The organism is Paenibacillus sp. J22P218 (assembly GCF_056269195.1).
Genome location: NZ_JBWDNL010000001.1, coordinates 1,614,205 through 2,026,978, shown reverse-complemented (window position 1 = coordinate 2,026,978; position 412,774 = coordinate 1,614,205). Strand labels below are relative to the sequence as shown.

At 48.2% G+C, this 412,774-nt stretch carries 398 protein-coding genes, 7 pseudogenes, 2 riboswitches and 2 other annotated features (1 of these 409 cut by a window edge); of the genes and pseudogenes, 61 read left to right on the top strand and 344 right to left on the bottom strand.

Going from position 1 to position 412,774, the window contains the following annotated elements:
* The 3 genes and pseudogenes from AC0YN0_RS08745 to AC0YN0_RS08735 form a co-directional block, all read right to left on the bottom strand.
* Positions 1–180, bottom strand: a pseudogene (locus AC0YN0_RS08745) (IS110 family transposase); the annotation flags it as partial.
* A 712-nt stretch (positions 181–892) separates the two neighbouring features.
* Positions 893–1,261 carry a hypothetical protein gene (locus tag AC0YN0_RS08740; protein WP_475820863.1) on the bottom strand — a complete coding sequence of 123 codons (369 nt, stop codon included), beginning with the start codon at positions 1,259–1,261 and terminating at the stop codon, positions 893–895.
* A 1,054-nt stretch (positions 1,262–2,315) separates the two neighbouring features.
* The gene (locus AC0YN0_RS08735; protein WP_475820862.1) at positions 2,316–2,744 is read right to left on the bottom strand and encodes a MarR family winged helix-turn-helix transcriptional regulator; all 429 of its coding nucleotides are present in this window, start codon (positions 2,742–2,744) and stop codon (positions 2,316–2,318) included.
* Between the two features lie 155 nt (positions 2,745–2,899).
* Here AC0YN0_RS08735 and AC0YN0_RS08730 point away from each other — a divergent pair, with 155 nt between their 5' ends.
* The gene (locus tag AC0YN0_RS08730; RefSeq protein WP_475820861.1) at positions 2,900–4,210 is read left to right on the top strand and encodes an amidohydrolase family protein; all 1,311 of its coding nucleotides are present in this window, start codon (positions 2,900–2,902) and stop codon (positions 4,208–4,210) included.
* A 425-nt stretch (positions 4,211–4,635) separates the two neighbouring features.
* Here the strand turns inward: AC0YN0_RS08730 and AC0YN0_RS08725 are convergent, their stop codons facing one another.
* Both AC0YN0_RS08725 and AC0YN0_RS08720 read right to left on the bottom strand, forming a co-directional pair.
* A complete protein-coding gene (locus AC0YN0_RS08725; RefSeq protein WP_475820860.1) occupies positions 4,636–5,127 on the bottom strand; it encodes a WG repeat-containing protein in 492 nt (163 codons plus the stop codon).
* Position 5,128: 1 nt separating this feature from the next.
* The gene (locus AC0YN0_RS08720; protein ID WP_475820859.1) at positions 5,129–5,578 is read right to left on the bottom strand and encodes a WG repeat-containing protein; all 450 of its coding nucleotides are present in this window, start codon (positions 5,576–5,578) and stop codon (positions 5,129–5,131) included.
* A gap of 254 nt (positions 5,579–5,832) precedes the next feature.
* Between AC0YN0_RS08720 and AC0YN0_RS08715 the strand changes: the two are divergent.
* Positions 5,833–6,791: pseudogene (locus AC0YN0_RS08715) on the top strand (IS110 family transposase).
* Positions 6,792–7,122: 331 nt separating this feature from the next.
* Here AC0YN0_RS08715 and AC0YN0_RS08710 read toward each other — a convergent pair.
* Both AC0YN0_RS08710 and AC0YN0_RS08705 read right to left on the bottom strand, forming a co-directional pair.
* Positions 7,123–7,317 (bottom strand): hypothetical protein, encoded by a 195-nt coding sequence (locus AC0YN0_RS08710; RefSeq protein ID WP_475820932.1) that lies wholly within the window; start codon positions 7,315–7,317, stop codon positions 7,123–7,125.
* Between the two features lie 272 nt (positions 7,318–7,589).
* On the bottom strand, positions 7,590–8,255 hold the full coding sequence (locus AC0YN0_RS08705) for a GntR family transcriptional regulator (protein ID WP_475820858.1): 666 nt from the start codon (positions 8,253–8,255) through the stop codon (positions 7,590–7,592).
* A 179-nt stretch (positions 8,256–8,434) separates the two neighbouring features.
* On the opposite strand from AC0YN0_RS08705, the gene AC0YN0_RS08700 reads away from it, so the two are divergent.
* Both AC0YN0_RS08700 and AC0YN0_RS08695 read left to right on the top strand, forming a co-directional pair.
* Positions 8,435–8,968, top strand: coding sequence for a YbhB/YbcL family Raf kinase inhibitor-like protein (locus AC0YN0_RS08700; RefSeq protein ID WP_475820857.1), 534 nt, complete (start codon positions 8,435–8,437; stop codon positions 8,966–8,968).
* A gap of 451 nt (positions 8,969–9,419) precedes the next feature.
* Complete coding sequence (locus tag AC0YN0_RS08695) at positions 9,420–10,823, top strand: MFS transporter (protein ID WP_475820856.1); 1,404 nt, start codon at positions 9,420–9,422, stop codon at positions 10,821–10,823.
* An 829-nt stretch (positions 10,824–11,652) separates the two neighbouring features.
* On the opposite strand, the pseudogene AC0YN0_RS08690 reads toward AC0YN0_RS08695, so the two are convergent.
* From AC0YN0_RS08690 to AC0YN0_RS08640, 11 genes and pseudogenes are all read right to left on the bottom strand, one after another.
* A pseudogene (locus AC0YN0_RS08690) lies at positions 11,653–12,357 on the bottom strand (IS110 family transposase); the annotation flags it as partial.
* A gap of 143 nt (positions 12,358–12,500) precedes the next feature.
* Positions 12,501–12,911: a YhfM domain-containing protein gene (locus AC0YN0_RS08685; RefSeq protein WP_475820855.1), complete on the bottom strand. Its 411-nt coding sequence runs from the start codon at positions 12,909–12,911 to the stop codon at positions 12,501–12,503.
* 193 nt (positions 12,912–13,104) lie between these two features.
* Positions 13,105–13,908, bottom strand: a complete 804-nt coding sequence (locus AC0YN0_RS08680) for a hypothetical protein (RefSeq protein WP_475820854.1) — start codon at positions 13,906–13,908, stop codon at positions 13,105–13,107.
* A gap of 256 nt (positions 13,909–14,164) precedes the next feature.
* Positions 14,165–15,244: a DUF4037 domain-containing protein gene (locus AC0YN0_RS08675; RefSeq protein ID WP_475820853.1), complete on the bottom strand. Its 1,080-nt coding sequence runs from the start codon at positions 15,242–15,244 to the stop codon at positions 14,165–14,167.
* Positions 15,245–15,738: 494 nt separating this feature from the next.
* Entirely contained in the window at positions 15,739–15,942 is a 204-nt protein-coding gene (locus tag AC0YN0_RS08670; RefSeq protein WP_113035934.1) for a helix-turn-helix domain-containing protein, read from the bottom strand.
* Positions 15,939–16,370 (bottom strand): DUF2975 domain-containing protein, encoded by a 432-nt coding sequence (locus AC0YN0_RS08665; protein ID WP_475820931.1) that lies wholly within the window; start codon positions 16,368–16,370, stop codon positions 15,939–15,941. Before AC0YN0_RS08665 ends, AC0YN0_RS08670 begins: the two co-directional genes overlap by 4 nt.
* Before the next feature lie 465 nt (positions 16,371–16,835).
* The gene (locus AC0YN0_RS08660) at positions 16,836–17,273 is read right to left on the bottom strand and encodes a hypothetical protein (RefSeq protein ID WP_475820852.1); all 438 of its coding nucleotides are present in this window, start codon (positions 17,271–17,273) and stop codon (positions 16,836–16,838) included.
* A gap of 147 nt (positions 17,274–17,420) precedes the next feature.
* Complete coding sequence (locus tag AC0YN0_RS08655; protein WP_475820851.1) at positions 17,421–17,858, bottom strand: DUF3888 domain-containing protein; 438 nt, start codon at positions 17,856–17,858, stop codon at positions 17,421–17,423.
* A 325-nt stretch (positions 17,859–18,183) separates the two neighbouring features.
* Positions 18,184–18,702, bottom strand: coding sequence for a hypothetical protein (locus tag AC0YN0_RS08650; RefSeq protein WP_475820850.1), 519 nt, complete (start codon positions 18,700–18,702; stop codon positions 18,184–18,186).
* Positions 18,703–19,188: 486 nt separating this feature from the next.
* On the bottom strand, positions 19,189–20,115 hold the full coding sequence (locus tag AC0YN0_RS08645) for a zf-HC2 domain-containing protein (protein WP_475820849.1): 927 nt from the start codon (positions 20,113–20,115) through the stop codon (positions 19,189–19,191).
* A complete protein-coding gene (locus AC0YN0_RS08640) occupies positions 20,112–20,600 on the bottom strand; it encodes an RNA polymerase sigma factor (RefSeq protein ID WP_475820848.1) in 489 nt (162 codons plus the stop codon). The genes AC0YN0_RS08645 and AC0YN0_RS08640 overlap by 4 nt, the downstream gene beginning before the upstream one ends.
* A gap of 448 nt (positions 20,601–21,048) precedes the next feature.
* Here AC0YN0_RS08640 and AC0YN0_RS08635 point away from each other — a divergent pair, with 448 nt between their 5' ends.
* Complete coding sequence (locus AC0YN0_RS08635; protein WP_475820847.1) at positions 21,049–22,338, top strand: amidohydrolase; 1,290 nt, start codon at positions 21,049–21,051, stop codon at positions 22,336–22,338.
* A 56-nt stretch (positions 22,339–22,394) separates the two neighbouring features.
* Positions 22,395–22,502: pseudogene (locus AC0YN0_RS08630) on the top strand (winged helix-turn-helix domain-containing protein); the annotation flags it as partial.
* Between the two features lie 80 nt (positions 22,503–22,582).
* Here the strand turns inward: AC0YN0_RS08630 and AC0YN0_RS08625 are convergent.
* From AC0YN0_RS08625 to AC0YN0_RS08600, 6 genes and pseudogenes are all read right to left on the bottom strand, one after another.
* Complete coding sequence (locus tag AC0YN0_RS08625) at positions 22,583–23,350, bottom strand: ABC transporter permease (protein WP_475820846.1); 768 nt, start codon at positions 23,348–23,350, stop codon at positions 22,583–22,585.
* Positions 23,351–24,109: an ABC transporter ATP-binding protein gene (locus AC0YN0_RS08620; RefSeq protein WP_475820845.1), complete on the bottom strand. Its 759-nt coding sequence runs from the start codon at positions 24,107–24,109 to the stop codon at positions 23,351–23,353.
* Positions 24,110–24,124: 15 nt separating this feature from the next.
* A complete protein-coding gene (locus AC0YN0_RS08615; RefSeq protein WP_475820844.1) occupies positions 24,125–24,475 on the bottom strand; it encodes a DUF1048 domain-containing protein in 351 nt (116 codons plus the stop codon).
* An 11-nt stretch (positions 24,476–24,486) separates the two neighbouring features.
* On the bottom strand, positions 24,487–24,834 hold the full coding sequence (locus AC0YN0_RS08610) for a DUF1048 domain-containing protein (protein WP_475820843.1): 348 nt from the start codon (positions 24,832–24,834) through the stop codon (positions 24,487–24,489).
* Complete coding sequence (locus tag AC0YN0_RS08605) at positions 24,831–25,139, bottom strand: PadR family transcriptional regulator (RefSeq protein ID WP_475820930.1); 309 nt, start codon at positions 25,137–25,139, stop codon at positions 24,831–24,833. Before AC0YN0_RS08605 ends, AC0YN0_RS08610 begins: the two co-directional genes overlap by 4 nt.
* A gap of 328 nt (positions 25,140–25,467) precedes the next feature.
* Positions 25,468–25,956: pseudogene (locus AC0YN0_RS08600) on the bottom strand (MerR family transcriptional regulator).
* A 174-nt stretch (positions 25,957–26,130) separates the two neighbouring features.
* Between AC0YN0_RS08600 and AC0YN0_RS08595 the strand changes: the two are divergent.
* The 4 genes from AC0YN0_RS08595 to AC0YN0_RS08580 all read left to right on the top strand — a co-directional run bounded on the left by AC0YN0_RS08595 (position 26,131) and on the right by AC0YN0_RS08580 (position 29,613).
* Positions 26,131–26,988, top strand: coding sequence for an SDR family NAD(P)-dependent oxidoreductase (locus AC0YN0_RS08595; protein WP_475820842.1), 858 nt, complete (start codon positions 26,131–26,133; stop codon positions 26,986–26,988).
* A 520-nt stretch (positions 26,989–27,508) separates the two neighbouring features.
* Complete coding sequence (locus AC0YN0_RS08590; protein ID WP_475820841.1) at positions 27,509–27,949, top strand: SRPBCC domain-containing protein; 441 nt, start codon at positions 27,509–27,511, stop codon at positions 27,947–27,949.
* Between the two features lie 485 nt (positions 27,950–28,434).
* Positions 28,435–29,028, top strand: a complete 594-nt coding sequence (locus AC0YN0_RS08585; RefSeq protein ID WP_475820840.1) for a TetR/AcrR family transcriptional regulator — start codon at positions 28,435–28,437, stop codon at positions 29,026–29,028.
* Positions 29,029–29,178: 150 nt separating this feature from the next.
* Positions 29,179–29,613, top strand: a complete 435-nt coding sequence (locus tag AC0YN0_RS08580) for a DoxX family protein (RefSeq protein ID WP_475820839.1) — start codon at positions 29,179–29,181, stop codon at positions 29,611–29,613.
* A 386-nt stretch (positions 29,614–29,999) separates the two neighbouring features.
* Here AC0YN0_RS08580 and AC0YN0_RS08575 read toward each other — a convergent pair whose 3' ends face one another.
* Positions 30,000–30,920, bottom strand: coding sequence for an NmrA/HSCARG family protein (locus AC0YN0_RS08575; protein WP_475820838.1), 921 nt, complete (start codon positions 30,918–30,920; stop codon positions 30,000–30,002).
* 120 nt (positions 30,921–31,040) lie between these two features.
* Here AC0YN0_RS08575 and AC0YN0_RS08570 point away from each other — a divergent pair, with 120 nt between their 5' ends.
* Positions 31,041–31,364, top strand: coding sequence for a winged helix-turn-helix transcriptional regulator (locus tag AC0YN0_RS08570; protein WP_475820837.1), 324 nt, complete (start codon positions 31,041–31,043; stop codon positions 31,362–31,364).
* Positions 31,365–31,621: 257 nt separating this feature from the next.
* Here AC0YN0_RS08570 and AC0YN0_RS08565 read toward each other — a convergent pair whose 3' ends face one another.
* The 6 genes from AC0YN0_RS08565 to AC0YN0_RS08540 all read right to left on the bottom strand — a co-directional run bounded on the left by AC0YN0_RS08565 (position 31,622) and on the right by AC0YN0_RS08540 (position 35,494).
* Complete coding sequence (locus tag AC0YN0_RS08565; protein ID WP_475820836.1) at positions 31,622–32,140, bottom strand: DUF3231 family protein; 519 nt, start codon at positions 32,138–32,140, stop codon at positions 31,622–31,624.
* Between the two features lie 256 nt (positions 32,141–32,396).
* A complete protein-coding gene (locus AC0YN0_RS08560) occupies positions 32,397–32,597 on the bottom strand; it encodes a WGxxGxxG family protein (protein ID WP_475820835.1) in 201 nt (66 codons plus the stop codon).
* Between the two features lie 245 nt (positions 32,598–32,842).
* A complete protein-coding gene (locus tag AC0YN0_RS08555) occupies positions 32,843–32,986 on the bottom strand; it encodes a hypothetical protein (RefSeq protein ID WP_475820834.1) in 144 nt (47 codons plus the stop codon).
* 316 nt (positions 32,987–33,302) lie between these two features.
* The gene (locus tag AC0YN0_RS08550; protein ID WP_475820833.1) at positions 33,303–33,998 is read right to left on the bottom strand and encodes a DUF2625 family protein; all 696 of its coding nucleotides are present in this window, start codon (positions 33,996–33,998) and stop codon (positions 33,303–33,305) included.
* A gap of 140 nt (positions 33,999–34,138) precedes the next feature.
* On the bottom strand, positions 34,139–34,441 hold the full coding sequence (locus tag AC0YN0_RS08545; protein WP_475820832.1) for a Dabb family protein: 303 nt from the start codon (positions 34,439–34,441) through the stop codon (positions 34,139–34,141).
* A 117-nt stretch (positions 34,442–34,558) separates the two neighbouring features.
* Entirely contained in the window at positions 34,559–35,494 is a 936-nt protein-coding gene (locus AC0YN0_RS08540; protein WP_475820831.1) for a LysR family transcriptional regulator, read from the bottom strand.
* 144 nt (positions 35,495–35,638) lie between these two features.
* On the opposite strand from AC0YN0_RS08540, the gene AC0YN0_RS08535 reads away from it, so the two are divergent.
* Positions 35,639–36,658 (top strand): alpha/beta fold hydrolase, encoded by a 1,020-nt coding sequence (locus tag AC0YN0_RS08535; RefSeq protein ID WP_475820830.1) that lies wholly within the window; start codon positions 35,639–35,641, stop codon positions 36,656–36,658.
* Between the two features lie 511 nt (positions 36,659–37,169).
* Here the strand turns inward: AC0YN0_RS08535 and AC0YN0_RS08530 are convergent.
* The 3 genes from AC0YN0_RS08530 to AC0YN0_RS08520 form a co-directional block, all read right to left on the bottom strand.
* Positions 37,170–38,387 carry an MFS transporter gene (locus AC0YN0_RS08530; RefSeq protein WP_475820829.1) on the bottom strand — a complete coding sequence of 406 codons (1,218 nt, stop codon included), beginning with the start codon at positions 38,385–38,387 and terminating at the stop codon, positions 37,170–37,172.
* Positions 38,388–38,455: 68 nt separating this feature from the next.
* On the bottom strand, positions 38,456–39,031 hold the full coding sequence (locus tag AC0YN0_RS08525) for a TetR/AcrR family transcriptional regulator (protein ID WP_475820828.1): 576 nt from the start codon (positions 39,029–39,031) through the stop codon (positions 38,456–38,458).
* A 697-nt stretch (positions 39,032–39,728) separates the two neighbouring features.
* Positions 39,729–40,142 carry a MerR family transcriptional regulator gene (locus AC0YN0_RS08520; protein WP_475820827.1) on the bottom strand — a complete coding sequence of 138 codons (414 nt, stop codon included), beginning with the start codon at positions 40,140–40,142 and terminating at the stop codon, positions 39,729–39,731.
* Positions 40,143–40,236: 94 nt separating this feature from the next.
* Here AC0YN0_RS08520 and AC0YN0_RS08515 point away from each other — a divergent pair, with 94 nt between their 5' ends.
* Positions 40,237–41,082 carry an SDR family oxidoreductase gene (locus AC0YN0_RS08515; protein WP_475820826.1) on the top strand — a complete coding sequence of 282 codons (846 nt, stop codon included), beginning with the start codon at positions 40,237–40,239 and terminating at the stop codon, positions 41,080–41,082.
* Between the two features lie 295 nt (positions 41,083–41,377).
* On the opposite strand, the gene AC0YN0_RS08510 is transcribed toward AC0YN0_RS08515, so the two are convergent.
* The 11 genes from AC0YN0_RS08510 to AC0YN0_RS08460 form a co-directional block, all read right to left on the bottom strand.
* On the bottom strand, positions 41,378–41,830 hold the full coding sequence (locus AC0YN0_RS08510) for a VOC family protein (RefSeq protein ID WP_475820825.1): 453 nt from the start codon (positions 41,828–41,830) through the stop codon (positions 41,378–41,380).
* Positions 41,831–42,061: 231 nt separating this feature from the next.
* Positions 42,062–42,448, bottom strand: coding sequence for a hypothetical protein (locus AC0YN0_RS08505; RefSeq protein WP_475820824.1), 387 nt, complete (start codon positions 42,446–42,448; stop codon positions 42,062–42,064).
* A 155-nt stretch (positions 42,449–42,603) separates the two neighbouring features.
* Positions 42,604–46,956 carry an S-layer homology domain-containing protein gene (locus AC0YN0_RS08500; protein ID WP_475820823.1) on the bottom strand — a complete coding sequence of 1,451 codons (4,353 nt, stop codon included), beginning with the start codon at positions 46,954–46,956 and terminating at the stop codon, positions 42,604–42,606.
* 320 nt (positions 46,957–47,276) lie between these two features.
* Positions 47,277–47,705, bottom strand: coding sequence for an SRPBCC family protein (locus AC0YN0_RS08495; protein WP_475820822.1), 429 nt, complete (start codon positions 47,703–47,705; stop codon positions 47,277–47,279).
* 96 nt (positions 47,706–47,801) lie between these two features.
* Entirely contained in the window at positions 47,802–48,443 is a 642-nt protein-coding gene (locus AC0YN0_RS08490; protein ID WP_475820821.1) for an HAD family hydrolase, read from the bottom strand.
* 500 nt (positions 48,444–48,943) lie between these two features.
* Positions 48,944–50,047, bottom strand: coding sequence for a GerAB/ArcD/ProY family transporter (locus AC0YN0_RS08485; protein WP_475820820.1), 1,104 nt, complete (start codon positions 50,045–50,047; stop codon positions 48,944–48,946).
* Between the two features lie 33 nt (positions 50,048–50,080).
* The gene (locus tag AC0YN0_RS08480) at positions 50,081–50,326 is read right to left on the bottom strand and encodes a hypothetical protein (protein ID WP_442052820.1); all 246 of its coding nucleotides are present in this window, start codon (positions 50,324–50,326) and stop codon (positions 50,081–50,083) included.
* A gap of 25 nt (positions 50,327–50,351) precedes the next feature.
* Positions 50,352–51,500 carry a Ger(x)C family spore germination protein gene (locus AC0YN0_RS08475; RefSeq protein ID WP_475820819.1) on the bottom strand — a complete coding sequence of 383 codons (1,149 nt, stop codon included), beginning with the start codon at positions 51,498–51,500 and terminating at the stop codon, positions 50,352–50,354.
* Positions 51,501–51,514: 14 nt separating this feature from the next.
* Complete coding sequence (locus AC0YN0_RS08470; RefSeq protein WP_475820818.1) at positions 51,515–53,092, bottom strand: spore germination protein; 1,578 nt, start codon at positions 53,090–53,092, stop codon at positions 51,515–51,517.
* A 192-nt stretch (positions 53,093–53,284) separates the two neighbouring features.
* Complete coding sequence (locus AC0YN0_RS08465) at positions 53,285–53,830, bottom strand: DinB family protein (RefSeq protein ID WP_475820817.1); 546 nt, start codon at positions 53,828–53,830, stop codon at positions 53,285–53,287.
* A gap of 67 nt (positions 53,831–53,897) precedes the next feature.
* The gene (locus AC0YN0_RS08460) at positions 53,898–54,845 is read right to left on the bottom strand and encodes a helix-turn-helix transcriptional regulator (RefSeq protein WP_475820816.1); all 948 of its coding nucleotides are present in this window, start codon (positions 54,843–54,845) and stop codon (positions 53,898–53,900) included.
* 355 nt (positions 54,846–55,200) lie between these two features.
* Here AC0YN0_RS08460 and AC0YN0_RS08455 point away from each other — a divergent pair, with 355 nt between their 5' ends.
* The gene (locus AC0YN0_RS08455) at positions 55,201–55,404 is read left to right on the top strand and encodes a hypothetical protein (RefSeq protein WP_475820815.1); all 204 of its coding nucleotides are present in this window, start codon (positions 55,201–55,203) and stop codon (positions 55,402–55,404) included.
* 1 nt (position 55,405) lies between these two features.
* On the opposite strand, the gene AC0YN0_RS08450 is transcribed toward AC0YN0_RS08455, so the two are convergent.
* From AC0YN0_RS08450 to AC0YN0_RS08440, 3 genes are all read right to left on the bottom strand, one after another.
* Positions 55,406–56,329 (bottom strand): methyltransferase domain-containing protein, encoded by a 924-nt coding sequence (locus AC0YN0_RS08450; protein ID WP_475820929.1) that lies wholly within the window; start codon positions 56,327–56,329, stop codon positions 55,406–55,408.
* A riboswitch (ZMP/ZTP riboswitch) is annotated at positions 56,299–56,378 on the bottom strand. It overlaps the preceding gene by 31 nt.
* A gap of 144 nt (positions 56,379–56,522) precedes the next feature.
* Positions 56,523–57,077, bottom strand: coding sequence for an AAA family ATPase (locus AC0YN0_RS08445; RefSeq protein ID WP_475820814.1), 555 nt, complete (start codon positions 57,075–57,077; stop codon positions 56,523–56,525).
* A gap of 310 nt (positions 57,078–57,387) precedes the next feature.
* Positions 57,388–57,684 carry a winged helix-turn-helix transcriptional regulator gene (locus AC0YN0_RS08440; protein WP_475820928.1) on the bottom strand — a complete coding sequence of 99 codons (297 nt, stop codon included), beginning with the start codon at positions 57,682–57,684 and terminating at the stop codon, positions 57,388–57,390.
* 172 nt (positions 57,685–57,856) lie between these two features.
* Between AC0YN0_RS08440 and AC0YN0_RS08435 the strand changes: the two genes are divergently transcribed.
* Complete coding sequence (locus AC0YN0_RS08435; RefSeq protein ID WP_475820813.1) at positions 57,857–58,495, top strand: NADPH-dependent F420 reductase; 639 nt, start codon at positions 57,857–57,859, stop codon at positions 58,493–58,495.
* 247 nt (positions 58,496–58,742) lie between these two features.
* Here the strand turns inward: AC0YN0_RS08435 and AC0YN0_RS08430 are convergent, their stop codons facing one another.
* From AC0YN0_RS08430 to AC0YN0_RS08395, 8 genes are all read right to left on the bottom strand, one after another.
* The gene (locus AC0YN0_RS08430) at positions 58,743–59,885 is read right to left on the bottom strand and encodes a glycoside hydrolase family 172 protein (RefSeq protein WP_475820812.1); all 1,143 of its coding nucleotides are present in this window, start codon (positions 59,883–59,885) and stop codon (positions 58,743–58,745) included.
* 64 nt (positions 59,886–59,949) lie between these two features.
* The gene (locus AC0YN0_RS08425; RefSeq protein ID WP_475820811.1) at positions 59,950–61,833 is read right to left on the bottom strand and encodes a heparinase II/III domain-containing protein; all 1,884 of its coding nucleotides are present in this window, start codon (positions 61,831–61,833) and stop codon (positions 59,950–59,952) included.
* A gap of 46 nt (positions 61,834–61,879) precedes the next feature.
* The gene (locus tag AC0YN0_RS08420; protein ID WP_475820810.1) at positions 61,880–62,767 is read right to left on the bottom strand and encodes a carbohydrate ABC transporter permease; all 888 of its coding nucleotides are present in this window, start codon (positions 62,765–62,767) and stop codon (positions 61,880–61,882) included.
* A 21-nt stretch (positions 62,768–62,788) separates the two neighbouring features.
* Complete coding sequence (locus AC0YN0_RS08415) at positions 62,789–63,688, bottom strand: ABC transporter permease (protein ID WP_475820809.1); 900 nt, start codon at positions 63,686–63,688, stop codon at positions 62,789–62,791.
* A gap of 65 nt (positions 63,689–63,753) precedes the next feature.
* Positions 63,754–65,487: a type 2 periplasmic-binding domain-containing protein gene (locus AC0YN0_RS08410; protein ID WP_475820808.1), complete on the bottom strand. Its 1,734-nt coding sequence runs from the start codon at positions 65,485–65,487 to the stop codon at positions 63,754–63,756.
* A gap of 107 nt (positions 65,488–65,594) precedes the next feature.
* A complete protein-coding gene (locus tag AC0YN0_RS08405) occupies positions 65,595–67,370 on the bottom strand; it encodes a sensor histidine kinase (protein ID WP_475820807.1) in 1,776 nt (591 codons plus the stop codon).
* Positions 67,371–67,427: 57 nt separating this feature from the next.
* On the bottom strand, positions 67,428–69,062 hold the full coding sequence (locus AC0YN0_RS08400; protein WP_475820806.1) for a response regulator: 1,635 nt from the start codon (positions 69,060–69,062) through the stop codon (positions 67,428–67,430).
* Positions 69,063–69,302: 240 nt separating this feature from the next.
* Positions 69,303–70,490 (bottom strand): right-handed parallel beta-helix repeat-containing protein, encoded by a 1,188-nt coding sequence (locus AC0YN0_RS08395; RefSeq protein WP_475820805.1) that lies wholly within the window; start codon positions 70,488–70,490, stop codon positions 69,303–69,305.
* A gap of 302 nt (positions 70,491–70,792) precedes the next feature.
* On the opposite strand from AC0YN0_RS08395, the gene AC0YN0_RS08390 reads away from it, so the two are divergent.
* Positions 70,793–71,239: a hypothetical protein gene (locus tag AC0YN0_RS08390; protein WP_475820804.1), complete on the top strand. Its 447-nt coding sequence runs from the start codon at positions 70,793–70,795 to the stop codon at positions 71,237–71,239.
* On the opposite strand, the gene AC0YN0_RS08385 is transcribed toward AC0YN0_RS08390, so the two are convergent.
* Positions 71,236–72,126 carry a LysR family transcriptional regulator gene (locus AC0YN0_RS08385; RefSeq protein ID WP_475820803.1) on the bottom strand — a complete coding sequence of 297 codons (891 nt, stop codon included), beginning with the start codon at positions 72,124–72,126 and terminating at the stop codon, positions 71,236–71,238. The two genes, AC0YN0_RS08390 and AC0YN0_RS08385, sit on opposite strands and share 4 nt — an antisense overlap.
* 100 nt (positions 72,127–72,226) lie before the next feature.
* Between AC0YN0_RS08385 and AC0YN0_RS08380 the strand changes: the two genes are divergently transcribed.
* Positions 72,227–73,120: a DMT family transporter gene (locus tag AC0YN0_RS08380; RefSeq protein WP_475820802.1), complete on the top strand. Its 894-nt coding sequence runs from the start codon at positions 72,227–72,229 to the stop codon at positions 73,118–73,120.
* Positions 73,121–73,226: 106 nt separating this feature from the next.
* Here the strand turns inward: AC0YN0_RS08380 and AC0YN0_RS08375 are convergent, their stop codons facing one another.
* From AC0YN0_RS08375 to AC0YN0_RS08340, 8 genes are all read right to left on the bottom strand, one after another.
* Complete coding sequence (locus AC0YN0_RS08375) at positions 73,227–73,454, bottom strand: hypothetical protein (RefSeq protein ID WP_475820801.1); 228 nt, start codon at positions 73,452–73,454, stop codon at positions 73,227–73,229.
* Positions 73,455–73,585: 131 nt separating this feature from the next.
* A complete protein-coding gene (locus tag AC0YN0_RS08370; RefSeq protein WP_475820927.1) occupies positions 73,586–74,659 on the bottom strand; it encodes a phosphotransferase enzyme family protein in 1,074 nt (357 codons plus the stop codon).
* 124 nt (positions 74,660–74,783) lie between these two features.
* Complete coding sequence (locus AC0YN0_RS08365; RefSeq protein ID WP_475820800.1) at positions 74,784–75,188, bottom strand: VOC family protein; 405 nt, start codon at positions 75,186–75,188, stop codon at positions 74,784–74,786.
* Positions 75,189–75,523: 335 nt separating this feature from the next.
* A complete protein-coding gene (locus AC0YN0_RS08360) occupies positions 75,524–76,216 on the bottom strand; it encodes a hypothetical protein (RefSeq protein WP_475820799.1) in 693 nt (230 codons plus the stop codon).
* The gene (locus AC0YN0_RS08355) at positions 76,197–76,757 is read right to left on the bottom strand and encodes a sigma-70 family RNA polymerase sigma factor (RefSeq protein WP_475820798.1); all 561 of its coding nucleotides are present in this window, start codon (positions 76,755–76,757) and stop codon (positions 76,197–76,199) included. The genes AC0YN0_RS08360 and AC0YN0_RS08355 overlap by 20 nt, the downstream gene beginning before the upstream one ends.
* A 105-nt stretch (positions 76,758–76,862) precedes the next feature.
* A complete protein-coding gene (locus tag AC0YN0_RS08350) occupies positions 76,863–78,902 on the bottom strand; it encodes a Na+/H+ antiporter (RefSeq protein ID WP_475820797.1) in 2,040 nt (679 codons plus the stop codon).
* Between the two features lie 354 nt (positions 78,903–79,256).
* Positions 79,257–80,057, bottom strand: coding sequence for a sugar phosphate isomerase/epimerase family protein (locus tag AC0YN0_RS08345; protein ID WP_475820796.1), 801 nt, complete (start codon positions 80,055–80,057; stop codon positions 79,257–79,259).
* Between the two features lie 3 nt (positions 80,058–80,060).
* Positions 80,061–80,900: a phytanoyl-CoA dioxygenase family protein gene (locus AC0YN0_RS08340; RefSeq protein ID WP_475820795.1), complete on the bottom strand. Its 840-nt coding sequence runs from the start codon at positions 80,898–80,900 to the stop codon at positions 80,061–80,063.
* Between the two features lie 146 nt (positions 80,901–81,046).
* Between AC0YN0_RS08340 and AC0YN0_RS08335 the strand changes: the two genes are divergently transcribed.
* Entirely contained in the window at positions 81,047–81,949 is a 903-nt protein-coding gene (locus AC0YN0_RS08335) for a helix-turn-helix domain-containing protein (protein ID WP_475820794.1), read from the top strand.
* A gap of 34 nt (positions 81,950–81,983) precedes the next feature.
* Here AC0YN0_RS08335 and AC0YN0_RS08330 read toward each other — a convergent pair whose 3' ends face one another.
* Complete coding sequence (locus tag AC0YN0_RS08330) at positions 81,984–83,879, bottom strand: beta-L-arabinofuranosidase domain-containing protein (RefSeq protein ID WP_475820793.1); 1,896 nt, start codon at positions 83,877–83,879, stop codon at positions 81,984–81,986.
* 185 nt (positions 83,880–84,064) lie between these two features.
* Here AC0YN0_RS08330 and AC0YN0_RS08325 point away from each other — a divergent pair, with 185 nt between their 5' ends.
* Positions 84,065–84,916, top strand: a complete 852-nt coding sequence (locus AC0YN0_RS08325) for a helix-turn-helix domain-containing protein (RefSeq protein WP_475820792.1) — start codon at positions 84,065–84,067, stop codon at positions 84,914–84,916.
* Between the two features lie 21 nt (positions 84,917–84,937).
* Here the strand turns inward: AC0YN0_RS08325 and AC0YN0_RS08320 are convergent, their stop codons facing one another.
* From AC0YN0_RS08320 to AC0YN0_RS08310, 3 genes are read right to left on the bottom strand one after another with little or no spacing between them, the layout of a single operon-like run.
* Positions 84,938–85,300, bottom strand: coding sequence for a cupin domain-containing protein (locus AC0YN0_RS08320; RefSeq protein ID WP_475820791.1), 363 nt, complete (start codon positions 85,298–85,300; stop codon positions 84,938–84,940).
* 19 nt (positions 85,301–85,319) lie between these two features.
* Positions 85,320–86,084: a sugar phosphate isomerase/epimerase family protein gene (locus AC0YN0_RS08315; protein ID WP_475820790.1), complete on the bottom strand. Its 765-nt coding sequence runs from the start codon at positions 86,082–86,084 to the stop codon at positions 85,320–85,322.
* The gene (locus AC0YN0_RS08310; protein WP_475820789.1) at positions 86,081–87,076 is read right to left on the bottom strand and encodes a Gfo/Idh/MocA family protein; all 996 of its coding nucleotides are present in this window, start codon (positions 87,074–87,076) and stop codon (positions 86,081–86,083) included. The genes AC0YN0_RS08315 and AC0YN0_RS08310 overlap by 4 nt, the downstream gene beginning before the upstream one ends.
* Positions 87,077–87,339: 263 nt before the next feature.
* On the opposite strand from AC0YN0_RS08310, the gene AC0YN0_RS08305 reads away from it, so the two are divergent.
* Together AC0YN0_RS08305 and AC0YN0_RS08300 are read left to right on the top strand one after the other, a co-directional pair.
* Positions 87,340–87,906 carry a helix-turn-helix domain-containing protein gene (locus tag AC0YN0_RS08305; protein ID WP_475820788.1) on the top strand — a complete coding sequence of 189 codons (567 nt, stop codon included), beginning with the start codon at positions 87,340–87,342 and terminating at the stop codon, positions 87,904–87,906.
* 20 nt (positions 87,907–87,926) lie between these two features.
* The gene (locus AC0YN0_RS08300) at positions 87,927–88,541 is read left to right on the top strand and encodes an NAD(P)-dependent oxidoreductase (RefSeq protein ID WP_475820787.1); all 615 of its coding nucleotides are present in this window, start codon (positions 87,927–87,929) and stop codon (positions 88,539–88,541) included.
* Between the two features lie 51 nt (positions 88,542–88,592).
* Here the strand turns inward: AC0YN0_RS08300 and AC0YN0_RS08295 are convergent, their stop codons facing one another.
* From AC0YN0_RS08295 to AC0YN0_RS08280, 4 genes are all read right to left on the bottom strand, one after another.
* The gene (locus AC0YN0_RS08295; RefSeq protein WP_475820786.1) at positions 88,593–89,111 is read right to left on the bottom strand and encodes a VanZ family protein; all 519 of its coding nucleotides are present in this window, start codon (positions 89,109–89,111) and stop codon (positions 88,593–88,595) included.
* A gap of 18 nt (positions 89,112–89,129) precedes the next feature.
* Positions 89,130–91,331 (bottom strand): heavy metal translocating P-type ATPase, encoded by a 2,202-nt coding sequence (locus tag AC0YN0_RS08290; RefSeq protein WP_475820926.1) that lies wholly within the window; start codon positions 91,329–91,331, stop codon positions 89,130–89,132.
* Positions 91,332–91,378: 47 nt separating this feature from the next.
* On the bottom strand, positions 91,379–91,711 hold the full coding sequence (locus AC0YN0_RS08285; RefSeq protein WP_442052999.1) for an ArsR/SmtB family transcription factor: 333 nt from the start codon (positions 91,709–91,711) through the stop codon (positions 91,379–91,381).
* Positions 91,712–91,862: 151 nt separating this feature from the next.
* Positions 91,863–93,206, bottom strand: coding sequence for an FAD-binding oxidoreductase (locus AC0YN0_RS08280; RefSeq protein ID WP_475820785.1), 1,344 nt, complete (start codon positions 93,204–93,206; stop codon positions 91,863–91,865).
* 287 nt (positions 93,207–93,493) lie between these two features.
* Between AC0YN0_RS08280 and AC0YN0_RS08275 the strand changes: the two genes are divergently transcribed.
* Genes AC0YN0_RS08275 through arsC form a run of 3 tightly spaced genes read left to right on the top strand, consistent with a single transcriptional unit; the run spans position 93,494 to position 95,576 of the window.
* Positions 93,494–93,802, top strand: a complete 309-nt coding sequence (locus AC0YN0_RS08275; RefSeq protein ID WP_475820784.1) for an ArsR/SmtB family transcription factor — start codon at positions 93,494–93,496, stop codon at positions 93,800–93,802.
* A gap of 13 nt (positions 93,803–93,815) precedes the next feature.
* Entirely contained in the window at positions 93,816–95,108 is a 1,293-nt protein-coding gene (locus tag AC0YN0_RS08270) for an arsenic transporter (protein ID WP_475820783.1), read from the top strand.
* A gap of 42 nt (positions 95,109–95,150) precedes the next feature.
* Positions 95,151–95,576, top strand: a complete 426-nt coding sequence (gene arsC, locus AC0YN0_RS08265; protein ID WP_475820782.1) for an arsenate reductase (thioredoxin) — start codon at positions 95,151–95,153, stop codon at positions 95,574–95,576.
* A 28-nt stretch (positions 95,577–95,604) separates the two neighbouring features.
* On the opposite strand, the gene AC0YN0_RS08260 is transcribed toward arsC, so the two are convergent.
* From AC0YN0_RS08260 to AC0YN0_RS08195, 14 genes are all read right to left on the bottom strand, one after another.
* On the bottom strand, positions 95,605–95,997 hold the full coding sequence (locus tag AC0YN0_RS08260; protein ID WP_475820781.1) for a hypothetical protein: 393 nt from the start codon (positions 95,995–95,997) through the stop codon (positions 95,605–95,607).
* A gap of 146 nt (positions 95,998–96,143) precedes the next feature.
* Entirely contained in the window at positions 96,144–96,674 is a 531-nt protein-coding gene (locus AC0YN0_RS08255; protein ID WP_475820780.1) for a GNAT family N-acetyltransferase, read from the bottom strand.
* Positions 96,675–96,878: 204 nt separating this feature from the next.
* Complete coding sequence (locus tag AC0YN0_RS08250; protein ID WP_475820779.1) at positions 96,879–97,976, bottom strand: polysaccharide deacetylase family protein; 1,098 nt, start codon at positions 97,974–97,976, stop codon at positions 96,879–96,881.
* 319 nt (positions 97,977–98,295) lie between these two features.
* A complete protein-coding gene (locus AC0YN0_RS08245; RefSeq protein ID WP_475820778.1) occupies positions 98,296–99,435 on the bottom strand; it encodes a 5-methyltetrahydropteroyltriglutamate--homocysteine S-methyltransferase in 1,140 nt (379 codons plus the stop codon).
* 195 nt (positions 99,436–99,630) lie between these two features.
* Positions 99,631–99,846 (bottom strand): IS3 family transposase, encoded by a 216-nt coding sequence (locus AC0YN0_RS08240; protein ID WP_475820777.1) that lies wholly within the window; start codon positions 99,844–99,846, stop codon positions 99,631–99,633.
* A 23-nt stretch (positions 99,847–99,869) separates the two neighbouring features.
* Positions 99,870–100,475: an IS3 family transposase gene (locus AC0YN0_RS08235; RefSeq protein WP_475820776.1), complete on the bottom strand. Its 606-nt coding sequence runs from the start codon at positions 100,473–100,475 to the stop codon at positions 99,870–99,872.
* A gap of 450 nt (positions 100,476–100,925) precedes the next feature.
* Positions 100,926–101,690, bottom strand: coding sequence for a hypothetical protein (locus tag AC0YN0_RS08230; protein ID WP_475820775.1), 765 nt, complete (start codon positions 101,688–101,690; stop codon positions 100,926–100,928).
* A 52-nt stretch (positions 101,691–101,742) separates the two neighbouring features.
* The gene (locus AC0YN0_RS08225; RefSeq protein ID WP_475820774.1) at positions 101,743–103,104 is read right to left on the bottom strand and encodes a sensor histidine kinase; all 1,362 of its coding nucleotides are present in this window, start codon (positions 103,102–103,104) and stop codon (positions 101,743–101,745) included.
* Positions 103,077–103,787 (bottom strand): response regulator transcription factor, encoded by a 711-nt coding sequence (locus AC0YN0_RS08220; RefSeq protein WP_475820773.1) that lies wholly within the window; start codon positions 103,785–103,787, stop codon positions 103,077–103,079. Before AC0YN0_RS08220 ends, AC0YN0_RS08225 begins: the two co-directional genes overlap by 28 nt.
* Before the next feature lie 221 nt (positions 103,788–104,008).
* On the bottom strand, positions 104,009–104,677 hold the full coding sequence (locus tag AC0YN0_RS08215) for a pentapeptide repeat-containing protein (RefSeq protein WP_475820772.1): 669 nt from the start codon (positions 104,675–104,677) through the stop codon (positions 104,009–104,011).
* 404 nt (positions 104,678–105,081) lie between these two features.
* Positions 105,082–105,294, bottom strand: coding sequence for a hypothetical protein (locus AC0YN0_RS08210; protein ID WP_475820771.1), 213 nt, complete (start codon positions 105,292–105,294; stop codon positions 105,082–105,084).
* 221 nt (positions 105,295–105,515) lie between these two features.
* Positions 105,516–106,598 carry a Gfo/Idh/MocA family protein gene (locus AC0YN0_RS08205; RefSeq protein ID WP_475820770.1) on the bottom strand — a complete coding sequence of 361 codons (1,083 nt, stop codon included), beginning with the start codon at positions 106,596–106,598 and terminating at the stop codon, positions 105,516–105,518.
* A 107-nt stretch (positions 106,599–106,705) separates the two neighbouring features.
* Positions 106,706–107,926 (bottom strand): sugar efflux transporter, encoded by a 1,221-nt coding sequence (locus AC0YN0_RS08200; protein ID WP_475820769.1) that lies wholly within the window; start codon positions 107,924–107,926, stop codon positions 106,706–106,708.
* Between the two features lie 127 nt (positions 107,927–108,053).
* Positions 108,054–108,950: an AraC family transcriptional regulator gene (locus AC0YN0_RS08195; RefSeq protein ID WP_475820768.1), complete on the bottom strand. Its 897-nt coding sequence runs from the start codon at positions 108,948–108,950 to the stop codon at positions 108,054–108,056.
* Positions 108,951–109,133: 183 nt separating this feature from the next.
* On the opposite strand from AC0YN0_RS08195, the gene AC0YN0_RS08190 reads away from it, so the two are divergent.
* Complete coding sequence (locus AC0YN0_RS08190) at positions 109,134–109,985, top strand: aldo/keto reductase (RefSeq protein WP_475820767.1); 852 nt, start codon at positions 109,134–109,136, stop codon at positions 109,983–109,985.
* 106 nt (positions 109,986–110,091) lie between these two features.
* Here the strand turns inward: AC0YN0_RS08190 and ppsA are convergent, their stop codons facing one another.
* Both ppsA and AC0YN0_RS08180 read right to left on the bottom strand, forming a co-directional pair.
* On the bottom strand, positions 110,092–112,707 hold the full coding sequence (gene ppsA, locus AC0YN0_RS08185; protein ID WP_475820766.1) for a phosphoenolpyruvate synthase: 2,616 nt from the start codon (positions 112,705–112,707) through the stop codon (positions 110,092–110,094).
* Positions 112,708–112,898: 191 nt separating this feature from the next.
* A complete protein-coding gene (locus AC0YN0_RS08180; protein WP_475820765.1) occupies positions 112,899–113,240 on the bottom strand; it encodes an ArsR/SmtB family transcription factor in 342 nt (113 codons plus the stop codon).
* A gap of 143 nt (positions 113,241–113,383) precedes the next feature.
* Here AC0YN0_RS08180 and AC0YN0_RS08175 point away from each other — a divergent pair, with 143 nt between their 5' ends.
* Positions 113,384–114,751: an MFS transporter gene (locus AC0YN0_RS08175; protein WP_475820764.1), complete on the top strand. Its 1,368-nt coding sequence runs from the start codon at positions 113,384–113,386 to the stop codon at positions 114,749–114,751.
* Positions 114,752–114,930: 179 nt separating this feature from the next.
* Here the strand turns inward: AC0YN0_RS08175 and AC0YN0_RS08170 are convergent, their stop codons facing one another.
* The 7 genes from AC0YN0_RS08170 to AC0YN0_RS08140 form a co-directional block, all read right to left on the bottom strand.
* Complete coding sequence (locus AC0YN0_RS08170; protein ID WP_475820763.1) at positions 114,931–115,833, bottom strand: copper amine oxidase N-terminal domain-containing protein; 903 nt, start codon at positions 115,831–115,833, stop codon at positions 114,931–114,933.
* 77 nt (positions 115,834–115,910) lie between these two features.
* Positions 115,911–116,462 (bottom strand): cyclase family protein, encoded by a 552-nt coding sequence (locus AC0YN0_RS08165; RefSeq protein WP_475820762.1) that lies wholly within the window; start codon positions 116,460–116,462, stop codon positions 115,911–115,913.
* Between the two features lie 473 nt (positions 116,463–116,935).
* Positions 116,936–119,191, bottom strand: a complete 2,256-nt coding sequence (locus tag AC0YN0_RS08160; RefSeq protein WP_475820761.1) for an ATP-binding cassette domain-containing protein — start codon at positions 119,189–119,191, stop codon at positions 116,936–116,938.
* Between the two features lie 76 nt (positions 119,192–119,267).
* Positions 119,268–119,666 carry an SRPBCC family protein gene (locus AC0YN0_RS08155; RefSeq protein WP_475820760.1) on the bottom strand — a complete coding sequence of 133 codons (399 nt, stop codon included), beginning with the start codon at positions 119,664–119,666 and terminating at the stop codon, positions 119,268–119,270.
* A complete protein-coding gene (locus AC0YN0_RS08150; protein ID WP_475820759.1) occupies positions 119,663–119,992 on the bottom strand; it encodes an ArsR/SmtB family transcription factor in 330 nt (109 codons plus the stop codon). Before AC0YN0_RS08150 ends, AC0YN0_RS08155 begins: the two co-directional genes overlap by 4 nt.
* A 151-nt stretch (positions 119,993–120,143) precedes the next feature.
* Positions 120,144–120,839, bottom strand: a complete 696-nt coding sequence (locus AC0YN0_RS08145; protein WP_475820758.1) for a YjjG family noncanonical pyrimidine nucleotidase — start codon at positions 120,837–120,839, stop codon at positions 120,144–120,146.
* A gap of 25 nt (positions 120,840–120,864) precedes the next feature.
* Complete coding sequence (locus tag AC0YN0_RS08140) at positions 120,865–121,308, bottom strand: carboxymuconolactone decarboxylase family protein (protein WP_475820757.1); 444 nt, start codon at positions 121,306–121,308, stop codon at positions 120,865–120,867.
* 232 nt (positions 121,309–121,540) lie between these two features.
* Here AC0YN0_RS08140 and AC0YN0_RS08135 point away from each other — a divergent pair, with 232 nt between their 5' ends.
* Positions 121,541–122,044 (top strand): RrF2 family transcriptional regulator, encoded by a 504-nt coding sequence (locus tag AC0YN0_RS08135; protein WP_475820756.1) that lies wholly within the window; start codon positions 121,541–121,543, stop codon positions 122,042–122,044.
* Positions 122,045–122,127: 83 nt separating this feature from the next.
* Here AC0YN0_RS08135 and AC0YN0_RS08130 read toward each other — a convergent pair whose 3' ends face one another.
* The 3 genes from AC0YN0_RS08130 to AC0YN0_RS08120 all read right to left on the bottom strand — a co-directional run bounded on the left by AC0YN0_RS08130 (position 122,128) and on the right by AC0YN0_RS08120 (position 124,951).
* Complete coding sequence (locus AC0YN0_RS08130; protein WP_475820755.1) at positions 122,128–122,880, bottom strand: S-layer homology domain-containing protein; 753 nt, start codon at positions 122,878–122,880, stop codon at positions 122,128–122,130.
* 189 nt (positions 122,881–123,069) lie between these two features.
* Complete coding sequence (locus AC0YN0_RS08125) at positions 123,070–124,053, bottom strand: hypothetical protein (protein ID WP_475820754.1); 984 nt, start codon at positions 124,051–124,053, stop codon at positions 123,070–123,072.
* A 19-nt stretch (positions 124,054–124,072) separates the two neighbouring features.
* Positions 124,073–124,951, bottom strand: a complete 879-nt coding sequence (locus AC0YN0_RS08120) for a LysR family transcriptional regulator (RefSeq protein WP_475820753.1) — start codon at positions 124,949–124,951, stop codon at positions 124,073–124,075.
* A gap of 113 nt (positions 124,952–125,064) precedes the next feature.
* Here AC0YN0_RS08120 and AC0YN0_RS08115 point away from each other — a divergent pair, with 113 nt between their 5' ends.
* On the top strand, positions 125,065–126,450 hold the full coding sequence (locus tag AC0YN0_RS08115; protein ID WP_475820752.1) for an MFS transporter: 1,386 nt from the start codon (positions 125,065–125,067) through the stop codon (positions 126,448–126,450).
* Positions 126,451–126,457: 7 nt separating this feature from the next.
* Here the strand turns inward: AC0YN0_RS08115 and AC0YN0_RS08110 are convergent, their stop codons facing one another.
* From AC0YN0_RS08110 to AC0YN0_RS08090, 5 genes are all read right to left on the bottom strand, one after another.
* Entirely contained in the window at positions 126,458–127,351 is an 894-nt protein-coding gene (locus tag AC0YN0_RS08110) for a class I SAM-dependent methyltransferase (protein ID WP_475820751.1), read from the bottom strand.
* Between the two features lie 88 nt (positions 127,352–127,439).
* Positions 127,440–127,925, bottom strand: a complete 486-nt coding sequence (locus tag AC0YN0_RS08105; protein WP_475820750.1) for an RrF2 family transcriptional regulator — start codon at positions 127,923–127,925, stop codon at positions 127,440–127,442.
* Between the two features lie 308 nt (positions 127,926–128,233).
* Positions 128,234–128,695 carry a DIP1984 family protein gene (locus AC0YN0_RS08100; protein WP_475820749.1) on the bottom strand — a complete coding sequence of 154 codons (462 nt, stop codon included), beginning with the start codon at positions 128,693–128,695 and terminating at the stop codon, positions 128,234–128,236.
* Positions 128,696–129,011: 316 nt separating this feature from the next.
* A complete protein-coding gene (locus AC0YN0_RS08095; protein ID WP_475820748.1) occupies positions 129,012–129,542 on the bottom strand; it encodes a M12A family metallopeptidase in 531 nt (176 codons plus the stop codon).
* A gap of 89 nt (positions 129,543–129,631) precedes the next feature.
* Positions 129,632–131,083, bottom strand: a complete 1,452-nt coding sequence (locus AC0YN0_RS08090; protein WP_475820747.1) for a stalk domain-containing protein — start codon at positions 131,081–131,083, stop codon at positions 129,632–129,634.
* Positions 131,084–131,354: 271 nt separating this feature from the next.
* Here AC0YN0_RS08090 and AC0YN0_RS08085 point away from each other — a divergent pair, with 271 nt between their 5' ends.
* From AC0YN0_RS08085 to AC0YN0_RS08075, 3 genes are read left to right on the top strand one after another with little or no spacing between them, the layout of a single operon-like run.
* Positions 131,355–132,794 (top strand): spore germination protein, encoded by a 1,440-nt coding sequence (locus AC0YN0_RS08085; RefSeq protein WP_475820746.1) that lies wholly within the window; start codon positions 131,355–131,357, stop codon positions 132,792–132,794.
* Positions 132,791–133,891, top strand: coding sequence for a GerAB/ArcD/ProY family transporter (locus AC0YN0_RS08080; RefSeq protein ID WP_475820745.1), 1,101 nt, complete (start codon positions 132,791–132,793; stop codon positions 133,889–133,891). Before AC0YN0_RS08085 ends, AC0YN0_RS08080 begins: the two co-directional genes overlap by 4 nt.
* On the top strand, positions 133,888–135,000 hold the full coding sequence (locus AC0YN0_RS08075; RefSeq protein ID WP_475820744.1) for a Ger(x)C family spore germination protein: 1,113 nt from the start codon (positions 133,888–133,890) through the stop codon (positions 134,998–135,000). The genes AC0YN0_RS08080 and AC0YN0_RS08075 overlap by 4 nt, the downstream gene beginning before the upstream one ends.
* Positions 135,001–135,215: 215 nt before the next feature.
* Here the strand turns inward: AC0YN0_RS08075 and AC0YN0_RS08070 are convergent, their stop codons facing one another.
* The 4 genes from AC0YN0_RS08070 to AC0YN0_RS08055 all read right to left on the bottom strand — a co-directional run bounded on the left by AC0YN0_RS08070 (position 135,216) and on the right by AC0YN0_RS08055 (position 139,330).
* Entirely contained in the window at positions 135,216–136,415 is a 1,200-nt protein-coding gene (locus AC0YN0_RS08070) for an MFS transporter (RefSeq protein WP_475820743.1), read from the bottom strand.
* A 152-nt stretch (positions 136,416–136,567) separates the two neighbouring features.
* A complete protein-coding gene (locus AC0YN0_RS08065) occupies positions 136,568–136,852 on the bottom strand; it encodes an ArsR/SmtB family transcription factor (protein WP_337101162.1) in 285 nt (94 codons plus the stop codon).
* A 97-nt stretch (positions 136,853–136,949) separates the two neighbouring features.
* Positions 136,950–138,641: a dihydroxy-acid dehydratase gene (ilvD, locus tag AC0YN0_RS08060; RefSeq protein ID WP_475820742.1), complete on the bottom strand. Its 1,692-nt coding sequence runs from the start codon at positions 138,639–138,641 to the stop codon at positions 136,950–136,952.
* A 23-nt stretch (positions 138,642–138,664) separates the two neighbouring features.
* Positions 138,665–139,330 carry a GntR family transcriptional regulator gene (locus AC0YN0_RS08055; RefSeq protein WP_475820741.1) on the bottom strand — a complete coding sequence of 222 codons (666 nt, stop codon included), beginning with the start codon at positions 139,328–139,330 and terminating at the stop codon, positions 138,665–138,667.
* A 248-nt stretch (positions 139,331–139,578) separates the two neighbouring features.
* Between AC0YN0_RS08055 and AC0YN0_RS08050 the strand changes: the two genes are divergently transcribed.
* The gene (locus AC0YN0_RS08050; protein WP_337101165.1) at positions 139,579–139,788 is read left to right on the top strand and encodes a hypothetical protein; all 210 of its coding nucleotides are present in this window, start codon (positions 139,579–139,581) and stop codon (positions 139,786–139,788) included.
* Positions 139,789–139,880: 92 nt separating this feature from the next.
* Here the strand turns inward: AC0YN0_RS08050 and AC0YN0_RS08045 are convergent, their stop codons facing one another.
* Positions 139,881–140,144 (bottom strand): hypothetical protein, encoded by a 264-nt coding sequence (locus AC0YN0_RS08045; protein WP_475820740.1) that lies wholly within the window; start codon positions 140,142–140,144, stop codon positions 139,881–139,883.
* Positions 140,145–140,307: 163 nt separating this feature from the next.
* Positions 140,308–140,934, bottom strand: a complete 627-nt coding sequence (locus AC0YN0_RS08040; protein WP_475820739.1) for a TetR/AcrR family transcriptional regulator — start codon at positions 140,932–140,934, stop codon at positions 140,308–140,310.
* 273 nt (positions 140,935–141,207) lie between these two features.
* On the opposite strand from AC0YN0_RS08040, the gene AC0YN0_RS08035 reads away from it, so the two are divergent.
* Positions 141,208–142,650, top strand: a complete 1,443-nt coding sequence (locus AC0YN0_RS08035) for a DHA2 family efflux MFS transporter permease subunit (RefSeq protein ID WP_475820925.1) — start codon at positions 141,208–141,210, stop codon at positions 142,648–142,650.
* Between the two features lie 77 nt (positions 142,651–142,727).
* Here AC0YN0_RS08035 and AC0YN0_RS08030 read toward each other — a convergent pair whose 3' ends face one another.
* The 4 genes from AC0YN0_RS08030 to AC0YN0_RS08015 form a co-directional block, all read right to left on the bottom strand.
* Entirely contained in the window at positions 142,728–143,705 is a 978-nt protein-coding gene (locus AC0YN0_RS08030; RefSeq protein WP_475820738.1) for a glycoside hydrolase family 43 protein, read from the bottom strand.
* Between the two features lie 30 nt (positions 143,706–143,735).
* On the bottom strand, positions 143,736–144,578 hold the full coding sequence (locus AC0YN0_RS08025; protein ID WP_475820737.1) for a carbohydrate ABC transporter permease: 843 nt from the start codon (positions 144,576–144,578) through the stop codon (positions 143,736–143,738).
* A 2-nt stretch (positions 144,579–144,580) separates the two neighbouring features.
* Complete coding sequence (locus tag AC0YN0_RS08020) at positions 144,581–145,465, bottom strand: carbohydrate ABC transporter permease (protein ID WP_442049022.1); 885 nt, start codon at positions 145,463–145,465, stop codon at positions 144,581–144,583.
* Between the two features lie 82 nt (positions 145,466–145,547).
* On the bottom strand, positions 145,548–146,864 hold the full coding sequence (locus AC0YN0_RS08015; RefSeq protein WP_475820736.1) for an ABC transporter substrate-binding protein: 1,317 nt from the start codon (positions 146,862–146,864) through the stop codon (positions 145,548–145,550).
* Between the two features lie 153 nt (positions 146,865–147,017).
* Between AC0YN0_RS08015 and AC0YN0_RS08010 the strand changes: the two genes are divergently transcribed.
* Complete coding sequence (locus tag AC0YN0_RS08010; protein WP_475820735.1) at positions 147,018–148,082, top strand: GntR family transcriptional regulator; 1,065 nt, start codon at positions 147,018–147,020, stop codon at positions 148,080–148,082.
* 30 nt (positions 148,083–148,112) lie between these two features.
* On the opposite strand, the gene AC0YN0_RS08005 is transcribed toward AC0YN0_RS08010, so the two are convergent.
* Genes AC0YN0_RS08005 through AC0YN0_RS07990 form a run of 4 tightly spaced genes read right to left on the bottom strand, consistent with a single transcriptional unit; the run spans position 148,113 to position 151,397 of the window.
* Complete coding sequence (locus AC0YN0_RS08005) at positions 148,113–149,012, bottom strand: sensor histidine kinase (protein ID WP_475820734.1); 900 nt, start codon at positions 149,010–149,012, stop codon at positions 148,113–148,115.
* A 13-nt stretch (positions 149,013–149,025) separates the two neighbouring features.
* Positions 149,026–149,712, bottom strand: coding sequence for a response regulator transcription factor (locus AC0YN0_RS08000; RefSeq protein WP_475820733.1), 687 nt, complete (start codon positions 149,710–149,712; stop codon positions 149,026–149,028).
* Between the two features lie 18 nt (positions 149,713–149,730).
* Positions 149,731–150,480, bottom strand: coding sequence for an ABC transporter permease (locus tag AC0YN0_RS07995; RefSeq protein WP_475820732.1), 750 nt, complete (start codon positions 150,478–150,480; stop codon positions 149,731–149,733).
* Positions 150,477–151,397 carry an ATP-binding cassette domain-containing protein gene (locus AC0YN0_RS07990; protein WP_475820731.1) on the bottom strand — a complete coding sequence of 307 codons (921 nt, stop codon included), beginning with the start codon at positions 151,395–151,397 and terminating at the stop codon, positions 150,477–150,479. The genes AC0YN0_RS07995 and AC0YN0_RS07990 overlap by 4 nt, the downstream gene beginning before the upstream one ends.
* A 344-nt stretch (positions 151,398–151,741) precedes the next feature.
* Here AC0YN0_RS07990 and AC0YN0_RS07985 point away from each other — a divergent pair, with 344 nt between their 5' ends.
* On the top strand, positions 151,742–152,263 hold the full coding sequence (locus AC0YN0_RS07985; RefSeq protein WP_442049025.1) for a C40 family peptidase: 522 nt from the start codon (positions 151,742–151,744) through the stop codon (positions 152,261–152,263).
* Positions 152,264–152,328: 65 nt separating this feature from the next.
* Here the strand turns inward: AC0YN0_RS07985 and AC0YN0_RS07980 are convergent, their stop codons facing one another.
* Positions 152,329–153,168, bottom strand: a complete 840-nt coding sequence (locus AC0YN0_RS07980; protein WP_475820730.1) for a helix-turn-helix domain-containing protein — start codon at positions 153,166–153,168, stop codon at positions 152,329–152,331.
* Between the two features lie 155 nt (positions 153,169–153,323).
* Here AC0YN0_RS07980 and AC0YN0_RS07975 point away from each other — a divergent pair, with 155 nt between their 5' ends.
* The gene (locus AC0YN0_RS07975) at positions 153,324–154,451 is read left to right on the top strand and encodes a glycoside hydrolase family 88/105 protein (RefSeq protein WP_475820729.1); all 1,128 of its coding nucleotides are present in this window, start codon (positions 153,324–153,326) and stop codon (positions 154,449–154,451) included.
* A gap of 57 nt (positions 154,452–154,508) precedes the next feature.
* Here AC0YN0_RS07975 and AC0YN0_RS07970 read toward each other — a convergent pair whose 3' ends face one another.
* Entirely contained in the window at positions 154,509–155,549 is a 1,041-nt protein-coding gene (locus AC0YN0_RS07970; protein WP_475820728.1) for an NAD(P)-dependent alcohol dehydrogenase, read from the bottom strand.
* 18 nt (positions 155,550–155,567) lie between these two features.
* The gene (locus tag AC0YN0_RS07965; RefSeq protein ID WP_475820727.1) at positions 155,568–155,930 is read right to left on the bottom strand and encodes a MerR family transcriptional regulator; all 363 of its coding nucleotides are present in this window, start codon (positions 155,928–155,930) and stop codon (positions 155,568–155,570) included.
* Between the two features lie 208 nt (positions 155,931–156,138).
* On the opposite strand from AC0YN0_RS07965, the gene AC0YN0_RS07960 reads away from it, so the two are divergent.
* Positions 156,139–156,702, top strand: coding sequence for a TetR/AcrR family transcriptional regulator (locus AC0YN0_RS07960; protein WP_475820726.1), 564 nt, complete (start codon positions 156,139–156,141; stop codon positions 156,700–156,702).
* Between the two features lie 17 nt (positions 156,703–156,719).
* On the opposite strand, the gene AC0YN0_RS07955 is transcribed toward AC0YN0_RS07960, so the two are convergent.
* The 6 genes from AC0YN0_RS07955 to AC0YN0_RS07930 form a co-directional block, all read right to left on the bottom strand.
* Positions 156,720–158,576: an ABC transporter ATP-binding protein gene (locus tag AC0YN0_RS07955; protein WP_475820725.1), complete on the bottom strand. Its 1,857-nt coding sequence runs from the start codon at positions 158,574–158,576 to the stop codon at positions 156,720–156,722.
* Entirely contained in the window at positions 158,560–160,302 is a 1,743-nt protein-coding gene (locus AC0YN0_RS07950; RefSeq protein ID WP_475820724.1) for an ABC transporter ATP-binding protein, read from the bottom strand. Before AC0YN0_RS07950 ends, AC0YN0_RS07955 begins: the two co-directional genes overlap by 17 nt.
* A 10-nt stretch (positions 160,303–160,312) precedes the next feature.
* Complete coding sequence (locus AC0YN0_RS07945; RefSeq protein WP_475820723.1) at positions 160,313–160,636, bottom strand: hypothetical protein; 324 nt, start codon at positions 160,634–160,636, stop codon at positions 160,313–160,315.
* 168 nt (positions 160,637–160,804) lie between these two features.
* Entirely contained in the window at positions 160,805–161,293 is a 489-nt protein-coding gene (locus AC0YN0_RS07940) for a DUF2798 domain-containing protein (protein WP_475820722.1), read from the bottom strand.
* 107 nt (positions 161,294–161,400) lie between these two features.
* A complete protein-coding gene (locus tag AC0YN0_RS07935; RefSeq protein WP_442049034.1) occupies positions 161,401–161,979 on the bottom strand; it encodes a TetR/AcrR family transcriptional regulator in 579 nt (192 codons plus the stop codon).
* 175 nt (positions 161,980–162,154) lie between these two features.
* The gene (locus AC0YN0_RS07930; protein ID WP_475820721.1) at positions 162,155–162,916 is read right to left on the bottom strand and encodes an SDR family oxidoreductase; all 762 of its coding nucleotides are present in this window, start codon (positions 162,914–162,916) and stop codon (positions 162,155–162,157) included.
* A 149-nt stretch (positions 162,917–163,065) separates the two neighbouring features.
* Between AC0YN0_RS07930 and AC0YN0_RS07925 the strand changes: the two genes are divergently transcribed.
* From AC0YN0_RS07925 to AC0YN0_RS07905, 5 genes are all read left to right on the top strand, one after another.
* Positions 163,066–163,647 (top strand): TetR/AcrR family transcriptional regulator, encoded by a 582-nt coding sequence (locus tag AC0YN0_RS07925; RefSeq protein WP_475820720.1) that lies wholly within the window; start codon positions 163,066–163,068, stop codon positions 163,645–163,647.
* Positions 163,648–163,820: 173 nt separating this feature from the next.
* Positions 163,821–164,837 carry a zinc-dependent alcohol dehydrogenase gene (locus tag AC0YN0_RS07920; protein WP_475820719.1) on the top strand — a complete coding sequence of 339 codons (1,017 nt, stop codon included), beginning with the start codon at positions 163,821–163,823 and terminating at the stop codon, positions 164,835–164,837.
* Between the two features lie 165 nt (positions 164,838–165,002).
* Positions 165,003–166,424: a spore germination protein gene (locus tag AC0YN0_RS07915; protein ID WP_475820718.1), complete on the top strand. Its 1,422-nt coding sequence runs from the start codon at positions 165,003–165,005 to the stop codon at positions 166,422–166,424.
* Positions 166,421–167,515 carry a GerAB/ArcD/ProY family transporter gene (locus tag AC0YN0_RS07910; RefSeq protein WP_475820717.1) on the top strand — a complete coding sequence of 365 codons (1,095 nt, stop codon included), beginning with the start codon at positions 166,421–166,423 and terminating at the stop codon, positions 167,513–167,515. The genes AC0YN0_RS07915 and AC0YN0_RS07910 overlap by 4 nt, the downstream gene beginning before the upstream one ends.
* Positions 167,512–168,654 (top strand): Ger(x)C family spore germination protein, encoded by a 1,143-nt coding sequence (locus tag AC0YN0_RS07905; protein WP_475820716.1) that lies wholly within the window; start codon positions 167,512–167,514, stop codon positions 168,652–168,654. The genes AC0YN0_RS07910 and AC0YN0_RS07905 overlap by 4 nt, the downstream gene beginning before the upstream one ends.
* 17 nt (positions 168,655–168,671) lie before the next feature.
* On the opposite strand, the gene AC0YN0_RS07900 is transcribed toward AC0YN0_RS07905, so the two are convergent.
* The 19 genes and pseudogenes from AC0YN0_RS07900 to AC0YN0_RS07810 all read right to left on the bottom strand — a co-directional run bounded on the left by AC0YN0_RS07900 (position 168,672) and on the right by AC0YN0_RS07810 (position 192,149).
* Complete coding sequence (locus AC0YN0_RS07900; RefSeq protein ID WP_475820715.1) at positions 168,672–170,153, bottom strand: Lsa family ABC-F type ribosomal protection protein; 1,482 nt, start codon at positions 170,151–170,153, stop codon at positions 168,672–168,674.
* A 278-nt stretch (positions 170,154–170,431) separates the two neighbouring features.
* Positions 170,432–170,986, bottom strand: a complete 555-nt coding sequence (locus AC0YN0_RS07895) for a GNAT family N-acetyltransferase (RefSeq protein WP_475820714.1) — start codon at positions 170,984–170,986, stop codon at positions 170,432–170,434.
* Positions 170,987–171,007: 21 nt separating this feature from the next.
* Entirely contained in the window at positions 171,008–171,463 is a 456-nt protein-coding gene (locus tag AC0YN0_RS07890; RefSeq protein WP_475820713.1) for a GNAT family N-acetyltransferase, read from the bottom strand.
* 27 nt (positions 171,464–171,490) lie between these two features.
* Positions 171,491–173,875, bottom strand: a complete 2,385-nt coding sequence (locus AC0YN0_RS07885; protein ID WP_475820712.1) for a polyprenyl synthetase family protein — start codon at positions 173,873–173,875, stop codon at positions 171,491–171,493.
* Between the two features lie 161 nt (positions 173,876–174,036).
* Positions 174,037–175,122, bottom strand: coding sequence for an aspartate-semialdehyde dehydrogenase (gene asd, locus AC0YN0_RS07880; protein ID WP_475820711.1), 1,086 nt, complete (start codon positions 175,120–175,122; stop codon positions 174,037–174,039).
* 112 nt (positions 175,123–175,234) lie between these two features.
* Positions 175,235–175,498, bottom strand: a binding site (T-box leader).
* A gap of 57 nt (positions 175,499–175,555) precedes the next feature.
* Positions 175,556–176,434, bottom strand: a complete 879-nt coding sequence (locus AC0YN0_RS07875; protein WP_475820710.1) for an arylamine N-acetyltransferase family protein — start codon at positions 176,432–176,434, stop codon at positions 175,556–175,558.
* Positions 176,435–176,459: 25 nt separating this feature from the next.
* On the bottom strand, positions 176,460–176,771 hold the full coding sequence (locus AC0YN0_RS07870; protein WP_475820709.1) for a hypothetical protein: 312 nt from the start codon (positions 176,769–176,771) through the stop codon (positions 176,460–176,462).
* Between the two features lie 84 nt (positions 176,772–176,855).
* Complete coding sequence (locus tag AC0YN0_RS07865) at positions 176,856–178,658, bottom strand: ABC transporter ATP-binding protein (protein ID WP_475820708.1); 1,803 nt, start codon at positions 178,656–178,658, stop codon at positions 176,856–176,858.
* A gap of 5 nt (positions 178,659–178,663) precedes the next feature.
* Complete coding sequence (locus tag AC0YN0_RS07860) at positions 178,664–180,454, bottom strand: ATP-binding cassette domain-containing protein (RefSeq protein WP_475820707.1); 1,791 nt, start codon at positions 180,452–180,454, stop codon at positions 178,664–178,666.
* Between the two features lie 289 nt (positions 180,455–180,743).
* A complete protein-coding gene (locus tag AC0YN0_RS07855; RefSeq protein ID WP_475820706.1) occupies positions 180,744–182,123 on the bottom strand; it encodes an MFS transporter in 1,380 nt (459 codons plus the stop codon).
* A gap of 6 nt (positions 182,124–182,129) precedes the next feature.
* Complete coding sequence (locus tag AC0YN0_RS07850) at positions 182,130–183,209, bottom strand: Ger(x)C family spore germination protein (protein WP_475820705.1); 1,080 nt, start codon at positions 183,207–183,209, stop codon at positions 182,130–182,132.
* Positions 183,206–184,288 carry a GerAB/ArcD/ProY family transporter gene (locus AC0YN0_RS07845; protein WP_475820704.1) on the bottom strand — a complete coding sequence of 361 codons (1,083 nt, stop codon included), beginning with the start codon at positions 184,286–184,288 and terminating at the stop codon, positions 183,206–183,208. The genes AC0YN0_RS07850 and AC0YN0_RS07845 overlap by 4 nt, the downstream gene beginning before the upstream one ends.
* Positions 184,281–185,609, bottom strand: coding sequence for a spore germination protein (locus AC0YN0_RS07840; protein WP_475820703.1), 1,329 nt, complete (start codon positions 185,607–185,609; stop codon positions 184,281–184,283). The genes AC0YN0_RS07845 and AC0YN0_RS07840 overlap by 8 nt, the downstream gene beginning before the upstream one ends.
* 118 nt (positions 185,610–185,727) lie before the next feature.
* Positions 185,728–186,657: pseudogene (locus AC0YN0_RS07835) on the bottom strand (phosphotransferase family protein).
* 176 nt (positions 186,658–186,833) lie between these two features.
* Positions 186,834–189,122, bottom strand: coding sequence for a 5-methyltetrahydropteroyltriglutamate--homocysteine S-methyltransferase (gene metE / locus AC0YN0_RS07830; RefSeq protein ID WP_475820702.1), 2,289 nt, complete (start codon positions 189,120–189,122; stop codon positions 186,834–186,836).
* A gap of 109 nt (positions 189,123–189,231) precedes the next feature.
* Complete coding sequence (locus AC0YN0_RS07825; RefSeq protein WP_337101203.1) at positions 189,232–190,134, bottom strand: LysR family transcriptional regulator; 903 nt, start codon at positions 190,132–190,134, stop codon at positions 189,232–189,234.
* Positions 190,135–190,239: 105 nt separating this feature from the next.
* Positions 190,240–190,482 (bottom strand): annotated as a pseudogene (locus AC0YN0_RS07820) (class I tRNA ligase family protein); the annotation flags it as partial.
* A gap of 12 nt (positions 190,483–190,494) precedes the next feature.
* Positions 190,495–191,514, bottom strand: a complete 1,020-nt coding sequence (locus tag AC0YN0_RS07815) for a DJ-1/PfpI family protein (RefSeq protein WP_475820924.1) — start codon at positions 191,512–191,514, stop codon at positions 190,495–190,497.
* Between the two features lie 5 nt (positions 191,515–191,519).
* Positions 191,520–192,149, bottom strand: a complete 630-nt coding sequence (locus tag AC0YN0_RS07810; RefSeq protein ID WP_475820701.1) for a DUF2306 domain-containing protein — start codon at positions 192,147–192,149, stop codon at positions 191,520–191,522.
* Between the two features lie 146 nt (positions 192,150–192,295).
* On the opposite strand from AC0YN0_RS07810, the gene AC0YN0_RS07805 reads away from it, so the two are divergent.
* Entirely contained in the window at positions 192,296–192,892 is a 597-nt protein-coding gene (locus AC0YN0_RS07805; RefSeq protein WP_475820700.1) for a TetR/AcrR family transcriptional regulator, read from the top strand.
* Between the two features lie 83 nt (positions 192,893–192,975).
* Here AC0YN0_RS07805 and AC0YN0_RS07800 read toward each other — a convergent pair whose 3' ends face one another.
* Together AC0YN0_RS07800 and AC0YN0_RS07795 are read right to left on the bottom strand one after the other, a co-directional pair.
* Positions 192,976–193,494 (bottom strand): complement C1q domain-containing protein, encoded by a 519-nt coding sequence (locus AC0YN0_RS07800; RefSeq protein ID WP_475820699.1) that lies wholly within the window; start codon positions 193,492–193,494, stop codon positions 192,976–192,978.
* A 134-nt stretch (positions 193,495–193,628) separates the two neighbouring features.
* Entirely contained in the window at positions 193,629–194,702 is a 1,074-nt protein-coding gene (locus AC0YN0_RS07795) for a glycosyltransferase family 2 protein (RefSeq protein ID WP_475820698.1), read from the bottom strand.
* Positions 194,703–194,930: 228 nt separating this feature from the next.
* Between AC0YN0_RS07795 and AC0YN0_RS07790 the strand changes: the two genes are divergently transcribed.
* Positions 194,931–195,473, top strand: coding sequence for an NADPH-dependent FMN reductase (locus AC0YN0_RS07790; protein WP_442049060.1), 543 nt, complete (start codon positions 194,931–194,933; stop codon positions 195,471–195,473).
* Between the two features lie 172 nt (positions 195,474–195,645).
* Positions 195,646–196,155 (top strand): C1q-like domain-containing protein, encoded by a 510-nt coding sequence (locus AC0YN0_RS07785; RefSeq protein WP_475820697.1) that lies wholly within the window; start codon positions 195,646–195,648, stop codon positions 196,153–196,155.
* Here AC0YN0_RS07785 and AC0YN0_RS07780 read toward each other — a convergent pair.
* The 5 genes from AC0YN0_RS07780 to AC0YN0_RS07760 form a co-directional block, all read right to left on the bottom strand.
* A complete protein-coding gene (locus AC0YN0_RS07780) occupies positions 196,142–197,116 on the bottom strand; it encodes a VOC family protein (RefSeq protein WP_475820696.1) in 975 nt (324 codons plus the stop codon). The genes AC0YN0_RS07785 and AC0YN0_RS07780 overlap by 14 nt on opposite strands.
* 92 nt (positions 197,117–197,208) lie before the next feature.
* The gene (gene cysI / locus AC0YN0_RS07775; RefSeq protein WP_475820695.1) at positions 197,209–198,933 is read right to left on the bottom strand and encodes an assimilatory sulfite reductase (NADPH) hemoprotein subunit; all 1,725 of its coding nucleotides are present in this window, start codon (positions 198,931–198,933) and stop codon (positions 197,209–197,211) included.
* Positions 198,934–198,966: 33 nt separating this feature from the next.
* On the bottom strand, positions 198,967–200,832 hold the full coding sequence (locus AC0YN0_RS07770) for an assimilatory sulfite reductase (NADPH) flavoprotein subunit (RefSeq protein ID WP_475820694.1): 1,866 nt from the start codon (positions 200,830–200,832) through the stop codon (positions 198,967–198,969).
* A 182-nt stretch (positions 200,833–201,014) separates the two neighbouring features.
* The gene (locus tag AC0YN0_RS07765; RefSeq protein ID WP_475820693.1) at positions 201,015–201,290 is read right to left on the bottom strand and encodes a DUF2277 domain-containing protein; all 276 of its coding nucleotides are present in this window, start codon (positions 201,288–201,290) and stop codon (positions 201,015–201,017) included.
* Between the two features lie 202 nt (positions 201,291–201,492).
* Positions 201,493–202,959 (bottom strand): MFS transporter, encoded by a 1,467-nt coding sequence (locus AC0YN0_RS07760; protein ID WP_475820692.1) that lies wholly within the window; start codon positions 202,957–202,959, stop codon positions 201,493–201,495.
* 137 nt (positions 202,960–203,096) lie between these two features.
* Between AC0YN0_RS07760 and AC0YN0_RS07755 the strand changes: the two genes are divergently transcribed.
* Positions 203,097–203,519: a MarR family winged helix-turn-helix transcriptional regulator gene (locus tag AC0YN0_RS07755; RefSeq protein WP_475820691.1), complete on the top strand. Its 423-nt coding sequence runs from the start codon at positions 203,097–203,099 to the stop codon at positions 203,517–203,519.
* Between the two features lie 94 nt (positions 203,520–203,613).
* On the top strand, positions 203,614–204,492 hold the full coding sequence (locus tag AC0YN0_RS07750) for an alpha/beta fold hydrolase (protein WP_475820690.1): 879 nt from the start codon (positions 203,614–203,616) through the stop codon (positions 204,490–204,492).
* A gap of 82 nt (positions 204,493–204,574) precedes the next feature.
* Here AC0YN0_RS07750 and AC0YN0_RS07745 read toward each other — a convergent pair whose 3' ends face one another.
* The 43 genes from AC0YN0_RS07745 to AC0YN0_RS07535 all read right to left on the bottom strand — a co-directional run bounded on the left by AC0YN0_RS07745 (position 204,575) and on the right by AC0YN0_RS07535 (position 243,017).
* Positions 204,575–206,554: an acyltransferase family protein gene (locus tag AC0YN0_RS07745; protein ID WP_475820689.1), complete on the bottom strand. Its 1,980-nt coding sequence runs from the start codon at positions 206,552–206,554 to the stop codon at positions 204,575–204,577.
* A 327-nt stretch (positions 206,555–206,881) separates the two neighbouring features.
* A complete protein-coding gene (locus AC0YN0_RS07740; RefSeq protein ID WP_337101221.1) occupies positions 206,882–207,028 on the bottom strand; it encodes a hypothetical protein in 147 nt (48 codons plus the stop codon).
* Positions 207,029–207,156: 128 nt separating this feature from the next.
* Entirely contained in the window at positions 207,157–207,669 is a 513-nt protein-coding gene (locus AC0YN0_RS07735; RefSeq protein ID WP_337101222.1) for an acyl-CoA thioesterase, read from the bottom strand.
* 2 nt (positions 207,670–207,671) lie between these two features.
* Positions 207,672–208,637, bottom strand: a complete 966-nt coding sequence (locus AC0YN0_RS07730; RefSeq protein WP_475820688.1) for a nucleoside hydrolase — start codon at positions 208,635–208,637, stop codon at positions 207,672–207,674.
* 97 nt (positions 208,638–208,734) lie between these two features.
* Entirely contained in the window at positions 208,735–209,466 is a 732-nt protein-coding gene (locus AC0YN0_RS07725) for a ZIP family metal transporter (protein ID WP_475820687.1), read from the bottom strand.
* A 28-nt stretch (positions 209,467–209,494) separates the two neighbouring features.
* Positions 209,495–210,064: a DNA topology modulation protein gene (locus AC0YN0_RS07720; protein WP_475820686.1), complete on the bottom strand. Its 570-nt coding sequence runs from the start codon at positions 210,062–210,064 to the stop codon at positions 209,495–209,497.
* Positions 210,061–210,870, bottom strand: coding sequence for an inositol monophosphatase family protein (locus AC0YN0_RS07715; protein ID WP_475820685.1), 810 nt, complete (start codon positions 210,868–210,870; stop codon positions 210,061–210,063). The genes AC0YN0_RS07720 and AC0YN0_RS07715 overlap by 4 nt, the downstream gene beginning before the upstream one ends.
* A gap of 85 nt (positions 210,871–210,955) precedes the next feature.
* Positions 210,956–211,309, bottom strand: a complete 354-nt coding sequence (locus AC0YN0_RS07710; protein ID WP_475820684.1) for a glyoxalase superfamily protein — start codon at positions 211,307–211,309, stop codon at positions 210,956–210,958.
* 26 nt (positions 211,310–211,335) lie between these two features.
* Positions 211,336–212,145, bottom strand: a complete 810-nt coding sequence (locus AC0YN0_RS07705; protein WP_475820683.1) for a GNAT family N-acetyltransferase — start codon at positions 212,143–212,145, stop codon at positions 211,336–211,338.
* A gap of 7 nt (positions 212,146–212,152) precedes the next feature.
* Positions 212,153–212,698, bottom strand: a complete 546-nt coding sequence (locus tag AC0YN0_RS07700; RefSeq protein WP_475820682.1) for a hypothetical protein — start codon at positions 212,696–212,698, stop codon at positions 212,153–212,155.
* A gap of 40 nt (positions 212,699–212,738) precedes the next feature.
* Positions 212,739–213,200, bottom strand: coding sequence for a YdeI/OmpD-associated family protein (locus AC0YN0_RS07695; protein ID WP_475820681.1), 462 nt, complete (start codon positions 213,198–213,200; stop codon positions 212,739–212,741).
* A gap of 36 nt (positions 213,201–213,236) precedes the next feature.
* Positions 213,237–213,575, bottom strand: a complete 339-nt coding sequence (locus AC0YN0_RS07690; RefSeq protein ID WP_475820680.1) for a YrdB family protein — start codon at positions 213,573–213,575, stop codon at positions 213,237–213,239.
* Between the two features lie 84 nt (positions 213,576–213,659).
* A complete protein-coding gene (hisA, locus tag AC0YN0_RS07685) occupies positions 213,660–214,418 on the bottom strand; it encodes a phosphoribosylformimino-5-aminoimidazole carboxamide ribotide isomerase (protein ID WP_475820679.1) in 759 nt (252 codons plus the stop codon).
* A gap of 108 nt (positions 214,419–214,526) precedes the next feature.
* Positions 214,527–215,468 carry an aminoglycoside phosphotransferase family protein gene (locus tag AC0YN0_RS07680; protein ID WP_475820678.1) on the bottom strand — a complete coding sequence of 314 codons (942 nt, stop codon included), beginning with the start codon at positions 215,466–215,468 and terminating at the stop codon, positions 214,527–214,529.
* A 25-nt stretch (positions 215,469–215,493) separates the two neighbouring features.
* Positions 215,494–216,195, bottom strand: a complete 702-nt coding sequence (locus tag AC0YN0_RS07675) for a GH25 family lysozyme (protein WP_475820677.1) — start codon at positions 216,193–216,195, stop codon at positions 215,494–215,496.
* Positions 216,196–216,339: 144 nt separating this feature from the next.
* Positions 216,340–217,272 carry an ADP-ribosylglycohydrolase family protein gene (locus tag AC0YN0_RS07670; RefSeq protein WP_475820676.1) on the bottom strand — a complete coding sequence of 311 codons (933 nt, stop codon included), beginning with the start codon at positions 217,270–217,272 and terminating at the stop codon, positions 216,340–216,342.
* Between the two features lie 34 nt (positions 217,273–217,306).
* On the bottom strand, positions 217,307–217,915 hold the full coding sequence (locus tag AC0YN0_RS07665; RefSeq protein ID WP_475820675.1) for a transglutaminase-like domain-containing protein: 609 nt from the start codon (positions 217,913–217,915) through the stop codon (positions 217,307–217,309).
* 33 nt (positions 217,916–217,948) lie between these two features.
* Positions 217,949–218,788, bottom strand: coding sequence for a hypothetical protein (locus AC0YN0_RS07660; protein WP_475820674.1), 840 nt, complete (start codon positions 218,786–218,788; stop codon positions 217,949–217,951).
* A 3-nt stretch (positions 218,789–218,791) separates the two neighbouring features.
* Complete coding sequence (locus AC0YN0_RS07655; protein ID WP_475820673.1) at positions 218,792–219,280, bottom strand: hypothetical protein; 489 nt, start codon at positions 219,278–219,280, stop codon at positions 218,792–218,794.
* Positions 219,277–219,867: a zinc dependent phospholipase C family protein gene (locus AC0YN0_RS07650; RefSeq protein ID WP_475820672.1), complete on the bottom strand. Its 591-nt coding sequence runs from the start codon at positions 219,865–219,867 to the stop codon at positions 219,277–219,279. Before AC0YN0_RS07650 ends, AC0YN0_RS07655 begins: the two co-directional genes overlap by 4 nt.
* 81 nt (positions 219,868–219,948) lie before the next feature.
* The gene (locus tag AC0YN0_RS07645) at positions 219,949–220,380 is read right to left on the bottom strand and encodes an N-acetyltransferase family protein (RefSeq protein WP_475820671.1); all 432 of its coding nucleotides are present in this window, start codon (positions 220,378–220,380) and stop codon (positions 219,949–219,951) included.
* A gap of 37 nt (positions 220,381–220,417) precedes the next feature.
* Entirely contained in the window at positions 220,418–220,909 is a 492-nt protein-coding gene (locus AC0YN0_RS07640; protein ID WP_475820670.1) for an NUDIX hydrolase, read from the bottom strand.
* Between the two features lie 38 nt (positions 220,910–220,947).
* Positions 220,948–221,610, bottom strand: a complete 663-nt coding sequence (locus tag AC0YN0_RS07635) for an HAD family hydrolase (RefSeq protein WP_475820923.1) — start codon at positions 221,608–221,610, stop codon at positions 220,948–220,950.
* Positions 221,611–221,893: 283 nt separating this feature from the next.
* Positions 221,894–222,748 carry a hypothetical protein gene (locus AC0YN0_RS07630; protein WP_475820669.1) on the bottom strand — a complete coding sequence of 285 codons (855 nt, stop codon included), beginning with the start codon at positions 222,746–222,748 and terminating at the stop codon, positions 221,894–221,896.
* Between the two features lie 178 nt (positions 222,749–222,926).
* Complete coding sequence (gene add, locus AC0YN0_RS07625; protein WP_475820668.1) at positions 222,927–224,003, bottom strand: adenosine deaminase; 1,077 nt, start codon at positions 224,001–224,003, stop codon at positions 222,927–222,929.
* Positions 224,004–224,087: 84 nt separating this feature from the next.
* Entirely contained in the window at positions 224,088–224,462 is a 375-nt protein-coding gene (gene uraH, locus AC0YN0_RS07620) for a hydroxyisourate hydrolase (RefSeq protein WP_475820667.1), read from the bottom strand.
* Between the two features lie 21 nt (positions 224,463–224,483).
* A complete protein-coding gene (gene pucL, locus AC0YN0_RS07615) occupies positions 224,484–225,425 on the bottom strand; it encodes a factor-independent urate hydroxylase (RefSeq protein ID WP_475820666.1) in 942 nt (313 codons plus the stop codon).
* A 17-nt stretch (positions 225,426–225,442) separates the two neighbouring features.
* Complete coding sequence (gene uraD, locus AC0YN0_RS07610) at positions 225,443–225,940, bottom strand: 2-oxo-4-hydroxy-4-carboxy-5-ureidoimidazoline decarboxylase (protein ID WP_442049096.1); 498 nt, start codon at positions 225,938–225,940, stop codon at positions 225,443–225,445.
* Entirely contained in the window at positions 225,937–226,443 is a 507-nt protein-coding gene (locus AC0YN0_RS07605) for a nucleoside deaminase (protein ID WP_475820665.1), read from the bottom strand. Before AC0YN0_RS07605 ends, uraD begins: the two co-directional genes overlap by 4 nt.
* Positions 226,440–226,946 (bottom strand): (2Fe-2S)-binding protein, encoded by a 507-nt coding sequence (locus AC0YN0_RS07600; RefSeq protein WP_475820664.1) that lies wholly within the window; start codon positions 226,944–226,946, stop codon positions 226,440–226,442. The genes AC0YN0_RS07605 and AC0YN0_RS07600 overlap by 4 nt, the downstream gene beginning before the upstream one ends.
* Positions 226,947–226,948: 2 nt before the next feature.
* Entirely contained in the window at positions 226,949–229,222 is a 2,274-nt protein-coding gene (gene pucD / locus AC0YN0_RS07595) for a xanthine dehydrogenase subunit D (RefSeq protein WP_475820663.1), read from the bottom strand.
* 4 nt (positions 229,223–229,226) lie between these two features.
* A complete protein-coding gene (locus tag AC0YN0_RS07590) occupies positions 229,227–230,171 on the bottom strand; it encodes an FAD binding domain-containing protein (protein ID WP_475820662.1) in 945 nt (314 codons plus the stop codon).
* A gap of 21 nt (positions 230,172–230,192) precedes the next feature.
* Positions 230,193–231,122: an ABC transporter permease gene (locus tag AC0YN0_RS07585; protein WP_475820661.1), complete on the bottom strand. Its 930-nt coding sequence runs from the start codon at positions 231,120–231,122 to the stop codon at positions 230,193–230,195.
* A 15-nt stretch (positions 231,123–231,137) separates the two neighbouring features.
* A complete protein-coding gene (locus tag AC0YN0_RS07580; RefSeq protein ID WP_475820922.1) occupies positions 231,138–232,199 on the bottom strand; it encodes an ABC transporter permease in 1,062 nt (353 codons plus the stop codon).
* Between the two features lie 71 nt (positions 232,200–232,270).
* A complete protein-coding gene (locus AC0YN0_RS07575; protein WP_475820660.1) occupies positions 232,271–233,818 on the bottom strand; it encodes an ABC transporter ATP-binding protein in 1,548 nt (515 codons plus the stop codon).
* A 141-nt stretch (positions 233,819–233,959) separates the two neighbouring features.
* The gene (locus AC0YN0_RS07570) at positions 233,960–235,129 is read right to left on the bottom strand and encodes a BMP family ABC transporter substrate-binding protein (RefSeq protein ID WP_475820659.1); all 1,170 of its coding nucleotides are present in this window, start codon (positions 235,127–235,129) and stop codon (positions 233,960–233,962) included.
* Positions 235,130–235,324: 195 nt separating this feature from the next.
* Complete coding sequence (locus AC0YN0_RS07565; protein ID WP_475820658.1) at positions 235,325–235,966, bottom strand: nucleotidyltransferase family protein; 642 nt, start codon at positions 235,964–235,966, stop codon at positions 235,325–235,327.
* Positions 235,878–236,987, bottom strand: a complete 1,110-nt coding sequence (locus AC0YN0_RS07560) for an XdhC family protein (protein ID WP_475820657.1) — start codon at positions 236,985–236,987, stop codon at positions 235,878–235,880. The genes AC0YN0_RS07565 and AC0YN0_RS07560 overlap by 89 nt, the downstream gene beginning before the upstream one ends.
* 55 nt (positions 236,988–237,042) lie before the next feature.
* Positions 237,043–238,368 (bottom strand): 5'-deoxyadenosine deaminase, encoded by a 1,326-nt coding sequence (locus tag AC0YN0_RS07555; protein ID WP_475820656.1) that lies wholly within the window; start codon positions 238,366–238,368, stop codon positions 237,043–237,045.
* Positions 238,369–238,381: 13 nt separating this feature from the next.
* On the bottom strand, positions 238,382–240,016 hold the full coding sequence (locus tag AC0YN0_RS07550; protein WP_475820655.1) for a PucR family transcriptional regulator: 1,635 nt from the start codon (positions 240,014–240,016) through the stop codon (positions 238,382–238,384).
* Positions 240,017–240,308: 292 nt separating this feature from the next.
* Positions 240,309–241,268, bottom strand: coding sequence for a serine hydrolase domain-containing protein (locus AC0YN0_RS07545; RefSeq protein ID WP_475820654.1), 960 nt, complete (start codon positions 241,266–241,268; stop codon positions 240,309–240,311).
* A gap of 18 nt (positions 241,269–241,286) precedes the next feature.
* Positions 241,287–242,690, bottom strand: a complete 1,404-nt coding sequence (locus tag AC0YN0_RS07540; protein ID WP_475820653.1) for an MDR family MFS transporter — start codon at positions 242,688–242,690, stop codon at positions 241,287–241,289.
* An 81-nt stretch (positions 242,691–242,771) separates the two neighbouring features.
* Complete coding sequence (locus AC0YN0_RS07535) at positions 242,772–243,017, bottom strand: hypothetical protein (RefSeq protein WP_475820652.1); 246 nt, start codon at positions 243,015–243,017, stop codon at positions 242,772–242,774.
* Between the two features lie 220 nt (positions 243,018–243,237).
* Between AC0YN0_RS07535 and AC0YN0_RS07530 the strand changes: the two genes are divergently transcribed.
* Positions 243,238–243,864 carry a DedA family protein gene (locus AC0YN0_RS07530; protein ID WP_337101263.1) on the top strand — a complete coding sequence of 209 codons (627 nt, stop codon included), beginning with the start codon at positions 243,238–243,240 and terminating at the stop codon, positions 243,862–243,864.
* 240 nt (positions 243,865–244,104) lie between these two features.
* Positions 244,105–245,556: a SulP family inorganic anion transporter gene (locus AC0YN0_RS07525; RefSeq protein ID WP_475820651.1), complete on the top strand. Its 1,452-nt coding sequence runs from the start codon at positions 244,105–244,107 to the stop codon at positions 245,554–245,556.
* A gap of 61 nt (positions 245,557–245,617) precedes the next feature.
* On the opposite strand, the gene AC0YN0_RS07520 is transcribed toward AC0YN0_RS07525, so the two are convergent.
* Positions 245,618–245,887, bottom strand: a complete 270-nt coding sequence (locus AC0YN0_RS07520) for a hypothetical protein (protein WP_475820650.1) — start codon at positions 245,885–245,887, stop codon at positions 245,618–245,620.
* A 38-nt stretch (positions 245,888–245,925) separates the two neighbouring features.
* Positions 245,926–246,369: a DUF6376 family protein gene (locus tag AC0YN0_RS07515; protein WP_475820649.1), complete on the bottom strand. Its 444-nt coding sequence runs from the start codon at positions 246,367–246,369 to the stop codon at positions 245,926–245,928.
* A gap of 166 nt (positions 246,370–246,535) precedes the next feature.
* On the opposite strand from AC0YN0_RS07515, the gene AC0YN0_RS07510 reads away from it, so the two are divergent.
* Entirely contained in the window at positions 246,536–247,948 is a 1,413-nt protein-coding gene (locus AC0YN0_RS07510) for a hypothetical protein (RefSeq protein WP_475820648.1), read from the top strand.
* Here the strand turns inward: AC0YN0_RS07510 and AC0YN0_RS07505 are convergent.
* Complete coding sequence (locus tag AC0YN0_RS07505; protein WP_475820647.1) at positions 247,917–248,513, bottom strand: hypothetical protein; 597 nt, start codon at positions 248,511–248,513, stop codon at positions 247,917–247,919. The genes AC0YN0_RS07510 and AC0YN0_RS07505 overlap by 32 nt on opposite strands.
* A 162-nt stretch (positions 248,514–248,675) precedes the next feature.
* Entirely contained in the window at positions 248,676–250,910 is a 2,235-nt protein-coding gene (locus AC0YN0_RS07500; RefSeq protein ID WP_475820646.1) for an MMPL family transporter, read from the bottom strand.
* Between the two features lie 132 nt (positions 250,911–251,042).
* Between AC0YN0_RS07500 and AC0YN0_RS07495 the strand changes: the two genes are divergently transcribed.
* A complete protein-coding gene (locus AC0YN0_RS07495) occupies positions 251,043–251,660 on the top strand; it encodes a TetR/AcrR family transcriptional regulator (RefSeq protein WP_475820645.1) in 618 nt (205 codons plus the stop codon).
* A 51-nt stretch (positions 251,661–251,711) separates the two neighbouring features.
* Positions 251,712–252,005, top strand: coding sequence for a DUF3817 domain-containing protein (locus AC0YN0_RS07490; protein ID WP_475820644.1), 294 nt, complete (start codon positions 251,712–251,714; stop codon positions 252,003–252,005).
* Positions 252,006–252,082: 77 nt separating this feature from the next.
* Here AC0YN0_RS07490 and AC0YN0_RS07485 read toward each other — a convergent pair whose 3' ends face one another.
* From AC0YN0_RS07485 to AC0YN0_RS07375, 23 genes are all read right to left on the bottom strand, one after another.
* A complete protein-coding gene (locus AC0YN0_RS07485; RefSeq protein WP_475820643.1) occupies positions 252,083–253,396 on the bottom strand; it encodes a hemolysin family protein in 1,314 nt (437 codons plus the stop codon).
* Positions 253,397–253,424: 28 nt separating this feature from the next.
* Complete coding sequence (locus AC0YN0_RS07480; RefSeq protein ID WP_475820642.1) at positions 253,425–253,784, bottom strand: Lin0512 family protein; 360 nt, start codon at positions 253,782–253,784, stop codon at positions 253,425–253,427.
* A 53-nt stretch (positions 253,785–253,837) separates the two neighbouring features.
* Positions 253,838–254,995: a DUF3900 domain-containing protein gene (locus AC0YN0_RS07475; RefSeq protein ID WP_475820641.1), complete on the bottom strand. Its 1,158-nt coding sequence runs from the start codon at positions 254,993–254,995 to the stop codon at positions 253,838–253,840.
* A gap of 64 nt (positions 254,996–255,059) precedes the next feature.
* Positions 255,060–256,166, bottom strand: coding sequence for a nitric oxide synthase oxygenase (locus AC0YN0_RS07470; RefSeq protein ID WP_475820640.1), 1,107 nt, complete (start codon positions 256,164–256,166; stop codon positions 255,060–255,062).
* Positions 256,163–257,023 carry an EcsC family protein gene (locus AC0YN0_RS07465; protein ID WP_475820639.1) on the bottom strand — a complete coding sequence of 287 codons (861 nt, stop codon included), beginning with the start codon at positions 257,021–257,023 and terminating at the stop codon, positions 256,163–256,165. The genes AC0YN0_RS07470 and AC0YN0_RS07465 overlap by 4 nt, the downstream gene beginning before the upstream one ends.
* Before the next feature lie 66 nt (positions 257,024–257,089).
* Positions 257,090–257,752, bottom strand: coding sequence for a molybdate ABC transporter permease subunit (gene modB, locus AC0YN0_RS07460; protein ID WP_475820638.1), 663 nt, complete (start codon positions 257,750–257,752; stop codon positions 257,090–257,092).
* 52 nt (positions 257,753–257,804) lie between these two features.
* Positions 257,805–259,886, bottom strand: a complete 2,082-nt coding sequence (locus AC0YN0_RS07455) for a HelD family protein (protein ID WP_475820637.1) — start codon at positions 259,884–259,886, stop codon at positions 257,805–257,807.
* Positions 259,887–259,977: 91 nt separating this feature from the next.
* Entirely contained in the window at positions 259,978–260,259 is a 282-nt protein-coding gene (locus tag AC0YN0_RS07450; protein ID WP_475820636.1) for a DUF1294 domain-containing protein, read from the bottom strand.
* Positions 260,260–260,296: 37 nt separating this feature from the next.
* Positions 260,297–262,837, bottom strand: a complete 2,541-nt coding sequence (hrpB, locus tag AC0YN0_RS07445; RefSeq protein WP_475820635.1) for an ATP-dependent helicase HrpB — start codon at positions 262,835–262,837, stop codon at positions 260,297–260,299.
* A gap of 121 nt (positions 262,838–262,958) precedes the next feature.
* Positions 262,959–263,789 carry a hypothetical protein gene (locus tag AC0YN0_RS07440; protein ID WP_475820634.1) on the bottom strand — a complete coding sequence of 277 codons (831 nt, stop codon included), beginning with the start codon at positions 263,787–263,789 and terminating at the stop codon, positions 262,959–262,961.
* A 22-nt stretch (positions 263,790–263,811) separates the two neighbouring features.
* A complete protein-coding gene (corA, locus tag AC0YN0_RS07435; RefSeq protein WP_475820633.1) occupies positions 263,812–264,765 on the bottom strand; it encodes a magnesium/cobalt transporter CorA in 954 nt (317 codons plus the stop codon).
* 130 nt (positions 264,766–264,895) lie between these two features.
* Positions 264,896–265,207 carry a hypothetical protein gene (locus AC0YN0_RS07430; RefSeq protein ID WP_475820632.1) on the bottom strand — a complete coding sequence of 104 codons (312 nt, stop codon included), beginning with the start codon at positions 265,205–265,207 and terminating at the stop codon, positions 264,896–264,898.
* 43 nt (positions 265,208–265,250) lie between these two features.
* On the bottom strand, positions 265,251–265,511 hold the full coding sequence (locus AC0YN0_RS07425; RefSeq protein ID WP_475820631.1) for a hypothetical protein: 261 nt from the start codon (positions 265,509–265,511) through the stop codon (positions 265,251–265,253).
* A gap of 124 nt (positions 265,512–265,635) precedes the next feature.
* Positions 265,636–266,175 carry an isochorismatase family protein gene (locus AC0YN0_RS07420; protein ID WP_475820630.1) on the bottom strand — a complete coding sequence of 180 codons (540 nt, stop codon included), beginning with the start codon at positions 266,173–266,175 and terminating at the stop codon, positions 265,636–265,638.
* Positions 266,176–266,647: 472 nt separating this feature from the next.
* Positions 266,648–267,361, bottom strand: a complete 714-nt coding sequence (locus AC0YN0_RS07415; protein WP_475820629.1) for an adenosylcobinamide amidohydrolase — start codon at positions 267,359–267,361, stop codon at positions 266,648–266,650.
* Positions 267,358–268,449, bottom strand: coding sequence for a threonine-phosphate decarboxylase CobD (gene cobD, locus AC0YN0_RS07410; RefSeq protein ID WP_475820628.1), 1,092 nt, complete (start codon positions 268,447–268,449; stop codon positions 267,358–267,360). The genes AC0YN0_RS07415 and cobD overlap by 4 nt, the downstream gene beginning before the upstream one ends.
* 13 nt (positions 268,450–268,462) lie before the next feature.
* On the bottom strand, positions 268,463–269,293 hold the full coding sequence (gene cobS / locus AC0YN0_RS07405; protein WP_475820627.1) for an adenosylcobinamide-GDP ribazoletransferase: 831 nt from the start codon (positions 269,291–269,293) through the stop codon (positions 268,463–268,465).
* The gene (gene cbiB / locus AC0YN0_RS07400; RefSeq protein WP_475820921.1) at positions 269,275–270,255 is read right to left on the bottom strand and encodes an adenosylcobinamide-phosphate synthase CbiB; all 981 of its coding nucleotides are present in this window, start codon (positions 270,253–270,255) and stop codon (positions 269,275–269,277) included. The genes cobS and cbiB overlap by 19 nt, the downstream gene beginning before the upstream one ends.
* On the bottom strand, positions 270,252–270,845 hold the full coding sequence (gene cobU / locus AC0YN0_RS07395; RefSeq protein ID WP_475820626.1) for a bifunctional adenosylcobinamide kinase/adenosylcobinamide-phosphate guanylyltransferase: 594 nt from the start codon (positions 270,843–270,845) through the stop codon (positions 270,252–270,254). Before cobU ends, cbiB begins: the two co-directional genes overlap by 4 nt.
* Positions 270,846–270,854: 9 nt before the next feature.
* Positions 270,855–271,916 carry a nicotinate-nucleotide--dimethylbenzimidazole phosphoribosyltransferase gene (gene cobT / locus AC0YN0_RS07390; RefSeq protein ID WP_475820920.1) on the bottom strand — a complete coding sequence of 354 codons (1,062 nt, stop codon included), beginning with the start codon at positions 271,914–271,916 and terminating at the stop codon, positions 270,855–270,857.
* A 45-nt stretch (positions 271,917–271,961) separates the two neighbouring features.
* Positions 271,962–272,744, bottom strand: coding sequence for an ABC transporter ATP-binding protein (locus tag AC0YN0_RS07385; protein ID WP_475820919.1), 783 nt, complete (start codon positions 272,742–272,744; stop codon positions 271,962–271,964).
* 2 nt (positions 272,745–272,746) lie between these two features.
* Complete coding sequence (locus AC0YN0_RS07380) at positions 272,747–273,784, bottom strand: FecCD family ABC transporter permease (protein WP_475820625.1); 1,038 nt, start codon at positions 273,782–273,784, stop codon at positions 272,747–272,749.
* Between the two features lie 3 nt (positions 273,785–273,787).
* Positions 273,788–274,780: an ABC transporter substrate-binding protein gene (locus tag AC0YN0_RS07375; RefSeq protein WP_475820624.1), complete on the bottom strand. Its 993-nt coding sequence runs from the start codon at positions 274,778–274,780 to the stop codon at positions 273,788–273,790.
* Positions 274,781–275,193: 413 nt separating this feature from the next.
* Positions 275,194–275,436, bottom strand: a riboswitch (cobalamin riboswitch).
* Between the two features lie 185 nt (positions 275,437–275,621).
* On the opposite strand from AC0YN0_RS07375, the gene AC0YN0_RS07370 reads away from it, so the two are divergent.
* Complete coding sequence (locus AC0YN0_RS07370) at positions 275,622–276,080, top strand: hypothetical protein (RefSeq protein ID WP_475820623.1); 459 nt, start codon at positions 275,622–275,624, stop codon at positions 276,078–276,080.
* A gap of 6 nt (positions 276,081–276,086) precedes the next feature.
* On the opposite strand, the gene AC0YN0_RS07365 is transcribed toward AC0YN0_RS07370, so the two are convergent.
* The 15 genes from AC0YN0_RS07365 to AC0YN0_RS07295 all read right to left on the bottom strand — a co-directional run bounded on the left by AC0YN0_RS07365 (position 276,087) and on the right by AC0YN0_RS07295 (position 296,805).
* On the bottom strand, positions 276,087–276,773 hold the full coding sequence (locus AC0YN0_RS07365; protein ID WP_442050845.1) for a sulfite exporter TauE/SafE family protein: 687 nt from the start codon (positions 276,771–276,773) through the stop codon (positions 276,087–276,089).
* Positions 276,770–279,019 carry a heavy metal translocating P-type ATPase gene (locus tag AC0YN0_RS07360; protein WP_475820622.1) on the bottom strand — a complete coding sequence of 750 codons (2,250 nt, stop codon included), beginning with the start codon at positions 279,017–279,019 and terminating at the stop codon, positions 276,770–276,772. Before AC0YN0_RS07360 ends, AC0YN0_RS07365 begins: the two co-directional genes overlap by 4 nt.
* Before the next feature lie 101 nt (positions 279,020–279,120).
* Positions 279,121–281,046, bottom strand: a complete 1,926-nt coding sequence (locus tag AC0YN0_RS07355; RefSeq protein WP_475820621.1) for an arginine--tRNA ligase — start codon at positions 281,044–281,046, stop codon at positions 279,121–279,123.
* A 68-nt stretch (positions 281,047–281,114) separates the two neighbouring features.
* Positions 281,115–281,378 (bottom strand) — a binding site (T-box leader).
* A gap of 127 nt (positions 281,379–281,505) precedes the next feature.
* Entirely contained in the window at positions 281,506–281,817 is a 312-nt protein-coding gene (locus tag AC0YN0_RS07350; protein ID WP_475820620.1) for a rhodanese-like domain-containing protein, read from the bottom strand.
* Between the two features lie 119 nt (positions 281,818–281,936).
* Positions 281,937–284,825, bottom strand: a complete 2,889-nt coding sequence (locus AC0YN0_RS07345) for a VWA domain-containing protein (RefSeq protein WP_475820619.1) — start codon at positions 284,823–284,825, stop codon at positions 281,937–281,939.
* Entirely contained in the window at positions 284,809–286,791 is a 1,983-nt protein-coding gene (locus AC0YN0_RS07340) for a VWA domain-containing protein (protein WP_475820618.1), read from the bottom strand. Before AC0YN0_RS07340 ends, AC0YN0_RS07345 begins: the two co-directional genes overlap by 17 nt.
* 43 nt (positions 286,792–286,834) lie before the next feature.
* Positions 286,835–287,818 (bottom strand): DUF58 domain-containing protein, encoded by a 984-nt coding sequence (locus AC0YN0_RS07335; protein ID WP_475820617.1) that lies wholly within the window; start codon positions 287,816–287,818, stop codon positions 286,835–286,837.
* On the bottom strand, positions 287,815–288,804 hold the full coding sequence (locus tag AC0YN0_RS07330; RefSeq protein ID WP_475820616.1) for an AAA family ATPase: 990 nt from the start codon (positions 288,802–288,804) through the stop codon (positions 287,815–287,817). Before AC0YN0_RS07330 ends, AC0YN0_RS07335 begins: the two co-directional genes overlap by 4 nt.
* Before the next feature lie 12 nt (positions 288,805–288,816).
* Positions 288,817–290,574 (bottom strand): hypothetical protein, encoded by a 1,758-nt coding sequence (locus AC0YN0_RS07325; RefSeq protein WP_475820615.1) that lies wholly within the window; start codon positions 290,572–290,574, stop codon positions 288,817–288,819.
* An 82-nt stretch (positions 290,575–290,656) separates the two neighbouring features.
* A complete protein-coding gene (locus tag AC0YN0_RS07320) occupies positions 290,657–291,553 on the bottom strand; it encodes an ABC transporter permease (RefSeq protein WP_475820614.1) in 897 nt (298 codons plus the stop codon).
* Positions 291,550–292,482: an ABC transporter ATP-binding protein gene (locus AC0YN0_RS07315; protein ID WP_475820918.1), complete on the bottom strand. Its 933-nt coding sequence runs from the start codon at positions 292,480–292,482 to the stop codon at positions 291,550–291,552. The genes AC0YN0_RS07320 and AC0YN0_RS07315 overlap by 4 nt, the downstream gene beginning before the upstream one ends.
* A gap of 56 nt (positions 292,483–292,538) precedes the next feature.
* Positions 292,539–294,932, bottom strand: a complete 2,394-nt coding sequence (locus AC0YN0_RS07310) for a DUF4350 domain-containing protein (protein WP_475820613.1) — start codon at positions 294,930–294,932, stop codon at positions 292,539–292,541.
* A gap of 216 nt (positions 294,933–295,148) precedes the next feature.
* On the bottom strand, positions 295,149–295,460 hold the full coding sequence (locus tag AC0YN0_RS07305) for a heavy metal-binding domain-containing protein (RefSeq protein WP_337102963.1): 312 nt from the start codon (positions 295,458–295,460) through the stop codon (positions 295,149–295,151).
* A 97-nt stretch (positions 295,461–295,557) separates the two neighbouring features.
* Positions 295,558–295,893 carry a DUF3889 domain-containing protein gene (locus AC0YN0_RS07300; RefSeq protein ID WP_475820612.1) on the bottom strand — a complete coding sequence of 112 codons (336 nt, stop codon included), beginning with the start codon at positions 295,891–295,893 and terminating at the stop codon, positions 295,558–295,560.
* An 84-nt stretch (positions 295,894–295,977) separates the two neighbouring features.
* Positions 295,978–296,805 carry a VanW family protein gene (locus AC0YN0_RS07295; protein WP_475820611.1) on the bottom strand — a complete coding sequence of 276 codons (828 nt, stop codon included), beginning with the start codon at positions 296,803–296,805 and terminating at the stop codon, positions 295,978–295,980.
* 215 nt (positions 296,806–297,020) lie between these two features.
* Here AC0YN0_RS07295 and AC0YN0_RS07290 point away from each other — a divergent pair, with 215 nt between their 5' ends.
* A complete protein-coding gene (locus tag AC0YN0_RS07290; protein WP_475820610.1) occupies positions 297,021–297,425 on the top strand; it encodes a cupredoxin domain-containing protein in 405 nt (134 codons plus the stop codon).
* Between the two features lie 90 nt (positions 297,426–297,515).
* Here AC0YN0_RS07290 and AC0YN0_RS07285 read toward each other — a convergent pair whose 3' ends face one another.
* From AC0YN0_RS07285 to lepB, 5 genes are all read right to left on the bottom strand, one after another.
* Entirely contained in the window at positions 297,516–300,545 is a 3,030-nt protein-coding gene (locus tag AC0YN0_RS07285) for an efflux RND transporter permease subunit (protein WP_475820609.1), read from the bottom strand.
* A gap of 32 nt (positions 300,546–300,577) precedes the next feature.
* Complete coding sequence (locus tag AC0YN0_RS07280) at positions 300,578–301,273, bottom strand: response regulator transcription factor (protein ID WP_442050861.1); 696 nt, start codon at positions 301,271–301,273, stop codon at positions 300,578–300,580.
* Positions 301,251–302,729 (bottom strand): sensor histidine kinase, encoded by a 1,479-nt coding sequence (locus AC0YN0_RS07275; protein ID WP_475820608.1) that lies wholly within the window; start codon positions 302,727–302,729, stop codon positions 301,251–301,253. Before AC0YN0_RS07275 ends, AC0YN0_RS07280 begins: the two co-directional genes overlap by 23 nt.
* A 181-nt stretch (positions 302,730–302,910) precedes the next feature.
* The gene (locus tag AC0YN0_RS07270) at positions 302,911–303,873 is read right to left on the bottom strand and encodes a DUF4184 family protein (RefSeq protein ID WP_475820607.1); all 963 of its coding nucleotides are present in this window, start codon (positions 303,871–303,873) and stop codon (positions 302,911–302,913) included.
* Between the two features lie 16 nt (positions 303,874–303,889).
* Complete coding sequence (lepB, locus tag AC0YN0_RS07265; protein WP_475820606.1) at positions 303,890–304,435, bottom strand: signal peptidase I; 546 nt, start codon at positions 304,433–304,435, stop codon at positions 303,890–303,892.
* Between the two features lie 143 nt (positions 304,436–304,578).
* Between lepB and AC0YN0_RS07260 the strand changes: the two genes are divergently transcribed.
* Together AC0YN0_RS07260 and AC0YN0_RS07255 are read left to right on the top strand one after the other, a co-directional pair.
* The gene (locus tag AC0YN0_RS07260) at positions 304,579–305,790 is read left to right on the top strand and encodes an MFS transporter (RefSeq protein ID WP_475820605.1); all 1,212 of its coding nucleotides are present in this window, start codon (positions 304,579–304,581) and stop codon (positions 305,788–305,790) included.
* Positions 305,787–306,383, top strand: coding sequence for an HAD family hydrolase (locus AC0YN0_RS07255; RefSeq protein WP_475820604.1), 597 nt, complete (start codon positions 305,787–305,789; stop codon positions 306,381–306,383). The genes AC0YN0_RS07260 and AC0YN0_RS07255 overlap by 4 nt, the downstream gene beginning before the upstream one ends.
* Here the strand turns inward: AC0YN0_RS07255 and AC0YN0_RS07250 are convergent.
* Complete coding sequence (locus AC0YN0_RS07250) at positions 306,378–308,087, bottom strand: ATP-binding cassette domain-containing protein (RefSeq protein WP_475820603.1); 1,710 nt, start codon at positions 308,085–308,087, stop codon at positions 306,378–306,380. The two genes, AC0YN0_RS07255 and AC0YN0_RS07250, sit on opposite strands and share 6 nt — an antisense overlap.
* Positions 308,077–308,922: an ABC transporter ATP-binding protein gene (locus AC0YN0_RS07245; RefSeq protein WP_475820602.1), complete on the bottom strand. Its 846-nt coding sequence runs from the start codon at positions 308,920–308,922 to the stop codon at positions 308,077–308,079. The genes AC0YN0_RS07250 and AC0YN0_RS07245 overlap by 11 nt, the downstream gene beginning before the upstream one ends.
* A 124-nt stretch (positions 308,923–309,046) precedes the next feature.
* Between AC0YN0_RS07245 and AC0YN0_RS07240 the strand changes: the two genes are divergently transcribed.
* Complete coding sequence (locus tag AC0YN0_RS07240) at positions 309,047–309,670, top strand: biotin transporter BioY (RefSeq protein ID WP_475820601.1); 624 nt, start codon at positions 309,047–309,049, stop codon at positions 309,668–309,670.
* Between the two features lie 114 nt (positions 309,671–309,784).
* On the opposite strand, the gene AC0YN0_RS07235 is transcribed toward AC0YN0_RS07240, so the two are convergent.
* From AC0YN0_RS07235 to AC0YN0_RS07225, 3 genes are all read right to left on the bottom strand, one after another.
* Entirely contained in the window at positions 309,785–310,930 is a 1,146-nt protein-coding gene (locus AC0YN0_RS07235) for an anti-sigma factor (protein ID WP_475820600.1), read from the bottom strand.
* Positions 310,920–311,417: a sigma-70 family RNA polymerase sigma factor gene (locus tag AC0YN0_RS07230; RefSeq protein ID WP_475820917.1), complete on the bottom strand. Its 498-nt coding sequence runs from the start codon at positions 311,415–311,417 to the stop codon at positions 310,920–310,922. Before AC0YN0_RS07230 ends, AC0YN0_RS07235 begins: the two co-directional genes overlap by 11 nt.
* A 118-nt stretch (positions 311,418–311,535) precedes the next feature.
* Positions 311,536–311,766 (bottom strand): hypothetical protein, encoded by a 231-nt coding sequence (locus AC0YN0_RS07225; protein WP_475820599.1) that lies wholly within the window; start codon positions 311,764–311,766, stop codon positions 311,536–311,538.
* A gap of 112 nt (positions 311,767–311,878) precedes the next feature.
* Here AC0YN0_RS07225 and AC0YN0_RS07220 point away from each other — a divergent pair, with 112 nt between their 5' ends.
* From AC0YN0_RS07220 to AC0YN0_RS07210, 3 genes are read left to right on the top strand one after another with little or no spacing between them, the layout of a single operon-like run.
* Complete coding sequence (locus AC0YN0_RS07220; protein WP_475820598.1) at positions 311,879–312,991, top strand: GerAB/ArcD/ProY family transporter; 1,113 nt, start codon at positions 311,879–311,881, stop codon at positions 312,989–312,991.
* Positions 312,978–314,432, top strand: coding sequence for a spore germination protein (locus tag AC0YN0_RS07215; RefSeq protein WP_475820597.1), 1,455 nt, complete (start codon positions 312,978–312,980; stop codon positions 314,430–314,432). The genes AC0YN0_RS07220 and AC0YN0_RS07215 overlap by 14 nt, the downstream gene beginning before the upstream one ends.
* Positions 314,429–315,568, top strand: a complete 1,140-nt coding sequence (locus AC0YN0_RS07210; protein ID WP_475820596.1) for a Ger(x)C family spore germination protein — start codon at positions 314,429–314,431, stop codon at positions 315,566–315,568. The genes AC0YN0_RS07215 and AC0YN0_RS07210 overlap by 4 nt, the downstream gene beginning before the upstream one ends.
* 90 nt (positions 315,569–315,658) lie before the next feature.
* Here AC0YN0_RS07210 and AC0YN0_RS07205 read toward each other — a convergent pair whose 3' ends face one another.
* The 4 genes from AC0YN0_RS07205 to AC0YN0_RS07190 form a co-directional block, all read right to left on the bottom strand.
* Positions 315,659–315,877 carry a hypothetical protein gene (locus AC0YN0_RS07205; protein WP_442050876.1) on the bottom strand — a complete coding sequence of 73 codons (219 nt, stop codon included), beginning with the start codon at positions 315,875–315,877 and terminating at the stop codon, positions 315,659–315,661.
* Between the two features lie 145 nt (positions 315,878–316,022).
* Positions 316,023–316,541 (bottom strand): YlbF/YmcA family competence regulator, encoded by a 519-nt coding sequence (locus AC0YN0_RS07200; RefSeq protein WP_475820595.1) that lies wholly within the window; start codon positions 316,539–316,541, stop codon positions 316,023–316,025.
* A 23-nt stretch (positions 316,542–316,564) separates the two neighbouring features.
* Complete coding sequence (miaB, locus tag AC0YN0_RS07195; protein ID WP_475820594.1) at positions 316,565–318,157, bottom strand: tRNA (N6-isopentenyl adenosine(37)-C2)-methylthiotransferase MiaB; 1,593 nt, start codon at positions 318,155–318,157, stop codon at positions 316,565–316,567.
* 122 nt (positions 318,158–318,279) lie between these two features.
* The gene (locus AC0YN0_RS07190) at positions 318,280–318,882 is read right to left on the bottom strand and encodes a TetR/AcrR family transcriptional regulator (RefSeq protein ID WP_475820593.1); all 603 of its coding nucleotides are present in this window, start codon (positions 318,880–318,882) and stop codon (positions 318,280–318,282) included.
* A 191-nt stretch (positions 318,883–319,073) separates the two neighbouring features.
* On the opposite strand from AC0YN0_RS07190, the gene AC0YN0_RS07185 reads away from it, so the two are divergent.
* Positions 319,074–320,567, top strand: coding sequence for an MDR family MFS transporter (locus AC0YN0_RS07185; protein WP_475820592.1), 1,494 nt, complete (start codon positions 319,074–319,076; stop codon positions 320,565–320,567).
* A gap of 280 nt (positions 320,568–320,847) precedes the next feature.
* Here the strand turns inward: AC0YN0_RS07185 and pduL are convergent, their stop codons facing one another.
* The 92 genes from pduL to trmFO all read right to left on the bottom strand — a co-directional run.
* Positions 320,848–321,420, bottom strand: a complete 573-nt coding sequence (pduL, locus tag AC0YN0_RS07180) for a phosphate propanoyltransferase (RefSeq protein WP_475820916.1) — start codon at positions 321,418–321,420, stop codon at positions 320,848–320,850.
* Between the two features lie 93 nt (positions 321,421–321,513).
* Positions 321,514–322,380 (bottom strand): 2-oxoacid:ferredoxin oxidoreductase subunit beta, encoded by an 867-nt coding sequence (locus AC0YN0_RS07175; protein WP_475820591.1) that lies wholly within the window; start codon positions 322,378–322,380, stop codon positions 321,514–321,516.
* The gene (locus tag AC0YN0_RS07170; RefSeq protein ID WP_475820590.1) at positions 322,358–324,115 is read right to left on the bottom strand and encodes a 2-oxoacid:acceptor oxidoreductase subunit alpha; all 1,758 of its coding nucleotides are present in this window, start codon (positions 324,113–324,115) and stop codon (positions 322,358–322,360) included. Before AC0YN0_RS07170 ends, AC0YN0_RS07175 begins: the two co-directional genes overlap by 23 nt.
* Positions 324,116–324,515: 400 nt before the next feature.
* Entirely contained in the window at positions 324,516–325,451 is a 936-nt protein-coding gene (locus AC0YN0_RS07165) for a dipeptidase (protein ID WP_475820589.1), read from the bottom strand.
* 225 nt (positions 325,452–325,676) lie between these two features.
* Complete coding sequence (locus tag AC0YN0_RS07160) at positions 325,677–325,937, bottom strand: stage V sporulation protein S (RefSeq protein ID WP_006036664.1); 261 nt, start codon at positions 325,935–325,937, stop codon at positions 325,677–325,679.
* Positions 325,938–326,073: 136 nt separating this feature from the next.
* A complete protein-coding gene (locus AC0YN0_RS07155) occupies positions 326,074–326,874 on the bottom strand; it encodes a TIGR00282 family metallophosphoesterase (RefSeq protein WP_475820588.1) in 801 nt (266 codons plus the stop codon).
* A gap of 90 nt (positions 326,875–326,964) precedes the next feature.
* Positions 326,965–328,506: a ribonuclease Y gene (gene rny / locus AC0YN0_RS07150; protein ID WP_475820587.1), complete on the bottom strand. Its 1,542-nt coding sequence runs from the start codon at positions 328,504–328,506 to the stop codon at positions 326,965–326,967.
* A 212-nt stretch (positions 328,507–328,718) separates the two neighbouring features.
* On the bottom strand, positions 328,719–329,408 hold the full coding sequence (locus AC0YN0_RS07145) for a RecX family transcriptional regulator (RefSeq protein ID WP_475820586.1): 690 nt from the start codon (positions 329,406–329,408) through the stop codon (positions 328,719–328,721).
* 132 nt (positions 329,409–329,540) lie between these two features.
* Complete coding sequence (recA, locus tag AC0YN0_RS07140; protein ID WP_442050887.1) at positions 329,541–330,593, bottom strand: recombinase RecA; 1,053 nt, start codon at positions 330,591–330,593, stop codon at positions 329,541–329,543.
* A 274-nt stretch (positions 330,594–330,867) separates the two neighbouring features.
* Positions 330,868–332,118 (bottom strand): competence/damage-inducible protein A, encoded by a 1,251-nt coding sequence (locus AC0YN0_RS07135; protein ID WP_475820585.1) that lies wholly within the window; start codon positions 332,116–332,118, stop codon positions 330,868–330,870.
* Positions 332,119–332,209: 91 nt separating this feature from the next.
* Positions 332,210–332,785, bottom strand: a complete 576-nt coding sequence (gene pgsA / locus AC0YN0_RS07130; RefSeq protein WP_337102994.1) for a CDP-diacylglycerol--glycerol-3-phosphate 3-phosphatidyltransferase — start codon at positions 332,783–332,785, stop codon at positions 332,210–332,212.
* Positions 332,786–333,037: 252 nt separating this feature from the next.
* Positions 333,038–333,529, bottom strand: a complete 492-nt coding sequence (locus AC0YN0_RS07125; RefSeq protein ID WP_442050889.1) for a YajQ family cyclic di-GMP-binding protein — start codon at positions 333,527–333,529, stop codon at positions 333,038–333,040.
* Positions 333,530–333,552: 23 nt separating this feature from the next.
* Positions 333,553–334,479 (bottom strand): helix-turn-helix domain-containing protein, encoded by a 927-nt coding sequence (locus AC0YN0_RS07120; RefSeq protein ID WP_442050890.1) that lies wholly within the window; start codon positions 334,477–334,479, stop codon positions 333,553–333,555.
* Between the two features lie 25 nt (positions 334,480–334,504).
* Complete coding sequence (locus tag AC0YN0_RS07115; RefSeq protein ID WP_337102997.1) at positions 334,505–335,272, bottom strand: DUF3388 domain-containing protein; 768 nt, start codon at positions 335,270–335,272, stop codon at positions 334,505–334,507.
* 203 nt (positions 335,273–335,475) lie between these two features.
* The gene (locus tag AC0YN0_RS07110) at positions 335,476–335,727 is read right to left on the bottom strand and encodes a DUF3243 domain-containing protein (protein WP_337102998.1); all 252 of its coding nucleotides are present in this window, start codon (positions 335,725–335,727) and stop codon (positions 335,476–335,478) included.
* A 111-nt stretch (positions 335,728–335,838) separates the two neighbouring features.
* Positions 335,839–336,567: an elongation factor P 5-aminopentanone reductase gene (gene ymfI, locus AC0YN0_RS07105; RefSeq protein ID WP_337103030.1), complete on the bottom strand. Its 729-nt coding sequence runs from the start codon at positions 336,565–336,567 to the stop codon at positions 335,839–335,841.
* Positions 336,568–336,581: 14 nt separating this feature from the next.
* A complete protein-coding gene (gene yfmH / locus AC0YN0_RS07100) occupies positions 336,582–337,868 on the bottom strand; it encodes an EF-P 5-aminopentanol modification-associated protein YfmH (RefSeq protein ID WP_442050892.1) in 1,287 nt (428 codons plus the stop codon).
* A gap of 4 nt (positions 337,869–337,872) precedes the next feature.
* On the bottom strand, positions 337,873–339,147 hold the full coding sequence (gene yfmF, locus AC0YN0_RS07095; RefSeq protein ID WP_475820584.1) for an EF-P 5-aminopentanol modification-associated protein YfmF: 1,275 nt from the start codon (positions 339,145–339,147) through the stop codon (positions 337,873–337,875).
* Positions 339,148–339,319: 172 nt separating this feature from the next.
* Positions 339,320–340,108, bottom strand: a complete 789-nt coding sequence (gene sleB / locus AC0YN0_RS07090) for a spore cortex-lytic enzyme (protein ID WP_475820583.1) — start codon at positions 340,106–340,108, stop codon at positions 339,320–339,322.
* Between the two features lie 119 nt (positions 340,109–340,227).
* A complete protein-coding gene (locus AC0YN0_RS07085; protein ID WP_475820582.1) occupies positions 340,228–342,954 on the bottom strand; it encodes an FtsK/SpoIIIE family DNA translocase in 2,727 nt (908 codons plus the stop codon).
* Positions 342,955–343,030: 76 nt separating this feature from the next.
* On the bottom strand, positions 343,031–343,249 hold the full coding sequence (locus AC0YN0_RS07080; protein ID WP_442053007.1) for a YlzJ-like family protein: 219 nt from the start codon (positions 343,247–343,249) through the stop codon (positions 343,031–343,033).
* Complete coding sequence (locus AC0YN0_RS07075) at positions 343,246–344,016, bottom strand: ClpP family protease (protein ID WP_475820581.1); 771 nt, start codon at positions 344,014–344,016, stop codon at positions 343,246–343,248. The genes AC0YN0_RS07080 and AC0YN0_RS07075 overlap by 4 nt, the downstream gene beginning before the upstream one ends.
* A 190-nt stretch (positions 344,017–344,206) precedes the next feature.
* Positions 344,207–345,886 (bottom strand): ribonuclease J, encoded by a 1,680-nt coding sequence (locus AC0YN0_RS07070; protein WP_337103004.1) that lies wholly within the window; start codon positions 345,884–345,886, stop codon positions 344,207–344,209.
* Positions 345,887–346,397: 511 nt separating this feature from the next.
* Entirely contained in the window at positions 346,398–347,273 is an 876-nt protein-coding gene (gene dapA, locus AC0YN0_RS07065; RefSeq protein ID WP_475820580.1) for a 4-hydroxy-tetrahydrodipicolinate synthase, read from the bottom strand.
* Between the two features lie 146 nt (positions 347,274–347,419).
* Positions 347,420–348,649, bottom strand: a complete 1,230-nt coding sequence (gene dapG / locus AC0YN0_RS07060; protein ID WP_475820579.1) for an aspartate kinase — start codon at positions 348,647–348,649, stop codon at positions 347,420–347,422.
* A 284-nt stretch (positions 348,650–348,933) separates the two neighbouring features.
* Positions 348,934–349,524 (bottom strand): dipicolinate synthase subunit B, encoded by a 591-nt coding sequence (locus AC0YN0_RS07055; protein ID WP_337103007.1) that lies wholly within the window; start codon positions 349,522–349,524, stop codon positions 348,934–348,936.
* Positions 349,521–350,420, bottom strand: coding sequence for a dipicolinate synthase subunit DpsA (gene dpsA / locus AC0YN0_RS07050; RefSeq protein ID WP_475820578.1), 900 nt, complete (start codon positions 350,418–350,420; stop codon positions 349,521–349,523). Before dpsA ends, AC0YN0_RS07055 begins: the two co-directional genes overlap by 4 nt.
* Before the next feature lie 123 nt (positions 350,421–350,543).
* On the bottom strand, positions 350,544–351,026 hold the full coding sequence (dut, locus tag AC0YN0_RS07045) for a dUTP diphosphatase (RefSeq protein ID WP_475820577.1): 483 nt from the start codon (positions 351,024–351,026) through the stop codon (positions 350,544–350,546).
* Positions 350,971–352,239, bottom strand: a complete 1,269-nt coding sequence (locus tag AC0YN0_RS07040; protein ID WP_475820576.1) for a M16 family metallopeptidase — start codon at positions 352,237–352,239, stop codon at positions 350,971–350,973. The genes dut and AC0YN0_RS07040 overlap by 56 nt, the downstream gene beginning before the upstream one ends.
* A 36-nt stretch (positions 352,240–352,275) precedes the next feature.
* The gene (locus AC0YN0_RS07035) at positions 352,276–353,283 is read right to left on the bottom strand and encodes a polysaccharide deacetylase family protein (RefSeq protein WP_475820575.1); all 1,008 of its coding nucleotides are present in this window, start codon (positions 353,281–353,283) and stop codon (positions 352,276–352,278) included.
* 190 nt (positions 353,284–353,473) lie between these two features.
* A complete protein-coding gene (pnp, locus tag AC0YN0_RS07030) occupies positions 353,474–355,570 on the bottom strand; it encodes a polyribonucleotide nucleotidyltransferase (protein WP_475820574.1) in 2,097 nt (698 codons plus the stop codon).
* Positions 355,571–355,705: 135 nt separating this feature from the next.
* Positions 355,706–355,975: a 30S ribosomal protein S15 gene (gene rpsO / locus AC0YN0_RS07025; RefSeq protein ID WP_307204092.1), complete on the bottom strand. Its 270-nt coding sequence runs from the start codon at positions 355,973–355,975 to the stop codon at positions 355,706–355,708.
* 164 nt (positions 355,976–356,139) lie between these two features.
* Positions 356,140–357,087: a bifunctional riboflavin kinase/FAD synthetase gene (locus AC0YN0_RS07020; protein WP_475820573.1), complete on the bottom strand. Its 948-nt coding sequence runs from the start codon at positions 357,085–357,087 to the stop codon at positions 356,140–356,142.
* A 35-nt stretch (positions 357,088–357,122) separates the two neighbouring features.
* On the bottom strand, positions 357,123–358,049 hold the full coding sequence (truB, locus tag AC0YN0_RS07015) for a tRNA pseudouridine(55) synthase TruB (RefSeq protein ID WP_475820572.1): 927 nt from the start codon (positions 358,047–358,049) through the stop codon (positions 357,123–357,125).
* A 3-nt stretch (positions 358,050–358,052) separates the two neighbouring features.
* Positions 358,053–359,042: a DHH family phosphoesterase gene (locus AC0YN0_RS07010; protein ID WP_475820571.1), complete on the bottom strand. Its 990-nt coding sequence runs from the start codon at positions 359,040–359,042 to the stop codon at positions 358,053–358,055.
* Positions 359,039–359,395 carry a 30S ribosome-binding factor RbfA gene (gene rbfA / locus AC0YN0_RS07005; RefSeq protein ID WP_475820570.1) on the bottom strand — a complete coding sequence of 119 codons (357 nt, stop codon included), beginning with the start codon at positions 359,393–359,395 and terminating at the stop codon, positions 359,039–359,041. The genes AC0YN0_RS07010 and rbfA overlap by 4 nt, the downstream gene beginning before the upstream one ends.
* A 7-nt stretch (positions 359,396–359,402) precedes the next feature.
* Positions 359,403–362,162 (bottom strand): translation initiation factor IF-2, encoded by a 2,760-nt coding sequence (infB, locus tag AC0YN0_RS07000; protein WP_475820569.1) that lies wholly within the window; start codon positions 362,160–362,162, stop codon positions 359,403–359,405.
* Entirely contained in the window at positions 362,152–362,484 is a 333-nt protein-coding gene (locus AC0YN0_RS06995; RefSeq protein WP_337103018.1) for a L7Ae/L30e/S12e/Gadd45 family ribosomal protein, read from the bottom strand. Before AC0YN0_RS06995 ends, infB begins: the two co-directional genes overlap by 11 nt.
* Positions 362,471–362,785 (bottom strand): RNase P modulator RnpM, encoded by a 315-nt coding sequence (rnpM, locus tag AC0YN0_RS06990; RefSeq protein ID WP_337103019.1) that lies wholly within the window; start codon positions 362,783–362,785, stop codon positions 362,471–362,473. The genes AC0YN0_RS06995 and rnpM overlap by 14 nt, the downstream gene beginning before the upstream one ends.
* Positions 362,786–362,833: 48 nt before the next feature.
* Positions 362,834–363,931: a transcription termination factor NusA gene (gene nusA, locus AC0YN0_RS06985; RefSeq protein WP_337103020.1), complete on the bottom strand. Its 1,098-nt coding sequence runs from the start codon at positions 363,929–363,931 to the stop codon at positions 362,834–362,836.
* A gap of 41 nt (positions 363,932–363,972) precedes the next feature.
* The gene (gene rimP, locus AC0YN0_RS06980) at positions 363,973–364,434 is read right to left on the bottom strand and encodes a ribosome maturation factor RimP (RefSeq protein WP_475820568.1); all 462 of its coding nucleotides are present in this window, start codon (positions 364,432–364,434) and stop codon (positions 363,973–363,975) included.
* 172 nt (positions 364,435–364,606) lie between these two features.
* Entirely contained in the window at positions 364,607–368,920 is a 4,314-nt protein-coding gene (locus AC0YN0_RS06975; protein WP_475820567.1) for a PolC-type DNA polymerase III, read from the bottom strand.
* A 365-nt stretch (positions 368,921–369,285) separates the two neighbouring features.
* Positions 369,286–370,734: a proline--tRNA ligase gene (gene proS, locus AC0YN0_RS06970; protein WP_475820566.1), complete on the bottom strand. Its 1,449-nt coding sequence runs from the start codon at positions 370,732–370,734 to the stop codon at positions 369,286–369,288.
* A gap of 11 nt (positions 370,735–370,745) precedes the next feature.
* Complete coding sequence (rseP, locus tag AC0YN0_RS06965; RefSeq protein WP_442052531.1) at positions 370,746–372,026, bottom strand: RIP metalloprotease RseP; 1,281 nt, start codon at positions 372,024–372,026, stop codon at positions 370,746–370,748.
* A gap of 95 nt (positions 372,027–372,121) precedes the next feature.
* The gene (locus tag AC0YN0_RS06960; RefSeq protein WP_475820565.1) at positions 372,122–373,261 is read right to left on the bottom strand and encodes a 1-deoxy-D-xylulose-5-phosphate reductoisomerase; all 1,140 of its coding nucleotides are present in this window, start codon (positions 373,259–373,261) and stop codon (positions 372,122–372,124) included.
* 18 nt (positions 373,262–373,279) lie between these two features.
* Positions 373,280–374,080 carry a phosphatidate cytidylyltransferase gene (locus tag AC0YN0_RS06955; RefSeq protein ID WP_475820564.1) on the bottom strand — a complete coding sequence of 267 codons (801 nt, stop codon included), beginning with the start codon at positions 374,078–374,080 and terminating at the stop codon, positions 373,280–373,282.
* A 27-nt stretch (positions 374,081–374,107) separates the two neighbouring features.
* Positions 374,108–374,872 (bottom strand): isoprenyl transferase, encoded by a 765-nt coding sequence (locus AC0YN0_RS06950; protein ID WP_475820563.1) that lies wholly within the window; start codon positions 374,870–374,872, stop codon positions 374,108–374,110.
* Positions 374,873–374,934: 62 nt separating this feature from the next.
* The gene (gene frr, locus AC0YN0_RS06945; protein WP_475820562.1) at positions 374,935–375,489 is read right to left on the bottom strand and encodes a ribosome recycling factor; all 555 of its coding nucleotides are present in this window, start codon (positions 375,487–375,489) and stop codon (positions 374,935–374,937) included.
* Positions 375,489–376,217 carry a UMP kinase gene (gene pyrH / locus AC0YN0_RS06940; protein WP_442052526.1) on the bottom strand — a complete coding sequence of 243 codons (729 nt, stop codon included), beginning with the start codon at positions 376,215–376,217 and terminating at the stop codon, positions 375,489–375,491. The genes frr and pyrH overlap by 1 nt, the downstream gene beginning before the upstream one ends.
* Positions 376,218–376,325: 108 nt before the next feature.
* Complete coding sequence (tsf, locus tag AC0YN0_RS06935; RefSeq protein WP_475820561.1) at positions 376,326–376,976, bottom strand: translation elongation factor Ts; 651 nt, start codon at positions 376,974–376,976, stop codon at positions 376,326–376,328.
* 133 nt (positions 376,977–377,109) lie between these two features.
* Positions 377,110–377,808, bottom strand: a complete 699-nt coding sequence (gene rpsB / locus AC0YN0_RS06930) for a 30S ribosomal protein S2 (protein WP_307204067.1) — start codon at positions 377,806–377,808, stop codon at positions 377,110–377,112.
* 172 nt (positions 377,809–377,980) lie between these two features.
* The gene (locus AC0YN0_RS06925; protein ID WP_475820560.1) at positions 377,981–378,556 is read right to left on the bottom strand and encodes a hypothetical protein; all 576 of its coding nucleotides are present in this window, start codon (positions 378,554–378,556) and stop codon (positions 377,981–377,983) included.
* Positions 378,549–379,145: a hypothetical protein gene (locus tag AC0YN0_RS06920; RefSeq protein WP_475820559.1), complete on the bottom strand. Its 597-nt coding sequence runs from the start codon at positions 379,143–379,145 to the stop codon at positions 378,549–378,551. The genes AC0YN0_RS06925 and AC0YN0_RS06920 overlap by 8 nt, the downstream gene beginning before the upstream one ends.
* A 35-nt stretch (positions 379,146–379,180) precedes the next feature.
* Entirely contained in the window at positions 379,181–379,510 is a 330-nt protein-coding gene (locus AC0YN0_RS06915; protein WP_475820558.1) for a hypothetical protein, read from the bottom strand.
* A gap of 125 nt (positions 379,511–379,635) precedes the next feature.
* On the bottom strand, positions 379,636–381,042 hold the full coding sequence (locus tag AC0YN0_RS06910; RefSeq protein ID WP_475820557.1) for a DUF342 domain-containing protein: 1,407 nt from the start codon (positions 381,040–381,042) through the stop codon (positions 379,636–379,638).
* A 15-nt stretch (positions 381,043–381,057) separates the two neighbouring features.
* On the bottom strand, positions 381,058–381,843 hold the full coding sequence (locus tag AC0YN0_RS06905) for a FliA/WhiG family RNA polymerase sigma factor (RefSeq protein WP_442052519.1): 786 nt from the start codon (positions 381,841–381,843) through the stop codon (positions 381,058–381,060).
* 4 nt (positions 381,844–381,847) lie between these two features.
* On the bottom strand, positions 381,848–382,294 hold the full coding sequence (locus AC0YN0_RS06900; RefSeq protein WP_475820556.1) for a hypothetical protein: 447 nt from the start codon (positions 382,292–382,294) through the stop codon (positions 381,848–381,850).
* A 1-nt stretch (position 382,295) separates the two neighbouring features.
* Positions 382,296–382,790: a chemotaxis protein CheD gene (locus tag AC0YN0_RS06895; RefSeq protein ID WP_475820555.1), complete on the bottom strand. Its 495-nt coding sequence runs from the start codon at positions 382,788–382,790 to the stop codon at positions 382,296–382,298.
* Positions 382,787–383,404, bottom strand: coding sequence for a chemotaxis protein CheC (locus AC0YN0_RS06890; protein ID WP_442052516.1), 618 nt, complete (start codon positions 383,402–383,404; stop codon positions 382,787–382,789). The genes AC0YN0_RS06895 and AC0YN0_RS06890 overlap by 4 nt, the downstream gene beginning before the upstream one ends.
* A gap of 2 nt (positions 383,405–383,406) precedes the next feature.
* Entirely contained in the window at positions 383,407–383,868 is a 462-nt protein-coding gene (locus AC0YN0_RS06885) for a chemotaxis protein CheW (protein ID WP_337098873.1), read from the bottom strand.
* Between the two features lie 12 nt (positions 383,869–383,880).
* Positions 383,881–385,971, bottom strand: coding sequence for a chemotaxis protein CheA (locus AC0YN0_RS06880; RefSeq protein WP_475820554.1), 2,091 nt, complete (start codon positions 385,969–385,971; stop codon positions 383,881–383,883).
* 44 nt (positions 385,972–386,015) lie between these two features.
* Positions 386,016–387,380 carry a protein-glutamate methylesterase/protein-glutamine glutaminase gene (locus AC0YN0_RS06875; protein WP_475820553.1) on the bottom strand — a complete coding sequence of 455 codons (1,365 nt, stop codon included), beginning with the start codon at positions 387,378–387,380 and terminating at the stop codon, positions 386,016–386,018.
* Positions 387,381–387,406: 26 nt separating this feature from the next.
* Positions 387,407–388,273, bottom strand: coding sequence for a MinD/ParA family protein (locus tag AC0YN0_RS06870; protein WP_475820552.1), 867 nt, complete (start codon positions 388,271–388,273; stop codon positions 387,407–387,409).
* Positions 388,266–389,492, bottom strand: coding sequence for a flagellar biosynthesis protein FlhF (gene flhF / locus AC0YN0_RS06865; protein ID WP_475820551.1), 1,227 nt, complete (start codon positions 389,490–389,492; stop codon positions 388,266–388,268). Before flhF ends, AC0YN0_RS06870 begins: the two co-directional genes overlap by 8 nt.
* Positions 389,489–391,519 (bottom strand): flagellar biosynthesis protein FlhA, encoded by a 2,031-nt coding sequence (gene flhA / locus AC0YN0_RS06860; protein WP_475820550.1) that lies wholly within the window; start codon positions 391,517–391,519, stop codon positions 389,489–389,491. The genes flhF and flhA overlap by 4 nt, the downstream gene beginning before the upstream one ends.
* Positions 391,520–391,541: 22 nt before the next feature.
* Positions 391,542–392,639 (bottom strand): flagellar biosynthesis protein FlhB, encoded by a 1,098-nt coding sequence (flhB, locus tag AC0YN0_RS06855; protein ID WP_475820549.1) that lies wholly within the window; start codon positions 392,637–392,639, stop codon positions 391,542–391,544.
* A 13-nt stretch (positions 392,640–392,652) separates the two neighbouring features.
* Positions 392,653–393,447, bottom strand: coding sequence for a flagellar biosynthetic protein FliR (gene fliR, locus AC0YN0_RS06850; RefSeq protein WP_475820548.1), 795 nt, complete (start codon positions 393,445–393,447; stop codon positions 392,653–392,655).
* Between the two features lie 11 nt (positions 393,448–393,458).
* Positions 393,459–393,728, bottom strand: a complete 270-nt coding sequence (gene fliQ / locus AC0YN0_RS06845) for a flagellar biosynthesis protein FliQ (protein WP_337098863.1) — start codon at positions 393,726–393,728, stop codon at positions 393,459–393,461.
* Positions 393,729–393,753: 25 nt separating this feature from the next.
* The gene (gene fliP, locus AC0YN0_RS06840; RefSeq protein WP_442053572.1) at positions 393,754–394,509 is read right to left on the bottom strand and encodes a flagellar type III secretion system pore protein FliP; all 756 of its coding nucleotides are present in this window, start codon (positions 394,507–394,509) and stop codon (positions 393,754–393,756) included.
* Positions 394,499–395,143, bottom strand: a complete 645-nt coding sequence (locus AC0YN0_RS06835) for a flagellar biosynthetic protein FliO (protein ID WP_475820547.1) — start codon at positions 395,141–395,143, stop codon at positions 394,499–394,501. Before AC0YN0_RS06835 ends, fliP begins: the two co-directional genes overlap by 11 nt.
* A gap of 10 nt (positions 395,144–395,153) precedes the next feature.
* A complete protein-coding gene (locus AC0YN0_RS06830; protein WP_235233882.1) occupies positions 395,154–395,516 on the bottom strand; it encodes a response regulator in 363 nt (120 codons plus the stop codon).
* Between the two features lie 21 nt (positions 395,517–395,537).
* Positions 395,538–396,806, bottom strand: a complete 1,269-nt coding sequence (gene fliY, locus AC0YN0_RS06825) for a flagellar motor switch phosphatase FliY (RefSeq protein WP_475820546.1) — start codon at positions 396,804–396,806, stop codon at positions 395,538–395,540.
* A complete protein-coding gene (gene fliM, locus AC0YN0_RS06820; protein WP_442053154.1) occupies positions 396,796–397,797 on the bottom strand; it encodes a flagellar motor switch protein FliM in 1,002 nt (333 codons plus the stop codon). The genes fliY and fliM overlap by 11 nt, the downstream gene beginning before the upstream one ends.
* 37 nt (positions 397,798–397,834) lie before the next feature.
* On the bottom strand, positions 397,835–398,296 hold the full coding sequence (locus AC0YN0_RS06815; protein WP_442053153.1) for a flagellar basal body-associated FliL family protein: 462 nt from the start codon (positions 398,294–398,296) through the stop codon (positions 397,835–397,837).
* On the bottom strand, positions 398,293–398,520 hold the full coding sequence (locus tag AC0YN0_RS06810) for a flagellar FlbD family protein (RefSeq protein ID WP_337098855.1): 228 nt from the start codon (positions 398,518–398,520) through the stop codon (positions 398,293–398,295). Before AC0YN0_RS06810 ends, AC0YN0_RS06815 begins: the two co-directional genes overlap by 4 nt.
* Before the next feature lie 62 nt (positions 398,521–398,582).
* Positions 398,583–399,401 carry a flagellar basal body rod protein FlgG gene (gene flgG / locus AC0YN0_RS06805; RefSeq protein WP_442053151.1) on the bottom strand — a complete coding sequence of 273 codons (819 nt, stop codon included), beginning with the start codon at positions 399,399–399,401 and terminating at the stop codon, positions 398,583–398,585.
* A 99-nt stretch (positions 399,402–399,500) separates the two neighbouring features.
* On the bottom strand, positions 399,501–399,878 hold the full coding sequence (locus AC0YN0_RS06800) for a TIGR02530 family flagellar biosynthesis protein (protein WP_442053150.1): 378 nt from the start codon (positions 399,876–399,878) through the stop codon (positions 399,501–399,503).
* The gene (locus tag AC0YN0_RS06795) at positions 399,878–400,342 is read right to left on the bottom strand and encodes a flagellar hook capping FlgD N-terminal domain-containing protein (protein WP_475820545.1); all 465 of its coding nucleotides are present in this window, start codon (positions 400,340–400,342) and stop codon (positions 399,878–399,880) included. The genes AC0YN0_RS06800 and AC0YN0_RS06795 overlap by 1 nt, the downstream gene beginning before the upstream one ends.
* Positions 400,343–400,383: 41 nt before the next feature.
* Positions 400,384–401,781, bottom strand: a complete 1,398-nt coding sequence (locus AC0YN0_RS06790) for a flagellar hook-length control protein FliK (RefSeq protein WP_475820544.1) — start codon at positions 401,779–401,781, stop codon at positions 400,384–400,386.
* 49 nt (positions 401,782–401,830) lie between these two features.
* On the bottom strand, positions 401,831–402,748 hold the full coding sequence (locus AC0YN0_RS06785; protein WP_475820543.1) for a MotE family protein: 918 nt from the start codon (positions 402,746–402,748) through the stop codon (positions 401,831–401,833).
* 27 nt (positions 402,749–402,775) lie between these two features.
* Positions 402,776–403,222, bottom strand: coding sequence for a flagellar export protein FliJ (gene fliJ, locus AC0YN0_RS06780; protein ID WP_475820542.1), 447 nt, complete (start codon positions 403,220–403,222; stop codon positions 402,776–402,778).
* Between the two features lie 8 nt (positions 403,223–403,230).
* Positions 403,231–404,556: a flagellar protein export ATPase FliI gene (fliI, locus tag AC0YN0_RS06775; protein WP_475820541.1), complete on the bottom strand. Its 1,326-nt coding sequence runs from the start codon at positions 404,554–404,556 to the stop codon at positions 403,231–403,233.
* Positions 404,543–405,379 carry a FliH/SctL family protein gene (locus tag AC0YN0_RS06770; RefSeq protein WP_475820540.1) on the bottom strand — a complete coding sequence of 279 codons (837 nt, stop codon included), beginning with the start codon at positions 405,377–405,379 and terminating at the stop codon, positions 404,543–404,545. Before AC0YN0_RS06770 ends, fliI begins: the two co-directional genes overlap by 14 nt.
* Positions 405,372–406,373 carry a flagellar motor switch protein FliG gene (gene fliG, locus AC0YN0_RS06765; protein WP_442053156.1) on the bottom strand — a complete coding sequence of 334 codons (1,002 nt, stop codon included), beginning with the start codon at positions 406,371–406,373 and terminating at the stop codon, positions 405,372–405,374. The genes AC0YN0_RS06770 and fliG overlap by 8 nt, the downstream gene beginning before the upstream one ends.
* A 23-nt stretch (positions 406,374–406,396) precedes the next feature.
* Positions 406,397–407,965 (bottom strand): flagellar basal-body MS-ring/collar protein FliF, encoded by a 1,569-nt coding sequence (gene fliF, locus AC0YN0_RS06760; protein WP_475820539.1) that lies wholly within the window; start codon positions 407,963–407,965, stop codon positions 406,397–406,399.
* A 42-nt stretch (positions 407,966–408,007) separates the two neighbouring features.
* Entirely contained in the window at positions 408,008–408,313 is a 306-nt protein-coding gene (gene fliE / locus AC0YN0_RS06755; protein WP_337098842.1) for a flagellar hook-basal body complex protein FliE, read from the bottom strand.
* A 37-nt stretch (positions 408,314–408,350) separates the two neighbouring features.
* The gene (flgC, locus tag AC0YN0_RS06750) at positions 408,351–408,803 is read right to left on the bottom strand and encodes a flagellar basal body rod protein FlgC (protein ID WP_475820538.1); all 453 of its coding nucleotides are present in this window, start codon (positions 408,801–408,803) and stop codon (positions 408,351–408,353) included.
* 3 nt (positions 408,804–408,806) lie between these two features.
* Positions 408,807–409,223, bottom strand: coding sequence for a flagellar basal body rod protein FlgB (gene flgB, locus AC0YN0_RS06745; RefSeq protein WP_475820537.1), 417 nt, complete (start codon positions 409,221–409,223; stop codon positions 408,807–408,809).
* 216 nt (positions 409,224–409,439) lie between these two features.
* The gene (codY, locus tag AC0YN0_RS06740; RefSeq protein WP_442053543.1) at positions 409,440–410,210 is read right to left on the bottom strand and encodes a GTP-sensing pleiotropic transcriptional regulator CodY; all 771 of its coding nucleotides are present in this window, start codon (positions 410,208–410,210) and stop codon (positions 409,440–409,442) included.
* 27 nt (positions 410,211–410,237) lie between these two features.
* On the bottom strand, positions 410,238–411,641 hold the full coding sequence (gene hslU, locus AC0YN0_RS06735) for an ATP-dependent protease ATPase subunit HslU (protein WP_475820536.1): 1,404 nt from the start codon (positions 411,639–411,641) through the stop codon (positions 410,238–410,240).
* A 73-nt stretch (positions 411,642–411,714) separates the two neighbouring features.
* Complete coding sequence (hslV, locus tag AC0YN0_RS06730; protein WP_475820535.1) at positions 411,715–412,260, bottom strand: ATP-dependent protease subunit HslV; 546 nt, start codon at positions 412,258–412,260, stop codon at positions 411,715–411,717.
* A 147-nt stretch (positions 412,261–412,407) separates the two neighbouring features.
* Positions 412,408–412,774, bottom strand: the final stretch of a protein-coding gene (trmFO, locus tag AC0YN0_RS06725) for an FADH(2)-oxidizing methylenetetrahydrofolate--tRNA-(uracil(54)-C(5))-methyltransferase TrmFO (protein ID WP_475820915.1). 953 nt of this gene lie beyond the right edge of the window; the window shows 367 of its 1,320 coding nt (coding positions 954–1,320); its start codon lies beyond the right edge, outside the window; the stop codon is at positions 412,408–412,410.

The window sequence follows — 412,774 nt, the reverse complement described above, 5'->3', positions numbered from 1 at the left end:
GAACCAACTAACGAATATTTCAAAACCTTCTCGATTATTTTCAAATGTGATGGGCTTGCCGTGCTCGACTCCGCGGTAGTCTTGTGCTCGCGCCACATGTTTGAATTTGGCGATGTCTACACCGACAATTAAGGTAGAAGAAGTGATTTGATTAATCCGTTCATTTTGAGTAGAATTCATCTTGTAGTCTCCTTGGTTTGTTTTTGGATCCGGTCGCTGGCCAGCATCATGGACCCATCAACATCATACCAAGGAGTCTTTTTGTTTCTCAAATCTAGTATTTCTTCATAATAGGAATGCTGCCCGTTAGCTTAATGAAAAATGGAGCAGATGCGGATCGCAATCTGCCCCATGGTGCATTAAACTAAAGTCTCCAGATAACTTAATGAAAAGTGTGTGAAGTTAGCCCTAATTTATCTATAAGAAAATCCCCTTGTTCTATTCGCAATATTTTCTTTTCACTTCTAAATTCCCATCCATTTTCAATCGCATATCTAATTAAACTTTCACAATTACTTGGCTTATGCGGGATGAAGTGCCAGCTACCTTGCCATGTAAATAACACTTCAAAATATGAGGTTTTTGATGAATAGACCTTAAAATCCACAAATTTTTTTACTAGGAATCTCGTTAATAACGCAGTGGAATTGAGAACCATCTATCCTTATCTTTTTAGTCCTTTTGGAGAATGTCTTCCCCATTGATATGCCTCCTGAATATGACATTTTTCCAGTATGACGAGTCATTCTGTTACTTTTTTATATTGAAAGTATAGACATATTAAAATTAACCTGACCTCTAGCTCAATGAAAAATGGAGCATCTGCCCGATCGCAATCTGCTCCATGTTGCATTAAACTAAAGTCTCCCGTTAGGTTGAATTCTTATTGTAATTATTCATATCGGTAAGAAACAGTGCCTTCACTCATGTAATAAACTTCTCCATCATCGCCTTGTACTTTTGCATTTAACTTACTTGCCAGTTCTATCATTTTTTCAATGACTTGATCTTGGGCTCGTGATATATATAATCTTCCTTTGTCAAAGCAAAAGATAGCTGTATCTTCACCATCTAAAGTCCAGATATATAGCGATGCGTCTTCATGCTCAATGGTCATCCCCCATAATTCGGTTACAGGACCAAGGGCAACCCTAAAACTGGAGTCATTTTTCACTATTTCTTCATATTCTTCGTAATTTATAGGTGTCTCTTCGCTATAGATCCAACGTTCAGCACGGGTAATATGAATATCATACGCCATATTAATGAGCCTCCTAAATAAATACTGTATTTTATATTCGGGATGGAACTATTAAACCCCTTTATGAAATTTTTATTAATGTCATCTGCCCGTTAGCTCAACGAGGCTGCCGATTTATGCCGGCAGCCCCGTCCTGGTGATTATGAAGCTATAATTCTCCGTTAGTTGAACGACATGACTTCAGTTTTAATCCTGTATATATATCTAAGTAGACCAGGCTGGGAGAATCGAGTAATCTATTCAGCATGAATAACATCCATATCTGCAAGCTCTAATGTGACTGTTTTATTGTTAAATACTTCATTATCAATTTTGGTGATTAACTCAATAGTGGTATATGTTTCACCAGTGAATCTGTCCTCGTGTTTTTCTTTCTTATACTTGAGTATTTTAACTGTCTGATTATTAATTTTAATTGTGATGTGTTTCTTAATTTTTCTGTTAGGTCCCATTAAAGAAATTATGTTATCTCCTTATACCCATTTACACTTTATCATAACATCCTATTGTACTACGTTAAACTGCCAGTCAGTTTAATGCCAACCAGCACCTTTATTATTGGGATATTCGAAAACATTCGGCTTAGGATGTAAGTTCTTGTCCATTTCGGTTAAGGATATAAGTTCTTGTCCTCGAGTTTGGACAAGAACTTATATCCTTAAAACAAAAAAACCGCGATTTACGCGGCTTCAAATGCATATATGTTCTTGTACTCTGACAATATAACGTTTGTAACTGATTCAAGTAATTTGTCGGACGACAAGAACTTCTATACAAAAACGACATGAACTTCTATACATACCTGTTACGCAATGAAGCTGCCGATTGAGCCGGCAGCTTCGTCCTGGTTGCTTATTGATTGAACTAACGTCTCCCGTTAGCTTAAAGCTTCTTTGTACACTCCTGATCTTTTAGTTTAGCTCTTGTATCTAAGGAATATTATTTGATGCACCATATGGATTGTTCATTTCTTGCTGTTTTAAATGCTCCACAACTGGGACAAGCGTATTTTAATTTGTAAATGTCTCCATAGCCTCATCGGGAATCCTCTTCTTTATATGCGCTCATTGATTTTGATCAACAATTTCTTTAAGACTTGTTTCTCCTCGTTAGTAAGCGCTTGAACGATTTCCTCCTCCACCTTTTGGAATGAGTCATTAAAGCCTTCAATCAACTCAATCGCTTTTGGCAATACATATATATTTTTTTGCCGTTCATTATTGGCCGGGATTTTGCGCTCAATGAACCCTTTTTGCTCTAGACCTTGAAGCATGCTAGTTATACTGGCCCCACGCACATGAAACCGATCTGCAAGGTCCTTTTGAATAATATGATTATCTTGGTTCTCGTAAATATAGTCGATTACTTTTCCTTGTTGAGCGTTTAACCCTAGTTCCTTTATACTCTCGTCCGCTCTTTTCTTTAATTTAAGACCGATAATCTGAAATAAATCCAAATAAGGCGTATCCTTTCGGGACTGCATGATCATCCCTCCTGAAATTGTTAGAAAACTAATTGTAAGCAACTAAACTATACAGTTATCCTATACGAATGTCAAAAAACTTAGTTTATTGACAGTTAGAATTCTAACAGTTATACTTCGAATTGTTACAAACAAACACATTGGAGGAATTTCAAGTGGAGAAGATAATTCAAAATGCTGCGTTAGAACAAGTTACTGCGATTACAAATGTACGTATTTTTGATGGAGAACAAATTATTGCGTCAAGACATGTTGTCATCAAAGGGGAGTCCATTATTGCAGTGGGCGGAGACCTTCCGGCCGATGCAACAATTATCGATGGGGAAAATGCGACTTTAATGCCCGGTCTGATTGATGCACATGTCCACACCTCAATCGGCGGATTACGAGATGCCTTAAAATTCGGCGTTACGACAGAACTCGAAATGAACGGCGATTTTACGAAAAGAGGACGCGAGATCCAGTTAAAAAATGTGGATGACATTGCAGACGTCCGTTCTGCCGGCACAGCAATCACCGCTCCGGGCGGTCACCCAGATGAATTGCTGCCGGATGGGGATGAAATACCGGAATTCGTATTAAAGGAGCTAGAGAAGTTATCGGAGGAAGACCGGGAAGCGATGTTGGCCGCATACGCTCACGATCACGATGAAATACCGCAAGTGACGACGGTGGAAGAAGCGATTAAACATGTGCATACTCAAGTGGAGAATGGTGCCGACTATATTAAGATCATGATTGAAGAAGGGACGGTCATGGGTGCACCCGGCCTGCCTGTTCTAAGCGACGAGATTCTAAAAACAGCCGTGACAGAAGCCCACAAGTTCGATAAGCTGGTCATCGCCCACGTCTTGACGGCTCTTTCATCGCAAGCAGCCATCGATTTTGGAGTCGATGGTTTGGGCCACTTGTTTATCGACAGACCCGAGTACACGTCCGAGTTGGTGAAATCCATAGCGGATTCAGGCGCTTTTGTTACACCGTGCTTGGTGTTGAACTCATCGATTGTTGGGAAACCGGCATCGGAATTGGCGAATGATCCGCGTGTTCATTCCAAATTAAGTTCGGATTGGATCGGTATTTTGAACTCAAGCTTCAATACGTTCCCGCAAGGCAATATGGAGAACAGCTTTAAGAATGTGATGGATCTTCACCGTGCCGGAGTTGATATTCTGGTAGGGACGGATGTTGCGCCGGTTCCCGTTCCGAACCTTGGCGGCCTTGCTCACGGAGCAAGCGTCCACCACGAAATGCAGCTGCTGGTGAAGGCCGGGTTCACTCCGATTGAAGCTCTTCAGTCGGCTACTTCCAAACCGGCCCGTTGCTTTGGTCTTCACGATCGCGGCCGTATTACCGAAGGTGCGCGCGCTGACCTTATTCTCGTAAACGGTGATCCGATAACCAATATCTCGGATACCTTGTCGATCACATCCGTGTGGTTCAATGGTTCGCAGCAACTAGGTTAATCGGGTTTGATCTCCCTGTACAATGTCGTCAATGAGAATGATGAGCGAACCGGAGATGATGATGCCGTTGCTGATCATAAAATCGTCAAAAAGAGGGACTGCAGACTAGTCCCTCTTCGACTTTAATCTATTAATCCAAATCCTCCTGTCAGGAACGACAGCCAGAGCAACGTTCCTCCAGATACAATCAAATTCGTTTTATTCCATTGGATTATCAATGTAGTCATTGTTCAAATTTTACTACATTTTGGAACTATCCTGCCCTTTAGCTTAATGAAAAATGGAGCAGATGCGGATCGCAATCTGCTCCATTGTAAGTTGTACTAAAGTTCTCCATTAGCTTGATGACGCATCGCTTTTCTACGATTTTATTTTCTCAGTCTATATTATAATTTTCCTAGTTATCTTAAACGTAATGCACCCTATTATTTTTTGAGTCCTACCAGCATTAATCCTTCTGAAGGATAATCTACAAAATGATATTGCTCAAAAGTTAGACAATTGCCATTAACATCAACAAGGCTAGGCTGACCATTGTATGAGACACAAGCAAAGCCATTAAAAAATCTTGATGCTTCATCAAAAATTGGTTCAATAACATAATTACCGTTTGTATTAATAAAACCCCATTTGTTCGTTTCTAGAACTGGTGCTAAACCGTCACAAAAGTCATCCGCTTTTTTAAATTTGTTTGGAATGACTTCATTTCCACTTGGATCAAGATATCCGTAAGTTTTACCTTTTGAAAATTTCGCCCTATCGTTCTTCATTCCCCAGATATATTTATATTTTGTCGGCACCATAAGTTCACCTTTAGCATTTATACAACCAGCCTTGTAAAAATCATTTATCACTACTGCCAATCCATCTTTAAATGCTTGCGCATTCTTCCATTCAGGTGATATGACAAATTTCACCTTATGGATTTATATATCCATGCTTTCCATCTATAGCAACTACTGATAAGCCCTCGAAAAAAGCATCTAGACGATCATATATTATTGGAATACATAATTCCCCTTCAGTATTTATTGCCCCATATTTCTCAGAAACACCAACTACCGCTAACCCATCCTTAGAAAACCTCGAGAATCCATCATACTTACATGGTATTACTAATTCTCCAAACTTATTAATTAAACCAGTCTTTCCACCATCTTCTATTCTAACAGCCGCGTATCCGTAAAAATAATCGTTTCCCCATACGTATTCATCGCTTCTAACTTCAAGACTTTCTCTTACTAAATACTTGTATTTGTCACGTTCTTTAAATAATGCAAAGCCTTCTTGAAACCTATTAATAAAATCAAACTCTTCATTTAGTATGAGAGAGCCACTTATATCAGCAATGCCAATTTTTATATCCATTAATTATCGTCTCCTCAATAACCTGTAAACCACTCGGTATATTTACTGTGTTGACCCTTTTTTGAATGATTGCTATCGTTCTCCGTTAGAATTCCTGTAAAACGAATAATTTGGAGTTTGAACAAAAACGAGCGCCTCTGTACGATGGGATTACGCAACGGGTCAAAACCCTTAAAATCCACATCAGGAGGTCGCTCTATCATGAAGTTTAAAGCACAAGACAAGCAAAATCAACTTATTGAAAACATTTAGTCATCGGCGTAGATATCGCACAAGAAGCCCATGTAGCCCGCGCTGTCAGTTTTCGCGGGATTGCTCTGGGAACTCCACTCGAGTTCGGTAACCACCGTGAAGGGTTCGATCTGTTCAAACGCTGGATCCAAGATCTACTCAAGTCCTACAAACTTAGCAGCGTCATAGTTGGCATGGAACCCACTGGTCACTATTGGTTCAGCCTAGCATGTTGGCTCCTCGATAAAGTATCGATCCCGTTCTTGTTAACCCTCATCTCGTCAAAAAGAACAAGGAAAACCGGGATAATACACCGTCTAAAAGTGACCATAAAGATGCACTTGTCATTGCAGACATGGTCAAAAACGGGTACTACTCCCCTGTTCGTTTTCATCCCGAAGCTTACGAGGAACTGCGTATTCTAATGGCAAACCGAGAAACGGTTACCAAGCGCCTCAACGCTGCGGTTAATCAGATTCATCGCTGGGTAGACATTGTTTTTCCTGAACTTCGTCAGGTCTTTAAAATCCTTACTTGCACCAGTGCTATCGCTACACTCAGACTCTTTCCTTTACCGAAAGAGATCAGTCGGTTAAACATAGAACAGGTTCTTGATGGTTGGAAACAATTTGTGAAGCGTCATGCTGGAGTTAAACGCGCTGAACTACTCATTTCACTTGCAAAATCCAGTGTGGGCACCACTCAGGCACTCCACGCTTACAAGCTTCATCTTGGCCAATTGCTAGAAGAATATGACCTGGCCCAGCGTCAGCTTGAACAGATTGAGTACGAGCTGAACTGCATTCTTAAACGCATTCCTTACGCAAAGAAGCTGCTTGAAATACGAGGCGTCAGTGAAAAGAAGCTAAAGAAGATGAAATCCATCATGAAATTATGCAGTAAGGTAGCTCGTGTGTTAGTCGGCCTGGCTAAGAGTAGCGAAGCTTACGATTCAACCAGAGTTTTCCCGCAGGCTGCCTAAGACCAGTCGATCCTCACCAGCTCAAGCATTCGCAGGATAACAAGAAGCACGGAGTATCGGGAGACGTTACGCAAAAGGGCTCGGACCCGTTCCGTTAGAAAGACCGACCTCCACCCCGTAGTTAGATGTGACGAAGGAATGAAAGGGCTATGACCCGTTGAGACATGGGAGCGAGAATCGCTAGGGCGACGTGGAGACGTGCGCATAATTGAACAATATGGTTGGTGCAGCATTCACCTTTATTCCCGACTGCCCATTTTTACGTCTGTCCGCCGCCGATTCCTCCGACATTCTCTTCTTCATTCTAACTATAGGATGAAATCCTGCGAATTCATGAGTCTGAGTGAGGAAACTGAATCATTTCGAGGGAGCTTAGCGAGATGCTCATGATTTCACAAGACCTAGTTAAGCATGTAAAGCAAGACTCTAAATCAATAATTTCACATTCATTTAAGAACTGGGATAGAATCTGAAGATGACCTGAACCAATAATCAACAAGACACGGTTTTCATTCGAAGTCGTTATCCGTGCAGGAGTTGATATTCAGGACAATCAAATTTTTATTCCACTAGTTTCATCTGCAAAAATGAATTCATCTGGAATCCCCTGCTCCTTCCATTGCGTTTCCAAATACATTTATAAAGCTTAGGAAGATTATAACCTCGGGATATTGTGTTTAGATCGTTATCAAAGAAAGAAAGTAGCCCAATACATGAGCTTCTTCCTTGTCGGAAATCGAGGAGTCTTTCTTGGTTACTGATAAGTTTCGATGTAAAATTGTGAATCTTATAAACAACTTATTGGTTGTTAAATAAGACCTCTGCGGTTAGTTGGATGTGTGCTCTAAAGATCTGTGCAGCACGTTCAGCATCGCGACTAAGAACGGCATCTGTTAATGCCTTATGTTCAGCGAGTCCATCGCGGACTTGCTGTTGCGGTGGGGAACAATGACGATAAAATTCGCTCAAATCCCAAAGGTTGCTGCAGATATCCAAAAGAACTGGATTCGGGCATGCAGCAATAAGCTCGTAATGAAATTGACGATGAATCTCAGACCATTCTTCGCGGACAACAAGCTTTTCATTCATTTCCTTGTACTCAGCCGTTTGCGATAGCTTGTGATGTACGGCAATTACATTGGATTCCCATGTGAGATCACCATAGGCGATGGATAGGCGTAAAGCTTCGGATTCATTGATTACCCTCGCATGTATGATGTTGTTCAGTTCTTCTTCCGACGCCGTTTTTACTGAAAATCCGTGGTTAGGATTTTGTTGTACTAGACCCTGAGTCGCCAATCGCGTCAACGCTTCGCGAACAACAGCAACTGAGACTACGAAACCTTTAGATAATTCCGAAACTTTTAATGGAGAGCCTGGTTCATATTGTCCAGTCAAAATATCGGATTGTAGTTTCTTCCTGACATTCTCGCTTATGGTGGACGAACCATTCCTTTTGGCCATGAAGCAGCACCTTCCTTCATACACATTATAATTCTACTTAATTGTATGTAGATAGTTTACACCGTTATCAATAAAAAACAAACATTAAATTCGATAGTGAATTATAAAAACGATTGTAGTTTACAGAATCGATTATTTAATGTATTATCGAAAATGAAAATAAAAGGAGGTAATTTACAATGAACAACAATCCATTTTCCAAATTGCCAGAAGTAGCAGTCTTTCAGTTGGAGAGTAATGACATTATGGAGGGACATCCTCTACCGACCCAACATTATTCGGAGATGTCAACACTAGAGGGAAGTAAAGATCTCTCGCCCCATTTGAAGTGGTCGGGTGCACCCGAAGGGACAAAGAGTTTTGTCGTAACTGCATATGATCCGGACGCCCCAACTGGATCGGGGTTGTGGCACTGGGCCGTTATCAATATCCCTGCCAGCGTAACCGAGCTACCCACAGGTGCAGGTGACGAGCATTCCAGCGGTTTGCCGCAAGGCTCCCTGCAACTACCGAATGATTTGAGACTCGAACGCTTTATCGGTGCAGCCCCTCCAGCGGGACACGGTCCTCATCGCTATTATTTTGTTGTTCATGCGCTGGACGTCGAAAATATTAGTGTCGCCCCTAATTCCACGCCAGCTCTCCTTGGATTCACCATGCTGAGTCATACGCTCGGGAGAGCAGTTCTCATGGCAACAGGAGAAATCAAGTAAACCAAGATGTTGAAGCATAGGAGAGAATGATATGAAAAATTCCGAGTATCTTATGCGTGTTTACGATTTTTTTTGCATACAACAAGGTTTGAAAAGCAAAGTACTCCATGCAATACGGAGTCAAGTACGGAGGAAGTGGTTAAGCTGAATGATCAGCCACATCATCATGTATGCCCCAATTGCCAGGAGCCAACTATAATTTTGAAGCATACCGTCATTTGCGGCTGTGGGAGCAAGATTAAAAACAAAGTGAAATTTAAAATATATCCAGAAAAACTGAAAAGTCCTCATAATTGAGGACTTTTCAGTAAATTAGCGTTGACCATCTCTACTAGCGAAGTATTTAAAACATTACATTGTCGGCTTAATCAGATAAAACTTTTATCATCAAAGGAATACAGGTTCGTTATTTCATCAATAGAGTTTTATCCTATAGAAATGAGGCATTCCAATGCAAACCAATCATACCGTTCAAAAAAATAAAGGAGAGTTATTACTTGGTTTACTTGTCTTTACACTCATAATATCCGTTATGAATGCAACCATGTTTAATATTGTACTCCCTAATATCAGTAAACAATTTCAAATTTCTTCATCGCAAGCAAGTTGGATCATCACAGGCTATATGATTGTGTACGCAATTGGTTCGGTAACTTACGGTAAATTGACAGACAGATACAGCTTGAAGAATTTGTTGACATTTGGTCTGCTACTTTTTGCAATTGGGTCTGTCATCGGCTTAGTGGCTAGTGAATATTGGATGGTCATTGTGGGACGAATTGTACAAGCAGCTGGTGCATCAGTCATTCCGGCGATATCTATGATTGTACCAGTTCGTTACTTTACATCTGAAAGGCGCGGTCGTGCATTGGGTACCGTTGCAATCGGATTTTCACTGGGTTTGGCCATTGGTCCGATCATTGCCGGCGTGGTAAGCAGTACGTGGAACTGGCGGGTATTATTTGTAATCTCGCTTTTATCATTACTTACTTTTCCGATGTATCGGAAATATTTGGATGATGAAAAGGGAGTCTCTAGAAAAATGGATTATATTGGCGGAGTACTTCTGGCCGGTTCCGTAGCCATTTTGTTGCTGGCTTTAACAAGCGGAAGTGTTTGGCTTGCCTTAGGGGGGATTCTTTCTTTCATTTTTTTCGTATTACGTATACGCTATACTCCAAACCCATTCATAAACCCGGCCATTTTTCGAAACAAACCGTTTTCATTCGGTCTAATTATTACTTTCGTCATGATTGGGATTGGCTTTGCCTTTCCATTCATTACACCTCAGCTACTTTCTTCTGTAAACCACTTGTCTCCGGTTTTCATCGGAATAGTTATGTTGCCGTCGTCTTTAATGGCCGCGCTTTTGGGTCGACGAGGTGGTAGATTAGCAGATGAAAAGGGAGATCGTTTCCTTGTGTTTACTGCGGCTGCACTTCTTATTACCGGTTTCATCTCTTTGTCTTCAGTCGTTGGTATGTCGCCAGTATTTATTGCAATCTTTCTTATTTTTGGTATTCTTGGTCAATCGTTCATGCAAATTGCAATGTCAAACACTGTTTCACGTACACTCTCAAAAGAGAATATCGGCGTAGGGATGGGATTATTCTCGATGGTCACTTTTATTGCTACGGCCACATCAACAGCTGTTATCGGCAAGATACTAGATTTGGGCACATCGACTATTCGCTTAAATCCGATACCACAAAACAGTGCAACTTTCGTATATAGCAATATTTTCCTGACACTACCTATTCTTATCGTAGCCGTAGCTGCATTATATTATGTCCAATTTAGGCGAACTGGTAAAATGGCTAAGGACGAAAAGATGAATAGTGAACCAGTTACTTAGTAACGGTAATATAGAAATGCTAGGTCAGATCGGGTTAGATAACATCAAAAATCAAATCTACCCTGCTTAATCAAAAAATCTGCATACCAATCTGAACAAGTTCTTGTCCTCTGACTCAGGACAAGAACTTGCACCTAATAAATAAATAAGTTGCGACTCCCCACTCCAAGATACACTGGCGACAGCGCTTCCCATCTGCTTGTTGTTTTAATGGCGCATATCTTCTCTTCGCTACGCGATGAGACTGATTAAATTGTTATCGGGGTCCTTTATGATCGCATATCGCTCTCCCCAAGGTGTATCTCGCGGCAAAGGGGCGATAAGGATGGCTCATCTACGCTTCTTCCTCCTATTACGTGAAAAATCATGACACCTTGGCGGCTTTCAAGGCTAACTTGGCTCGCCGAGGACTGTATTCCACCTCATGAATGTATTGTAACAAATAACTGATAAGCGGACATATGTCCTTTTTAATTCAATAATGCAGTGTTGAAGTTTACCTTTACCGGAAAAGGAGAATGAGATTATGAATGTTTAGAAGGAAAGACAGCTTAGATCACCAGTGCTTCTACTGGTAATGGTTTGGTTAACTTTACGTATAGAATGTTCCATCCTAAATCGCTTAAGCGCCACAATTCATCATTATCATTATAGTAACTATCCTCCCATTAACGTAACAAAGCTGCCGATCGTTCTCCGGCAGCTTCAGCAGTTTTGTTATTGAATTATCGTCTCCCGTTAGTTCAATGGCTGGAGTCCTTTTAAGTAGTGCACCATCAGTTTGTTGGCTAAACGTATCGCCTCCGTTCGGTCCTTCGCTGGGGCTGGCAGCTCTTCGTTCACCACTGTGCCGCTTCATGACTGTTTTCCAGCCGTCGACTACCTGGCGAACAGTAAGTTTTTGAAGATCGGCAGGCGTAGGAAAGAGACGTAGGGTAGCTAGCGATCCGGAGCCAATGAGGTGCTTGAATACCTGCCGAAGCTCGGGGAACACAATGTCGACCCAGCGGTGGATCTGGTTCTTGACGCTGACGAGACAGTGGACAGTTGTCTCCCGGTTCGCCATGAGAACGCGCAGTTCCATGAACACTTCACTGGTCTCCTTGATGAAGGTGTAGTAGCCGTTTTTCACCATGTCGGCGATAACAAAGGCATCTTTGATGTCGCTTTTGGATGGTGTATTGTCGCGGTTTTCCTTGTTCTTTTTGACGAGATGGGGGTTTACCAACACGACCTCGAGGCTGCGGTCTTTGAGCCAGGCAGCGAGGCTGAGCCAGTAGTGTCCGGTTGGCTCCATGCCGATGATGGTGTCGTTTAGTTGATGCGTTTCCTGCAGATCGTTCATCCACTGCAGTAGTAGGCTGAAACCGGCGTCGTCGTTGGAGAAGTGAAGCGGAGTGCCGAGCAGAATTCCACGGAAGTTGACGGCGCGAGCAACGTGGGTTTGCTGGGCGATGTCGATACCGACGACAAGGTGCTGGGTTGAAATACGTTCAAGCAGTTGATTTTGTTTGGATTGAGCTTTAAACTTCAAGATAGAGCGACCTCCTTATGATGGCTAAAGGGCTATGACCCGTGACTACCCCATCGTACCGGAGTCGCTCGTTTTTATGCAAAGCGCAAAATTAACGTTCTACAGGAATCCTATAGTGTCCCGATAGATTAATGCAAAATTTACTAACCCTTAATCGATTCCCTTAATTTATTTGCATCTACTACAGGAATTTCATAACCATGATTAGTATTTCCAAGGTCTACCAATAGCCCTTTCATATCACTATTTGTACCTAATGATAGATGGTAAGTTTTTGTTGTTTGATCCTGAAATTTAATCGTCAAATTGTATTCTGCTATATAATTAAGTACACCCGGAATTTTCTCTGCACCATCTATAGCAGTTTTGAAGACTTGGAATGATTGGAGATCATTGAATTGCTGGTCTGTGCATTCATTTGTATTGTCCTGCCGACTACATATCAGGTTAACTAAAACTCCACCGTTTTCCTGGATAAAGTCCGGGTTCTTCTCGTTACATCCAAGGATCATAATAAGAGTTAGCAAGAAGAAAGCAAGTAAATACTTTTTCACAATAACCACCTCCTTAAAACCTCCAACCTGTAGACGATAAATGGAAATAAAAGGTTGCTAATAGTTTTTTGCGTTGTTCGACTATCCTGCCCGTTAGCTCAACGAGGCTGCCGATTTATGCCGGCAGCCCCGTCCTGGTGATTATGAAGCTATAGTCTCCCGTTAGTTCAATCGGGTATTTTACTCTAGCCTATTAAAAACGCGGATTGCCCCCGATCAAATCTTTGGTCATTGGATCGAAAAACATTGTAATCGGTCCCAGTAGGCCGTTCATTTCCGTGTCAAATTGAACGGATACTACAACATCTAACTTTCTGTCAACTATCCAGTTGGCAACGTTTTTTCCAGACTCTAGGGTCACTATGGCTTTCTCTTTCGGCGTGCTTAAAGTGCTTAGTTCCTTTTCAGAGATTTTGGCCCAAGCTAGATTCCGAAACTCATCTTCATTTTTAAGTTTGTCATAATGGAAGACATAATAGTACCAACCGCCGCCCAGATTCTTATAGTCATTCACATAGCTGAATTTTGAAGGATCGCCTTTGGGCATCTCCGGTAGGCTGAGGTAGGTGATGCCTTGTCGATACAAGTTGTCTTCGGCGTCAAACAAAAAATCAATACTTTTACTTGGGTCATCATTTAAGGAAGATATCCTTTTCACAATACCTTCTTGGAACAACGTTTGAGCGAATTGTTGAATATCAGGGTCTTGGATTTTCTCGATGGCAGAATCTTGTTGAAGTATGACAGGCCGTGTCTGGAATACTCTTTCATTCTCTAACAGATAACTGCCTAGAATATCAAAATCTTCACGACGGTTTTGAAAATATTTAATAACCTCAGTATCTGGACGCTTCAACACTTCGCTAACGTTCAAGGGAATAATGAAATCACTTGCCTCGGCATGCTCCGTGCCCTTGCTTTTCAAGCCAGCACATCCGCATACCGCCAATGCGAAACAAATTAGAATTGAGATGAATTTCACAGGCCAAAGATTCATATTTCCTCCCTCCAACTGAACGAATTTTCCTTTTTCTTGCAAATCGTTCTTAATTAAGTTAGACGCATTTAGTAGCGACGAAGTTTCGCTGTTATACACGTAGTAATAGATGGCAATCGGTTGATTTAGTCCGTCTAATTTTTGTCTCCGTTAAGCTAAACTGCCCATTAGTTCAGCAAAAAGCAGCCGCGCTTTATATGCCGGCTGCTGGTTCCCAGTTAGTTTAATGGACACCGTTGAAGCTTTTGGATTTAAACTATTGATCCTTTTTAGGTAACAATCTGGGGTTAAATAGTTTTTTTAAAGCATTTCTTGCACTTTCCCCTTCACCATCAGCCCATCTATTCATTTTTCTGAAATCTGTGTTGTCTGTTATCTGGTCTATGTTACCAATCAAACATTTTTGGGATAACTGTTGAATATCTGTATCCACAATTTGATTTGCGATGAGGCTAGCAATTTCTTCACCGTTCATTACTTTAAAGGGACGATCAAAAAAGTATGAAACGTCATCAGGAATCCTTGCAGTGATCCCTAGTCCGTTGTGCATACTTGATAGATGTTTGTAAGCATTATTCAAAGCATGCTCGCGTTCCCTCCATGTAACTGCCGTTTGAGCAGTCCAAAGGTGAGACATTATTTGATCAGAACATTTCAATCTTTTAAATGCAGTACCAAACCATTTTGGATAGGGTGCATATTGACGCTCCATGAGAAAGCAGAGATTTATGATGTCGCGGACAAGGCGTGAAGCGATAATAGCTGAGCCAATTTCATCACCTATAAAACCCGAACGAAGCATCAGATGTTCTTCTTGACCGATTCGCTGCCAACTTGATGCCATAAGATACAACCAAATATCATGAGGGTAATATTCGAATTGTTTGCGTAATGTGGAGAGTTGACCATTATCGTCCCTATAAACTTCCCCACGTGTTATTTCGAGAAGTGACTGTGAAGGAAACGTTAACCAATCAACTGGTTCTAATCGTTCATCTTTGTTAACAGCCAGGTAACTTTCGATGAACCTCGGCACCGTTGTAATTACACTCTTCTTTATATCAACGGGGAAGCCATAGAACCGTTCTGGGGCTCGTTCGTGCAGAGTTAATTCTATTTGTTCTGAATACCCGATATCTAGTTGGTTAAGAAAAAGATATACTCTAGGCACCCAATCGTGATCAGTCGACATTTCCGTATCATATCCGAGCACTTCGCTACCTGGACCAATTAGAGCCGATGAATAGGACAAGAAAGAGTAATTCTCCATCATTACAGGCTCAACGATTTCCATATGAAATCGACAGCATAATTCTATACCTTTAATAAAAGACATTCCCCATTCCTCCAAGTCCATCAACCACAAACATCATTTTTAAGCTCATTCGCTCATTATTTCAACATAAGCTGAACGCAATGTAAAGTTAATATATCATTATTGTTGAACTATACTGCCCGTTAGTTTAATAAACACTGTCGCTGATTTTGTTATCTGCAGCTGGCCAAATGAAAGATCTTATAGGGAATGTTACAAAGTTCTTGTCACTCATCAGAAATGTTATCACATTCATGTCATATCATTTTGAAAGAACTTGATAACTTAAAATAGAAAAACCGCAATTTATGCGGCTTACAATGTTACTATGTTCTTGTCACCCGATTAAACAATGGTTATGAGCAAGCATTATAATTGATGAGTTATTCTTATGGTATAGTGTCATATTGCCGTTAGCCTCAGAGGCGAAGACTATGTAGTCGTTTGGATTAATATAGCTTTTAAACTCTTCATCATTACTTACATCAGAGACGTACGACGGTTTTTTTATTTATTCAATCCTGCCGATACTCGAGAATATCTCCAGGCTGGCAATCGAGTGCTTTGCAGATCGCTTCGAGTGTTGAGATTCGAATAGCTTTCGCTTTTCCGTTTTTAAGTATCGACAGGTTCGCCATTGTAATGCCGACTTTCTCCGATAGCTCAGTAACGCTCATTTTCCGCTTTGCAAGCATGACGTCAATGTTAACCACTATCATACGGTCAACTCCTGTTCTTCTTTGAGCTCGATCGCATTTTTGAGCAGTTTCTCAAGAACTGCGGCAAATACTGCGATTACGACTGGCGCACAGGTTATAATTAGCCCGATGACCATGACCCCTGGTGCATCTGCGCCGTCAGCTACAAAGTAGAAAAGCGGGAGATTACATGCAAACATGAGTGATACGACAACCGCCGCTTGCTTTATTTTCTTAAGCGCTAAAACAGAGGTTTGCGAAAAAGCAGTATTTGTATCAATGTACCTCAGAAGCTTAAATGCCTGAAGTAGCGTAAATAAATACGCAATAGACGCCACATACGCAGCCAAAGCGGAAAGATAAACTTTAATATCCGGGAAATCCGGCATCATACTATGCGCCATCGCTGGGAGTCCATAAAAACACATCACTAATGCAGGAATTGCCATTACAACCAGAACAACTTTTAAGAAGAGCGTCTCTTTTTTCAACTATTTCACCTCATTTTTGATTTTATCACTATATTTATCGTTTTACAATAAAAATACATTGTTTCCTTCGTTTGAACCCAACAAGTTATTTAAAAAGAAGAAGCCATACGGCTCATTTGTTCCTCCTTCAAATTTGAGCCGAGATACGGACATATTTATGAACCCACTAAATGAAGTTAATCGCGAAAATGATTAAACTATCCTGCCCAATAGCTTAATGACAAAAGGAGCAACTGCCCCGTTTGTAAGCTGCTACCTGGATCGGTCGCCCTTAGTGTAATGCGCTTTTGTAAAGTAGACCTGAATTATAAATATTTGTTGAGTTATCCTGCCCGTTAGCTCAATGAGGCTGCCGTTTTATGCCGGCAGCCTCATCCTGATGGTTATTGAACTATTGTCTCCCGTTAGCTTTATGGAAAAGGCTCATTCTTGCCATGGGAACTTAAACCCGCCCAATCCATATGTACCTTTTATTTGAACAATATAGTCTTGTTTATCGAAATGGAACGTAAATTGCTTATCGAATAACTTACCACTGCCATCAAAGTAAGTCCAAGTTATTATATCTTTTGTCTTTTCAATAAATAATGATACTGCCCCACAACCCAAATCAGCACATGCAGGGCAAATATATATTGAGTTCTTCCCATTTGGAAAATCTGGTTTACTCATTAAAGTTAACCTTGAGATTTGTTCATTTTGAAATTCCTTACTGCCCCACCCTAAACAAGATACAAAATCGAATTCCTCAGCATATAAATCGTATATTGACTGTCCGTCTACTATAAAATCAGCAAAAATAATAGGTCCTGGATAACCGTCTCTTGCACGAAGTTTGAATTCTAATTTCGATTTTTTCATTTTTGAAATCCTCACTATTATATAAAATGGTCCTTTAGTCATCCGATCTGGATTATACCAATTATTGAACTATTCTGCCCATTAGCATAACAAAAAAAGGGAGCAGCTGCCGTAATGCACACTGCTCCTTGTATGCTATCGTACCCGTTACTTCAAAAGATATTGGTAATTTGGGGAGAAATCGTACTTATTCGGTCCTCTAAGATGTTCGAAATTTTTCAGCTCAACCCCAGCAGCCGAGATCCGATATATAAAAACATCTTCACCGACTGGGATATGAGGGCCAACTGTTGGATGCGCGCCAAGTGTGATTAAAATATCAAAACCACGGAAGCCATTGATCCTTTCGGTGTGCGTTACATCAACAAAATAAGGATAAATATCTGGTGATCCTGGTACTGAAAATACATCTGAATATACCTCAGCAAGCTTCTCTCTCATATGCGGTAGTAAAAGTAACACCAACATATCTTGAAGTTGCAGTTCCCTTGAGTCCTCAAGTGGCTTCTTACCGACTGCATTACAAAAAGTGGTTTGCGTTCCGACCATTGAAAGTAGGATTACAAAGCAAATTAAAACTTTCAAGAGTATTCCCCTCTCTTTATCTCATTCAACCAATCACAACTTAATCTGTCCAGGTAAGGGAAGTGTATTCATTAGTGTAATCTGCTCATTAATTCAACGAACTACTGCAATCGATCGCGTGGCTGGCTGCCTTCATGTCTTTAAGCTATCTGCTCCCTTTAGCGGATTGACCGAAAGCTCGCATGTAAACTAACAGAAGCCGATGAGCCCTATGGAGCAGCGGGTACCATTATCTAATGGCTTGTTTGGCTAAGGATATAAGCACTTGTCCTCTGACAATTCTGTCATTAAATTACATCACCGGTCTGTTGCTACTTTATTTTCGTTACTCTTTACTTTTTATTTCAGGTAATTTTCTTGCATTCCCATCCATATACCACATTTTATGTCCTTCTTCATTTATTCGAGTCTTTAAACTTATGGAAACATACGAACCATTCTTTTTTTGCCAATATACTTGTGCTTCTGTACTGTCGGGATTAAAAAGGAATCCAGGCATCGAGTCCCCAACCTCAAGATTATTGCTTTTCGCCTCACCGGAAGCCTCAAGAAAAGAAGACTTTTCCTCATCTGATAAAGTCGGAATAAATGTATCATGCAATGTTCTCATATCCCTAAATGTCCATACATTTACATCTTCTTTTCCTTCATTGATGAGCTGATTCTTTCCATCCTCCCATGTTTTTTGCAATCTTTTCTGAACTGCCGCTACATGAGCGGCACTTTCAGCAGGTACTGAGGGGGAGAATGTATTAAACGAGTCTTTTGCATAAACTATTGCACCAGTACAAGTTATAACAAAGACCGCAAATGCTAAGGTTGTTATTGTTTTACTAGGTTTCAATTTTGAAACCTCCTTAAGTTATTGATGTGATACTCTTAGCTTTTTCCACGTCCATTTGTTTCAGTATTTAGAAACAGTACTTACCTAATATAGACGTTACGCTAAATTATATGTTGCATATCAAATGTCTTCTCTCCTTCGTTCGACACGGAGCTGAGCATTGATTTGCGTGGTAGATGCTTTTTCATGACCTAACATACACTGGATGAAATGCCAGATATATCATGGTCACCAAGTTCCGACATCAGCATTTTATGCTGCAGGAAGTACGCTTTTAATGTCTTCGGACTAAATCCTTGAATACGTTTGTCAGCCTCATACGACCGCTACAACTCACTTAGATTCATAACAAAACCTCCCATTTAGAAGCTATTAAATCTAGTTTGCTTCTTATGGGAGGTTTTAATCTGAGCTCATTGAACTAGCGTTACCCATTAGACTAACGAGTAGGCAGCCAATCGTGGCTGCCGTCGTGGATTTATTCATTTATCGAACTCCCAAAAACGACATTGCTTGGATTAAGCTGCTTGTCTTAACATCGCCATCTAAATGGGAACCTCCGCTGAGGAGAAAATTACCTTTATCGTCTCCATCGAGGCTTATTTCGCCTGACTTCGTCATTTGTTCTCCATCCCGGATATGGACATTGAAACTAAGCTCATTGACCTCATGCACGCTGCTTTCATCCACGGTTGCGGATTCCCAGCTAAACCCTGTAATCTCGTAACCAAGCTTCTCCCACTCCTGCAGATTCCCTATAAAATTGCTTTTGCTTGAAGCATAGAACTGCTCATACGTCATATCCTTGTGCTTGTTATACCATTCGTTTCGTTCCTTCAGCCACTCCTCAATGTCCGCTTCAGGAATCTTGGTCGTTTCGTTCGTATAATAATACTTACCGTCCTCCAGTTTCTCATAGATAAAGTCCTCCTTGCGGAGCTCTTTGGCTACGACCGGCAAACTTCTCTGCAAGTCTTCCTCATAATAAAATCTCACGTTCACGAAAGAAAAAGCTTTCTCATAATCTTTATTCTCCAGCGCTTGAAGAAAGCGGACCGCGCTATAGTGATCGTAAAGATTCGTGTACGAAATCCCTTCGCCTCGATACTGATTCACGCCTAACCAAATAAACGGCACGAGCAACAGCAGAGCTGCGGCACGAAGAGTCCATCTTCGCTTAATTCTTTTTAACACTCTACTCGCAGCAAAATCACGATTAATTAGGATAGACTGATCTCCTGACGGTTGGAATAGACTGCCCTCCACCATATTGCTGGTCATCGCTGCAAGCTTCTCTCTGCATGCCTGGCATACCGTGAGGTGTTCTTCGACGAGTTCCTTACTCTCCTCTGAACAAGCACTGTCGATATAAAGTGGAAGCAAATCATACACCACGTTGCATAACTGTCTCATTCTTTCTCCCCCATTTTTTTTGCAATTCGCTCCTTCGCCCGATAAAACGTCATTTTCGCCCAGGATTCCGTCTTGCCGAACAATTTTGCAATGTCTTTGAACTTGAGCTCGCCGAACACCTTAAGAGTAAACACTTCCTTATAGGGTTCGGGCAACGAATGCAGCACCTGATGGACTAACATAGCTTGCTCCTTCCGATGTAGTGTTTGCGTCCATTCTTCATCGTTTACGTCTTCAAGTATATGAGTAGGGAAAGTCTGCCTTCTAGTAAGCTTTTTACGCTCGTTCAAATAAATATTTTTGGCGATTTGACACAGCCAGCTGTAAACTGAGCTCTCTTTTCTGAACCTATCAATTTGGAGGAAAGCACGGTACAGCGTCTCCTGCGTCAACTCCTCCGCTATCTCCTCATTTTGCGTTAACGACAACAAAAATCGGCGCACAGGTACAGCGTATTCGTTATAAACATCCGTAAAATCGTTCAAAGGTTCTCCTCTCCCTCGCTTATGCCGAACCGCATATCTATTAGACAACATTATTCCGAAATAGTCACAAAAAACAGGAGCGCGGACTATACTTTCGTCCAACGCTCCGTATGAGCAACCAGCTTAAAAATCCACTTGGGTTGTATAACTAAATAGTACCACATATTGGAACTATCCTGCCCGTTAGTTTAATAACCCGAGCGTGCATTTCCAGGGAATCCGGGATTGTATAGAAGTTTGTGTCCTAACACGGCTTTGTATAGAAGTTCTTGTCATGAGCTGACGACAAGAACTTCTATACAATAAATAAAAAAGCCGCAATTTATGCGACCTTCATTGTATAGATGTAATACTCTTTACATTACATTTTCATTGTAACTCATCGCATTTCTTCTTGACCTTCACTTTACGTCAGGGTTTAGTATAAACCTAGAAAAAGGAGGCTGTCATGATGAAAAAATTAATCAAAGGAGCAACCATCTTAACCATGGAAAGCAATGAACCATTTGTAGGGGACATTCTCATTGACGGAGACCGCATATCGGACATTCAGACTGACATAACCGCTGAAGTCGATGAAGTGATTTACGGCGAAGGTATGGCAGCGATGCCTGGGCTTATTAACGCTCACCAACATACCCCAATGAGCTTATTGAGAGGATTTTCCGACGACCTCAAGCTAATGGACTGGTTAGACAACAAAATGCTGCCCGCTGAATCCCGAATGACGCCTGAGGACATTTACTGGGGCACAAAGCTCGCAATGGCCGAAATGATCAAATCGGGTACGACTGCTTTTGCCGACATGTATATCCACATGAATGAAATCGCTGCTGCGATAGAAGAAGTCGGCATGCGGGCTTCTTTAACTCGGGGATTGGTCTTCATTGAAAATGACGGAGGTCGACGAATGTCGGAGGCGGTTGATCTCATCCGTCGCTGGAGCGGTAAAGCCGAGGGCCGAATCACCACAATGCTGGGACCCCATTCCCCTTACACGGTTCCTCCCCAACCCTTCGCAGAGGTAATCGCGCTTGCGGAGCAGCAGAACATTGCAATACACACGCATCTAGCGGAAACCAAAGAGGAAGTAATCATGATTCGTGAAAAGTACAATCAAACTCCAACCGAATATTTGTATCATCTCGGTCTGTTTGAAAAAGCTCATGTGCTCTTGGCTCACAGCGTTCACCTTAATCGCCGCGACATTGGGTATTTGAAGGGTATGCGAGGAGGCGTGTCCCATAATCCAGTAAGCAACCTCAAACTTGGATGCGGTATTGCGCCAATTATTGATATGATCGAACACGGGATTACCGTAGGGGTAGGGACGGATGGAGCTGGCAGCGCCACGACATTAGATATGTTTTCCGAAATTAGAGCTGCAACTTGGTTGCAAAAGCTGGATTACGGGGACCCCACGAAACTTCCCGCTTTTGATGCCCTTCGCATGGCAACGGTTGGAAGTGCGGAATTGTTGAACATAGGCCATGAAGTGGGCACGTTGGAAATCGGGAAAAAAGCGGACATCATCTTGATCGATCTGAGAAAACCCCATTTACAGCCGATCCACAATATTCATTCGCTGCTCGCATATTGCACTAACGGGTCGGATGTAGACACGACCATCATAAACGGAAAAGTGTTGATGAAAGGTCGCCAACTGCTGACTATCGACGAAGATGAGCTGTTAAAGCAAGTATCCATACGTTCGAAACGGATCGTCGATGGCATCTGATCACCAGTTGCTAAAAGCGCGGGCATACACGCCCGCGTTTTTTTAATGCGCTCCAGAAAGTGTACATTGGGCACCTACGTAAGAAGCTTGAGGAGGACTCGAAGCAACCCAAGTGGATCGTCACAGAACACGGCGTAGGATATCGGCTTCTAACGAGAGATTGATGGCGTTGATGCGGTTAAGCTTGGAACAAAAATAAAGCCCACGGTTTCCGCGGACTTCAATCCGGACAATATGTCCTTTTTCAAACATTCTTTTTATACGCCCTCATTGCAAAGAAATAGGCTACAAACATAATTCCGACGCACCACGCAAGAGCGACCCATATATCATTGCCTACCGGCTGATCCGACAGCAACGCACGGATGGCGTTCACGATCGAGGTCACCGGCTGGTTTTCGGCAAAGGCGCGAACGATTGACGGCATCGACTCGGTCGGTACAAACGCCGAACTGATAAACGGAAGGAAGATAAGCGGATAGGAAAACGCACTCGCACCTTCCATCGTTTTTGCCGAAAGTCCGGAAATCGCCGCGACCCAGGTTAAGGCTAATGTAAACAACACGAGAATGCCTGCTACGGCTAGCCATGGCAGTATTCCCGCGGACGAACGAAAACCCATAATTAACGCTACGAGAATGATGACGATCACCGATATGGCGTTGGACACTAGAGAGGTCAGCACATGCCCCCAAAGCAAGGCGGAACGTGAAATCGGCATGGTGTGAAACCGCTCGAATATCCCCCGCTGCTTATCCATAAACAGGCGGTAAGCCGTATAGGCTATTCCGCTTGCTATCGCCATAAGCAATATGCCTGGCAGCAGGTAGTTCACATAGTTATCCGTTCCGGTCTGAATGGCACCGCCTAACACATAAACGAACAGCAGCATCATCGCAATCGGCGTGATGCAAACCGTGATGATCGTGTCCATACTGCGGAAAATATGGCGCATGGAACGACCAAGCATAACGCTAATATCGGTGAAAAAATGTTTTTTTACCGCCTCCATTTACTTTGCCTCCCTTTTGCCGACGACGGAGAGGAATATTTCTTCTAATGTTGGCTGTTTTTCAACATATTCCACCTTTGCCGATGGGAACAGCTTTTTTAGATCCGAGAGCGCGCCGTTGGCGATAATTCTACCCTCATGCAGAATGGCAATACGGTCGGCAAGCTGCTCAGCCTCCTCCAGATACTGCGTGGTAAGAAGTACCGTCGTGCCGCCGCCCGCAAGCTCCTTAACCATCTTCCAAACCTCTATGCGCGCCTCGGGGTCAAGCCCGGTCGTCGGCTCGTCGAGGAATAGAATTTGCGGATTGCCGACAAGGCTCAATGCGATGTCGAGCCTGCGGCGCATACCGCCCGAATAAGTAGACGCCTTGCGATCGGCGGCGTCTGTCAAGCCGAAGCGTTTAAGCAACTCTTCTGCAACCTGACGCGGATTTTTGAGGTATCGCAGCTTGGCGATCATAATCAGATTTTCCCGTCCGGTCAAAATTTCGTCCACGGCGGCAAATTGTCCGGTCAGACTGATCGATTGCTTCACATTATCGGGTTTTGAGGCAACATCGAATCCGTTTACCGTGGCGGTTCCGCTATCTTGTTTGAGCAGCGTGGTGAGGATTTTAACAACCGTTGTCTTTCCCGCCCCATTGGAGCCGAGCAAGGCAAGGATCTCACTTCGCCTCACTTCCAAATCAACACCCTTCAGAACGTCTTTGTCCTTAAAAGACTTTCGCAGACCTTTCACTTCAATTGCTTTTTCCAACCCGATATCCCCCTTTTACTTTGCTTTATCCTTAGCCTTTTTTATAGCTTTGTTAACTTCTTGGTCAACAGACTCTTGAATAATGTCGTCGAAGGTTTTTGAATCTTTGATGAGATCGTCGCAGAAAGCCGCTACGTCACTGCCCGTTACTTTGAGCACGCCTTTCCCCGACGTCGCGCCCTCTTCAAAAAGATCGACAATCCCCGAGAGCAAACCCGTCCCTTCGGTTAGCTCAATAGGGCCGACTTTAAAGAGATATTTTTGAATCTCTTTATAAACAATTTGATAGTCTTGAGGGAGAGCTTTGACACGCGCCATATGCGCTCGCCACTCTTTTTTACCTTCGATCATATCCCGTATGCTCATATTTCACCCTCCTATTTACCTAATTTTTTTGCGATGTTATTGTTGAGTTGTTGGCGCCACTTGTCACGAAATGTCTTTGCCCCTTCTTCGCCGGCCAGCGCTGAACAGAAGCCTTTAATGTCGTCCCCCAATACCTCTTGGACACTCTGACCGTCCGCCGCCGATTCTTCTAGCAGGCCAAGCACACCATCAAGAATTGGCATCAGGTTGCGACCGGTGAAATCGGAGTAATACCAAAGATTGGCATTAATTTGTTCCCATGCCGCTTGATAATCTGAAGGCAGTTTTTTGACTCGCGATTCATAAGATTTCAATTCTTTAGTCATGTCGCTGCCCGTGATCTTTTCCCAAAAATTCATGATTTCTTCTCCTTTAACTCGGTCATTTTTGATGATACGAACTCCCATTTTTCCCAGAACCTTCGCAGCTCCTCGCGCCCCGCGTCGTTGATCGCGAAAAACTTTCGCGGCGGTCCCATGTCGGAGGGCTTCTTGGTGATCTCCACCAACTTGTTTTTTTCAAGCCGAATCAGAATGGTGTATACCGTTCCCTCCACAACATCTGTGAAGCCGAGTGCGTTAAGTCGCCGCGTGATTTCATAGCCGTAGGTTTCTTTGCGACTTATAATTTCAAGGACGCTGCCCTCAAGCACGCCCTTGAGCATTTCCGTTAGGTTATCCAGTACAATCACTCCTTGCTATTCTGTATGACTGGTATTCAGTACTACTCACTACTCCTATACAGTAACACTTAGTAGTTGATTAGTCAATTACGTTTGTTCTAATATTTTGTTGTGGTAATGAACTTCAATTAATATGCAAGTTATTAGTGCCTTTCAACTTCTGGATGATCAAATGATTGCCTGCCATTAACGTAACAAAGCTGCCGGAAAACGATCGGCAGCTTTAGCAGTTTGGGAATTGAACTATCGTTCTCCGTTAGCTCAACGGACTGCAGCAGTTTATGCGAGGAAGTTGCCGCTTATTGCGAGCTTATCTGCCCGCTTTGGCCGACACGGAAAAATAACTCATCTCAACGGGTGAGACGGACTTTGGTTTCGGTTCTCCCATCCTTTTCTCTAATGAGCCGTTTAGATTTACATCCGAGCAGTCCCGTCGGTATCTCCCCTCCTCCAACTTCATGTCGATAAAATCGACGACCTGCTGCAACGAGGCGATTTGGCTGACAATATTTTTCCGGTGGCTCGTTAAAAGTTCCACCAGTTCGGGATATTCCCCAGGATCAGTATCGGCGGAGACTGCCAAAAAAGGCCGCATTTCCTCTAGCGGCATCCCCGTTTATTTCAGGCATGCTATCAGCCGGATCGTATTGATCTTCTCCTGTCGGTAGATGCGGTGCCCGTTTTCCTTCCGCTCTGCACGAGGCAGCAGCGCGATCTTTTCGTAATAACGGATCGTATCCTCAGTAATTCCGGTTTGCTCGGCGGTTTGCTTTATCGTATAGGATTTCTCTTCCTTCATCCTGTTCCCTCCCGGAGATTGTTTTTTGTGTATTATACATCTTGGAGCTGACTCCAAGTCAAGTCTCTTATCCTTAGGAAATACTTTGTTTTCGCGCCTTGACTTGGAGTCGACTTCAAGTTATAGAATGTGAGCTATCAGGGTAAATATCCCGCTATCAGGAGGAGATGCACAATGAACAAGAACCCAAGTGAACATATCGCATTGATTACAGGCGCAAGCGCCGGGATCGGGTTGGAATTAACCCGGAAATTGCTGTCGGAGGACTGGCAGGTGGTTGCTTTGAACCGTTCCGACTTTCCGGCAGACGATATGAGCATCCAACATGCGACCAAGAGTGGATCGCTTCGAATTTATAAAACAGATGATCTTGCCGATTATGCCAGCTTGAGACGTACTTTAGAAGAGATCAAAAGCAAGGAGCAGCGGATCGATATTTTGTTCAATAACGCCGGAGGGTCTTTTCCCAAGCTGAGCTATTCGAAACAAGGACGCGAGAAGCATTATGAGCTGTTGACGGTCGTTCCATATATTATTCTGATGGAGTTGAAGGAACTCCTAAAAATTGGTCGCTTAAAAACGGTGATAAACACCTCATCTTCAGCGCTAAAATTTACGAAAGAATTTACTATCGATATCCTGGAACATCCCAAAACCTTCCGCAAGCTTCTTGGTCCTTACGCCACCTCAAAGCTAGCTCTTTCGCTGTGGACTCAGGCCATCGCGACCCAGCTTGCCAAGGACGACATCAAGATCCGCAGCGTTGACCCAGGCAGCAACAATACGTTAAGAAAAGGGAAACAATCCGGACTGCCCCTTTTGGTTGAAGTATTAATGAAGCTATTTTTCTCACCGCCTACTCAAGGCGCCAACAAGCTGTATGAAGGGGCTCTCGGGGAACACCGGAATAAAACTGGCGTGTATTTGCTGAAAGGTCAGGTTGCGGGATTAAAATTTAAAGACCAGGCGAGGAACGTTTTGGAAAGGATTCAAGCGATTTATGAACACGAATTTTTGCAACGTAATTTTTAAACTTACTTATGGCTGTATTAACCTGCCAGTTAGTTCAATAAAACTTCCCTGCTGATCAACGACAACGAGATACCATACTCAATAATCTGTTTCCAGTGACATGCTCTCAAGGGCTATACCGGGAATCATACATATTGTCGGGAAAGTTACAAAGTTCTTGTCACCTATCGGGAATAGCTCTCTTGAAATCGAAAAGATGTGATCCACTCTCGTTAAATGCAGTTGGTATTTGCTTTTCGTAAGCAAAAGTCCTCCTCTAGGTACCGCATCGTTCCATGATCACAATGCTCGCAAAAGCCCGTTTTTGTCGACTTTTGCGCTATATGCAGCCCATCCCAAACCTATGTACGGTAAAGCTCCCGTTCCAAGCCTGCTGCGGGATTTTCCGAAAAAACTTGCCATTACTTATGATACGGTTCACCGTGCTGTCTGTATCGGCAAGTTTTAATATAATTTTGGCAGGAATTAACATTTAATTGTCGAATGTTTAGAGAGGAAATATGTTTGAGGAGGAAAATGAATGCCCACGAGTACATCCCGAATTATTATAAATGCACTTGCTGAGCGGGTTTGGGATACGATAACTAATCCTGAATGGGTCAAACAGTGGCAGTACGGCAGCGACCTTATTACCGATTGGCAAATCGGCAGCGGTATTCGGTTTCGAATGGAATGGGATGGCAATGTTTATGAACAGTGGGGCACGGTGCTAGAGTTTACACCTTATCAGTGTCTCCGATACTCCCTCTTCGCTCCACGTCCCGGCTTGGAGGACAAACCCGAAAATTACTTCACGATGAGTTATTTCTTGAGTAAGGAAGGGGATGGTACCTTGCTGACGATTCAACAGATCGACAATCGGCCGGGCTCCGATAGCAGTGATGAGGAAAATGACGTGACTGAAGACGACGAACAATCAGTGTTATTAATACTTAAGCGACTAGTGGAATCCGCCAATTGACGAGAGGAAACTCTCAATGGTTAGTGTTAATTTCGAAATAAGTATATGATTTAAATAAAGCCCAACAAAAACCATTGCACCATTTCGCATTGGTTTTTGTTGGGCTTTATTTCGGATTCAGTTTACATCTTAATGCCCCTGCTACGCACTTTAAGCAAGCTTTCAAGCTCTCTATTATAAACCTTGCCGTTACTTGTGGTAAGGTTCACCGCGTGCGCTCTTAAACTTTTCTGCCCTTTACTTCAATAGAAGCGTCAACTGATCCTTAATGAGCTAACGCTTTGCTGTTCTGAACTATCATCTCTTGGTTGCATAGCGAAGGGCTTCCATTCGGCAGGCCTTCGTGGCGGAGAAATCCTTCAATAACCTGCCCCAGATAAATGATGAGGTGAGATTTAATAATCCCTATTTACAAACCGATGGTCGGTTTATATAATAAGAATAATAACATTAATCAATCGTTAAAAGAATACGGAGGAAATACTTTGAAGCATGAGGAACGTAGGCAGCAAACAACTAGGCTGCTGCTTGATTCGATCAAAGAACTGATTAGGGAAAAAGGGTGTCACTCTATCACTATGAAGGACATCATGGAAAAATCGGGATTGTCAAAAGGCGCTATCTTCCATTACGTGAAGAGCAAGGATGAGATCTTTGCCTGGGTGCTCCAGGAGCGGCTCGAAGAGACAAACGATCATTTTATGAACGCAGTGGAACAAGGTGAAAAGACGCTCGATGGACCCATGCAAAAGATCATTGACAGTCTTTCCGTGCTGGAAGATGCTCAGGACGTAACGAACAAGGTGTTGATATATTTACTTGGAAAGGAAGATCAACCTATCGTTGCGGAAACTCTCAATCAGTATTATGAGCGGTCTGTGCATTTATCCAAGCAATGGATATTGACCGGCCAACTGCACGGGGTTATTTCGGAATCGATTGATACGGATAAAACAGCCGAAATGTTCGTCCTGCTAACACTCGGATTGCGCGTCCGATCCTCTATTCCTTTAGCTTCGGTTTCTTTCAATACCCAAGATTATTCGTCGTTTATGGTCAATATTTTAAAATCCCGATAAATAGACGGAATGATCCTCCATAGCGCTCAATGCATAGAAAGTGGGAACATCTCCATGAATATCATCAAGCTTCCCGCTATTGGGCCATCTTCGGAATTCCCGCGACATTGCTGCTCATGATAACGAAAAGCTTCTAAACGGAGGGATAAAATGGCACCTTTATTTGCGCTTGTTGTTTCGTTTCTGCTATTCTGGGTTCTTGGGCTGTTCGGCTGGTCTTATTTCGACAATTGGCATTCTCCGCTTCAGGGAGCAGTGGCCGTCATGCTGCTGCTTACAGCTTCTGCCCACTGGGGAAAAAGACGGCCTGATCTCATTCGGATGATCCCTGTTGCTTTTCCAAAACCGAATTGGATTGTGACGGCCACCGGGTGGCTGGAAATTGCGGGTGCCTTCGGCATTCTGTTCCCCGCTACCTCCCGCGCGGCTTCCATCTGTTTGGCGGTTCTACTCGTGACCATGTTTCCTGCCAATGTAAGTGCAGCCCGGGAAGGATTAACTGTCGGTGGAAGACCTACGCCTAAGCTGCTTGTCCGTACATTGCTGCAGCTCGTGTTTCTCGCAGCGGTCCTCTTAGCAGGTTAAGTCTGTGGCTTGTTCATGTAGAACCGATAATTAACGATACAATTGATTTACAAAGGCAACTTGAACTCACGAAGCCTTTCCTTTATAACCCAACATGTCAAAGTAAGTATGGCTCAACGTTACTAAACTATCCTGCCCTTTAGCTTAAAGAAATGGAGCAGCTGCCCGATCGCAATCTGCTCCATATTGAATTCAACTAAAGTTCCTCGTTAGCTTAGTATTGTCCCAAATAACAAAACATAATATATTAAAACGTATAATAAAAATCCTCATCTTTTTGTTTATGATGAGGATTTTGCGTGTTATTGTGTTTTCCAGTAGGTTACTTATGGAAATATTACTCTAATAGAAGCAAACTGTAACATACTCAAATAAAGCTCCGGGGACTAACCGATATTAATCTTGTCTTTATATTTCTCTGCCCATTCTTTAAACGGGGTTAATTTAAGATTATAAGTTTTTAACGAATCAATATCTACATTGTATCCCACTTCGTTATCCCATTCATGAGATCGTACCACCCCTAAAAAGATACCTTGGTTTACTGCTTCTTCAGGACTAAGTGAATACACTGTAAGCCTTTTTCCCGTTACATTAGAGAGTATAGCGGCTACCTCATTCATTGTTAGGGACTCTGAGGCTAACTCAATATTTTGTCCATTGAATTTTTCTGGATTATTAAATGCGGCACAAGCAAAAGTAGCTACATCATCTGCTGTAGTTAAATCTAATCGTGTATCGGGAAGCATAGCCGTTTTTAGTTCGCCTTGTTGTAAATGAGGAAACATAACCTTACTATGTTCAGAATTGAGAAAGTTATCCATCATATTGGCTGGTTTAAGTATAGTCCATGATGAAAATCCTGCTGTACGAATAGCTTCCTCTACTTCCCATTTATCTGTCCAATACTGTTTAGGCCAATAATTTGACTCCCATCGAGGAAAATCAGTGTGTGTACCTGCACGGGCAACGGAGGTGTGAACAAACTGTTGAACTCCACTGTTTAATGCTGATTGAATTAATGCATATCCCTGTTGTCGCTCAGTATCCGTACCGGGTGTGGCAGGGTTTGTCATGGAAAATACCGCATCTGCGTTTTGCATGGCTCTTTCCAAAGAAGACGGATTATCAAAATCGCCCTCCACAGCTTCTGCCCCACTTTGAATAAGTGTTTGGGCTTTAGAAGAGTTTATATCTCTAACTAAAATACGAACTTTAAATCCCTGCTTTAATGCTTCCCGTGCCACAGATCCTCCTTGTAAACCAGTTGCACCTGTGACTAATATTACTTTTTGCTTATTATTCATTTTAAAACTCCTTTGTTACGAAATTTTTTGATGTAGTAATAATCATAGGATAGTATATAATGTGATTTAAAAATAGAATGCACTTTTTAGTGAGATACTATCCAAAAGGAGAGTGTTAGAATGAACGAAAACAATGAAATTTTCAATGGATTGGAATCGTTTGAATATACCCTCTCCATTATGAGTGGAAAATGGAAGATGTTAATTATTTTCTTTTTAGGACGAAATAAAGTGATGCGATATAATGAACTAAAAAGATCCATTAATGGGATTACACATAAAATGTTAAGCAAGCAACTGAAAGAATTAGAAAAAGAACAATTAATAATACGTCAGGAATATCCTCAAATCCCACCAAAAGTTGAATATTCTTTAAGCGATATTGGGGTATCTTTGCTTCCTATAACAAAAACTATGTGTGACTGGGGGAAAAAACATACGTAACAGGGTTAATTCCTTATTACACTAACCTGCCCGTTAGTTCAATAAACAACAAAAAGAGTTGTCATGAAGACAACTCTTTTTGCATCGTAACACGGGGGATTACTTCACAGATACTGCAATTCCAATTAAATACACCCGGAGTAACTCTGCTTCCTATTCGTTTATTAATAGATAAACAGTATTGCCATCCGTGTTTCAATTCTAGCCCTTTGGTTCCATGTCATCAAAACTATTCGCTACTTTTGAAAAAACCGTAATTAAACATTAACTGTTTCAGGTCTCTTGATAAGTAAAGGAGGCGGAACTAGCCAACCTTTATCCTTAAGCATTCTAAGCGTTTTACCACCAAGTACCGTTTTTGCGGCAGCATATTTTGCAAATAATGCACCAATATCTTCGCGAATACACATTGCCATTGCTTGAGTGCTAGCAACAACACCTATTGCTGTGTCGGCAGATATCGCAGCGGCAATTTCTTGATCCGCTAAACGAGCACCCACAGGGATATCTTCGAGATTGGCTTTTGGTCTGTCAGCCATGATAGGAGCAGGAGCGATACCATTCGCATTTAGTATTTCATCCAGTTCTTTTATTTCTTGTTTTGCTTGATCAATGTAGTCCTCAATCAACTTCCTCAGGTCTTTGTCACCTGCATGATTTAAATAGGCTTGATAAAAAGAAACTGCTCCTTTAGCTGTAGTAGAAGCTGCCCAAACACTGGATACTTCACCGAAATGCATTGGCTCATCTTTTGGATTACCGCTTAAAATTCCCACGAAAAAGTTGCCTCCTTTGATATCAAATCAAATTTATATTGTCCATCATCTAGCCCAATCTTACATTACAAACGTATACTCATTTTTCCAAATAAGATCAGCTCGAATTAGTTAAGATTGAACAATGATAAGAAATAGCCAATTTCTCTGCCGCAGCAAATCAATTACCTGAATAGGTTAAGGCATAAAAAGAAGACAGCAAAAGAACTCTCCTTTGATGTAGGCAGTTCTTTTGCTGTTCCCTGCAATTATATGGTTATGCGTGATCGCGATCGCGGCTACGGTTTCTCATGCCGGCAAGTCCCAATAAGCCAAGCAGACCAAGCCATCCCCAATCGAAACCATCATCGTCTACAGCATTGGCCCGGTAGCAATTCGTGCCTATCGTGTTACCGTTGTCTATGTGGTTTATGTCAGTGCCCAACGAGCGATTTGTTACGTAAAAAACGCCAACCACTTCTTTATCTTCTTCCCCCTCTTCAGGTCATAGTAAAAGCCCCATATTAACGAATATCCGGAATGCCGCAAATATATCGCTATGGGCTACCACAACAAGTAGTTTAATTCCCGTTTGGAACCGACGCGCATTGGCGAGGCATATCGGGCATCTCCGGAACCGGAAATCCTGTTGGCGAATTTACGACAGATAATAGATCTTATCAAGCACAATTTGCACAAATTCGATGGTTTATTCTCATTCCATTACTCCTCCTTGTTCTCGACCAAGTCGTCTTGATCGCTGCCCCAAATGTAATCAAAACCCGGCTTTATAAGCGGAGCATCCTTTTCGTTTTTCGATTCAACATGATTTAATAATTCTTTTTCATTTTCTTTATCATCCTGCATTGGTTGATCCTCCTTTAATTAATTTCTCCTCAGTCTAATATGCCCATTTTTAAACATTAAAAAGTCGCTTTCGGTACTGGCGTCAACTTTTTCTATCGAACCGTACATATTCAATTCACATTATCACTTTGCACCTGCACCCGTATTTTTTAATGCTGTGAGAAACTCGGTATTAATTTTATCCACAGTAAATTGACAGGTACGAATGTTACGTTAATCTGCCCGTTAGCTTAGAAGAGGCAGCCGATCGTTGTGATTGGCTGCCTCTTTGTCCTTATTGAGCTATCGTCTCCCATTAGCGTAACTGTCGGTGCTATTAATCCTTGATTTGAAAGTTTATCTTTGTTCCAACGGGAATTTCATCTATTTGCTTTTTATATTGATTGTTTAACCCCCATATCTCTTGAATTAAAACTATGGCTCTACTACTCAATTCCAAACCGCCTTGATTCGTCCATAGAGGAGGAAAAAAAGACATACCTTGCCCACTACTTATATTCATTATGTCTTCTGTCCATGTTTCCCAACGTAATCCTTCATAAAATTCTTTTAAATTCCCTGTGAACGCCCAGTTCAAGAAATCTGTATATCCCATACATAGATGTTCCCATTCAAGTGTATCGGGTGCAAAATAATATACATTCCCAAGAGTCTCACCAATACTACCACCATTGATAGCAAAGAAACCTCCGACTGCATCATCGGCTATTAACAAGTAACCCGATGAACCACACTGCTTGTTCCATGATGATATTGTTCTTGGCAACTGATTGTGACCCGAACCAATGATACGCAACCATCCTTCATGGAATAATACACCACCTGTGCAGTAGACGATTGCGCCCAATGTTGATTGAGTTGAGACCTGTAATCTGAATAACTCATCCTCCCCCTGCTTAGAATTGCTAGGTAAAATGATTCCCCGATTAACGTTATTTCCTTCAGAGACCCATCTATTGATTATTCCCATGGTAGCTTCAGGATCTCTTACAAGTTCATCGATACTCTTCAAATTTCAAGCCACCTTTTACAATCAGTTAAGTTTGAGCTAACTGCCTAACAGCTGCCGAAAGTTTTTCAGAAATTGATTTGTTGTTGAACCAATGTTCCCGGTTAGCGAAACAATTTTTTGACAGTGTTTGTGAACGTGAACTAGACCTTTGGGTAATCAACTACTATAACATTTTCCAGCAGGCCATCTAGTGATTTTACAAATTCCTGATGGACAGGATGAGGTCCATATGAACGAAGTGATACAAGGCTATCGAATGTAACCCGTAATCCGAGCGTGTAGCCGTGTACATTTCCCTTTTCTTCAGTTACATTGAGGCCTGCACTTATATCGACAATTCCGGGGATACGATCCTGAAACCCGAGCAATTGACCCAGCAGTTCCTGTTGCTTGGCAGGTGTGACATTAGTATTAAACTTGAAAACGACGAGATGTTCGTACATAGCTTTTTACCCCCATATTATCATTTGATTATAGTGTTAAAGTATCGTTCCTCGATAGCTTAACGAAACAGATTAATATTCTAATCGATATTGGTCCATGTTCTTAACCCTTTTCAGCTATGGAGTTAAGCTCTTGCCCTTGGTCGGAATAACTAGTTTCTCATTCTGTGAACCAAAAACTGCGCTGGTTGCTTCTATGAAAGATAACATGATTGGTGAAAGCCACTTGTCTTTATGCCACAACATCTGTGTATATACCTGCAAGTCCGGTATTTGCCATGGGAGGACAACAAGTTCTCCGCGTTCAACTTCGGATTCCGCGACGATCTCAGGAAGAAAGGCAATACCGATTCCTGAAATTGCACATTGTTTAATGGCTTCAGCACTTTGAAACTCTAAATATGTAATGCTATCAATGCCCTCTTTCTCAAATGATCGATCAAACATAGTTCGATAAGGACAACCCTTTTCATTCGTCAGGAATACTTCTTCGTGAAAATCTTCCAACTGAAGCACAGTTCGTTTGGCGAGTGGGTGATCTGGAGCAGCTAACAATCGGAAATGTTCTTCCAGCAAAGGTACCACGGAGAGTCCACTCGAGCGAATGGGTTCATCCAACATATAAACAATATCCGAGGTTCCCTCAAAGAGCGTTTGCTTGAGCTCTTGATTCGGAACTGAGCGGAAGATTAGACGAACTCCCGGATGCTGCGAACGAAACCGTTGGAAGACAGGTGGAAGCCGATAGGAGCAAATAACCTCATTCGCACTTATCGTTAAGGTACCACTTAGTTTTTCATTATCATGGACAGCACTACGAGCTTCGTCCATTTTTTCAAGAACGCCTTGGGCGTGTGTTAAAAAGCGTTTACCCGCAGTTGTGAGCGCGAGTTGCTTGCCCAACCGATCAAAGAGGCGGACACCTAGCTCATCTTCCAATGCTTTAATTTGCATCGTGACGTTGGAAGGAACGTAGCTCAGCACTTCTGCTGCCCGCGTGAAATTCAATGTTATTGCAACCATACAAAACGTATTCAGTTGACGCAATTCCACCCGATGCTCCCCCTTCATCCTTCAATTTTATTGAATGCTAACTTGAATACTATTCACTTTTATTGAGAGTATCACAGCTCTATACTGAGCACAAGAGATCACAGTGAACATGTGGTTTTTCATTTTGAAGGGAGCGACTATACGATGGACTATGAAATTTTTAATTTGGGTGATGTACTCTTACAATCTGGAGTGACGTTACCAAATGCTTTTCTTGCTTATAAGACATACGGAAAATTAAATGATCAGAAGGATAATGTTATTGTCTATCCAACGGCTTTTGGGGATCAGCATGTTCAGAATGAATGGCTCATTGGCAGCGGGATGGCACTCGATTCAGAGAAATATTTTATTATCGTTCCCAATTTGCTGGGCAATGGGCTATCTTCCTCTCCCAGTAACACGCCTCCTCCATTTGATCGGGCTTACTTTCCACAGGTAACCATCTATGATAACGTTCGATTCCAGCACCAACTGCTAACCGAAAAATTCGGTATTCAAAAGATTGCTCTCGTCGTAGGGTGGTCGATGGGCGGCATTCAGGCATTTCAATGGGGGGCAAGTTACCCGGAGATGGTCGAACGAATCGCACCTTTCGGAGGCATCGCCAAACCTTGGCCTCACACATATGTAGTGCTGGAAGGTGTAAAAGCCTCACTGCTATCTGCAGTCGGCTTCGACTCAAGTAAATTAAACCAACTAAGTTCTACAGACATGCGTGCCGTTGGTCGAGTGTATGCGGGATGGGGACTATCACATGCGTTTTATAGAGAAGAGCTTTACCGTGAGATGGGATTTGACACATTGGAGGATTTTGTAGCTGGGGTCTGGGAAGATAGCTTTATGAATATGGATCCTCATAATGTTCTGGCAATGTTATGGACAGGCCAACATGCAGATATCAGTGCAAACCCCTCCTATAACGGAGACTTTGATAAAGCACTTCAGAGCATAAAAGCTCTTGCCTGTATCATGCCGGGAAGCACGGATCTCTTTTGCACAGCGGATGATAATGAATACGAAGCTAAGCGTATACCTAATGCTGTCTTGAAACCAATCCAATCGATCTGGGGCCATTTTGCCGGTCGTGGAATCAACAGTGCCGATAATCAATTTATTGATGACAATCTAAAACACTTGATGTCACTTAGCACTAAAGAATAGATCGTCACTTGCATTGGATGTCTGTCAGGCCTAGAAAGATTCCCTGTTCTTTAGCCCGGCTATATCTCTCATGAATTCATAAGCTAACCGATCGGATTTGAGGTCACCAGAACTTACTGGTTCGACCTCTTTTTTGTGCGATCGTACTTCCTTTAGATGGTCAAATGAGGATCATGTTGAGAATGATACAAAGTTGTTGTCATTCATCGGGAATGTTATCAAGTTCTTGTCATTTCATATTGACAAGAACTTCTATACATAAACGTATTCTCACTTCTGCCCGCAGCACTACCACGCCTCAAATGGAATCCCATTATGATACGGATATTTTAGAAAGTCTATCATTATCGAATCAATGTTTTCTACTATTTCAAATTCACATTTAAAAGGTAATCTAGTATGGATATCAGAGATAAGATTAAAGCGTAACTTTCCTGATAGCCACTCAAACCATACATAAAAAAGCATTCCGTGATTACAGTCTGCTTATGTCATTTCTCAACTGTGCTCCTCAATCATTGAGATCTTCCTTCCTTAATCTCGAAAACTCCGTCGCATAATACGCCATGGCGATGGCCGGTAAGGCGATTCCGATCAGCAGTGCCGCCTCCCAGCCCCCCGTTGCGTAAGCCCATCCCCCTGCCGCTGAGCCGATAGCGCCACCTAAAAAGAATATGGCCATATACAAACCGTTAAGCCTACTGCGAAATTCCGCTCCTAAAGAGAAAATTACCCGCTGCCCGAGAACCATGTTGGCGGAAACCCCCATGTCAAGTAAAATCGCCGCAAGTACGAGGATGGGAACTGCGAGTGCAGAACTTGATGGAACCAGTAAGGGAAGCAGCCCGGAAAAGATGACGATGGCCAAAGCCCATCCCGTAGCCGGGCGAACCCATCCACGGTCTGCCATACGGCCCGCCGCTGGCGCCACAATTGCCCCCATTACCCCGACTAATGCGAACAGAGCGACCTCCTTCTGAGTGAAATGGAACGGCGGACTTGTCAATACCAGCGGAACTGTAGTCCAAAACAAACTGAACGTTCCGAATACACAAGCATGATAAATTGCCCTCCGGCGCAATGCCGGTGTCGATTTCAGCAGATGCAGCATGGAGTGCAGCAGCGCCGGGTAAGCTGTAGCGGTCGAAGGCTTCCTTGAGGGTAGTGCCTTTGCCAATACAAGAGCCAGCGCGAAAATCAATGCTGCGGAGATGAAATATATGGCGCGCCATCCCATATACTCCGCCACCAAGCTTGAAATGGGACGCGCGAGCATAATCCCCAGAAGCAGCCCGCTCATGACGTTGCCCACATTGCGACCGCGCACGGCTTCAGGCGAAAGATGAGCCGCATACGGCACAAGGATTTGTGCTGCTACGGAACCTACTCCGATCACGAGTGAAGCGGTGAGGAACAGGATGGCGCTTTTGATTACAGCGGCAATTATCAAAACGGCGGCTGTAAGGAGCAATGATGAAAGGATCAACTTTCGATTTTCCAGGATGTCTCCCAACGGTACGATAAATAACAAGCCGATCCCGTAGCCAACTTGCGTCAACGTAACGATGAGTGCGGCAGCCCCGGAGGATAGCCCGATGGTCGAACCGATCGTGCCTATCAATGGTTGAGCATAATAAAGATTTGCCGCTATGATACCGCAAGCGGCTGCCAGGATAAAAATCAGCGAAGGCGAAACTGATTTTTCCGTTGGAATGGAAGTTGAATGCATAGAAAGTCCCCTTTGCTCACCAATAATTTTCCGGAACAATCGTTCCGGAATATGCAAAAAAAAATGTTTTATAGCATTTCCATCATCATGTCTATCATCTGCTGCATCTTGCTGCGGTCACCCTGCACCTTCGCAACGATATTTATACTATGATTCATGTTTAAGAGCAAATAAGATAAAGTCTTGATATCTTTCTCAGGTATGATTTCTCCCGTTTCCTGACCTTTGCGCAGCAGCTCGTAGAAGGCTTTCTCCAACTCGTCAAACCGCTCCCTGATCAGCGCATTCAGTTGCTCATCTGGCGAATCCATGCCGACTGCTGCATTCGTAATGAGACAGCCCTTCGGCGACTCGCCGTCCAAGGCGGAATCGATGTGTATCTCGAAGTACTGCCGGATTCCCGATTTTGCGGATGTCGCATTGACGAGGATGTCCCGTTTGGCTTGCTTCCACTTCTTATACCAGTTGATCGCCTCGATATAAAGCGTTTGTTTGTCCCCGAACGTTTCGTACAGACTTGATCTGCTAAGATCCATAGCTTCCAGCAAATCGGGAATGCTTGCCGCTTCGTAGCCCTTCTTCCAAAAAACGAGCATCGCTTTATGAAGCACCGCTTCTTTATCAAACTCTTTGTAGCGTCCCATGGTTCTCCCTCCGTTTCCGTAGGTACAGTATATCACTTTCTGGAACGATAAGTCCAATATTTTTTGCGCAGGTATGAAAGTTAACACAAATCTTATTACGAACTCTGTATCGGCGGGACGAGATGGAGAACCCGGAGATGCCGCGGAAGCGTTTCTCTATTTGATGAGCGAACAATACTCCACCGGACAGATCATTGTCTTGGATGGAGGCTTGGTACTGGTTTAGGTAGCGAACATGGTACATTGTACTAGAGTTCTCCGATAGTTCAATTCCTTGCTATATATATTCAGATTCCATAATGAATAATCAGTTGGTTATTACCTGAAGCTTCTTCGATTAGTTTAAGCCATTTATCTAATATCCTTAATAGCTTCTCTGCTCCCGGCTTGTTAATAACGGTTACCCCATAGTAGTTTAAGCCTCTGTGACATTCTTTTGTTTCGGGATTAACTGATGGCAACCAGTTCAAAAAGTCCATATCTTACCACACATTGGAACTAAACTGCCTGTGTTTAACACAGCGTCCAGTTGCAGACCCTGCCTCCTCATTCGCGGCTCAGCTACAGCGTGCCGCTTGTTTTTCTAAACAATCGTCTGGCCTCAACTAGTTTATACTCCAAGTCCACCTACGGGTAGATTATCTTTATCCCTAATGTGCGCAGTTACGCTTGGGCTAATCGGTAAGTTTAAAGCAGTTCAATCGGATGAGCTGGCATGCCAAGTCTTTAGCATCTCTTGAGCTTTTATCGGATCATCCATGAGTAAAGTCCGATAATCCAGCATCTTGTTAAGAGTGTCCAGCATTTGGTCGAATTCTTCCTTCTTACTTTCGATCTCCTTTTTCTTGTCGCGAATCCAATCCATAATCTGCAAATTAGTGCGAGCATTGGTGTCATGATCCTGCAGAACTTCCTTCAGTTCAGCCAGTGAACAGCCGATGGACTGGAACTTCTTGATGAGCTTTAATCTCTCGACAGCTTCTTCCGAATAGTTGCGGTAATTGTTGCTTTCTCGCAGGACATGCCGTTCATCCAGCAAGCCCTCCTTTTCATAAAAGCGGATCGTATGAATCGTTAATCCCATCGTATCCGCCAATTCCTGAATTTTCATAATCGTTTCTCCTTTAGACCACTTGCCATAGAGTTCACTTCATAGTTTATGCTTAACATGTTCAAGCAGTCAACTTATGAAGGAGGATAACATAATGCATGTTTTTGTTACGGGAGCAACAGGGTATGTCGGTTCAACGGTCGTCCGGGAACTGATCGGCGCGGGACATACAGTGTCGGGTCTTTGCCGCTCTGAAGAGAAAGCCACGGGATTAAAGGCAGCGGGAGCCGAAGCGCTATACGGCACGCTGGATGATCTCGATACGCTGCGCAGCGGAGCAGCGGCCGCGGACGGCGTGATTCATCTGGCGTTCACCAACGATTTTACCGATTTTGAAGGTGCTCTGGCTCTGGATTTGCGGGCTGTTGAAGCCATGGGAGTTGCGCTGGAAGGCTCCGGTAAACCGTTCATTACCACAGCTCACGGAAATGGACATACCGTGGATCATGCCGTGCTCGCCATGGCTGAGCGCGGTGTTCGGACATCGATCGTCTCGCTTGCACCGTCCGTGCACGGAGATGGTGATAAGGGCTTTGTGCCAATGATGATCAACATCGCCCGGGAGAAAGGTTTCGCCGCCTACATCGGCGACGGAACGAACCGCTGGCCGGCGGTTCACCGCCTGGACGCGGCGGTTCTGTACCGACTGGCGCTGGAATCCGCTCCGGCGGGTTCACGGCTGCTTGGCGCCGACGATGAAGGCATTCCGCTCCGCGAGATCGCAGAGGTCATAGGACGACAATTGAATGTACCGGCGGTCAGCATAACACCTGAAGAAGCTGCCGACCATTTCGGGTTTCTTGGCAACATTGCGGCATTCAACATCACAAGCTTGTACAATACTGCTGAAGCGAGTCTGGCAACACGGGAGCTTCTGGGCTGGAAACCGATGCAGCCCGGATTGATCGCCGATCTCGAAGAAGACCATTATTTTGCATAAAAAAGGAAAGTGTACAAGGCTGCTTGGGACACCCCCATATATTGCTTTATCTTGTTTGTTTCAAAGCTCTAGCTATTTTTTCGCATGTTTTCTGAAAGGAATTTGGGAAAACTCCTCATAATTATAGAAGACAGCAGAAATCATGACTGGACATCCATTGTGCACCAAGGTTCTAAGGATTATATTAACGATTAGCAAAACCGGCAGCAGATCAGAGATCTGCTGCCGGTTTATTGTTAGGAACGAAATGAACTTCTTATAGATTAAATTAGGATACTTGCACATTGCAGGTCACTTATTTATTACCGAGATGTTGCGCCAAACCGATTAGAAGTCCTTCCTTTCCACGAATGTAGCAGAGCCGATACGAGTCCTCGTACTGTACCACTTCGCCAACGAGCTGAGCACCATGCATTAAGAGTCTGGATACCAATTCGTCAATGTCCTCGACGGTGAACATGACGCGTAGATAACCAAGTGCATTCACGGGAGCAGTTCGGTGATCTGAAATAGTAGGCGGGGTGAGAAATCGTGAAAGTTCAATTCGGCTGTGGCCATCTGGGGTAACCATCATAGCAATCTCTACACACTGCGAACCCAGCCCGGTTACGCGACCAGCCCATTCCCCTTCGACAGTAGCCCGTCCTTCGAGCTTCAAGCCAATTTCCTCGAAGAAAGAGATTGCGTCATCAAGGGATTCTACAACGATGCCAACATTGTCCATTCTTAGTAATTTGTTATTTTCCATCGTTTATCTCCTTATGTGCACAAATTTATTACCGATCACTTTGATATTTATTCTAACAAGGTTTACTAATTCCTTTTCGAACTGTTCCCGAATAGCTGCACATTAATCGTTCCAATAAACTCTTCGTTCCTGGTATTTGCCTTTATATTGCCCGTCAAAACTAAAAAGCGGCTTCCGATTACACGGCGCGCTTGTTGGCCGCGACCGTTTCGCCGCCAGAATGGCTCGCCCCTATTCGATCGCGATTGAAATGCCGCCAATGCCGCCTGCGATATCCGAAGCCGTCCGCAAAACGTTGGAGGTCCTCGCCGGCGTTCCTTTCGTAACGAGCTCCAGGTAGGTTCCCATCTCAGGCTTGCCGCCCGCCACCGCTTGGATCGTCTCGAAGTCCTGACGCGAGGCGAGACCCAGCGAGCCCATCTTGCCTGTCGGATGCGCCCGGATATCTCCCGTAGCGTCAACAACGAGCAAGCCTAATGCGGCAGCCGGAAACCAGCCGTTGATAGAGCTCGACATGCCGTTTTGCGGCGTCATTACGCCAACGACCTTTCCTTCATATTGCTCGATAAGCAGTTGTTCCGCCTTAATATGATCCTTGCCGAGCATTTGCCAATCCATTCCCGCCGGCGCGCCGATTGCCGTACAGGTAATACATCTTGAATCTTGTCAGTTTGGCACGAAAGAACCCGAATGAAAAATCAGCGTTACCTTTTTATTAAGGTAACGCTGATTTGTACTGAGCTTATACTCTGTATACAATGCCTATAGCGTGGTTAATCGATATTATGCAGGTATTGCAGGAGCCTCTTCAGCATGACCGCCGCCTGCGCCCTCGTCGCATATTCCGTCGGCGCGAAGCGTCCGTCTCCCATCCCCTTTATGATGCCGGCTTCAGATACACGGGCCACCGCCGATTGCGCCCAGGAAGAGATGGAGTCGTGATCCGCGAACGCAGCCAACGAACTGTCCACTCGCCCATCTCCACCGGTTACATGGCCGGTGAAGGTTAAGGCTCTGGTGATAATCACGGCCATTTGCTCGCGGGTGATCGGGTCGTTGGGCGCAAACCGGTCCGCACTGATGCCGGTCGCCAGTCTGTTCGCCACCGCCGCATTAACCGCTGGTGCATACCATGCGGATGCAAGGACATCTGCGTAACCGGAACTGCCCTCGTCCTCCTTCACAGACAGCCCCAGCCCTCGAACGAGCAAGGCCAAGAATTCCGCCCGAGTAATGGTACTATCGGGCGCGAAACGGTCGGCCGTCACGCCGTTCACCAACAGCTTGGACGCTAAATGATCCACATCCGCTTTCGCCCAGTGTCCGGTTAAGTCGGCGAAAGTTCGGGCCTTCACGTCTATGACCGTGTAGAGGCTATTATGCAGCACATTCAGAATCACTTCCGTTGAACCGTCCGGTTTGGTGTCCAGCCGCGCGGGAACAAAAACGACTGTTCCGGTCGCCGGATCATACTGAACGGCAATCAGGTTGCGGTTCGCCGCCTCTCCGTCCAGTTTGATCGTCCGAACCATATACGTTCCCCCGAAATCTTGCACCTCCGACGTTTGCCCGTTCGCTTCAGCTGTCACCTTGTAATCAATGACGGCACCGAATACGGTAAAACCTTGGGAGACGCCGATCCGTTCGATCTCATGTCGAATATCCTCGCCTGCTTGCTCCTGAATGATGCTCACGGTCAAATCCGATGCTTCCGCATCGAGACGTTCCGCCAAACCGGCCAGGTCGAGCGCACTTATTCTTAATTGGTAGCTGGATCCATTCAGTTTCGCCTCAATGATCGCATTCGGAAAAGCTTTGACCATCTCTGCGATCCAAGCTGCCGGAAGCCGTGTCTGCACGGCATGCTCTTGATCGTTTATCTCAATCGTGACAATCGGTTTCTTCGCCTCACTCAGAAGCTCCAGTACTCGTTCCCGCATCTGTTCGGAGAGGATGACCTGTTCGATTACCGTGCCGTTAGGACGTGTGACTTGTTCGATATCGGAAGAATCAACAAGTGCGGTAATCCCGCCCTCCGGATTCATTGTCACGGTGGAATTCGATGCCGGTCGATCACCGCCAACCGAAGAAGACGGTGTTGAGATACCGGTGACGGCAACCACCTTCACCGCATCATTGCCTGCCTCGTCTCGGGCATATACGGTATAATCGCCGTTCGCAGAGACAGTGAATCGACGTTCAGACAAAATATCGGTTCCGCCTGTTCCGTAGTTGAAATCAGCCGCGGTGAGATTACCCTTCAGCCATCGGAGCACCGTAAGTCCATTGCCAGCCGTTTCACCGTACACGCTTGCCGCCGCTCTGATCACTTGCCGCGTCGATCCGTCAGGCACAGCCGTAAGCGTAACATCGGGCGGTATCGCCACGATGTAGATTCCGCCGCTCGTATCCGGCGTCCCATACGCCAGCGAAGCGGCTCCGCCGGAGGCGCGTACGATACTGGCGCCGTCCGGAAGCTCCAGCGCGGCGGCAACTTCGATGCCATCCGCATCCGCTATTCCGGCTGGAACTTCGTATTCGAAGGTCAGCTCCGTCAATGCCTCATTCCGTGTTCCCGTATATGTGGCATACACCGTCCGAGTATTGGAGCTGGCTCCAACCGTAAGCGGAATAACCGGCATCCCGGCAACGATTACTTCGTATCCGTAGCGTATCTTAAAGAGAAGGATATCGTTCGGGCCGTACAACCCATTGGCCGGTGCCGTCAGCACTAACCCCACCCAAGCGGCTTCGAACGTCGCCTTCGCTGTTTCCAAATCAGCGACGGCATCATCCAACTGACTCTGAGTTTGGTTCTCCGCGTCGACGGCAATCGCCTGCGCGGCGTTGATCGCTGCCTGCAAAGCGCTGCGATCGTTCGCCGACGCTTGTCCTACGCCTGTGCCTTCGGGATGGTCCGCCAGCGTCTGAGTTGCATCCACCAACAAGTCTTCCAAATCCGTCGCATCTCCTGCCGGAATAATCGCGGCTTCGAACGTATCCATTGCCGCTTCTAAATCGGCGACGGCAGCATCCAACTGACTCTGAGTTTGGCTCTCCGCGTCATCGGCTATCGTCTGCGCGGCGTTGATCGCTGTATGCAAAGCGCTGCGATCGCTTGCCGACGCTTGTCCTACGCCTGTGCCTTCGGGATGGTCCGCCAGCGTCTGTGTTGCATCCACCAACAAGTCTTCCAAACCCGTCGCATCTCCTGCCGGAATAATCGCGGCTTCGAACGTATCCATTGCCGTTTCCAAACCGGCTAAGGTATCATCCAACTGAACCTGAGTTTGGTTCTCCGCGTCATCGGCTATCGCCTGCGCGGCGTTGATCGCTGCCTGCAAAGCGCTGCGATCGCTCGCCGACGCTTGTCCTACGCCTGCGCCTTCGGGATGGTCCGTCAATGCCTGCCCAGCGTTCGTCAAACGCGTATTGAGCATCGATGAATCGCCAACCGGCACGATGGCTTGCTGGTATGCCATTATCGCCGCATTCAATACGCTTGTTGCCGCATCCAATTGACTTTGCGTGTAATCGTCCGCGTTATCACGAATTTGCTGTGCCGTATCGATGGCTGTTCCCAGCGGGACGCGATCGCCAATTGAAGTCTGCCCTACTCCCGTGCCTTGCGGATGATCCGTCATCGCCTGTTCCGCAACTGTGATCGCAGCATTAAGCGCCGTCGGATTGCCGGGTCCGATGATCGCGGCATTGAAGGCTTGAATCGCTGAACTTAACGAGCTGACGGCATCATCCAACAGACTGTGCGAGTATTGGCTAGCGTTCTGGAGAATCTGCTGCGCCGTATTGATCGCCGTCTGCAACGCGATGCGCGTTCCCGACGACGTTTGCCCCACGTTGGCGCCTTGCGGATGATCCGTCATCGCCTGCTGCGCATTCGCTAGCGTATTGCCAAGCGCCGTCGGATCTCCGGCCGGTATAATCGCAGCCATGAACGTATCCATCGCCGCTTCCAATTCACCGACTGCGACGTCCAATTCATCCTGTCGGTAATTGCCGGCCTGATTATAGATTTGGCGCGCCGCGTCGATCGCGGTCTGTAGTGCGCTGCGATCGCCCTCCGATGTTTGTCCTGCGTTGGTGCCAGCTGTATGATCGGTGAGCGCTTGCGCCGCTTCAGTCAGCGACGTCCCCAATGCCGCAGGATTGCCCGCCGAGATAATCTGCCCCTCGAATGCCGAGATCGCCGCGGTCAATGGGATTGCGGCGGCGACCAAGTCGGAGGCGACGGTTGCGTTCCCGATTCCGTAGATATATGCCGTGGCAGCGTCATACGCCGCGGTCAAATCGCTATAAGCATTGGTCGCCACTTGTCCTACGCCGGTACCAGGCAAATGATTTATCAACAACGCCTTTGCAGTCGCGACCGCTTGAAACAACGCCGTCCCGTCAACAAAAGCGTGACCGTTATTCGCTGCATAAGCGGCTGCTGGAGAATTCGCAACTCCGAATAGTTTGAGATTCCCCGGATTGCTCGTAAAGACGCCTGTCCCAAAAGATGTCTCAGCGCCTAACACCGTTACGCTGGTCAAATTATTAGCATAGAACGCAGAACTCTGAACATTCGTCACGCCCGCCGGGATGACCAGTCTTGTGAGGTGATTCGTGTCGAAAGCCCCTCCCGCAATGGTCTTCAAATTTTCCGATAACGTAATCGTTGTTAAACTATTCATGTAGAAAGCATAGTTTCCGATCGCCGTCACGCTATCCGGGAATACGACGTTCGTAAGCGGATTGTTCTCGAAGGCGCTGGCGCCGATCGTTAACAAGTTGTCCGGAAGGTCTAAGGAAGTGAGACTATTATAACGGAAGGCATACGTTTGAATCTCCTTCACGCTATTCGGAATAACGACGCCCGTGAGTTTGGGTTTGACCGTCCCATAGGTATCGAACGCCGATCTTCCGATCGAAGTTACCGTCGCCCCCGATAACGTGGCGGGAATGACCACATTCAAATCCGTACCCGAGTAACCTGTAACGGTGGCGCCATTGCTGCTCGTGGTGAAAACAAATTCATCTTCGGCCGCGTGCGCGATTTGAATCTGCGATAATGAAGTCCCGAACGCTGTTAATGCAATCAATAGGCATAATAGTGATTTTCTCATGTTTTTTCTCCTTTACGATGAATCTTGTCGAATAAACGGGTGCCACATTTCATTTTAGAGACGGCCAATGAAAAAATAATGAAAGAATCAGCCGAATCCGCGCAGTATCAAGCTTTGCGAGGTTTTTTTGAACCTTTTGTAAAGTCGGTATTCGAATCTTGTCGATTTATCTGTAACGGATAGTGGAGAGTCTCACATGGATCATACCAACAAACCGCCCTTTATATAGCAAACGGCAGCTCATCATTTGATGAGCTGCCGTTGTGTTCTTATTGAGCTAACGTTCTCCGTTAGCGGAATGAGCAATATGACTTAAATTATTAAAACTTACGTTTTTGATAGGGGAGACCTTCGCCATCTTCACAGTAGGATTTGAGACTATAAAGGAAAATTGCCCAGTTATAGTTACAGGAACGATAAAATGGCGTTATTTCTTTCCAGTTCTTATGACGCAACGTAATAAAAGTCTTCCCGTTCTTCTCTTGAATATCAAAGGAAATAATCGTACCAATCCATTCTGGATCTGAATCTATACACTGCCAAACGACTTTTTTGTTTGTGATTAATTCCTCTATTCTCATCTTCGTTATGTCATTGCTGCCGAATCTAAATTCATTAATAAAACCAATCTGATTATGAATAATGAGTTCATTGGTCCATATTTCTGATAGCCCAACCGCGGTTGTTAAAGCTTCATACACCTTCGACGCTGGAACATGTACGGTTTGCAAGTGCTCGATATTTACCATGCCTTGCTCCTTTCTAACTGAATATTTTATGTTTGATGCTTATGATGATATATGATGCATCTATTAGTGCTGCCTTCATGTCGTGGCGATGCTCTCTCAGTTTACATTCAGGATAATGTCCTTTAGTTCAATTAGAGTCTTGATTCGATAGCTCGCCTGTGAGAAGTCATGTGTTTTTGTGAAGTCGTTTTGGACAATAGCACAGTCGATACCAGCCGCTACGGCTGAGTTCAACCCTCTGTTTGAATCCTCTACAACCAGGGTCACTTCTTTGGTAGCTCCGAAGCGCTTTAGGCCGGTCAAGTATGGTTCCGGGTGCGGCTTGGCTCGTTCGTAGTCTTCGCGAACAAGAACGAATTCCATGAATTGTATAATCTGGCGATTTTCATGAATAAGTAGAAAATCCGCGCGCTTTGCAGTCGTCACGATGGCCATGCGGACGTACTTTGACAGTTCGGCTAGCGTTTCAACTACGCCTTCAATCTCTATGGCTTCTGTTCTTAGATATTCCTGATAATAGTCGTTGCGGACCTCACGCTGCTTTCTGATGGTCTGTTCATCAATACCTGCCGACCTAGCTTGAGACCAAGTGCCAAATGACTGGGTCATGTCGCGTAGGTATTGATCTTTATCCAAGGTAAATCCAATGTCAGCCAGAGCGCGTTCTCCCGCTTTGTAATACCAGTATTCAGTATCGACCAGAACACCATCATGATCGAAAAGTATGTACTTTTTCATTGTTTCGTTCTCCTTTGTCAGCTGCGGCAACCATGCGTGCCATCACGCATGAACCCTCCATTTCTTATTGTCCTCCAGTCCGCTGGATCTACTAAATAATAACATGGGGAACGTGATCCGACCCAAATATACGTATCTGTTGTTTGATCGCTGTAACAAAGTTTTTTCGGATGGGTTATGATCGGTTTAATTGTACCATATATTGTAACTAACTTGTCCTTTAGCTTAATATATCGAGCATTTTCGGGGAGCACGGAGCTGTATAGAAGTTCTTGTCGTCCTACAATTGTTTCGACTGACCATGGCCAACTGTTCGCTAACGTAAAGCAGCCTAACTCCAATGTTAGGCTGCTTTGATTTTATGGATTCAATTATATGGACTTCCCGGTTCTTTTATTAGGCTGAAAATAGACGGTTTCTTCTTCGTTTCCGGCAAACCCCTTCATCCTTTTTTTTCCTAACTCATTATCGAAAAAAAGGATACGCCGCCTTGTCTCTCATCAAGCCGAAGACTCGGGCTTGCGAAAGGCGGCCACGATCGTCAGCAACAGCAGCGGCAATAGATACGCGACTCCCGTCCAGAGGGGATGAATCGACATTATAAAGCTGCCCCACTGCGTTGCGCCGTCGAACGTAACGAGCCCCATTAGAAATCCGGCCAAAGCCAGCGGCATGACGATCGCCGTGCTTTCTTTGAGCCCGAACAACCCGCTTACGAACAAGCTGAGGACGTACAGGGTAACCGTTACCTTCATGTATGAGCCGAGAATGAGCGACATCCCGATAATCGATTCGATTCGTTGGATGACTTCCTGAAATTCAACCAACCTGGCCATGTTGAAGAGCACGTAAGGCCGATCTCCCGCATAGGCGCCAAATACCATGATCGAGCAAATCGTCGCCATGCATAACGTGAATATGTTAAAGCCTAACGAAAGCATCAGCGCCTTCGGCACTCGCTTTCTTTGACTGCGCTCCACGAACGGAATCAGCATGCCGAACAAAAAAACTTCCGAGTAAGGAAAACCGAACGTGAAATACGCGCCATGCAAGACCGGCTTTAACCCCTTTGGCAATACGGGAAGCAACTGCAATGGATTATAATCGGGTATAGCCAACAGCAGGATGACGATAATGAAGAACGAAGTCAGCAGCATAATAAGCGTAAACATTCTGGCCATCACCTCCAGTCCTGCCCTCGCCGTCAACGCGGCTACGAGAAAAACAAGGATGGTAAAGACGTATATCGGCGTCTCCCTTAGCATGGAGCTCACCATAAACAAGCCAACATCCATGACGATGCCCGACTGCTCTTGCAGAATAAAGCTTATCGCCAGCAGTCCGATTACGACCGTCATGACGTTGCCGACGAGTTTCCGGCTGTACTCGACATAATTCAATCCCGGAAACCTGTTATGAAGAAAAATCAGCATCATTAGCATCATAAAGCCAAGCGCTCCGGACACCAACAGCGAAATCCAGGCTCCATTGCCGGCTTTGCCGATGAGCGGCCCGGGAATATTGATAATGGAAGAGCCTGTCATGTATACGAAAAACAGCACGCCCAATTGAAAATGGCTGATTTTTTGCTTATCCGTTTCCATACCGGGCGCTCCTCCTTCGTTAATGCGGCGATGCTACCATTTTACGCCTAACGTCGCCTCAACCTGCTTCGCTGCTTCGCCAAGCGCGAATTCGACGATGTCGTACATGTCAAACCAATCGCGGTTCACGACGTAATCGATCCCCATATACAGACAGCCCGCCACGATAACGGCGTACACTCCTTTTTCACGTCTCGTTATTTTCTTCCTTAGCGTTACGCCGTCGTATAGCAGCATCCCGCCAACAGCTGCGATCACGACGATCAGCCGCTCCCACATTCGGTTTCCCTCCGTTATCCGATCACTAGTAAGCCGGCCGGCTCTTGATCGTGCCTCCGGTAACCAATTTAAGTTCGACTTGGATATCGAACGGTAGCTCGGCGAACTGCTCGTCCCAATTTTGCTTCAGCGATTCCCACTTTTTCGGATTTTTTCTGTATATGCTGTTTCCGATTCCGATTACGTCCAATTTTTGTTTTTGAACGAATGCGATCGAATCGATTGCCTGTTTTTTGAGTGCTTTCTCTACGGCAGCGACAAATTTTCGCTCATCCTGAATCGTTTCGATTCTCGTGCATCTCAGCTCGGTAATCGCAATCTCGCCTCGCATCTTCACGGCAACCTTTATTTCGTCACCATTTACGATCGGCTTCGTCTTCACATGCAGGGACAATACTTCAGCCGTTTCTTTGAACCCTTTCAGCCCGGGACACGAAATCTGGGCGACGCCTGCTTTATACTCGTTGCGCAGCATGACCAGCCCCTCCACTTTGCTGGAAGGCAGCACGGTTTTCATTACGCCATCCTTCAACAAAGCGAGTCCCGCGGCAGAGAAAATATCTCCGGATTTCTTGTTCTCGTATACATAGGCTACGACGGCATCCGGATGCGCGCTCGTCAATTGCATGATTAAATCAAGGAGCGAGGTATCGATCGTCTTGGCTGAATTGCGGTAGGACGATTCCTCCGTACGAAGAAATTGCTGAGCGGTCGTTTGCTCGATGAGCGGCTTTTTCTCGAACATTTTCGAAGCTCTACCCCGTGCAATCATCAAGCTGACGCTGCTGCGCGGCTCATGGTCCCGTAAAAACAGGTCGAGTATTTTACTCACGTCCGCACTTCTTGCCAAAGCCTCTCCAACGATGATGACGCGCATGTGGCTCCATTGCGCCTTCCTCCCTAAGTGGATCGGAATATCGCGTATCGATTCCATGACGGTATCGTCAGTCGTCTTGACGTTGATGCTAAGCGGCGATGTCGTCGTTGTTTTTCCGGATTCGGAAGAGAGCGGACGGTAGATCTGGGTCAGCATCTCGATATCCCCCTCTTCGCCGAGATCGAGCGCTACGCCCATAACGAAGCCGCGCTCCGTAAGCTCGTATTTGCTCCAGCAGCCGGATAGGAGCGGAACGCAGACGATGAAAAGTACAAACGCACATCCAAGCTTTCTCATACGGTTCCTTTCCATTACGGCTTCTGATTATGCAAGTTGCGGGGCTTTCGAAGCAACGTCTTAAGCGGAGCGCGCAGCACGACGTCACGCAGCTCGGAGAGCCGGAGCGGCGCAAGCGGCGCCAAATACGGTTGGCCGAGTGTGCGCAGCTTGCTTAGATGAAGCAGGATGATGATGAAACAGACCATCATGCCGAACCCGCCCAATAACGTTGCGCTGACCATCAAGGGAAACCGCAATATACGAAGCGCAATCGCAATGCCATACTGCGGGATGGAGAAAGACGCAATACCCGTTAGAGCAACCACGATGACCATGATCGGGGATGCGATTCCAGCGCTTATGGCCGCGTCCCCGATGACGAGCGCTCCTACGATGCTTACCGCGGAACCGATGGGACGGGGCAAACGAACTCCTGCCTCGCGCATGAGCTCGAAAAAAAATTCCATGAGCAAAGCCTCGAAGAAAGCCGGTAGCGGAATCCCCTCCCTGGCATTCAGCACCGCGAGCAGGAGAACCGTTGGAATAAGCTCGGGATGATAAGTCGACAGTGCAATATAAATGCTAGGCAGCGAAAGCGCAATAATAAAGGCTAATATGCGCAGCCAGCGCACCAAAGTGGAAATAACGGTCCGCTGGTAATAATCTTCGCTCGACTGAAAAAACTCGGTAAATAGGCCCGGACATAACAGCATGCCTCCCGTGCCTTGGACAAGAACGATGATCTTGCCGTCCAACAGTCCGGCGACCGCCATATCGGTTCTTTCGGTATATCGATGCTGCGGGAACGGCGAGAATGTCGAGTCTTCGATAAGCTGCTCGATATAAGACGTTTCTAAAATTTCCACATCCCGGATCCGTTCCATCCGCGATTTGAATTCTTTCAACAGTTCGCCGTCGACTGTTCCTTCAATATATCCGTACGCGACCGTTGTCTTCGTATCGCCGCCGCCCGACATTAACACGATTTTGAACTTCGGGGTCTTCAGCCGGAGCCGAAGCAAACCTAAGTTTTTTTGTAAATTTTCGACCGTGCTCTCTCTTGGCCCTTGCACGACCGATTCGTTGACGGGTTCAATCACCTGCCGCGTCTCGACGGACTCCGCTTTATAATTTAGCCCGTGATCCCATCCATCGAAAATAATAATGAGCCGACCGCTCGATATGGAATCGACGACTGCCACCATATCGTTTATGAGCTCGGCTTTTTTTTCCGATACGCCTTGCTGACCGAAAAAATATTGGATGTCTTGCAGGGTTACGTTCATTCCAGGCCCGATCTCGTGCGTCGTCAAATCCTGGAGGGACAGCTTCATATAGTTGATCGTATCTTCCTGCACGAGCGAATTATAGTAGACGGAGCATGCCCTCTCCCCCAAACCCGGACCATAACTCCAGTGCTTGAAATTAATGTCCGAGCTGTCCCGAAACACATCCTCCAGAAAACGCAGATTATCTTGGAGAGAGAGCGAGATGGGAATGGCGGGCTGCTTAAGATTCGTGCTTCCCATCGTACTGTCGCTCGGGATGCCGGAAGCTTGAGGCGAGCTTTGCTGTGCATTGGTATCGCTGTTTCCGCTGTTGCTCTCCATGATCGTATCACCCGGCCCGCATGTGCTTTTATGGTTCGATTACCAGTATTGCCCTTACCCATATGCACTATTCAGTTCGGTTGAATGACCACGTTTGCGCAGCAATGGGCGGATGGAAAGAACCCTCATGATCGTTGAATGCTCTTCTTGTAATCATTTTTCGTCCGACCTTGCGACCGTGTATCTTACGATTTATAAATCCAAATTTTCTATAAAATCTTGCAACCGCTCCAACTGCAATAGATGATGCCTGTAATGCATTTCAACCAGCAAAAACCACTCTGTAGCGTTTAACGCGCCGAAACCTGGATGAAGGATTCTATTCCCTTCTGGCGCCTGACTCAAAGCGATTTCAGTACGTTTCATCCGTTCCACTACGCCACGAAGGCCTTCCATCAGCTGCTCCTTACTATCCGGTTGCTGCGGTGTGTACTGCGGCGAAGCCGGGACTCGAATCCGAATGGGCGGAAAGCTTCCAAGCTCGAACGCGGCTCTCCCATTCTCTGTTTTTTCCCCCGTGTTCCCCAGGACAGCCGCGCTTCCGTTTAAACATTGGTCAACATTATGCAGATGCATGAATTGAGCCGACTGAATCAAATGCATATACATTTGCCCAATCGACCATTCCTCCTCGTTAGGTTTTGCAAGTAATTGCTCCATATTGAGGTTTTCCAGTTCAACTAAATATCCTCCAACCGTCACCTCAAACGCCTGCAATGCTTCCGCTGTACTTCTCATTTAACAACACTCCTCATTCATCTTGGGTATAACCCCAGTATAAAAAAACGCTACTGACAACAGCATGTCAGTAGCGTTTAAAAATTTTTTCTGCCTCTTCCCGAATCCGTCGGCGTAAAGACTCTGGTTCCAGAACCTCGACGTCTCCTCCCCAGCTGAGGATAAGGTGCAACAGTTCCTCCGGCGTTCGAACGCGAAAATGGAACCAAACTCCGTCAGCCCGCTCTTCGACCGCTTCCGTATAAAAGTTAGCGGTTTCGGCAATTTTATCGGCCTTTTCTGGATTGGCTCGAACCAGTACGCGTTCGTTGCGGTCGTCCGGCGGACGGTAATGGCTTAAGTTAAAGCCAATCGGCATTGCAAAGTGTTTATCCAGAACGACTAGCTCAGTCATTCTCGACAAACGGAAATGGCGGATATCCTGCCGCAGGTCGCAGTGCCCGATCAAAATCCAATTACCTTCAACGAGCGACAGTCCGTATGGAGAGACCTCACGCATACTCTTTCGATTGCCGTCCGTCTCCGGCATATTTTTCTGGTATGAAATCCTTAGTTTTCGCCGTTCCAAAATCGCGCGCCGTGCTTGTCCGAGATAGTCTTTTTCCCTCAAGCCGGTTACCGCTTCGCTAGCTTGAAGAAGCTTCATGGTTTCCCGAACGCGCATCGACTCATCGCGCACTGCTTCGGGTAAAATAGCTTCAATTTTGTGTCGAGCCGCCTTAGCTATATTTCCATAATCACCATCCAACCGCTGCTCAATAAAATCTGTACCCATGAGCAGGGTTACCGCCTCTTCAGCCGAAAACCCGACTGGTGGAAGAAAATACCCCTCCATCAGGGAATAACCCTGTCCGGGGGCTCCCAATATTGGAATCCCCATTTCGCTAAGGGCTTGAATATCTCTATAGATTGTCCGCACGCTCGTCTCAAATAAAGCAGCCATATCTTCTGCTCTCAATATCTTGCTTCGTTGCAGTTCCAGCAATATGGCGAGTTGCCGGTCGGTTTTGTTCATTTTCGTTCCCCCGCTGAGCCATCATCCAAGTTCATTTTTATTTATTCTAACACAGTAAGCTACCCAACTATAAAATTGGAACTATCCTGTGAGCGAAACGAAGGGCTACCACATTGGCAGCCCTTTCGATGTTCCACTATCGTCTCCCGTTAGCTTAATAAATCGTGGCTTCCTGGGAATTGTGTCTTTTGACACGCGTCAGCTATAAGTCTCTAGACACCCATTAACACGCAATTATTTTTTGTAACATTTGTTTAATGAGGACTTCATTCCTATTCATTTGCGACCGATATAAAGAATAATGATTCATTAGCGCGACTATAGTCATGAAATATCAGGAAAGAAGGGTTGCTTTATGAGAATAATTCACCGCAAGCCGATCAACGCTACTTTGCTTCAAGCAGGCATTAGGACTCGTTCTTCGAATTTCGCCGCAACGGCAGCCATAGAGAACAGATCGACGAAGCGCAGAGGAAAATTTACGACCGGCATGATTAATGGAGCGCTTTTGGTTGTGCCATTCTGGCTTTTGATCGCCTGGTTGATTTTTCACAACTAAGCTACAGTTCCCCGTTAGTTAAATACTTCTTCCCAAATGAATACATAAATGAACAGGAATCAAAACGGTGTCGATATTGACAATACGCTGGAATGATGTTGTTTACAATCTCCACTCGTTCATCCTCTGACATCAATCCAGCGGTGACCAAACGCCTCGCTTCATCATTTCCTAAAGCAAAGCGAAGTAGAATTGGCATTTCCACAGTCTCATCATTTTTCAATAGAAAGTCACTGGTCTGGATGATTACTTTTACGTCCTGCAGGTTTTCGGTTACAAAATACGAATATAGCTTTCTGCCTATTGTACGGTCAGTGCCCTGTATACGCGCGTATTCGATATGCGCATTGACTAATGTGGACAACTCTCGCCCGAACGGATGAAACACTTGGGTACCATCATCAATCTCAACAGCACAAACCACACCGCCAGGCTTGCATACCCTAACCATTTCTCTTACAATTTCGTGTGGGTGTGTATTGTGCATTAAAACAAGCCGTGTATAAACAAAATCAAATGTGTTGTCATTAAACGGTAGAATGTTAGCGTTTCCGTGGACGAATTGAATTCCCTGAATACCTAATGGCTTTTTTTGTGCTGCTTCTAGAATTGTTTCGCTGTTATCGATGCCGATAAAAGAGGCGTCGGGTAAATACTTTGAGAATAACTCAATCATGGCTCCAGTACCGCACCCTACATCTAAAACATTTTTGGCTCCGTATAGACCGTTTTCAAACAATAAACGGATAAGTGTTTCTGAGTGACTATCCACGTTTTCTGTTAATCTCTGGATTTCTGATACTCTTTTTTCTTGCTCGAAATGGTCGAATTGATATGATGTATTCATCCCATATGCCTCCTTAAATGAAAAGAGGCAAAGAGGGATATCCCCTTTACCTCTGCCCAGGCGTACGGCGGTATGAATATGTGCTCCCTCGTGGTTATCCACGTTTACGCCAGTTACACATACCAGAAATTTACTTAATTATAGTCTGAATATTGAAATTAAAGCAAGGAGAATTATTGCGTTATCCTGCCCGTTACTTCAATGAAAAAAAGCAGCCGATCTTAGGGACCTGCTGCCGTTCATGTCCTAGTTGAGGTAATGTTGTAATATCCTATTCACCAAAAATTTTCCTGCTTAGTTCCTTAATGGAGGGGGTGTATTCTCCTAAAGTGTTAATATTGAATATGGGGACGTCGATCCGGGGTTCCTCGTAAGGGCTCACGCTAGGTTCAATTCCTTTTCTGGCCATGTCGACTCCCTTATCGCCATGGAAGTACTCTCGCAGTGGGTTGTCCAGCCCCCTGCGGACAAACCTGTCAAGCGCGATCTTTTCGTCAACCTTGCAAATCAACAGATAGACCCTCGCCTTTCCCATGAACTGTTCAAGCATGGTCGACCATATCCTATGCTGGAACGCTGCTTCAGCAATCACTGACACGTTGTTGGTTATCAGCCCCATGAGCGTATCAAAGAATATTCCCGTGGCCGTTTTATTGGCTTCCTCCGGAAGCTCGTTATGTCTTTTGCCGAAGGTATGTACATACCCTTCCTTAATCTGATCCCGGCTGATTACTGGCATAAAAATCTCATTACTAAGCTCCTTAGAAATTGTTGTTTTCCCTGAACCTGGCCTACCGGTGACAACGATTAAATAAGGCTTTGACATATGTTTCTCTCCTCATGTCGTAATAAAATGATAAATAATTACCAATTTTGTGTATAGTATCATTACAAATTAGATTCTCAGTACAAAAATAACTAGCTTTATTTTAATGAAAAATGGAGCAGCTGCTGTCGCATCTACTCCATGGTACGTTGTACTAAAGTTCTCGGTTAGTTTAAACTCATTTAAATAAAATCTTCCCTCGTAGCCCAAGAAATGCCCCAGATGTATTTTTAGTGCTATCGTTACTCGTGCAGGATGTCTTTCTAAGTTATTATTTCAAGTATTACTAGTAAGAACGCTTATTACAATCTTAACTACTGAACTCCGGTTTATTCGTTAAGATGTGCTCCTCGCCCCACTCGCTCATTTTATCAAGAAATACAATCATAGATCTTCCTAGCGAAGTCAACATATATTCTACTCGTGGTCGAGGTTCAGGATATGATTTTCTTTCAATGATTCCATCACGCTCAAGTTCGCGAAGCTGTTCCGTTAGTATTTTTTTCGATATAGATGGTAAATGCCTCAGTATTTCGCTATAACGCACAGGTTTGTTATTTTTAAATAAGTATCGATAGATCGGAATTTTCCATCTCCCACTTAACATCGTAAATACAACTTCTACCGGACACTCATTTAATTCGACAGGCATTCGCACACCACACTTTTACCAATATTATAACCCATATATTCAATCGTGCGGTTGGATACATTAAAGTGCCTTATTGTTCATTATTGATAAAGTTCATATAATCACTCGTAGTGAGGAGGGAATGAATATGAACATTGGAATTGTTGGTGCAGGAAATGTAGGTAAAATATTAGGGGAGGGATTTGTTAAATCAGGTCATCGTGTTTTAATCAGCAACCGAGAACCTCATCACTCGAAGCATATTTCTTGGAAGCAAGAGGCAGGCGATTCTGTGGGCATTGCTTCATTTGATGAAGCCGCACGGTTTGGCGAGATCATTATTATAGCACTCCCTTGGTCCTGTATAAAAGATGTTCTCGAAACCATCGATCCGGCCTATCTAAGAAACAAGACGATCATTGATGTAAGCAACGCCGTACATTTTGATAACGGCCCACGCTTACTCCTTCAAGATACTTCGACAGGGGTAATAGTCCAAAAGTTATTGCCGGAAAGCAATGTTGTGAAAACACTCAATACAGTCAGCGACAAAATCATGATCCATCCAAATTTTAAAGAAGGTTCGCCAATCATGTTTATGTGTGGAAACGATAATTCATCTAAAGATCAGGTCAGAGCTCTGCTTAAAGATATTGGTTGGACAACGGTCGTTGACTTAGGTGACATACGGCAAAGCCTTCTACAGGAATCGATCATGCTTGCATGTGTGATTAGCGAAATTAACTTACAGTCGCCAGGCTCTGCATTTGCTTTGTTAAGTCATTAACTACTTTTCCCCACCCTAATGGGGGCTGCCGATATCGTTCCGCGGTACCCCCATATTGGACAAATATTGAACTAATCGTTCCTCGTTAACAAGTTAACCGTTGCAGTTCTTGTCTTTACAAATATCCCATTATAAGTGTAACCGTAGGCTTCTATAACGGTTGGTATGAGTGCTTTCTTTATTACGTTTATATAGTTCATACTTGTGTGGAGGCACATAGTAAGCCTTCTGACAGCTTCCTAAAATGTTATTTCCCTTTATCGGCAGGCTTCGGCTTCGCTTCGTTGCCCCACAGCCGGGTTCCCCCGCCGAGAGCCTGCCTCCATTCGTGGCGCCACTGATGGACGTTCGCGATCGAGATTTCCGGCATGTTCTGCCTATGCTCTTTCGACGGAAAAGCCGGAAACGGCTTATGCGGCTCCGTCTGATACCAGTACGAAACCGTGCACAGGTCGAGCGTCAGGTTGTTATCGTGGCCGTGCTCGATACTCGCGCGCAGCGACTTGTCGAAGTAGACCGGCTCCTCGAGCAAAAACCGATAACAATGGGTTCTCCCCATCCATCCTAGCTTATCCGGCACGCGGGCATAGCCGAAATAGGGATGCAAATAAACCTCATTCGGGCACCAGGAGCTGTTGAAGAAGTCCTCCGTACCTGTTCCGTGCAGCGAGCCCGGCCACTCTTCTCCGTCGATCAGCCACATGTCGTCTCCTTCGCCGTACCACATGGGTCCCGGATTCTCGACGAAATAGTTGACGCCGACAAAATGTCCTTTCCCTTCGATATCAGCGAACAAATAGTTATTCTTGTCACTCGGATTTTTACCTTCCGGTGCGACGACGCTCCATTCCGTCTCTCCCGCTTCCGGATGCACCTCGGTCAGCTCGCGATTCCACCAAGCGTGGAATCGGCCGATCGTAGCCGGCATTTCCCGATGCTCCTCGTAATCGATGTAATAATAGAACGATTGGATTGGCTCGTCGGATTCGTTCTGTAGCGTAACACGCGCGCCGCTGCCGTACGGCATGTGAAAATAGCTATTGAGCGCTTTGCCCTTGGATGGCGCCGCTGCCAACGGCAACGACATATAGTTATATTCTTCGCCCCAGCCTTGACCGAAGAAGTCGCCGAGAGGCGCTTCAACGCTCGGTTCCGTCTCTCCGTCCCAATACATGCGCAGCACAGCGTTGCGGCGAATCATTTTGTCCGGTGCGCTAACCGTAATCCAGATATGCTTGATGATGCCCGCTCCGGGAAGATCCGCCAACACGGCCGTCTCTCCGGCTTGGATCGTCACGTAATCCTGATTGCCTCCCGAGCGATCGTAGCTCGATACTCTTTTGGCACGTACGCCGTCCTTGATCCGGATAATATTTTGTAATACGCTCATGCTCTAATCCCTCTTTCTTGATTTATTATTGTCGCGAACCACTGCAGTCTGCATTTTACGTTTGTCAGCCTGGATCCAATGTAACGGTAAGCGTTCGCTCCCCTAGCGCAGCCGGACTTCGTTCCGTAAGCACGATACGGTACATGCGGTCGCCCCAATTGCGTCTTAGACGGCTGTCCATATGTTCGATCGGTTCAACGGTCGCTTCCAAGTGTTCGCTACCGTAATGGACGACGGCTTGTTTACCGGGCGCATAGGACAGCCGAATAACGCCTCCGTCCCCTAGCACCGGCTCGCAAGGTGTGATAAGCGAATGGAATATATCCGCCAAAGCGCCGTCCTTCATGACATATCGATCGTTGACCGTTACGGTCGGAACGCCGGAACGCTCCAATCTGACGTTACGCCTCCAACTTTCGATGCCGGCCTCTTCAGGATAAGCTTCGGCGATATCCAGGCTAAACTCTGAGCTTCCGCCTTGCTGCTCATACCTTGCATCGCTTGCCCGGTAGCGCCCTCCAGCATGTTGCTGCACGCCACGCACCGTTGGAAGATTATGATACTGCGACTGCAGATACCAGAGCTCGTAGCGCCGATCGCTGAACGTCTGCGCCTTGTACTCCTCCATACCGAGATCAACAAGAAGCGGATAGCCGTCGGCGAAAACGAGGAAGCTGCCGACATCGTTATGATTGTGCGCCTCCCCGTTATTGCCGCCTTTGGCCGCGACATACAAGCCTTGCTTGCTCCCTTCCCGTTCTCTTGCGGTCATTACCTCGGTTACTGCGAACCATGCATCCCGCGCATACGGTGCCTCCGACCTCAGTGCAAGCCTTTCTTTCTCTACGAATAAATCCCGCGTATACCCATACAGGTTAAACCAGATTCTCGTGCTGGGTTCGCCGCTTGCCGGAAGACTGGAGCCAAGCCGTAGCAGCAGTTCCTCTCCCGTGCTGCGTCCATAGCGGTATACCCCTCCGCCGCCGGGACTCGCCTTGACGTCGCAATCGGCGAAAGACACATAATAGTCTCCGTGGATGTGCACCTTCGGCATATATGCTCCAATATCCTTGACGATCGACTCGTTGTAAATATCGACGCGACTCTGAGACGATAGCGACAGCAGTTCGAGGCATTCATACAGGCCGCCGCCTGACGCGCTCCAATACGACGGTCCTTCGTCGCAGCAGCCATCCGAAGGATATGTCGCGATGAATGTGTCAAGGCTCCGCAACACTTTCGCGATTCCTTTGCTTCTGATCGCCGGGTCTTCTTCCGCAAGCAGGAAACCTGTCAGTACCGGACCGTTGCACCACGGATTCCAGTTGTTCACCCGAACATCCGGAGTGAACCCTTGCCACCAATAATCGTCGTGCTCAAGATACGGCTGCAGCATTCGTTGCTTGATCTCCTGCACGATTCGCTCGTTGATACGCGGACTGATCGCATCCAGCCTGCTGCCAAGCAAGTAGCGGATCCAGAGCAGCAGCCTTGCCGTTTCGACTGTGAATAGCTCCACGCCGTATTCCATCATGCTAGGAATACTTTCCTGCTTATCTACATCCCAATGACTGCGATGTCCGGGGCTTACCCAGGTCGTCTCCTCGCAAATGACAAAAATTCCGTTCACCACTTGATCAAGGTATTTACCTTCCCCAATCATACATTCCGCAAGCGTCAAGATACCTAGCACGCTTCTGCGCTCGAAGAATGAGAGACTAAGCCCCGACAGATTGCCTTCCGTCCAGTACCTTCGATAATTCGAGACGCGAAGCGCCGGCCACGCATAATCGGCATAACGATCGGCGAGCTTCAGCCATATCTCTTTTGTCTCGGGTGCAAGCGACTTCCATGCTTCGCGGTCATCCGCCGTCGGGAACGGAGCATATTCTCCTGTGCCGAATCCGAGCTCTTCCAACCGCATCGAACCATAACGTTCATATAACAAAGTTGTCCCCCCTCTCTCCGATGCCTGCGATAGTCGTCTTACGAGTCTACTCCTTGACGCTTCCGAGCGTCATACCGCTCATGAAGTACCGCTGTAAGAATGGATATACGCACAGCACCGGTACAATGCCGAGGAAAATTTGCGCCGCGCGCAACGATCGATCGTTCAACGTAGCCAAATATTCAAGCAAAGAAGAATCGCTGAGCATGGTCATATCCATTCGGACAACGATCGTCTGCAGATAGCTGGCAAGCGGGTAATGACTCGGATCGTTCATATAGATCAGTCCATGGAACCATTCATTCCAGTGTGCAACGATCGCGAACAGCGTTACCGTAGCGATCGAAGGCATCGAGAGAGGGACGATGATCCGCCATAGCGTCTGCCAATGTCCAGCGCCGTCGATGAACGCCGATTCCGACAACTCCTTCGGCAATCCTCTGAAGAAGTTCAACATCAGGACGACGTTAAATACGGGGAGCGCCCCAGGCAGGACGAGCGCCCAGATCTGATCTAATAAGCCCAACTCCTTGATGACGATATAAGTCGGAATTAAACCGCCGGAGAACAGCATCGTGAATACGAAGATCCAAGCGTATCCCGTCCGAAAACGGAGACTCGATGCTTCCTTGGACAGCGGATATGCTGTGAGTACCGTTAGAAGCATGTTCAAGGCAACGCCGATCACGACTCGTTCGAGCGAGATTCCTATCGATATAAGAAATTCCTTCTTTTGCGCGACGAAACTGTAAGCCTTCGTAGAGAATTCAACCGGCCATAGCGTAACCTTGCCTGCGTCAATAGCGGCGGACGAGCTTAAGGAAACGGCGAAAACATTAAGCAGAGGCAAAATGCATATTAAAGACATAGCCGCAAGGATCATATAATTGAAAACGACGAACAGCTTGCGACTTAGTGAGTAGTGTTGGACCATGACAATCCTCCTCGCTGCTTGTCAGAAAATGCGATAATTGGCAAAACGAGATGCAGCCATGTAAGAAAGCGATATCAAAATGAGCGAGATCGCCGACTTGAACAGGCCAACGGCAGTTGCTACTCCGAACTGGCCATTGCCAAGTCCGATTCGATACACGTAAGTATCTAGAATGTCGCCCGTCGAATAGACGGAAGGATTGTATAGATTATAGACTTGATCAAAGCCGGCATTAAGTACATTGCCCAAGCCTAGTGTCAAGAGCAGAATTGTAATAGGGATGATTGCGGGTATCGTCACATGAAGCGTTTGTTGCAGGCGGTTGGCGCCGTCCAAAACGGCTGCTTCGTACAAGGAAGGATTCACGCCAGCGATAGCGGCCAAATAAACAATCGTTCCAAAGCCAAATTCCTTGAACACGTCGGTCAAGACCAGTACATAAGGGAACCAACGATCGTCACCGAGGAAGAACACTTTTTCAAATCCAAGCCACTCAATGAATTGATTCACGATACCGGACGTCGGGGAGAGTACGTCAAGCAGGATACCCGCCATAATAACCCAAGACAGGAAGTGCGGCATATAAATGATCGTTTGCACGGAGCGCTTGAAGTATTTCTTCCTGACCTCGTTCAGCAGCAAAGCAGTGATGAACGGCGCTATCAGTCCGCCGATGATTTTCATGATGGCGATGAATAAGGTATTCCGAAGAACTTCTCTCGTCTCTGGCAGGCTGTACACATATCGAAAGTGATCGAGTCCGATCCATTCCGAACGGAAGATCCCTTTGGCGGGAGTATAATTTTCGAAAGCAATCAAGATTCCGACCATTGGTCCGTAACAGAACAGTAGGACAACGATCAGCCCTGGCACCAGCATAAGGTGCAGCGGCATTTCCAGTCTCCAATTTCTGCGGTTCAATAGATTCCCCTCCTGCCTTGATACGAAGGGGGACAGCGGCAAGGCCACTATCCCCCTGTTCATTCTTATTGAATCTGACCGCTTTCATTAACTTCGTTCAGAATATCCTGTCCGCCGGACGCAAGCCAATTGCTAACCCATTCGTCAAAATAGTCGACCGGCTTGGATCCCATAATGATCGACGTAAACGTCTTGACCTGTTCATCGCGCAGCGACGGTCCCTTGGCAATCATCGTTGGAGTCGGGTTGCCCGTATATGCCGACATGAAGATTTGATTGTTCTCTTTATAAGCGCCCAAGAGACTGAACACGCCGCCTTCGGACCATAGCTTATTAGCAGCCCACATCGTTTTATCGCCGGCCTGGAACTTGGAAACTTGATCGTAATATTGCTGCTGTTCGGCAGTAAGCGTTGAAGTATCTCCGGCCTTGACGGCAGCTTGAACCGCGGCGGCCGCCACGGGATTCTGATCAGGCATGCCGCCTAAGACCGGTGCCATGCCGAAGACTCCGATTGATTCCTCTCCTTGGACGACCGTATGATAGTTCGGATCGAAGTTTCCATAAATCTTGTCGTTATACATATTCAACAACAGGAACGCCGCTTCCGGATGCTCAGACTTCTTCTTGACAACATAGAAGTGCGCCGGCAACGCGGTTGTGGTTTGCGACAGAACCGGCTTGTCGTCCGCCGATACGATCGAATACGCTTGCCAGTCTGCGCCCACGTCTTTGTACATATTGTTAATCGGCCACGTTGGTACCCAGAATGCGCCGTACGTCATCCCGATCTTGCCAGCCGTTACGAGCTCCGCGGACTTCGCTCCGTCGATGACGCTGAATTCCGGATAGATCGCGCCTTCCTTGAATAGATCGGCCAGCTTGCCAAGAGCAGTCTTTACTTCCGATTGAGTGTCGGCCCAATTCACCTTGCCGTCCGCGCCTTTAATGAAGTTAAGAACCGTTCCCGTCCCTTTAGAAGGATTGTACGGATAAGCATGATAGCCGTTGAAGAAGCCGTCCAGACCCGACCAGCCATTGAACAGGTTGTAGTCAAGGCTTAGTCCGTACGTATCGTTCTTACCGTTCTTATCCGGATCATTCTTCGTAAATGCCTTTGCTATATTGATTACGTCGTCCATCGTCTTAGGCGGTTGAAGACCCAGGTTGTCGAGCCAATCCTTGCGAAGATAAATAAGCTGCGTATCGGAGGTTTCTCCGCCGTCGGCCGGAATCCCCATGAGCTTGCCATCAACCGTCGCCGCCTTCAGCCGGACGCCATCGTTGATTTCTAATGCTTTTTTCGTCAGATCGGAAGCGTACTTCGGGTAGATATCGGTCAAATCCGCAATCGTACCGGCTTGCACGAGCAGTTGGAATTGTTGGGCGTCGACCGACATGACATCCGGCATGTCGCCAGATGCAATCGTTACAGCCACCTTATTCTGATACTGCATGCCGCTGACTTTCCAAGCATTTTTTACTTTAATGCCGAGTTCGGTTTCAAACGTTCTTGTCCAGATGTTGGAGTCCAGCGTATCGCCTTCCGGGTACTTCGTGTCCGGATTAACCGAGCGGACGGTCGTAAATTCGATGGGAGGATCGTATTTGCCCGTTGGACCTTCGGGAACGCCACCGGTCGCGGCCGTAGCTGCCGAACTTGGAGCTGGCGAGCTGCTAACGTTCGATGAAGCGTTGCCTGCGTTGTTGTTATTGCCGCTGCTGCACGCTGTAACAGTAGTCATAATAAGGAGTAATGCGAGAATGGACGAGCTTTTTATCGCTTTCGTATTATTCAATACCTAACCCCCCTATGTTCTGCATTAGAATGTGCTACTCTTTCATTATGAAGCCAGCGCGATGCGGCGAATATAATAAATCGATACCATGTATTATCCTTTAATATCTATTTCAATAAATCACCAGAGGCGGACAGGGCCATTGGCAGCTTAATCGTCACCTTCAACCCGCCCATTTCACCGCGGGCAACGGACACTCCGAAGCTCGCCCCAAACCGGATTTGCAGCCTGCGATGAACGTTCAGCATCCCTGTGTATTCCATATCCGCACCTTGGTTCGCAAGGTTTGCTTCGATCAACTGCAGATCGGCATTCATCAGCTTCTCGCCGTTGTCTTCAACCGATAGGAGCAGCAGGCCGTCCCTCTCTTCAAACGTCACGACGATTTTGCCATCCTTGCGTTTCGTCTCGATTCCGTATTGGTAGGCGTTCTCGAGAAACGGCTGGAGAACAAGGCGTGGAACGCGCATTTCTCCCCACTCTTCGGGCAACTCTCCGAAATCTACGGAAATTCGGCTTTTGGTGAATCGAATATTTTGAATTTCTACATAAGTGCGGGCATGATTGATCTCGTCTTTGAGCGGCACCTCGGCGGCTGCGTCGCGGGTAATGTACTGAAAATAAACCCCGAGATGCTGGCTGAACTGGATGACGCTTTCGTTATCGTTCATTTTCGCCAAGCGGTACAGGATAAAGTAAGTATTGTACAGGAAGTGTGGGTTAATCTGCGATTGCAGCTGCTTCAGCTCCGACGTCTGGGCACGAAGCTTCTGCTCGTACACCTCCTGGATCAGCACCTTCAGATTGTCCGTCATCATATTGAACCGCTGGAACAAGTACAGGAATTCGTCTTTCGACTTCGGCAGCGGGATCGGCTCCATTACTCCCGCCTCCACCTTCTTGAAGCCGGAGATCATCCGATGCAGCGGCTTGCGGATTAATTGATGCAGCCAGTAGGAGTACGCGATGATAAAGACAAGCGAAATAAATGACAATATCAACAGCAACTTTCGGTATTCGTCGATCGGGCCGAGCATTTCAACCGGAGGGACGTAAGCGATCAAATAATAGCTGAACGAAGACGAGTGCTTATAAGAGATGAAATAAGAGCCCTGCTCCGTGGAAATCTGCTCGAAGACATCATCGGCCTTGTCCGCCGTACGAAACTTCAAGTAGCCAGCTAATTCATTGGATAGCTTCGGATCGGTTCCGTTGTCCAGCATCCACCCGTTATCCGTATTGATCAGCATCGCGCCGGCGTTCTTATAATCCGAGAAGCTCAGCAGTGCTTGCTTAATCACTTCCTCGTTAATTTCAATGGCGAGCACGAACGTTTCCTTCATATTCGGCAGCTCTGAACCCGGATAGGCAATAGCAAGGAACAACCGATCGTGCCAGTAGTAGGTGCCTACGCCGCTAAACTTGGAGGCGGAAGCAACCGCATGATATTCGGGATCGATCGTGTCGCTGATCGTCTTCTCGCTCGACAGCGTCCGTTTCAGCGTCAATATGTGCGCGCTCACGCTCTTGATGTAAACGCTGGAGCTCTTGATCAGCTGCAGCTTGTCCTGGATGCTTTGCACCGTCTCCGTCCACTCGCCGATCGTCATTGTATTGCTGATAAAGGCGGCGTGCTGGATATCCTTGTCGACAACATATTGCTGAAGCAGCCCGATCATCCGTTGATTTTCGACCTCGAGGGAGTTCAGGTAGAAGCCGACTCTCGACATAAGCGATTTCGATAATTCCTCGCGTACGCTCGACTCCCCCAGTTGGTTCATGCCGAATCCGATACTGTAGATCGGAACGACCACAAGCAGGAATGCAATAGTCAGCTTCGGGAATATCGTCAATTTCAATCGGAATTTCCGAGTAACCTTCATATGCGTGTTCGCCCCTATAAATGCAGATTTAGACCGCGGAGCCTAATACCTGTCCTTTCATATCTTCTTTGAAGCGTCTCGGTATTCTTGGGGAGTAAGCATTGTCGCCTTTTTGAAAAAACGGGTAAAATACGCCGGCGAATCGAAGCCGATTCTCTCTCCTACCTCGTGAATTTTCATCATCGTCTCGCCGAGCAGGGCCTTCGCTTCGTTGATTTTGAGCTCCGCGATATAATCGGTAAGACTTCTTCCCGTCTTTTGCTTGTACAGCCGGGACAAATAGAAAGGTGTCAAATACACCGTTTCCGCCAGTTTCGTCAAAGACAAATCCCCGCTCAAATGCTTCTCCACGTACTCGTGGACGAGCCTTACGATTTCGCTCGTTTCCTGCTCGTTCTCGTTTTGCTTCGAGCGGAATAGCCAGTCGGCCAATTGCCGGAAAAAGGCGTCCGCTTCCTCCCAGGAAGCGTGGGCTTGTACGGAAAACAGCTTTTGCACGTCGAATTCGGCGGCAAATTCCTCGAACCGTTCCGCTCGGTTGAATGCCGCGATGAAAATGGACGACAGCGTATAAAAAATTTCGAGCGCGATGCCCGTGCGATCGATCGTCCCGCCTTCGACGACTCCCATAATTTCGCTGAACAGCTTATAGAACTTTTCATGGTCCCGCTGTTCCAAATACGAATCGAGTAATTGGATGCGTCTGATCTTCGTCCGTTCTTGTTTCACTTCGCTTCCGAAGCCTTGCCGGTCCGTCAGCAGCATTTCGCTGCCTAGCCCGAGTCCGCGCACGAACAGCAGGGACAGCCGCTCGAACCGGGCCGGCACATCTTCCCACTCGCAAGGCTCGCCACTCCACACGAACGAACAGCTTAGCTTGAGATATTGTTTACACGACGTTTGCACCGCTTCTAGCGTACCTAGCAAGTACCGCTGGGCGCTTTCTAGCGAATTCAAATCCGTTCGCGACTCTCTGGGCTGCATGAACCAGACGAACTTTTCTTTTTCATAGATGACATGAACCGTTACGAACGTCTGAGCGAAATATTCTTCGAAAATGTTATGAATGGAAAAGAGAAACAGAGCTTTGTCCGTGGAACGGATTCCCTCTCGCCAAACATCGACGCGGCCAGCCACCATGTAGACGGGACGATCCGTATGAAGAGGAATCCCGAGCTCGGCGAACTTGCCCGCTCGCGACCGCATCGCGGTTTGATCACCTTGAATGAGCTCCAGCAGCAGTTCGCGGCGAAGGAAAGGCAGTGCTGCGGTCATCTGCTCTCTCGCCCTGGCAATCATTTGCTCAGATGAATGCTCCTCTGCAACTTGGGCAATCGCTTTTTCCACGGCCCGAATAATTTGCTCGTCGCCTTCGGTTTTCAAGACGAAATCGAGCGCCCCTTCGCGAATGGACGATTGCACATAGGTAAAGTCATTATAGCCGGTCAAAAAGATCACTTTACACCTTGGCCATAGCTTGCCTAGCTCCTGCTGCAGTCCGATTCCATTCAATTCCGGCATCTCGATGTCGGTCAGCAAGATGTCCACCCGTGATTTACGCGCCAGTTCGAGTGCTTCCATGCCGTCGTACGCCTTATAAACCTCGAGCTGCAAATGATTCTGCTGCTGGAATAATTCATAGAGCCCTTCCACAATAATCGGCTCGTCATCCACGATCAATAGTCGGTTCATGATCATTCATTCCCTTCTAGCGCGTATAGATAGCGGAATTCGTCTTACTACCAAGGCAGCACAACTATGTTTGCGCTTACATTTATGAACAGAATTTGAGATTCAGAAGATATCATATGTATTCGACGGTATATCCTATATTTTAATTCCTTTCGTAATCTTATATAACCTTTATTATTTCGACTAAACTATCATTTAAGCATTAAAAAGAAGTCGTCTATTACCCGACTTCTTCTAACCTTATTGTCTATTCCTATCTTCAATGAAGTTGTTCTCCAAAATAATGCCGCGCACCCCTTCCGCCAGCCTTATACCCGTCATTTGTTGTCCTTTTCCCGCATCGCGAATCGTATTGTCCCGAAACAGATTATCTTCCGCGGATCCGTCCACATGAATGCCGAAACCGCCGTCAGCGCTGCCGTTATTCTCGATAACATTACGCTTCCAGCCGTTTCGGTGTGCCCCGTTCGCCGCTTTCTCAGGACGGAAATAGATGCCGCCGACACCATTGTCTGCTATGATATTCCGCTCGAACACATTGTCCGTATCTTGGTGACCGATCGAAATGCCATGATTGCGATTGTCGTGAAGCTTGTTGTCCGTGAACACGCCAAACTTAACCCGCCAGCAGACGAACAGCCCCGCTTCGCGGTTCCCATGGCAGTCGCACCGTTCCACCACGGAGCGGAGCGAGCCCGCCCCCGGATGAAGACCGGATCCCTCGCACTCGGATACTTCGCAATCCTTGACAGAGACGTCTTCGGTAATCTGCCAGCTCACACCGTCGCCGTTATAATCCCGTACCTTCACGCTAAGCACCTCAACTGCTTTAACCTTCTGCAAATAAATGCCCCCAGCGCGGCAGCCGCCGATCCAACCATTCTCCGCCTTATTGCCGTCGATCGTCAAATGGCTGATCATCACACGGCTCACATTAACCGCCTCGACGATCGAGCAGGCGCTCGTTACTGTGCCGCCTCTGTCGGACCTATAATCCCTAATCAAATAATCGTCAATGTATAGCGTATTACCCTCGATTGCTGTAACAATCGCCGTGCTTTCTGCCCATCCCCATTGCTGGTCTTCATCATATATACGCACGCCCATCCCGACCTCGAACCCGGCGCTTTCCTCGACTTGCACACATAACTGACCATATCCTGAATCCATCATCATACGCGAGTGTACGCCGGTCGTTTTCCGCAAAACGGTTTCGTCGATTCCCATACCCGTCAATACGACGCCATCATGTAAACGGATCGGTCCGATAACGTCGTAGACGCCTCGATCAAGCTTGACGACTCCTCCGCCCCGGCGATAGATTTCGTCGACCGCTTCTTGGATTGTTCTGCAAGTAAACCCCTCGATGTCACTTCCGACTCCGCCGACAGTGATCGTCTTCATGCTACTGCTATTGACGTTGTTCATGGATTCGCCTCCCTCAAATGTGAAGTTACCACCAGTTACAAGAAAAGATTATTCAACACTAGTATGAACCTTCGTTCGAGCCGAAGCGATATGGTTTTGTTGCGTTTCATTATCTTTTGATAGCTTCATTGCAGTAAGCCATTGGTCGCTTAGTTGAGATCGTTTATGATGGGCTTAACTTGGGGAGGAATGGGTGATGGAGATGACAGTAGATGGACGATCGGAAGTGATGTCAACGATTGCGGGACGCACGTTCACCTGGAATTGGTTGACGGATCGGGCTAAAATTACGCGCGAGGAGAATGAACGAGCTGGAACTGCGGAGTGCGCCGAGGACGGATATGCCGTTCTGGCCAGATTGGAGCGCGGAAAGCTACTGCATTCCGTGCACCGGATCGTCGCCGACCAAAAGCTTCTGGCGTTCCTGGGAAATGGGCGATGCCGTCCTCCCGCTCGGCAGCTTCGGAGACGCGATGGGAACGCCATATGCAGCAGCATTTCCTCGCCCTCTTTATGCGGCTGCGATGGGAGGCACGGACGGCTACGTTAGCTTCGGTCCCGGCGAGGTGCCGGATGCCGCGCTCTCTTTGAAATTGCAGGCCGCGACGGCTTGCCTGCACTATTTCTACTATTATAGGATTCATTATCTCATAGCCAAGCTGATTGATCAGGCTTTGCATTTCTTCATTTTGGACCGTCTCACTATAAAGCGGCCTACGGCAGTACTCTATGCCAAATTTGCACATTAGCGGTTCCGGTCTCCGGATAAATAAAGCTCCCTTGCGGTTTGCAGGAACAGCTTCACCCCGTGAGGAGCCTCCTTCAGAGATGGAACCGCCAAGTGAATCTCTCTGAACGGCTGCGGTTCAATTGTCCGGACGCGGACATTAGGTGGAAGCACCGACAACGACAACGAAGTTGTCGATACGATCGCGACGCCCAGCCCTTCTTGAATCATGCTCAAGGCCGTGGTTATATTGTGTCCGTCATATTTGACGCGCAAAACGATTCCGAATTGCTGAAACAACTCATAAATCGGCGTTACAAACCCGCCTTTGCATACAATCATAGGTTCATTGTCCAGATCAGTGATATGGATTGTCGTACGGCTTTGCAACGGATGATCGTCCCGAAGAAGCAGACACAATTCGTCTTTGAAGAACGGAATCCCTTCCAATTCACCATCCGGTGGAATAATCCAACCGACATCGATTATTCTAGAAGACAGCCATTCTTTAATCTCGTCAATAGTTCCTTCGTACAGTTCGAACGTTAGCCCAGGGTGTTTCTCCCCGAGCACCTTTAATATTTTCGGCAAGAACTGTGAGGACACAATCGGGAAAGTCCCAATGCGAACGGTACCGACTTCAAATCCTTTCTCGGCCGTTACCTCCTGCTCCACTTTATTGTAGCCGTGCAAAATCTCTCTGAATAGGACGGTCAGGCGCTTCCCAATATCGGTGAGAATGATCCCTTTCTTTTTATCCCGAATCATGAGGATGACCCCCAATTCCGATTCAAGCGTGGAGATGGCTCGGCTTACGGCAGGCTGTGTCATATTCAATTGCTCTCCAGCTTTTGTAAAATTGCCGGTCTCGGCGATTTTCACGAATAACATCAGTTGTGAATGTGTCATAACAATTTTGATATCACCTCTATAGATAACATTCATTTCATTTATCTTATGAGGCATTGTATCATGGTAAAAACAAATCCACAACAGGAGCTGAAGACACATGATGCAACTTTCGCGAACACGTACAATTGTTTATTTAACGTTTCTAGTTACAATGTGGGGGGTGAACTGGCCGCTCTCCAAATATGCGCTCGAATTCGCTCCTCCGTTGCTTTTCGCCGGCTTGAGGATCTTTATTGGGGGTCTCATATTGCTTCCTTTCGCTTTACCCCGCTACAAAAAGCTTAATCTGAAGCATACTTGGCATATCTACCTAATCTCCGCATTGCTGAATATTATTCTGTTTTTCGTCTTTCAAACATACGGACTTAAAGCTATGCCAGCCGGACTGTTTTCAACGATCGTATTCATGCAGCCTGTTCTACTAGGCGTCGGCGCTTGGTTGTGGCTGGGTGAATCCATGACCCGTTTGAAAATGGTCGGTTTGATTCTCGGCTTTCTTGGTGTCGCTGTCGTCAGCGTAAGCGGAGGCTCTGGTAGTATTTCGACCATCGGCATCCTGCTCGGTTTAGCCAGCACGATCACTTGGACGTTCGGTACCATCTATATAAAGAAAACCGCGACAAGGGTCGATGCCATCTGGTTGGTTACTGTTCAGATGATCTTTGGTGGAATCGTATTGTTGGTTGCGGGCTCAACCGTTGAAAGCTGGACGGATATCGTTTGGAATCCGTCATTCCTTTCGTCTTTGTCGATTATTTCGATTTTCTGTACAGCCTTGACCTGGCTCATATTCTTTCTGCTTGTCGGATCGGGTGAAGCTGGCAAAGTCGGTTCGTTTAATTTTCTAGTCCCTCTCATTGCGATCGTGACCAGTGTTCTTTTCTTGGGTGAAACGATCACTTCCAAACTGGTCGCGGGGCTCGTACTAATTATCGCAGGCATTGCATTGGTGAACCTCAAACCGAAACTTCTGCAAAAGGGGAATGAATGACACTGCTTCTACTGGCTTTTCTGACATTCCACGTTCACCCGATGCGATTTAAACTGAATCAAGGCAACCCACTAAATGGGTTGCCTTGATTATAAAGTTCTATTTTTTACCAAGTAATCCATCCGCTTGTTCGTTGATAGCCGCGTAGAAGTTCGTATTGCTCTTTACGCATCAATTGTTTCATTTGTGTTCTATATTTTTGATAATCTTCTTTTCTTGCTGCCGTGCTTTCTTTGTGGTAATGAACACCTTTAAGACCTTTACGAAAATCCTTAAGTTTCTCGTTCCTTGGGTCTTTGTGTTTTTTATTACATTTCCAAACTTTTTGTTTCAATCTTCATCCCCGCTGTGCCGGGTTAATATTTGACTTTTTTAGCCATGACTTCGACACAACTAATAGAAGAAGACCTTGGGATTGAACATTCAATCACCCCTGATTCTCAGTCAAAGGATGTTACGTAAAGACTAAATACGTAGTACCCCATATTCAAAGGGTTCATCACACGAGTAAATTTCATGAAAAAACCCCTTATAAGGGATATCGTCTTCCATACATTTTATGAGATACGACAGCTCCTCGTCACATTCTGGTTCCTCGCCAGTATTGTGCATTCCCTCGAATGCGTCAACAATATTTTCCATAAGAGTTACTTGGATAAATAAGGGCAACCGCTCTAGCATCAAATCTTCGATCTTGGTCTCGGATCTGTATCCCTCAAGGACTGTTTCAAAATAATCGTCCATGAACTTTTTACGCTTATCGGCGTCTGGTTCAAATTGAATCCAGCCCACTCCTTGTGTCCAGAGATCTGCCAGATCATACATAAACCAACAGTAGCATGAATTATCGAAATCATATACGGTGATTTGCCCGGTATCATAATTTATCGAATAATTCCCGTCGTTAAAATCAAAATGGATCATACCGAAAATATCCTTGTTATTGTCCAATCCTTCTAAGGCTTGAAGGAGCTCTAACAGCTTCTCCTTCAGCAGAGACGATGAGTTGGGAATCACTTTATCGATAAATCCGGCATTGTATTTATCAAAAAAACTATACCTGCGGTGAACAGGCGTATACCCTTTCGATATTTGATGCAGTTTCCCCAGAACTTTACCGCAATTATAATAGTATTCGGTAATTGGGACTCCTTCACGGTACTGATAATGATTTTCCGCAAGCATTTTTCCCTTAGCCTTTATAAAAAGGCAGATAAAAAAAGGATGATTTTTATGGTTAATCTCTTCCAGAAGATTTCCATTTCGAGAACTGACTACGTCCGAGACGCTTCCACCATGCTCGAATAAATATCTGACATACTCAACTTCACCCAGAAATTGTTCCCGATTCCTGTCAGGTAAGAAAGCGATTCTGAGTATTTTTGCGTCTGCGCCTACTTTCACACAGGTAAAAACGACATTGCGCCCTCCCTCGTGTGCCGGGATTAGTTGAATTTCATAGTCTTCTAATCCGTACAACTCTGATACTAATGGCAGTAAATATTCATCGCTTATTTTAACAGTCTCAATATAATTTATAGTATCTCCTCCAGTTCATATTCTTGCAACTCAACCTACACTGCTCCATTGAGCATATTTTACCTAAAAATGACACTCAAATTATAGGGAAACTTTCTATATAATAAAATTCAACTCTTTAGCTCTATTGATAATGAAGTACCTGCGCAATCTCCCACACATGCCCGTCAGGATCGGCAAAACAAGCCGTCCGCCGCCCCCAGGGACGTGTTATCGGACCGTTCAATAACGTAACGCCGCGCACTTCCAGTTCATCGCATACCCGGTCAACATCCGACACTTGTATCGTGAATTGGAACCGCGCGCCATCTCCGTGGTGACCAACCTGCGCAGGCTCAATCAATTCGCGGGCATTCGATTGATTTAACAGATTAATGCATGTGTTGCCATAATCGAACACCGCGCAGTTTGCATCCTCATATATGACAGCAAGTTTGAACGTCTCTTGGTAAAATACCTTCGACCGATGCAAATCTTCCACAAACAATGTGATCTCAGTAATTTTGTTTTCCCAGTCAGTTGTCGCCATTCGCATTCGACCCCATTTTCATTTTTTTGCAAACCTGTTTAAATCAAATTGATCTTTCCCAGCCTTATCTTCGCCCTGATTTTACCATTTAATGTAGGAGTACAGTAACTTTAATTTAAATTAGTCACCTATCTAAGTTAATCTGCCTGCCGAATCTCAGCACGCTGGCCCACTCGTTATTTCTAAACCATCGGTATGTCCGTGGGAATAGGTTAAAGTTCTTGTCATTATCCCACAAAAAAAGCCGCGATTTACGCGGCAATTAATGTGATATGTTCTTGTCGTCCGATCGTAATTCTGTTCCTAGACATCATTCGAGTTAAAGCTTTTCTCACTTAAAGCGATGCCGACAACGCCATCTTCAGCGCTTCATCTCCGGCAATTGACCCTGTTATGCCAAAATGGACATCTTCCATCGTCCAGAACAACTCAGTCATGTTTGGCTGTTCGAATACGAATCCGTCCACTTCGCCCACTTTCGTCTTCGTAAATAGCTCGGCCGGATAGGCGGATGCCATGCGGCTAGCCGAGAACGTCACCGTATGTTCCCCCGATGTATACGTAAAGATGATATCTCTAGCTGGTTGATCCGGCATTCCCACCGCTGCCATCTCCGTTAACGTATACCCATTCGGTACAAAGGACGGCAGAAGCAGCCCTTCTCCAAAAGACGCCTTTGCTTCTTCGATCGAACCAAGGGTCGTAGTCGTCAATTGGCTCAACTCTGAACCGGCGATGCCTCCGTTCGTCAATGGCGGAGATACATTCTCCGTCGTATTATCCGCAGGCGCCGGAACACTCGGTGTACCTATCAGCGGGATGGCCACAACGATTGAGACCGCTGCTGCCAATCCCACAGCCGCCACCTTCCATGATTTCGCAAGCTTCGATTTACGCCCTGCCTTCTCGGCGGCCGCTTCTTGACGAATCTTCCGTTTCAGATGCTCACTCATCTCCATATTCGAAAATAACATTTCATCAGACTCCTTTCTAAACTGTTGGCTCAGATTATGATCTGTATCCTTCATGAATGATTCCCTCCTTACCGATCTCTCGGGCGAGCATTTCTCGCGCACGATGCAGTCTGTTGCGTACTGTACCTTCCGGCGTGCTAATGGCTTCTGATATCTCCCGCGTGTTGAGGTCCGCATAGTAATACAAGTACAACGCTTCCTGATACGGTAACGGTAGTTGAAGCACATGCTGCAGCACTTCGCTCTTCTTCAGCCGTTCAAGCGCCTCATCTTCCACGCTGATCGTTCGGCCGAGATCCAACTTTCCTGGCTCGGTTGGCTGCTCCGTGAACATACGAACGCTCATTTTGTCGCGGCATACGTTGACTGTGATCGTCGTCAGCCACGTTTTAACGGCACTGTCACCGCGGAAGGCGTTCCATTTTCGGTACGCGCGCAGGAAAACCTCCTGGCTAATATCCTCGGCAAGATGAGCATCCCCCGTATAGAAAAACGCGGTCCGTATGACAATCGTGCCGAATTCGTTCATGAGTTGCTCCAGTGCTTGCGCGGGGTCTTTCGCAAAATCATCCTTATGTCGACTGCCGGTCGGCATCACGTGATCACCACCTTCACCTTATTAGACGGTCCAAGTGCGAAATCCGCTGCACACATAGTCATGGTAAGTTAAATGACTAATTCGAATTCGTTCGAAGTTGCTTTATTCCGCATGCTCATAAAGGGTTGCGCTTTCGATGTAATTAATCATTCTTCTTAAATCTTTGACTTGCTCTTTACTGATCTCTCCGTTCTCGTACATACGGCGAATCTCCGATCGTTCCACATCCATCACAATGATCCGCAGCTCTTCTTTCTGCGCTTCTACGGCAGCATTAAATTGTTCGGGACCTTTAAGCTTATCGATTACCCGTTTATAGTCGAAAATGACGGTATTATATACGACGTCGCCAACCTCATGCTCCCTCGCTTTCTCTTCGAGTTGCGCCAGAGCTGCATTTGAAGCTTTGAGGAGGATTTCTTTCCCCGCTTGACGTTGGGCGATTCGCGCCTTGCCCTTGCCGGCTTTGCGGCGTCTGGCGCTCGAACGTTTCCAATCCCGTAATTCATTTCGTACGAGTATCCCAAATCGGGATCTATCATTTCGAGACAGAGACTCTTCGCGCAGTTCGAAGGCTCTCGAGAAAAATTCGAATAACTCTTCATCCATCTCTCCTGATTCCATGGCCTCCTCCATGTATTTTTTCTCTGCTTTTAATGCCATTAATCGAACTTTTACAATTTTTTGTACAAAGTCATTGTTTTCTTTTTCCTTCGAGTTCATATCTACATTTGTTTGTTTGAACGATTCTCTAAGCTCGTCCATCAATTGATAGGCAGCAGCTTCATTTTCTTCGTTCATTTCCGTACGAACCTTTTTCATTGCTGCAAGCAGCAGCTTACTCTTAGCTATATTTATGTCCAAATGATTAGGCGACTCCCCTTCAGGCGTTTCTCCCTTGCTAAGTAGAGGCAGAAACAAAGTAGCTGCAATTAAAGTGAACAATATAACGCCGGCAGCCAAGAAGAGGATGAGTGAACGCTCTGGGAACGCATCGCCTCTCTCGATCAGCAACGGTATGGATAACACCCCGGCCATGGTCACAGCTCCACGAACGCCAGTCAAGCTGACCAATAGCGTCATTTTAACCGTAGGCTTAGCCATTTCTTTATCTCTTTTAAATCGATACTCATAATGGGAGAACAAGTACGACCAGACGAATCGTATGGTCAATATCGCTATTCCGATCGCCAAGACATAACCGATTGCAAGAGTATTATGTATGTTTGGATTCTCGACTGTTGACCGTATAGACGGAGGAATGATCAAGCCGAGCAATAGGAATACCGTTCCGTTCAGGATAAAGGATACCGTGGTCCATATATTTTCCGTTAACACCTGTTCCTCCGCTTGCAGAGGCTCCGCTTTCTCTCTAAGCAGTGAGTAAACAATTCCGCCTACAACGACTGCAATGACTCCGGAAGCATGGAACCACTCTTCTGCAATGATGTAGATAAGGAATGGCGTCAAGAGTTGAAGCAGCGAATGCAGCGTAACGTCACTGATCCCTTTTTTGCGCAAGCTATACCGGATCCATGTCATTAGCAGGCTGAGTATGAGCCCGAGGAAAGCACCCGCGACAAACATATACGTAAAGTCAAATATAGCTTCTTTCAGTGAAAAATACCCCGTGACAACCGCGGCTACCGCATAATTAAAAGCTACAAGTCCGGACGCATCGTTGATCAGCGATTCTCCTCGTACGAGATTCAATACGTTTTCCGGAAGATGAATGCGCTTAGCGATACCGTTAACCGCGACCGGGTCTGTAGGCGACAGAATGGCGGCTAAGGCGAAGGCCGCTGCAATGGGAATGTCAGGGATGATCCAATGAATAAAGTAGCCGCCGCATATCGTTGTAAGCAGAACGAGAATGATCGCATTACCGAAAATCGGAGCACGCATTTTCCACAGTTCATCTCTTGGGAAGTATCTGCCGTCGTTGTACAATAGCGGAGCAACAAAAAGCAGCAAGAACCACTCCGTTTCGATTTCTAGATGGAATTCCTTAAATAGGAGAGCAATGCCGACCCCAATAGCGATCTGCGTTAAAGCGGTAGGTATTAAAGGCACATAGTGGCTTATAATGTTCGAAATGACTAAACATACAAGCAGCAATATGATGGTCATCAATAATTCCATTAAGATTCCCCTCTTTCTTATCCAGATAATGTCATTCCTAAGGCGATAACCCTTATTATACTGGCTTTTGGCTTTGTTATACGGGTATAGTTCATATGGCTGGCGGTGCCAAACTAATCATGCCTTCTATATTTAAACGGAATATAAACAAACAAACCTAACAGCTTTCCTCGATGTTCTTCGCAGCAGCCCAGTTTGGTATGCACGCCAGCTTAGTCGAATGTGCAAAAAAGGCTGACCGGAATGGTCAGCCTTAACCTATTGTCCTACGTTACTGAATTCGCTGGTTGAATCTTATGTTTATGGAGCCCGTTAGTCGGCAGTTGCTTGAGGCTGCGCCATGATAGAGGCTCATTAGAACCATTCGTTAAACTTCTTCATTATATAGTCGCTTGTCCATTGATTGACTTCCCATAGATCGACGACCGGCTTGTTCGTGAAAGGTTCGGTAGGCATATAGCCTGGAGGTCCGAATTCGGCCGTAAACGTAGCGTATGATTGATTGCGGCGTTTCTGCTCCGCAAACATGTTATGCCACCACTTCGTAAAGAGCGCAAGCTCGGTCCGGTATTCCGGCGCGCCCGGATGAGGTACTTGCGGACCTTGCGGAAACCCGATACGGCCGTGGATGTGAATCGTTCGTTCAACGGACAAAGCAATCTCTTCCCCGTGATTGTCCAGATAGGATTCGCAAACGTTTACCCAATGGCTGAAGTCTGCCGTAATGCGCAGCTCCGGAAATTTCCGAAGCAATCTGGCCGTTGTCCACGGAGTAAACATCGCCCTGCTTCGATGCGTTTCGTGCCCGATGGGTATGCCTGCTTGTTTCTCGGCGGCGAGTGCGCCTGCGAAGAAACGGTCTTGTTCGTTCTCCGTCATGCTGTCCTTTGCGCTGTGCGAAACGATCAGCATGGGCCGGAATTCAACCGCCCGCTCCACCGACTGCTCAAAGGAAGCAAGATGATCGCCTTCCGTGAAAATTTGCGCGACATATTCAAGGCCATAACGCTGCAGCCCTTCCACAAATCTCTTGCTTTCAGAAGGCTGAGGCAAAGGAGATTCGATCCCCGCATAACCAGCCGACGCGGCTTTAGCGAACAATTCCTCGTAACTTCCTTCCATTCCCCATAACGCTTTGATTAATTTGAGCTTCATTATCTACTCTCCTTGAACGGAATAAACGACGGGATTTAAATGGCTGGCCGCCGCCTCGCCGGTAACGCAGCCCGGAAGCCATGAAATCAAATCATTTTTGCGCGCATTGCTGTCAAGTTCGGACACTTTCGTGCCATCTGCATAATAAATAATCGTAATGACCTCGCGCATGGTATCCGTTGGATTGCCCGGCGCGGAATGCAGCGTCCAACCTGCATGGAACGTAACGTCACCGGCAGACATAGCGCCGTATTGCACTTGATCAAGTCCTTTGCTTTCAATGAAAGCTTTAAGCGTTCGATGCGATTCATCGGAAATAACGGTCTTGCTTATATAACCCTGCTTGTGGGATTCGGAAGCAAAGGTCATGGAGCCTACCTCTTCGGATATCGGTACGAGCGGCATCCATAGCGTAACGGTTTTGTCGCTGTCGAGCGGCCAATAGATTTGGTCTTGATGCCATGGCGTATGACCGCCTCCCGGTTCTTTGTACAGCGCTTGATCGTGGTAGATTCGAACGCTTTCTACCCCCATGAGCTCAGCGGCAATTTTCGCGAACCGCTTGGCAAGCACGAACTTCGCCGCCGCCTCGCTCTCTCTCCAAACATTGGGAATTTGGATGAATGCTTTGCCGTACGTATCCCGCTCTTCAAGCGGTTTATCGTGATAATTCAACCGCTTCACAAGATCGCCGATAATCGGCCGGTAGATGTCTACCTCCTCAGCGGATGCAACGCTTCGAAGCATGATGTGGCCTTTTTGGCGGTAGTCGGCCTTTTGCTGTTCAGTCAGATCGTAACTTTGTTCCAGTATTGGCAATGTCGAGAGTTCGTTTCGGCTCATCTAACACGGTCCCTTCTCCGTTAAAGTGGCGTTATTGCTGTTATTGTAGCGCTTAGAGTTGTCTGCGCGCATTGGAGGAAGCGATTGTTTTTTTGTCAAAAACGACTGCAGACTATGGTAAAATAGAAAAAAAGGAGAGGTATTCCATGCAGAGTTTAACCGAGCTGATCGAGCAGCAGCCCATACTGCCCTATATTCGGGAATGCGATTATGCCGTACGCAATCCATGGACAATGCCGGAGCGCAGACTGCTTGATTATTTACTCATCTATGTGCAGGAGGGGCTATTGCGCGTTACGGAAGAAGGCAAAACCTCCGATTATGTCGCCGGAGAGTTTTGCCTTCTTCAACCGCGAACGTTGCATGCGCTGGAAGGACTGACCCCGACCGTCACGCCGTTTGCCCATTTCGACATTTTCTATCATCCTCGCCGCAAGGAAAGTTTCCCGACGAGGGCCGGGCAGACGGATTTGACACCTTATAACGGACTGATCCAGCCTCGCGTTAACGATCTAGCCGGCATGCGCCTGCCAAGTCGTTTCAAGCCGCATGATCCATTTCGATTCCGGGATACGATGCTGAGAATGGTAGACTGCTGGAATCGGCATGATCCTTTGAATCGACTGGAGGCGCAAGGGCTAGCCACTGAATTAATCGTCATGCTGCTGCGTGACCATACTTCGCTTGGCACGCATACGGCGCCTTCGGCCTCGTCGCTGAAATGGATGACATCCTATTTGCACTTGAATTTGTCACAATCGCTTACGGTGGAGGACATGGCTCGCCGCGCGAATCTGTCCCCTTCACGATTCCGTACCGTATTCAAGCAGCAATTCGGTCAACCTCCGCATCAATATTTGCTTCAGCTGCGGCTGCGGCATGCATGCGAGCTTCTTGAGCAGACCGATTATCCGCTTCATACGGTAGCAGACTATTGCGGATTCGCCGACCTGCATCACTTTGCCAAGTCGTTCAAGGGCGAAATCGGACAAGCTCCCGGCGCTTACCGCAAGGGGAGAAGCAAGAACCGTCTGTTTGGAGAACCCTAACGTTAGTTGCTGTAAAACTTATAGACTTTGTTGTTTATGGCTTCCCCATGCCGCTAAGCTTAAATGACTGGCTGTCCCCGATTAAAGGAAACTCACCGATTCTAAGCCGGGCGCTTCCGTATGGAATGAGCTCGAGCACTTTCACGGGCTGCCCCGCTGTATCTGGATGAAGCGGCGGAGTGCCTGCATTGTTGCCTTCCATGCGCCAATCTTTGATCAGTTGACCTTGAGCCTTCAGTTTAACCGGCGCTTCGGCTGCCGAGAACGGCTGGCGCGATACAGGCGCTTCGCTTACTTCGTACGTACTGTCAGCCAGAAGACCGTATTTCCAGCTGGAGGAAGGATAGATCTCCCAATCGTGGAACATCTCCCTCTCCTTGATTTTCTGCCAGCTTTCCCCGACAGGCAGCACGTACACTAGCGGTCCGCGCTCCACGCTCGTAGCGAACAGATTTCGTTTATTCGTTCGGATCTCCATTGGCAAGTCCAGTTCAATCCGATCTCCGCTGGTCCATGTCCGGGTAACTTTGGCGTAACCATCGGAAACACGTAGCTCGACCGGCTCGCCGTTGATGCGAACGGCAGCATGCGTGCACCATTCCGGAATTCTCAAGGATATGGCGAATGGTTCCGAGCGATCGAGCGTAAGTCCGATTGCGATGCGTTCTCTGAACGGATATTCCCCGCTCACTTCCAACACGGCCGTTGCTCCTGTTCCTACCTTCGTTGTCACCACGCATGGGGCGTAAGATACGGCCGCCAGGCCGCCATCATTGTCTTTCATCCATAAGTGGGTCGTCAGCTTAGGCCAGCCTTGATGCATATTAGACGTACAGCATCCGAAGTTAGGCTCGAGGCCGAAGATATTCGCGTCAGGCCCGTTGCTCCATGTGCGGGAAGCTACATTGCAAACGACTTGATTCACCTGCTGATCGTACTGGTGGGATGTCCAATCCGGTGAGATAGACGCGGGCAACGCATTGAACGCCACTTTCTCCAAAATATCACCGAACCGACCCTCCCCTAGTATCCGTGTTAATTGCTCCATCGTGAACATGTATTCCACGACTGCGCACAATTCGACGCCTTGGGACGGGCTTGTACCCGAAAGCCATTCATCGCCGGAGAACATGCCGTGCGCTTGGCCGTGATAGGTCATCAGCGAGTCAATTCCGCGGTGCACGGCGGTGCGATCAACCGAATCGCCGCGCAATTCGTACAGAACGCCTGGCGTCTTAACGCCCATCGCGACATTGACGACATGCGTCGTCCAATCCCATTGCTCGACTTTCCGCCAGAACGGAAAATCATGCAAAATGCCGGTCCAGTCCGTCGTTTGCGCGGCTACGATTTCTGCCAGCTCCATTAGAAAAAGATCATCTGTACGTTTATACAACCAAATGATGCATAACAGCATCTCGGCGCCACGTGTCTTCGCCCAGCCCCTAAGCGGCTGCGCCTCAATCGTAGCGTGTACGTATTTGAAAAACTTGGTTAGAAACGGCTGAACTCTTTCGTCGCCCGTAGCCTCCTCATGCTGCATCATGACCTTCAGCATAATCATGAAATGCCACCAGTCCTGATCCTTGTCTACATCGTGATTGACCGTCTCGATCCGTTCCGGACCGAAGAGCCCGTTCTCTCGTTGGCTTGCAAGCGACCACTCGACCCATTTGTTCGCTTTGGCGATCAGCTTCTCGTCGTTAAGCAAGTAAGCGAGCGGCAACAGTCCGTCCAAGTAATAAGGACCACGTTCCCAGCTCTCACCGTCGCCGCCGATCCAACCGTTATCAGGACCTACGTCCGCCCAGTGTTCTTCCAGATGTCCGGTAAAGCCTTCGGCCTGGATCAGCAGCTGATCCTTCAGCCATCCGGCAGGTTTGATCTGTCCAAGCGGCAAATGGTCAAATGCGGTTTTCGTCAATTTCATTAGGGAGCCTCCTATACGGCTATACGTTATCGGCAATATGACCTCTTGAATATAGCACTCCACATTGATGATCATGAATATCCGAGTACAACCTGTTTTAGCTCGATTACAACATCTATTGCAGCTTTTCTTATTATTTGATATTTTAAAATGACTCGTTACACCGAAAGGAGCCAATCCGCATCATGCTTCACTTTACAGCTCCTCCAATGCCGCACTTCACGATAAGCGGCGATGATACCTATGCGGTCGGCAGGAAGCACCCCAATCGCTCGCAAATAGGCGTTTTTGATCTTATTCTAGTCACAAGGGGAAATCTTGTGCTGGAGGAATCGGATATGGAGTACTCGGTATCTACCGATCAATATGTGATCTTGCGTCCCGATGCAGCCCATCGTACGGTTACTCCGTGCACGGAGGAAACCCACTTCCATTGGCTTCACTTTCAAACTTTAGGACATTGGACTGAGACCATCGAACGTCAAACGATAGTCTTATCGCAACCTTCACAACCTTATTCGCAGATCGAAACGTTTTCTGTTTATATCCCCAAATACGGCCACATATCGGACGCGCGGCGAGCTCAAGAAATATTCGCATCGCTCCACCATCTGCAGAGAGAGCATACGACGGAAAGCAAGATGAAGCAGCAAGCCGAATTCCAAAACCTTCTGCTGCTTCTTCAGGATGAAGGCGGAAAAACGATAAAGAGCCCCCAATTCCTAGTCGCGGAAGAAGCGGCTCGGTTTTTGAGGGCGCATTTTAATGAAACGATTACGTATTCTCGACTATCGCGAGAACTCCATTTTCATGAAAATTATATTTCGTTATGCATGAAGAACCATTTCGGCTGTACGCCGCTTGAGTTCCAAACCCGTTATCGAATCGAGCAAGCGAAGCAGATGCTGCTTCGGACTAATGATCCAATCGGCCGGATTGCCGAGGAAACCGGGTTCGGCTCGTTTTCTTATTTCGTGAAATGTTTCGTCAGATTGACGGGAAAGACACCTAATTCATATCGGAAGCAGTACCGATAGCAAGTAATATCATTTTTCCGCTTATTCGCCAACTGTCTGCCGATCGGCCGATGAATAAGCGATTATCATCCGACAGGGCTCCCAGCTCGTGACTCTAGCATTGTGGGGAACGCCGCGGGGAATGCGCAACATCATGCCGGGCTCTAAGCGGTATACATCGTCACCGAGCGTATGATCGCATTCGCCGGACAGAACGAAAATGATTTCCTCGCAGTTCGGATGGATGTGACGATTGTTTTCTTTTCCCGCTTCAATATATACCATCCCAAATGTCATCTCCGCATCGGGGTCGATCTCCTTGCCGCACAGCCATTGGATCTTTCCCCATCCCATGTCGGCTACTCTACCTTCTTCAGGCTTGCTCAGATTCGTAATTGTGGCCATCTTTGATCTCCTTTTCATATTAGTGATTCCCCCGTTGCAGGCCCTTCTGTAGAAAATCGAGACATTGCCTCATTCCATTCCGGATGTCTCCGCCACTTTCCTCGTCTGCCGATATCCAGCCGTCGTACCCCATGCTGCCGATTGCTCGAAAAATGGGTTCGAAGTCTATCGTCCCCTCTCCCAGCACCCGCCAGTTTCCGTTTGCAAAATCCTTCATATGGAAGTTGTCGATGAATGGAGCGAAGCTCGTAATGAGTTCGGCGATATCCGAGATCCCCGATTTCACAAGATGCGCCGTATCGACGGTCAAACCGACAGTTGGTTCCTTCAAGCTATCGAAAAAGAGGTCAAAATCCTCTCGGTACATCACAGGCTGGTCGAAGTGATGGTGAAGCGACAGGGACAGCCCGTGCTGCCCAGCCGCTTTGCCGAGCTCTGACAGTACACCGGCATAACTGCGTATATCATCATCCGTAACGTGCTTGCGGGAAATGCCGTGACAGAATATGATGCGCCCGGCACCGACGCGTTCCCCGAAAGCGAACAATGAATTCAGACTGGCGCGGCCATCGTCGTCGAGAATTCCCCCCGCAATCAAGGCGGATGTTATTCCAGGCTGCGATCCCCATTCCTCTATGAAACGTTCAGGCTCCTGCAAATACGGAGCGTATTGGCCCGGCTTTAGCTGTAATCCTGCATATCCCGCCGTGGGGTATTCCTGGAACAAAAGGCTCCTCTCTTCATCTGATTCGGTAGGCCGTGAGAAAGCGAATTTCAGACTCATGAAGATGTATCCTTACTCAGTAGAACGGTCCGCTGCTCCGCTGCGGATCGGTACGCGGCATCCAGCATGGCGACTGTCTTTAAGTTGTCCTGTGCGCTGTTCGGGGCTTGGACTTCGGTTTCCAGCGACACCAGCAAATGATTCAGTCCCTCGAACGTAGCTATTTCGCGCGAGACATCGTTGTCCCAAGTCTGCAGTGGGGTGTTGGACTCCTTACGGTACAACTCCACCTTGCCATATGTGCACAACAACGTACCCGTCTCGCCGATTACAATCAATTCGGTTCTCGAAAACGATGAAGAGAAGCTCTGAACATAAGTAGCGATCGCTCCGTTCTCAAAGTCGACCTGAACCGAAGCGTCGGTTTCTCCTGCGCATTCGATCGCCGAGGAGGAACGCATCAGGCTGGTTACCGAAACGGCTTCCGATCCCAGGATTTGACGGAAGCCGTCGAACCAATGAATGCCCATAACGGAAAGCGCATGCCGCTCGCACTGCACGCGCCACCCGCTATCCTGGCGGAAGAACAGGTTATTGAAAAGAATGGAGGTCACCTTCCCAATCTTGCCCTCGCTTACGATCCCTCTTACGACATCGAAGGTAAAATGTCTGCGGAAATTCTGGTTCACGGATACGGCTACTCCAAGCTTTACAGCCTTATTAGTAATCTCTATGGCATCTTCCAGCGTATCCGAGAAAGGTTTCTCGACAAACAGAGGAAAGCCGGCTTCCAGAAGCGGAATAACAACTTGCTTGCGGATTGAAGTAGGCGTGCACACGATGGCAACATCTACTCCGCTGCTCTTGATGAAATCATCTACATTAGTGAACCTTTGCGGGATGCCATATTGATCGGCCTTGCGATTAAGAATTTCTTCGTTCGGGTCGCAGATCGCCGTCACTTCTACCCTATCTTTGTGTGCGCGGTAGCCATCCAAGTGAAGTTCCGTCACTCCGCCTGCACCGATCAAACCAACCTTATACCTTTTCATAAATCGTTCTCCTCCTTAAATGATGAATAGGATTAGGACATACCTTTGAGATTGGAATCAACCGTATCAATAATTATTACACTCAATTAACTATTATTCAACCTTGTTGAACTAAGGACATAATACATCATGCTTTATTCTATTGCAAGCCACATCTCTAAATTGGAGTAATCAATCAGGGGCTACAAGGTTGTTATGTTGCAAATTCAACCTAGTTGAAGTATGTTAAACAAATACACTACGATACGAAGAAAGAGGTCAATATGGATCTGGGAAAACGGATACGGCTCATTCGGAGAGAACAGAAGCGTACGCAGGAGGAAATATCGGAAATATGCGGATTTACCAAAAGCATGCTTTCGAAAATCGAGAGCGGCAGCGCAATGCCAGCCGTATCGACACTTATGAAGATTGCCAACGCACTGGGCGTCAAGGTCTCCGATCTGCTCGAAGAGCAATCGAGCAACGATACAGTGATGGTGAGCGCAAGCCAGTACGAGGATGTCAGCAAATGGCTGAATACCAACAAGGGCTACTCGTTCTACCCCTTCGCCTCCAGCAGGCACAACAAGATCATGCAACCTTATATATTTATGGCACGTAAGGGCGATATAAATAAACATACCTTCTCGCACGAAGGCGAAGAATTCATTTATGTCATTTCCGGTACGATGAGATACAGTGTTGGAAGTTCGGAATATCTGCTCTCTTCAGGTGACAGTCTCTATTTTAATTCGTTACATGAACATACTGTCGTTCCTATTTCCGAAGAGGTGAAATATTTAGCGGTTTTCACCGAACTTCAGTCAAAACCCAATAATGAAGGCTGAATAAAGGAGTGTGACCATTCATGAAGTTATTTATAATAGGAGCAACAGGCAAAACAGGTCAAATTGTAACTCGGATGGCGCTTCGTAATGGTCATGACGTTACGGCATTCGTCCGCTCTCCGAATAAATTGGAATCGCACAATCATTTGTCAGTCGTCAAAGGGAATGTTAAGTCGCAGACGGAGCTGTCCGCTTGCATAGCCGGACATGACGCTGTCATCAGTTGTTTGGGTACAGAAGGCATGGGCCCCACTACTTTTCTTACAGAAGTAGCAGAGGCATTAACTCCAGCAATGAGAGACAATGGCATTCAGCGTATCGCATATGTCGCCTCGGCAGGAATTCATGGAGAGATCAATGGATTCGTTGGCAAACTGATCATGCATATGCTGCGCCATGTTCTCAAAGATCATGCAAATGCCGTGGCAACGCTGCGCGATGGAGGCTTAGCGTATACCATTGCTCGTCCAATGGGGTTACAGGACAAGTCCGGCAAAGGCACATGGCGATCCGCTTATGAAGGTCTGCCACCCAAGCCTAGCCGCAGCATTTCACGCGATGATGTTGCCGCTTTTCTCCTGGATGCTATCGAAAACGGTCGACATGAACGGGAATCCGTTGCCATCGCCTATTAGAAAGTTGAAAAATTCCCCCTTCAAATGGCAACGCTGATTTATTTGTCTAGACTAATGTGTCGATTGATACCTTACGTTATTAAAGAATAGTACACCAAGAAGTAAGATAAATAACACTAGTATAATCGTACCGACTAAAACAATAAGTCGGTCTAGTTTTTCATTATTAATATACGTTTTGCTTAAATCATATACGATCAGTCCGAGTAACCCACCTAGAGTATTTGTAATTAGATCTGTTATATCTGTTGCTCCAATAGCAAATGCATATTGAGCTGTCTCGGCAGCAAGACTAAAAACGAATACTAAAGCTAGCTTCCGCCCAAAGTTGGCTCTTTTGAAATTCACACTCAAAAGCAAGCCAAACGGAATAAAAACTACACAATTATAGATTATCTCTCTCAAATGACCACGTTCATTTACGATTGAAGTACCTGCAAATGGAATGAAGTTAATACTTCTAGTTTGATAATCTAATATTAAGGACAAATTAAACGATAATTTGAATAAAACGATCCATAGCAGGATTAATAGGTATAAGGCTAACAAGGCTTTAGACAATGACTTCACTATATGGTTACCTCCCATCTATTTAAATCTTAAAAGCCTCATGCTATTTAGAATAACTAATACAGCAGCTCCTGTATCGCTCAGTACAGCGGTCCATAACGTCAGCCAGCCTGGGAAAATTAAAGTCAGGGCTATCCCTTTAATTAGAATCGAAAACCAGATGTTCTGCTTTATAATTCGCATTGCTTTTCTGCTTAGTTTTATCGTGTGCGGCAACTTCTCCAAATGATCTGCCATGAGTACGACATCTGCAGTTTCCAATGCCATATCTGTGCCGGCCCCTCCCATGGCAATTCCAAGATCAGATGCTGCTAGTGCCGGAGCATCGTTTATTCCATCGCCAACCATAGCGACTATATGCCCTTCAGCTTGAAGCTTCTTAATAGCAGACACTTTATCCTCTGGCATCATCTCCGCGAAATATCGAGATACATTCGCTTGCAAGGCTATTTTTTTGGCAGTCCCTTCATTATCTCCAGTTAACATCACGACTTCTTTCAGACCTGTATCTTGAAGTCCTTTTATAGCTGTTAACGTTGTCTCTCGAATTGAATCCGACACTGCAATAATACCTTTTATCGTATCCGCCGTTCCGATGATGATTAGTGTGTGGCCGCTGCTCTGGAGCTGTTCCACCTGTTCTTCAATACGAGTAATAGGGATCTCCAAATCTTGAAACAACTTTAGATTTCCGGCAAAATACTCAATTCCAGAGATTTGACCCTGAACCCCCTTCCCAACAATATTATTGAATTGTCCTCCGATTTGAATAGGTACACCTTTCTCTTTGGCATACCGAACGATGGATTGCGCAATGGGATGGGACGAACTCTCTTCTAACGTTCTTGCGATAGATAACAATTCATTTTCTTCAATACCATACGTAAAGATGCTCGTTACTTTAGGTTTACCTTCGGTCAGTGTTCCAGTTTTGTCAAAAGCGATGGAACTTATTCTTCCGGCTGTTTCAAGGGACGTCCCTCCCTTGATTAACACGCCATTTTTCGCCGCATTGCCAATAGCAGATACGATCGCTACAGGCGTTGATATGACCAGTGCGCAAGGGCATGCCACAACGAGCAATTCTAACCCGCGATAAAGCCATTCTGACCATGATCCCATCCCGAAAATCGGTGGCAATACAATCGTCACTAAGGCAAGAACAAAGACTATTGGTGTATATATCTTTGCAAATTTATCAACAAAAGCTTGTGCAGGAGATTTCTGCTCTTGCGCCTCTTCGACTAGATGAATAATGTTGGCGATGGCCGTGTCTTCAACATGCTTTGTTACCTTAACATCCAAGGTGCCATGTTCGTTAATTGTACCTGCATATACAGTATCCCCCGCGTGTTTCTCGACAGGCATTGATTCACCGGTTATAGGCGCTTGATTAACCATTGAAAATCCGGAGACAACCTCTCCATCTAGGGCTACCCTATCGCCAGGCCTCACGGTAATAACTTCGCCTAACTGAATCTCATCGACTGGCACTTGTATTAGTTCATCATTGCGTTTTACCCACGCGATTGGAGGCGTCAAATCGAATAAGCTTCTAATCGAATTCCTCGTTCGTTCGATAGAACTTGTTTGCAGCGCATTCCCCAATGCAAACAGCCAAACAACAGTTGCCCCTTCCAACCACTCACCAATTAGCACAGCGCCTATTGCAGCTATTGTCATGAGAACGTTCATATCTAACGATCGGCTTTTAACAGCGTAAAATGCACTTCTAGCTGGTTTGTAGCCGCCAATGGCAACAGAACAAGCATACAATATCGTAGTTAGCATCGAGTCATTATTCAATTGAGCATGAATAAACCCAAGTAGAAGTAGAACCCCTGATAAAATCATTGCAGGTTGATGATTTTGTCGCTGTTCTATGGGTGTGGTTCTATTTTTCGATGAAAGCGTAGCCTTGTAGCCTGTTTTACCAACTTCCTTAATAATATCCTCAATACTATTTTCGTGCTCGATGTGCATTTTTGCTGTAGAAAAGTTTACAGTGACGTTTTTGACACTTGGATTCTGTCTTAAATGATTTTCAAGAGTAAGAGCACAGGAACTGCAATCCATGCCTTGGATAAAGTAAGTTTTGAAATTCTGATTAAGTTCAACCTCATTAATTGAGGATCCTAACTTTTCTGCCGTTCCAGAAGATGCACAACACTTGTCCTCGCAGACTGAGACATCGGTTGATTCCTGTTTCGATATCGGCATGACTATTAGCTCTTTTTTGAACTTAAGCTCTTTATCTGACACGACAATCACTCCTCAACCTTTTCGAAATGTCGGTCGCAACACGCTACTTCTGTTTGGACTTCCGCAAACACATCATCGATCATGGTTAGGAGAAGTCTAATTTTCTCGCTGCTTAAGCTGTAATAGATATACTTTCCGTGCTGCCTATTCGTGATGAGTCCACATTCCTTGAGACAAGCCAAATGCTGGGAAACGCTCGATTGACTTGCCTGGACTTCCTCGATGATTTGAGATACGGTCTTCTCCGAATTCTGAATACATTCTAGAATTTGAATGCGCGTCTTATCTCCAAACCCGCGAATAAACTTCACTTTTGTATTTAACAGGTCTTGTTTCATATTTACCCCCGTCATATTATCCGATTCTAATATGTATTATACTCCAACATATTAGAGAATGTTAATATGAAATCCCCTTAAATTCAAATAAAAAAGCCGCGTGATTACGCGACTTTTTTATTTTATACTCTCCGCTTAATTAATGTCTCGTTTATGCCGGTGGAATACTTTGAGGATTATTAAATACATTTGTCGGATCATACTTAGCTTTTACTCTACGGAGCCTAGAATAGTTTTTGCCATAATAAACCGGACCAGAACATTTAATGCCTTGGTCTGGCACGTTTATATAGGAGCCAACGATATATCGCTGGAGCTTCTTTCTGGTGTTCCTAGCTAAGGAAATATTTTTTGCAGCATGAGACGGATTAACCCAAGAGCTGTTCCACTCTACGTAGAATTGTGGTTTACGCCAATAGAAAGCGGTGGCTTTCGGCGCGATACGCCTAATAGCTCCGCCCCAGTTGAGGAAGAAGAAACCCGCCGGTGTACCGCCTTCAGCTTTCTCCAAAAACTCGCGCATAACTTTATAGGCTTTCTCCGGGAAAGGGCGCTTGCCGAAGCCGCTGGAGAACTGGTTGCTGAATTTTTGAGTAAGCACCGGATCGGGAGCTAACAAAAATTTCGTTGCTTGCAGGTACGGAAGCAGCTTGATCGTTTTTTGCGTAGGCGTTCCAACGCTCAGAATGGGCTCTAGAAAACGTAAAGCCTCTGTTTTTGAGCCGAGATACAGTCCTAGCATGCTGACATTGCCGCCTTTTTTTGGACCGACGGATAACTCGCTGCCCAATTTGGTGCTAGTGGAAGGAGCCCATTGCTGCCATTTCCTCACTACGGCTTCGAACTGATTCCATGGCCAGGTAATGTTAAATACGGTAGCTTTGACTGGTGCGCGCAATACTTTGAATTTATATTTGGTATATACGCCAAAGTTGCCCCCACCGCCACCGCGGGAAGCCCACAGGAGATCGGAGTTGCGTTTTTTGTTTGCAAGGATTACCTTCCCCTTAGCGTCAACCATTTCGACTTCGAGCAGATTATCACTAATGAGGCCAGTCGTCCTTTGGAGAGGACCAATTCCTCCACCAAGTGTAATGCCGCCGATTCCAACCGAAGGACTATCGCCGAACGGAGCGATAAATCCTTTACGGGCTAACGTATCTACGATTCTTCCTACCCGGTTACCGGAACCAACCACAACAGTCCTGCATTTTTTATTTAACTTGATTTTCTTCATCTCGCTAACGTCGATGACAATGCCTCCGTTGACCTGGGAGAGGTTGGTCTCCAAAGCATGTCTTCCGCTTCTAGGCCGAATGGGTACGTTATTTTTGTTGGCCCATTTTATTGCATTTGCTACATCTTTTGTTCTTCGAGCAAAAACAAATACTTTAGGAAATCTGTCGGTATGCGGATCCCAATTCTTTCGAGCCGCATCATATCCCGGATCACCCTTAAATATCACTCGTCCAGTGAGCTTCGTTAATGATTTCACGTATCCAACTCCCTATGATTAAATAAGTGTACATTTCTACAACGAATTAGGCAGATACCATTTATCGTATGTATGGTCTATCAGACAGGTATGGGCTTCTGCTGATCATTAATAAAAAGCCGTAATCAAATGATTACGGCTTTCCAGGTTGTCGAGAAATTCACGAAAACCTGAACTTCGCTTCAATTTAAATAAGTAATCGCTAATATAATCATTTACTTATATAAACAATCGCGTATATAATAACCCTGTAGTCAGCAAGCTTGTTACAGAGAGGGGGCAACCATTTGCAACAGATAGATGAAATGTCCGATAATCTTAAGCTGCTCTCAGATAAAACCAGGTTGACAATTATGGCGCTACTACGGCACCGGGAGATGTGTGTCTGTGATATTGTAGAGATTTTAGAAACAACCCAGCCGAACATTAGCCAACATCTAAAAAAACTAAGATTCGGCGGTCTAATTAACGAGGAACGCCGTAGTCAGTGGATTTACTATTCATTGAACCTGGATGACAAAGCTTATTTGAGGCAGCTAATCGATCAACTTCCATCTATGCAAGAGAAAATCAATGCAGTAAAAGGCTGTAAATAAACCAGGAGGCATTATGCTGGCAATTGCTTCAATCATTTTTTTAGTAACGTTAGTGTTCGTCATATGGCAGCCAAAAGGACTTAACATTGGGTGGTCAGCATGTGGCGGTGCAGTAATTGCACTTATCTTTGGGGTCGTAGATTTTCATGATGTCTGGGATGTAACGCAAATCGTATGGAACGCAACCCTTGCGTTTGTTGCGGTTATTCTGATATCTCTCATTCTCGATGAGATTGGTTTCTTTGAGTGGTCCGCGCTTCACATGGCTAGAGCTGCCAAAGGAAACGGTATTCTAATGTTTGTATACGTCATTCTATTGGGTGCGGCGGTTGCTGCTTTCTTCGCCAACGACGGTGCTGCACTTATCTTAACGCCAATTGTACTGGCCATGGTCCGGGCGTTGAAATTTGATGATCGTATGATACTTCCGTTTATCATGGCAAGCGGTTTTATTTCCGATACCGCTTCCCTTCCGCTAGTCGTCAGTAACTTGGTTAATATCGTGTCATCTGACTTTTTCGGAATAGGATTTGCGGAATATGCCAGTCGTATGATAGTCCCTACTCTGTTCTCTGTCACGTCAAGTTTACTTGTACTCTTCATCTTCTATCGGAGAAGCATACCTAAGCAATATGACTTGGCACAATTAAAAAAACCGGTTGATGTAATTAAGGACATGCGCCTGTTTAAGATTTCATGGTTTATTCTCGCCGTTCTTCTCATCGCTTATTTAACAAGTGAGTTCATTCGTGTACCGGTATCGATCATAGCTGGTGTTGCAGCCATCATCTTCTTGTTGCTTGCTCGTCAAAGCCGGGAGATTCATACCTGGAAGCTTGTAAAAGGTGCGCCATGGGCAGTAGTTACATTCTCCATTGGAATGTATGTCGTTGTTTATGGTCTCAGAAATGTTGGACTGACAGATGAACTTGGCGATGTATTTAAATGGGTCGGTGATCAAGGCTTATTTGTAGCCACAGTCGGGTCCGGATTTATAGCCGCTATCCTATCATCGATTATGAATAACATGCCGACAGTCATGATTAATGCGCTTGCCATTCATAATACGAACTCTACGGGAGTGATCCATGAAGCTTTTGTTTATGCGAATGTGATTGGGTCTGACTTGGGTCCGAAGATTACTCCTATCGGTTCGCTAGCTACCTTGCTTTGGTTGCACGTGTTATCCAATAAGGGTGTCAAGATTTCATGGGGAGCATACTTTAAAACGGGTATTATCCTGACCGTACCTGTCCTCTTTATTACATTATCCGGGCTTTATCTTTGGCTAAAAGTTGTAAGTTGAAGACTATAAATTCAAATTCCAATTCTAAGGGGTCTTTTAAAAATGTCTAACAAACCACTTGTTTATTTTCTATGTACGGGGAATTCCTGTCGGAGTCAAATGGCTGATGGCTTCTTGAATGCCATTGGCGGAGATAAATTCGAAGTCAAAAGTGCCGGACTTGAAGCGCATGGTTTGAATCCTAGAGCGGTTCAAGTGATGAAAGAAGCCGGTGTTGATATTAGCGGTAATAGCTCTGATGTTATTGATCCAGAGATATTGAATCGTACAACTTATGTCATCACACTTTGTGGTCATGCTGATGAGCACTGTCCTGTTATTATGAATCCAAATGTCACCAAATGGCACTGGGGGTTTGATGACCCAGCCAAAGCTACTGGTACGGAAGTAGAAATTATGGAACAATTCCGTACGGTCAGAGAAGCCATCAAGGCTCGAATCGAACAGTTCGTGAGAGATGGAAAGTAGACGCCAGCGCCGTTGATCGTATACTTCTTTAACGGCCTTGTAACCTATTACTCTCAACGTATTGCCTTATATCGTTCACTATTATTAATGCTTCTTGTAAGTTCTCTACGCTCCCACCGTCATTATATTTCTGCACTAATTCTGCTACATATAGAATATCATTCGAAACCCCGTAATCATTAACAGTGTGCGCTAACGCTTCATATACAACAGGTTCAAGAGCCTGGTTATCGAAGCGGGTTATATACGTTCCGTTGTTCGAAACAATTCGCTCTAGTCGATTGCTTGCGTCTTCAATTGACAAAGTTAGAGCGGGCTTTCTTGCGAATGCATCGGGCATATAGGTTTTAAAGGCGATTCCGCCAACAATCAACACGGCTAAAATGATAGCGATTAGGTCGCGTTTTAATTCGTTAGTCATGGTATCCTACCTCCTAAAGCTCTTACTCATTTCACAATACTAGAATTCATATCGTGAAACAACTAATATTTCCCATCAGCATATGTCAACGCATGCTGACGTTGAGCTCATGAAGTTCCTGAGGATTCCGTTTAATGAGTTGACGATTAAATTTGTTTGATATGATATAAAACATGCTTGCGAAGCGGACTACTGTTTTCCACATTCGGGTGATCAAAGGTTTTAACAAAGGAAAGGCCTATTTTCTTCATTACTTTTTTCGAAGGCTCGTTAATATCCGCTGTAAAACTAAACACCTCGTTAAAGCCTAATCTATCTAAGCCATATAGCAAACATGCTCTTGCTCCCTCCGTTGCATAGCCTTTACCCCATGCCTCTTTGTTCAGCCTCCATCCAATCTCCAAGCAAGGTGTAAAATCCGCCTCAAACGAAGCGCGATGAAATCCAATGAACCCAATAAACCTATTTGTTTCTTTCTCCTCAACCGCGTACAAGCCGAATCCAAATTCCTTAAACTCGTCTAAAATCCTGTTATAGAACGCCTTGGTCTCTTCAGCATTTAAGGTATTTGGAAAATACTCCATCACCTCTTCATCCTCGTTCATCCTGCTAAAAGGCCCTAGATCCGCTTCCTTCCAATCCCTCAACACCAATCTTTCCGTCTCAATGTAAATCATCATTAACCACCTTTGGAACAATTTATATTAATCTGATTTTAAAGCGAAGTGAATTCCACGATACCATGCTGCAACTCGCCGCAGTTCGAACGGTTTGCGCCGTCTCACAAGCGGTGCCGGTGTCAAAAGAAATTGAACAACGACAGGCAAGGACGAGAATAAAAAGTCCTTGCCTGTCGCTGTTGTGCTGTACTGGATATGTCTTCAACTTAGCTGTGAATCTTCTAGCAAAACAATCTCAGCTTCGAACCCCAGCTGTTCACACAGCTTGTGAATACGGCGCATGTCCTGAGTGCTGGTAATCCACTCGCATCCCAAGGCTGATGCCTCATGTGCCGCCCATTGCAGGATATATACCAAGGCATCCGCATGTGATTCCTTCGTAGCAAAGTCCTCCAGCTCGAGCGCGCCGCCGCGGACGGAAGCACGAACGTATGCCCAGTGCTGGTCGGCAAAGCTGCGAGCGACAAAACGCGTTTCGCCATCTGACTGGACCAGCATTGAGAGTTCTTGTAGCCATTTCCTATAGGCACCGGTCCCTGTAGGGGCTTTCGGGTTTCCCCATTCTAGCGAATCGGCGGCCAGCTTCCGTAATTCATCTTCTCCAGTTATTCGTTTCCACTGCTCACTATGGAAAGAACCGTGGAGAGTCGGTTTGAAGCGAACTTGCCAGCTACGCTCGCCTGCTCTGACCCCATCAGCATGAAGCAGTTCGGATACGGGGACAACGGCAAGACCTTTAGTGTGAGTATGGTGTACAAGCGATTTAACGGCCTGCGGTGTCTCTTTGGCGATTTCATTGGCATGAAACATTAGAATAGACCCATTAACCAGCTTCGGTATCACCCGCTCCACAAGTTGCGCGCTCGGTGGTCCCGACCAGTCGACGGTATCCTCCCCCTCGATGACCATGTAGTTCCACTCCCGGAGCCATTCCAAATTCTCCTCCCGATAAGAGGCGTAAGGAAAACGCATGAAGGTCGGAACCGACCGTCCCGTTGCTTCTTGATAAGCGAGCTCAGCCAGCTTCAGCTCTTCGAAGAAAACGGATTTGGTCACATGTGCCATATTGCGGTGATGGTACGTATGCGTTGTGAGCTCATGGCCCCTAGCGAGCATTTCTCTTGCTTTCGCCGGGTATCGATCGAACCACTCTCCCGTTAAAAAAAACGTCCCGCACGCCCCTCCCTGCTCCAAAGCATCCAGCCATGCATCAACAGGAATCCGCATCGGACCGTCATCGAACGTAAAGGCACAGTGAGAAACCGCTGAATTGCCGCGAGTAATTACCGAGTTTGTCATCAGAAATCCCCCATTCTATGGTATCTCCTTCCAACATGATACCATTGACCCTATTGTAAAACCTATGTTTTGTTTTGTAAAATTGAATAATATGAATAAATGATTCGAAAATCATAAACAAAGGTAGAAAGCCTCATCGAATCCATCGAGGTTGGACAACATCGTATCGTTTATATCCGTACAACAAAAAAACCGCTGTTTATGCGGTTTGCAATGTATATTCCTGCTACTTTCATCTTTATTTTACTATCGTAAAAACAATATCATAAAAAAAAGACCGCGTTAAAAGCGGCCTCTTAAAGAGTTCATAGACTATAACTCATTTCCAAATTTCATCCGCAATTTCCTTAATAAAAGCGAGCTTCCTCCATTGTTGCTCCTCTGTCAGATAATTGCCTTCTTCCGTAGAAGCAAAGCCGCATTGCGGGCTCAAGCAAATTCGGTCAATATCAACGTATTGCTTCGCTTCTTCAATACGCTTCCGTATATCTTCCTTGCTTTCAAGCTCACCAAATTTCGAGGAAAACAGACCTAGCACGACCTGCTGGTTGTTCTTCAAGAAACGAAGAGGCTTAAAATCGCCTGCGCGCTCGGTGTCAAACTCCAAATAGTAACCGGAATAGTTATCGATACCCAGGAGGGTCTGCGCAATTGGTTCATAACCTCCGCCAACTCCTGCATAAGTCGAAACATAGTTACCCCGGCATACATGTGTCGTTACAACGAGATCGTCCGGCAGGTTGGATACAACTTCTTCGTTCAGCCTCGCGAATTCGTTCGCGTATTCGGCAACGTTCACGCCGTTTTGCTCCAAGATCGTCATAAATTGCTCGTCGCATAGCGCTCCCCATGTACAATCGTCGATTTGGATGCTGCGGCAACCAGCTTCATAGAAAGCAAGCATAGAGGTTTTGTACGCTTTTGCAATATCGGAAACAAGCTCTTCTCGATTTGGATAGATAGCCTTCGTGCTTTCCTGATTTTCTGCCCTATCTAGCTCGAACAAAAACTGCGCTGCCGCTGGTATCGATTGGCGCGCAACTACGTCCTTACCAGCAACTCCTTTCAAAAATGCAAAATGCGAAACAAACGGATGGTTGCTATAACCTATTTTGCCGGTCAAGCGAGCTGTTTCGGGTCTAGATTGCGCGCCGTTAAATTGGTAGCCTTGATCAATGATTGTCCGTTCTACGCCGTCAAATCCCCAGAAAAAATCTAGATGCCACCAGGAGCGGCGAAATTCTCCGTCGGTTATAGCTTGAAGACCAACCTCTTTTTGTTTCTGTGCAAGCTTAACGATCTCTGCATCTTCTACGATCTTCAGTTGATCGGCAGAAATTTCACCGTTTTGGTATTGCAATCTAGCGGTTTTCAGCACTTTAGGACGAAGGAAGCTGCCAACGATATCATATCGAAAGGGAGTAACGGATCGCTGTTTAGGTTCGGTTTGAGTATTCATAGTTAATCTCCTTTGATTACAAATTCATTATATAAATAAGGTAACATATCCAATTGGCTATAACTCAATACCAATAAACTATACATGGTTATAGGAATAGGCTATAACATTCAATCCATGCGTCCTAAACGAAGAAACCGCCGAGACTAGTGTCTTAAACTGGTCCCTTCGTCAAGGACACTTTGAAAAAAAGAGTTAAGCTGCTGTTAATAGATGATTCCTGTACTGAACAGGGGTCATCTTTTTTAATCCCCATTGATATCTGTGATGGTTGTAGTAGTGGATGTAGCGATCGATTTCAAGCTTTAGTTCTTCTAAAGTGGTGCAGTTACGAATTATGACGTGGTCTTTCATATGACCGTAGAAGGACTCTTGAGGAGCGTTGTCCCAACAGTTCCCTCGTCTGGACATGGACTGGCCAAGTCCCTTCTTCTTTAGCAGTTTTTGGTATTGAGGCTTGTGTAGTGACAGCCTTGATCGGAGTGGATAAAGGCATCCTTATGTAGCTTCAAGCGTCGTTGCTTCATGAGATTCTTAATCGTATCCGTCGCTAAGGGCATAGTGAAGCGTTTGGAGAGGTTATAAGCGAGCAGTTCCCCCGTGGAAGCATCAAGAATCGTTGATAAATAAGCCATCTCTGACCGTCCATATGGAAGGTAAGTGATGTCGGTGAGCAGAACAAGACCCGGGATTCCCTTCTTGAAATCCCGTTGCAGCTTATTGGGGACGACTCTGTGTTCCTGAGTGGCCTTGGCCATTTGTCTGTATGAGTTGGGCTTTCGGTGAGGACATACGAGGTTTAAATTTCGCATTTGCCTGCGAATTCTTTTTCGGTTATAGATCACATCAAATTCATTTTCCAGGATCATTTTGATGGAGCGAGCGCCCTTCTTAAAGCCTCTTCGATGAAACGCCTTCTTGATTAGTTTGCCAACTTCCATGTCCCGTCTGGCTCGCTCTAAGCGGGTATCTGCAGCCTTTAGATAGCTGTAGTACCCTGAACGCGATACGTTAAGCAGTTCGCACAGGTAACGCGTCATACGCTTAAATCCCTGGTTTACGGCGTCTTGAATCAATTCGAATAGCTTATTTTTGCTTAGGTTTTCCCCCTTGGCTACCAGCCACCTTTCGCATTGACCAATATCTAGAGGGCAAGTCTCCAAGGAATATTTTTGAAGCCCAAGGGTTTAATGTCGAAGTCCTAGGCATGAAGCGTGTAGAGCAAAGCGCGGATCGCTGGAAGAAAGATTTATGAGAAAGATGGCATTATTGGACTTGCGGATTCCCGTAAAAAATCCTCGGGGCGTACGCTTAAAAGAGAAAGGACACCCGAACAGTCTTGCTCTGACGTAGAGAATAGTTTCTTGCTCATGATGCCCTCCCTCAATGCTAATACCAGTATACAAAAAGGCCCCCACAGCCTAAACACCTTTTTTTAGGTGTCCAGTCTATGGGGACCAGTTTAGCCTTTCGATCCTTCTAAATAAAACTTATTTCTTTTCAAAAACCGTCTGGGTCTGGTCGATGAATATCTCAACATCTTTCAGCGCAGCTTGCTTCTTCTGGTCCGCTTGCTCTTGTGTAATATCGCCATTAGTGACAACCTCGGTGATTTTCTCGTTTATACTGGACAGCAGCGCGTCAATCAACTGCTGGCGGGTTATGCCATGATCCTTTGCGATGTCGGTGAACGATTTGCCTGCTTGGACTTGATCAGCAAACTCAGATTTGTCGATACCGATCAGTTCGAAAGCGGCGCGCATATTCATACCTCCGATGCCATCTTGCTTACCTTCTTCCTTATTAAGCGGCATTGTGAAGATACGCTCCGCTTCCCTCCAGGCCTTCTTCTTCACATTTTCCTGCTCCTCAGACGTTAGCTCTTCCGAACCGTGCTTAAGCTTTATGGCTTCGACTATCTCCTGCGCTTCTCCGTCTATCAGCGGTTGGAGCTCAATTCCTTTCTCCTGCGCGATATCTGCGAGTGATTTGCCATTCTTCACAGCTTGTTCAAAGGCTGCTTGATCTAGACCAAGCTTCGAAGCTGCTATACTCTGGATATCCAGCTTAACCCCTTTGTCTTCGGATCTCTTTTCATCCTTACTGCCAACAAGAGTTGACTTTTGTACAGCGTAACTCTCTTTCTTCTTGTCAGCCGACAACTGGTCACTCAAACTGTCCGACGCATAGGCGGTTACCGGCACAGCGACCGCAATCAGCAGTGCTGCGCCCGCGATTTTCCAATTTTTCTTCATTGTTAATCCCTCCTTAGTAAGCTTACCGTCCGTCTCCCGGCGGCTACATCTATTAAGATAGGGTAACATTCTGAAAAGAATCTGAAACGTTCGGAATTGTTACGCAAAATGTCGTTCCTTTGAGCGGCTCACTCCACACTTCAATCTTTGCGCGATGTGCATCAACAATCTGTTTGGCTATCGCGAGTCCGAGGCCAGTACCTTCCGACCGACGCGTCCTAGCTATGTCTATGCGATAATATCTTTCAAAGATTCGAGGCAAATGCTCCTCCTCAATACCGATGCCCGTATCGCTTACAGTGAATGACGCCTTCTGCGGGTTCACATCCAGCGAAACCGTGACCTTGCCGCCTTCACAATTATATTGAATCGCGTTCTCAATCAAAATGAGAATAAGCTGCCGTATACGCACTTCATCGGCTTGGATCATAGCTTCATTCTCAGCTGCAGCGCTCTGGCCGGCAGCCCATTCCAGTTTAACATTCTTTGCCGCCGCAATCGTCACTGCTTGCTCAACTACTTGACTAATCGTATTTCTCAATGAAAAGCGAGATACCGCCAGTTCGATCCGACCGTTGTCACTTCGCGCGAGCACGAGCAAATTATCGACCATCCGGATCATATGATGAATCTCTCGACCTGATTTAATAAGCACATTACGGTGAAAATCAGGCAGCTTATCACTTTGCTCGCCGAGTACCTCATAGGCCGATTTCAAAATACTAAGCGGCGTCCGCAGCTCATGCGATGCATCGGAAGTGAACTGTTCCTGCCTGCGGAACGCTTGCATGATCGGGCCCATCGATCGTCCCGCCAGTATATAACCGGCAACTCCGCCGGCTGCAAGCAAGAGAAAGGCGAGACCTGCGAATGCCCATCTCAGCTCCGTCATTAATGCGGTATCGCTCGTCACTTCCTGTGCGACGATGATCCGATAGTCTTTTATCTCACCTGTGGGAATGACCATCCCTCCGATGCGAAAAGACCGGTCATAAGCTCGAACATTATGATAATCGTTATCCGGTTTCTTGAGAAGACTCGGCAATAGCGCGGTAATTGGAAACTCCTCGCCTGATCGACCATCCTTGCTAGCTGAAAGGGATTGAAAAATAATCTCCCCGCTCGGATCGATTAGCCACGTCATCTGGTTCAACTGCAAACCACTCGGGGTATAAGCAGCGCTAAACTTCTCCCTGCCAGCCGAAGTATCAAACAGTGCTTTCCCTTTCGGAGAATCAATCAGCTTTTGCAGCTCTGTCTCAAATTGACTGCTTAATGCCCTGAGCTGACTGTCCTCTGTCGTCGTCAGGATATGTTGCACCATCCATAAGGAGAAGAACGCTGATATCATCAGGATAATACCAATGGTCAGTGAGAATTCTCGTGTTAGCCGGGTTCTCGTTCGTTTAAACATGACTTCTCTCCATTCGTTAGCAGTCGATACCCGGCTCCATAGACGCTTTGAATACATTTTGACTCATAAGGCCCGTCCACTTTTTTGCGAAGTAATTTAATCGTAGCGTCTACAACGTTTAGAGTCACATTCGTCCCGAGTCCCCACACATGATCGAGCAATTGCTCCCGTGACAGCACTTGCCCCGCATGGCGCATCAAGCATACAAGCAATTGAAACTCGCGTCGAGTAAGTGCGATCGCTACGCCTCCCCGTGTTACTTCGAACCGGTTCAGATGTGCGGTTATATCCCCAAAGCTTAACGTATCGGACTGATATCCCCGTTCCTGCCTCCGGAATAAAGCAATCAAGCGCGCTTCGAGTTCCTCGAATGCAAAAGGTTTAATCATATAATCATCTGCACCTGCGCGAAGTCCTTCCACCCGGTCTTGAACAGCATCTCTAGCTGTCAGTAACAGAATCGGAGTATGATCTTCCTTTCTGCGGATCTCCCGCACGAGATCCAAACCGGTCATCTGGGGCAGCATCCAATCGAGCACATATACATCATAACGGCCTGCTGAAATAGCTTCCTTCGCCTGTAGGCCATCCTTCATCCAATCAACAACATGATATTGCCGCTTCAACTGATGCTCAGTTAACTCACCAAGCGCCTCATCGTCCTCCGCTAGTAAGATACGCATAATCCTTACCTCCTGTAATTCCATAGAACTTAAATATACCAATAAATTATGAAATTAGCATGAAACGCAAAGGCGTGCAGGAAAGGTGAAAACGTGATTCAATAAAAAATGAAGCAATATAAGTAAATTTAATCACAAAACAAAATAAAGCCCGCGGTCTCCGCGGACTTCATCCAGACAACACTGTCATTTTCAAACTTCCTTCAAAATTGTTATACCCCTTAGATGACGGTAACCTTAGACAGATCGACCTCCATGCCCTTTAGAGAGGCATAAGTCAACTTATCCATCATCGCTCCGTCAAAGCAGATGGTTTTAATGACGCGATAATATTTTTTCGTTAACGTAAAACCTGAAATAAAAGACACATTTTTAAGCGTTGCTCCCCTAAACGAAACTCCGTTCAGTGCCGCCTTGTCAAACTTAACGCCGATAAAGGTTTGCCCGTCAAAACGCTGACCACCTAAGTCGGAGTACTTGAAGTCAACCCCATCAAACAAACAATCTTTAAAAATCGTTTTTCTAAGATCGGTCAGTGTTAACGTCACGTCGGTCAGTCTTACTCCCGTGAATTTGGCTCCATTAAGCCCCGACTTGCTGAAATTGGTTCGCACAAGAATTGTTTTATTGAAGCTTGCATTTGTCAGGTCAAGTCCGGTTAGGCTGCTGTCCGTTAGATTGGCGCCGTCAAAATTAGCTTCGCGCATGTCGCTGCTCTTAAACGAACTGCCGTTCAAATCTGCGCCCGAAAAGTCAGAACCATGCAATGCACTGCCATTAAACTGTCCTTTATGGGCCGTAACGCCAGCAAAGTCACTCTTCACCAGGTTGCTTGCACTAAAGTTTGTTACCACCTTACGTTCTAACGAGCGGGGTAATTTTTGATTCATAACATCATCTCCCTTATAATAAGTTTTCAGTTGCTTTTGTTGCGGGCGTGAGCAGCTTTACCCTTTTCGTTAATTCTAAAATATTCATGTAGCGATTATCAGCTTCAGATAAAAGTCATACTATTATCGTGTCGTTATGTCAGAAAAACAGATCGGATGTAATTTTGTTCTCGCTCGCTTAATCACCCCGTACCTGTATAATACGACATACTACCTTGACTGTCAAGGTAATGTTATAAATTAATTACTTTGCCTATAAACTTTAAATTGTTTTCTTATCCTCCGACATGTCCCAAGTTTATTTATACAAATCTAATTCAAATAACTCGCTAGCACTAAGCTAAGCGAGTTATTTTTGTGTGATATTTTAAGTCGACCCCTTGGCTTTTCAACGACCAATGAGCTTAGTCAGCACCTTCTTTAGTATGCTTTGCTAAGAATCCGTCCAGGATCTCTGCCATTGGCCCGTTTTCCAACGGTCCTTTAAGCTCGTTCCTAACCAGGAGTAATGCAGCTGCAGGGGGCATTTCTATTGTCCGCAGCGCATCGATCAGCGTATTCTCTTCATCATTAAGTCGCTTTATGTAGTGCAACTCTATCGGTTCAGGTGTTATCACTAGCTTCACTCTCTTTCGGGAGATTTGTGTCTCTCCAAACAAACGGCTCCATTAAATATACTTGTTATTATCGGTCATGTTGTTAGTCGCAATGAACTCAAATTATTGTGTCCAAGCATCCTGTTTATATACGCAAATTTGAACCATTTAAAGAGAGTACTACAAAAAGAGGATTTGCCATATTGGCAAATCCCCTCCCCTTCATGCATTCCTCTAATAAATTAATACGGCAGCTCCACCGATACTTCGCGCCGGGCTTCCGCTGAACGCAACACCCCGTCGATGATTGCTTGCTGGATGAGAATTTGATCGCCAGGAATAGGTGCCGGTCTTGAATCCCGAACCGCTTCAGCGAAATCATGCACTTTTTGATCGAACAGATTTAATTGATGCTGAACCAGCGGGATCGGCGTTGATGTATGGCCGCCGAATTCATCATGATAAAGAGTTATGGATCCGACGGATCCGTCCCACACTCCAGACCAAGGACCAGCACCTGCCGGCGTTACTTTTAACCCCGCATCCGTGCCTAGGAACATCGTCGCACCGAGCGTATCCATATGCATGGCCCAAGATATTTTGAACTGCAGCACAAGATCGTTCTCGAAACGGACCATTGCCACGCCGAAATCTTCGACTTCAAACTTGCTCGCTTCTGGATGGTAAAGTGAATTTGTACCGAAATGGTTAGACGTAAATGCAGATACGGTTAGTGGACGAGGATATCCAAGCGTATTTAGTGCCATATCCAGCGAGTAACACCCAATATCGGCCATTGCGCCTGCTCCTGCAAGCTTTTTACTTATGAATGTCCCACCTGGCATACCTCTGCGACGTCCGCCGCCCGTTTCGACGTAGTAGACGTTACCGAGACGTCCGGATTGCACGATCGTTTGCAGAAGTTTCATATTCGGATCGTAGCGCGGTTGGAAACCTAACGTCAGCATCTTTCCGCTTTCCTTCGCTGCCTGCGTCATTTCTATTCCTTCTTGAAGCGTGACAGACATCGGTTTTTCAAGCAGAACGTTTTTACCCGCGCGCAAAGAATCGACCGTCGTGATATGATGCGATACGTTCGGCGTGCAAATGCTGACTCCGTCCAAATCCATTCGCAACAGCTCGGTGTGGCTGTCGAATGAAGCTGTTTCTTTCAACCCTTCGGCTTCTGCAAACGAGAGCGCCTTACCCGCTATGACATCTGCCACACCTACAATCTCAACGTACGGCAGCTTTTTATATGCCGATACATGCGCTCTGGCAATGCCACCAGTTCCGATTATCCCGATACGCAGCTTTTTGCTCATTGTGCAATCCTTCTTCCTAATGAATATGTATGAAGTGAACTTTCCATTAATAGCATTACAGATTTAAGATAGCATACAGAAGCGACAAAGTTTAGTTCAGTTTGATGTCATTTGATGTGCAATTTTGCGACAGAGTCCATCCCCTCACTATTTTTTGGGGGTCTTACACTCCATAAGATAATGAAAGAAACTATGACAATGACTAGACATACCCAATAAACGTCACGGATACCGGCAAACTGAGCAATGATACCGCCGCCTAAGTTACCCGCTAACCTTCCGATAATTGACCCATTGTAATAAATGGTTGATGACATTCCCGGTGAATCTGGAAAGAGTTCCGTGAAGTAGCTTAGTCCATTGCCCATAACAATAGCGACAAACACTGCCTGCAAAAGCTGAGCTGCGATAAGCTGCCAGGAATGCGTTGAAACACTTAAAATAATGTTGTAAATGATTGCGATAAAGCAGGCGCCGATCAATAATAAATGGTTCGATAACTTTTTGCCCAAGGCACCTAGCACAATCATAATGGGAATTTCCAACCCGGCACAGATACTAACAACCAGCCCTACGTCTGTATGTGTACCATGAAGCTCGTTTACAATCAATAATGGCGTGATGATACCGTTTATGGCATTTACCGCAAATAGAAGAATGAAAGCAATCAGTGGAAACCAAGTCAGCTTACGGTTGATTGAAATGGTGTCAGTACTACCTTGTTTCTTTTTTTGAGCCGCTCTTTTTTTTGGAAGAAACAGCAATACTATAGATGCAATAGTAAAGAAAATCGCGGAAGTCCCCAGAAAAAGCCCCTTGTATCCAACCGCTCCTAAAATTATTGTTCCCACTAACGGTCCTACTAGGAATCCAAGAGATACAAGTGAACGCAATGTAGACATCGCAAACGTCTTTTCATCGGAATTGCTTTCATTAGCCGATTCCTGAGCATAGGCATAAATTTGAGGCATGGCAGCAGCCCCTAAACCGCTAAAGAAACTAACGATAATAAGCAGCATGATGAAGTTATCAAACATTAAGTATGAAATATAGCCCAATGCAGATGAAACGGTGGCTAAAGTAATAATTAATTTACGATCCCATTTGCGATCCGAATATTTCCCGATGAAGGTGTTCGCCACAACACTGCTTAATGAACTCACAGCTGTGAATATGCCAAAAGTTCCCGCACTCATTCCCAAATACTCCGTACAATAGAGAGCTAAATATGGCATTGTAATTGAAATTCCGATACCGATCAACAGAACACAAATAACAAATAAACGATATCCCTTGATTGCAAACAATTTACTTAGACGTGTGTACACTTTTGCCTCCTTAAAAACATTTGTCCCTGACACACATCTTATTATGTAGTAAATGAATAAACGACCGATATCCCGTTCGTCCCAAATCTTTGCCTAATCCTCTCAAATTCAATAAAGCATCAACTGCTTACGTTGATGCTTTAAGATGTTTGATATCTTGTATGGGAGGAAATCCAAACATTCTAGAATATTCACGGCTGAATTGGGAAGTGCTTTCATAACCTACTCGATATGCAACATCAGTGGCATCTGCAGACTCCGTTAATAACAGACGCCGAGCTTCCTGTAGTCTCATTTGTTTTTGAAACTGAATAGGACTCATGGCTGTTACGTCTTTAAAATGTCGATGAAACGATGAAATACTCATATTCGCTAATTCTGCAAGCTCTTCGATCCGAAAGGAATGATTGAAATGATTCATAATATGTTCAATAACATCTCTGATTTGGCGGATCGAGCTCTCTTCCATCACAATTCCTTTTAACATGTCTCCATTCTGACCTTGCAGCACCCTATAAAGAATTTCCTCCGTATATAATGGGGCGAGCATAGAAATATCTTCAGGTGTATCTAAAAGACGGATTAACCGGATGACCGCATCTAATAGTGACGATTCTATATGGCTTACGAACATAGCTCGTTTAGAGCTTTCTTTAGGGTTAGCTCGAAGTTCAGTGTCATGTAAAACCTTTAAGATTTGACTAGGTGTAAACTCAAGCCTGAGACCTAAATAAGGTACATCGGGAGTGGCTTCAGTGACTTGAGTAGTAACAGGCAAATGAACAGATGCTACTAGGTAATCGGCAGGACTATAGATAAAACGTTCCTTCGCAAGCCATACTTCCTTCTCCCCTTGTGCAACCAAACAAAAGGACGGTTTGTATACGCCATGACTTGGCCCAGACGCAATTGAACGGCGCATCATATATAGAGACGGAATAGCCGTACTTTGAACTCCGTCCTCTTCTAGATACCGTTCAATGATGATTGCGAGCTCATTTTGACGCGTGACTTTTTTAGACATTTGATCTTCTCCGTTTCGTTTTACTTTATAGTTCGATTATAGTCCAAATTCATATGTGAAATAAGTGGTTGTGAGAGGATTAGGCAAACATTTGACACGAATGGGATAACGCTCGCTTTATCATATCGTGCATAATAAGAATGTGAAAAACACATAATCATTCATAATACTGGAGGATTCTATATGCAAAATGTAACGTTGAACAATGGTGTTGAGATGCCTCTACTCGGGTTTGGTGTTTTTCAAATTCAAGATGAAAGTGAATGCGAACAAAGCGTTTATGACGCTATTACGGCGGGCTATCGGCTGATTGATACCGCTGCCTCTTATCTAAATGAGGAAGCAGTTGGCAGAGCGATCAAACGCAGTGGTGTGGCAAGAGAGGAATTATTTATCACTACGAAACTTTGGGTACAGGATACCGGTTATGATCGCACAAAAAAAGCATTAGACAATTCACTCAAGCGATTGCAATTGGATTATTTGGATTTGTATCTCATTCATCAGCCGTATGGAGATGTATACGGTTCTTGGCGCGCGATGGAAGAATTGTATCGTGAAGGTAAGGTCAGGGCCATTGGGGTCAGCAATTTTCAAGAGGATCGTCTGATCGATTTGATTATTCATAATGAAGTGGCTCCAGCTGTAAATCAAGTTGAAACACACCCTTTCAATCAGCAAATCGACAACGCGAAATTTATGAAAGAGCATGATGTTCAGATCGAATCCTGGGCGCCTTTTGCCGAAGGAAAAAATAACTTGTTCCAGAATGAGGTATTGGTGCCTATAGCAGAAAAGTATAATAAATCCGTTGCTCAAGTCGTTTTACGTTGGCTGACACAAAGAGAAGTCGTTGTAATTCCAAAGTCGGTTCGTAAAGAAAGAATTATCGAGAACTTCAACATATTCGATTTTGAATTAGATCAAGCTGATATGGAGCTAATTGCTGCGTTAGATACGAAGCAGAGCCTGTTTTTTTCCCATCGCGATCCTGAAATGGTGAAATGGCTTGGCACCCGCAAACTCGATATCTGACAAAACGCAAATAAATATACTTCTATAGCACATCCCCAAAGTCAAATCATTTTTGATTTTGGGGGTGCTTTATGTCACGAAAGAGACTCATACCTGACGTATTGTATCATGACAATATTTCGATATACCCGTCTGTTCCATTCACGCGAATTCGTTGCCCATCTTTTATGATTTTAGTAGCGTTCTCCACCCCGACAACTGCTGGCAAACCATATTCACGTGCGATAACGGCTCCATGGGTCATCAGCCCTCCGACCTCAGTAACTAGTCCTTTAATGGAAACAAACAATGAAGTCCAGCCAGGGTCGGTAAACGCGGTGACTAATATATCTCCATCTTCCAGCACAGCATCTTCCATGTTTAAGATGACACGTGCTCTCCCCTCTATAACTCCGGTAGAAACAGGCAGACCGACAATTGCTTCGGCTGGGATATTTTCTCGATCGTATTTGCCCGCAATGATTTCACCATCAGACGTAATTACGCGCGGGGGAGTTAGTTTTTCGAAAAAATGGTAATCGTCCTTTCGTTTACTGATGATCTGATCATCCAGTTTATTGGTGCGTACGACATCGTGAAGTTCATCAAAAGTTAGGTAGTATATATCTTCTTTTTCATGAATTACACTAGCTTGGACGAGTTGTTCAGCTTCTTTCAGTAAAGCCTGCTTGTATATGAAGTAGCGATTGATCATGCCGTATTTGGGATACTCACGATAACCGATGAAATTCCGGATGAAGCTGATCACTCGTTTTGTCTCCTCAGCTTTTTGTTCACCATCCGGTAATTGCTTCAATCGGTCTAGTATCTCTTGTTCTTTTTCTAAAGCTTCCTGTCGCCCTTGCTCAAATTTCCGTGTACCAGCGTTAGGCTCAAAGTTTTTGATATTACTCAGAATCATGGGGACGAGTGTAATTGGTTTTTCACTCCAACGCGTTCTGGAAATATCGATTTCACCGGCGCATCGCATTCCGTATTTGTCCAGATACGCATAAATAGCGTCTTGCGCTTCCTTTCCGCCATCAAACTTAATCACTCCATCCAAAAAGTTATCCTCTTTTACATGTTGTAAATAATCAATGACTTCCGGATAAGGACGAATCATATCTGCGACATCCAATAGAGCCAGACCCATTTCCGAAGTAATGTTGTTTGGTACAGATTGAGATAGCGTATCTGCTGCGTTTTTTTCACCTAACCACTCGTACATTTTTTCGTTGATCCACGACGAAGCATTCATAGCACTCATAAAAACGTTTGTACTTCGCGGGTCAAATAAGATCTTCTTTAATTCCTGGAGATCTTCCAAAATAAAATCAAATAAAGCTGCTCCCGATTTCGTTTGAATGTTTTGTTTTAATTCTTCTATCGATGCTTGACTGTTCTTAATCAAATCCGAAACGATAGCCGGGTCGTTATCGATTTGTGCATGAAAAACTGCAGACGACTTACCTTTACTGCTATTATCGGGACTCGCTTCTTTTCTATCATCAGGCAACGATTTAATATATTCACGCTCTATTAGGGTCAAAAATGCGTCTTTTGTGAGTGGATCGGATTTTCCCAGGGTATTTATGAAAGTTTCTCTGCTGACAGGTGAAGCCAGCATATGTGTAACATCAACAAACAACCTTCCACCGGCTTTACGCATGGGTGCAGGAGTTATTAACATGTAAAAAGACAGTCCCAATGGTTTCATCGGATCGGTCATCATCTGTTGATGGCCGACAGATACATAAACGTGATTTTCTTGATCATTCGCTTCGGGAATCGGGAATAAAGTAGTGATCGGCCGACTTTGAACAATATAAAATGCATCTTCAACCAAACACCATTCGATATCCTGAGGGCGGCCGAAATAAGCTTCAATCTGTCTTCCGATGCGTGCCAGTTGTAAAATTTGTTGTTCAGTAAGCGTTTGAGTTTGCTGCTGCGCAGGCTCGATCTGCTGTGTCTCTGTTCCGCCTTCTTGTCGTCCATAGATTGCTATTTTTTTGGTTGCTATCCTTTTATCGACGATTTCCCCATCCTGCACTTTATAACAATCGGCAGAAACTAAGCCAGAGACCAATGCTTCTCCAAGTCCAAAACTAGCATCGATTGATAGCAGCTTCCGGTTAGAAGTAATGGGATCAGCAGTGAATAAAATGCCTGAAGCCTGCGGAAATACCATCTTTTGAACGATAACGGATAAATAAACATGCCTGTGGTCAAATCCATTTTGTATACGGTAGATTACCGCGCGATCCGTAAATAGGGATGCCCAGCATTTGCTGATATGCTGCAAAATGGCTTCGAGTCCGATGATATTTAAATAGGTGTCTTGTTGACCAGCGAATGAAGCATGTGGCAAATCCTCTGCAGTCGCACTAGAACGTACCGCATAGGCATGTTCATCACCAAACTGGTTGAGATAGTGAGTCACTGCATTCACAACTTCGGAAGGAATTTCTACATCTATAATGATTTGTCGAATCTGCTTGCTGATTTCACTAATTTGATCTCGATCTGCAGCTTTTAGCATTGTTAGCCGATCCAACAAAGATTGAAACGTTTCGTTATGTTCGATTGCCTTCTGATATCCCACTGTTGTAACACAAAATCCTTCTGGAACTTGTATGCCTGCCATTTTTGATAATTCCCCTAGATTCAACCCTTTTCCGCCAACGAGCGAAAGCTGCGTATTGTCCATTTCCTGAAAACCGAGAACTAAAGAACTCATTCAACATCTCTCCTAACCATTAAATTGAGAAAAACATTTGACAAGGATTTAAAGGCGTGTTATTCTTAAATTGTAACATACATAATCTATGTCTTCTTTTCAATGGAGTCGTGATCTGATTATATCATCACGTCTTTTTATATGCAATATGAAAGAACCTGAATAAATTATTCAGGTTCTTTTTTGTTATATTATTCGATAACTGGGTAAGCTGCCGCCTCGCCTGTCGATGATTCGTAGGCTTGCAGAACCGTATCGAGCAGTCCTGGGAAACGAGCTTCCAAATCTTCATGCCGAATGCTCAGCAGTCTATGCGTACCTTGAATTCGGGTACGAACAATTCCCGCTTCGCGGAGTGTTCGCGTATGATGGGACAAGGTAGACTTGACGATGGGCAATTCAAGATTTCCGCAAGACCCCTCCCCCATCTTGACCAATGTAGCCACCAATCGTATGCGAATTGGATCGCTAAGTGCATAAAGTACTGAAGTGAGTTGAATATCCGCTCGATCGGGATGATGTAACACTTTCACCTGAAGCGTCCCCTTTCGTAGATAACGTGTAATCGTTGTCAGGAAATTAGCTAGTAAGTTGTAATTGCATCTTACCACATTCCATGCTATATTTCTAATGTTCGATTACAATCGAACATTAGAACTTAGAAATGAGGGATATCATGTCAAATATGAATCTGGCCGTTCGCGCAAGTGTAGACAAGGAACAGCTCCGGGAAGGTGTTGTCACGCTTCTGCTCGGATTTACCATCGTTCTTGTCATTATGAATACGATGATGTTCAACCTCGCACTGCCCGATGTCGCGCATGACTTCGCACTTTCATCCACCTCGGTATCCTGGATCGTGACAGGATACTCTATTCTGTTTGCTATATCGTCCATCACGTACAGCAGGCTGTCCGATTTCGTTCCAATCAGAAGATTGTATGTAATTGGCATACTGTCGTTCGGTGGAGCCGCAATCATTGGCTTATTCAGCGATAGCTTTATTCCGCTCTTATTCGCGCGTCTGCTACAGGCCTCCGGTGCGGGTGCCATTCCAGCACTTTCCATGGTTCTCATTACAAGATATGTTCCTGTAGGCAGAAGGGGCAAAGCGATGGCCGCCATTATGTCGGCTGCTTCGCTTGGTTTAGGCTTAGGTCCCGTCATCGGAGGCGTAATTGTCGAATACTGGGGCTGGCATTATCTATTTGGCGTCACTTCGCTCACTTTGCTGTTGATCCCCTTCTACTTCCGTCTGCTTCCCAAAGAAACGCCGGCAAAAGGAAGCTTCGATCTGCTTGGAGCCTTATTCGTGGGGATAGGAACGACGGGTCAGCTGCTTTTCCTGACTAGTCAGGACTGGTATTGGCTGATCGCCGGTCTGATCGCAATCTTCCTGTTTATTGTGCGCATCCGTACGGCTAAAGATCCGTTCGTACAACCGGCACTATTCAGGAATGCACCTTATTTGATGGTCAGCGCCGTCGGGATCGGCGCCTATCTATGCAGCTTCGCCACCTTGTTCATCATGCCGCAAATACTAGTTCACCAATTCGGACTTTCGGCAAGCCAATCAGGCTTAATCATCTTTCCTGGGTCCCTATTGGCCATGATTCTCTCACGCTTGGTGGGCAAAATAATCGACCGCTACGGAAATCGTTTTATCATTCAATACATCCCTTTGCTCGTTCTTGCTTCTGTCGTATTGTTCGCGCTCTTCGCTGCTCAATCTTCATGGGCGATTCTATTCATCTATATGCTAATGAGTGTCGGCTTTACGTTCATTTCCAGCAGCGTCTCAAATGAGCTGTCCCGACTGTTACCAGGATCCCAAGTGGGCTCGGGACTTGGATTATTCCAATTGCTGCAGTTTTTCAGCGGTGCATTCGGGATCGCTGCAACAGCTACGGCGCTCGAATGGCAGCAAGCTCGTACGCTAACCTCCGCCTATTCAAGCATTTTCTGGGGAATGACTATTATCGTCTTGCTCGCCATGGTCTGCTCCTATTTCTATATCCGTCATTCCAGACAGATCAACCGGTAGTTCAAAATGAAAACAAGGCACATCTTCGCTTCGAAGATGTGCCTTGTTCGTATGTTATGAACGCAGAGACTTGAATGCGGCGCGGAGTTCTTCAGCGAATAGCTGTGGCTGCTCCCACGCGGCGAAGTGGCCGCCTTTGTCGAGCTTATCTATTCGTTTGACGACGAATATCCGAGCAGTTAGACTTCATTCGCATCTGTCCTCACTTCGCCTTCAATCGGCATAATAAGTACAAGCTCAGACTCACTATTGATATAGCGTTTAATGGTGGCTTGCTCCTTACTTTCACCCTTGCTGTCTACCGTTCCGTAATGCAGCAAATCCGCCATTAGATTATCCATAAAATATACGGACTCGCCAAATGCTTTCGGTTCTGTGCCTGTTTCCCCATTTCCTCCTATCGTATCCTTTTGCCATTTTATTTCGGCAAGGCCATTTTCGTTGATTTCAACATATGTCAGCAATCCTCTATACTCTATGAAATAACGGAGGGCTTCTCCTCTTGGAAACGTGTATAGGGTAGTAAAGCCTTCCCCATAAGGTTGAATATCTGTCTCCATGTTTAACTTTGGAAGGGCAAGTGCAGCCAAGCGCGCATTTACAAGGTCGCCGCTTCTGAGCTTTTGGAACAACTCCTCGCCAGTCGGCGTGCGCACGATGACTTCCTTGCTTTTACTGTCATACGTAGTCGTGCCGCCTAGCATTTCCGTTACGGAGCGAACGGGTATATAGGTTCGTCCTCGCTTCACGGTTACCGGTGCGTCTAATGCCATTTTTTCCCCGTTGATGTCAGCTGTTCTCGAGCCATCCTTCAAGCGCACCGTTATTTTATTAACCAGATTATTGATAATGATAGTCTTTGTAGAAGTCTCATAGGTATAGCTGATTTTAGCGGGATCATGGAAAGATCTTAATTGGACCATCGTGCGGCCGTTCACATTTAGTACATCGTTCTGGTAGACGCCATTGATAAACACCTTTTGCGTCGTTGTTGTGGAAGGTGCAGCCTTAACCGAAGAGCCTGCATTTAGTACTCCCGCTATCGTTAATGCAACCGCAGCTGTTTTCATCCACTTTTTCATCTTAAATCCCTCCCAAAATAGCGCATCTCAGTGTTAAGACGCAAGATTATGGATATATGTTACATAAATAGAAGAAGCTATCGAACTAAACGGTCTGTTACCGGTTCAGACTCCACCACCGCAACGGCTCGTACGGGTGACCCGTCACCACCGACGATGCGCAAAGGAAACCCGTAAAACATAAAATCGGTTTCAACGGGAAGTCGATCCAAACCGTGCAGCCCGGTATACGTGATAATATCGATTCCTAACAACGACCGCTCCAGTTCTTCTGACAGTTCGCCGCCGACAAACGGCGGTCGCAGTGCAGCGAGCCGGTCCAAGCATTCTAGCCCAACGGATTCTATGAAAAACAGCCCACGGCATTCCGGCCATGCAGGGTCTTCGATCCGTACTACACGCGAAGCTCCAAAAAATCGCTCTAATGGCAGTTCATCTAATGTCGCGGCACCGGGGTGCATATGTGAGGGCGCATCCACATGGGTTCCGGTATGGCTGCCCATCGAAAGCTGTCTCAATTCCCAGCTATGACACTCGTATGTATGTGCTACCTTGACTTTGACCTCCGGATCGCCGGGATAAACGGGCATACCATCAGCAATCGGTAACGATAAATCAATCACTCTCACGCAGACTCATCCTTTCTGCTAGTCAGATAAACAAGCCATCATCTGATATTGTGCATATACAAGTTATATCACAAAATTTCGATATAAGGATGTGACTTACTATGGCAACAAGAATGATACGAAATTATACGGTCCATGACATGAGAGATGAAGTCCTCTATTTTAACAAGCTTTGGAAACGGTCATTCACTAACGGAAGAGCAAAGTATGTAGCTCTATCAGATCATTCAACCATTAGACTAACAAACACGACTCCAAGTGGACAGCTCATTCCTGTCGTTATTCAAAAATACAAAAAAGGAAGCGTTGTTGTCATTATCGATACAGCAGTACATTTACCGCCACATTCTACTAAGAGACTATAGCAGACTGAGGCTTGCAGCACTCAAGTAGGAAAATGTCGTCGCTCTACCCGCCGGATCCATATTGGAAATGAAAAAAGAGCCCTGCAAAGTGGGCTCTCCTTCATTTAGCTACATCAAGTATTTTCCCGTGATTGAATGCTCTGCATCGACAATTTGTGGCACTGTGCCCTCGAACACAACCTGACCGCCCTTACTGCCTCCGTCCGGTCCCATATCGATGATCCAATCCGCTTGACTAATCACTTCGAGGTTATGCTCGATGACGATCACTGTATTGCCTGCATCAACAAGACGGTTCATAATCTCTAGAAGGTGACCGATATCTGACATATGCAGGCCGGTCGTCGGCTCGTCCATCACATAGATGCTGCCCTTCTTGTGCAGCTCGCTTGCAAGCTTGATACGCTGACATTCCCCTCCCGAGAGTGTGCTGAGCGGCTGGCCGAGAGTTACATAGTTCAACCCAACATCGCTCATCGCCTGGAGCTTGCGCACAACCTCTTTGAGCTGGAAGAAGTCCAATGCCTGCTCGACAGTCATCTCCAGCACATCTGCAATTGACTTGCCATTCAGCTTATAGGAGAGTACTTCTTCCTTGAACCGTTTGCCTCCGCATACTTCGCATGGCAGCTTCACGCTGTCCAGGAACGCAAGGTCTGTATACACAACGCCTAACCCTTGACAGTTCTCGCAAGCACCTTTGGAATTAAAGCTGAACAAGCCTTGGTTTACTTTGTTCGCAGAAGCAAACGCTTTGCGCACATCATCCATGATGCCCGTATAGGTCGCGGGATTCGATCTTGTAGACACGCCTACCGCCGATTGGTCGATGACGATCGCATCCGGATGCTCGCTGAGAAATACATCGTTAATCAACGTACTTTTGCCCGAACCTGCTACACCTGTAACGACTGTCAGCACCCCTGTTGGTATATCGACACTTACGTTCTGCAGATTGTGCAGTTTGGCATTCTTAATGGTCAGCTTGCCGGATGGCTGTCTGCACTCATGCTTCAGCTCGAGCGGCCGTTTCATATGGTTTCCTGTCAGCGTACCTGACTCGAGCAAACCCAGATAGCTCCCTTCATACACGATAGTACCGCCGCGACTGCCGGCGTGGGGCCCAACATCGACGATATGATCTGCCACCTTGATCACGTCAGGATCATGTTCGACGACAATTACGGTATTGCCCTTGTCCCGCAGCTTCTGAAGCAATTCATTCAAGCGGTGTACATCACGAGGGTGCAAGCCTACGCTTGGCTCATCGAATATGTATGTAACATCCACTAGACTTCCGCTCAAATGCTTCACCATCTTAACTCGCTGCGATTCGCCGCCGGACAACGTATCCGTCTCGCGATCCAGCGTTAAGTAGTCAAGCCCGATATCCACTAAGTGTTGAAGCCGCTCGGTCAGAGACTTGACAATCGGCGCAGCGACGGCATCGTCAATCTCTCGAATTGCCCGGATGAGCTGTCCGACCTCCATGGATGACATCTCCGCAATGTTAAGTCCATTGATCCTGCAGCCCAGCGTCGCCTGACTGAGTCGCGCACCGCGGCAGCTGGAGCAAGGGCCTTCGGAAATGTACGGCGTAACCGATTTCTGAGTGCGCTCGGACTTCGTCTTCAGATCCTGCTTGATGTATTTGTTGGTGAATTTCTCAATAACGCCTTCCACTGTAATATTCATTGCCTTGCCGGCAAAATCCATCTGAACTTTCCTCGCCTTGCCGTACAGCAGTTGCTCCAGATCATCATCCGAATAATCGCTCAGCTTCATGTCGGGTTCAAAAGGACCCGATTGAACGACCATATTCCACTCCCAGCCGTCCACCGTGTAGTCCGGCAGCATGATTGCCCCTTCCTTCAACGACTTCGATAGGTCCACTGCTTTACTCATGTCGACGCCAAGCCTGCGACCGATCCCGTTGCACTCGGGACACATGCCTTGCGGATCGTTGAACGAGAACATATGGGATTGTCCAACATAGGGCTGACCGACTCGGGAGAATAGAAGACGGAGAATAGGAGAGATATCGGTAATCGTGCCCATCGTGGAATGGGAACCGCCGCCGAGCCTTTTCTGATCCACGATAACAGACATGCTCAGGTTCTCAATCGCATCCGTATCCGGCTGTGGGACGCGTGGCAGGAAATTACGCACGAACATGCTGAAGTTCTCATTCAACAATCGCGTGGATTCTGCGGCGATCGTATCGAAAACAATCGATGACTTGCCAGAACCGGATACACCGGTGAAGATCGTGATCTTCCGCTTAGGAATGCGCAAAGAAACGTTCTTCAGATTGTTTTCTCTCGCACCCGAGATAACGATAAACTCCTGATTGGTTTCGCTCATGATCTACATCCTTCCGATCGTGTTGGTTTCTTGTATAACCGGCTGCAATCATTATGCAGCCGGTTTATTTATAAATTTATTGTGCCAACAGCTTTTCAAGCTCGCCGCACCAAGCACTCCAGCCATGCCTCGCGCCTTCAAGTCCATGAACATTCGAGAATCCCGTTTGATCAAGATGAAGATTAATCTTGCCGTCCCCTAAATCCTGCAGCGTCCACACGACCGTGTGCTTCTCCTCTCCGACGGCCCATGTATAGGACAACTTGTCAGGCGGGTCCACGACAAGTACTTCGCCGTCAATGATGCCATCCCAATAATCATTCGGCTGAGCGCGAAACTGAAACTTATGACCAACGATAGGCTTAAAATCATTTTCCAATACCCATTTGGCTAGCTTGTTTGAATCGGTAATTGCGGACCAAAGCTTCTCCATGGTAGTCGTATACTGAAAATCCAATGTTAATGCCAAACTCATTCTTCTTCCTCCTCTAATAGTTGGTTTAAACGTAACATATTCGTACTCCAAAACTTGCTGTAGAAAGCCACCCAATCCTGAATTTCTCTAAGCGGGGCGGCGTTAAGTCTATATCTCGTTTCCCTGCCGACCTTTCGGTCAAGTACTAATCCGGCCTCTTTAAGAATGGTAAGATGCTTGGATACCGCCGTACGGCCCATTTGAAACTGAACCGTTAACTCATGAAGCGGCACCTCTTGCGCTTCCGCCAACAGACTGATCAGTCGACGCCTGGTTGGATCAGCAATCGCGTCAAATACATCCCGCAACTGGTTGTTATCGCTCACAACACCCTCTCCTAAGCATTACTATTCGCAGCCATTTAGTGTCACAACAATTATATGACACCATTCGGTGTCGAGTCAACGGCATATATAGATTCCATATGTATATCGATTAAATGAAAAAAGCCACGGAATACGCGGCATTGTGCTGACTTTATTGGTTAGGTGTGCAGATATCATATAGCTCCACTAAACTTGTGATGGTATATGTGCTTTGAATTTCTGTAGAGCTTTTTTGCGAATATCTATTAACCCAGCAGGTATCAATTCCTGACTGAATTCCGCCCTTGATATCGGTATTTAATGAATCTCCGATAATAAGCGCTTCCTTTGCATTAAAGTCTTTAATTTGATACCTGACATAATCGAAAAATTTGGTTGATGGCTTTTGATATCCAATGCTTTGTGAATCAAATATGTCTTCAAAAAAGTCAAATAATCCTGCTTGTTTCAATCGTTTGATCTGGGTTTGGGTTACCCCATTAGTGATTACAAACAGCCTATGGGATACAGACAAGCTCTGACAGACTTCTAGCGCTCCATCCATAAGCAATTGACTTCCGTTACCCAACAGTTCCCTATAGGCATTTTCCCATTCAATTCCGTCCACATTGATGTCCAACTTCAGCATCGTTTCTGAGAATCTTGAGTTTAGTACGACATCTAAGGTAAGATTTCCGTTTTCATATTCGGCCCAAAGTTGTTTGTTAACGGAATTATATACTCGAAACAGCTCGTCCGTTAACGTATATCCGTATTGTTGAAACAATTTATTTAAGGAATTCGTTTCATTAGCTCCGAAATCTAACAATGTATCATCCAGATCGAACAGCAATATTTTATAACTCATTTTTCCCTCCAATATAAAATAAATACTAGTCTAAAGGTGGTACCATGCCCGTTGAAATCGCCATACGGTTCCAACAGTTAATCGCATTAATCGCCATAATTAAATTAACGAATTGGCCCTCATCGAAATGTTTGCGGACTTGCTCATATAGTTCCTGCGGCACGCCGGCATCGGAAATTTTGGTTACAGCTTCCGTTAATGCAATTGCCGCCCTTTCCGCTTCCGTATAGAACGGAGCTTCCCTCCATGCATTAAGCATGTACAAGCGCTGTTCCGTTTCCCCCATCGCACGCGCATCTTTCGTATGCATAGCAAGACAGTAGGCGCAGCCATTTATTTGGGAAGCGCGAATTTTAATCAACTCCAACAGCTTATGGTCAAGACCGCTCTTCTTCACATATCCTTCTAATTTTAAAAGCGTCTGCAAAGATTCAGGCTGTGCTTTCATATAATCCAGTCTCGTTTCCATATGTCATTCTCCTTTACTATTTTGGATACTCAATAATGTCGATACGTTTTATCGTCGACAACATTAATCGTCGATTAAATCTATCTACAATATAGAGTTTTCGTTTGCGCCTGTCAACTGAAATAATGATCCATTTTGATGGAAATACCCCCATCCCCCTATTTGACAAGGGTAATAAAATCACACTAAGATGATGGATAACAACCTCTGTATTTAGAAAGCAGGTAATTGTATGCAATATAGTATCGGTGTCGAATATGGGCTGCATTGCTTGGTTTATTTAATTGATATCCCTCCTGATGCAACCATTGGGATTAAAGAACTTTCTGCGTTTCAAGGTGTGTCGGAAACCTATCTATCGAAGATTTTCGGTAAATTAACTAAATCAGGTATCGTAAGCTCAATCCCGGGTGCTAAAGGTGGTTATAAATTAGCTAAGTCTCCTTCGAAAATCTCGTTTTGGGATGTCGTTGAAGCAATCGAAGGCGTGACCCCCATCTTTCAGTGTAAAAACATAAAAAACAACAGCTATCTATGCCGAGATGAAGATTATGCCGCGTGCTCACTAGCCTCTCCCTGTGTCATTAACTTAGCTATGCTCGAAGCTGAAGAAAGTATGCGCAATGTTCTGCGTAACAAGTCGCTTATATGGTTAAATGAAGAGCTTGATCGCGTATTAACTCCTCAATCACGCAAAGAAACCCGCGAGTATTTTGCTAACAGCCACAACGTTTAACCATTTACATCCCCTAATATTTCTTTTCACAAAAAAAAGGCAACCGCTTCCCGGTTTAATCCGGAAGGCGATCGCCTTTTCATTTATTTTGTACCTGGAATTTGTGGGCTGGTTGATGTTGCCGATCTTTTTGGACTTGTTGGCGAGGCTGGTTCTTGATCTTGATCTGGTTCTGGCGATGGAGCAGGATGTGCCTTGATGTATTCCAATACATTAAAGATTTGCTCTGCAGCTTCTGCACGGGAAATTTCCGCTTTTGGATGGAAGTTTCCTTGTGCATCCAGCTTCACAACCTGATAAGCCAGCGCACGTTGGATCGATCCTTGATAATCAATGGTAAGATCCGCGTTGTCGGTAATCTCGACGGGATTAAGTTTTATCATTGGAAGATTACTATGCGCTTCAATGGTTTTAATAAGCTGATGAGTGAACTCTTCACGAGTCCATTTCATGTTTGGATCCAAATCTGCCGGCAGCTCGACGCCATTAACACTTGCTGTAATTAGGGTATTGGCATACCAAGCATCATCGTTTGCGTTTTTGTAATAATCGGTCACTTTAGGCTCTTTAAGAAATCTTACGAGATCTAGATTTAGATCAGCGGCATTAACGATAAGCTGAACGCCTTGTGCCGCTGTGATCGTTTCATTAGGCGCAAAAAACTCGTTTGTTATACCATGGACTATGCCTTGATCATGTAAAGCAACGATTTTATCCTTTGCTGCAATATTTGTTAAATCTGAGAATGGGTTGCTCGCTGCATAGCTTTGTCCCACAAACGATAACGTTAAAGCGGTAACTGTAGAAAGAGTAAGCATTTTGAATTTTGTTTTCATTTCTCTCACCTCGTAGTTTGATTTGTTTGTCCTTCACTAGTAATACAATCGAAGAGCCCATTATTTTTCATACTGCAAAAAATAAATATAGGCCATTCGCTAACCATGTGACTTTGGAGCCGAAGCAACAACAAACCCCCTTGGAAGCCAAGGGGGATCAGTAACAGCTATACGCAACATTACCTTGCATTAAATAAACGGACGACGGTCTAAGATCCTCTGCAGCATACGATCCCCATTAACCTGCTCAGGCATTACTGACTGGATGAGTGCTAATGCGCATACTGTTCCGCACAACGTATGTAAATCTTCAAACAACGCCTCGTCGGCCTCGTCGGACAAGACTGTGATACTGCTTAAGAGATGGTTGCCTATCGCCTGTATCATGGAATGCAGTTCACCAGCCCTGTGCTGGGTTTGCTCAGCAGCACTGATTAAGGTGTAAAGGACATCTAGCTCCACAAAGGATAAAGCGCCGGCCTCCAGTGGAATCTGTCCATCCTCATGCATGGCCAGACATGTATCGATCCATTGTTTCGGGAATCGCATAGGACGTTTGCGGTAGTTCATATTGAACAAATAATGAAAGGAGCTCGCTAAATGATGAAATAGCGGTGCGCCGTTATGAATGGCTCCCTTGCGCCAAAATCCGGTTTCCGGGTCAGCCTCCTGATCAAGCCATTCAAAATACCACTCCTCCCACTGGCGGTCAACTTCGCCGGTCAGCACTAGAGCAGCGTAAATGCCTGCGCCTTTATGCGAGTCTCCCCAAGGGGAATTAACCCAGTCGAGGCTTTCCAGCCAGTCTTGAAGTCCTTCTCGGCTCTTCACAGCATTCAGAGCCGATATGGGATGACAGGGCCTGCTGTCCAGAAGCTCCAATGCAGCTACCGCATACGCTGTTCTGTGGACAGAGTGATGGCTATTTGCGGTAAAGAGCCCGTCCTCTGGTTGTTGAAAGCTTTGCAGTGTATTCACCAGTTCTTCATGCTCTCTGCTGCCTGCTTGCGGCAATTCGCCAAGCGTATATAACAAAATGACGGCATCTGCGGTTCCGTACAAATCTTCTTCGTAAGGATCTGAGAGCTTTTGCCGGTATCCTCCCATGGAGCCAACTGCATGAGCATCGATAGAACGACGTACTTTCTTTAGAAATGGTTCGATATTTGTCACGTTGACATACCTCGCTTTGCTAGATTGATCTCGCGCCAAAATACTGTATAACGACCTCGCGGAATTCGAGAGCCGCCCGCGAAATATACCGATTTTTATGCCATAATAAAGCGATCTCCCGTACCAATTCATGATCTTCTACTTGGAGATATTTGATTTGTTCCCTTGAATTCCTTGCCGTGCTTGGCATGAAAGCTATGCCAATCTCAGCTTCCACAAGCGAACTTAACCTCGCAGGTTCATCGCCCTCATATACATATTTCGGTTCAAATCCAACCGATTTGCACATAGAGTCCACTAGATCACGCGTACCGTAACCTCTCTTCACACCGACGAACCGTTCATCCCTTAGATCTGTCAAAGATATGCGACTTCGGTCGGCCAGCCGATGCCCGATTGGAACAGCGACAAGAATAGGGTCGATGAACACGATTTGACATTCAATGTCCTCTCCTTCTATAGGAGGCGAGGACAAGCAATAATCCACCTCTCCTCTTTGAAGACGAGTAACCATTTCCTCCGTGGTCAACATTTGCACATGGAATTGAATAGTAGGACGTTTTTTCCGAAACTCGTGAAGGATGTTCGGTAACGTGCTTGCGGTAGTCACCGCCAATTCGAGTGTCCCGTGTTCCGGGCTGGCTAAATCGCTAAGCTCTTGTTTCCCTTGTTCCAATTCAAACAAAGCTCTTTCTGCGCGGCGTAGGAATGTGCTGCCGAAGTCATTTAATCGAAGTCTCCTCCCCATTCGATCAAATAATGGGACGCCAAGATCTTCCTCCAAGCGTTGAATCGTTTTGGATAATGAAGATTGTGTTACGTGCAGACTTCTTGCTGCTTCGGTAACATGTTCCAATCTTGCCACCTCGAGAAAATATTGCAATTGAAGCAGTTCCATCGCACACCACCCATTCATTCCTTCTAGTCAATGAAATAATAACATAGAATGCGTTGGAATAAATAAGGCTTTTCGATTACGATGACATCAATACGCTTTGGGAGGAACCAAAAATGAGTGTTCGCAGCAGGTGGTTGATTATTACCGTCGGATTAGGGGTACTTTTAAACCCATTAAATTCTTCTATGATTTCAATCGCTATAGCAAGGCTTCAACATGTATATCATCTTGACTTTGCACAAGTATCCTGGGTTATTTTCGCTTTTTATATCGCGAGCGCTGTCGCTCAACCTGTTATGGGAAAGGCCAGTGACTTATTTGGTCGCAGACAAATATTTCTTATCGGACTCGTCGTAGCTTTCGTTGCCTCATTGCTTGCTCCGCTTTCTGCAAGCTTCGGGTTCCTCATCGTCTTTCGCATTGTGCAATCCATCGGAACAAGCATGATGGTCGCTGTTGGAATGTCCATTGTTCGTATTCATGTTACGGAGAAGCAAGCGACAGCGCTGTCTGTTATGTCCATATTTTTATCGGGGGCGGCAGCACTCGGTCCTTTTATTGGCGGGATATTAATTCATTGGTGGGATTGGCAAGCGATCTTCTATGTCAATATTCCGTTTGTGATAGCGAGCTTCATACTCGCTTGGAGGACCATACCTAAGGATAACCCGACAACATTGATTTCACAGCGCACCTCCATTTGCAAATGGTTTGATTTGATTGATGCGCTGGGGATCCTGCTCTTCTCATCGGGTCTTGTTACCCTGCTCATTGGATTACTGTCAATCCAGTCATCGGGACAAGTCTCGTTCGTACCTGTGTTTCTCGTGCTTGTAGGCCTCGCGCTGCTTGCGGCATTCGTTCGTCATGAGTTACGAGCGCAGTCACCTTTCATTCCATTGCGTATTTTCGCCAAATATCCTGCGATGATAGGGATCAATATCGAATTTATGCTCGTTAACATTCTTTTTTATTCGCTGTTTTTTGGTCTTCCGTCCTACTTGCAAATGGTACGACACGTCAGCGAACTCCATACAGGGATTCTTATGTTGAGCTTAGGCTTGTGCTCGCTCGTAGTCTCGCCTATAGCAGGACGATGGATCGATAAATCAGGGCCCAAGCCGGCATTAATCGTATCCGCAATACTGATGGCATTGGGGTCCGCATGGATCGTGTCATTCAATCGACATTCACCGGTTGTAAGTGTATGTGTTGCGTTAGCTGCTTTCGGTATTAGCAACGGATTGAACAATGTCGGTATGCAAGCAGCCTTGTTCAAAAGTACTCCAAAAGACATAATCGGCGTCGCCTCCGGATTATTTAATACATCCAGATACCTTGGAACGATTCTCTCTTCATTGCTTATAGGCATCGTAATGGGCGATAGGTTCAGCAGCGAAGGGTTCCGAGTGCTTGGGATTATCCTCGCCCTGATCGCGTTGTCCTTGGTGATCATGAGTTGGCGACACCGTGAGTCTGGTCAATTCGGTGAGTCGTAGATATCGTTTATAAGTCTTCCCTGGCATACATGCTCTGATCCTGTAGTCGTATCAATACTTTGCCATAACGGCCGCTTTGGCGGACAACCACTGTGCCGGACGGATACGTCTGTTCCAAATAGTCGGCTACCTTTTTCCGATTCAGAGCATCTACAGGCAGACCTCGGCTTCCGAGCCAGTTCATCATTTCTTGCAGTGCCGCTTCTATGGAGATTTCCTCGGTTTTTGTTTCTCTCGATATAAGCGACTCGTAGGAGTAGCCTTTGAGGTAAAGCAGGTGGAGCAAATAACCCATTTCCGTCTTTTTATTTTTAAAAGGCTCACCAGTGATAAGTGGATAAATTTCATTCACCAAACTATGCTCGATGGAGCCTGCAGGCATACTCAAGTAACAATATTGACTCGCGCAACTAAGAATCTTTTCCACGCTATCCCAGTCTACAATGACTGGACACATGGAGACAAAGACGAGATCGAAGGCTTGGCTCCAGCCTTTGTCCTGAACGTCGATATCCTCAAATGGCTCGGATACAATCTTCACCCTATCTTCTGTGAATTTCGAAGTGTTTTCTTCTAAAAGTTCGACTAGCGGAAGCGAGGACTCCACAGCGGTTACACGAGCTCCGCGCTCTGCAAAAGGCACCGTAAATACTCCCGAGGCAGCTCCAACATCCAGTACAGAAGCATTTTCAAGTTGAACGCCTTGCGTTTCTAGCCAGCGTACAATACGTGTTGTTCGTTTTCTTCCCTCTTCATTAAAGGACTGCTCATTGAACGTTTTCGCTTTATGGTCAAAAGCTTTGGCTGGGACGATACCAGCCTTTTTCATCTTGTTCACGATCGTATCGCCATATTCTTTCCAAGCATCTTCCCAAATCGTTTCATTAAAAAAATCGTTCATTTTTATTCCTCACCTTTCATTATGGTTGATGACTTTAACCATGTTAATATGGATCTATTATATCTATAATTATAGCGCAAGAAGCGGTTTACTTCTTGTTTACCTCATGGCTGCAATGCTTGAAAGCTTCATCCATTACCGACTGGATCGTGTGCTCCTGTAAATACTGGTGCAAATGCTGCTGCGCACCGTCCATCACCTTTTCAACTAAACATCCGCTTTTAGTGGGACGATGCTGCTCCTGTGATTCATCTCCCGCTTCTGCTAACAGTTGATGTTGCTGCGAACTCGAATTCGAGCATTCGAACAATTGCTGCCGACCTTCAATCACTTGAATCACATTCAGAAAAGTGATTTGATCGGCCGGCCGCGCCAGCTCATAACCGCCGTTCACACCCGGTACCGCACGTACGATCCCATCCTGCCGCAGCTTGGACATAATTTTGGATAAATAGCTTTCGGAAACGCCAAGCGTTGCCGATAATTCTTTGATCCCGATATTATTGCGACGATCCGAATGACCCAAATGAAGCAAAGCATGCAGAGCGTAATCTGTACTTTTGGAGAACTGCATAAGTCCATCCTCCCTTTCTGTATGAATCATTATGGACCCCTGATGTCCATAATATCGCATTCAACTTCATATTGCAATAACCCGCTCTTATTAAACAAGTCCCCGAACCCGCCCTCACCTAACCCATACATCAGCACATGGTAGTTACATTAAACAATATACAGCCTAGTTACATGCTATCGCGCACTCTTGTAACATTATTGGGCTCATTTATTATGTTTTATAGATATGGCCCTGCATCTATTCGAGGGTCCAACTGCCCGTTGGCGGGTTGTGCTCGCTTGTATGGTTTTAGGTTACCAACTTGTTTAGTTATCTAGTACGTCTGTGCTCCAGTTTTTCTCCTGGATCTTGAAGTCCAACTCACGGTATTTCCTCGACAACTCGTCGACCTCTTTTTGAAGATCTGCGATCTCAATCGTCGTGTAATATTTCACTTCCTGCCGACTATATCGGTCCTGCTTGATGGAAGCCTCGCCAAGTAATTCATTCAGTATATTGCGATGCTGCATGATGCGATCACGTTCTGCCAACGCTTCTGCCAAGCTTATGCTCACATCGTATGGGCTTAACGCGTTCGTCTTATTAATCTTTTTCACCCAGACGGCTAGATGATCGAGCGTTCGAGTTAATTCATCCATCAGCTCGGTTGGCGATTCTGAAGGTTTGTCTCCTTCTTGTACTTTTATGACTCTAACAAGGCGCTGCTTGATTTGAGCAACCTTCCGTTGGCAATCCGCTCGCATGACAAGCGCTTCCGCTAATCTCATCGTTAATCCCCTCCAATTACATAAAAATTTGTGTATAACTATGACTTGGTGAAACAATTGCAAGTGGTTGGCCCCATTCGTCAAGCGCCGTCGTCTTGCTATAACCTGCCTGAGCAGATACATGCGTTAGTTTTGTCGTCATTCCGTCGTCAAGTTTGCTCATCAGTTTTGGACGCTGAACCAGCGTCTTGCGTATAGGGGATCTGTAATTTCGTTTGGGCAATCAATGGTGCCCCTCCGTCATTGCATGGTATCTCTATATTTTCGACGGATTCCTCAATTTCTCGTGCTCACTCTTCGACAGCTCCATTTATATTCAATCGATCGTGTGTATCATCCATTTCCCTTGATCGTTTTGACGAAAAGCATACATCATCTTAACGTCTTCAATTGTCTCAGTAGTCAAATCCAGTCGTTGTCCAATCACAGTTATGTGTACATTGTCCCGAGGCAAATTGGTTTCAATGCTCTCGATATCGGTAAAGCGATACTGGAGTTGATCGTCGTAATAATACTTCATTGCTTCTGCCAGCTTTTCATTCACAAAACCGGATTGGTAAACAATGTTGTTATGCTCAACCAACGAAACCAGATTGTTTTCGAGAACTTCAAGTACGAACACATCTTCTGCAGATAATTGATCTTGATAGGATTCCAAATTGATGAATTGTCCCGTTTCAAAATCAATTTCATCCGTTGCCAGGGGAAGAGATGCCCTCTCTGTTATCAAGCTTTCGGGGCGATCTATTTCTGAGATGGTTGCCTCTTTTGTTTTTGCTTCCCCTCCGCATGCTGTAAGGAGGATCAGTGCTGTCATTGTTACAGCGATGGCAGTAGATTTAAGCATTATTTTTCACCTCCTTTTTAACAATTCCTTTATTCTAAAGCCGTTTATTTCTCTTCTCTTCCAAATATATATCCAGAACAGCTATCGCTCTAATCAATAGTTTGATAGTTAGATTTCACCTCATTCACAATGGCCGTACCGCTGCTTGCGTCCCATTTCACCTCTAAACCGAGTGTTTCAGCGATAAACCGCAGAGGCACATAGGTTTTGCCATTATGATAGATTGGAGGCTGCGTCAAACTCAGTTTCGTACCATTAACATCAATTTCTTGTCGATAAACCTCAAGCTTTATCGTGAGTTGATCTGTCGTAACAGTGATCTTCCCATTATTGTAGTCTACCTTTGCATGAAACGCTTCAAATAAATCTCTCATCGGCACTAAGGTGGTACCACCTGAAATAACCGGACCTGAGGTTAGCTTCATCACTTCGCCATTCAGAACAACCGAAAATGGTTTCTGAACTTTGGTTGGCTTAACGGCCGATTTCAAGGGCAGCAAATGATGGTCATCATAATTTGAGGTTCCTGATCCCCACTGATACACGATACCGTTTGCACCTAAAGCAATCCCGGAATTCGTAGATCTTGCTTTCACTTGCTTGATTCCGCTTAAGCCTTCAAGCTTTATGAGTGGAGGAACGGGATCTGCATATAGGAGACCGGACCACACCGTTCCATCTTGATGCAAAGCGAGATAAGGCAGACTGTTGTTGGCTACCGCGCTGACATCGACGTAACCCTTTTGTTTACCGATCTTCGGCTCATTCGAGCTGACCAGATAGCCGCTCTTATCAATCCCCACAGCAGCACGGCGTTCAGCGGATGCTGCAACCTTCACAATATTTCGCATCATTAAAACATCTTCGCCCATATGAACATTGTCCCAAACTCCGATATGAACGACTGCGCCAGCCTTAGTTGCGAACATAACTCCCGTTTCAATATCGATATCGGCAATGTTTGATTGTACTTTCGCAGGAATGGACGTGAAAGAAGGCGCTATGTACCGGACTTCAAAAGGTTCGTTGCTTAAATGATAGCAAGCTTCTGATTCAACATCCTCGCGCAGCAGCCAAGCCATACAGCCATCTTCACCCCAATACCATGCTTCGTCATTCCGATCCAGCGCCAAATGTCCAACATCTCCGGATTCAATTTTCTTAATCCCTTCTAACTCAACAATTTGAACGGGTTCATTTCGATTAGCTTTAATGCCTTTTGCTTTCAAATAAGGGTTGCCTGTACCGCTGTCCCATGTCCAAACGGTGCCGTCTTTTTTTAATGCAATGTTCTCTGTCGTAATTTGCATCGCATTCTCTATCACAAGTTGTTTTACGGCAAAATTATTACCTTTCCATGACCAAATTGCTCCATTATTTTGCAGGGCAACGCTTGATCCGTTCTTGTGATCGATATCAATAATTCCTGTTAGATCTGCAGATGTCCGAATCGGGTTACCACCTGCCGCTTGTAGGGTCTGATTCGATAATATCCCTGCAAAACTGAATATTAGGATAAAGACGATTATGATTCTCTTCATATTTCAACTCCTTTTTCCAAATTAATTGATTTCCACAGCTTCTTCCCTATTTTATGACGCACATTTTCCATATTTTGTTGCTCGAGCAAGTAATGTTATTCTCCTCTCGAAGTGCCGCAGCAGCTCCCAACATTCTTTGTCGCTGTCTATAATTTCCTGACCGGTTGGAAGCTCATCTGCTTCAGGCGTCCCCCACACTTGAGCCGTACTTACATATGATTGGAATTTCAAGGTTAAAGTAAGGTAATCGACATTGAAGGAGGAAACTCGTATGAAGCCAAGTCCGGAGATAGAAGCGTGTGAGCAATATTTCAAGCAAATCTTCTCAGAACAAAGCGACTTTCAATCGAAAAAGCTGTTCATTGGGGGCACCGAATATAGATTGTTTTATTTTGACACGTTGATTGATTTCTTCCTCGTTCAAGATTTTATTCTGAAGCCGCTCCTACTCCGTCCGCAGGATGACGTCCGCGACGTTGTCTCGATTCTCGACTATGCTGAAACCGAGCAATTGGAGGACGCGGTTGCGGCAATTATACAAGGTAAAGCCGTTCTGCATCGAGGCGGAGAAAGCAGGCTTTATCTGCTCGGGGTGGATCTTAAGAAGGAACGCTCCCTCAATATTCCTATCAATGAGCGTGTTCTACGCGGAGCGAACGAAGCATTCATTGAAAATTTAGATACTAATATTAACCTAATGCGCAAGCTCATTAACTCGAAAGATTTGATCGTGAAAACCATTACTTTAGGACGTCTCTCACAAACGAAAGTTTCCATCATGTATATCAAGTCAATTGCGGACGAGAAGATTGTGAATGAGCTGGAGAGAAGGCTCAGCAGCATTGATATGGACTATATCGAAGCACCAGGATTTATCGATGAGCTGATTCGGGAGAAGAAATTCAGCCTTTTTCCGCAGATGCTCATTACAGAACGGCCTGACCGTGCCCGTTCCTACTTAATGGAAGGCAAAGTTGTGATTGGAACGGCTGGATCACCAGATACGATCATATTGCCGGTAACGTTCTGGTCTTTTTTCCAAAGTCCGGATGATTACCAGATCAGTTGGTTGTTAGGTACCGTCTTTCGGTTGTTACGAATCAGCTGCTTTTTGATTACGATTGGTCTGCCTGCCTTTTATGTAGCGGTCAGTTCCTTTAATCCGCAATTACTGCCGATCAATTTCGTTAATACTTTGCAGAGCTCGCTGAAATATGTTACTTTTCCGCCGATATTCGAGGCGCTCTCGATGATGCTTATTCTTGAGATTTTGAGAGAAGCGACTATTCGGCTGGCGAGCCCCGTTGGCCAAACGATCGGCGTAGTTGGCGGTATTGTAATCGGAACAGTGGTCGTGCAGGCCAATTTGGTTTCCAATACAATCGTTATAATAGCTGCTTTAACTGGATTAGCCTCCTTTATCTTGCCTTCGTATGAAATGAGCAGTTCAGTTCGTTTGCTTAGCTACCCGGCGCTCCTACTGTCAGCGATGTTTGGACTACTTGGTCTCTCCCTCTTCTTCATGGTGATCTTTATACATATGTGCCAAATGCATACGATGGGGCTCCCTTACTTTACGCCGCCATTTTCATTGAGGGAAGCAAAGGATACTCTGTTTCGTGCACCGATCTGGAGCTTGTCTAAGCGTCCCGAAGGAACGGCGCCGAGCAATCGAACAAGGTTAAGAAATCCAAGGAGTTGGAAACGTTGAGGAAAGAAGAACCTATAACAGGCAGACAGCTTATCTCACTTGTGGTCATGGCACAACTCGGAACGGAGGTACTCTCCCTGCCTCATGTAGAAGCAGAAGCTTCCGGTCATGATACTTGGTTGGCTGTTTTGCAGAGTGGGTTGGCCGCTCAAGTTGGTATCGTGCTCATTTGGTGGCTCGGCAGCCGATATCCAGCGCGGAATATATATGCCTATATCTCACTTATTATCGGTAAGCCACTTGGCGCTTGCATCAATCTGTTGTACGGATGCTATTACGCCCTTTCTGGGCTTGTATTGGTGTTGCTGTATACCAACATCTTAAAAAGATGGATATTCATACTCACGCCCAGTTGGGTAATCATTCTTTTGCTACTTCTTGTATGCGGCTATGCGGCTACATCAACACTGAAGATACTAGCGAATTTATCGCAAACCTTTATGTTCTTCTCCTGCGTCTCTTTTTTTCTGATCGTGTTTAGCGGTTTCTATGGACTAGACGTAAAAAATTTGTTGCCGGTATTGAACAACGGCTGGTATCCGATTATGAATGGAGCTTTTATTGCCTTTAGCGCTTATGTAGGCTATGATCTGCTTCTTTATGCTTACCCGTACGTACAGACCCAAAGTAAAAAGAGTTTGCTTCTTACGATGTCAATCGCGAACGCCTGTACGATGGTGTTCTATATTACGGTCTGCCTGATTTGCTCAATGAAGTTCAGTATCGAACAGTTAACCCTTATCCCGGAGCCAATCATTTTTATATTAAAAAACTATCGGATTGAAATCTTGCAGAGCATTGACATCCTGTTCCTTGTTTTCTATGTCTGCGTTGTATCGGCTACGATTTATGTGTATTTCTTTTTGGCGGCAAAAGCTTTCCAACATCTACGCAGTCAAGGCTTGGGCAAACAGCATGTTTGGATATGGGCGATTGTATGCCTTTGTTTCATAGGAGGTTTCTTCATGACGAAGCGGAATACTATTTTGCGGTTTTCTTCTATCCAAGACCAACTGTCAATCCTTTTTGTCGTCATTCTGCCGCTCATCCTGCTGGTGGTTTCCGGACTAAGAGGCACAGGGAGGAGCAAGATATGAAGAGAGTCATTGCATCTGTTCTCCTTTGCCTGCTTCTGACTGGTTGCTGGGATCAAGTTGAATTGAAAAAATTGCTATTTGTCGATGTGATCGGAATTGATTACGAGAAGGACAGCAAGAAGATTAAAGTAAGTTACGTTGTTTCCTCGCTTCAAAATGCCACTCAGGGAGGAGGCAAACCAAACAGTTTATTCATCGGATCGTCAGGCAGTAACCTTTACGACGCCGTATCTAAATCAAACAAGGAAATGCCCGGTATACTCTCTGTGCTTGAATCCAGGCTGTATCTAATAAGCACCAATTTCGCCAAGGACAAACCGCTTAACTATCTGAATGTCACAAGCCAATTTCAAACCAATCCATTATACGCTTATTTGGCTGTATATGACGGTGACCCTTCTCTCCTGTTAGCTAAGAAGAACATTAAAGATCAAACGGTTTCCGAATTTCTAGTCGGCTTGTTGGATGAAGAGAGAAAAAGAGGCAATATTCCTTCAAACAAATTACTCCATTATATACTTGGGGGAACGGAGTTCGTGAACGATTTCGCTCTCAATCGGTTCGAGCCATATGGGGACGGTGCTCGACTTGCGGGTAGTGCTTTGTTTAGTGACGGGAAGTATACCGGCGTAAATCTGAATAACGATGATACCTTGCTAACCTGCTTATTGTATGGCGTACCAGGAAATGCCCAACTGATCACAGGAAATATTGATGATAAACCTTATACCGCTTTGGTACAAAAGTCCAACCGGGATTATCATATCATCATGAATGCAGACGGCCTTCAAGGAATTGAAATCTCATTGAAACTCGACCTTAAATTAGTTGAACTCGGTCTAGAAATGGATAAATATACCAAACAAATGCAAACGCAACTGGTAAAGGAAATCGCAAAAGATATGACTGATCGGGTATCTAACGTATTTACGACATTGCAAAAGGCAAATTGCGACTACTTTCAACTCGGGCATGAGTTAGCTGCTTATCATCCAAAACGGTACGAAGAAATGAACTGGAGAGAACAGTATCCAAAGATTCATATAAAACCGATCGTTAATATCAAGATACTTAACAACGGTATATTGGATTTGGAAAATTCTACTTAATTGGCATCGAACGCCAACAAACAGACCGATGAGCATTATATTTGGGGAAATCAATGCGATGGCTGGCATTTAGTGAAACAAAACGATTTAAGCGTCATTCATGAACAAATGCCGGCACAGTTTTTGGAAATTTCCCAACCGATAAGCAAGGGAGATCGGATTATAGTCGAATAAGAAAAAAGGCAGCAAAATTTGGCTGCCGTTTCTTCGTGTATTTAAGCCCCCACATCAAGCAACGTTTCTTCGGTTGCTTTCTTGCGTACGCCGATGCTTGATATACGGAAGGACAATAATGCCGTCGCTGCAGCAATCGTTACGCCAGCAGCTCCGATCCATGTGATGGATGACAGCGACAGCTGCTCGACTACAACGCCTCCGAGTCCCGCGCCGGCTGCCATTGCTAACTGCAGCATGGAAGTGTTCAAGCTGAGCATGATGCCGGAAGCTTCGGGAGCTAAGCTGATTAAATTATACTGCTGAGTAGGACCCGATGACCAAGCCGAGAATGACCAGAGCATGAGCAGCGGGAAAATAATAGCCGCCGATTGCTGTCCGGCCAAAGAAATCAATACGAGCGCAATCGCGTGGATCAACATGCCGACAACTAAGGTGCGAGGGGCTCCCCATTTATCGGTACTGAAGCCGCCTAGCTTGGATCCGATCAGACTGGCGATGCCGAATGCGAATAGTCCAATGCTCACTCCCTGCTCGCTTAGACCTGAGACGTTAAGTAGAAACGGCGATAGATAGGTGTTCGCAATCGAATATCCGCCGATCCAGAAGAAGGTGATCAGTAAGGCGACAACGATCTTTGGCTGCTTAAGCAGTGCTAGCTGCTTGCGGATCGGCACTGGCTCCTCCCCTTCCGTTCTTGGAATCGTGAACAGAATAAGCAGGATGGCGACGAGCCCCAGTAGTCCGATTCCAGCGAAAATCAATTTCCAATCGTATGCGGCAGCGGCAACCCTTCCTATCGGCACACCAATAATAAGTGCGGTGCTGAAGCCCATAACGAGCGTCGCAATGGCGCTTCCTTGCTTCTCAGGCGGTGCAAGCTTGGCTGCTACGGTAAGAGCCGTAACGACGAATACCCCTGTGCTGAGCGCTAAGACGATTCTTGATGCCAACAGGAATCCAAAGCCTGGTAATAGGACGGCTATCGCATTCCCTGCCGCAAATACGGCAAGAGCATAGATCAGCAGTTTCCGGCGTTCCACTCTAGCCGTTGCGGCCATCAGTATCGGAGTACCGAATGCGTAGGCCAACGAGAAAACGGTGATTAGTTGGCCGGCTGCGGACACCGATACGCCTGCATCCTTTGCTACTACATCCAAAATCCCCGCAATAATGAACTCGGACGTACCAACAAGAAAGCTGATGACGGCAAGCATGTAAATTTTCCAAGTATTCGACATGACCATATTGCTCCTCTCTCCACTCCAATGATTTTTCTATATTTCTAAATCTATAGAAATAAAGCTGAAAAAAAATGACTGCTTTTTTTGCAGCCATCTCGTTCCGTTGCCGAAACAAACCGTTATGCCTCCATATATGAACGTAACTCTCGCTATATTTCAAGCAAATACGGTGCATACTTCTCCGCCATTTCGCGGTTGACGCTGTAATAGATGTAGGTGCCGTCCTTGCGAGTATTAAGCAATCCGCAGTCCGTTAATTGCTTCAGATGATGAGACAGCGTCGATCCAGCGACGGATTCCAGCTTGCTCCCGATATCGGAGCAGCATAAATTCCGCTCTTCGGTTAGTAACAGAGCGATTTTGAGCCGTGTTGGCTCCCCTAGCGCCTTATACACTTTGACCGCTTGCCGAACTTCCGCGTTATCCTCCACCATCGTCCACACACCTTTGCCGTAGTTGTTATTTCTATGGATGTCGAAATAAAGATATCATACCTTTTTTCGAATGTAAAGCCCTGACTTGAGAGCTTGGCTACTCCATAATATCCGTGACTGCGCCTTTCGAGGCCGACGATACTAATCGAGCATACTTGGCTAGTACCCCCGAAGTCACTTTATAGGGAGGCTGTATCCAATTCTTCGCCCTTTCAGCAAGCACTTCCTCTGACACCTCTAGCGTTATTTGTTGCGTCTCGCTGTCGATGGAGACGATATCTCCGTTTTGCAGCAGCGCAATTGGACCGCCTACTTGTGCTTCAGGAGATACATGACCCACTACAAAACCATGTGAGCCGCCCGAGAATCTGCCGTCCGTCATAAGAGCTACCTCACCGCCAAGACCTTTGCCTACGATGAGCGCAGTTACCGACAGCATCTCCGGCATACCTGGACCGCCCTTCGGGCCGCAATATCGGATGACCAATACATCTCCTTTGTGGATCTGATCCTTTAGAATTGCCTCGGTAGCAGCTTCCTCGCTGTCGAATACTTTGGCAGGACCGACAAACCGAAGCTTCTTCATTCCCGACATCTTGGCCACTGCCCCTTCTGGAGCGAGATTGCCTCTCAGCACAACTAAAGGTCCATTGGGCTTCAACGGCTGGTTTATCGGGCGAATAATGACCTGATCGTCTTGCAGCGGCAAGGCATCTGCTAGATTTTCAGCTAACGTTTTACCTGTGACCGTCAAGCAATCCCCATGCAGCAGACCATCCGCGAGCAATTGCTTCATTACGCCTGGAATACCGCCTATATCGTTCAAATCCTGCATAACATATTTGCCGCTTGGCTTCAAATCTGCCAAATGCGGTACACGCAGACGTATCCGTTCAAAATCATCCAATGTTAAATCCACGCCAACCGAATGCGCAATCGCAAGCAGGTGCAAGATTGCATTCGTTGAGCCGCCTAACGCCATGACAACCGTGATCGCGTTCTCGAACGCTTTTTTCGTCATAATGTCTTTGGGGTATATGTCCTGTTCTAACAAGGACAGAACCTGTCTGCCAGCTACTGCACATTCCGCTGCTTTGTCAGGCGAGACCGCTGGCGTGGACGAAGAACCAGGAAGGCTCATGCCCATAGCTTCAGCAGCTGCCGCCATCGTATTAGCGGTATACATGCCTCCGCAGGCTCCCGGTCCTGGGCAGGCATTGCACTCTACCTTATGGAGCTGCTCATCTGACAAATTACCTTCATGATATTGGCCTACCGCTTCAAAAGCCGTAACGATATCGATGTTCTTTCCGTCGAGCTTGCCTGGTTGAATCGTTCCTCCATATACGTATACAGAAGGGATATTCATGCGTCCGATCGCCATCAGACAGGCAGGGGTATTCTTATCGCAGCCTCCGATTGCCACAAGTCCGTCGAATCTCTCCGCTCCAGCCACAATCTCAATGGAATCGGCGATTGCTTCTCGGCTTGGCAGAGAGAACAGCATCCCGCCATGTCCCATCGATATACCGTCCGATACCGTGATCGTGTTGAAAATAAGCGGAGCGCCGCCGTTACTTCGCGCCCCTTGCTTAGCATGCAAGGCTAATTGATCAATGTGCATGTTGCATGGCGTTACTTCGCTCCATGTACTCGCTACGCCAATCATCGGCTTCTTGAAATCTTCATCGGTGAAACCGACAGCACGCAGCATAGCTCTGTTCGGTACTCGATTGACACCTTCGCTAATCACTTTACTGCGAATACGCAAATCTTTTGAATTTCCCATCCTACTCACTCCTCTGTCGTTTCTTATAACAATTCATATAGTTCCTTCATCGGGCGGATAAAATTTTGTTTCATCAGCACTTCCGCTTGTTTGCCATCCTTCAAGTCCAAAGCATGTATAATCGCCTCATGCTCTTCGACAGAAGCTTGAGTCGCAGTGATTGACTGCTTGAGGAACACATACTTAAACCGCCGAATGTGTATCTGAAGCGAAGCGCTGAATGAAGCGATATAAGGATTGTCCGATAGCTCCACAATCAAATTATGAAACTGTTCATCGGCTTCCATCGCTTGATAAGCCTGGTTGTTTTTGATCGCGTTAGCAAACTCATCATTAATGGTGCGTAATTGCTCGATCTGCTCGTGAGCGATGGTTTGCGCGGTTGCTTCTGCTGCCAACGATTGTAGAGCGGCCATTGTCGAATACATCTTAAATATATCTTCCTTCTCAATAGCCGTGACTTTGGTTTCTTTGCCGGGGTGCGTGGAGACGAGCCCCTGCACTTCAAGCAATTGGAATGCCTCTCGAATCGGAGTACGGCTGACTCCTAGCGTTTCTGCTAATTCCGCGTCAATCAGCTTCTCACCGGGCTGAAGCGTTCCATCGATTATCCATCTTTGAATTTGCGAAAAGGCTCGTTCCTTTGCTGACATTCGCACGGGCGAGATATAATTTTTAGGTACAGGCATCCCTATCATCCTTGCTTCATTATTTTCTTATATGCAATATATCGCATACTTGTGCAAAAAACAATATGCATAACGAAACATCATAATCCGGTTAAATAAAACATTAAATAAAACACTGATTTATAAACATCAAAAAATAATTGAACTTTTTGAAAAATTACGGTCTATTCCATTGCATTATATAAAGAATTTAGTGTATCATTTGAACTTAGCGTAGATAACAATTAGAACCGTGGAGGGCATACGATATGCAACAAAAAATTACACTTCAAGAAGGTCAAAAATTGATCACGAACAAAGATTTTGAAGTAGCGATTGCTCAAAAGAAAATTATTAAACCGATGCAAAACGGCATGCAAATTAGACCTGCCTCAACCATTATTGGATACAACGAAGACTCCGTTCGCATGTCGGATGGAAGCATCATCCACAGAGCGGCAAATACATTTTTCGTCTAGAATACGTTTAGGTTTAACAATAAGACCCGCAAGACGGCAGCTTCGTTAGGGAAGCAGCCATCTTGCGGGTCTTCGTCATTCACATCACATTATTATTTCGAACGTTTCTTGGAAGATGTTTTCGCGCGTTTTCCGCGCTTTGCGCTTGAAACCATCACATTTTTTTCTGAATACGTGTACTGGTGCTTATAGACTGGGCAGCAGTGATGCTGTTTGATTGTTTCGATATTTTGAACGACATTCACAAGCTGCGGATGATAGTAGTTCTCGTATTGCGTAATTGGAGGATCAAAAATAGTTTGGGTTGGACAATCGGGACAAAATTCAGCGTCACTCACGCCTGCTACTTGATTCATGTTGTTACCTGCTTGACTCATATTATAGTAATTGCGATTCAAAGTAACTAACCCCTTCCTGTTATTGGAATACATCATATTGTATTCATTGAATAACAATACGATTGTATGTTTGACATGGAAGGCTTTCGCCTCTTATGTTTCCGCGACAGGAAAGGCAAGATTAATGTCCTTGTACTATGTAATTTCTCCGCGTTAAGGCAGAGAAGTTCTGCGCGAGGAAGAGCGGTGTATACGGAATATCGTTTCTAAGCCACTGCACTATCGTTCCGATTAAAGCTGCCGATCCATACCAAATCGCAATATCCTTCGGAGCACCCGATGCCGAAATGATCCTATTACTCGCGCCTGCTCCCTGCTCTATTCGGAAGGCAATCATTTCGGTCAAGATTTTCAATAAACGCTCTGTAAAGATTGACGTTTGCTTCGAACTTAAAATAGTTTTATAAAACTTGGCGTTAGCCGCAATATGTTCAAGCAAGTTTACCAAATTTACCATATCGAAATCTAACAACGATTGATTGCTATCCACCGGTAATCGATTTAATACATTTCGAATGTCTTCTTCCATATCATCCGCCATCTTCTCCATCATGTCCGAGATATCATGATAGTGCAGATAGAAAGTGACGCGATTAATGCCGGAGCGCTCCGCAATTCGGTTAACGGAAATTTTCCCGATATCCATTTCCTGCAAAAGATCAATGAAAGCATCCTTTAGCAGCAGTCGGGTACGAATTTTACGAGGATCAATCCTTGGTTTATTACGATCTGTCATTTCTTGATTCATCTCCTACATTTTGTTAATCTACAATATTTTAAATTTTGTCTTATATTTTCGAGATAAACGACACTTTGATTAATAGTGACAACTAGTTTACATTTCGTCAAGATGCGTTGCTTGTAAGACCATGCTTTCTTATTATATTCTACTTTATACGATGTTGAGTATTTTACACATTGTAAAATAGATTAGAAGAAATGTTGGAGAGGATGGAGTAAGTTGAGTAAAAGCAAGGTACCAAACAGCAGTTCCATACAAAAAGGGCCAATCTTAATCATTATGATTTTAGGCGCCTTTCTAGCGACGTTGAATCAAACGATCATGAGTGTCGCTACGCCAGAGCTGATGATTGATTTCAACATCACGGCCGCAACCGCACAGTGGCTGACAACGGGTTACATGCTCGTGAACGGGGTGCTCATCCCGATTACGGCCTACTTCATGCAGCGATTTACGACTAGGCAGTTATTCCAAGCTTCCATGATCATTTTCCTTGTCGGCACGATCGTATCCGCGCTCGCGCATACGTTCGAGATTTTGTTAACGGGCCGTATGATCCAGGCAGCCGGCGCGGGTATCATCATGCCGCTGCTTACGAATGTTATTCTTACGCTATTCCCTCCTGAGAAACGGGGAGCGGCGATGGGCATGATGGGGTTGGCCATTATTTTCGCCCCAGCTATCGGTCCTACACTAGCCGGTTATATTCTTGAGAATTACGCTTGGCAAACGATGTTCTACGGCATGATCCCGCTTGCGGTCATTGTTATCGTCTGCGGATTTATTTTCCTTCGAAACGTATCTGAACGCGGGAATACCAAAATCGATCTCGTCAGCGTTATTCTGTCCACTATTGGATTCGGCACATTGCTATACGGCTTCAGCCGGGCAGGCAGTGCAGGGTGGTCAAGCGCAGAAGTAATCGAGTCCATTGTGGCGGGCGTCATCGCTCTTGCTCTATTCACATGGAGACAGCTTATGGCCAAAAACAAAAATCCATTGCTCGATCTTCGGGCTTTCAAGTACAGCATGTTCTCGCTAACTACAGTTATTAATATTGCGGTAACGATGGTCATGTATGCGGATATGATGCTGCTTCCGCTTTATCTTCAGAACAACCGTGGTTACACGGCATTAGAATCCGGTTTGCTGCTGCTCCCTGGTGCGCTTGTGATGGGCTTCCTAATGCCGGTTGCAGGCAAGCTCTTCGATAAATTCGGAGCGAAGTGGCTATCCATTGTCGGCATGATCATTACGATTGCTACTACGATTGGCTTTATCAACTTAACGGATTCGACCAGCTATACGTATCTCCTTCTTATGTCGACGGGACGTCGAATCGGGATGGCCTTGCTGCTGATGCCGGTTCAAACCGCGGGTCTAAATCAATTGCCTAATAGACTCAATGCGCATGGTACGGCGATCTCCAATACCGTTCGGCAGGTTGCAGGTGCGGTAGGCACTTCCCTTCTTATTACTGTCATGACTAACCGTACGGCGACACATATGAAGGATATGGTTACATCAGGTGCTGGCGCAGGCGCTACGCAAGAGCATCTGCTTATGGAAGCATCTATTCAAGGGATCAACGATGCTTACCTCGTCATTGTCGGAATCGGTGTCATCGCATTGCTGCTTTCCTTCTTCATTAAGCGCGTTCCTCAAGCTCCAGATGAAGAGCCTGCAGTAGCCTTAAAGAAATCCGTCCTCAAAGAAGCTTAATCGCGTAAATAATTAATCATATAAAAGAGACTACTTCCCTCATAGAAGGAAAGTAGTCTCTTTTTGTCCGATTAAGATCAGACACGCGAAAGCGTAGCGACTGAACTGCGAAAATCCGGCCTTCCGTCGCTACTCCATTGGAGCTCCGCAACGAATGTATGCCGATTCGGGTCGTATAGCGGATCACCTGAAATATCCTTATACGTTCTCGCATGAAAGACAAGCAATGCATTCGTGCCGTCTTCCGTTAGCGTGAAGCTGTTATGTCCAGGCCCGTACAATCCAAGATTCTCGTCGGTCGTCAACACCGGCACAGGCGACTTGCGCCATGAAGCGGCGTCCAGCAGATCAGAGTCTTCGTCTGCCTCCAGCAATCCCATGCAATAGTTGAAGTCGGTCGCGCTTGCCGAATATGAGAGGAACAGCAAGCCGTCCTTGCGAAGGAACGAAGCGCCTTCGTTCACCTTGTAGCCGATCGTTTCCCAATCGTATTCCGGTAACGTAATCATCGTCTGTTGCCCGGTCAACGTCCATGGATTGCTCATTGCTGAGATGTAGAGATTGGAATTGCCGTCAATTTGGCGATCCTTCTGCGCCCAGACATAATAACGCGTCCCCCGGTGCTCGAACGTCGTAGCGTCAAGCGAGAAGCTTTCCCAAGCGGTGCGGATTTGCCCCTTCTCCTCCCACTCCCCCTCCAATGGATTTGCGTTCCCGTTCTCCAGTACGAACATCCGATGATCGAACAAACCATCGATCGTCTCTGTCGTGTGGGCGGCGGCGAAATAGATATACCATTTGCTGTCGATATGATGAATTTCGGGAGCCCATATGTTTGCACTTAGCAGGCCCGATTCATGTTTTCTCCAGACTACAACCGGATTCGCGTGAGAAAGCTCTTCGATTGTCCTCCCTCTTCGAATCTCGATGCGGTCGTATTCGGGCACGGAGGCTGCGAAATAGTAATAGCCGTCGGAATGGCGGAAAATATGCGGATCAGCGCGTTGTTCGATTAATGGCTTTACGCCGTCTAGCTTTGATTGTTGGACTCCCATCCTGTCACCTGCTTTTATGTTTTTTAATCATTAGCCTTTAACGCCGCCCACAGTTAGACCGGATACGAAATAACGTTGGAAAAAGACGAATATGATCATGATTGGTACAATCGCAAGTACAGATCCTGCGATCAAAATATCGTAATTGTTGCCGTACGGCGTTACTAGACTGGATAGACCGATTGGAAGCGTCAGCTTCTCGGCCGAATTCAGCACAAGCAACGGCCACACGAAGCTATTCCAGCTGGCTAACGCCTGAACGATGATCATTGCGCCGAACGCAGGCGTCATAAGCGGTACGAAGATCCGGAAGAAAATACCGTACTCCGAGCAGCCGTCTATCCTCCCGGCATCAAGAAAATCTTTCGGCAAGCTGGATGCATATTGCCTGAAGAAGAATATCGGGAGCGGCGAGACAACGAATGGCAATATGACACCGCTGAAGCGATCGATCAAATCAAGTGCGATCATTTGCTTGTACAGCGGCAGCATAATGATCTCTACCGGCACCATCATGACGAGAAGAACGCATAGGAAAACGAGATTTCGTCCAAAGAACCGGTACATCGCGAGTCCATAACCAACCATGGATGATAGCAGCATACAGCCCACTGTATAGAAGACGGTTATGATCAAGCTGTTTTTGTACCAATTCGCATACTTGGCTGCACCCGAAGAGAACATGAAAGAGTAATTATCGAAAGAAATCAATTCCGGCTGCAGACGAATGTTGAGACCGAATCGGAGCAGTTCTTTGGACGGCTTCAGGGAAGCGAGCGCCAAACAATAAAACGGGAACAATGCCAAAGCGGCGAATATCAGGAACAGGACGATCAGAAGGATCGTTTGCGGATGGAATCGTTTGGCCTTCATGATCAATCCTCCTTCTTGAACAAGCCGAATAGTCGAAGTTGAATCACATTCAAGATCATCGTAAACGTCAGAAGAACGATTCCGATTGCGGAGCCGAGCCCTAGACTGTTCTTCTCAATGCCGTGACGATAGAGCAGTCCAATCATCGTGAGACCGATGTCGTTCGGCGAACGATTGCCGCTCCATAGAATGAAGCTTTCCGTAAACATGGCATATCCGCCATAAATACTAATTGTAATCACGTATATCGCGATCGGCTTCAATAGCGGAAGCGTGATACGCAGAAACTTCTGCCACGTATTCGCGCCGTCAATATCTGCCGATTCGTACAGCTCATTCGGTATGGACTGCAGCGCCGACATGAAGTAAACGATGTTAATGCCCGCGTAACGCCAAGTTGCCAATATGATGAGTACGAGCATGCCCGTCATGCCATTGCCGAGCCAATTGATTGTCTCGAAGCCGAGCATATGGCGGAACGTATTCATGACGGAAGCATCAAGCGAACCGAATACGAGACGGAATACGATACCTGCTACAACAACCGACGTTAAGGCCGGAACAAACAAGGTTGAGCGGAAAAACGAACTCCACTTCATGCGTTTGGAATTAAGGAATACGGCCAGTACAAGCGGCATCGGAATTAAGACGACGAGTGTCCAAAAGGTGTATTTCGAGCTGTTCCACATTGCGGTGTAGAAGGAATCATCCGTCCATAAGTCCTTATAGTTCGTCCATCCGATGAAATGCGTCTGTCCCGGCAGTACTTCCTGAAAGCTCATGATGATCGTCGACATGACGGGATAGACAAAAAATACCGCCAACGAGAGCACGAACGGAAGCACGAATACATAAGGCGCGAGCCGCTGGTTATACATCCATCTCATTTCGCCCATTCGCTCCTTTCCTGGCAGGAGAAACTTTGCCGAAGAAGTCGATCTTCGGCAAAGCTCCCTGTTCGATTTATAATTACTTAATACTTCCTGCTGCTTCGTCGAGCGCTTGCTTCGGATCTTTCATGTCATTAAGCGCTTGGAACATGGCCTTCGTCTTGATGACGTCGGATACGGATGGCGTTCTTTCCTTAATATTCGTAGGCGCGATCTCGCTCTTCAAGCCGTCGAGGAAGGTGAAGATGCCCGTGCCGAAGTAGTCTGTGTATTTGTTGGACTCGTTCATCGCAGGATCCGTCCAAGCCTCTGTGTTGATTGGATCAAAGCCAAGCTGCTTCCAAATTTCGATGTTGCCTTCCTTCGATATTTTCGCGAACTCCAGGAACTTCTTCGCGATATCTTGGTTTTTGGATTGATTCGTAATCACTGTACCTGTGCCGCCCATACCAGAGGAGCGCAGTTCGCCTTGCTTGAATACAGGCATTGGCTTAATGATGATTTTGCCTTTCAGATCCGGCATATAGTCCGTGAATCGTCCCATATACCACATCGGCATCCAGATCGAAGCGGCGCCTCCGCCGTTCATGAAGCCGTAATACTCTTCGGCATGATGAAAGCCGCCAGGAGCAGCGATGGCAACCTTCTCGTTCACGAGCTTTTGCAGATACGTCAGGACATCTACGTTAGCCTGATCGTTCAACGTTACATTTCCGTCTTTATCAAGGAAGTCTGAGCCGTGCTGAACGACCATCGGCCAGTACGACCATTGGTCTGTCGTTTCCACAGTCGTCATCGGCTTGCCGGTTTTCTCAAGCACTTGCTTGCCTGCCGCTTCAAAATCATCCCATGTAATGATGTTATCCGCGTTTACGCCAGCTTCATCGAGAATTTCTTTATTGTAATAAATGACTTGCGCCCCGACATGATAGTCAATGCCGTAATATTTGCCGTCTTTGGCATAGTTGTCGAGACGGGACATCACTAATTTGTCTTTCGCAGGTTCAACAATGTCGTTAAGCTCTACGAACTGAGGATCACCCTTCAGATAGTTGCCGATTTTGCTGATCTCGATATCCGCAAGATCCGGTGCGCCTTTGCCGGATTGAAGCGCCAAGAGCAGCTTGTTGTGAGCGTCGTCATAAGGGAATGTCGTGGCGGTCAATTTGATCAACGTATCCGGATGAGCAGCGTTCCACTTCTCGGTCATGCTTTCCATAAACTTCTGATGCAGTTCGTTGAAGGTCCAAAATTCAAGCGTAGTTGTTCCGGACGTTGATTTAGACGAATTGGATCCGGAAGAAGCATTATTTTCGTTGTTTCCCGAGCTGCAACCAGTTAATGCCATTGAGCTGACCAGTGCCAAAGCAAGCGAATAATGAAGCGCTTTTTTCATTCGGATAATCCCCCTTGAAAATTTGGTTAACGCGCTTATTCGCTTTAAATTCAAGCTTGAAAGCGCTTTACTCTTTGGATTATAATTGGTATTAAATATTATTTATATAACCAATTGAGTATAAAATCATATTTTTTATTGGGAGTGGATGACTTGATAAAGAAAACGGCTCTATACAAACAAATCCAACAACAGATCCGTGAGAAAATCATTTCGGGAAGACTTCGACCTTCCGATCGCATTCCTTCGGAACAAGAATTAATGGATGAATTCAAGGTAAGCAAAATCACGGTCAAGAACGCGCTTACCGAACTGGCCGATGAAGGACTGGTCACCCGTATTCAAGGCAAAGGAACGTTCGTCGCGGCGGATGTAAAGCTAGCCGGCACTTCGTCGTTGCGGATTGCTGCGCCTAACGCCGTTCCGTTAATCGGCTTCACTATTCCAACAATGAAAACCCGCGTCATCCAGAAGCTCGTCGACTACATGGAATTTCACTTAAAGGAAGCCGGCTTCCAAATGATATTGAGCATTACGCGCGAATCGGCTTCCGAGGAATCCAAATCCATCCGTGATCTAGTCGATGCTGGCGTACAAGGCTTGATCGTCTTCCCTACCGAGGATGAGAAATATAACGAATCGTTGCTGCGATTGTCGCTTGATAAGTTCCCTTTCGTCTTTATTGATCGTTATCTTCGCAATATCGAGACCTATACGATTACTTCAGATAATCTAGGCGGGGCTTATGATACAGTGTCGTATCTGCTTGGGAAAGGACATCGCCATATTGCGCTCATTTCTCCGGAGAACGCAAATACGGCCGTCGAGGATCGGACGACCGGGTTCGAGAAAGCATATATCGACCAAGAAATTTCTATCGATAAGAATCTATGGTGCCATGTACCGCTTGATATACTCCGCAGCGACCGCGCGCTTGCTTACATTACGGACTTCCTTCAAGGACATAAGTCGATCACGGCAGCTTTTACATTAACGGAGGAAATTGCCCAACTGACATCGCAAGCTCTTCAAAGCATCGAAGGGCAGACTAATGTGGAGCTGATTTCTTTCGACGATCCGGGCATACCGAACGTCGCATATGTACAGCAGGACGAGCGGGAGATGGCACGTGCCGCCGTATCGCTGCTGCGAGATCAAATCATGCACGCCTACGCCCCGCAAAGCGTCGTCGTGTCCGTCCAGCTCATTTTCCCATAACCGTTCTGTAGTAGCGACGGTAATTCAAACCTAACACATCGGCAATTGCACGGTAATCGTAATCCGTTGGCCTTCCTTATGGGAGCCCATTGATCCGCCCATTGCATTGACAAGCTTACGGGATATATAAAGCCCAAGACCCATGCCCTTACTGCCGCGGCTTTGGTCTCCGGTATAATAGCGGTCAAAGATTGCTTCAATGGCAGTGGGCAACGGGAACTCCGTTTCATTGCTGACACTTACGCCGTGGAAAGGTCCATTTTCGAAAAATGACACAGATACCGTTCCATGCGCGTACCTAAGCACATTTTGAATCAAGTTATGCAGCACTCGCTGGAGCGCCATTGGATCGGCATTCACAATCGGCGCCTTCTTTGCATCCTGTATAGACAGTTCGATATTTTTTTGTAAAAAATCTTCGTAAAACCGCAAAAAACTGTCGCATACCGTATGTTCCAAATTCAAGCTTTGAACAGCGTAACTATGTTCATCGAGCTCCAGTCGCGACAAGTCATTAAAGCTTTCGGTTAATTCCTGAAGCACGTTGACAGAATCCGTAATCACACTCACATATTGTTCCTGCTTGGCAGGAGAAGGCGCCTTCTTAAGGAGCTGCAGGTACCCTGCCAAAGACGTCAGCGGCGTTCGCAGATCATGGGAAATACTAGAAATCGTGAGTCGAATATTTTGCTCCAATTCACCTACTCGCTTTAACCGTTCTTCGTATCCGTCCACTAATCGGTTGATTTCATGGATGGCTTCGGCCAGCTTTGAGTCGCTTTCCTCCAAATATAGTCTGCTTCCATATTGCGCATTTGCGCCAAGATCCCTAATCTGACTTGTTAACCGTTTGATCTCGCGTCTCATGAAGTAGAAGCGCAGCGTTAGATACAGGCATAAAGTCGCGAGCCCCCCTATCCACACATACATGATGTCGCCCCCCTTATTCAGCGAGCCGGAATCCAACGCCCCAGATCGTTTTGATATGCTTGTGCGTCGATACCGCATTCAATTTAGCTCGCAGATTGCTCACATGAACGTTGATCGTTTTCTCATCCCCCAGAAATTCCTCGTTCCATATGCTTTCATAAATATTGATGCGGCTGAATACTTTGAGCGGATGTCGCAGAAGCAGCTCCAATATCTCAAATTCCCGTTGCGTAAGCAGAATGTCGGATCCTCCGACCTTTACTTCATGCTCGTCTACATTCAAATGGATGTCAAGATATTGAAGGGGCGCCCTAGCTGATTCATAATCGGAATACATCGTAAACCGTCTTAACTGGGCAGCAACCCTTGCTAGCAGCTCGTCTATGTCAAACGGTTTGGTCATGTAATCGTCCGCGCCACTTGCCAGCAGTTCTAATTTACTTTCTTTCCCCACCTTCGCAGAGAGCACGATGACCGGCATACGCTCCCTTCTGCGCAGTTCAATAAGGACATCTTCACCTGTTTTGCCTGGCAGCATAAGGTCTAGAATGATACACTTCCATGACTCTTGGGGCAGCAGAAACATCGCCTCACTGCCGGAATAGGCGCTTACGGGGCGGTAGCCCGCTCCGGCAAGCGCCTCGCACAACAAAGTGTTGATTGCCGCATCGTCTTCAATAACGAGAATCGGTTCGTTCATTTGTCTCCCACCATTTTTTTACTTGATATCCGATTTTTTAAATACGACATAACCAAGGATACATGCAAGCACAAAGTAAACTGCGCTAACGATGACTCCCTTGATGGCAAATGCAGGTTCACCGCTTAAGTAACCGAACGCCGAACTATAATATTGAGGGAAGAGCTCCAAGATAAAAGCTAATTTGCCTTCAGGGTAATTGCCCAGATAACCGACGATTACTTGTGACGCAATCATATAGCCGATGCCCAGCAGAATGGTCATACCCGTATTTCGACTAAGAAAGGCAATCAGATTAAATATGGCCCCCAATGCTAAATGATAGATCAGCTGCATGAAAAAATTCCATGATAAAAAGCGCAAATACGCTTCTAAAGCCATGTCGCCAAAACCAAAGGCCGAACCGTAACCCGCTGTAGCCGTAATACTGACAACGGCATATATGGCGGCGACGGCGATGCATACGGACAACTGCTTGGACAGAAATACGTGCAATCTGTTTTTACCAAGGGCAAGGACATTTCTCATTGTACCGTTCTGAAATTCTGAAGCAACAAAAAATCCGGTAAAAGCGGAGAACCATACTTGCAATACAAATGACTTGCTAGCCGGTACCAGGACGCCTGTCTGGCCCAGTATCTCATTATCATGTACGGAATACGCCGCCATAACTTGAATAAGGGTTTCCAGCAAGACGCCCGCAAGGATCAAGACAAGGATCTTCCCGCGCAGCAATTTGTACCATTCGGAGGCAATCAACGTTGTCATTGTTTCATCCCTCCGGTCAGATTCACAAAGTACTCCTCCAGCTTTTGTTCCGTGACACCGATGCTTTCTACGGTAACGCCATGTTGGACAAGCAGCGTGTTCATCTCACCCGTCCTGCTCATCTGCTCGCGAACCCAAAGCTCGCCTGCTGATACTGCCTGGCAGTCCGTTACACCGAAGTTCTCTTTTAAGAGAGCCATTGCCTTAGCCGAATCCTTCGTCACAATGCGAATATGCTGCCGGGTTTCAAGCGCCAATTGCTCCGCTGACAGTTGTTTGACAAGTCTTCCTTTATCAATTATCCCGTAATGAGTCGCAACCATCGCCAATTCGTCAAGCAGATGGCTGGAGATCAGCATCGTAAGCCCTCTTTCCTGTACGAGACGGCGAATCAGTTCCCTTGTCTCGATGATCCCCTTCGGGTCCAGTCCATTCGCCGGTTCATCCAGGATGAGAAATTCCGGATTCGTAATTAGAGCGATTGCGAGTGCCAGCCGTTGCTTCATGCCGAGGGAGAAGTTTTTGGCTTTCTTGCTGCCCGTACCAGCTAGTCCAACCACATCTAACGTTTTGTTCACCGCATTCTTATCAGGAACGCCGCTAATAATCCGTTGGATTTCGAGATTCTGTACCGCGGTCATGTTTGGGTAAATCGCCGGTGTCTCGATCGATTGCCCGATACGTCGCCTGCCAAGCTGCAACGCCTTTTCGCAGGTCTGCCCGAATAATTCCACCTCTCCGCCAGTAAGTGAGATTAAGCCGGTTACGGCCCTCATAAACGTTGTTTTTCCTGAGCCATTCAAGCCGATTAATCCGTAAATCTGACCTCGTTTGATTTCTACGCTCACATTTTGTATAGCGTAATCATCACCGTATTTTTTGCTAATGTCTCTAGTACGCAATACATATTCGCTCATATGCGTTTCTCCTTCATGACCTGAGTATGAGCATAGTTTACAACCTAAATAACCAAGAAAAAGTATAGCAAATATAAAGAAAGTATAAAGGGATTTCCCCGCTAAACAATCCATTATTCGAAAATTAAGCATTATAACATAGTCTCTATTGATCAACAAGAAAGAAATTATTCATCCCAATTATTCCAGTACGTTTATGATGCCCAAAACCCGCATGAACACTGACTTTTTCTAACCCTTTTATGTAATTGTCGCGTTTACATGCCAATTTTTGCAGGTTTTTTACTCCTCCGAAGGATCTTTATAATACAAGGGAGACGAACAACGAGGAGAGATGATCGATCATGAAAAAAGGCTTTAAAACAAAATTAGCCATGTTAATGTTAGCCGTCAGCTTACCTGCCACTTCCTTATTTGCAACTGCCAATGTCGATGCTGCCTCGGCATCCGTAACAGCGAAACAAAACAAAGTGGTTCAAACTGCACTCTCGCTGCAGAGCAAAGTACAATATGTGAACTGGAAACAAAGACAAGAAGTGAAGCCGCCTTACAAAACAGACTGCTCTGGATTCACATACCTAACTTATAGACTTGCCAATATTGGGGTATCGCTCGTAAACAAAGACGATGACGATCAAGCTAAAGTGGGCACGAAAGTATCGTGGAGCAATCTTCAGAAAGGCGATCTCGTATTTTTCTGGCTTAACAGCAAAAACAAAAGCGACGTTGGCCATGTAGGCATCTACATAGGCGATGGCAAAATGATTCACAATCTTACAGCAGAACGCGACGTAGTCATTACGAACATCTATACGAACAACTGGTACAAACAAAGATTTGTAGTCGCTAGACGCGTCATTAAATAAATGAAGCTGCTTCTAGAGGGGATTAACAATCAAGGATATCATCTATCAGGTCATCCAAATCCCCTCTAACTCTTTCCTTTCCTGTAATGCAAAGGTACATAACCGGTCACCGACTTGAATACTCTGCCAAAGTGAGTAACACTTCCGAAGCCTACTTTAGCGGCAATCATGCCTACTCTCATCCCAGATTGCTCAAGAAGCTTCTTCGCCTCCTTCACCCTGACGCTGTTCAAATACTCCACGAACGTGAAGCCGGTCGCCTCCTTGAAGGTACGGCTCAAATAATAAGGACTGACGTAAAATTTCTCAGCTAGCAAATGCAGCGACAGCTCCTGCCCATAATGGCTGTTGATATACTTTACAATATTCGAGATCGTTTCGTGCATGAGGCTTGGAGACTCCCAATGTCCCTTGTTGTCTTGCTTAACATGCCGGCAGCATATGATGAGAAGCTGTATAACCAACGTCTGCATATACATCTCAAAGCCCGGCTTCTGATCCTGCATCTCCTGCATGATCTGATGCGACAGCGACTTAATGGAGAGCTGATCGTGCAAGGAACATTTGATGACCATGTATTCTTTTGACAACAACGGCTGAAGCAGCTCCATATAAGAACGATTAACCGCTGCCATATAGCTCTCGGAAATATTCACGATAAGCCGCTCATGCTTAGGCATTGCCGCATTGATGGTGCGATGCAAAATATTCGGAGAGATAATAATGACATCCCCCTCATCAACCTGCATCGTTCGATCCTTAATAAAAAACTCCCGGTTGCCCGACATCAGATAAAAGATTTCATACGTACTGTGAAAATGGCTGATCGGCATATGATGGCTCAAAGCTTTCCGATACGACACCAAAAAGCTGCCCTCGCCGTTGTCATATAAAAAATCGTCCATGAAACGCCGCTCTCCTCCCCGCCAATTGTCTCTCTATTATACGATTTCAATTCATGGACGCAAGATATGAGAAGAAATAATCGATTTAAGCAAAAAATGTACATATTCATCATGCTACTATAGGTTTATAAATGGATGAAGGAGGCATACAGAAGATGAGCGCATCATCATCTAATGCGAAAGCGGAATTACACGCGGAACTGACTCCCATACAATGGGCCGAGAAAGCATGCGAGGCTTTAATGTTCAAATACGAGCCGGAGTCGCTGCCGCCCGATCGCTTTCATTATCATCAAGGCGTATTTCTGTCCGGCATGGAGAAATGTTGGCAGCAGACGAACAACCATCGCTATTACGAATATATTAAGCGCTGGGTGGACAGCCAAGTTCTTGAGGATGGCAGCTTCAAGAAACATAATCCTGATGAGTTGGACGATATTCAACCAGGTGTCCTGCTCTTTAACCTCTACGAGCGAACGAAAGATGAAAAGTACAAGAAAGCGCTATTCAACCTTGTTCCGCTGTTCAAGACATGGAAGACGAATCCGTCAGGAGGATTCTGGCACAAAGAACATTACCCGAATCAAATGTGGCTAGACAGCTTGTATATGGCCGGACCGATTGCTGTACAATTCGGGAAGACGTTCGGCGATAGCGAATATTTTGACATCATGTCTTTTCAGGCCTTCTTGATGGAGAAGCATACGAAGGATCCCGTCACCGGCCTGCTTTACCACGGCTGGGACGAAACCAAGTCCGCAAGCTGGGCTGACCCGGACACGGGCCAAGCTTCACAGTTCTGGGGACGCGCGATCGGCTGGTATCCCGTCGCACTGCTCGAAATCTTCGAGCATATGCCCGAGGACCATAAGGATAAAGCTGCGCTCATAACGATTGTGCAAGATCTGCTTATCGCACTGACTGCCTATCAGCATTCGGCAACCGGCTTATGGTATCAGGTGGTGGACAAAGGCGACCTGGCCGACAACTGGCTGGAAAACTCCTGTACCTCGTTGTACGTTCACGCGATTGCCAAGGCTGTGCGATTGGGTCATCTAGACACCAGCTACCTGCAATATGCATGGAAGGGATATCAAGGCGTCATCGATACGCTGAAATTCGACGAGAACGGCAATGTAATCATCGGTCAAATATGCATTGGTACGGGGATCGGCGATTATGCCCACTATATTGCCCGCCCGACCAGCGAGAATGACCTGCATGGCGCAGGCGCTTTCATTCTCATGTGCGTCGAGATGAACCTTGCTCAATCGGTTCAATAAACAAATAAGCTGAAACCCGCATATAGCGGGCTTCAGCTTTTTAATTTCACAATACAGTTACAAGGTCGCCATATCAATCACGAAGCGATAACGCACATCGCTGCGAAGGATGCGTCCGAAAGCTTCGTCTACTTGCTCTGCGCGAATAACTTCGATTTTCGGGACGATGCCATGCTGAGCGGAGAAATCAAGCATCTCCTGCGTTTCACGAATGCCGCCTACAAGCGAACCCGCTATGCTGCGGCGACTCATGATTAACGAGAACACTTGATACGAATCCGGCTCGGAGGGCGCTCCGACGTTGACGAGCGTTCCGTCAATTCGCAGCGTAGATAAGTACGCATCAACGTCCAAGTTTGCAGATACGGTATTAAGGATAAGGTCAAATCGGTTAGCAAGCTCAGCGAACACAGCTGAATCGCTTGTGGCATAATAATGATCTGCGCCGAGCTCCATCGCTTCGTCTCGTTTGGAATTGGACTGGCTGAGCACCGTTACCTCCGCTCCCAGTGCATGCGCGAACTGGACAGCAAGATGTCCAAGCCCGCCCATTCCTACGATGGCAACCTTCTTGCCCGGACCGACATTCCATTTTTTCAAAGGAGAGTACGTCGTAATGCCTGCGCATAATAGCGGACTGGCAACATCCAGGTCCAGCTTGTCAGGTATACGGACAACGAACTCTTCCTTTACGACGATATGCTCACTGTAACCGCCGTAGGTGAGATTGCCATCGTAGTCTAGTGAATTATACGAATTGATAACGCCTTTCGTGCAATATTGTTCTTCACCGCTTAAGCAATATTCGCATATGCCGCACGAATCAACGAAACATCCGACGCCAACGCGATCGCCGGGAGCAAATTTCGTTACGGCCGTTCCTACCTTCGTTACCACACCTGACATCTCATGTCCCGGAACCATAGGGAACATGCCGCCTCCCCATTCATCGTAAGCGCTATGGATGTCGGAGTGGCATATACCGCAATACTTGATATCGATTAAGACGTCGTTAGGCCGAAGCTCTCGCCGCTCGATCGTCGTTTTCTCAAAAGGCGCTTTTGCAGTTGGTACGCTTAATACATGGGTTTTGCACATATGGTTTTCTCTCCTTATCTATTTGTCCACTACTGCTTCTTGATACCGTTCAATTTTATAATCCAGCCGCTCCATCGTATTTTGCATATCTTCAATTCTCGAGTTTAGCAGCCTTCGTTGCTCAATAAGCAGCTCTTTCCTTGCCTCGAGCGTTTCATCCCCTTGTTGAAACAATGCCACGTACTCGATTAAAACCTCAACAGGCAGACCTGCGTTACGCATGCATTTAATGAATTCAACCCATCTGCAGTCTTCTTCGGTATAACTTCGGAATCCGCTTTTTTTGCGATTGACGCGCGGAATCAGACCTATTCGTTCATAATAACGGAGCGTATCCTGAGATAGCTCGAATTTGTCGCTCACTTCCGCAATGGTCAGCATGCGGGTTCACCTCCTTCATCTAACTAAAGCTGCCTGCCAGCCGACTACTGAAGTGTACACCTTGGAGTTAACTCCAAGTCAACACCTTCTTGAAAATACTTTATTACGAACTGCTTAATAGACGTATTGTTGATTAAAAGATACAGCGCTGATAAGATACTAGCATGATTAAAGTTGACCGCAAAATAGAAAATAAGGATGAGAATCGATGAAATCGGAGAACGACAAAATAGATCCTCGAATTAAACGGACGAGGAAAATGTTTAAGGAAGCGCTTATCGCATTAATTCAAGAAGATCCGGATAAGAACAAGCTGACCGTCCAAACGATCGCCGATCGGGCTGAATTGAACCGCGCAACGTTCTATTTGCATTACGACAGCATTGAGGATCTGATGGAGCACATGATTGAGGATGTGCTGGGTGAGATGTACCAGACGATTACAATCGAGGCGATCAAGAAGTCTCCCCCTCCCTCCTCGTCGCATCCGGCGCTTACTTCATTTTTGGAACACTTTTATCGCAATGCCGGATTATATACGGTAATGTTGGACAACAAAGCGTTCCACGATCGCGTGTTCGCTATGCTGATGGGCATTATCACGGAGTGGGGGGAGGAAAGAAGATCGAAAGGCAGACCATTCCATGTGCTTAACGAGGTTTTAGCCTCATCGACATTAGGAATCGTAACCTGGTGGCTGAAGGAAAAAACGCCGTACAGTCCTATCTATATGGCTAATCAAATTACGCAATTAGTCAAGGGCGAGAAATAAACAACTTGGCTAGTTTTCTAAATAGCCTGCATGAACTGACTATTATAGAGATCGCAGTAGACGCCCTGAAGCTCCAGCAGCTGTTCATGATTGCCTTGCTCGACAATCCGGCCTTGCTGTATGACGAGAATTCGGTCCGCATCCTGAATCGTACTTAATCGATGTGCGATCACAAAGCTGGTACGCCCTTTCATCAACGTTTTCATCGCTTGCTGGATATGCATTTCGGTACGCGTATCCACACTACTTGTCGCTTCGTCTAGAATGAGAAAGGCCGGATTGGCGAGAATCGCTCGCGCAATGGTCAGCAGTTGCCGTTGTCCATGGCTCAGATTGCCGCCTTCCGAGCTTAGCGTCGTGTCGTAACCGTGCGGTAGCCTGGTTATGAACCCTTCTGCATTCGCCAGCCTGGCAGCTTCCTCCACTTCCTTGTCGGATGCGTCCAGTCTTCCGAAGCGAATGTTATCCCGAACGGTCCCCGAGAATAAGTGCGCGTCCTGCAGCACCATCCCCATCTGACTGCGTAAAGCGTTTTTGTCCAGCATTCGGATATCATGGCCGTCAATAAGAATAGAGCCTCCGCTCAGCTCATAAAACCGAATCAGCAAATTAACGATGGTCGTCTTGCCGGCGCCCGTTGGACCGACGAGCGCTATTTTGTCGCCCGGCTTCGCATCGAAGGTTACTCCGCTCAGAATCGGAACGTCTGCTTTATAACCGAAAGATACATCGCGAAATGCAACTTCTCCAGTCAATCTTGGCAATTCCGTATGAGTAGATTGCTCGTATTCGGAAGACCTATCCATCACTTCAAATACCCTTTCAGCGCCAGCGATAGCCGACTGAATCAGATTGTATTGATTGGCAAGCTCCGAGATCGGTCTGCCGAATTGCCTCGAGTAGTTAAGGAAACTGACGATCACTCCTACCGTAGCCAGCTCGTGATAAGCCATCCAGCCGCCAACGCCGGCAATGATGGCGAAGCCGAGATTATTGATCATGTTCATGGCCGGACCTACGAGACCCGACATGATCTGCGCTCTGATACCAACCTTGTTCAACTCGCCGCTGATCGCCCGGAACCGTTTCACTTCAAGCTCTTCCCTGCGATATTGCTTAACTACCTTCTGTCCGCTGATCGTCTCCTCGATGTACCCGTTCAGTTCGCCCAAATGCCGCTGCTGCTTTTTGAAATATTGACTGCTGAGACCAATGATTTTGCGGCTGGCGATAAGGACTAGCGGAATCGTGATGAGCGATACAACGGTCAAGGGAACATTCAGCATGAGCATAATTACGAGTGAACCGCTTAGCGTAATCAGACTGTTCAGCAGCTGGGTCACGCTTTGATTCAGCGTATTGGACACGTTCTCGATGTCGTTCGTAGCCCGGCTCATGAGCTCCCCGTTCGCATGCGTGTCAAAAAAAGGAACCGGCAGCTCCTGATATTTGCCGAATAAATCACGACGCAGCTCGAATACCGTTTTCTGCGAAACGGAGGTCATAACATACGCTTGCACCCACGCAATGACGCTACCCAGCACATAAATACCTAGTATAAGCAAGCAATAACGGATGAGTCCGTCATAGTCGGCCGGTATGACCGCATGATCGATCGCTTGACCCATTAAGTACGGGCCGATCAAAGTAAGAATCGCACCCAATACGGTGAACACATACACGATCATTAGACCGGAACGCTGGCGATTCATATACGCCCAGATACGCTTGATCGTTGCTCCTCGATTTTTGGCGCGCGCCTTCGGTACGGGACCGCCGCGTCCTAGGCCCGGGCCATGACCTGGCATTCTTCCGAATAAATCTGTCGACCTGTTGGGAGATTCAGCATCCTTGCTCTTAGTTAGCATGGCCATACACCTCTTCCTCTCCTTTCAACTGTGATTGGCGAATATCCCGGTATATTTCGCTGCTATGCATTAATTGCTCATGCGAGCCTTGTGCAACGATCTTGCCGTTATCTAGCACTAATATACGGTCTGCGTCTATGACAGACGAAATCCGTTGCGTAATGATGATGTTGGTGCTGCGGCGTTGTTGCGATTTCATATGCTGCCGGAGCCTTGACTCCGTTGCCGCATCCAACGCGCTTGTGCTGTCATCCATAATCAGAATGGCTGGATCGCTTAAGAAAGCGCGCGCAATCGATAACCGCTGCTTCTGTCCGCCGGACAGATTGATGCCACGTTGACCGAGCAAAGTGTCATACCCTGCCGGAAGCTCAATGATGAAGTTATGGGCTTGTGCGGCTTGCGCGGCTTCCTCAACCTCTTGGTCTGTTGCATCGGGCCGTCCGTAACGTATATTATCGCGAATCGTGCCGCTGAACAGAATCGTTTGCTGCATGACGAATCCGATTCGGCTGCGCAAATGATCAAGGCTCATCGAACGCGTGTCTGTTCCGTCAATTGTAATCGAGCCGGAGGAGACGTCGTACAGCCGCGGAATGAGACTAACAAGCGTTGACTTGCCAGCTCCCGTAGCTCCCAATATCGCAACGGTTTCTCCAGGTTTCGCGGTGAAATCAATCCCTTCCAGCACGAGGTTCTCATCGCTCTGGTCATAGGCGAACGATACGTTATTGAATGCGATCTGTCCTGTGTGAATAGCGTCACCACTCGCATTTGAATTTTCCGTAATCTCGCTTACCGAAGCAAACACTTCGTTTTCCCGATAAGCGGAAACCTTCGCCCGCGAGACGAAAGTCAGCATCGTACTCAGCATGAGCATGGACATCAGCAACTGGGTAACATAATTAATGAAGGCGACCAGCTCACCGACCGTCAGCTTGCCGTTCCAACTCTGCAAGCCGCCGAACCATAGGACGGCAACAATGCTTGCGTTCAGCACAAGCATCATAAGCGGCATATTTAATGCCATTAATCGTACGGCTTTTATTGCAGTTTCTGTATAGTCCTTATTCGCTGCATTGAATCGCTGCTGTTCATGCTTGGCGCGGACGAATGCCTTAACGACACGGATACCTGTCAAATTTTCTTGCAGAACGACGTTAACCCCATCAAGCTTAGCCTGCATACGTTCAAACAAAGGAAAAGATAACCGGATGAGTCCAAATAAGATAATGAATAGAATCGGTACGGCGACAACGAGAATCTGGGCTAGCGATGGACTGATTCGGAAAACCATCACCAAGCTGCCAATGAAAAGCAGCGGAAACCGGATCATTCGAAGAATCATCTGCACGAATGTTTGCAACTGCACCACATCATTCGTTAAACGAGTGATTAGAGATCCCGTTTTCAACTGATCCAAATTCCGATTCGATAACGTCTGGATATGTTCAAACAACCGAATCCGCAAATCATTGCCGACATTTTGAGAGGCGATGCTGGAGAATATGGTGCAACCAACCCCGCCGATTAAACCGATTAAGGCAACGCCGACCATCAGCAATCCAGTCTTCATAATATGGGAAAGGTCATTACTCATAATTCCATTATCCACAATGCTTGCCATAAGTGACGGCTGCAGCAAATCCATTGCCACCTCGACAACCATCAGCAGCGGTGCTAATAAGCACCACAGCCAATACGGCTTCAAAAATCGCTTAAGCTTCCACATTCAGTCACCTTCATGCCCTTTCATCGTTTGGATTCACATCAGCAGCCTGCTCTTCAGCTGCAGTCTCATGGAGCTGGAACATATGAATAAACTCATCCATAATCGATTCTGTTGCCTTTAACTCACCGCTAATGACGCCCTTAATGCTTTCAAGCTCAGGGTCGTTCAACTGGCGCTTAAGCGTCGCTTGATTTACCTGAAGCTTCTCCAGAAAGGCGAGTGCTCTGCCTCTCCGGAACGTTTGAGCGCTCTTGTGGTGATGATGGCCGTGTTCCCGGTGCTCTCCATGCTCCCGATGACCGTGTCTGCCTCTATGTCCATGTCCTTCACGCATTGTGATTCCTCCTCATCGTTGTGTTATGTATACAGATGTATACAACTCATTTTATGTATACAAATGTATACAATTCGATCGATTGATGTCAAGCTTTTGATTGGGATCCAAACAACAAATAAGCCGCTCAATCCAGAGCGGCTTATTTGTTAGCAGTTATTTCCGATATTATCCAACGGGTTGCGCGGACATTTTATTTTTCACGAATTTGACGAACAGATAGCGAACCAGCGGTCCCATAACGATGAGCTGGAGCGGAAGAGCAATTACATAATTGTGCCAAACATTCGACACATAGCTTTGGAATAATGAATGCCCGTGTAATTGGTCAGCAAAATATGCCATTGCTAGACCAAATAAAGACATGCACAGCACCATGCCGCTTACCATAAAGAAGGCTAACGAAACGATCACAAGCACCTTATTGGATTTGTCATAAGGCAAGGAGAAGGCAATCTTCTTGGCAATCGGACCTACCACAAACCATTCAATTATGAATGCGACAATAAAACCTAAAACAAGTTGCATGATAACGCCTGTGAATGAAATCGTCCCAATCAGATCATTCCGAATCAAATTGTAACTCGTCATGAATATGACCATCCCGATGCACATCATCATCCCGAAATAAAAATTTTCTCTTTTTGTTTCTGGCACTCTCTATCATCCTCTCTTTTACTTTACCCATTATAAAAAAAGAGGAAGTGTCCGCATAAGTGAACAGTTTGTGAACTTTTCATGTCTACCAATACATATCAACTTGCCTATTCAAAGGTTAGCCCCTTCTGCTGCAGCTTCAAGGAATAGGTGAGCTGCTCGCTCATGGATTCCGGGCTGCGGGCAAAGCCTTCCATGCTCCATTGAATGAGCAACCCCATAATCGCATTCGCTTGATAGGTAACCATCATGGAAATGTCTCCTTCAGCGACTTTAGCAATCGGGGAACTGTCCGTGATGAGGCTTTTGATTTTGTCCAGCAAAGAATAATAGTAAGACAACGATGATTTTTTGTCAAAAACGATCTCGTAAAACGGCTGATATTTTTTCACATGGTGAAAGATCCGAATCGTCGAAGGATCAAGCCCTCTCGAAATGAGATCCGGCACAAGCCGGTAAGGCTCATAGAAAGACTCCTCCAGATCCTTAAGCAAATGATGGAGATGCTCGTCGAATAATGCTCCCACGTCCTTATAATGCAAATAAAACGTTCCTCTATTCACGGCTGCCTCCCTGCATAAGGTGGAGACGGAGATCGATTCGAGCGCTTTGGATTTCAATAATGCCAGCAGCGCTTGATGCAGCGCTTTTTTTGTCTTAATGACTCTTAGGTCGTTCTCGTTCATTTCCTCTGTTCCCCTCTTATCATGCAAAGCTATTATTCGTTTATGATACGATTTCATACTTATCTGTTCAATAATTATACGGTGTAAGCAGCGATCTGAAAAGAAAAATAGACTACAAGCAGCAAGCGCTGCTTGTAGTCTATGGATTAGATTCACATGAGAGTAGATTGATGAATTAGAAGCCTGCCGTCCAGCCCGCATCTGCCGCAATAATTGCGCCGTTCACGAAGCTGGATTCATCCGATGCCAGGAACAAAGCGACTTGAGCGATTTCTTCCGGTTGTCCCAAACGAGGAATGACCCCTTGCGTCAATCTCGTCCGCGAAGCGCCGAACTCGTCCATATTGTTAATGGAAGAAGTGATGTTCGTCATCGTCGCGCCTGGAGCAATCGCATTGCAGCGAATACCTTTTTGAGCGTACATATAACCTGTGTTTTTGGTAATGCCGACAACCGCATGCTTGGAAGCCGTATAAGCAGCGCCCGCATGAGCACCGCTGAAGCCGCCCGTAGAAGCTGTATTCACAATAACGCCTTTGCCCTTCTCCAAGAAGATCGGAAGCGCTTTGCGAATCGCGCGCATAACGCCCTTCGTATTCACATCAAAGATAAGATCCCATTTATCATCATTCACATCGCCCACAGCAGCCATGTTATCCATAATACCGGCATTGTTGACCAAAATATCGAGCGTGCCGAATTCGTTAACGGCTGTATCGATCATTGTATTCACATCGTTCAGGTCGGCTACATTCGTTTTCACGGCAATGGCTTTGCCTCCGTTTGACTGAATGCCTGCTGCAACCGCTTCCGCGCCTTCGATGTTCAAATCCGAGACGACGACGCTTGCTCCTTCTTTTGCATACAACTCCGCAATAGCTTTCCCCATACCAGATGCGGCGCCTGTTACTACCGCTACTTTTCCTTCTAAACGCATAATGAATCCCTCCAGCGATTTATTGAACAACTGTACAATAAAATTATAGAGATTATTGTATGAGCTTGTCAATGTCCATTTGTTTCACAAGACTTACAACTGTAGTATAATATACACATGTAAATTATCTATACGAATGAGGTGATCCTTTGCACAACACCCATACCTTAGACCCAAGGATTATTCGAACAAGACAATTGATTCATGACGCCTTCTTCGAATTGATTCAAGAGGTCGAATTCAGAAAAATATCCGTGAACCTCATAACGACCAGAGCGGGAATCAACCGTGTAACCTTCTATCTCCACTACAAGGATATCGAGGATATGATCGACAGCTTCGTGAACGAAATGATCAATGAAATCGAGGCTATCTTGCTAGAGAAGCAAAAGGAACAAAATATAAACGATTATGTGCGCTCGACACTCGTGAACTTAATGGAGTATATCGCGAGCCATGCAAAAGTATATAAAGTGTTATTAGTCTCCAAAAAAATACCTGTGTTCACGCCAAAATTTCTTGAATTAATGGTTCAACTCATATTGAAAAACAACGAATACAAGTCACCTTCGGAGTCCAATGAACAAAATGCAATCAGCACTGTCCCAAGAGAAATTACGGCATGGTATGGCGCTTCTGCACTCGTAGGCACCATATCGCTGTGGCTTGGCAATGATATGCCGTATTCACCTCATTATTTGGCATCGCAAATTATCAAATTCAATCTCTAGCTGCTGCGCAAAAAAATTTAGCGCTTGTCTGTCTAACATGTAAGCACTAAATTTACACATGTTTTCATTGTGTAGCTTATATGACGAAACGGCCTCTGTTGTCGTTTGCTCAAGGGTTTGAAAACGATTACGATAATGTCAGTTCCTATTACGAGAAGGAGTGACTATATACGATGAAAGCAGCGATTTATTATGGAAAAAACGATATTCGAGTGGAAGAACGAGCAATTCCCAGCATTGGGCCAAAAGACGTCTTAGTTCGTAACCTGCGAAGCGGCATCTGCGGCACAGACATTAATATAGTGAAGGTCGGCGCCGGCAATATGGGCATTAGCTTAGGTTCCGAGTTCGGACACGAAATGGTAGGCGAAGTGGTCGAGGTCGGTACAGAAGTATCGTCAAGTCTGGCAATCGGCATGCATGTTGGAATCAATCCGATCACGGCGAAAAAAGTCGGAAGGTACAAATCATTGGAATGCTCCGGCTTCTCGCAATATGTAGTTGTAGAAGATGCGGCTCTCGATTATAACTTGTATGCAATGGCAGACAGCATACCGCTAGAGGTCGCAGCTCTGATGGAGCCGATGAGCGTTGGCCGTCATGGCGCATTCAGCGCAAATCCGGTGCCGTCCGATAACATCGTCGTTTTGGGTGCTGGACCAATCGGTCTTACGGCTGCGGCAAGCTTGATCGCGGAAGGCATGACGAAGGTTTGCGTGGTCGATATAGATGAATGGCGCTTAAGCAAGGCAGCCGAATTAGGTGCCCTTACCGTAAATACAAGCAAAGAAGCTCTTGAAGAGGGTCTTGCCAGACATTATGGAGTCGTTAGCGTATATGGACAAAATGTGCCGGATGTCGATGTTTTCATCGATGCTGCAGGCGCTCCTCCATTATTCGAGAGTGTCATGAAAATAACGAAACCTCAGGCTAGAATATCGGTTATTGCCGTTTACAAATCCGAAGTGCCAGTCAGCCTTGTGCAAGTTATGTCCAAAGAAGTGCAAATCAAGGGTGCAAGCGGCTATACGCATGAAGATATCTCGAAAGTCGTTGAGCATCTAGGCAATCAAAAGGACAAGTTAGCCGGACTCATTACGCAAGTGTACAAGCTGGACGATATCGGGGAGGCATTCAACAAAGCGATCGAAGCTAAAGGAACGGTTAAAGTAATTGTCGATATGACGTAATAATCTTTCTAATAAATACTACGGACCTCATTCCCCGTTTTCACAGCGGAGAATGAGGTCTTTTTTATCGGGTTGATACAATGCCAGCGAAATGGGCATATTGAAATAAAATGTGAATCGAGGTGAAACATGTCACTAGGCAGCGTCTTGGAGTTAACAAACGATATGGATCACAATGCTGCCCTTATCCAGCATCGGTTCTCGAACACTGAGGATTTTTCTACGAAAAAATTGCGTGTACATAACCAAACCTGCCTGATCTTGTACTTGAATACGCTCGTGAAAACAGAATTGATTCATTCCGGCATCATTGAACCGTTAGTTATCGAGAATCCAGGCAATGCCAATGATATCGTATCATCTGCCGCTGTTCATCGGACAAGCGATCTTGCTATCATTGTCGACGCCCTGCTCGCCGGCTCTTGCATCCTTTTAACAAATAACGACGATGCTGCTGCTACTCTTATTAACGTTGCGGAAACGCTCAGCCGATCTATCGAGGAACCCAAAGAAGAACAGACCGTCATAGGGCCGCATGAAGGATTCGTAGAAAGCGTCAATACGAATATCTATTTGATCCGAAAGCGACTTCAAAGTACTAAGCTGAAAGTACAGTATCAACAAATAGGCAAGCTTACCAATACGAATGTTGCCATGTTATATATGGACGAGCTCATTAACCCGGACATTGTCGCAGAATGCACTGCAAGAATAGCCGCGTTCGAAACAGATCATCTCTATTCGATCGAAAATATCGAAGAGTGGATTGAGGAGCATCCACTGTCCCCCTTCGCCCAATCATTAAAAACAGAACGGCCCGATCGGGTGATCTCCTATCTAATGGAAGGCAAGCTTTGCATAATCGTAGATGGGAGTCCGAACGTCTTAGTGGTCCCGATCAGCTTTTTTTCTTTTTACCAATCTCCTGATGATTATTCGAGTAGATGGGTAGCAGGCACCTTCTACCGTCTGATCCGACTGATCAGCTTTATCTTCGCCATTACTTTGCCTGCCATTTACATTGCCATCGTGTCGTTTCATTCCGAGATTCTTCCTTTAGGCATTTTTTATTCCATTAAGGTTTCATTGACGTACGTCCCGTTTCCGCCAATCTTAGAGGCGCTCGTCATGCAAATCACGCTTGAGATCTTAAAGGAGGCTTCTATCCGTTTGCCGTCGCCTATCTCGCAAACCATCGGCATCGTTGGGGGTCTCGTCATCGGAACCGCGGTAGTGGAAGCGCATCTGATCTCCAATACGATGATTGTCGTCATCGGTTTGACCGCCATAGCCTCCTTTGTCACTCCGCTAAGCGAGTTTGGAACAAGTCTGCGCATATTGGGATTTCCGATGATGATAGCGGCTTCCCTCTTCGGATTTTTTGGAATCGTGCTTATGTTGATGATTATCGTCATGCATTTGTGCAAACTGGAAACGTTCGGCGAACCCTATTTTTATCCGTTTACGAATTTTCGTCCAAAACGACTTCAATATGCTTTATTGCGGTTGCCCGAGTGGAAGCGGCATATTAAACCTGGCTTCGAGGGCGGTCACATGTCATTTTTCAAGAGGTGGAAAAAAAGTTGAGCGCCGCGCGAGGATCGATATCTAAATTTCAATTGTTTTTTTTGATTGTCCAAAGTCAAGTCGGAATTGGTTTATTATCATTGCCATCCGATATGTATCAATCGGTTGACGGGGATGGGTGGATCTCCACTTTGATCGCCGGAGCTGCGGTACAGTTGCTATTACTTATCTATTGGGCGTTGTACAAGAGATTTCCGAATCTTAATTTTTCCGAGATGACAATTAAGCTATTCGGCAACATAGCAGGAAAGGCGTATAACGTCTTCTTTGCCATTTGCTGTATGGTCATTGCGGGTCTTTCCTCCACCCTGTACATCGAAATGATTAATATTTGGCTGCTCCCTCAAACACCTAAATGGGCTTTGCTTGTGCTCATTGTAGCTACATGTCTGTTTCTAGCCCTTGAGGATATTAAGATTATTTCACGATTTTTTGTTGTTTCCTCCTTTCTTTTTGCAATATTAATATTGATGAGTTTAATTAATTTCAAAGAAGATCTGCATGTGACTTACCTGCTGCCAATTGGGAAATCCGACTTTCTCGATATTGCAAAGGGAAGTCATCATACATTTCTTTCGATGATCGGGTTTGAAATCGTCTTGTTTGCTTTTACCTATGTGAAGAGCGATACGAGAGGATTATTGAAGGTCATTTCATTCGCCAATTTGTTCGTTACCGTATTGTATACCTACTTCGTTCTCATTTGCCTGCTCAGCTTCAGCCCGAATGCGTTAAAGCAGCTCCATTCTCCGCTCCTGTTCATGCTCAAAGGACTGGCCTTTCGTTTGGTCGAACGTCTGGACCTCATCTTCCTGTCGTTATGGATCGTTCCTATGACGACCTCTATCATTGCATATCTATATATAGCCGGCAAAAGCTTAAGTAATAATCCGCGTTTTTATCGGAAATCGGTTATTGTCAGCAGTGCTGTGATCTTTATCGCGGGTTATTATTTGTCGACACTGGAGCAATTAGAACAAGTCAGCCAATGGATACAAAATAGTTACTTTGTCGTCATCGGCGGTGTGCCTGCGTTCATGCTGCTGCTATCGTTTCTTCTCAAAAAACATACTAAAAGGTGTCCGTCATGAGAGAGAGGTTAGTCACAATTGTTGTGTTCCTGCTTATTCCTTTGTCGCTGACCGGATGCTGGGATACCAACCATATCGTAGATCAAAGAATTATTAGCGGAGTAGGCTTGGATCTGGCACAAAACAATAACATCGAAGGTACGGTTAGAGCTTTGCGTCTCGAAAGCAAAGGTGCGGGTCAATTCAAATTACAAGACGAACTTGTTCAATCTTCGGGAAAATCGCTTCTAGAAGTCGGGGTTAAGCTTGACAATATGCTCGCAGGCAAAACCGTCGGAAATAAAACGCATATTGTGATCATCAATGAACAGATGGCTAAACAAGGCATATACGAGCCACTGGAATTTTTTTATCGCAACTCCAAAAGTTATATCGGCTCCAAAGTTATTATTAGCCTTGAACCTGCGGCACGTATTTTATCAGTCGATAAACTCGAGAAAAGTCCGATTTCATTCGATATACTCCAAACGATCAAGGGGGCTGAACGTAGTACCGCCATCCCTGTTCAATCGCTGTACACGCTTTGGTCCAAAATGCTCGACACCAGCCGGGATACGATTCTGCCCATAATCAGAATGAAACAATCCGAAGATCTAATTCTCGACAGTATCGCTTTGTTTCACGGTGATCGATTCACGGGCGAGACCATAACCGGCGAAGATTCCACCTTGCTGCTGCTCTTAATGGATGAGCTGTCAAAGACGGCTATCATCAATGTGGAGATCGAGCCGATTCGGTCAACGAACCAACAAGATGAGCCCACCAATGAAATAATCTCGTTCAACACGATGAATATGAAGCGGAACATGCAAGTAACCGTTGATGAAGCAAGTCAAGCGGTTACTTGCTCCATCAAGGTTCATCTATACGTTGAAATCGTTCATTATCCCCATATCTCCGGCGTCGAGAACGATAAGGAAAAGTTAGGCAAGGCGATTGCGATGTCGCTTAATAGGAAAGCCGAAGCGATAACCAAGAAGCTGTTGAAAGCCAATTGCGACGTTTTTGGTGTAGAAGGTCAAATGTCGGCATTCCATCCGAAACGAAGCAATCGTATGGATTGGGACGAAGAGTACCGCAACATACAAATCAAGCCAGAGTTCATCGTCCATATTAATGGAAGCGGGTTGCTGAAGTAGTTATCCTTTGTAATAATCTACTTCAGCGCTATCGTCTTCGTGGCAATATTGCTGCAGAATTCGCTATCATGCTCTACGAACAGTATGGTCGGCTCGTATTCGAGCAGCAGCTCCTCGATTTGCATCCGGGAAATGACATCGATGAAGTTAAGCGGTTCATCCCAGATTAGCAAATGGACGTTCTCGCACAAACTCTTGGCAATGAGCACCTTCTTCTTCTGACCGCCGCTGTATGACGATATATCTTTCTCGAATTGCACTCTGGCGAAATCCAGCTTCCGTAAGATCGCTTTGAACAAGCTTTCATCAATGCCGCTTTGTCTTGCGTAATCTGTCAGATTGCCATGCAAATGCGAGGTGTCCTGCGACACATAAGATATTTTTAGCTGGCTGCCCCTTCTGAAGGTTCCGGTATACGATAAATCCTCGCCGCAGATGAGCTTGATGAGGCTTGACTTTCCGGATCCGTTTTTGCCCGTTAATGCGATTCTCTCCCCTTGCTCAATCGTAAAGCTGATGTCCGAGCAGACCGTCTTCTCTCCATATTGGATCGAGACATGCTCAAGCTCGGCGAGCTGTTTCTTATGATAAGCAAGCTGGGCAATTTTCAACTTCTCGGAGCTCTCGATATTTTTGAGCAGTTGCGACTTCTCATCAATGGCCGATTGCTGCCTGTGCTCTAGCGATTTGGAGCGTTTCATCATTTTAGCAGCCTTATGGCCAACATAACCTTTATCGACCTTAGAACCAGAATTTCTTGTTCCGTTTTTCGTCTTCTCCACTTCATGCGACCAATTGCCCGTACGTTTAGACGCTTCCGACAGACGATGAATGTCCTTTTTCAGCTTGTCGTTTTCGGCGAGCTCGAATTGATCCTGCCGCTGCTTATTTTCCCACCAGTCGGAGAAGTTTCCCTTCTGTATTTCGACATTCGTCTTATTGATCGAAAGAATATGATCGACGCAGCGGTCAAGGAAGGAACGGTCATGCGACACGAGAATATAACCGCTTTTCGAACTCAAATACCGGCTGACAAGCCTCCTAGCCTCCATGTCCAAATGGTTCGTCGGCTCGTCAATGAGCAGAAAGCTATTTTCCTTAAGAAATAACGCCGCCAGCAGCACCTTCGTCTGCTCACCGTTCGACAAGGAATCGAATGGCCGATACAGCACATCCTCGGTTACTTTAAGCAAAGAAAGCTCGCGCATCAATTCCCAGTGCTCATAATCCGGTATAATCTCGTCGATAACGTCCAACACATTATTCTCTTTGTTCGCAACGGGGAACGGAAAATATTCAAAGCCGACCTTGGCCGAAATGCTGCCGCCGAACTCGTATTTGCCCAGCAGCAAGTTCAAGAAGGTTGTTTTCCCTCTGCCGTTTCTTCCCATAAAGCCTAATTTCCAATCGGTATCAATCTGAAAACTTACGTTTTCGAATATAAAATCATAGCTGCCGTCGTAGGCAAACGTCAAATTCGACACATTTATTAATGACATAAATAATATCCTCCTGTAAGTAAAAAAATAAGAGCTACAAGAAAGTTACTTTCTTGTAGCTCAAATAAATACAGCAAATCCAACCCGCCACGCGGATTAGGATAAGGATATTTAGATTGAGTCATGAAGAACGTTGTAACTTTCTTGCATATAACAAATAAAACAGACGAAACAAACTCGCCTTGATCGTTTTATCCATGTATACTCGCTGCAAGAAATATTACATTATTCCGTTCAACCCCAATCGTTAAATTAGAAGTATCTTACCATACCTTATTTCATAATTCAACCGGCTTCTCGTATAGGTTGAAGCCATCCGTTACTCCCTTATTCACATAACCGTTCCGGCTGTATAGATCATTTAGGGTCGGATTGTCCGCTATGCAGTCTAAGCGAACAACGTCCTTGCCTTCGAACAATATGCCTGAATTGGACCATTGCAGAATGGCTTCGCCAAGCCCCGACTTCGCATAACTACGGCTGATTGCAAGACGATGCAGATAGATGGCGCGATCGTATGAACTCTCTGCAGCTCCCCAAAGACGAAGATCCCACTCGCTTGGCTCGCGCATCAGTATAACGATACCTGCCGCTGTCTCCCCGTCCTTGGCAAGAAAGACATCGCCTCGTCTGATCGCCCCGGCTGTATCATGCGAGTCTTCCCCGCTTAGCAGTGCGCTCCACTGGGTTGAGCCTTTGCTTTGCAGCCACTTCGCCGTCTCCAGCAAGAGCGCTAGAATCGCATCCGTGTCCTCTGGCTTAGCTTGTCCAATCGTAAATGCTCCGTTCAGGAGGGTCGCTTTCTCGATGCTGAAGATTTGTGTCATCGCCATCCCCGCTTTCTCTAATTGGACTTACAATTTTTTCGTCATAAAGGCGCTAAGCGGATCGTCGGTATAATCCGCGAACGGTCCGCAGTAAGCGAAGCCCAGTCGCTCATAGAGCATTCTCGCTGGCTCGAAATCGATCGTACTCCCCGTTTCCAAGCTCAAACGCTCATACCCTCTAGCTTTCGCTGTCTCGAGCATTTGCAGCAAAATATGTTTGGCTACGCCTTTTCGAAGATGCTCAGCAACCGTGCGCATGGACTTAATCTCTCCGTGCTTCGGATCCAGCTGCTTGATTGCACCGCAACCAAGCAGCTCCTCTCCCTCCCAAGCGCTCCAAAACGTAATATCCGGCTTTCTGAGTTCAGCAAGTCCCAGCGCATGCACACTTTCAGCCGGCGTATTGTCGTACATCCCTTGAAGATGATAATTAACCAAAGCAATCACTTTCGATCCGGATAAATCATCCACTCTGATATCCATAGCGTCTCCACTCCTACGTCTTACTACCTATTTATCACGAGTAATTAAATAATTCAATAATTGCTTTAAGAAGGCCGTATTGCGAGGAATATCTCTCAATACTTCCATCGCTAGACAATAATGATCCCACATCGTCTTACGCGCATCCTCCACGCCGAGAACGGTTACGAAGGTCGAATTGTTGTTGGCAATATCTTGGCCTGCGGGCTTGCCAAGCACTAGAGTATTCCCTTCCGCATCAAGTAAATCATCCTTAATTTGGAAGGCGATTCCCGCATGATACGAAAACTTCTTCAACGATTGTATCTCTGAATTCCCTACTTGGGCAAGAATGGCCGGCATGACAAGTGAAGCTTCGAAAGCAATTCCCGTTTTGTAATAACTGATCGTGTTCAATTGAGCAAGCGTAAGCTCTTTGCCTCTGGCATTCAAATCCATTGCTTGGCCCGCACTCATATCGGCAGCTTTCTGAGAGGAATAGCGGATCACAGCAAGCACGTTATTGGCATCGAACGCGACAAGCGACGCTTGCTCTTCAATCCCTTTCTGTATGAGATACAGTCCCGTTAATTCCGCTGTAGCGCTATTATGAAGCTGATGCAGCGTTGGACGCCCCCTGCGGGCAGAAGAATTATCTTGCGACGGCAAATCATCGAAGATCAATGAAGCGGTATGCATATATTCGAGCGATCTAAGAAGCGGCAATATCCCCGTAGGACTCAATCCGTATTCATTAACGCCCATGACCCAAGTCAGTATAGGACGAATTCGCTTGCCATCCCCGTTCAGACTATAGTTGGCAGCGTCAATCAGCGTTTCTTTCATGGCGGGAATCCCGTTTGGCTTAGATATTGGCAAATGGCTATTGATCTGATCCCGTACATTTTTAATCGTCTCCAGAAACTGTTCCTTCTCTTGCCTGTCGTTTCTAAGAACGTCCACCATCTGATCCCGCAGCAGCTTGTCATAGAAATCAACGTTGTCCGCTCGGCCTACCATCCGCCCAATAAGTCGATTGAACACCGGATTTCCCGAAGCAAATATGTCCATGATCTCGTTATACTTCACATCACCGACACGTTGCTTGCATCGCTTTAGGCCGTTAATGGCACGCGACAACAGCACCTCACGAGACTTGGCATCGGAGTCATATACATTATGAATCAAGTAAGCGATGACCGCCCAATACAATTCGTACGGATTAATAAGATCTGGACGGCTGTCACGATAGGTTAAATAATAAGTGTAAGCCGTAACCGCTCCGTCCCTCATATCGTCGAACATATCGGCAAAATCATCAGCAAGCTGATTATAAATTCCGTAGTAAAAGGTTCGTTGATCGAAACCGTCATCTGCATCAGACCCGATAACGGAACGAACAATCAGCCGTGAAGAGGAAGACTTAATGATAACAGGCAAATATAGCTCCTCATTCGTGTAGCTTGAATTGTGAAGCTCCTTCATTCGGTCTAGATCCTGGGAATGAAAAAATACATAGGACTGTTCTGTGAAGGCTTGCATCGTATCCGGCAATTGGCCCCGCTTAATATATTCGAATGCGTCGCGCAGCTCTGCGTGCACGAAATGCACTAGTTCTCTATTGTTGCCGTTCCATTCTTCTATATCCGGTACGGCTCCATCCATAAGCGTCGCACGGATCATTTGAGAATATTGTTTTTTCTCTTCTTTATCCAACACTCCAGAATCGAGCAGATCATCAATGAATGGATAGGTCAGGCCGTAGGAATAACCGAGTCTGATCGCTTCATCTAATCGCTTGGCACGATCTGCTGGCAATACGGAACTGTCCATGTCGTCCATGACATGCATGACTACACCAACAATAAGCTTGATCAGCTTGCGGACAGCTTGCTCCGCATTCATTCCTTCCGGAATAATCGAGGTTACGGCCCTTATCTTGCCGATCACCCAAATAGCGGCGTTCTCGATGCCTTCCTTCTGGGCCCAACGATATAGACCGTGCATGTTCATAAATTGCGGCTGCTCGTCATGCTTCGTATGGGAACCGCGCAACAAGTGTTTCTTAACGTCATTAACTATATCTCTTATTTGGTCCTTTGCATCGGAAGAATGCAGCGCTTTGCCCAAATCCCTCATATAAATATACGACACGCTTCGATCCAAATAACTATCCAGCTTCCCATTGTCGCTCAACCAGCGGATATATCTGCTGTAATCATGAGCTTCCGGTCTCTTGTTTAATCGCGTAAGCATCGCAAGCAAAGAATGAGGTTTGACATGAACCTTTTGCCATAATCGAATGTCTTCCGTCAAGGTTGTCACATAGGACTTGTTTGCAACCTGCGCCGAAAGCGATTGAAAATACTGAGCCGCCTTCACCTCAGCATTGTTATACCATGTATCGGAACGTTCGGATATTCCCACATTCATACGATAGATTAACTCACCTTCTGTTTATGATAAAACAATAATACGCGTCAGAATGGTCCCGGTTACGGAGCACTTTGAGCTCATTCCTTATGTTGGCTTATTATGAACAAAAAAACAAGAGTGCAGTTAGATCTGCGCTCTTGTTTTTTTGATCTTTATCATTATTTAGGCTGAATATAACCTTCCGCTTTCAGCAGTTCAGCGATCAGTACTGCGCCGCCAGCCGCGCCGCGAAGCGTGTTGTGCGATAAGCCTACGAATTTGAAATCATACAACGAGTCCTCGCGCAATCTGCCCGCCGATACGCCCATACCGTTCTCGATGTCGCGATCCAGCTTCGTCTGCGGTCTGTTCTCTTCCTCGAAATACGTAATGAATTGCTTAGGCGCGCTAGGCAATTCCAGCTCTTGTGGACGGCCTTTGAAGTTCTGCCAACGAGCAAGAATTTCTTCCTTCGATGGTTTGTTCTCGAACGATACGAATACCGTTGCGAGATGTCCGTCCGTTACCGGTACGCGGATGCACTGCGTCGTGATCAACGGAGCGCTTGCTTTCACGATCTGATCGTTCTCGATGCTGCCCCAGATTCGAAGCGGCTCCTGCTCGCTTTTCTCTTCCTCGCCGCCAATATACGGGATAACATTATCGAGCATATCCGGCCAGTCGGTGAAGTTTTTCCCTGCTCCGGAGATCGCCTGGTAAGTCGATGCCACGACTGTCGTCGGTTTGAAATCCTGAAGCGCATGAAGGGCCGGCACATAGCTTTGGATGGAGCAGTTCGGCTTCACGGCGATGAAGCCGGTCGAAGTTCCAAGACGTTTGCGTTGTGCTGCAATGATGTCCATATGGCTTGGGTTAATTTCCGGAATGATCATCGGAACATCCGCTGTCCAGCGATGCGCCGAGTTGTTGGAGATTACCGGCGTTCCTGTCTTCGCGTAAGCTTCTTCCAACGCTTTAATTTCATCTTTCTTCATATCGACCGCGCAGAAGATAAAGTCTACGTCAGCCGCAACCTCTTCCACTTTGGAAGCGTCTTGAACGACGATTTGCTTCACTTCTTCAGGAATTGGGGTAGCTAGCTTCCATCTTCCTTGTACGGATTGTTCATATGTTTTGCCGGCCGAGCTCGCGCTGGCAGCGATTGCTGTTACTTTGAACCATGGGTGACCGTCGAGCAATTGAACGAAGCGTTGGCCAACCATGCCTGTTCCTCCGACGATAGTAACTTTGAGTAATTGTGACATTTGCTCTTCAAATCCTTTCGCATGAAATATGAATGGGCAACCTATACTATGTTACTTGCAAGCTATCCTTTCCATAAAGGCAACAAAAAAATCCCACCCCCAAGACTGATGTCTTAGGGACGAGATTATTATACTCGCGGTACCACCCCAGATTCGCCAATATGTCGCCATATTAGCCTCTTCGAGTACGACATTGTCAATCAATGCTTATACTCTAGCTCTGTAACAGGAGCTCCTGGCACATGATCCCCGTTGTTCACGGTTCCCATGCGCTGCTCTGAGTCTTTGTTCAATAAAGTACGCTTTGCTCCTTTTCAGCGGACGGAGCTCTCTGTGAAAGTATCCCTTTATTTACTCGTCTCTTCATAGCATTTCATATGCGATTATATTATCAAATTACTTTTCAAAGGTAAACATTTTTTTTGAAAATATATTAATTAATTTCGTCAGCCCTTGAAGCCTTCCATGCTTGATGGTCAGCTTCAACCCTTTTCCATAATAAGTTTCGTTCGATGCTGTCGTAGTGAACGAGCTTTTCACCGAACACGTCCGCTAGTACGCTAAGCCATTGGGACTCATTAACCAATTCGGTTTTTGACACTCCATTACGGTCGCGCTTGCTCCAAATGCAGCCGCGAAGCTCATTGCTTTCCTCCGCATCGCGTTGTCTTATTAGAAATATATTCATCCATGGGGATTCTGGTGAACGGCTGTAATGCTCATGCTTCGGATAGAACTCATCCAGCCCGGTCAGCACTTCAGCATCAATATCTACGCCGACAAAAGAAGCGCTCGGATCATGTTCAAGCCGCCACCCTGGCGTCACGACCGATGATTCGGTCACCTTATAATGCAATGGGCCTTGCTCATATGATCCGTATTGCATGGGCAGCGGGCGATAGGGCATATCCCCGAGTCCTACATCCACAATCCATTTCTCAGGCTTCGATTGCTCGTCTTTAAAATCGACGCTGAGACCCAAGTGGAACGAGTTCACTCTCGGCTCTAAGCCCAAAGGCTGAACGCCTGCACGATGCAGGTTAACCTGATAACCCAAAGAATGAAGAAGCGCGCTGAACGCCCCGTTCAAATGAAAGCAATAACCGCTTCTGCCGCTTAGAATCAGCTTTACAGACGGCTCAAATCCGATTATTGCCGGTTTTCTTGTAAAAATATCTATGGTTTGCCAAGTAAGTGTTCGAACATGCGCCTCATGAAGAGCAGCCAAGTAAGCTTTTGTTGGCGGCTGATGTTCCTTGATTCCAATTCGCTGCAAATAAGCCTTTATTTGTTCTTTCGCGAGCGTATACAAATGAGTTCAGCCTCCACTCTTGCAACTATCCTTCTTCCACATCCGCCGTCAATTCACTTGCCACTTCCATCATCACAGGTATAACGGCATCATTGCTGCCTGAGACATAAATATCTCCGCCATAATGACGGAATGGGATGAATGCATCTCCGTGGCTCCACATGAAGAAATCCCCTTCAATCGTCATCGTCGTCTCGCCATGAGCGATGAACACGGGCGAATAGGTGAAATCAGGCTTTGTCGCAAAATATCGTTTGCATTCCTCTAACGATATCGCTTGCTCCTCCGCACTTCTATGTTGTTGATATTCTCTTGTGACTCGATAACGCTTGCTCATCCTATGTCCTCCAGTTCAATAATCGATTAGCCGATTGCATAAAATTTATTTTACAGCGATATCCGAAGGGGTGCAACATGCGACTTAAGCCTCCCGATACCATGAAGCTTGTGCCCGGAACATTGCGGCATAGACGCCATCGGCAGCCATCAGCGACTCATGATCGCCCTCCTCCGCGATCTCTCCACCATTAAGAACGACGATCCGATCCGCATAACGGGCCCAGCCTAGACGATGCGAGACGAACAGCACCGTCTTGCCTGCTGCAAGCGCTTGGAAGGAGCGATAGAGCTCGGTCTCATGCACCGGATCAATCGCAGAGGTCGGTTCATCAAGGACGAGCAGTCCCGCATTTCGAATGGCCGCCCTGGCAATCGCCAGCCGCTGCCATTGACCGCCGCTTAACTCGCGGCCGCCGGCGGACAACAAGCCTAACGAAGCTTCTAACCCGTCTTCAAAATGCTTCAAATCGACTAGACCTCCGGCTTCCAAGGCATGATTAATCGCGGAGTCATTGTGCAGAAACGCTGTTGCACCGAAGCCAACATTATCGCGCAAAGTCGTTTCATACCGAACATAGTCTTGGAATACCGCTGACGAGGATCTCCGCAGCCTCGAGCAGTCTAGCTGCTTATAATCAATGCCATCCCACGTCACAGAACCCGAAGTCGGTTCATATAAACCAAGAAGCAGCTTCACAAGCGTGGATTTACCAGCCCCGTTCTCTCCGACCAGAGCAACCGTCTCGCCCGGATTGAGCCTCATATTGATGTCTCGCAACACATATTCGTTACTGTTCAAATATCGATAGTTAACCTTATTAAATATAATTTCCCTTGGCTTTAACGGCTCGTTAGCAAGCGGTGCCGCACCTCGTGAATCCGACTTCTGATTCATTGATAAGTAGACTGCCAGATCGTTAATCTTATCGCTTTGAATAACGATCTTGCCGATTGGAAAAGCCATTCTTCCGGATATGCCGTAAGCTTGCCGCATAGCTAGAAAAACAATAACGAACGTACCCGCCGTAAAGTTCCCCGATTTTAACTGAGACAACATCCATGTGACCGTTCCGATTAACCCTATGATCTGCACGGTCGATACGAGCATGCCGCGTTTTATTTCTCTCCTGCGCGCTCCCATTCGCAGGGAGAGCGAGTCGCGCATCATGCTACTCCATTTGTCGGTCAAATACTCAAGTGAACCGAAGAGCCTCATTTCTCGAACGGTTTCCGGCTTAGTGAGCTCCTCCTTCAGATAATCAGACTGTCTCCCAGACCTGGTTAAGTCGCGATTCTGCTTACGGACAACAAGATCTGACTCCAGCCGGATTACGAACGAGATTATAAATACAACAACAAGTACGAATCCGATTACGGGATGGGCGAACCACGCGACGAGAATGAGTCCGATGAGTTCGAAAAACAAACGAAGAAAAGCGATCGCATTTTGCAACACTCCGAATAAATCCGTTCCCGCCACGCTCTTCGCTCTTTGCAGCAGATCATAATATTCGGTTTGCTCCATCATCTCTAACGGTACGCTTACGGCTTTATGATGGACCGCTGCTTGAATCTTCATCGTTGCTTGGTCGCGGAATTGGGCATCGATGATGTTATGGAGGGCAGATAAACCTACCCGAATGAGCGACACAGCTGTAAAAATAGCTAGAGGCGCCCAAGCGTGTCCTATCCACTCGCTCATCTGACGCCCCACCGTATCGGCAGCACTCTTATGGACGAACAGGTCAACGAGCTCACGCTGCGCCGCTAATCCCGGAACGACAAGCATGCCAAGCACGATAGGAATAGTCAGCCATGCCAGCGACAGGAGAGGCATATGACGCCATAGAAGATAAAATAATGGAATGATTTTTTTTATATTCATTTGTTTCATCCGGCATACCACGACGCCTGTAATTGAAACATATGGCTATATAGGCCGTCCCTCTCCATTAATTGTTGATGCGTGCCTTGCTCCACGAGCTGCCCCTCTTTCATAACGAGGATAAAGTCAGCCATCTTCGCCGCTCCCAGCCGGTGCGTGACGAGCAAAGCTGAACGCCCCTCCGAAGCACGCAAGAAAAGCTCGAAGGCATCCTTCTCTGATTTTGGATCTAGCGCTGCCGTCGGCTCATCGAACAATACAAACTCAGCGTCATTAAGGATAGCTCGAGCCGTCGCAATCTTCTGCCACTCCCCGCCGGAAGGTTCGATGCCCTCGAATGGAACGCCAAGCTGCATGCTCAAATCCTCGAACCGACTGCCAGCTGCCTGCAAGGATTGATGCAAACGCTTATCATGCATGAGTTCCGATATATGACCTAATGCAACATTTTCACGGAGCGTCAACATCAAGCGGGTGAAATCTTGGAAGACGACGGATACATTTCCTTCGGCTGATGTTGGCACAATCCGGCCAGCCTTCAAACGGCTCCATACGACTTCCCCTGCCGTTGGGGAATAGAGTCCTAATAGCAATTTGACCAATGTCGATTTGCCTGATCCGTTCTCACCGACTAATGCGACACGGCTATTCGGAGGAATGACAAAAGAAACACCGCGAACGGCATCGCGATTATTGCCGGGATATCCGAAATAGAGATTACTCACTTGCAGTTGCAAGCATCCAGGCTGCTTCCCTTCTTCTACTTTTTCTTCAACTGCTGCCGATGCCTCTCTATTTGATCGATTAGGTTGTACTTCATCAAGGTTTAAATAAGCTTGGAAGTCCTCCCACTTCATATAATGTGTTCGCATTGCGACGACTTGCCTGATTAAGCTTGGCAATTGTGATAATAATGTCGTCAACGCCAAGAATAGGAAAGCAAAATGTCCCGCGGACAGCAATTTCTGTCCGGGCATTAATACGACTAAAGCTAGCATCAGCCCGGTAAGCAGTGCCATTAGCAGCTCAGGTGGGACTTTCCGGCCTTCAGCTGAACGAACAGCACTCAATGTATGCTTAGAAGTCTGCCCCATTAGTACCGTCCATCTATCGCTTAAGAGATACCCTAAGTCGAACAACCGCATTTCCTTGGCCGCGTTGCGATTCGTCATCAGTTCGGAATAATGGCGCAATAATCTGCGATCAGAGCTTTGCTCTCGCGTCATTCGCTCGATGCTGCCAGCTGATTTACCGGATATATATACAAGTAAGAATGCGGAAGCAATAACTGCAATGACCGGAAGCCATTGGCCCAATCGGATGATAACGATGATGAGCATCGATAATTGCATAGACAGTTGAAGCAACTCCGCCCCTGTATGATAAATCTCGTATACGGATACTCGAAGCGCGCGTTCTCGCATATCCTTCACCTTCGCAGATTCGAGAGTCGCTAATGAAAGCCTTGACGTTTTGCGCATGATGAGGCGCTGTTCCTCAAGCGTTCCTACCTCATTAAGACGGGTCATGGCAAGTGGAATCGGCGCTCCTAACGCAACACTGTTAACGAACATCAGTAAACCAAGCCACCCAGATGCCCATAAAAGGGGACTTATCGGCGCTGAAGCCGACCATGCCTGAATTCGATCAATGATGGTTTTGACAAGCAAAAGCTCAAGCGGCATAATCGGCGCCGAAATCAGGAGTGCTGCCGCTAAGAGGAGTACAGATCGCTTCTCGATGCGATACAAAATATTTGCCGCATTGCGAAAACATTTCCAATAATGAATGACCATTCACCGCCTATACCTCTTTACTCAAACCGCATCGTTAAAGATAACGGAGTTTCCATAAAAAGTATAGACTTATAAATTCCCTCAGGTTATACTACTATTATAAGAAGCAGCGAACGGCATGCTTTATTTGAACCCACACAGAAATAAACAGTGACACCTTGCGGTGTCTTTTTTATTTTGCCGCAAGCTTTTCACCTCGCTAGAATAAACAAACCAATTAATAGACCAAGAATAAACAGGCTAACCATTCATAATGGTTAGCCTGTTTTTGATTTTCTTATTGTGAAAATTAGGTTCTGGCTCTGCCTGCTCTATACCATAGACCAACGGGAATGAGCAATAGCGAGAGAACGCTGCCGGATATCGCAAGTACAGCGTAGCTTGACTCCGCAACGACCAAGCCGGATAACGCGCCGCCTGAAGCACCGGCGATAGCAATGAATACGTCAAGAGCGCCTTGCGTCTTGGCTCTGTTCTCGATTGTCGTTGCATCGACGACCAAGGCCGTTCCGCTAATAAGTCCGAAGTTCCAACCAAGCCCAAGCAACGTCAACGCTGCGATCAGCAGTGTCAAAGAATCCGCTGGCGCAATGGCGGCAATAAAGCCGGCAAGCAATAAAGTAACGCCTGCCGCAAAGGCCATTGGAATTCGTCCGAGCTTATCCACTAATATACCGGTGAAGAGCGACGGCAAATACATGGCGCCAATATGGATGCCGATAACGAGTCCTACCGCTCCAAGGCCGTGTCCATGATGCTGCATATGGATTGGCGTCATGGTCATGATCGCAATCATGACAATCTGGGTTAATACCATTACAGTCGCGCCTACAACGATTCCTTTGCGGCCATCAGCGAGCGACTGGCGCGCGGCAGACGGATGGCTGTCGGAGCATGCCTTCTGCGACTCTGCGATCGCCTTGGCGATCCGCAGCGGATCAGGACGTAGAAGCAAGAACAGAACCAAACCCGCGACGATGAATGCGGCGGCCGATAAAATGAAAGGTCCGGCAAGCACGGGAATGCCGTTGGCCTCCGCGAAATCGCCCATGACCGGTACTAGATTCGGCCCCGCAACCGCTCCGAACGTCGTCGCTACCATGGCAATGCTAATCGCTTTGGCCCGTTGCGATGGCTTCGCCAAATCCGTCCCCGCGTATCTCGCCTGCAGATTCGTGGCGGTACCCGCGCCATAAATGACAAAAGCGAGGAACAACAAGACAAGACTGTCTGCGACGGCAGCGAAGACAATGCCCGCAGCCCCGACGCCGCCGGTCAGGAATCCGGCTGCCAGACCGATCCGGCGCCCGCTGCTCTGGGACAATCTTCCGATGAGATAAGCGCCGGCGGCCGAACCTAGCGTGAGAAGCGCCACTGGCACGCCTCCATAACCGTCCGTCCCGAGCATATCCTTGGCGAGCAACGCTCCGACAGTAACCCCGGCCGCAAGCCCTGTTCCTCCGAATAGCTGAGCTAGCACGACAATGATCAATGTTCGCTTGTATATTTGCTGCTGCTTTTCGGGAGATACCGTATAGGACTGATTGCGTTCAGTTGAATGATGAATAGGTAAGCCCTCCTCTGCACGATACAATGATTCTTTGATTATATCGTCATAGGCTGCTTTAGGAAATGCACTTCCCCCATATTCGCCGTTCATTCCGTACAAACCAAACTAAACGTCCATTTTCAGATCCCCTTCGTTATCGATGTATACTTTGAACTTGACGTTAGCTTTCAAGTTAGGCAAATAGTTGTCCCGCCACATCCGGAGCTCGTCGCGTTTCAACCTATTACGGAATAGCTGGCCGATTCCGAGTATGTCCGCTTGCTCCTCCTTCATTTTCGTCAAGACGTGATTAAGTCTTTCCGTCAACAGAGCTTGAAGATTCTGCTTGATCTTGTCTTGCGTCGGATGACCCTTCGTTTCCAGCAATGCGACTCTAAGCTTGATTTGGCAATTCAGCACCGGTTTGCCATCTACGATCGAGCTATGGTGCGTAATCCGATTATTCACAATCTGTACGGTGGCGTTGTCCATCACCTCGATCTTGCCCTTTACGTCCAAGCCGCTGAATATATTGGCAATCAGCGTTTCATTCGGTGTAAGACGGCCCACCATTTTACCGTTCCGTATAATGGCGCTGCCTCTGGTCTCTATGATCGTGCCCTTCCCCGATCTAATGATCGGTATGGCTTCATCGTGCGTATAAGAGTGAATGCTGCGAAATAGCTCCCAAATTCTCGACGTCGCAACTTGAGGACTCCACCCTGCGTTCACTTTAAAGAAATCATCAAGCAGCGTTCCGTTATTCATGCTGTATTGTTTTATATTCTGGAAAAACTGATCGATCGGTTCGTCGCATATGACCGCCATCGTTTTGGGTGATATCTCATTGGAGCGTATAAATGCCGTAACCGCATCGTTCAGGCCGCTAGTCGCATAAGCTTTATCGAACAATATCACTTTCAGATGCAGCAAATCCATCTGCGTCTCCATGTTCGAGCCGATTCGGTCTACAATATCGTTGATCGTGGCACCAGTACCTTGGACAAGACGGAACTCGGTTCCCTGCGATTGGAGCGGCTCCGGAATTTGCAGAACGATATGGTATTGCTGGTCTAACTTCGAAACGCCCATCACGATCGGGAGTGAACGATGATTAATATCTTTGTTGTCCCAGCAGCCGGTTAGCGTTAGCAATAGAGTCGATACTCCGAGAAGACGCAAAACTCGCTGACGACCTATTCTCATGTCTTAATACCAACCTTCTTCGAATGTCGAATGCCAAGAAAGAGCATGAGTCCAGGAATGAACATCATCGCGTACACGCGAAGAATCGTATTCATCCAGAATAAGCGGTCGACGGCATGCCAATCCGGAATAAGAGCACTGAGTGAATAAACGACAATTGCCAAAGGGATCAGCATCGTAACCTGCTTTACAGGTATCGCGACGCGTATAATGAGTGCTATCTTCCACAACAGCATCGCGTGGAACAACATGACGAACGAGATTAAACAGATTAGAAAAAACATCGATATCCGATCGAACATTAGCCAATTGATTTCGATCGTCTCAGCCGTCTCCAGAAACGGAAAACTGAATAATACCGCCGTGTTTCGACCGAAAGTCAGAAGCGGGATATAGACCGAAATAAGAAACATAGGAAGTAGAATAAAGTAAGCGCGGAGCATCTTCGAAGGTTTGTAGGTTACGTAGGGCTGAATGAAACCAAGATATAGAAATCCTCCTCCGAAAGCGAGAAAGCTCTTCGCAAACCCTGGTGTGAACAGGAAAGAGAAGTTGATGACCTCTCTGTCCAGCAAGGGAAACAAATAATGCCAATCCACATTTTGAAAAGCGCTTGCAAGTACGAACAGAACGAGCGGGGTGCCCATAATGATAAGCAAAATGGAAGTCCGGAATATCGCCTCCACGCCGAGAAAAGCAATATAGGACGAAATGGCGACAAGCAAAAGCAATATGGCCCAGGTTGGCGTACTTGTAAGGAAGATCAGTCTTATGACCTCGGCATACGCTCGGAACGTGACAATACTTATGCTAACTAAATACACGGCAAGCGGAAGCAGCAGGATGATCGCTAGCACCTTCCCTAATTGCTGCAAAATTTGGATTACATTTAGGTTTTCGAAATAACTGATTCCTTTCATATACACCGCTATTATAGCGAAGTAGAATAGGAAACCGGTCATGATCGGAACCCAATGGCTGCTCTCTGCGCCTTCGATAATTTGACCAGGATAGAAAAAGAAGATCAGCCCCATATGGCCAATTAAGAACAGCGACGTGACTTGCGTTGTTTTAACCATTGGCATCTCCTCTTGTCTTCATAATATGCACATAAGGGATTCCGAAAGAATTAAGGCTTGCCATATAGGCGCAAATGGCGACCAGTCCTGCCACAAGGCCATACAATCCGAAGCCTGCCGATAGGATAAGGATCAAATACTTGAACAGACGAATAGACAATGAGTTATGGAAGCCCACGACGGTTGAACTCGATATCGTCGTTGCCGCCAGAACGATAATGAGTAGATTGCTGACTAGCTTGGCGCTGACGACGGCTTGTCCGAGTATAATGCCGCCGACCATCGTGAGTGTCGGACCGATGCTCTTAGGCAGACGAATGCTTGCTTCGAAGATTAGCTCCAAGATGAGCAGCAGCAGCAGCGTCTCCACCAATGAAGGATATGGAACGTCCAGCCGGCTTCTTGCTATCGTAAGCGCGATCTCAATACGGAGCATGTCCGGATTCACGGAAACGAGCGAGACGTATAAGCCAGGTATAATGATGTTGGTCAAGACACCCAGAATACGAAGCAACCGTGTCAGGTAGGTGAAGACGGTCAGAAAGTTCCGGTCATTTTCTACGGCGAACATATCGGTTAGAAGACTCGGCAAAATAAGAGCGAAAGGAAACCGGTCCAGCAGCAGCACGACTTTTCCTTTCTGCAGCGCCCTGTCCACCTCCTGAGGCAATTCCGTCGAATTAAACTTCGTGACGGTTGACCATTTGCTAAAGCCGAGCATACTGCTTAATTGCTGCAAGTTTTGCACGTTCATGCTAATATTCGTTTCAATCTTTTTTACGACAGACTCCAATAGCTTGGGAATGACTTGATTTTGCTTATAAATAACAACGATCTGCTTCTGCCGGTCGGGGCCGACGCCATAGGACTGCGTTCGCAGATCCTCGGAAGCAACGTGCTTCCGTATCAATCCGATATTCGTTCCGATATCTTCTACGAATGCGCTAATCGATCCCCGGAGTACGTTCTCCGTAATAGGCGCTTCGATCGAACGGGACAATATTTTGGAATAAGGATGGTAGTCTACGAATACCTCCTCCGATTCGAACCAAATAACAAGCTGCCCTCGCAACAGCAGCGAGACGATCGAATCCTCGCTCGGATCTTCAATCATTTGGCCGATACTTTCGCATAATCGGTATTCGCTTTCATCGGGAACGAACCTTGCTGCTTGCGCATGGAGCTCATTCATCGATTCGGCAACGCTCATGAACGACTGGTAGCCAAGCAAGACGACCTGTTCGTTCGACAGCAAGATTTTGTATCTGAAAAAATCGGAGTCTTGGCCTAACCGCTTTATGATCTTATCTATTAATTTCAACTAAAATCCCCTCAACATTTTCTTGTTATGTTTTCCCTTTTTTCACCAACTATGCATCGAGTTATAACAAAAAAGGAAATCCTGCACGAAAGCAGAATTCCCTTTTTCAGCTTCTTTTTCAATTAGAATATAACTCCTCTGTACCCTTAATAACTTCCGTACATTCCTTGATCATCCCGATGGCCCAATTGTAGACGCCGCGATCGGGATACTTTCGATAGTCGCATTCCAACGCCGAGATGAGAAATAAATACATATCATACCATCGCGCGCGGATCGATTGGCTAGTCGTGAGCTCATTGATGCCGTACCCGCTTAGGAATTGACGATTGTTCGCGAAGATCCGAAATCCCACCTCCATAAGCTCATCCGCCCATAAGCATCTCTCAAAGTCGATTAAACCCGTAATGGTACCTTGTTCTATGAATACATTGCCCGCCCACAAGTCCCAATGGACAAGCCTTGGCTTGGTCACTTCGTCGAAATACGTTTTATCTCTCTCTAGCAGTTTGAGCAATGACCCCGTATCACACTGCAAATCAATGTCCAATACTCTAGCATCATCGATTGCATCCTGCAAAATACGGCTGAACACCTCATACCAGCTGTCGCCTTGCTTATCCGGCTGACCGAAATAGCCGAACCTCTCTCCGATCACTTGGTTGATTCGTTAATTAAGCTGTCCCACTTGGTTATCGATCTGTCCCCGTAATTCGTCGCTCAACTCACTCATTACCGCATGAAAGCTGCTCCCGGTTAATTTGTTCATAAAGAAATAATCGACTTCGCACAACTCGTGACTGTTATCGTAATACAGAATAGTTGCAACGGGAACGTCGGTTTTCTCGGCTGTCAGTCTCATCGCTTCGACTTCGGCATACATGATATTACGCTCATGAGTCATGACAACTGAGCCTACGGGCGGCGCGATCTTCAGCACGACCTCTGTTCCATCCGACAGCTCGACTAAATAGGCAACATTGAAGAATCCTTCCTTCAACTCTTGTACGCTTACCGCCGTTATATCGCCAAACGCTCTAGCAATCATAGCTTCGATCGTCCGCTGCGGCTGCTTATTTTTCGTAAAGCCCTCCATCTCTCAGCCTCACAATCTATTCCTATATTTAGTCGATTTCGCATGAATCCATTATATCTGTTAATAGTAAAAATGGTAACGAAAAAAGCAACCCCTCCCTCTCGGGATGAGTTGCTCTCAGATGAAAATCAGACGTTAAGCGTATAGCTGCTGCGAGCGATCTGCGTTGCTTGCACCATGTTGCGAAGAGCTGCAACCGTTTCTTCCGTACCGCGTGTCTTAAGGCCGCAGTCCGGGTTAATCCAGAACAGCTTCGGATCAAGCACGCGAAGCGCGCGATCGATCATGCTCGTCATTTCTTCCACTTGCGGAACGCGTGGACTATGAATATCGTATACGCCGAGTCCAATGCCAAGCTTATATGTGTTCAGCTCGAAGCTATGAATAAGCTCGCCATGGCTGCGGGATGTCTCGATCGATATCACGTCGGCATCCATGGCTTCGATGGAGTCGATCATGTCGTGGAATTCGCAATAGCACATGTGCGTATGGATTTGCGTCGTATCTTGAACCGTGCAAGTCGTCATACGGAAAGCTTTGACCGCCCATGCAAGATAAGCAGCTTGCTCTTCTTTCTTAAGCGGCAACCCTTCACGAACGGCTGGCTCGTCAACTTGAATCATGCCGATTCCAGCTGCTTCAAGCGCTTCTACCTCTTGTCTTAGCGCATAAGCCAATTGGTAAGCAATTTGCTCGCGAGCAATATCGTCACGAACGAACGACCAGTTCATAATCGTAATCGGGCCGGTTAACATCCCTTTGACGGGACGATCCGTCTTCGACTGCGCATACTTCGTTTCTTCGACGGTCATCGTTTCCTCGAAAGCTACATCGCCGAAAATAACCGGCGGCTTCACGCAGCGCGATCCGTAAGATTGCACCCAGCCGTATTGCGTGAACGCGAAGCCGGCAAGCTTCTCGCCGAAGAACTCAACCATGTCCGTACGCTCGAATTCACCATGTACGAGCACGTCGAGTCCGATCTCTTCCTGCAGCTTGATCCATAGATCGATCTGGTCGCGGATGAACCCTTCGTATTGCTCGTTATTCCATTCGCCTTTGCGCCACGATTGACGGGCTTTACGCACTTCGGCAGATTGCGGGAAACTGCCGATCGTCGTAGTTGGCAAGATCGGAAGCTGCCATTTACTCTGCTGTGCAGCATGACGCACATCAAATGCCGAGCTGCGTTTCGGCTGCTGCGTGCTAAGTGCAGCCACCGCTTGCTGAACGTCGCCGCGGTTGCGCGTGCTGGACGTACTCAGCGCTTGCAGAGCTTTCTCGCATTGCTCAAGCTCATTAGCGATTGTTGCTTTGCCAGATACGACAGCCTTCGTTAACAAGACAAGCTCGTCCAGCTTCTCATCGGCGAAGGCAAGCGCGCCTTTCAGTTCGGGAAGCAGCTTTGACTCGTTAGCTGTTGTAACCGGTACATGCAACAAGCTGCATGACGATTGAACGATTAAGCGATCGGCCGACACGATGTCCGTCAATTGCTCCAGCACGGACAGCTTCTCTTGAAGCGATGCTTTCCAGATGCTTCGGCCGTCAATAATGCCTGCTCCAAGAACTTTGTCAGCCGGGAATCCAGCAGCTTTGATCGATGCCAAATTTGCGGACCCGCCATGTACGAAGTCAAGACCGATACCTTGAACCGGAAGCTTAACGATAGTCTCGTAGCTCTCAACCGATTCGAAATACGTTTGCAGCAAAATGTTAAGCCCCGGTACGGCAGCAGCGAACGTCTCGTAGATCGAACGAAGTCGTCCGTAGTCCGCATCGCTTAATTTCGTTACGACGATCGGTTCGTCGATTTGTACCCATTGCACGCCTTCATTTGCCAGCTCTTGCAGCACTTGAACATATAGAGGAATCAATCGCTCCAGCCATACATCCGTTTCCGATGCTTGATAACCCTTGGACAGCTTAAGGAAAGTAAGCGGACCTACGATTACAGGCTTGCCTTCAATGCCTAGCTTTTCTTTTGCTTCGCGATAAGCGATTAGCGGTTTGTTCTCAGTCACCGTCGGCGAAGCGCCGTCCAATTCAGGAACGATATAATGATAGTTCGTATTGATCCATTTTGTCATTTCGCTTGCTGCTGCATTCTTTGTTCCACGGGCGATGCCGTAGTACAACGACAGAGGCACTGCGCCTCCTGTATAAGAGAACCGCTTCGGAACGATTCCGAACATCGTCGCCGTATCGAGGATATGGTCATAATAGCTGAAATCATTAACGGGGATAATGTCGATCCCTTTCTCCTGTTGCTTGCGCAAATGAGTGAAGCGGATATCCTGAAGCTTTTGTTGAAACTCCGATTCCTCCAGCTTGCCTGCCCAGAACGCTTCTAAAGCCTTCTTCCATTCCCGATCTGCACCAATTCGAGGATAACCAAGTACACTGCTCTTTGCCATCTTTCACCACTCCTATGCCATTTGTTAAACAAAAGATATCATGGATAGTGAGTTATAGTGTAACTGTATAATACTATATCTAGATATAGCTTTAAGCTATACCTGGATATCATTGGCCTGTTGCACGCTGTAACGCCTCTATATAGGCAGTACCAAGCTTCGATAACGCAACATTTTTATGAGAAATCCAGCCGACATTAATCGTTTCCTCGCAATCAAGAGGCACCGGAATGATCTCGTTGCCGTTCAGATCGGCGCTCAGAACTCCCGTCGAGATCGTATATCCGTTCAGTCCGATCAGTAGGTTGAATAACGTCGCGCGATCATTGACCCGAATGCTTTTGTTATGGGACAACGTGCTTAGAATCTCCTCGGCAAAATGGAATGAATTGTACTCGCCTTGGTCAAACGACAAATACGGATATTGCTGCAGCTGATCGATTGTTACTATCGATTGTCCTGCTAATGGATTGTTGATGCTGATGAAAATGTGCGGCTTCGCCGTGAACAAGCTGTGGAACTGCAGATTCGCGCTGCTCAGCAGCTTGTTAATGACCTTCCCGTTAAATTCGTTCAGGTACAGAATACCGATCTCGCTCCGCAAGCTTCGAACGTCCTCGATGATTTCATACGTCTTCGTCTCCCGAAGCGCCAGCTCGTATTCCTCATGTCCGTATTCTTGAACGAGGCTTACGAAGGCGTTAACGGCGAACGCATAATGCTGGGTAGACACCGAGAAATGCTGCGGAGAAGGCTTCGCATTCATGTATCTTCCCTCCAGCAGTTCCATCTGTTCGACGACCTGCCTTGCATAGCTTAGAAATTCGACCCCTTCCTTCGACAGTGAAATACCTTTGTTGGAACGATCGAATATGGCAATCCCCATCTCCTCTTCCAGGTCCTTAATCGCATTGGACAAGCTGGGCTGGGAGATGAACAGCCTTTTGGCGGCTTCGTTAATAGAGCCGCGGTTAGCGACCTCAATTACGTATTTCAGTTGCTGCAGCGTCATTCCCTTACTCCTATCATTTAACGTATTAAGTGGATTGTATGGGGCAAACCAGCGTAAGTCAACCTATTGAACGGGTCTTTGTTATTGCTTGTTCTTCTCCAACCGTCCGCATATTTTGCACTTCTTATCGATCAGATTAGATGGGTCAAGAAGAGAGGTACAATAATCAAATTGATCGCCGCGTGCTTGTTTTCCGCAATTCGGACATATTCCTTCCACATAACGATCGGGCAAGAATCGTTTATCTGTCTCGCAATACGTGTGCGGGACGGTCTTCTTGTATAAATAACCATGGTCCAACAGTTTCAAGAAGATCTCCTGAACGATGCGATGGTGATTAGCATCATCCCTAACTCACTCTCAATTAGCCGTTTTCACGGCAACTACCCTCGAAGCCGGCAGAACACCTGCTTTGGCAGTACCGATCAATCGGTTGCTGCCATCCATCTCAACGAGGAACTTCAAATTCAGCTTCATCGGCTTCGTAACGCGCTGAGTCCAACTAAGACGATTGCCGTTTAGAACAGGATCGACGAACGAGACAGCTTCATCGCCTTGCTTCGCTGTTCCGATGATTCCACCGTCACGTGTTGCTATATGAAACGTAACTGCCAGCTTGCCAACCGGCGTCGCAATCGTTGCTTCCCATACTCCATCGAACAAATTACCGTCCGTAGAAGCTGCAGCCTGCTGCGGCAGGTCTTCGATTGGTTCTTCATCGTCGCTTTGACTATTGTCGACGACTGGATCGAGTCCTTTATTTTCCCATACCGTTCCTCGTCTCTCGAACTCGAACAACATTTCGATGGCATGCGCAATTCGAGGTCCTAGCTGACGCTCCACTATGTACAACGAAATGTCTAGGCCGGAAGTGACGCCGCCCCCGGACACCAGATTGCAGTCAACAACGATTCGAGCGTTCACAGGGATTGCGCCTGTCGCCCCAAGCGCGTCCATGCCGTACCTGTTCGTTACGGCATAGCGACCTTCCAACATCCCGCTCATTGCAAGAACTAAGGATCCTCCGCATACGGTGACGATCGTTACGTCACTGCGGTCCATTGCTTTCTTCACGCAGTTCGTTAACTCCGTATTCGCCGCTCTCGCTAGAATTGCCGGGACGGATTGTTCCCCTTCTCCAGCCATATTGCCTGATGCCCCAGGTACAACGATAATACCCGCCCTTGAAGGATCAAGCGTTCCGCTAGCTTGAATCGGCAGCCCGTTCATGCCGCTCTTAACGAGCCGCGGCCCTTCGGCTGTCACCAGTTCGACGCTGCAAGCGCCCCCTGAATACATTTCCGCTGCGCAGAAAACCTCGTAAGGCCCGATCGCGTCCATCAGATCGAAACCGTCGAATAATACGATTTGTACATGCATGCTGCTCAATGTGGACTCCCCCTTTTTCCATATCGAATGACGACCTCTGCAACTAGGAGATTGGCTATAATAGCTCCATATACCCCCGCCGTATAACTTGTTTCATATTGCATTCCGAAGCCGTCGTTTAATAGCTTAGATATTAAATGAACGAAAAGATTGGTGAAGCAGAACGCATAACTTCGAATCATAAAGCCGCGATGTTGATCCATCCTCTTGCGCCTAATATGAACGATTGCCATTACCGTAATCGTCAACCAGATGATGCTCGTTAAATTGAATCCGATGCTGCTAAGCTTGCCGCCCGTTGAGTAAGGAGCCATATATCCAGCGGTTAAGCTCACACCTGCTACAAAGAACACAAAGGCATAGCCATTTTTTTTGTGATATTTGCGGTGTTTGTTGTACATGTAGGACGAGAAGTTGATCGCCCCGCTGAGCATAGCGAGACAACTAAACCACACGTGAATATGCAATACGGTTAGCCATACCGATGCATTAGGCTGCTTCAGTTGGTTGACCTTATGTGATAAAAACTCGCCCGCATCCGGATTCAATACTAAATTTACGATTGCAACATAGAACACATATAGGAGACAAACAATCGCAAAAACCTTGTATCCTTGCTTTCTCAAACCTTGTGATTCCCCTTTCCGCAATTTTGAGACCGAACCGTACGGTCTCTTTTTTTATAATCATACTATGAATACCACTCCAACTCACGCACAAAATGTTACAATATAATGAGCTTGTTCAATTTTTCTTCGAAAGGACACCTATTATGCGCAAAAGCGATAAAACAAAACTGCATATTATTATGAAATCGGCAGAGTTGTTTAACGATAAAGGTTATGCCGGATCGACTATTCAAGATATTATGGATGCAACCGGCCTTACGAAAGGCGGCATCTACCGCAACTTCGCTAATAAAGATGAGATCGCGCTAGAGGCGTTCGCCTATGCGGGACAAGTGCTGTGGGGGCATTTTGCAGCAGCTATCGAAGGCGAGACAACGGTGATCGACAAGGTCACAGCGATGTGCGACGTATATAGCGATACGGTCAATAATCCGCCAATTAAGGGCGGTTGTCCGTTTCTCAATACGGCTGTCGAAAGCGACCATTCCTTCCCCATTCTTCGGGACAAGGCTACCCAGGCATTCGATCAGATGATGTCGTTCATACAAGGATTACTGCAGCAAGGCATTGATAATGGCGAATTCCGCTGCGATTTGCAAACGGAGTCGATGGCCTCCTTCATATTCACGGCAATCGAGGGCGGAATCATGGCAAGCAGACTGACGCGCGACAATAAACATGTTGCTTTCGCCAAAGACAATATTCGAACGCTGCTAAGCAGTTATCGAGTGATAACTTAGTTTAACCAAAGGAAAGATCCCTGTTTCTCCAACGAAAGACGGCTGCCATCACGGCAGCCGTCTTCCCTTCATACACCTACTTATTAAACTCTAACGCCTTGAAAATGTGTCTCCACGCCTCTGTCTATGATGCCATTATTCCCTACCGCCCTAGCAAATACTTGAACGCTGTCGCGGGCTTCCAGCTTCACAAGCCCTGACGCATCAATCAGATTACTCCCTTGGATGAAATGTTCGCGGTCGGATATTCTAGCAAGTCCATTCACACGAATTTCCAAGGTCATCTCGATATCTATCATCGTGATGACGGAGAGTGCTACGCTTGCCACTAGCGAATAAATGCCAGCTTGCTTCGGACGGAACGTCGAAGTCGCAGGATTGTACTCGTTGTTCAGATCGACTTCTTCGACTTGGTATTGCACTTGCGTGAATGGCCCCATGTTCAATTGCTGATCGGCACCTGAAACCGCAATAAAGGCAGATTTACGTCCCCTGAACTTTTTGCCGACGCACCCTTTGCGAATAACCTGCTTGCTCGTCGTCTTCTTGACGACGATTGTTTTGCAGGCGGGCTTTGACTTCACTACTCCTTTGAAAGTCATGCCTACTCCTCCTTGAAAGCATAATAGATCTAGCTTTCTATATCATATGGAGATCAGCATTTCATAGAGACGGCATTCGTCTAATTGGTCGTAATATTAATAGAGTCATAGAGTATGATCCATCGGATATGAACTTACCTGCTCATGTGCTTCATCAGGAGTTCCTTATTAGTTAGCAGGTTCGGATCAAACGGCGAATAAGATAATGCGATTTCGTTGTGCTCATAAGCGAGCGCCAATTGCCCCAGCTTGCCATAGCAATAGACGAGCTGAAGATGCGGAAGCCAAGTCCATGCCGCTAAATTCATACTATATAACCTGCCTTCCGGCATTTCTAACTTTAGCGCTATTTGATACCAGCGAACAGCCTTTTCAAAGTGTCCGTTTTCTTGATAAAAATAACCGATACGGCATACGTAATCCGCGCGCGGCTGATCGTACTTGAAGGATGCTAGTAGCGATTCTAGTTCCTGTTCCTTTAGACCAAGCTCATGGAAGCAATGTGCCATTCTACCGCAGCATTCCAGCTTTATTACATTGAGACCTGATGAATCCCCGAGGATAGAATCATAGCTTGCGATTGCCTGCTCATAACGGTGATTAGCCATAAGCTCCATCGCATATTGCATGGTTTGCCTGCTATTTAGCTTCGTGCCCTTTGCAAGCATGGCTTCATATATAAGCAAGTTCCGATCACTATTCGAATGATCCCGCCCATGACAGACTGCGATATCTGATAATATAATATTTCCTTGGACTGCTAGCTGCTCATGCACGGAATCATGCCATTTGAATTGCCGAGACCTCTTTACAAGCCGATGTCGCTTAACAACCGTTGTCGGCTGTCCAAGCGGATCGAAATCCAGCCAATAATCCATTATTACGGCATCGACAGCTGAATTCAGCTCTTCCTTAAGCGACTCAAGCTTGATTCGTTCCCGCTCGTCCAGCCAGTCATCCGCATCAAGCCATAATATATAATCTTTTGTTGCATAACGAAACGATTCATTGCGAGCCGCGGAGAAATCATTAATCCATTCAAAGTGATAAATACGCTTCGTATACTGTGCTGCTATTGCTAGCGTGCCGTCTGTGGAACCCGTATCCATGATGATGATCTCATCGACCGCGTTGGCAACCGAGCTTAAGCATCTGCCTAACTTCTGCTCTTCGTTACGAACAATCATGCATAAGCTTATCGTAATCAAAACGGTATCTCCTCCAATCGCGTTCTCTTCATACATGTTATGGAGCTGATAGCTGTTATGTCTGTACGTCTGCTTCAGGAAGTTGGGATTTTAATATAAAACATGAATAATTTCCTTCTTACAAGGCATGATGATATAATGAGATTATTCATACTAGATGGGTCGGCTATAAGCCTGAACACTGGATGAATAACAAAATGAAGCCAATCGAGGAGGAAAAGAGTAACGATGTCTAAACTCAATATCGGTATTATTCTAGGCAGTACACGTCAAGGACGCGTCAGTCCTCAAGTAGGCGAATGGGTGAAGAGCATTGCCGACCAACGCGGCGATGCGAACTATGAGATTGTTGATATTGCTGAGTACAAGCTCCCTCTCTTGGGCGAAGAAGACGCTACAGAGCAAGCGACAGCTTGGAATACGAAGCTAGCCAGCCTTGACGGCTTCGTCTTCATTGTTCAGGAATACAACCATAGTATTACAGGAGCGCTCAAGAATGCGCTTGATTACGCGCGCGATGCGTGGAACAATAAAGCTGCCGGCATTGTGAGCTATGGCTCTGTTGGCGGAGCTCGCGCTGCTGAGCATTTGAGAGGCATCCTTGGCGAGCTTTCCGTAGCGGACGTTCGCGTTCATCCGGCTCTTTCCCTCTTCACCGACTTCGAGAACGGCTCGGTATTCAAGCCTGCCGATCTGCATCTAACGAACGTGAACGGCATGCTCGATCAAGTGCTTGCATGGAGCGGCGCTCTCAAAACGATTCGTCAATAAGTCCTGCAGAAGCCTTTCTGCTGCTGACAGCAGTCAATACCAAAAAAAACATCGCCTAATACATAGGCGATGTTTTTTTGCGTTTTTTATTGGAACACCCAAGCTAGTCTATCATTTTTTCATATCATATAGCATTGCAAATACTAGCTACTAACATTTGGGAGGAATGTTTATGATCAACAAGCAAGCATTGCGCAAAAAAATGCTGACGAGCGGGTTGAAGAAAAAATGCGGGCCAAAAAGGCACACGAAGCGCCCTGTGCAGTGCAAAAGGAAAGGATCTGCCTTCTCGGCGATCGCAACCGATGCGCAACCCATAAGCAGCGCAACTTTAGTTCAAGTACTATTTGATCGAGAGCTGTTCGACCTAGGGGACGAATACAATCCCGCAACCTCCGTTTTCATTCCGAAACGAAGCGGCGTTTACGTCTTCTTCGCAAGCATGAATTATCGGCCTTCAACGGATGATGCGGGTGTCGTATCGTTAGCTATTGTCGCAGGAGATCGAGACATTCAAATCGATTCGGAAGCAATCGATCCGATAAATAACAATCAATTGGACGTAGCCGGCATCGCGAAGCTCAGAGCTGGCGAACCCGTTGCCGTACTTGCGCTTGTTAGTGCGGGAAACGGGGTCATCGAGCCATTCGGCACACGCTTCGAAGGTTCTAGAGTTCAATAATCGGCAGCAGCTTGCTTTCGATATCAGCGCGCCTTCCCTCCAAAAATGGCGGCAACGATAACGGCTCGTGCAATACGTTGGTATCATCGCTTACTTCGTAGCCTGGACCTTCGTCTGTAGCAAGCTCGAATACGATGCCGTTTGGATCCCAGAAGTAGAACGAAGTAAAGAAATGACGATCAAGAATACCTGTGTTTTTCAACCCTTCAGCCGTTATGCGAGACGCCCATCCTGCCAGCTCTTCCTTATTCGATACTCGGATCGCAACATGATGCACGCTTCCTCGTCCAGGCCTTGCCTTGTCTTCGAGCGCTGATTCCTTCACGTGAATTTCCGTGCTAAGACCGCCCGTTCCTGTCTCGAAAATCGATGCATCATGAGCCTTATCCCCCAACGCTTTTGCGCTGCGGGTTTTTTTGTATCCTAATAGCCGCTCCAGCACATCCATCGTCTTAGCACTTTCGCTCACGGTCAAAACGGCCGGACCAAGGCCAAGTATGGCATTTTGAGCAGGAATATCTTCAACCTTCCATGCAGCGCTTGGCGGGTAAGGCTTGTCGCCTTGGACGGAGACGAGATGGACGGTGAGATCGTCGGGGTCAGAAAACGTCAGAGAAGCTCGTCCTTCCTCATGAACGATATCGCCAACCGACACTTGGCTGCTTTCAAGACGAGCTTTCCAGAAGGATAGTGCATCATCGCTTGGCACCGCTAGCGAGATAGAGGATATGCTGTTCGTCCCTTTGCGTGCATGCCCGGCATTTGGCAGCTCGAAGAAAGTAACCCCCGTCCCCGGCGATCCAAGCTTATCCCCGTAGAATAGATGATACATCCCCACATTGTCCTGATTGACCGTCTTTTTCACAAATCGCAAGCCCATTACTTTCGTATAGAACGCCACGTTCGTTGAAGCGTTCTTCGTAAACATCGATACATGATGCTGTCCAATAATCGGTTTCATGCTTATCTTCCTTTCTATTCCTTATAGCTCCTATTATACAGAAAGAACCCGTGAAGCATATCGTTCACGGGTTCAGAGGTGAAGCTTATTGATTAAGCATGGAACTGCTGCCCATCCAGCACTTCCGGTACATAACCGGCACGGATAACGAAGTCGCCGAAGGACTCGTTGGCTTTGCGTTCTAGTGCGTATCTAGCAAAGATCGGCTGCAGGGAATCAAGAATCTCAGCCTCTCCGATATTCTCTTTGTACAGCTTGTTCAGACGATGTCCCGTGAAGCTGCCTCCCAAATACATATTGTATTTGCCCGGCGCTTTGCCGATGAACGAAAGCTCAGCCAACATCGGACGAGCGCAGCCGTTCGGACAGCCCGTCATACGGATGACGATTTCTTGATCTCTAAGACCAAGCTCCTCCAGCATCGGATCGAGCTTATCCATCAACGTCGGAAGATAACGCTCCGATTCCGCCATTGCAAGACCGCAAGTCGGAAGCGACACGCATGCCATTGAATTTCTACGCAACGCGGAGAAGTGAAGGCCGTCTGTTAAGCCATATTCGCTAGCTAGCGCCTTAATCTTCTTCTTGTTCGCCGTAGTGACATTGGCAATAATCAAGTTCTGATTACCCGTTAAGCGGAAGTCGCCGGTATGGATCTTGGCAATTTCGCGCAAGCCAGTCATCAGACGGTTGTCGCCGTTATCCATGACGCGTCCGTTCTGAATGAACAGCGTCAAATGCCATTTGTTGTTGCTGCCTTTGACCCAGCCGTAACGATCGCCGTTGGAATCGAATTCGAACGAACGAGCTTCTTCCAGCTTCCAGCCAAGACGCTCATGCAATTCATTTACGAACCAGTCGAGTCCGCGGTCGTCAATGGTGTATTTGAAGCGCGCGTGTTTACGAACGGCGCGATCACCATAATCGCGTTGAATCGTAACGGTTTTTTCTGCAACGTCAATAGCCTGCTCCGGCGTACAGAAGCCGATGACCTTCGACACTTGCGGATACGTTTTCGGATCGCCATGGGACATCCCCATGCCGCCGCCAACGCTAATATTGAAGCCTTTCAGCTTGCCGTCTTCGACGATCGCAATATAACCAAGATCCTGCGAGTAAACGTCAACATCGTTGGACGGTGGAATGGCAATACCGATCTTGAACTTACGCGGCAAATACACTTTGCCGTAGATCGGCTCTTGCTCTTCGCCGTCTTGAAGGCTGTCTACAACCTTCTCGCCGTCAAGCCAAATCTCATGGTATGCTCTCGTACGCGGATCCAAATGCGTGCTGATCTTGTTCGCCCATTCGTACACTTCGCCATGTATGTCGGATTGGTACGGATTCGGGTTGCACATAACGTTACGGTTAACGTCGCCGCAAGCCGCAAGCGTACTTAGCAGCGAATCATTCACTTCGCGAATCGTGTTCTTGAGATTCCATTTCAGAACGCCATGCAATTGGAACGATTGGCGCGTCGTTAGACGGATTGTTCCGTTAGCATATTTGTGTGCAACGGTATCCATCATCAACCATTGCTCCGGTGTAACAACGCCGCCCGCTGCGCGTACGCGCAGCATGAACTGATAAGCCGGCTCAAGCTTCTGCTTTGCTCTCTCGTTCCGCAAGTCGCGGTCATCCTGCATATAACTGCCGTGATGCTTCATGAGACGGTTGTCATCCTCAGGAATCGAACCGGTAATCGGGTCCTTCAGCGTCTCTTCAAGACTACCCCGCAAGTAATTGCTTCGAATTTTGATATGCTCGACGTCGCTATGCGGAGCATCGTGCGGAGGATAAAACTCTTTTTTCGACATGCTTGCTATTCTCCCCTCGCGATCAGGAAACGTCTAGTAGACGTCCCGCTGATAACGTTTCTGTTGTTGCAACTGTGCCATATATTCCGTTGCTTGTTCTGGGCTTAACCCGCCGTGACGTCCGATGATCTCAAGCAAGGCTGCATGTACGTCATGCGCCATTCTCTTCTCATCGCCGCATACGTAGACGTGAGCGCCCTCTTGAAGCCATTTGTACAACTCTTCGCCCTTCTCGAGCATCCGATGCTGAACGTATACCTTCTCTGCCCTATCGCGGGAGAATGCTACGTCCATTCGCGTCAATACGCCGTCCTTCAGCCAACGCTGCCATTCCACTTGATATAGGAAATCCGTCGCAAAATGCTGATCGCCATAGAATAGCCATGATTTTCCTTCTGCCCCTGCCTCTTCGCGTTCACCAAGGAACGCTCTGAATGGAGCGACGCCTGTACCAGGTCCGATCATAATGATCGGCGTGTCCGTGCTCTCCGGCAGCTTGAAGTTCGGATTGTTCTGAATGAAGATCGGGAGCTTGTCGCCCGCAGCTACACGTTCTGCAAGCTGTACCGAGCAGACGCCGTTGCGCTCTCTTCCGTTCGCCTCATAACGAACCGAACGAACGGTAATATGCACTTCATCAGGGTTTGCGTTCAAGCTGCTTGAGATTGAATACAAACGAGCTGGGATTTTGCGAAGCAAGGAGACGAATGACTGTGCAGACAATCCCTTAAGCGAATAATCCTTCACAAGATCGATCAAGTCGCGACCGTTCAGGTAGGCCTTAAGCTTCTGCTCTTGTCCTTCGCCGACGAGTTCTGTCAGCTCTGAATTAGAAGTTGTCTCAGCGAACTGCTTAAGCAGCGGCTTCGTCAATACAGTAATTTCATAATAAGAGATCAGCGCATCACGCAATGCACGCTGCTCGCCATTTTTGTTGACGGTTACCTTCTCGTCAGCTTGCCAACCCATTGAAGCGATTAGCTCATCGGCAAGTGCCGAGTCGTTCTCAGGAATAATGCCGATGCTGTCGCCCGGCTCATAAGTCAAGTCGGAGCCTTCCAGCGAAATTTCAACATGGCGTGTCTCGCGGTCGGAACCGCGTCCGTTCAGATTCAAGTTCTCAAGCACTTCCGCTTGGAACGGGTTCGCTCTCGAATATTCCGATTCGGCTGCAGCCGCTGCCGGTTGACCGACCGCACTGCCCGCCGCTTGTGTCGAAGCGCCAGATTGCGCTTGTACAAGCTTCGCTAATGCGCCAGATACTTGCGCCATCCATTCCGTAGCCGTCTCATCGAAGTCAACATCGCAATCCGCACGTTCGACAAGTCTTGTACCGCCTAGCTCCTCGAGGCGTTTGTCGAAGTCTTTGCCGGTTTGGCAGAAGAACTCATATGACGTATCGCCTAGCGCTAGTATCGAATACTGCAAACCTTCCAATTGCGGAGCGCGCTTGGAATGCAGGAATTCATGGAATGAAATTGCCGTATCCGGCGGTTCGCCTTCGCCGTGCGTACTAACGACGATAAGCAAATGACTGATTTTCTTCAGATTGTTAGGCTTGAAGCTGTTCATCGAAGCCGTTGTTACTTCAAAGCCTTCGCCTTCCAAACGCTTCGCCATCTTCTTCGCCAGCTTGTCGCTGTTGCCCGTCTGCGAGCCGAATAAGATCGTCACGTCTTTGGCAACGGGTGCGAGTGCCTGTACTTGAGCTTGGCCTGCTGCTTGCGGCGCTTCTGCTATCGCAACAGCCGAACCCGCCGAGACCAAGGCAGCGCTTTGCGCAGCCGATAAATAACCACTTAACCAAATACGTTGATAATCCGTCAGAGTCGGCAGAAGACGGTTAAGCCAATCTGATTGCTCTTGATTAAACGGACTGTTTGTTGCCTGGATTTCCAATAGTATCCACCTCGCGCAGCTTCCTGTTTAGAATTGCTTCATTTTTTTCATTATTCGACATTAATCGCATTGAATCTTTCATTACATGACCGTACCATAACTATCGCTATGCGGGCAATTTAAATGAATTTATAACTATTATTAGTTATTCTGATAAAAGGCAATTCCCTTCAAATGGAAGGTTACGCTTGCGGTCCAAAACGCTTCAGATTTCTCGCGCGCGCACGCTCCTGCTCGACCTCGCGATTGCGCGGTTCGGCGCTCGTAACGAGAGAATCCATTAACTGCCGCGCTATGACTGCTATGTCGTCGACTGCCTTATGGAATGCTTCTTCGTTCGCCTTGGATGGCGTATGAAAGCCAGACAGCTTCCGAACGAATTGAAGCGAAGCTTCATGAATTTCTGAATCAGCGACCGGAGGTTCAAAGTTGAATAACGTCTTAATATTTCTGCACATCGACTATTCCCCATTCCTTGACGTACAGGAAAGTATATGATTTTCTCATACATTCTCTATACGTTTCGACGAAACGCTGGCGTCTATAGATAGGACGCCGTCAGCTGTTTCTTCTTGTCCGACTTCACTACTACATCCTACTACATTCTGCTGCTGTAATCTAGCCATTTCCTACAAGATTAGTGTGGATTCGACTTGACTTTTATCCTTTAGCTCTAGACAACGACCGCTTGCCCGAATAAGAGCTGTACATTCTCCAACCAGTCAGCAATGCTGCTGCAAGGCATATACATGCAGATACGGTGAATACGGTGTGCATGCCGCTTAAGAACAGCTCCGGACGATCCGGGACTAAACCTGTAACCCGGTATCCGGCTTCCCTGCTCATGACGTGGAATAAAATAGAAGTTGCTAATGTTATGCCTACAACCATGCCGACATTGCGAACAAGCGAATTGACGCTGCCGGCCGATCCAAGCTGCGTACGCGGAACTTGCGACATTATAAGTGAATTGTTCGGCGATTGGAACAAGCCGCTTCCGATGCCGATCATTCCAATCCAAAGTCCTACTAATAAAATGGAGCTTTGTTCATGCAGTCTAGCCAAGCCGAACTGAGCGATGAACATTACGATAAGCCCGGCGAAAGTGAGCAGTTCCGAGCCGATCTTGTCGGACAACGCCCCGCTTAGCGGCGAAACGACAACCATGCATATTGGAAGCAGCATGAGAAGCAATCCTGCCTCGAATGGCGATAAGCTCAACATGTTTTGCGTATAGAACGGTGCAATGATGTTCACGCAGAAGTTCGAAGCGAAGACAAGAAAACCGCATAGAATACTGACCGAGAACATCGGGTTTTTGAATAGAGACAATTGAAGCAACGGCTCTTCCCTTGTTGCCTCGATCCGTAAGAATATCACGAATGCAATTGCTGCAACGGCTAACGATATAATAATCCAAGCATTTCCGTAACCCGTCTGCTGCCCAAGCAATAGACCGGCGAACAGGGTAAGAATGAAGAGCGCGAACATTGAGCTGCCAGGAACGTCGATTTTGGACTTTACTTTCACCAAGTCGACAGGAAGCACCTTCCAGCCCATTACGAGCGCAATAAGGCCGATCGGCACGTTAACCCAAAAGATATATTCCCACCCGATCGAGGAAACGATGATGCCGCCTAAACTCGGACCCGCGATGCTGCCTAACGAGACGAAAGTACCGATTAATCCAAGCGCCTTGCCGCGTTCCTTAGCTGGGAAAATATCGGTAACGATGCCTTGGCTGTTCGCCATCGTCATCGAGGCGCCTATTGCTTGCACCACTCTGGATACAATAAGGAAAGGCAGCGACTCGCTGAATCCGCACAGCAGCGACCCCATGATGAAGATGACCGTACCGAGCTTGAACACTTTTATTTTGCCAATCATATCTCCAAGCTTGCCGAAGAAAAGGATCGCCGCACATATCGCCATGAGATAAGCTGTCGTTACCCACTCAATCTCGGCAATAGGCAGACCGAGGTCATCCGATAACGCCGGCAATGCAATATTAACGATGCTGCCGTCCAACGTCGCCATAAACGTAAATAAATTAAGGACAATTAGGATAATCCACCGTTTCTTCTGAACGGCGGCGTCCTCTTGATAAGTGCTCATATTCGTCTTCATGTAAAGCGCCTCCTGTTAGCGATTCGCAATTTGTTGCGTGCGCAACTATTATCGACGTTATTGTATCACCAGTTAGTTGCGTGCGCAACAAAATTCAGTTAAACTAACGGCAGACGTTAGTAGAATGAGGTGCCAAGTTGAAAAATGAACCGATCGGCAAGCTGATTTCTTATATTCACAGGCAAAATCAGAAGGAGCTTAATAAGCATTTTACTCCCTATGGGATCGGAAGCGGCGGCCAGTATAGCTTCTTGAAAGCAGTTCTTGGGACACCAGGGGTAAATCAGGATCAATTGACCCAACAATTGAATTTCGATAAGGCGACAACCGCTAGATCGCTCAAGCATTTGGAATCGGAGGGATACATCGATCGCAAGCCAGACCCTAATGACCGAAGATCGCTGCTTGTATACCCTACGTCTAAGGCTGAACAATTTCGGCCTACGCTGCAGCGCATTTTGGACGAAACGAACAAAGTGATGCTTTCGCATTTGAATAGCGAAGAAGAAGATCAGATCATCTCTCTGCTTCAGAAAATACGACAAGGGTTTCATGATTAATGAAGCCTCTTTGTAAATCATTTGCGTGAAATCATTTACCTATCCGCACAACTAGGCATATAGTGGAGCATCTACTCGCGGAAGGAAAATGAACATGCATCCTTATTCATATCCATATGGCTACTCTAATGTTGGCTACGTGCATAACCCGTTACACAATCGTTACCCCATGCTACCTCCAATAGCTTGGCCAACAACGGCTCAAGTATCGGATACAAGCATCGGGTATGAGCACATCCAGCGGCTAACCTTCGTGCTTGTGCACGGCTCCTGGGCAGATGCCACCTTCTGGCATCCCATTGCCGAGCAGTTAAGAAGGATAGGCCACGCCGTCTATACGCCGAATTTGCCGGGTCACGGCTCTGATCCCAATAAAAATGTCACGCACCAGATGATTGTCGACTCCGTGACGAACGATATCGTATCGCATCAACTGCAGGATATTGTTCTCGTTGCCCATAGCTTCGGCGGGACAGTTATCCAGAAGGTAGCGGAACGAATTCCAGATCGGCTTAAGCGGCTTGTCTTCATGAACGCCTTCGTCTTAGAGAACGGCCAAAGCTTGTCCGAACAATTTCCCCCTCAAGCGCTTGCGCTGTTCGAGCAGCTTAGACGGAGCTCCAAGGACGACACGATTACACTCCCTTTCCCGCTTTTCCGGGAAAACTTCACGAACTTAGCCAGTCTCCAGCTCGCGGAACAGCTATATCGCACAACTACGCCCGAGCCCGCAGTCCCTGCTTTCACGAAGCTTGATCTCAAGAAGTTTTACAGTCTCCCTACGCCTAAGAGCTATTTCTATTTAACCACGGACAATCTACTTCCCCAAACCGACCAATACAGCTTCCACCCGCTTATGTCGAACAGACTCGGTCTGCATAGGCTCATTAAGATGCCTGGCGATCATATGACGACACCTAAGACACATCCGAAGCAAGTTGCTTGGAAGCTGTATGAGGCAGGCCGGGACTAAATCACGAATAGAAATAAGAAAAGGCTATCATGCAAAGTCTGTTAGGACTTTGCATGATAGCCTGCGTCTCGTTTCTGAACAACTAGCCTTTAATCGCTTTGGCGATCATCTCGGCGAAATAGATTGCGCCTTGCTTGCCTAAATGGACGCCGTCCTTATTGAACAATTGTTCCTTGTCCTTGCTTGCCGAATACCAATCAATCAGCGATACATTATCGTATTTCTCGGCAGCTTCTGCGAGCGTCTTGTTCACATCATCCTGCCACTCGCGAGGCACGCGTGTATTAATGAGCATAATACGGCGTTCCGAACCGATGGAGTCCAGCAAAGCGTTCAACACCTTCGGCTTGAATGAACCATTCGTTCCTAGCTCAAGAATGACGATATCACCTAGTCTGCCGCTTTGGATGAAAGCATCGATGACCTCGGATGCATGCGCCATTTGTCTACCGACCTTGCCATCCACCGTTAAGTTAGGGAATTGCTTCTCCAAATAAGGTGCAGCATTCAGAATAACCGAGTCGCCAATAATCGTAATATCGTCCTTCACAACCTGCTCCTGCTGAGAACCGTTCGGCGTAGTCGTCGGCTGTGTTAGCGGCGGAGCTTCAGTAGCTGGATGATCCGAAGGGTCTGTTGCATCCGGCTTCGGTGTGCTTGTAGGCTTCGTCGTCGGTATCGGCTTCTCCGTAGCCTGCTCCGCAGGAGGTTTGCTTGTGGGCTCAGGCTTGTAACCGGCATGCGTTCCGTCTCCCGGCTCATTGGGCGGCATGCTAGGCGTCGGCGTATTGACTACTTCGCTGTAAGGCGGTTCTGGTATCGAGCCAGCAGGCAGTGCAGCCTCATGCAGCAGCTCTGCGTGACTAGCGTAGGATACCGACACCGTCACTAACAACGCGGTAGGCAGTAACATCATCATTTTGCGAAAGTTAAAGCTTAGCAGCATCGCGTTGCTTCTGAGCTCAGCGAACAGCTTCGTTAGCGCACCTCTGCGAATCGGCTCTTCGATATAACGCCATGACAATTCGGCAATTGCCAGTGTTGCTGCTACCTGGAGCAACGCTCTTACCGCGTGGAATTCCCCGAATTGCGCTTGCGGCGTACTAAGTACGATAATCGGATAATGGTAGAGATAAATGCCGTAGGAACGCACGCCAAGCCACCTCAGCGGCTTAAATCCTATAAGATTGCCGAGCTTCACGGCAGGATGCACGATTGCGGCCACAATGGCCGCTGTCGCTACGGAAGCGACAACCATACCGCCTTGATATAAGAAAGAATCATATTCTTTCGTCATTACAATCATCGCGATCATAATACCGAGTCCGATCGAACCAAGCGTATTCAGAGCGACCCGCGATCTCAAGGAAATGTTGGCCGCAAGTCTTCGGCTGGGCCATACAATTGCAAGCGATGCGCCGATCAGCAGCGAGAACGCTCTTGTGTCCGTTCCGTAATATACACGGCTAGGATCTTCGCCCGGTGAGTAAAGCAGCGTCATCAGACAAGCCGATATAGCTGTTGCAGCGATCGTCCACGATAGCAGTTGACCGCGCATGCGCGCGATATGCAGCCCCCCTAACAGCAAAAGAGGCCATATGAGATAAAATTGCTCTTCTACCGCCAATGACCAGAAATGACCAAGCGGTGATGGAGGTCCAAAAGATTCAAAGTACGATACATCGTGAAAGATCAGCCACCAATTGCTTATATAGAGCAGCGCCGAGCCAATATCTCCTCCAATGGAGTAAAGCCTGCCCGTATCGGTTAAAAATAACCATAGTGACACTAAGGCGAGCATAATGAACATAGCCGGGAGCAATCTGCGCGCTCTTCGAAACCAGAAGGTTTTGAAATCAATTCGTTTGTGCTCGGACCACTGCGCAAGCAGCAGATCCGTAATGAGATAGCCGGATAAGACGAAAAACATCGTTACTCCTAACAAACCGCCAGGTGTCCAATCAAAGCTTACATGGTAAGCGATTACCGCAAGAACGGCGATCGCTCGAAGGCCGTCAAGGCCAGGGATATAACGGGAGCTGTTACCGATTGGTTTAGGCATGATGGTCATTTCCTTTCTTTAAAGGAACGCCATAATGACTTCTCTTTCTTCTTGATGTGTGTGTTGCTCTCCTGCTTCGGCGGTTGTCGTACATGGTGCACAGCCCTTTCTAGTTGCTTCTTGTTTATAGGGTTAATTATATAGCTCATTTATGAAAATGTCGTTACAGAAGAGTAACAAAAAAACGCATATTTGCCGCCGGCAAAGTCATACCCATTAATCCATATGTATGCGCAACGAAAAAAAGCATGCTTACGCCGAAAATGATCGACATAGACATGCTTTTTGTCGCCGTTCAGATGGCAGCTGCAGCTCTCTTTCGCGGAGCTAACCCGTAGACGGGCTGTTAGGCACATGCCCCTTCTGATTTCGGTTCTCGTCCGTCGATGCCGCGACACTATCCTCCGCTTGCTTCGACTTAGCCGCCAGTGCTTGCTGCTCGCCCTGGAAAGAGCGATGTTTATTTCGAGCCATCGTGCAGACCTCCTCGATCTCGATTCGCATGTATGCATATATGGACGTAATTACGTACGCAAGAGCATGCGATCCAGCCTAGAATTCCCGATACGGCTCTTTATTAATCACGAGACCCTAAGGTTACCTTAATCCCATGGATGTGTAACCGTTAGGAAATCCGCCAGCTTCTTGCTCTCTTCGCGGCGCATTTTGCGCATGTCCGCGCGTTGCGGCGCAGTCTCGTAAAGCTTCTTTTCTTCCTCGGTCTCCGGTGTTACGCCCGGTACCGGGACTGGCTTTCGATCCGCATTCAGCGCAACGAAGGTTAGGAAGGAAGTAGCCGCTATGATTCGATCGCCGCTAAGCAAATCCTCCTTGATGACCTTGACGAACACCTCGACGGAAGATCGGCCCGTCCACGTCACGAACGCTTCCAGACATACGGAGTCGGATGGACGAATCGGATGCAGGAAGTCAACCGAATCGGTTGATGCCGTTACGACGGAACGTCTGCAATGTTTCGTTGCCGCAATCGAAGCAATATCGTCGATATAAGCCATCAGTTTGCCGCCGAACAGCGTGTTGTGGTTGTTGACGTCAGTCGGAAATACGCGAGCGGTTTTGAAGCATTTCGATTCTCTAGAAAAACGTTGTTCCATCTTTATCTTTCCCCTCTACTATATACGGACAGCAATTGCTGTATCGCTCTCTCTGAATCCACCTCTACGCAGATCTCGACCGCCCGCCCCACCGTTGGCTTCACGCGTCGATCGGTTATAATCATCCCTGCCGTCAGGCCGCTGCCGCAATCGATAACGGCTGGCAGCGTCTGAACTTGAACAAGCGATGGATTCAGCGCAACGAGAACTGCGAGAGGATCATGCATCGGGCATTCACCCAAGAAGTTGTTGGACTTATGGTAGAAATCGAAATAAACCTCCATCGATTCCGTTAGAAACTTAACGAGCGGCTGTCTCTCTTCTGACGCATTCTGCGATAAGTAGGCCAGATGCGATCGGGATAGTCTTGTCTTCTGCGTTACATCAAGACCAACGACAGTAAGCGGCACGCTTGATTCGAATACAAGGGCTGCCGCTTCCGGATCGCCGTGCAGATTCGCTTCACTGACCGGCGTCGCATTGCCCGGCGCGAATACCGTACCGCCCATGACGAACACTCGCTTCAGCTTGTCCGCCACTGACGGATCTTTCATCAGCGCAAGCGCCAGGTTAGTCAGTCTTCCGACCGTAACGAGCGTCAGCTCGCCCGGATTCTCGGATGCCATGCGGATGATGAAGTCAGCCGCTGATTCCTCGAGCAGCTTCTGAGGCGATTTCGGAATGTCCGCATCGCCAATGCCGTTATGTCCGTGAATATGAGGAACAACTCCTTTGAAAGCACGCTTTAATGGAGCTGCCGCGCCTGCTGCAACCGGAACTTCATAGCCGCAATTGGCGAGCCTGATGACTCGCAGCGTATTTTCCGTCGCTTGCTCCATGTCGATATTGCCGAATCCCGTCGTAATGCCCTCCACCTTAATGTCTGGCGAGAGCAGTGCAAACAATATAGCTGCAGCGTCATCGACGCCTGTATCTACATCTAATATCATACGTAATGGATTGCTCATGTCATAAAACCTCCCTCGTGTACGTCCATTGTAATCGATAGAGGCGAATGTTGCCAAAAACTTTTTATGGAGTTCTCCCGTCTCCATGTCCGTCGCATTATCCGAAGAAATAGCTGATATAGATCATAACGAGCAATCCGATAATGAACGAATACGTAGCCGATCGCTCATAACCGTGCCCGTGTGTCTCTGGTATAAGCTCCTTGTAGACAATGAACAGCATCGCACCGGAAGCAAAGGCCAGTCCATAGCCGATTAATTCTTGTATGTAGCTTGCCGTGAAGTAACCGACGATAGCCGATACGACCTCCATTAAGCCGGTCAGCGTAACAAGAAGCATCAGCTTCAGCTTACTTACCTTCGAATGGATCAGGAATATGGCGAGAACAAGCCCTTCCGGCATATTCTGAGCTCCGATAGCGATTGCAACCATCGGTCCTAAGCCGGCATTTTCGCTGGCATAGCTGAATCCTGTGCTTAACCCTTCCGGAATGTTATGGATGAACAGCGCAATGATGACAAGTAGCGACTTGGAATCAAACGAGGAAATGCCCCGTTCATTCTCGACATCAATATGCGGAATGTTCTTCTCCAATAGATCGAGCGCTATAATACCGATCAGCAATCCGATCGTGAGAGGGATAATGCCGGATTCATTCAACGCCTGCGGCATTAATCCGAATGTTGATGCGGACACCATGATGCCCGCGGTAAAAGCGATGAGCACGTCCTTCCATCTCTCGGACAAGCTCTTCACGAACAGCAATGGTACGGCGCCAAGCACCGTTGCCATTGCTGATATAAAACTGCCTATAAGTGCCGCTGTCATGTTGTTTATGGATTCTCCTTGTCGCCCGTTAGGTATGCATTCCGCTCCCGCTGCCCGTAGCGCTATTCGCAGGAGCAGTGTCGGCCTGATCTTTCCGGATTTGCTCCAGCAGTGCCTCTACCTCTTTTCTTGACTTGGCGATTATAATCGTTTTCTCGCCTTCGATAGCTTCAAGCTTCCTGAGTATCGTCGGCCGGTTTCGTTTCCTATAGTTCCATACCCAGACGATGAACGACCAATCCAGCTTCTCCGGGCATTGCTCGTTCAGATCGGGTCTCGTACGCCCTTGATATTGCATTCTGCGCTTAATTATACGATACATACATAATAATCGAGGTGCATCGAGAAAAATTACGGTATCTGCTCGAGAAATGCGCAAATCGAGCGTGCGAGAGTAATTGCCGTCCATTATCCAAGCCTCTTGCTCGGCGAACGACTTTACAACCACATCCCACTCGTCATTAGGAGTCGCTACCCAATTCGGCTGCCAATAATAGCGATCAAGATGAATGACAGGCACCTCAATGAGCTGGCTTAGCTTCCTGGACAAGGTCGACTTGCCAGCGCCCGCTGAGCCGATAATCAGCACTCTCTTCATCGCTTATTCAGCCCTTCGCGGACTAAGTCTAAGAAATTAGAACGATGCTCGCTGCGGCATGCGATTAAGTAAGGTCTACCGCCCGTCCCAGTGAAGGGGTTTCCCTCATAGTCCATGACGATGCCTCCGGCTTCTTGCACGATGAGGAGCCCCGAATACAGATCTTCGCCTTCGGAATTGTAAACGATAATGCCGTCCAAATCCCCTCTAGCCAGCATCGTCCATTGCAGAGTCGGCGCCCATAACCGCATCATTCTACGCGATGACGCATCAATATGGTGACGAAGCTTGGCTGCTGTTTCATCATGCTGCACCTGATGGCCTTGGATCCAGCCCACTCTAGCTTTCGCAAGCGCTCCCCGCTCCCCGATCGCTACTCGAATGCCATTACAAGTCGCTCCCTCACCTGTCTCTGCTACGTATAACCGTTCTGTCATCGGCTCAAAGATAACAGCAAGTACCGGGGTGTCGCGCTGAACAAGCGTAATCGAAACCGCAAATAACGGTAAGCCGACCGCGTAATTATTCGTCCCGTCTAGCGGATCGACCAGCCATGTCCATTCGCTTGAAGAGGCAATCTCGCCTGCTTCCTCCGACTGAATGCGATGTCCGGGAAATACCGATTGAATTTTATGTAAAATAATAGCTTCGGCCAAATGATCCGCTTCTGTTACCAGATCGCCGTGCTCATCCTTCTCGCGAACCTGATTCAGCATTCCGAATCGCTCTCGAATGACCCGACCTGCTTCATAGGCCGATGATATGGCGACCTCTCTTGCAATACGAACGACTTGCTGCTCCATCATCGCACCTCCACGACTTACTGACTGAGATTACATTGTATATTCAGAAACACCGATCGTATACATGAATTTCTTTTTAAGGATCATCTCATTGCGTTTGCACGGTATAAAAGTGCAGCTTATTACCTGACGGATCAGTGAGGCTCACTTGATTCCAATGGCTATCGAAGCCCGGCCGGGCGAACTTAAAGGTTTTGGCGAGCAAATGCTCTTGTAGCCGCTTAGCATCTTCAACCTCTACCCGAATCGCGCTGCCCGGATTACAATCTCCGAAGTGCTCCGATAGATGAACAATACAATCATCCTTCGATAGCTGCATATAGAGCGGCATATCCGGCTCAAATCGATGCTCCCAGTCCACCGTAAATTCCAGAAAGTCGATATAAAACTGTTTCGTTAGCGCTTCATCAAAAAAACGTAAAATAGGCACTACTCTCTTCACGGTACGCCTCCTTAATAGTCAAAGATTTATCGCTGCGACCACGAAGCTCGAACATACCCGATTCGCATGCCGACCTTCTCCATATTACGATGACTTGACGATAAGAAGCCGCATTGTGCAACAGCTAGCTCGCAGCCTTGCTGCGCCGCATAATGAATGCGCTCTCGCAACAATCGGCTTTGCAGACCTCTCCTTCGATAGTCGGGAAGTGTCGCGGCAAAGGTGAAGGATGCGATGCGATTGCTAACATGCATGACGCCGACAGCAGCAGGCTCATTATCGATTGTTGCAATATAGAACGACCAACCCGGGCGATCATACAGCACCTTGTTATTACGTGCGACATGCGGTATGCCGTCATTGGACAGCCCTGTCGACAGACAGTGGATACGCGCATACGTTTCGAATTCATCCGACTCAATCATCCGGATTCGAAGCGAGTCCTCATCTGCAAAAATTTGCGGAACAGGAGTCACATACATTGAAGTATGGAAGCCGGATTGATAGAATCCGCGTTCCGCCAGCGCGCCTAGCAGCGACTGATCGACGAGTGACGGGATTATTTCAAAATGAGCTTTACGGCCTCGCGCTTGATAGAAGTCAATGATCGAATCCAGATGTTCCTGATCTGCGCTTCGCAGTCCTTTAACCGTGTTGAAGCTTGGCCAAGGCATCGTCTCGCTGTAGTAACAGGTTGCATTCCCAGCTTGCCGCAACTCGATCCCTTCCGGATTGCCCAGCCTTTGCTGAACGGCAAGCATTCGGTCGGTCATGTAATCCGTCTCCGACTGAACGATACGAGCAATTAAATGGTCCGATAGCCGTTGCTCTTCCATTTGCGAGTTAGCCCTCCTCAGCCTCCGACTTTGCCTCAACCGAAAGTTTTACTTCGGCTATACGAAGACGCTGCTGGGCGAACGTATGGAAACGTTGGAACTCCGCATCGTCCTTGAACACATTCCGTAATATTTTGTGCGTATCGACATTGTCTCGCCGAACCATTCGGAAGCTGTTCTCGTCCACGGTAATTTCCTTGTAATGCTCCCATTCTTTGAAGCCGCTTTCCTTATTTGTTGTCATCTCCACGCCTTCGTGCGAGTAATTCATGCGCACCTCGCCATGTTTTCTCATTCGGAGATAGAAGAAGAGCGGAACAAGTCCCAATGATACGATCAACTTGAGTCCGAAGTAAATCGATATGAGCCAGCACACCAGGCTAATCGTAATTAATATTTCTTTCGTGTTCACCGCAAGCAGAATACCGCAAACCGTAATGATTGCATTGCCCAAGACGCGATAAGGATGTTTGCCGAACAAGTCTGACCATATTTGCTTAAAACAGCCTGATAACGTATATCGGTATTGGATAGAAAATGTGGGATTCGTCAAAGCTGCTGCACCTCTCCTATGTTTCATATAAAATGCCGTACTATCGCTTTGCCAGCAAGCTTTCAACGACAGCCTGCACTCGCCTGGCACGTGTATTAACCTTCTTCGCATCCTCGATCAGCTGAACCGCGTCCCTCTGCTTCGAGGACGATAGCTTATTACGGAACGCATCTTCCAGCCCGCTGCCACGAAGCGCCGCCATAAGATCCGCCGGAAGGTCGACCATACGCGGTGCATCGTCTGGATAGATAACGACATTCACCATATCTCCTGCCGCTAGACCAACCTTGCTGCGGACTACCTTAGGTATGCCGAGACAATGGCAATCCATGCCCATTTTCACAAGCGAACCTCTGTACTCGGTTCCATCCCGGAACACAGCCTTCACTTTCACTTGTCCCATCGTATTAAACTCCTTATATACATCGTACGGGAATTCGATATAGGCGGCATCCATGCCATCATGCTTAAGCAGCTCCGCTTGCACCTCATAGGATTTCAATGGGCACTCCTCCTCATTTTATAAAGTCACGGCCGTTCAGGGCTGCATGTTCCGAGTCAATATAATCGTACGATTAATTATAGCAACAATACCGAATATAATCGCGAATGTCGCATGACCCAAGTCGAACAGTGCAGCGATTGCCAGGCCGAAGATGATCGTTTCCACCGCTAATACGCCGTAGAGCGGCAGCTTGACTGTCGCCTTCGGCGATATGATCTTCCCCCAGGCATAAGCCGCGCTCACCGGAACGCCAAGTCCAACGATTAGATTAAGCCACAATGGTGCTTCGAGATGAAATCCCCAGTAGCATAAGGCAATCATAATCACGATTTCCAACAGAAACCGCAACGATAGATTCAAGACTCGAAACATAACGCCCCTCCTTACGTCTGCTCATACAAATCCCCCTACACCTTACAGGCTATAGAGGGACTGACGTTACCTATACAATCTTGACTATCGATTAGCGCAATAGGCAACCACTTCGTCATAAGACAAGCTGCCGCCGAAAATATCTAACGCGCTTCCAATCGTAAGATCGATCTTGCCCGCTGACAAGGAAGCGAACAGCTCCAGATCGGCAAACGATCTAACGCCGCCTGCATAAGTCGTCGTAATCGAAACCCATTCGGCGAGCGACTTCACCAAGCTTTGTTGGAAACCTTGCTGTTTGCCTTCCACATCAACGGCATGAATGAGAAACTCGTCGCAATATTGCTCCAAATACGCGATATTGTCTGGATTGACCTCGAAGTCAGTGAACTGCTTCCACTGATTGCTGACGACGAACCACTTGCCATCTTTTTCCTTGCAGCTGAGATCGATAACGAGACGTTCTTTGCCGACAGCAGCCAGCATGTTGTCGAGGTTATCCTTGTCCAGCTTGCCGTCTCGGAATATATACGATGTAACAATAACATGCGATGCGCCTTGATCCAAGTAATGCTGCGCGTTCTCGGCGTTAATGCCGCCGCCGATCTGCATGCCGTTCGGATACTCGTTCAATGCGCGTATCGCTGCTTCTGTATTGCCGCCGCCAAGCATAATAACATGGCCGCCAGTCAGCTTGTCCCGCTTGAACAGCGAGGCGTAATAAGCGGAGTCATGCGTAGATACGAAGTTCTCAATGATGCCTTCTTGATCGGCATGAAGCGTTTCCCCTACAATTTGTTTCACTTTACCGTCATGAAGATCGATACATGGCTTGAATTTCAAGAGCTGTCTCCACCATTTCCTGTATGTAGTCTAGTCGCCCAGATGGCATAACCATTTTGTTTTCATTTTACTTCAGATCGCTCATTATGGAAAGAATGAACCTAGCAATTAAGCAAGTCGGCCGTTCCATGATTGATACCAGCGAGGAATTATGTTTGCGAATTGATCGTGATCCGCGGCTACTCTTTCTACTTTTGCCATCATGATCTTCATCTCTTCCGGCTTAACCTTCATAATCCATACAATAGAAGAGATCGTACACATGGCAACATATAGCGCGTAAAGCTGCCAAAAAGTTTCGCTTGGCTCATTCAAGTTATGATAACCTTTGATCTGACCAATGGAGAACGGAATACTCACTTCTGCGCTGAAAAATCCTGTCTTCAAAAACTCATGCACAGGATCGCCCCAATCCATGCGGTTAAAGTCGATCGCTCCTGCAAAAGCTTTATTGCGCACGATTAAGTTAGCCGTATGATAATCGTCATGCTGGAACAGATTTGGACGATTGTTCATCCAATGAAGATGCTCCTCGATAAACGACAATATCGCAGAATCACCAGCAATTCGCACTCCGCAATTTCTGTATTGCTCCACATATCGGAGGTGCTTAGCTACCTTTCGGCTATACCAGTCCTCCACCTTATTGTCGGCCTTCAACTGATGTATTAGCTGCAGTTGTCGCCCCGCTTCCAGTCCGATCTCATATTGCTCCTCGTCTGAAAAGCGAGGCAGCATGTCGGAAGCATCTTCACCTTCCACATAAGTTAATACCATATACCCTAGCGCGATACCCGTCATCCGTCCGATCTCTATTGCTTGCGAGCATTTCACGCCAAGCGTCTCCAACTGCTTCAGCACTTCGTATTCGGCTTGCTTCTGATCCAATTCGCTGAGGCTGAAGCATTTTAGGAAGAAACGATTATCCGGTTTGCTGACAATAAACTTCATATCTCCCGAGTAGCCTTTATACACTTGCTCGATTACGGTGTATCCTCTCAAACTTTGTATATCTCGATTAATCCAATCCTGTACTTGGGTCGTTTGCATAGCTATCCCCCTTCCTTAATCCAAGCTACTTAAACCTCGCGTCGAAAGCGCCCTGATCTCCATGAAACACATTGATATCTACATACGCATCTATTCCATCCACTCTGCCGCGATTGCAATATTGCCAAAACAGCCAATCGCGATCGCCTTTCAAAGATGGAGGCTTAAGGATATCGCGTATCCAAATATCGTAATCCTCAAAGCCAGAGGATACATATTTGTTATACGTATCATACGTAACATAAAGAATCGGTTTTTTGGAATAATAGGTTTCGACACTGTTACTGAACAGCTTAAGTTCCCGCTGAATCTGTTCTACCGGATGATCTAATGCTATTTCCAGATCGATAACGGGCGTCAATGACTGCTCTTCCTTAGGAACGTTGCTAATGAATAACTTGGCTTGCTCCTCGCCAGTACTTCGGGCAGAGAAGAAGTGATAGGCTCCCGTCATAATCCCGGCTTTCTTCGCTTCCTCCCAATTACTCTTAAACGTATCGTCTACGTAGTCGTTACCTTCCGTTGCTTTCAAATACACGAATTGATATTTACCGCTTGAAGCCACTTTCTTCCAATCGACTTCCCCTTGATAATGCGACGCATCAAGGCCGCGAATCTCGTAGCCGGATGCGAATAGACTCGTATGCCATATGTAGCCCTTATATTCTAGGAAAGCTAGAACTGCAGCTGCTGCCATCGCAATAAGAGCGATCTTTTTGAGCTTCATCTATACACCAGCTCTCCGTTTCATCTCAGCCCTATTGCCAACGGCAGATCAAGGCTTCGCCTTCTCATATCTATAGAGCACGCCGTTATCCGGCTTCATCTTCATTCTCGGCTTTTGCAATCACGCTGCTTAGCACCAAAATAACTACTTAATCAAACCAGATTCAAATCTTGCACACAGATCTTTAATGTCGTTAATTCTAGCGAGAGAATCAATCCATTCGTTCGGCACCGCTTCTAGTCCGTAGTAAAGACCTGCCAGTCCCCCCGTTACCGCGCCTGTCGTATCCGTATCCTCGCCTAAGTTAATCGCCTTCATAACCGCTTCCCTGTAACTTCTAGTCGTTAGCAGACACCAGATCGATGCTTCCAATGTATGAATGACATACCCGCTGGACGCAATGTCGCTTTCACCGAGCAAGCGGAAATCGCCAAACAATAGTCGATCGAAAGGTTTTATATGAGGTTCAGTTCGATACTGTTCCACTATAACGGCTCTCGTAGCGGCCAGCGCTTCGTGCAATGAATGACCCTCCAGCAAATAAATGGCCATCTCCACGTAAAATTGACAAGCGATAATCGAAATCGGATGACGATGCGTAACCGAGGATACGTCAGCGACTGCTTTCATTCGTTCTTCCAAAGAAGCCTCTCGCATGAAAAAAGCCATCGGCAGAATGCGCATCAGCGATCCATTTCCGTTAGAAGATAGGTCGCTGCCTCCCGCAAGTAAAGGACTTATCTTATCTTTACGGACTCGAATAATAGCCGCTTTCGTTGCGTTACCGATATCGAACACTTCTCCATAAGGGGTCCAATAGCCTTCGAACAGCCACTTCGCGAATCGATTCGATAGATCATCGAGATCCACTTTCTTACGGCTCGCTAAGCTCTCCAATAGACAGAACGTCGTCGTGCTGTCGTCCGACCATGAGCCGGCAGGCAAATGATAAGTACCATAACCAATCATATCGACCACCGGGTTACTCGCTATCGTATCGCGATGCTTAAATTCAACAGGCACGCCTAATGCGTCGCCGAGACATAACCCGAGGATACCGTCCTTTACTTTGCTCATCTAGTTATTGCCTCCATTCGAAGATCATGTATGGCTATAGCTCAACCGGCAACCCTTGCGCATACATGTGAAGGGCATTCGTATGTCGATTCAGCACATCCATCGTTTTTGCGCTAGGTGTTGCGAATATAACCGGATAATCGATCTCCCCATATTGCGGGCGAATCGGAAATGCCAGCTTTTCCTCCTCCAAGCTGAACTCCGCCCCAATACCTTTCTTATTTCCGCGCGCATCCAGCCGGAACCAGCGTCCATGACTGCGCAAATATACCGCGTTAAGCGCATGGATGCAGTACCCTGTATCCGGTGTATCCCCTAACGTGAGCTTCTGATAGCAAAAGCCCGTTGGAATATCAACAGCTCTTAAGAGCGCAGCCAATAGATTCGACTTTGCGTAACAGATTCCTTCCTTGTATCTGAGCACCTCGGACGCCGTCTTCGTTATACGCTCGCTCTGAATGTCCCAGGTATGCGATATTTCGTCACGAACGAAACGGTATGCCGCATCAGTCATTTCAACTTCATTCATGCTCCGTTGGAAAAGCTTCTTCGCCAACATTTGAATTTCTTGATGACTGTAATCCACCTCATCCAGTTCAGCCAAATAATTCGCCATATGATTCGATTCAGCTATTAGCTTCATTGACTCACTTCCTCGCTCTTTTTTGTACACCCTTTAACCGCCGACTGCTTGCAAAACGCCTTTGTTATATTTATAATCATAGCTCAAGTTTTCGTCAGCTATATTCCCAAAGCGAATAAGCGGCGGCGACTGATCCATATTAAGCGTAGCAAAATCGCCAGGTTTTCTTCCCAACGCATCGACAACCGACGAGCTGATTTCAAGTCCTTCATCCTTAGCTCGAATAACGGTCAAATCCGGCCAAGACATATGCAAACCTGGGAACTCAATAATAAATTCCTCCATACCGTCGGCATCGAGATCCATGAAGCTGCCCGCTCCCCATCCCTCGAATGAAAGCAGCTTTGATTCAACCCTATCGAATACTACAAACAGATTACGCCCCGGTCCATTGGCAAACAAAGGCACGCTGCCGATTAGCTCATATCTCTCCTGACCGAAAAATAGCTTTTGGATAACACATAGTTCTGTGCAATGGCTCTGATCGGATTCCGTTATAGATTGAGATAACTCGCGAATGAGATACGTATGATCACCGACTTTGAGAAGTCCATTATAAATGGTAAACAGCGATTCGTCAGACTTCGATTCTTCGTAGACATCTAGTTGAAACGGCTTACCTTCTAACGATCCGAACGGAATCGATTGGATTTCCTTCCATCCTGGCGCAGTTTCAGTACTAGGCAGCTCGATTAGATCCAGTGGCTGGAAAGTAAGCGCAATCTGATCAGGCAAAGGTTGTATTACACTATCAACAGGTTTTGGCAATGTACGTAACCCGGAACATCCGAGTGTTCCGATCATGCAGCAACTAACCATTAGTCCACCGCATATCATTCTTTTTCCCCATCCGCCTATCATTTTCATTTTCATTTTCTATTCATAGCCTCCCTCAATAGGCGGAAGCTGCTTATAGGCTTCATTCGATTCTATCATTTCAATGATGAGCTGCGTAAGCTCTTGCATTTGTACAGCTTTAGAATCGTCGCCGAACCCGCCTATCCAGTCAATGAGAAGCTGCTTACCTTTCCACTGGATATCAAACTGGAACCCGCTAGAAGGCTCCATTACTTTACCCTCATTCATGCCTCTATAAGACTCGATATCCATCTGCTCCATTAGCTTGCGAATATCGTTTTTTTGCTCTCCTGTGAGTGTTAGATCGGTTGTAACAACACCATCCATCACTAAATCTTTCGTAAACGTGTTTTCGTTCGTATTCAGCTCATTTTTGTACATAACGCCATATTTCAGTATGAATTCAAGCGACTCCTCATGATCATTGTTCGAACAGCCGCCAAACATAAGGACTAGGCATATAAGTGCGGAAGTTTTACCAAAGAAGTTCCCATGAAGTGATCTCATCGCATATGCTCCAAGCAAACAGCTACAGATCTTTCCAATGAAGCTATAACTTCATCGAAAGTTAGAAGCTCAAGCCGCTGATCCATCGTCTCATCTTTTCTTTCAAAATCGCCATATAAATCATCAACCAACATGGGCAGCATCCGGTAATCGATCTCATCTATGTCGACTGGTGAAACGTCCAACTTTTGCAGCACTAGGCCGTAATGCTCAATAAGCATCCCATTCAACCGAACGAAATCCCGATAATAGCTCTCTTGCACGCGTTTCTTCTCTGGCTGCGGCAAATACTTGACTTTAGGATTATAAATATCCTCTACCCACACTCCATCCGATATAAGATGACAATAATAGCCAAGATAGAAGGGCAACTGCTGCTCCGACATATACTTTTGTCTGAATGCTCGTAAGTCGGACTTAACGATACCATCCGCATCCGTAAGTAGAAAATGAGATTCGCTCTTCGGCCCACCTGGAGGTTTATTGGCATCGGGAGCAATTCCACCAAGAAAAAACTGAGGGTCATTGATATCTAGCCGCTTGCTTAATATCGTTTGTATACAGTAATGCATCACTCTCGAACCCATCCTAACTTCCCCTCTCCTTACTCAATAATTGGAACCAAAACATCAACTTGACTACCGCTCATTGCGATCTTTCGTTTCACTTCACAACGTCTTGACGAAACGGTAGCCCGTTGTTTCAAAGCCTAGGTTTCGATAGAAGGCGCGCGCTCGCTCACGTTCCGGCTTTATGCCGCTAGTCAAATACAATGCGTTTGCGCCCTGTTCTCTGGACCAGTTCTCGGTATAAGCCATTAACTGTTTGCCAACACCTCGGCCTTGATATTCATGTTTCGTGACGAGCACATTAATATGTACGACAAATCCATCAGCCTCATAGTAAAACAATTTGCGAAAGCCAATCATGCCTACAACATGATCCGCAATCGTCGCAACGAATGTTTCGTTCTTGTTGCTTGTACCCAAACGGTCCATTCTCGATTTCATCTGTTCAGTCGTAGACGGATAACCCAGATCCAGCATTAACTCTGCTATTGCTTCCATATCTTCCGGTCGATAACGGCGTATTTGTACCAAATCTATAAATCCCCCTATGAATAATGGATACGATAGTCTAGTGTTCTAGCGCTGCATCAATAGGATACGAAAAGTGCGAGATCAAGTCATCATCCTTGTAAATTGTGCAATGCTCATAAATATGAGGGTCTTCCAATATCTTCGAAAGAAACAACGGAATGTTCGTAGCTACCCCATCATTGTCCTTGTGCAGAATCCAATCAATTGATTTCCAGTCCAATATTCCCTCATCCGTCTTAATCGGCGTATCGTAAACATACCCCTCATCCACCTCGGCAACGTACGTGTACATCCCGCCATATTCGCCGCCCATCTCCGATTTCCATGAAATAATGCCTTTAAAGTGCAGATTGACAGGTGATATGTCTGTCTCCTCCGCTAATTCACGAAGCATCGATTCCCTCGGCGATTCGCCTTGCTCAATCTTGCCGCCGATGCCGTTCCAGCAGCCCATCCAAGCCGGCTTTTCCCGGTTAAGCAGTAATATTTCGTTTCCTCGCTTAATGAAACATATGGTGTATGCCAACATAGATGTCCAACCTGACCTTTCGATGATGTCGTTAACGTTTAGGGTAGAATCTTCTTCATTTCACTAAAATGACCTAGTGCCGGTTCTCCTTCATTCAATCGTTCGTCCCAAGGCTGATCACCTCGGTACCAGATCGATTGAAGTCCTGCCAGGCGCGCTCCTATTACATCATTAACGGGATGGTCGCCCACATAGATTGCATCCGAAGGTTCTACGCCAAGCCTCTGCACGGCGATAGCGAAGATTTCAGGATCAGGCTTCTTCGTTTGCACTTCGTCCGATACGATGATCGCGTCAAAATAATGTCTTAATCCAGCGAAATCAATTTTCGCATTTTGTGAATGCACCGAGCCGTTCGTAATAAGTCCCAGCTTCAAGCCGTTAGCTCTTACCAAATCCAGTGCTTCAATGGCGCCATCCATTACTTCGGTGCAGCGGAAAAACTCCGAAAACCAATAAGCGAGCAGCAATTCTGGCGTAACGCCCTCCTTCCATCGGTATGCGTTATACAATTCCGCATAAAGCTCTCTTTTGCCCCGATACCCCTCACGATCCGCAATTCGTATCTCTTCTATGATGACTTGTTTGTCCGATTCAAGCTCAATAATCATATAATCGTCTATCAACCGCTCTGTAAATCTACGAAAAGCAAGTCTACGGTCCAACAGCGTATTGTCCAAATCAAATATAATCGCTTTCATGTTCAATACATCCCCCCTCCTAACAATTTAAATTCACCAAGCAGGGTACAATAACCTTCCAAAATAGTGCAAACGTGCTAGCTATAATGGATTTCTGCAGGATAGACACCTCCTAAAAACCCCATCATACCGCTATACTGGATATTGGCATCAACTTTGCTCTCGATGGGCTGAATTGGAGCTTTATTATGAAAAGTTAGTGCAGAAATCCAATATAGCCTCTGAAAGCATTCTGAATTGGAAAAAGTTGATGCAATTATCCAACATAGGAATCCGCTTTACTCTAGCCCGCTTCCACTAACAGCTTCGTAGCCGCATCCTGCATGCTGATCCATTCCTCGGAGCCATCACCGGATAGATGCGCGTAATCAGCGTACACCTCCATCAGTAGCTGCTCGCCATAGTAATAGAACGTAAATTGTTCTAACCTGTCTCCAGCTTGAGCAGGCGGGTCTTTCAACCATACTCCCTCTGCCAACGGAGCTACTCGCGACTGCACCCGAAAAGGCGCGAACTGCACATAGCTATCCCCTCGCTTCACTGCGCCGCTCGAAGCCATTTTCGCCACTAACCCGTCATGCTTCAAGAAGTCAGGCTTAGGCATGAAAGCAACGCCTAACTGATGGACATTGCGATCCACCTCGAACAACAGCTCATTCGCTGCAGCCTGTATGACACCTCGATTGACAACCTGAACGGTATATTCCTGACCTTGTTCATAAAGCTCATATACGTACGAGCCAATGTCCGATTGATATCCGCTTGGGAAGTCTGAATCGCTGAGCGATCTTAAATGAAGCAGCGAACCTACGCTCGCTAGAAATAATGGATCGGTAATGGTAACGGCTTCTGCATCGCCAACAAATCTACTAACGACAACTTTGTCCCACTTGGTATCCGCTTGCAGCTTCTGGAGCCATTCATATTGTTGTATCGTTTGATCGAATGCGGATAAAGTCAATCCTGATGGTTCTGGTTCCAATACAATCTTCTTATCCAACTGCTGCTGCAACTCGCCAATCATACGATCCTTCTCTGCCAGCTTATCCTCAAAACGCTGTGCATTCGAACAACTCGCATACGTAATGAGCGAACATAGCAAAACAACTCCGCTAATCCGATAATAAACGGTTTTCATTCTACGACTTCCTTCCCCTTATTCGGTGCGAGGTTCTTCCTGTCGTGGTTCCTTACACCTATAGACTTTCAGGATAAATGATAAGTTGCAACGTTATCCAAATAAATCCATCGCAAAAATACAAAAAAGCCATGAGTGCCTGTCCCCAGACAATCATGACTTTCTAATCGCTAACACCTTAACGGATAGCCAGCTTCAACCCCAGCTCCGACAGCTCATGCTCGAATTGCTTCACAAGCTCGTCCTTTCGCTCAGCCTCTAGAAAAGCAGCCTTCACGCCATTCATGACTAACGCTGCAATATCGTTAAGCGACAGCCCACAATGCTCCATAAGCGCGGAATATTCCTTCGTTATCGTCGTATCCGACACCGTCATGTTATCGGTATTGACTGTGACGATAACGCCTTCTTGCATATATTTCAGAAGCGGATACGACGCCCAGCTCTGTACAGCCTTCGTCTGGATATTGCTAATCGGACACATCTCCAGCGGAATCTTTTTTTCCTTCACCAGCTCGATGACCGCCGGGTCTTCCTCCATCCGCACGCCATGGCCGATCCGCTCCGCGCCCAACTCTTCAATGGCTGCCCGCACATTGAATGCGCCTGCAGCCTCCCCTGCGTGGATCGTAATCGGCAGCTTAAGCGCCTTTGCCCTCTCGAAGAGCGTCGCGAAATGATGCGCAGGATAGGAGGCCTCGTCACCTGCGAGATCGACCGCAACAACTCCCTTCGTATAGAAGCGCGACGCTGCCTCGATAGCCTTCATGTTGTGATCGAAGGAATGGTTTCTCATACAGATGACGATCACTCTCGCTATTGTACCGAAAGCAGCTTCTCCCCTGCGTAATCCGTTCACCGTGCAGCGGATGGCATCTTCGATCGACAAGCCTTGATGCGTATGAAGCCAAGGAGCGAAACGGACCTCGATATAACGGACTTGCTGTTCCGCCGCTTGCTCCACTAACTCATAAGCGATCCGTTCGATCGCCTCCGCCGTCTGCATATACGGAAGCACAAAGCTGAACTTGCTCAAATATTGCGTCAGGCTTGCCGTATCGGGATCAGCTTGCATCAGAGCTAACAGCTCATCGTCGCTCTCAGGAAGCAATGAATGGGCTTCTGATCCCGCTAGCTCGCGAATCGTGGATGCCTTCACGCTACCATCAAGATGGACGTGCAGCTCTACCTTCGGCATTCGGCGCAGCGTATCATCGATCGAAGGTTCATCTGATTGGTTAATCTTATTCATCATCGAATCCCCCCTTTATTGCTCTATTCATACACATCTAGCGCTGCTTGTATACGTGAGCTTGCTTTACTTATTGGTGCGCGGTCGTCAGCTTCCGCGATAGGTGCTGAATCCCCCAGGGGCAACGAGCAGCGGCACATGATAGTGTCCCGTCTCGTCAGTTACTTTGAATCGAATTGGTATGGCATCGAAAATCGGATCGAACACGAGCGACAGATGCGGAGCGCTGCGGAAGTAATCGCCGGCCATGAACAGCAGCTCATACGTTCCGCGCTTCAATGCCTCCCCTTCCAGCAGCGGCTGAGTCACACGACCGTCACTATTCGTCTTGTACGTCCCGATCACAACCTTGTCGTATTCGTCCGTCTCCCCGTCGCCAAAGTAGGTTAATGTAAGGACAAGTCCTTCTACCGGCTTGCCGCCTGCCGTGTCCAGCACATGCGTTGAAATCCGTCCACCCATCTATCATTCGCTCCTTTATTCTCATAAGTCATCGCGTGTCATGGTGAAGCCTTGGAAGCCATATGGCGGCCGCGGCTCCGTATACACGCCAGCCGATGTCGGCGCAGCAGGCTCAACGATCGTCTCCCATGTCCGATTGTTCGATTCGAATCGAACCTCGGCTAATTGCGGGAACAGCGTCAATATTCGATGCCCGATTTTATAAATCAAATGCTGGATCGACGGTGTATTCTCTGCATGAAACACCGTGTGGGCGATATCATGCACCTGCTCAGCCGATACGTATCGGCCGCGGTCCCCATTAATCGCATTCGAGGCATCCTCATAAGTCCAATTGATCGTTAAAAAAATAAATAAAGGCCTGTCGAAGCTCTCCGGCAGCGTCGTGAATTCATCCCGCACGAAGCCGTAGAAGGAGCTGCCGTGCACCTTGATGAGCTGAATATGAGATAATGAGCTCTCATGCGCGATAAGCTCTACCGTCTCGCCATTGCGCTGCCATGTCATCGTCGCGATCCCATGCTCGTTGCGTGACCGGCGATAGACAAGCTCGCTCGGCGCGAAGCTCCCATCGCTGCCGCTTACGGTGACGGCATCGAACGGTAGCCGATCCGCGCTGATTTCAACCGCATCCAAATGCGTGTAACGCTCGAGAAACTTTTCGCTGATGAATGCGATAAGTCCTTCCGTCGTGCTTCCCTCGTATTCGGCTGTCTGCCGAAGAATGAAGTTTTTCATCGAGTCCGTCGCTACAACAAGCGCGTTATCCCCTTCCGTGAAGGAGGTGATCATCGACTCGCCGCTTACCGAGAACTTAATATTATGCGCGAAAATAACGTTGCTGCAGCCTGTGTACGTCGATTCAGGAATTGCGCTTACGGCGAGCGGAGAAGCGTAGGTGCGATAGCTCAGCACATCTCCTTTGCCATAATAAAGCGTTCTGCCGCCTCGAAGCTTCAACATCGTCATCCGTCCCTTCTCTAGCCCGTGATGAGATCCAGAATGCGGAATTTCGTTATTTTCTCGATTTCCGACAACGCCTGCGTCGTCTCTTCTTGCATGCTATGATGAATCCTCGACTCCATAGCCGTCAATATATGTTCCTTCGTCTTTCCGCGAACGGCCAGGATGAAAGGAAAGCCGAATTGCTCCACATATTTGCGGTTCAGCTCGGAGAACACCTCGAATTCCTCGCTAGTAAGCTGGTTAAGTCCTGCACCCTGCTGCTCTTTGGCCGAATACGGCGCAACCGCAAGCCGCGTGCCTAGATCGGGATGTGCGCGAAACAGTTCAATCAGTTGATCGTTCGACGCTTCTCTTACAACGTTAGCCATCGCTTCATGCAGCGCCTCCTTCGAGACGAACGGCCGCATCTCCCATGCCGAGCTTGCTATCCACGGGGAATGCTCGAAAATTTCTCCTAGCACAGCAACGAATGCTTGTCGATCAAGTTCGTTAATTTCATTTATCGTTGTCATATCCAGTACCCCTCGTGAACGGCAATAACGGACGATTCCACCTCAGGAATCGGTCCGATGACCTGAATTGGTTTGTTTCCTTGTGCAAAAACAACTCGACACGGCAGATCGAGCGTTGGATTCTGCTCGTTATCGCCGGTCAACTCGGCCAACTTTTTCTCCGAGATGCCGTAGACGACCGTACCGACATTGCCCCAATAAATCGAGCCCGAACACATCGCGCACGGCTCAACTGACGTATACAGCGTAAATTCCCATAACTCCGCCTTCGTGAACGCTTTGGACGCCGCAGCCATTAATGTTGTTTCTGCATGCCCGGTGCAATTGGATTCCGTAATTTCGATATTGCCTTGCTCGAGCACAATCTCGCCTTCTCGATTGACGAGCAAAGCACCAAACGGTGTATTGCCTGCCCCCCGGGCCATTGCCGATATTTCTACGCATCTCTGTAAATAAGGAATATGATTAATAGGATTGCTTCTATTCGTATGATTGTGACTCATGACGTATGACGTCTCCTTTCAGCTGCAAGCTTCACCGCTCTCCATATGCCCCCGTAACCGGTACATCGGCATATATTGCCTGAGAGCGCTTCGGCTATCTCATCATCATTTGGATCGGGATTGCTGTCTAATAATGCTTTTACCGAAATAATCATGCCAGGTGTGCAGTAGCCGCATTGGAAACCGCCTTCCTCTAGAAAGGCTTGTTGGATCGGATCTATGCCGCCGGCCGATACGCCTTCCACGGTTTCAATCGACTTGCCTTCGCACTGATAAGCCATCGTCAGACAAGAGTTGACAGCTTTGCCGTCTATAAGCACCATGCAAGCGCCGCAGCGCCCGATTTCGCAGGATCTTTTGGTACCCGTTAGCGCCAGGTCATCCCTCAAAATAGAGAGAAGCCTTCTAGCAGGCGCCGTATCTACTTCTGTTGCTGTGCCATTTAGCGTACATGCAAGCTTATAAGCCGTTGATGTTTCTGCTGCATTATTAAGTTCCGCCATGTTCACTTCACCGCCTTCTGCAAAAATGCCGGCTGCTCCTGCAAAAACGACGGCTGAACCGGAAGCTTCGTCACCCATTTGCCCGTCGCTGCGCGAATGGCCGACGCGATAGCAGGGGCAAGCGTTACGGAGCCTACTTCACCGATGCCGCGCGGCCCGTAAGTATCACCTTCCGGCAGCTGCTCAATGGCAACTACCTCCACTTCACCGCGCTGATCCGCAATCGTCGGCACGAGATACGTGTCAAGGTTGCGAGTCATATAATAACCTTTGTCCATAACGGCATCTTCGGTAAGCGTGAAGCCAAGCGCCATGCTGCTTCCGCCCTCGATCTGTCCGAGGAAACCTTGCGGATTGACGACCGGTCCTGCAGCAACTGCATGCAGTTGATTCAATACATTCACTCTGCCTGTTAACGTATTAACTTCGACTTTGACCGCTACGGCCGAGTACGTGTACATAAAGTGTGCGCCAACACGCTCCACCGGTGATGTCGGGAAGTGGAACGATGTCTCGCATTTGATCGGCTCGCCATCGAGCTGTGCAAGCTGCTCATAGGAGATAACCATAACTTCGCTGTCCTTCCTCATCACACCGCCTTCGCCCAATCGCAACTGATCCGCAGTTACATTCACCGATTGCGCTGCGCGTCCGAGGATCGCCTCCTCGAATGGAGCGCGCATGCGCTGCAAAGACTTCCACATCATCGCTGTCGCCCTCGACGCGGTCGTTGAACCGCTATCGGGCACGACATCCGTATCGCCGATGATAATGCGAATATCCCCGCCGGCGAAGCCGAATTGCTCGATCAGCATCAGTTCCAGCGAAGCGATCAGCCCTTGACCGAATTCCTCGTAGCCGAATACGGCTTCAATCTTGCCATCCTTCGCGAGCTGCAGACGCCCTCCCGCCGGATCGGGGATGCCAACGCCAAGTCCGGCGCCATGCATCGTGAAAGCCGCGCCGACGCCCGTCTTGATCCAAGGCGGTGCGTTAACAGCAGGAACCGCATCCTTTGTTTTCCATAGGTCGCTTCCTGCAATCACGTTCCACACCTGGTCCGCGCCATCTGTCTGCGCAATCGGCTGATTGAATGGACCGGCATCGCCCAGCTGTCTCATATTGAGCTTGCGGAACGTCCAGGAATCCATACCGAGCAGCTCCGCCAGCCGATCCAATTGGCCTTCCAAAGCGAAGATCGCCTGATTGCCGCCGAATCCTCTGAACTCTCCTGACATTCCATTATTCGTGAAAGCCGAGTATCCGTTCACATCCAAATGTTCATACACATAGGGGCCGATGACATGCTCAACGGCAAAGTTAAGCACCTCAGCGCCGAGCGTTGAATAAGGACCCGTATCGGCAACGATTCGCACTTCATGCGCGATCAGCTTGCCTTCCGCATTCGTGCCAGTCTTCATCGTTATTTTCATCGGGTGACGCTTCAATCCCGCTCGTACCGATTCCCACCTTGAATTGTGGAACTTTACCGGCATTCCTGTTCGGAGGGCTAGCAATGCGCCGTACGGCTGAACGTTCAGCTCGTCCTTGCCGCCGAAGGAACCGCCGATAGGACTCGATACGATGCGAATTTGCTGCTGCGGCATATCCAGGATGCGCGACAGCTGCATGCGATCCATGAAGCCGTGCTGCGTCGGCGCATATACCGTCAACCGTCCGTCCTCGCCAGGTATGAACAAGCCGCCCTCTGTTTCCATATAAGTGTGCATTTGTCTCGGCGTATAGTATGTCTCCTCCACAATGTGAACGCTTTGCTTGAATCCTTCAGCTAAGCTGCCTTTGCTATATCCAGCGTGATGAAGCAGATTGCCTTTATCGTGCAACTGAACGGTATCAGGAGCGAGCGCCGCTTCGGCATCATCCACGACGGGCAACAGCTCGTAATCCACATGAATAAGCGTTATGGCATATTCCGCCTCTTCCAATGAATCTGCGGCGACCGTCGCTACGGCATCTCCTACATAACGAACACGATCCTCGCACAGCACCGGTTGATCAGGATGCGCAATTCCGAATGCGTTAAGACCCGGCACATCCAAATAAGTAAGAACAGCCCGTACGCCTGGCGCTTGCTTCGCCGCTTCTGTATCTATCGATACAATGCGGGCGTGAGGGTGTTCGCTGCGAAGCACTAAACCATACAGCATCCCTTCTGCCGTCATATCCGTCAAATACGATAATTGTCCAGTTACTTTAGCGGGTCCGTCCGGCCTTATGCGCCAACGGCTTCCGCTTCCGTCTCGGTTTAACAGCATATCCTCACCTTCCCCCGTTAACAGCTTCTGCCGCCGATTTCCACAGCTCCGTCACAATCAAATTAGCGGCTGTTGACTTGCGATAGTCCGCAGATGCGAATAGATCACCTTTTGGCTCGAAGACATCAAACACACCGTCGTATATTCGCTTAAGAGTAGCCGTGTTAAGTTCCGAGCCCGCGAAGGTAGCTTCCAGCTCCTTCAAACGGCGAGGAATGGTTTGGCCGCCGCCGACGGCCAGCTTCAAATGCTCCAATACACCTGCGGCGTTAATCGTACCGCTAACAGCTGCCGTAACGACGGACGGCGTGAACGCCTCACGGCGTCCGACTTTATAATAAGCGCCGAAGCGCTTCGCATTCGAATCCATCATTTCCGTTGCAACAGGCTGAGGAACGGAAATACCAAGCAGAAGACGACCGCTTATTGGTGTAGAAGGCGTTGATTCCTCGATTGCGGCCAGCCAATCGGACAGCTCCTCCCAGTGCTCTCCTGCTCCGCCGAACAGATGCAGCTGCGCATCGTAGACGAGCAGCGCAGGCAACGAATCGCCGACTAATGAGCTTATGTTGCCGCCAATCGTCGCAAGCTGACGAACGGACGGGGCGGCGATCTGTTTGATCGCCTCCGTAAGCAGCGGCAGCTTCTGCGCAATTAGCTCGTGGCTTCTGCATACAGCCAGCGATGTCGAGGCATCGATCGCAATACCCGTTTCATGCCCTCGAATCGACTCCGCTCGTCCGCTTATTCCGCTGACGTCAATAAGATGGGCAGGCATCTTGGCCAACCCCGATTCCCATTGCGTTCGGAGCAGCGTACCTCCCGCCGTATAGACGGCGTCTGCTCCGTAATTTTGCTTCAATTGCCATGCATCCGCCGCAGATTGCGGATGCCATACAAGAGGAGACTTTATGGTCCCCTGTGCCCGTGCGTTTGCGTTTGTACCCATGCTGTTCCCCTCCTGCTACTGCTAGAATCGTTGTTCTCTTATATACGGCGCACCGAGCGATTCCGGCGAGCCCGAAGGTTTGTTGCGATTGCGCCATCCCAAGTACATAAGTACAAGAATCGTTACGATATACGGAATCATTTTCAAGAAATAGGAAGGTATTTCACTGCCAATAAGCTGAATGCGGAAGCCGAGCATATCGAGCGCGCCGAAGAAATAGGCGCAAAACAATGCCCGAACCGGATTCCATCGTGCAAAAATAATAAGCGCAACCGCAATCCATCCGCGTCCGGAGGTCATCCCTTCCGTCCAGGTTGGCGAGTACACGAGCAGCAGATCGGCACCCGCAAAGCCAATAAGCGCAGATCCAGCGACGATATAAGCATATCTAAGCAGTTGTACGCGAATGCCCATTACGTCTGCTGTTGCCGGATTGTCTCCGATCGCTCGCAGATGCAAGCCTGCTGATGTCTTATGAATGTAGAGATGAAGGACAATAACAAGAACGAAGCTGAACCAAGTCAGCACATCTAGATGCGCGAACACGGGACCGATGAACGGAATGGACTCGAGCCACGGCATATCGAGCTTCGGCACAGCGCCATTAACAGGCTGACCGCTGATCGGCTTGCCCAGGTATGCGCTAAGACCCGCACCGAACAACGTCATTGCAAGTCCGCTTACAATCTGGTTCGTTCGAAGCGAGACGCTAAGGAAGGCATGCACGAAACCAAGCGCCATGCTGACGCCGCAGACTGCAAGCAGCGTAACCGTCAAGCTGCCCGTATGCAAATAAGTCAAGCAAGCTGTTACAGCTCCCATTAGCATGAGACCTTCAGCACCAAGTTGAATAATACCCGAGCGTTCAATCAATATGCCTCCGAGTGTCGCGAACAGGAGCGGCGTACCGGAAGAGATAGCCGCCAGCACCATTTGTATAACAATATCCATGTCTGATCCGCTCCTCTAGTAACTGTTCTTGCGAATTCGGAACTTGCTGATCGTACCGCCGGCAATTAAGAAAAATAAGATGGCTCCCTGGAGCATTTCCGATATGGAAGACGGCAGTCCTATCGTCTGAACGCTGTAGCCGCCGACAATTAACCCGCCGAACAGAAATGACGAAATAATGAGTCCAACCGGATGCAGCTTGGCTAACCAAGCAACGATAATCGCTGTATAGCCGTAACCAGGCGATATGCCGTACATTAGTCTATGCGAGACACCTGACACTTCTGCCATACCTGCTAGACCGGCAAGCCCCCCGCTAATAAGCATAACGAGCAGTATATGTCTGCTGATCCGAATGCCCGCATTGCGCGCTGCCTCTGGGTTGGCGCCGATCAGACGAAGCTCGTAGCCCCATCTCGTGTACTTAATGAACAGGAAGTATAGAATGACAGCGATAATACCGAACACAAGACCAAGATGAAGTCTCGTGTCGCCGAGCACGGGCAGCGACTGCGCCTCTGTAAAAATCGGCGTACCCGGGAAATTCATCCCCTGCGGATCTTTCCACGGACCGAAGACGAAATAGTCCATCGCTAGAAGCGCCACATAGTTTAACATCAAGGAGCTGACAAGCTCGTTAACTTGGAAATACGTTCGCGGAATGGCGGTCAGCAGTCCCCATATTCCGCCAGCGACGATACTTAAAACAATCATCGCAGGAATGATTAGAACGCCCGGCAGGTTCGGCATATAGATCGTTACTGCTGTAGCCGCCATCGCTCCTGCGGCGAATTGGCCTTCTGCGCCGATATTCCACACCGATATGCGATAAGCGATCGCAACGCCGAGACCGCAAAGCAATAACGGTATCGACTTGACGAGCGTCTCCGTGATGCCGTATTCGGTGCCGAAAGCGCCCGTGAACATTTTTTTGTACACGGGAATGGGGTTCATGCCGTTCGCTGCTATGAAGATGCCGCAGGCGATTAACGCAAGCAGAACAGAAGCGAACGGGATCCACCAGGCGTTGCCTTTCTTCGAAGGATCGATCTCGATCCGATAGGCGAACAGGTTCATGCCCTTCGGCGCTCTGGATTTACCCGGTGGAGGTGTACCGACGCTCGTGCTAGTTAAGGCCGCTTTGTCGCTCATACCGCCGCCTCCTCTTTCTCGACGTCCACTACCCGCAGCCCCGCCATATACATGCCAATCGTTTCGCGATTCGCTTCCGAACGAGGGAGTTCGCCAACGATCTGTCCGTTGTAAATGACTAATATCCGGTCGGACAGCTGCATAACCTCATCCAGATCCTCCGATATGAGCAGCACGCTTTTTCCTTCCCCGCGCATATCGGTCAATAGCCGATGAACGCCTTCCGTCGCGCCGACGTCCAATCCCTGTGTAGGATGCACAGCTACCATCAACAGCGGCTGCTGGTGAACCTCCCTGGCAAGCAGCAGCTTCTGTTGATTGCCTCCGGAGAGCTGCTGGACCGGTGTGTCCAGGTTCGGCGTCTTCACGTCGAATTGCTCCACTAGACTTTGCGACCATTCGCGATTGTGACCGGTGCGCAAGAATCCAAAGCGCGAACGTTCCTCCGATCGATACGACTTGAATAATAGATTATCAACAACGCCGAGACTCCCGGCTAACCCGCTCTTCATCCGGTTCTCCGGCACATGTGCGATACCTGCCTCAATGGCCCCTTTGACCGATCCATTCTTTAATGCTTCTCCATTAAAATGAATCGTACCGCGCTTCCAACTGCGAAGCCCGGTCAGCACCTCGGCCAGCTCCTTCTGCCCGTTGCCTGCAACGCCAGCAACGCCAACAATTTCACCTTCATTCACATGCAGCGTGAAGCCGTCAAGCGTCTTGCGCCCATGATCGGCGAACACGTCAACCTGTTGAACCGTAAGCAACGGCTTGCCTGGCTGACGCGGCGCAAGCGGGCGAGCTTCTCCGATTTCCTTGCCGACCATCAGCTTCGCGAGATCTCGCTCATTCGTCTCGCTTTTGGCCATCGAATGGATCATCTTTCCTTTACGCATAACCGAAATATGGTCGGATACCGCCATGACTTCTTTCAGCTTATGCGTAGTCAAGATAACGGTCTTGCCTTCCCGCTTCATATGCTGCAGCGTCTCGAAGAGCTGCTCCGCCTCGCCTGGTGTCAATACGGATGTAGGTTCATCCAATATAATAAGGCTGGCGCCTCTGTACAGCGTCTTCACGATCTCGACGCGCTGCTGCTCGCCGACAGACAGCTGCCAGATCGGGCGGTCAACCGGGAATGCAAGCCCGAATCGATCTGCAATGCCTTCAATTTCCTCCTGCTTATCGCGCAGCCACTTCGCCCCGCGCCAAAACGACGATTTCTCGCCCAAAATAATATTTTCCGCCGCCGTCAGCGTCTGCACGAGACGGAAGTTTTGAAACACCATACCGACGCCAAGCTTCATCGCGTCCTTCGGCGAGCGAATACGAGCTTTCTCGCCATGGATCAGGATTTCTCCGCTCGTAGGTCGATAAACGCCCGACAGCATGCACATCATCGTACTTTTGCCTGCTCCATTCTCTCCAAGCAGCGCATGAATCTCGCCGGGTTTGGCATAGAAATCGACGTTGTCATTGGCTACGACCGAGCCGAACCGCTTCACAATCTGCTGCATCTCTACCGAGTATATGGACTCCATAGGCGTTCTTCCTCTCAATAAATCTTTCCTTTGAATCGCCTCATCTTGAAAATAATACGGTTATAAATCAACAAATCCCTTAGGGAAGGGATTTGTTGATTGACTGTTATTTAAGAACATACAAGCTATCAAAGCTGCTATTTATTTCGGGATCGTGCCGTCTACGCCTTTCACAAACCAATCCATGACTAGAATTTCCTCGAGAGTCAGCGTTTTGCCTTCTTCTACCTTGACTGCGCCAGTCGGATCAACGATAGGTCCTTTGAATACGCTCATTTCGCCGCTAGTCAATTTCACTTTCGTTTCGTCAACCAGCTTCTTCACATCTTCCGGAACGCTAGGTCCCATCGGGGCGAGATCGACCATGCCATCGGAGAGCGATCCGGAGAATTGCTCACTCTTCCATGTGCCGTCGATAACCGATTGTACGACCTGCGTATAATACGGACCCCAGTTCCAAATCGGGTTGGTCAAGTACGCTTCTGGAGCGAAGCGTGTCATATCGGAGTCGTTGCCGCCTGCCATTGCGCCTCGTTCAGCAGCCGCTTGAAGCGTTGCCGGCGAATCCTGATAAGCGAGCAGCACGTCTGCGCCTTTGTCCAGCAAGCTGACTGCCGCTTGACGTTCCGTCGTTGGATCATACCATGTGTTCGTCCATACAACGCTTACCGTAGCATCCGGATTCACGCTTTGTACGCCGAGCGTGAAAGCGTTAATGTTATAGATAACTTCTGGTATCGGGAACGCGCCTACATAGCCGATCAAGTTCTTCTTCGTTACTTTGCCTGCCGCAATACCGCTTAGGTAGCTGGCATCGTAGTTTTTGCCGAAGTAAGTGCTCATGTTGTCATTCGTCTTGTAGCCGCCGGCGTGCAAAAATTTCACATCTGGGAACTTCTTGGCAACGTTCAGCGTAGGGTCCATGTAGCCAAAGCTTGTCGTAAAGACGATGTCGTGATTCTGAGCAAGCTCTGTTATGATCCTCTCTGCATCCGCGCTCTCCGGCACGTTCTCAACCGTATCCGCTTTGATGCCTAACTTCTCTTCCATGTACTTGCGGCCTCTATCGTGTTCGAATGTCCATCCGCCATCTCCTGGAGGGCCGATGTAGACGAAAGCAACTTTAGGAAGCTCTGCAGGCGTATCTGTCGCAGCTCCGTCCGAAGCTTTATCGGTCGGTGCGTTCGTCGCGCCATTGTTACCGCCTTCTGCCGGATCGTTTTTGTCATTGCTGGAACAACCGGATAATACGAGTACGAGCGTTAAGATGATGGCCAAGCTTACGGACAATACTCTGTTGCGTTGCTTCATTGCGTTCCACCCCGACTCTCTATTTTTCATCTCTCAACTTTGTTCGAGATGTAACTTCAATATATATTCACGTCATGGTAACGTCAATATATATGACATTATATTGGTCGAGTGTCTAAAAATAGCATTGTCCATTGTGCGTCATGCACTAAATGAACTTTATTGTGTTATATTACCTTACACAAAAGAGGTATCTCACGGTCGAACGGACGTATTGTACGCAATCGCAAGCTCTAAATCTATTGGATTGTCCACATCTAGCAACACTTCATTCGACCGTGCAGATACAGCTTCTCCGCGATAGCGAGCGTCTGCAAACAATTTACGCGCCCCCGTGTCACCTTCCAGCTTAGTTACAGCCGCAAACATCGACTTCGACAAAATTGCAGGCGGCATCAACGCATAGGTCCCATTCTCTTCATTCCATGATGAGCTTGCAACGTAATCCAGGTTAGTCTGCTTGCTATAACGATCCATAAGCCGCTCTAAATGAGTCTTATCAACAAATGGCTGATCAGCCAGCATAACAAGGACTGCATCCGGCAACGCATCCTCCCCATTAGGTTGAATCCATGGCAGTGCCTCTAATCCCGTTCGCAATGAATAAGCCATTCCGTCATCCGCTCTTTCGCTAAATACAATCCGAACGGAAGGAGAGTCTTGAGACGGTTGGCCCAAGACTCTCTCGGCAAACTCCTTAGACAGCCAATTTAGAGGATCGCTTGGATGTACAACAACGACGACTTCCTCAACGCTGCATTGAAGCAGCGCATGAAGAGCCATGCTGCCGAGCGTCATCCCCGGCATCAGCTCCAATTCCTGCTTGCGCCGTCCCATTCGCTTGCTCCGGCCAGCCGCCAAATAAATAGCCGATATGACCATCAGCTCTCGCCCCTCTCCGCGCGCGTTCGGTTCGGCCTGCCCGCACAGCGATTAGCTCCGCAACAACGCTCACCGCAATCTCATAAGGTCCGTCGGCACCGATCGATAAGCCGATAGGAGCTCTAACGTTCGACGGCATCAAGAAGGTTTCGAACAGCATGCGTATTCGTTTCTTCGATCCCATGACACCGATATAGGCTAACCCAAGCGGAAGAGCGATCCCTAACAGCTCTTTATCCTGCTGCAGCTGATGACTGCAAATAATTAAATAATCATTGCGGCTCATCGCCAGCTCAGCCGCTATCTCCGCTGGCGTGCCAATGACAATCAGCGCCTCCGGGAAACGTTCATTCGTGCATATACCGGCTCTCCAATCTGCTATAACAAGCTGAAAGCCGACATTTCTAGCTATTGAATATATAGCATCAGCATCCTTGCCTGCACCGAACAATACGAGTCTTGGCCGCGGTCTGATGGTAAAGAACAATCGATCAGGCACATTATCAATCTCTGTGAAGCGGATAGGCTCGGCGGTATCATTCACCCGCTCTCGAATACGGTACGTGATATCCGAATGAACCAAACGCCGCTCTAAGGTTACGCTTCGCCCGCCGCCAACAATGGCAGCAGCTTCAATTAGCAGCTCACGCAGCAGGCCCGTTACCGGCTCCAGCAGCACCCTTATCTCGCCTCCGCAGCCGAGCGCTTCTCCCCATATCGCATCCTCTTCAGGATTCATATTATATTGCGCAATCTCGAATTGACCTTCGCCCGACAACCATACCCGTTCTGTGCGTTCGAGCAAATCATGCTCTAGACAACCCGGGCTTATGGTGCCAATCTGCTCACCGTCAAGCTTGAACAGCATACATGCGCCTGGCTTACGATAGGAATGTCCATTCACATCGATAATCGTAGCGAGCACGGACGGTTCTTCGCTATCCACAATCGATTGCAATAGCCGATGCACATCCATATGCCGTTCCTCCTATTCTAGCGGACCATTTGTCCGTTCCTTTATGGATAGTCGATTATAATCTAGCGATAAGACGGCGAAGCGATTGATCCGCTTCCTTCAGCACGACCGTTTTGTCAATCGTCCTCACAAGCTTCTGTTCCATCACCACTTGACCGTCAATAATGACCGTATCGACATCGCCTCTAGTCGCCGCATAGACAACGCGGGAATACCAATCCGCATCGAATGATGGATAGACGTGGAAGTCCTCTAGATCAAGCAGCTGTATATCGGCAAGCTTGCCGGCCTCAATGCTGCCGATCTTCTCCTCCATACCAAGCACTCGCGCTCCGCCGATCGTTGCCAGCCGCAACACTTGTCTCGCATTCATGACCGTCGGACCATGTTTCACCTTTTGAATATACGCAGTCAGGCGCATTTCTTGAAACATATCAAGGTTGTTGTTGCACGGCGCTCCGTCTGCGCCAAGACCTACATCAATTCCTTGCTCAAGGAGCAGCGGAACTTCTGCAATACCTGATGACAGCTTCAAGTTCGAGCCCGGGCAATGCGTCACTTTGACGCCGCGATCGCGAATAATGCGTTTCTCTTCTTCATCCAGCCATATACTATGAGCGAGAATCAGATTAGGACGCGCCAGACCGATATGGTCAAGATAGACGACATTGCGCATGCCGCGTTCAGCCTCCACCATCTCGATCTCCCCTAAATTTTCCGATGCATGAGTATGAACCATAACACCGTATTGAGCAGACAAGTCACGAACACCGACAAGCAGCTCTTCCGTGCACGAGACGACAAAACGCGGACAGAACGCATACTGTATGCGCCCATTTGCAGCACCGTGCCACTTTTCGAGCAGATCGACGCTATCCTGCAGCGACTTGGCAGTATTCTCTTGCAGCGGCAGCGGCACTTCCGAGCCATGATCCATCATTACCTTGCCGGATACCGCTCGTATACCGCTTTCCATAATAGCTTGGAACGCGGATTCCGTATAATGAACCGTCTCCATATCTAGAATCGTCGTCGTTCCGCTTCGAATGAGTTCGCCAATGCCTAACATGGCTGAGTAGTATACAGAATCCTCGCTATGCGCTGCTTCAAGCGGCCATATTTTCTCCTTCAACCAATCAATTAAAGCAAGATCATCCGCACGTCCGCGGAACAACGTTTGGCATAGATGGATGTGCGTCTGAATAAACCCCGGCAGCAGCACTTTACCGCCCGCATCGATTATTCGGTCTGCATGCGGGGCATCGATGGACCCGCCTACTTGCTTTATTACATTTCCTTCTATTAAAAGATCGCCTTCTACGATGTCATGCTGTTCGTTCATTGTCATAATAACGGCATTGCGAATCCATATTGTAGCCACGGCTATCTCTCCTTTATTGCTTTCCGACACGCAGCGTCTCTTTGACTTGAACGCTGCCGCTCGTTGCGAAAGGCTGGTTATGAAGCATACGGCGAAAAATAAACGCAATTTTCAGACGCATAAAATCATTCATCTTCTTCAAATCAACTTCCAGCAGCTCGCTTATCTTCTCAATACGGTATGTCGCAGTGTTGCGATGAATGAACAGCTTTTTGGCCGTCTCATTTAATTGTCCGTCGTTTTCCAAGTAGGCTTCAAGCGTGCGCAGCATCTCGGAGGCGTATTCCGGTTCTTTGTTCAACAACGAACCTAACCAGCGCTTGCAGAACGTCTCCATTCGTTCTTTGGTCACATGCTCGAAGATAAGCGCGAGATCCATTGTCTCGTAGCTTAAGATTCGGCTGCCGCCGCCCCATTCCGCTGATAGGCGATTCGTCTCCTTGCATTCCTCGAACGCTTCGGCAAGCTGGTTAGCACGCTTCTTCGCACTGCTAATAGAGGCTCTGATCTCATAGCCGCCTTTCGTTTTCACCGAAGCAAAAAATGGAGCAAGCGCCGAAGCGATTGCTTCATCGCCATTGTCCGCGTCGGCAGGGAACACCGACAGCAATCCGTCTTCCATTACGATATGAGTGCCCTTTAATTGTTGAATACTCGAGTTACACAGATATTCCGACTTCAGCAGCTCCAGTTTCTCCGTCCGCAGCTCCTTATGGATCAGCCCGCTGAAATCCGTCAGCACACAGCGATACCACGGGCGGAACAGATCGATCTCGAAGCGCTCCGCATACTCTTCTATTGTCTCAACAGGAAGTCCGTTCAATAGAAACCGTTTGATAAGCAGCCCGAAATCCTTCTGCACCGATAGTTCGAAATAATCCTCATAGCTAAAATTCATATGATAGGCAATCAGCTCAGCGGCTTGATAATATAAACCTTCCTCAATCGGCGTTACGAGCAGCTCCGATTGAAAGAACAGCACGCAACCGGAATCGGGCGTATGCTTGATGAGCGGAATGCGAAGCGCCTCGACCTGCTTGCAGGAGATCCATCCCTCTGCTCGTTGCCCTTGCATCCCGCTTGCGATCTCTTCGGCAGATAATAACGTGCCATTATAAACAATCTGTCCGCGCGATCCAACCACGGCAAGCGGAATTTCCACTACTTCAGCAATCGAGTCGAACATTTGTTGAATCGGATTAGGCTTCAACGCGAATCTCATCAATTGGATTTGTTTATTAACGACATCGGTCAGAACACCGGTGCTTCGCTTCATTTCCGCCCGGAACAATCCATTCATTTGGTCCGAGAAGGTGAACGGGTATGGCAGTTCGATAATCGGAAATCCAAGCTCGTTCGCTTGGTCGATCAGCTGCTGCGGCACTTCCGTCCAGAATCTGCCAAGCTTAATGCCAAGCGCCGCCGATCCGCGTTCATGCAGCGTTCGCAGCAATTGACAAGCGTCCTCTGGATGATCCTTGATGAGATACGCAGTCGTCAGCAGCATCTCGCCTTCCTTAATCCAATCCGTAATATCGGGCGCATCCATCACATTGACGGATGTAATAATTTTATTTTTCCCTTTGATACCGGCAATCAGTTTCCCTTCCGATAACGGATACACCGATAAAGCTTGCTCGACGGTCATATGCAATCGACACACCCCGCTCTCGAATGATTGCTGCTCCCTATCGCCTGTTCAAGCATCCCATCTTTCAAGCAAAACGTAAGCATTTATGTTAGTTTATCTAACATATTATATTAGGATTTGGGTTATGGCAATACATTTCATTAGGAATCAGATCATATCGAGACAAAACGACGGATTTACCTCACACATATATTACACCAATTGAGGATCGATTTTGAAACCGGCGATGGATCAGCCGTAGAATAGAAAAGGACTTCGACCGAAGTCGAAGCCCTTTCTATTACGCGCGTTATTGAGCAATCGAGCTGAACATAGGCAGCAGCTCCTCGAAGATGAGTCGCCTCGACAGATCGGCATCATTCCGCTTCGTGACCGTTTTGCGTATGACGATAATGAGCTCTTGTTCGGGTGCGATGAGCAAATATTGTCCGCCGTGTCCAAAAGCAAAGTAACAATCCGTGTTTCCGTTATGGCTTGCCGGCGTGCGCCACCAATGATAACCGTATTCTCCGTAAATCGGCGGCTCGTAATGCAGCAGACCGCGATGATGCATCTTGGTGGAAAGATCAATCCACTCGGATGACAGCAGCCTCTCTCCTTCCCAGACGCCTCCTAGCTTATACAACAGACCAAACTTCGCCAAATCCATGCCAAATAAGCTTAGTCCGGTGCCGCCCTCATTGATTCCATCCTTCTCGGTCCATCTCGCCTTGCGGAACCCAAGCGGTTGGAATAGCTTCCTGCTTGCATAATCCAGCGCAGGCACGCCGACAGCCTTCGTTAATATGGCTGATAATAGATGCGATGCCCCCGAATTGTAAGTATAGGCTTGTCCAGGCGGCGAAATGATCGCTTTCTCCAGCACAAACCCGATCGGATCGCCGGCTGCCCGCAAAGCCCGGTACGGCTTATCGAAGTCCGGCCACTTAAATCCCGGCGTCATCGACAGCAGATGCTTAATCCGTATTGCCGCCTCGCTTGAAGCCGCCAATCGTGCCGAAGCTGGATGGTCCAAATAATCCGAGATCGGATCGTCAACACTGCCAATCCGACCTTCATCAATGGCCATGCCAATCAAACATGACAATACGCTCTTGGTGCATGAATAGAGACTTCCCATTGTATCCGTTCCGTGCTCATACCATTCCGCTGCTGCCTCGCCGTTATGAAGAACGATGACCGTATTCATTTTCCAAGCGCGAAGCTGATCGTCCAACGACTCAAGCCTGCTATGTAATTTCATGCTCATGCTGCCTCGGACTCTCCTCTACGAAACGCTGCTTTGCTGCTCTGCGGCAGACTGCCGATTAGGCAATACCGTCGAGACAAGCAATATAACAACCGCTATTAGCGCTACCCAAATAAAGATCGTATGCAAGCTGCTTTCAAGAAGACCGGCATCGATGCTATTCGTACTGCCTGTATTAAGAAGCATGCCGAATACGGTTATGCCAATCGTCTGACCAAGCGTACGAATGAAATTATTGCTGGCAACCGCCGAGCCGCGCAGCTCCCACCCGACGGCAGAAGATACGGTTACGGTCAACGAAGTCAGCGACAAACCGAATGACAACCCTGACAACAACGTGTAGACGATGAACCAAAAGAACGGGGTCTCCGCATTCATCAACGCCAGGCCAATCCCGCTTATAAGCAATAAAGTAGCGCCTGTAACCGTAATAAGCCGAACACCAAGCTTTGCAATCCAATTGCCTGCCAATATAGCACCTAGCGGCCAAGCAATAGAAAGCGGAATCATAACTAATCCCGAATAAGTTGCCGGCTTGTTATATACCCCTTGAATCCATAGCGGCAAATAAAAAATAATAACGACGTTTACGACACAAATTAGAAAGCCAGCCAAGTTCGCAACGCTAATAATGCGGCTTCTGAACAATTCGAACGGAATAATCGGCTCTGGCGACCTTCTTGATGCCGCAACGAATAAGGCCAGGAACACAACCGAAGCTGCGAACAGCATGCCGATTGCAAGCGTGGAAATGCCGTTTGCATCTTGATCGCGCAGCAGCGTCATCCCATATAGGAAGGCGAACATGCCAATCGTGAATAATACAATGCCTATGTAATCGATATGGCGTCTCTTCTTTACGAATGATTCGCGAAGCGCTGCAGAAAGCAAATAAATCGCTGCGATGCCAAACGGCAAGTTCATGTAGAAGATCGCTCTCCAAGAGACGTAATCAACGAGCAATCCGCCAAGCAAAGGTCCCGATATGCCTGCTATCCCCCATACGCTGGACATCCACCCTTGTACCTTGGCTCGCATCTCGTACGGGTACAGATCGCCAATAATCGTATAGGGTATCGTCGTTAACGCCCCGGCGCCAAGTCCTTGCAGCGCGCGAAACCATATGAGCTGGTTCATCGATTGCGCCACGCCAGACAGCATGGAGCCCGCTAGAAAAATAAGCGCACCAATAATAAAAATCTTTTTGCGGCCATATAAATCGGATAGCTTGCCATATACCGGAGTTGTAATAACCGTTGCCAGCAAATATATAGAAATAATCCAACTATACTGCCTAATTCCTTCAAGCTCGCTCGTAATGCTTGGCATTGCGGTACTGACAATCGTTCCTTCAATTGCGGCAAGGAAAGTAGCGACGAACAAAGCGATCGTCACTTGCTTTCGATTTTGTTGTGCTTGCATGCTTCACCCTTTCCATCTATCAGTCGTCACTCTATACTATAATCTATTCTGTTCTTTACCGTGCGTAAATATGAATGGTCATTACGAAGTTTGCAGAAGGTTCTCTCTCCAGAAGCGCAGACATTCCGCTTTCGTTGCCTTCACCAAATACTCGTTGCGTTCCGTTTCGCAAGCCGTCCAGAAGACTGTATCGCGGAACAAGCGGCACATCAGAAGCTCCGCTGCCTTGCATGCTGCAAGCTCATCAGCGAGCAGCTTGATGCATATCGTAAATACGAGCGTCTCGTATCGCCGTAAATATTCAACCTTTTGCTCAAAACCAAGCATCCTAACAGCCGCCTTTCGACCTATTGCCAAAATCTTCTGCAACTATTGTAGCTCAGTCTTGAAAGGAATTAGTTACGAAAAGGTTAAAGTTGAATCCTGCCTCCATTGCCAACGTATAATAGGTATCCATTCATGAGTCATTATGATAAGCTAACGTTTAGATGAATAATTCGGATGTAATTATTTGGAACAAATAAATGAACGATAGGATGCGTTTATAATGGGTGCCTATGACTTATTATTATCAATTATTGAACAGGTAGGCTATGCGGCCTTATTTCTAGTATTATGTCTTGGACTCATCGGACTGCCTATTCCGAACGAGGCGGTTGTTATGACCGGCGGCGCATTAGCAGCTTCGGGAGTCCTCTCTCCGATTCCAGCCTTTATTATGACTTGCCTTGGCATATGCTCCGCGATGAGCTTCGGTTATAGTATCGGAAGGTTTGCCGGCAGCCGGTTGTCCAACTGGTTCAGCAGCAAAAAAAACATTAATCGCTTCGTAACGCGTGCGGAAGAGCTGAGCGGCAAGTACGGCGGTTATGCAATAAGCCTAAGCCTCTGTCTGCCATTCCTAAGACATGTTACGCCTTACGTAATGGGTATTAACAAAATGCCGTTCAAACGTTTCATATTATTCGCTTATCCTTCGGCGTTTGTCTGGACGCTCATTTATTTCATTATCGGCACGTTAGTCGGCGAACAAGTCCAGAACATCGCCAATGCCATCTATCAATATGGAATATGGATCGTCGTTGCGCTTGCGGCAGCCGCAGCTGTCTACCTTGGATTCCGGATCACGAAGCAGCGCAGAATGAGCAAAGAAAACGTCGAACGTACGATGTAAACATGAACATAGTGAATGTACAGGAGAAGCATCGCAAAAAAGCGATGCTTCTTTTAATTGTTGCCTATTACGCAGTAAAGAGAAGGATTAGGGAGATTTAGTCTGATGTAAGCGCTTATTTGACGATCGCGATCAAAGATTCCTACTCATGTGATCAAGTATAATGACGATTAGTGCACATCGGCCCCGACTTTTCTGAAAGTGGAAAGTCCTATCATTTTCCTAGGAGGTATATTTGTTTTGCTCTTCAAACTTAGACAAACCTGGTTTTCCAATACCCGCAACGATATTTTATCCGGTATTACAGTCGCTCTCGCACTTATTCCAGAATCGATCGCCTTCTCGCTTATGGTTGGCGTCGATCCGATGGTCGGTATTTACGCATCGTTCTGCATTGCCGTTATTACGGCTTTCGCAGGCGGCCGTCCCGGCATGATTTCGGCAGCTACTGGCGCTATGGCGCTTATTATGGTTAGCCTTGTTGACAAGCATGGCATCGAGTATATGTTCGCCGCAACCATATTAGCAGGTGTGCTGCAGTTCATCATGGGCGCGCTTAAGCTTGGGCGCTTCATTCAGTTCGTTCCGCATTCCGTTATGCTCGGATTCGTGAACGCATTAGGCATTCTTATATTTACAACGCAGCTCGTTCACTTTGTAGGCGCAAGCTGGATCATGTACGCGCTCGTCGGCTTGACGCTGCTCATCATTTATATTTTACCGAGGTATACGAAAGCCGTTCCGTCGCCGCTTGCGGCGATCATTATCGTATCGTTGATCGCGATTGCGATAGGCGCAGATCTGAAGACCGTAGGCGATATGGGCAAAATCGAGAGCGTCATGCCGTTCTTTCATTTGCCTGACGTCCTACTCTCCTTCGATACGTTAGCCATCCTATTCCCATATTCGTTCTCGTTAGCCATTGTCGGCATTCTTGAGTCATTGTTAACGGCTTCGGTTATCGATGAGATCACGGATACGACCAGTAATAAAAACCGTGAAGTAAGAGGACAAGGGATCGCGAATATCGTCACAGGTTTCTTCGGGGGCATGGCAGGCTGCGCATTAATCGGGCAATCGGTCGTCAACATGAAATCCGGCGGTCGGACAAGGCTGTCAACGCTAGTTGCCGGGGCTTTCCTGCTGTTCCTCATTCTCGCGCTCAGTGATATGGTTCGCGCAATCCCAATGGCAGCCCTTGTCGGCGTCATGATCATGGTAGCGATCAGCACTTTCGATTGGAAGTCGGTGCTTCATCTTCATCGCGCACCGCGAACGGATGCGTTCACGATGATCGTGACCGTCATTATCGTATTAGTGACGCATGATCTGTCCAAAGGCGTTATGGCCGGCGTTGTGCTTAGCGCCCTGTTCTTCGCCTGGAAGATCGCTAAGATTAAAGCATCAGTCAAATTGGATGCAGCGAACGTTAAGACATACACGCTCCGCGGTCAGTTGTTTTTCGGTACGACGACCAGCTTCGTCAACCTATTCGATTTCATGAATGACCCGCAAACGATTGTGCTGGACTTCAGCGGCTCGCATGTGTGGGACCAATCAGCCGTAACCGCGATGACGAAGGTGAAAGCAAAGTATGAGCTGCTGGATAAGCAAGTATCGTTTATCGGACTTAACGAAGAAAGCCAAACGATCATTCATAGGACGGGCTTAACCTCATCAAGCGGTCATTAAATAGAAAAAACGCGTACGCTCTGACATGAAGATTTCAGAGTGCGCGCGTTTTTTCTTATCATTATTTTTCCAGCTTCGCCTTTGCCGTATCGACTAGCAGGTCGAACAGCTCATCGTCTTCCTCAAGCTGATTCTCCAAGGCCAGAAGCTCTTCTTCCTTGCCCGATTCATGAAGGAAGAACAACCCGTAGCCCCAATCTCTAGTACCGCGCTTGCTCGCAAGAGCGATCTCGTATTGATTGCTATGCCCTTCTGCTTCAAACTGTACTTTGCCGACATACCCATCTTCCTTCGAGTACGTCATCTCCGCGTTCAAAATCGTAATTTGCATGTTCAAATTTCTTCCTCTCGGCATTGTAACTACTGTCATTATTGCGGTGTTAGTTGATTTAATTGATTGAGCAGCTCATTGATCTTATTAATCGTATCTGAAATTCCTGTCGCTTCGAACGCTGCCCGGCCTTGCTCGATATTCGTCAGCGCCTTATCGATGCTCAGATTCAATTGCGCATTATATTCGGTAATCGACTGATGCAGATCCTTCGCATAATCCGGAACGGTCAATGCCCCGTATTCCTTGATCTGCTGCTTGAGCGCCAGCAATTGCTCCTTCAGATCGGTTCTTGCATTCAAATCGGTCACTGCTTGTTCTGCCATTGTCTGCATGTTTTGTCCGAAGTTCGTAATCGACTGCAAATAGGTCGTTGTTTCTGCGGCGAAATTGACGGTTTGGGTTGCTTCCTCGATAATGCCGCATCCAGCGGCAAATACCATAGCTGCGACTACAATCAGCATTAAGCTCCTTCTCATCATCAGTAAACCTCTCCTTATGACCATGCTTAAGTAGAATAGCATAGCCTCTAATCAGCTTGCAACCGTATAGGAGATTCATGACGAACGCCTATCCAGCCCCTTGCATACATTACAATACGATTCCGGCACAGCTCGGTTTCGTGTATCCCATGAGAGGGTGGTTTGGATGGTTATTCAATTAACGGCGCTGCACTGGGTATATCTAGGCTTCATAGTCGCCATTATTGGATTCATGCTAATGAGACGCGATACGACGTTAATCTGTATCGCGGGCATACTCGGCATCGGTTTGCTTGCAACCACATCGGCAAGCGGCTCGGTAAGCGGTATTTTCGATAGCTTTATTTTTGCCATCAAAGAATTAATAGGCACGATACTCATCATATCTATCATCGTTGCCATGAGCCGCGTGCTTATACGCACCGGAATAAATGAGATCATGATCTCGCCATTCACTTGGTTCATGAAAACGCCGGCGCTTGCTTTCTGGGGAATCGGCATCATCATGATGGTGACGTCTTGGTTTTTCTGGCCATCGCCAGCCGTTGCGCTTGTCGGGGCAGTGCTTCTGCCGGTCGCCATTCGCGTCGGATTGCCGGCTCTCGGCGCTGCCGTCGCCATGAACCTGTTCGGGCATGGCATCGCCTTGTCCGGCGACTATATTATTCAAGGCGCGCCTAAGCTGACAGCCGACGCTGCAGGATTGCCAGTCAGCGAAGTGATGCAGGCGAGCATACCGCTTGTTATCGTAATGGGCGTCGTGACGACCGTTGCAGCCTATTGGATGATGCGCCGCGATCAGCGGCTCGGCAAGTGGAATGACGGGCTTGTCGCCGCGACACCGGATGAGATCAAGGCAGACAGCAAGGACCAGGCCGAAGGGGCTGCCAGTCTATCGCTGCGTACGAAGCAAGTGCTCGCTGTCCTTATTCCCGTCTTGTTCGCGATTGATGTCATAACGATGTTCCTGTTAGATCTCCAAGGCGGTGAAGCTACCGCGCTGATCGGCGGAACCTCCATCCTGATCATGCTGCTTATCACGATGCTGTCGCATCGTGGCAAAGGGCTTGAGAAGACGACCAGCTATTTAATAGAAGGTTTCTTGTTCGGCTTCAAGGTGTTCGGCCCTGTCATTCCGATTGCCGCATTCTTCTATCTTGGCGATTCAGGCTTCCTGTCCTTGTTCGGCGAGAAGCTGCCTGACGGCTCTCTAGGCATCGTCAATGACCTCGGCCTTGCTCTCGCGCATGTCATGCCCGTTAATGGCGCCGTGGGTTCTGTAACGCTGACTGTCGTTGGCGCGATTACCGGACTCGACGGCTCAGGCTTCTCCGGCATTTCGCTTGCCGGCTCTATCGCCCAGCTGTTCGGCCACGCGATCGGATCGGGTCTAGCGACTCTGACCGCGCTTGGGCAAGTCGCCGCCATCTGGGTCGGAGGCGGTACGATCATTCCTTGGGCGCTCATTCCGGCAGCGGCCATCTGCGGCGTAAGCCCCTTCGAGCTCGCTCGCCGCAACTTAAAGCCGGTACTGCTCGGACTTACCGTTACGACGATTGTTGCGATGTTCTTGATTTAAGTCGTTTCTTCTTCCTGACGTATAGTAACGCTATCGTGCCTATAGTGAGCAGCAGCAGTATGAGCGGGATCATATAGCTGCTGCTTCCTTCGTTATCAAGACCAGTCTGCGGTACTGGCGGTATAGAGCCTTTGCCCAGCGCAGCTAAGTCTTCTCCCGCATCGCTGTACAGCGCTGTTCGGCTGCATAAGCTCACCTCCAATGATTTGCCCGTATCGCGGGCATATACGACGTACCGCTGCCCGCTCTTGAATTCGAATCCGCAGCTGTCGCTGCCGTTAGCGGATACGACCGCAATATTGGAAGTTACAAGTCCTTTCCATACCTCGTTGACATGAAAATTTGTTTTGACAGCATCTGCCGACGACTGGAACAACGGCAAGCCGGATTGCTTAATCGACACTGCCGTTCCTTCGAACACGGCGTCATTACGGTCACTTGCGTCCCTTACATCACCCATTTCCGCGCATGAACAGGCATACGTCATCTGCGGGGCGGACAATAGTCCGCCGGATACAAGCATTGCTGCTACCAGCATCAACCAAATCCATTTTGTTCTCTTCATCTTTACTCCCCCGTTTTCTAGTGTCTCTAAACCAATTCTCTATTCCCTATATAACGTTTGAGGATGGAAAATTGTTTCAAGTGCTCCTATTTCTTAGTGGGAATTTGGCAAAAGAAAATGCCCCGGCGACATCGAATGTCTGCCGAGGCATCGATCATTTTTTTATGGACGTGTTGCCGCAGCCGATTTTGTCTTCGGCTCTTCGATCAGTTCTGCTTTACCCGGCCAAAATGCTTTTTTGCCAAGCAACGCCGTAATTGCGGGAACAAGGAACGGACGAACGATGAACGTATCCATGAGCACACCGATTGCAGTGATCAGTCCAAATTGGACCAGCACTTGAATCGGAAGCGTCGCAAGCACAGCGAACGTTGCCGCCAGTATGAGGCCAGCCGAAGTAATAACGCCCCCTGTCTCGCCAACCCCTTCTTGAATCGCTTGCTTAAGAGGCATTATCTTTCGCTTCTGCCAAATGCTCGAGATCATGAAGATGTTGTAATCCTCGCCAAGCGCGATAAGGAATACGAAGGCGTATAGCGGAATCGCGCCTTGTATGGCGTCGACGCCCATGAAATAATGCAAGATGATCCACCCGAGACCTAATGCCGCTCCATAGGATAGGAGTACTGTAGCAATCAGATATAGAGTTGCGGTTATGGAGCGTAAGTAGATCAGGAGCAAAATCATGATTAAGATCGTAACGAGCGGGATAATAACCGTGTTATCACGATCGGTCAGCACCTTCGAATCATGCTGGGCAGCCGTCTGACCGCCGACCCATACTTTTTCTCCCGAATCCCCAATACTGGCATCGGCAAGAGCATCGCTTGCCGCTTCCTTGATGGCCGGAATGAGCGCCATCGCTTCTTGCGAATACGGATTAATATCGAGCACCACCGAGTAGGCAAGCAGATTCGGATCTTCCGAACTAACCTGCGGCTCAGCAACATGATCGATATGCTCAAGCGACTGCAGCTTGGAAGCGACATCGACCTGCTTGCCATCCGTATTCACGACTACGGTGACGGGAGCAAGATCGCCTGGCGTGAACGAAGCGGAGATGACGTCGAAGCCTTCCCTCGATTGCATATCCTTTGGAAAAGATGACAGCAAGTCATACGTATACTTGATCTGAGTCGAGAACGTTGCTAACGCGCCAAGCAAAACAATACATACGAGGACGACTGTCCATGGCTTCGTGACGACGAGCTTGCCGACCTTCATGCCAAGCTTCTTATTTGCATCCGGCTTGATGTAAGTTTTGCCGCGTCTTGCAGCACGAGCTTGATGCTCCTCCTCGGTGCGCGGAACGAACGGATAGAAGGAAGCGCGGCCGAAAATCGCGAGCAGCGCGGGTACGAGCGTCAAGCTGGCGATGCCCATAATGAGAATCGATAAGCTGAACGGAACCGCAAAGCGGTCATAAGCGCCGTACCTGGCAGCCAGTAGCGCGAACAGGGACAAAACGACCGTGAAACCGCTCATTGCTATAGCGCCGGACGCATCCTTGAAGGCACGCTTCAATGCCAGCCCCTTATCCTTCTCGCGCGTCAACTCCTGACGGTAATGCGAAATGAGGAATAAACAATAATCTGTACCAGCCCCGAACAGCAGTACGGTCATTATAGAGATCGCTTGCGCGTCAACCGTGATATAACCTTCTCCTGCCATCCAGCCGAGCAACGGGCTTGTTACCAAATAAGCGAATCCTACGCCGACAAGCGGGATAATAGCTAGAATCGGCGACCGGTAGATGAGCAGCAACAGGATGAGGACGAGCAATACGGTAGCGATCATCAACGATACGTCTGCGCCCTTGAACAAGTCCGTGGCGTCTACCGATATGCCGACCGGTCCGCTAAGGCGAACCGTAAGCTGCTCGGGATCGTTGATCGATGCAGCGAACGGGTCTTGGCCCGAAACGTCGCGAATAATCGTCTTGATTTCTTCCAAGTTTTCTTTCAGCACTTCCGTTTCTGTCTGCTCGGCGAACGAGACCGGCTGCACGAAAGTCGTTTGATCCTCGGATACGAATTGCTGCAAGGCCGGCAGCGGCATCGTATGGAGCGGAATAAGCTCGCCTTGCGCTTCAAGCGGATGATCGGTTAAAGCTTGGGAGGTTTGCCCGATGTAAGTTAAATCGTCATTCGTTAATCCGCCTTCGCGATGCCATACAATAAGAGCCGGCACGCCGGAGGCGTTAGGGAACTTCTCTTTAATAAGCCGATCAGCCAGTAAGGATGGACTGTCGTCTTCCAAATTTTGCGCGTTGTTCTGCTCTTTGTCACCAACAGCTGGCAGCGTAAGTGTCAGTACGGCCGCAAGTACAATCCAAATCGCGAGCGTTATCCACCTCGTACGGCGCCCGGCAACGATTGCGCCTATTTTCTCAATCATGACTCCATCCTCCATTTCACATCTACATTCAAATCGTTTAATATAGTATTACGAGCTCAAATTAATTATATATACCCGAAGGTTAATTAATCAACCTATAATTATTACGAATTATTGAATGAGGTGCAAAGATTGAAAGAAGAACAGCCAAGACGCAAACCGGGACGGCCTAAACGTTCCGAAACGATGCAGCCCAATCTGCTTATTTTGCGCACCGCCGCCATACTGTTCATGGAGCACGGCTTCGAGAAGGTGTCGCTTGAAGGCGTTGCGAAAGCATGCCGGATAACGAAAGCAAGCGTCTATTATTATTTCGACAACAAAGCGAAGCTCTTCACGGAATGTCTGTTATTCGTGCTCAAGATTGCATATGACCAGACCGCTCTAATCATGCGTGGACCAGGAACGCTCAAGGAACGTCTGCTCATTGTTGCGGAACGTCATATGAATAACGCGCATGTCGAGTTCGAGACGATGATGCGCGAAGCCGCTCCCGGCTTGTCGGAGGAACAGTTTAAGCAGATTCGGGATGGAGAAGCACAGCTTCATATTCTTTTGAGTGAAATTTTCGCGCAAGCGATGGAGGAAGGCGTGATCACGAAGTCAGATCCCTTGCTGCTCTCCCATACGTTCACGGCCATGATGACGGTACGCAATCACAAACAATTATTAAATGATCAAAAATCGGTGAAACAAGCTTCCGCCGAAATCGTACAATTACTTTGGAACGGATTACAGCCTCGATCCTAAGGCAATGGTTAGTTTCATCGATACTGCGATTATGTAATAGGAGGTGTTATTTTGTTCAAAACCGCCATCGGCCGTTTAAGAATTGTCGGATTTTATGAGGGAATCTCGTTTTTGGTATTATTGCTGATCGCGATGCCGCTCAAATATTGGGCTGACCTGCCGCATATGGTTACCATCGTCGGCAGCCTGCATGGTTTGCTGTTCACTCTCTACGGATTTGCCCTGCTTCACGTTTGGATCAAGCACCGCTGGTCATTCTTGAAGGTTGTCGCTGCATTTATCGCCGCGTTCCTTCCCTTCGGCACGTTCATATCCGATGCTAAGCTGCTGCGTAATCATCCTTAATTAACGCTACAAAGAAGCGCCGTCCCGTCATCAATCGATGACCCAGACGGCGCTTCTGTATGTTCAACGCTAACGAATTAAGCATGACCGAACGCTTCGGCATCCGACTCATTCATGGCGATCTCGATCTCTACCTTGCGAATCCGATTATCGTCCCGCTCCCTAATCGTAAACGTCATATTATGATAAATCCACGATTCGCCGACTGGCAGATCAGGCTTCCGATTGAATAACCAACCGCCGATGGAGTCCACTTCCTCGCTATCCAGATCCGTGCCGGCCGTGTCGTTGAATTCGACGATCAATGCTTTGCCGTCCACCATATAACGGTGCTCGTTCAGCATCTCGATCTCCTTCACTTCATCGGCGTCGAATTCGTCGCGAATCTCGCCGACAATCTCCTCGATAATGTCCTCAATCGTAATAAGACCCGAAGTACCGCCGTACTCGTCGAGCAAAATAACAATATGTACGCGCTCCAGCTGCATTTTGCGCAGCAGCTTGTTAATCGGCATCACATCGGGCACGGACATTACCGGCTGCAGCAGCGATTTGACGTCCAGCGCACGGTCGCTATCATAGCGCAGAAAAAACTGCTTCGTGTTAACGATGCCAATAATATTGTCTTTGCTTCCGCTTGCATACGGAAACCGCGTATATTGCTCCTTCTTGATGACTGCGAGGTTCTCGTCGTGAGAATGCTCAGCGAACAGACATACCATATCCGTGCGCGGAACCATGATTTCACGCGCCAGCCGCTCGTCGAATTGGAAGATACGATTCACGTATCCGTATTCGCTTTTGTTGATTTTGCCGCTCTCATAGCTCTCCGATAGGATGATCCGAATCTCTTCCTCCGAATGGGCTTCATGCTCTTGGGCCGGCTTGAAGCCGAGCAGCCTAACGAGGCTGTTAGCCGAGCCGTTAAGCACCCAGATGAACGGATACATAACCTTATAGAAAATAATTATGATCGGTGCAGTCAACTGGCTGATACGCTCTGACATTATGATAGCCACCGTCTTCGGCGCCAGTTCGCCAAGAACGACATGCAAGTAGGTAACGAGCACGAAGGCAATAAGGAATGACAAAACCGAGCTTACCTCATCCCCCAGCTCTAGTCGATGGAATATAGGATGCAATATTAGTTCAACCGTAGGTTCCCCTAGCCAACCGAGACCGAGAGCCGTAATCGTGATCCCTAGCTGACAAGCGGATAAGTAGCCATCCAGTTTCAAGGTAACCTGTTCAACCGCCCTAGCATTTTTCAACCCTTCCGCAACCATCTGACTGACGCGGCTTGAACGCATTCGGATGATCGAGAATTCCGTTGCAACGAAAAAAGCGGTAAACACAAGCAGCAGCACAAATATGACAAGCTTTAAAACCATCGTCTTCTTCCTTTGCTAGGTAATGTGGCTAGTAACCGACCTCCACAGACGCGTTCACGATGTAGATGAGATCGTTTTTGTCCTCTTTGTCCGGCAGTACGACGCCGCTCGTCGTAACCATGCCGCCATCGATAAGCTCGACGGTTACTTGGCCGTAAGGCAGCGCGGCCTTTACCTGCTCCACGTCGAGCAGATCGCGATCGCAAGGAATAGCAAGCTTCACATGAACCTTCATGTTATCAAGCGAGCCGCCTGGCAATACAGAGCGCAGACCGGGCATCGAATTATGGTGAATCGCGTTTTGAACGGCGCGCACCGATGCTTTTGTAATATTTTGACCGTGCAGATCGCAGCCCATGCCAATTTCTATGAAAAATAACTTGTCCACTTATACAGCCTCTCCTTTAATTGTCAAATAGATACATGCGAGCATGCATAACTTTACCAAGGCACATCGTCGTCGCTCACGTTAGTCGTGCCGCCGCTGTTGTCGTTATAGCTATAGCCTGAACCGTCAAACTCATCTTTCGGCTGTTTGCTTCCGATGATTGGCAATACATCGGTTAGATCCGGCGGCTGCAGCAGCTCGACCGGCGACATCCCTTTATCGAATTGGAACGCATCGCCTTCGATCACGACAACATAACGTCCGTTATGCTTCGCGATATGGAGCGATTCGCCGAAATCTGCGAGCAAGCCCTTTATCGTAACGCTGTCCAGCTTAAACGTGAACGGCAAGTCCGGCTTCTGCTCGACGAGCGCCGCCGATGCGACAGCCACCTGCTCCTGCGGCCACCATTCTTGAATGTCGCGTTTCTCGCTAGCTGCCCATACTTCCACCGCATTCTCCTCTTCGCGGCGCTCCGTGCTCTCATCATCCTGCCACTTGTCCGATATGTATTGCTGTACCATCTCAATAACCTGCTCGCCCATTACCTCAGGCAATGGCTTCTCGTAAGTAACGTATTTCAAGAAATCTTCGAAATACCGGGCATGCGACGATTGATGAATCTTCAGCTCCCAATGCTCGAGCATACCCTCCTCCGGCATATGCGGATACTGAATCGACTTGATGCTGCGGGAGCTGATGGCCATCTCGACCTGCGAGATTAAGCTGCGCTCATCCGCAATTCGCGCAATCTTCGGCTCGAAGTCGCATTTAAGCAAAAATAAAAAAGGCTCGTCAAAATACGTGTTCAGCTTGGATAGAGCAATAATGAACGCTCCGCCGCGCACCGCGCTAGTATCCATATAAATACGAACAAGCTCGTCGGCGATGCCAAAGAATCGCTCCTTCGTATCTGCATCGCGCAGCCGCTGGAACAGATTGTAGTTCTGATTGCTGCCGAGCGCATAACCCGGTTCAACCGCGAAGCGGCCGATCTTCGTCGGTGCGTTCGCCGTATTCGGATTGCGCTCGACCTTGCGCTTCACGACCCTCGTGAACTCGTCGTCTAGAAACTTCTTAATCTCACTGTCCTCATACGTATCCTCGTCCAGCGTCTGATAATGCTTGAACCGCTTGCCTGACGATGAGGCACTCTCTTCGCCGTCTGTATGAATAACGAAAAACGATAAATATTGCATATGAAAATCCACGTCTGCTGCTCCCCCCTATTTCTCTGATTAGGAATTGATTGCACGCATTTACAGAAACAATAGACTATTCGCTTTGCTTAAAAAGCGGCTGTTGATAGCGGAACTGCGGACTCCGCTCCGTATCGTCATAGCTGCGATGCCAGATAGCCGTCGTTGCCGGAGACATCGGAGGTATCAACCATGACCATCTTCCGGTCACGGTTCTGCCGTTCTCTTGCTCCTGTTTCTCGAATCTGGCGAATTGCTCGGCGGCCGTATGATGGTCGACAATACTGACGCCGTTTTTCTTAAACGAATGCAGCACCGCGATATTTAACTCCGTTAATGAACGGTCTTTCCATAAGGAAAGGTTCGTAGAAGTATCTAAGCCGAACAGCCGTGCAACTTGCGGAAGCTGGTTGTAGCGGTTACTGTCTGCCAGATTGCGCGCACCAATCTCCGTCCCCATATACCATCCGTTGAAGGGAGCTGCCGAATAGCGGATGCCGCCGATCTCTAGCTCCATATCGGATACGAAAGGAACCGCATACCACCGCAGTCCCAGCTGCTCGAAGCCATCATTCTCCGGATGTGTAAGCTTCACTTCAAGCGTCTTCTCCGCCGGCAACTCGTACCATCTCGGCTCATGATCGCCTCGTTGGATCACAAGCGGCAATAGGTCAAACGCCGTTCCTGCCCCGCGCCAGCCTAGCTTCTCGCAAGCTTCAGTCAAAGCAAGGGAAGCCGGATCGCCGACCATACCGTCCTCCAGCTGATAACCTGCGTATCGGACAAGCTGATGATTCCATATCCGAATACAGCTGCCAGTATGCGTCTCCCTCGGCGCAAATACCGTAATCGCCGGTCTGATTCTCCCGCCGTTCGTGGCATATTTCATGTGGTTAAATATATGTCCGGCGATTGTATCTTCATCTTCAGCCTCTCTTGCGTCAAACACTTCAAGCGCCTGCCAGAACAGTCTGCCGATGCAGCGATTGCTATTGCGCCATGCCATCTTCGCGCCATGCTTAAGCTCTTCCGATGTATGCGAATAAGTCCCTCTTGCTTCAATATGTTCATCGATCTGCCGCAGCCTGCTTTCGGTTTCCTGGACTGACTTGCCAAGCTCCGAATAGCAGGCGCGGATAAAGGAGGCTGCCTCCTCCATTAACGCTCTCTGTGCTGTAATCATGTTGCGCTTCCTCCGCCTTCCTTCAGCTTAACCAGTACTCTTCGTTTTCGGTATAACATCGTCGCCGCTTCTGCGACATCATTCAGCGTGCCCCGATTAATGAAAGCCCCGAACACAATTCCGGCAATCGGGATGAGCTGGAACAGCTTTTTCAAGCCGAAGTTGTCGCGGTATACGGTAACGACTTCACGCCAGCCTTGCAATTGCGACAGCATATGCGTTCCGCGTCCCTCGCTCTCAGTTCCGTATGCGCTTAATTCATCTAATATGGCTTTTTTGCCGACAATGTCCGATGAAGCGAATTGCATGACCTTCACAGCGAAGATGCGCTCTTCCTTCAGCTTTGGGTCATATCCATAACATATGGCAATCTCTTGTATGATCTTTAGCGATAAGCCAAGAATGGCTGGAATGTCGATTGCGAGCGTAAAGATGCCTCCGATTCCCGTTGTCGCGCCTTGAACGGTCGCCATGTTTGTACGGCTGCTCTTCAGCTCCGCAGCCGTCCTGTCCATAACGGCAAGCGGCAGCGATGAGCAGTCTTCCAAGGTCAGCACAACGTCGTTGCCGGATATCGATGCGTCCACCTCGACAACCTCCGCATTTCGCGCAAGCTTGCTTGTTATCGTTTTCTCCGAAACGAGGTATTTGCCCCCGTTCTGAATAAAGCCGCCGATTTCATCGACAGCCTGTCCGAGCTTCGCTTGAATAAACTTCGGCGTTAATTTATCGAGCAGCATGAACGGCAATCGTCCAAGCTTCTCCCAAAACCACAGGTCCTTCTGATCGTTCTCCCATGCTTCTATTTCTCTCAAGGCTTCCAATAATCGCTCATTAGAATCCGTTTCGAATGGCATACGCGCTCTGCCTCCTTCTCTGGAGTGTTATACGAAACATTGCGGAAAGCGGATGCGCCGTTCACATTATTGTTCCATTTTGCGGCCGGTAAATGAGAGGAGCAGGAAAGAAAATAAGACGATGCTGATCGTCCATGCCCAAGCCATCGCCGTATGTCCGGAATCGACCGCCACATAAATGGCTGTCGGCACGGTCTGCGTCTTGCCTGGTATGTTGCCGGCAAGCATAAGCGTCGCTCCGAACTCGCCTAAGCATCTGGCAAAGCCGAGCACGAATGCCGTTAGCAGCGATTGCTTGGCTAGCGGCAGCGTAATATAGCGCATAACCTGCCTCTCGCTGGCGCCTGCGGAACGTGCCGATTCTACCAGACTTTTATCGATGGTCAGAAATCCGACCTTCATGGTTTGATAGACAAGCGGGAACGCAACAATGACCGCAGCGATAACCGCTGCGGTCCAAGAGAAAACGATGGGTTGATTGAAAAGCCATTCATAGCTTTTCCCGATCCAGCTTCTGCGGCCAAGCGCCACAAGCAATATAAACCCGACGACGGTCGGAGGCAATACGAGAGGAAGCATGAAAACCGTCTCAACGACGCTCTTGCCCCTGAACGATCGCCGCGCCATGAAGTGCGCGACAATAATGCCGATGATAGCTACCAATATACTAGCCGTCACCGAAACCTTCAGCGATAGCCAAAGCGGTGGCAGCAGCTCATTCCCATTCATAATTGCAAAGGCCTCCCGTACGTATGTGAGATACCTTCCCATTATAAACGAATTAAGCGCCATCGCCCAGCAAAGAAGTTCGTTGTCCCAAGTAGAGCAGCTTCAACATATGAAGCGCGCGTGTACAACCGACATAAAGAAGCTTCGCGTCGAGCGGTCCGTATGCCGCTTCTCCCGCATCAGCAACGAGCACGGCATCGAACTCCAGTCCCTTCGATAAGTAGACGGGAACGACCGTCAGGCCGCCTCCATATGATGGTTGCTTGCTTTGGACAAGGGAGGCTTCAATTCCTTTGTCGATCAAGAAGCTATGAATTTGTTCGCATTCATGCGCGGTTCTTCCGATGACCGATATCGTCTCGTAAATGCCCTTCGCCTTCCATTCGCGCACCGTTTGTTCGATCGAAGCAAGCCATTCGCTCTCCTCTGTCCCGATCGTCTCGACCGGGTCGCCGCTCCTGAATACAGGCACGGCTGGCTTTACCCCGCCCGACATCTCGCCTAAGATCAGGTTGGCGAATTCGATAATCTCCATCGTTGAGCGATAGCTCCGGTTAAGCTCGTGGAATCCGGATTGCTCTTCAGGGAATAGTCCCATCAGCTGAGACCAGTGCTGGATTCCCGTGTAAGCATGAATACCTTGCTGCAAGTCGCCGAGTACCGTCATCGACGGCGTTCGTTGGCATAGCTTAAGCGCTTCAAGCTGGAACGGCGAATAATCTTGCGCTTCGTCAATGACGATATGGTCGAAGGACGGCTTATCCAGTCCGTACAACTGCAGATGGATATAGACGAGCGGCGCGAGGTCTTCGGCAGCGGCGATTCCTAGCTTAAGCCGAGCCGCTGTCTCTGCGGCGATCGCTTTCGGCACGGCTGGATCGGCCTGCTTGCCTTGGAACAGCGAGGCATAAAGCTGAACCGCCGTAAACGACGGTATCTTTTTCACAAAGGCATTAAATTTCGTCAGCGCCTTTGCTCTTACTTTCTTATCGACAACGCCGCGCTGCTTCAGCTCGGATTCGAACCAACGCCGGATTCGGCTGGCTAGCCGGTCGCGTTTCTTCATAACCGTCTCTTCGCCATAATCGGTGTCGTACCACTCGCGCATTTGCGCAGGCGACAGCTCAAGACGGTCAAGCGGGCTGAACGGAACGGTAGGTACGATATTTTGCTCGAACGCTGCAATTCGCTTATCTACCATTTCCTTGAAAGCCAAACTGCCCTTCCATCTTCCGGAAGCATTCTCAATCTCAGATGCCGTTCTGCGTTGTTCGAACCAATAGGCCATCGTCTCAGATGGATCGCTTTGCCTAACGGTATGCTCCAGCAGCTCGATCGCCCAGTCCGAGAACGTCGTCTGCTGGATGTCTCCAACGCCGAGCTCCGGCAGAACGCCGGAAATATAATCGAGGAACATCCGATTTGGCGCGAAAATAATCATTCTCTCCGCCCGCATCCGATCCGCGTATTGATAGAGCAGAAATGCGAGACGATGGAGCGCAACGGTCGTTTTACCGCTGCCCGCTACCCCCTGAATGAATAGTGCCTTCGCGCGATCGGCGCGTATGATACGGTCCTGCTCGCCTTGAATGGTAGAAACGATGTCACGAAGCTTATTATCCTTGTTCTCGCCCAAGCGATATAAAAGAAATTCGTCAGTGACTGCTTCCTCTTCTTGGCCTCGCACATAGCTGTCGACCAATCTTACAAGCTCGCCCTGACGAATCATGAAGTTGCGCTTTAAATGAATATAACCCGATACTTCACCATCGGGCGATTCGAACGTTCCGGGCGCATCTCCGCCCGTGAATGAATAGAATAAGCTGGCTGCCGGCGCTCTCCAGTCGATAACGAGCAGCTCGTTGCTGCCCTGCTTGGCGACGCCTGCTTTGCCTATGTAGAGCGGCATCTGCTTACCATTCGGCAGCTCCTCGAAGTCGATGCGGCCAAAGTACGGCTCGCGGTGCGCGATCTCCAGACGCTGTCTTCTCTCTTCGCGCTGCAGGTCGAGCATTTGCTCGGTAAAATCGTCTCCCGTATATCGCGGACCGATTGCTCCCAGCTGATCTTCAATATCTCGAATCGAAGCAGAAAGCCGATCCTTTTCCTCTTGATAGGCACTTTGAACGGTCATTAGTCAGTTACCTCCTAAAAGTAGTCAATAAAAAACGAGTGTCAAATATACCATAGGAAGCTTTCTCGATGCAATGCCCATTTCGCTTGGATTAACCGACAAAACGATAGAGTGCGACTACAAGGACTACTTGCAGTACGAATATAGCCGGAATTCCGAATACAAAACTATTATGCTTCGTCTTATGCCGCCAGGTACGCATACCAAGCCAAGTTCCGATGCTGCCCCCAATGGCACTCAGCGTGAACAGTCGTTTCTCTGGAACACGACGACGCTGCTTGACGGCCAGCTTCTTGTCTCTACCCATTAAAGCGAAGGTATACAAATTGATAATCAGCAAATAAGACAATACGATGATGTAACTTATATCCATAGTTTACCTCCACTCTTCAACTAACGATTCTTTTTCCTCAAGTGCCGCGCGGCTTAGCGCGGTTCGTCGGTGCTGCGCTGTATGGATCATCCGGCCAATAATGTTTCGGATACCGGCCCTTCAAATCCTTTTTCACCTCAAAATAAGCCGATTCCCAAAAGCTTCGCAAATCCTGAGTCACCTGAACGGGACGTTGAGAGGGGGACAGCAAATGCAGCGTAAGCGGCAGCTTGCCTCTCGCGAGCCTTGGCGTATCCTGGAGGCCGAACATTTCCTGCAGTCTGACCGCTAGCACGGGCGCCGATGGATCACTGTAATCGATCGGAATACGAGAGCCGCTTGGCACTGTATAATGGGTCGGCACCTGCTCGTCCAGTTCCTGCTGCTGCGCCCATGACAACATGCCTCCAAGCAGCTGAGCCATATTCAGCCGCTGAAGATCGTTACGGCTCTTCATGCCGTAGAGATGCGGCTTCAGCCACTCCTCGAGCGTGCTTAGCAGCGCCTCGTCGGTCGCCTCAGGCCAGTCCTTCCCGCCAAGCGCCATCAGCTTTATTCTAGCTTGGAGCGCAAGCGCCGGCTTGGTCATAGGAAGCAAACCCATACCCTCCATACGGATTCCAGCGATCAGCGCATCTTCAACCTTCTCTTCGTCAGGACCGGATATCGGCACTTCTCCGAGCACGATTGCGCCTAGCTTCCTTCTTCTGCGGGAACGAACGGCTAGCGCACCGCGATCCCACTCAATCACTTCTTCAATCGTAATGTATGGAGACATAAACGCTTCAATATCGGTCATCGACAAATCTGCGGCAAGCCTGATTCTGCTCTCCGTACCCGTGTCATCTAATTCGCAAGTTGCCAACATCTCGCTTCGAGACAACGGTTGTACGTCGGGAAGCACGGCCCCTCTTCCATTAGCCAGCAAATATCGGCCATCGCTTCGCCGCTGAGCGATTCGATCCGGGTAGGCCGCAGCAAGAAGAACGCCAAGACTTGGCCGAACGGATAGAGAGGTCGATCGCGATGACGAAGGAATCGAACCTTGTGAAGTCACGTCGTTGCCTGTTCCATGCTCGGCAACCGAGCGCTTCCATTGCTCAGCTTGCTGGGTCATTCGTCTAACAGCGGCGGCATCCGCTGAAGCGCTCTTTCCATTCAACGCGTCAAGACGAAGCTTCATATCCACGCTTCGCTCATTTGGAAGCAAGTCTCGCTCGCTAAGCAGTGCTGCCAGCTCGCAGCCTTCGCTTGCACAGCCCCATTCCGCAGCACGCATTACCATTGCGCCAAGGCGGGGATGCATGCCGAAGCGTGCCAGCTTAAGTCCCTCCGGCGTAGGTTTGCCGTTCGCGTCAAGCGCGCGCAGCTTCTTCAGCAGTTCAATCGCCTGCTCGTACGCTGACTGCGGCGGCGGCGTAAGCCAATCCAGCTCGGCGGGGTCTTGGATCCCCCATACCGCAATTTCCAGCGCTAACGGCGCAAGATCGGCATCCATAATCTCCGGCATGCTCTGTACTGGCAGGTACGGATGCTCCTGCTCCGTCCACAGCCTATAGCAGTGGCCCGGAGCAAGACGGCCAGCACGGCCGCGGCGCTGATCCGCGGAAGCTTGCGAGACCGCGATCGTCTCCAGCCGAGTCATGCCGGTCCGCGGCGAGAACCGCGGCACGCGCATAAGTCCGCTGTCGACAACAATCGTCACCCCTTGAACCGTCAAGCTTGATTCGGCGATTGATGTCGCAAGCACGATCTTGCGTTCGTTAGGTAAGCATGGCGCGACTGCCGCATCCTGCATCGATAGCGGCATCGTGCCGTAGAGCTCCGCTATGCGCACGCCGGAAGGCAGTCCGACCGCTGCAAGCCAGCTTGCGGTACGACGAATCTCGAGCGCGCCGGGCAAGAAAGCGAGCACATCGCCATCATGGGCACGAAGCGCGCTCACGATCGTGCTGCCGACGGTCTGTTCAATCCGCGCCTCCCGCGAGGGACGTGCGGCCGCATAATGAGTATCGACAGGAAATACTCTTCCCTCCGATCGAATAATAGGCGCAGCGCCTAACAATGCGGCAATAGGCTCCGCATCGAGTGTTGCGGACATAACAAGAAGCCGCAGCTCCTCACGGAGCAGCGACTGTGATTGCAGACTAAGCGCCAGACCTAGATCGCCATGCAGATGGCGTTCATGAAATTCATCGAACAGGATCGCGCCTACTTGCTCAAGCGCGGCATCCTCCTGCAGCATCCGGGTCAATACGCCTTCCGTCACAACCTCAATTCGTGTCTTGGCGCTGACCTTCGTTTCAAGCCGTACGCGATAGCCGACCGTCTCCCCCGCTTGCTCGCCAAGCGAGCGAGCCATATATTGCGCGGCTGAGCGAGCCGCAAGTCTTCTCGGCTCAAGCATAACGATGCGCTTGCCGTTCAGCCAAGGCTCATGAAGCATAGCGAGCGGCACTCTTGTCGTCTTGCCAGCCCCCGGCTCGGCGATCAGCACCGCATTAGCGCCGTTCCGGAGCGCTTCGAGCAGTTCAGGCAATACGGCATCGATAGGCAATGGCTGTTGCTGTTGATTCATGGTGATTCTCCTTAAGTGTTTGCGTAGCAAACACACTTCGTAAGATTATGCTTAGTGTTTGCGTAGCAAACACACTTCGTAAGATTAGGCTTAGTGTTTGCGAAGCAGACACGCATTTCCATTATTTCAATACGCGCAGCATCTGTACCACAGGACGATTATCGCCCGCGAGCATAGCTTCACTGCTGCGAAGCTGCGATGATCCATCCCCATCGAGGAAGATGCCGCCTGCAAGCTTGCCGTCTCCGACCTTCTCGATGATCGCTTCACGAAACGCTGCAAGCGTCCCTTTCGTCTCACTGACGATTAAGTACAGTCTGCCTTGCGAATCGTACACAACCGCCGAACGCAGACGGTCATCATTCGGAAAAGGCGCATTCTCGGCGATTGCCCGCTCTTCCCAACCCGCATCGTCTCCGATGCTCATGCTAATGCCGCCCTGCGCCCAAAAGCGCGTATTATCCTTAACTTTAAGCTCAGAGGCTTTGCTTACGATTTGTATATTAAGTTCATCGAGCGCTCCGTCCCAGACAAGCGTGCCGCGAGCATACCTGACATTTTCCGAGCCGTCGCCGTATTTCCCATGCGATCTTCCAACCGGCAAGGAGTCCACAACAGCTATGCTTAGCAATTGCTCGCCATAGAAGAAACCGCCGTTAATGCCCGTATTTTCGGTTAAAGTGACATTGTTATGTATGAGCTCAGGTCGAACGTTCGATGGCTTTGTAGCCAAATAATGAATCTTCATCCCATTCGCGGCTTCGGCCATTGCATAAGCATATTGCGAAGCTTCATTCTTACCTGCTTCAGCAGAAGGCTTGTCCGCACGCAGCGCGTAGATCATTAATGCAAATAAAACACCGAGCACGATCAATATCGCCAGCATAATGCCGACTACTGCTAATGTCCTTTTTTTTCCTCCGACTTCTTCTGAGGCCTTATTCGTTACCATGTCTTAATCTCCTTGCATGCCATTATTTGAACCAGCCTTTCTTATTAAACCACGCAAACATCGATAAAGCGATCAGCAGCATAAAGCCGAGCAGCCCAAAATACCCCCAGCGCCAATCCAACTCCGGCATCCTGTCAAAATTCATGCCATAAATGCCAGCCAGGAAAGTTAATGGCATAAATATTGTCGTAATGACCGTTAACGTCTTCATAATCGAATTCATTCGATTGGAATTGTACGAGATGTAGCTATCGCGCAGATCGGCCGTCATTTCGCGGCAATTATCAAGCATCTCCGACAGCTTCAACAAATGATCGTAGATGTCGCGATAGAAGGCCAAATGATGGTTAAGACCCTCGATTCGATCACTATTAACCAATCGATAGAGCAAATCCCTCATTGGAATAATCGTCTTGCGAAGCCGCAGCAAACGTGACCGAATGTTGAATATATCTGCTATTGCTCCATCGCCGGCAACCGTGCCGCTGCTGAGATCCATATCGATGAGCAGCTCTTCGAGCTCCTGAACGGCTGGGAAATATTCATCCACCAGCTTGTCAATAACATGATACGCCGCACAAATGTGACCGTATTGGCCTGGCTTCAGATTATGCATCAGCTTCAATCTAGCCGACTCGATTTCTTGCGATTGCCCTTGATGGTACGTTACCAGAAACCGGGGACCGATGAACATATTCACTTCATCGACCATCGTCTTCGAACCGTTGAACGCATGCAGAATGAGGAAATGAATATCGTCAAAATGATCCATTTTCGGACGCTGCAACAAGTGGTAGCAATCTTCAATCGCAAGTGGATGAAATTTGAAATGCGTGCTCAGCAGCCTGCTTTCCTCTTCACTAGGCTGATCGAAATCCACCCAGTACCAGGCAAGCTCGGTCGACTCGCTTACTTCCTCCAACGTTAGATCCGTACACCATTTTTTATCTTTCGAAAAACCTACAATGCGAATCAACTTGAAACCTCCTGCCGAACAATATCAAACTTAAACTTTCCTATAACGTATAGGCTCGTTTTATTCTACCACATCCGTACAAGGTAGATCATTCGGATTGGCAATATCATATAAACAACATGAAGTCGTTTCAGACTCTTTCCGTAAGCGAATCGTACTTGCTTGCCAAACGCTGTTCGAATCGTTGCCGCTCCTCCAAACTACGCTCGATAGACCGGAATGCCGCTCTCTTCCAAAGCACGATTTTGAATGCGTCGTTATTCTCAATGATCCCCGTATAATGCGGATTTCGATACAGATGCTCGAACCATTCAGACTCTCTCGCATATCGCTTGAGCTTCAGTAGATATCGCCTCTGACGATAACTTCCTCTCTTTTCAAACCGATCATTAAAAAACAACTCCAGAATCAATTCGAACAGCCCTTCAATTAAAAATCCCATCGTTACGTTATCCCCTTTCTGACAATTGCGCCTGCTGGGAACATTAATCTATCTCTTCATTGTTAGACTTCCGTTGCGTTTTTTTATACTCCCGATAACGTAAGATCGCCATTATTAAGTACCTGATTCCTATGAGCATTGCGATGTAAAGAGGAAACGTTTGTTGAAAAGTAGGAGGCTTGATCCCGTTGCCGACAGGCCCCACCTTCGGCTGTGCCGCATCCCAATAGCCATACCATAAAGCGACAATCGGCATAACAATACAAAAGATCGCGCTAGCAAAATAAATCGCATATCGATTCATAAGAACCCCTCCTCTTCACGGAAACGCATAGCATCAACACCATATTACCTATACGCGTCATAAAAATGGAGGTTTCTTCCTAATTTGAAAGTTATAGTGGATATCCAACATGGAAACTAAGCGACTACAGCCCTTGTGCTTTGTATGTCTCCATATATTTAACGTGGTTTATTACTTCAATTACACTTGACCAACCAAGCACTTTGCTTACAAAATCGTTAATGCTCAAGCCGGGCATATCGTAAGATCGTTCCGTATTCGTTGTGCCAACTGCATCCCTGATCAGCGTTACTTCATAACCTCTGTCAAAAGCAGCTATCGCTGTGAACATGCAACAAAATTCCGTCTCGAAACCAACTAGAAACAGCTGCTTTACACCTAATTGATCTAGCGTCTGAGACAGCTCTGTTTGATAAAACGAGCTCGGTGTCGATTTCTCAATAACCACATCCGAATAGTCCTTTAACGAAGGATGCAGTTCGGAACCAACGGAGCTCCTGCATAACGGGCTCTCCTCAGAAGCGTCAATATGCCTCATGAAGATGACGGGATTGCCGCTAGCTTTGAAATCCTTAATGATATGCTCCATCCTTAACAACTCGTTTGTGAAATCACCCAATTCAACGATTCCGTTTTGCACGTCAATGACTAATAGCCCCTTCATTTTATTCCACCGTCCTTTATTGTAATTAGAAATAGATTCTTGATTGCAGCTCACATTTCCTTCCAGCTCAGCTCGATTGAACATTTTTGAAACCAAAAAAATCTCCTGATTCTCAGGAGACTTAAGTAGTAACTCTAGAACGACACGATAGCGGATAACTGGCTTCTGGAACTTATTGCTTCATGCCGTGCAGGAGTTCACCGCCGGGTACAAGGCTCATTAGGTGCATTTCGTCGATCTAATCTCAATTACCACACGGTTCTGAGCTCAATAGTTGCCTTTCATCGAACGAAATGTGCCGATTCGCCACCAACTCACCAAACTAGCCCGTTTAATTGCCATATATCGAACTACACGGGAGGCTCGCTTGGTACAAGACTAATTAGTTGCCTAGAATGAAACTATAGCGGTTTAGCTGGCTCTTGGAGCGTATCGCCTCAGGCCGTGTAGGAGCTTACCTGTTTCCACCCGGCTACTCCTCATGCTGCGTCCGGGTAGCCTCAAACACGGTCTCGTATACCGCCTCGCCAATTGCGCAGCCGATCGTCGTCGCCACTCCGGCATAGGCATGAATCGCTTGCCAACTCGCTCGCTGGCTGACGCCAATGACGATCGCATCGGTCGTCGTCCCTGTCGCAAGCTGGCCATTCGCCGTCTCCAGAATACCAAGTTCATGCAGTGCCGCCGCTTTTGCTTCGGTTGCCGTAATAACCGCATTGACCATTGCAGATTCGGTCATCTGTCCGTCAATGAGCAGTACCGTATTAATCGTACCAGGCTCGTATGCCGAGAAGGTTTCGCGCGGCAACCCGGCCCGTGCTGCGTTGCGCGTGCCCGACGTCGTGATGCATAGCAGCCTAAAACGATCGCCCTCCAGCTCCTTCACAGACGCATGGGTCAGCTTCGCCGCAGTCAACATGCCGATCGTATGCTCTGCCTTGCTTCCCCAATCTTCGCAACGGTGAACAAAGTCCGCGATCGGATCGTCACAGCGATAATCAAGCGGCACCTTCCAGTTCACGATATGATCGGCCCAGGAGAAACCGCCTGGATGAATGGCGCTGCTTAGCGCCTGAACCGGTTCTTGCAGGCTCGCTACGATTCGATCGTCCAGCAGCTCCAAACGCAATCCGCTCCAGATGAAAGACTCGTAGACGGTGGAGTCGCTGCGAAACGGCTGGCTCATGACCTCACCTGCGCTAAACAGTGTTTGAAGGCTGCCACGAGCGCTTCATTTTGGAATCTTCGTTTGACGGCTACTCGCACATACGTATGATCTAGACCAGGGAATCGCGAAGCATCTCTAATGAGAACACCTTCCTTGCCCATGGCAAGCTGCAGCATGCTGGCGCTTAGACGCAGCTGTTGCGGGATTCGAAGCAGCAAATAATTCGTTACGCCGTCATTCGCCTCGAAGCCAAGCTGCTGCAATTGCTGAACTAGCCATGGACGCTCTTCTGCAAGCCAGTTATGCGTTTCCTTGGTGAACTCCCGCTCTTCTAGAACCGCTTCACCGATCAACTGTGCAAGCGAATTGACGCTCCATGGCACTTGCAGGCGCTTCAATGCGCTGAGCGATTTCGGAACGCCGACGATATAGCCGAGCCGAATGCCCGGTATGGAATAAAACTTCGTCATCGACCGGATGACGAACAGACGTTCATTCACGGCCGCTTCCTGCACAAGGCTGAACTGCTCCTCCTCAGGGACAAAATCCATGAACGCTTCGTCAACAACGACGTAAGCGCCGCTGTCAAGCAATGCCTTAATGAGCTTTGGATCCACTAATTGACCTGTCGGATTATTAGGCGATCCCAACATATACAAGGAAGCGTTGCTGGCATCGATCGCATTGCCGACAGCTTCCGAATCGAGCCTGAATTGATTGTCGCCGGACAACGCGATTTCATAGATCGATCCGCCGATCTTGCGAACCGCATCCCCATATTCGTCGAAGCATGGAATAGCGAGAGCCGTTACCTGCGGATGAAGTGAACGAACGACGAGATCGATAAGCTCCGCCGCTCCGTTCCCGATTACGATATTATGCTCATCAATTCCGTGCAGCTGCGACAGCTTCTTGCGCAGACCGCGAACAGCCGGGTCGGGATAACGATCGATAAGCGTCGCGTATTCGATAAGCACCGTCTTCACCGAGGGCGGCGGTCCTATCGGATTCATATTGGAGCTGAAATCAAGAAAAGATTCCGCTGCTCTGCCGAATGCTTCCTCCGCTGTATGCAGGTCACCGCCATGGCCGTATCTCTCCAACATCCCTTTTGCCCCCTTACCATGAAAATAAATAAGTCGTGCCTAATATAATTACTGCCATTAATAAAATAACAGCCTCTACCGCTTCATTCAATGCTCCATATGTATCTCCCGTTAATCCTCCGAGTTTATTTGCTAGCCAAATGGCCAATACGCCCCCTGCAACCAACGTAGACAATAAGCAGGCTAACGTGATAAGAATGGACGTCTCAATCGAATTCTGACAGGCAACAACCATGACAAAGGTAATGAGCCCGCCTATAATCAACGATAAGCCAGCCGTCGACTTTTTTACTCCAGCAAAGAGCGCTCCGATTCCTTCGCCTTGCCGTGCATTCGGCCAACCTGCTATCGCAATGCCCATCCATGCGCGTCCCCATATCGGTGAAGCGGCAATGAGCGGAAGCGCAAGCTCAAGTCGACCATCATCCCCTAGCAGCTCCGCCAGCAGCGATGCTTTGAGCAGCAGCAGCAATACTGCAGCGAGCACCCCCATCGCTCCTACGCGGCTGTCCTTCATAATTTCCAGCATTCGCTCGCGCGAGCGGTGACTGAGCACGCCATCGGCTGTATCCATCCATCCGTCCATATGAAGCCCGCCGCTCAGCGCCGTCCATAGTGCCAGCAGCAGCACCGCTGATGGCCAAGGAGGCAGAAAGAGCTGCAGCAGCCACGCAACTCCCGCAACAATGATTCCAATAAAAGCTCCCGCAATCGGAAAGTAGAGGACACTTCGCGTCAACACCGGGGAACTAAATGGCACTTGTATGGGGATAGGAAACCGTGTCAGAAATTGAAAAGCCGCAACAAGCGCCTGCCCGTGCAGCTTCAGCTTATGAGCAGCCATGCTGTCATCACTCCTGCCAATATAATAACGCTGACAACGTACAGCAAGCGTATCGTCAGCACAATATCGCTTGGCTTCAAAGGGCGCAGCGGCCAGCCCATGCGCGCGCGTTCGCTGGTCACCCCGAAGTAGACATTCGTCCCGCCGAGCTCAATGCCTATGGCTCCGGCTGCAGCAGACTCCGGAATGCCGCTGTTCGGACTTGGGTGCCGGCGAGCGAAGACGAGCATCGACTTCACGGCCCTAGTTGCCTTCATCTTAGGCAGGAGCAACGCCGATAACGCCATCAAAGCTCCCGTGAGCCGAGCAGGTATATAATTCAACACATCGTCAGTGCGAGCCGAGCACCAGCCGAAATGCCGGTATTTATCGTTCCGATAGCCGACCATGGAATCGAGCGTATTCGCCGCGCGATAAAGCATAGCTAGCGGCGCGCCTCCCAACAAAGCAAATACGAGCGGCGACACAAGAGCGTCGACCGTATTTTCGGCTACCGTCTCAATAGCGGCCCGGGACGCTTCGCCTTCATCCAACTTTGTCGTATCCCGCCCAACGATATAACCGACATATTTCCGGGCTTCATCCAATCTGCCGGCGACTAACGGCTTATAGACAAGCATAGCCGCCTCCTTGAGCCCCTTTACTGCAATCGTTGTCGAGATGAACCATGCGCTAACCGCATAGCCGAACCAAGGATGGATCGCATCGGCTACCTCTACGATGATCGCCATGATGAACCAACTTGCGGCGAGAACGGCAACGGTTAACACAATGCCGAGCATCTTGACCCTAGTTGGCCGATTGGAGTATCGCTCAGGCGCGAGCCACCGCTCCAGCAGGCGAATAAGACGGCCGATCCATATGACAGGATGCGTGGGCCATTTCGGATCGCCGACGATCCAATCGATCACAATCGCCGCAGCAACCAGAGCTAGCAGCTCCGGCATGGAATAGAAGCTCATAGCTGCTCCCATCTGAACGCTATCGCTTTCAAGTCAACCGGAATGCCTGCTGTTACGAGAAATACGCGCTCGCACACTGCGGCAATACGTTGGTTCATCCGACCGGCTTCGTCCCGGAACGCTCTGCCCAGCGGATATTCAGGCACGATACCGTCACCGACCTCATTCGTCACAATGATGAGCGGATAAGGATACCGCTCGATCGCAGCTACGAGCTTCGTTATCTCCTGCTCTAGTCGCTGATCGCCGAGCTTTTCGTAATCGACGCGAAGCATCCAATTGGTGAGCCAAAGCGTCAAACAATCCAGCAGCAGCCCAGGGACAGTCTGTGCAGCGTCCTGCTCGTATTCCCCGAATTCAGTCCGAAGCTTATTGATCAGATCCGATGCTTCATACGGTTCTTCGAGCGTCTTCCAAGCGTAGCCCGTGCCTTCACGGTCTTGCTGATGCCTCGCGATACGAGCATTCATCTCTTCGTCATACGATTGGCAAGTTGCAATATAGACACCATGATTGCCGGTTCTCATTGCATATTGCTCGGCAAAGCTGCTTTTGCCGCTGCGAGCGCCTCCCGTTACGAGTATGGCCACTTCATTCACCTACCCTTTGGACACGCCGGCGCTCTCGAATGTCGCCATCTCTTGCATCAGCTTCAGCGCAGCGTCTATGAAATGAAAGCTTAATACGGCGCCGGTTCCCTCGCCAAGACGCATCTCCAGCTGAATCATCGGCGACAAACCAATAGCTGCCAACAGCTTTAAATGTCCTTGCTCGTGGGAAAGATGCGACGCAAGCATATACGGCTTCGTCTGTTCCGTGATCCGTGAAGCTATAAGCGCAGCTGCAGATGAGATGAAGCCGTCTATCACGACAGGACAGCCGTTAGCCGCAGCTCCGATAATTACGCCAACCAAGCCGGCAATCTCAGCGCCTCCGACTTTGGCAAGCACATCAATCGGGTCGGAAGGATCGGGGTTATTAACCGCGATCGAACGTTTTACAACCTCAATCTTGCGTGCTCTCGCCTCATCGTTAATGCCTGTTCCCCTTCCTACAGACTGCTCCGGCGGAAGACCCGTCAGCACACTCGCGATTGCCGAGCTAGCCGTCGTATTGCCGATGCCCATCTCGCCCGTTGCGAACACCCGAACACCTGCCGCTGCCTGCTCATCGACGAGCTCGATGCCTGCCGCTATCGCTTGGAGCGCTTGCTCTCTCGTCATTGCCGGCCCCTTCGCCATATTAGCCGTTCCGTGAACGACTTTGCGGCTAACGAGCTTCGGATGGTCCAGATCGGCGTTGACGCCTATATCAACGCAGATCACATCCGCGCCGGCTTGCCGCGCGAGCACATTAACGGCAGCGCCGCCATTCAGAAAGTTGAGCACCATCTGCGGCGTCACTGCAGGAGGAAATGCGCTGACCCCTTCCTCGCATACACCATGATCGCCCGCCATAACAATGACCGTCTTGCGGGTCATATCCGGCCATAGCTGACCCGATATGCCGGCAAGCTGACAAGCAATGGCCTCCAGCTTGCCGAGACTGCCGGGAGGTTTCGTCAAGCTGTCCGAATGCTGCTGTGCCTGCTCAGCAGCTATATGATCGAAGTCCCGTATGCGGGAGACCGCTGATTCCAGCGTTTCCTGCCATTTGTTCATCATGTTCTTGCTCCCCTCTTTGCTTCCGAAATCCGAATATATCCGTTAGACCGATGCGCTAGGCTGCAGCATAATTTGCGGCATGCCCGTTACCGGATGCGGCACGATAGCTGTTGTTGTTTCATATACCTTTTCAATTAACGACGTTGTCAGCACTTCCTTAGGCGTTCCGACGGCAGCAATCTTCCCTTCATGCAGGACGACGAGCTCATCGCAATACAACGAAGCCAAGTTAAGATCATGCAATACTGCAATAACGGTTAATCCCCGCTCCCTCTGCCAAGACCTCACGGTATCGAGCAATTGCACTTGGTACCCGATATCCAAATACGTTGTCGGCTCATCAAGCAATATGATCGACGGTTCTTGCACCATCAGCTTCGCAAGCGCAACGCGCTGCCGTTCTCCGCCGCTTAGTTGATCCATCCTGCGTTCCTGCAGTCCAGCCAGACCCATAGCCTCGAGCGCCTCATCGATGATTTCCGCCGGATCACTCTCTTCATTGCCAAGCCAGCTTTGATACGGATAACGCCCCATGCCAACGACCTCACGTACCGTAAACCCGACCGGGGGCAATCCGCCCTGCTGCAATACGGCCATCTTGCGCGCCAATGTTTTGCGCGGCAACGATACGATTGGCTCGCCTGCCAGCAGCACTTCGCCTTTCGCTGCCTTATCAACGCCTGACAGCAGATGAAGAAGCGTTGACTTGCCGACCCCGTTAGGCCCTATAATGCCATAGATCTTGCCTTCCGCGAATGAACAGTCGAGCTCATGAAGCACCGTTCGGCCTTGAATCGTCTGTACAATTCCTTTTGCCTCCATGATAGCTATAGCTGACCGCCTCCATTCATCTTGCGCCGATGGAGCAGATAGGCAAAGAACGGCGCGCCGATCAGCGCCGTCACGACGCCTAGCGGAATTTCCCGCGGGCTAAGCGCATTGCGCGCGAGCGTATCCGCCCACAAGACGAATATGCCGCCTCCAATAGCCGAAAGCGGCGTAATCAGTCTATAATCCGGCCCCACGAGCAAGCGGATCAAGTGGGGTACTACGAGGCCGACGAAGCCGATAACGCCTGATACGGATACGGCAGCTGCCGTAAGCAGCGTAGATGCGATCAGCACGATCAGCTTCGTTCGCTCCACGCGAACGCCGGCATGGGCGGCGTGGCGTTCGCCTAGAACGAATAAATTGAGCGATTGGCTATAGATGAGAATAATAGGGAATCCGATGACAAGAAACGGAATGAGCATATATACGTTGTCCCAGTTGCGCATCGCAAGCGAACCCATGAGCCAGAACAGAATTTGATTGACGACGCCTTCAGACAGCGACACCATGAACGATACGAAAGCGCCTAAAAAGGCTTGAATGATGACACCGGATAAAATAAGCGTTTCAATATGCATCGCCCCTTTGCTTCGCGACAGCCAGAATACGCCAAACAACGTGATGCTTCCCGTCAGAAAGGCGACAAGTGGAATCGTCCACATGCCTAAAGCCATCTGGAGTCCGAACAAAATAATAAAGGCAGCGCCTACCGAGCTCCCTGAGGCGACGCCTAACGTATACGGATCGGCAAGCGGATTGCGCAGCACGCCTTGGAAGCCTGTGCCGGCAAGAGCTAGGCAGGCGCCGACGAGGACGGCAAGCAGCACGCGGGACAGCCTTACCTGCGTAACAATGGCTATTTCGCCTTTGGTATAGAGGTCTTCGCCCCCTTTCACCCACGGAAGCTCATGAATAAGAATGCCCCATACCTTGCTTACCGTAAGACCCGACGTACCGATAGAAAGACTTATGATCATAGAAACGGCAAGAAGGAGCAAAGCTGCTCCTCCATAAATGATACCTTTATGTTTCATTGCTTATTTGACGAGATCCGGGTGAATAACCTTCGCAAGCTCAAGCAATCCATCGGCGAGACGCGGCCCTACACGTACGAGCGGGTCTTCCGTCACGGCGAACATTTGCTTGTTCTTCACTGCATCGATAACGTCCCAACCAGGACGGCTCTCAATACCGGCTACAATCGGATTCGGCTCCTCCTTCCATGCTGGGTACACAATCAGTTGCGGATTTTTGGCAACGACCTCTTCCGCGTTCACCTCGAACCACCCTTGACTTCCGGCTGCCACATTCGTTCCGCCAGCTAGCGTCAGCAGCTCATCGAGGAAAGTGCCAGAGCCTACCGTCCAGCCGGGCGAGAACTCCAAATATACATTTTTCTTCTCCGCGTCTTTCACTGCGTCCGTTACCTGCTGCTTCACTTGAATCATATGGTCAGCAACTGCGGCAGCTTCCGCTTGTCTATTCATAATTTTACCTAAAGTATCGATTTTGGCAACTACTGCATCATAAGTTAGCGGATCCGTTGCATATACAGGGATATTAAGCTCGCGAAGCTGCTTAATCGCATCCACGTTCATCGAGGAAGAAGCAATGACCAGATCCGGATTAAGCCCCGTAACTACCTCAATATTCGTCGTCATATCGCCTACCAGCTGCTTAGCTACTGCCGCTTCCGGATAGTTGCTATAGCTGTCCACTCCAACGACCTGCTCTCCGGATCCGATCGCATAGATCGTTTCCGTCTCGCTTGGCGCCAGCGAAACGATCTTCGCAGGTGCTTGCGCGAATGTAATTTCCGTTCCCGTATCGTCCTTCACCGTAAGCGGATATTCCGTAGTTGCTGCGCTTTCCTGTTCGTTGTCAGGCGCGTTCGTCGGCGCTTCCGTAGCCGCATTCGATGGTTGATTCGATGCTTGCCCCTCATTATTGGCGTTCGCTCCGCAAGCCGTCATGATGACGAGCATCATCGCCAGCAGCAGCCCAATCCAAGCTTTGTTCATCTTATTCATTAATTAGCACACTCCTATACGTTCTATTTATCTAGCAAATCGGCCTTACTCGTTATAGCTGTTACGTTCGAATAAAACATGATGTTACTTTTAGCCTGCATTTCATACAGCCTAATCGGGACCAATCGACCTTTACGTGACGCTTGATTGGAAAACATACAGTCAAAATCGGCATTTTGGCCCCTTGTCGCGCTTCCCCGTCCATTTGGCTGCACAATATCCAATCAAACTTAGATATGGACGCGTTACAAGCCTTTTACTTGTATAAAATCCAATCAAAAGGCACTGCTTGATAAGATTTAAACATCAAAAAAAGCATTTCCGACGTCTTGTCAGAAATGCTGCGCGAATTCCGCTTCCAAAGCGGCAAGTAGCTATTATTCGTGTGCAACACCTCCTAGTTCCTCGTAGGATTCAGCGTTAATAAGCAGGCAGGTCTCCTGACTTGGAATATATGCCAATCGGCGTCTTCCCGAGCGTCTAAGCTCAGTGACAATATGCCGCGGCATCGGCCTTGCAACGAGAGCATGCGCTCTCCGGCCATTCCTTACAGTGGCGGGTCCGCGCCGGATTCTCACCGGCTTCCCTATTAAGTCGGAGCGGTTGTTCAAGCAGCATTCGCGCTGCTCATATAGACCGTCTCGACACCTAGTTATTTTCTATGAAATTGTCAGATGTAACTATACACATCTTCCAATCTTTTGTCTATCCCTATCGCCAAAGTCAGACTATTGTTGAACGTCGCCGGCGTTCTTTCATCCCACTGCGCCGCATAGGTAACTAAAGACGCTGTTAATTGGTTTCGTGCCTACAAAAAAAGATACAGAAAGGTGCGCTTATAATGAACTCTGACGAATCGACAGTAACGACCCAAGCACGAACGCCGCTTCTTAAGTGGATGCTCGCCTTGCTTGCCGCTGCCGTCATCATCATCGCTGCGTTCGCGTGGCTGCAAACGACGGAAGCTGCCCCACCTGCCGTCACGGAGCATTACTTCGAGGAAGGCTCATTGACGTGGGAGATCGGCCGCTATCCGGCCAAAGTGCTCGATCTGAATGATTTTCGCCTCAGTCTTAGAAATTCCGAGGGAGCGCCGTTACGTTACGCTGAGTTATCCATCGTGTTAGATATGATCGGAATGAACTGCGGCAATTACAGCTTCAAGTTAATCGAGACCGCTCCCGGCGTCTACGAGGGCGAAGGCATGCCGTTGATGGCTGGAACGTGGAAAGCAACGTTGACGCTGGATACGGCGGATGGCAGCTATATCCTTTCAAGGCGGCTCTCTGCCGTCCACTGATGATCGTTACCATAACCACGGCGAAATGCTCGGAATGACGCCGTTCACGGCCAATCCCCGCATAATGGACAATAGCCCTACAGCAATTGCCGTTACTACGCCTGCCTTGCGCATGAATCTTCTCCAGCGCCTGCCGGCGAAAGCAGCGATAGAAGCCGCGGCGGCTAGCGCCGGGAACGTAGATAGTCCGAAGATAGCCATGATGGCCGCTCCTTCCAATGGCGAGCCGCTGGCCGCAGCGTTCATCTGCATCGCATAGGTCAAGCCGCAAGGCAGGAAGCCGAAAGCAATGCCCGTCGCAAGCAAATGCGTCGTTTCGCTGGCAGGTGACTTCCCTGTTCTGCCGACCAACCGCTTATGCAGCAAGGCAGACAGCTTGCCCATAAGCGGCAGTTGAAATCTGCGCCATAACCATAATAATACGAAGCAGCCGCCTACGATTGAAGCAATGCCTTGAATGCCCGCAAGCTTGCCGGCGAGATCGACGAATGAGCCGACTGCGCCCATTACAGCACCAAGCACCGTATAAGACGTGATGCGACCTGCATTGTACAGCAGCATTGAACGGCGGGCTGACACTGTCGATTGAAGCGATACGGTCGACACGATGCCTCCGCACATGCCGATGCAATGCGGTGCGCTGAACAAGCCTGTCAGCACGATCAAGCCGATCAGATTCCACGTGAGCGTCATCGACGTCTCCGTTCCTCGCGCTTAATTTGGCCGCCTAGCCGAAGCGCGTTGCCGACGACCGATACGGAGCTCAGCGCCATCGCCGTTCCGGCCATCCAAGGCTTAAGCATGCCGAGCGCCGCGAACGGAATGATGATGCCGTTATAGAGGAAGGCGAAAGCGAGATTTTGCCGCACGTTGCGAAGCGTTAATCTGCTAATTCGAATGGCTCCAGGAATGGCGAGCAATCGCGAATTAAGCAGCGACAGATGTCCGGCTGCGAGCGCCGCATCCGTCCCGTTGCCCATCGCGATGCCGACATCGGAGGATGCGAGCGCCGGCGCATCATTCCAGCCGTCTCCGGCCATAGCGACTCGCTTGCCCCGATCCTTCAACCGCTCGACAAGCGACTGCTTTGCTTCGGGCAGCATGGACGCGTGCACCTCCGTAATCCCTGCTGCCTTTGCCGCAGCCCGGGCAGGCGCTTCCCGATCCCCTGTCGCCAGCAGAATCGATACGCCTAGCGATCGTAAGTCCCTGACGACCGATCTGGCGTCGGATTTCACCGAATCAATAAGGGCAATCATAGCTACGCATTCATCATTAATAGCGATGAACAGTACCGTCTCCCCAGCAGCTTCCTTGCTCTTCGCGAACTTCTCGCCCTCTTCGCTGACCAGCCAGCCCCGCGACTTAGCGAAGCCCGCATTGCCAACGCCGACCTGCTGCTTGTTGACCATGGCAACAACTCCGCCGCCGGGCGTATACACTTGGCTCTCGGGCATAGGTATGACAAGACCTGTCTTCGCCGCTTCTTGACGGATTGCAGCCGCAAGCGGATGCGAAGATGCCGATTCCGCTGCCGCTGCAAGACGGAGCGCCGAAGAGCGGCTGCCCTTGAGCGGTTGGAGCGCGCTTACTCTCGGCTTGCCCTCGGTCAATGTGCCCGTCTTGTCGAATATGACGGTATCGATTAACGCAAGACGCTCCAGCGCTCCCGCTTCCTTCGCGACGATGCCTTGCTTCGCCAGGCGGCCCGAGGCCAGCACGAGCGAGATCGGAGCAGCCAGCCCGAGCGCACACGGACAAGCAGCCAGCATAACGGCGATGGAGCTGACGAACGCCCGGCTCCAATTGCCTGGATCAAGCACAGCGCTCCATAGGATGAAGGTAAGTGCAGCTAGCAGCAGCATTAGCGGTACGAACCAGCCCGCGGCCGCATCCACATTGCGTTGGATCGACGATTTGGACCGCTGTGCTTGCCTGACAAGCTCGCCGATTCGGCTCAGCAGCGTATCATGGCCAGCAGCCTTCGTCCATATGCGGAGCCGGCCGCCGACATTGCGCGTGCCTGCCCAGATGGAATCGCCCTCACGTTTCGCAACGGGCGTACTCTCCCCTGTCAACAGCGCTTCATCGGCAGATGAGTCACCCGAGATAACCGTTCCGTCAACCGGCACAAGCTCGCCGGCCTCGACGATAACCGTATCGCCCGCACGCACGAACTCCGTGCGAAGCTGCGTCACTTGGCCGGCGCGCTCAACGGAAGCCGTCTGGCTTTGAAGGGTTGCATAGCCGGCTGTATTGAGGTTCGCCTTTAACGAAGCGGAAGCCTCGATATATTTGCCAAGCAAAACGGCGGTAATGACAACCGCTGACGTCTCGAAATAGAGCGCCGGCATCTCTGCCTCAAAGCTCGAACCGCTTAACAGATCCTGTTGGAACACGATGTAATGGCTGTACAGATAAGCTGCGGTCGTGCCTACTGCAACGAGCACGTCCATATTGGCGCTCTTCTGCCTAAGCGCATAATAAGCGCCGAAGTAGAAGGGCATGCCGATTACGAATTGAATCACCGTCGCTAGCACCAGCTGCAGCCAAGGCAATGTCAGCCATGTAGGTATATAAGCAGCAAGCGGCGATAAAATGGGCAAATGGTGAACCATGGTAAGCAGCAGAGGCAGTGTCAGCAGGAGCGAAACGATTAATCGAAGCTTTAAAATCGCATGCTCCTTGCGCAGACCCGTATCGCCATGCTCGCTTAATGAAGCCGTGAAGCCAAGCTGGCTTACGCGCTCGGCGATCTGCTCGGGACTTACCCGCTCTGGCGAGAATTGCACCCAAGCGGTGCGCAGCGGGAAGCTTACTGCCGCTTCATAGACGCCTTCCAACTTCCCTACCGACTTCTCTATTCGTGCCGCGCAAGCGGAACAGCTCATTCCCTGCACGGCAAAGTCGATCATCATTCCGTTATCCGGCGAATTCATTGAACCCGCCTCCTTCCATTCCGCATTAAACGACCGATGCCTGTACCCATCTGGGTTCATTTATATGTGGGACCAGTCGTTTGCATGAATGGAATGTGAGGTTACATGCTTTCGGGAGCAGGCAATCCGAGAATGTCGAGCGCCTCGCCAAGCGTCTGCTTGTAACGTTGCGTAAGCCATAAGCGCAGCTGACGCTGAGCAGGAGATGCCTTCAGTATTGGACATGTCGCATAAAAATGATTAAACAACGTTGCCAGCTCATAGGTGTAATTGCAGATTATGTTCGGCGCAAGCTCGAGCTCCGCCGCCTGCAATACCTCCGGCCAGTAGCATAGCTGCCTTAGAACGGCATGCTCCTGCTTCTCGAGCGACTGCTCGAACTGGACTTCCGGCACTTGAACGCCTGCTTGCTCGGCTTTCGCCATAATGCTGCAAGCCCGAGCGTAGGCATAAAGCAGATACACGCCTGTATTGCCCGATATTTCCGTCGCTTGCTCCAGATCGAACACAATCTCTGTCTGCAGATGGAAGCGCAGCAAGTAGTAACGAATGGAAGCAGCCGCTATTGTTCGGCTCGTAAGACCTTGCTTTCTTGAACGCTTGGCATCGATAATGCCTTCCATTCTGTCGAGCAGTTCCGATACTTTGATCCCGATACCTTGGCGGCCGGACATCGGATAAGCATGTTTGCCGGCTGTAGTGTCTACGCCTAGTCCGGCAGCTGTAGATGGGCTTAATGACACAACCCCGTAGCTGACATGCTTGAGCTGCTCGGCTTGACTTGTGTAACCTAACGCTAACAGCGCTTGCTTCACCATGGCCTGCGGGTACTGCTGCCTCTGATCGATCACATTAATTACGGCATCTGCCTTGCCGATCTTCTTCTTCACGCCTCCTGCTTGCGTTGACCATAGACCGCTGCCGAACTTGCGATAACGAAAATCTTTGTCCAGCAAGCCGAACTTCCACAGATGATAAGCGATATCCTTAGCCGTATACGTCAAAATTCCATTCGAGCGAACAAGCACCTTGTCTGCTTGATGTTCGCCTTGCTGCTGATCGGATTGTTCGGCTTCTAAAGGCTCTGACAGGTTGTCAGCTTCATGTGACGGCTGCACGCTTCCAAGCACCCAACAGCCTGCAAGCTTCCCCTGCTGCTCCTGTCTGAAAACGTTCGTCTGCTGCAGCAGCTCGAAGGTGCGCTCCCAGAATCCTCCGCTAACGATACTGCTTTCCCATACGAGCACATCATAATCGATCCCGAACTGTTTCATCTCCTCGACATGTTCGCTAACGATGCGCTCTGCGATAAGCAGCCCCATCCAAGCAATGTTGTTGCCCCCTTCTTCCAGGTGCGCAAGTACGCGTGAACGCTCTTGCAGCAATTCGGGCTGTTCCTTATACGCTTGATTCACCTTCGCATACGTCTCCCAACAGAAGTCGCCAAATCTCGCATGCGACTGAGCCGCCCACGTGTTCAGTATGCCAACGACCGTATCGGCTAATTGATTGCCAAGGTCGTCGATGTAATTATGCACCTCTACAAGATGTCCGGCTTGCTTCATCAATCTAGCCAGCGTATCACCGATACAGGAATTTCTTAAATGTCCGATATGGGCAGACTTGTTCGGGTTAATCGACGTATGTTCGATGAGTACCTTATGCTTATGCTTTTGCTGCTTCTTAGCTTTTATTGCTGCTGCTCCATCCTCAATTAGCTTCGCCCACTGCTCCCAATTGACATAGAAATTAATAAAGCCCGGCGGAGCGACATCGATGGTTGCGAACAGTTGAATAATCGCGTTATTAGCTTGCAGCTTTTCCTTAACCTGAGCTGCAATAACGAGAGGAGCACGCTTTAGATGCTTCGCCAGTTGCATCGCTATGCCGCTGCTGAACTCGCCGTTCGCCTCGTTAGCCGGATGTTCCACTACGACATTGACTTTGTCCTGGAGCGCCAACCCTTCTTCCGTTGCGATCTTTTTTACGGCATTAGTTAATGCGGTTAACAGTTGTTCTTTCAACACTTTATATTCCTCCTCCTTGTTATCGCCAAATCGAGTCCGAACGCCAAAAAAGCCCTCGTCTCCAATAATAAAGAGACGAGAGCTTGCTGATTCCCGCGGTACCACTCTAAGTATCGAACCTGCAATGAGGTTCAATCACTCGATTTGATAACGGTCATTGACCGGATTTGTCTACTCCGATAGCCGCCTTTGCATTGACCTTGACTGCGCGGAATCGTTTCGACAAACCATTTCCCGGGCCCGCTTCATCTTAGACATCCGTACCGGCTTCCACTGTTCCGGCTCGCTGCGACTATCCGTCCTAAGATTACTGTCCCGTTCATTAATGTTAGATTTGTGAAAATTCTGAATATATCTTAAACGTATTTATACACGATGCCGCTTAGCATTGTCAAGGGGGATCATAAATAGCGGCACTAAGCTAAGAAGCCTAGTGCCGCCATATTCCTCATTATGCGATTATTCGCCGGTTACAACTTCGCCGTTCCAAGCAAGCATACCGCCCGACACGTTAATAACGGTGTGGCCTAGCGCGCCTAAGTAGTCGCATGCTTTGCCGCTTCGTCCGCCGCTGCGGCAGATGATGACGATCTCCATCTCTTCCTGCGGGAACTCGTCTACACGCTGAACGATTTCCGATAACGGAATGTTGCGTGCCTCTTTAATATGACCGGCTTCCCATTCATCGACCTCGCGAACGTCGATCAAATTGATAGACTCGCCGTTTTTAAGCTTTTGTTCCAGTTCCTGCGTCGTCAGTTCCTGAGTCATATAGACATCTCCTTCAAGCGTAGCTGCTTATTATAGTCGTTGATATGAATTGTATCGCGTCCTATCGCTCGTGTCCATATGAAGGAGAACGGTTGCTATTGGAAAAACCATATCTGCGGCTATCTCCGCTTTTTGTTTTTGGCAGCAAGCAGACGGTTGATCGTTCCGTCCGTTGCATTATCCTGCTCTATCCGAGCAGCGCTCGAGCCGGGTTGATTCGTGTTCGTCACAGATGCAGTCGCATTCGCTAAAGGTGACAAATCACTCGGCTTTGTTCGATCGTCGCTCTCTTTGGATGGAGATATTCCAGACACGCCGCCGTAGAAGCGACTTGCTTCGGTTGTCCTTCTCTTTAGCCTTGATACCGCATTGGTTGAGTTTAAAACTTCATTCGTATGACCGCGATTACGTCCATTGCGTTGCCGTAACAAAGTTCCCGCCCATTCGAGCATCCGTCCATAAGGCAATGACAGCCTTCGCAGAGCGATGTCCAGCAACCAAAGGAGCAAGGCGGCGACGAGCAGTTTATTCGTCAAATCGATCGGCTTGCGAGCCTCCAGCGGCTTGAAATCAAATACCGTTTGAGGATCGTCCAACAGCAATTTGCGCCCGCCGGTCGTGGCGGCGATCTGAGCCATCGTCTCTGGACCGTCCGTGTTCGATAATCGGTATTCAGGCGAATAAGGAATGACGAAAGCCGATGTCGTACCGCCTTCAATTGCGTTTCCGTTCGACTTCTGTCCGATTTGAGCCAAATAAACGCCAGGTTCTGTCGCAGGCAAGGTCGTTTCATACTCTCCCGGCCCGATCGGCATTAAGCGGCGAACGGAATAGCTGCCTGATTCGTCTTCAATCCCCGCAGACAGCGCACTGTCGAATGAGCCCGCGTCAGCTTCTGAACGTACCTTCAAAGTGGCTTGGCCCCCGTCTTGCTCGGTCGTTATCGAATACGGATTGTTCACAAACTGAGGGAACGTCCACTTCACCCATTCGGCAAGCACGGTTGGAAAGGCAGGCCACTGCACCCAATCGCGTGCCCACTTGCCCGTAACGTCGCTTGTCCATGCGACAGAACGTCCAGAGCCATATTGCCAGCGGGCTAGCAGTGGATCGCCATCCGGCGTCAATAGAGCGACTTCCGCCGCTTCTTTCGCTGTTGCGGCGATATAAGCGTTAATCTTTGGCACGCCGCCGTTCCACAGCTTCCCCCAATCAGCAGCCCTAGCGACTGCTGGCGTAAACGACTGCTCCACAATATAAGTACGAGACATCATTACCGTCTCGCGACTGAAGATGGCAGGAAGCGTGCTTTGGTCTTTGGTGAAGTAAAACCGCCCTTTTGCAGCCTTCGCCAACCGTTCAAGCAACGCTTGATCTGCTCCATCGCCTACTGCGACCGTAGAGAGCGTCATTTGGTCCTCTACAATGGCATCGGTTAACGCGTCATAACCAGGATTCGTCGCCGACTGACCGTCCGTAAGCAAAATCATATGTTTGCGCTGCGCATCCACTTCTAGAAGCCCTTCATAACCGGCTTGGAGCGCATTATAAATTTCGGTGCCGCCTTCGGATTGAATCCCTTGAATGCGTTCAATAATCGAATCGCGGTTCGACAGTTTCTCAGGCTCTACCACCCACCATGGTGCGGAATCGAAGGCAATAACCCCTACCGTATCTACGTCTCTCATCAGCTCGATCGTTCTAATTGCCGCTTCCTTCGCCAGCTCCAGCTTGCCGTCCGACATACTGCCTGAGCGGTCGATCACGAGCACGAGACCTAGAGAAGGTATCTGGCGTTTGCCTTGCAAATCCATATAAACAGGCAGCGCCCGCTCGACAGGCGTCTTGAAATAACCGCCTAAGCCGAAGCTGTCTTCCCCGCCGAGCATGACGAGACCGACGCCGTAATCGCTGACGGCTTTGCCCAGCCATTCCATCGGCTTCTCCGCAATTCGAGTAGCTGGCACATTGTTCAAAATAATACTGTCGTAGCTTGCATACTCTGCAAGCTCAACTGAAAGCTGCTCCGGCATAATCGTCGTATGTCCGATGAATGAAGCAGACAGTGCAGCTTCTACATTGGCCGACGATTGCGGTTGTCCTTCTACAATCAATACATGCGGCGGTCCCGCAACCCGGCTGAAGGCGTATGCCGTATTATTAGCAGCCTGCTCATCATTAGGTGTATACAATTCGGCTCTGAAGCGGTGATAGCCTGGTTCAACTGCAATACTGTTCAGTACGAAACGATTATCGCCTTTCTCCAGTTGCACCTGCGTGACCGATATTTCCTCATTATCAGCGAATAATCGCAGCTCGGCTTGCTGGGATGTCGTACTCGATACCGAAATCTCGAACGGGAAGGTTTCCCCTTGCGTAAGCGTGGCAGGCACATCAAGCGATTCGATTGCAGCGTCATTAATAGGCTCCGTATGGATCTCAACAACATCAACGGCAATCCCCGCGCCTGCAAGCAATCTCGCTTGACGCCTCACATCGCCTGCATTTTCCGCCCCATCGGAGAGCAGAACAACTCTCCCTCCACCTTCCTTCTGGAGCATTGCGGCAGCCAGCTGCAAGCCCCCGGACAGATCGGTGAACCGATTATTAACCGTTGTTCGGAAGGTGAAGTCAGCAGAATCATCGAGGAGCTCGTCCGATATCGTCCTTTCGACAGCTGCATTCAGTCCCACCGATACGACGCCTGCCTTATCGTCCTCGTTTCTGGCAGCCCAAACGCCTGTGATCCATTCACCGATACGCTCATCGGCCTGCATACTGGCAGAGCGGTCGGAAACGAAGACAATACTTCGCTGCTGATTAATAACGTAAGGTTGTACTTGTGCTATGACGGCAATGAGCAACAGCGTAATCATGCCTCTTATTGTAATCGCCGCTGCCTTGCGACCGCCCTTCAATCGAATCGTGGAACGAATAATCCAAATCATATACAGCAGCCAAGGCAACAGCAGCAGAAGTGCCCAAGGCGTTTCAGCTTGAATGCCCACGTCGGTACACCTCCCATTCCGCCGCCATCAAGAACAGCAACAGCGCTGCAGCCCACGCAACAAGAGATAGAGCCGTTTCATTCGTCTGGTGCGCGACAGCTTGATTAGGTTCATTCGCTTGGTTCGTTTGGGTGAGTCGGAGCACAGGCGATGATTCAGGTGAAGACGCGAGCTCTGCAGCATCCGCATGAACAGCAAGCATACGGCTCCCGACTACCTCTCCTTCGGCATCGACTTCAACCAGCCGATAGAGGCCTGGCACGGAAGGCGCTTCATAGATGTCATTAGCCTGTCGTTCTAGCTTGACGGGACTGTTTCCAACCGATTGCTCAGGCTTCAGGCTGTTGTTCAGCAGTTCCATGGTTTCCCATTGCGCCGTGATTGAATTCGAATGAAGAGATAGTTCCATAAGCTGATCTGCCGAGGTTATGCCAAGCTCAAGCTGCGAGCCTCCGCTCATCCACTCGGCTGCTTGAATGATCAGCACCGGAAACTCGGATCTGAGCGGCAGATCGGTATCCTGAAGGTTAAAGGTGAATCTCAGCTTCGGCTTACCTCCCGCATCTCCAGCATAGATTGCTGGTATGCCGCCATAGGACAATACCGGCTTCCCCCAGCCAAGCTCCTCTGCCGGCGGCTTAAGAAGCCTTCCAATATGCGTGTCAGCGAACGTGATGTAAGAGGTTACCGGATGCTCTTGAACGATCGTTTGTGCGTTTGAAGGGACTGCGCTCTGCCCATCCTCTTCCGTTGGATGGTCAATTAACCAAAGCGGCTTCGCTTCCAGCAGCGATGCCCAGCCAGGCTCGTCGTATAGACGCGGATCGTTGCCATCAAGTACGATCCAATCTATATTTTGGGAGATTTCTCCGCTCGGCACAACGCTATCAGGACTGACTCTAACCGTCTTAATGCCTGCCAGCTGCAGCGCCTTCTCCAGAAATAGATTGCCATCCGTTACGAGAAGCGCTTCCTTTGCACGCGGCGTATCAGGAAATTGATAGGCGCTATTATCGATCGCTATAGCATCCGTCGAATGACGAAGTTCTGCTTTGTAAAAAGAGGCTGCCGGCAAACCTGACAACTGTACGCTCTCCCATTCCCCCGCAGCAATATCGACGGATTTCTCGGCGGCAAGCGTCAACTTGCCTTGAGCATCCTGAGCCCAAATGTCGAGCTGTGCTTTCCGTACAACCTGACTGTCATTATTGATCGTGACGACCGCTGAATAACTTCCATCATTGTTCGCATCAGCCTTAATCCCGAAATATAAAATCGCTTGATTATTACGCTGCTTTGGATTTCCGGCAATGTTCAGCGACACATTATGATTTAGCTGTATCGCATTTGCCTCCGCTGCGTCCGGCCATAATCCGTCAGTGAATACGGCCATCTCTCCGTCACGCTCATCCAGCAGCAAGGAATGTGCTAGCGACAATGCAGCTGAATTGTCTGTCCTGCCATAGACAGGCGCAATCGACTGGAGCTTCTCCTTCAGTGCTCCGTGATCCTTCGTACGCGACAGCAGAACTTCCGGCTGCTGTCCCGTCACAACCAAGGTAATCGGTCGATTGGCAGGCTGGCCCGACAGCCACTGCTCCGCTTCCGATACAGCTTGATCCAGCTTGGTTCCGCGTCCGTCTCCATCGTCAGCCGAGCGGGCCGTCATGGACGCTGATCGATCGATGACAATGATCGCATGCCCGCTAGCTGTAGATGGTCTCATAATAACCGGCTGCATAAGCGCAAAAATGAGCAGCAGCGCTGCCAACAATTGCAGGATCAGCAGCAGTCTGCTCCGCAGCTTTTGCCAAGGCCTGTTCGCTTCCTGTTCGTTCAGCACTCTGCGCCACAGCATATGACTTGCGATTTCCTGCTCTAAGTACGCTCTCTTCAAAATATACATAGCCGCAATCAACGGCAACAGAATCGCAAACCATGCCGACGGAAGCGACAAAAACTGCATATTGGACCTCCTCTCCAAAGCCGTTGCCCGGGCTTAAGATTAATTACGACTTGCCCGCTAGTGCCTGTTCAGGCAGCAAAATATGATGGATCGTGTCGTTGAGTGAAATACCTGTATTCACGAATACATAGATGACTCCCCGTTCGGCGCAAAGGTGCTTCAATCGCTCTATGTATTCCGATACAGCTTTGCGATAGTCGGAGAGAAGCCGGTGACCAACCGCTATATCTTTGCCTGTCTTGAGCTCACTGTCTATGAGCTTAAGTTCTCCGCTTAGCCCCGGGTCCAGCTCGGAAGGCGATAGCAGATGGCATAGAACAACCTGCTGCTTCGCCGCTTGAAGCGATACGATCGCAGCTTCGATTCCTTCTTCGAACATCGCATCGGTCAATAACCAGGATACGCCGCTTCGGCGTGGAAGTACGCCTGGCGCCCGAAACACAGCAGAAAGATCAAGCGCAGATAAAGCGCTCTCGGATGATTGCTCGTAATTGATGCTACGCGTTGCATCCGCAATGAACTGGAACCATTTTGGCGATGAGGCTCTGCCGTGTACGGGCGGAAGCTCCTGCACAATGCGGTCAGTGAACAGCTTCATAGCTACTCGATCATCGCCGCATAGCGCGGCATAACCTACGCTCGCCGCGAGCCTTAAAGCGTACTGCAGCTTGTTCGTTTCCTGCGCGCCGAACGACATCGAACGTGAAATATCGACATACATATGGACGATTAATTCTTGCTCGTCCCAATATTGACGGACATACGCTCGCCTTGTCCTGCCATAGACACTCCAATCGATTCGTCTAATATCATCACCTGGCGCATAGGGCCGATAGTCGGCGAACTCCTGAGATCCGCCTAAGGAAACCGATCTACGCTTGCCTGCCAACGTCCCCTTCACTTTGCTTCGGGAAGCAATTCGCAGCTGCTCAATACGCCCTAGCAGCGACATATCCGGGAATAGCAGCCTCAAAGCTTCTTCAGCGTTTAGCTTTTGTATCGGTGAATGATTGTGAGCTTCACTCATCGCTCTGCCTCGATCGATTGTAAGATCGCCTCGGTCATGCGATCGCTGGAAAGCCCCATTGCCTGCGCTTCGTAACCAAGCACAATCCGATGTCTCAGAACCGGAAATGCCGTTTCGCGGATATCGTTCCAGCTAACATGCAATCGCCCGGCGCATAAGGCCCGAACCTTGCTTACCAAGGCGATCGCTTGAAGCGCCCGCGGGCCGGCACCGAAACGGACGTATCGTTTCACATCGTCAGGCGCATCCGCCTCGCCCGGATGTGTCATCATAATCATCTTCACGGCTGCATCGAGCAGCTCGTCAGCGAGCAATATTTGCTTCGCCATTAGCTGAATGGCAGACAACGATTCACCGTCCATGACGACGGACGCCTTATGCTGCTCCACCGATGACGTGCGCAGTACAATCTGCTTCAGTTCTTCCCTGCTCGGATAGTCCACGCCGATCTTCAGCAGAAAGCGGTCAAGCTGCGCTTCCGGCAGCGGATACGTGCCTTCCTGCTCGATCGGATTTTGCGTTGCCAGCACGAAAAACGGTTTAGGCAGCACATGAGTTTCGCCGCCGGCCGTCACCGTTCCCTCCTGCATCGCTTCGAGCAGCGCGCTCTGCGTCTTCGGCGTTGCGCGATTGATCTCATCGGCCAGCACCAGATTGCCGAACAATGGCCCCGGCTGGAACCGCTGTACAGCTACTCCTTGCGAAGAGAAATCGATTAATGTCGTTCCTGTAATATCCGAGGGCATCAGATCCGGCGTGAACTGGATTCGCGAGAACTGCAGCGATACGCAGTCAGCCACCGTTCTTACGAGCATCGTCTTGCCGAGTCCTGGAATGCCTTCAAGCAGCGCATGTCCGCCTGCCAGCAAGCACCAGAGCAGCTGCTCGACTACATTTTGCTGGCCGACGATCACTCTTCCAATCTCATCTCTCAGCTGGGAGATTCGCGAGGCTGCCTCATCCAATTGCGATTTCGACTCTATCATAGAAGCCTCCTATTATCGGTTCGGTTGAATTTGTTCAAAATATTGCTTCACCTTATCCTGCATGCTGGCCGGAAGCTGCGATCTGTCTAGCGACTCCTTCGCCTCGGCTGCGTATTCGTTGTACACTTCCTCGTAAGGACGTGTCATCCCGTCAATCATCGGCGACTTGCCGCCGGTTTCCGTCTGACCGCCTGTAGATGGTCCCCCGTCCTGCTGCGTATTGCCAGAGCCGGCCATATTGCGCGGCGTCGTGATGAGCGTTCGTCCGCCCGTTCCGACACCTGCCCCGTTTCCTTGACCGGATCCGGAACCAGAACCATGACCCGAACCCGAGCCGTTTCCTTGGCCCGTTCCGGAGCCGGAGCCTGACCCGCTTCCTTGCCCAGAGCCAGCCCCCGAGCCGTTGCCTTGCCCGGAACCGGCTCCTGAACCTTCTCCTTGTCCCGAGCTTGGTGAAGCGCTAGAGCCTCCGCTCGGATTCGACCCGCTGCCTTCGCCTGACGATGGTCCGCTAGAACCTCCGCCTGAGTGACTTTGCTCGCCGGAAGCGCCGCCGCTGCCTGCCGCTCCCCCTGCCCATGCGGAAGGGACATTAGCTCCGGCGGCAGCTGCTTGGCTGGCCAGCGCCTCGCCCTCTTGCCCTAGCTGCTCCGTCATTGATCTTGCCAATTGCTCCAGCTGCTCCTGTGACAATTGTTCCTTAAGCGCTTGTTCAAGTTCGCTTAATCCATCCTTCTCGCCTGCAGACTCGCCGCCTTCACGTGCCTGCTCCGCCGCTTTCTTCAGCGCCGATGCCAGACCCTCGCTGCCTTCGCCCTCCTGATTCGGCTGCTCGGCAGCGAGCTTCTCCATCAGCTGCGCGATTGCTTCACGCTGCTCCTCCGTTAACCGCTGCAGCTCCGATCGCAAGCTGTCGATCGCCTTGCTCACGCCTTCGGCATCGCGGTCCTGCATCGCTTCAGCCAATTGCCGCAAGTTGCTGTCGCCGCTCATCTCGCTCGCGGCAGTCTCCAGCCGTTCCGCCGCCTGCTTCGCAAGGTCGGCAGCTTTTTGCAGCTCACGCATCGCAGCCTCGAGCTGCTCGAGCGCCGCAAGCGGGTCGCCGCTTAACGCGTCCAGCTTGCTTCGCAGCTGCTCAAGCGGCTGCAGCAGCTCCTGCTTCGCCGCCTCAGGCAGCGAAGCTTCCTCGGCCTGCGAGGCGAGCTTCTCCGCCTCGCGCTCCAGCTGCGCAAGCTGATCTCTCGCTTGCGCCAGCGCCTGTGCCCGATCATCCTGCGGATTGGGCCATAACAGCAAAGCAGCCGCCACGAACCAGACGGCTGCCACCCCATACACCGGCTTGCGCCATCTGCTCCAAGCCGGCCAAGGCAACCGCGTGTGCAGCTCGCCGACATAACGCTGCGCCGCTGCGGTTGCCTCTTCCCTCTGCAGCCGCACAATCGGCTGCACTTCACCATCTGGGCGCTCGAGTCCATCGAGCGCCGTACGAATCGCGTCCTCTGTGCCCGACTTATCCATCGTCCGCGCCGCCTCTCTTATGGAAGCACGCTTCCAAAAGCCGATAACTAAGCCCACGCATAGGCCAAGTCCAACTGCAGCGGCAGCATAAGCGCACACATGAAGAATTGGCCAAATCCGGCTTGCAATCAGGATAAGTAAGCCTGCGAGGCTCCCGCTTAACAAACCAAGCAGCGAGTAGCGGATAACGATGAAAGTCGTCAGCCTTCGCCTAACCGGCCTTAACAGCTCGAACAGCACATTTCCCTTCATATCCGCCCCTCCTATTTTCAAGTAATTGTTCATCATTAATGTCGTTAATTACCTTCTTGGATTCCATATCTATCGATCATGTCTATCGTTTCAATCTCGGCCGCAGCTTCCCAATCGCCGTCCATAGCGCTAGAACGGACAGAATCGAATAAATAAGGATAAACTCCTGCCATAATGTGAGCCATGGTTTCTTAGGCGAAACACCGCTGTAGCTTCCGTAATTGTATACCTGCTGCGATATTTCCGGATCCAATATGCTGTACAGCGCAGCTGCTGGATTCCAGGCTATAATATGTCCGACCCAAGTTTGGGAACCGTTCTGAGAAAATCCTTCCGTCACTCCTACCATGACGAAGAACAACAACGCCGTGCCAGCGAACATAAACAACGTTATGCCGTACGTCACAATCACCGAAATCATCGTTCGCTTGAATAGTGTCGAGAACATTATGCCGAACGAGCCCAGTACAAGCATCATGAAAATATAAAACAGGAACACAAGCAGCAATTGCTTCGGCGATATGCCGCCATATAGGAAAACCATGCTGTATATCGGTATCGTGCTTATAACGATCAGCACCATGAAGCTTAGCGACGACACGAGCTTGCTCAAAATAATCGTCGTCGAGCTTTGCTGCGTCGTCAGCAGCAGATTAAGCGTCTGCTTCTCCCGTTCTCCGCTAACGACGCCTGCTGTCAGTCCCGGCGCCATGAACGCTATAAGACCAAGCTGCGCCATACTTAAGAAGTAGAACAAAACTTTGCTCGCTTCAGGATCGAACGAGCGCCCGCTGCCCGATATGACCTGCGTCAAATAGATCGCGCTAAGCGCCATTAAGCCGATCGCGAACAAATAGAAAAACAACGTCCACATCGAACGCGGCGTTCGCATCCGAAGCCGGAACTCCTTGTTCAGCACCGGATTAATGAGTTTAGCCCGCCAGCTTAATCCGCTTTTTCCTGCCGTTTGCTCTCTCATTGATCGCCGTCGCCTCCTTTCGTAATTTCGAGAAACACATCCTCCAAATTCGTTTGTGCTTCACTATAGGAGACAAGCTTAAATCCAGCATGAATTAGATCATGCAGAAGACCCGACTGCTCCTCGTCCTGCCCGCTGAAATGCACCTGTATGCCCCGTTCATCGCGCAGCAATCGGTTCACATGCGGACGATCGCGCAGGAAAGCTTCCGCTTCGTCCTCGCGTTCAAGCAATCGAATATGAAGAAACCGTTTGACGCGCATCCGATTTTGAATGTCGGCGACATTGCCTTGCGCGATCATCTGCCCATGCTCGATAACGCCGATCTCATCGACCATTTCCGCAAGCTCCGGCAATATATGAGAAGAAATAATGATCGTCTTCCCCATTGACTTGAGCTCTCGCAGTATTTCGCGCATCTCGATGCGGGCACGCGGATCAAGCCCCGATGCCGGCTCATCAAGAATGAGCAGCTCCGGATCATGAACAAGGCATCGCGCCAAACAGAGACGCTGCTTCATCCCGCGTGACAGCGTGTCGACGTAGGCATCCTTCTTATCGCTTAGATTAACAAGCTCCAGCAGCTGCGGAATCAATTGCTCCCGCTCCGCCTTCGGAATGCCGTAACTCGCACCGTAGAAATGCAAATATTCTACGGTCTTGAATTGATCGTATACACCGAAGAAATCCGGCATATAGCCGATGCGCTTACGCACCTCATGAGGGTGCTTCGTCACGTCGATGCCGTCAACCTTCGCATATCCCGACGACGGAGCCATCAGCGTAGCCAAGATCGACATCGTCGTTGACTTGCCTGCGCCATTCGGCCCCACGAACCCGAATACGGTTCCTTTGGCAATCGTTAAATCTATTCCTTTAAGGGCATGAAAATTTCCGAAATGCTTAGCCAACTGCTTAATTTCTATCATCGGAACAGCAGCGGCGTTATCGTCGATTGCAGGGTTCTCTACTCTATTATTCGTAGTCATTTGGAAATCGTCACTCCTTCCAATGCGATTTGCGGCAATGCCGTCTCCATGTCCGATGTGACGGTCAGCTTCATACGAATCGACTGCTCGTTTACCATGTATTCCGCTACCTCGGAAGCAAGCATTGTAGCATCCTCCCATTGCTGGCTGACTTCATTCCATATGCTCCATACACCATTAGAAGATGCATATTGCGAGTTGTAACTAATTTCGAGCTTATCGTATTTAACCCCTTTTGCATTGGGAACGGTGTATTCGAATTGGAGCTCGCCACTTCCGACACCCATAATTCCGTTGCCGTAGTGATCCATACGCTGCAAGCCATTATCGGTAATGATAGGCTGAATAATACCAACAGGCACCTGGATCCGGTTGCCCGCAAGCGTCACCTCGCCAAGCTGCTGCACCCACATGCTCAAATTATCGGCCTTCACTTTATCGCCGTTCACCGTATAGAGCGGATCATGGTCGATACTGAAGCCTACAATTAGCGGCGAACCCATCGCAAGTCCGCTATTGTTGCGGTTCATATACATATTGACGAGCTCGCGCTCGCGCGAATACTCGAAATCGGTGCCGTTATAACCGGATGTGCCAGGGAATACCATATCGCCGTACGGATAATAGCCGAGCTGGCTATTCGCTGTACTAGGCAATGCAACGGAACCGCTCTCGCCTATTTTCAAGTCTCCAATCCGCTGGACGCTGCCATTCATAATTAAAGAGACGCTCGTCAGATCCGAAGCCGTTTTGTTAGTAACTTCGACTTCAACCTTTCCGTTCGTATTGGAATAAGCAAGCTCCAGCTGCCCGGCTTCGTTTCGAATCGTCTGCTTATCAAGCAACGTTTTGCGAGTCGACCAATAGGGAACAGAGCGCCACAGGACAGATGACGAACCTTCCGCAATCTGAAGCCGAGTATTGTTGTTCAATGCAAGATTGCCGCCCATACTGGATTGATTGTCTGAAGGGTATGGGATCATATGACGTTCCTCGTCGTAGGCAAGCTTCATATTACCTCCGTTCGGCACAAAAATCCCCGTTGCTCCCGACTTGACCGCATCGCCTTGACCGGTCAGCTCTACAATCTCAATCGTATGAGCATTCATCTCCCGCTTATCGGCAGCACCGAAATAGAAGATGATGATGCCTGTTACTATGGATACGGAAGGAATGAGCCACCATGCCCATTCTCTGCGGTCCGACTTCGCTAAAATGATATAAAGCACCGGTGCAACGATAATCATATAAATAACGAACATGACCAGCAATAAAAGGAATTCAGGCGCTTTAACGGAAGGAAACTGATCGATAAGATTGCTGTACTCCCAAAACATATTATTGGATACGTTGACCATCCCTTGCGTAAGCGGCGATAACGAACCTTGCAGCAGCTTCGACCATAGAGATGCGCTTCCCGCCCATGTCGCAAGCGGGGCAAGCGAAGGATCAAAGGCCACATAAATAACTGTGCCTAGACCAACCTTGCGAGATGCAGCAAGCTCTATGCCGCTCTCTTCAAGCAGTGACTGCGAATCGTTTAATTGTCCCGTAGAAACCGTAATCGAATCGGCGTTCTCGAGTGCTGTTCCGCTATACGAGGTTAACGCTGTTGTACTCGTTAGTTCGGTTGTACCGCTGGCAATAACCGGTGCAATATCCTGGAACGCTTGCGATGTTTTGCTGTAGCCTGCACCGCCGGACAATACGAGTGTTCCGCCTTGAATGACCCAGTCTTTAATAGCGTCCACTTGCTCTGGCTTCCAATTGCTCGTTGCCATATCGTTAATAACGATCGTATTTAAGGTCTCTAGCAAAATACCTTCCCGCGGCAGCTCGTCTTCCGCGATGGGAATAACGGTAATATCGTAGCCGCGCTGATTGAGCGAAGGCATGAAATTAAGCGTATCGGGATCACGGGAAATGACGCCGATCGTATAGCTTGAACTAACTCTTGTCTCTATGTAATCGTTACCGAGTATCGGAATGGTTTTACCATCTTTTACAGAGCCTTTGAAAAACCGAATTTTGCTCGTGTTTTTTGAAAGCGAATCACCCGGAACGGGTATCGTCAGCTCTACCTCCGTATTCATAGGAAGCTCAGCTGACGCTACATAGTCAACAGACGTATTGCTCATCGACGATACCGCCGTCAGGACGAGCTCGCCCTTTACGTCCTCTCCCGTCTGGTTGATCAGCTTGAATCGAACCGGATACCATTCGTTTTGCTTCACTGTTCCTTGATAACCAACGCTTGCTTGAATCGCTATTCCCTCAGTTTGAGGCGCAGCAGTCGCTGTGCTTCCTGTCTGCAATGCCATTGCGGCGAGCAAGCCGCATACGACAACAAACATCGTAAATCGCATCAACCTTTTGTTCAATAGGTTCACATTCTGACTCCTCTCTTTGTATAAGCCCCTCATCTTAAGCAGCACATCTCTATCATAACGAATAAGCGAATCATTTAGTTGCAAATGATAGATTATGCTAAAGACGGCTAAGTACCGTCCTTAAGCACACAAAAAAGAAAGCAACAACTACTCTACGAGGGTCGCAGCATTGTCGCTTTCTTTGTAATTATATGACGATTGGAACGATTGCGCCAATTAGATTCGAACTGCCGTTCCGCTGACAGCTACCATCAGCATGCCGTCCCGAATGACCTCATAATCGATGTCGATGCCAACAATCGCATTCGCGCCAATCCTCGACGCTTGCATCTTCATTTCTTCGAAGGCAACATCGCGAGCCTCCTTCAGCTTGCTCTCATAGGCCCCCGAACGGCCGCCGACAATATCGGTTATCGATGCGAAGAAGTCACGTACGACGTTGGCCCCCATGATCGCCTCTCCGGTCACTACACCTGTATAATCCAAAATCGGACGTCCTTCTATGGTCGGTGTTGTTGTGATTAACATTAAGCTGCTCCTCTCGTCTTCCTAGTATTAGACGCTTGCGGCAATGTCGTCTGTTAATCGCTAATACGTTCAAGCGATCGATTGTGTTTCAATTATTTTACTTTACTTCCACCAAACTGACACCTTTAAGCTTATCGGCGGCAGCTTCGACCTTTATCGTAACGCGAACGCCGAATTCTCGGCCGCCTTGCTTAACCCATAGCAGGAAACTTTCCTCGGCTTCGTCTCGGCCCATCGCGTGCCTGCCTTCATATTTGTAATCAATGATAGAAGCGTCACGATACGCCCTGGCTGTCTCCTCCATGGCTAGCTTTCCCCACTTCGCATAGCTGGGTTCCGCATGCAGCGCTGATGCTTCTTCTCCGGTCATCACATCCGAATTGGTAAAGCTTAAGAGTACGAATACCGCCTTCATAACGATATGACGGAGCATATGTACGACAACACCTTCCTATTTCCTTTGTCTAAAATCCATAACAATAGAAATAGGTTCACCTGTCCGTCCATATTCTATACGTTAACGGACCGGCTGATCCAGCAGCGGCGCATACATCATTAAGGCATTGTTAGATGAGATATATTCATCATTAAGCAACTGTTGCTCACGATTAAATGTTTTGCGATAAATGACATTGCTTCGAATATAACCGCCCCATGGCTGCGATGCCATGATATGTTCTTTTTCGTACACTTCGTAGCGATTATAATGAGGCAAATCAGATCGCCATTCGCCAAAAAGCTCGTTTTCGCTTACCCATACCCGTAATTGGTACGTTGCTTCAGTCGTATTTTTAATTTGCAGATCTAAATAATTATACGCGCATGTTGCCCCGCTCCCGAACGGCTGTGTACGATTGACATCGGGAAATACGTCGTAGCTGTGACGGTGCCTCTCCGTTACGGTCAGCGGCGTATGCAGCGTCATCCAGTAAATCAAATTCGACATTTGACATAGTCCGCCACCAACACCTGTCTTAAAGCCGCCATAAAATAACACCATTCCCTCTACATATCCTTTGCTGCGTGTAGGCTTGCCGATCGTCCGCCAATAGGAGAACGTCTCGCCAGGCTTAAGCGTTAAACCGTCGAGCTTGTTCGCAGCCAGCTTTAAGTTTATCGCCTTATTGGTGTGCAGCCAGCGATCAACTTCCTTAAGCTGTCGGAATAATGGCGTCCGATGAGAAAAAATATTGTGGGCTAGATCGCTTTCAGAACGTTCCCTTGCCATTTTCACCTTTGGCGACAGCCAAGTCGCATATCGTTTGATTGTGAACCACCATTTTCCGGCTAATAATCTAGCCTTCGATCGCTTAATCGGGCGATGAAGCATTGAAGCATCAATCATAAAATGACTTCCCCCTTATGGATTCGGATTCCATACAGCTTGTTGTAATATCGAACGAATGCGCTATGAAAATAGTTGCACGCGGTCTCAAACGACCATTACAGATCGATAAAGCGAGGTTTTACGTTTAAAAGCAGGTATTGCAGGGAACGTTAATGGAAGACAGAATCGGCTAACCAGCCAACGCATCAGCACCATTCGAGGAGGATTACAGCATGAAGAAGAAGCTCGCATTGACATTCACGGTCACTGCATTGGCAGCGGTAATGGCATTAAGCGGCTGCGGCAACAACAATACCAACAATAATAACGGCAGTACAACGCCCCCCGCAGGAAATGGCGGTAATGGCGGCGGCGAAGCAAAAGCGATTACCGTGAACGCTACCAACTTTGAATTTGACCCGCCTGACGTCAAGTTGAACGCGGGCGATAAAGTAACGATTACGCTCAAGAACGACACCGGCAACCATGGCCTGGAAATTCCGGATTTCGACGTTAATTTGAAAAACGGCGAGAGCGCTACCTTTACGGTCGACAAAGCCGGCTCTTACGACTTCCACTGCTCCATCCAATGCGGCTCCGGCCATGCGGATATGGTAGGCAAATTAACGGTTTCCTAGCCGTCATATACAAGCAAAAAAGCTGATCCACCAGCCGCAAGGGCTAGGATCAGCTTTTTTGTTGATTATGCTATAAACGATGTCTTTCCATTACGCTTGAGCTTGTTTTTTCTTCTTACGGTTTACCAATTCATATACCATCGGTACGAAGATCAGCGTAAGCAGCGTTGAACTAGTCAAACCCCCGATTACGGTAACCGCCATGCCTTTGGAAATCATGCCGCCGGATTCGAATCCGAGTGCAAGCGGCAGCAAAGCGCCGATTGTAGCAATTGCCGTCATCAGAATCGGACGAAGTCTCGTTCCTGCTGCTTCAAGCAACGCTTCGCGAACGGACAAGCCTTCTTTCTCCTTCTGGATAACGCGGTCGATGAGTACGATCGCGTTCGTGACGACGATACCGATCAGCATCAATGCGCCAATCATTGCCGTAACGCTTAAGGTCTCGCCAGCCAAGAACAAGCCGACAAGCGCACCGATAACGGTGAACGGCAACGAGAACAGTATTGCGAATGGCGTTAATGCGCCGCCGAACGTAATAACGAGTACGAGGTAAACAACTGCAATGGCTGCAAGCATCGCCAATCCGAGTTGTGTGAACGACTCGTTGATTTGCTCCGTTACGCCGCCCATCTCAATGTTAACGCCAGCAGGCAACTCCATTTCATCAATCATCGTTTGCAATTCAGCCGACGCTGCGCCGATGTCGGATCCTGTCGGTTCAGCGGACACTTCCGCATAAATACGGTCGTCGCGGCTCGTAATCGTATTTGGCGATTCGCCTTCTTCGATCGTAACGACATCTTTCAGGGCAACTTCCGTACCCAGCGGCGATTTCAACATCACATTCTCAAGGTCAGCCTTCTCTTTGTAAGTCTTCTGCTCGACCTTCACATAAACGTTAACATCTTCGCCGTCCTTCTCAATCGTCGTGAGCAGCGGCGTCTCGCGTACCGGGCTCAGCGCCATCGCGATCTGGCCTGCAGTTAAGCCGTATTGGCTAAGCTTCGATTGATCGGCAACAATTCGGTACTGCTCGTAAGTCTCCGATAAGCTGGAGTCGATTTTTTTCAAATCCGGGTTTTCTTTCAGCTTCGCCGTTAAGTCAGCAACGACCGGCGTGATCGTTTCCATGTCAGGACCGTACACGAGCATCGACATGCCTGAGCCGCCAAGACCGCCGGCGGCGAAGTCTTGCTGCTTCCATTCGCCTTTGCCGCCAAGCTCTTGCAAGAGCGGTACGATCTTCTCTTTCTCTTCTATGAATCCTTTCGCATCTTCGTTGTACGTCAAGTTGAACAACGCTTGCTTCGATGCGCCAGGGCTGAATGGATTGGATCCGCCCACCGCATATTGAACGATCTCAATGCCTTGCTCCTCACGAGCGAGCAACAGCTTCTCCGCTTCAAGCGCCATCGCCGTGACTTGCTCAAGCGTTTCGCCCGGTGCCGGATTGTAAGTGACCATAACGCTCTTCTGCTCGTCGCCGGCAATGAAGCTGACGCCGATTACTGGCACGAGGAACAAGCTGCCAACGAGCAACACAACAGCAATAAGCGATGTGATACCTTTATGGTTCAACGACTTGGTCAATACTTTTTTGTACCATTCCGCCAAGCGGCTTGGCTTTTCGTGATGCTCCTTGCCTGGCTTAAGTCCGTTGCGGAACATCATATGCGCCAGCATCGGCACAACTGTAATCGCTACAACCAGCGATGCAAGCAGCGCGAACACGATCGTAAGCGCGAACGGCATGAAGAGTTCACCGATCATGCCAGATACGAGTGCCATCGGCAGGAATACGGCAATCGTAACGATTGTGGAGGACATAATCGGAACGAACATTTCCTTCGTCGCATCCAAAATCAAATCTTTGCCTTTCAGCTTCTCGCCTTTCAGCGCCATTCTTCTATAGACGTTCTCGATGACGACGATGGAGTCGTCAATAACCCGGCCAATCGCGACCGTCATTGCGCCAAGCGTCATAATGTTAAGCGTAATATCCAATTGGCTCAAAATAAGCAAAGCGATCAAGATCGAAAGCGGTATCGACACCACTGCAATAATAGTCGAGCGAATATCGCGCAGGAAGATCAAAATAATAATGACCGCAAAGATTGCGCCGATAAGCGCTTTGTTAATCATCGTGTGGACGGAATCTTCGATCGGCTTTCCTTGGTCGAGAGTCGTGACGATAACGAGACCGTCATTGTCTTGCTCCAGGTCCTTAATCGTTTCTTTTACCTTGTTCACGACATCGACCGTATTCGAATCGGCTGCCTTCACAATGTTAATGCCGATCGCGTCTTGGCCATTCGTACGGGAGATCGACTCTGCCTTGCCCTCGACGTTCAGATCCGCTACATCGCTGAGCTTCACATTAGGCATCAGTAATAGGTTCTTCAGATCGTCTTCCGTTACAACGTTGCCGTCAACGACAATCGCTTTCTCCGAATCGCCGAATTCAAAAATGCCAAGCGGCGCTTTAACAGCCGAAGCCTGAATCATGCCTTTAATCATATCTTCGGTCAGTCCGTATTGGGCAATGGCTGCCGGCTTGAACGCCAACTCGCCTTCCATAACGTTTTGTCCGGATATTTGGGTGCTCGCTACGCCTTCGATACCTTGCAGCTCAGGCAAAATGCTCGATTGCACCAGCTTCGTCAATTGTTCAAGGGACAGCTTCTCATCCGACAAGCTAAGCGATACAACCGGGAATGCGTTCAAGCTTAGACGGGACACTTGAGGGTCCTGTGCACCCTCAGGCAAGTTCAAGTCCGCAAGCAGACTTTTCACTTCCGACTCTGCTTTGTCCATATCCGTATCAAATGTGTATTGGATAACGACGGACGACGCATTCTCATAGGAAGTCGAGCTAACGACATCGACACCTTCCAAGTTTCTCGTCCGTTGCTCGATCGGCTTAGTCAGCTTCTCCAAAACTTCTTCCGGGGCAGCGCCGGGAAGTACCGTCGTAACACTTACGATCGGTATCGTAATATCCGGCATCGTCTCCATCTTCATGTTCAATCCGGAATAAAGGCCGGCGAACATAACTAGCGCGGTTAAAATCCATAAAGCAAACTTATTGTTTAATGAAAATCGAATGATGCTCTTCAAAACCTCTCACTCCTCAGTCTTTGTTTGTCTGTTTATACTTTAAAGCGATAACCGACGCCCCATATCGTCTCGATATATTGCGGGTTCGACGGATCATGCTCTATTTTTTCGCGCAGCCTCCGAATGTGTACCGTAACCGTAGCTGCGTCGCCGTTCGAATCGAGACCCCAAATTCTCTCGAACAGCTCTTCCTTCTCGAATACGCGGTTCGGATGCGAAGCGAGCAGCAGCAGCAGCTCGTATTCCTTCGAAGTCAGGCTCGATTCGTTATCGTGAATCGTCACTCTTCTGGAAGGCTTATCAATCAGCAAGCCGCGAATCCGTATTTGTTCGCCTCGTTCTCCGCCTGACCGGTCGCCGGTCAATCGCTCGTATCTGGCAAGATGGGCTTTGACTCTTGCTACAAGCTCGCTCGGACTAAAGGGCTTCGTCATATAATCGTCCGCTCCCAGTCCCAAGCCTCTAATCTTATCAATATCTTCTTTCTTCGAAGTGACCATAAGGATGGGAATATTATGTGATTGCCTGATCTGTCTGCATATTTCGAAGCCGTCCAGCTTCGGTAACATAACATCCAGAATGATAAGATCGAACTCTCCCGCAAGCGCCTTCTCCAAGCCGATATCTCCTCGGCCTTCAATCTGTACGCTGTAGCCATAACTCTCTAAGTAATCGCGTTCCAGCTCGGCAATAGCTTTCTCGTCTTCAATGATCAGTATGTTCTTCATGTTCAGTCACCGCTTTAGGCGTTGTCGCAAGCGGCAGCTTCAGGAAGAAGCGAGCTCCGCCATTTATCGCATTTTCAGCCCATACGACGCCGCCATGCCCTTCGATTATTTGTTTGACTATGGCAAGCCCAAGACCACTGCCGCCGGTCTCGGAATTGCGCGACTGTTCGGCTCGGTAGAATCGATCGAATATATAAGGAAGATCCTCCTCGTCTATTCCCGGACCTGTATCCACCAGCTCGATAACCGCATATCGATCTTCGTCCTGGATGGTTACGTCGATCCGCTTCTCGCCGCCTTCTCCCTCTTGCCCCATATACTTCACGCAATTGTTCAAAATATTCGTGAGCACCCGGCTAAGCTTATCGGGATCAGCCGCTATCATAATCGACGGCTTAGCTGGCGCAGAGTAGGTGAGTTTAACACCCGACTTTTCCAGATCGAAACGCTGCTCTTCGAGAAAATGCTCCAAATATCGCTTCATATCCAGCACTTTGAAATCGAAGGCAACCGTCTGCAGGTCCAGCTTGGAGAACAGGAACAGCTCGTCGATCAGTTGATCCATATCGCCCGCTTTGCGGTAAATCGTCTGCATGTACCGCTCCCGCTTCTCGTCGGTATTGGCAATACCGTCCATTATACCTTCGACATAACCTTTGATCGCCGAGATCGGCGTCTTCAAATCATGCGAGATATGGGACAGCAGCATCTTCCGATTCTCCTCGTACAGCAAGCTCTGATCAATCGATTGCTTCAGACGTATTCGCATCGCCTCGAACGCGGCGCTCAGCTGGCCGATCTCGCCTCTGCCCGTCTTCACAAGCCGCTGCGACAAGTCGCCGTCTTTGATCTGCAGCGCTGCCGTCTTGAGCTGCTGGATCGGCTTAATAATACTGCGCGACACAAAGTACGTTAACAGCAAACCGGTCAGGGCGACGAACGCAAGGCCGATTGCGGTGCCTAACGGACGCCAGAAGAGCGGAACGACGTCATATCGCCGGAGCAGCAGCATTTCTCCTTCGCTGCCATCGGGATACCGGAAGCCGAAGGCGTCAGTCTCGAACCGGAACAATCCAAGCGGCGCTTTATCTGGAGGATTGTCCAGCAGTTGTTGCCAGTCTTCTTCCGGAGACAGCTCTTGCAGGAAAGGAGGAATCGATACAAGCTTCCCTTCCTTAGCAATAAGCAGACCCGCCCATTGCTCGCTTAGCCTCGACTGCAGATCGTTCACATAACTCTCTTCGTTCATCTTGTCCGAATCGTTCTCAATAACGTACGAGAGCTCGCCGTAGATCAACATTTGACTCATCTTCTCTGTCTTTTCGATCTCGATGTACTGTCTGATGTCCTGCATGCCTCCAGCATGAAATACGAACATTAAGAAAGCGATCATGAGAATGAACGGAACTACGGTCATAGCCAGGTAAGACACATACAGCTTTACACGAATGGACATTCGATACACGCCCTGCCTATTGCTTATTCACACTGCTTTATTAGATTTATTAACGCGTCAATCTATCTTTTATCATAATGGCTATTTCTAAACGAACTAGTAACCATTTCTTACAAAATTATTACGTTTAGCGCAGTAGAAATTTATCGTTTATGCGATTCATAATTAATGCTATTAATATTTAACGACAAGTATCATCGCTGTTTTGGGAGCATAATCGTGCCCCTGCAATGATTGAAGCAGCAAGCAGCCAAATAAAAACAATCCAGCCTATAAGCGGCCGTTCCGCATGCCAATCGAGCAAAGTGTAGACAAGAATGACTAGCGAAGGCAAAAATATCGCCACAGCCTTCCTCCACCGATAGCCTGTCCCAAGTATCAGCGAAACGAAATATAAGCTTATAAGGAAGCTCGTTATTGGCGCTACAGCCCATATGCTAATGGATACCCATTGATCCGATATCAACAGCTTTCCTAGCAGAAAAGGCGCAGCGAATACAGGAAGCAGCAGCGTTTCTTTCCACGGCAAACGTTTAAGGAATGGAAGGTTTGGCAGCGGCATTGCTGACTGATTGACGGATATCGCTTTATGCCATTTGCGCCAGCGCTGCCATAGAACGAAGAACGGCACGGCTAGCCCAAGCGCGGATAGCGAATGCTGCAGCCAGTGATGTGCATATTCCCCTGCAATCATCAATTGAAGCGCCGGTATCCGCTGCACGAACCAACCGCCGCTATGCGTGAAATTGTCGACAAACACATGCGACATAAAACCGATCCCGGCAGACAACAACCAAACAAAAATGGCTAACGCATCAAAAAAAGTCCATTCAGCCCGATGTGCCAGTCGCCTGGGCAACAATTGCTGATGGACATAGGTATTAATCCCGCCGATCGCAGGCATGAACAAATGCAGCCTGGGCGCAACAATCCAATGATAAGCACATGCAATCGCTAAGCACAGAGGAAGTCCAAGGGTCAGGAAACCGATAAAGGAATGGCCGATTGAACGATAAGGCTGCATGGCCACAAAATATTCCATGTCGGGAGCCATGCTTCCGAGCACGAGTCCTGTTAGGCTTAGCGAAGGCATTAGCTTGCGGAGCGGAGCCGCATATAAAGGATGTGACAAGGTAAAAGGCATTGCTTATTCTCCGCTTCTAGCGGTCATACAAACCGCCGAATTTATTAATAGGCCAAATACGGAATACCGCTTTGCCTTCAATGCTGGATAACTTAATCGGGCCCAGCTCGCGGCTGTCCATGCTATGCTCGCGATTGTCGCCCATAACGAATAAATAACCAGGTTCGACAGTGAACGGAACCTCGTACATACCTGCGAAAGTGTTCCCTTTCGCGTAGTCCTCGTACAGCTTCTCGCCGTTTATGTATACTTCCCCGTCACGAATGTCAATGACATCGCCCGGTAAACCTATGACCCGCTTCACGAGTCGAAGCTCGCTTTCCGGTCCGTTAATAATGACGATATCGCCGCGCTCAGGACTGTGGAAGCGATAGGACCATTTATCCTCGATCAGGCGTTGTCCGGCAACAAGCGTATTTTGCATCGAGACGTTATGAACTTGAGACTGGGCATACACGTAATTTTGGAATAACATCGCAACAATAATGGCTATCGCCAGCGACATGAGCCAATCCCTTAATTCCTTCTTCCACTTGCTCTTCTTCGCAGTTTCCTCGTTCAAATGACGCTCACCTCTTTATCGTTTATGACTAAGATTTATACGCTTATCCATGGATAAAGTTTCCACGATCCCTTACAAAATAGCAAGTGACAATTTCGAGGTTCATGCGCTAAAGTGTTAGGGAAAGGAGTTTTTTCATACCTATGCAAGCAAATGATCGATCACAAAAACTGTTGTTTACCATTGTTACCATTCTGTATTGGACATCTATGTACACCTACGTACCCATTCTTACCCCTTACTTAAGCGGTCGCGGGCTGTCGCTCCAAATGATAGGCATCGTTCTTGGCAGCTATGGCTTCGTCCAGATGCTTGGCCGCTTCCCGCTTGGGATTATGTCGGACAAATGGGGCAAGCGCAAACCATTCGTCCTGCTCGGCATGATTACCTCCTGCATCAGCTGTCTGCTCTTCATTGTACCGGGAATATGGGCATGGCCGCTTGCGGGCCGTATGATGGCAGGAGTCTGCGCTTCGACCTGGGTTGCTTTCACCGTCTTATATGCAAGCTATTTCGGAGCAGGCCAGACAGGCCGCGCGATGGGCAATATAAGCGTCATGATCGTATCCGGACAGATGCTCGGCATGGTGCTAAGCGGCTGGTTGAACGATGGCCTTGGCGACAATGCCCCTTTCATTACAGGCGCCATCCTATCCGCAATCGGTCTTGCGCTTGCATTCTCGCTTAAGGAACCAAAGCTTGCTGCTGATAGCCGACCTGCGATGTCGTTCGCAATGGTCAAAAATGTGATTCGCACGAAGCTGCTCCTTCAGGTGTCGATCCTTTCGATATTAGCGCATGGCGTGCTGTTCATCACGATGTTCGGCTTTACGCCGCTTAAGGCAGAACAGCTCGGCGCGAACGGCTCGCTGCTGACGCTGCTCGTATTCGCCTTCATGCTTCCTCATGCGATAGCTTCTTCGCTGACGGCTTCCTGGTTCGTTAAGCGATTCGGCTATTGGGGAACAATCGGGATCGGCTTTACCGTTAGCTCGTTATGCACCGCTTCGATGGCCTTCTTCCAATCGTATGAGATGCTCGTCATTACACAAGCGTTTAACGGCTTTGCCCAAGGACTTCATCTGCCGCTGCTGCTCGCCCTATCTATTCGGGATGTCGAGCTGCCTGGGCGCGCGACGGCAATGGGCTTGTATCAAGCGCTGTATGCGATCGGCATGTTCTCCGGACCTTTCCTTGCCGGATGGCTTAACGAGAGCTGGGGACTCGACAGCGGCTTCGTATTCGGAGCGATGTTGGGCGCTGCGGCAGCGCTGCTCGTATGGCTTTGGTCATCTATGGAACGAGCAAGCGCACGAAAAGCAAAGCCTTCTTCTTCTGGGGACATCAGCTTATGACAGGTGCTGTTAGCGAGAAGCGAACACAGCTCGTGCTTGATATTGGCGGCGTGCTCGCTACGAATTTATCGCCAACGTTTTGGCACATGCTCGCCGAATCCGCCGAGCTGGCGGTTGACCGTTTATATGCGGATTACAAACAGCAAATATCGAAGCGGCTATGGACGGGGCAGCTTGCGGAAACGGATTTCTGGAAGTGGCTGCAAGTGCAGCTCCCTTCCATTGATACCGGAGAGGCTAAGCATTATTTGGCGGAGAGTCTGACTGCGCTTCCCGCTTTGGATAAGGTTGCAGATTGGAGCGATAAAGCCGACCTCCATATCCTAAGCAATCATGTTGCGGAGTGGGTGAATCCGATTATTGAGCCTGTCCGCCATCATTTCACCACGGTTACGGTCTCAAGCGATGTCGGCATGAAGAAGCCTAGCGACAACATCTTCATCCATGTTCATGGTCTGCTGGGGCCGGACGTCCCCATTCTATTCGTAGACGATCATCCCGCTAATCTTAGGCAGGCGGAGCAGCATGGCTGGCGGACGTTGCTTGCCGATCACGACGGACAATGGATCAACAAAATCGCCGCTCTCCTATAAGGAGGCGGCGATTATTAGTTGTATGGCGCTAGCGGCAAGCGTTGCGGCAAGCAGTACGTAATCGGGCTTGGCGAATCGCAGCCGAAATCCGTACGTCGGCTTCTTGCGAACATGGCCAAATCCGCGTGCTTCTAATGCATCGGCCATCTGCTCCGCTAGTCGTACAATCGATCGAATGTATGGAATGATGACGGAATACAGCATCTTAATCGGGACGCTGCGCAGCGGCGTTACCGCCTTCCCTCTCGCATGAGCAAGCTTCGCAAACCTCTCCCATTCCCCTGCCAGCAGCGGTATGAATCTGAATATCAACGTAACGAGCAAAGCAAAGGAATGAATCGGGATACGCAGGCGCGACATCCATCCGAACGTCTGCTGAATGGATCGTTGCAGACGCAGCGGCGTTACTAATTGCAGCATCGGCATGCCAAGCATCATTACGACGAGCAATTGGCATAGTCTAAGCACGGTCGGCTCCGCACTGCTCCATAGAAAGGCAAGCGGGCGGAATTGGATGCCGCTTATGACGCCGATAATGACGATAAAGTACGCGTAGGCGCGAATGACGCCTGCCCACCGATAGATAAGCTGCCGGAATGGCACGAGCAGCAGCGCCGTCACGCAGGCCGAAAGCGCAAGCGCGGCCAAGCTTGGTTGAGCGAGCAGGCTGGCGGCGAGCAGCAGATAAGCCGCGACGAGCGCGCGCGGATCGAATGTATCCGCGCGCGGCGCTCGCCCCTTAGGGGCGTCCGCGGCTGTGGCCGCGGCAGCGGCGGAGCTGGCGGCTGGCGGCGCAGATGCCGCCGCTGCCGGTTGCGAGGCGCGCCCGCCTATGCGGCGCGCCAGCTGCTCTGCCGCCGCCGCGGCTGCTTCGCGCGGCGACGGCCATGGCGCCCCGCCGCTCCGCGCGGGCGCCGCAGGCTCTTGCGGCGGCATAGCCGCCGCCTCGCGCAGCGCGGCTAGCGCGCGCAGCGCCTCCGGCGCAGCTGCGGCGTGCGCATGCGCCGCCGCAGCGGGTGCCGCTTCGCGGACGTTGCCGTCTTCAACGACGGCAACCGCATCCGCGAGCGGCAGCAGCGCATCGAGGTCGTGTGTCACCACGACCGCTCCGCGCCCTGCAGCCCTGTGCGCTTCCAGCACCGCGCACAGGCTGCGGATGCCGACGGCGTCAAGACCCGCCGTCGGCTCGTCCAGCAGCAGCCATTCCGGCTCGCACGCCAGCAAGCAGGCGAGCGACAGACGTCGCTGCTGTCCGCCGCTGAGCGTCCAAGGATCGCGCGTTAACAGCTCGGCGTCAAGACCCGCTGACGCCATCGCCCGCTCGATCCTTCGCTCCGCCTCTTCCGCCGATACCTTGTACGTCTTCATCGAATAAAGCAGTTCGCCGCGCACCGTGGACAGAAACCACTGCGACTCCGAATGCTGCATCGACAGGCCGAAACGCAGCGATACCGATGCGTTTAATTTCCTTCGCCGCCCCTTCTTGATCCATAAAGGCTCATCACCGAGCTTGATTTCGCCATTGCGCGCCTCTCGCAGGCCCGCCAGCGTCTCCAGCAGCGTCGACTTTCCCGCTCCATTACGTCCGACGAGCAGCGTAATTTTGCCCGCTTCCAACCGTATATTAGCTTGCTTCAACAGCGTCTTTCGCTCTGGTCCATCTGTAACGACCGATACATCCTTAAGTCGCCAATCAGCCCCCATAACCGCTCACCGCCTTCGCCAGCATCGCCGGCACGATCGGGAATGGATCAAGCGACAGCCCTAACCTCTCCATCTCCCATGCAAGCTGAACCGTATAAGGCGCTTCGAAGCCAAGACTTTCACATACGCTGTCTCCATCATGCCCGTCTTCTCTTCTATACCAATTCGATGCACTTCCATCAAACGCGAGACTGCCATCCTGCATGGCAACGATACGATCCCCTTCATCCAGCTCGTCAAGCTTCTGCGTAATCCAGATGACGGTCGTCCCTTTGCTATGGATCGCTCTCGCTTGCTTTAATACGAATGCGGCCGCATCAGGATCAAGCATCGAAGTAGCTTCGTCCAGCACAAGCAACGGCGAATAGACGGCGAGACAGCCGGCAATGGCGACGAGTTGCTTCTGTCCGCCCGACAAAGTGCTGATCGGCTGATGCAACCTGTCGCCTAAGCCTACGGCTTGAAGCGCCTGCTCGGCTAAAGCTGCAATAGCTTGCTCCTCGGCCTCATTCTGCTCCAACATAAGTACAACATCTTCCCATGGCGTAGCGCCGACCATTGCCGCTTCGGGCTGCTGCATGACGATCGGCACTAATCGACTCTCAGAATCAGAACGCTTAACGTTTCCCGATAAACCATCGACTCTTCCGCCAGCGATGACCTTAGCAAGCGTGCTCTTTCCGCTTCCGTTGCGCCCTACTAAAGTAATCCACTCGCCTGATCGTATATGTAAATCAACCTGCTTTAATATCGGCTCTATTGGTTGTTGCCTTTCAACGAATGCGATCGGACGAACCGTTACGCCCAACAACTCTACTTCAGAAATGAAATTCAATTTTTTTCACCCAACCTCTTCCCCAAACCAAATCATTGTGCTACAATCCGAATTGTTAACCACAAATCAAATATAGTTGGTTAACAGTAAAAAAGCAACTACATAAAGGAGTCGATCCGAAGTTATGCCTGTCCAAACCAATAATATAAGAGCGCTTGTATTTACCGCCTTATTCGCCGCGTTATTCATTGTTATGAATTCGTTATCGATAAGGCTCAGCTTCTCTCCAGTTCCGATTACGCTTCAGACGTTCGGCGTATTGCTAGCCGGACTGTTCCTTACACCGCGCAACGCCTTCTTAAGCATCTTCACCGTCATCTTGTTAACCGCCATCGGTCTACCGCTATTTAATGGCAAGGGCGGCATCTCGTATTTGATTGGCCACACCGGCGGCTTTATCATTGCATTTCCATTTTGCGCGCTGCTTATCAGCCTGGCCGTTAGGTGGGTGCTAAGCAACGAAACATTCAAGCGCAACAAAATCGTATTGTTCATTGCCTTATTCCTTGCATTTGAATTGTTCAGCTCGCTGCTAACGTATTTGCCGGGTATTCCTTGGCTTATGCATGTGCTCAATTGGAACTTTGCGAAAGCGATGACAGGCGGTTTCTACCCGTTCATTATCGGTGACGCCCTTAAGTCCGCATTGGGTGCCGTGCTAGCTATCTCCTTAACACCTTACATTGCCTATATTCGCGCGTCAACTGGTTCAACCCGTGATACTTATACGAAGACGGTATCGCCGTAACGAAACGGCTTCGCAAGCTCCAATAAAAACAAGCTGTCTGATCATTCTTCGATCCGATTGGATCTTAATGATCAGACAGCTTTTCTTATTACAGACATTGTAGGGAACAACAGGTTAAAGCCGCTCATCCCAGTTCCATAACTTTGCTTCCCCAACATGCAAATAGCGAACGAATGGCGCGTCCTTCAACTTGAGCAGTTCCTTCGTTGGGCCAGTAACGACCATTCCATAAATGGCAACCCCGTTCTCTTCGACATAATCAAGCACCTGATCTGTATCAAAGAAGTGCGTATAATAATTGGTTATTGCCTTATGCTTGCTCAGCAAACGAAGCGTATTGACGAAATTTCCATTCCGAACATCTCCGCTTCCGTATGTTTCTACACTAGGATAAGAGGTTGTCGATCCGTTTTTATACACCGTCGTGTAACCGTCTTCTTCATGCCACATTGGCATCGTAGGGAAGCCAACGGGATGTCTCACCGCATCAGTCCCTTCCTCTCCCGCCTCGCCTGTATACACAGCAAGCCACACCGGTTCCATATCCTTGCCTTCGAACAACTTTAACGCTTCATCCGTCGAATACATCCGATCAAAAGAAACATACACTTCAGCGACCGTTCCCTCCGGCAGCGAACTTAGCTTTGAAGAGCCGGGAGTACCATATTCTTCGTAACTTTCGTCTGGCAAATAAAAAGGGGTATATCGGTTTGACGAATTTTTGTTATCGTTCTGATCAATTAACCTCGGCCATCCAAGAAACATCGTTGTATTCAGATCGCCCATGTAGACACGCTCGTCGCCTACTTGCTTCAGCAAGTCGCCATAATACTTAATGCCTAACACAGAGGAGGGACTACTGTTTAGACTTATTCTCATATTAGGAATAGTCACGGCTATGGCCGATTCAATAACATCGGCATACAAATTACGTTTTTCCGGTTTCCCTAAGCCGTAATAAATCGAAGTCAGAATCGAATTAACGATCATAGCCGCAAGCACGATCCCGATTACGCCGCCTATGCTCCAAGACCTTGCACGCCATTTGCCTCGGCGAATAAGCTCCTTCGCCCGTTTCGGATTTAACTGCAACGAACCTGCTTCTCTTATCGTATCCCGCTGTTCCTCTTCGAGCAGTTCATCGAGATGCGATTGATAAAGCTCCAGCTTCGTTAACTCCGCTTCAAGCTCTTCCCGCTCCTCCTGGCTTAGCTTCCCTTCTCTATACGCTTTCAATTGCTGTTTGAAATCATCGCTCATCGTCTTCTCCCCTCTCGCGCAGCTTGCGAAGCTGCTGCCTCGCTCTGAAGAGCACCACTTTGAAATTAGCTAATCCTATATCCATAATGTCCGCTGCATCCTGATAGCTCAAGCCTTGGTAATCGTAGAGCAGCACCGCTTGTCTCTGATTCTCGGGTAAGCCGGCGACGGCTAGACCAAGCTCGCCAAGTTCTTCGCGTCTCAGCAGAACAGACTCCGGCGAGTGCTTGGCCGGCGCGCGTATGTTTCGGAAGAAGATAGATGCAAATGGCTTGCTTCGCTTTTCCTTACGCTTGTAATCAATGAAAGCGTTGTGAGCAACGCGCAGCAGCCAGGGCTTCACCCTTTCGCCATCGTAGCTTTCTAGATATAGGTAAGCGCGGTAGAACGTCTCTTGCAGCAAGTCCTCGGCCGCGTAATGGTCGCCAGTGAGATATAACAAGTAGCGATGGACATCCTGCATATATTGCTTGTAAAGTTCGTCCAGTTGATTGTTCGGTTTCGCCGCCTCCCTTCCGCCGCTGACATCCTATACACGTATCAGCTCCCAAAAAGTTACACTCCGCATGCAAAAAAACAACCGCTATCCTCAAGATGCGGTTGTTTCAATCTCTATTTTCACTTGATCCTACTTTATTTTGTTTCTGTCTTCTCCGGTATAGAACGTCTGCCACTACTAACAAAACCATTGGAGGGATAAAGGTTAGGGCGTCAATATAGACGAAGGTCCATGGAAATCTGGCTTCGCTTATGTAATTCTCATTACCGGGCAAATAGCGGAGCAGCGCAATAAACCAAGCTGCAATGATAATCATCGCTATCAAATATCCTTTCATTCGAGTTCCCTCCTTCGTCTTTCCATTATGCCCCTATTATGACGTTAGGCATGCGAATAATTTACAGCTTCGGGGACAGACTTAGTTTATTAAAGAGAGGAAATTATTAACTATGATGCGTCGCATGATGATTTCGAACCAACAATTAATGGCATTAATCGTCATTTCGACCGTAGGTACTTCAAGCCTTTATGCGCCGTCTTCCTTATCGCATTATGCGAACCGAGATGCATGGTTTTTAGTCCTTATCGGCATCTTGGGCGGAGCATTGAACCTGCTGGTTTTCCTGCAACTGAATAAGCTGTACCCGGACAAAAGCCTTATAGCTATTTGCATGTATGTGCTCGGACGCCCGGTAGGCGGACTATTGGCGGTTATTTTCATCCTTTACTTTATGGATGTGTCGTCTTGGGTGCTTCGAGAGTTCGCCCAGTTTTTCGTCATTGCCTTGAACCCGATGATTCCGCAAAATTGGTATCTCCTCATTGGCATAATCATGTGTGCCTATGCCGTCTTTCATGGATTGGAGGTCATTTCAAGAGTCGCGTTTATGATTTTTTTGATCACGATCATAACCTTTCTAGTCATTTATTTGCTGTTGATCAAAGAGTACCACTTTGACTATTTGCTACCGGTGCTGGAGAACGGCTTTTTGCAGCCGCTGAAAGGTACAATCGTGGTCGTCTCTTGGTTTGGCGATCTTATGTTCATATCGATGGTTCTGAATCACGTGAAACGTTCAAAACAGACCGTTCAATACGCGGTAGCCGGAGTCGTTATATCGGGCATATTTCTGATGATGGCAGTCATTGGCTGCAGTGTTGTATTCGGGGGGAAGGCGACGAGCAGTTTTACGTATCCCATCATCAGCCTGATTCAAAACATTCAATTGTTCCGAAATATTGAAAGACTTGACGCCATTTTGATCGCCATTTGGGTCATGAGCTCGTTCGTGAAAATAACCGTTTATTTTTGGTCGTCCTTGCAAGCGTTGAGCGAATGCTTCAGGCTTAGCAACCCACGGTTGTTCATAGTACCGATGGCGATAGGTATCGTTATCAGCTCGAAGTATAAAGTGTGGGGCTTGATCGAGATGAGCAGCTTTTACGACAAGCAAGCATGGTATTTTGTTCTTTTCCAGCTCGTGCTCCCTGTACTGCTGCTCGTCGGGGCGGCAATTAAACACCAAACGTCATCGGAGGATAAACCCTATGGAAGCGGATGATCAATTGTTGTCTTCGTCCCCGGAAATAAACAAAAAACGGCTGACAGAGAGAATGCGCCATACGGAAGACTTGGTCATTATTGACTATCAAGCCGCCAAAGGCGAGCAAGAAAATATTACCGTCTGCTATTTGAAGGGGCTTGCCGACGAAACGAAGCTTCGTGAACTTGAGTTGTCCATATGCGATAACACCTCTTCATCTCTGCAACGGATGTTGTCAAGCAAATACAAGCTGCATAAAATTGAGGAGACAGCAACGGAATTGGCTCTGGGACGGACCGTACTCTTGTTTCACAACAAACAGCTTGGCATTGCCTATGACACGCTTGATGTGCAACTCCGCAATGTGGAAGAGCCCGTTAGCGAAGCTTCGGTCAAAGGGTCGCGCAGCGGCTTTACCGAATCATATCGCAACAACCTCGCCTTAATCCGCTATCATTGCCCTTCTCCCGATCTGATGGTCGAATACCGTTCTACCGGGATCATTACGAAATTAGGCTTGGCCGTCGTATCGATAGGCGGCGTGACGAACCCTTCTCTGTTGAAGGAGGTGCATCGGCGGCTGGATGAAATTCCGGGAGACCTCGTCCCGGGAGACAATACCATTGAAGAGTGGATCGTCGATAACCAAGGAACATTGCTGCCGTTGATCGAGTCAACCGAAAGACCGGATAGAGTCGTCGGAGGCTTGCTTGAAGGCCGGATCGCAATTGTTTTGCAAGGCTCGCCTTTCGTGATGATGCTGCCGTTCGTTTTCCTGCAAGCGTTCCAAGTAAGCGAAGATTATGCCTGGAATTACTACATTGGTTCAAGCATCCGCATCATGCGGCTGCTGTGTGCCGTCATAGGCATGCTGTTGCCTGGTTTCTATGTTGCAACTGTAACGTTTCACCATGAGCTTGTGCCGACGCCGCTTCTCCAGAGCATCGCTTCCGCGAAGGAACCGGTTCCTTTTCCTGCCGTTGTCGAAAGTTTCTCGATGATGATCGCCTTCGAAATCATGCGCGAAGCAGGCGTTCGGATGCCTAAGCAGGTAGGCCAAGCTGTCAGCATTGTCGGCGCCTTAATCCTTGGCCAAGCCGCTGTGCAAGCGGGTATCGTGTCTCCTATTATGGTTATTGTCGCTGCGCTTACCGGCATAGCTACGTTCACGCTTCCGTCCACTGCAATCAATTATGTCATCCGAATGATTCAATTCGGAATGACGCTGCTGGCTTCATTAATGGGTTATGTCGGCATCGTAGCCGGGGTTATTATGCTCATGACGTATTTGTCCTCTTTGCGATCGTTCGGCGTGCCTTACTTGTCGCCGGCGGCTCCTTTCGATTTCGAATTACTCGGAGATATCGCGATCCGAAGGCCGAGTACTTTCAACAGTAAACGTCCTTCTCTATTTCACCCCTTACGTCGTCTTCGTTACCGAAACGGGGCAAAAAGATGAGCAGAGTCCGCGCGTCCCTTATTCTTGCCCTTATCACTCTGTCAATTACCGCCGGCTGCGCGGGTAGCGCGGAGCTGAACGAAATTCATATCGTGCATTCCGTCGCGATTGACAAGGGGGACAAACATAACATAAAGCTGACCGCCGAAATTTCGAAAATAACGCCTAGCGGACAACAGCCGAAAGGCATGCAAAATGATAAATTTTATTTGTCGCAGGAAGGTGAAAGCCTATTCGAAGCGGCTCGCCATATGAGAAATAAATCGGACCGGATGCTTCTGTGGGGACATGCATCCAGCATTTTGTTTAGCAAGGCGGTCGCCGAGCAAGGCATTATGCCGCAGATCGAAGCCATCCGACGCTTGCGCCAATTTCGCAATACGGCATTGTTATTTATAACGGAAGGGAACGCGTTTGAAATTTTGCAAATGTCCTCTCCAAGCGCGACCATTAATTCGCAAGTGTTCCAGGGTTTGATCGAAGGCGGCAAATCTACCGGTCAGACTTCGAAAACAACGCTTCTAATGGCTTATCGGGATTACATGAACGAATTCAAGGATATAGCGATTCCGCTCCTTTATCCGACTAATCAAGCAGCTGATGAAGATAAATCCATTTTGAAAGCGTCGGGGATGTATGCTTTTCACGGCGATCGATTGTCGGGCAAGCTGTCGCCGTCCTTAACGAAAGCCTATCTTCGAGCTAGCAATCTGATGGAAGGCACAATTGAAAGCATTACTTGCGATGACGGCGGGCATGTCACGTTAGAAAATATAATGAGCAAAGCAAAAACGAACGTTAACATTAATGCAAGTTTGGAATCGCGCGTATCGATCATGATTAATGCCGATTTGACCATTACTAATCTAACCTGCAAAGGAATGGATATAACGCCGGATACGATCCATGTGTGGGAAGGCCAGCTCAATACCATTATCGAGCAAGACATCCGGAAATTCTTTCAATACACGCAGAAACAGAAAGTCGACTTGCTGGGCATTGGCGAAAGAATTCACCGCAGTCATCCGAAGCAGTGGAAAGCAATGAAATCCGACTGGATGGAGCATCGTTACGGATTGGCCGATTTCGAAGTTCAAGTCCATACGAGAATCGATCATTCGAACTTCTTGATGTAATGGATGTATAAAAAAAGATCCGGCAGAAGAGCCTTCAATAAGGCTACTTCTCCGGGTCATGTATGATATGAATAGACAAAACGAAATCGGTCATTGATCGGATCGTTGCTTAAGATCGTCTGAATTGACGCTACGCTTGGCCGGCCCGATAAAACGACCCAAAAGCATAAGGAGCGGCGAGGTTTCGATCTCGGCTAGATTGAGCATTTCCGCCCAATTAAATACGATCAAAAAAGGCATAAGTCCAATTGCTAATACACCAAATATAAGACCTAAAAAAACATTACGCAGCATTTTACCAACCGTCATATCCCATCTCTCCCTTCCCGATCTGATATCTACCCAGTATACGCCCCTATTTTTCGATATTCAACCCTGCCCAAAACAGCTTGTCGCTAAACAAAAAAGAAACCCAACGCAATTACGCGAGGGTTTCTCCGATTCACAATTAGTCTTACATGCATTCCTCTGGATCTTCAGACGGTGAAGCATCCTCTACATTGATTTTCTCCGAAACGGTATCGCGGATAATCGATACGACGAGCTGCAGCAAGTAGTTGATGTCCGTTTGGCTTTGTTGGAACTCGGTTACGATCGGAATGCCGTCCAGTTCGTCCTGCAGCGTCTCCATTTCGGCCTCGATCTTCTTCACCATATCGGCGTTTTTGAACGTCGTCTCGAACGCGACAACTTCCTTCTGCTTCTTCTTGATCTGATTAATGAGCACTTGAACGCGCTCATTGTTATTAATTTGCTTCTCGGCGCGACGGTAATGCTGCACTTCCTCCGAGCTATAGATGACGCTTGCCAGTTCTTTCGCTTTGGCCATAATATCTTCTTTCACGATGAGGTCGCGAGTATTGAACGACGGAATCTCATGGTTACTGCAGAACTCGCCGTGCTCATGATGATGATCGTGACCGTGCTGATCCGTTTTGTTTGCCGCTGTCTGTTGGGTCTGTTGGTTTGCCATTTAACATCTCTCCTGTATCGTCATTAACTAACTGCTTCTTGTGTATGTGTTTCAAGCGCTTCAGCCTTGATATACCAGGTTTGCGCATCCGTTACTTTCGCGTGAATGAACTGTCCGATCCATTCCTTCGGTCCTTCCAAGTGAACGAGCTTATTCGTGCGGGTGCGTCCTGATAGGACGTTTGCATTATTTTTGCTCTCGCCTTCGACCAGCACTTCTACGATCTGTCCGAGAAGCTGCTCGTTCTTCTCTCGGAATATCGCTCCGAGAAGCGCATTCAGCCGCTGCAATCGTTCCTTCTTAACGGCAAGAGGAACATTGTCCTCCATCACGGCAGCAGGCGTCCCTTCACGCGGTGAATAAAGGAATGTGTAAGCGGAGTCGAAGCCTACCTCTTCCACTAGCGATAATGTATCATCGAACTGCTCGTCCGTCTCGCCTGGGAAACCGACTATAATATCGGTCGTCAGTGAAACGTCCGGTATCGCTCGCTTAATCTTGCCGACCAGCTCCAAGTAAGCCTCGCGCGTGTACTTGCGGCTCATTCGCTTCAACGTCTCCGTACTGCCAGACTGAACAGGCAGATGGATATGCTCGACTAAGTTGCCGCGCCCCTCCAGAACCTCGATCAGATGATCGTCGAAGTCGCGAGGATGGCTTGTCATGAAGCGAATACGTGGTATGTCAATCTTGGACATATCCTGCATCAGATCGCCAAAGCGATAGTTGATGTCTTCGAAGTCTTTTCCGTATGCATTCACATTTTGGCCAAGCAGCGTAATCTCCTTGAAGCCTTGCCTTGCAAGCTCGCGCATCTCGACGATAACATCCTCTGGCCTTCTGCTGCGTTCCTTGCCGCGTGTGTAGGGAACGATGCAATACGTACAGAACTTGTCGCAGCCGTACATAATATTAACCCACGCGCGCATGCCTTCCCGCTTCTTCGGCATATTCTCTATAATGTCGCCTTCTTTGGACCATACCTCGACGACCATTTCTTTACTGAAATATGCGTTTTGCAGCAAATGCGGCAATCGATGAATATTATGCGTTCCGAATATCATATCGACAAACGCATGCTTTTGCAAAATTCGACCGACGACCGACTCCTCCTGCGACATGCAACCGCATACGCCGAGCAGCAGATCGGGCTTCTCCAGCTTCAACGTCTTCAAGTGTCCGAGCTCGCCGAACACTTTATCCTCCGCATTTTCGCGGATCGCACAAGTATTGAGCAGTATGACATCAGCCTGCTGTCGATCCTCCGTTGCCGTGTAGCCCATCTGCTCGAACATGCCCTTCATAACCTCGGTGTCATGCTCGTTCATTTGGCAACCGTACGTCTGGATCAAATAATGCTTGCCTAAGCCAAGTGTCTGCAGCTCTTCAGGAATGGAGAAATCGTAATGAACCTCGATGTCCTCTTTGCCGCGCTTCTTCTCGTCCTTGTGGCTGGGCGCCGAATTTATGTTTATAATTCTACCTTTGATCCGGTAAGTAGTTGAGCTATCATCTTGATCGATCACTTTCGCATCGCTGAAATCAAAATACTTGGAGTAGTCCTTCGTTTGGACATTACTCTTGTTCTTGTCCTCTTGAGTACGATCGGCAGCCAAGGCCTTCTCACTTCCTTATAGATACATAAATAGTTTCCGGCACATATAGTCCAATTCAGTATTATACCAGTTAGCGGTACATATATCCATGCCCTGCCGATGGATTATAACGCTAAGATGCTCTATTTGAACAACGGAGCTATATGCGTAAGTCGAAATTGCTCTTGCACTTCGGCCAGCGAATATCCGCATCTCGTTCGAAGATGCATGTGAGTATGCGGCGACATCACCGATATGTAGGAATGCGCCACATAACTTGGATCAATGGAATACGCGAGTTCATGCTCGGCTGCTTCCTTCAACAGGCTGCAAATTGCGCCATGGATAAAATGATAAGGCGGCGACTCGAAAAAATCGGTTTTCTGCACGTCGTTTAATTGAGAAGCATGCATAACGCCGAGAAACCGCGATTTCGTTTCCAGGAATTGAATAACGTTGCAAACGACGTTATATAATCGATCCTGCACGGTACGATCTTCCATTGCTTTTAATTGTTGTTCAATATCTTCGCTGAAACGCTCGAAGCTGTCCTTCATCACATCCATGCACAAGTCGCCTTTGTTGGCATAACGCCGATAAAGCGTGCCTTGTCCGATTCCTGCTGATTTGGCGATTTGATGCATGCTGACGCATTCAACTCCGTGCACGTTAAACAAGTGATGGGCCGTCTGCAGAATTGCTGCGCTCAACTCTTGTTTTGTTCTGCCGCTGTCTGCTGCCGTCATTGCACATTTCTCCTTCAATTATTTTAACGTTAAAGGATTGACAATTAATACTATCCTCATTATGATTCTATAGTGCGGACAATTGTCCGCTATATAAATGCAGTAGTCGTTCTCATTGTATCCTGTACATGGTTGCAGGTCAACGCATGGAGAACCGGCATACCGCAATAGAAGGATAGGAGGAAATAATAATGGCTTCTGCTTCAATCAAGCCGCAGCAGGATGGCGCTGAATTCTCGATGAAGAGTATTATCGCTCCCCTGCTCGCAATTATTGTCGGCATGTTCATGGTTATACTGGACGGCACGGCAATGAACGTTGCTCTGAAAGGGCTTATGGACGACTTCCAAAGCTCCATGACGCTCGTTCAATGGACCATTACCGGATACGCGCTTGCCCAATCAGCCGTTATCCCACTGGCAGGCTGGCTGTCTGACCGCTTCGGCGCGAAACAGATTTTCCTGCTGTCAATCATCATGTTCACACTCGGTTCCGCTTTATGCGCACTTGCTACAACGGCAGAGCAGCTAATCGTGTTCCGCATTATTCAAGGTCTCGGCGGCGGTATGGTAGCGCCAATCGCAATGGCCTTTACTTACAGGCTTAGCCCTCCGGGCAAGCAAGGCGCTGTTATGGGCATGATCGGTATCCCGATGCTGCTCGCTCCTGCTCTTGGTCCGGTCGTTGCAGGCTGGCTCGTTGATTATGCTACATGGCATTGGATCTTCCTGATTAATCTCCCGATCGGCATCATCGCTGTCATTATCGGACTTCGTACATTGCCTCGCATTGAACGTCAGAAAGTTCCGGCACTTGACTACTTAGGCATGATCTTCGCACCGCTCGCTTTCGCTTCTCTTGCATACGGCGTTAGCTCGGCCGGCGGCGGAGAAGGCGGCGCTGGCAGCGGCTGGACCTCGCCCGAGGCGCTTATCGGCATTATCGTAGGCGTAGTCGCGCTTATTATTTTCATCACCGTAGAGCTTAGACGCAGTGAACCGCTGCTTGAGCTGCGGGTATTCAAATCAAGCAACTTCACACGCGGAGTTGTGCTTCAATGGATTGTGCAGATTGCTTTGTTCGGTACGATCTTCCTTATTCCGGTCTATCTGCAAGTGGTCAAAGAATATTCCGCCTTCACGACCGGCCTTATTCTGCTTCCTCAGGCGCTCGCGGCGGGCTTATTCATGCCGATCGGCGGAAAGCTCTACGACAAGCTCGGCGCACGTCCTGTTGTTTTTTCCGGTTTGATTATCATTACGATCGCTACATTTTTACTCACGCAATTATCGGCTGACACGACTCTGATCACGCTGATGATTCCGCTTGCTTTGATCGGTGCTGGCATGGGCTTGTCGATGATGCCGCTTAATACGCATATCATCCAATCCGCTCCGAAGGAGCTTGTTAGCCGCGTTACGTCGCTGACGGCTGCTGCTCAACAAGTTATGACCTCGTTCGCTGTGGCCGGACTTTCTACACTGCTTGCGAGCCGTGCTGAGCATCATTTGGCTTCGAATCCAGGACCGGATGTATTCTACTCCGCTTATGCGGATACATTCCTCGTCTTAGGCTGCATCGGCATCCTTGGCATTCTATTCTCCATCCTGCTTCGCAAGCCGAAGCTGCAAGCGGGCGAGAATCCAAGTGATAAACCAGATGTAACGATGATGATGGGTCACTAAATACGTCTAAAAACAGAAGAAGCTGCTCTCCGCTCGCGCGGGAAGCAGCTTCTTTTCTTATGTTTTGCCTGTATAACGTACAGGCTAATGAAGCCAAATCGCTTACTAAGTGACGTTTGATTGGAAAACCTACAGTAATATCCAGCATTTTAGCCATAAGCAGCCTTCCACGGTTCATTTGACTGCACAAAATCCAATCAAACGCTGATATCGTCTTATTCCCAGCTTTTTGATTGTAAGAAATCCATTCAAATGGCTAGTACATCTCTATGACAGAAATCTATTCGATGATTTCCCCGCTATCGCCATTTGCAATGCCAGCCGCATTCGCTTCATCCGTATCGATATGCATATCGAGAGCGAATTCATCCGATACGCGGGCAATGACGTTCTCGAATACGACGCCTCGATCACCGCCGACACGAACGCGCAGCCTCTGCTTGTCCTCGATATTCCAGCGTTCCGCATCGCTCGAATGGAAGTGAATATGTCTGGCAGCTACGATAACGCCTTCTTCAATCGTCACTTCTCCTGCAGGCCCTTGAAGCTTGATGCCTGCTGATCCGGCAATATCACCAGACTCGCGGACTGGCGGCTTCACGCCTAAGGCGAAGGCGTCTGTGCGCGATACTTCAAGCTGCGTCCGCTTTCTTACCGGCCCGAGAATACGCACCTTCTCGAATTGTCCCTTCGGTCCAATCACCGCAACCGTTTCATTGGCCGCATACTGACCTGGCTGAGACAATGGCTTCATTTCCGTTAATGTATATCCAGAGCCGAACAATGCTTCGACATGCTCCTCGGATAGGTGGATATGTCTGGCAGATACGCCGATTGGCACTTGCTTATGTATCATATCGTCACACTCCCTGATCTTTAATAATTAGATTCGTTTTATTGCAAAAAATAAGCATACGGCCCGCAGACCGTATGCTCATCATACCATTTATTTAAATTCTGAGACAAGCTTTTGGAACTCATCCTGCGTAATCATCATATCTTGTTTCGCCAACGCTTCCTGCTTAAAGCCTGTAATCATATCTTCGTACGACTTGCGAGTCGTATTCTGATAGATAAGACCGGTTAGCATACCGTTCGTTTCCATAATCTTATTCATCGCTGCAACACGATTCGCCGGATCGTATTCCGGGAATTGCTCCAAGTTAACGATATTTTCTTTGAACCAGTCGTAGGTGTTGATTTTGTTGAACGTTACGCATGGGCTGAACACGTTGATTAGCGAGAAGCCTTCATGCTTAATGCCTTGCTCGATCAAGCTCGTCAACTGCTTCAGATCGCTGGAGAACGACTGCGCGACGAATGTAGCGCCGGCTGACATCGCAATCTCAAGCGGCGAAAGCGTCGTTTCAATCGAGCCCTCAGGCGTCGATTTTGTTTTGAACCCTTCCGCGCTTCGCGGCGACGTTTGACCTTTGGTCAAACCATAGATTTGGTTGTCCATTACGATATACGTGACGTTCAAGTTGCGGCGGATCGCATGAACGGTATGGCCCATGCCAATTGCGAAGCCGTCCCCGTCACCGCCAGAAGCAATAACCGTCAGCTCGCGGTTAGCAAGCTTCACGCCTTGTGCAATTGGAAGCGCGCGGCCATGAATGCCATGGAAGCCGTATGCGTTAATGTAGCCGGATATACGTCCCGAGCAGCCGATACCGGATATGACAGCCAGCTCCTCCGGCTCCAATCCGACATTGGCAGCTGCGCGCTGAATGGCAGCTTGGATCGAGAAGTCGCCGCAGCCTGGACACCAGTTCGGCTTAACATTATTTCTAAACTCTTTGAATGTTGCCATCTTCGATCAGCTCCTTACAGGCTTTGTAAATCTGTGCGGGCAGGAATGGATTGCCGTCATATTTGAGCAGGCTCTCGATCTTCTCAGCGAAGCCGGCGTGCATTTTTATTTGTGATGCAAGCTGTCCCGTCGCATTGTTCTCGATAACGACCACTTTTTTCGCGCTTTGCAGGTGCGGCAGCAGCAGTTGCGTTGGGAACGGATGGATTTGGCGAATCGTAATATGATTCGTCGTCACGCTATCGCTCGCAAGCGACATCCTAGCTTCATCAATTGTGCCGCCTGTCGAGCCCATGCCGATAATGAGCAGATCAGGCGATTGATGCGGGGCATCCACACGAATCGCATCACGAATGTACATATTATTGAGCTTGTTAAGGCGCTTATCCATCATCTTGCGGCGGTTGACCGCGCTCTCGGATGGACGGCCGACCTCATCATGCTCGACGCCCGTTACATGGTGCAAGCCGCCTTTCTCGCCTGGCAGGACGCGCGGCGAGACGCCGTCTTCTGTAAGCTCGTAGCGCTTGAACAGCTCTGGCCCCTCGAGTGCAGGCGTATCGACGGTGAGCTTTCCTCGTTTGATTTCGATTTTGCTGTAATCAAGCTGCTCACAGGATTGCTTGCCTAAAGATAATTGAAGGTCGGTCATTAGAATGACCGGCACTTGATATTGTTCAGCGACGTTGAACGCTTCAATCGTATCGTAGAAGCAGTCCTCGATCGAGGCTGGCGCAATAACGACCTTAGGAATTTCACCGTGCGTTCCGTACACCATCGCGTTCAAGTCCGATTGCTCTTGCTTCGTCGGCAAACCGGTAGACGGGCCGCCGCGCTGCGTGTTGACAATGACTAGCGGCGTCTCTGTCATGCCTGCGAGACCGATTGCTTCCATCATAAGCGCGAGGCCAGGGCCAGCGGATGCCGTCATTGTGCGAACGCCGGCATAGTTGGCGCCGATCGCCATCGTAACCGCTGCGATCTCATCCTCCGTTTGCACGACCGTACCGCCGAACTTAGGCAGCTTCTTAATTAAATACTCCATAATTTCCGATGCCGGTGTAATCGGATAGGCCGACATGAGTCGGCAGCCTGCCGCAATCGAGCCTAGGCCAATCGCTTCATTACCGATCATGAACAGCTTTTGCTTGCCGTCTGCTTCATCCAGCTTGAATGCATCTATCGGTCCGCCAGCTTCCGCAAGAACGAACTCGGCACCGCGCTTAACCGCTTCAATATTTTTTTCGACGATGGCTGCGCCCTTGCGGCCGAACTCCTCTTCTACCGCCTTATTGAATACTTCGAGCGGCAACCCGAGCAACGCCCATGAAGCGCCTGAAGCAACCATGTTCTTCATTAAGGAAGTGCCGAGCTCCTCGGCCATTGCCGTAATCGGTACCGCGAATAATCTTGCATCGATACCTTCCGGAATCGTTGGTTTGAACTTTGCATCCGCTACCACAACTCCGCCTGGACGAAGCTCTACCGCGTTCAGGTCGATACTTTCTTGGTCGAATGCAACCAATATATCCAAGTCGTCCGAAATCGCTCGAATCGGTGTTGTACTAATGCGAATTTTGTTGTTCGTATGTCCGCCTTTAATCCTTGAAGAGAAATGGCGATATCCGTATAAATAATAGCCCAATCGGTTGAGCGCCGTGGAAAAGATCCGATCTGTACTTTCGACGCCTTCCCCTTGTTGGCCCCCGATCTTCCAAGACAATTGACTGATCAAAACGCCCATCTCCTCTTTGTAGCCATTTCAGCACGTTCTAAAATGGCATGCGTGAACGATCGTCGCCGCCCTCTGACGACATCATGTTTATTCCATCGTAAAATCGAAAAATACGGATCCGGCTTGCCCAAGCGTAAACGACTGTCGCCGTCCTTTGGCGGCAACAGCTAACGTTTCGCGTTGAAATATAAGAAAGTATAAACAGCAAATTTATACTTTCTTATATTTTTAAAATGAAACGTATATCGACATGATCTAGCGATAAATGTGTATCTTCTTATAACAGTCACAACAATTTTAAAGGTCAAAGTGCCAAAATGCAAGATGTAAACGCTTATAGGGAACGATAGTTTGTTTAGATGAAATCAATACCGCAATTAGATCGTAGATGTATATTTGGTTAAGGCAGCTGCTTCAGCAAAAAATCGATCGCATTTCCGCTGAAAAACCGCTCCGTCTGCTGTTCCGTATAACGCTTTAGCAGCGTTTCCTTTAGATTAACGAGCTCTCCCGGATGAGTTAGTCCTTCGACATAGGCATCGATTCCGTCAAAATCCGAACCCAACATGATCGATCGCTCTCCGCCCAGCTCGCACATATGTTCAATATGCCGCACAACGTCGTCGATCGTTACCCGCTCCGCATGCGATACGAAATAGGGAACGAATGTTATGCCAAGCATGCCGTCTTTCTCGATAATCCGCTTAATCTGGTCATCAGACAAGTTGCGCGGGTGGTTGCATATCGTCTTTGCATTCGAATGCGAAGCGATAATCGGCCTTTTCGTCCGCTCCGCGGTATCCCAAAAGGCTTGTTCGGATAAATGAGATACATCCAGTAGGATTCCCCATTTATCGCATTCATCAACGAATTGACGCCCGAGGCCTGTCAATCCGCCGCCTCGCGGCTCCATCACGCCATCCGCTGCCCAATTCGCATTATTCCATGTCATGCCGGCCGCCCGAACGCCGAGCCTATGCAAGGTGCGCAGCATGGACATATTCCCTTGCAGGCCGTCCACTCCCTCAAGCGAGAGCAGCGCTCCGATTTTGCCCGTTGCCAGACAAGTCTCCAGATCGCTGGCGGATTGTACCCACACCATATTCTCGCATGTCAGCACCTGCTCATGAAATCGATCAATGCTTTCCAGAATCGGTTCCAGTCTTCCGCTTATTGCCCTCGGTATGTATATCGCAAACGTCTGAAGTACCGTGCCTGCTGCCTGCAGCCTTTCATATGTAACATCGAGTGCACCTGACTTGCTGCTTTGAAAGGTCAACAGCTCGTCTTCCAGCAGCTTGCAGAGCACGTCACAATGGAAATCGACAACTTTCATGAAGCACCTCACTTATAGGGACAATATGAATAATCCTATGCATTTAAGAAGAAACGCCTGACAGCGTCCTTTTCTATGACGCCATCGTTTCGTCGAAACGTATAGAGAAAGTATGAGCAAAATCATATACCTTCCTATACGTCAAAAAAACCTGTCTACGACGTAAACAGGCGAACGATTTGATCGGTCATCCAGACATTCCGCCGCCGCTTTACTATTTCGTTATTATCGTGGTTCCACGATCAGCTTAATAGCCGTTCGATCCTCGCCGTCAATAACGATGTCTGTAAAAGCCGGTATGCAGATGAGATCTACCCCGCTGGGAGCGACGAACCCGCGTGCGATAGCTACTGCTTTGATCGCTTGATTGAGCGCCCCTGCGCCGATAGCCTGCAATTCAGCGCCGCCGCGCTCTCTGAGAACACCAGCCAATGCGCCTGCAACGGAATTTGGATTGGACTTTGCTGAAACTTTTAATACATCCATGAAAAGTACCTCCCCTGGGAATGTTGGATGGATTCCACTTTTAAATAGTATTCGAGGGAGGTTAAAAAATTCCTGCTTTATTCGTCACACTTTACGAGCTATTCTGAATAGTCGCACTTTTCAAAGATTTTGAGCCTTACATAAGCAGCCATTCGTCCTCGGTCAATCGAATTTTTTGCATTTTCGTCGCCTTTCCCGTCGCATCGTCTAGCTGAACGGATACGGCATGCAAATGCCATTTGCCCTCGTCAACGACAAAACGAACAGGCATTTGGGTAATAAATTTATGAAGGACTGCGTTGCGTTCCATACCTAAAACGCCTTCTTTTGGTCCAACCATGCCTACGTCGGTTAAGTAAGCCGTGCCGCCGGGCAATATCGTATCGTCATTCGTTTGTACATGGGTATGAGTGCCGACAACAATCGAAGCTCTCCCGTCCAAATGCCAGCCCATAGCGATTTTCTCGGAGGTCGCTTCCGCATGAAAATCAACTAATATGTTGTTTGTCTTCTGGCTTGCTTGCTCTACCAGCTCATCCGCCTTGGCGAACGGACAATCGATCGGCGGCAGGAACGTTTTTCCTTGCAAATTAATGATCGCCAGCTGCTTGCCGCCCGCTTTAATGATAGCCATGCCTTGACCAGGCGCACTCTCATGGAAATTAGCCGGACGTACGAGTCTTGGCTCATCGTCGATCCATTCGAATATATCTTTATTATCCCACGTATGGTTGCCCATCGTAATGCCGTGGACACCCCATTCGAAAAATTCCTTCGCTATGTTCGCCGTAATGCCTCTGCCGGCGGCTGCATTCTCGCCATTCACAATAATAATATGCGGATTATATTTGCTTTTCAGCGCGGGCAATACCCGCTTAAGTGCGCTTCTTCCTACATTGCCTACAATATCGCCGATGAATAATACGTTCGTGCTCACTTCTAATCCACTTCCTTCTATTTGTACGCTATATGCAGAAAAGTGGCTGACGAGCAGCCACTTTTCGGTATTGCATATGTGGTTCGTTGTTTATTTCGCGTATTCGACCGCTCTTGTCTCACGAATAACGGTGACTTTAATATGCCCCGGATAATCGAGTTCGCTCTCGATTTTCTTCGTAATGTCGCGTGCAAGTCGGAACGCTTCCGTATCATCGATCTTCTCTGGCTGTACCATAACGCGCACTTCACGACCAGCTTGAATCGCGTACGACTTCTCTACGCCTTCGAACGACTCGGAGATATCTTCAAGCTTCTCCAGTCGCTTGATGTACGTCTCAAGCGTTTCACGACGCGCTCCAGGACGCGCAGCCGACAAAGCATCAGCCGCTCCAACGAGCATTGCGATAACGGAAGTTGCCTCGCAATCGCCGTGATGGGAAGCGATACTGTTAATAACAACAGGATGCTCCTTGTATTTCTTAGCAAGCTCTACGCCAATCTCAACGTGTGAGCCTTCCACTTCGTGGTCAAGCGCTTTCCCGATGTCATGCAGCAAGCCTGCGCGCTTCGCGAGCGTAATATCCTCGCCTAGCTCGGCAGCCATCAGACCCGTCAGGTAAGCAACCTCCATGGAGTGCTTCAATACGTTCTGACCATAGCTCGTCCGATATTTCAATCGGCCCAGAATCTTGATTAGATCTGGATGCAAGCCATGCACCCCAACCTCGAAAGTAGCTTGCTCTCCGTATTCACGGATACGCTCATCCACTTCTTTGCGGGATTTCTCGACCATCTCTTCGATACGGGCAGGGTGAATGCGTCCGTCAGCCACAAGTTTCTCCAAAGATGTACGAGCAATTTCACGTCTAATCGGGTCAAATCCAGACAAAATGACCGCTTCCGGTGTATCGTCGATGATGAGATCGATACCGGTCAATGTTTCCAAAGCACGGATATTGCGGCCTTCGCGCCCGATAATGCGGCCTTTCATCTCTTCATTAGGCAATGTTACGACAGATACCGTCGTCTCTGCCACATGATCCGCCGCACAGCGTTGAATAGCTAGGGAAATAATGTCGCGCGCTTTTTTGTCCGCTTCTTCCTTCGCTTGCTGCTCGATCTCTTTAATCATTTGTGCTGTCTCATGTCGTACTTCCTGTTCAACATTCGACAAAATAATTGATTTCGCATCTTCCATCGTCAGACTCGATATACGCTCAAGTTCACTGAGCTGCTGCTTATAAATGGAGTCGATCTGCTCCTGCGTTTCTTCGATCCGCTTCTCTTTGTTGGCTACAGATTCTTCTTTGCGTTCTAGCGCTTCTATTTTCTTATCCAACGACTCCTCTTTTTGGAGCAAACGTCGTTCTTGACGTTGAGCCTCATTGCGTCGTTCACGAATGTCTCTCTCGGCTTCCGAACGGAGCTTGTGGACTTCGTCTTTTGCCTCAAGTACGGTTTCCTTTTTCTGTGCCTCCGCTTCCTTCTTCGCGTTTTCCACGATTTGGACTGCGGCTTGCTCGGCACTCGAAATTTTAGCCTCTGCAATCGACTTTCGAATAAAATAACCAATCACAAAGAATATTGCGCCAACAAAGAGACAGATCAAGATCCAAATTGCATAATGCATCTTGTTCACCTCCTTGTTGCACACCAAGCTTTCGCTTGGGATGATATTAGGTTTTCAATCGGTTTCCAAACCGTTTCTCATCTACCATTTTGACGAAAATAATCGTTTCGAATCAACTTTTGGAAGGAAAATTGATTCAAATAGAAGGAATACATCCTCATTTTATCGTTTCGTAAAATCAATTGTCAAGCGAAAACGGCTTACAGCTTCCTTTAGTACTCCTCATCCATGTCGAAAGCATCCTCATCTTCATCACTATCAACTGACTTCACGGCTTCTCTAGCGATGTCGCTCGGGAATCCGCGCCTCAGCAAAAAGACAATCAGCTTCTGTTTTCTTTCCTTCGGCGTGCCTTTGAGAGAACGCCATTTCTTTCCAGCAGCTGCAGTTGCGGATGCTAACTCCGCTTCTCCATTCAGCGTACGCAGCGCTTCTCCGGCCAGCTCTTGCGAGATGCCATGCTGCTGCAGCTCCTGCTTAATCCAATGCCTGCCTTTTAGACCGCTCTTCAACCGCTGAGCGGCGAATTGAAGCGCATATTGTTCATCATCCACAATATGCTCGCTTTCTAAACGGTCGAGCGCATAACGAATATTCATTTCCTCGAATTGCTTCCTTAATAAATACTGCTCGATCTGCTTTCTCGTCCTCGGCTTTGAGCCCAAGTAATAAACCGCCAATGCATAAGCGCGATATCGCTCGTCCTCCGTTCTTATCTCTTCCAGCTCCGACTCGGAAAGCAATCGGCCCTTCATAAGACTGAACTTTATTAGGATATCCTCATGAACGCTTAATAACGGCTCCTCTGATCCTGCGAACAGCTGGTATCTCCGTCGTTCCTTCTTGTCTTGCTTAACGGATATAATCATCCATCCATCTTCATCCGAATGCTGCTCAACCACTGTGCTGACGACCTCCCGACAAGCTGACGTTACTGCCGTTAGGCGGTTAAGTCGCTTTTAAACGAAGCTTCGCCGCCCCTTACGGGACGGCGAAGCGACATTAGCTATAAGTTCATACTGCCTGTTGCAGCTCTATTCCAGATCTTCGAATTCGTCTTCTTCTTGCGGCTCTTGGTTAAAGTTCGCTTGCTGCGCCGTAGCCGATAGATTGCTCTCATCACGAATCTTCTTCTCGATGACAGCAGAAATGTCCTTATGGTCCTTCAAATATTGCTTCGCGTTCTCGCGGCCTTGTCCAAGACGCTCGCCTTCATAAGAGAACCAAGCACCGCTCTTCTGAACGATATCCATCTCAACGCCGATATCGATCAATGAGCCTTCCTTCGAGATGCCCTCTCCGTACATAATATCGATCTCTGCTTGCTTGAACGGAGGTGCAACTTTGTTCTTCACGACCTTGATACGCGTACGGTTACCGACCATATCATTACCTTGCTTAAGCGTTTCAACGCGGCGTACATCAAGACGTACGCTGGAGTAGAACTTCAGTGCGCGTCCGCCCGGCGTTGTCTCCGGATTGCCGAACATAACGCCAACCTTCTCACGAAGTTGGTTAATGAAGATCGCAATCGTTTTCGACTTCGAAATCGCGCCGGACAGCTTACGTAGCGCTTGCGACATCAAACGTGCCTGAAGACCAACGTGCGAATCGCCCATGTCGCCTTCGATCTCAGCCTTTGGAACAAGTGCGGCAACGGAGTCAATGACGATAACGTCAACTGCGCCGCTACGTACAAGCGCTTCAGCGATCTCGAGTGCTTGCTCGCCTGTATCCGGCTGGGAGAGCAACAGCTCATCAATGTTAACACCGAGCTTGCTAGCATAGAGCGGATCAAGTGCATGCTCCGCATCGATGAATGCAGCTTGTCCGCCAATACGTTGTACTTCTGCAATAGCATGAAGAGCAACTGTCGTCTTACCGGACGATTCCGGTCCATATACTTCAATAACACGACCACGAGGTAAGCCCCCGATTCCAAGCGCAATATCTAGAGCAAGCGAACCGCTAGGAACGGTCTCTACTTGCATGTGTGTAGATTCACCTAATTTCATGATAGAACCCTTACCAAATTGTTTCTCGATTTGGCGTAAAGCCATCTCTAACGCAGCGCGACGGTCCGACAAGAAACTCACATCCTTCATCGTTTATAATTGTATGATACCTTACTTATGACTGCTTGCCAAGCATTTTTTTCGAACATACATTCGCTTTTTTTCTAGATGCGCATGCCAGAGGACAATAAAAAAACCGCAGCAAAGTATTCTTCGCCACGGTTCTTCCGATAACTACTTCCGATTATAGATCTGCCTTCGACAAAAGACAAGCTTTTTTTCAGCATCAGTGTTTGCCAGTAAAAAAGATCGGCTACTTAGCTTCCTCGTTACAACCCGTACCCGATCACTTCTCCCGAAGAGCCTGCCAGAGCCGGTACATCGCAGCTTTCACCGCTCTTAAGCGTATCATCGCCCGATCTCCGCTTAGGTTCGTCGTGTGCACGAGCGTGTCCTTGCCCCGCTCCGCGATCGCGAAGTAAACAAGGCCAACCGGCTTGCCCTCCGACTCGGAAGGTCCTGCAACGCCGGTCAGCGAGACGCCGAAGTCGGCATCGGCTAACTGTCTGACGCGCTCAGCCATGAGAGCGGCTGTCGACTCGCTGATCGCCCCGGGAGCGCCGTCTCCTTCGAGCTGCGACATCGGAATGCCGAGCAGCCGATGTTTCATCTCGTTCGTATAGGTTACGACACCCCCCACGAACTCGCCACTGCTGCCAGGAACGTTCGTAACGAGCTCCGCGAACAATCCCCCGCTACAGCTCTCCGCGCTTGCCAGCTTGCGCCGCGAGCCTCTCAGGAGCTGTACGATAGCCTCCTCCAGCGGGATGTCATCCTGCGCATACAAATGCTCTCCGATTCTAGCTTTAATCTGATCGACGATATCGTCGATCTTCCGCTCTGCTTCAGCAAGCGTTGCCGCCTTCGTGGACACGCGTACCGCCACTTCGCCTTCCTTCGCATAAGGGGCGATAGTCGGATCGCTTTGCGCCTCAATGAGGTCGATAAGCTTCGCTTCGAGATTCGACTCGCCAATGCCCGCGAACTTTAGCTGGCGCGAATATAGCGGCTGCTCATCAATCAGCTTCGTTCGAAGCCACGCCTCGCCAGGACCATCAATCATCGGTTTCATCTCTTTAGGAGGGCCAGGCAGCAGCAAATAGAGCGTACCGTCTACGTCCAGACCATTGCCGACCGCAAGGCCGGCGCTATTGTCAATCGCATCGCTGCCCTCGATCATATTCGCTTGGCGGCGGTTGCTCTCGACCATATGCAATCCCCGTGAACCGAACAGCTGCTCAATGCGCTCCATGGATGAGGAGTGGAGATATAGTCCTCTTCCCAAGTAGTCGGCCAGCACATCCTTCGTCAGATCGTCTAGCGTCGGACCAAGTCCCCCTGTGAAGACAAGCAGATCTGCGCGCGCGCGTCCAATTTCGATTGCTTTCCTTAATCTTGCGGCATTGTCGCCAACGACCGTTTGATAATATACGTCGATGCCAAGCGAAGCAAGCTTTTGCGATAAATACTGCGCATTCGTATTTACAATTTGGCCAAGCAGCAGTTCTGTGCCGACCGCAATAATTTCTGCCTTCATCCGCAGCCTCTCCTTTGCTACATGCGTGAGCGTTCTAATATCCTACTATATGCAAAAGCACCCTTCCTTTAATCGGAAAGATGCTTATCGGCTATTCTACGGGAATTAATTTCTTATTCTTCACGAAGTAATCAACGCCAGAGTATACCGTTATCGCTGCTGCTATCCAGCTCGCAATGACATCGAATGGAAAATCGATGAAGGCGAATGGGAAGTTGTTAATAAGCAGCGCAATAATCATCGTAATCTGAATGGCTGTCTTCCATTTGCCCCATTTGCTGGCCGCCATTACCGAACCTTCGAGCAAAGCGACTTGACGCAAGCCCGTCACGGCAAATTCACGGCTAATGATAATGATCGCAATCAATGCGCTCAACTTGTCCATTTCAACGAGCGAGATAAGTACGGCTGCCACAAGCAGCTTGTCTGCGAGCGGATCGAGCAGCTTGCCTAGATTGGTGACGATCTTGTTCTTGCGGGCAATATAACCATCAAGACCATCCGTGCTCGCCGCCACTATGAAAATAAGCGCCGCAACGATTTGATTGTATGTAATGGTGAAGTCGGCTATTGTTAGCGACCCTAGATCAACTTTCATAAGCAAAAACAACATAATAACTGGTACCAAAAAAATTCTGGCAAGCGTTATGCGGTTCGCCAGATTCATGCAATTACCTCCCCGGACATGTCAAACTCATAGGTGTGCGTAACACGTACCTTATGGATCGAACCAATTTCATGCAGCTTTCAAATACTTCGAGTTCAAGTATAATACATGGTTTTCTATGTGTCAAAAACAGCCAATGCAGTTTCTTGCATCTGATAGTATGTAAAAAAACTGCAAAACCCCGCTTTGCGAACGATCGACAAAGCGAGGCTCAAGGCGGCTATGTAACATTGTGCAGCTCTAGATGCAAAGTTATCGATAATTCATGAATTGCAGCTCAATCGGCAATTCCGCTCCGCGCAAAAGCGCCATAACCGCTTGAAGATCGTCGCGGCTCTTGCCCGTCACCCGAATTTGATCGCCTTGAATTTGGCTTTTTACTTTAAGCTTCGAATCGCGAATCAAAATATTGATTTTTTTGGCGACATCCTGCTCGATGCCTTGTCTTAACTTAATCTTTTGGCGGACCGTACCGGCCGAGGCGCCTTCGATTTTGCCGTAATCCATATTTTTGATCGGGACGCCGCGCTTAACCATCTTGGACAACAAGATGTCAATAACTGCTTTCAGCTTATAATCATCATCGGATCCGATAACAAGCTCTTCTTTCTCGAGCGCGATACTGCTCTTGCTGCCCTTGAAGTCGAACCTCGTCTCGATCTCTTTCTCGGCTTGCGATATCGCATTAACAAGCTCCGCCATATCAACCTTTGATACAATGTCAAATGAACTTTCTGAACTCAACCACAATCTCTCCTCTCGTACTTCTATTCAGATGTTACGGAGTCCGGCTCGTTGCCCGCTCCGCCAGTTTCTCCTGTATCGCTCGTATCGGTCGGCTGTCCCGCTGATACGATCGGATTAATGAGCAGCTTCTTCGATCCGGCACGGTCGCCGTCAGGAACAGGCACGCCGTCAACCGTAATTTCCGTGAGGTCAGCCCGGCCGACATTCACATACAAAGTTTGCGTTAGATCGTGCGTCTCAACCGTCCCGTCATCCGCATTGGCCGAATACAGCTTTTCGCCACCTGCGCCGCCTACGCGAATCTCGAGCCAGCTCTTGCCGCCGCTAACCTTAATCTCCAACTTATGCGTTCCCTCAGGACCGATATCATATTTATCCGCTTTGCCGACTTTACTCGCGAAAGTAACCGTCGTCGGAACCTGAGTCGGTTCCGGTGTTGCAGATGGCACCGGATTGTCCGTGCTTGTGCCGTTTCCTTCATTATTGTCCGTTGGAGGCTGCGAAGCATCGGTAATCGGCGTCTTCTGATCGAGCTTGTCTGCCGGATTAGGGTCACGATTAATGACAAACATCCACACCACAACAAAAATAAGGATTAGAAAACACCACATCATTACGTTAAAGCCGATTTTCCCCATACGCTCCGACGATTGCGACTTCACTCTGCGAGGCGCCCGTACAGGAATCGGTTCCGCGGATTGTTCCTTCTGGGCTGCAGGCACCTCATGCTGATAGAGCCGCAGCACTTCGTCGGGATCAAGCCCGACCGCTTCGGAGTAGTTTTTCACGAATGCCCTTACGTAGAAGCTGCCTGGCAGAATGCTATGATCTCCGCTTTCAATCGCTTCCAAATACCGTTTACGAATCTTCGTAGTCTCTTGAATATCATCCAACGACAACCCTCGCTGCTCCCTCGCTTTGCGAAGCAACGCGCCCAAATCAGACATTGAAATACCTCCTTCCTACCCTGCTTTAGAAGTCGTCTGTATAATTTGCGGTAAATTTCTCATAAGAAATCTCTTCATCAGGAGAATTGCGCAGTTCAACAATAATATCGAAGTGGCTGTAATCGTAATGGGACTCCTTAATGAAAATGTCCGGATGCTCAATGACCTTCGTCGAAGGCATGGCCATAATCTCTTGAAGCAGCGCATGATGCTTCTCGTTGGAACGGATCGTGCTTACGATACCATCGATGATATAAATATTGTTTGGCCCCATCTCGTCCTCAGACAACTGGCTGCGAACCGTCTGCCTAAGCAGCGTCGAGGATACGAAGGTCCAACGTTTATTGGAACATACGCTGCCCGCAATGATCGATTCGGTCTTGCCGACACGCGGCATGCCGCGCAGCCCGATCACTTGATTGCCGTCGCGCTTGAACACTTCGCCAAGGAAATCAACCAATATGCCGAGCTCGTCTCTCGTGAATCGGAACGTCTTGCGGTCGTCGGAATCTCGCTCGATATATCTACCGTGACGAACGGCCAATATATCGACAATCGTAGGCGTTCTAAGCTTGTTGACCGTAATGTTGTCAACCTTCTGCAGCATTTTGCCTAGCAGCTCGATCTTCTCATCGTCGTCCGTCTGCAGCAGCATGCCGCGCGTACGATCCTCGACGCCGTTAATCGTCATAATGTTTACTTCGAGCATCCCGAGCAAGGAAGCGATGTCTCCGAGCAAGCCCGGACGGTTTTTATGTATTTTGTACTCCATATACCACTGTTTTTTTTCCATTGCCTGCTGTCACCGTCCTAAATTTGAACATAATCGTAATGGTTGTGCGGAAAATTATACGTCATAAAGCATTATTCTACAATTTTCATCACAATCCTGCAACCTCACATGAAACATTGCAGAAAAGCCTCCATTTCGGAGGCTCCTCTGCTGTTTCACATTGATTGCGACGATTACGGCTGTTTAGGACACAGCCTGCGGTTCTAAGATTCCTGGACGAGCTTCACCATCAAGCAAGAGAGCGTTTTGCGCTCTGCTTCATCGCCGGCATCCCAAAGCTGCTTCAGAAGACGTTCTTCCTCGTTCTTTGGATCGACCTTCTCATCCAAGAATGAACCGATCTCGAATGCTAAGCTCGCAATCGTCTCCTCGGTCATCCCCATCTTCTTAGCTTGCGATACGCGATCAGCCAAGAAATGCTTCCATGTAGCAAAGTTAGTTAGGACGGTTGACATGACTCTTCGCCTCCTGTGGGTGTGGAAAAGAATAAGCAACAGTCCTTATGATGCGATATTGTGGTCTTGATTATTCAACAAACGGGCATTGCACAACATTGGATGCTTGTCCTACGTATGCCATCCGCCGTTCGGGCTAATAATTTGCCCTGTTATATACGATGATTCCGGCAACGATAAGAAGTAGACGAGCGATGCAATCTCTTCGGGCGACCCGAATCGTCCGACCGGAATTTCCTGCTGCAGCGCAGCCTTCTCTTCCTCGTTGAAGCTGTCCATCATGACCGTATCAACTGCGCCTGGCGCAACCGCGTTCACCGTCACCCCAGAGGGCGCCAGCTCCTTAGCCAGCGCCTTCGTGAATGCATTCATGCCGCCCTTGGTCGTCGAGTACAGAACCTCGCAGGAGGCGCCTGAGATGCCCCAAATGGACGACACGTTAATAATGCGGCCGAAACGCTCCGCAATCATATGAGGCATGAATAGCTGCGAGCAGAGAAACATGCCTTTCAAATTAACAGCCATGACGTCGTCCCAGTCTTGCTCGGTGACGTCCATTAACATGCCGTAATGCGATATGCCTCCGTTATTAACCAAAATATCAGGCAGCATATGATGGCTTTTCAGCTTGTCGCGCATCCGCTCAAGCTGTTCTTTGGAGCGCAGGTCGGCGGAGATGGTCAATACATTTGCGCCTAGCGCCATGCATGTGCGAGCCGTTTCGTTAGCTGCTTCATGCGAATGCAAATAATGAATGACAATGTTGACGCCCTCCGCGGCGAATCGTTTGGCGATGGCCGCCCCGATGCCGCGGCTTCCCCCGGTAATCAAAACCGTCATTTGCTGCAATGTCTTCACTCCGCAGGCGATTGTACGATCGACACGGACATTTGATTAAAGTCGAAATGCCCGCGAAGACGTTCATTAATTTGATCTAATGTGCAGCTTTCGTAGAATGCCAGCACATCGAACATATCGCTGTCGCGGAAGCGGTATCTCGTAAACTCGCCGGCAATCGCTTCTGGGGAATTAAGCATCCGGAGATATCCGCCGATTTTTTTGCGCTTGGATCGCTCGAACGCCGCAGGCTCGATACCGGACTCCAATAGCGCTTCCACTGCTTGCTTAATCTGAGCGATCAGCTCATCCGGCTTCGGCGTATCGCCGCCGACAACCGAGAAAGAATAACCGCTGCTTGAATTGAATTCATGGCCGAAGGAATCGGAGATCAAGTCTTGCTCATACAGGCTCTGATAGAGCTTCGAGCTTGGGCCGATCAGCGCGTCAAGCATAAGCTTCGTTTCGACCTCTTGACGGAGCAGCGCTTCGCCTTCGAGACCAACCTCCTTCTCCTTAAAGCCGATCATCACTTTCGGAAGCGATACAGGAAGCTCGGATACTTTACGCGTTATTTTGACCGAAGAAGGCTCATCGTCAAAGAAGCGCCGTATTTCGCCTTGCGGTCTGAACGTCTTGCTGTTTTGGTTAGCTCGCACGAGATCAAACACTTCATCGGCCTTGACGCCGCCAACCACGAACAGCAGCATGTTGGACGGGTGATAAAACGTTTCGTAACAGCGATACAGCGTTTCCTTGTCGATCTGGTAGATGGACTCGACCGTGCCGGCAATATCGATATGCACGGGATGATTGTGGTACAAGGCGTCAATCAAGCCGAAGTATACGCGCCAGTCGGCGTTATCCCTGTACATATTGATTTCCTGCTCGATGATGCCTTTTTCCTTATCGACATTCGTATCAGTGAAATAAGGATTTTGGACAAAATTAATGAGCGTCTCCAGATTGGCATTAATCTGTTCGGTCGCGGAGAACAAATAGACGGTACGGTCGAAGCTCGTAAAGGCGTTCGCCGAAGCGCCCTGTGCGGCGAATACGGCGAAGATGTCGCCGGTCGGCTCTTCGAACATTTTGTGCTCCAGGAAGTGCGCAATGCCGTCCGGTACTTTCACAGGTTCTTCGGTGCCAACCGCAAAGTTGTTGTCGATCGAGCCGTATTTCGTGGAGAAGGTGGCATACGTCTTCTGGAAGCCTTCCTTCGGCAACACAATCACTTCCAGGCCGTTATCCAATATTTCGCGATAAAGCGTCTCCTGTACATTCGGATAGTTCAACGTTTCCACGCTATTATGCCTCCTTTCGATCGCGCAAGAAGTAGACGGTATCGAGCTGCACACGGTTCGCTACGCGCACGATGTCCTCAGCCGTAACCGCTTGAACCTGCTCCAGCAGTTGCTTCGCGCTGCGTTCATTGCCTGTCAGCACACCGTTGAAGTCGTAAGCGATCATTTCGTAAGCCGAGTCTTGCAATTCCCGCAAATGATTCGCAATCATCGCTTTCGTCTGATCGAGCTCCAGCTCTGAAATTTGGCCTTGGCGCAGCGATTCAAGCTGTTCCTTTATTATGGTAACGGCTTTTTCGTAGTTTTTGATTTCGATGCCGGACTGAATCGTGCAAATGCCCTTATGACCATCGAGACGGGAAGCTGCGTAATAGGCAAGACTTTCTTTCTCACGCACGTTAAGGAACAACTTCGAATGCGGGTAGCCGCCAAGAATCCCGTTATACATAAGCGCTGCAGGATAATCGTCGTCTGCGTAGCCTACGCCTGTGCGAAGACCCATATTAAGCTTGCCTTGGTTAACGTCCATTTTGTCGATGACAGTCTTAACTTCGCTTACTTGATGCTTAACATCCGGCAAGCTATAGCCTGCAGGTGTGCCAGGCTTCAACTGAAATGCCTTTGCGACAAGCTGAGTCACTTCCTCCAGTGTCGTATCGCCTACGACATACAAATCAAGCGCTGCTTGCTCCAGCCAGTGCTCATAGCGTTCGAAGAGCGATGTCGGCGTGATCTCGTTAATCTCCTCAAGCTTACCGAGCGGATGAAGCCTATAAGGCTCATCCTTGCACATTTCCTCGAGACAGCGCTCAGCCGCATAACGAATCTTGTCGTTGACGATCGACTCGAGCCGCTTGCGAAGGGTCTCCTTCTCGGCATCCACATATTTGGCTCTGAACGCCTCCTTCTCCTTCGCAGGATCAGTGAACACTTCGCCAAGGAATGTGATCGATTCGTCCAGAAGCGGAACGTCGCTCGAGACAAATTGATCGTTAATCACATCGAGACGGAATTGCACGATCTGTGCATCGCCTCGCTTATATACATCAAAACCGAAGCCTGCGCCATACAAGTCGTCAAGCCGTTCACGGAACGCAATCGTTTCCGGCGTGCTTGCTGTGCCTCTGCGCAGCACGAACGGAATAAGAGCTACAGGCGTTACGTTATCTTCCTCAAGCGGAAGTCCTGCAAATAACGATATGGCAAACGTCTTGAATCGTTTCGTCGGCAATACATGAAGCCGAATACGCTCCAACTGCCCTCTCTCGAATTGGGTCACTAAAGGTTAGCTCCTTTCGCTCTTACAGTTATGTAAACACGTAGACCGATTTTAAACATAATCTATTCCAAATGACCATCTGCTATACCATTCTACCCTATAAGAAATGGAAGAAGCAACCGACGCTGCGCATGGCAGTAGCGGCTGCTTCCTCTCTTTGTTGCGATGTAGATTACATGCAAAATATGTGTTTGCCAATCGTCTTGATCTGCGTTCGCGTCCATATCCATTTCGATGTCGCCGTGACCGGATTGAAGTAGTAGAGACAACCGCCGGATGGGTCCCAGCCGTTAATCGCATCCTCTACTGCATCTTTGGCACGTTCGTTCGGCGTTAAGTAAATTTGGCCGTCTGCAACTGCGGTGAAAGCGCCAGGTTGGAATATGACGCCGTAGATCGTATTCGGAAAGCTCTCCGATTTCAGACGATTCAAGATGACAGCCGCAACCGCAACTTGGCCTTCATAAGGCTCGCCGCGCGCTTCTCCATATACGGCATTCGCCATAATCTTCAGATCGTTGTCGGTCAAGCCAAGCCGATTCGATTGACCGATCGAAGTAGAATCGCCGGTTGCCGTCTCTTTGCTTGCCCCGCTGCCGCTGCCGCCGCCTGTCGAAGGCGAATCAGAAGCGGTCGGCTTCCACGACTTGGTTGCTTCCCAGAGCTTCAGCTTCGTCTTGCTGCCTACGACCCCGTCTGACTTAAGTCCGAATTTCCATTGAAACCACGTTACTGCATTTTTGGTCGTTGTACCGAATTGCCCGTCGATCTTGCCGTTATAATAGCCCAAATATTTCAATCGACCTTGCAACTCGTATACATCCGAGCCTGAGGAGCCAACCTTGAGTATTGCGCTGCTAAATGTTTCGGCTGCTTCATTCGAATAGCTTCGCAGCAAGGAGAAGGTGCCGAACAAGATCAGCACAATGACCGAGGTCACCACAATCAAACGGTTTTTCATGAAGGGATCTGCCTTTCTCTTGCAAGTTAGTTCGCTGAAGTGAGCGTTACCTAACCTTATTATGAGAAAGTAATCCTGCTTCTATGCACCTCTGCCAGCTTATCCAATACAAGGGCAGCTTATGAGCCTGTCTTGCCCGCTTGGAATTGCTCCATCGTCATTAACACTTCACGCGGCTTGCTGCCTTCATAAGGTCCGACGATCGACTTCGCTTCCATCTGATCGATTAGCCTTGCAGCTCTCGTATAGCCGATTCGCATCCGTCGCTGCAGCAGCGAAACGGAAGCTTGCTTCGCTTCCAATACGATTTGCACGGCTTGATCGTACAGCTCGTCGAGCTGCATGTCATCGCCGGATGTGTCGTCATCGATCTCGGGAACGAGGTCTTCCTTGTACTCCGCTTCTGCTTGTCCTCTGGCGTAATTGACAAGCACCTCGACCTCCTGGTCGGAAAGGAAAGCGCCTTGCACGCGTATCGGCTTCGACATGCCGACTGGCAAGAACAACATGTCGCCGCGTCCAAGCAGCTTCTCCGCGCCGACCATATCGAGGATGGTACGCGAATCCACCTGCGAAGAAACGCCGAATGCGATACGGGAAGGTATATTCGCCTTTATGACGCCGGTAATGACATCAACTGAAGGCCTTTGCGTCGCAATAATCAAGTGGATGCCGGCAGCGCGCGCCATCTGAGCAAGACGCGCGATTGAATCCTCTACATCATTCGCTGCAACCATCATTAAATCAGCTAACTCGTCTACGATAACGACTATGTACGGCAATACGGCGGACGGGTTGTCCGCCACTAAGTTGTTGTAACCTTCGATATTGCGCGTCGCTGACTTGGAGAATAGCTCATATCGCTTCTCCATCTCAACAACAATCTTCTTAAGCGCCAGCGAAGCTCTGCGCGGATCGGTAACGACTGGCGCAAGCAAATGCGGAATCCCATTGTACACGTTAAGCTCAACCATCTTAGGGTCAATCATAAGAAACTTCACTTCGTCCGGCGTTGCTTTGTACAAGATGCTCGTAATGATGCCATTGATACATACGGACTTGCCTGATCCCGTTGCCCCTGCAACGAGCAGATGGGGCATCTTCGCCAAGTTGCCGATGATAGGCTGTCCAGATATATCACGTCCGAATGCAATGGATAGTCTTGAAGTTGCATTTTGGAACGGGACGGTCTCCATGACCTCGCGCATCGTTACGACCGACACTTCCATATTCGGCACTTCAATTCCGATTGCCGACTTGCCGGGAATCGGCGCCTCCATCCGAATATCCTTAGCTGCAAGAGCAAGCGCAATGTCATCCGTCAAGCTTACGATACGACTTACCTTCACGCCTGTAGCAGGCTGCACCTCGTAGCGTGTTACAGCTGGTCCGCGAACTACGTCAAGCACGGTTGCTTTGACACCGAAGCTTTCCAGCGTCGCCTCCAGCTTGCGCTTCGAATCGTATTTATCGGTAGCATCGGCTCCCTTGCCTATGGAGCTTGGCTTTGTCAGCAGCGAGAATGGCGGCAGCAAGTATGGCTTCTCTACCGGTCTTTCCTCCGCTATCGGTCTGCGGGGCGCATGCTCATCGCCGCTCACAGATACAACAAGTGCTTCCGATGTTTCGACCGAACCTACACTCGTACTTGCGCCTATAACATCGCTAGGAACAGCTGCTCCCTCTCGAAGCATAACATCGTCTTCATCCGCGTCATCGCTTGAATCTGCACTTCCATTAGGCTGCTGCCAAGGCAGCGGCTCTTCAACTGCCTGCGGCCATTCGCCGCGGCCAGCCTCTTCATGACGTTCAGGTTCAGACTCGATTACGACTGGAGTATGATTAATCGTTTCGCTTTGCTCCCAAGGAGCAAGGTCGGCATCCGGCACTACTGCTTCTCCCGCTTCGCCGGACTTCTCCCATGGCTGCTCGTTATTGTCCGATTGCCAAGACGGCTTACTCCCGGAAAGACGTGTATCGTCATCCGGCTCGAAGATCCATTCGTCCGATGACTCATCCTTATCGACATGCGCCTCTTGTGATTGTTCTTGCCTCCATGAGAAGAACAAAGATTTTTTCTTCTTCGGCTTCACGATTTCATAATCAGCGTATTCATCATCGTCATCAATCGTCTGATCGTCACCACCGTTCGCGGCGACCGGACCGTTAGCTGCAACTGCTGCCGCGCGGAGCGAGGATCGTTTTGCCCATTTGGCCATTAGCAGCTTAATCATGTTGCCTGCCCGTTTCTGAATAATGCGGCCAAGCTCGACATACGATTTGCCGGTCATCAGCATGATCGAGATCGCGAACATGACGAGCAGGATAAGCACAGATCCGTAGTAACCGAATAATGAGAACAGCATCGAATATTGCAGTGCCCCGACATACCCGCCGCTAATTGCCCTATCTTTAATTGGTGCATCGGGATCAGCCGCAACCTCAGCATCGGGAGCCGATAGCAATCCCATTCGGATATCCGTACTTAATTGAGTCAAAATAAGACTTCCTGACAGCTCCGTCGTCGGGCGAAGCTTCTTATCGATCTCCGTTACCGAGCTCCACAAGGTCAATGCCAACACCAATATAAACAAACCCGTCTTCCGATTCGACCATCCTTTCGGCCATATCCGTTTCACCATCACGTATAGACCGACGTATATGCCGATTAGAGCAAGCACGAAATAGAACTTGCCAAGTATAAGTCCGAATAGCTTAGATAATGATCGCCCGACAGTTGCTTCGCCTGACAACGCGATGATGGAAATCGTTATAAGCAAAATGCCGTAAACCTCATATTTTAGTTGAGCTGCTATCGATTTTTTACGTTTTCTTCTCTTAGCCAATTCCGTCACCTCTAGTAAAACATTATACCATAGGTGGGGAAATGTTCCTATGAGACGATGGTACTTGCAATAGCCTTTATACGTAATCGTAGTTGATAATCATCCCCGGATTAAGTCTGGGATTCAAGTAATCATCGAGCGAGCATTCAAGTAAGCGTACGATCTTGCCCATGCCTGGCGCAACTGGCGTGACAAGCATCTTTACCCCCATTGCCCATACCTCTTGCAGCGGCTCCATCTCTTCGCTGAATCCTTCCAGCACGATCTCAAGCGGCATACTTGTATAAAGCGTCATACGGTCGCTTCCTCCCCGACTTTTCGTTTCGTCTCGTTTCTGCGTTCGTCAATCAACCGGTTAAGCTCCTTCAAAGCATCGCCTAATCCGCCTACACGATCGATTAAGCCGTGTTTGACTGCGTCTGCGCCGATTACAGTCGTACCGATATCGCGTGTCAGTTCCCCGGTCTTGAACATCAGCTCCTTGAACGTAGACTCCGGTATTTTGGAATGCGAGGTGACGAACCGAACGACTCGCTCCTGCATTTTGTCCAAATACTCGAATGTTTGCGGCACCCCGATCACTAGACCGTTTAATCGTATCGGATGAATCGTCATCGTAGCCGTCTCCGCAATGATGGATAAATTGCCGGCCACCGCAATCGGAACGCCAATGGAATGTCCGCCACCGAGAACGAGCGTAACCGTCGGCTTCGACAAGGAGGAAATCATCTCGGCTATGGCAAGGCCTGCTTCTACATCGCCGCCTACCGTATTGAGTACAATGAGAATGCCTTCTATCTTCTGATTCTGCTCCGTCGCAACAAGCTGGGGAATTAGATGCTCGTATTTAGTTGTCTTATTCTGAGGCGGCAGCACGATATGCCCTTCCACTTGACCGATAATCGTCATACAGAAGATGTTGGACTCCGCATTAACCGGTGTAGAAGTTTGGCCTAACTGCTGAATCGTCTCGACAACAGAAGCAGCCGCTTTTTTCTTCTCATCTGCTCCAGCCGGCTCGGGTTGTTCTGCTGTCAAATCATCCATTCTGATCGTTGTCATTAATCGATATCCCCCTCTATGCTCATAACCTGCAACTCGTCATAGTATGGGGCTGATGGCTGAATTTATACGGCTGCGCTGCATATGGCAGGAGGAGAAATGGATCGCTTGCGCGTAAAAAAGAGGACCGCCAAGCATAAGCAGCCTAAACTGCGAACACTTGCGATCCTCTGTTTATCCGGAATGGAAATTACACTTCCATAATAATCGGCAAAATCATAGGGCGGCGACGAGTTTGCTCATACAGGAAGCGGCCAAGCGCATCCTTCACATTCGTCTTAAGCGAAGCCCATTCATTTACTTTGTCGTTCATTAGTTTCGTGAGTGTCGATGTGACGATACGGTTCGCTTCATCAAGAAGTCCTTCCGATTCACGAACATAAACGAATCCGCGCGAGATGATGTCCGGGCCGGATAGAATTGCGCCGTCTTGTTTGCTTAGCGTAACGACAACAACGAGAATCCCGTCCTGCGACAGCAGCTTGCGATCGCGCAATACGATATTGCCTACATCGCCTACGCCGAGTCCATCAATCAATACGTTGCCGGCTTGTACCTTCGAGCCCTTGCGGCCTACGCCGCCTTGAACTTCAACCGTATCGCCGTTATCGATGATGAAGATGTTCTCGCGCTCAATACCGATCGATTCAGCCAACTTAGCGTGTTGACGCTGCATACGATATTCACCGTGGATAGGAATGAAATATTTCGGCTTGATCAGGTTAAGCATAAGCTTCAATTCTTCTTGGCTGCCGTGACCGGATACGTGAACGCCCGATACGGAACCTGGACCGTAAATGACGTTAGCGCCTAGACGGAACAGCTCATCGACCGTACGTCCTACATAACGTTCATTACCAGGGATCGGTGTTGCTGCGATGATGACGGTATCGCCAGGCAAAATATCAACTTTGCGATGTGTCGAACGCGCCATCCGCGTAAGTGCCGACATCGGCTCTCCTTGGCTTCCTGTGCACAGAATAACGACACGGTCGGCAGCAAGCTTATTCACTTCTTCCGGTTCGATCAACATCCCTTCGGGAATGTTCAAATAACCAAGCTCGGAAGCGATTCCTACGACGTTAACCATACTGCGGCCTACGACAGCAATTTTGCGGCGAGTTGCTATCGAAGCGTTAATGATTTGCTGAATACGGTGTACGTTGGATGCGAATGTGGCAACTACAACGCGTTGCGTCGATTTGCGGAAGATATCTTCAAGCTCTTCCCCTACGTTGCTCTCCGAAGGCGTGAAGCCAGGACGCTCAGCATTCGTACTGTCGGACAGCAAGGCAAGTACGCCTTTACTTCCAATCTCAGCAATCCGCTGCAGATCGGCGAACTGATCGTTAACCGGCGTATGGTCGAACTTAAAGTCGCCTGTGTGAACGACTGTGCCTTCAGGCGTGTCCAAGCTTACGCCGACAGAGTCCGGGATACTGTGGTTCGTTTTGAAGAAGGATGCGCGAATCGAGCCGAACTGGATTTCGGATTCAGCATTGATAAGAATACGCTTCGTCTCGCCAAGCAAGCCCGCTTCCTTCAGCTTGCCTTCGATTAGTCCAAGGGTAAGTTTTGTTGCATATACCGGTACGTTCAGACTTTTCAACACGTACGGCAAACCGCCAATGTGGTCTTCATGACCATGCGTGATGAGAATAGCGCGAACTTTGTCGCGGTTCTCTGTGAGGTAGGATATATCTGGAATGACGATATCGATTCCGAGCATGTCCTCTTCCGGGAACTTCAATCCCGAGTCAACAACAACAATGTCGTTGTTATATTGAATTACGTACATATTTTTTCCGATTTCGCCTGCGCCGCCTAGTGCAAATATGAGCAGCTTATCCTGGTTGTTCTTCTTCGACAAGTGGATCTAGACCTCCTTAAGGTTATGCGAAGCAACTTGCTGCTTCGTAAGCAATATAATTTGTTGGTAAGTATGTGAAGCTTATGACAGCTTCATGGAAAGCATATAGTGTGGCTTATCAAGCATAAAATTCCTCGAAAGCCTATTCTTTGGAAATGTAAAGCGGTGAGCCGATCGTACGAATACGGCCATTCGGCTCTGTGAAACCATAAGTCGCCACGAAAAATCATACGAAAAGTACCGAAGCTTAGACAGCTTCGAAAGCGTATTCTCGATCGTTGCAAACCGAAAATGCAAATATGAGTTTACGTATGCGCTTCTATCGTCAGACGCCGTTCCGACGTTATTACTTTCGTTCTCAAATATTTGCCGCACCCAGTCACTTGAACTCATTATACATGATGAAAAAGCTGGAATACAAGTGAAACCCGATTTAGCGATATTATTTAGATTTCCCCAAAAAATAAAACCGATGCTGGACGCACCGGCTGTCGATAAATAATTGCGTTATTTATTGAATCAAATCGCGAATGAAAGCAGCTTCCTGCTCCGTTGCCGGAACGAGTGGCAGCCTTACTTCGCCTACCGGAATTCCTTTGAGCCCTAGTGCGTATTTCACTGCAACCGGATTAGGAACGGGATGAGGACAGTTGAACAACCCTTTGAATACCGGGAACAATCGACCGTTAATACGCGCGGCTTCCTGAACGTTGCCGCTCAAGTATGCGTCGATCAGCTGCTTCATCTCTGAGCCGACGACATGGCTCGCCACGCTGACAATGCCGTAGGCGCCAACTGCAAGCGCAGGCAATGTCATGCTGTCGTCACCGCTATACACGACGAAGCCATCCGGCGCTCCGGCAACGATTAGCGTCAATTGATCGGTCGATGCGCAATCCTTCGTCGCAACAATATTGTCAATCTGTGCTAGTCGAATCGTCGTTGCTGCGGAAATATTGACGCCAGTTCGCCCTTCAACGTTGTAAAGGATAATCGGCAATTTCGTTGCTTCTGCCGTTGCTTTGAAATGCTGGTACAAGCCTTCCTGGCTAGGACGGTTGTAATACGGGGCCACAAGAAGTATGCCATCCACGCCGCAAGCTTCCGCTTCTTTCGTAAGATGGATCGTATGGGCCGTGTTGTTGCTGCCTGTTCCTGCAATAATTTTGACGCGGCCTGCCGCATGCTTAACAGCGAAACGGAACAGCTCCAGCTTCTCTTCGTCGGACAACGTCGGCGATTCTCCGGTTGTTCCGCATACTACGATGCTCGTGTTTTGTTGCACGTCAATCAAATAATCGATTAAGCGTGCTGCTGTCTCCAAATCAATCTGTCCGTTTGCGTCAAACGGCGTAACCATGGCGGTAATTAGTCTTCCGAAGTCCATCTGATCTCCTCCTATAAGTATAAGAGCTTTGCCTGTTCGCATCGAAGTTCGATCGGGCAAAACCAACATCGTAAACAGCTATGATTAAGACTTCATCGAATACGTGAATAATCTGTGAAACCAATATATATCGCTAACATTGCTCACTATTGCGAATAAAGCGGCAGGTGAAGTTCGAACTTTGCATGCAGCGCCCGAAGCGCAGCCGCCATATCCGCTTCGCGTACAAGCACCCAGATCGTCGTATTCGAATCCGCCGATTGCATAATGGAAATGCCTTGCTCTGTCAATGCTTCGACAATTCGGGCCATTACGCCCGGTTCGCCATTCATTCCGCCCCCGATTACAGATACCTTCGCGCAGCCATTAATCGCTGCTGGAGTGAATCCGCCTTCCCTGAGCACGTTGACAGCTCGCTCAGCGTCCTGATCGAATACGGTATATATGGCTCCGCTCGGCGTAACATTAATAAAATCGACGCTAATACGATGCTTAGCCATCGACTGAAACACTTGAAGCTGAACGTCGCTGCGTCCTTCAATCGCTTTGACCGATATTTGCGTAATGCCTGAGACATGCGCAATGCCGGTCACGTGACGATCCCTAACCGTATGCTCTGAACGATCCAAAGACGTATCGGTAACGAGTGTCCCCGGGTCCGTATTAAATGTTGAACGAACTCGGAAAGGAATCTTCGCATGCTGAGCGATCTCAACCGCGCGAGGATGTATGACCTTCGCGCCTTGCCGCGCCATATTGCATATTTCTGCGTAACTGACGCGGGGCAACGGCTTCGCTTCCTTCACAATGCGCGGATCGGCAGTCAGAATCCCGCTGACATCCGTATAAATATCAACCATCTCAGCTCGCAGAGCAGCGCCCAGCGCCGTTGCCGACGTGTCGCTTCCGCCTCGACCGAGCGTTGTTGTATCGCCTTGCGCAGTAATGCCTTGGAAACCTGTCACAATGACGACAACGCCAGAATGCAGCAGGCTGACGATGCGATCAGGCCGTATTTCCTTAATACGTGCATGGCCATACTGTTCATCGGTTATAATGCCCGCCTGTCCGCCGGTTAGGGCAACAGCAGGAATACCTCTCGCTACAAGTAAACTGCATAAAGCGGCTGCAGATATGATCTCCCCGCAGCCCAACAGCATATCTCTCTCGCGATCAGGCAATCGATCGCCATTATCCCTGATAAGTTGAAGAAGCGTATCCGTAGCGTACGGATCGCCCTTCCTCCCCATCGCGGACACGACGATGACGACGGCGTATCCATTGCTTCGTTCTCTTCTTATGTGGTCAATGACATGTTCTCTGGCATGATCGGATGATAATGAGGTGCCCCCGAATTTTTGAATCAGGATGCGCATGTAAGCTAGCCTCCGTAGCCGATCGCAAGATGAAGCAGTCTACTATCCTTCTCTTAATACATGTACCTGTTGCGTTCATTTCGGCGACTCATATGGCGTATCATGCTGCAAATCGAGCAGGTTATCAAAGACCATCCACGTATTAAGGCCGCCAGCAACTGCTTGACACCTTACTAATCGCAGTTGTTATTGATTAAATTCCTGTTAGTAGCCTCTGAAACGACAACGGCTGACGATATGCGCGTAGACGCATCAAGAAGGTGCCGTCTCATTGTGCGCAACAATTAGTTATAGCGTTCAATGAGCAGCGGCTGAAGCTGCTTGCCCTGTAGTGCTGCCTCGCAGGCTTCCATAACAAGATCCATCTTGGCAACAAGCGAATTCGGCTTCTGCACCGGATTATCTTGACCGAAAGGCACGAAATAAATATGTTTAGCCACTAGCAACTTCGCAATGTTAGCAGCATTCAACCCTAATCCATCATTAGTAGAGATAGCGAGCACGACCGGACGACCATTGCGCATCTGCGCCTTAGCAGCCATCAAGACTGCGCTGTCTGTCAGTGCGTTAGCCAGTCGGCTTGTCGTATTGCCGGTACATGGCGCGATAACGAGCACGTCGAGCAGCTTCGAAGGGCCAAGCGGCTCTGCCTGCACAATCGTGGAGATCAACTCATTACCGGTAATCGACTTCAATTGCGCTTGCCAATCTTCGGATTTGCCGAATCTAGTATCCGTCGTCATTAACGTATTCGAAACGATCGGCACGACATTGGCACCCGCGTCGACGAACCGTTTAATTTCTGGCATGACTTCAGCAAACGTGCAATGTGAGCCCGACAACGCATAGCCCACCGTAATTCCATTCCAGTTCATGACCCATTCCCCCGCTTAATCGAATCGTCCAAAATCAACTGAGTCAAGCAATCCGCTATGATACGTCCAGCTGTCTTCGGTGCGACGATACCGGGAAGTCCGGGTGCAAGCAACGCCTTGATGCCACGCTTCTCAGCGAAGCGGAAATCAGTCCCGCCAGGCTTCGATGCAAGGTCAATAATGACCGCTCGCGATGGCAAATTTGCGATAATTTGCGCTGTGACTATCATAGTCGGAATTGTATTAAAAAGCAAGTCAATATTACCCACTTGCTGCTGCAAAACCCCCATATAAAAGGGCTCAAAACCCATCTCTGAAGCACGTGCAAAGTGCTCGGAACGACGTACGCCAACCTTCACTTTGGACCCTAATCCCTGAAGCGTTCGAGCTAGCGTGAACCCGGTTCGCCCCAGTCCAAGAATCATGGACGTAGACCCGTGAATCGTAAAATCGGTATTCTGAATAGCCATCATAATGGCGCCTTCAGCAGTCGGAATGGAATTATAGATCGCAACGTCATCACGGTCGAACAGTTCGACTAAAGCAATATGATTTTGCTCGCATAGCTGCCGCAAATAGGGCTTCGCCATGCCGGCATATACTTTGCAATGCTTCGGCAGCTTCGCAATATGAGCTTCGGTCAGCTTCATCTGACGGTCGCTGAACACGGCATGAATAACGCCCTGATCATCCGTTCCTACTGCAGGAAGCAGAAGCGCATCCACTCCTTCGAACAGCTGCTCGTCGAATTCCGCATGCACGGCGCCGTCTAGCGAGGAATGCAGTCCGTCGAAGCCGCATACCGTAACGGTTGCATCAAGCTCCGTTAACTTGCGGATAATTTCAAGCTGCCTTGCATCACCCCCAAGCAACAGCACTTGAACGCCTGTTAGCATTAGGCCTCACTCCTTTCTGGCAACTGGATATGTATCATCTTATGCGATCGCCCAAATCGGGGTGAAAAAGAAAAAAAGATCGGGTAAAATGCCCCGATCTTTCTCGTATAGCTATCGTGTGCGTTATACGCCTGTATGACCGAAGCCGCCCGCTCCGCGTACCGTTGCCGGCAATTCGCCCGCTTCTTCTACTATCGTTACAGCAGGCACTACCTGGAATACCATCTGCGCGATGCGTTCGCCTCGCGTAATCGTGAAAGGCTCTTGCCCTAGGTTAACGAGCAGCACCTTTACTTCTCCGCGGTAATCAGCGTCGATCGTACCCGGAGAATTCAAGCAAGTGATGCCATGCTTGAACGCTAGGCCGCTGCGCGGCCGAATTTGTGCCTCAAGCTCGCCCGGCATCGCCATGGCGAAGCCTGTCGGGATGAGCTTGCGCTCTCCCGGTGCCAGCACAATAGGTTCGCCGACCGCAGCCTGCAGGTCGAAGCCTGCAGCCCACTCGGACATTTTGCGAGGGACGGCTATATCCTCGTTACCCTCTAGTCGTTTAAACAGTACCTGGAACAAATCGATTCCTCCCCAATTGCGCAGCTGCTTTGTCATTAGATCCCACCATCGCAACGGCAAAAGGAACGGACAGCATTTGCTTCGTTACAGATTGTACATCCTCCATCGTCACCGTATCGATACGCTGCAGCAAATCGTCAAGCGTATAATGGCGTCCGAGCATCAGCTCGTTTTTGCCAAGACGGTTCATCCGGCTGCTTGTGCTTTCAAGGCTGAGTATCAAGCTGCCTTTCAGTTGCTCTTTGCCGCGATGTAGCTCTTCCTCGGATAGTCCCTTGACGGACAGCTCGCCGATCTGCTCCATCGTCAGATCAAGCACTTCTTTCGTCTGCTTAGGGGCGGTGCCGGCATAGATCGTGAACAAGCCGGAATCCGCATAAGACGTATGGTAGGAATACACGGAATAAGCAAGTCCGCGCTTCTCTCTAATTTCTTGGAACAGTCTTGAGCTCATGCCGCCGCCCAGCGCATTGTTGAGCAAGATCATTGCATACAGCTTGGAATCCGTAATCGAGCAGCCGGGGAAGGTGACGCAAATATGATTCTGCTCCGTCTTCTTCTTAAAGAAGTTGTATTCTCCATGGAATATCGGCGGCTCGTTGCCAACGATAATGCCCGAGTTGTTCTTAAAGCCGCCGAAATGTTTCTCAAGCAGCTCCAGCAAAGTCGATTCTTCTACGTTTCCAGCAACGCTAATGACCGTATTATCAATCGTATAACGTTCTTTCATATAGCCGCGAAGCGTATCCGGTCCCATTGCCGTCAGTCTTTCTTCAAGGCCTAGAATCGAATAGGCAAGCGGGTGATCGCCGAACGATGCCCTCGATGCTTCGTCATGCACCTTGTCGTCGGGCGTATCCTCGTACATCGAAATCTCTTCCAAAATAACGTTTTTCTCTTTCGCCAGCTCTTCTGGATCCATCTGCGAATTGAAAAACATGTCCGACAACGCATCTACCGCAATCGGCAGATGCTCATCAAGCACCTTTGCGAAGTAACATGTGTATTCCTTCGCCGTAAAGGCGTTCACATTACCGCCAATGCCGTCGAATAAATCAGCGATATCTTTCGCAGACCGTTTGTCCGTGCCCTTGAAGAGCATATGCTCGATAAAATGTGAAATGCCGTTGTTCTCCGGCGTCTCGTTGCGCGAGCCGGTCTTTACCCATATGCCGAACGATACCGATCTGACATGCGGTATATATTCAACGACAACGCGTAATCCATTACTAAGCGTATATTTGTTCACCAAGTATCCTCCTACAACATGAATGATATCACTATATCAGAATAAGTCCGCTCCCTCAACAACGGAGGGTGTTATTCTGCTCGAAGACAATGTCTCGCTAACCGTTCCCAGCGCATACCCCTTCGCCTTGGCGCTTGCAATCATTCCCGCCAGCGCATCCCTGCTGGATGCCGTCGGATGCATTAAGATTAACGCGCCCGGCTCAAGCTTAGCATTGATTTTGCGAATGATTGATTCCGCTGGCGGCTTCCTCCAATCCACGGTATCGATCGTCCATAATACCGTTTGCAGACCTTGCTCCCTGGCAACTTGAACGGTCATTTGATTAAAATCGCCGGAAGGCGGCGCGAACCATCGATTGTTAACGCCAAGCGTTGACTTCAGCAACTCCTCCGTCTTCGCAATTTGCGTATACGCCGCTCCACGGCTTAATTCGCTCATATTGGGATGAGAGTAAGCATGGTTTGACATTTCATGTCCGGCTGCTTGAATCTTGCGTGCCATATCGGCATTTTTGTTCAACCAGCTGCCATCGAGGAAGAAGGTTGCCTTCACGTTCTCCTGCTCGAGCGTCTTCAGCATCGGCTCAATATATTCATTGCCCCATGCTACATTAATCATTAGCGCAATCATCTTCTTATTCGGATTACCGCGATATACGGGATGCGCTCCAAGGTCCTCAAGCTTTATTGACGGCTCTATTTCCTTGAATAGGTATGGGATAGCGCTGTTAGCCGGCAATCGCAAGGCGGCTTCATACGTTCGCTCGACATCGACTTCGATGCCGTTGTAGCCGGGGATCGCTCGCCATACGCGATCGATCGTTGCATTGACGGGAGCTTCCCGCTTATTCGCTGCTTCGGCAACAATTGTATCATAGAGCAGCCGCTTTTCCTCATCGCTGCGCTCAACCTTGCCTATCGCCAGACTTGCGCCTCCTGATTTGACTGCTGTTAGATAAGCAGATACGTCACCGTTTATACGAACGAAGACAATCAGCATCAGCATGCTTGCCGCGATGATTGCCGCTTTTCGAATCGCCATAGCCCCAACTCCCGCATAGCCTATTGCGCCCCACGCCATTCTTCTTGCCGCAAGACGCGGACACGCTTTACACATATGTATGAATCGTTGGACGAGATTATGAAGCTATCCGTAAAAGCAGGGCAAAACAAAAAAAGAGACAGATCGAATCTGACTCTTCGTTTGAAGCGATATAGTCATGCCAACCGCCTTATTGCGCAGTCTCTGGTGTAAGAACAGCTTTACGGGAAAGGTTGATACGGCCTTGTTGGTCGATCTCCGTTACTTTAACCGTAATTTGGTCACCGATGGCCACGACGTCCTCACACTTGGCTACACGCTCATTCGCAAGCTGCGAAATGTGTACAAGACCGTCCTTGTTCGGCAAGATTTCAACGAATACGCCGAATTTCTCGATACGTTTAACCGTACCTAGATAAACTTCGCCGATGACAACTTCTTTCACGATGCCTTCGATGATCGCTTTCGCCTTTTGGTTCATCTCTTCATTCGAGGAAGCGATGAATACCATGCCGTCTTGCTCGATGTCGATTTTCACGCCGGTTTCTTCAATAATTTTATTGATGATTTTGCCGCCTGCGCCGATAACGTCACGGATTTTGTCCGGGTTGATGCGAAGCGTCAAAATTTTCGGAGCATATTTGGAAAGGTTAGTACGGGATTGCGACATAACTGCTGTCATTTTACCAAGAATGAACAGGCGTCCAAGACGAGCTTGCTCAAGCGCTTGTTGCAAAATGCTGCGGTCAATGCCGTCGATCTTAATATCCATCTGAATAGCCGTTACGCCTTCAGCCGTACCCGCAACCTTAAAGTCCATATCGCCGAGATGATCTTCCATCCCTTGAATGTCGGACAAGATCGAGAAGTGATCGCCGTCTTTGATGAGACCCATTGCGATACCTGCAACCGGTGCTTTGATCGGTACGCCGGCATCCATCATGGCAAGCGTGCTCGCGCAAATACTTGCTTGGGATGTCGAACCATTCGATTCAAGAACCTCGGATACAAGACGAATCGTATACGGGAAATCAGCTTCAGAAGGAATAACTTTCGATAATGCACGTTCGCCGAGTGCGCCGTGACCAATCTCGCGGCGTCCTGGAGGACGGAGCGGACGAGCCTCGCCTACGCTGAATGGCGGGAAGTTGTAATGGTGCATGAAACGTTTCGTTTCCTCAGGGGAAATGCCGTCCAAAATTTGAACGTCGCCCATTGCGCCAAGCGTACAAATGCTAAGCGCTTGCGTCTGACCGCGAGTGAACAGACCGGAACCGTGTGTACGCGGCAGCAAAGCCACATCGCACTCGATTGGGCGGATCTCGTCCAATCCGCGTCCGTCAGGACGAACTTTATCATGAGTAATGAGGCGGCGAACCTCTTCCTTCACGATATCGTACAGCACTTCCTTCACATCGGACAGAAGCTCAGGCGAATCCGCATACTTCACTTCAAAGTGAGCAATCGTTTCGCTGTTCACGGCATCGATTGCTTCTTGGCGAGCATGCTTCTCCGCGATCTTAATCGCTTCTTGAAGACCTTTGGAAGCAAATGCGCGAACTTCTTCATTGACTTGCGCATCAACGCTATGAAGTTTGACAGCCATCTTCGGTTTGCCTGCTACGGCTTGAAGCTCTTCGATCTTCGCAACGATATTTTTGATCTCGTCGTGGCCGAACATAATCGCTTCCAGCATAACTTCCTCAGACACTTCATTGCCCTCGGCCTCTACCATCATAATGGCATCTTTCGTACCTGCTACCACTACGAAAATATCGGTTACTTGCTCTTGCTCAACCGTCGGGTTGATCACGAATTGACCGTTCACACGACCAACGCTTACGCCGCCGATTGGACCGCTGAACGGAACGTCGGAGATCGAAAGCGCTGCAGATGTACCGATCATTGCCGCAATTTCGGGCGGGCAATCTTGATCTACGCTCATCACGATATTCGCAATTTGCACATCGTTACGGAAGCCTTCTGGGAACAAAGGACGAATCGGACGGTCAGTCAGACGGCTGGACAGAATCGCCTTCTCGCTTGGACGTCCTTCGCGCTTAATGAAGCCGCCAGGGATTTTGCCGACCGCGTATAGACGTTCCTCGTAGTTAACGGTCAACGGGAAGAAGTCCAAATCCTTCGGTTCGTTTGATGCTGTAACTGTACACAATATAACCGTATCGCCATATCGGACGGTTACCGCAGCGTTCGCCTGCTTTGCAAGACGGCCTGTCTCAATTGTGAGCGGTCTGCCGCCTAAAGTCATTTCAATGCTATGTACCATCTGTTATCCCTCCTATACCTTACATTTTTGGCAAATCTCTCGGAAACTTTTCATATTACAAAAAGCAACCCGAATCCGCTTATCCGATATTCCCGGACGGCAGGACAGCCAGGTTGCTTTTCATTACGCATGTTTTTAACGGCGAAGGCCGAGTTTTTCGATCAATGCGCTGTAACGTCTAACATCTTTGTTTTTCAGGTATGCAAGCAGCTTACGGCGCTGACCTACCATCTTGAGCAAGCCACGGCGGGAGTGGTGGTCTTTCTTGTGCTCCCGGAAATGTTGCGTTAAGTTAACGATGTTTTCAGTCAGGATAGCGATTTGAACTTCCGGAGAACCCGTATCGTTCGCGTGCGTTTTGTGAGTGTCGATCAATTCCTGTTTACGTTCTTGCGTGATTGCCATCCTAATTCACCTCCTTCTTCATAATCGCCATTAGCCTCGTGCGCCGCCGGTGAGAGCGGACAACCAAGCTAAGGTTAAGTATGTGCCCGTATATACAAAGTGTATAATCAGTCACAACGTTGTACAGTATATCATATCGAATAGGCTTTTGTCGAGGCGTTGCTTTACTTCGCCTTGAATTGTTCTCTTACCTGGTCGGAATCCCGTCCAATCTGCTTAATAAGTTCGTCCACCGAGCTGAACTTCTGCTCAGCCCTTATGAAGGATTTGAACTCGATTCGGATTGTCTCACCATAGATATCCCGGTTGAAGTCGAACAGATGGGCTTCCATAACGGGCTGAACGCCTTCCTTATTGAACGTCGGCTTCATGCCGTGATTAAGGACACCTGGGTACGGCTTGCCATCCAGCCATGCAATGACGGCGAATACGCCAAGTCTTGGCGAAACATAAGGATAATCGAAATCGATATTAGCGGTTGGAAAACCGATCGTTCTCCCCCTGCCATCCCCATGGACAACTGTGCCCGTAATTTCGTAGGTTCTGCCCAGCAGCAGCGAGGCAGTCTCCAGATCGCCTTTCTCCAGCGACTCACGAACCCATGTACTGCTAACCTTGGATTCATTCTCGTAGAGCGGTTCAACGATGTGTACGACAATGTTAGGCGCACCAAGACGCATAAGAGCTTCCGCATTGCCTGCGCCTTTGCTGCCGAACCTGAAATCAAAGCCGACGACAACTTGCTTCGCGCCTAAACCAAGAAGAACTTCGTCAACGAATCGCTCTGGCGTGACTGAGGCGAATGAGGTATCGAAGCTCATTACAAAAACAAGATCGACGCCAAGCTCCTCGAACAGCTTCGTCTTAATGTGCAGCGGAGTCAGGCAGCGGTAATAATGATCGCCTTGGCCCAGCACCTCTTTCGGATGCGGATCGAAGGTCATGACCGCCGACAACTGACCTGCGGCTTTTGCCTCAACCACGGCTCTGCGGATCACGTTCTGATGACCGCGGTGTACGCCGTCAAAGTGGCCGATAGCTATAGAAAGCGGTTTGTCCAGCGGCAATGCGGACAAATCGTCTAACGGATATTGAAGGGATATTATCTTCAACGCTGATACACCTGCATTTCCTAATAAGCTTTAATTTACTCGGCGACTGAGGAGAATACCTTAATCGGCTTCAGCAGCGCGCTTTCCGTATCGATCTGAAAGATTCCTATAAACAACTGTTGATCATTATATAAACGCACTAGTACACCATTATTAGCAACTGAACCGTCAGCTATGGCAGCATGGGCTAAGGCTATCTTCTGCCCCAGCAATGCTAGCTTGCCAACAGAGGCTGGTACTTCGGCGATCGGCAAATGATCGATTGCTTCATCAGCGTCAATGAGATGCTCATTAAGCCGGCCTGCTTGCTGCAATTGTTCAATCTGCTCAATCGTCAAGCAACGCTCGCGAGTAATACCGCCCGACATCGAGCGCGTAAGACTAGCCATCGTAGCTGGAACGCCTAGCGCCTTGCCAATATCAACGCATAATGTGCGAATATAAGTGCCTTTGGAGCATACAGCGGAAAACCTAATTTCCGGATACTGTTGATCCAGCTTCATGTCCAGAAGCTCCAACTGGTAGATCGTCACCGTTCTTGACTTCCGTTCTACCGTCTTCCCTTCACGCGCTAGCTCGTACAGACGCTTGCCGTCTACCTTAACGGCAGAGAACATAGGCGGAATCTGGTCGATCTGACCAACGAATTGACGCAGCGCCTTGCGCACGGCATCCTCCGTCACTTGCGGATTCGGCTGATCCTCGAGAACAGCGCCTGTTACATCCTCCGTGTCGGTAGCTATACCGAGCTTTAGTACCGCCTCATACGCTTTTGGACGCTCCTGCAAGTACTCGACGACCCGTGTTGAGCGGCCAAGACATAACGGAAGCACACCTGTTACCATCGGGTCAAGCGTTCCAGCATGGCCGATCCGTTTCATCCGCAATATGCGCCTTACCTTTGCTACTACATCGTGGGATGTCCAGCCCTCCGGCTTCCAAACCGCCAAAATGCCGTCCATGAATTAAACCAACGCCTTTCGAACTGCTTCCACTAGAAGACTTGGCGCTGCATCAAGCGAGCAGTCAAGCCGGCAGCCGGCAGCTCTGACATGTCCGCCGCCGCCGAATGATTGGGCTATTGCCGCTACATCAGCTTTGCCAGCCGAGCGCAAGCTTGCTTTCACTGCGCCGTCTTCCGTTTCCTTGAATAAAATGCCGACTTCAACGCCATCCACATTAAGCGCATAATTCACGATTCCCTCAAGGTCCTCTGGAACGGCCCCCGTCGTACGAATATCGTCCTTGCCGATGTGAACCCATCCGATCTTCAGGTCGTCAGAGAAAGTTAGCCGGTTAAGCGACAGCTTCAACAGGTTCAGCTTCGCTATCGTCATCTTCTCGAGCAAATGATCGGCGAGTTGATGGCCTGATACGCCAATGGCGAGCAGCTTGGAAGCGATCTCCATCACGCGCGGACTCGTATTGGAGTACCGGAATCCACCCGTATCGGTGAGCAGACCGGTATAAATGGCCGTCGCACAATCAAGATCGAGTTCAATGCCGGCATGCTCGATCAAATCATATAAAATTTCAACGGTGGCAGCCGCGTTGTCACGTATGACGTTAACGGTGCCGAAGCCGTTGTTCGTAGGATGATGATCGATATTAAGCAGCTTCACGCCTTCAGTGAAGCTGCTTGCAACGTCACCGATACGGCGGAAGTCAGCGCAATCGACTGATACGACCGTCGCAAAGGACTGCTCTAGAGGATTCGCCCGATAATGAACGATCTCCGAGGAACGATGCAGGTAGCTTAGGCGCGAAGGCAGCTCGCTTTCGTTAATGAGTGTGACTGCTTTGCCCAGCTTATGAAGCAACCAGCCTACGACTACCGTAGAGCTGATTGCATCACCGTCAGGCTGTACATGCGATACGACTAGAAAGTTGTCTCCTTCTCGCAAGAAAGCGAGTGCTTCGTCCAACTGCTTCAAGTAGCTCGCGGACCCGATCATCGAACATCGTTTCCGTTATTGATATCGTCGAGCAATGACTCAATTCGGCTGCCGTACTCGATACTGCTGTCGAACTTGAACAGCAGCACGGGCGTGTGGCGCAGCTTCATTCGCTTGCCAAGCTCGGAGCGAAGAAATCCGGTGCCGCGGGCTATCGCCTTAAGCGTCTCTTCCTTCTGCTCTTCGCTGCCAAGCACGCTCAAGTATACTTTCGCTTGCGAAAGATCGCTAGTCGTCTCTACCCCTGTTACGGTAATAAAACCGATCCTTGGATCTTTAAGCTCCATTTGAATAATTTGGCTCAGCTCTTTTTTGATTTGCTCGCTGACCCGCCCTACACGAATTTTTGCCATGCCGTAATCACCTCTCTACCGTTTCCATGACGAACGCTTCAATAATGTCCCCTTCTTTGACATCGCTGAAACGGTCTAGCGTGATGCCGCACTCGTAGCCTTGAGCAACTTCCTTCGCGTCATCCTTGAAACGTTTGAGGGAATCGATCTTCCCTGTATAAACGACAATGCCGCCGCGGATAAGTCTTGCTTCTGCCGAACGCAACATTTTGCCGGAAGTAACCATCGAACCGGCAATCGCGCCAACCTTCGTCACTTTAAATACGTTACGAACTTCCGCATGGCCGATAACGACTTCTTTGTAGATCGGATCAAGCATGCCTTTCATCGCTTGTTCGATCTCGTCGATGACGTTATAAATAACGCGGTGCATGCGCACGTCTACCTTCTCTTGTGCGATCGTCGATTCCGCTTGCGGATCAGGACGAACGTTGAAGCCGATTACGATCGCGTTCGAAGCGGAAGCGAGAATAATATCCGATTCCGTTATTGCGCCTACGCCGTTATGAAGAATCTTAACGCGTACGCCTTCAATATCGATTTTCGCGAGCGAGCCTTTAAGTGCTTCTGCCGAGCCTTGAACGTCAGCTTTAATAATAACGTTCAAGTCTTTAATTTCACCGTCTTTAATATGGTTATACAGGTCATCGAGCGTAACGCGTGTATTCGCGCCCATCTCCGATTGACGATGCTTGATCGAACGGCGGTCAGCAATTGCGCGCGCTTTACGCTCATCTTCGAATACCATGAACGGATCGCCGGCTTGCGGAACTTCCGTAAGACCCGTAATTTCCACCGGTGTCGATGGTCCGGCTTCTTTTAAGCGGCGGCCTTTGTCGTTGACCATTGCTCTTACGCGGCCGAAGCAGTTGCCGGCAACGAATGCATCACCGATCTTGAGCGTACCGTGCTGCACGAGAATACGTGCAACCGGGCCTTTGCCCTTGTCCAGCTCGGCTTCGATAACCGTTGCGCGGGCACGTTTGTTCGGGTTCGCTTTGTAGTCGTTCACTTCTGCAACAAGAAGAATCATCTCGAGCAAGCCTTCAAGGCCGATACGCTGCTTCGCCGATACTTCAACGAAAATCGTGTCGCCGCCCCACTCTTCGGGAACGAGTTCATACTCGGTCATTTCTTGCTTAATCTTGTCAACGTTCGCTTCCGGCTTATCGATCTTGTTGACTGCAACGATGATCGGAACGCCCGCTGCTTTCGCATGGTTGATTGCCTCAACCGTCTGCGGCATAATGCCGTCATCGGCAGCTACGACGATGATCGTAATATCCGTTACTTGTGCGCCGCGGGCACGCATGAGCGTGAACGCTTCGTGACCAGGCGTATCGAGGAACGTAATTCTTTTATGATTGATTTCGACTTGGTAAGCACCGATATGCTGCGTAATGCCGCCAGCTTCGCCACCCGTTACGTTCGTCTTGCGAATGGCGTCAAGGAGCGTCGTTTTACCATGATCGACGTGACCCATAATGGTTACGACTGGCGGACGAGCTTCCAGATCCCCTTCTTCATCCGTCTCTTCAACGGTCTCGAAGGAATCCTCTTCGACTGGAATTTTCACTTCTACTTCCACGCCGTAGTCGCTTGCGAGCAGGTGAATCGCGTCCATATCGATCTCTTGGTTAATCGTTGCCATAACACCAAGGAAGATCAGCTTCTTAATGACTTCGGAAGCATCCTTGTGGAGCAGCTTGGCGAGTTCGCCTACCGTCATCGTACCGCGTACAATGATCTTCTTAGGCGTGTTGTCGATCTTCTCGCGAGCAGGCTGCTGTTGTTGATATCTGCCGCCGCGTCCTTTCGGACCACGGTTATTGCTGTTGCCGCCTCTGTAGCCGTTAGGCTTGCCATCATCGAAACGCTTCGTATTCGAGCGGCCGTTCTTATCCTTCGCATCGTTGGCGCCGCGATTCGGAGCTTGTGTCGATCTGGATTCGAACGAACGGCTAGGCGCAGCTGGCGCGGACGCCGGACGATTGCCGCCGCCGTCAGGACGAGGAGCGCTTGGACGATTGAAGCCGCCTTGACCTCCGCCTTGGCCGCCCTGTGCTGGACGACTGCCTTGACCTTGCGAAGAAGGACGGTTAAATCCGCCGCCTTGTCCGCCTGGACGATTCGGATTCGAGCCGGATTGAGCAGGACGATTGCCGCTGCCGCCTTGGCCTTGTCCGCCTTGACCGCCTTGACGATTCGGATTGGATCCGGACTGTGCCGGACGATTATTGTGAGATTGCGCTGGACGGTTGTTGCTTTGTTGTCCTGCTGGTCGTTGTTCGCTTTGCTGTTGGGTAGATGGTGTTTTCGTATTAATAGAATTCGTAGGCCCCTGTCTGTCATGATTTGGATTATTGCTTGTCGGCCCTTGCGTCGCCTGAGAAGATTGTGGCGCTTGTGCCGCTTGCGGTGGCTGTGGCTGTGGCTTTCGCTCTTGCTGCTGCTGTGGCTGTGGCTGCTGCGATTGCTGCGACGGCGGACGGTTAGCGCCTTGCTTAGCAGAAGCAGACGAAGATACGGACACGCCCCCGGATGATTCCTGTGCGCGCTTAGCCGCTGCATTCGCCTTAATATCACGGAAGAAGCCTTCAACCTTATGAACCATTTCGTTTTCCATAACACTCATATGGTTGTTTACAGGCAAGTTCAACCGTTTAAGAATCGTAATAATTTCTTTGCTGCTCATATTGAGCGACTTCGCATATTCATATACGCGGAGTTTATCTTTATTGTCCTTGCTGTCTTGTTTATTGTTCAATATTATCCACCTCCGTATTATGGCTCAGATGACTCGCAATCATTTTTCCGAACTGCGCATCGGTTACCGCAAGCACGACTCGATCCGGCTTGCCTATCGCCTTTCCAAGTTGCTCACGGTCGAACGCTTCGGCGAGTTGTATCCCGTAGGTGCTGCACTTATCGTTGAATTTCTTCTTCGTATTGGCAGAAGCATCTCCGGCAATAATGACCAGATGCACTTGCTTCTGCCTTACCGCCTTCTCCACAATTTCATCGCCGGTGATGAGCTTGCCGGCACGCATGCACATGCCAAGCGACGACAATGCTTTATTCGTCTTCATCGGCGCTCAGCTCCTTGCCGGCAATGAATTGATCTTCGACGGCTACGAAGTCTTGCTCTAATTGATCGTAAATATGATCGCCTACCGGCTGTTTAAGCGCACGATCAAGCGCCTTTGTTTTCTTAGCAAGCTTGAAGCAGCTCACTTTGCCGCACAGATATGCTCCGCGTCCAGCCTTCTTGCCCGTCAGGTCAATCTGAACCTCTTCGGCTGGCGTCCGCACAACCCGGATAAGTTCCTTCTTCGGCATCATCTCTTGACAAGCGACACATTTGCGAAGCGGCACTTTTCTTGGTCTCACCGCGCACCCCTCCTCTGCGAGTTACATTGACAATCGTGTTGATCTATACTAATCGATCGAGACGGAGTCCTGATGCATCGTTCCCGTCGTTGTTCTTGGACGTCCGTATTCCTGCTCGGCTTGCGTCTCGCTCTTAATATCGATTTTCCAGCCTGTCAGCTTCGCGGCAAGACGAGCGTTCTGCCCTTTGATGCCGATCGCGAGCGACAATTGATAGTCGGGTACGATGACGCGCGCCATCTTCTCTTGCTCGAAGACGATGACTTCAAGCACTTTGGATGGGCTGAGCGCATTCGCCACATACTCCTCCACATTCTCGGACCAGCGAACGATATCGATTTTCTCGCCTTTCAGCTCGCCGACGATCGTTTGAACGCGAACGCCCTTCTGACCTACGCAGGAGCCGACAGGATCGACTTCGCTATTGCGCGTATGAACGGCAATTTTCGAGCGGAAACCCGCTTCCCGTGCAACGGAGCGAATCTCCACAACGCCGTCGTAAATTTCCGGCACTTCAAGCTCGAATAGACGTTTCAACAAGCCTGGATGCGTACGGGACAAAATAATTTGAGGCCCTTTGGTCGTGTTCTCAACCTTTGTAATATACGATTTGACACGGTCTCCATGCTTGAACTTGTCAGTCGGCATAAGTTCAGTAAGCGGCAATACCGCTTCTACCTTGCCTAGATCGACGAATAGATTTTTCACATCCTGGCGCTGTACGATGCCGTTAACAATATCTTCTTCTTTGTCGATAAAGGCATTATAGATCAGTCCGCGTTCTGCTTCGCGAATACGCTGCGTAACAACTTGCTTCGCCGTCTGTGCGGCAATACGCCCGAAGTCTCGAGGCGTAACTTCGATCTCGGCAACGTCGTCCAACTGGTAATGCGCGTTAATCTCGCGGGAAGCTTCAACCGAAATTTCCAGTCGCGGGTCAAGAACTTCCTCGACAACGGTCTTGCGGGCATATACTTTAATAACGCCGGTATGGCGGTTAATATCAACCCTTACGTTTTGTGCGGTATTAAAATTGCGTTTGTAGCTGGAAATAAGCGCTGCCTCGATGGCCTCTAACAGCACATCCTTCGTAATGCCTTTGTCTCTTTCGATTTCCTGTAACGCTTCAATAAAATCCATGCTCATTGGAATGGAGTTCCCCCTTTCAAAATAGAAAAAAACGAATGTTAGAACACGATTGCCAAACGAGCGCTTGCAACCTTCGAATATGGAATACTATGCTCTTTTTTCCCCACAGCAACAACGGCGTTATCGCCGTCAAACGAAAGCAGCAGCCCTTCAAACTCCTTAGCGCCGCTGATCGGTTCGTATGTCGTTATGTAAACGTGTTTCCCGACGGCTTTACGCACATCCTCCGGCTTCTTGAGCGGGCGCTCCGCACCAGGGGAGGACACCTCGAGGAAATAAGCATCCGTAATCGGATCATTTTTATCCAACTGCTCGCTTACGTGTTCGCTAATTCGGCCGCAATCGTCAATGTCGATTCCGCCCTCCTTATCTACGAAAATCCGGAGAAACCAGTTGCTGCCCTCCTTCACGTATTCAATATCGACCAGTTCAAATCCTTGGCTGTCAAGAAATGGTGAAATCATTTCCTCAACAACGGTTTTGATTTTGGATGTGCTCAAATTGACTTGACCTCCTGTATTTTACGCGGTATGCCTGTTTTGCCGAATACAAAACGTAAAGAGTGGGTTTCCCCACTCTTCTGCATTAGAGCCTTTATCATCATCATTGCCACAAAAATTATAACATAACCACTATAGAGTGACAAGAAATGTTTTCAAGTCCCTTTCAAAACTAGAACAAAGAAAGCTGGTTAGATTCAGGCAGGCCGCGGAAACAACCCATTGATCCGAGTACCTCGACAATCGTTTTTGTTGCTTTCGATTTCATTTGGAAATCCTCGATCGACAGGAATTCACCGTCTTCTCTCGAAGCTGCGATATTGCGCGCCGCATTCTCGCCGATACCAGCAATCGCTGCAAATGGCGGGATCAGAGAATCTCCGTCCACCTGGAATTTCGTAGCGTCCGATCGATAAAGATCAATAGGCTTGAACGAGAAACCGCGAGCCGTCATTTCGAGCGACATTTCGAGCTGCGAAACCATATTTTTCTCTTTCGGAAGCGCATTGAACCCTTTGGCTTCGATTTCAATCAACTTAGCCAGTATGGCATCATAGCCTTGGCAGAGCAGCTCCAAATCGAAGTCATCGGCACGAACGGTAAAGTAGGTCGCGTAATAATGAATCGGATAATAGAGCTTGAAGAAGGCGGTACGCACAGCCGAAATAACATAAGCCGCGGCATGCGCCTTCGGGAACATATACTCGATGCGCAGACAGGAATCAATGTACCAGGCCGGCACCTTGCAGCGCTTCATTTCTTCGATCCATTCCGGCGTTAACCCTTTACCTTTACGAACGCTCTCGGTAATTTTGAACGCAAGTCCGGCATCCATGCCGGCTTTGTAGATCAGATACAACATAATATCGTCACGGCAACCGATTACGGTCTTGATGTTGCAGGTTCCGTTCTTAATCAGTTCCTGCGCATTGCCGAGCCATACGCCCGTACCATGCGACAGACCGGATATTTGCAGCAAGTCGGCGAATGAAGAAGGCTGTGTTTCCTGAAGCATCTGACGAACGAACTTCGTCCCCATCTCCGGCACGCCGTACGTTGCCACCGAGGAGCGAATCTTCTCGGGTGCGACTTCAAGCGCCGCCGTCGAGTTGAACATGCTCATGACTTTCGGATCGTTCATCGGTATCGTCGTCGGGTCGACGCCGGTCAAATCCTGCAGCATCCGCATCATGGTCGGATCGTCATGTCCGAGAATATCGAGCTTGAGCAGATTGCTTTCGAACGCGTGATAGTCAAAGTGCGTCGTCTTCCACTCGGCATTCTGATCATCCGCAGGATATTGCACGGGAGTTACGTCCTCGACCTCAATATAATCAGGAACAACAACGATACCGCCGGGATGTTGGCCAGTGCTTCGCTTAACGCCCGTACAGCCGCTGGCGAGCCTTGCAAGCTCCGCCCCGCGCCACTTCTTGTTATTCTCTTCCTCATATTTCTTCGCGAAACCGTAGGCTGTCTTCTCCGCCACAGTACCGATCGTTCCGGCTCGGAATACGGCCTTCTCGCTGAACAGAACTTTCGTGTAGTTATGGGCAACCGGTTGGTATTCGCCAGAGAAGTTAAGATCGATATCGGGAACTTTATCTCCCTTGAAGCCTAGGAAAGTCTCGAACGGGATATCTTGTCCTTCACCCTTCATCGGCTGGTCGCATTTCGGGCACATCTTAGCCGGCAAGTCAAATCCGCTCGGCACGCTTCCGTCTAGGAACCATTCGCTGTGGCGACAATCCTGGTTTTTACACATATAGTGGGCAGGAAGCGGATTAACTTCGGAAATGCCGAGGAACGTCGCCACGACCGAAGAGCCGACCGAACCCCTTGACCCTACGAGATAACCGTCCGCATTCGACTTCTTCACCAGCTTCTCGGAAATGAGATAGTTGGCAGAGAAGCCGAACTTAATGATCGGAACTAACTCCTTCTCCAGACGGTCGATTACTACTTGCGGAAGATCCTCTCCGTAAAAACCCTTAGCGGTCGAATAGCAGGTATTCCGAATTTCTTCGTCAGCGCCTTCAATAATCGGCGTGAACAGCTCGCTTGGAAACAAATCATACGATTCGAACCGATCGGCGAGTTCAGACGTATTCGTTACGACAACTTGGCGCGCGCGAGCTTCCCCGAGGAACGCGAACTCCTCCAGCATCTCGTCTGTTGTACGGAAATGAGCATCCGGTTTGCGTTGTCCCTTGAGCGGGCTAAAGCCTGTAATGCCATTTATCGTAATGTCCCTGTACATCTTATCCCGCGGGTTCAAGTAATGCACATTCCCTGTCGCTATTACCGGTTTGCCAAGCTCATCGCCAATCTGGCATATGCGGCGATGCGCTTGCTCGATCTCCGCCCGGCTTCCGACCAATCCTTTCTCAACCAAATGCATGTAGAAGTCGATCGGCTGAATTTCCAGCACGTCATAGAAGCGGGCAACCTCGGTAGCCTCTTCTTCCGACTTATTAAGCACCGTCTCGAAAAACTCGCCTTTCTCGCAGCCGGAGATGACTAATAGTCCTTCTCGCAGCTCGACGAGCTTGCTCTTCGGAATCGTAGGGACGCGCTTGAAATATTCGGTATGAGACATCGAGATGAGCTTGTACAGATTTTTTTTGCCTACTGCATTAAGCGCGTATATATTGCAATGGAATGGACGTGAATTAGAAAGATCCATGCCTACATAATCATTAAGCTGATGCAGATCGGTAATATTGCGCTCCGCCGCGTCACCTATCAAGCCGAACAGCACTCCGCCAAGCGCAATCGAGTCATCGATGGCCCGGTGATGATTCTCCAAGCTAATCTTGTATTTGTCGGAGAGCGTGTTCAGTCGGTGGTTCTTTAGCGAAGGATGTATGAATCTAGCCAACTCGAGCGTATCGAGCACAGGATTCATGACTTCCGGCATGCCGAAAGCTTTGCAGGAGGCCTGGATAAAGCCGATATCGAATCGCGCGTTATGCGCAACTAATACATCATTCCCAATAAATTCAATGAATTCGCGCAGCTTAGGTTCCAGCTCTGGCGCATCTTTCACCATATCGTCGTTAATATTCGTAAGCTGCTGGATGTTGTACGGTATTTTCTCATGCGGATTAATAAAGGTCGAGAAGCGATCTACTTCCTTTCCTTCCCGCATCTTCACGCCGGCGAGCTCAATAATTTTATTATTAATGACGGACAAGCCCGTCGTCTCGATATCGAATACGATGTAAGTCGCAGATGCGAGCGGCTCGGGTCTTGATTGCAGCACCATCGGCACAGCGTCATTGACAACGTTCGCTTCCAAACCAAACATAACTTTAATGCCATGCTTCTTAGCCGCTTTGAACGCATCGGGGTAACATTGGACGTTGCTATGATCCGTAACGGCAATCGCCTTGTGTCCCCACTTCGCAGCCGTCTTCACGTAATCGCCGATCGGCGTTACGGCATCCATGACACTCATCGTCGTATGAAGATGGAATTCGACACGTTTCTCTTCGGCCTTGTCCTTCCGTTCCGGCGGAGAACCAATCTCGTGCAGGTCGTTCGGCATCATGACAAGCTCAGGCTCTTGCATGAATCGGTCATACTCGATCCGTCCGCGCGCTTTCACCCATTTGCCATTGGCCAGCTGGCTTAGCACTTTTACGTCATCCTTCGTTTTGGCGAACATCTTCATCGCGATGGAGTCCGTAAAGTCGGTTACGTTGAACGTAAATAAGGTGCTGCCGTTGCGGAGCTCCTTCATATCAAGTCCGAATACCGCGCCCTGTACCGTTATTTTCTTCTCTTCCTCTTGAATATTCATAAGCAGTACGGCTTCTTCTTTAATATCGTAACCGACGGCAAGCTTAACGGATTCCTCGTCGTCACCCGAATATGAGGATTCCGATTGCGAGCTGGCCATCAGTTGCTGCACAACTTCACGCTCTTCCTCGACAAGCTTCAGGTTGAACTCGTCCAATATTTCTTGGCGGGATTCGCTGACGATCATCTTCACTTTGCATATGCGGTTAAAGCTCGTTTCGTAGAAACGGACGATCTCCTCATCAAGCCTCTTTTTGCGCGCAAGCTCCAGCCCCGTTGTATCGAGCAGCGACAGCGTAAGCAAGTCTCCCTCTACATCAATCGTTGCCTTCTGCAGCCAGCCGTTAACCGACGCGATCTCGCGCTGCGCCCATTCCATGAACAAACCCCAATATTGCTGTAAAATCGATTCCGTCTCGACAATCGGGTCATAGATAAGCTGAAAAGAAACGGCGGCAATATGCTCGAACTTCATTTTCGCGGCTTGGCAGAAGCCATTATACGCCTGTAAAGGCACCATGGACGTTTTGCGGATGCAAAACGTCCATTCCCGATTGCTGTTGCTTACGATAACTTGATCAATATAGCCGTCTTGAAAATAAGATTGTATAAGTTCCTGCGGCAGTCCAGCTTGCTGCAACAACAGCTCGAAGCGCTGCCGCTTGTCACCGGTTTGGCTCATGTTTATCACTCCTTATGATCCAATCCCGAGGTGAAACGGCTATCGCCGTCCTTTGACGGTGCAGCGCGTTTCATTCCGGAGAAGTATAGGCGTAAGTATAATAGTGAAACGATATACTCCTATACTTTAATAAGAAACGCCTGACGGCGTCCTTTCTATAGACGTCATCGTTTCATCGAAACGTATAGAAAAAGTATGAGAAAATTATATACTTTCCTATACGTCAAGGTGAAACGCGCAGCGCCGTCTTTAGGCGGCGCTGCGCGTTTCATTCCGGAGAAATATAGCGAAAGTATGGCAAATTGATATACGATCCTATAATTGAACAAAGTTGTTCGTTCTAGGTACTCCGATAGGAGTTTATCTTAATAAGCTCTTGCAAATACGACTGTATGCTTCGAATCATCGCCGCATACGAGACATTTCGGCTTCTGAACGGAAGGTTCGAAAGGAATGTTGCGGCTTGTAGCGCCCGTCTCTTCCTTTACTTGCTTCTCGCAAGCGGCAGAACCGCACCAACCTGCTTCAACGAAACCGCGCTGCTCTTCAAGGAAAGCTTTCATCTCGTCGATCGTATCAACGGAACGGGAATTGTCGCTTCTGAATTGCTTCGCTTTCTCCAGCATGCCGCTCTGAATCTCGGCAAGCATCGCTTCAACTTCAGCTATAAGATTTTCTTGCTGCACGATGCGCTTCTCGCCAGTGATCCGCGATACGAGCACAACGACGCCGTTCTCCATATCGCGTGGTCCAAGCTCGAGACGGAGCGGTACGCCGCGCATTTCGTATTCATTGAACTTCCAGCCCGGACTAACGTCCGCACGGTCGTCGACGCGAACGCGAACGCCAGCTTTTTTCAACTCGGCGTACAGCTCGTCCACGCGACCAACAACTTGCTCGCGCATCTTCGCAGGTCCGATTGGAATCATAATAACTTGTGTTGGAGCAACCTTAGGCGGCAACGCAAGACCGCGGTCGTCGCCATGCACCATAATCAGCGCCCCGATGAGTCGCGTGCTTGCTCCCCATGACGTCGTATGGCAGAACTGCAATGTATTTTCACGATCCAAATATTTGATATCGAAAGCAACGGCGAACTTCGTTCCGAGATAATGGGATGTGCCGGCTTGAACCGCCTTGCCGTCCTTCATCATCGCTTCGATCGAATAAGTGTCAACCGCGCCCGCGAATCGCTCCGAAGGTGTCTTCTCGCCTACGATAACCGGAATTGCGAGGAACTCCTCTACGAACTCACGATAAACGTTCAGCATGCGCATCGTTTCCTCACGTGCCTCTTGTTCGTTCTCGTGAGCGGTATGGCCTTCCTGCCATAGGAACTCGCTTGTGCGAAGGAACGGCATCGTACGCTTCTCCCAGCGTACAACGTTAGCCCATTGGTTAATCAGGACAGGCAAATCGCGGTAAGATTGAATCCACTTGGAATACATATGGCCGAACATCGTCTCGGAAGTCGGACGAACGGCAAGGCGCTCCTCCAGCTTCTCGCCTGCAGCCTCAGTTACCCACGGAAGCTCCGGGTTGAAGCCCTCGACATGCTCCTTCTCTTTTTGGAAGAAGCTCTCCGGGATGAACATTGGGAAGTAAGCGTTGCGGTGACCTGTTTCCTTGAATCTTCTGTCCAGATCGCGCTGAATATTTTCCCACAATTCATAACCTTCTGGGCGGAACACGATACAGCCTCGAACCGGCGAGTAATCCATCAGCTCGGCTTTCTTAATAACATCGATATACCATCTGGAGAAATCTTCGCTCTGCGGCGTAATCTCCGTAACAAATTGCTTATCCTTAGACATGAGCTTTCTTACTACTCCCCTCGTACCAATCGTAAAATATCGTTATAGGTAACTACCAGCATTAACAGCATAATCATTGCAAACCCGACAAAGTGAACCATGCTCTCCCTGTTCGGATCGACCGGTCGACCGCGCAATGCTTCGATTCCGAGGAAAATGAGACGGCTGCCGTCCAGCGCCGGAATTGGAAGCAGGTTGAATATGCCGAGGTAAAGACTAAGCAGTGCTGTCCACGAAGTCAGCTGTACGATGCCTTGGCTTGCAATCTGGCCCGTAACTTCTGCCGTTCGTACTGGACCGCCAACATCGTCTAGATTAAAGTTGCTGATTAGCTGCTTGAATCCTTCGAAAATGCTGATCGTCATATTTTTCATTAATTTAGCCGAACCCGTAATCGTCTCCGCGAAGGTCGCCTGCCTCATCGGCACTTTATTGACGCCGGCGGTAATGCCGACCTTGCCGACTCCTTCGTCGTCAGGCTTCGGTGTAATCTCAATCTGCTGAGCTACGCCGTCTCTTATAATATCGACCTTAAGCGCAACATTAGGAGACTTTCCGATGATATCGAGCATTTTATCAAAATCGGTACCGATCTTCGTGCCATTAATGGCATGAATGACATCGCCTTCTTGCAGCTTGCTTTGTGATGCAGGGGAATCCGGCAATACCGAGTTAATTAGCAGCTTATCGGGCTGAGTGGTTGGTACGCCGGCCATCTGAATGTAAGCAGCGAACAGCACGAATGCCAGTACGAAGTTCATAAATGGACCAGCTGCGATTGCAAGCGCGCGCTGACCTACCGTCTTGCTGCCGAATTGGCGGTCAAGAGGCGCAATCTGCGTATCTCTGCCTTTCGTAATCAGCAGCGCTTGAGGATGTACGGCAAAACGTTCCGTTTCCCCTTCTATATCCAGCGTCACATGAAGATTGCGCTCTAGATCAATCGAGGTAACTTCACCGCGAATAACGTCGCTCCGCTCATCCAAGCGATCCAGATACAGCTTCTTGACGACATTATCCTTAACGCGGACTGCTATCGTCTGGCCTGGCTGAACTTCAACAATCTCTGGATCCTCGCCGGCCATTCTAACGAAGCCGCCTGCTGGGATCAGTCTAAGCGTATACCTGGTCTCGCCTCGCAACACCGAAAACAGCTTTGGACCAAAACCGATCGCGAATTCGCGGACTAATATTCCCGCCCGTTTGGCAAAGTAATAGTGTCCCCATTCGTGAATCGTGACAATAACGAAAAAAACGAGCACGGTCAGAAGAATGACCTGAATCATATGCATATACGTGAAGCCTCCTGTTCGTTACGGCCTGTACATAGATTATCATTATTCTCCCGTCCGATACAAGAGAACCGGTTTTTGGCCGTATGCGATCGCTATACGGTTGCCGCAAACCGGCGGGCCCAGCTGTCTACTTCCGCAATCGTCTGTAAATCGTTAATCTCCGTAACATCATGCCGGCTAACGGTCGACTCTACAATTCTCTCTATATCGAGAAAATTAACTTCACCGTTCAAGAAACGAGCGACTGCTATTTCATTTGCTGCATTGAATACAGCAGGAGCGGAGCCGCCTAAGCGTCCGCTATCGAAAGCAAGCCGCAGTAACGGGAAACGGACAAAATCCATCTCGCGGAAATGAAGCTTGCCGATCTCAGCCAAGTTCAGTCGATTCGTCGGCGTTGCCACGCGATCCGGATAAGTGAGCGCATATTGAATCGGCACTCGCATATCCGGCAAGCCCATTTGAGCGATTACGCTATGATCGGAAAATTCCACATAGGAATGAATGATGCTTTCCGGATGAATAATGACATCTATCTGATCGTATGTAACCCCGAATAGCCATTTGGCTTCAATGACCTCAAGCCCTTTGTTGACCATCGTAGCCGAATCAATCGTAATCTTAGCACCCATTGACCAGTTCGGATGGTTAAGCGCCTCAGTCACTGTAACGCCTTCTAGCTGCTCGCGCGTACGATCACGGAACGAGCCCCCCGATGCGGTAAGCGTAATTTGCTTGATGCTCTCCCGCTTCTCGCCATTCAGACACTGGAAGATAGCCGAGTGCTCGCTATCGATCGGCAGAATCGCCACGCCGCGCTGTTTCGCGCGTTCCATAACGAGATGCCCAGCCGTAACGAGCGTTTCCTTGTTAGCGAGGCCAATCGTCTTGCCGGCATTAATAGCCGCAAGCGTTGCCGGAAGCCCTCGGCTGCCAACGATCGCCGTAACAACTATATCTGCATCCGTATGAGAAGCCGTCTCGATCAAGCCCTCTTCTCCATATACCACTCTTGTTCCAGAGGGCACATGCAGTCTAGCGGCATCGGCTAGCTCCTTCGAACCGAGACATACGATTGCCGGTTTGAACTGACGCGCTTGCTCGATGAGCAGGTCGACGTTAGCCCCCGCCGACAGTCCGACGACTTTGAACAGCTCCGGAGCATGAGCAACGATATCGAGCGTTTGCGTTCCGATAGATCCTGTCGAGCCCAAAATACTAATTTTCTTCATCACTAATATCCTCCAAACTTAAGACGGCAACAGGCCGGTCAGGAGCAGCAGCGGAAATACGATCAGCCAGCTGTCAAAACGGTCGAGTACGCCGCCGTGGCCGGGAAGCAGTGTTCCCGTATCCTTAATATCACGCACTCGCTTGTAGGCAGATTGGATCAAATCTCCGAATTGCCCGGCAACTGCGGCCACCAAACCGATGAGAAGTGCCTTTGGCAGACCAAGACTAACCGTAACCGGCGCGAATAGGGAGAAGATCACTGCAACGATCAAAGACAGCAGGACACCGCCTAACGCACCTTCGATTGTCTTATTCGGGCTGATCGACGGCCATAGCTTCGTTCTTCCGAAGGCTCGTCCGCAGAAATAAGCGCCAGTATCCGACGCAATCGTACAGGAGAAGGACAGGAACGTCCAGAACAGTCCGTTCGGAACGATGCCTCGTACTTCGATCATAGCCGCAAAGCCGTAACCTACATATAAAGCGCCTAGCAACATAAGCGCGGCGCCATCAATTGTCGTTTTATTTTTGGTAATGACAGTCACGGCAAGCAATAGAAACGCCAGCATCCACATGATTGTCATTTCGGAAGGCACATCAACGTTCCAGTCCGACCAAGGAAGCACAAACAGCAATACGCCCGCATACCCAAGCATTGCGGACGGATGCGACCATTTGACGCCGTTCATTCTTGCATACTCCGTAAACCCTATAATGGCGAGCAGTACGAGCAAAGCGGTAAATAGCCAGCCACCAACAATTGTCAGAGCAACTAAAAGCGCGCCAGCCAGCACCCCTGTAATAATCCGTTGTCTCAACGAAACGTCACACTCCGATACTTGAAGCTACAAACCGCCATATCGGCGCACACGGCGCTGATACTCTTGTATGGCCTCATGAAAATGCTCTTCCGTAAACGCTGGCCAATACACATCCGTAAACCATAATTCGCTGTATGCGAGCTGCCACATCATGAAGTTGCTTAGACGGAGCTCTCCGCTCGTTCGAATAAGCAAATCCGGGTCAGGCATTCCGCTTGTATGTAACCGGCTTGCCATCAGCTTCTCATCAATTTCATTGATGTCGACCTCGCCTCGCGACACATCCGAAGCAATATCCTTGACCGCCTCCAGCATTTCCTTGCGGCTGCCGTAGTTAAGAGCAAAGTTCAAGACGAGCCCGGTATTGTTCGCTGTCTTCACGATCGCTTCCTCAAGCGGGCTTATTGTATGGGCAGGCAAGTTCTCTTTATGCCCCATCATTCGGACTTGGACGTTGTTGGCAATCAGCTCGTCGAGCTCGATCTCAAGAAATTGCTGGGGAAGCTTCATTAAAAAGTCGACCTCATCCTTCGGCCTCGTCCAGTTTTCCGTGGAAAACGCATATAACGTCAAATATTTAATGCCCAGCTTATCAGCGGCCATCGTTATTCGCTTGACCGCCTTCATCCCGGAATGATGACCTGCCGTCCGCGGCAATCCACGAGTTTTAGCCCAACGGCCGTTGCCGTCCATAATAATAGCCACATGCTCAGGAACCTTTTCGAAGACTTTAGGATTAGACGGCTTTTTGGACGATTTGCCAAGTAGGGCCCAAAGTCGCTTGATCATCTTCGTTCCTCCCAACCGGAATCAAAACCAAACCCCACCTGTCGGAGGGGCCTATTGTATAATTATACTTCCATAATCTCTTTTTCTTTGGAAACGAGCACTTTATCCACTTCAGCGATGAATTTGTCCGTTGCCTTCTGAATATCTTCTTGATGGCCGCGTGATTCGTCCTCGGAAATGTCCGATTTCTCAAGCTTCTTGATCGAGTCGTTCGCATCCCGGCGAATGTTGCGGATAGCCACCTTCGCTTCTTCACCGAACTTTTTCGACGTTTTCACGAGTTCGCCGCGACGCTCTTCCGTAAGCATAGGCACGGAAATGCGGATCGCGGTTCCATCGTTAGAAGGCGTAAGGCCCAAATCCGATTTCATGATCGCCTTCTCAATTGCAGCAACGGACGATTTGTCCCAAGGCTGGATGAGCAGCGTGCGCGAATCCGGTGTATTGATATTAGCGAGCTGGTTAAGAGGCGTCATTGCCCCGTAGTATTCAACTTGAATGCGGTCAAACAAAGCAGGACTCGCTTTGCCTGCGCGAAGCGACGCTAGGTCGCGTTTTAAAGCCGAGATTGCTTTATCCATGCGTTCTTCAGCGTTTTTTTTAATTTGAAGCGGCATTATTTGACACTTCCTTTCACAATAGTCCCGATTTTATCACCGAGCACGACACGCTTAATATTACCATTCTCTGTTATCGAGAATACAATAAGCGGAATATTGTTGTCCATGCAGAGCGAAGCGGCTGTTGAATCCATTACGCCCAAGTTGCGGTTAAGCATGTCAAGGTAAGTAAGCTCTTCGAACTTTTCTGCCGTATCGTCTTTGAACGGATCGGCCGAGTAAACGCCATCCACTTTGTTCTTCGCCATGAGAATCACTTCTGCTTCGATCTCAGCAGCGCGAAGTGCGGCTGTCGTATCGGTCGAGAAGAACGGATTGCCTGTTCCTGCTGCGAAAATAACGACTCTGCCCTTCTCCAAATGACGAATGGCACGGCGTCTAATGTACGGTTCAGCAATTTGCTGCATCGCGATCGACGTCTGCACTCGTGTTGGCACATCAATTTGTTCCAGCGCGTCTTGAAGCGCCAGTGAATTCATTACAGTAGCAAGCATGCCCATATAATCGGCTGTCGCGCGATCGATGCCTTTCGCCGTACCGGCGATTCCGCGCCAGATATTGCCGCCGCCGCATACGATTGCGACTTCTACGCCGAGTGCAATAACTTCCTTCACTTGGTTTGCAATGGAAGAAATGACCGACGCTTCAATACCGTAGCCTTCCTGTCCTGCCAATGATTCACCGCTGACCTTAAGAACGATACGTTTATACACAGGATGTTCCAACGTTTATACCTCCATCATACAGCTCAAATAAGTGTGCAAGCTTCTACAAATTGTGTCTTTGAAAACAAGCAGGCGGGGCGGACGCCCCGCCCCGCCTGTGCGTTCGGATTAAAGTTTTGCTTGAGCCATAACTTCTTCAACGAAGTTGTCGACTTTTTTCTCAAGACCTTCACCAAGTTCGAAACGAACGAAGCGACGGATCGAGATGTTCTCGCCGATTTTGCTAATTTTTTCATTAAGCAAAGTCGAGATTGTTTTGTCCGGATCTTTGATGAACGATTGCTCCATCAAGCAATATTCTTCATAATATTTCGAAATGCGGCCTTCAACCATTTTTTCAACGATTTTCTCAGGCTTGCCTTCGTTAAGCGCTTGTGCTTTCAAAATTTCGCGTTCTTTCTCAAGCTCATCGCCAGGAACTTCTTCGCGGCGAACGAATTTCGGATTAGCAGCTGCGATTTGCATAGCGATGTCTCTTGCAAATTCACGGAATTGATCCGTTTTTGCAACGAAGTCCGTTTCGCAGTTTACTTCAACGATAACGCCGATACGGCCGCCAGCGTGGATGTACGATTCTACTACGCCTTCTGTAGCGATACGGCCAGCTTTGTTAGCTGCAGCCGACAAACCTTTTTCACGAAGCAAAGCGATCGCTTTTTCGATGTCGTTGTTTGTTTCGTCCAAAGCTTTTTTACAATCGAGCATTCCTGCTCCCGTTCTTTCACGTAGTTCTTTTACCGCGCTAGCGCTAACTGCCATGTTAAACCCTCCTAAATGTTGTGCGAAGCTGTTATTCTACCTTATTTAGAAAAAATGATTTTCGTTCAAAAAAAGGGCAGTGAGAGGTTTTTCACCATCTGACCACCCTTTGTTGACCTGCATGAACTGCTATTTAAGCCGTTGTTTGCTCGCCTTGGTTAGCTTCTACGATTGCGTCAGCCATCTTCGAAGTCAACAACTTAACGGCACGAATTGCATCGTCGTTACCAGGAATGACATAGTCGATTTCGTCTGGGTCACAGTTCGTATCAACGATACCAACGATTGGGATACCAAGTTTACGAGCTTCTGCTACAGCAATACGCTCTTTGCGCGGATCGATGATGAACAGCGCGCTTGGCAAACCTTTCATACCTTTGATGCCGCCGAGGAATTTCTCCAAACGGTCTTTTTCTTTGCGAAGAATGATAACTTCTTTCTTAGGAAGAACTTCGAAAGTGCCGTCCTCTTCCCATTTCTCAAGTTGTTTCAAACGGTCGATACGCTTTTGAATTGTCGAGAAGTTCGTAAGCGTGCCACCCAACCAACGTTGGTTGATGTAGAAGTTGCCGCAACGTTCTGCTTCTTCTTTAACCGAGTCTTGAGCTTGTTTCTTTGTGCCGACGAACAGCATAGTGCCGCCCTCTGCAGCAACGGATTTAACGAAGTTATACGCTTCGTCAACCTTTTTAACTGTTTTTTGCAAGTCGATGATGTAAATTCCGTTTCTTTCTGTGAAGATATAACGATCCATCTTAGGATTCCAACGACGAGTCTGATGACCGAAGTGTACCCCAGCTTCGAGAAGCTGTTTCATGGAGATAACCGCCATATTCAACACCTCCTGTATTGGTTTTGTGTGCTCCTCCGCCACTCGCATCTCTTGCCAACACTTTCGCCGAGCGAAAGCACCATTGGCAAAATTGACCGGCGTGCGTTTTTAACACCGTCAATTAATATATCATATATGACAAACGTCTGCAACAATGGTTTATAGAATAAAATCAGTTCGCTGCCTTGGAGCTGTTGAACGCGTCCGCTTCTGATTTCGTAATCGGCTTGCTCGTAACGGTTTCGATGGCTTCATCAACCGTCATATTCTCGTGAAACAAAAAATAACCGGCGCGAACCAGTTTTTTGTCCTTCTTCATTTGATTGATGAACCCCGTCTTATCGTCAATAATATGGTTCTTCTCGAGCAATGAAGCTGTATTGCTTAAGTTCGCTCCATGTTCAATCCGCAGCACCTTCTCAGCTTTAGATTGATCAGTTGCAGGCTTAGCCGGAACGGGCGTAGAAGTAGGCTCAAGGGGCTTGTCGCTTGCTTTCGCTGGCGCATCCGTTGCTGCTTGATCCGCATTATGATTCACTTCGTCGTTTATCTCGGCTGAATCCTTCTGTGCTGCCAGCAGCGCATCGACTTCTTCTTGGGTATACAGCTTCTGGTCAGCTGCTTGATCTACGCCAAGCAAAGACAGCTTGTCCTCGCTTTTCTCGCCGATGTACATGAGCTCCAAAAGAAGCGCTCCTATAATAATGCCGACGCCGAGACCAATCATAAATGTCCGGTTTTTAAGCATGAGCGGCATCCTCCTGCTTTGCAAGCTGCATAATGAGCTGCACCTCGCCTTTGTTCATGCCAAGCTTCTTCGATATCGCTTCGATCGATTTTCCTTGCTCATACAATTGGAACAGCTCCGCGTAACGAGCCTGGATCGAGTTTTTCATTTGAACGGGCTCTTCTTCTGTCTGCGTTGCTTCTTCCTCATGATTGGACTGACTCATTATTGGAGCAGATTGAATCGCTTCTTGCTGCACGGATTCCTTCGTTAATGGAACCAGCCTTGTCCCTTGGTTCACTATACTCGCAGCTTGTTGCGTCGCTAGAAGCAGCTGTTGCTCAAGTGTAGAGCTCTTGCGCTCTAGCTCTGCTATTCGCATATCTTTGCGCTCCGCGTCCAACTTCGCTTCCTGCTGCGATTTCGCGACAAGCGAGACGAGCTCCTGATTGTCCTTCTCCATATTCTCCATAAACTGCTCGAGCGCCGTCTCCATATTCTGAATGCTTTGTGATGGCTGCTCTGCTTGCCGCTTCTGTCTAGGCAGCATAAAAGCCAGCACGATGACAACCGCTCCAACTAACACAATATATTGCCAGTACGATTCCACCTCACTTACCGCCTTTCTCCTGATGACTTGCTCTTCTATAATTTAATGTCAAGATTATGCCCCTTGAATGGATGGGCAGGCTTCGCTTCCGTCTGCTCGTCCGTCTGTTCGCCAGCTGTGCGCTTGGAAGCAGATGAACGGTGACCTCCGGATTCTTTACTCTGATCTTGATCGCTGCGCACCTTCTGACCGGTCGCTTGCTCAACTCCGGTATTTTTTGACCGCAGCTGTTCGGTTTCCTTGGATGCTTGACCCGCTAATGCTGACTGGTCAGCTAAGGGCTTATGAGCAGCTTGTCCTTGCAGTCCACTATACTCTTGCGTACGCGGCACAGACATTTGCATATCAAGTGGTTTGAAGGTCATAGAAGACTCCCCCTTATAAGGTAGTCGGCCGAGCAGAAGCCGAGCAGTGCGGTCTATCTCTGTTTCTTGCCGCAGTTAAATGCTTAAGTTCGCTTATACTTCAAGGACTTGGACTTCTAATGTGATTAGGAGATTAATGGATTCATAGAAATATCCCCGTCCTGATAACGGAAAGATACTCGCTGCGCTGCGTCTTTAACGAATTTGGTATAACGTCCGATGACGACCTTCGTTCCGCCGTAGATCGTATGTACGACCTCAATCGTGGCCCGATCCGTATCTTCCAGCGAACGTTCAATCTCGAGAATGCGCATTCTCGTCTCCTCTACCTCTACCTTAGTCTGACGCTTCGTCACGCTAAGCTTAACCCGCAAAGCCATCTTCTCCTCGGAGAGTTGTCCAGCTGCGGCCAGCTGATCGAGAATCGTAAGCGCTTTATCCGTTTTGTCCAAGCTTTCCGCAGATTGCTTCAACCTCGTCCTTAGCTCCTGCAGTTCATAACGGAACTCGGGCTTCACGCCAACCTCGATCGCTGTTGCTGTAGACATCGTGTTGCCGACGGTGCGGGCACGCACCAAGTCGCCTGCTTGAACGATGCCGCCAACGATTAATCCTTTTGCTCCTGAGCAAACGATGCTTTTGCCCGCTCTTATGCTTGAATGCATAATGCTTTGGGAGACGAGAATATCTTCACCGGCAATGACATTCGCTTCTTGAATAAAGGAACTGCGCACGTTGCGCCCAGCCTTTACATGCCCCTTATTTCCACCGAGAATACCCCCTGTAATCTCAATAGAGCCTTCTGAATCAAGCTCAGCGCCTTCTACGCCGCCTATAACGCGAATATCGCCAGCTGCTTTTATACGGAAGCCGTTAAGTACGTTGCCGCGAATGACGACCGTTCCGACAAAATCAATGTTTCCGACACGATAGTCAACGTCGCCATTCACTTCATAGATCGGAAAGACGTTAATCTTTTCCTTATCCGTCATCGTGATCAGACCGTCAATTGCCGCATACATAGCCGTTTGTTCCGGATTAAGCACAACGTTCTTGCCTACTTTGAAACGTACCTGCTTGCCCAGCTTGGAAGGAATCACTTCTCCGTTAACCGTTACTCCGGATGGCCCTGGCTGCGGATCAATTCGTTCAGCGATCAGTTGCCCTCGCGTAACGTTCTTCAGCTTATTAACATCCTTGAAGTCAATTTTGCCGTCTTCATTCTCGGACGGACGTTTATCCCGCTGTTCAAGTTCATAGATAAGGTTAATGTATCCATCTTTGCCGGGTTGCGCTGATCTGCCCTTTGCAATGATGGTTTGTTCCTTGCAATAGGCTAGCGGATTACTGCTTATGTAATTTAGCATCTCTGTCTGAAGCCCTTGGACAATTCCTTTGCTCCGTACAAAACGCTCCAACTGCTCAGCTGTACACTCGAATTCATCCGTTATTCGGCTAAAGGTTAAGAAGGCCGACATCTTGTCCGCTGAAGTCTGGACGCGCAGAAAGCTGTCTAATTGTTGATCATCCACCTTATCTCCTCCTTTCTAATGCTGCAAGAGTTGATCCTTATGTTTAGCCAGCGCTCCGCGCAAACGTAAAATCGCTTTGGAATGGAGCTGGGAAATTCTCGAAGGCGATAATGACATCACTTCAGCTATTTCGCTCAAAGACAATTCCTCGTAGTAGAACAAGGATACTACCGTACGTTCCTTCTCGGTCAATCTTTCGATCCCCTTCACTAACGATTCCTTCATATAAAACTCATGAACCTTGTGATCGGGATTTTTCGCTTTGTCGTCCACCAGCAATGACATACGTGTCTCGGATTCCTCTTCACGAATGGGATCTTCCAAGGAGCATACCGTCGTCACTGCAATGTCTTGAAGCATGCCGGCAAATTCTTTCTCCGATATTTGCAAATAGGAGCTAATCTCGGCATCTGTTACGGAACGCAAATACTGCTGCTCGAGATGCTGATAGGCTTCCTCCACTCGCTTCGCTTTCTCGCGCACCGAACGAGGCACCCAATCGCCTTGCCGCAATCCATCGATAATTGCACCGCGTATACGCCATGAAGCATAAGTCTCGAATTGCAATCCCCTGCAATAATCAAACTTCTCGATTGCATCGATTAAACCCATAACGCCATTGCTAGCGAGATCATCCTTAATTACGTTTTTGGGCAGGCCGATTGCCATACGATTCGTAACGTAATCAACAAGCGGCAAATATTGTTCGATCAATTGCTTCTTAGCTTCGACTTCACCACGTTCTCTCCACGCTTGCCACATCTGGATGTTTGTCAGATGTGCGGTTTTTGGCTCGGCCATCGATTCACTCTCCTGTCAGGTGACGAATGGCCTTAGCCAATTCCTCAGGCTGTGAATTTTTTGTAGAAAGCAATTGAGGAGGATTAAGCGGTTGAAACGCGCTAACAGCCTCCTGCTTTTGGGCTCCAACAGTAGAATTGTCTTCTCGCATCTGTTTCTTGAGCAGCTCATTCAAATCGTCACTTTCGTTCGGCGTCTGAAGATCGAGCTGCCCTCCTGTTAGGCTGCCGGCAGCTTCCGCGCTTTCGGATGGTTCTCCAATTAGCGCCGGAGGTTTAAGGATGATGGCAAACACTGCTCGTACCGCATACGCAAGAACAAAGAAAGCGATGAAAGCATACGCGCTTCGAAGCAGTACTACGCCAAGCGGATTCGCTCCGAGTGAGAAAGCTACCGTCAGTACCGTGCCGACGAATCCTAATCCAACATTCCATCGCCATGTTCCTAGCATGTCAAATCTCCTTTATTCCAAACTGCACACTTCGTATCGAAAGTATGCCGCTGTTGCTGTCTATTTCAATCGTGCGGCCGACACTGCCTCCGGTATCTTGTGAAAGGATCGGAATCTTGAATCGATGAAGCATTGCTGTGCACGATTCTACGTTACGCGGTCCGATTCTCATCGTATCGCTATGTCCGGACATCGCAAACATTTGTGCGCCTCCAGCCATCTTCGCTTTCATACGCTCTATTCGCGCGCCTTGTGCAAGCATTCGATCCAGCAATTCAGGAATTGCCGTATCCGAATATTTTGCCAAATTAATTGTAGTTTCGCGGGCAATATCTGATGAAGGCAGCATGACATGCGCCATACCGGCTATTTTGCGAATCGGGTCAAACAACGTAAGACCCACACAGGAACCAAGTCCAGTCGTCTTAAGGATTGCCCCGTCCATTGCGATATTCAGATCTGCCATGCCTACCTTGATCACATTTTGCTGTATCATTGAACGACTCCCAGGGCCCTGAATATTTTGTCGAACGATTCTGGATCCGGGATTAGGAAGAAGTGCCCCTCTAGCGCCTCACGATCTTCTAAGAAAGTCGTTTCGATCAGCATTGCAGAGTCGCCCATCTCGCCATATTGGACAAGTCCATAACTAAGAATAGCTCCCGCCATATCAAGCGCAATCTGTGGAACAGACGGCGCCATCGTCAGATGAGTAAAATCGGCCAGCGATGATAAGTACGATCCGGCGAGTATATTGCCAATCTCGCATAACGCGGAAAGCTCCATCTCTGAATAACCTTCTTGGCCTTCCTCTCGTATAGACAATAATTGTCTTAACAAGCGTTCAGCCGATGCTTCCTCGATGATAAAGAACATATTGCCCGGGGCGTCCCCTTCTACGCGAAGGAAAACGGCGAACACAATTTGTTCCGAGCCGCCAACCCGATCGGCAACTTCTTCGAAAGGAAGCAAGCTTACTTTGGGAACAGCCATATCAACCGGCTTGTCCAGAAGACGGGACAATGCGGTCGCTGCATTGCCCGCCCCAATATTACCTACTTCTTTCAGTACATCTAGCTCGAAGGCTTCGAAACGACTAAATATACTCACTTCTACGCCTCTACTTGCGCTAGCTGGACAATCTCGTTTTTGTTGAGGACTTCCGATAGATTGAGCATAATAAGAAGCCGGCCTTCTCCGAGCTTCGCAATGCCGCGCAAATATTTCGCTTTAATGCCGCCAACAATCTCTGGCGGCAAATCAATAGAATCCGTGTCGATATCAATGACATCGTTAGCTGCATCTACGATAAAGCCTACTTCAATCTCGCCTACCGCTACGACGATTATCCGCGAATTTTCGGTCGGCTGCGTCTCGGATAGATTAAAGCGGCCGCGAAGATCAATAATGGGAACGACTATCCCGCGAAGATTAATAACTCCTTTAATGAATGCCGCTGTTTTCGGGACACGAGTAATTGGAGACAATCTTTCAATCGTGCGAACCTTATCTACTTCAATACCGTACTCCTCGTTGCCTAGCGCGAACACGATAACCTTTACTTCTTCTCCCATTGTAAACCCTCCCTATTTAATGAGTGCATTCGGATCAATGATAAGTGCCACGTAGCCGTCGCCGAGAATCGTTGCTCCGGATATCGCTTCAATGTTGGCCAGATACTTGCCAAGCGTCTTAAGTACGATTTCACTTTGGCCGATGAACTCGTCTACCGTAACGGCAGCCCATTTCTCGCCTTTGCGAACGACGACAATTTCCGTTTCGTCTTCCGTATCCTCGTTATAATCAGGTGAATCCAAAACTTTGCTTAGCGATACGACAGGAATGATTGTATTCCGGAATTCAATCATCCGATTGCCATGTACATGGAGCACTTGCTCTTTGCGAATAATGCCCGTCTCCACGATGGACGATAGAGGAATCGCATACTTCTCGCTTCCTAGCTTAACAAGCATTGCAGATATAATAGACAAAGTAAGCGGAAGCTGAACAGAGAATTTCGTTCCTCTGCCTGACGCGGAATCTACCGTTACGTTTCCGCCGAGTGATGTGATCTTTGATCTAACAACGTCAAGACCAACACCGCGGCCGGAAATATCGGATATTTTGTCGGCCGTACTAAATCCAGCAGCGAAGATGAGCATATTAATTTCATCGTTCGTCAGCTTCTTCGCTTCTTCCTCTGTAACGACGCCATTCTTGATTGCGGTCTTCAGCACTTTATCCTTATGGATGCCTCGGCCGTCTTCTTCCACTTCAATAAATACATGGTTTCCGCTATGGTAAGCGCGGAGATTGATCGTACCTGTCTCCGATTTGCCCGCGGCTATACGCTCTTCAACCGTCTCAATTCCATGATCCACCGAGTTGCGAAGCAAGTGAACAAGCGGATCGCCGATCTCATCGATGACCGTGCGGTCAAGTTCGGTTTCAGCACCGGAAATGACGAGATCGATCTTCTTGTCCAACGACTTAGCCAAATCCCGGATCATCCGCGGGAAGCGGTTGAATACCGATTCCACTGGAACCATGCGAAGCTTTAGAACGATGTTTTGCAAGTCAGAGCTGACACGGGCCATGTGCTCAACCGTCTCGGTCAAATCATTGCGTTTAATCTCACTGGACAGCTGCTCCAGCCTTACACGATCGATCAACAGTTCGCTGAACAAATTCATAAGCGTGTCCAAACGTTCAATATCGACGCGAATCGTACGCGAAACGGCTGGCGCTGGAGCCGAAGATGCACTCGTTTGAGCAGCTGGCGCCGCAGCAGTTGCCGCCGCCGTTTGGCTTTGGGCTTCAATAACAGGTGCTGCTGCAGTTTCGTTCCCTTGGGCAGCACTATCGATCGCAGGCGCCGCTGGCGATTGGCTTAGCATAGCCAGCGATTCCTGATCAAGCAACGTAACGACGGCCGATTCGATTTCTGAAATATCGGAAATTTGTTTCTGTAGATCTGCGCCCTCTAGCGGCGATATCGTAAATACAGAGAACGATAGATCGAACTTTTCTTGCTCGATATCCTGAACGGACGGTTCTGACTTCACGATCTCGCCGCTGCGCTCAAGCAAGTCGAATACCATGTAGGCACGCGCCGCTTTCAAGACGCAATTATCGCGGACCGATACTTGAATGTGATACACATTCTGACCGCTTTCGATCGATTGCAGCAATACCGATGATTGGAATTCATCGAGCAGCATGGCTCCAGCTGTTCCCGCAGACGGCTTAGCAGCCTCAGTTGCAACAGGATGAGCCGAAGCAGCTCCCGATTTATAATCGCTTTTGAGAATGACTTGAAGAGAAGCAACGATCGCCGTTACGTCCGCTTTGCCCGTTCCTCCGCCAACGATATCCTGTACCATCGCTTCCAAAGCGTCAAGCCCTTTAAACAATGTATCAAATATAAAGCTATCCATCTTAAGCTTGCTATTACGAACGAGATCTAGCACATTTTCCATCTCATGCGTTAGAGCTGCCAGATCCTCGAAGCCCATCGTTGCCGACATCCCTTTAAGCGTATGAGCGGAACGGAAGATGGCTTGAACGATGCTTAGCTCCCCGGGCTCGCCTTCAAGCTTGAGCAGGTTTTCGTTCAATGCTTGCAAGTGATCGTTCGATTCATCGATAAACATGGACAAGTATGCATTCATATCCATTTCGAGAAACACCTCCTGTAAGTACTTATGGTAGTCACTAACATTTATTTCAACACTGCATTCACTAACTCGGACGCAATGTGTTGCAACGGCAATACAGTTCGAGCGTACCCGCCTTCAATCGCACATCTTGGCATGCCGTAAACGACGCAAGTTTCCTCGGATTCGGCAATCGTTGATACCGCACCGCTTTGAGCGAGCTGCATCATTCCTTTGGCGCCGTCGCTTCCCATGCCGGTCATAATAACCGCATGCCGCTTCAACTCCTGATGATCGATTAATGATTCGAACAACACATCAACAGATGGACGATGACCATTTCGCACTGGCTGTTCTGTCAACTTGATCCGATATCCGTCAGTGTCCTTGTCCAGCATCATATGATAGCCGCCTGGCGCGATATATACGACACCGGCCGTTACCTTTTCTCCATTGGTCGCTTCTACAACCTGCAGCGGACTAAAGCTGTCCAACCGCTGTGCGAGCGACTTCGTGAACTTCGGAGGCATATGCTGAACAACAAGTACAGGGGATGGGAAATTCGCTGGCAGCGAGCATATCACTTCATGAAGCGCTCTTGGTCCTCCAGTCGATGTGCCGATTGCTACGATATGGCGGAAATTCGAAGCCGTTCCCGATAATGGCTTAACGACATTATTCGGTGGCTGAATCACTCTCGATTGTGCAGGTTTCGCCTTCGCAACCGACTCCTTAGGAAGACTGCTTGGCTGCGAATGTGCAGGTTTTGCTTTCAGTGCCGACAATGGTTTGCTAGGAGCGGCATCATGAAGCGGTTTATGTAAAGGGGTGGTCGACCTTGCCGGCAGCGGCTTGTCCTTGGACGGCTGAAGCAAAGGCTTCTTACGTTCACTAAAGATAGGAGCAGCAGGCTTTGGCGTCGTATCCTCATATTTTTGAGGTTCAGATACAGGTTTAAGTAACGGCATAATGGCTGCGTCGACTTTGCTCGCTTCGACTTCTTGGATCTGGATGACCGGTTGATGACGCTTCGTCAAGACGGCAATTTTCAGTTTCTCCAGCAATTGCTCGCCAACCTGATGAATATCGTGGGAAATGCTGCTTGACGGCTTCCGAATAAAGTCGAATGCGCCGTATTGCAGCGCTTTTATCGTATCTCTTGTGTTATCTTCGCTAATGCCGGATAACATAATGATCGGAATTGAATGAACCTTCATAATGTGCTTCAGCGCTTCGAGCCCGTTCATAAGCGGCATTTCCAAATCCAGCGTTACAGCGTCCGGCTTCCATTGCGTAACAGCTTTTATGGCCTCCTCGCCGTTATCGGCAGTGGCAACAATCGTGAATTGCGAATCTTGGAGTATCAGATCGCTTATAATTTTCCGCATGAAGGCGGAGTCATCTACTACTAGAATGCGATAAGGAGCCATCTGCGTTCCCCCTAGATTTCAAAGGATTATCGTGAAAGTCTGAACATTTTGTGTAAAAACCCTTTGACGCCTCCCGTCTCTACGGCTTTAGGCATCTCCAGAAATTGCATGGCAATTCGTTCAATTGCTGAGGAAGCCTCCGAGCTCGGATATGCGACAGTAAAAGGAATTTGTCGTTTTACAGCCTTGGAAACGTTCGAATCATCGGGCACGATGCCAAGTGACGGAATCTCCATGTGCAAAAACTGACTCGATACGAGATTGATCTTGTCGGCCGTCTGGCGACCTTCGCGATAATCCGTTGCTCGATTGACAATCAGCTTGAACGGGACGTGAATATCCATCCCTATTACCATCTTGATAAGTGCGTAAGCATCCGTGATGGAGGTAGGTTCAGGTGTCGTCACTACGATCGTTTCTTGCGAAGCGGCAATAAACTTTACCGTTTCCTTCGATAATCCCGCACCTGTATCGAACAATATAATGTCATATTGCCCATGCAACTTATCGATTTGCTCAGCGAAGCCGTCAAGCTGCTCCTTGGTCAAGTTCAGGAGATCGCTAAAGCCCGAACCTCCAGCAATAAAGTGCAGCCCTTCCGGACCAAGCTGTATAATGTCCCATATCGTTTTCTCTTGCTTAAGTAAGTGATAAAGACTATAACGTGACGAAACTCCCATCAGAACGTCGATATTCGCCATTCCGATGTCGGCATCGAACACGAGCACCTTCTGTCCGAGACGCTTCAGCATGATAGCAAAGTTAAGGCTGAAGTTCGATTTCCCAACGCCGCCTTTGCCGCTTGTCACGGTAACGATGCGGGTCTGGCGACCTTCTTCTATTCGTTCTCTCTGCTTAATTAAATTTCGCAGCGCTTCTGCTTGGTCATTCATGGGATGAATCCCCCAGTAAAAGCTGAATATAGGACTGTACCCGGAACCTTTCTATATCGTCCGGCACCGTCTGGCCAGCAGCCAAGTATGTAGGGAGCAGCTCGTATTTCATAATCAGATTGAAGATCGTTCCAAAAACGGATGTCTCGTCCAGTTTCGTGAACAATACCTTCCGTACGCCATACTTCGCAAACTGCTCAGCAACGGCCGCCATATCCTTCGTCTTGGCCGTTAAGCTAAGGACAAGGATCGTCTCGCTCGGCTCCTTCGTTTGCAACAGGCTAAACACCTCGGATACATGAAGCTCGCTCCGGAAATTGCGTCCCGCCGTATCCATATAGATGAGTTCGCGATCGTCTAGCTGCTTATACGCTTTCGTTAAGTCAGGCTGAGACACGACGACTTCAAGCGGAATGTTCAAAATATTCGCATACGTGCGGAGTTGATCTACCGCTGCTATACGGTACGTATCCGAAGTAATGAAACCAACCTTGCGGCTGAACTTAATCGTCTGCTCGGCGGCAAGCTTAGCAATGGTGGTCGTCTTGCCCACACCTGTAGGCCCAACAAAATGGATGACTCTTGCGTCTGGATCGATTGCTTGTCCAACAAATGGGCGCATCCATTCTTCCAACAATTTGGCTGCCTCAATCCACAGCTGCTTCTTGTCTAATTCGGTTTGCTGCTCATTCTGCTTATCCGCAATAGCTTGCAGCAAGCGGTCGATCCATTCGTCTGACAATTCCTGATCGATCAGTCTCTCCTTAAGCTCCAGCATTTGCTCAGAATAAAAGGCTCTTTCGCTTTGCTGCTTAGAGAGCTGAACCATATATTGCCGTAAATCTCTAATCTCATCGATGATGAACTGCTCCCGTTCCGCCCGCATGCTTTCTTTCGATTCCGGTGCAGGCGGTGCTAATACAGGGGGCAGAATAGGCGCTTCAGCTTCTTGAACTGCGGCGGATGAACGCTGCATGTTTTGCAAAATCTGCATCGCTGCAGCGTTCACCTCGGGTGGTGCCTGCCGCTGCGGAACAGCGTTCGCAGGCGTCGATTCTACCGCTGCAATCACTTCAACCTTTTTTTTGCGGAACATTCCCATGAAGCCGCCAATCTTTATTTCCTTCGAATTCAATATGACAGCGTCTTTGCCTAGCTCCGACCGGATAATGGATACGGCTTCCGGCAATGCGTCAACGATATAACGTTTTACTCTCATAAGTTCACCACCCCGATACTTTGAACTTCAACGTTCGGCTCCAGTTCACTGTACGAAAGCACGGGTACATCCTGCATCGTCCGTTCGACAATTTGTCTTAAGTACATCCGTATCGTCGGCGAAGCGAGTACGACTGGCTGCTGCCCGGTTTGAATCTGTCTGTTCACATGTTCGGCAAGCTTCTGATAGATCTGTTGCGTTGATACCGGATCAAGCGCGATATAGCTGCCCTGCTCCGTCTGTTGCACCGATTCGGCAATCTTCTTCTCAAGCTGCGGGCCTACCGTAATGACACGAAGCGTATCGCCTTGCGGCGAGAACTGTTGTGTAATTTGGCGGGACAACGATTGTCTTACATATTCCGTCAGCACATCCGGATCTTTGGTATAGCTGCCATGATCGGCAAGCGCTTCGAATATGGTTACGAGATCGCGAATCGATACTTTCTCACGCAGCAGCTTCGCAAGCACTTTTTGAATTTCGCCTATCGATAGAATCGAAGGAATGAGTTCATCGATAAGAGCAGGATACGTTTCCTTCACATTCTCGATCAGCAGTTTCGCTTCTTGACGTCCGATCAGTTCATGCGCATGGCGCTTAATAATTTCCGTCAAATGCGTCGCCACGACGGAAGGCGGATCCACGACCGTATAGCCAGACAGCTCGGCGCGTTCCTTCATCTGCTCATCAATCCATATTGCTGGAAGACCGAATGCCGGCTCCATCGTTTCGATGCCGATAACCGAATCGTCTTCAAAGCCTGGGCTCATCGCCAAGTAATGGTTAAGCAGCAGATCACCGCGCGCCACTGTATTGCCTTTGATCTTAATGACATATTCGTTCGGCTTAAGCTGAATGTTATCTCGAATGCGGATGACTGGGACAACAAGTCCCAACTCAAGCGCGCATTGTCTGCGGATCATGATGATCCGATCAAGCAAGTCGCCGCCTTGCTGCGTGTCGGCGAGCGGGATTAAGCCGTAACCGAATTCGAATTCGATCGGATCCACCTGAAGAAGACTGATAACGCTCTCCGGACTGCGAACCTCCTCGATCTGTTGCTCCTCGACAAGCATTTCCGCTTGTTCTTGTTCCTTCGAGATGACCTTCTGCATCTTCCATGCCCCAAAAGCTAGTAACAGTGCGAAAGGCCATGTTCTGAATATTCCGATTGGCGTAAAACCGAGTAAAAACAATGTGCCCGCTGCTATGTAAAGAAGCTTCGGATATTTGAATAATTGGCTTGTGACATCTTCGGCAAAGTTTCCGTTGGAAGCTGCTCTTGTTACAATAAGACCTGCCGCCGTCGAAATCAGTAGTGCCGGGATTTGGCTTACGAGTCCATCGCCGATCGTTAAAATCGAGAATGTCTCTAGCGCTTCGGCGAAGCTAAGTCCACGAAGCGTCATCCCGATGATGAAGCCACCTACCAAGTTAATCAATAGAATGATGATCGACGCAATCGCGTCGCCTTTTACGAATTTACTCGCACCGTCCATAGCGCCGTAGAAGTCGGCTTCACGTTCGATCTTGGAGCGGCGCTCTTTCGCTTGGGTCTCATTAATCAAGCCGGCGTTGAGGTCAGCATCGATACTCATCTGCTTGCCTGGCATTGCATCGAGAGTGAACCTTGCGGCAACCTCCGCAACCCTCTCGGAGCCTTTCGTAATAACGATGAACTGAACAACGACGAGGATTAGGAAGACGATAAAACCAACTGCTATTTCACCGCCGCCTACCCATCTGCCGAACGTCTCAACAACTTCGCCTGCATGGGCATGACTCAAAATATTTCTTGTCGTTGATACGTTAAGCGCTAATCGGAACAAGGTCGTTACGAGCAAAATGGCGGGGAAGATCGAGAAATCCAGCGCTTCCCGCGTATTCATCGCAATAAGTAAAATCATCAACGCTATCGATATATTGACGATAAGGAGAAAGTCTAGCAGCAGCACCGGGATCGGGATAATCATCATGAGAACAATCCCAATGATACCGAGTAATATGATTATATCTCTTGCTTTCATGACGCTGCCTCCTCCCTATAATTTATGATGACTTTGCTCGGCCTTTCATTTTATATACATATGCCAACACTTCAGCCACAGCTTGGAACAGATCACCCGGGATCACATCGCCGATCTCGGCCCGTTCATACAGCGCTCTGGCAAGCGGCTTGTTTTCCATCGTAATGACTCCGTTTTCCTTTGCAATCTCTTTGATACGGAGTGCTACATGATCCATCCCCTTCGCGATTATAGTAGGTGCCTCCATATTCGAAGCGTCATATTTGAGTGCGATCGCAAAGTGAGTCGGGTTCGTGATAACGACATCGGCCTTCGGAACCTCCTGCATCATGCGCTGCAAAGCCATTCTGCGCTGCTTCTCGCGAATGCGGCCCTTGATGATCGGATCTCCCTCTGACTTCTTGTGTTCGTCTTTTATATCTTGCTTGGACATCTTCAAGCTCTTCGCGTGCTCATAGCGTTGATAGAAGTAATCCGCGAAGGCAAGCACAACAAGCATTGCACTGACTTGCAGCCCGATCTTCAACGTCAGACCCGCTATATAGCTGAATGTCTGCTCAATTGGCATCGTCGTTAGCGTTAATATTCGCTCCCAGTCACTCTTGATTGCCATGAACACGAAGATACCGATGATGAGCAGCTTGAGGATGCTCTTAAGTCCTTCAACAACCGTCCTCATTGAAAAAATTTGTTTAAAACCTTTGAGCGGATTAAGCTTCTCCAGTTTCATCTTTAACGGCTCGCCAGTAAGCAGAAAACCGAACTGCATGACGTTTCCGACAACGCCGATGAACATCGCAATTGCGAAGATCGGCAGTAAAAACATTAAGATCTCTACCGATACATCAAGCAGCAGCGTCATCACGTTCTCGGTAGTCAGCTCCATCGAGAGCCAATCCTCGAATAAATTGCCGAACAAACCCAGAACATGTTTCTTATAATAGCCGCCTAGCATCATGAAGCTGGAGAATATTGCAAGGAGAACGAGCGCACCAGGCAAATCGCTTGATTTGGCAACTTGACCTTTGTTTCTGGCTTCACTTACTTTCTTAGGTGTCGCCTTCTCCGTCTTCTCTTGACTAAACAGCTGCAAATCTAGTTTAAAACGATATGTACGCATCGATGCTGCCCTCCTAACGCCCGGCGGGCGGCCCTTGTACGATGCCGAATATATGTTCTAACGACTCGAACATAATCGAATATAGCCTTTCGAAGATCGACGCCAGACCCGGCATCAGAAGAATGAGCAGGAACAAGCCGATAATCAATTTAAGCGGCATGCCGATAACAAAAACGTTGTATTGCGGCGCTGTCTTGGCTAACAAGCCAAGTCCCACGTCAGTCAGTAGCATTGCTGTAACAAGTGGTGCTGAAACTTGCAGCGCGAGCAAAAACGTATTGCCAACGACCCTGACAAGAAAGTCGGAAATGCTGCCGCTCATTATTCTTGCAAATAGCTCATTCGACAGTGGCATCCATTGGTAGCTGTCCATTAGGCCTTTAAGCAAGTAATGATGGCCATTCATCATCAAGAAGATCAGAATCATCACCATATACTTGAAGTTGCCAAGCAGCGGCTGAGATGTGCCCGTATGCGGGTCAATGACGTTGGCCATCGCGAACCCGATCTGCATATCCATTAGTGAACCAGCCGTGTTGACGACCGAGAAGAACAAATACACAACGAAGCCCAACAAGACGCCAAGCAATATTTCACGGAATATGGCTAATACATATTCTGCATTCAGTAGAATCGTCTGTTCCATTCCATAAGTAAGAAATACGATAAATGAAATGAAGAAACCGAGCCCAATCTTGAACGTACTCGGTACGCCTCGGGAAGAAAAGACCGGTGCGACAACGAAAAATGCCGTAATTCGACAAAAAATAAGCAAAAAAATAGGAAAGCCAGTTACGATCGCGTCCATTCATTCACAGCCTATCCGATGTACTTATGGAGATTATTCAGCAGATTGTAAGTGAAGTCGACGACCGTATTCAGTATCCATGGGCCAAAAATGATGATGGCTATAAAAACGGCTACAATTTTGGGCACAAATGCAAGCGTCTGTTCCTGAATCTGAGTTGTCGCTTGAAATATACTGACGATTAGGCCAACGACTAAAGCAAGAATGAGCATTGGCGCGCTGGCTTTCAACACCGTAAAGACGGCTTGTCCGGCTAGTCCGATAATGAAGTCAGCACTCATGTTCTTCTGGTCCTCCCTGCCTTTGTCATGTGTTAAAGCTTAACAGCAATGATTTGACTATTAAATACCAGCCGTCGACTAGAACGAACAATAGCAGCTTAAAGGGCAATGAAATCATAATCGGCGGTAGCATCATCATCCCCATCGCCATCAGCGTGCTTGAAACGATCATGTCGATGACTAGAAACGGTATGAATATCATGAAACCCATCTGGAACGCTGTCTTGAGCTCGCTTATCGCATAGGCTGGAACGAGAACGGTAATCGGAATATCCTTAAACGTTTCCGGCTTCTCAGCCTTCGTATAATTCATAAACAGCTGCAGGTCCTTCTCCCTCGTATGTTTGAACATAAACTCTTTCATAGGAATTGAAGCCTGCTCAAACGCTTCGGTTTGTGAAATTTCGCCTTTCATATAAGGCTGCAATGCTACCTCATTCACTTGAGAGAACGTCGGTGCCATTATAAAGAAGGTTAGAAACATAGCAAGTCCGATAAGCACTTGGTTCGGCGGCATCATCTGCGTGCCGAGCGACGTTCTGACGAAACTGAGCACGATGACAATACGCGTGAAACTTGTCATCAACACCATAATAGCCGGAGCGATACTAAGAACCGTAATGAGCAGCAAAATGGATAATGCGCTCGTTGCCGGCTCCCCTGAACTGCTGTCTCCGATATTAATGGAGATGTCCGGTATAGGCTCTGCGAATGCTGGCGTGTAGAACAGCATAGCAAGCAGTTGTACAGCTACTATGGATATCCACCATTTATTTCTCATCGTCGATCAACCGTTCATTTGATTTAGTATCGTTAAGCAATGACTCTAGTTGTTGCTTGCGGTCCGACTGCTGAGTAAGCTTGCTTTGGAGCATGCTTTGGAACGATGTTGAACGATTCCATTGCTCATTGTCGGGTTGTTTATCTTTGTCCGTGTTAGATCCGCGCAGCTTGCTTGTGAACTGCTTCAAGGCGTTCTGAGGCCACATTTGCTCAGGCTGACGTTCTAACGACTCAATAATCGCTTTAATTTCCTCTGGATCGACAATCTTGTCCAGCAGCGTAATATTTTCGCCTATTCCGACAACATAGATGCGTCCGGCAATTTCAACGACTTGCACCGAATTGTTCTGTCCTAGCGCAATGCCGCCAAGCGAGCGCATCGAGCGATTCGTTCCCCATGACCGATTGCGCTGGGACAGCCATTTGATTACAAATACGATTAGCACGATAACAATGGCCAGCGACACAATTACCCATACGAAGCTGCCTGCAAGACTGTCCGATCCGGTGAAGACCATCTGCTCATCATTAGTCGCATTGTTAACCGTTTCTTCCGCCGCCGAAGCGAGCCCTGGCATTAGCGCCGTCCCAAGCGCAGATGCGATCGAGACGCGCGAGATTAAGTTAGCCATGGCGTTACCTTTATCCGAGCGTCTTCTTGATCGCTTCGATTACGCGGTCCGCTTGGAATGGCTTCACGATAAAGTCTTTAGCGCCTGCTTGAATCGCATCGATAACCATCGCTTGTTGACCCATAGCGGAACACATAATAACTTTAGCGTTGCCATCCAGCTTCTTGATTTCTTTCAATGCGGAGATGCCGTCCATCTCAGGCATCGTAATGTCCATTGTAGTCAGGTCAGGCTTCAATTCCTTATACTTCTCAACCGCCTGCGCGCCGTCTGGTGCTTCGCCGACGACTTCGTAGCCGTTCTTCGATAAAATGTCGCGAATCATCATTCGCATAAAAGCTGCGTCGTCTACGATAAGAATGCGGTTTGCCATCTTTTTCTTCCTCCCAGGATGTTACTGTAATTTTTGAATGCGGTCCCATTGGCTTACGATATCCGTTACGCGGACGCCAAAGTTTTCGTCAATGACGACAACTTCGCCTTTGGCGATCAGTTTGTTATTCACGAGAATGTCGACTGGCTCGCCTGCCAGCTTGTCCAGCTCGATAATGGAGCCTTGCGACAGCTCAAGAATATCCTTAATTTGCTTTTGGGTTCTTCCTAATTCTACAGTGACCTTAAGCGGTATGTCGAGAAGTAAATTGAGGTTTGTCGAATCAGGTTGAACGAACGCACCTCCGCCAAAATTAGCGAATTGAACAGGTTGTACATTGACATTGCGATTTGCTGCTTGATGTCCATATGTATGCGGTCCAGGGGGCTGCATTGGCATATCATATCCAGCTGCCGGCGCCCCGTAAGGCATGCCTGGTTGCGTCTGTGGAGGCATCGCATACATCTGAGCTGCCGCAACTTCCTGATAAGCTGCCGCTTGCTCGCCTGCCGCCGGTGAAGCCGCAGCAGGCGCTGGTGATGGCGCTGGCGCTGGTGATGGCGCTGGCGCCTGTGCTGGAGCAACCTCATCATCGAAGCTGCCGCCCATAAGCGTAGAAACCATCTGCTTAGCGAACGATACCGGCAACAGTTGCATGATCGTCGAATCGATAAGATCACCAATCGTTAAGCGGAACGAGATTTTGATAAATACGTCGACAGGAGGCAAATGTCCTAAACCGTCGCCATTGTTCACATCCAGAATGTCAATGCCTGGAGGCGATATGTTTACGAAGCGGTTAAAGATCGTTGACATCGAAGTCGCAGACGAGCCCATCATTTGATTCATCGCTTCTTGTACGGCGCTTATATGAATCTCATTAAGCTCCTCGATCGATACTTCGCCTTCGCCGCCTAACATTAAGTCGGCAATGACTTGTGCATCCTTCGTCTTAATGACTAGGGAGTTGATCCCTTGGAAGCCATCTACATATTGCACGCTTACGGCCACATGCGGCTTCGGAAAGATATCTCCAAGTTCATCGCGTCTAACCAATGTAACTTGCGGTGTCGTAATATCGACTTTTTTGCCTAGGAGCGTAGACAGAGCTGTTGCCGCGCTTCCGAACGTAATGTTACCGATCTCGCCAAGCGCATCCTGTTCCAAGGACGACAGGAAATCTTCCAATAGTTCGGCTTGTTCGGTCGACTGCGCTGATTCAGGCTCATTAGAGGATTGACGAAGCAATGCATCGATTTCCTCTTGCGATAAATAGTCTTTACTCGTCATATTCTTCTTCCACTCCTTCGCTGAGAACCTCGTCCACCTGTATCGCAATCCGATCCTTAACCGAACCCGGACTGCCGATGAACTTAAGCTTATCTCCAACTTTTATTTTGAGTCCATCCTCAATCGGCTTATTTAATGTAATAACGTCACCGATATTCAAACCTAGAAATTCGCTAATCGATATCGAAGATTCGCCAAGTTCTGCAACGATCGGAAGCTTCGCCCTATGTACCCGTTGTTCAAGTATTTCGTATTCCTCTGGGGCGCGCGCTTTCTTCTGCGATACAAACCAGTGGTGGACGGACAGTCTTTGCATAATCGGTTCGATGACGACATGAGGAATACAAAGATTGATCATTCCCGTTGTATCGCCGATCTTCGTGCTGAAAGAGATGAGTGCGATCGTCTCATTCGGCGAGACAATCTGCATGAACTGCGGATTTGTCTCTAAGGCTTCCATGCTCGGCGAAATATCAATGATCGTTCTCCAAGCTTCCTGCAAGCTTTCTAATGTCTTGCTGAAGATTTTTTCCATAATCATTGTTTCGATTTCGGTCAAGTTGTTGATCTTGGAAGGCGCCGAGCCTTGGCCGCCTAACATTCTGTCGAGCATAGCGTAGGCAACATTGGGATGAACCTCAAGCACCATCCGCCCTTCCAGCGGCTCCGCTTCAAATATGTTCAGAATCGTCATTTTCGGTATGGATCGAATAAATTCGTCATACGGCAATTGGTCTACGTGAACGACGTTAATTTGAACAAAAGTGCGAAGTTGCGCTGAGAAATAGGTTGTCAAATATCGCGCGAAGTTTTCGTGTATGCGAGTCAAACTCCGGATATGATCCTTCGAAAAACGAGTGGCGCGCTTGAAGTTGTAAACACTGACTTTTCGTGACGTATCTTCCTTCTTTAAATCCTCTGCATCCATTTCCCCTGAGGACAAGGCAGCGAGCAGCGCATCTATTTCGTTCTGCGATAAAACATCAACCAATTTTCTCACCTCCTTCGAGGAATGTCGGCCTTAACCTTTAAATTTCTGCGATTGTAAAGTTGGTAATCTCGACCTTAACAAGCTTGCCTTTGACGAGAATAGGATTAATCAAGTTAAGAAGCTTCGATTCCAGCGCGTCTTCGCCCTTCGAGCCGCTCAGTTCTTCCGCCGTCATATCCGCAACCGCGCGGTTAATAATCGGACGCACTTCAATTTCCATGATCTTGTCAAAATCTTCTTTCGCCTTTTTGCTATCCAGTTGGAAAGCAAAGCTTAGTATGACCACATATTCGGGGTCGAGCAGATTCCGTCGGAAATCTTTCAGTTCGGAAGTAACCTCTACGCGCTCAGTGGCGGACAAAACTTTCACTTCCACTGGCTTGTTGGCAGCCTCCGCATCTGTATCCGTCAAAAATGATTTGAACAGAATTACAGCTACGATGGCGATAAGCGTAATGGACAGCAAAATCGTAATCAACCATGGCATCATCTTTTTCATGTCGAAGGACCCTCCGTTTGTTCACTCTTCTGAGCCGTCGCAATGAGGCCGATCGTCCGAAGAAATTGCTGATTAAGCAGTATCAGGTCAGATGACTTTTCCTTTACGACCATCTTCTTGCCAGTCGTAAGCGTGATAACTGTATCAGCCGACTCCTCGATCACTTCAATTAAGAGCGCATTAATTATAACTTTTGTGCCGTTCAAACGCGTTACGGTAATCATCAGTTACCCCCTCACACCTAGGGGAGACGCCTTACGCCGCCTCCCGCCGGTTAAGACTTAAATTATCGTTTTAAGTTAACAACCTCTTGCAAAATCTCGTCGGATGTCGTAATGATACGCGAGTTGGCTTGGAAGCCGCGTTGCGCAACGATCATTTCTGTGAACTCAGCAGTTAAGTCCACGTTCGACATTTCAAGCTGACCTGCAATGATCGAGCCTGTTCCAAACTCAGGATCGCCTGCGAATGTCAGATAGTCTTCAATGGAAGCCTCCGGATTCGCATTTGCCGTCATCCGGTACATATTGCCGCCAAGCTTCTCAAGTCCGCTAGGATTGATGACTTTAGCTACAGCGATTTGCGGTCCAGGAACCGTACCGTCAGCTGTAACCGTCATAACCGTTCCGTCTTGACCAATGGAGAATGCCGTTACCTCCGGATCAAGGACGATCGGCTCTTGGTCCACGGAAAGCACGAAGTAACCGTCAGCCGTTACGAGCTGTCTGTTCGCGTCCAGCGTGAAGTTGCCTGCCCGAGTCAGCAGCATTTCAGCGTCGTCGTTAGCTCTAACCACGAAGAAACCGTCACCGTCGATACGCAAGTCTGTCGGCTGGTTCGTCGTCATAGCGCTGCCTGCCGTATGAACGGTATCGATCGAACCGATCGATACGCCGAGGCCAATCTGCTTCGCGTTGACGCCGCCGCGGACGCCTTCCTCTGGTGCTGTAACGCCAGCAACCGTTTGGCTCAAAATATCTTTGAACATGACGCGACCTGCTTTGAAGCCGACTGTGTTCACGTTCGCGATATTATTACCGATTACATCGAGCTTTGTTTGGAAACCGCGCATACCGGATACGCCGGAGTACATCGATCTTAGCATTGTTCGTTATTCCTCCTAAAAGTTTTTTCAATTCGATAGCGAGCTGCTGCAAGCCGCTTCAATCGGTCGGCGGCTCGAGGCCTCCTATTAGGTCCAGCCTTATTGAATAATTACAGCGCTATCGATCTGAGTAAATACGTTGCTCTGCATCTGACCGCCGTCCAGTGCCGTTACGACTGTGCGACTTGGAACGTTGACGATCATCGCAATGTCTCGGAAAACGATCAAAGAATCTTTCGCGCCTTTGGACGCCGCATCTTCGACGGCATTCATAATCTTCGTTAATGATTCGGGTTGAAGCTTAATGCCGCGCTGCTGCATGCGCAATTCCGCATGATGGCTGAACTTGAGCACCTTCGCATCGAGCATGTCGCGGAATTCCGTTGATTGCGATCCGCGTGATGCCGCAGTTTTGCTTGGGACAAGCGGAGTGCTCTTGACCGGAAACAAATGGCCGATCTTCATCGTGTCACTCATTATGCTTCAGCCTCCTCGCTAGAATCTGAGGCGCTCGTTTCTTTAATGCCAAGCACGTAATCTAATGCGACCGACTTTTCTCCCGCGGTTGCGTACAAAATGCCATCTTTCGAGACGATCGAATCCACGACGCCGCTAACAGGAATAATCGTTCCTGCTTCGTCATACTCGTTCCATTCGATCGTTTTGCCGATTAGACTAGAAGCGGAACCGATGCTTTGGCGAAGCTTGGACACTTCATCTGCCATGTTCACCATCTGCTCAACCGATGTGAATTGAGCCATTTGAGCGATGAAATCTTTGTCTTGCATAGGCTGCATCGGGTCTTGATTGCGAAGCTGAGTAACTAGGATACTTAGAAACTGATCTTTGCCTAACGTATCCGTCTTTTTCTCGGCCGCTTTCTGAACATTATCTGTACTGTAATTGGGCCAAACTACTTTGGAGGAAACGCTGTCTGCCATTTCTAATCACCTCCGTTTCTTCTCATTGTCGCCGCTAAGCGCTACGCCTTCACATTGATTGCTCTGCCGTATCCAAGTCCTTGAATCGTTACCTGCTCAACGATCTCGTTCTCGAAGGCCGCATCTGCTGATCCATCGCCGTTACCTTTCGAGGATTGTCGGTTGCCAGATGCCTGTTGCCCATTTCCTTGGCTGTTATGTTGACCGAACAATTGCGAGGATGCTCCGCCTTGGGATACTTCCAGCTTATCGACAACTAATCCTTGCGCTTGCAGCGCCGTTCTTAATTGGGCTAACTGGTTGTCCAGCATATCTTTTGCTACTGCCGTATCTGTATGGAAGATTGCTGTCAGCTGTCCGTTTTGCATCGAGATACGAACGTCTACTTGCCCCATATGTTCAGGGAATAAAAGCAGCTTCGCTTCCGATACGCCGTCTGCCGATGTAACGTCGAACTTTTGAACGACAAGTCCAGTCATCGTTTCGGCGAATTCTTCAGCAACCACATACTGGATAGGCGCATTCTTCGCAATAAGCGGAGCTGCGTTTTTCGCTTGCTCAGCATTTGCTGTCGTCACAGGCGCAAACGGTGTTTGTTCGGCTGCTGCTTGTTGTCCTGCTTCTGAATCAACCGTATTCTCAGAAGATTGCGCAGCTGCTGCAGCAACATAAGACGGATGCAACGCTTGTTGAGATAATCGTTGCAGTAGCGTGCTCGTTTCTGACTTCGGTGAAGATACAGCCGTAAACAATGAATTCGAAGCGGAATCCGATTTCGTTTCCTGCTTGATTTGAGAATCCGAATCGTCCTGAAGCAACGCTGCCAATGCTTGAAGCTGTTGACTAATTAACGTCGTTGGCTCTTGCTGATTAACACGCTTCAGATCACCTTGCGACATGAGAGCTTGCAGTTGCAATAACGCATCCTGCAGGCTGTTCTTGATCATAGCTGCATTCGTGTTAATCCCTAAGTCCGCTGATTCTTCATTGTTCGCTTGCAAGTTTACTGCAGGTTGATTCACCATTACGATCGGTGCGCCCAACATCGCGAGCAATGCGTTTAATTGATCTAACGCCGACTCAAGCTCCGTCAAGTTGTCCTCAAGTTCAACAGCGGGCTCGATGTTTCCATCCTCATCTTTCAGCTTCTCTAGCAAGCCGTCAATCAATGACATCAAATCCGATAGAAGCGTTAAGCTGTCTACATTCTCATTGCCTGCTGTCACTGGCTGTGTACCGCCAACAATCTGAACGATTGGTTTGGCTGATCCAGCAGCTTGCGATGCGTTGCCTCCGATTTGTTGAACGAGCGCTTTCTGAAAGCTGCCACTGGCACTTGAGCCTCCAGCAGCATTCGTTGCGCTTGAAGTTTGATTCTGACCTGCCGATGTTCCTGCTTGCGATTGAACGTTCACTGCCTGCGGAATAACCATTTCCATTTTTCTCACCTCCTCTCCATGATAGGATCTAAAAGGATGCTGTGAAAAATCAGTTGCCGCTCATGAGCTTCGTTACTAGCTGTGCCGTTGTCGACTCATTAATGGCTGACATTTCCGCTAATATTGCCGAACGTGTCGTATTATCTACAAGATTCAATATCCGAAGTGCTTTACTAGGACTGACATCAACCATCTTAATCAACAATTCGGCCGCGCTTTTCGCATTCATCGAAGTAAACGTTGCGCTTAGCTGTTCCTCGTCTAGCATGGAGGAGGCCGGCTTCGTCGTCTTCGACTTCAGCTCATCCACTTGCGATTGAAGTGCAGCGATCTGCAAATCTTTCGCCGTACCAACATCCTTCAGCTTGATTGCTGCATCGGCAGCCGTCTGAGGATTCATCTTCTCCATAATCCGAACGCGATCGTCAGGACGCATGGAGCTAAAGATAAGCACCATCTCTTCAAGCGTCATGCTCTGCATGATTGGCGCTGCTTTACTCGGGGAAATGGTCGAGAACATGTTCGACAGCTCAAGCACCTTCGCCTGATACTGTTCATCCTCTACGAGCTGTTCCTCATTCGAGCGTTTCAACTGAGCAATCTCGCCTTCAAGATCTTTGATCTGCTGCTCTTGCGCGGTCTTGGACTCTACGGCAGTCGCCAGTTCCTGTTCCTTCGTTGTAAGCTCAGCTTGCAGATCGGCGATTTTCTTGGACATATTGTCCGTCTTCAACTTTTCATCGTCTGAAGCAGCCCCTGCTTCAGCTTTCGGTTCCGGAAGTACTTCTTTAAGGAAAGGAACCGAATTACCGACTTCCAGCGCTTTATTCCGTATATCACTGTTAAACAGGATTAGCAGTACAACCAGCATGACAATCGCGAATAGAATCGGTGTCGTAAAAAACATGAACCGTTCGATCGCGCTATAACTTTGCTTCTCTGCATCCGCACCCGCCAAATCATTCACTCCCTCTAGCCAGCGTCACAGATCACGTTACGGGGTTGATATCATGAAACGGACGGTTGCCATCTCATCCAGCTCGTTCTGCTCCTTCACCTGCAGGGCGCTGCGAAACCGGTCAAAAGCGTGATCCTTGGCTTTTAGCCATACTTTCTCGTCTTTCATCTTCTCCGTAAGCAATCCTCTTCGATGCTCAACCTTTTTCTTCGCTTGGAGAACGTCCGCCATCTTGTTTTGGATACAAGTGACCAAGTGATCCAAGTACTGCTGCATGACTTGAAGCTCCATTAAGGAAACCGCGGTCTGAGAAGCTTCGATCAGCTTAATCTCCCATTCCCGCTTGGACATGTGCAGTTGCTCAAGCGACTGCTCTTCCACAGCAAGCGCGCCGACCGCCGCGGACAAAATCCATTCCGCTTGCGTCTTCTCGCTAGACTTTAAATCAACGATCTTCTGGAACGAATAACGAAATGCCGCCACTTAGCAGATCAGCTCCTATAGAAATCAGTAATTAATCGTTGCTGGGCTTCCTCAAGGGTTACCTTCTCATTCGTTTTTTGCCTTGTGTAGCTTTGGATTTCATCCATGTATTGGATGGCCCTATCAATTTCTTCATTTGTTCCTCGCTGATACGCCCCAATATTGATCAGGTCTTCCGAATCTTTATAAACAGCAAGGTATTTTTTTAGCACATTCGCGGCATCTTGCTGCTCTTCCGTAACAATTTCTTTCATGACTCGACTGACGGAAGCCAGTATATCAATTGCCGGAAAATGTCCCTTATGAGCAAGCGCCCTGCTAAGTACGATATGACCATCCAGAATACCGCGCACTGCGTCGGCTATCGGTTCGTTCATATCGTCACCGTCTACTAGAACGGTATAGAAGGCAGTGATCGAGCCTGTCGGACCAGTGCCCGCTCTCTCCAGCAGCTTAGGCAACGCAGCAAATACGGATGGCGTATACCCTCTTGTCGCTGGCGGTTCGCCAATGGCTAGTCCAACTTCACGAAGCGCCATCGCATATCGTGTAACGGAATCCATCATAAGCATCACGTTTAGTCCGCGATCACGGAAATATTCTGCGATAGAGGTAGCAATTAACGCGCCCTTCATCCGAATTAGTGCCGGCTGATCGGAAGTAGCTACAATGACAACCGAGCGTGCTAAGCCTTCCGGACCAAGATCCTTCTCAATAAATTCGAGAACCTCGCGTCCACGTTCACCGATCAGGGCGATGACGTTCACATCAGCCGATGTGTTGCGGGCGATCATACCGAGCAGCGTACTCTTGCCAACGCCAGAGCCTGCGAAAATGCCGACCCTTTGGCCGCTGCCTACGGTAAGAAGACCATCAATCGCTCGTACGCCAATGCCCAGCGGGTGTTCAACCCGAGGACGCATAAGCGGGTTGCTTGGCTCGTTATGAGTCGAGTATTGCTGCATACGGCTTGGCAGAAACGATCCATCGAGCGGATTTCCCAAACCGTCAAGCACTTTGCCTAGCAATTCGGATCCGACTTGAACCGTTAATGGCTTGCCCGTTCCAACGACATCGCAACCAGCGCTAATCGAATGAAGATCGCCTAGCGGCATAAGAATAACTTTGTTATCCCGGAAACCGACAACCTCCGCTTTGAGAGGCTTCGCCCCTTTGGACGGATAAATGTAGCAAACGTCGCCGATACTTGCATCCGGACCTTCTGATTCAACAGTAAGCCCGATTACCTGAGTTACTTTTCCGTTGACCCTGATCGGATCGAGCGGTTGCAAATGTTCGATATACTTGAGAACGTCAAGCTTAATCGTTTCCATGCGTATGGCCTCGCTCTTCGTTGCTATGATGCGCAAGCTGTATTAACTCTTTTTTGATCTCGGCTAGCTGCGTGTCGATTCGAGCATCGATGCTGCCGTAAGCCGAACGGATCACGCATCCAAAATCTTTAACGGTAGAATCCGGCAAAATTTGGAGCTCGGCTTGCGAATCGATCGAATAATGCAGTTCTTCCCTTGCGGCTTGTACGAAAGCAAGCTGTCCAGGGGATACACATAAAGTAATGACGCCTAGCTCTCTGCGTCTCGATAACGATTTGCGAATGAGCTCAATTGCCATTTCCGGTGCAGCCGACAATTGCATTCCGATAATTTTCTCGGCAATCGCACAGCTTAATTCAACAAGGAACGGTTCAGCTTCCTGAATGATCTGCTCTCTCATATCATAAGAACCTTTCAGAATAACAGACGCCTCTTCGAGCTTATGTTCCCAATGTTCACGAAGCTCTAGCTCGGCTTGTTCTGCGCCTTCCGAGTAACCTTGTGCGTAGCCTTGTTGTCTAGATGCTTCCGATGCCGCTTCATCTTCGGAACGCTTGAGAAGCCACCAGGTTTCAATCTGCTGTTCGGTCTCCTGAAGTAATTGCTCACTTTGCTGTGATGCTTCGCGCAGTCGGTCTTCAGCGAAAGTTTGCGCATCCGACAGAATTTGATCTCGAAGCGTTATTAACTCCTCGTCGGGTACCGGTTCGCTGTTTTGATGTTCTTCCGTCTCAGGCACTTCTGGAGCATATGGATTCATCCATTCCAGATGCTTTAATTGTTCTACCGAAATGACGCTCGAAGATTTTATCAAATTAGACAATGATATCGTCTCCTCCGCCGCGCGAGATAATGATCTCGCCCGATTCTTCTAGCCTGCGAATCGTTGCAACGATACGAGTCTGAGCTTCTTCGACGTCGCGAAGCCTTACAGGACCCATGAACTCCATTTCTTCTTTGAATGTCTCGGCCATACGCTTGGACATATTGCGGAAGATAACTTCGCGAACTTCTTCGCTCGCCACCTTGAGCGCCAATTGAAGATCCGTGCTCTCGATATCGCGAATGATACGCTGAATCGAACGGTTGTCGATATTGACGATATCTTCGAATACGAACATGCGTTTTTTGATTTCTTCAGCCAGTTCCGGATCTTGGATCTCAAGCGAATCGAGAATCGTACGTTCCGTTCCGCGGTCTACGCCGTTCAGGATCTGAACGATCGAATCGATACCGCCGGCATTTGTGTAGTCTTGTGTTACCGTTGAAGACAGCTTCTGTTCCAATACGCGTTCAACCTGCGAAATGACTTCAGGAGACGTACTGTCCATTAAAGCAATTCTTCTTGCTACATCAGCTTGCTTCTCTTGAGGCAAAGATGACAGAATATGTGACGATTGCTCGGATTGCAAGTACGAAAGCACTAGTGCAATTGTCTGCGAGTTCTCGTTCTGGATAAAGTTCAATATTTGAGTAGGCTCGGCTTTACGAGCAAAGTCGAATGGTCTGACTTGAAGCGTTGCCGTCAATCGATTGATGACATCAAGCGCCTTCTGTTCGCCAAGCGCCTTTTCCAAAATATCTTTCGCGTAGCCGATACCGCCTTGCGATATATATTCTTGAGCCAAACATATTTGATGAAATTCGCTAAGAATCGTTTCCCTGTCTATACTGTCTACCTTCCGAACATTCGCAATTTCAAGTGTCAGCTGCTCGATTTCCTCATCGCGCAAGTGCTTGAATATTTGAGCCGATACTTCGGGACCGAGCGTAATGAGCAGGATGGCCGCTTTCTGCCGGCCTGACAAACCTTGCATCGCTTTGGACAATTAAAGCACCTCTATTCATCCACTAGCCAAGTACGAAGAAGGTTGACGAATTCATCCGGCTTCCGTTTGGCAAGTGTTTCAAGATTTTTACGGGCTTGACTGTCACCATTGACACTATCAAAATCAAGCGTTGGATACTCCACTTTAGGAGGCGAAGCCATATCAATTTCTTCAACAACAGTTTGTTTGCGTCTGCGAACGAGCATGACGACAAGACCGCCGATTAATGCAAGTGCCGCAGCACCGATTCCAATAGCCCAGCCGAGTGATAATCCGCTTGATTGGCTCGCAGAAGAACCTTCTGCAAAAGTTTGTGCGATTACCGAAACCTTTTTGCCCATTAGTTCGTCATTAGTAACATCTTGACCCGAATCGGCTAGCTGCGCTCTTACAAGCGCCGTCAAATATGTTTTTACCGCTTGATTCGATTCGTCATTCAGTTTTCCTTGTTCGACGCCGATACTAATAGTAAGGTCCTTTACAAGAAACGGAGCGGACTCGATCTGATTTTTGATTCGATCAAATTCATAATTTGTCGCCTTAGAACTACTCTCCGAAGTACTTTCACCTGAGCTCGCAGCATCATAGCCAGGAACGTCGGTTTCACCTGTTCCTGTGACTCCGCCAGCTTGCGAAGAACCACCCGTAGACGAGCTGTTGTTCGATTCTTCACTCAGAATAATTCCGTTGTTATTGTTGCCTTCAAGCGGTCTAACGAGATTTTCCTCCGAATATTTCTTATCGAAGTTCATCGTGCTCGCTACGCTAATGACAAGATTGTTCGATCCGACCATCGGACCTAGAAATTGTTGAATGTTCTTCTTCAATTCCGATTCGTATTTGCGCTGGATTTGGAACTGTTGTTCAACGACGTCCGTATTTCCGACAAGCGCGCCGTCAACTTCAGACGATGCAAGTTCGCCTTGCGGACTCGAGATTGTAATATCTTCCATAGCAAGGTTCGGAACAGCTGTTTTCACCAAGTTATAGTAGCCATCGATTTCCTTTTGGCTTGGGCGATAACCTGACGCAAAGTTAAGCATGATGGACGCTGAAGCTTTCTTCGCTTCTTCAGCAGACAGAAACACGCTTTCCTCCGGCAAATTAATGAGCACGTTTGATGAATTCACACCTTGCATGCCGTTAAGCAACTGCTGTACTTCACCGTTTAATGCGTTCAAGTACTTCACATTGAATTCGTTGTCCGTTGTGCCGAAAGCGCTCGAGCTAGCGTTGAACGCTTCGAAGCCGATCGAACCGTTTTGAACAAGCCCTTGTGAACCAACATCGACTTTAACTCTGGATGCCACCGCGCTTGGCACTGAAATACTTTTGCCGTTCGCGCTAAGTTCGTAAGGAATCCCACTGCCATCCAAATGATTCATGATTGCTGCTGCATCGGTTGTATCCAAATTTTGAAAAGCAATCTCGTATTCCGTTCTAGTGAACACGATTGTTAACAAAATAATCGTTACTAACAACCCTCCAATGGATGCCCCCAACCATATTTTTTGTTTTCTGCCCATCTGGCCCCAAAACTGCGTAAGTCTGCCTCGATATTGGGCGATTCTCTCGTTCACATTGTCACCTCACCCAAATACTATGCTAAGAAGGTCTTCATGCTAAATTTGCATCCGCATCATTTCTTGGTATGCTTCGACTACTTTATTGCGGATTTGCGAGGTTAGCTGCAAACTAAGCTGCGCTTGTTCCGAAGCGATCAGGACTTTCGTCACATCCACCTGACCGACTAAATATTGATCGTTAAGCTTATGTACATTTTTTTCCTGCGCACTAACATTTTCAATCGCCGTTTTTAAGTATTCGCCGAACGATTGTGTCATCTCCGCCGGAGTCGCCTTGTCAAACGATTTAGTCTCGATTAGCTTCGTCGGTTGAATCTGGCTTAGCGACATCGGTTGTATCATCAGTACCCCTCCATTCTAGTTCAATTCACTCCGTTGCTTACCTGCCAATTTCAAGCGCTTTGACAAACATGGCCTTCGAAGCGTTTATTGCCGTTATGTTTGCATCATAGTTACGGGTTGCCGCAATTAAATCGACCATTTCTTTCATCACGTCAACGTTTGGCATTTGTACATAACCGTTCTCGTCGGCGTCTGGATGCGTAGGATTATACACGAGCTTGGTCGGTGTCTGATCTTCTTTGATTTCGGTCACCTTCACGCCTTGTCCAACTGAGCTATTGCCGCCCATTTGCTGGGAAAGGACGCTGGAGAACGATTGCTTCACAGGCTCCATGACAACCATCTTGCGTTTGTACGGCTCGAACTTTCCATTCACGAAATTTGCACGCGTCGTTTCAGCGTTTGCGATATTTGACGAAATAACGTCCATCCGCAACCGCTGTGCCGTTAATGCAGAAGCATTAATATCAAATCCTGTCGAAAGCTTCACTCTTTACGCTCTCCCTTCTATCGCGGTTCTCATCATGGAGACATCATGGTTAATTTGTTGGATATAAAAATTGTAACTCAATTGGTTTTTCGCCAATAACGACATTTCGCGTTCAATGTCGACATTGTTTTCACTGTTCGTCATAGAAGTCGTTTCATCGGTTACCACTTTAGCAGTTGGCACGTTAGAACCCCCGATACCAATCGGGATATGCCTGGAATCAGTCGTTCTGCCTGCAAAACGATTGAGACTATTGCCCCCCATCGATTGCTCCAGCAGTTCTTCAAAAAGTACCTCTGTCCTCTTGAAATGCGGCGTTTCAGCGTTGGCCACATTGTTTGAAATGACGCGATGCCTGAGCTCAGCCGCCTGTACGGCTCCCTCCATTCTTTGGAATGAAGCGCCATTCAACAAATTCATGCAGTTTCACCACTTTCATTGATGATCTTCTCTTAGGTATTCAACAGAATAATCTTCATTCCTGCTAAGTTCGACACATAAAAATGAAAAAAATGAGACGAGTGTGTCGATATTTGCCGACTTCATAATCTTCAACAATTCCCTAATTTATTACAATAAGAAAAAAGCCCTATCTTTGAATTCAGATAGGGCTGAAATGGTCTAAACGTCCCATTTCTAGTTTTTCATCTTTTGAAGTTCTTGTAAAAGCTGATGGTTTAATATTTTGATGTAGGTGCCTTTCATGCCTAACGATCTTGTTTCAATGACGCCGGCACTCTCGAGCTTGCGAAGCGCATTGACGATTACCGAACGCGTGATGCCGGCACGATCGGCAATCTTGGACGCTACGAGCAGCCCTTCCTTGCCATCAAGCTCTTCAAAAATATGTTCAACGGCCTCCAGCTCACTGAAGGACAACGAACCGACTGCCACGGATACGGCAGCCCGGCTGCGTACCTCTTGTTCTATCTCATCCGCACGCTCGCGCAATATTTCCATTCCTACGATCGTCGATCCGTATTCCGCAAGCACTAGATCATCATCATCAAACGTGCCTGACTGCCTGGTCAGTACAAGCGTTCCTAGACGATCTCCGCCTCCGATAATAGGTACTACGGTCATAATTTCTTGGTCGCCAAGCCGAGGAAACGTCTCATAAACGCCTTCATCCGGCTTCACGTTCGTCATGGATTCCTGCATATCGAGGAACCTGACGTTAGCGTCCTGCGGAAACCTGAGTTCATCAGACGACAAGGAACGCAGGAAATCGTGATCATACACATCAACCGCCGCGCTGCCGAGGATTTTCCCTTTGCGGCTCACAACGAATACATTTGTCTGAATCGTCGTACACAGCACCTCGGCCATTTCTCTAAAGTTAAGCGCCTTGCCCGCAGCGCGCTGCAGCAAACGGTTCAAGGTTCTTGTCTTTGTAAGTAAAGTCATTACACTGCCTCCCAAAACTCTTAACAACTACAATATATATTGACTCAAATCGCGATTTTGCGCAATGCTTCCCAGCTTTTCCTTCACATATTCCGGTGTAATCGTCATTGTCGCAAGCGTCAGCTCAGGCGCCTCAAACGACAAGTCCTCTAGAAGCTTCTCAAGAATCGTGTGCAATCTGCGCGCACCGATATTTTCAGTATTCCGATTGACGTCTGCCGCTATTGACGCGAGCTCACGAATCGCTTCGTTCGAAAACTCCACTTTAATGCCCTCTGTCTCCAGAAGTGCGGTGTATTGCTTCGTCAATGCGTTCTTAGGCTCCGTCAGAATGCTCACGAAATCATCCAAGCTTAGACTCGTTAATTCTACCCGAATTGGGAAACGTCCCTGAAGCTCGGGAATTAGATCGGAAGGCTTAGCCATATGGAAAGCTCCCGCGGCGATGAACAGCACGTAATCCGTCTTCACAGGACCATACTTGGTCATGACCGTAGAACCTTCAACGATAGGTAAAATGTCCCGTTGAACGCCTTCTCTCGATACTTCGGGACCGTTGCCTCGCGACGGACTGGCGATCTTGTCGATCTCATCAATGAAGATAATACCGGATTGCTCTGCGCGAAGGACCGACTCCGAGATGACATCATCCATATCAATCAGCTTATTCGCTTCTTCCTGGGTAAGCACCTTGCGGGCTTCCTTGACCGAAAGCTTACGCTTCTTATGCTTCTTCGGCATGAACTGACCGAACAGCTCCTGCATATTCATGCCCATGCCCTCAGGTCCTTGGCCAGACAGCATATCCAGCATATTAGGCGTGGAGTCTTCAACCTCGATCTCGATCGTCTCGTTCTCCAGCTTGCCTGCTGCCAGCTGTTCCTTCACCTGACTGCGTCTTTGCTGAACGTTAAAGTCAACGTCCGGCTCTTCGACTTCCTCTTTCGCCTGCTGCTGATTGTTGCCGAACAGCATTTCAAAAGGATTTTTGGCTGACTTCGCTTTGGCAGCAGAAGGCGCAAGCAGCGATACAATACGCTCGTTAGCAAGCTTCTCGGCCCGCTCCTGCACACGCTCCGTACGCTCAGCCTTCACGATACGAATCGACGTCTCAACGAGATCGCGAACCATCGACTCCACATCACGGCCAACGTAACCCACTTCCGTGAACTTCGTCGCTTCGAGCTTCACGAAGGGAGCTTTCACCAGCTTAGCCAAACGGCGGGCAATTTCCGTCTTGCCGACACCAGTAGGACCGATCATTAAAATGTTTTTCGGAACGATCTCATCGCGCAGCGATTCATCCAGCATGCTTCTGCGATAACGATTGCGGAGCGCGATCGCAACCGACCGCTTCGCTGACTTCTGACCGACAATATATTTATCCAGCTCTGCAACAATTTGGCGCGGCGTTAAGGCATCATTTTTCATACTATAATCCCTCCGATAATAGATTCCATCCGATCATTACACGCTAAGCTGATAGTTCTTAAGGCCTAATTGATTATCCGATTTCTTCAACGATAATATTATTGTTCGTATAGACACAAATTTCGGCAGCGATTTGCAGGGAAGCGCGAGCAATTTCCTTCGCCTCCATTTGCGATGAATAGCGAGTTAACGCCCGAGCGGCCGACAGCGCATAAGTTCCGCCCGAACCAATCGCCAGAATACCGTCATCCGGTTCAATGATTTCACCATTTCCAGAGATCAGCAGCAGACCGCTTTCGTCCATGACCAGCATCATCGCCTCCAGCTTGCGGAGCACGCGATCCGATCTCCAATCCTTAGCCAGCTCCACGGCAGAACGTTGCAGATTGCCATGATGTTCTTCAAGCTTGCCTTCGAATTTCTCGAATAGAGTAATGGCATCGGCAACCGATCCTGCAAAACCAGATATGACTTGTCCGCGATAGAGTCGTCTTACTTTTTTGGCGGTGTTCTTCATCACCATGCTATTGCCGAACGTGACTTGCCCGTCTCCGGCAATTGCGCCCTTTCCATTATGTCTGACTGCGCAAATCGTCGTCGCGTGAAATTGCATTTCCATTGCTTTGCCTCCTCTATGGTATGACTCAAGCACGATATACTCCTACTTGAGCAGCAGTTGTCTTTCTTCCAAAGTTAAGCGCCTATATGATGAAATCCTATACAAGCGCCGCCTTGAGTAGACCTTGCTATGCTTTCCTACGAAATTTTATTGCAAATGTTCCCGTTTAAATTGCTCAATACCTTCCAGTGCACGATTTGCGATCGCTTCGTTTTTCTCTTTTTTGCTGCGAATTCTCGTTTCTAACGGCGGGAACAGCCCGAAATTCGCATTCATCGGTTGAAAATGCTTGAAATCGGCTGTCGTAATATATTTCGCCATACTGCCCAGCGTCGTTTGCTCTGGCAATACGATCGGCTCCTGACCTTGAGCGACTCTAGCGGCGTTAATACCCGCTATAAGGCCTGAAGCGGCTGACTCTACATAACCCTCTACCCCGGTCATTTGACCGGCAAAGAACAGATTCTCACGCGTGTTAAGCTGATAAGTCGGCTTAAGCAGACGCGGCGAGTTA

Bases quoted from the DNA above. Each gene is read 5' to 3' on its own strand.
- hrpB (WP_475820635.1), bottom strand. From the start codon at position 262,837: ATGAATCAACAGCAACAGCCATTGCCTATCGATGCCGTATTGCCTGAA.
- AC0YN0_RS08355 (WP_475820798.1), bottom strand. From the start codon at position 76,757: ATGCCGACCGGCAGTCGACATAAGGATGATTTTGCGAAAGACCCCGCG.
- AC0YN0_RS08115 (WP_475820752.1), top strand. From the start codon at position 125,065: ATGAGTGTTCGCAGCAGGTGGTTGATTATTACCGTCGGATTAGGGGTA.
- AC0YN0_RS08215 (WP_475820772.1), bottom strand. From the start codon at position 104,677: ATGAATCAAAAATTACCCCGCTCGTTAGAACGTAAGGTGGTAACAAAC.
- AC0YN0_RS08570 (WP_475820837.1), top strand. From the start codon at position 31,041: ATGAACGAAAACAATGAAATTTTCAATGGATTGGAATCGTTTGAATAT.
- AC0YN0_RS08675 (WP_475820853.1), bottom strand. From the start codon at position 15,244: ATGTCTTTTATTAAAGGTATAGAATTATGCTGTCGATTTCATATGGAA.
- rpsO (WP_307204092.1), bottom strand. From the start codon at position 355,975: ATGGCAATCACGCAAGAACGTAAACAGGAATTGATCGACACTCACAAA.
- AC0YN0_RS07335 (WP_475820617.1), bottom strand. From the start codon at position 287,818: ATGAGTGAAGCTCACAATCATTCACCGATACAAAAGCTAAACGCTGAA.
- AC0YN0_RS07660 (WP_475820674.1), bottom strand. From the start codon at position 218,788: ATGAAAATGAAAATGATAGGCGGATGGGGAAAAAGAATGATATGCGGT.
- fliE (WP_337098842.1), bottom strand. From the start codon at position 408,313: ATGATACAACCGATGTCGCTAAGCCAGATTCAACCGACGAAGCTAATC.
- AC0YN0_RS07235 (WP_475820600.1), bottom strand. From the start codon at position 310,930: ATGAGCGATGATTTCAAACAGCAATTGAAAGCGTATAGAGAAGGGAAG.
- AC0YN0_RS07675 (WP_475820677.1), bottom strand. From the start codon at position 216,195: ATGAAGCTCAAAAAGATCGCTCTTATTGCGATGGCAGCAGCTGCAGTT.
- flhB (WP_475820549.1), bottom strand. From the start codon at position 392,639: ATGCGTACATATCGTTTTAAACTAGATTTGCAGCTGTTTAGTCAAGAG.
- AC0YN0_RS08290 (WP_475820926.1), bottom strand. From the start codon at position 91,331: ATGCCGATATCGAAACAGGAATCAACCGATGTCTCAGTCTGCGAGGAC.
- AC0YN0_RS08390 (WP_475820804.1), top strand. From the start codon at position 70,793: ATGAACGAGCTGGAACTGCGGAGTGCGCCGAGGACGGATATGCCGTTC.
- AC0YN0_RS07715 (WP_475820685.1), bottom strand. From the start codon at position 210,870: ATGATGGAGCAGCAAGTCGTTCGTATTGCAAGAGAGGTCGCCATATCA.
- fliG (WP_442053156.1), bottom strand. From the start codon at position 406,373: ATGCAAGGTTTGTCAGGCCGGCAGAAAGCGGCCATCCTGCTCATTACG.
- AC0YN0_RS08160 (WP_475820761.1), bottom strand. From the start codon at position 119,191: ATGAGCGAAACCAATCAGGAGTTTATCGTTATCTCGGGTGCGAGAGAA.
- AC0YN0_RS08320 (WP_475820791.1), bottom strand. From the start codon at position 85,300: ATGGCCACAATTACGAATCTGAGCAAGCCTGAAGAAGGTAGAGTAGCC.
- AC0YN0_RS07640 (WP_475820670.1), bottom strand. From the start codon at position 220,909: ATGTTGGCATACACCATATGTTTCATTAAGCGAGGAAACGAAATATTA.
- AC0YN0_RS06960 (WP_475820565.1), bottom strand. From the start codon at position 373,261: ATGAAGAAAATTAGTATTTTGGGCTCGACAGGATCTATCGGAACGCAA.
- AC0YN0_RS08525 (WP_475820828.1), bottom strand. From the start codon at position 39,031: ATGGGACGCTACAAAGAGTTTGATAAAGAAGCGGTGCTTCATAAAGCG.
- AC0YN0_RS08705 (WP_475820858.1), bottom strand. From the start codon at position 8,255: ATGGCCAAAAGGAATGGTTCGTCCACCATAAGCGAGAATGTCAGGAAG.
- AC0YN0_RS07540 (WP_475820653.1), bottom strand. From the start codon at position 242,690: ATGCAAGCACAACAAAATCGAAAGCAAGTGACGATCGCTTTGTTCGTC.
- AC0YN0_RS07720 (WP_475820686.1), bottom strand. From the start codon at position 210,064: ATGAAGAGAGTGCTGATTATCGGCTCAGCGGGCGCTGGCAAGTCGACC.
- fliY (WP_475820546.1), bottom strand. From the start codon at position 396,806: ATGACGAGTAAAGACTATTTATCGCAAGAGGAAATCGATGCATTGCTT.
- flgB (WP_475820537.1), bottom strand. From the start codon at position 409,223: ATGAATTTGTTGAATGGCGCTTCATTCCAAAGAATGGAGGGAGCCGTA.
- AC0YN0_RS08000 (WP_475820733.1), bottom strand. From the start codon at position 149,712: ATGAACGAACCGATTCTCGTTATTGAAGACGATGCGGCAATCAACACT.
- rny (WP_475820587.1), bottom strand. From the start codon at position 328,506: ATGCATTATGCAATTTGGATCTTGATCTGTCTCTTTGTTGGCGCAATA.
- AC0YN0_RS07295 (WP_475820611.1), bottom strand. From the start codon at position 296,805: ATGATTGATGCTTCAATGCTTCATCGCCCGATTAAGCGATCGAAGGCT.
- AC0YN0_RS07325 (WP_475820615.1), bottom strand. From the start codon at position 290,574: ATGAAGGGAAATGTGCTGTTCGAGCTGTTAAGGCCGGTTAGGCGAAGG.
- AC0YN0_RS08035 (WP_475820925.1), top strand. From the start codon at position 141,208: ATGATTTTAGGCGCCTTTCTAGCGACGTTGAATCAAACGATCATGAGT.
- AC0YN0_RS08495 (WP_475820822.1), bottom strand. From the start codon at position 47,705: ATGGTAAATATCGAGCACTTGCAAACCGTACATGTTCCAGCGTCGAAG.
- AC0YN0_RS07225 (WP_475820599.1), bottom strand. From the start codon at position 311,766: ATGAAAGGATATTTGATAGCGATGATTATCATTGCAGCTTGGTTTATT.
- AC0YN0_RS07190 (WP_475820593.1), bottom strand. From the start codon at position 318,882: ATGACGGCAGCAGACAGCGGCAGAACAAAACAAGAGTTGAGCGCAGCA.
- AC0YN0_RS07455 (WP_475820637.1), bottom strand. From the start codon at position 259,886: ATGACCGTTCAAAGTGCCTATCAAGAGGAAAAGGATCGGCTTTCTGCT.
- codY (WP_442053543.1), bottom strand. From the start codon at position 410,210: ATGACTTTACTTACAAAGACAAGAACCTTGAACCGTTTGCTGCAGCGC.
- AC0YN0_RS08130 (WP_475820755.1), bottom strand. From the start codon at position 122,880: ATGAAAACAAAATTCAAAATGCTTACTCTTTCTACAGTTACCGCTTTA.
- AC0YN0_RS07370 (WP_475820623.1), top strand. From the start codon at position 275,622: ATGAACTCTGACGAATCGACAGTAACGACCCAAGCACGAACGCCGCTT.
- AC0YN0_RS06795 (WP_475820545.1), bottom strand. From the start codon at position 400,342: ATGGCAGACAGCGTTTCCTCCAAAGTAGTTTGGCCCAATTACAGTACA.
- AC0YN0_RS07765 (WP_475820693.1), bottom strand. From the start codon at position 201,290: ATGTGCAGAAATATTAAGACGTTATTCAACTTTGAACCTCCGGTCGCT.
- AC0YN0_RS08590 (WP_475820841.1), top strand. From the start codon at position 27,509: ATGCCCACGAGTACATCCCGAATTATTATAAATGCACTTGCTGAGCGG.
- AC0YN0_RS07735 (WP_337101222.1), bottom strand. From the start codon at position 207,669: ATGGAACAACGTTTTTCTAGAGAATCGAAATGCTTCAAAACCGCTCGC.
- AC0YN0_RS07440 (WP_475820634.1), bottom strand. From the start codon at position 263,789: ATGGTAACGAATAAGGCCTCAGAAGAAGTCGGAGGAAAAAAAAGGACA.
- AC0YN0_RS07255 (WP_475820604.1), top strand. From the start codon at position 305,787: ATGACAGGTGCTGTTAGCGAGAAGCGAACACAGCTCGTGCTTGATATT.
- uraH (WP_475820667.1), bottom strand. From the start codon at position 224,462: ATGGGTGGACGGATTTCAACGCATGTGCTGGACACGGCAGGCGGCAAG.
- AC0YN0_RS07970 (WP_475820728.1), bottom strand. From the start codon at position 155,549: ATGTGCAAAACCCATGTATTAAGCGTACCAACTGCAAAAGCGCCTTTT.
- cobS (WP_475820627.1), bottom strand. From the start codon at position 269,293: ATGGCTGCTCATAAGCTGAAGCTGCACGGGCAGGCGCTTGTTGCGGCT.
- AC0YN0_RS07895 (WP_475820714.1), bottom strand. From the start codon at position 170,986: ATGGCGATGACACAAATCTTCAGCATCGAGAAAGCGACCCTCCTGAAC.
- AC0YN0_RS06995 (WP_337103018.1), bottom strand. From the start codon at position 362,484: ATGAAGACGAATAAAGCATTGTCGTCGCTTGGCATGTGCATGCGTGCC.
- AC0YN0_RS06880 (WP_475820554.1), bottom strand. From the start codon at position 385,971: ATGGATATGAATGCATACTTGTCCATGTTTATCGATGAATCGAACGAT.
- AC0YN0_RS07690 (WP_475820680.1), bottom strand. From the start codon at position 213,575: ATGTTTCGAGTCTTGAATCTATCGTTGCGGTTTCTGTTGGAAATCGTG.
- AC0YN0_RS07635 (WP_475820923.1), bottom strand. From the start codon at position 221,610: ATGAAAGCGATTATATTTGATTTGGACAATACGCTGTTGGACCGTAGA.
- AC0YN0_RS07365 (WP_442050845.1), bottom strand. From the start codon at position 276,773: ATGACGCTCACGTGGAATCTGATCGGCTTGATCGTGCTGACAGGCTTG.
- AC0YN0_RS07425 (WP_475820631.1), bottom strand. From the start codon at position 265,511: ATGAATCGATATGCGATTTATTTTGCTAGCGCGATCTTTTGTATTGTT.
- AC0YN0_RS07510 (WP_475820648.1), top strand. From the start codon at position 246,536: ATGGTTATTCAATTAACGGCGCTGCACTGGGTATATCTAGGCTTCATA.
- AC0YN0_RS08385 (WP_475820803.1), bottom strand. From the start codon at position 72,126: ATGACACATTCACAACTGATGTTATTCGTGAAAATCGCCGAGACCGGC.
- AC0YN0_RS07260 (WP_475820605.1), top strand. From the start codon at position 304,579: ATGCAAGCAAATGATCGATCACAAAAACTGTTGTTTACCATTGTTACC.
- AC0YN0_RS07505 (WP_475820647.1), bottom strand. From the start codon at position 248,513: ATGAAGAGAACAAAATGGATTTGGTTGATGCTGGTAGCAGCAATGCTT.
- AC0YN0_RS07175 (WP_475820591.1), bottom strand. From the start codon at position 322,380: ATGGCAACATTCAAAGAGTTTAGAAATAATGTTAAGCCGAACTGGTGT.
- AC0YN0_RS08030 (WP_475820738.1), bottom strand. From the start codon at position 143,705: ATGGGAGTCCAACAATCAAAGCTAGACGGCGTAAAGCCATTAATCGAA.
- AC0YN0_RS07515 (WP_475820649.1), bottom strand. From the start codon at position 246,369: ATGATGAGAAGGAGCTTAATGCTGATTGTAGTCGCAGCTATGGTATTT.
- AC0YN0_RS07115 (WP_337102997.1), bottom strand. From the start codon at position 335,272: ATGGAAAAAAAACAGTGGTATATGGAGTACAAAATACATAAAAACCGT.
- AC0YN0_RS08460 (WP_475820816.1), bottom strand. From the start codon at position 54,845: ATGAACAAAACCGACCGGCAACTCGCCATATTGCTGGAACTGCAACGA.
- AC0YN0_RS07160 (WP_006036664.1), bottom strand. From the start codon at position 325,937: ATGGATGTATTAAAAGTTTCAGCAAAGTCCAATCCAAATTCCGTTGCA.
- AC0YN0_RS08250 (WP_475820779.1), bottom strand. From the start codon at position 97,976: ATGACAAACTCGGTAATTACTCGCGGCAATTCAGCGGTTTCTCACTGT.
- AC0YN0_RS08435 (WP_475820813.1), top strand. From the start codon at position 57,857: ATGAACATTGGAATTGTTGGTGCAGGAAATGTAGGTAAAATATTAGGG.
- AC0YN0_RS08050 (WP_337101165.1), top strand. From the start codon at position 139,579: ATGCAACAAAAAATTACACTTCAAGAAGGTCAAAAATTGATCACGAAC.
- AC0YN0_RS08105 (WP_475820750.1), bottom strand. From the start codon at position 127,925: ATGCAGTTCTCCAAAAGTACAGATTACGCTCTGCATGCTTTGCTTCAT.
- pucD (WP_475820663.1), bottom strand. From the start codon at position 229,222: ATGCTGTTAAACCGAGACGGAAGCGGAAGCCGTTGGCGCATAAGGCCG.
- AC0YN0_RS08485 (WP_475820820.1), bottom strand. From the start codon at position 50,047: ATGGAAACGGATAAGCAAAAAATCAGCCATTTTCAATTGGGCGTGCTG.
- AC0YN0_RS07210 (WP_475820596.1), top strand. From the start codon at position 314,429: ATGAGCAGAGTCCGCGCGTCCCTTATTCTTGCCCTTATCACTCTGTCA.
- AC0YN0_RS07930 (WP_475820721.1), bottom strand. From the start codon at position 162,916: ATGCGTTTAGAAGGAAAAGTAGCGGTAGTAACAGGCGCCGCATCTGGT.
- AC0YN0_RS07215 (WP_475820597.1), top strand. From the start codon at position 312,978: ATGGAAGCGGATGATCAATTGTTGTCTTCGTCCCCGGAAATAAACAAA.
- AC0YN0_RS07915 (WP_475820718.1), top strand. From the start codon at position 165,003: ATGGATCACAATGCTGCCCTTATCCAGCATCGGTTCTCGAACACTGAG.
- fliP (WP_442053572.1), bottom strand. From the start codon at position 394,509: ATGAGAAATAAATGGTGGATATCCATAGTAGCTGTACAACTGCTTGCT.
- AC0YN0_RS07705 (WP_475820683.1), bottom strand. From the start codon at position 212,145: ATGGAAGAGCAACGGCTATCGGACCATTTAATTGCTCGTATCGTTCAG.
- AC0YN0_RS07980 (WP_475820730.1), bottom strand. From the start codon at position 153,168: ATGGACGATTTTTTATATGACAACGGCGAGGGCAGCTTTTTGGTGTCG.
- AC0YN0_RS08740 (WP_475820863.1), bottom strand. From the start codon at position 1,261: ATGGCGTATGATATTCATATTACCCGTGCTGAACGTTGGATCTATAGC.
- AC0YN0_RS08315 (WP_475820790.1), bottom strand. From the start codon at position 86,084: ATGAGTCTGAAATTCGCTTTCTCACGGCCTACCGAATCAGATGAAGAG.
- AC0YN0_RS07205 (WP_442050876.1), bottom strand. From the start codon at position 315,877: ATGACGGTTGGTAAAATGCTGCGTAATGTTTTTTTAGGTCTTATATTT.
- AC0YN0_RS08230 (WP_475820775.1), bottom strand. From the start codon at position 101,690: ATGAAGAAAAATTGGAAAATCGCGGGCGCAGCACTGCTGATTGCGGTC.
- AC0YN0_RS07485 (WP_475820643.1), bottom strand. From the start codon at position 253,396: ATGGTTTTAAAGCTTGTCATATTTGTGCTGCTGCTTGTGTTTACCGCT.
- AC0YN0_RS07580 (WP_475820922.1), bottom strand. From the start codon at position 232,199: ATGAACCTGTTCGCCTATCGGATCGAGATCGATCCTTCGAAGAAAGGC.
- AC0YN0_RS07575 (WP_475820660.1), bottom strand. From the start codon at position 233,818: ATGGAGTCCATATACTCGGTAGAGATGCAGCAGATTGTGAAGCGGTTC.
- AC0YN0_RS08155 (WP_475820760.1), bottom strand. From the start codon at position 119,666: ATGAGTTTGGCATTAACATTGGATTTTCAGTATACGACTACCATGGAG.
- AC0YN0_RS07760 (WP_475820692.1), bottom strand. From the start codon at position 202,959: ATGAAGACGAATATGAGCACTTATCAAGAGGACGCCGCCGTTCAGAAG.
- asd (WP_475820711.1), bottom strand. From the start codon at position 175,122: ATGTCACAATTACTCAAAGTTACTATCGTCGGAGGAACAGGCATGGTT.
- AC0YN0_RS08225 (WP_475820774.1), bottom strand. From the start codon at position 103,104: ATGTTTAAACGAACGAGAACCCGGCTAACACGAGAATTCTCACTGACC.
- AC0YN0_RS07080 (WP_442053007.1), bottom strand. From the start codon at position 343,249: ATGACGCTTTATACAAGTATGCCGCTTGAGATCGTGCTGGAAGGATTC.
- AC0YN0_RS08470 (WP_475820818.1), bottom strand. From the start codon at position 53,092: ATGGAGAGCAACAGCGGAAACAGCGATACCAATGCACAGCAAAGCTCG.
- AC0YN0_RS06800 (WP_442053150.1), bottom strand. From the start codon at position 399,878: ATGAGTGACACGATGAAGATCGGCCATTTGTTTCCGGTCAAGAGCACT.
- AC0YN0_RS07655 (WP_475820673.1), bottom strand. From the start codon at position 219,280: ATGAGATCACTTCATGGGAACTTCTTTGGTAAAACTTCCGCACTTATA.
- AC0YN0_RS08510 (WP_475820825.1), bottom strand. From the start codon at position 41,830: ATGGAAAATAACAAATTACTAAGAATGGACAATGTTGGCATCGTTGTA.
- AC0YN0_RS07670 (WP_475820676.1), bottom strand. From the start codon at position 217,272: ATGAGCAAAGTAAAGGACGGTATCCTCGGGTTATGTCTCGGCGACGCA.
- AC0YN0_RS08595 (WP_475820842.1), top strand. From the start codon at position 26,131: ATGAACAAGAACCCAAGTGAACATATCGCATTGATTACAGGCGCAAGC.
- AC0YN0_RS07650 (WP_475820672.1), bottom strand. From the start codon at position 219,867: ATGGGTTCGAGAGTGATGCATTACTGTATACAAACGATATTAAGCAAG.
- AC0YN0_RS08580 (WP_475820839.1), top strand. From the start codon at position 29,179: ATGGCACCTTTATTTGCGCTTGTTGTTTCGTTTCTGCTATTCTGGGTT.
- AC0YN0_RS07900 (WP_475820715.1), bottom strand. From the start codon at position 170,153: ATGTCATTAATAAATGTGTCGAATTTGACGTTTGCCTACGACGGCAGC.
- metE (WP_475820702.1), bottom strand. From the start codon at position 189,122: ATGGCAAAGAGCAGTGTACTTGGTTATCCTCGAATTGGTGCAGATCGG.
- AC0YN0_RS08520 (WP_475820827.1), bottom strand. From the start codon at position 40,142: ATGAAAATTCAGGAATTGGCGGATACGATGGGATTAACGATTCATACG.
- AC0YN0_RS07275 (WP_475820608.1), bottom strand. From the start codon at position 302,729: ATGTCCATTCGTGTAAAGCTGTATGTGTCTTACCTGGCTATGACCGTA.
- AC0YN0_RS08235 (WP_475820776.1), bottom strand. From the start codon at position 100,475: ATGACGCGTTACCTGTGCGAACTGCTTAACGTATCGCGTTCAGGGTAC.
- AC0YN0_RS08645 (WP_475820849.1), bottom strand. From the start codon at position 20,115: ATGAGACAGTTATGCAACGTGGTGTATGATTTGCTTCCACTTTATATC.
- AC0YN0_RS07815 (WP_475820924.1), bottom strand. From the start codon at position 191,514: ATGCATGTACAAATCGTATTATTCGACGGTTTCGATCTGATGGACGCG.
- AC0YN0_RS07240 (WP_475820601.1), top strand. From the start codon at position 309,047: ATGCCTGTCCAAACCAATAATATAAGAGCGCTTGTATTTACCGCCTTA.
- AC0YN0_RS08340 (WP_475820795.1), bottom strand. From the start codon at position 80,900: ATGAGCCGAAACGAACTCTCGACATTGCCAATACTGGAACAAAGTTAC.
- AC0YN0_RS08245 (WP_475820778.1), bottom strand. From the start codon at position 99,435: ATGAATACTCAAACCGAACCTAAACAGCGATCCGTTACTCCCTTTCGA.
- AC0YN0_RS08045 (WP_475820740.1), bottom strand. From the start codon at position 140,144: ATGAATCAAGTAGCAGGCGTGAGTGACGCTGAATTTTGTCCCGATTGT.
- AC0YN0_RS08610 (WP_475820843.1), bottom strand. From the start codon at position 24,834: ATGAATTTTTGGGAAAAGATCACGGGCAGCGACATGACTAAAGAATTG.
- AC0YN0_RS08070 (WP_475820743.1), bottom strand. From the start codon at position 136,415: ATGTCGAATACTTGGAAAATTTACATGCTTGCCGTCATCAGCTTTCTT.
- cobD (WP_475820628.1), bottom strand. From the start codon at position 268,449: ATGTTGGAGAGATACGGCCATGGCGGTGACCTGCATACAGCGGAGGAA.
- AC0YN0_RS07905 (WP_475820716.1), top strand. From the start codon at position 167,512: ATGAGAGAGAGGTTAGTCACAATTGTTGTGTTCCTGCTTATTCCTTTG.
- modB (WP_475820638.1), bottom strand. From the start codon at position 257,752: ATGAATGGGAATGAGCTGCTGCCACCGCTTTGGCTATCGCTGAAGGTT.
- AC0YN0_RS06810 (WP_337098855.1), bottom strand. From the start codon at position 398,520: ATGATTACCGTAACGCGTTTGAACGGCACAAAAGTTATAATTAATGCG.
- AC0YN0_RS07780 (WP_475820696.1), bottom strand. From the start codon at position 197,116: ATGAAACCGATTATTGGACAGCATCATGTATCGATGTTTACGAAGAAC.
- AC0YN0_RS08405 (WP_475820807.1), bottom strand. From the start codon at position 67,370: ATGAAGGTTACTCGGAAATTCCGATTGAAATTGACGATATTCCCGAAG.
- AC0YN0_RS08625 (WP_475820846.1), bottom strand. From the start codon at position 23,350: ATGGAGGCGGTAAAAAAACATTTTTTCACCGATATTAGCGTTATGCTT.
- AC0YN0_RS07865 (WP_475820708.1), bottom strand. From the start codon at position 178,658: ATGAATATAAAAAAAATCATTCCATTATTTTATCTTCTATGGCGTCAT.
- AC0YN0_RS07890 (WP_475820713.1), bottom strand. From the start codon at position 171,463: ATGGATATCAGAGTGGATGATTTATCCGGATCGAAAGTGATTGCTTTG.
- AC0YN0_RS07750 (WP_475820690.1), top strand. From the start codon at position 203,614: ATGCATCCTTATTCATATCCATATGGCTACTCTAATGTTGGCTACGTG.
- AC0YN0_RS07935 (WP_442049034.1), bottom strand. From the start codon at position 161,979: ATGAACGAGAACGACCTAAGAGTCATTAAGACAAAAAAAGCGCTGCAT.
- AC0YN0_RS08360 (WP_475820799.1), bottom strand. From the start codon at position 76,216: ATGAAGGATACAGATCATAATCTGAGCCAACAGTTTAGAAAGGAGTCT.
- AC0YN0_RS07585 (WP_475820661.1), bottom strand. From the start codon at position 231,122: ATGGATATTGTTATACAAATGGTGCTGGCGGCTATCTCTTCCGGTACG.
- AC0YN0_RS08475 (WP_475820819.1), bottom strand. From the start codon at position 51,500: ATGAGAAAGCTTGGATGTGCGTTTGTACTTTTCATCGTCTGCGTTCCG.
- AC0YN0_RS08015 (WP_475820736.1), bottom strand. From the start codon at position 146,864: ATGAAAAAAGCGCTTCATTATTCGCTTGCTTTGGCACTGGTCAGCTCA.
- AC0YN0_RS08700 (WP_475820857.1), top strand. From the start codon at position 8,435: ATGAACAACAATCCATTTTCCAAATTGCCAGAAGTAGCAGTCTTTCAG.
- nusA (WP_337103020.1), bottom strand. From the start codon at position 363,931: ATGAGCATGGATTTTATTGAAGCGTTACAGGAAATCGAAAGAGACAAA.
- AC0YN0_RS08195 (WP_475820768.1), bottom strand. From the start codon at position 108,950: ATGTCTAAAAAAGTCACGCGTCAAAATGAGCTCGCAATCATCATTGAA.
- AC0YN0_RS07035 (WP_475820575.1), bottom strand. From the start codon at position 353,283: ATGGCGATTCGAAAAGCGGCAATCATCGCGGCAAGCATGCTGATGCTG.
- AC0YN0_RS08095 (WP_475820748.1), bottom strand. From the start codon at position 129,542: ATGCTTAAATCTACTGCCATCGCTGTAACAATGACAGCACTGATCCTC.
- AC0YN0_RS08220 (WP_475820773.1), bottom strand. From the start codon at position 103,787: ATGCGTATCTTACTAGCGGAGGACGATGAGGCGCTTGGTGAGTTAACT.
- rseP (WP_442052531.1), bottom strand. From the start codon at position 372,026: ATGCATATGATTCAGGTCATTCTTCTGACCGTGCTCGTTTTTTTCGTT.
- AC0YN0_RS08430 (WP_475820812.1), bottom strand. From the start codon at position 59,885: ATGAGCGTATTACAAAATATTATCCGGATCAAGGACGGCGTACGTGCC.
- AC0YN0_RS08535 (WP_475820830.1), top strand. From the start codon at position 35,639: ATGGACTATGAAATTTTTAATTTGGGTGATGTACTCTTACAATCTGGA.
- AC0YN0_RS08695 (WP_475820856.1), top strand. From the start codon at position 9,420: ATGCAAACCAATCATACCGTTCAAAAAAATAAAGGAGAGTTATTACTT.
- AC0YN0_RS08075 (WP_475820744.1), top strand. From the start codon at position 133,888: ATGAAGAGAGTCATTGCATCTGTTCTCCTTTGCCTGCTTCTGACTGGT.
- AC0YN0_RS08445 (WP_475820814.1), bottom strand. From the start codon at position 57,077: ATGTCAAAGCCTTATTTAATCGTTGTCACCGGTAGGCCAGGTTCAGGG.
- dapA (WP_475820580.1), bottom strand. From the start codon at position 347,273: ATGGACTTCGGAAGACTAATTACCGCCATGGTTACGCCGTTTGACGCA.
- AC0YN0_RS07550 (WP_475820655.1), bottom strand. From the start codon at position 240,016: ATGACCGTCGAGCAAGCTTTATCGGTGTATCCGTTATCGGAAGGGAAA.
- AC0YN0_RS08240 (WP_475820777.1), bottom strand. From the start codon at position 99,846: ATGTCCAGACGAGGGAACTGTTGGGACAACGCTCCTCAAGAGTCCTTC.
- cysI (WP_475820695.1), bottom strand. From the start codon at position 198,933: ATGTCGAAAAAAGAGTTTTATCCTCCGCACGATGCTCCGCATAGCGAC.
- AC0YN0_RS07165 (WP_475820589.1), bottom strand. From the start codon at position 325,451: ATGAAAGTTGTCGATTTCCATTGTGACGTGCTCTGCAAGCTGCTGGAA.
- AC0YN0_RS08380 (WP_475820802.1), top strand. From the start codon at position 72,227: ATGATGCAACTTTCGCGAACACGTACAATTGTTTATTTAACGTTTCTA.
- AC0YN0_RS07545 (WP_475820654.1), bottom strand. From the start codon at position 241,268: ATGAGCATGAAATTACATAGCAGGCTTGAGTCGTTGGACGATCAGCTT.
- AC0YN0_RS06875 (WP_475820553.1), bottom strand. From the start codon at position 387,380: ATGGCTCCTTATCGCATTCTAGTAGTAGATGACTCCGCCTTCATGCGG.
- AC0YN0_RS07120 (WP_442050890.1), bottom strand. From the start codon at position 334,479: ATGTCTGATTTGGGCGCGTTGCTTCGCAAAGCGAGGGAGCAGCGAGGG.
- AC0YN0_RS08205 (WP_475820770.1), bottom strand. From the start codon at position 106,598: ATGAGCAAAAAGCTGCGTATCGGGATAATCGGAACTGGTGGCATTGCC.
- AC0YN0_RS07570 (WP_475820659.1), bottom strand. From the start codon at position 235,129: ATGAAGCAACGCAACAGAGTATTGTCCGTAAGCTTGGCCATCATCTTA.
- fliR (WP_475820548.1), bottom strand. From the start codon at position 393,447: ATGGACGCGATCGTAACTGGCTTTCCTATTTTTTTGCTTATTTTTTGT.
- AC0YN0_RS08350 (WP_475820797.1), bottom strand. From the start codon at position 78,902: ATGGAATTATTGATGACCATCATATTGCTGCTTGTATGTTTAGTCATT.
- AC0YN0_RS07340 (WP_475820618.1), bottom strand. From the start codon at position 286,791: ATGCAGTTTTTGTCGCTTCCGTCGGCATGGTTTGCGATTCTGTTGCCG.
- AC0YN0_RS07995 (WP_475820732.1), bottom strand. From the start codon at position 150,480: ATGACAACGTTGATTGCCTCCGAATGGTACAAATTGCTGCGCGGGAAG.
- AC0YN0_RS08735 (WP_475820862.1), bottom strand. From the start codon at position 2,744: ATGCAGTCCCGAAAGGATACGCCTTATTTGGATTTATTTCAGATTATC.
- AC0YN0_RS06830 (WP_235233882.1), bottom strand. From the start codon at position 395,516: ATGGCAAACCGCATTCTTATCGTAGACGACGCAGCTTTTATGCGAATG.
- AC0YN0_RS07975 (WP_475820729.1), top strand. From the start codon at position 153,324: ATGAGCGCATCATCATCTAATGCGAAAGCGGAATTACACGCGGAACTG.
- AC0YN0_RS08635 (WP_475820847.1), top strand. From the start codon at position 21,049: ATGATGAAAAAATTAATCAAAGGAGCAACCATCTTAACCATGGAAAGC.
- ymfI (WP_337103030.1), bottom strand. From the start codon at position 336,567: ATGACGGTTTTGATTACCGGGGGAAGCCGCGGCATCGGGGCGGCCATC.
- AC0YN0_RS07010 (WP_475820571.1), bottom strand. From the start codon at position 359,042: ATGATCGGGTCCGCGAGCTACTTGAAGCAGTTGGACGAAGCACTCGCT.
- dut (WP_475820577.1), bottom strand. From the start codon at position 351,026: ATGACAAAGCAGCTGCGCAATTGGGGAGGAATCGATTTGTTCCAGGTA.
- AC0YN0_RS06975 (WP_475820567.1), bottom strand. From the start codon at position 368,920: ATGAGCCAAACCGGTGACAAGCGGCAGCGCTTCGAGCTGTTGTTGCAG.
- AC0YN0_RS08345 (WP_475820796.1), bottom strand. From the start codon at position 80,057: ATGAAGCTCAAATTAATCAAAGCGTTATGGGGAATGGAAGGAAGTTAC.
- AC0YN0_RS07560 (WP_475820657.1), bottom strand. From the start codon at position 236,987: ATGGATGTGCATCGGCTATTGCAATCGATTGTGGATAGCGAAGAACCG.
- AC0YN0_RS07955 (WP_475820725.1), bottom strand. From the start codon at position 158,576: ATGGCCATGCTAACTAAGAGCAAGGATGCTGAATCTCCCAACAGGTCG.
- AC0YN0_RS06915 (WP_475820558.1), bottom strand. From the start codon at position 379,510: ATGACCTTCAAACCACTTGATATGCAAATGTCTGTGCCGCGTACGCAA.
- AC0YN0_RS07590 (WP_475820662.1), bottom strand. From the start codon at position 230,171: ATGGGTACAAACGCAAACGCACGGGCACAGGGGACCATAAAGTCTCCT.
- AC0YN0_RS07380 (WP_475820625.1), bottom strand. From the start codon at position 273,784: ATGAAACATAAAGGTATCATTTATGGAGGAGCAGCTTTGCTCCTTCTT.
- AC0YN0_RS08555 (WP_475820834.1), bottom strand. From the start codon at position 32,986: ATGCAGGATGATAAAGAAAATGAAAAAGAATTATTAAATCATGTTGAA.
- AC0YN0_RS07725 (WP_475820687.1), bottom strand. From the start codon at position 209,466: ATGACAGCGGCACTTATAGGCAGTTTTATATCAGCAATGGCAACGGTG.
- AC0YN0_RS06905 (WP_442052519.1), bottom strand. From the start codon at position 381,843: ATGGCCGAGCCAAAAACCGCACATCTGACAAACATCCAGATGTGGCAA.
- AC0YN0_RS07330 (WP_475820616.1), bottom strand. From the start codon at position 288,804: ATGATAGAGTCGAAATCGCAATTGGATGAGGCAGCCTCGCGAATCTCC.
- AC0YN0_RS08670 (WP_113035934.1), bottom strand. From the start codon at position 15,942: ATGATAGTGGTTAACATTGACGTCATGCTTGCAAAGCGGAAAATGAGC.
- arsC (WP_475820782.1), top strand. From the start codon at position 95,151: ATGTCTAACAAACCACTTGTTTATTTTCTATGTACGGGGAATTCCTGT.
- AC0YN0_RS08420 (WP_475820810.1), bottom strand. From the start codon at position 62,767: ATGGTCCAACACTACTCACTAAGTCGCAAGCTGTTCGTCGTTTTCAAT.
- ilvD (WP_475820742.1), bottom strand. From the start codon at position 138,641: ATGGGAAATTCAAAAGATTTGCGTATTCGCAGTAAAGTGATTAGCGAA.
- AC0YN0_RS07800 (WP_475820699.1), bottom strand. From the start codon at position 193,494: ATGACTTTCAAAGGAGTAGTGAAGTCAAAGCCCGCCTGCAAAACAATC.
- cbiB (WP_475820921.1), bottom strand. From the start codon at position 270,255: ATGAGCTTCTATTCCATGCCGGAGCTGCTAGCTCTGGTTGCTGCGGCG.
- AC0YN0_RS07415 (WP_475820629.1), bottom strand. From the start codon at position 267,361: ATGAGCCAGCCGTTTCGCAGCGACTCCACCGTCTACGAGTCTTTCATC.
- AC0YN0_RS07860 (WP_475820707.1), bottom strand. From the start codon at position 180,454: ATGGTCATTCATTATTGGAAATGTTTTCGCAATGCGGCAAATATTTTG.
- AC0YN0_RS08440 (WP_475820928.1), bottom strand. From the start codon at position 57,684: ATGTTAAGTGGGAGATGGAAAATTCCGATCTATCGATACTTATTTAAA.
- AC0YN0_RS08065 (WP_337101162.1), bottom strand. From the start codon at position 136,852: ATGGTGGAGGATAACGCGGAAGTTCGGCAAGCGGTCAAAGTGTATAAG.
- AC0YN0_RS07870 (WP_475820709.1), bottom strand. From the start codon at position 176,771: ATGAGCAAGCGTTATCGAGTCACAAGAGAATATCAACAACATAGAAGT.
- AC0YN0_RS08040 (WP_475820739.1), bottom strand. From the start codon at position 140,934: ATGAATCAAGAAATGACAGATCGTAATAAACCAAGGATTGATCCTCGT.
- rpsB (WP_307204067.1), bottom strand. From the start codon at position 377,808: ATGGCGGTTATCTCCATGAAACAGCTTCTCGAAGCTGGGGTACACTTC.
- AC0YN0_RS07740 (WP_337101221.1), bottom strand. From the start codon at position 207,028: ATGGCTCGAAATAAACATCGCTCTTTCCAGGGCGAGCAGCAAGCACTG.
- AC0YN0_RS08255 (WP_475820780.1), bottom strand. From the start codon at position 96,674: ATGATTTACATTGAGACGGAAAGATTGGTGTTGAGGGATTGGAAGGAA.
- AC0YN0_RS08605 (WP_475820930.1), bottom strand. From the start codon at position 25,139: ATGCTCAAGGGCGTGCTTGAGGGCAGCGTCCTTGAAATTATAAGTCGC.
- AC0YN0_RS08090 (WP_475820747.1), bottom strand. From the start codon at position 131,083: ATGAAGAGAATCATAATCGTCTTTATCCTAATATTCAGTTTTGCAGGG.
- AC0YN0_RS07965 (WP_475820727.1), bottom strand. From the start codon at position 155,930: ATGCTGACCATTGCGGAAGTGAGCGACAAATTCGAGCTATCTCAGGAT.
- AC0YN0_RS07185 (WP_475820592.1), top strand. From the start codon at position 319,074: ATGGCTTCTGCTTCAATCAAGCCGCAGCAGGATGGCGCTGAATTCTCG.
- AC0YN0_RS07985 (WP_442049025.1), top strand. From the start codon at position 151,742: ATGAAAAAAGGCTTTAAAACAAAATTAGCCATGTTAATGTTAGCCGTC.
- AC0YN0_RS08575 (WP_475820838.1), bottom strand. From the start codon at position 30,920: ATGAATAATAAGCAAAAAGTAATATTAGTCACAGGTGCAACTGGTTTA.
- AC0YN0_RS07605 (WP_475820665.1), bottom strand. From the start codon at position 226,443: ATGAGTCACAATCATACGAATAGAAGCAATCCTATTAATCATATTCCT.
- AC0YN0_RS07450 (WP_475820636.1), bottom strand. From the start codon at position 260,259: ATGGATATAAGTTACATCATCGTATTGTCTTATTTGCTGATTATCAAT.
- AC0YN0_RS07960 (WP_475820726.1), top strand. From the start codon at position 156,139: ATGAAATCGGAGAACGACAAAATAGATCCTCGAATTAAACGGACGAGG.
- AC0YN0_RS08465 (WP_475820817.1), bottom strand. From the start codon at position 53,830: ATGAGAAGTACAGCGGAAGCATTGCAGGCGTTTGAGGTGACGGTTGGA.
- AC0YN0_RS08530 (WP_475820829.1), bottom strand. From the start codon at position 38,387: ATGCATTCAACTTCCATTCCAACGGAAAAATCAGTTTCGCCTTCGCTG.
- AC0YN0_RS08305 (WP_475820788.1), top strand. From the start codon at position 87,340: ATGGATCTGGGAAAACGGATACGGCTCATTCGGAGAGAACAGAAGCGT.
- AC0YN0_RS07825 (WP_337101203.1), bottom strand. From the start codon at position 190,134: ATGACGCTGCAGCAACTGAAATACGTAATTGAGGTCGCTAACCGCGGC.
- add (WP_475820668.1), bottom strand. From the start codon at position 224,003: ATGATGAATAAGATTAACCAATCAGATGAACCTTCGATCGATGATACG.
- AC0YN0_RS07360 (WP_475820622.1), bottom strand. From the start codon at position 279,019: ATGAATTCGCCGGATAACGGAATGATGATCGACTTTGCCGTGCAGGGA.
- AC0YN0_RS07600 (WP_475820664.1), bottom strand. From the start codon at position 226,946: ATGGCGGAACTTAATAATGCAGCAGAAACATCAACGGCTTATAAGCTT.
- AC0YN0_RS07745 (WP_475820689.1), bottom strand. From the start codon at position 206,554: ATGCCTAAACCAATCGGTAACAGCTCCCGTTATATCCCTGGCCTTGAC.
- AC0YN0_RS06900 (WP_475820556.1), bottom strand. From the start codon at position 382,294: ATGCTAGGAACATGGCGATGGAATGTTGGATTAGGATTCGTCGGCACG.
- AC0YN0_RS07200 (WP_475820595.1), bottom strand. From the start codon at position 316,541: ATGGCAAACCAACAGACCCAACAGACAGCGGCAAACAAAACGGATCAG.
- AC0YN0_RS07250 (WP_475820603.1), bottom strand. From the start codon at position 308,087: ATGGGGGCTGATTGGCGACTTAAGGATGTATCGGTCGTTACAGATGGA.
- AC0YN0_RS08720 (WP_475820859.1), bottom strand. From the start codon at position 5,578: ATGGATATAAAAATTGGCATTGCTGATATAAGTGGCTCTCTCATACTA.
- AC0YN0_RS07500 (WP_475820646.1), bottom strand. From the start codon at position 250,910: ATGATTGAGAAAATAGGCGCAATCGTTGCCGGGCGCCGTACGAGGTGG.
- AC0YN0_RS08395 (WP_475820805.1), bottom strand. From the start codon at position 70,490: ATGAACAACGTCAATAGCAGTAGCATGAAGACGATCACTGTCGGCGGA.
- AC0YN0_RS08335 (WP_475820794.1), top strand. From the start codon at position 81,047: ATGCAGAGTTTAACCGAGCTGATCGAGCAGCAGCCCATACTGCCCTAT.
- AC0YN0_RS07530 (WP_337101263.1), top strand. From the start codon at position 243,238: ATGGGTGCCTATGACTTATTATTATCAATTATTGAACAGGTAGGCTAT.
- AC0YN0_RS07850 (WP_475820705.1), bottom strand. From the start codon at position 183,209: ATGAGAATAGGTCGTCAGCGAGTTTTGCGTCTTCTCGGAGTATCGACT.
- AC0YN0_RS07470 (WP_475820640.1), bottom strand. From the start codon at position 256,166: ATGATTACAGCACAGAGAGCGTTAATGGAGGAGGCAGCCTCCTTTATC.
- AC0YN0_RS07350 (WP_475820620.1), bottom strand. From the start codon at position 281,817: ATGACTCAGGAACTGACGACGCAGGAACTGGAACAAAAGCTTAAAAAC.
- AC0YN0_RS07290 (WP_475820610.1), top strand. From the start codon at position 297,021: ATGAAGAAGAAGCTCGCATTGACATTCACGGTCACTGCATTGGCAGCG.
- AC0YN0_RS07845 (WP_475820704.1), bottom strand. From the start codon at position 184,288: ATGGTTAAAACAACGCAAGTCACGTCGCTGTTCTTAATTGGCCATATG.
- AC0YN0_RS07315 (WP_475820918.1), bottom strand. From the start codon at position 292,482: ATGATAGAAATTAAGCAGTTGGCTAAGCATTTCGGAAATTTTCATGCC.
- pnp (WP_475820574.1), bottom strand. From the start codon at position 355,570: ATGGTACATAGCATTGAAATGACTTTAGGCGGCAGACCGCTCACAATT.
- AC0YN0_RS07520 (WP_475820650.1), bottom strand. From the start codon at position 245,887: ATGCAAATTACGATTTTGAACGCGGAGATGACGTACTCGAAGGAAGAT.
- AC0YN0_RS08615 (WP_475820844.1), bottom strand. From the start codon at position 24,475: ATGAGCATACGGGATATGATCGAAGGTAAAAAAGAGTGGCGAGCGCAT.
- frr (WP_475820562.1), bottom strand. From the start codon at position 375,489: ATGCCGCTTCAAATTAAAAAAAACGCTGAAGAACGCATGGATAAAGCA.
- AC0YN0_RS08120 (WP_475820753.1), bottom strand. From the start codon at position 124,951: ATGGAACTGCTTCAATTGCAATATTTTCTCGAGGTGGCAAGATTGGAA.
- AC0YN0_RS08135 (WP_475820756.1), top strand. From the start codon at position 121,541: ATGCAATATAGTATCGGTGTCGAATATGGGCTGCATTGCTTGGTTTAT.
- AC0YN0_RS07270 (WP_475820607.1), bottom strand. From the start codon at position 303,873: ATGCCTTTTACCTTGTCACATCCTTTATATGCGGCTCCGCTCCGCAAG.
- dapG (WP_475820579.1), bottom strand. From the start codon at position 348,649: ATGCGCATCCTGATTCAAAAATTCGGGGGCACCTCATTATCATCCGAT.
- AC0YN0_RS08660 (WP_475820852.1), bottom strand. From the start codon at position 17,273: ATGAAAAAATCGAAATTAGAATTCAAACTTCGTGCAAGAGACGGTTAT.
- AC0YN0_RS06835 (WP_475820547.1), bottom strand. From the start codon at position 395,143: ATGGCTAACTTAATCTCGCGCGTCTCGATCGCATCTGCGCTTGGGACG.
- AC0YN0_RS07730 (WP_475820688.1), bottom strand. From the start codon at position 208,637: ATGAGCAATCCATTACGTATGATATTAGATGTAGATACAGGCGTCGAT.
- AC0YN0_RS07305 (WP_337102963.1), bottom strand. From the start codon at position 295,460: ATGTTAATCACAACAACACCGACCATAGAAGGACGTCCGATTTTGGAT.
- flhF (WP_475820551.1), bottom strand. From the start codon at position 389,492: ATGAGAGTAAAACGTTATATCGTTGACGCATTGCCGGAAGCCGTATCC.
- AC0YN0_RS07790 (WP_442049060.1), top strand. From the start codon at position 194,931: ATGTCTAAACTCAATATCGGTATTATTCTAGGCAGTACACGTCAAGGA.
- AC0YN0_RS06885 (WP_337098873.1), bottom strand. From the start codon at position 383,868: ATGGGAGAAGAAGTAAAGGTTATCGTGTTCGCGCTAGGCAACGAGGAG.
- truB (WP_475820572.1), bottom strand. From the start codon at position 358,049: ATGGACGGCATTTTGGCGGTTTGGAAGCCGGAGGGCTGGACATCCCAC.
- tsf (WP_475820561.1), bottom strand. From the start codon at position 376,976: ATGGCAGTTAGCGCTAGCGCGGTAAAAGAACTACGTGAAAGAACGGGA.
- hslV (WP_475820535.1), bottom strand. From the start codon at position 412,260: ATGGAAATGCAATTTCACGCGACGACGATTTGCGCAGTCAGACATAAT.
- AC0YN0_RS08365 (WP_475820800.1), bottom strand. From the start codon at position 75,188: ATGGCGACAACTGACTGGGAAAACAAAATTACTGAGATCACATTGTTT.
- AC0YN0_RS08055 (WP_475820741.1), bottom strand. From the start codon at position 139,330: ATGCCTGTACCTAAAAATTATATCTCGCCCGTGCGAATGTCAGCAAAG.
- AC0YN0_RS07565 (WP_475820658.1), bottom strand. From the start codon at position 235,966: ATGGGACGGCGCAAGCAGGAATTGGAGCTGATGCCGGGGATGACGCTC.
- AC0YN0_RS07680 (WP_475820678.1), bottom strand. From the start codon at position 215,468: ATGCAAACGACCCAAGTACAGGATTGGATTAATCGAGATATACAAAGT.
- AC0YN0_RS07920 (WP_475820719.1), top strand. From the start codon at position 163,821: ATGAAAGCAGCGATTTATTATGGAAAAAACGATATTCGAGTGGAAGAA.
- AC0YN0_RS08270 (WP_475820783.1), top strand. From the start codon at position 93,816: ATGCTGGCAATTGCTTCAATCATTTTTTTAGTAACGTTAGTGTTCGTC.
- AC0YN0_RS06950 (WP_475820563.1), bottom strand. From the start codon at position 374,872: ATGATCAAGCGACTTTGGGCCCTACTTGGCAAATCGTCCAAAAAGCCG.
- cobT (WP_475820920.1), bottom strand. From the start codon at position 271,916: ATGAACAAATGGCAGGAAACGCTGGAATCAGCGGTCTCCCGCATACGG.
- AC0YN0_RS08400 (WP_475820806.1), bottom strand. From the start codon at position 69,062: ATGAACCGACTATTGATCGTGGATGACGAGCCGATTATTGTGGAAGGG.
- AC0YN0_RS08170 (WP_475820763.1), bottom strand. From the start codon at position 115,833: ATGAAAAAGTGGATGAAAACAGCTGCGGTTGCATTAACGATAGCGGGA.
- AC0YN0_RS07630 (WP_475820669.1), bottom strand. From the start codon at position 222,748: ATGAAAACCGTTTATTATCGGATTAGCGGAGTTGTTTTGCTATGTTCG.
- AC0YN0_RS07320 (WP_475820614.1), bottom strand. From the start codon at position 291,553: ATGAGAGAGCAAACGGCAGGAAAAAGCGGATTAAGCTGGCGGGCTAAA.
- AC0YN0_RS08020 (WP_442049022.1), bottom strand. From the start codon at position 145,465: ATGAGATGGATGTATAACCAGCGGCTCGCGCCTTATGTATTCGTGCTT.
- AC0YN0_RS08110 (WP_475820751.1), bottom strand. From the start codon at position 127,351: ATGAACGATTTTTTTAATGAAACGATTTGGGAAGATGCTTGGAAAGAA.
- AC0YN0_RS07220 (WP_475820598.1), top strand. From the start codon at position 311,879: ATGATGCGTCGCATGATGATTTCGAACCAACAATTAATGGCATTAATC.
- AC0YN0_RS08300 (WP_475820787.1), top strand. From the start codon at position 87,927: ATGAAGTTATTTATAATAGGAGCAACAGGCAAAACAGGTCAAATTGTA.
- dpsA (WP_475820578.1), bottom strand. From the start codon at position 350,420: ATGCTAACAGGCGTTCAAGTGCTGTTGCTTGGGGGTGATGCAAGGCAG.
- pucL (WP_475820666.1), bottom strand. From the start codon at position 225,425: ATGTTGAAGCTTCGAGGCGGCAGAACGCTTTATTATGGCAAAGGAGAT.
- AC0YN0_RS08260 (WP_475820781.1), bottom strand. From the start codon at position 95,997: ATGACTAACGAATTAAAACGCGACCTAATCGCTATCATTTTAGCCGTG.
- AC0YN0_RS07135 (WP_475820585.1), bottom strand. From the start codon at position 332,118: ATGAAGGCAGAAATTATTGCGGTCGGCACAGAACTGCTGCTTGGCCAA.
- hslU (WP_475820536.1), bottom strand. From the start codon at position 411,641: ATGAAAAATGATGCCTTAACGCCGCGCCAAATTGTTGCAGAGCTGGAT.
- sleB (WP_475820583.1), bottom strand. From the start codon at position 340,108: ATGAAAAACCGTTTGATTGTGGTGACCTCGGTCATTGTGCTGATCTTG.
- AC0YN0_RS08515 (WP_475820826.1), top strand. From the start codon at position 40,237: ATGCATGTTTTTGTTACGGGAGCAACAGGGTATGTCGGTTCAACGGTC.
- AC0YN0_RS06870 (WP_475820552.1), bottom strand. From the start codon at position 388,273: ATGAATGACCAAGCAGAAGCGCTGCGAAATTTAATTAAGCAGAGAGAA.
- ppsA (WP_475820766.1), bottom strand. From the start codon at position 112,707: ATGAGTTCTTTAGTTCTCGGTTTTCAGGAAATGGACAATACGCAGCTT.
- AC0YN0_RS08085 (WP_475820746.1), top strand. From the start codon at position 131,355: ATGAAGCCAAGTCCGGAGATAGAAGCGTGTGAGCAATATTTCAAGCAA.
- AC0YN0_RS08480 (WP_442052820.1), bottom strand. From the start codon at position 50,326: ATGTGGGAGCGGCTGATCGTCGTGATCGCAGCTGTTGGCGGGATGCTG.
- AC0YN0_RS08500 (WP_475820823.1), bottom strand. From the start codon at position 46,956: ATGAGAAAATCACTATTATGCCTATTGATTGCATTAACAGCGTTCGGG.
- AC0YN0_RS06815 (WP_442053153.1), bottom strand. From the start codon at position 398,296: ATGAAAAAGATGATGCCATGGTTGATTACGATTTTGCTGTCCATTACG.
- AC0YN0_RS07055 (WP_337103007.1), bottom strand. From the start codon at position 349,524: ATGAACTGGAATGGAATTACGGTGGGCTATGCGTTGTCGGGCTCACAT.
- AC0YN0_RS06790 (WP_475820544.1), bottom strand. From the start codon at position 401,781: ATGGAAATGGTTATTCCGCAGGCAGTGAACGTTCAATCGCAAGCAGGA.
- AC0YN0_RS08310 (WP_475820789.1), bottom strand. From the start codon at position 87,076: ATGAAAAGGTATAAGGTTGGTTTGATCGGTGCAGGCGGAGTGACGGAA.
- AC0YN0_RS07785 (WP_475820697.1), top strand. From the start codon at position 195,646: ATGATCAACAAGCAAGCATTGCGCAAAAAAATGCTGACGAGCGGGTTG.
- fliI (WP_475820541.1), bottom strand. From the start codon at position 404,556: ATGGAAACGATTAAGCTTGACGTTCTCAAGTATATCGAACATTTGCAA.
- AC0YN0_RS07885 (WP_475820712.1), bottom strand. From the start codon at position 173,875: ATGAATGTGGGAATATCCGAACGTTCCGATACATGGTATAACAATGCT.
- AC0YN0_RS08490 (WP_475820821.1), bottom strand. From the start codon at position 48,443: ATGAAAAAGTACATACTTTTCGATCATGATGGTGTTCTGGTCGATACT.
- AC0YN0_RS08680 (WP_475820854.1), bottom strand. From the start codon at position 13,908: ATGAATCTTTGGCCTGTGAAATTCATCTCAATTCTAATTTGTTTCGCA.
- AC0YN0_RS07665 (WP_475820675.1), bottom strand. From the start codon at position 217,915: ATGAAGCTAATAGCTGAATCGAATCATATGGCGAATTATTTGGCTGAA.
- AC0YN0_RS07465 (WP_475820639.1), bottom strand. From the start codon at position 257,023: ATGCCATTCGAAACGGATTCTAATGAGCGATTATTGGAAGCCTTGAGA.
- AC0YN0_RS07430 (WP_475820632.1), bottom strand. From the start codon at position 265,207: ATGGGATTTTTAATTGAAGGGCTGTTCGAATTGATTCTGGAGTTGTTT.
- flhA (WP_475820550.1), bottom strand. From the start codon at position 391,519: ATGAAAGCAAGAGATATAATCATATTACTCGGTATCATTGGGATTGTT.
- AC0YN0_RS07945 (WP_475820723.1), bottom strand. From the start codon at position 160,636: ATGCGTGAAGGACATGGACATAGAGGCAGACACGGTCATCGGGAGCAT.
- AC0YN0_RS07420 (WP_475820630.1), bottom strand. From the start codon at position 266,175: ATGAAGGGGCTATTAGTCATTGACGTGCAAAACGGAATCGTTGAATTG.
- AC0YN0_RS07110 (WP_337102998.1), bottom strand. From the start codon at position 335,727: ATGTCAACCGTCCTAACTAACTTTGCTACATGGAAGCATTTCTTGGCT.
- AC0YN0_RS08325 (WP_475820792.1), top strand. From the start codon at position 84,065: ATGCTTCACTTTACAGCTCCTCCAATGCCGCACTTCACGATAAGCGGC.
- AC0YN0_RS08285 (WP_442052999.1), bottom strand. From the start codon at position 91,711: ATGAAACAAGACCTGTTAAATACAAAAGTGAAGTTTATTCGCGGGTTT.
- AC0YN0_RS07300 (WP_475820612.1), bottom strand. From the start codon at position 295,893: ATGCTCCGTCATATCGTTATGAAGGCGGTATTCGTACTCTTAAGCTTT.
- fliQ (WP_337098863.1), bottom strand. From the start codon at position 393,728: ATGAGTGCTGACTTCATTATCGGACTAGCCGGACAAGCCGTCTTTACG.
- AC0YN0_RS08190 (WP_475820767.1), top strand. From the start codon at position 109,134: ATGCAAAATGTAACGTTGAACAATGGTGTTGAGATGCCTCTACTCGGG.
- uraD (WP_442049096.1), bottom strand. From the start codon at position 225,940: ATGACAACGATAAATGAAATTAACGAACTTGATCGACAAGCATTCGTT.
- AC0YN0_RS07535 (WP_475820652.1), bottom strand. From the start codon at position 243,017: ATGCTTGGTTTTGAGCAAAAGGTTGAATATTTACGGCGATACGAGACG.
- AC0YN0_RS07375 (WP_475820624.1), bottom strand. From the start codon at position 274,780: ATGAATAAGATGAACAAAGCTTGGATTGGGCTGCTGCTGGCGATGATG.
- AC0YN0_RS06925 (WP_475820560.1), bottom strand. From the start codon at position 378,556: ATGCTTAAAAACCGGACATTTATGATTGGTCTCGGCGTCGGCATTATT.
- flgG (WP_442053151.1), bottom strand. From the start codon at position 399,401: ATGCTAAGATCGATGTACTCCGGCGTATCCGGTATGCGCGGTTTCCAA.
- AC0YN0_RS08100 (WP_475820749.1), bottom strand. From the start codon at position 128,695: ATGAGATTAGCGGAAGCGCTTGTCATGCGAGCGGATTGCCAACGGAAG.
- AC0YN0_RS08145 (WP_475820758.1), bottom strand. From the start codon at position 120,839: ATGAGTTATAAAATATTGCTGTTCGATCTGGATGATACATTGTTAGAT.
- AC0YN0_RS07805 (WP_475820700.1), top strand. From the start codon at position 192,296: ATGCGCAAAAGCGATAAAACAAAACTGCATATTATTATGAAATCGGCA.
- pgsA (WP_337102994.1), bottom strand. From the start codon at position 332,785: ATGAATCTGGCGAACCGCATAACGCTTGCCAGAATTTTTTTGGTACCA.
- AC0YN0_RS08005 (WP_475820734.1), bottom strand. From the start codon at position 149,012: ATGTATGTGTGGATAGGGGGGCTCGCGACTTTATGCCTGTATCTAACG.
- AC0YN0_RS06895 (WP_475820555.1), bottom strand. From the start codon at position 382,790: ATGATACAGCAAAATGTGATCAAGGTAGGCATGGCAGATCTGAATATC.
- AC0YN0_RS08175 (WP_475820764.1), top strand. From the start codon at position 113,384: ATGTCAAATATGAATCTGGCCGTTCGCGCAAGTGTAGACAAGGAACAG.
- AC0YN0_RS08505 (WP_475820824.1), bottom strand. From the start codon at position 42,448: ATGGATTGGCAAATGCTCGGCAAGGATCATATTAAGGCGGAACAACTG.
- AC0YN0_RS08330 (WP_475820793.1), bottom strand. From the start codon at position 83,879: ATGAAATTGACGAAAACCGCATTTGACCATTTGCCGCTTGGACAGATC.
- AC0YN0_RS08455 (WP_475820815.1), top strand. From the start codon at position 55,201: ATGAGAATAATTCACCGCAAGCCGATCAACGCTACTTTGCTTCAAGCA.
- AC0YN0_RS08665 (WP_475820931.1), bottom strand. From the start codon at position 16,370: ATGGCAATTCCTGCATTAGTGATGTGTTTTTATGGACTCCCAGCGATG.
- AC0YN0_RS07950 (WP_475820724.1), bottom strand. From the start codon at position 160,302: ATGTGGAAGCTTAAGCGATTTTTGAAGCCGTATTGGCTGTGGTGCTTA.
- AC0YN0_RS07075 (WP_475820581.1), bottom strand. From the start codon at position 344,016: ATGACAACGATCAGAATGGATGATTTGACAGCAGAACAACCCGAGCCG.
- rbfA (WP_475820570.1), bottom strand. From the start codon at position 359,395: ATGGCAAAAATTCGTGTAGGGCGGGTCAGCGAGCAAATCAAAAAAGAG.
- AC0YN0_RS08545 (WP_475820832.1), bottom strand. From the start codon at position 34,441: ATGTACGAACATCTCGTCGTTTTCAAGTTTAATACTAATGTCACACCT.
- proS (WP_475820566.1), bottom strand. From the start codon at position 370,734: ATGTCTAAGGATAAGCAATTTGTTACGGAGATTACGCCGCAGAGCGAA.
- AC0YN0_RS08025 (WP_475820737.1), bottom strand. From the start codon at position 144,578: ATGAAGGCCAAACGATTCCATCCGCAAACGATCCTTCTGATCGTCCTG.
- AC0YN0_RS08140 (WP_475820757.1), bottom strand. From the start codon at position 121,308: ATGGAAACGAGACTGGATTATATGAAAGCACAGCCTGAATCTTTGCAG.
- AC0YN0_RS07990 (WP_475820731.1), bottom strand. From the start codon at position 151,397: ATGAGCGAATATGTATTGCGTACTAGAGACATTAGCAAAAAATACGGT.
- AC0YN0_RS07280 (WP_442050861.1), bottom strand. From the start codon at position 301,273: ATGAAGAACATACTGATCATTGAAGACGAGAAAGCTATTGCCGAGCTG.